The following is a 448,858-nucleotide window of genomic DNA, read 5'->3' on the forward strand; positions in this document are numbered from 1 at the left end:
AAAGAACCATCAACTGAGATAGGCGCGCTCCGTCATGCGCAGGCATGCCAGCCAACTCCGCGCTGCCATAGATACCAAGCGCGAACAACAAAAAAAAGCTCCCGACCAGCGGGAGCTTTTTAGTGTCTTCAAACCGGTAGATTTTTAGGTACCCGCGCCAATACGGTTACGACCGCAAGCCGCCGTGGTTCCACGGACGTTCCAGGTGATACTCGCACCACCACCACCCACGCCAGCAGTCAGGTCAACAGCACAACTCGCTGCTTGTGCATTACCGGTAATACGAATTCGGGTGCCGTTCCAATCAACAGCGGTCGCCGAAGCACCAACCCCGGTAAATCCTGCCGGCAGGAAGCTTCCTCCAGCCAGATTGGCAATGCTGTCGCAAGGCGCAGTCGCAGGAAAGGTCGCTTGAGCGTTGGTCTGCATGCACTCAGCGATCGCCGTCTTCAATGGTTGAACCGATGCATAGTTGTCGGCCCAACGCGCCCGCGTCACGTAATCCTGATACTGCGGAATCGCGATCGCCGCCAGAATGCCGATGATCGCGACCACGATCATCAGTTCGATCAGGGTGAAACCTTGCTGAACCTTTTTCATCACTCTCTCCTGTATTGAACGGAACGGGCGCGACTGCGCTCAGGGTGATATCGAGCAAGGCGGGTGCCAGCTTTAGCACTTTTTTACAGTTCGCTGAAACACAAGGATTTTTTGTTCCGGGCGCCGAGACACAGTTCGACACAGATGCTTTTGTCCCGCCGTTCACCGGCAGCATGTGACAAAAAACGTCAGTTCACGGAGTAGCCGGGGATGGCATGGAGATCGACGTCGTCGATCTGTTCGGGGTCGAGATAGGTCTCCGCATAGCGCAGATAGACCTGCTGGCGGACGAACACGTCGAACAGGTCGGGGTCGATGTGGCCGTTGAGGCGGAACTTGCCGAGGATTTGCAGCGCTTCGGACAGCTTCATCGGCCGCTTGTACGGCCTGTCCTTTGCGGTCAGCGCTTCGAAGATGTCGGCGATGCCCATCACGCGGGCCTGCACGCTCATCTGCTCGCGGGTCAGACCGCGCGGGTAGCCCTTGCCGTCCATCCGTTCATGATGGCCACCGGCGTACTCCGGCACATTGGTCAGGTGGCGCGGCCAAGGCAGCGATTCGAGCATGCGTATCGTCGACACGATGTGGTAATTGATGATTTCGCGCTCGGCGCCCGTCAGCGTGCCGGCGCGTATTGTCAGGTTCTCGACCTCGTCAGCGCTGAGGCAGGGATGGACGACGCCGTGGGCGTCGGTCCACGACCAGCGCCGTCCGATCGCGTGCACCCGCTCGACGTCAGCGTCGCTCATGCGCTCCGAGCCGATATTCGCCTGGCGCAGGAAGGCGCGGTCAGCCTCGATCTCATTGAGCAGATCGGCACCGTCGCGCTCGATCCGTTCGCGTGCGGCAGGCGCCGCCTCAGGTCCGAGCGCCCCTTGCCGGCGCAGCGTGGCGAGTTCGATGTCGCGGCGTATCAGTTCGAAGCGCGCGTCGACCAGCTGGATGCGGTCGAATATGGTCTGCAGCTTGGTCGCCTTGTCGACCACGTGCACCGGCGTGGTCACCTTGCCGCAGTCGTGCAGCAGGCCGGCGATCTTCAGCTCGTAGCGGTCGGCGTCGGTCATCGTGAAGTCGGCCAGCGGGCCTTCGGTCGTGTCGTTGACCGCCTCGGCCAGCATCATGGTCAACGTCGGTACGCGCTGGCAATGGCCGCCGGTGTAGGGCGACTTTTCGTCGATCGCGTTGTTGATCAGCGTGATGAAGGATTCGAACAGCGCTTCGAGCTGACTCACCAGTTGCCGGTTGGTCAGTGCGATGGCCGCCTGCGACGCGAGCGACTCGGCCAGCCGCCGGTCGGAATCGGAAAACACGCCGACCTCGCCGGTCCGCGGACTGACGGCATTGATCAGTTGCAGCACGCCAATGACCCGACCTTCGTGGTTCATCATCGGCACCGTCAGGAAGCTGGTCGAACGGTAGCCGGTGCGGGCATCGAAAGCGCGAGTGCCCGAGAAGTCGAAGCCCTCGGCCGCGTAGGCGTCGGCGATATTGACGGTACAGCGGTTCAGCGCGCAGTAGGCGGCGACCATGGACAGATTCGGCAGGCCGCCCGGCAGATGCAGCGGCAGCGGCGGAAACACGATGCGCTTGCCGCTGGTACCGCCCATCGCGATGCCGATCGAGTCGGTGCGCATGATTTCGAAGCGCAGGTGCTCGCCACTTTCGTCGGTGCGGTAGAGCGTGCCGCCGTCGGCGTGGGTAATGGCTTTGGCGGCGAGCAGAATCTTTTCGAGCAGCGCTTCGATATTGCGTTCGTTCGACAGTGCGGCGCCGATCTCATTGAGATCCTCGAAGCGCCGCAACAGGTCGTCGAACTTGTCCATGTGCGGCGGCGCGCTACTTGATGCAGACCGCGCGGACCTGCTTCATGTCGGTCAGCCCGGACAGCACCTTTTCCATGCCGTCCATCTTCAGCGTACGCATGCCCTCTTCCAGTGCCGTGGCGAGCATCGTGGCGACGCGTTCGCGCTCCTGGATGTTCTTCTTGATGCGGTCGGTGCCGAGCATCAGTTCATGCAGGCCGAGGCGGCCGCGGTAGCCGGTACTGCTGCAGTCCGGACAGCCCTTCGGCCGGTACAGCGTGAAGCGCCCCTTGTCGTCGGCGTAGGCCTTGATCCAGCCCTTGAACACGCGATCCATCGCCCCTTCCGCATCGACCTTGAAGTCGGCGGTATTGCGCAGCTCCTCGCAGTACTCCTCAAGGAAGTGCTTCATTTCGGCGGCGTCCGGGTGATAGGCCTCCTTGCACTTCGGACACAGGCGCTTGGCCAGCCGCTGGGCCAGGACGCCGAGCAGCGCGTCGGCGAAGTTGAACGGGTCCATGCCCATATCGAGCAGGCGGACGATGGACTCCGGTGCACTGTTGGTGTGCAACGTCGAGAACACCAGGTGACCGGTCAGCGACGCTTCGATGCCGATGGCCACGGTTTCCTTATCGCGCATTTCACCGACCATGATCACGTCCGGATCGGCGCGCAGGAAGGCGCGCATGATGGCGGCGAAATCGAGCCCGGCCTTCTTGTTGATCTGTACCTGACGCAGACCCTTCTGCGTGATTTCGACCGGATCCTCGGCGGTCCAGATCTTGGTTTCCGGCGTGTTGATGTGGCTGAGGATGGAATGCAGCGTGGTCGTCTTGCCGGAGCCGGTCGGACCGCATACGAAGAACAGGCCGTAGGGCTTGCTCACCGCTTCCTTCAGTCGCGACAGGTTGTGCGGCAGTACGCCCAGCTTGTCGATCGGTATCGGTTCGCCGGCGGCGAGGATACGCATCACCACGTCCTCGACGCCGCCGGCCGACGGAATGGTGGCCACCCGCAGTTCGATGTCCAGCGGGCCGAACTTGCGGAACTTGATCTTGCCGTCCTGCGGCTTGCGACGCTCGGAAATGTCGAGGTCGCACATGATCTTCAGGCGGGTGACCAGCGCGCTGCGATAGCTTGCCGGCACCTCGATATAGGGGTGCAGCGTGCCGTCCTTGCGGAAGCGGACCTGGGTCTTGTCCTTGCCCGGCCGCGGTTCGATGTGGATGTCGGATGCGCCCTGCTGGTAGGCGTCGATGATGATCTTGTTAACAAGCCGGACCAGTTCGTTGTCGGCAGCGGCCGTGACGTCGTCGCCACCAACGTCGTGCACCTCGTCCTCTTCCAGCATGTCGGACAGCAGGTCGCCGACGCTGGTGTCGTCCATCGTCGAGCCGTAGAACTGATCCAGCGTCTGCACGAATTCCTTCGTGGTGGTGACGCGGAAGACCAGCTTGGCCTTCGGGAAGATGTTGTTGACGACGCGCGCACCCTTCACCTTCTCCGGGTCGAGCGCAACGACCACGATGCCTTCGCTGGAGTCCTCCACCGGCACCCATTGCTGCTCTTCGAGGTACTCGCGCTTGAGGTTCCTGATCAGGTCGAAGGGCTTCACCCGCTCGGGCTTGAAGGGCTCGTAGGCAACACCGAAGAACTTCGACAGCGACGCGCCGATCGCCTGCTGCTTGACCTGGAAATCGCGTATCAGCACGTCCTCGACATCGACGCCCTTGCGCCGTGCCGCACGCGAGGCAAGATCGAATTCCTGCGGCGACATGACGCCATCGACGACCAGGTAGTCGTATTTCGACTTGACCACGTGCGTCGGCTTGCTGCGTTGCTGGAAAGCCACCGCCAGCGTGTGGGCCATGCTCAGCAGGCCTTCTTCGGCCAGCGCCGAGAAGGGCTGGCCGGACTTGTTGTTGATCAGCTGGACCACGCCCAGCAGATCCTTCTTTTCCGGGTCGAGAATCGGCGCGACCAGCATCTGCTTGGTGCGGTAGCCGGTCTTCTTGTCCACGCCATCGAGGAACTTCAGGCTGGCCGAATGCGACCTCAGCTCGGCCTCATCGTAGACATCGCGGATATTGAGCAGCTTGCGGCTCATGCCGACGAAACCGGCAATCGACTGCTCGGTCAGCGGCAGGCGCAGATCCTTGAACGAATTCAGGCCGGTCTTGACCTTGGATACGATGGTCGACCGGTCGTCGCCCAGCACGTAGATGGTCAGGCGGTCCGCGTTGAACAGCGCAGAAATTTCCTGCGACAGTTCAAGCATGATTTCGTCGATATTGGTGGTGGCGTGAATCTTGGTCGTCACGCCCTGCAGATTCTTGAAGAACGCCAGCCGGCTCGACACATCGCTCATCGCGCCCAGATCGCTGGCCGGCGGTAGTACTGCACTCATTTGTTCACCCCGTTACCGCCGACCCGAGCGGCCGTCCTGGCGCGCCGAGTGGTCAGAAGTCGAAAACATGATTGTTGCGCAACATGTGCGGCTTGCGCGAGCCGAGTGTGTCGGCAATCTCGCGCATGGTCATGTCCATCTGGCTTGGTTTCAGATGGGTGATATAGATATCGGCCGGGTGACGCAGCTTCTCCAGCTCGCCGGCAAGCATGTCCGGGCACAGGTGGCGCGACATCACGGCAAGCTGGCGGTCGCGGTCGGGAAAGGCGGTTTCGATGATCAGATGGCGAAGGTCAGGCAACGCATTGACGGCGTCCCAGAATTCATCGCACACGGTGGTGTCGCCGGAAAAGGCCAGCGTGCCGCCGGACGAACGCACCGCGTAGCCAACTGCCGGCACCGTGTGCTGCGCCGGCAGCACGCGAATCGCCCGGCTGCCCATGTCGATCTCGTCGCCGACACGCAGCTCGCGGAAGGTCATGAACGGTCGCTCGACCGACGGGATTTCGGTGAAATCGGGCCAGATCGACCAGTTGAAGATGTGGCGCCGCAGCACTTCGAGCGTCGGCGCGGTGGTCCATACGGTAAGCGGACGCGAACGCAGTTCGCCCACCGTATCGACCATCAGCGGCAGGCAGGCGATGTGATCGAGATGGCTGTGGGTGACGAACACGTGGTCGATGCGTGCCAACTCGGCGATCGACAGATCACCGACACCGGTTCCGGCGTCAATCAGGATGTCGTCGTCGACGAGCAGCGACGTGGTGCGCAGATGCGCCCCCCCTATGCCACCACTGCAACCGAGCACCCTTATCCTCATCTGTTTCCCGCGTGTAAGTCGAGTTCGTAAGCCAATCTCGTACGTCAATCTCGTCCGTCTACTTCGTATCGAAGGTGCGCACCCCGTCCCAGCCCCTGCCGGGCGGCGAACGGCGATAGTGTCCGATCTGCTCCGCGTAGGAGCCATACAGCACGCACCCCGGGTCCATGCGCTGCAGGTTGAACAGTGTCAGTTCAGCCTGATCCCACTCCTGATTCCTGAACTGGCGCAGCGCCTGATTCCACAACTTAAGCTCTTCCAGCCGCGCGCGATCGAAATCGGCTTCCATCGCCAGCGGCTCGTAGACCGATACCGGCTCGTCCTTGCCCTTCACCCGCACGCGATCCACCTCGCGGAACACGACGCCCTTGACGGCGCGCCGAGTTTCATCGCCGACGAGAATGCCCACGCCATACTGTTTGGTCAGTCCTTCGAGGCGTGACGCCAGATTGACCGCGTCGCCCATCACAGTATAGGCCTTGCGTACCGGCGACCCCATGTCGCCGACGGTGACCGTGCCGGTGTTCACACCGATGCCTATCTTCAGCTCCGGCCAGCCGCGAGCGGTCAGGTGACTGTTCAGTTCGGCCAGTCTCGACTGCATCTGCAACGCGGCCGTCACCCCGTGGATCGCGTGCGCCGGATCGTCCACCGGCGCCCCCCAGAAGGCCATGATCGCGTCGCCGATATACTTGTCGAGCGTACCGCGCTGATCCTGAATGACGAAAGTCATAGCACCCAGGTATTCGTTCATGAGCTGCGTCAATTGCTTCGGTTCCAGCCCTTCCGAAATGCTGGTGAAGCCGCGGATGTCGGAAAACAGTATGGTCAGTTCGGCGTTGCGACCTTCCATGCTGTAGTGCTCGGGGTTGCGGCTCATTTCCTCGACCAGTTCGGGCGGCACGTACTGGCCGAACATGCGTGCGAACTGCCGCTTCGAGCGCGATTCGAAGAAGTAGCCGTAAGACATGTTGAGCGCGTACAGCCCGACCACCAGCAGCAGGCTGGCCGCGATCGGCAGCACGAAGTCGGCGAACTGCCAGAACGCGAAGTTCATGCCCAGCAGCAGCAGCAGCATGCCCGCCGACAGCAGCGTGGCATTCATCGGGGACATGCGCGGCAGCGCCCACAGCAGCAGGCCGCCGACCAGCAGCAGCACGACCACGTCGAATCCGGTCACGTACTGCGGTCGATGCTTGATATGGCCGTCCAGCATGCCCGCGATCAGGTTGGCGTGGATTTCCACACCCGGATAGGTGCTGCCGACCGGTGTCGCCCGCAGGTCGAGCAGGCCGGGCGCGGTCGTGCCCAGCAGGGCGACACGCCCCTTCAGCGCGTCGACCGGCGTGCGTCCGGCCAGCACATCCGCAAGCGAGTAGTAAGCGAAACTGCCCTGCGGACCGCGATAGGGAATCAGCGCGGCGACGTTCTCGTCCACCGGCAGACGCAAGGTTCCGCGCGCCGACTGCAGTTCCAGCCATTCCAGCCCGGCGTAGTCACGGGCACTCACCCCGAACAGCCCGCCCTCGGCGTAGCCTGGCACCAGCTTCGGACTGCCCAGCAGGGTGCGCACGACCGCCAGCGACAACGATTCGTAGTAGGCGCCCTTGTACTCGACCAGCATCGGCACGCGGCGGTTGAGACCGTCGAAATCGGGCAGCGGATTGAAATGACCGGCGCCGAGTGCCGACGCCTGGAACAGCGGCAGATTGGCACCGAAGCTGTTGAAACTGGCAAACGCGATGTTGCGGCCACGGAAAGTCCCGGCCGGCAGCACCGGGTCGGGCAGCGCACCGGTGCTCAGTCCGTCGCCCCGATCGCTGAAGTAGTAGCCCAGCAGCACCGGGCGGTTCTGCAGCGACGCGGCGAAGCGCTTGTCGTAATCGAGTTGTGGTCGCAGCCCGTCCAGCGCGGCGCGGAAGCCCTCGTTGTCGGCGAGCGGTCCGGCGGCCAGGCCTTCGAGCATGGGCAGACCGGAACTGGTATCGGGCTCGGCGAACACCACGTCGATACCCAGCAGCATCACGCCGTAGTGGTCGAACAGCTTGTCCATCAATGTCGCCAGGCGCTCCCGCCCCCAGGGCCAGCGGCCGACTTCGGCCAGCGAGCGCTCGTCGATGTCGAGGATGACCACCCTGTCGTCGCGCGTGCGCGGCATGGTCAGCGACAGCTTGGTGTCGTAGGCGATGTGGTCCAGATTGCCGAGAACCGGTATCTGGTAGAAGCGGGCGGCATGCCCGAGCAGCACGAGCATCAGCAGCAGGCCGATGCCGTACTTCAGCACGTGCTGATTCACCGTGCCGCCCCGGCGGGGGGCGAGCGATCAGGGGCCGGCCGGCAGGTCGCCGACCGGTCAGCGCGATGCGCAGGACGGAGCAACATGAGCGAGGCGTGCCGGCTCAGCGCTTGATGAAGAACTCCATCTTGACGCCCGCAATCTCGATTACGTCGTGATCGCTCAGCGGGTGCGCCTGGGCGTCGAGCTGGCTGCCATTGACCACCGGGAAGTTGGCGCCCTCGACATGGGTGATGAAGTAGCCCTGCGGCCGCCGCGTGATCACCGCGACCTGCAGACCCGGCTTGCCGAGCGTCGTCAGCGTCTTCGTCAGTTCCAGTTCGCGTCCGGCGTTGGCGCCGTTGAGGATCTGGATGGCGCCGATCTGGTTCGGCGGTGCGGCGGGCGCCGCCGGCTGCGGCGGCGCGATCGGCGCTGGCGGCGGCATGCCACCGCCCATCGAAGTACCCGCCGGCACCGACGCGCCAGCGCGGAATCCGGCCTGCGTCTCGGTCGCCGAGCGCATCGGCACCACCGGCGGCGCGGTCGGCGCCTCTGCCGGCGGCTTGCGCATCATGTCCGGGCGCAGGACCATGGTCTTCTCGAAGTCAGGCGCCGGCGCCTGCGCAGGCGTGTCGTTGATGTACTTCAGGCGGTACTTGCCCAGTTCCACCACGTCGTTGTTCTGCAGGAAGTGCTTCTTGATCGGCTGACCGTTTACATAGGTGCCGTTGGTGCTGTTCAGATCCTCGAGAAAGGAATCGTTGAGGATGGTGACGATGACCGCGTGCTCACCGCTGATCGCGAGATTGTCGATCTGGATGTCGTTGTGCGGCTTGCGCCCGATGGTCGTCCGCTCCTTGGCGAGCGGCAGCTCCTTGAGGACCAGACCATCCATGCTGAGTATGAGTTTTGCCATTTTCCAGTCCTTTACTTCAACCATGCGAGCAGTCGCGCAAGCCAGCCGCGCCGGGCAACCGGGAAAGGCTGCAGTACCTTGACCAGTATCACCGAAACGTTGTCGCGCCCGCCATTGTCGTTCGCCATCTGCACCAGCTGTTCGGCGGCCAGATCGAGATTGGCCGACAGCGCCTTCAGCGTCAGTTCGATGTCCTCGTTCTCGACCATGTCGTTCAGACCGTCTGAACAGAACAGGTAGACATCGCCGGTCTCGACCTCGTAGGTATGGATTTCCGGTTCGACCACCGGATCGACACCCAGCGCCCGTGTCACGAGGTTCTTGTTCTGCGAGCGTCTGGCGTCTTCTTCCGTAATCATGCCGCTGTCGATTTGCTCCTGCAACAGCGAATGATCGCGGGTAACGCACTCGAAAACGTCGCCGCGAAGCCGGTACATGCGCGAATCGCCGATATGCGCAACGGATATGTGGTTATCGCGGAACACCGCCATCACCAGCGTGGTGCCCATGCCGGAATACTGCGGCTGACTTTCGGCCGCGCGGTAGATCGACTCGTTGGCGTGGCCGATCACCGTTTCCAGCAGTTCGGATATCGATTTGCGCCCCTCGATGAGGCCCTGTTCGAGTTCGGTGCTGATCACCGCGGTGGCCATGCCGCTCGCCACTTCGCCGGCGTTGTAACCACCCATGCCGTCGGCGAGCACCGCTACGCCGATCGCGGGGTGGATGGCGACGGCATCTTCGTTGTGCGTCCGCACCATGCCGGAATCGGAGCGGCTGACCATCTGCAGTGAAGGGCTGAGATCCTGATTCATGTCAGATGCTGAAGTCGACCTGTGAGAGGGATTGGGTGAGATTGCCGGCGCAGGTGCGCAGGTCGGCCGCCATGTCGTTGCCGGACTGGTAACGGGCGTCCGCATCCTTGGCCAGCGCGCGGTCGATGATGGCGGACAGGCAGTCCGGCACGTCCGGCCGCAGGTCGCGGATGTCCGGGTGCTGTTCGTTGGCGATGCGGAACATCAGCTGCGCCATCGAATCCCCTTCGAAGGGCAGCTTGCCGCAGACCATCTGGAACAGCATCACACCGAGCGAGAAAAGATCGGAACGGCCGTCTATCTTCTTGCCGGCCAGCTGTTCGGGCGACATGTAGGACGGCGTGCCGAGCACCATGCCGGTCTTGGTGCGCGACGAGTCGGTGATGCGTGCGATGCCGAAATCGGTCACCTTGACCTGATCCGATTCGGCTTCGTACATGATGTTGGCCGGCTTGACGTCGCGGTGCACCACGTTGTTGCCGTGCGCGTAGGCGAGCGCGTCAGCCACCCGGGCGGCGATGTCCATCACCTTGGGCAGCGGCATCAGGTGGCCCGGCTTGGTCTGCGGCACCAGGTCGCGTCCCTTCAGGAACTCCATCGCGATGTAGGCGAGGTCATGCTCCTCGCCGGCATCGAAGATGGTGACGATGTTCGGGTGGTTCAGACGGCCGGCCGTCTCCGCCTCGCGGAAGAAGCGCTCCTTCACGTCGGCCAGTTCTTCCTCGTCGAATTCCTGCGACAGCGCCATGGTCTTGATCGCGACCACGCGATTGATCTTGGGGTCGCGGCCGAGATAGACCACGCCCATCGCGCCCTTGCCCAGTTCCTTCTCGACCTGGTAGCGGCCCAGCATCGGTTTCTCGACGGTGCCGTCCTCGAGGATGCTGGTATTGGTGCGCCCGCCGCCGCTGCCACCCAGCATGACGGTTTCCGACATCGCCTTGGCACGCTTGACCCGGGTTTCCAGGTCCTTGAACTTCGGATTGAAGTCGGCCATGTGGCGGAACACCGATTCCGCCTTGTTGAACTGACGCTTGCGCTCGAAATCGAGGGCCAGGTTGTACAGGTTTTCCATCACCGCGTCGGACAGCGGCACCTGGCGGAACTTGTCCCAGGCCATGTCGAGCTGGCCCTGCCCCTGGAAAGCCAGCGCCAGCATGCGGTTGGATTCGGCCGACTGCTCGTCCGACTTCACCTTGCCGCGCTCGGTCACCAGGAAGCGCTTGGTCGTCAGCAGCAGGTGACCGACCAGCAGCAGCGTCGCCGGCAGCATCAGTTGCAGCCACATCAGCTGGCCGGTCATCAGCACGAAGTGGGTGGCCAGCAGCGCGACGAACAGCGCCGCCGTGACGCCGGCGCCCAGCCCGGCCTTCAATCGCGGCAGCAGCACGATCAGATAGAGAGCGATCAGCAGGAACACGCCGAACTCGGCCGCCCAGGCCCACGACGGCGACACGAAGAAGTGCTCCTGCAGGATGCTGGACAGGCCGTGTGCCATCACCTCGACCGAGGACATGGCCGGCGACACCGGTGTCGCGTAGAAATTGCCGATGCCGGGCGCGGTCTGGCCGATCAGCACGATTCTGTCGCGGTACTTGTCGAGCGGAATCTTGCCGCTCATCACGTCGAAGAAGGAATCGACCGGGAAAGGCGGCTTGCCGCCCTCACCCTGGTAATAGAAGCTGTACATGCCGAGGCCGGGGTCGGTGGCGACCTTCAGTCGTCCGAGCGTGACCGATTCGCCGAGCTTCACGCGGATGTCGTCCACGCCGAGGTTCAGGCTTTTCGCCGCAATCAGCAGCGGCAGCGACGGATAGAGCTGATCGAAGTGCGTCATTACCAGCGGCTGGAGCCGCAGCCCGCCATCGCGATCGATGGACGGATTCAGATGGCCCACCGCAGCCGCCACCTTGCCCAGCGGCTCGATCACGCCGGCCGACACGTCCAGAGTGAGCGGCGGCAGCGGCTCGCTGCCTTCGACATTCTTCAACGCCATCAGGCGCACGAATTCGGGCAGCGGTTTGTCCGGCCGGCCCTGCGGCTCGCCGTCGAGGAAGAGCATGGGCAGCGCCACGTTGCCGGCCCTGGCCACGCTTTCGGCAAGTTGCCGGTCGGTGTTCAGCGCCGCCTCGGCTTCGCGCAGCACGGCAGAGAAGGCATCCAGCGATTCAGCGGCGGGCGGCAGCTGCTCACCCTCGGCCGGCGGTATCGCGGCAGCAGAGCGCACCTGCGATTCGATGGCCAGCAGCTTGTTGATATAGGCCAGACCGGGGTCGATCTGCGGTTCGGCAAAGAAGATGGTGGTGCCGACCACCTTGGACTGCGCCTGCGCCAGCTTGTCGATCATGCGCGCATGCACGTCGCGCGGCCACGGCCAGCGGCCGATGTTGTCGATGCTCTGCTGGTCGATCGCGATGATGGCGATGCGTGGGCTGGGCGTGCGGTCTGTCGCGCTGACACCCACGTCGTAGGCCTTGCGCTCGAGACTCTGGATCAGGTCGGACTGGGCGGAGAACAGGAAAAGCAGGCTGATGACGACGCCAAGGAACCAGTCGGTCTTCCAGATAGCGGCCTTGGTCACGCTCACCCCCGCAAAGTTGTCGCGCCCCCGGAGACGGGTGACGGTGCCTGTCGGCTTGTTGTGTATGCCATCCGCTCTCGCGTCGGCGAACTCACGCGGAAAAACAGACGCCTGTCACATATTCTTGCAGTTCAGCCTCAACACAGTCAAACGACGGTTCGCGCGACGCGGTGGAATTTCACGCTTGCCGTGCCGAATCCGCTGCGCCGCGGAAATCAGGCGGGAAAATCAGTAGGGAAGATCGCGCCCGAGACCGGCCGTACGGGCTTTGTCGACCACGCGCGCGGCAAGCACCAGATCCTGTATCGCCATGCCCTGGGATTCGAACAGCGTGATGTCGGCTGCGCTGCGTCGCCCCGGCCGCATGCCGACCAGCAGTTCGCCCAGTTCGGTCATGCCGTACTCACTCAGGCGACCTTTCTCCAGCGCCGGCAGCAGGTCGCCGGATTCCCGCAAGGCGGTCGCGCGCGCATCGACCGCGATCACGGCGGCACGGCGTATCGTGGCTTCATCGATTTCGCGGCGGATCAGCGCATTCGATCCGGCCGCCGTGACGTGCGTGCCTTCGCCGAGCCAGCGGCCGTCGAACAGCGGATCGGTCGCGGTGGTGATGGTGACCACCACGTCGGCACTGCGCACGGCCGATTCGATGTCGTCGGCCGGCACGATGTCCCGCCCGAGCCGCTGCGACTGTTCGGCGCAGAAGGCTTCGAGCTTGTCGCGCTTGCGCGCCACCACCTGCACGCGTTCGATGTTGCGCACCGCGCACAGCGCCTCGATCTGGCTGCGTGCCTGCCAGCCGGCACCGAACACCACCGCGCTGCGCGCCTCTTCGCGCGACAGCACGCGCGCAGCCAGCCCGCCGGTTGCACCGGTGCGCATCATGCCGAGGTAGTCGGCTTCCAGCACGGCCAGCGGCCGGCCGTTGGCGACATCGAACAGATGCACCCAGAAGCGCGCACCCTCGCGGCTGGTCGTATAGCTCTTGTAGCCCATCACGCCGAGCGGCAGCACCGCACCGTGCAGGATGTGCAGCGCCGACGTCGGCGTGCGGCTGCGCGCGCGCGGCGTATCGATGGCCTCGCCGGCGGCGTGCCAGCGATGCGCGTCCTCGACCGCGACGAGGGCGTCCTGCAGGGTCAGCAGCTGCCGAACGTCGTCCTCGGTGAGGTAGAGGCTCACGGCTCGCGCGCGATCACTGGATGGGGAAATCGACCGGCTTCTGGCGCGAGGCGATGATCTTGCCGACCGCCAGCACCAGCAGCGCACCGACGATGCCGGCACCGTAGCGCACCATGGCCGACGCCTCCGGCTTGTCGACCGTGCTGGCCGCGTCGAGCGGCACGTAGGGCAGGATCGCCGGATCGGTCACCGCCATCGTGCCGGCAATCCAGCCGAGCAGCATGGCACCCAGCGTGACGATGAAGGGATAGCGCGTCATCAGGCCGAGCACCAGCTGGCTGCCCCAGACGATGATGGGGATGGACACCAGCAGACCGAAGATGACCAGCGGCAGCTGATGATCACCGCCCGCGCCCTCGGCAGCGCCGGCGATCGCGATCACGTTGTCCACGCTCATCACCAGATCGGCGACGATGACCGTCTTCACCGCGCCCCACAGCTTGTCGCTGGGCTTGATGTTGGCGTGCTCGTCCTCGTCCTCGGGCATCAGCAGCTTGATGCCGATCCACAGCAGCAGCAACGCGCCGACCAGTTTCAGGTAAGGCACCTTGAGCAGGGTCAGCGCGAACATGATGAGGATCACGCGCAGGAACACCGCACCGGCCGTACCCCACATGATGCCCAGCCTGCGCTGCGCCGGCGGAAGCTTGCGGCAGGCGAGCGCGATCACGACCGCGTTGTCGCCGCCTAGCAGGATGTCGATCATGATGATCTGGCCAACAGCAAGCCAGAATTCGGGAGAAGAGAAATCCATCGTGTTGCGCCCGGAATGCGAAAGCGCGGATTCTACCGACAGAGCTTCATGACGGGCACAAATGAAAAGGGCCACCGCTTGCGCGATGGCCCTGTGCACTGCAACAACAACTCAGTGCTTCAGGATCAGAGCAGACCCTTGAGCAGCTTGCCCATTTCCGACGGATTGCGCGTCACCGTGAAGCCACACTCTTCCATGATGGCGAGCTTGGCGTCGGCGGTGTCGGCCCCACCCGAGATCAGCGCACCGGCGTGACCCATGCGCTTGCCCGGAGGCGCGGTGACGCCGGCGATGAAGCCGACGATGGGCTTCTTCATGTTGGCCTTGCACCACTGCGCCGCTTCGGCTTCGTCCGGACCGCCGATCTCGCCGATCATGATCACCGCGTCGGTGTCCGGATCGTCGTTGAACATGCGCATTACGTCGATGTGCTTCAGACCGTTGATCGGGTCGCCACCGATGCCCACCGCGCTCGACTGGCCGAGGCCGATCTCGCTCAGTTGGCCGACCGCTTCGTAGGTCAGCGTGCCAGAGCGGCTGACCACGCCGATGCGGCCCTTCTTGTGGATATGGCCCGGCATGATGCCGATCTTGATTTCGTCCGGCGTGATCAGGCCCGGGCAGTTCGGTCCCAGCAGCAGCGTCTTCTTGCCGCCGGCCGCTTCCTTGGCCTTCATCTTGTTGCGCACCATCAGCATGTCGCGCACCGGAATACCTTCGGTGATGCAGATGACCAGGTCAAGGTCGGCTTCGACCGCTTCCCAGATCGCTGCAGCTGCGCCCGGGGGCGGCACGTAGATGACCGACACGGTGGCGCCGGTGGCGGCCTTCGCCTCAGCCACGGTGGCGTGGATGGGGATGCCTTCGAAGTCCTCACCGGCCTTCTTCGGATTCACGCCGGCGACGAAACAGTTCGCGCCATTGGCGTAGTCGCGGCACATGCGGGTGTGGAACTGGCCGGTCTTCCCGGTGATGCCCTGGGTGATGACCTTGGTGTCCTTATTGATCAGAATCGACATATCTGGTTCTCCCCCTCAGTGTCCGGCCACGGCGGCAACGATCTTCTGTGCCGCATCCGCCATGCTGTCGGCCGAAATGATGGGCAGACCCGAGTCCGCCAGAATCTGCTTGCCCAGTTCCTCGTTGGTGCCCTTCATGCGCACCACCAGCGGCACCGTCAGGTGCACTTCGCGCGCCGCGGCGACGACGCCGGTCGCGATGGTGTCGCAGCGCATGATGCCGCCGAAGATGTTCACCAGAATGCCGCGCACGTTCGGGTTGCGCAGCATGATCTTGAACGCCTCGGTCACCTTTTCTGTGGTGGCACCGCCACCCACGTCGAGGAAGTTCGCCGGCTCGGCGCCGTACAGCTTGATCACGTCCATGGTAGCCATGGCCAGACCGGCACCGTTCACCAGGCAGCCGATGTTGCCGTCCAGCGACACATAGCTGAGGTCGAACTTCGAGGCCTCAATCTCGGCCGCGTCCTCTTCGTCGAGGTCGCGGAAGGCCACGATGTCTTCATGACGGTAGAGCGCGTTCGAATCGAAGTTGAACTTGGCGTCCAGCGCCTTGATGTTGCCGTTGCCCTCGAGAATCAGCGGATTGATCTCCGCCAGCGAGGCGTCGGTTTCCATGTAGCAGGTGTACAGCTTCTTGAAGGTGTCGATCGCCTGCGCCTGCGACGCGGCGGGAACGCCGATGCCGTCGGCCAGTTCCTTGCCCTGCGCGTCGGTCATGCCGACCAGCGGGTCGATGAACACCTTGATGATCTTTTCCGGGGTGTTGTGGGCGACTTCCTCGATGTCCATGCCGCCTTCCGACGAGGCCATCATCGCCACCTTCTGCGTCGCGCGATCGGTCAGCGCGGCGACGTAGTATTCCTTCTTGATGTCGGCGCCTTCCTCGATCAGCAGGCGGCGGACTTTCTGGCCTTCCGGGCCGGTCTGGTGCGTGACCAGCTGCATGCCCATGATCTGCTTCGCGAATTCGCGCACTTCATCGAGCGACTTCGCCACCTTGACGCCGCCGCCCTTGCCACGGCCACCGGCGTGGATCTGCGCCTTGACCACCCAGACCTTGCCGCCCAGCGATTCCGCTGCGGCCACAGCCTGGTCAACCTCGAAAACCGGTACTCCGCGCGGCGTGACCACACCGAAACGGCGCAATACCTCCTTCGCCTGATACTCATGGATCTTCATGCGTATTCCTCGCCTTGTTGTCTGCACAGGATGGTGAAACGCCCGCTTCGGGTTGTAGCCCTCACGAGTCTTGTTGCGCATCGCGACGCCGGTTGGCGGTCGATACCCGCATTCCGGCGTGCGGGCCGGACCACGTAATCCATAATTATACAGAGCATCGCTGCACTGCAGCGAAACAATTCAGTCGAGCGCGGGAGCGATATCGACGAGCAGCCGCCCGACGCCGGCAACCTCGGCGCTGACATGATCGCCGGGCAGAAGCGCTGACACGCCGGCCGGCGTACCGGTGAACAGCAGATCGCCGGCACGCAGTTCGATCAGGCGGGAAAGGCGTTCGATCAGCGTCTCGGCGTCGAGGATCATGTCGGACAGGTCGCCCCGCTGACGCACCTGCCCATTCACCGACAGTTCGATCGCTCCGCTGCGCGGATGCCCGCAGACGCTGGCCGGCACCAGTTCGGATACCGGCGCACTGGAATCGAAACCCTTGCCCATGTCCCAGGGCTGCCCCTTGTCACGCGCCGCGCGCTGCAGATCGCGGCGCGTCAGGTCGAGGCCAACGCCATAACCGTAAATGCAGGCGCGCGCCTGCGCGGCGTCGAGATTGCGGCCGCCCGCATGCAGCGCGACCACCAGTTCGACCTCGTGCTGCAGGTCGGACGTCGCCGGCGGATAGGGCACCGATGCCGGCGCGCAAACCAGTGCGTCAGCCGGCTTGGAGAAGAAGAAGGGCTGCTCCAGGGACGGGTCATGGCCCATCTCGCGCGCGTGGTCGGCGTAATTGCGCCCCACGCAGTAGATACGCCGCACCGGGAAACGCGTCGCGGAACCACGGATCGGCAAGGCGGGCTGGGAAAGTTCGAACAACATCGGCGGCATGCGGACTCCTGCAGAACTGTCGTGACACACAATTTTGCCTCTTCCCGCATCGCCTTGTCTGGCGCGGCTCACGAAAGCACGCGCCACTAAAGTAAAGTTTCCCCTCGGCTTGCCGAAAAACACACATGAACACGGATCGCCACCTGGATTCCGGCACGGAGTTTCTTCAATTGCATACGCCCATCACTGCGCTCGCACGCACACGGTCGCGGCTGCGCCCGACCTTGCTCGCGGCCGCGCTGCTGGCGGTCGGTCTCCACGCACCGCACGCACTGGCGCTCGGGCTCGGGGCGATCAAGGCGCGTTCGGCGATCGGCGAGCCCTTCCGTGCAGAGATCGCGTTGCTGGGCAGCGGCGACGACGTGCCGGCAAGCAGTTGTTTCTCGGTCGACATCCCGCCCTCGGCGGGCGCGGACGACCTGCCCTGGCTCACCGCCGGACGCATTCGTACGCAAGGTCGTACCGTTTTCATCAGCAGCGGCACGCCGGTCAACGAGCCCATCCTGATGGTCGGCGTCCGCATCGGCTGCGGCCACGAAGTGGTCCGCGAGTACACCGTGTTGATGCAGCCGATCACTGCAACCACACCGGACAGCCCCCCGACCGAAGCCCCTGTGCCGCGTGAGCGCGCCCGGCCGGTCGCTGCGCCCGCCACCGACACAGCGCCGGCGACGGCGGGTGAGGTCGAGCCGGCGCCGGCCAAGCCGCGCGCCGCGCGCAAACCGCGCCGTACCGACGCTGCGCCGCCGACCGGCGATCGCCTCTTCGTTGCCCCGGGTCTGGATTCAGGCAACGGTCTGAAGATGTCGGGTGGAATGGCGGCGCGGCCGGAAGCCACTGAAGCCCAGCGCGAAGCACTGCGTACCGAACAGAAACTGCTCGCCGCACTGGACGAGCAGATCGCCACTCATCTGGCGATCGCCGACAAGGTGAAGCAGCTCGAGGCGCGGCTGGAAGCGCTGCAGAAGCAGCTCGACCGCAGCAGCGGCACGCTCGACGCAGCCCGCGCGCCGGTGGCACAGCCCGCCGAAACGCCGCCCGTGCCGGCGGTGACGGCCGAAGCGCCCGTCGACAGCGCCCCGCCGGTCATCGAACAGCCCGTCGAGGTCGAGGAGGAGGCGGCAAGCGAGACGCCACCGCCGCCGGCCGGCCTGACCAACGAGCCGGTCAAGGTGATCACCAAGCTGCCGCCGGACGCTCCGGCCGACGCGGAACCTGTTGCGCCCGGCATGAACTGGATGGTCGCCGGTCTGGGCCTGTTCGCTGCCGGCGCCGTACTTGGCGGAGGCTGGCTGTGGCGCCGCCGCGCCCAGGCCGTCGCCGAAGCCAGCGCCCGCCGCCAGCGCGAGATCGAAGCCAGTCTCGCCAACACCGCGCCACTGCGCCGGCGCGATCAGCGGGCCGCCGACACCGAGTACTCGCAGGGCGGTGCGGACGCGCCACCGGTTTTCGCCGACATTCCCGCACCGAACTGGGCGCGCCCGTCACTCGCCGATGACACACCGGCCGACCAGCGCACCACGCCGGCGATGGCACAGGCGATGGTGTCGTCCATCGGTTACTTCCCGGGCGAAGCGCCGGCCGAACACATGGACGACATGCGGATCGACGACGGGACGAGCGACGCCGACGCGACGGCGCAAGTCGCCGAGCAGGATCCGCTGTCGGTGGTCGATCGATCCAGCGTCGACTTCGAACTGGCCCCCGACGCAGTGACCGAAGATCGCAAACCCGCGCGCCTGGACCTCGAGTTCGACACCTTCGTTGGCTCGGCCAGCAGCACAGGCAGCAGCGAAAGCGCCGTCCCGGCCGCGAGCGGTCCTCGCCTGGTCAGCAGCAACACCGGCATCCCGCCGAGCAGTACGCTGAACATTGACCAGAGTGCCCCGCCGGCCAACGAGGAGGCGCCGCCGTCGCACGAGCACGTTCTCGAGCTGGCCGAGATCATGATGTCGTTCGGCCGCTCCGAAGGTGCGGCGCAGACCCTGTCCGAATTCCTGCGCGACTACCCGAAAGAGTCGCTGATTCCGTGGCTCAAGCTGCTCGACCTCTATCACAAGGGCGGGCGGCGCGGCGAGTACGACGATCTGGCGCCCAAGCTGAACCGCGCATTCAACGTGAAAGTGCCGGACTGGGAGCATTTCAGCGGCCCGATCACCTCGGAATCAGTCGAACAGTTCACCCACATCATGGCGCGCGTGAGCGCCACATGGCCGAACCAGGACTGTCTGGACTACCTGACCGAACTGCTGCGCGACAACCGCGCCGGCACCCGCGTCGGCTTCCCTCTCGGCGTGATCGACGACATCCTGCTGCTGAAGAGCATGCTGGAGTGGCTGATCGCAAATCCGCCGGTCACCAACACCAGCGCATCCCGCCTCGCACTGCTCTAGGCTCTGTTCCCGCCCGGTTCTTACGTCAAGCGGGATTGTCGATGTCGACGAAAGCCACCTCGAGTCCGCAGGCCTGCGCAAGATGCTCGCCCAGCGCCTGCACGCCGTAGCGCTCGGTCGCGTGATGGCCTGCAGCAATGTAGGGCACACCGGATTCGCGCGCCGTATGCGTCGTCTGTTCCGAAATCTCGCCTGACAGGTAGAGGTCGGCCCCCGCGTCGATCGCCTGTTCGAACATGCCCTGCGCGCCGCCGGTGCACCAGGCGATCCGCCGCACCGTGCGCTGGGCGTCGCCGACCAGCAGCGGCGCACGGCCAAGCGCCACGCCGAAACGTTCAGCCAGCTCACCTGCGCTGGCTGGCACGGCGGGCTCGCCTATCCACAGCAGCCCCTGGTCGCCCACGACGGCGGTCGCCGTCAGGCCCAGCACGCGCCCGAGCTGAGCGTTGTTGCCCAGTTCGGGGTGCGCGTCCAGCGGCAGGTGGTATGCGAAAAGATTGATGTCGTGCGCCAGCAGCCGGGCAATGCGCGCGCGCCGCATGCCGGTGATGCGACCATCCTCGCCGCGCCAGAACCAGCCGTGATGCACGAGGATGGCCTGCGCGCCACGCTCGATGGCAGCGTCGATCAGCGCCAGGCTGGCAGTGACGCCACAGACCACCCGGGTGACCTCCCCCGAACCTTCCACTTGCAGGCCGTTTGGGCAATAATCCTTGAAGCGCGCGGCTTCCAGCAGGTCATCCAGATGTCGTTGCAGCTGCGTCCTGTCCATTCTTCCCCCGTTTCTGGTTGCCGAATTATGCAGCGTCTGTGGCTGGTCTTTGCTCAATCGGTCACTGCCGCCCTGGCCGTGCTCTTCGTCGTCGCGACATTGAAACCGGAATGGTTGCCGAGCCGTTCGACACCCGCGCCGAACAGCGGGCCGGCAGCGCCTGCGATCAGCACGCTGCTGCCCGAACCGCCCCCGGTGACGACCCGCATCGAAGCCGCGAAAGTCGTGAGCTACGCCGACGCCGCGCAGAAAGCGCTGCCCTCGGTGGTGCACATCTTCACCACCAAGGCGGTGCGCACACCGCAGCATCCGCTGATGAACGATCCGGTGTTCCGTCACTTCTTCGGCGACCGCCTGGGTAGCCAGCCGCAGCGTCAGATGGGACTGGGTTCCGGCGTCATCGTCAGCGAGGACGGTGTCGTGCTGACCAATAACCATGTGGTCGAAGCGGCCGACGAAATCGAGGTGTCGTTGAACGACGGCGGCAAGTACCCCGCGACGCTGATCGGCAGCGACCCCGAATCCGACCTCGCCGTTCTGCGCGTCAAGGCACCGACCAAGCTGCCGGCTGCCAGCTTCGGCGACAACGACGCGCTGCGCATCGGCGACGTCGTACTGGCCATCGGCAATCCTTTCGACGTCGGCCAGACCGTCACCATGGGCATCGTGTCTGCGCTCGGCCGCTCACAGCTCGGCATCAACACCTTCGAGAACTTCATCCAGACCGACGCCGCCATCAACCCTGGCAACTCGGGTGGTGCGCTGATCGACGCCAACGGCAATCTGGTCGGCATCAACACCGCCATCTACTCGCGCAGCGGCGGCTCGCTCGGCATCGGCTTCGCAATACCGGTCAGCACCGCGCGCAGCGTGATGGAACAGATCGTCGCCAGCGGGTCGGTCACCCGCGGCTGGGTCGGTGTAGAGGTGCAGGAACTGACGCCCGAACTGGCCGAAAGCTTCAAGTATCCGATGAGCGGCGGCGCGCTGATCGCCGGCGTCATGCGCGGCAGCCCGGCTGACCGCGGCGGCGTGCGTCCCGGTGACGTGCTGCTCGAAGTCGATGGCAAGAAGGTGAAGGACGCCAGCGGCATGCTGCAGCTGATCGCCGCACTGGTGCCGGGCCAGCAGGCGACGCTTAAAGTCTATCGCAGCGGCGGCGAACGCGACGTCGTCGTCAATGTCGGCAAGCGCCCGATCAACGGCGTCGCCGCGAAGAACCGCGAGTAAGGGTCAGGCGAAAGGTCAGGCCGCCGCGTCCCGCTCGTCGTCGCGGGCCGGCGAGCGGCCGGTGAAGCGCGCCACCACGATCCCGAGTTCGTACAGTACGCACAGCGGAATGGCCAGCATCAGCTGCGACACCACGTCCGGTGGCGTGACGACCGCGGCCACCACGAAGGCGCCGACGATCACGTAAGGACGCGCCTCCTTCAGCTTTTCGATACTGACGATGCCGAAGCGCACCAGTACGATCACGACTACCGGCACCTCGAAGGTGACGCCGAAGGCGGTGAACATGGTGAGCACGAAGCTGAGGTACTGCTCGATGTCCGGCGCCGGCGTGATGCTCTTTGGCGCGAACTCCGAAATGAAGTGGAACACCGTCTTGAACACGAAGAAGTAGCAGAAGGCCATGCCCGCGAGGAAGAGCAGCGTGCTGGCGACGATCAGCGGCAACCCGAGCCGCTTCTCGTGCGCATACAGGCCAGGCGCCACGAAGGCCCACGCCTGGTAGAGCACCACCGGCAGGGCGATCAGGAAAGCCACCATCATGGTCACCTTGACCGGCACGAAGAAGGGCGTGACGACGCCGGTGGCAATCATCTTCGTACCCTCCGGCAACGCGATCATCAGCGGGCGCGCGAGCAGGTCATAGATGTCGCCGGCCCAGGGCATCAGGCAGATGAACACGATGACAATGGCCGCAACCGCACGCAGCAGCCGGTCACGCAGTTCAACCAGATGGGAGATGAAACTTTCGGTCTGCTCGCTCATGTCTTGTCGGACGACACCGGTTTGGCTTCCGGCGGCGGAATATCAAGGGAGAGCTGGCCGGAAACAGGCTCAGGCGCGGGAACGGCTGCCGGTGCCGGCTCGGCGTTCTGCGCCGCCGTCTCGGCCTGCTCGATCGCCGCGTACTTTTCCTGTTCGGCCATCGCGGCGCGCATCTGGTCACTCAGGCCGTCGACCTCCTTGGCGACCGAACCGGTCGCCTCGTTGGCCTGACGCTCGACCTCTCGCACCTGCTGTTCGACCTGGGATTGCAGCTTGCGCAGTTCTTCGAGCTGCATTTCCTTCGAAATGTCCGCCTTCACGTCACTGACGTAGCGCTGCAGCCGGCCCAGCAGATGGCCGGCCGTACGGGCGACGCGCGGCAGGCGCTCGGGACCGAGCACGATCAGCGCCACGATGCCGATGATGAAAAATTCGGAGAAACCGATGTCGAACATGGGGACGTGGAAATGAGCCGGGCGGGCCGACAGCCCGCCCGGTGAATGAAGGAGCGGCCAACGGCCGCCGCGATCAGGACTTGACCTTCTCTTCCGCCTTCACGTCTATCGTGTGACCGACGCTCTGGGTCGGCTGGTCGGCCGGGGCGCTGCCTTCGGCGCCCTTCATGCCTTCCTTGAAGCCCTTGACCGCGCCGCCGAGATCGGAGCCGATGTTGCGCAGCTTCTTGGTGCCGAACACCAGAAGCACGATGACGAGCACGACGAGCCAGTGCCAGATGCTGAATGAACCCATGGGATTACCTCTCGGAAACGATCATGGGCGGCAGGGGATGGTCGCCGCCCAGAACATGCATGTGAAGATGATACACCTCCTGCCGACCCACCTTTCCGCAGTTGATGATGGTGCGGAAGCCCTCGTCAGCACCTGCCATACGGGCCAGTTCACCCGCCTTCGAGAGCATGCGGCCGAGGACGGCCTCGTGCGCTCCGTTGGCGTCGTACAGCGTGGCTACGTGCACCTTCGGGATGATCAGGAAATGCACCGGCGCCTGCGGGTTGATGTCGTGGAAGGCGTAGATCAGGTCGTCCTCGTACAGCTTGCGCGACGGGATCTTGCCTTCGATGATCTTGCAGAAGATGCAGTTGGGGTCGTGCATGGTGTCAGTCTGTCCGTGAGGTCGGGAGTTTCAAATACGTGTATTACCGTATTGCGAGCCTGATCAGCCGTTCGTGCGCGAGCGCTTCTCGTCGATGCCCGAAATGCCCTCGCGGCGGCGGAACTCATGCAGCACGTCGTCCACGGTCAGGCCGTGATGGGCCAGCAGCACCATCGAGTGAAACCACAGATCGGTCACCTCGCGCACGACGTGGCCGACATCGCCATCCTTGGACGCCATGATGGTCTCGGCCGCTTCTTCGGCCACCTTCTTGCAGATCGCGTCGGTGCCCTTGTGGAACAGAGAGGACACGTAGGACGAACCGGGTTCGGCGCTCTTGCGCTCGGCGATGGTCTGCGCGACGCGGCGCAGCACTTCGATATCGATCATTTGTATATCTCGTCCGGGTTCTTGATGACCGGGTCGACCTCGTCCCAGCGGCCATCGGTCAGCGAATGGAAGAAGCAGCTGTGGCGGCCGGTGTGACAGGCGATACCGCCGGTCTGCTCCACCTTCAGCAGCAGCACGTCGCGATCGCAGTCGAGGCGGATGTCGAGCACCTTCTGCGTGTGACCGGATTCCTCGCCCTTGTGCCACAGCTTTCCGCGTGAGCGTGACCAGAACACCGCCTCGCGCAGTTCCGCCGTGCGGACCAGCGCGTCGCGGTTCATCCAGGCGAACATCAGCACGTCGCCGGTCGATGCCTCCTGCACGATGACCGGCAGCAGGCCTTTGTCGTCCCAGTCTATGGCGTCGATCCAGGCCGGCGCGTTCATCACAGGCGTACCTCGATACCGCGTTCGCGCATCCGTTCCTTGGCCTCGCGCACCGTGTGCTGACCGAAGTGGAAGATGCTGGCCGCCAGCACTGCGTCGGCTCCACCTTCGACCACGCCGTCGACCAGATGGTCGAGGTTGCCGACACCGCCCGACGCGATGACCGGAATGCGCACCGCGTCCGACACGGCGCGGGTCAGCGCGAGGTCGAAGCCGTTCTTGGTGCCGTCGCGGTCCATGCTGGTGAGCAGGATTTCACCGGCGCCGAGCGACTCGACCTTCTGCGCCCACTCGACCGCGTCGAGTCCGGTCGGATTGCGGCCGCCATGCGTAAACACCTCCCAGCGCGGCTGGCCGTCGCGATCGTCGACGCGCTTTGCGTCGATGGCGACGACGATGCACTGCGAACCCACCTTGCCTGAGGCACGCGCCACCAGTTCCGGATCCTTGATTGCTGCAGTGTTCATGCTCACCTTGTCGGCGCCGGCATTGAGCAGGCGACGCACGTCCTCGACCGCGCGCACGCCGCCACCGACGGTCAGCGGGATGAACACCTGTTCGGCCACCTGCTCGACCACGTGCAGGATGATGTCGCGCGCGTCGGAACTGGCGGTGATGTCGAGGAAGGTCAGCTCGTCGGCGCCCTGCTCGTCGTAGCGGCGGGCGATCTCGACCGGGTCACCGGCGTCCTTCAGTGACACGAAATTGACGCCCTTGACCACGCGGCCGGCATTGACGTCCAGACAGGGAATGATGCGCTTGGCTAGCATGAGTGTTCGCGCCGTGCGCGATGAAAAGGTTCAGCCTTCGCCGTTCAGGCGGTCTGCTTCGGCCTGCGCGACGGCGAAATCCAGTGTGCCTTCGTAGATGGCGCGGCCGGTGATGGCGCCGATCACGCCTTCGTCCTCGACCGCACAGAGACCGCGGATGTCGTCGAGATTGGTGACGCCGCCCGACGCGATGACCGGAATGCGCAGCGCCTGCGCCAGCTTCACCGTGGCGTCGATGTTCACGCCGCTGAGCATGCCGTCGCGACCGATGTCGGTATAGACAATCGCCTCGACGCCCTGATCCTCGAATTTCTTCGCCAGATCGATCACGTCATGGCCGGTCATCTTGGACCAGCCGTCCACTGCCACCTTGCCATCCTTGGCGTCCAGGCCGACGATGATGTGGCCGGGGAAGGCCCCACAGGCGTCGTGTACGAAGCCCGGACTCTTGACCGCCGCGGTGCCGATGATGACGTAGCTGATGCCGTCGTCGAGGTAGCGCTCGATCGTATCGAGATCGCGGATGCCGCCGCCGAGCTGGATTGGGATTTCGTCGCCCAGTTCCTTGACGATGGCCTTGATCGCCGATTCATTCTTCGGCTTGCCGGCGACGGCGCCGTTGAGGTCCACCAGATGCAGGCGGCGCGCGCCGGCATCGAGCCAATGGCGGGCCATGGCAGCCGGGTCTTCCGAAAATACGGTCACCACGTCCATATCACCTTGCTTCAGGCGTACGCAGTGGCCGTCCTTGAGGTCGATGGCGGGAATGAGCAGCATGGCGCGAGTCGTGTCGTGTCAGGGAGAGTGGAAGGGAGAAGTCCCCGACGGCATCGTCGGGCACCAGGTATCAGGGCATCCAGCCGATGAAGTTGGCCAGCAGGCGCAGACCGGCGTGCGCGCTCTTTTCCGGGTGAAACTGCACCGCAAAAATATTATCGCGCGCTATCGCACTGGTAAAGGCTGCGCCGTAGGAGGTTTCACCCGCGGTCAGCGCCGCATCAACCGGCTGCACGAAGTAGCTGTGCACGAAATAGAAGCGTTCGTCGTCGGCGATGCCGCCCCACATTGGGTGTACGCGCGTCTGTTTCACGCCATTCCAGCCCATGTGCGGCACCTTCAGCCGGGCCTCGGACACCGGATCGCGCGGATCGACAAAGCGCTTCACATCACCGGCGAGCACGCCCAAGCCAGGCACGTCGCCTTCCTGGCTGTGCTGGAACAGCATCTGCAGACCGATGCAGATGCCGAGGAAGGGCTTGTTCGCAGCGGCGTCGAGCACGGCGCCGCGCAGGTCGCGCGCGTCGAGTTCGCGCATGCAGTCCGGCATGGCTCCCTGCCCCGGAAACACGACGCGGTCGGCGCCAGCGACGACGCGTGCGTCGCTGCTGACGATGACCTCGGCTTCGGGTGCGACGTGCTCGATCGCCTTGGCGACCGAACGCAGATTACCCATGCCGTAATCGATGATGGCAACGCGAGTCATGAGTGCGGCTGAATCGGAAGAGGGTGAAACGCTGGCGTCAGGACGGGCTCAGAGCGAACCCTTGGTCGACGGCATCTGGCCGGCCGCACGTTCATCGCGCTCGCTGGCAGCGCGCAGCGCGCGGGCAAAGGCCTTGAATACGGTTTCGCACTGGTGGTGCGCGTTGATGCCGCGCAGATTGTCGATGTGCAGCGTCACCAGCGCGTGATTGACGAAGCCCTGGAAGAACTCGCGTGTCAGGTCAACGTCGAAATCGCCGATGCGGGCGCGGGTGAAGTCGATGTTGTACTCCAGCCCCGGGCGGCCGGACAGGTCAACCACGACACGCGACAGCGCCTCGTCCAGCGGCACGTAGGCGTGGCCGTAGCGACGCAGGCCCTTCTTGTCGCCAACCGCCTTCGCGAAGGCCTGACCGAGCGTGATGCCGACATCTTCCACCGTGTGGTGGGCGTCGATGTGCAGGTCGCCCTTGGCGATGATTTCGAGGTCGATCAGGCCGTGCCGAACGATCTGGTCCAGCATGTGATCGAAGAAGGGCACACCGGTGTCCAGCTTGCCCTGACCGGTTCCGTCGAGATTGATGCGCACCGTGATCTGGGTTTCCAGGGTGTTGCGCGTGATTTCGGCTTGCCGCATGAAGATGGTCGCTTCGGTGATTCGTCCCGGCTGCACGCCGGAACAGGGATGGCCGGATGATAACATCGACTTGCAACGGGCCATGCCAGCCTGCGCGCACCGCAACACGTCCCGCCCAACAACAGTCACATCGTCGCCTGCACCATCATGAGCCAGTTCTGGAGCCCCGTCGTCCACGCCCTGTCGCCCTACACGCCGGGCGAGCAACCCAAGATAGACGGGCTGATCAAGCTCAATACCAACGAGAACCCCTATCCGCCCAGCCCGCGCGCCGTCGCGGCGATGCAGGCCGAACTGGACGTGGACGGCGACCGGCTCAAGCTCTACCCGGAACCGACCGGACTGGCGCTGCGCGAAGCGATCGCCGCACATTTCGGCGTGGGCACCGATCAGGTGTTCGTCGGCAACAGCTCGGACGAAGTGCTGGCGCACACCTTCATCGGCCTGCTCAAGCACGACCGGCCGCTGCTGTTCCCGGACATCACCTACAGCTTCTATCCGGTCTATTGCAGGCTGTACGGGATCGATTACCAGTGCGTGCCGCTGGACGCCCAGTTCGCGATCCGCATCGACGACTACATCGAAGCCCGCCCGGGCGCGGTCATCTTTCCGAACCCGAACGCGCCGACCGGTCGCCTGCTGCCCCTGTCGGACATCGAGCGCCTCGCCACGGCGCTGCCGGACAGCCCGATCGTGATCGATGAGGCCTATATCGATTTCGGCGGTGAATCGGCGGTCGCGCTGGTCGCCGACCACCCCAATCTGCTGGTGACGCAGACGCTGTCGAAATCCCGTTCGCTGGCCGGTCTGCGCGTCGGCTTCGCAATCGGTCAGCCGGCGCTGATCGAAGGCCTGACGCGGGTGAAGGACAGCTTCAATTCCTACCCGCTCGACCGCCTGGCGCTGGCGGGTGCGACCGCCGCTGTGCAGGACCGCGAGTGGTTCGACCAGACCCGCCGCCGCGTCATCGCCAGCCGCGAACGGCTGGCTGAGGAACTGAGCGCGCTCGGCTTCGAGGTGCTGCCGTCGGCGGCGAATTTCGTGTTCGCGCGCCATCCGCGCCACGACGCGGCCACCCTGTCGGCGCAACTGCGCGAGCGGCGCATCCTGGTCCGCCACTTCAAGGCGCCGCGCATCGACCAGTTCCTGCGCATCACGGTAGGGACCAATGCGCAGTGCGACGCGCTGGTCGAAGCCCTGCAGGACATCGTTTGACGCGCTGGAGCACTTCTTGCTGAACGGGAGAGGTCTTCGTCCTCTTTCCGTTCAGCCATGCGCCTTACCCGCCCGCTTTTCCTTTCCGCACTGACGCTCGGCCTGCTCGCCGGCTGCACCAGCGTGTCCTTCAAGCAGGGGGCTGGTGGCGCCGACTATCGCCGCGACGAGCGCGCCTGCATGGGCACCACCACGGAGCGGACCGCCTTCATCCAGTGCATGGAGGCGAAGGGCTGGTGGACGCGCTCGACCGAGGAGCTGTCGCAGATCACGCTGGTGTCGGTCGAGGAAAGCGAAGCAGCCGCTGAAGTGCAACCGGCGCCCGCGGCCGAAGCGGCCACGCCGGGCGCCGAACCGGCCTCGCCGGACGCCGAACCGGCCCGGCCCGCTCCGGCGGCCCGCACCACCGCCGCACCGGCCCCCGCCGTTCCGAAGGACCCGCTCGCCCGCCTGCGCATCGCGATGTGGTCGAAGATGGGCGCCGGCGCGAACGAACTGATTGCCGACCAGACGCAATGCCTGTCCACGCTGGGCGAAGCCCACGCGCCCGACACCACGGCCGGCACCGTCACCCGCGGACTTTACGAGTGCCTGCGCAAGCAGGGGTGGACCGGCCTGACGCTGCGCTGAATATTCTTTTTGCATATTCAAGCCCGATGTCATAGATTGACGCCGGGTGGGCGCACACACATCAACCATTACATCGCCTGAGCGGTCTCGCAGCCGCTGGAGACACACCACCCCCGGCAGGCCGTTCCATCCGGAACGGCTGCATTCATTCAGGAGGAGGTGTTCATGTTTTCAGCAAGAATGCTGTGCATCGCGTCGCTGTGCCTGTCTGCACAGGGCGCCCACGCGCTCGGGGCGGGCGATATCGCGTTTACCGCCTTCAATGCCGACGAGGACGGCTGGGCCATCGTCGCGCTGACCGATCTGGCGGCCAACAGCACGATCTACTTCACCGACAGCAACTGGGATGGCGCCGCCTTCACCAGTTCCGAAGGCTTCCACACCTGGCAGACCGGCGCCGGCATCATCGCGGCCGGCACGGTCATCCGTTTCAGCGACATCGATCAGGCAGGTCGCGCAGCATCTACCGGCAGCCTGAGCGGCACCGGCAATGCCGCGCTCAGCAGCACGGCCGACACGCTCTACGCCTATGTCGGCAGCGGCACCTCGGCTCCGACAACCTTTCTTGCTGCGGTGTCGTCGGAAGGTGCAGCAGCAGCCGCAACGGCACTGAGCGCAGCCGGCCTCACCGCTGGCGTGAATGCGATCGCCCTGCCCGCCAGCACCGATTACGCCAGCTACACGGGCTCACGCAGCGGCGCCGCCGATTTCGCGGCCTACCGCAGCACGGTGAATGACGTCGCCAACTGGACTGCCTTCACCGACGGCGTTCATGCCGACGCCGTGCCCGACACGACGCCGTTCGCGGTCTCCGCCGTACCCGAAGCATCGACCGCGCTGATGATGATGGCGGGGCTCGGCGTGCTGGGTCTGTTCCGCAGGCGCTAAGCGACGGCTGCCGGGTGCTGGAGCGGTTCGATCAGCGCCCGGTAGGCGTGCCAGGTGGCATGCCCGACCAGCGGCATCAGTACGATCAGTCCAAGGAAGAAGGTCAGGAAACCGATCACCGCGAAAATCACGATGAGCGCGGCCCACACCAGCATCGGCCCCGGATTGTGGCCGAGCGCGAACAGGCTGGCGAGAATGGACGTCACCGCGTCCTGTCGGCGGTCCAGCATCAGCGGGATGGCGACCACACTGGCACCAAACACCAGCGATGCAAAGATGAAGCCGACGACCGCGTAAGCCATCAGGAATTCGACGTTCTGCAGCGTCAGCACCTGTTCGAGGAAGTGGTCCACCGACGGCATCTGCGTCGTGTAGAACAGCGCAAACACCACCAGCGAGGCACGAGCCCACACCAGGAAGATGATGATGAGGATGACGGCGAATACGCCGATCGCGCCGGCATTGTGGCCGCCGGCGGTCAGTGAATGCGCCAGCACCGGCGACTGCCCGGACTCGCGCTGGCGGGACAGGTCGTACAGGCCGAGCGACAGGAAGGGGCCGAGCAGCAGGAAGCCGCACACCAGCGCCGAAGTCAGGTGATAGGCATGGCGAAACACCGTGGTCAGCACCAGCCCCATGAAGGCGAAACAGGCGCCATAGAACAGGCTGCCACCAGGACTCGCGCGCATGTCCTGAAACGCCCGGCCAAGCCAGTCGAAACAGGCGAACAACCCGACCTCACGCACCACCGGGAAAGGTAGATCCTGCGCATCCCCGACGGCTTGTGGCGCTTCGGGGTGTTCGGACTGCTGCATGGCTGCTCCCTGATCGGTTCACTGCTGCAACGACGTGCGCATGACCGGTCAGGTCGGGCGCACGACCCGGGCGCCACTGTACGCCGGGTCGTGGCCGCGTGGAAGTCAGTCCTTCAGCCGCATTTCCGCCGAGCGGGCGTGGGCCTGCAGGCCCTCACCGTGCGCCAGCACCGACGCGATACGGCCCAGCTTCTGCGCACCTTCGGCCGAAATGTCGAGAATGGAGGTGCGCTTCTGGAAGTCGTACACGCCCAGCGGGCTGGAGAAGCGCGCGCTGCGCATCGTCGGCAGCACGTGATTCGGCCCGGCGCAGTAGTCGCCCAGCGCCTCGACCGAGTAGTGGCCGAGGAACATCGCACCCGCGTGACGGATGCTGTCGACCAGCGCACGCGGATCTTCGGTGCAGATTTCGAGGTGCTCAGGTGCGATACGGTTGGCGAGGTCGCAGGCCTCGGCCAGATCGCGCACCTTGATCAGCGCGCCGCGGTTGGCGAGCGATGTCGCGATGGTGTCACGGCGCGGCATTTCAGCCAGTAGCCGGTCGATCGATGCATGCACGCGGTCGAGGAAGGCGGCGTCGGTGCACAGCAGGATGGACTGCGCCAGTTCGTCGTGCTCGGCCTGGGCGAACAGATCCATCGCCACCCAATCCGGATTGCCGTGGCCGTCGGAAATGATGAGCACCTCGGACGGACCGGCCACCATGTCGATGCCGACCGTGCCGAACACGCGCCGCTTGGCGCTGGCGACATAGGCGTTGCCCGGGCCGACGATCTTGTCCACCTGCGGAATGGTCTGCGTGCCGTAGGCGAGCGCGGCAACCGCCTGCGCGCCGCCTATCGTGAACACGCGATCGACGCCGGTGATCGCCGCGGCGGCCAGGACCAGCGGATTGCGTTCGCCGCCGGGCGTCGGCACCACCATGATCAGTTCCTTGACGCCCGCGACCTTGGCCGGAATTGCGTTCATCAGCACTGAACTGGGATAGGACGCACGACCGCCCGGCACGTAGAGGCCGACGCGGTCCAGCGGCGTCACTTTCTGGCCGAGGCGGGTGCCGTCGGCTTCGGCGTATTCCCAGGAATCCTGCTTCTGGCGCTCGTGATAGAGCCGCACGCGGTCGGCGGCTTCGGCCAGCGCGGCGCGCTGCGTATCGCCCAGTCCCGCGTAGGCGGCGTCAAGCTCACTGCGCGGCAGTTCGAGTTCGACCATGGCGGCGCAGTCCATGCGGTCGAAACGGCGCGTGTACTCGATGACCGCCTCGTCGCCGCGTGCACGGACGTCGCGCAGGATGCCGGCGACGGCCGTCTCGATCGCGTCGTCGGTCGAACTTTCGAAGGCCAGCAGCGTATCCAGCCGACCGAGAAAGTCCGGCTCGCTCGAATCAAAGCGGCTGATTTTCGTTGCACTCATGCCTGCACCGCCCCCTGAATCGCCTCCAGGATGGGCGTCAGCAGATCGTGCTTCACCTTGAGCGCCGCCTGATTGATGACCAGACGCGAGCTGATGTCCATGATGTGTTCAACCTCGACCAGATTGTTCGCACGCAAGGTGCCTCCACTGCTGACCAGATCGACGATGGCATCTGCGAGCCCCACCAGCGGCGCCAGTTCCATCGATCCGTACAGCTTGATCAGGTCGACGTGGACGCCCTTGGCGGCGAAATGTTCGCGCGCGGTGTGCACATACTTGGTCGCCACCTTGAGCCGCGCGCCCCGGCGCACCGCCTGTTCGTAATCGAAACCGGCCGGTACCGCCACGCTGAGGCGGCAACGCGCGATGTTCAGGTCGATCGGCTGGTAGAGGCCGGCGCCGCCATGCTCCAGCAGCACGTCCTTGCCGGCGATGCCGAGGTCGGCCGCACCGTATTGCACATAGGTCGGCGTATCGGAGGCGCGCACGATGACCAGGCGCACGTCAGGTCGGTTGGTACCGATGATGAGCTTGCGCGACGACTCCGGATCGTCGGTCGGCACGATGCCGGCCGCCGCCAGCAGCGGCAGCGTTTCTTCGAAGATGCGCCCTTTGGACAGCGCCAGGGTGATGCCTTGCACGGTGTGCCTCGTATGGATGGCGTGTCGTCAGGACACGCGGCGGACGGTGGCGCCGAGCGCGCTGAGCTTCTGCTCGATGCGCTCGTAGCCGCGGTCCAGATGATAGATGCGTTCGATCAGCGTTTCACCGCGCGCCACCAGGCCGGCGATGATGAGACCGGCCGAGGCGCGCAGGTCGGTCGCCATCACGGTCGCGCCGTCGAGCTGTGCCACGCCCTGCACCACGGCGGTATTGCCGTCGATGCGGATGTCGGCCCCCAGACGGGCCAGTTCGACCGCGTGCATGAAACGGTTCTCGAAAATCGTTTCGCGGATGATGGCGGTGCCTTCGGCCACGGTGTTGATCGCCATGAACTGCGCCTGCATGTCGGTCGGAAAAGCCGGATAGGGCGCGGTGCGGATGGACACCGCCTTCAGCTTGTCCGGCGCCTTCAGCACGATGGCTTCGAAGGACGGCGACTTCTCGGTGCGGATGTCGCAGCCAGCGTCCATCAGCTTGTCGATCACCGCATCCAGGTAGCCGGCCGACGTGCCGGTCAGGCGGATTTCGCCGCCGGCCGCGGCGGCCGCACACAGATAGGTACCGGTTTCGATGCGGTCCGGCATGATGCGATGGGTCGCGCCATGCAGGCGCTCGACACCCTGGATGCGGATCACGTCGGTGCCGGCGCCGGAAATACGGGCGCCCATGGCAACCAGGCAGTTGGCCAGATCGACCACTTCGGGCTCGCGCGCGGCGTTCTCGATCACCGTCTCACCGTCGGCGAGCGCGCCTGCCATCATCAGGTTTTCGGTGCCGGTGACCGTCACCATGTCGGTGAACAGGCGCGCACCCTTGAGCCGCGCCGTGCGCGCGACGACATAGCCGTGCTCGACCGCGACCTCGGCGCCCATCGCCTGCAGACCCTTGATGTGCTGATCCACCGGGCGCGCGCCGATGGCGCAGCCGCCGGGCAGCGACACGCGCGCCTCGCCGCAGCGCGCGACCAGCGGGCCGAGCACCAGGATGGAGGCGCGCATGGTTTTCACCATTTCATAGGGCGCCACCGGATTGTTCAGACCGGACGCATCCAGCGTGACGGTCGAACCGTCGCGCTGCACCGCCACGCCCATCTGCGCCAGCAGCTTGAGCATGGTGCCGATATCGTTCAGCTGCGGCACATTGGTCAGCGTGAGCGGTTCACGCGTCAGCAGCGCGGCACACAGAATGGGCAGCGCCGCGTTCTTCGCGCCCGACATTTCGGCCTCGCCCTGCAGACGATGGCCGCCTTCGATCAACAGCTTGTCCATCGGGCGATCAGGCCTTCCACTCGTCCGGCGTCAGCGTCTTCATCGACAGCGCGTGGATTTCCTCGCGCATGCGGTCGCCCAGCGCGGCATAGACCAGCTGGTGACGGCGCACGCTGCGCAGTCCTTCGAAGGCCGTCGACACGATGATGGCCTCGAAATGCTGGCCGTCACCAGCGACCTGACAGTGCTGGCAGTCGATGCCGGCGGTGATGGAAGCCTGGATGCTTTCGGGAGTGACCATGTTCAACTTCTCAGTTTGTAGCCGCGCGCCAGCATGTTCAGCGTAATGCCCGCAAGCACCGCGAAACTGCCGCCCGCGACCAGGGCGCTGATCCACGGGGAGACGTCCGACTGTCCGAAGAAGCCGTAACGGAAACCGTCGATCATGTAGAAAAAAGGGTTCAGGTGCGACACCGCCTGCCAGAAGTCGGGCAGCGTGTGTATGGAGTAGAACACACCCGACAGGAAGGTGAGCGGCATCACGACGAAATTCTGGAAAGCGGCCAGCTGGTCGAACTTGTCGGCCCAGATGCCCGCAATCACGCCGAGACTTGCAAGAATTGCTCCACCCACGGTGGCAAAGAACAGTATCCACAGCGGATGGGCATAAGGCAGCTCGACGAACCACAACGTCACCAGCCAGACGCCCGCGCCAACCACCAGGCCACGTATCACCGCGGCCAGCACATAGGCGGCGAAGAACTCGCGGTAGGAAATCGGCGGCAGCAGCACGAATACGATGTTGCCGGTCACCTTGGACTGGATCAGCGACGACGAGCTGTTCGAGAACGCATTCTGCAGCAGGCTCATCATGACGAGGCCCGGCACCAGGAAGGCGGTATAGCTGACACCGCCATAGACTTCGACCTGGCGGTCGAGCACGTGCGAAAACACCAACAGGTAGAGCAGCGCGGTCAGCACCGGCGCCGCCACGGTCTGGAAGCTCACCTTCCAGAAGCGCAACAACTCCTTGTACAGCAGGGTACGCAGGGCCATGCTCATCAGGCAGCGTCCTGCATCATGGCGATGAACACGTCCTCGAGATCGGGCTTCACCAGTTCTATGTCGTCGAAGGTGACGCCCGCAGCGCGCAATCGCGCCAGACAGGCCGCGACGTCGTCCGCGCTGTCGAGCACGATGGCGACCCGGCCGTCGGGCGTGGCCCGCGCCAGGGCGCGGAACTCGGCCGGCAGCGCCGCACCACCGCCCAGCCGCAGACGCAGCGTCTGCTGCACACGGCGCGACAGCAGGTCGGCCGTCCGTTCCAGCGCGACCACCCGCCCCTGCTTCAGCATGGCGATACGCCCGCACAGGCTTTCCGCCTCTTCGAGGTAGTGCGTCGTGAGCACGATGGTGTGGCCCTGCCTGTTCAGGTCGCGCACGAAGGCCCACAGGCCCTGGCGCAGTTCGACGTCGACGCCGGCCGTGGGCTCGTCGAGCACGATGAGCGGCGGCCGATGCACCAGCGCCTGCGCCACCAGCACGCGTCGCTTCATGCCACCGGACAGGCGGCGCATGTTCACGTCCGCCTTCGCTTCGAGATCCAGCCGCTGCAGGATTTCGTCGATCCAGTCGTCGTTGCGGCGCAGGCTGAAATAACCGGACTGGATGCGCAGCGTTTCGCGCACGGTGAAAAAGGGATCGAACACCAGTTCCTGCGGCACGACGCCCAGCCGGGCGCGCGCGGCGCGGTAGTCGGTCACCGTATCGTGCCCGAGCACGCGGATCGAGCCGGAATCGGCACGGCACAGGCCGGCCATCGCGGAAATCAGCGTGGTCTTGCCGGCGCCGTTCGGCCCGAGCAGGCCGAAGAATTCGCCCTGCTTCACTTCGAGCGTAACGTTGTCGAGCGCCTGCAGCGAACCGAATCGCTTGCAGACGCCCTCGATCAGCAAGGCAGCGGTGGAATCAGACATGAAAGAACTGCAGTACCGGCCCCCACAGGAGGCCGGAAGAAGCACACATCAGCGAGCAGTCGCGTCGTCGGCGTCCAGTCCGCAGTAGGACGACACCTCGTACAGTCGGGCCAGGCTGGTCAGTCCGGCCGGTGCACCCGTGACCGGCAGCGGGCCATCGCTGCCGCCGCTCGCACGTTCCCACGCGAGCAGCACGGCGATGGCCGACGAATCGACGTCCTCGACTGCCGACAGGTCGATCGACTTTGCCGAAGGCAGCAGCGCCAGACCGGCGTCGCGCAGCGCCATCGCCTCGGGCAGTCGCATCGTGCCGCTGACGCGCAGCACGCCGTTGTCGAGCGCGATCATTTGGCCGCCGCAGCCGGCGCAGGCAACGGAGCCGGTGCGGTCGATGCGTTCTTGGCGCGCAGCGTCTTGACCAGACCATCGACACCGCCGGCACGTATCTCTGCGGCAAAGGTTTCGCGGTAGTTGGTCACCAGGCTGACGCCAGACACCATCACGTCGTACACCTTCCAGCCCTCTTCCTTCTTCTCCAGCGCGTAGTCGAGCGGAATCGGGCGACCGCCCGGCTGGTTGATCTGCGTGCGCACCGTCACGTCGGTGTCGGCGGCGCCCATCTTGAACGGGCGGTAATCGACGGTCTGGTTGCGATAGCTGGTCAGCGCGTTCGAATAGGTACGCACCAGCAGGGTGCGGAACTCTTCGGTCAGCACCTTCTTCTGCTCGGGCGTCGTCGCGCGCCACTCCTTGCCGAGCGCCAGCGCCGTCATGCGCGTGAAATTGAAATGCGGCAGCACGCGGGTTTCGACCAGTTCCGCCGTCTTGGCCGTATCGCCGGCCTTGATCGACGGATCGGTGCGCAGCGTGGTCAGGACATCCTCGGTCACTTCCTTGACCAGCACGTCCGGCGCCTTCAGCACGTTTGCCTGCGCGACCGCACTTGCGGCGAAGGCAACCATCAGTAATTGAACAAAGCGCTTGAACATATGTGCTCCCGGAAAAGAAAGAGGCCTGTCGGAACGCGACAGGCCGTGATGACCGCGCTGCCCGGCGTAGCGCCGGGCCTGCCGATCAGAACGAGACGGCTGCGGTGTCCACCGGTTCGGTGGCCGGCTCGGACGCATTCGCTGCATCAACGTCCGACTTCTCCGGCGCGCCGACAAGCATCATCGTCCATGTCGATTCGAGCGGTTCCATCGTCAGAAGGTTCTCGCTGGGCAGCGACGCCGAGTCATCGGCTTCGCGCGGCGGGTTGCCGTCATGGATGGCACTGCGGCGATGCTGCAGATAGGCGTCGCGCACATAGGCGTACTTGTCGATGGCCGCCGCTTCGAGCGCATCCTCCGCCTTCAGCAGGTTGGCACGGGTGTCGATGGCGCGCAGCGCGATGGCGGTGTTGCGGTAGCCGCGATGAGCATCGGCGTCACGCACCGGGTCGACATAGATGTCTGCAGCAAGACCGAAGGTATCACGCACGGTGCGCGGGCCGAGAATCGGCAGCACCACGTAGGCGCCGTCGCCGACACCCCAGCGGCCGAGGGTCTGACCGAAATCTTCCTCGTGCTTTTCGAGGCCCATCGGCGTCGCGACGTCGAACAGGCCGAGAATGCCCAGGGTCGAGTTGACCAGCACGCGGCCGGCGTCCGAGAGCGCATCGACCGGCTTGCCCTGCAGCAGGTTGTTCACGCCCGTCCACAGGTCGGCGATGTTGGCGAAGAAATTGGAGACGCCGGTCTGCACCGGATCCGGCATCACGAAGTCGTAGCCCTGGGCGACCGGCTTGATTACGGCCTTGTCGACCGTCTCGTTGAACGAGAACATCGCGCGGTTGTAGCCTTCGATCGGATCCTTGGGATTGCCCGAGGTCGCACAGCCGGTGAACAGCGTGGCTGCAGCGGTGGCGGCAAGCACCGAGCGGATGTTGAGATTCGACTGCTTGTTGGTTTTGGTCATCTGTCGGGCTTCCCGGCTATGCATTCGGTACGTCACTGCTCGGGAGCGGTCGGGCTCTCGGCAGCCTTGTTGAACATGAACTGGCTGATCAGCTTTTCAAGCACCACTGCAGACTGCGTCTTGGTGATGGTGGCACCGGCCTGAAGCATTTCGGTGTCGCCACCGACTTCGAAACCGATGTACTGCTCACCCAACAAACCCGAGGTCAGAATGGTTGCGAAAGTGTCGCGCGGGAAACTGTAGCGCTTGTCCACATCCATTTTCACCACGGCGACATACAGATTCGGGTCAAAAGTGATTTCCGTCACCCGGCCCACCACGACACCCGAACTTTTTACGGGAGCACGCGGTTTCAGGCCGCCGATGTTATCAAAGTTGGCTTGCAGCCTGTATGTCTCCCCGATGTTAGCGGACGCAAGGTTGCCGACCTTTAGTGCCAGAAACAACACTGCAGCCACGCCGACGGCGACAAAAACACCGACCCACAGGTCGAGAACGGTACGGTTCATCCATTGCCCCTGAACATGAAGGAGGTCAGCACAAAGTCCAGCGCCAGAATGGCCAGCGCCGAATTGACGACGGTACGGGTGATCGCCCGCGACACGCCCTCGGCGGTGGGCGCCGAGTCATAACCTTCGAAAACCGCGATCAGCGCGACCGCGAAGCCGAAAACGACGCTCTTGATGACGCCGTTCACGATGTCGTATCGGAAATCGACCGACGCCTGCATCTGTGACCAGAAAGCGCCGTCGTCGACGCCGATGAACACGACGCCGATGAACCAGGCGCCGAACACGCCCATGGTCGAGAACAGGGCGGCCAGCAGCGGCATCGAAATGACGCCACCCCAGAAGCGCGGCGCGACGACGCGGGCGATCGGGTCGACCGCCATCATGTCCATCGCCTTCAGCTGCTCGGTCGTCTTCATCAGGCCGATTTCGGCAGTCAGCGCCGAGCCGGCGCGACTGGCGAACAGCAGGCCGGCGACTACCGGACCCAGTTCGCGTACCAGCGACAGTGCGACCAGAATGCCCAGCGCCTCGCTGGAACCGTAGCGCTGCAGCGTTTCGTAGCCCTGCAGGCCGAGTACCAGGCCGACGAAGAAGCCGGACACCAGAATGATGATCAGCGACAGCACGCCGGTCGAGAAAACCTCGCGTATCGTCAGCTGGAAGCGCGCGAACGAAGTGCCCGAGCGCAGCAGGATGGCAAATAAGAAGCGGGTGGCGAAACCCAGCCGCCAGATGCCATCGACGGTGCGGGCGCCCATGGCGCGGAACACGCGCGCGATCATGAACGGACCTCCATCAGGGCCTGGCGGTAGTCGTCGGTCGGATAGTGGAAAGGGAGCGGCCCGTCGGTTTCGGCATTGACAAACTGCTTCACGAACGGGTCAGTCGAGGCGCGGATCTCGTCCGGCGTGCCCTGCGCGACCACCTTGCCGCCCGACAGGAAGTAGATGTAATCGACGATTTCCAGCGATTCGTGCACGTCGTGCGTCACCATGATGGAACTGGCGCCGAGCGCGTCGTTGAGCTTGCGGATGAGCTGACCGACCACCGCCAGCGAGATCGGATCGAGGCCGGCGAAAGGCTCGTCGTACATGATGAGCATCGGATCGAGCGCCACCGCGCGCGCCAGCGCCACCCGGCGCGACATGCCGCCGGACAGCTCGTTCGGCATCAGCTTGTGCGCGCCGCGCAGACCGACCGCGTGCAACTTCATCAGCACCAGATCGCGGATCATGTCTTCCGGCAGATCGGTGTGCTCGCGCAGCGGGAAAGCGACGTTGTCGAAAACGGTCAGATCGGTGAACAGCGCGCCGAACTGGAACAGCATGCCCATGCGCCGGCGCAGCGCGTACATGTCGCGACGCGACAGCTTGGCCAGATCGTGCTCGGCCACCTGGATGCGGCCGGCGGTCGGCTTCAGCTGACCGCCGATCAGGCGCAGCAGCGTCGTCTTGCCGCAGCCGCTGCCACCCATGATGGCGACGAGCTTGCCGCGCGGAATGCGCAGATTGATGCCGGTCAGGATGGGCCGCTTGTCGTACGCGAAGTCGACACTCGACAGGTCGACCAGAATGTCTTCGGCCGGAGGGGAAGCGGACACGAGCGCGGAACGGTCTTGTGGTAAAGGTCGCGGATTGTAGCAGACGCGCCGGGCGCCTCCGCCGGGCGGAATCCACCGCTGCGCGCTGCGCTATGATGACCGGCACACATGCCGAATTCAGCCCGATCCCCTGCGAGCCGCCCCGGACTGCTCATCGTCGACGACGATCCGCTGATTGCCGACTCGCTGTCTTTCCTGCTCGAAGCGGATTTCGACGTGGTCAGCCACGCATCGCGCAGCGCCGCCATCAATTGGCTGCGCGAGCAGGCGAGTCCGCCTGCGCTGGCGCTGATCGATCTCGGCCTGCCGCCCAACCCGCATCGTCCCGATGAAGGCTACGCGCTGATCGCCGACCTGCTGGCGCATTCGCAGGACACGCGCATCGTCGTGCTGTCGGGCCAGGGCGAGGAGAATGTCGCGCGCCACGCTCGCGCACTCGGCGCCACCGAATTCGTCGCCAAACCGGCGCAGCCGCAGGCGCTCAATGCGCTGCTGCGCCAGTTGGCGCGGACCTGTCACGAGGAGGACGCGCCGGCGCTGCCGGCCCTGATCGGCGTCAGCGCACAGGTGGAACGCCTGCGCGCGCAGATCGAGCAGTACGCACGCCTGCCCTACCCGGTGCTGATCGAGGGCGAATCCGGCACCGGCAAGGACATCGTGGCCAACCGCCTGCACGCCGTCGGCGGCAGCGACCGCCCCTTCCTGGCGCTGAACTGCGCCGCCATCTCGCCCAGTCTGGTCGAACCCACGCTGTTCGGTCATGCCCGCGGTGCGTTCACCGGCGCGCAGTCGGCGCGCGCGGGCTATTTCGAGGAAGCCGCCGCCGGCACGCTTTTCCTCGACGAGATCGGCGAACTGCCGCTGGACCTGCAGGCCAAGCTGCTGCGCGTGCTCGAGAACGGCGAGTTCCAGCGCGTCGGCGAAACCCAGTTGCGGCGGTCGAACGCGCGCATCGTCGCCGCCACCAACCGTGACCTCGGCGCCGAAGTGCGCGCCGGCCGCTTCCGCTCGGATCTTTACCACCGGCTCAGCGTATTCACCATTTCGCTGCCGCCGCTGCGCGACATGGGCGACGACCGCCTGCGCCTGCTCGATCATTTCCGCAGCCAGTTCTGCGCCCAGCTCGCCCGCCCGCCCTTCACGCTCGACGCCGCGGCGCGCACCGCCTGGCTGGACTACGGTTTTCCCGGCAATGTGCGCGAACTGCGCAACATCGTCATCCGTCTCGCCACGAAGTATCCGGGTCAGGAAGTCGGTCGCGAGGCCCTGCTCGCCGAGTTCGACCCGACCATACGCAGCGGCGCGGCTGCGGACGAGGACGGCGACCTGATAGACATCGCCACTGCCGAACTGCGCGCCGGCGGCTTCCGCCTCGACGCCAAGCTGCGCGAGTGGGAATCCGCCTATATAGATGCAGCCATGCGCCTGGCGCGCGGCAACGTCAGCGCTGCGGCGCGCCTGCTCGGCATCGCGCGCACCACGCTGTATCACCGGATGGAAGCGCCGGACGGCGACGCCGGCGCGCAGGACTGACATGTATCTCGATCACTTCGGCCTGCGCGAAGCGCCCTTCCTGATCACCCCGCACGCCGACTTTTTCTTCGGCGGCGCCAACCGCAGCGCGCTGCTTGACGCGCTGGTCTACGCGCTCGGCCGCGAAGAGGGTCTGGTCAAGGTGAGCGGCGAAGTCGGCACCGGCAAGACCATGCTCGCGCGCGTGCTGATTGGCAGACTGCCGCCGCACCTGCGCGCGATCTACCTGGCCGATCCGCTGATGAACCGCGGCGAGCTGCTGGCCGTGCTGGCCGACGAGCTGGGCTGCGCCGACACCGCTGGCGACAGCGCTCACCGCATGCTGCGCGCAGTGCAGCAGGCGCTGGTCGCCGAGTTCTCGGCGGGTCGGCAGATCGTGCTGCTGATCGACGAAGCGCATGCGATGCCGGCCGATACGCTGGAACAGATCCGCCTGCTGTCCAATCTCGAATCCGAGCGCCACAAGCTGATCAAGATCGCGCTGTTCGGCCAGCCGGAACTCGACGCCCTGCTCGACCGGCCGGACATGCGCCAGCTGAAGGACCGCATCACGCAACACTTCCGGCTCGACCCGCTGGCGCCGGATGACGTCGCGACCTACATCGACTTCCGCATGCGCGCCGCCGGCTATCGAGGCCCGGCTGTGTTCGAGCGGGCGGCGACGGCACGCATCGCGCGCGATTCCGGCGGTCTCACCCGGCGCATCAACGTGCTGGCCGACAAGTCCCTGCTGGCCGCTTTCGCCCGCAACGCACACGCGGTGACGCTGGCCGACGCGCAACGCGCCGCCGCCGACACGCAGACGCGCGCTGACCTGCCGCCGCAGCGCAAGGCAGCGCGCAACTTGCTGCTCACGCTGGGCGGAGTTGCGCTGGTCGGCGCCGGCTATCTGCTCGGCCGCGGCGATCGGGTGGCCGCACCGTCGGTTGCCGACACGGTGACCGCCCGCGCGGAGGCGGCCGCAGCGACAGCGCCGACGCCGCCCACCCCGGCCGCGTTGCCCGCGAATACAGGTGAGCTGGCCGCGCCTCCTGCGCCGGCTCCGGCCGATCCTCTGGAATCGCTGCTGACGGCGAGCCGGGCCTGGTCGACGACGGCCCCGGGCGAACGCTGGTTCGTGCAACTGATGTCGGTGCCCGCCGGTCGTGCCGACCACGTGCTCGACTACGTGCGTCGCGCGGGCCGCGCACTTGATCCGCAGCAGCTGCGTGCCTACCGCACGGACACCGCGGGCGACACGCAGCTGGCGGTGATCTATGGCGATTTCGCCGATCTGCGCAGCGCGCAGCAGGCGGTCGACGCGATGCCCGACTGGATACGCGGCACGCGGCCCGTCGTGCGGCAGCTGCGCAGCCTGCGCACCGACAAACCATGACAATGGAATTTATCGTGTACGATGGCCCGCGCATCATCTTGATCCGCCAATGATTGCGCGTACCATCCTTTTCCGAACCCCGTCCGCCACCGCGACCATGACCGCATCGATGCGTGCTGCACCTGCCGACACCCGGACCGGACGGCCCTCCCGTTACCGCCGCATCGGTCTGCTCGGCACCCTGATGGCGCTGCTGACCGGCTGCGCCGTACATGCGCCGCAGCCGGCCTCAACCGCCCATGTACTGGCCGACAAGCCCGCGGCACGACCGGCCGACGACATCCCGCCGCCGGTCACCCGGCCGCTCGCGCCACCGCAGCCGCAACCGCGGCACAAGACCGAAACCTACAGCGTGGTGGTGAATCAGGTACCGGTGCGCGAACTGCTGTTCGCGCTGGCGCGCGACGCTCGGGTCAACGTCGACATCCACCCGGGCATCGAGGGCGCAGTCACGCTGAACGCGATCGACCAGACGCTGCCGCAGTTGCTGGCGCGCATCGCCCACCAGGTCGACATGCGTTTCGAACTGGACGGCCAGAATCTGGTGGTGATGCCGGACGCCCCCTTCCTGCGCAGCTACCGCGTCGACTACGTGAACATGTCGCGCGACGTGACCGGCGCGGTGTCGATCAACACGCAGATCGCCTCGACCACGTCGGCCGCGGTCAGCAGCGCCGGCGGCGGTGGCGGCAGCGTCGTCGGCACTGGTGCGACGGCCGCCGGCAACAGTTCGAGCACGCGCATCGAGAACGTCGCGCGGAACCGCTTCTGGGAATCGCTGGAACGCAATATCCGCGACCTGCTGCGCGAGACCGACAAGCTGCTGCCGGCCGAGAGCAGCGAAGCGCCGGTGGCACCGATGGCCGGTGCCGAGGGCTCGGCAACGCCGCCTGAGCGGCGGACCACCTTCCGCGAAGCGGCGGCCGTCATCCTGAATCCCGAGACCGGCGTCATCAATGTGCGCGCCACCTCACGCCAGCACGAGAAGGTGCAGGAATTCATCACCCAGGTGACGCGCATCGCGCGCCGCCAGGTGCTGATCGAGGCAACCATCGCCGAGGTGCAGCTGACCGACAACTACCAGCAGGGCATAGACTGGACCGCCTTCGCCGGCGGCGGCAAGCGCGGTGGCGCCACGCTGTCGCTGAACACCACCTCGACCGACTTCACGACCAACCAGCCCTTCGCGATCGGACTCGGACGCAACCGCGAACTGTCGGACAGCATCAAGCTGCTCGAAACCTATGGCGACGTGAAGGTGCTGTCCAGCCCGAAACTGTCGGTGCTGAACAACCAGACCGCGCTGCTCAAGGTGGTCAACAACATCGTCTACTTCGAGATCAAGTCCGACGTCGTCGCCAACACCAACACGCAGGCGGTACGCAGCTTCACCGCGACGCCGCGTTCCGTGTCGGTCGGCCTGGTGATGGCGGTGACGCCACAGATCAGCGCAGACGGCTTCGTGCTGCTCAATGTGCGGCCGACGATTTCGCGCAAGGTGGGCGACGCGCAGGACCCGACGCCCGACCTCAGCGCGCCGAATCTGGTGCCGGTCATCCAGACGCGCGAACTCGAATCGGTGATGCGTGTAGCCAGCGGCGAAACCGCCGTGCTCGGCGGGCTGATGCAGGACGAGATCAATTTCCGTCGCGACAGCATTCCGGGTGTATCGGTGCTGCCGATACTTGGACCGCTGCTGTCGGCGCGCAACGAAACCTCGCGCAAGACCGAACTGGTGGTGCTGATCCGCCCGGTGGTCATCGCTGACGCCAGCCTGGACGGCGACTACGCGCCGTTGAGCAGCGCGCTGCCGGGTCGAGACTTCCTGACGCCGACCTTTCCGCCGCCGACGCTGCAGCCGCCGAAAGGACCGTCCACGGAGCCGGCGCCGTGAGCCTGCTGCTGGAGGCGCTGAAGAAGGCCGAGGCGGCCAAGCGTCGCGACGACGAGGGCGGTGGCGACGCACCGGCTACCGAGCCGCAGCCGGCGCCCGCCGCCCCGCGCATCACCCCGGCTCACGAACTCGAACTGATCGACGACGAAATCGCTCAGGCCGCCCGCTTCGCCGGGCTCGACGTGCCGGAACCCACCCCGTCCATACCGCCGCCCGCCAGCCCGGGCAGCGAGGCGGCGCGCCTGCTGTTCGACGCGAAGAAGCCGACGTCGCGTCCGTCCTCGCTGGCCTGGCTGCTCGGTGGCGGCGCGCTGCTGCTGCTCGGCGTCGGCGGCTGGGTCGCCTGGCAGTTGTCGTCGCTGGACAGCGGCCGCTCGGCGCCTGCAATACCCGTGGCAGCACCCGTCGCAGCCCCGACGAACACGCCAATGGCCGAACCGGTCAAGGCGCCGGTCGAACAGTCTCCGTTGGCCATGGCCCCCCCGACCGCTACCGCTACCGCGCCTGCCGCCGAGCCGATCGCCCCGAGCCGGGCCGCGCTTCCCGTAACCGCGCCGGCGATGCCGGATTCGTCCCGTTTCCTGTCCGGTCAGCTGTCGGCCAACCCGCCGGTGGTCGAGGCGCCGCCGCCCGCACCAGCCGCCGCGCCGATCCGCATTACCCGTAATGCCCCCGCCGTGCCGCAGGACGTGGCGGACGGCTACACCGCCTTCCAGGCTGGCGAGTTCGACCGCGCCCGTATCGCCTACGAACGCGCGTTGCGCGCCGATCCGCGCAATCCCGACGCGCTGCACGGTCTGGCCGCGCTGGCCCAGCACCGGCGCGACGAAGCCGGCGTGCGCCAGCTGATGCGGCGCATCGCCGAAGTCGATCCGTCGGATACCGCCGCCCGCGTCGCACTCAGCGACAACGTCGATCCGGCAGTCCAGGAAGCGCGCCTGCTCGACATCGCGGCTGCCCAGCCGAAATCGGCCGCCGCCGCGTTCGCGCTCGGTTCGCTGTATGCGTCGCAGGCGCGCTGGCGCGAGGCGCAGCAGGCCTATTTCAACGCCTACACGCTGGCACCCGAGCAGCCCGACCACGCCTACAACCTCGCCGTCAGCCTGGACCAGCTGCGCCAGCCGCGCCTCGCACTACAGTACTACCGCGAGGCGATGTCGCTGCGCGCGCAGCACGCCGCGGCCTTCGATGCCGACATGGTGGCGGCGCGCATCCGGTCGCTGGAGGCACGCTGACGCGATGAATGCTCCGGTCAAACCACAACGCCAGCCGCTTGGCCAGATGCTGCTCGCGCAGGGGCTGGTGTCGGAGGACCAGCTGCGCATCGCGCTGCAGGAACAGCAACGGCAGAACATCCCGATGGGCCGGTTGCTGGTTCAGCTCGGCTTCGTCAGCGAAGCGACGCTGCGCGACGCGCTCGGCGTCACGCTGGGCAAGCGCACGGTAGACCTGACGCACGCGCTGGTCGATGCCGACGCATTGCGCCTGGTGCCGCAGGCGCTCGCCAAGCGCCATCTGCTGCTGCCGCTTAACTACGCGCCGAGCGCCCGTCGGCTGACGGTGGCCGTTTCAGACGTAAACGACATCGTCGCCCTCGACCAGCTGCGCGCGCTGCTGCCCGAGGGCATGGACCTCGACACCGTGCTGGCCGGCGAAACCGAGCTGGCGCACGCGATCGACCAGGCCTACGGCCACGAACTGTCGATCGAAGGCATCCTGACCGAACTGGAAACCGGCGAGGTCGACTACCGCGCGCTGGCCGCGTCGGCCGACGAGTACAGCCAGCCGGTGGTGCGCCTGATCGATGCGCTGCTGACCGATGCGGTCAAGCGCGAAGCGTCCGACATCCACTTCGAGCCGGAAGCCGGCTTCCTGCGCATCCGTTACCGCATCGACGGCCTGCTGCGGCAGATCCGTGCGCTGCACCGCTCCTACTGGCCGGCGATGGCGGTGCGCATCAAGGTGATGGCGGGCATGAACATCGCCGAAATGCGCGCGCCGCAGGACGGCCGCATTTCGCTCACCATCAGCGGTCGGCCGGTGGACTTCCGCGTGTCGTCGCAACCGACGCTGCACGGCGAGAACATCGTGCTGCGCATCCTCGATCGCGCACGCGGCATCGTGCCGCTCGACGGCCTCGGTCTGGCCGAGTCGCAGCTCGACCAGCTGAAACTGATGATCGCGCGACCGGAGGGCATCATCCTCGCCACCGGCCCGACCGGCAGCGGCAAGACCACCACGCTCTATTCGGTGCTGAACCACATCAATTCCGAAGGCGTGAACATCATGACGCTGGAGGACCCGGTCGAGTACCCGATGGCGCAGATCCGCCAGACCTCGGTCGCCGAATCGGTCAAGCTCGATTTCGCCAACGGCGTGCGTTCGATGATGCGGCAGGACCCGGACATCATCCTGGTCGGCGAGATCCGCGATGCCGAAACCGCCGACATGGCCTTCCGCGCCGCGATGACCGGTCACCAGGTGTATTCGACGCTGCACACCAATTCGGCGCTGGGCGCCATTCCGCGCCTGCTCGACATCGGCATCCTGCCGGACATCATGGCCGGCAACATCATCGGCGTGATCGCGCAACGTCTGCTGCGCCGGCTGTGCGTCTATTGCCGCCGGGCGCGCGCGGCCGAGCCGCACGAAGTACATCTGCTCGGCGTGCGCGACGGCAATCCGCCGGACATCCACGACGCGGTCGGCTGCCCGGCCTGCGAATTCACTGGCTACCGTGGCCGGCTGGCGGTGATGGAACTGCTGCGCATGGATTCCGACCTCGACGAGCTGGTCGCCCGCCGCGCCACCGCGCGCGAACTGCGCAACGCCGCCCGCGCCAAGGGCTTCCGTACGCTGGCCGAGGACGGCCTGCGGCGCGTGCTCGACGGCTCGACCTCGCTGGAAGAGCTGGCGCGCGTGGTCGACCTGACCGAGCGCATGAGCCAGGGCGGGCCGGACTGGTACGCGAGGTAGCGCGGTGGCCATCTTCTCGTACAAGGCGATGAACGCGCAGGGCCGTATGGTGTTCGGCCGCATGGACGCCGCCAACCTGGTCGATCTGGAAATGCGCCTGAAGCGCATGCAGCTCGACTTCGTGAACGGCCAGCCGATGAAGCACGCGCAGCCGCTGTTCGGCCACAGCCTGCCGCGTATCGAACTGATCAACTTCAGCTTTCACCTCGAACAGCTGGTGCGTTCCGGCGTGCCGCTGATCGAGGCACTGACCGACCTGCGCGATTCGACCGAACACCCGCGCATGCGCGAAATCGTCGCCTCGCTGGTCGAGAGCATCGAGGGCGGGCGTTCGCTGTCGCAGGCGATGGCCGAACATCCGGGCGCCTTCAGCAAGGTGTTCTGCGCACTGGTGCGCGCCGGCGAACTGACCGGCAACCTGCCGGAAGTGCTGCGCGAACAGGTCGAGGCCTTCAAGTGGGAGGATGAGCTGGTGTCGCAGACCCGCCGTCTGCTCACCTACCCGGCCATCGTCGGCACCTTCCTGCTGTTCGTGATCGGCGTGCTGATGCTGGTGGTGGTGCCCGATCTGGCGCGCTTCTTCCGCAACACCGGGCTCGAACTGCCACTGCAGACGCGCATCCTGATGGGTACGTCGGAATTCCTGCAGGCCTGGTGGCCGGCGCTCATCCTGCTCGTCGTGCTGGCGGTCGTCGGCGGCGCGGCGCTGCTGCGCCTCAACCCGGCACTGCGCCAGCGGGTGGACTGGATCAAGCTCAATCTGCCGGTGGTCGGCCCCATCCTGCACAAGGTGGTGCTGTCGCGCTTCGCCAGCATGTTCGCGATGATGTACGGCGCCGGCATCCCCATTATCGACGCCGTGCGCACTTCGGAGGACGTGGTCGGCAACGAGGCGGTGCGCGATTCGCTGCGGCGCGCCGGCATGCTGATCGGCCAGGGCCAGAACGTCACCGCCGCCTTCCAGAGCGTGGGCCTGTTTCCGCCACTCGTGGTGCGCATGCTGCGCGTCGGCGAAAGCACCGGCGCACTCGACCGCGCGCTGCGCGAGGTGTCCTACTTCTACACGCGCGATGTGCGCGAGTCGATCGCCCGCGCGCAGGCGGCGATGGAACCCACACTGACGCTGGTGCTCGGCCTGCTGCTGATGGGCGTCGCCTTCTCGGTGCTGGGACCGGTGTACGACATGCTGACCCGGCTGAAGATCTGATGCCGCGCCGCCACGTGCTCTATCTCGACGCCACGCAACTGGTCGCCTGGGGATGGCGGGCCGGCGAGGTGACGCTGCGCGGGCGCTTCGCCAACGACGCCGAAGGCCATGTGCAGTTCGCCGAGTTCCTGCGCCAGCGCCGCGACAGTCTTTTCCTGCTGCTGTGCGATCTGGTGGACGAGGCCTTCGTCGCCGAAAACGTGCCCTTCGTCCGCGGCGGCGACCGCGTGTCGCTGCTGCGTCGCAAGCTGGCCCAGCATTTCTTCGGCACCCCCTTCACCTGCGCGCATTCTCTCGGCCGGCTGCGCAGCGGTCGCCGCGACGAGCAGATGCTGTTCTGCGCGCTCACCCGCCCCGCTCATCTTGAGCCCTGGCTGGCGGCGCTGCGCGCTGCCGAAGCGGCGCTGAGTGGCATCCACAGCGTGCCGCTGGTCAGCGAACCGATACTCGAACGGCTGCGCGTGACCGAAGGCCAGTCCTTGCTGCTGGGCATCAGCCCTGCCGGCGTACGGCAGAGCTTCTTTGAGGGCGGCCGGCTGCGCTTCTCGCGCCTCACACCGCTGAGCGCACTGTCCAGCAACGACCTGCCGCGCGCCTGCGCCGAAGAGGCGCGACGGCTGCATCCCTATCTGCTCGGCCAGCGCCTGATCGCCCGCAACACGCCGCTGACCGTGCGCGTGCTGGTCCCGCCGGCAAACATGGACGACTTCGCGCTCGCCTGCCGGTCGAACGACACGCTGCAGTTCGAACTGATAGACAGCGAGCAGGCGGCCGCCCGTCTGGGCCTGCGGCCGCCGCCGCAGGACATGAACAGCGAGACACTGTTCGTGCAGGCGCTGATGCGCAGCACCCCGGCAGAGCAGTTCGCGCCGTCGGCCGAACGTCGCTTCCACCGCATCTGGCTCACCCGTTTCGCGCTGCGCGCCGCCGGCAGCGTAGCGCTGGCGGCCTGTCTGCTGTTCTCGGCGCACAGCGCACTCGACAGCTTCGAAATGCGGCAGGACACGCTGCGCCTGAACGACGACGCACAGCGCGCGCAGCGTGCGCGCGCCGACATCATCCGCCGGCTGCCGCCGACGCCGGTGCCGCTGGACACGCTGCGTGTCGTGCATGAGCGAAGTCTGCAGATCGAACAGCGCAGCGCGATGCCGGACGGCCTGATGCGCGAGCTGGGGGCGGTACTCGAACAGCTGCCGCAAGTGACGCTGGACAAGCTCGAGTGGCGACTCGCCGCCGACCTGGCGAACGGGAACACTGGCGCGCTGCCGCCGATGCGTGCCGAACTGATCGTGCACGCCCACCTGCCGGAGGAATTCGGAGCGCAGCAGCGGCGCGCACTGGAGGTGGTCGACGCGTTGGCCGGCCAGTTGCGCGCGCGCCCCGGACTGGACGTCCAGGTACTGCGCCAGCCTTTCGATCTCGAATCCGGCCAGGTATTGCGCGGCGGCACCCGCACCGAGCGGACCGATGCCGGCAATGCGCCACCGTTCTCTCTGCGCATCAGCAGGGTGCTGGCACCATGATGCGGCCGGGCGATCTGCGCAAGGCGGGGGGCAGCGCGCTGCTGGCACTGGCGATGGCATTGGCCGGCGCGGCGGCGGTGTGGGCCAGCACCCGGCTCGCCAGCGACGTGCGGCAGGCACACGAACGCGCCTTGGTCGCACGCACCGACGCGCAGCGCGCGCTCGCCGGGGCGCGCGCCGAGGAGGCGGAAATCGCCGCCAAGATCGACCGCTTCCGCCATCTGGTCGAGCGCGGTGCGGTCGGTACGGAACAGCGTCTGGCCTGGGTGGAGTTGATCCGCGACGCGCGCGCGCGACACCACCTCGGTGCCGTCGATTACGAGTTCTCGCCGCAGCGCCCGCTCGATCCGCTGATCGCGCCGGCGGATGCCGATCAGCTCGAAGCCGCCGGCAGCACGCTGCGCATTCGCACGCCGCTGCTGCACGAAGGTCAGCTGATCGCCCTGCTCGACGACCTCGCATTCAATGCATCGGCCGTCGTTCGCGTGCGCGAATGCAGCGTCACGCGCGCCGCCGTCGCCAGTGAGGCGGAACAGCTGGTGGCGGACTGCCTGCTCGACTGGATCACCTTCCGCCCACGCCAGGGAGCCGGCTCGTGAAACGGCACGCGCTCGCTCTGCTGCTCGTCGCGTTCTGCGGCGCCGCTGTGGCGCAGCCGCTGGGCCGGCTGTTCTACAGTGACGAGGAACGGGCCCGGCTGGACGCCCGTCGCGGTCAGCCGGTCGACAACACCGCACCGCGTCAGGTCGGCACCGTGCGCCATGACGGCGTCGTCACCCGCTCGTCCGGCCCGCCGACCTGGTTCGTCAATGGCGCGCCAGCCGATGGCGAAACACTGTCGGCGCTGCCGGCCCGTACCGTCGGCGCCACGCTGCAACTGAAGGGCGCCGATGGCCGCCCGCTGCGTCTGCGTCCAGGCGAGCAGGCGGCGGTGGACGAAGCCGGCGAAGCCACGCCATCGGGTGCCGCCATCGACATCCGCCCGGGGCGCACGCGATGAAGCGTCGTCAGCAGGGCAGCGCATTGCTGATCGCGGTCGGTCTGCTCGGTCTGCTGGCGATGGCCACGCTGGCACGCGCCCTGTCATCGCCGCCGGGCGCCGAAGCGGCGCTGGCCACCGAGCGCGCGCTGGCGCGGGCACGCGAGGCCCTGGTCGCCTACGGTGCGCTCGGCAATGCAGCCGGCAGCCACGACAATTCGCCGGGCGCGCTGCCCTGCCCCGACCTCGACAACGACGGCGTATCGGACCTGAACTGCAGCGCGCACATCGGCCGCCTGCCCTGGCGCACGCTGGGCCTCGGCCCGCTGCTCGACGGCGCCGGGGAATGTCTCTGGTACGCCCGCAGTCCCCGCTACAGCAATAACATCCAGACCAGCGAGCGCGGCACGTCGGCCGACACGCCGGCACTGAATCCGGCCACACCGGGCGAAATCGTCGAGGTGAACGCCGAAGGCGCCACCGGTCGCCGGCTGGCGGCGGTCGTCATCGCGCCTGGACTGCCACTACCCGGTCAGCAGCGTGGTGCGGTCAGCGGTCTGTCCGGCTGCCGCAGCGGCGACCTCGCGCAGTTCCTGGAGGATGTCGAGGTCGGCGGCACGCCCTACCCGCACAGCAGCGGGCTGAATGCGGTGACGCTGCTCGCCGGCGACGGCTTCAACGACAGCGTGCTCGGCATGGACACGCCGCGCCTGTTCGCCACCGCCGGCGCACGCGTGCTTGGCGACATCCAGCTCGCGGGCGGCACGCCAACCCATGTCTGGTGGACGCAGAACCTGTGGTGTCCCCAGGTCTGTGTCACCGCCAGCAGCGGACGCATTACGCTGGCCGACGGCGGCAGCGTGTCGCGCGCGCTCGGCGTCTTCCCGGCGTGCGCCAGCCCGTGCAGCGGAACATGAAGACAGCGCGCGGATTCACGCTGGTCGAGATCGCGGTGGCGCTGACCATCATCGCGCTGCTCAGCGTCGGCGCGATCGGTACGCTGCAGATGGCCATGCTGCGCGCGCGCATCGCCGAAACGCAGGACGCGCTGCGCGAGGCGCGCGAGGCGGTCACCGCCTACGCGGTCGCCAATCGCTCGCTGCCCTGCCCCGCCGTGTCGGCTACCGACGGCACCGAACAGAGCCGCGCCGGCGGCAGTTGCGCCAGCCGACGCGGCCTGCTGCCGTGGACGACACTGGGCGTACGCGGACTCGACGGCTGGGGCAACCGGCTCGGCTACGTCGTGTCGTCCGGAATGGTGAAAAGCTCGGCCGGGCGCATCGCGCTCAGTGACACCGGCAGCATTCGCATCTACGCGCGCGACGCGGCCGGCACGCAATCGGAAATCGTCACCCAGACGGCGGTCGCCTACGCGCTGTGGTCGCATGGCGAGAACGGCCGCGGTGCGACGACCGCGGTCGGCACGCTGATCGTCGACGATTCGACGAGCAATATTGACGAAGACGTGAACAGCTCCCAACCCGCAAATAGTGCCGAACAGACGCTGTATGCGCGGGAGGGCAGCAGCAGCGCGGACGCGGTCGGTGGCGAGTTCGACGATCTGGTGCTGTGGGAATCGCGCTTTGTGCTGTTCGGCCGCATGATCAATTCCGGGCAGCTGCCGTGACCCGCCTCTCAACAACAACAGATCTTCACGGGTCCGTGCGATGAGTACGGGCTTCTTCACGCGCCTGCGTCGTGGCGGCATTCTGCCGACGGACAGTGCCGACGAGCGCCTGAACAAGTCGCTGCTGGTGCTGGCGACCGGCCTGGTCTGCGTCGCCTCTACGCTCTGGCTGGCGGTCTACTGGAGTCTCGGGCCACGGCTGTCGGCCACGTTGCCCTTCGCCTATCAGCTGCTGCTGGCGGGCAACCTCGCCCTCTTCCTGTATGGCGGCAATTTCCGCCTGTTCCGCAACACGCAGCTCGGGCTCTTCCTGTTCGCGCCTTTCGTCGCGCAGTGGGCGATCGGCAACTTCATCACCGCCAGCGGCATCCTGCTGTGGGGGCTGCTCGCTCCGATCGGCGCCATCCTGTGCATCGGCGCGCGCGAGGCGCTGGCCTGGTTCTTCGCCTACGCTTTCCTGGTCGCGCTGACCGGTTTCTTCGACTACTACCTCGCCGACGCCGCGACTTACCGCAACGCGCTGGTGCCGGTGGAAACCAGCGTCGTGTTCTTCGCGCTGAACTTCCTCGCCGTCTCCAGCATCGTGTTCATGCTGCTGCGCTTCGCCATCGAACAGAAACAGATCATCGCGCGCCGGCTGGCCGAAGCACACACATTGCTGGAACAGGAACAGGAACGTTCGGAGCGACTGCTGCTGAACATCCTGCCAGGGCCGGTCGCCGAGCGTCTCAAGCAGAACGAGAAGAACATCGCCGACGGCTTCGCTGACGTCAGCGTCATGTTCGCCGACATCGTGAACTTCACCCAGGTCGCCGCCGGCATGACGCCGTCACAGGTTTTCTCGATGCTGAACCGCGTGTTCTCCCGCTTCGACGAACAGGCCGAGGCGCGTGGCCTGGAGAAGATCAAGACCATAGGCGACGCCTACATGGTGGCCGGCGGACTGAATTCTGGAAACGCCGACTACACGGCGGCCGTCGCCGACCTCGCATTGGAAATGCGCGACTGGCTGCGTAATCAGACCACCGGCACCGGCGTATTGCTAGATCTGCGCATAGGCATAGGCACCGGCCCGGTCGTCGCCGGCGTCGTCGGCAAGAAGAAGTTCATCTACGACCTGTGGGGCGACACGGTGAATCTGGCCAGCCGCATCACTACCGAGGGCGTGCCCGGCATGGTGCAGGTCGATACCGCGACCTACCTGCGGCTGCGCAGCCGCTACGACTTCCACGAGCCGCAAACGCTTTACCTCAAGGGCAAGGGCGACACCGTGGTGTATCGGCTGATCGGGCGCAAGGAGGACAGCACCGAATTGCGGACGGACAGCGTGGACATCCTGCTCGACGCAGGGTGAGTACAGGTTTGGCGAGCGGGGGCTTGATCACAATGCGACCACCTCCGTTAGGCGGACACGTTGCATAACCCGTCGCGCCTGAAGATCTGGCGACGGTCGAGCTAGCTGATCAGCCGCGCAGCAATGGGACGCAGGCGCCAGCAAGGGCATCGAACATGCGAGATACCCGTCACGAGCAGGCATTCATTTCTCTGCCGCCTGCCACGCAGCCCCTCTTCCAACAGTCCCGCCTGTGCGTCCATTAGATTGACCTGGCGCGCGCCTGCCTTCTCGACAAACGATCACAATAAGCTGATGTGGCAGGTGAACGAAAAACGGGCGCCCGAAGGCGCCCGTTTGAGCACGACTTTCTGATCGGAAACCGATTAGAAGGTGTGAGCGAGACCGATGTTGAAGCCGGAATCGCCGTAGCCGGTGCCGTTGGCGCCGCCCGAACCCGTGCCGTTGCCGCCGGCAGCGTTCTTCGAGATGCCGCAACGGGCCAGATCGTCGTTGTTGATCTTGGCGTAGGTTGCGTACGCGGTGGTGCGCTTCGAGAAGGCGTACTCGCCACCGATGCCCCACTTCGAGCAATCGCTGTCAGCAGCGCGATCGTCGTTGGCCTTGACGTACGAAGCCTTCAGGGTGATGTTCGAAGTCACCGGAGCCGACAGACCGATCAGCCAGCCGTCGCCGTTCGAGACAGCCTTCGAGGCGGTGTCGTCACCTTCGGTGCTTTCGTAGTAAGCCGACAGCTTGGCAACGCCGAAGTCGTAGCTGGCACCAGCAACCCACAGGTCGAATTCGAGATCGCCGCCGCCCGGGGCAACGCGCTTGATCTGGAGGTTTTCGTAGTCGAGCAGCAGGCTGATCGGGCCGTTGTCGTACATGGCGGCGATCGCGTACAGCGGGGTGTCGCCAGTTTCGACGTCCTGACCAGCGATGGCGCCGGAGCCGGCTTCCGACAGCAGCGACGTGGTGTAAGCAGCCAGGAACTTCAGGCCGGGGGCCAGTTCCGGGGTGATGTACACAACGGCGTTGTCAGCACGGTCAGCCTGACCCAGACCCGAGGTCACGCCGAACAGCGAACCGGCGTTGGCAACGGTCTGGTTCTTGAACGGGTCGTACTTGCCGACGAAGGAGTAACGGGCGCCATCAACGCGGCCACCGAGGGCGGTACCGAAGGCACCGGTCAGGCCAACCCAGCTGTGACGGTTGGTGGTGGAACCGAACGAGGTGCCGCTGTCGCCCGAGAAGCCGAATTCGAATTCGTAGATGGCCTTCAGGCCGTTGCCCAGATCTTCCGAACCCTTGAAGCCGAAGCGGTTGGTGCCGAGGATACCGTCTTCGAAGTCGTTCAGACGGCCAGTGCGACCGGCTTGCGACAGGCCACCGCTGTCACCACCGCGGGACATGAAACCGTAGTCGATGCGACCGTAGATGGTCACGTTGGAAGCTTCGGCCATGACGGCGGCCGGGGCGAGCGCTGCGGCGATGGCAGCGGCAAGCAGTTTCTTGGACATTACGCAAATCTCCTCTTGCGATGATAGTGGGTGCCCGGATCGTATTCGGCCTCGCGGCCGCTGCACTGCCGGGCTACACACCTTCGGAGCTTCAGAAGGTGTGGCGGACTGTACCGAAGCAGCAAAGTCGGCCGCAAGCCATGCGTTGAATTACGTATGCCCCTGGATCAAGTCTTGTGGTTTTTGCGCAACAAGGCCAGTTCGCGCGAGAGTGGCGGGGCATTTGCAGGCGTGGCGCCTCGTGCGCCCGGTCTGCGTGACCCGCGACATCGACGTCCGGCTGTCGTTCGACGGAGCACGGATACAAAAAAGCCCGGGCCGATCAGCACCCGGGCTCCATGTGTCCGCCAGACGGACAACTGTGCGAATTCAGACGCCGCAGCTGCCGCTGCCGCCGGAGCGGCCGATCAGATCGAAGAACTCGCGGCGGGTGCGCGCGTCATCGCGGAAGGCGCCCAGCATGCGGCTGGTGACCATCGCGACACCCGGCTTGTGCACGCCCCGCGTGGTCATGCACTCGTGCGCGGCCTCGATCACGACGGCTACGCCGCGAGGCTGCAGCACTTCATACAGTGCGTCAGCCACCTGCACGGTCATCTTTTCCTGGATCTGCAGGCGCTTGGCGAACACCTCGACCAGTCGCGCCAGCTTGGAAATGCCGACCACGCGGCGATCCGGTAGATAGGCGACGTGTGCCGTACCGATGATGGGCACCATATGGTGTTCGCAATGGCTCTCGAAGCGGATGCCGGTCAGTGCGATCACCTCGTCGTAGCCCTCGACTTCCTCGAAAGTGCGCGACAGCACTTCGCGCGGATCCTCTGCGTAGCCCGCAAAGAACTCCTCGTAGGCCTTGACCACGCGCTTCGGCGTGTCGATCAGGCCTTCGCGCGTCGGATCGTCGCCGGTCCAGCGGATCAGGGTGCGAACGGCCGCTTCGGCTTCCTCGCGGGTCGGACGACCGGTGTCAGTGCTCTTCATGTTCTTCCTGTACTTATATATATGGTGGGTCGGCGGCCGGCTTGCGCCCGCCTTCGGCGACCCGGGCCGTCCATGTTGGCGGCGCAGGCCGGGGTTTTCAAGAGGTTTGAGCAGTCTGTGACCCTTGATATGGCGTTTTTGCTCCCCAGATTGAACAGCGTTAGGGCCTGTTGACCTTGAGTCGCGAACCGCGTTTGCAGCGCGCGAGTCACTGTCAATAGACCCTCGGCCCGCGGCTTGACGATTGTTTCCGGATGCAAGTCACCGGAACAGCCCTCAGCCGGGCCCGCTCCATCGTTCGCCCAGAAGTCGCGCCGACTCATTTCAGCCAGGTTGTCAGGCGCGCAAACACACGTCAGGAGAGGACATCGATGAAGATCAAGCTGTCTCGTACCGCACTCGCCGCACTGACCGCGACGGCCTTCGGGCTGGGCGCCACGGCGACGACGGTCGACTGGATGCGCCACGCAGAAGCCGCACCGCAGTCGAAGCCGGTTCAGATTGCTCAGGCGGCGACGATCACCGCGCCGACGACGGCGCCCCTGGTTGCCGGCCTTCCGGATTTCAGCACGCTGGTCGAGCAGACCTCGCCGTCGGTGGTGAACATCAGCGTGATTGGCAAGCCTTCGCGCGTGGCGGTGAATCCGAACGACCCGATGTTCGAGTTCTTCCGCCGCTTCGGCATCCCGGTGCCGCAGAACCCGCAGCGTGGCGGCGAGGGACCGGCGCCGCGCGGCATCGGCTCCGGCTTCGTCATCAGTCCCGACGGCTATATCCTGACCAATGCACACGTGGTGGCCGATGCCGCCGAGGTAACGGTCAAATTCACCGACAAGCGCGAGTACAAGGCAAAGGTGATCGGCAGCGACAAGCGCACCGACGTCGCGCTGATCAAGATCGACGCGAAGAACCTGCCGGCCGTGAAGCTGGGCAATGCCGACACCACCCGCGTCGGCGAGTGGGTAGCCGCCATCGGCGCACCCTTCGGTTTCGAGAACACGGTGACTGCGGGCATCGTCAGCGCCAAGTCGCGCGCGCTGCCTGACGAGTCGCTGGTGCCCTTCATCCAGACCGACGTGGCGATCAACCCGGGCAATTCCGGCGGTCCGCTGTTCAACCTGAACGGCGAGGTGATCGGCATCAATTCGCAGATCTACTCCCGCACCGGCGGCTTCATGGGTCTGTCCTTCGCCATTCCGATCGACGTGGCGATGCGTGTGGCCGACCAGATCAAGCAGTATGGGCGTGCCAAGCACGCCCGTCTCGGCGTCAGCATCCAGCCGATCACGCGCGAACTGGCCGACAGCTTCGGCCTCGACCGCGCGCGCGGTGCGCTGGTGGCCAACGTCGAACAGGGCGGTCCGGCCGACAAGGCCGGTCTGCAAGCCGGCGACGTGATCCTGTCGGTCGATGGCCGAGCGGTGTCCGATTCCTTCGACCTGCCGAAAGTGATCGGCAATCTGGCGCCGGGCAAGACGGTCAAGATGAAGGTATGGCGTCAGGGTGCGGAACGTGACCTGAGCGCGACGCTGGGCGAACAGAGCGACAGCGAGGTGACGGCGCTCGACGAAGGTGGCCGCGACAGCGGACCGGTACGCGACCGGCTCGGCCTCGCCGTGCGTCCGCTGACCGGTGCGGAATCGCAGCAGCTGGGCGTCACCCGCGGTCTGGTCGTAGCCGACGCCGGCGGCGCGGCCGCACAGGCGGGAATCCAGCCGGGCGACGCCATCCTTGCGGTAAATGGTCAGCCGGTCGGCAGCGCGGAAGAACTGGCGAGACTGGTGGAAAAGGCCAAGGGCCGCATCGCGCTGCTGATCCAGCGAGGCGACAACCGGCTGTTCGTACCGATCAGGGTAGGCTGACCCCCCCGCTGACAGTCAAGGCCGCTCCCACAGTAACTGCGCCCCATCGGCGACCCGAGGGGTGTTCTGTGGGAGGGGTCTTCTGACCCCGACAGCAGCCTGTGCCGAAACCAGTGCCGCCGGATGGCCCGCGCTTACGACGCAGGTCTAAGCCGCGCCAGCAGCCGCCAGTCCTTGCCCACCGCCCGCATGTCGCGGACGTCTACATCGATGCGCTGGGCCAGCGTGTCGAAGGGGCCCAGATTGAACAGGCCCATGCCGCGCCCGAGCACCGTTGGCGCCAGATACATCAACAGTTCGTCCACACAGCCCTCGCGCAGCAGCGACCCGTTCAGCTTGTGACCGGATTCGGCGTGCACCTCGTTGATGCCCCGCGCGCCAAGCGCCTGGAACATGGCGGGCAGGTCAACTTTCCCGCCCTCGTTCGGCAGCACCAGCAGTTCGGCGCCGGCATCGCGCAGCGCCTGCGCCTTCGGCGTGTCGTCGGACGCACACACCACCAGCAGCGGCGAACGTTCGATGTCGGCAAACAGCTTCGCCTGCGGCGTCAGCTGCAACCGGGCGTCGACAATGATGCGCAGCGGCTGGCGCGGGGTATCGACCTCGCGCACGGTCAGGCTGGGGTCGTCCTCGATCACCGTGCCGATGCCCGACAGCACCGCACATGCGCGTGCCCGCCAGCGGTGGCCGTCACGTCGGGCCGCGGCGCCGGTAATCCACTGGCTGACACCGTTCTCCAGCGCGGTGACACCATCCAGCGTCGATGCGGTTTTCAGCCTGACCCAGGGCTTGCCGCGCGTCATGCGCGACACGAAACCTATGTTCAGTTCGCGCGCATCGGCCTCCAGCACGCCGCAGTCGGTAGCGATGCCGGCGGCGCGCAGTCGCGCCAGCCCGTTGCCGGCGACCAGTGGATTCGGGTCCTGCATGGCGGCGACCACGCGCGCCACGCCGGCCTTGACCAGCGCATCGGCACACGGCGGCGTGCGGCCGTGGTGGCTGCAGGGTTCCAGCGTCACGTAGGCAGTCGCCCCGCGCGCAGCGTCGCCAGCGGCACGCAAGGCATGCACTTCGGCGTGCGGCTCGCCGGCCTTTTCGTGCCAGCCTTCGCCGACGATCTGACCATCGCGCACCAGCACGCAGCCGACGCGCGGATTCGGTGACGTGGTCCACATCCCGCGCGCGGCCAGCTTCAGCGCGCGCGCCATGAAAAGGGTGTCCAGCGAGGCGTCGTGCGCCATTCAGCCTCCCGTCTTGCGCGGCGCGCGCGGCGGCTTGGTCACCTCGCGCACGACCTCCGAAAATTCATCGACATCCTCGAAATTGCGATAGACGCTGGCAAAGCGGATGTAGCCGATCTTGTCGAGCTTCTTCAGTTCGCGCATCACCAGTTCGCCGAGGCGGTCGGTGGCCAGTTCGCGCACCCCCATCGTGAGCAGGCGTTCCTCGATGCGGTCCATCGCCAGATCCACCGACTCGGTGGTGACCGGGCGCTTGCGCAGCGCCAGCATCATGCTGGCGCGCAGCTTTTCGCGATCGTAGTCGGCGCGCCGACCGTCCTTCTTGACGATCTGCGGCATCTTCAACTCGACCCGCTCGTAGGTGGTGAAGCGCTTGTCGCAGTGCGCGCAGCGGCGCCGGCGACGGATGATGTCGCCATCCTCGCTTTCGCGGGTTTCGACCACCTGGGTATCGGGGGAGCTGCAGAACGGGCATTTCATGGCGTCGCTCCGTGCATGGACGGCGCGAATGTTACGCCCGGATGCGGCATTGCGCCGCATTTCGTCCGCGCAAGCGCAGATTCAGGCCACGTCGCTCGCTTCGATCAGCTTCTGATAGGTGTAGGCGGACAGCGCCAGCCGGTCGCTGCCCTGCACTTCGACGAACTCGAGCCCGTGGTGCAGCGCGAAGGCCTCGCCCTCCGCGTCCGGATTGCTGCGCACCGAGCGGATGCCCGCCTTGACATGCACGAACTGGTCGATGTCGTCGAACTGCAGCCTGAACTTCAACTGCAACAGGTCGCCGATTTCACCCAGCGCGGCCTTTGCGGCAAGCAACGCCCCGCCCTTGCTGATATCGACCAGGGTGCCGGCGTACAGCGCTCCATACATGTCGGTGACCGACGAGATCAGCCGCACGCTGGCACGCTGGGCGCGGCGCACGCGCATGCCACGCACCTTCTTCGGATAGCTCAGGTGCAGGTAGGGAAAGGGCGTGTTCGACATCTTCAGCACGTGCGCCGGGAAGGCGTACACGCTCTTGCCGGAGAAGAAGCGGACGACGAAGGCGGCGTCCTGTTTCACCATCGCGTAGGCGCCATCGACCATCGGCGGCGTCACCATGACGCTGCGTCCCTTCGCGTAGCCGAGCAGCTTCACCGCATGGCGCGGTGCGTCGGCGGCGACGCCCTGCAGTTGCAGCAGGTCGCCGACTTGCAGCCGGATGTCCTCCAGGTCGAGCAGGATGCCGTCCTTGTCCGGCGCCGGCTCGCCGTCCGGCACGATGCTGGACGGCGCCTGCACCTGATTGGCCGCCATGCGGTCGCGGTACAGACCGCGCTCGCTCAGCACGTCGAGCTGGTTCTGCGTCTGCACCACGACGCCGGCTTTCAGCAGCAGCTTGTTGTTCTGGTCGTACAGCGAATACGGCAGGGGCTTGCCCAGCACCACATCGGTCTTGCGCACGGGAATCATGACGGCCTCGGAGGCAGCGGTATCCCCGGGGTATCGACAGACCGCGCCAAAACTTGAAGCCGCCGGTCAACGCGGCTGTCCGCGCGCCTTCATCAGATCGTGCAGGCTGCGCGCGGCCGGCCGCAGCGGTGTGCGGTGTTGCGTCCAGCCCATCTGCCGGCGCGGTGCCAGCCAACGGAAGCGGGTGGCCGCCCAGCGCAGCAGCCGGTAACGTCCGGGGCTGGCGTAGATGCCGCTCCAGAAGCGCCACACCAGCTTCTGCCCGACGCTGAACGAAGCCCCCTGCCCGGCCAGCGGCTGCGCCACCGCGGCGCCAGGCGCGCGATTGGCTTCGGTACGCAGGCGCATCAGCAACGACGGGATCGGGATGCGCACCGGGCACACCTCGGCGCAAGCGCCGCACAGGCTGGAGGCGGTCGGCAGGTCGCGGCTGTCGTCCAGCCCCAGCAGGTGCGGCGACAGGATCTGGCCTATCGGCCCAGGATAGGTGGTGCCATAGGCATGGCCGCCAACGCGCGCATAGACCGGGCAGTGGTTCATGCACGCGCCGCAGCGTATGCACTGCAGCGTCGCGCGCAGCTGGGCGTCTGCATAGGCCTGGGTGCGACCGTTGTCGAGCAGCACCAGGTGCATGCGCCGCGGCCCGTCCTGGTCGCCGGGCCGACGCGGACCGGTGATCAGGTTGAAATAGGTGGTGGCGGCCTGACCGGTGGCCGAGCGCGGCAGCAGGCTGGCCAGCGGCATCGCGTGTTCCAGCGTATCGACCACCTTCTCGATACCCATCATCGCGATGTGGATGTCCGGCACCGTCGTCGACAGCCGACCGTTGCCCTCGTTCTCGACCAGCCACAGCGTACCGGTTTCGGCGATCGCGAAATTGACGCCGGAAATGCCGATGTCCGCCTGCATGAAGCGCTCGCGCAGCACTTCGCGGCCGGTGCGGATCAGCGCATCGACGTCTTCGGTGTAGCCGGCGTCCGGAATCTTCTGTTCGAACAGCCGCGCGATGTCCTGCTTCGTCTTGTGGATGGCCGGCATGACGATGTGCGACGGCCGTTCGCCGGCCAGCTGCACGATGTACTCGCCCATGTCCGATTCGAGACACTCGACGCCGCGCGCTTCGAGGTAGTGGTTCAGTTCCACCTCCTCGCTCACCATGGATTTGCCCTTGATCACGCGCGTCGCGCCAGCTTCGGTGGCGATGCGGTGGATGATGGCGCAGGCCTCGTCCGGCGTTTCCGCCCAGTGCACCTCGACGCCACGCGCCTGCAGATTCGCCTCCAGCTTCTCCAGCAGTGCAGGCAGATGCGCCAGCGCGTGCTTGCGTACCGCCTCGCCAAGATCGCGCAGCGCCTCGGTTTCGACCGGGTCCGGAAATTGGCTGGCGCGCTTGTCACGCAGGAACTGCATGGCGCTGCGGAAGTTGTCGCGCAGCCCGTCATCCGCCAGCGCCTCGCTGACGCGGTCGCGGAACTGTGCCGGCGACACGAAGTGCATGGTCTGCGCACTCATGCGGTATCTCCGTCGGCGATCACCACCACGACCAGCTCGCGCGGGCCGTGCGCACCGTAGGCCAGCGTCTGCTGGATGTCGGCGGTGCGCGACGGACTGGACACCAGCACGCGGTTGGTCGGCATGTCGTCGGCCCAGCGCTGGATGCTCGACGCATGGTGCAGGTCGTCATACAGATCGCGCGCATCGACGCAGACCAGGCTGATCGGCGGCACCAGCGACAGCGTGCGCGGCAGCGCGCCGCCGTGGTTCAGCAGCAGCGCACCGGTGGCGGCAATGCCGGCAGCGGCCGGTGTGAACCCGGCGTCGACGGTCGCGAACATGTCCTGCTTCCAGGCCTCGATCGCGCCGTCGAAGCGCACCGCCTCGATGGCGGGCGGCAAGGCCGCCGCCAGCTCGTCGGCGCGCACGTCGCTGTTCAGTGCCAGGCGACGCACGCCGCGCAGGTGCAACGCATCGGCCGCAACGCGCGCCCACTCGGCCGGCTGCGCCACCATCACATCGGCGCGCGAAGCGCGCAGTCGCGCACACAACTGCTGCAGCCGCTCGCCCGGCGTCAGCCGTGGTCGCTGCGCGTAGTAGGCCGTCACGTCAGGCGGCATCACCGGCGCGCCAGGCTCGGCCGCGCGCAGACGGGCGAGGATGCGTTCGCGGGCGCTCATGCTTCGCCCTCCAGCCGGCGCAGCAGGAAGGTCGCCAGGTGTTCCCCGCGCAGCGCCCGGCCCTGGTGTTCGGCGGCGTGCGAAATGTTCAGCATGCAGCCGCAGTCGGCGGTGACGAAGCGTTCGCAGACCGCCGACAGGCTGGCCACCTTGTCGCGCACGATGGCGCCCGATATGTCCGCGTGCTTGAGCGAGAACACGCCACCAAAGCCGCAGCATTCCGATTCGTTGGCGTGCGTGTCGAGCGTGACGCCGGGTAGCGCCGACAGCAGCTGCACGCCGTGCGCGCGGGTACCCATTTCGCGTCGCGCACTGCACGAGGTGTGCAGGCCGACGGTGACGGGCTCGGCGCTGGCAGCCGAGTAGTCGACGTGCAGCACCTCGACCAGGAAGCCGGCCAGTTCGTACACCCGGCCGGCCACATCGCGGGCGCGCGCCTGCAGCACCGGATCGTCGTCGAACAGCGTCGGCCAGTGGTGACGCATCATGCCGGCACAGGAGCCGGACGGCACGATGATGGGCCAGGGCTGGTCGAACAGCGCAATCTGCGCGGCGGCCACGCGGCGCGCCTCGTCCGGATTGCCGCTGGTGAAGGCCGGCTGGCCGCAGCAGCTCTGGGCGCGCGGAAAATGCACGGTCAGTCCTTCGCGTTCCAGCAGACGTACCGCATCGACGCCGGCCTGTGGCACGAAAAGGTCGATCAGGCAGGTACCGAACAGATAGACCTGATCGGGGCGCGGCGGACGATCTGCGTGCATCGGAAACTCCGGTGGGCACCCTCGAGTGCGATGGAGCGAGATGATCGCGGCGCCCGCGCTTCAGGCAAAATTGGTCGGACCAATTCTCCTGCACCCGCCACCATGCCGCCCACCGCCGCCGACCGCGCCACCCGCGAACTCGAGAGCCGCCTGCTCGACGGCCGCTATGCCGCCGGCGCCCGCCTGCCGGCCGAACGCGCACTGGCGGAAGAGCTGGGCGTATCGCGCGGCACGCTGCGCGAAGCGGTGCAGCGCCTGGCCGCGCGCGGTCTGCTGGCCAGCCGCGTAGGCAGCGGGGTCTACGTAACCGACCGCCTGCACGGCGGCCTCACCTCGCCGTGGCGTCAGCTGCTGACCGAACACCCGCACCTCGGCAAGGACATGCTGGAATTCCGCCGCGTACTCGAAGGCGAGGCGGCTGCCTTCGCGGCTGAGCGCGCGACGCGTGCCGACCTGACAATGCTGCGTGGCGTGATCGACCGCCTGCGCCGCGCCCGGCGCGACGACGACGAGGCGCAGGAGGTGCTGCTCGATTCGGTGTGGCACGGCGCCATCGCGAGTGCTGCGCACAACGCGATGTTCGGCTACCTGCAGGCCAATCTGCTCGCACTGCACCGCGAACACATGGCGCAGAACCACGCTGGCCTGCGCTTCGGTGACCGCGCGGTGGCGGAGGCGCTGTGGCAGCAGCACTTCGCGCTGTGGGAAGCGATCCGCACGCGGGCACCGGAGCAGGCGCGCGACACCATGTACGCGCACATCGACTTCGTGCGGGCGCGGCTGGCGCCCGATGCTGCGGGCGCGATGCCCTGATCGCGGCGGCGGCATGGATCGAAGTGCGCGGCACGCATATGCCGCGTCGCGGCCAAGGCCGCTCCCACAGGGATCGCGCCCGACACGTAGTCGGAGCCGGATTCTGTGGGAGGGGTCTTGACCCCGACAGCGGCCGCGATGTCCTGCGTCAGCGGCTCGGGAAGCGCCCGCGACCCAGGCCGTAGCGGCTGAGCCGGCGGTAGAAGGTGGCGCGCGGCATGCCCATCAGCGCGGCCGCCTCGGTGGCACGCCAGCCGGTGGCTTCCATCGCTTCGACGATGCGTCGCCGCTCGTCGGCCTCGGCGTCGCTGCGCGGCAGCGCTGCGGCGGGTTGCGGTTCGTCGAGCGCGCGCAGGATGTTGTCCGGCAGGTGCTCGCGCGACATCGTGTCCGATTCGCACACCGCCACCGCATAGCGCAGCGTGTTGCGCAGCTGGCGGATGTTGCCGGGCCAGGCGTAGGTCATCAGCTCGTCGGCCAGCACGACCGGCAGTTCGATGTCGCGGCCGGCGGCGGCGCACTCCTCGTCGAACACCTGCTGCAGAACATCGCGCCGGTCGCTGCGCGCACGCAGCGGCGGCAGCGTGAAGGTGGCGGCATTCAGCCGGTAGAAGAGGTCTTCGCGGAAACGACCGGCGGCGACCAGCGATTCGAGGTCGCGGTGGGTGGCGCAGATGACGTTCAGATCGACCTTCTCCGGCTCGGTACCCCCCAGGCGCAGCACCTCGCCTTCGGCCAGCACGCGCAGCAATCGCGTCTGCAGCGGCAGCGGCATGTCGCCGATCTCGTCGAGAAAGAGCGTGCCGCCGCTGGACAGCTGGATCTTGCCCGCCTCGCCCTTCGCCTTGGCGCCGGTGAATGCGCCCTCGCGGTAGCCGAACAGTTCGCTCTCGATCAGGTTCTCCGGAATCGCCGCGCAGTTCAGCGCGACGAAGGGCTTGTCGCGCCGCTCGCTCTGCGCGTGGATGGCGTGCGCGAACGCCTCCTTGCCGGAGCCGGTTTCACCGAGCAGCAGGATGGGCAGACGGCTGTTCACGATGCGCTTCAGGCGCTGGATGTCACTGACCAGGCGGGTGTCGCGCACGGTGAGCGTGGAGAAGTCGTGCCGGCCCTGCGCCACGCGCCGCGCGACCCGCCGCTGCTCCGGCACGCGAACGATGGCTGACAGCGCCTGGCCGGTCGTGAGCCGGCGCAGCGCGACCGGCATGCCCGGGCGGTCGTGCGCGGCGCGCAGCAATTCGTCGGCGCTCAGGTCGAATACTTCGTGGAAGGCGCGCGGCAGCGGGCCGGCGTGTTCCAGCAGTTCGACGTGTGCGAGGAAGTTCGCTTGCACGACGTAGCCGCGCTCATCCAGCGCCAGCAGGTAGCTGCGCTCCGGTTCAAGCCCGCGGCCGGCACCGCCGATCTGCAGCGTCCATCGGTGGCGGTTGGCTTCGATGAACCAGGCGTTCTCGATGAAACGGGCGTTCTGCGCGACCAGCTGGAACACCACCGTCTGACTGCGCCGGTCATCGGGCGAAGCGAGCGCCGAGGCGTTCAGCACACCCATGATGTCGTTGTCGGGACCGAAGATCGGTGCCGCGCTGCAGGTGATGCCGATGTTGTAGGCGCGGAAGTGCTCACCCTTGTGCACCAGGATGGGCGCGCGATCGACCAGCGTCGTGCCGACGCCGCAGGTGCCTTCGTCCTGCTCGGACCAGCAGGCACCGACACGGAAACCGCGCGACTTGAATTCGTGATCTATGTTCGGCAGGCCGCGGAAATCGACCGTGCTGCCGTCAGCGTCGGTCATCAGCACGCAGTAGCCGGCGTCCTTGATCTGGCTGTGCAGCTTGCCGACGCCCAGGCGTGCGAGCTGCAGGAAGGATTCGATGCGTCCGCAGCGCTCGCGCACCTCCGCCGCACTGAGGATGCGCGGCGCCGCCGGCACTTCGGGATCCACCCGGTAGAGCTCCATCGAGCGCCGCCAGGAATCGGCGATGCGCTCCTCGCCCGCCAGCGCGAGCGCGCCAGCGCGCGCATCCGACGCCGCCGCGACCCGCCTCATGTGTTGCGAAAACTCGTCCCTGAATCGCATGGCCCGTCCTCCTCCGACACGTTTTTCGTCATCGCCGTGCGGTCACGCCGCCAGCTGTTTTCGCGACAGTGTAGGAGACGCCTTCCGCGCGCTTCAAGCGGAATCTCCGTTGCACTGCAGCATCGAAACAGCCCCGCAAGCCACTGAATTACAAGGATTTGTCTCACTTCGAGTGAGATTCCGTCTCACCTGAGCGGGAAATCCCGCCGCCCTCGACCTTGCTCGCCTGCGGGATGAATTCCCCGTTCTGGCGGGTAAATCCGGCGCCACTGCGTCGTTTGAAACACCTCTGCAACACAGCCCATCCGCATATCGAAGCCGCGTCCGGCACATGGCACGCCGCTCGCTCCAGGGCTGTTCGCCACACCGAACCTGCGAGGAGACCATGGACAAGGACAACACGAAAAAAATCGCCGACAAGGCATGCGCCCCCTGCTGCATGCAGCGTCGCGATGCAATGAAAGCCGCCATCGCGGTCACCGTCATGCTCGGAAGCGGCCTGCGTGGCGCGCAGGCCAGCGAGCCGGCCGACCTGCCGCCGCAGCCGGGCGACCGCCTGGTGCGCATGGACGACGAAGACACGCCGCAGCCGCTGAAGGTCGCCGACATTCCGCTCGCCAGCAAGCCGGTGCGCGCCCTGCCCTTCGCCGCGACCGATGCGCTGGTACGCGACGGCAGCCGTCTGGGTCGAGTCATCCTGATGCGCTTCGACCCGGCGTCGCTCGACGACGAAACCCGCGCCCGCAGCGCCGACGGCGTGCTCGCCTACTCGGCGGTATGCACCCACCAGGGTTGCGAGGTCAGCGAGTGGGACGCCAATGGCGGCGCGATGTTCTGTTTCTGCCACTTCTCCAAATTTGATCCGCTGAAGGCCGGTGCCGTCACCGCAGGTCCGGCCGCACGCGCGCTGCCCTGGCTGCCGCTGAAGAGCGAGAACGGCGAGCTGGTGGTGGCCGGCGCGTTCAGTTCCGTGCCCGGCGTGCGCAAGGGCTGACCGCGCGATACCGCTTTACACCGTCCGGACGTCACAAGGCGAAGCGTCCGGGCTGCAGCAGCGGTCGCGCCCACGAAGCGCGACCACACCTTCGCCCTAAAACACAGGAGGAAGCATGAAAACCATGATGAAGCGGACCGCCCTCGCGGCGGCACTGCTCGCACCGCTGGTGGCCAGTGCGCTGCCGGCCTACGCGCCGGTGACCGACGCGCGGCTGAACAAGCCGGAGGCGCAGAACTGGCTGATGTACCGCGCCAACTACGCCGGCTGGGGCTACAGCCCGCTCAAGCAGGTGAGCGACAAGAACGTCGACAAGCTGCAGCTGGCATGGGCCTTCTCGACCGGCATGACCGAAGGGCATCAGGCGCCGCCCATCGTGAACAACGGCTACATGTTCGTCGCCACGCCGAACAACCAAGTCATCTGTCTGGAAGCGAAGACCGGCCGGGAGATCTGGCGCTACAAGAAAACCATTCCGGACGAGCTGCAGCAGCTGCACCCGACCAACCGCGGCGTCGCGCTGTACGGCGACCGCGTGTACATCGCCACCACTGACGCCTTCCTGGTCGCGCTCGACGCGAAGACCGGCAAGGAGGTGTGGAAGACCGCGGTGGCCGACTGGAAGTCCGGCTACTACATGACGCTGGCGCCGCTGGCCGCCAAGGGCAAGATCATGATCGGCAGTTCCGGTGGCGAATACGGCATCCGTGGTTTCGTCGCCGCCTTCGATGCCGACTCCGGCAAGGAAGCGTGGCGCACCTACACCATCGCCGGCCCCGGCGAACCGGGCGGCGACACCTGGCCGGGCGATACCTATAAGCGCGGCGGCGGCTCGGTGTGGATCACCGGCACCTACGACCCGGACACCAACCTCGCCTTCTGGGGTGTCGGCAACGCCGGCCCGTGGATGGCCGACACGCGCAGCGGCGACAACCTGTACGCCAACTCGGTGCTGGCACTGGATGTCGACACCGGCAAGCTCAAGGGCTACCACCAGTACCACCACAACGACTCGTGGGACTGGGACGAAGTATCGGCCCCGCTGCTGATCGACCTCGAGCACAAGGGCAGGAAGGTGAAGTCGCTGGTGCACGCCGGCCGCAACGGCTATCTGTGGATGCTGGAGCGCACCGACAGCAAGGTGAATTACGTCGATGCCTGGCCCTACGTCACGCAGAACGTGTTCACCCAGCTCGATCCGAAGACGGGCCGCCCGACCTACGATCCGGCACGCATCCCCGCCACCGGCAAGACGGTGAATTTCTGCCCCTCGCTGTGGGGCGGCAAGGACTGGCCGCCCGAGGCCTACAACCCGCATACCGGCCTGCTCTACATCCCGGCGCAGAACAATCTGTGCTCGGAACTGACCGGCGAGCCGGTCAAGTACAACAAGGGCGATCTCTACCTCGGTGTGTCGATCGAGAACGTGCTCACCAATGTGCGCATGACGCCGGAGTCGAAGGTGCATATCGGCGAAGTGCAGGCCTGGGACCTCAAGACCGGCAAGAAGGTGTGGACCCACACCTATCCGGAAATGAACTGGGGCCCGCTGATGACCACGGCCGGCAACCTGGTGTTCGGCGGCGGCACCAACGACCGCAAGTTCCGCGCTTTCAACGCCAGCACCGGCAAGCTGCTGTGGGAATTCCCGACCAACTCGGGCGTGACCGGCGTGCCCTCGAGCTTCGAGGTCGACGGCGAACAGTATGTCGCGGTGCAGTCCGGCTGGGGTGTCGATGCCGAACGCATGCAGGGCGCTTTCAACGCGGTGCTCGACAAGAAGACCACCGTGCCGCAGGGCGGCGTGATCTGGGTATTCAAGCTGCCCAGGAAATGATCCGCCGGGGCGCCCGCTCCGCCGCGCGCCTGCCTGACAAACCATAACAAGGACATACCCTCATGAGCACTGCTGCAAACACTCCCATCCGCGCCGCAAAGGCTGTCGCCTCCGCTGCCGGTATCGCACTGGCGCTGCTGTCCGGCAGCGCCACCGCCCAGACCACCTTCGACGTGATCGGTCCGCACGAGTACGACCTGCCGGTCAATTTCGACCAGCCGTTCAACGTGTTCGTGCAGTACGCCACCGTGCAGCGCGACAGCCGGCTGTTCGACAGCGACGGCGACCGTCAGCGCGGCAACAGCGCGCAGAAGATCATCGGCCTGTCGAAGTACGTGCGCTTCTGGACGCCCGAGTCGAACCGCAACATCGGTCTGGCCTTCGAGGTCATCCAGCCGACGGTGGGCATCCGCAACCGCGACGCCGTCGACCCGGACGCGCGGCACATCAGCGGTTTCGGCGACACCATCACCGGCGCGGCCATCTGGTACAAGCCGACGCCCGGTTCGACCTTGGGTTTTCAGACCTTCCTGCAGATCCCGATCGGCGACAAGGACGTCAGCGACACCAACTGGAAGAACCTGTCCAGCCTGCTGTGGTACGTGCCGCTGACCGAGCGCATCGGCTGGACCGGCGACCTGGGCTTCGTCGCGCAGAGCCGGCGCGACGATGGCAATCGCCCGGGCATGCTGTGGCACACCAACAACCGCTTCGGCTACCGCGTGAACGACTGGCTGGAGCCGTTCGCCGGTGTCGACTACGAGCGCATCAGCGGCCGCAACGGCGCCGATGACTCGTGGGGCTTCGATGGTTCGCTCGGCGTGATGTTCCATTACTACGGCAACCAGTCGATCGCGCTGCGCTACTCGCACGGCATCGAGGGCGAGAACCGGCCGGTCAACAACAGCATCAACATCAAGTACGCCTACGTCTGGTAAGTCCCGGCCGGAGGCGTGCCGCGGCGCGCCTCCGGCCTCACTCAAGGAGGCATCAAATGAAACTGCTGCACGCACTCGCACTGAGCATCGCCCTGCTGGTCGCACTGTGGGTCTGCCTGAGCATCGGCATGCCGAACCTGCAGCTGAACCCGTGGATAGGCTTCGTCGCGTGGGCCACCTTCTTCGCTGCCGGCGGCGGCAGTCAGGCACTCGGCAAGTCGGCCTTCGCCGCGCTCGCCGGGGTGGTCCTGACCGCCGGCACGATGTGGCTGGTCGCACTGGCCGGCGGCAGCCTGCCGGCGCTGGCACTGCTGGTCGCGGTGCTGGCCTTCGTGCTGGTGGCGATGGCCGACGTCGCGGCGCTGTCCTACACGCCGGCCGCCTTCCTTGGCGCGGCCACCTATTTCGGCGCCACTGGCGACACCTTCGAGAAGGCGCTGTTCGTCGGCCTGACCTGGGTCGCCGGCCTCACCTTCGGTTACCTGTCTGAGTCCTTCGGCAAACGCATGACGCGTGCCGCCTGATTTCCGTCCCAAGGAGAAGCTGCAATGAGTACCCATCACAATTACATCGACGGACGCTTCGACGAGGCCGACATCGCCACCCGCATCGATGTGTTCAATCCGGCCACGCACGCCCTGCTCGACACGGTGCCGGAGGCGGGCGTCGCCGCGGTCGAGCGCGCGATCGCCGCCGCCCGTGCGGCGCAACCGCAGTGGGCGAAGCTGCCGGCCATCCAGCGCGCAGCGCATCTGCGCAAGGTGGCCGAAGGCCTGCGCGGCGTACGCGAAGAGATGGCACGCCTGCTGACGCTGGAACAGGGCAAGACGCTGGGCCTGGCGCGGGTCGAGGTCGACTTCACCGCCGACTACCTCGACTACATGGCCGAATGGGCACGCCGCATCGAAGGCGAGGTGCTCACCAGCGACCGCCCGGGCGAAAGCATCTTCCTGCTGCGCAAGCCGGTCGGCGTGGTCGCCGGCGTGCTGCCGTGGAACTTCCCGCTCTTCCTGATCGCCCGCAAGATGGCGCCAGCGCTGGTCACCGGCAACACCATCGTGATCAAGCCGAGCGAGGAAACACCGCTCAACGCCTTCCTGTTCGCCAAGCTGGTACATGCCGCCGAACTGCCGTGCGGCGTGTTCAATCTGGTCGGCGGCCGCGGTGAAACCACCGGCGCCGCGCTGACCGGCAGCCGTGCCATCGACATGGTGAGCTTCACCGGCAGCGTCGAGACCGGCAGCCGCATCATGCAGGCCGCCGGTCGCAACCTGACCCGCGTCAATCTCGAACTGGGCGGCAAGGCGCCGGCCATCGTGCTGGCCGACGCCGACCTCGATCTCGCGTCGACCGCGATCACCGCCTCGCGCGTCATCAACACCGGACAGGTGTGCAACTGCGCGGAGCGCATCTACGTGCAGCGCGCAGTGGCCGACGAGTTCATCACCAAGCTCGCCGCGAAGATGGCTGCGACCCGATACGGTGATCCGATCGCCGACCAGAGCATCGACATGGGCCCGCTGGTGAACAAGGAAGGCCTGGACAAGGTCGCCGCCATGGTCGAACAGGCGAAGCGCGACGGCGCCCAGTGCGTGCTCGGCGGCCAGGTCGCCGACCGCGCGTCGGGCTATCACTACGAACCCACCGTGCTGATCAACTGCCACGCCGACATGGACATCATGCGCAAGGAAATCTTCGGCCCGGTGCTGCCGGTACAACTGGTCGACGATCTCGACGAGGCCGTCGCCCACGCCAACGCGTCCGACTATGGCCTGACGTCGTCGGTCTATACGCGCGATCTCAATGCTGCAATGCGCGCGATCCGCGACCTGCAGTTCGGTGAAACCTATGTCAATCGCGAAAACTTCGAAGCGATGCAGGGTTTCCACGCCGGCCGCCGCAAGTCGGGCATCGGCGGCGCCGACGGCAAGCACGGGCTGTACGAGTACACGGAAACCCACGTGGCCTACATACAGCACGGCTGACGCGCGATCGGGGTGAGGCGATCCCTCACCCGTCGTACGCCATCCGGGTCTTGTACAAGACCATACGATCTCCTCGGTTGCGGGCACTCCGGCCCCGGAGTTGCCCGCTTTTTTGCGGCCTGACGACCGGATTTCGGTTTTCCACCACTGGCGGCAAGTCCGGGGGGTGTCCATAATTGCGACACGTCGACGCGGGCGATCCCTGCGTTCGACGCTGCCATGGCAGCTACCCGCTGCCGCTTCAGAGCTGTCGACACTTGCATCACCCATGCGCAGACGGACAGGCGCCTCGGACGAGCTTCTCTTCGCCCGGCACGCTGACGACCCCGGGCGGGCTCCATGCCCCGGCCGGGTTGTGCAACGGCGGTGCATCTGATCGAACGGCTCGATCAAAAAAGAGGAGAAAGCCTGGATGTCTGCACTACCCAATCCCCTGCTCGCTTCCGACCCGGACGCCGTCGAAACCCAGGAATGGCTCGACGCGCTGGAAGGCGTGATCGAACACGCCGGCGAGCAGCGTGCGCATTACCTGATCGAGCGGCTGACCGAGCTGTCGCGGCGCGCCGGCATCAACATTCCGTACTCGGCCACCACCGCCTATGTAAACACCATACCGGCCGGCAAGCAGGTGCAGGCCCCCGGTGATTACGAGATCGAACACCGCATCCGCAGCTACATCCGCTGGAACGCGATGGCCATGGTGCTGCGCGCGAACAAGGACACCAATGTCGGCGGCCACATCGCCAGCTTCGGCTCCAGCGCCACGCTGTACGACGTCGGCTTCAACTGGTTCTGGCACGCGCCCAGCCCGACCCACGGCGGCGACCTGATCTACTTCCAGGGCCACTCGGCCCCCGGCATCTACGCCCGCGCCTTCATGCTGGACCGCCTGACCGAGGCCCAACTCGACAGCTTCCGCCAGGAAGTCGGCGGCAAGGGTCTGTCGAGCTATCCGCATCCGTGGCTGATGCCGGACTTCTGGCAGTTCCCGACGGTGTCGATGGGCCTCGGCCCGCTGCAGGCCATCTACCAGGCCCGCTTCATGAAGTACCTGCAGGACCGCGGCATCGCCAACACCGAAGGCCGCAAGGTGTGGTGCTTCATCGGCGACGGCGAGACCGACGAGCCGGAGACGCTGGGCGAAATCGCGATGGCCGCCCGCGAGAAGCTCGACAACCTGATCTTCGTCGTGAACTGCAATCTGCAGCGCCTCGACGGCCCGGTGCGCGGCAACGGCAAGATCATCCAGGAACTGGAAGGCGATTTCCGCGGCGCGGGCTGGAACGTGATCAAGCTGCTGTGGGGCAGCTACTGGGATCCGCTGCTGGCACAGGACAAGACCGGCCTGCTGGCGCAGCGCATGATGGAAGTGGTCGACGGCGAGTACCAGACCATGAAGGCGCGCGACGGCGCCTATGTGCGCGAGCACTTCTTCGGCAAGTATCCGGAACTGGCGGCCATGGTCGCCAACTGGAGCAATGACGACATCTTCCGCCTGAACCGCGGCGGTCATGATCCGCACAAGGTGTATGCCGCCTACCACTCGGCGGTGAACCACACCGGCCAGCCCACCGTCATCCTGGCCAAGACCATCAAGGGTTACGGCATGGGCGGCTCGGGCGAGGCGCAGAACATTTCGCACCAGCAGAAGAAGGTCGATCTGGAATCGCTGCGCGAATTCCGCGACCGCTTCGACCTGCCGATCAAGGACAGCGAACTCGAATCGCTGCCCTATCTGAAGTTCGACGAGAACTCGAAGGAAGTGGCCTATATGCGCGAGCGCCGGATGGCGCTCGGCGGCTACCTGCCGCAGCGTCGTTCCAAGGCCGAGCCGCTGGAGGTGCCCCCGCTGTCGGCCTTCGACGCGCTGCTTAAGGCGTCCGGCGAAGGTCGCGAACTGTCGACCACGATGGCCTTCGTGCGCATCATGAACATCCTGCTGCGCGACCCGCACATCGGCAAGCGCGTGGTGCCCATCGTGCCTGACGAATCGCGCACCTTCGGCATGGAAGGCATGTTCCGGCAGATCGGCATCTGGAACCAGGAAGGCCAGAAGTACGTGCCGCAGGACGCTGACCAGCTGATGTTCTACAAGGAATCGAAGACCGGCCAGATCCTGCAGGAAGGCATCAACGAGGCCGGTGGCATGAGCGACTGGATCGCCGCCGCCACCGCCTACTCGGTGCACGGCGTGGCAACGATCCCGATCTACATCTTCTATTCGATGTTCGGCTTCCAGCGCATCGGCGACCTGATCTGGGCCGCCGGCGACCAGCGCTCGCGCGGTTTCCTGGTCGGCGGCACGGCCGGTCGCACCACGCTGAATGGCGAAGGTCTGCAGCATGAGGACGGCCATTCCCACCTGTGGTCCGGCGCGGTGCCGAACTGCATCAGCTACGACCCGACCTTCTCGTACGAAGTCGCCGTCATCGTGCAGGACGGCCTGCGCCGCATGATGGCGGAGCAGGAGGACGTGTTCTATTACCTGACGGTGATGAACGAGAACTACGAGCACCCGGCGATGCCGGATGGTGCCGAAGCGGACATCCTGAAGGGCATGTACCTGTTCCGCCGCGGCGCCGCGTCCAACGGCCCGCGCGTGCAGCTGACCGGCAGCGGCACCATCTTCCGCGAAGTGATCGCCGCCGCCGACCTGCTGAAGAACGACTGGGGCGTGGAAGCCGATCTGTGGTCCTGCCCGAGCTTCACGCAGCTGGCCCGCGACGGCGCCGACTGCGCACGCTGGAACCTGCTCAACCCGCTGGAGACGCCGCGCGCCTCGCATGTCGAGAACTGCCTGCGCGACACGCGCGGTCCGGTGATCGCGGCGACCGACTACGTGCGCCTGTTCGCCGAGCAGATCCGGGCCTATGTGCCGCGCCGTTACGTCGTGCTGGGTACCGACGGCTTCGGTCGCTCCGACACGCGCGAGGCACTGCGCTCGCATTTCGAGGTGGACAGACACTGGGTGACGGTAGCAGCGCTGAAGGCGCTGGCCGACGACGGTGCGCTGGACCGGGCGAAGGTTGCGGAAGCCATCGCGCGCTACGGTCTGGACGTGACCAAGCCGAACCCGCTGTACGTCTGAGTCGGAAGAAGCGGACCGCGAATCGATGCCGACACGCTGGTCGCCGCGGATGAAGATCATGAAAGGTCTTCATCCGCGGCGACCGGAGCTGTCGGCGCCGTTCGGCGGTCGGCCTTCAACACCCACGCCCCGGTCGCGCTGTGCGCGACCGCATCGAATGCGAGGCTTGAATGAGCACGATCAATATTGAAGTACCCGACATCGGCGACTTCTCCGATGTCCCCGTTATCGAAGTGATGGTTAAACCTGGCGACCGCGTCGAGGCCGACGCGCCGCTGGTGTCACTCGAATCGGACAAGGCCACGATGGACATTCCGGCGCCGCACGCCGGCGTGATCGGCCAGATCACGGTCAAGGTCGGCGACCGCGTGTCGCAGGGCAGCGTGATCGGCACGATGGAGGTGGGCGAAGCGCCCGCCGCTGCTCCCGCTGCCGCGCCAGCGCCCTCACCTGCACCCACTCCGGCGCCTGTTGCGGCAGCCGTGACGCCGGCTCCGACGGCGGCAGTCGCCGCCGCACCGGTCGCCGCTCCAGTCGCGGTCGCCGGTGCCGCGCCCGCCACGACCACGCAGTCGGCCCGCGGCGACTACACGCCGGCCGCTGGCGCGGTCGCGCTGCCCAGCGCCGCCGACATCGCCGCCGAACTGGTGGGCGGCAAGAAGGCACACGCCAGCCCGTCGATGCGCGCCTACGCGCGCGAACTGGGCGTCGACCTCGCCCGCGTGAAGGCCAGCGGACCGAAAGGCCGCATCACGCGCGAGGACATCAACGCCTTCGTCAAGGGCGCGCTGCAGGCGCCGGCCACCGCGCAGGCCGCGACCGGCGGCGGAGGCGGACTGGATCTGCTGCCCTGGCCCAAGGTCGATTTCACCAAGTTCGGCGACATCGAACGCAAGCCGCTGTCGCGCATCCGCAAGCTGTCGGCGGCCAACCTCGCGCGCAACTGGGCCATGATTCCGGCGGTCACCTACCACGAGGACGCCGACGTCACCGACCTCGAAGCCTTCCGCCAGCAGATCAATGCGGAACAGGCCAAGGCCGGCGTCAAGCTGACCATGCTGGCCTTCATCATCAAGGCGGTGTGCTCGGCGCTGAAGAAATTCCCCGAGTTCAACAGCTCGATCGACCTGCAGGCGGAAGAGCCGGCGCTGATCATGAAGCAGTACTGCCACATCGGTTTCGCCGCCGACACGCCGGGCGGACTGGTGGTGCCGGTCATCCGCGACGCCGACAAGAAGGGCGTGGCGCAGCTGGCGGCCGAATGCGGCGAGCTGGCGACGAAGGCGCGCGACGGCAAGCTCTCTGCCGCGGAAATGCAGGGCGCCTGCTTCACGATTTCCAGCGTCGGTGGCCTCGGCGGCACCGGCTTCGCGCCCATCATCAATGCGCCGGAGGTCGCCATCCTCGGCGTCAGCCGCAGCACGATGAAACCGGTGTGGGACGGCTCGGCCTTCCAGCCGCGCCTGATACTGCCGCTGTCGCTGACCGCCGATCACCGCGTGATCGACGGCGCTGCGGCCACCCGCTTCAATGCCCATGTCGCCGCGCTGCTGGCCGACATGCGTCGCGTGCTGATGTGAGGGAGCAGAACATGAGCACACTGACTGTAAAAATCCCCGACATCGGCGACTTCAAGGACGTGCCCATCATCGAAATCATGGTGAAGCCGGGCGACACGGTTGAGGCCGACGCGCCGCTGATGTCGCTCGAGTCCGACAAGGCCACGATGGACATCCCGGCGCCTCAGGCCGGCCGCATCGTCGAACTGCAGGTGAAGGTGGGCGACCGCGTATCGGAAGGCAGCGTGGTGCTGACGATGGAAGCCGCTAGCGCAGCCGAAGCGGCAGCTGTGCCAGCACCGGCCGCTGCGTCCGCGGCACCGCCCCCTGCACAGGCCGCAGCCGTCGCTGCGGTGACCGCCACCTGCAGCGCACCGGCCAAGGTCGATGAAAGCTGCGCCGTACTGGTGATCGGTGGCGGCCCCGGCGGCTATTCGGCCGCCTTCCGCGCCGCCGACCTCGGTCTGGACGTGGTGATCGTCGAGCGCTATGCCACGCTGGGTGGCGTCTGCCTGAACGTCGGCTGCATTCCGTCCAAGGCGCTGCTGCACGTGGCGGCGGTGGCCGACGAGGCCGAAGCGCTGGCCGCGCACGGCATCAAGTTCGGTGCGCGCGAAGTGGACCTCGACGCACTGCGCGGCTGGAAGGACAAGGTGGTCGGCAAGCTGACTGGCGGTCTGTCCGGCATGGCCAAGGCACGCAAGGTGAAAGTGCTGCGCGGCACCGCCCGCTTCGTCGCTCCGAATCATGTCGAGATCGCACTGATCACCGGCGACGGCAAGGCGGAAACCGGCGAGAAGAAAGTGCTGAAGTTCGGCCACTGCATCGTCGCCGCCGGCAGCCAGGCGGTGAAGCTGCCCTTCATGCCGGACGACCCGCGCGTCGTCGATTCGACCGGCGCACTGCTGCTGGCCGACATCCCGAAGCGCATGCTGGTGATAGGCGGCGGCATCATCGGGCTGGAAATGGCCACCGTCTATTCGACGCTGGGTGCCCGCATCGACGTGGTCGAAATGACCGGCGGCCTGATGCAGGGCGCTGACCGCGACCTCGCCAAGGTGTGGGAGAAGAAGAATGCCCACCGCTTCGACGCGGTCATGCTGAACACCCGGGTGACCGGCGCCGAGGCAACAGCGGAAGGCATCAGGGTGAGTTTCGAGGGCGCCAAGGCGCCGGCCGAACCGCAGACCTACGACCGCGTGCTGGTCGCGGTCGGCCGCTCGCCGAACGGTCGCAAGCTGAATGCCGAAGCGGCCGGTCTGCAGGTGGACGAGCGCGGCTTCATCCCGGTCGACAGCCAGATGCGGACCAACGTCGCGCACATCCACGCCATCGGCGACATCGTCGGCCAGCCCATGCTGGCGCACAAGGCGGTGCACGAAGGTCACGTCGCGGCGGAAGTGATCGCCGGCCACAAGCGCCACTTCGACGCCACCGTGATTCCGTCGGTCGCGTATACCGACCCGGAAGTCGCCTGGGTCGGCCTGACCGAGGACGAAGCGAAGGCCCAGGGCCGCAAGGTGACCGTCGGCAAATTCCCGTGGGCGGCGAGCGGGCGGGCCATTGCCAACGGCCGTGACGAAGGCTTCACCAAGCTCATCTTCGACGCGGAAACCCACCGTATCGTCGGTGGCGGCATCGTCGGCACGTCGGCCGGCGACATGATAGGCGAGGTGGCACTGGCTATCGAGATGGGCGCGGACGCGGTCGACATCGGCCACACCATCCACCCGCACCCGACGCTGGGCGAGTCGATCGGCCTCGCAGCGGAAGTGGCCGAAGGCAGCTGTACCGACCTGCCGCCGGTACGCCGCTGACGCAGCGCTGCTGCGCGTCCGACCCGCTGCCGGGCAGGCCTTGCAGGCCGCCCGGCAGCGGCCGTCGGCGAAATTTACAGTCCCCCCGACAAGCCCCGGCGGAATGATTGAAAAAATCTGAAAACACACGCCCAATCATTCACTTGCATGGAAAAATCACAAGCGGTCCGCTTCTTGCTAGTCATCGGCTATCCAACGATCGCCTGACGCAAGCTGCGCATCCTCAGGCCGCCGTGATCAAGTCGGCGCGCCAGCATGGACAAGCGCGCTAACATCCGCGGCAACGTGCCTTATCGGTGAAATCAAATGAATGAGCTCGACAAGAACAGTCAGACCGACGCAACCCCCACCCCGCAGACCGAGCAAGTGGATGCCGCACGGCGGCGTCTGACCCGCGGCGGTGCAGCGGGCGCCGGTGTGCTGCTGTCGGTGGCGAGCCGTTCCGCTTTCGGCACCAGCACCTGGGGCACCTGCACCGGCTCGGAAATCGCCTCCGGCAATCTGTCGCGTGAAGGCACACCCCGCCCCTGCGGCTGCAGCCCGGGCTTCTGGGGCAACAAGAACGGCAAGAAGATCTGGGAAAACCCGGACCTCATCCCTTTCATCTATGCGCAAGGTCAGTACTTCAACAGCGTGTTCGGCGTAGCCTTCTTCAAGCCGTCGAAGAACGAAACGCTGCGCGACGGCATCGACAAGACCGGCGTGATCTACGACAAGACCATGAGCGGCGGCTGGTGCCCGACCAACAAGATCAGCAACATGCAGACCTGCGCCTTCCACGCCGTGGCGGCGCTGCTCAATGCGCAGTACTACGGAAACCGCTACCCGGTCATTGGCATGCAGTCACCCGAGGCGGTGATCGCCGCCTTCCAGACCGCTTTCAGTGGTGGCGTGAGCGCCCTCGAAGCCTTCATCACGAAGGTCGATGTTTACAAGTCCGGCGTGTGGTGCGAAGGCCAGAACGGCTGATCGTCGCGTGACGGCAGGGTTGTGGTCTCTGGTGACGCCGGAGACCATGTCGGTACTGAGCTGGCCTGACGGCGTGGTTCTGTACGACGCTCGAACCGCTACCACCCGCTTGCTCGCGCCCCGTGCCGGCGCCATCGTCGCCCGCCTGAAGGCCGGCCCTGCCGACGCCTCAGTGCTGGCGACCCTGCAGCCGGCAGACGACGTGGCGCTCCCCGAACTGCTGGACGCACTCGCTCGATACGGCATCGTGCGTGCGGCAGACTGAGCCCTCCGTGTCGCAACGCCCCCACCTTTCCACGCTGACGCGATCCGAACTGCGTCGGCGACTGCACAGCCCTGACGGTCTGCGGCTGCAGCTCGGACGATTCGTTGCCAGCATACGCTCCAATTTCGATTCGGTCGCCGACGGCTTGCAGGCGCTGTACTCCGACTACCCGGTCGCGACGGCGGACGATTTCTGCGACTACCCGGTCGAGTTGCGCAGCAGCGGGCTACGCCGCTACCTGCGTCCGCAGGCCATCTTCCGCTTCGAGGGCATGCAGCCCTTCAAGCCGCTGCCCGGCAGTCAGGCGGTCGCCATGCTCGAATGGGGCCTGAACTGGGTGTTCACCAACCACGCCCAGCACTACCTCATCATCCACGCCGCCGTGCTCGAACGCGACGGACTCGGCCTCATCATGGCCGCTCCACCCGGCTCGGGCAAAAGCACGCTGTGCGCGGCACTGGCGCTGCGCGGCTGGCGTCTGCTGTCGGACGAACTGGCAATGATCGGCCTCGACGACGGTCTGCTGATGCCGCTGCCGCGACCGGTCAGCCTGAAGAACCAGTCGATAGACATCGTCCGCCAGCTCCCGGGCCAGCCGGTGATCGGCCCGATCGCGCACGACACCGCCAAGGGCACCGTGGCGCACATGCGCGCGCCGCGTGCCAGCGTCGAGGCAGCGCTGACACCGGTGCAACCGCGCTGGATTCTGTTTCCGCAGTTCGCTGCCGGTCATGCACTGGACATCGAAGCCCACGGCAAGGCGCACACCTTCATGCAGCTGGTGAGCAATTCCTTTAACTATCCGCGTCTCGGCGTCACCGGCTTCGAAGCGATGGGCCGTCTGGTCGATGGCTGCGACGGTTACACTGCGCGCTACGGCTCGCTCGACCAGATCGTGCCGGCACTCGAATCGATCTGCACGCGTAGCGCCTGAGGCGGGCCGGCACCGCCGGCCGCTGCGCCCTGACCGGAACATGAGCCGACAGACGGACACCCACCTGGCGAGAGCGCTCGCCACACCCGAATTCACCGAACGCTTCGACGCGCGCGACTGGGAAGCCCTGATCGGGCAGGCGCGCACCAGCGATCTGCTCGGACAACTGGCCGAGCGGCTACGCGACGCCGGGCGCCTCGAAAGTACGCCATCGCAGGTGCGCTTTCATCTCGATGCCGCGCTGCGCATCGCCGCACTGCACCGCGATTCGCTGCTGCAGGAACTGGCGGTGATCGGCGACGCGCTGCAGTCGCTCGACCAGCCTGTGCTGCTGCTCAAGGGGGCCGCATATGCAGTCGCCGGTCTGCGCGCAGGGCGTTCGCGCCTGTTCAACGACATCGACCTGATGGTGGCCAAGGAGGTCATCGATCGGGCCGAAGGCGCGCTGTTCCGCAGCGGCTGGCGCCCCACCCACCTGAATTCCTACGACCAGCGCTATTACCGGGAGTGGATGCACGAACTGCCGCCGATCGAGCACATGACGCGCGGCACCGTGATCGATCTGCACCACACCATCGTGCCGCCGACCTCCGGCCACATCCCCGACGCGGCACAACTGATCGCCGACGCGCGTCCGGTCGTCGTGCCGCACTGCGCGGACGTGTTCCACGTGCTGTCGCCGGTCGACATGGTGATGCACTCGGCCTGCCACCTGTTCTTCGGCGAGTTGCAGAAGGGCTTGCGCGACCTCTACGACCTGCACTGCCTGCTGGTCGAGTTTTCGCCGGAAGCCGGATTCTGGGCCGCGCTGCTGCCGCGCGCGCGCGCGCAGCAGCTCGAGTATCCGGTGCTGCTGGCGCTGCGTTTCGCGCAGCGGATCTTCGGCACCGACATTCCCGATGCGGTCGCGACCGAATGCCGCACGCGCCTGGCAGCCCGACCGGCCGGTGCGCTGACCGACCACCTGATAGACGCGTCGATGTATCCGCTGCACCCGAGCAGCGATTCGCCGTGGCGTCGCGCGCGCCGGCAGATCCTCTATGCACGCAGCCACTGGCTTAGAATGCCTTTGCACCTGCTGATCCCGCATCTTGCTTACAAGGCCTTCATCCACGACGATGGCAAGGCCGCCTGAATACCGAGGACTCCGTTCGATGACCGCCGATGAACTGAAGATTGCCGTCGCCCGCGCTGCCCTGCCCCACGTCATACCGGGCGACCTGCTCGGTGTGGGTACCGGCTCCACCGCCAACCACTTCATCGACCTGCTGGCTGCCGAGAAGATCGAGATCGCCGGCGCGATCGCCAGTTCGGAGGCGTCCGCCGCCCGCCTGCGCGGCCATGGCATCAAGGTACTGACGCTGGACGAGGCGATCGCCTCCGGCCGCCGCATACCGGTCTATGTCGACGGCGCCGACGAGATCGACCCCGGCCTCAACCTGATCAAGGGCGGTGGCGGCGCGCTGACGCGGGAGAAGATCGTCGCCGCCGCATCCGACTGTTTCGTCTGCATCGCCGACAGCTCGAAGTGCGTCGACATGCTGGGGCGCTTCCCGCTGCCGATCGAGGTCATTCCGATGGCACTCGGCCTGGTCGCACGAGAACTGGCCAAGCTCGGCGGCGTGCCGAAGCTGCGTGAGGGCTTCGTCACCGACAACGGAAACCTCATCCTGGACGTTGCAGGACTGAAGATCGCCGAACCGGCGCTGTTCGAGAGCGAACTCGACCACCTCACCGGTACCGTGACCAACGGGCTGTTCGCCCGCCGGCGCGCCGATGTTGCGCTGGTGTCGTCGGCCGACGGCGTGCGCACGCTGCACGCCTGAACATCGCCGCCCGCACGGGGTCGAACCCCATTAAATCCTTCAGGACCTGACGTCATGAGCGAACACATTTCCAAACGCTACGATGCCGAACTCGAAAGCGTGCGCACCGGCCTGCTGCAGATGGGCGGCCTGATCGAACAGCAGATCGAGCATGCGATGCGCGGCGTGATCGAGCGCAATCTGCCGCTGCTCGAAGAAGTGATCGCCAACGACAAGAAGGTCAATGCGATGGAGATCGAGCTGGACGACGCCTGCAATCACCTGATTGCCAAGCGCCAGCCGGCCGCCAGCGACCTGCGCGTCATCATGTCGGTGGTGAAGACCATCACCGATCTGGAGCGCATCGGCGACGAGGCGAAGAAGATCGCCAAGATGGGGCGTCACATCCTCGAATCGGAGGCCATCTTCGTGCCGCGCGTCGAACTGCGGCACGCGGCTTCGATGGCGGTCGACATGCTGCGCCGCACGCTGGACGCACTGGCGCGCATGGATCTCGCCAGCGCCACCGAGGTGGTGCGTCAGGACAAGGAGGTGGATGCCGAATTCAAGTCCATCATGCGTCAGCTCATCACCTTCATGATGGAAGACCCGCGCACCATCTCCTGCGGCCTCGATCTGCTGTTCATCGCCAAGGCGATCGAGCGCATCGGCGACCATTCGAAGAACATGGCGCAGTACGTGGTGTTCATGGTGAAGGGCACCGACGTCCGCCACGCCGGACTGGCCGCGATGGAAGCCGCCGCAGCTGCCGATTGACCTGGAGTCTGCTGACATTGAATCGCGAACCGCGTTTGCAGCGCGCGACTCAATGGCAACAGACCCTAGCGCGGTGTGCCGGCCGGCAACGCGGCTGCCGGTGCATCGCCGTCTCCGGATGCAGTTGAATTTGCGAGTTCGGGCAGCGGGTCATCGCTGTCGGGAATTTCGGATGCGCGCGACAGCTGCTGCGCCAACGCCAGTTGCTCCGGCTTCAGCGACGCCGCGATTTCGTCCCGCGCCCCACGCGCTGCGCCGTGGCCCTGCGCGGCGGCACGATTGAACCACGCGTAGGCACGCACCAGATCGAGCGACACACCCTCGCCGATGCGGTGCAGCCGGCCCATGTGGTATTGCGCGCCGACATGACCACTGCGCGCCGCGGTGCGGAACCACTTGCCGGCGGCCGAATAGTCCTGCAACGTGCCGCGGCCGAGTTTCAGCGCCAGCGCCAGTTCGTACTGCGCCCGCGCGTGCCCCTGTTCGGCCGCCTTCTCCAGCCACTTCACCGATTCCGCAATATCCGTCGCTTCGCCGGTCCCGCCCTGGGCCAGCATCATCCCGTAGGCGTACTGAGCTTCAGGGTTACCGGTTTCGGCGCGCAGACGCTCCGCCTCCAGCGGCTCCAGTTCGGCAATGAGCTGTTCGTGCTCGGTGGGCGTGCGCGTCTCGACACCCTGGACGGTGACGACGATGGCCACCACCAGACCGAGCGCAAGTGCGCCGCCGACCGCCGCGAGCGGAATGCGCCGGAAGCGGACGAAGCGCTTGTGGCAGTTGCGGCAACGTACCGGCTTGAGCCAGAAGCGTCCGGCCTTCTCGTCCGAGTTCTTCCAGCTGGAGTCCTTCGTGTTGCTGCTGAGGCAATACGGACAGCAACGCGGCCCCTGCAGGACGCTGGACAGGCGGGTGGATACAGTCATGATGAAAAGCTATCACGCACCCCGGACGGCCCCCGTGAAGAACTGTGTCGATCAGGCGGCCGGCGGCACGAAGCCCGTGACCTGGTCCGCACCTTCGCCAAAAAAGTGCTTTTCCATCTGTTCCGCCAGATACTTGCGTGCGCGCGGGTCCATCAGGCTGAGGCGGTTTTCGTTGATCAGCATGGTCTGGTATTTCACCCACTGCTGCCACGCCTCCTTCGACACCGATTCGAAGATACGTGCGCCCAGTGCGCCGGGCACCGGCGGAAAGTCGAGGCCTTCCGCCTCGCGACCCAGCTTGATGCATTGAACCATGCGTGCCATCTGTAACTCCTGTAAACGTTGGATATATCGAATTCTAGGCCCTGTGCCGGGCGCTGAATCGACATGTTGAATCATGAAGGCGGCCGCGTCAGGTGCCGTGCCGCCGCTGGGACATCCGGAATGCGTTCTTGCCGTCGTTCTTTGCCGCGTACATCGCCGAATCCGCGGCGCTGAGCAGGGTTTCGCCGCTGTGCGCGTGCAAGGGATAGATGCCGATGCCGGTACTGGTGGTGACGCAGGCCTGGGCGCCGTCGAACTCGAACACCATGCCGGCGACGCGCTCGCCGATGCGGCGCGCGAGGCCGGTCAGCGCGGTTTCGTCGGTATCCGGCGCGAGCACCGCAAATTCGTCACCGCCGAGACGGAAGAACATTTCATTGCGCCGGATGATGGCGCCGACGTCGCGCGCCAGCCGCGTCAGCACCTCATCGCCCGCCTGGTGACCGAAGCGGTCGTTCACCGGCTTGAAGCCGTCGAGATCGAACAGCAGCAGGCCGAGCTGGGTGCGACGGCGGGCGGCGTCGGCAATCATCCGCGCGAGTTCTTCGTGGAAGCGGCGACGGTTGTACAGATTGGTCAGCGGATCGCGTTCCGCCATATTGACCAGCGCCTCGGCGGCACGCCGCTCGGCGGTGACGTCCTCGTAAAGCCAGACGCGGCCGAGAAAGCGGCCGGGCGTGGCCGACGGCACCAGGGCCGACTGCTCGCGGATGATGCGGCCATCGCGCAGCGGAATGTCCTGCGGATCGGTCGGCGCACGGGCGGCCAGTATCGACTTCACGCGCTCGCGGTAGATGTCCTCGTCGGCACGCAATACGGCCGTGCGCTCGATCAGCACCGCATCGCGCATGCCGGACAGGTTCTCGTTCTCGGCGAAGCCCCAGATCGTCTTCAGCATCCGGTTGGCGTGCTGCGCACGGCCATCGCGGTCGACGAAGAGCACACCCAGCTTGATCAGGTCGAGCAGCGCTTCCAGCCGCGAACGCTCTTCCTCGCTGCGCGTCAGGTAGTAGTCGCGCAGGCCCTGTTCGCGGCGCAGCGCGGTCACCGTGTCGAGCAGCTTCAATTCGGCTTCCTTGCGGCTCTGGATGTCGTCCGCCGACACGCGCACGCCGAGACAGGTACCCGACTCGTCGTAGATGGGCTGCCAGTTCAGCGAAACCCAAACGATGGACCCGTCACGGCGCAGCAGCCTCACCTCGAAATTCTCGCCACTGGCGCCGGCCAGCGCGTCGGCCGCACGGGCGGCGAAAATCTTGCGGTCCTTCTCGTGGATCAGCATGCTCGCCAGATCTTCGGCCAGCAGGCAGTCGAGCGGACTGTGCCCGGTTACCCGTTCGATCGAGCGGTTAACCCAGATGAGCCGCCCCTGCGGGCTGAACCAGGCCTCGACGCCGAAGGTGAAGTCGGCGATCGCGTGAAAGCGCGACTCGCTCTTGCGCAGCGCGGTCACGCGCTCTTCCAGCGCCTGCACCATCTGGTTGAAGGCGCGGGTCAGCCGGGCCAGCGCGTCATCGCCGCGCACCGGCAAGGGATCGACCTCTTCGGCTCGACGCAGCGCCACCGCCCGGGTTTCGATCGCGCTGACGCCTTCGAGCACCCCGCCCAGCACCCAGCGCGCCAGCCAGACATGCAACAGCAGCACCAACGCACCGAGCGCCAGCGCACCGTTGCGCAACATGGCCAGCGAGGAGAGCAGCCCGGACAGGTCTACGCTGGCACGCAGCACGCCGACCGGTGCACGCCGCCCCGGCTGCAGCAGATCGATGCGCATGTCGTAGCGGCCACGCCCCGATTCCAGCGCCTGACCGATGCTGCCGTGGGCCGCACCGAGCACGGCCGGACCGCCATCGGCGATCAGGACGCGACCCGCCTCGTCCCGCACCTCGACATAGTCGAGCTGACCCACGCGCCGCAGCATGCTCACCTCCGCCGCGAGCCGCGCAGGGTCGGCGATCAGGGCGGCAGCGAGCCGGGCCTGCATGTCGGCGACCAGGTAATCGATGCGCGCCGACTCCCGCTCGACCAGGTGCGCGGAAATGAGGCCGTAAGCCCACAGCAGCGCCACGCACAGCACGCCGCCCAGAAGGATGCCGGAGGCGAGCAGCCGCCCCTGCAGCACGCCGATGCGACGTGTCAGAACACTGAGCATGAGCGGGCTCCGGCTGCGATCACAGGTTTTTCACCAGGACCTTGCTGCGCCGCTGCGGATTGTAGTTCTCTCGACGCACGCGCGGCAGCGCATCGACACCGGCCTCGACGAAACCCCGCTCGACGAACCAGTGCGCGGTCACCGTGGTGAGCACGAACAGCTGCTTGATCCGTTCGGCGCGGGCACGCGTCTCGACATAGCTCAGGATCTGCTCGCCGTAGCCGTGGCGACGGTATTCCGCCATCACCGCCAGACAGGCCAGCTCGGCCATCTGCTCTTCCGGATACGGATAGAAGGCGGCGCAGCCCATGATCACTTCGTCGTGTTCGAGCACGCTGAAGCGCTCGATCTCGCGTTCCAGCCGCTCGCGGCCACGGCTGACCAGCGTGCCGTCGGCCTCCAGCGGTGCGATCAGGCCGGCGATGGCGGGGACGTCATCGACCCGCGCGTTGCGCATCAGCGCGAGCCGCTCGCGCGAAATGACGCTGCCCACGCCCTGGGTGGTGAAGAATTCGAGCAGCAGCGCGCCGTCGAGATCGCGGTCGATCATGTGCGCACGCGCCACGCCCAGCTTCACGGCGCGGATGGCGCGTGGCAGGTAGAGCCCGAGATCTTCGGTGATGCCGCGCCCGGCCTTGAGCCACTGCGCGGCCTCGTCGGCGGTCAGTTCGGGCACCAGCGCGCCCTGTTCGTCGACGATGCCCGGGGCGTCGCACAGGTAGATGAGCTTGGTCGCCTGCAGCGCGACGGCAACCGATTCGGCCACCTCTTCCATGCTCAGGTTGAACACCTCGCCGGTCAGCGAGTAGCCGTAGGGCTGCATCAGCACGATGTCGCTGTCGGCCAGCGCGTCGTTCAGTGCCTCGACATCGACCTTGCGGACGGTGCCGGTGTAGCCGTGGTCGATGCCATCGACCACGCCGACCGGGCGAGCGGTCAGGAAATTGCCGGAGGCGACCTCGATCGTGCTGCCGGCCATCGGCGTGTTCGGCAGGCCCTGCGAGAACAGCGCCTCGACGTCGATGCGGATGGCGCCGTTGGCGCGCTTGACGCAGTCCATCGCCTGCGCGTCGGTCACCCGCAGGCCCTTGTGATAGCGCGGCGGCAGCCCGCGTGCGGCCAGTTCCTCCTCGATCTGCGGGCGGGCGCCGACCACCAGCACCAGCTTGATGCCGAGTGCGGCGAGCAGGTTGCAGTCCTGCACCAGCGAATTGGCCAGAGGCCCCTGCAGCACCTCGCCGCCGACGGCGATGACGAAGGTTCGACCGCCGAAGGCGTGGATGTAGGGCGCGGCACTGCGCACCCAGGCAACGAAACGCGGCGAGTCGGGATCGGCGTGCATGCGGGTTCCGATGGGAAAATTCAGCGAATTCTAGCCGAGCGCACGCCGGCGGACGCGCCGCAGAACTTGCGCTGTCTCAATTCCAGCACGTTCACCCCAGTTCCGATTCGAGGCGATCGCACAGGGCGTCGAGTATGGCCAGCCGCGCACGGTACTTGTCGTCGGCCGAAACCACATTCCAAGGCGCCTGTTCGGTGTGCGTGCGGACCAGCATGTCCTGCACCGCCGGCACGTATTGCGACCATTTTTCACGGTTGCGCCAGTCCTCGGGAGTGATCTTGAAACGCTTGAAGCGCTGGCGTCCGCGCTCGTTGAAACGGCGCAACTGCTCGTCCGAGCTGACTTCGAGCCAGAACTTGCAGACGATGATGCCGTGTTCGGTCCATTCCTGTTCGAACGCGTTGATCTCCTCGAAGGCGCGCGACCAGTCGGCTTCGATGGCAAAGCCCTCGACCCGCTCGACCAGCACGCGGCCATACCAGGAGCGGTCGAACAACGAAACCCGGCCATCGCGCGGCACGTCGCGCCAGAAGCGCCACAACCACGGGTAGAGGCGCTCGTGCTCGGTCGGCGCGGCCACCGGGTGCACCCGGTAATTGCGCGCATCGAGCGCGTGCGTGATGCGGCGTATCGCGCCGCCCTTGCCGGCGGCGTCCATGCCTTCGAACACCACTGCCAGCGCGCGCCGGGCAAAGGCCGGATGGCGCAGCAACAGGTTGAGCCGGCCCTGCAGGCGTTCGAGTTCGGGCTGGTAGGCGTCCTTGCGCATCGGCTTGGACGGCGCATGCGCGGGCTGAGCCGGCTGTTCGCTGGGCACCACCAGCGGTTGCAGCGCCGGCGCAAGCGGCTTGCGCGGCCCAGCCAGCGCTTCTCGCAGGGCCTTCAGGATGATGCGTCCGACCATCAGCTCGGTCTGCGCGGCGTCGCTCGCGTCGATCAGATGCCAGGGCGCATGCGAGGTGTCCGACAGCCGGATCGCTTCTTCCGCCACCTTGCAGATGCGCTTGTGCCGGCGATTCGCACGCCAGTCCTCGGCGGTCACCCGCCAGCGCGTCGCCGCGTCGCGCTCCAGCGCGCGGAAGTGCGCGCGCTGACGGTCGGCGTCCAGGTGCAGCCAGAACTTCAGCAGCACCGCGCCTTCCATCGCCAGCATGCGTTCGAAGCGCTGGATCTCGTGCAGGGTGTGCCAGAAGGCGCGCCGCTTTATCCGGCGCTCGACGCGGGCGTTGATCGCTTCGCTGTACCAGCCCTCGAAAATCATCGCGGTACGACCACGCGACGGCAGCGCCTGCCAGTAGCGCCACATGTGCGGTCGCTGCCGCTCTGCCTCGTCGCGCGGCCCGAAAGCGCTGGTGCGGATGTGACGGGGGTCCATCCATTCGTTCAGCGTATTGACCAGGCGTCCGCGTCCGGCACCGGCGACACCGGCGATCAGCAGCACGACCGGCGTCCGCCCCTGTTCCAGTATCGAGTACTGGGCGTCGAGCAGATCGGCGCGCAATCTGGACACCGCGCGTTCGAGCCGGGCTTCGTCCAGCGGGGCGACAGCAGGCAGCGCATCGAACATCAGAAATCTCCGATCAGGGTATTCAGTGCCGACAGTACGGCAAGGCCCGCCGTCTCCGTGCGCAGCACGCGCGGCCCCAGGGTCAGCGCGGCAAAGCCGGCAGCGCGCGCAGCGGCCAGCTCGTCGGCATCGAAGCCGCCCTCCGGTCCGATCAGCACGGTAATGGGTTCATCGGCGCGCAGACCCGCCGACTTCAGCGGCACGCCGCCTTCCGGATGCAGCAGCAGGCGCTGTCCGCTGGCCGCCGCGAGCGCCTGCGGCAGGGTCAGCAGGGGCTGCACCTCGGGCACCCGATTGCGGCCGCACTGTTCGCAAGCCGACACCGCCACCTGCTGCCAGTGCTCGACCCGCCGCTGCGCACGCTCGCCGGCCAGCTTGACCACGGCGCGCCGGCTGGCCACCGGTTGCACCCGTGCCACACCGAGCTCGACCGCCTTCTGTACGATCCAGTCCATCTTGTCGGCGGCGGCGAGGCATTGCAGCAGTGTGACGTCGAGCGCGGACTCGCGCTGTGGCGTCAATTCGACGCCGACCGTGGCGTCGACGCTGCGGCCCCTGCGCACCAGGCGGGCGGCGAATTCGCTGCCGCGACCGTCGAACAACGTGATCGCGTCGCCGTCGGCCAGGCGCAGAACGCGGTCGATGTGATGCGCCACCGGCGCCGGCAAGGTGATCGTTCCAGCCGGTTCCGCAGGCAAGGGACAAAAGAAGCGTGGAATCATCGTGTTATATTTGTGCACTGCAAGAACACCCGCCGGCGAGGCTTTTCGCACCGTCGGCGACGATCGGCCCCTCATGGTCGGAATGTCCGCAACCGTTATGGCATCAGGGCATCCGACAACGGGCAGCCGCCGCGAACGATACTGCCACGCCAGCCGGCCGGAGTGCTTCCGGCGTCGCGACGCGGCTCACTGACGAACGACCATGAGCTCAACCACACTGCTACAGATCGTCGACACCGCGCGCAGCGTCGCCCGCGAGGTGATCATGCCGCACTTCCTGACGGCGCAGCGCAATCAGAAGGACGACGGCAGCCTGTTCACCGTGGTCGACCTGGCGGCGCAGGAGGCACTGATCGAACGCCTGCCGCGCATCATCGACCGTCCGGTGCTCGGTGAGGAAATGCCGGAGTCGGTGCAGTTGCGCTTGTGGCACGAAGGGCAGGACGGCATCTGGTGCATAGACCCGATCGACGGCACCACCAACTTCGTCAACGGCATCCCTTTCTTCGGCGTCGCGATCGCGTACATCGAGGAGGGGCGCACGCGCCACGGCGTCGTCTACAACCCGATGACCGACGAAGCCTTCTACGCGGAAGAAGGCGGCGGCGCCTTCCTGAACGGCAACGCGCTACCGCTGCGCACACCGGCGCGCCACCTGCTGGACGCCGTGGCAGGCGTCGATTTCAAGCGGATTCCGAAGGCGCTCGGTGACGCGCTGGCCACCCAGTCACCCTTCTACTCGCAGCGCAACTTCGGCTCCAGCGCGCTGGAATGGTGTTTCATCGCCGCCGCCCGGCTGGACGTCTACCTGCACGGCGGTCAAATGATGTGGGACTTCGCCGCCGGCAGCCTGATCGCCGCCGAAGCGGGTGCCCGCTGCTCGATGCTGGATGGCGAGCCGCTGGACATGGCGCCCGGCCGCAAGACGCCGGTCGTGGTCGGCGCCAGCGCCGACCTCTACCGCGAATGGATGGACTGGCTGGCCGCCCACGGCGGCCGCTGATCTGTCCTCAGGGGTGGTGAACCGGCAGATGGACCGGCGCCACCTGCGAATTCACCAGCCGGCCGCCCTCGTGCATCAGGAAGTCGCGCAGCGCCAGGGCGGCGGGCAACAGATTCTTCCGATCCCTGTATACAACGTGCCAGTTGCGCACGATGGGCGTGCCCGGCGCCGCGATGCGGCAGAGCACGCCGGTGCGCAGCTCGAGCTGGCAGGTGTGCTCGGACAGGAAGGCCAGGCCCATGCCGGCGATCGCCGCCTGCTTGATGATTTCGTTGCTGGGCAGTTCGATGATTTCGGCCGGGCGTATGCCCTGCTCGACCAGATAGCTTTCCTGCGTCACCCGCGTACCGGACCCACGTTCGCGGATCAGGAAAGCCTCCTTGCCCAGATCCTCGGCCGTGACCGTACGACCACCGGCCAGCGGATGGCCCTCGCAGGCCAGCACCGACAGCGGGTGTTCGGCAAAGACGTGCGCCTCGCAGCCCAGCGCAGCCGGCGGACGACCCATGATGGCGATGTCGATCAGGTTGTCCTCCAGGTGGCGGAAGATGTCGTCGCGGTTGTGCAGCGAAATGCGTACCTGTACGTCCGGATAGCGCTCACGGAAGGCCATCAGCAGGCGCGGCGCGACGTACTTCGCCGTACTGACCACGCCGACCGACACCAGGCCCGAATGTCCGCTCGCCATCTGCGCCAGCGCTGCCTCGGCCTCGGCCAGCTGGTGGTCGATGGCGCGCGCGTGGCGGGCGATCTCCATGCCGACCTCGGTCACACGCAACTTCTTGCCCAGGGTTTCTATCAGAGGAAGGCCGATCAGCCCGTCCAGCGCCTTCACCTGCATCGAAACCGCCGGTTGCGTCAGATGCAGCTCCTCCGCGGCGCGGGAAATCGAGCCCAATCGCGCGACGGCCTCGAATATTCTCAACTGGCGGAGAGACACCCCGCGCGTCCATTGCGTCGCCATATCAGTCTAAATAAGAATGTTTGATCGATCTTATCAAAACAACTTATTTTCAACCAAGGCCAGTTCCAGATATATTGCACTGCAACAGCAACGGAAACGCAGCGAACACCGCCTCGCAGGCCCTGCAGACCGAAGCGACAAGTTTAGCGTCAAAGCCTGTCAGCTCAACAAAAACGGACAGGTGACCCAGGCTCCTCCTCCACAACCTTGTTTGTGGATTCATACCCCGGCTCGCAAGAGTCCGGGGTATTTTTTTGCATTGCACATTCTGTTGCAACCAACGGAACACATCGCTCCGGCAGCGCAGCAACGCCCCTCCTGCACGACTTCCCGAGTGCCTCGGCCGAACCGCATGTGACAGCGATCGCGCGCTGCGGCTACGATGGAATCGACACCGGGACCCGAGGAGGCTGCCATGAGTGAAGGGCGCAAGACCCTGACGCGTTACACCATCGAGGCGCAGCAGCGCCACCCGCACGCCAGCGGGATCTTTTCCAGCCTGCTGAACGCCGTGGCCACCGCGGTGAAAATCATCGCCAATCACGTGAACAAGGGCGCGCTGGTCGGTTCGCTCGGCAGCTTCGAAGCCGTTGGCAGCGGCGCGGCCATCAATCTGTCCGGTCGCGTCACGCAGAAGCTCGACACCATCGCCAACGAGGCGATGCAGCGCGAGTGTGAATGGGGTGGCCATCTGGCAGCGCTGGCGCCGGAGGGTCTGGAAGGCTTCATCCCGACGCCGGACGAGCCGCCGCGCGGCAAATACCTGCTGCTGTTCGATGCGCTCGACTGCAGCAACAACATCGACGTGAACCTGACCGTAGGCAGCCTGTTTTCGGTTCTGCACGCGCCGAACCCGGGCGCCGAACCGCAGCCGTCCGATTTCCTGCAGCCGGGCACCGAACAGGTGTGTGCCGGTTTCGCGCTGTACGGCCCGTCGACGATGCTGGTGCTGACCACCGGCGAGGGCGTCGACGGCTTTACGCTCGATCGCGACATCGGCGCCTTCATCCTCACGCACCCGCAGATGCAGATTCCCGAGCACACGACCGAATTCGCGATCAACGCGTCGAAGTCGCGTTTCTGGGAGCCGCCGGTCAAGCGCTACGTCGAGGAGTGTCTGGCCGGCCAGACCGGCCCGCGCGGCGAGGATTTCAACATGCGCTGGATCGCCTCTCTGGTGGCGGAAACCTTCCGCGTGCTGACGCGCGGCGGCGTCATCATGTACCCGGAGGACACGATGCAGAGCGCGTCGCCCGGCCGCATCTCACTGATGTACGAGGCGAATCCGATCGCCTTCCTGATCGAGCAGGCGGGTGGCGAAGCCACCAACGGTCGGCAGCGCATCATGGAACTGACGCCACGCAGCCTGCAGAGCCGCACGCCGCTGATCTTTGGCTCGCGTGAGGAAGTGCAGCGCATCGTCCGTTATCACAATGAGAGCGATCAAGGCCTCGATCGCGAATACACTTCGCCGCTGTTCAATTCGCGCGGCCTGTTCTCGGCCTTCTGAGCCGCCGCGCACTGGCCAGAGGAAATCGCCCCGGATGTCAGCCCGCCACCCCGTCATCGCCATCACCGGCTCGTCCGGCGCCGGCACGAGCACGGTCACCCGCACTTTCCAGCACATCTTCCGGCGGGAAGGGGTGAATCCGGTCATCGTCGAAGGCGACGCCTTCCATCGTTACGGCCGCGAGGAAATGAAGGACGCGATGGCGCGCGAAGCCGCCGCCGGCAACGAGCATTTCAGCCACTTCGGTCCGGACGCCAATCTGTTCGAGGAACTGGAAACGCTGTTCCGCCAGTACGGCAATGACGGCAGCGGGCGCATCCGCAAATACCTGCACAACGAGTGCGAAGCCGCACCCTATCAGCAGGCGCCCGGCACGTTCACGCCGTGGGAGGACATTCCCGCCGGCACCGACATCCTGTTCTACGAGGGCCTGCACGGCGCAGTGAAGACGGACAAGGTCGATGTCGCCCAGCACGTCGATCTGCGGATCGGCGTGGTGCCCATCATCAATCTCGAGTGGATACAGAAGCTGCACCGCGACCGCGAACAGCGCGGTTACACGACCGAGGCGGTGACCGACACGATCCTGCGCCGGATGCCGGAATACGTGCACTTCATCTGTTCGCAGTTCGAGAACACGCACATCAACTTCCAGCGCGTACCGATGGTGGATACGTCGAACCCGTTCATCGCACGCTCGATTCCGACGCCAGAGGAATCGATGGTGGTAATCCGCTTCGCCAACCCGCGCGGCATCGATTTCCAGTACCTGCTGGCGATGATGGGGGGCGCCTTCATGTCGCGCGCCAACACCATCGTGATTCCGGGCGGCAAGATCGATCTGGCGATGCAGCTCATCTTCACGCCGCTCATCCTGCGGCTGGTGGAGAACGGCCGCAAGGCGCGCGCTCGCTACTGAAAAGCACGGCAACGCCCCTGTTGCCGCCACCACTCAGACCCGATCCCCGGCAGATCCGCGCCCTTCCTGCGCCGCAGCACGGCTGGCGTGACCCCTTGTTTTCGCGGATAATTGCGGGTTTTTCCGGCCGGAACCCCCTCTGATGAGCGCGCCCTCCATCACCCCGAAAGCAGGCTTCAACCCGATCACCGGCGCAATCCGCGCCCTGGCGATGGACGCCGTGCAGAAAGCCAATTCCGGTCACCCCGGCGCCCCGATGGGCATGGCAGAGATCGCCGAAGTGCTCTGGCGTCACCACCTGAAGCACAACCCGGCCAACCCGAACTGGGCTGATCGTGACCGCTTCGTGCTGTCGAATGGTCACGGCTCGATGCTGCTGTACGCGCTGCTGCACCTCTCCGGCTACGACCTGTCGATCGACGACATCAAGTCCTTCCGCCAGCTGCATTCGAAGACGCCGGGCCACCCGGAGCACGGCTACGCGCCGGGCGTCGAAACCACCACCGGCCCGCTGGGCCAGGGTCTGGCCAACGCGGTCGGCATGGCCATCGCCGAACGGGCGATGGCGGCGCAGTTCAACCGCCCCGGCCACAGCGTGGTCGACCACTACACCTATGCCTTTGCCGGTGACGGCTGCCTGATGGAAGGCATTTCGCACGAGGCGTGCTCGCTGGCCGGCACCCAGGGTCTGGGCAAGCTGATCGTGTTCTACGACGACAACGGCATTTCGATCGACGGCCACGTCAAGGGCTGGTTCGCCGACGACACGCCGAAGCGCTTCGAAGCCTACGGCTGGCAGGTCATCCCGGCGGTCGACGGCCATGACGCGGCCGCCATCGACGCCGCCATCCGCGCCGCCAAGGCCGACACCGCCCGCCCGACGCTGATCTGCTGCCGCACGGTGATCGGCCTCGGTTCGCCGAACAAGGCCGGCGGTCACGACGTGCACGGCGCGCCGCTCGGCGCTGCCGAAATCGAGGCTGCGCGCGCCCACATCGGCTGGACGCACGCACCGTTCGAAATTCCGGCCGACGTGTACGCCGCCTGGGACGGCCGACCGGCCGGCAAGAAGGCGGAAGAGGAATGGTCTGCCCGCTTCACCGCCTACAGCGCAGAACACCCGGAACTGGCCGCCGAATTCACCCGTCGCATGCGCGGCGCGCTGCCCGAGAACTTCGAACAGGTGGTTGCCGACACGATCGCCAAGTTCGACGGCAAGGCCGAGAACATCGCCAGCCGCAAGGCCAGCCAGAACTGCATCGAAGCCCTCGCGCCGGCGCTGCCGGAACTGCTGGGCGGCTCGGCCGACCTCGCCGGCTCCAACCTGACGCTGTGGTCCGGCTCCAAGGGCATCTCGCCGAAGAACCCGGGCGGCAACTACATCTACTACGGCGTGCGCGAATTCGGCATGGCGGCCATCGCCAACGGCATTGCGCTGCATGGCGGCTTCATCCCCTATACCGCCACCTTCCTGATGTTCTCCGAGTACGCGCGCAACGCGCTGCGCATGGCGGCGCTGATGAAGGTGCGTCAGGTGTTCGTGTTCACGCATGACTCGATCGGCCTCGGCGAAGACGGCCCGACCCACCAGCCGGTGGAACAGACCGCCACGCTGCGCCTGATGCCGAACATGGACGTATGGCGCCCGTGCGACACGGTCGAGTCCGCCGTGGCCTGGGCCAGCGCGATCAAGCGTGCCGACGGCCCGACCTCGATGATGTTCTCGCGCCAGAACCTGCCGCACGTTCCGCGCGACGCCGCGACCACCGCCGCCATCGCGCGCGGTGGTTACGTGCTGTCCGATGCGGCCGGCAAGGTGGAAGCCGTGCTGATCGCCACCGGCTCGGAAGTATCTCTGGCGCTGGCCGCACAGAAGACGCTGGAAGCGGAAGGCATCACGGTGCGCGTGGTGTCGATGCCGTCGACCTCGGTATTCGACCGTCAGGACGCCGCCTGGCGTGAAACCGTGCTGCCGCGCGGCGTTCCGCGCGTTGCGGTGGAAGCGGGCGTGACCGATCTGTGGCGCAAGTACGTCGGCCTCGAAGGCGCGGTGGTGGGTCTGGACCACTTCGGCGAGTCCGCTCCGGCGGGCGAGCTGTACAAGGCTTTCGGCATCACCGCAGACGCGGTGGCGCAGGCGGCACGACAACTGCTTGGCAGGTAAGCGCCGACGCGGCGGGATTGAGTCTCCATCCGCCGCGTTTGCGTTTCCAAATGCCAATTTAGGCGCAGCGCAGCCACAAGTTGCGCCGCACAATCGAAGACTTTTCTTGAATCCACACCCAACGGAGAGGGAGTTGCTGAAATGACGATCAAGGTTGCGATCAATGGTTACGGGCGTATCGGCCGCAATGTGCTGCGTGCGCACTACGAAGGCGGCAAGCGCCACGACATCGAAATCGTCGCGATCAACGACCTCGGCGACCCGAAGACCAACGCGCACCTGACGCAGTACGACACCGCGCACGGCAAGTTCCCGGGCACGGTCAGCGTCGACGGCGACTACATGGTGGTGAACGGCGACAAGATCCGCGTGCTGGCCAACCGCAACCCGGCCGAGCTGCCGTGGGGCGAGCTGGGCGTCGACGTGGTGATGGAATGCACCGGCTTCTTCACCACCAAGGAAAAGGCCTCTGCCCACCTGAAGGGTGGCGCCAAGAAGGTGATCATTTCCGCCCCGGGCGGCAAGGACGTGGACGCCACCGTCGTCTATGGCGTGAACCATGGCGTGCTGAAGGCCAGCGACACCGTCATCTCGAACGCCAGCTGCACGACCAACTGCCTGGCGCCGCTGGCCAAGCCGCTGAACGACAAGATCGGCATCGAAACCGGCCTGATGACCACCATCCACGCCTTCACCAACGACCAGGTGCTGACCGACGTCTATCACGAGGATCTGCGCCGTGCCCGCAGCGCCACGCAGTCGATGATCCCGACCAAGACCGGCGCCGCCGCCGCGGTCGGCCTGGTGCTGCCGGAGCTGAACGGCAAGCTGGACGGCTTCGCGATGCGCGTGCCGACCATCAACGTGTCGGTGGTCGACCTGACCTTCACGGCCAAGCGCGCCACCACGGTGGATGAAGTGAACGCCATCCTGAAGGCCGCCTCGGAAGGCGAACTGGCCGGCATCCTCGGCTACAACACGCTGCCGCTGGTGAGCATCGACTTCAACCACGACCCGCGTTCGAGCGTGTTCGACTCGACCCAGACCCGCGTGTCGGCCGACGGCAAGCTGGTCAAGGTGCTGTCCTGGTACGACAACGAGTGGGGCTTCTCGAACCGCATGCTGGACACCACCGTCGCGCTGATGAGCGCCAAGTAAGGACACGGCATCGACGAGCGGGGTTCGGGCGCGTGCGCCCCTGCCCCGCTTCGTTTTTCCCCTTCCCGAAAATCCACTCGATCACGCTCATCACGCACCGCGCGGAGGATTCATCATGCAGTTCAAGCGACTTTCCGATCTCGATCTCAAGGGCAAGCGGGTATTCATCCGCTCCGACCTCAACGTGCCGCAGGACGACGCCGGCAACATCACCGAAGACACGCGCATCCGCGCCTCGCTGCCGGCGATACGCGCCGCCCGCGACGCCGGTGCCGCCGTCATGGTCACCTCCCACCTCGGTCGCCCGACCGAAGGCGAACTGAAGCCTGAAGACTCGCTGGCGCCGATCGCGCGCCGCATGTCCGAACTGCTGGGCTTCGAAGTGAAGCTGGTCGCCAACTGGACCGACGGCGTACAGGTCGCGCCGGGCGAAGTCGTGCTGCTGGAGAACTGTCGTGCCAACAAGGGCGAGAAGAAGTGCGACGACGCGCTGTCGAAGAAACTCGCCGCGCTGTGCGACGTGTGGGTGAACGACGCCTTCGGCACCGCTCACCGCGCCGAGGCGACCACCTTCGGCATGGGACAGTACGCGCCGATCGCCTGCGCCGGCCCGCTGATGGCGAGCGAGCTCGACGCACTGGGCAAGGCGCTGGGCCAGCCGGCCCGCCCGCTGGCGGCCATCGTCGCCGGTTCCAAGGTATCGACCAAGCTCACGCTGCTGGAGAATCTGGCCGACAAGGTCGACCAGCTCATCGTCGGCGGCGGCATCGCCAACACCTTCCTGCTGGCCGCCGGCAAGAAGATCGGCAAGTCGCTGGCCGAAGCCGATCTGGTCGACGCCGCAAAGCGCGTGATGGCCAAGACGAACGTGCCGCTGCCGGAAGATGTCGTATGTGCGAAGGCCTTTGCCGCCGACGCCGAGGCGACCGTCAAGGCGGTCGATGACGTGGCCGACGACGACATGATTCTGGACATCGGACCGAAGGCCGCGGCCAAGCTGGCCGAAACGCTGCGGGCTGCCGGCACCATAGTGTGGAACGGCCCGGTCGGCGTGTTCGAGTTCGACGCATTCGGTCACGGCACCGAAACGGTGGCGCGCGCGATTGCCGAATCGAAGGCCTATTCGATCGCCGGTGGTGGCGACACGCTCGCCGCCATCGCAAAATACGGAATTGCCGACCAGGTGAGCTACATCTCGACCGGCGGCGGCGCCTTCCTCGAATTCCTCGAGGGCAAGACGCTGCCGGCAGTCGATATCCTGCTCAAGCGCGCCAACGGCTGAACATCACAGAACGCGCATACAAAACAACGAGGAGTCCGCCCAGCCATGCATCGCTTCACCAAAATCGTCGCCACACTCGGCCCCGCTTCCAGCGACCTGGCCACGCTCACCCGTCTGGTCGAGGCCGGGGTCGATGTCGTGCGGCTCAACTTTTCGCATGGCAAGGCGGACGACCACCGTGCGCGCGTTGAAACGCTGCACGCGGTCTGCGCCAAGGTCGGCCGCACGGTCGGCATCATGGCGGACCTGCAGGGCCCGAAGATCCGCGTCGGCAAGTTCGCCGGCAGCAAGGTGCTGCTGAAGGCCGGACAGAAGTTCGTGTTCGACATCGAGTGCCAGCTGGGTGACGCCGACCATGTCGGCCTCGATTACCCGGAACTGGTGAACGACGTCGAACCGGGCGCCGTACTGCTGCTCGACGATGGCCGCATCGTGATGGACGTGAAGGCGGTCACCGACACGCAGATCCACTGCACGGTGCGCCACGGCGGCGAGCTGTCGAACAACAAGGGCATCAACCGCCAGGGTGGCGGCCTGTCGGCGCCGGCGCTGACCGCGAAGGACATGGAAGACATCAAGATCGCGGCGTCGCTGAATGTTGACTTCGTCGCGGTGAGCTTCCCGAAGAGCGGCGCCGACATGAGGCAGGCTCGCGACCTGCTGCGCGCAGCGGGTTCCAACGCCCAGCTGATCGCCAAGATCGAGCGTGTCGAGGCGATCCCGGCGCTGGAGGAAATCCTCGAAGCGTCGGACGGCGCCATGGTGGCGCGCGGTGACCTCGCGGTCGAAGTGGGCGACGCGGCCGTACCGGCGATGCAGAAGCGCATCATTCGCGTGTCCCGCGAAATGAACAAGCTGGTCATCACCGCCACGCAGATGATGGAATCGATGATCAGCAGCCCGGTGCCCACGCGTGCCGAGGTGTCGGACGTCGCCAATGCGGTGCTCGACGGCACCGACGCCGTCATGCTGTCGGCCGAAACCGCCTCCGGCCAGTACCCGGTCGAGACGGTCGAGGCGATGAGCCGCATCTGCATCGAGGCCGAGAAGTCGGCCGAGGTGAAGCTGGACCAGGAATTCCTGCAGCGCGTGTTCACCCGCATCGACCAGTCGATCGCAATGGCCGCGCTGTTCTCGGCCTTCCACCTGAAGGTCAAGGCGATCGCCACGCTGACGCAGTCCGGTTCGACTTCGCTGTGGATGTCGCGCCTGAACAGCGGCGTGCCCATTTACGCGCTGACACCGGAAGTGCGCACCCGTTACAAGTTGTCGATGTACCGTGGCGTGACGCCGCTGATGATCAAGCTCGATCCCGACGCCGATCGCGACCGCATGCTGCTCGACGCCGAGGCAGAACTGCTGCGCAGCGGTGCCGTGAAGGTCGGTGACCTCATCGTGCTGTCCTTCGGCGAGCCTATTGGCGTTCCGGGCGGTACCAATACACTGAAAATCGTCAAGGTCGGGGAGTATCGTCAACTCTCCACCGTAATCTGAACTCGCAGGAGAAACTCATGCCTCTGGTATCCATGCGCCAACTGCTCGACCACGCCGCCGAAAACGGCTACGGCCTGCCGGCATTCAACGTGAACAACCTCGAGCAGGTGCAGGCCGTGATGAGCGCCGCCGACGAAGTCGGCGCTCCGGTCATCCTGCAGGCCAGCGCCGGTGCCCGCAAGTACGCCGGCGAGAGCTTCATCAAGCACCTGATCCAGGCCGCGGTCGAAGCCTATCCGCACATCCCGCTGGTGATGCACCAGGATCACGGCCAGTCGCCGGCGATCTGCCAGGGCGCGATCGATCTGGGCTTCGGTTCGGTCATGATGGACGGCTCGCTGAAGGAAGACGGCAAGACGCCGGCCTCCTTCGACTACAACGTCGACGTCACCCGCCGCGTGGTCGAGATGGCGCACAAGGTCGGTGTTACGGTCGAAGGCGAGCTGGGCTGCCTCGGCTCGCTGGAGACCGGCATGGCCGGCGAGGAAGACGGCCACGGCGCCGAAGGCAAGCTCGACCACTCGTCGCTGCTGACCGACCCGGAAGAAGCCGCCCAGTTCGTCAAGGCCACCCAGCTGGACGCGCTGGCCATCGCCATCGGCACCAGCCACGGCGCCTACAAGTTCACCCGCAAGCCGACCGGCGACATCCTGGCGATCTCGCGCGTCAAGGAGATCAACAAGCGCATTCCGAACACCCACCTCGTGATGCACGGCTCGTCGTCGGTGCCGCAGGAACTGCTGGCCATCATCAACCAGTACGGCGGCAAGATGAAGGAAACCTACGGCGTGCCGGTCGAGGAAATCCAGGAAGCGATCAAGTACGGCGTGCGCAAGATCAACATCGACACCGATATCCGTCTGGCGATGACCGGCGCGGTGCGCAAGTTCCTGGCCGAGAACCCGGACAAGTTCGACGCCCGCGAATGGCTGAAGCCGGCGCGCGAAGCCGCCAAGGCCGTGTGCAAGGAACGCTATCTGCAGTTCGGCTGCGAGGGCCAGGGCAGCAAGATCAAGGCCATCCCGCTCGACGAGATCGCCCGCATGTACGCCAGCGGCAAGCTGGCCCAGACCGTCAACTGATCCTTACCGACGACCGCACCGAAGACCGAAATGGCCGACGCACTGTTCGAATCCAGCATCAAGAGCCTGCCGCTGATTGCCCGCGGCAAGGTCCGTGACATCTACGCGATCGACGACGAGAAAATGCTCATCGTCACGACCGATCGCCTGTCGGCGTTCGACGTCATCCTGCCCGACCCGATTCCGGGCAAGGGCAAGGTGCTGACGGCCGTTTCGAACTTCTGGTTCGGCAGGCTGGCCTCCGTCTCGCCCAACCACCTGACCGGCATTGCGCCGGAGTCGGTGGTGACCGCGGACGAGCGCGACCAGGTCGAAGGCCGTTCCATCGTGGTCCGGCGCCTGAAGCCGCTGCCGATCGAAGCCGTGGTGCGCGGTTATCTGATCGGCTCCGGCTGGGGCGACTACTCGCGTACCGGCGCGGTGTGCGGCGTGCAGCTGCCGCACGGACTGCGCATGGCCTCGAAACTGCCGTCGCCGATTTTCACGCCGGCCACCAAGGCGGCGGTGGGCGACCACGACGAGAACATCAGCTACGTGCAGACCGAAGCGCTGATCGGTGCCGGCATGGCGGCCAGGGTGCGTGACACCGCGATCGCGCTGTACAGCGCGGCAGCGGATTACGCACGCAGCCGCGGCATCATCATCGCCGACACGAAGTTCGAATTCGGTCTGGACGCGGACGGCGAGCTCATCCTGATCGACGAGGCGCTGACCCCGGATTCGTCGCGCTTCTGGCCGGCCGACCAGTACCAGGAAGGCAGCAACCCGCCGTCCTTCGACAAGCAGTTCGTGCGCGACTACCTGGAAACGCTGGACTGGAACAAGACTGCGCCGGGCCCGCGCCTGCCGGCCGACATCATCCAGCGCACCGGCGACAAGTACCGTGAGGCACTGACCCGGCTGATCGGCTGACACAACTTACGCCCCGACCCAACGGAGCGCTCCGCCCTGGCGGACCGCTCCGTTTTCGCATCTGCAGTCTTCAGGTTCCGGTGCGCGACACCGCACCGGGCTTCGCTTTCTCACCGGCCGGCACCGCGTCCGCCTGGTCGAACGGACGGAAGCCTGCCAGCGTAAATCGGAAGGTGGCGCCGCGCCCCGGCGCCGCCTCGACGCCGATGACGCCGCCGTGCCGCTCGACGATGCGCTTGACGATGGCCAGCCCCACCCCGGTGCCCGGAAATTCCTCCGCGCCATGCATGCGCTGGAACACGCCGAACAGGCGATCGGCGTAGGCCGGATCGAAGCCGACCCCGTTGTCGCGCACGCAGATCGCCGCGATGCCGCGCCGGTTCTCGACGAACACCTCGACCCGCGGTTGCGGGCTGCGCGACGAGAACTTCAGCGCATTGCCTATCAGGTTCACGAACACCTGCCGCAGCATGGACTGGTCGCCGCTGGCATGCCCCAGCGGCGACAGTTCGACGCTGGCCGCCGGGTACTGTTCGGCCAGATCGGCGACGACATTGGCCGCCAGCGTATCCAGATTGATTTCGCTGTGCGCCATGTCGACGCGCGACACCCGCGAGAAATGCAGGATGTCGTCGATCAGCAGACCCATGCGCGAGGCGCCGCGCTGTATGCGCTCCAGCATGTCGCGCCCCTCGTCGTCCAGCACCGCGCCGGCGTGCTCGGCCAGCAGGTGCGCGAAGCCGTTGATCGCCCGCAGCGGGCTGCGCAGATCGTGCGACACCGAGTACGAGAAGGCTTCCAGTTCGCTGTTTGCCTGCTCCAGCAGCGTGGTGCGCTCGGCCACGCGGCGCTCCAGCGATTCGTTCAGTTCGCGCACCTGGCGCTCGGCGCGCGCCCGCTCGAGCGCCAGCTGGGCAATGTCGACCAGCCGTTCGATCACGTTCTCGTCCGCCCGCCCGGGCCGCCAGGCCTGCGGGTGCAGAATGATCAGTCCGCCCAGCACCGCGCCGTCCTGCGCCGCCAGCGGCAGCGCCCACAGCGCACGCACGCCCTCGGCGGCGAACAGCGCACGACAGCCCTCGAGATCGGGCGACGCCTGAACATCCTCGCACAGCAGCGGACGGCGCCCCGCCAGCGTTTCGAGAAGGCGCCCATCATGGTCGGCACCGGCCGGACCGCGCCGCAGCCAGTCGGCCAGCGCAGGCGGCAGATTGGCGCCGACGACATCGACCACGGCAGCGGTGCCAGGCGTCAGCGTGAGCACCGCGCAGATCGAATCCTCGTTCAGCAGACCGGACACCAGCCGTGCAAAGCGCGACATCACTTCGCTCAGCGGCATCGCCGCAGCGATCAGTGACAGCAGTTCGCGCTCGGCCACATCGACCTCTTCCAGCCGTTTGCGCAAGGTGATGTCGGCCACCGTGCCAACGACGCGGCTACTGCGCCCGCTGGCGTCGCGCTGCGCGACGCCGCGTAGCAGGAACCAGCGATAGCCGCCGTCGGCATGGCGCATGCGCAGTTCCTGCTGGAAGTGGTCGCTGCGCCCCTTCAGGTGGCTGGCGACCATGGCCGACCAGGCCTTGCGGTCGTGCGGATGGATGCCGGCGACGAACTCGCGCACGCGCATGCGGCGGCCGCCGGCGTCGTAACCCATGATCTGCGACAGTCGCGGCGACACATACATGCGGTCACTGCCGGTAATCCATTCGGCCAGGCCCTCGTTCATGCCGCGCAGTGCCAGTGCGTAGCGCTGTTCGCTGGCGCGCAGCGCGCGCTCGGCGCGAATGCGCGCGGTGAGATCGGAATAGGACGCCACCACGGCGTACGGCCGCTTGCTGCCGGCGTGGAACAGCGGCTGCGTGTTCACGGTCAGCCAGCGCATCTGACCGGACGCGCTCTCGGCACCGATCACCACGTCGCGCGCCGGCAGACCATCGGCCAGCGAGCGGATGACCGGATGCATGTCGCGCGCCAGCGACCGCCCCTGTTCGTCGCACAGCGTGAATTCGTCGCCGCCGCCGGGCAGGCCGGCGTGAGCCGCGTCAAGCCAGGCACAGGATTCGGCCGAACGGTTGCTGGTCAGCACCCGGGCCTGCGCGTCGTAGAGCACGACCGCCTCCGACAGCGCGCCGAGCAGCACGCGGAAGCGTTCCTCGCTGGCGGCGAGCGAACGTTCGGCCTGCTTGTGTCCGGTGATGTCGTGGCAGATGACCAGCAGTGCCGGCTGCCCCTGATGGGAAACCGGACGGGTTGCCGCCGACACCCAGCGCACCGAACCGTCACGACGGCGCAGTGGCAGTTCGACATCGTCGGTGCCGCGTCCCTGCGCCAGCACCTCGACCACGCGCGATCTGTCCTCGGCAGTCTGGCAGAACTCGACGATGCTGCGCCCCTGCAGTGCATCGGCCGACTCGTTGGCCATCGAGGCGAGCGCCGCATTGAGCACGCGCATGCCGCCGCCGGGCAGCGAGCAGATGCAGGCGGGCATCGGCAACTCGTGCAGCAGTTCGGCCGTATCGTCGGCCGGAGCGGGCAAGGGCTCGGCCGGCGGCAGCATCGGAACGGTACGCACCAGCCAGACGCCGCAGGCCACGCACCAGACCAGCCAGCCGCCCTGCGCCGCCCACGGGTGGTCGATCAGGAATAAGGCGCCGGGCGCCCAGAGCGCAAACACGCCAAGCGCCAGGCGCGCGCGGGAGCGAGCGGGTGTGCGGAGCGGGCCGAAAAAACCGGTCAGGAGGCCTCTCAACAAGGTCATCCATTTCTCCAGGAGCGAAACGACGAGCGGGGTTCTGGCTCGGGGCCGGCGTGCTGCGGCGCTGCTGCACGCACCGGAAGCGGCCATCTTCGCACCTTCGAGTGGCAGGAAGAGGAGGCGTTCCGGTCTCGCGGATAGTACAAGGAAATAAGTGCGCGGCAAGATCGCTTGACGTCGATCACGTCGTAGACCTCGAAATTCGCACGCACAGCCCCTACACTCGGACACATGTCGAAACGAGAACACTGGGGGCTGGGCGCCAAGCTGGCGGTCGCCGCGGCGCCGTTCGCCCTGCTCGCGCTGCTGTCGATCACGCTCACGCTGTGGATGTCCTGGCAGCTCGACGGCGGCGCTGCCGCCGTCAACGAGGCCGGGCGCATGCGCATGCAGGCCTACCGCATGTCGCTGCTGGTCGCCACCGGCGAGCGCGACGCGCTGCCGCACGCACGACGCGAATTCGACCGCAGTCTTGAACTGCTGCGTGCCGGCGACCCGGAACGCCCGCTGTTCATGCCGCTGGACAACGACATCCGGCGCAGCTTCGATCAGGTACGTGGCGACTGGCGCATCTACAGCGAGCGCTGGCTCGACGCCGCGCCACGCGGCACCGACGGTCTGCGCGACGACACCGCGCGCTTCACCGGACGCATCGACGCACTGGTGGCCGGCATCGAGAACCACATGTCGCACTGGACAGCGCTGCTCAACCTGCTGCAACTCGCAACGATGGCGCTGGCGGTGATCGGTGCGGCGGTACTGCTCTACATCGGCTACCTGTTCGTTCTGGAACCGGTGGGGCAGCTCAAGCAGGCGCTGGAACGGATACAGCAGGGCGATCTGGGCGCCCGCGTCGAACGCGGCAGCAGCGACGAATTCGGCACGCTGGCTGACGGCTTCAATGACATGGCGGAACAGATACAGGCCATGTACCGCAATCTCGAAGCGAAGGTGACGAGCAAGACGGCCGAGCTGCAGGAAAAGCGCGAGCGGCTGGAGGCGCTGTATGAAGTGACCTCGCTGATCGCGACCGCCCGCTCGCTGGAAGAACTGGCGCGCGGCTTCGTCGGGTACGTCGCGCGCGCGGTGCACGCCGACGGCGTCGCGCTGCGCTGGTCCGACGAATCGAACCAGCGCTATCTGCTGCTCGCCTCGCAGGGGCTGCCGGCCTACATGACCGACGGCGAACGCTGCCTCAAGGCACACGAATGCCACTGCGGCGCGCCGGACGCCCCGCCCTTCGCGCGTGTCATTCCGATCCGTACCATGGGCGGCGAGGCGCTGCAGTACTGCGGGGAGGCGGGCTTCGAAACCCTGGTTTCGGTTCCGATCCGCCTGAAGGACAGGTTGATGGGCGAGGTCGACCTGTTCTTCCATGCCAGCGTCGAACTGTCGGCGCCCGCGCGCTCGCTGCTCGAAGCGCTGGCCACCCACCTGGCCAGCGGCATGGAGAACCTGCGCCTGAACGCGCTGCAGAACGAGGCGGCGGTATCGCAGGAGCGCAACTTCCTGGCCAGCGAACTGCACGACTCGATCGCGCAGTCGCTGGCCTTCATGAAGATGCAGGTCGAAATGATGCGTGAGGCGCTGGCCACGCACGACGAAGCCGGCGCGCGCGCGATGCTGGACGAACTCGATGCCGGCCTGCGCGAAAGCTCGGGCGACGTGCGCGAACTGCTGCTGCACTTCCGCACCCGCGCCAATGCCGAGGACATCGAGGCCGCCCTGCTGTCGACGCTGCGCAAGTTCGAGCACCAGAGCGGCGTCCGCGCCTCGCTGGCGATGCGCGACCACGGTCTGCCGCTGTTGCCGGACGTGCAGATACAGGTGCTGCACATCGTGCAGGAAGCCCTGTCGAACGTACGCAAGCACGCGCGCGCCAGCCATGTCTGGCTCGACGTGCAGCAGCAGCCGCAGTGGCGCTTCGAAGTGCGCGACGACGGTCGCGGCTTTTCCACCGAGGGCGGCCCGCCGGACGAAACCCACGTCGGCCTGCGCATCATGACCGAACGCGCCGCGCGCATAGGCGCCCGCATCGAGGTGTTCTCGACCCCCGGCCGCGGCACCTCGGTGGTGCTGACGCTGCCGGCCAGCGACCCTACACTGCTCGACCTCCAGCCCATGCAGGCCGCGTCATGAAAAGCACGTCCGAGAGCCCGATCCGCATCCTGCTGGTCGACGACCACACCCTGTTCCGTCGTGGCCTCACCGCGCTGCTGTCGCGCGATCCGCTGCTGCAGATCGTCGGCGACGCGGCCGACGCCGGCGAGGCGCAGCGGCGCGCCGAGGCGCTGCAGCCCGACGTCATCCTGCTCGACAACCACCTGCCCGGCGTCAATGGCGTCGACGCGCTGCCGGCGCTGCGCGAGGCGGCCCCGCAGGCACGCCTGATCATGCTCACCATCAGCGAGGACGGCGAGGATCTTGCCGCCGCGCTGCGCGCCGGCGCCAGTGGCTACCTGCTGAAGACGATGGAGGGCGAGGCACTGTCGCGGGCCATCCACCGCGCGATGCGCGGCGAGCCGGTGGTGGCCGACGAAATGACCGGCAAGCTGGTGGAAGTTTTCCGGCAGTCAGCCGCACCGGCGCCGTCCGCCGCGGAACCGGCCGCGCAGGGCGGCGCGCTGTCGCCGCGCGAGACCGACATCCTGCGCGGCATCGCCCGCGGCGACAGCAACAAGGTGATCGCCCGCGACCTCGGCATTGCCGAAACCACGGTGAAGATCCACGTGCAGCACATCCTGCGCAAGCTGGGCGTCAGTTCGCGCGTGCAGGTCGCCGTCATCGCGGTCGAGCGCGGATTGATCTAGCCGGCCCCTGATCTCCTGCCGCGCCTCAGCGCGAATGACAGACGCCGAAATGGGCGCGCACGCGGTCGGTCAGGTACCGCGTGTCATCCTCGTTCGGCGTCCGCAGCCCGCCCTTTCCGGCGACCGGTCGACAGTGCTGGAGCACCGGCGGCTGAGCGCCCAGGCAGCGCAGTTCGATACACAGCTTGTCGATATCCTCGATCGACAGCAGATCCGGGTGCCAGGTGCAACGGATTTCATGTGCCACACCGGCGTCCATCAGCAGCTTCAGCGACTGGAAAGGCGCTGCACCACTGTGCATACGACCGGTGATCCGCGCATAGGCGTGCGATGGGCCCTTGATGTCCAGACCGACCCAGTCGAGCCAGGGCAGCGCGCTCGCGAGGCGGCGCGGATGCATGCCGGCGGTGTGCAGGCCCACCGCGAAACCCAGTTCGCGCACCGCACGAAGCGCATCGGGCAGGGCTGCCTGCGTCGTCGGCTCACCGCCCGAGAACACCACACCGTCGAGCAGACCGCGACGACCGGACAGGAAGCGGAGCACGTCCTCCCATCGCAGGCCGGCGGCGGATCTGGCCGGCAACAGGTGCGGATTGTGGCAGTAGGTGCACCGCCAGGGGCAGCCCTGGCAGAACACCACCGCCGCCAGGCGCCCCGGAAAATCGATGGTGGTGAAGCGTGTCAGCCCGCCCACTCGCAGACCGTCGTGCCGCTCAGCCTGCATCCGCCTGCTCGACGAAGAAGCGGCGCTGCGTGTGTTCGCCTTGCTTGCCGATATTGAAACTGGCCACCGGGCGGTGATACCCCATCACGCGGGTCCACACCTCGCAGCGCTGGCGCTCGTCATCGCGCAGCGTTGCGGTCGTCTGTCCGGCAAGTTCATGCAGGGGCTGTGTCGCGTGCATCGTGTTCTCCTTCGGGTTGAGGTTGGCGCGGGGGCTGCACCCGCTTGCGACGCAGGATGTCTTCGTCGCAATGCGGGCAGAACTCGTGTTCGCCGTCCAGATAGCCGTGGCGGGGGCAGATCGAGAAGGTCGGCGTGACGGTGATGTACGGCAGGCGGAAGTTCGTCAGCGCTCGCCGCACCAGTTCGCGGCAGGCGTCGCTGCTGGAAATGCGTTCGCTCATGTACAGGTGCAGAACGGTGCCGCCGGTGTACTTCGACTGCAGCAACTCCTGCCTCGCCAGCGCCTCGAACGGATCGTCGGTGTAGCCCACGGGCAGCTGCGACGAGTTGGTGTAATACGGTTTGTCGGCGCTGCCGGCCTGCAGGATGTCGGGCCAGCGCTTGCGGTCTTCGCGGGCAAAGCGGTAGGTCGTGCCTTCCGCCGGCGTTGCTTCGAGGTTGTACAGATGCCCGGTCTGCTCCTGGAAGACGACGATGCACGCGCGCACGTAGTCGAGCAGCCGCAGCGCGAGCGCATGGCCTGCGGGCGTCGTGATGTCGTCGTGGTCGCGCGTGAAGTTGCGCACCATTTCATTGATGCCATTCACCCCGACGGTGGAGAAGTGATTGCGCAAAGTGCCGAGGTAGCGTCGCGTGTAGGGAAACAGTCCGTCGTCGATCAGCCTCTGTATCACCTTGCGCTTGATCTCGAGGCTGTCGCGCGCCAGTTCGAGCAGGCGATCGAGCGCTGACAGGAGCCCCGCCTCGTCGCCTGCGTGCAGGTAGCCGAGCCGGGCGCAGTTGATCGTCACCACACCCAGGCTGCCGGTCTGCTCTGCGCTGCCGAACAGTCCGTTGCCGCGCTTGAGCAGTTCGCGCAGGTCGAGCTGCAGGCGACAACACATGGATCGCACCATGTTCGGGCTCAGTTCGGAATTGATGAAGTTCTGGAAGTAAGGCAGGCCGTAGCGTGCCGTCATCGCGAACAAGCGCTCCGCGTTTTCGCTGTGCCAGTCGAAATCGGGCGTGATGTTGTAGGTGGGAATCGGAAAGGTGAACACGCGTCCGCGAGCGTCGCCCTCGCTCATCACCTCGATGTAGGCGCGGTTGATCATGTCCATCTCGACCTGCAGGTCGCCGTAGGTAAACGGCATCTCTTCGCCCGCGATCACCGGAATCTGTTCGCGCAGATCTTCCGGGCACACCCAGTCGAAGGTCAGGTTGGTGAAGGGCGTCTGCGTGCCCCAGCGTGACGGCACGTTGAGGCTGAACACCATCTCCTGTATCGCCTGCCGGACGTCGTCATAGCTCAGCCCGTCCTTGCGCACGAACGGCGCCATATAGGTGTCGAAGGACGAGAATGCCTGCGCGCCGGCCCACTCGTTCTGCAAGGTGCCGAGAAAGTTCACGATCTGCCCGACGGCAGACCACAGATGGCGCGGCGGCCCGGCCTCGACCTTGCCGGGCACGCCGTTCAAGCCCTCGTGCAGCAAGGTGCGCAGCGACCAGCCAGCGCAGTACCCGCTCAGCATGTCGAGGTCGTGGATGTGCAGATCGCCGTCCCGGTGCGCGCTTCCCACTTCCGGCGGATAGACATGCGAGAGCCAGTAGTTGGCGGTCACCTTGCCGGACACGTTGAGGATGAGGCCGCCAAGACTGAAGCCCTGGTTCGCGTTCGCGTTGATACGCCAGTCGCGACGATCGAGGTACTCGTTCATGCTGCTCTCGACGTCGACCTGCGTACGGCGATCCGCCCGCAGCCGCTGGTGCTGGTCGCGATACGCGATGTAGGCACGCGCGGTGTCGATATGGCCGGCGGATATCAGCACGTGTTCGACCGTGTGCTGGATCTGCTCCACCTCGGGTGCGCCGGCCGGATATCGGTACCCAAGCACCCGCACCACCTGCTCGCACAGACGGGACGCCTCGTCCGCATCGTAGCTTCCGCTGGCGCGGCCTGCCTTGAGGATGGCCAGCCTGATTCGTTCGGCATCGAAGGGAACGCGTGTTCCGCAGCGCTTTACGATGGCTTCCGGGAAGGACACTGGACACGACTGACCGACCATTCCTGAACTCCGAACACTATATGTAGTGGCCGATATTCAGGTACAACGCTATATCTGGGTTGACAAAGATCAACCGGAAAGCGATCCAGACTGAGTCAAGGCGTCCGTCGCAGCACTGCGCTCACGAGGCATTCACTGCACCGGGCACGCCCGATTCAAGGAGGACTCCAGTCGAACGCGTGCCTCGACTCGCTTAGAGGCGTGCGCGCAGAGCTCAGCCTGACGCGCAGCAATCCGGCGACCGAGCGCGGCCGCATCGGACGGAGGCGCGGCGTGACAGGGCGCTCACTTCAAGCCCAGACGGCGGGCAAGCTTGTGCAGGTTGCTCGGATCCAGCTCCAGCAGGCGTGCCGCCTGCGCCCAGTTACCGGAACTGGCCTGCAGCGCCCGCCGCAGATGCGCCCGCTGCGCCGCATCGGTCACGAGACGCAGCGGACGTATTCCGGGCTCACCGGCCTCATCGCCTGCGAGCACGTCGGCCGGACCGCCGCCCGGCTGATGATGGCCGATGTCCAGTGCAGAAGCGGGGATGGAGACGATTTCGCTTCGTTGAGCCCCGCGACTGACCATTTTCAGCGCCGCACGACTGATCGCGTGTTCCAGCTCACGTACGTTTCCGGGCCAACGGTAGGCGCACAGCGCCTCTTCGGCATCCCGCGTCAGGCGCAGGCTGCGCAATCCAAGGCGCGCACGGTTGAGCTCAAGGAAGTGGCCTGCCAGCACCAGCACGTCCGCGCCGCGCTCCCGCAATGGCGGAATGGGGGCCGGATAGACCGACAGCCGGTGATACAGATCGGCCCTGAACAGGCCTTCGCGCACGCTGTCTCCGAGGTTCCGGTTGGTCGCCGCAATGATGCGGGTATCGACGCGCCGCGGCTGATCGGTACCGAGCCGCTGGATCTCCCCGTTCTGCAGCACGCGCAACAGCTTGGCCTGAATCGACAACGGCAGTTCGCCCACTTCGTCGAGGAAGAGCGTTCCACCATCAGCCGCCTCGAAGCGCCCGGGGCGATCGGTCGTCGCCCCGGAGAACGCCCCCTTCACATGACCGAACAGCTCACTTTCGGCCACAGACTCCGGCAGTGCCGCGCAGTTGACATGGACCAGGGGGCGATCAGCGCGTTGTGAGCGCTGGTGAAGATAGCGGGCGAAAAGTTCCTTGCCTACCCCGGTCTCTCCCAGCAGGAGAACGGGCAGATCGGATTCCGCCACGACTTCCAGTTCGCGCAGCAGATCCGTCACCACCGCGCTCTGCCCGATGATTTCCTCGACACCACGGGCAAGTCCGGCCCCCGACATGCGATCGGAAGAACTGCGCGAGATGCGCAGCGCGTGCACGTCCTGTTCGAGCCTGGTAACGCGCAGAGCGGTCTCGACGAACACGGTGTAGCGCCGCAGCCGATCGTACGCAGCATCGCCGAACGTCCCGGTGCGCAGCGCATCCAGAGTGAGTACCCCCCAGGGCTGTCCGTCCACGTGCAGGCTCACGCCCATGCAGTCATGCACGGGCAAGGGCGCACCGACGTGGCTGTCGAGCAATCCATCGTAAGGATCCGGCAAGGCGCTGTCGTGATCGAACGTGGTGACGTCACGCCGGGCGAGGATGGCTGCAAGGCGCGGATGATGGGCCGGCATGAAGCGGCGTCCGAGCGCCTCGCGCACCAGTCCATCAACCGCAACGGGCCGCAGCCCCTCGTCCTCCAGTTTGAGCAGGGCGACGGCGCCACAGGAGAAACTCGCGCGCAGGCTGGCGACCAGACGCTGCAAGCGCACGGCATGCGGCAACTCGGTTACGAGGTCCGCCAGCAGCATGGCCTCGATAAGGTCGATTTCACTACTCATGGTTGATTGAACCCTGTTGGTTGCGGTCAATACTACCAACTTGCAACGCAAGCGTCTGATTCATCGAGAAGGAATTTCTGGCCCCGTTCTTGCAAACAGAAGGTGGCATCAGTGCTGTGCTCCGGGCTGAAACACCCGGAACCTACCGACGAAACGGATTTCGCGATGAACATTACCGACACGCCGCTTGGCGAACTGGCGCGCACCATTCCCGGCGCAACGCGCATCTTCCACACCCACCGCCTGGACTTCTGCTGCGGCGGAAAGAAGACACTCGACGAGGCCGCTCGGCGACGCGGCCTGGACGCACAGCAGATCGCTGCCGAACTGCTGGTGTTGAGAGAACTGGGACGACGCACGGACACGGACTGGTCCGCTGCGGACAACGCGACTCTGATCAGCCACATCCTCCAGCGCTATCATGACAGACACCGCGAACAGATGCCCGAGCTCATCCGTCTCGCACGTCGGGTCGAACAGGTTCATGGGGATCGCGCCGACTGCCCGAACGGGCTTGCCGACCATCTGGAGACCATGCTGCACGAACTCGAAACCCACATGATGAAGGAGGAGCAGATCCTCTTTCCGATGCTGGCGCGCACGACGCCTCGCATGGTGGACGGCCCGATCTCGGTCATGCGGCACGAGCACGACCAGCACGGCGAAGCACTGGCCGCGCTCGAGGCCATCACGCAGGACATCACGCCGCCCGCCGATGCCTGCAACACATGGCGCGCGCTCTACACAGGGCTCGCGCAGTTGCGCGAGGATCTGATGGAACACATCCACCTCGAGAACAACATCCTTTTCGAGGAGCGCCGAACCGAAACAGCCTGATCCTTTTCTCTCCCTCCGACTGCACCCACTTTACGCCCGCTCTGCGGGCGTTTTTTTGCCGGTCGCGCATGCCTTCGGGGTATCGAGGCCACCGATTCGCCTTGATCTCGATCAACAGGAATGCCGGCCACGATGCGTTTAAAGAAAAACCTCAGGTCATGAAGAGATTGCATCCACACCCGGATCCATATGCTTGCCACACAGCGCGCCTCCGGCGATGTAACGATGTCCTTGGCAGAACGTCCTGCCGATGACTTCAAAAGGAGACTGAACATGGAATGGATCGATCCGGCATACAGCGACATCCGCCTCGGCTTCGAGGTAACCGCCTACGTCTACGTGCGCTGAGCGGTTGAGCGATGGCGGGCCGCCTGACCCACCCGCCGTCGCTGGAGAACCTCATGAACGCATCCACACCCGCCGACGCACACGCCCGCTATGCGCTCAATCCCATGTATCTGTTCCGCTGGGAAGAGACGCAGGACGCACATGTGCTGCTCTACCCGGAAGGCATCGTGAAGCTGAATCGAACGGCCGGTGAAATCATCGGCCTGTGCGACGGCCAGGAGACGGTGGCTTCCATCATCACAACGCTGCAGCAGCGCTACCCTGGCAACGACCAGCGCGTTGCCGAGAGCATCCGTACATCACTGGAGGTGTTCCGTGCCAAAGGATGGATCCGTCGTCAGGCTTGACGGTCAGGGCAAGCCGCTGTGGCTGGTGCTGGAGCTGACCTACCGCTGCCCGCTGAAGTGCCCGTGGTGCAGCAACCCGGTTGACTTTGCGGGCGAACAGACCGAGCTGAGCACCGACGAGTGGAAACGCGTGCTGCATGAAGGTCGCGAACTCGGTTCGCTGCAGCTCGGCTTCACCGGCGGTGAACCGATGTTGCGCGACGACCTCGAAGAACTGGTCGGCGAAGCGCACAGGCTTGGCTACTACACGAATCTGATCACCTCGGGTGTCGGCCTGAGCGAGCAACGACTGCGCGCACTCAAGGCGGCTGGACTGAACCAGATTCAGCTTTCGCTGCAATCGAGCGAACGCGACCTGACCGATGCCCTGGTCGGCGCCCGCGCTTTCGACTTGAAGATACGCACCGCGCGCATGATCAAGGCATACGGATTTCCGATGGTTCTGAACGTACCGGTGTTCCGGCAGAACATCGATCAGGTGACCGACATTCTTGATCTGGCCGAAGACATCGGCGTCGACTATCTCGAGTTCGCGAACATCCAGTACTACAACTGGGCGATGATCAATCGCGACGAGCTCATGCCTACCCGCGACCAGCTGGTCGCTGCGGAACGGGCGGTGCAGGCGGCACGCGAGCGCATCGGCGACCGCATGACCATCTACTTCGTCATTCCAGACTACTTCGAGGACAGGCCCAAGGCCTGCATGAACGGCTGGGGCTCTATTCACCTGACCATCGCGCCGGATGGCACCGCCATGCCGTGTCAGGAAGCGCGCTCCATCAAGGGGCTGGAGTTTCCGACGATCCGCGATCACTCGCTGTCCTGGCTGTGGAACGAGTCGCCCACCTTCCGCGCATTCCGCGGCGACGAGTGGATGCAGGAGCCCTGCCGCTCGTGCAGCGAGAAGGCGGACGATTTCGGCGGCTGCCGCTGTCAGGCATTCCTGCTCACCGGCGACGCCCGCAACACCGACCCGGTGTGCGCGCGCAGCCCGCACCACCATCTGCTGGCCGAAGCCATCGAGCGCGCGCACGCGCCGGATCGGCCTCACCAAGCGCTGATCATGCGCACCGAACGCAACTCGCTCGGCTGCAGCGGCGGACAGACCACGGTACTGCACGATGCGCGACGCTGAACGCCTCACTTCGGCACCACCGTTGCGCGGAATCGCCCGGCTGCTCGACCGCTCGGCGTCGGCCGTCGCCTTCGGCGTCGCGCTGACGCTGTTCATCGCACTTCTGCTTCGCGTGGGGTGATCCGATGGAACACGCCTTCATCGAGGTTCTGGCGCGCTGGCTGCACTTTGCCGGTGCGCTGATCTGGATCGGTCACAATTACGCCACCGCGGTCACCCGCGCACGCTACGTGCCGTTGCGGACAGACGATCTGTCTGACCCGGACAGCCCGGTACAGCGCACCCTGATGCAGCGCGAACACGGCACCTTCCGCTACGCCTCGCTGCTGACGCTGCTCAGTGGTCTGGTCATCCTTTACGACCGGGGCTGGCTGGCCGACGCACTGACCCTGCAGGGGCATCTTGCACCGCTGGGCGTGGGCATCTGGATCGCCGTTCTGATGGTGTGCAATCTGTGGTTCGTGCTGTGGCCGCACCAGAAGAAGGTACTGGGCTTCGTCACCGCACCGCTGGACGACCGACTGCGCGCATCCCGCATCACCTTCCTGTCGGCACGGGTGAACACCATGCTGTCGGTGCCGGTGCTGTTCTTCATGGGCGCGGGCGCACATGCCGGTGCACTGTTCGGCTGATCCGCGAATGCAGGTCGCCAGCCATTCGTTCTCGGCCGCACAGGGGCCGATACCGCATATCGTGCGCACCCGCATCGCCAGTGCATGCGTTCCGTCGACCAACGGTGCGCTGTCGATGTCCTTCACGTCGCCGGCCTTCCGCGCCATTCAGGATGCACTGGATGCGGCACTGAGGCGCGAGCTGCAGATGCCGGACGACGTCGACATCCTGTTCCTGCCTTGCAGCGCCAGCACGCATTTCGCGCTGGTTCCGATGAACCTGCTGCCGGCGTCCGGGCACGCCGTCTATATCGACAGCGGACACTGGTCGGCGCGCGCCACCGGCGAAGCGCGGCGTTACGGCCGCATCGAAACGATGCCGGCTGCGGCCGCCTGTGACGGAAGGCCCTTCGGCAACGGCGCCGCCTACTGTCATTACACCGCCAACGAAACGGCCGATGGCCTGCAGTTCCACACGCTGCCGTGCGCCGACGCGCCGCTGGTGGCCGACATGACCTCGGCGCTGATCGCGGCGCCGATAGACTGGTCGCGCCACGGCCTGGTTTATGCGGGCGCCCAGAAGTCGCTCGGCATCGCCGGTCTGAGCATGGTGTTCGCGCGGCGCAGCCTGCTGCACGAATCGGCTCAGGCCGCACCGCGCGTACTCGACTACGCGGCGCTGTCGGCGGGGGCTTCGCGCCTGAGCACCCCGCCGGTATTTGCCATGCACTGCGCTCTGTACATGCTGGAGTGGATTGCGGAACAGGGCGGCAGCGCAGCCTTGCGCGCAAGGCAGGACGCACGCGCTGCACGCATCTATTCCGTGCTCGATCGGCCGGACATGCCGTACCGCACGCGCCCCAAAAAAGGTTGGCGCTCGCAGATCAATCCCTGCTTCGACTTCGACCCCCCGGGCCTCGACGCCGAGTTTCTGCGCGACGCGGCCGCGGCGAACTTGTACGGCCTGGCCGGGCATCCGGAGTGCGGCGGCGTGCGCATCAGCCTCTACATCGGTCAGAACGACGCGGCGATCGAGGCTCTGTGCGATTTCCTGCAGGCATGGTCGCCGCCGCGAAGGTAGAACGCGCAGCGGGTGTGCTGTCCTCGCTCGCGCTGCGCACACGGCTACGCGCTGCCTGGCTGCGACACCGCAGTGTCCTGCTTCCGCGACTGCTGCCCGCTCGACCGGTGCGCGCCCTGGATCTGACCTTCACCTCGCCGGTACTGCTTGCAGCGGGCTTCGACATGCGCGGCGCGCTGCTTGAGGCGGCTGCCGCGCTCGGCCTGGGCGCGATCGAGAACGGCAGCTTCACCTGCTTCGACGGTCCGGTGCCGCCGGTACTTCATCGCTGGCCGCGCGTGCGTGCGCCGAAACGCGGCGTAAGCCTGCGCCCGCCGCCCGGTCCGCTCGACGTCGCGCGCAGAGGTCTGCTGCGGTGGCTGGCCACCGTCCATGGCCATGCCGACTACATCGTGCTCAATCCGGGCAGCCATCGCAGCGCCGCGGATGTGATAGCCGATCTGTCCGGAAGCATGGCCGAGCGGCTCGCATCGCTGTCTTGCAAGCCGCCTGCCCTGGTTGTCAAGCTGTCGGCCGACAACCTCACGTCGAAAGAGCTTAGTCGTCATGCGCGCCGGCTGTTCGACGGCGGCGCGAGAGGGCTGCTGCTGTCCACGGAATCGTCGCCCGCGGTTGTCGACACCCTCGCAACCGTCGCGGCAGCGTGTCCGCAGGCCACGCTGATCAGCGTCGGCGGTGTGCGCACCGCGACACAGATCGACGAACGGCTGGCTGCCGGCGCGCACCTGGTGCAGATACACCGTGCGCTGAGCGGCGACCCCTTGCGCGCCTGCAGACGTCTGCGCGGCTGACAGCACCCGCGCTGCAGAACGTCGCAGCCGGCCGTCGTCGCCGGCAAAGCGATCCGTCCGCCGGGAAGTCGCCCCTGGCCTCCACGATGATTGCGATAGATCAAGGGTGCGACCGAATGTCGCACCGACAATCGGTGCCGTTCCATCGTTGTCGCGCCCGCCTCGCTTGCACGCGCGTCTGTCATCACCAATAAGACATGGGGGTTGTTTGCAGTGAAAGATCTAGATTCCGTACATCTTATTGAAGGCGCCGGCCTTGGACGGCGGCGCTTCATGGGTCAGGCAGCGCTCGGCGGACTGGCCAGCGCGGGCCTTTCACTCGGTCTGACCGCTTGCGCCAAGGAGGAAACCTCTGCGCAGAACTCGGCAACGCCGGTGGCTGGCGCCGGGTCGCACGCCGAGGGCAGCAATCCGCATCTGAAGCCGGGCGAACTCGACACCTACTACGGTCTGTGGTCCGGCGGTCACACCGGCGACTTCCGCGTACTGGGTCTGCCCTCGGGCCGGGAACTTCATCGCGTTCCGTGCTTCGTGCCGGATGCGCTGGTCGGCTGGGGCATCACCAACGAATCGAAGGCCGTGATGGGTACCAAGGCCGACGGCAGCCTGCGCTATACGGTCGCCGATACGCATCACACCCATGCCTCCTACAAGGACGGCAACTACGACGGCCGCTACGCCTGGATCAACGACAAGATCAACAGCCGCATCGCGCGCATCCGGCTCGACTACTTCATCTGCGACAAGATCACTGCGCTGCCGAACGTGCAGGGCTTCCACGGCATATTCCCGGACAAGCGCGACCCGGTGGACCCGGCGATCAACTACACCACGCGCGTGTTCTGCGGCGCCGAATTCCACGTGCCGATGCCCAACGACGGCCGCGACCTCGATGCGCCGGAGAAATACCGCACGCTCTTTTCCTGCGTCGACGCCGAGTCGATGGAGGTGCGCTGGCAGGTGCTGATCGACGGCAACTGCGACCTCGTGGCCACTTCCTTCGACGGAAAGCTGGCCGCGACCAATCAGTACAACACCGAGGGCGGTCATCATTACGAAGGCATGATGTCGGCCGAACGCGATGCCTGCCTCTTCTTCAACATTGCACGCATCGAACAGGCGGTGAAGGACGGCAAGTTCACGAAGATCGGCAAGTCGGACGTACCGGTCGTCGATGGCACGCGTGACGCGAACAAGGATCCGGCCAGCGCACTGGTGGCCTATGTGTCGGTGCCGAAGAACCCGCACGGCGTGAACGCGAGCCCGGACGGCAAGTACTTCATCTGCGCCGGCAAGCTGTCGCCGACCGCAACGGTGATCGATCTGGCCAAGGTGCTCGAATGGTTCGATGGCAAGCTCGACGACGCGGACAAGACCATCGCCGCCGAAGTGGAAATCGGACTGGGTCCGCTGCACACGGCATTCGACGGCCGCGGCAACGCCTACACCACGCTGTTCCTCGACAGCCAGATCGTGAAGTGGAACGTCGATGCAGCCATTCGCTTCCACGCCGGCGACAAGACCGCGCAGTACGTGGTCGACCGCCTGGACGTCAATTACCAGCCGGGACACATCAACGCCTCGCAGTCGGAAACCGCCTTCGCCGACGGCAAGTGGCTGGCCGTCGGTTGCAAGTTCTCGAAGGACCGCTTCCTGCCGGTCGGCCCGCTGCATGCGGAAACCGAACAGCTGGTCGACATTTCCGGCGACAAGATGGTGCTGGTGGCAGACCATCCGGTGCGCCCGGAGCCGCACGACTTCATCATCTTCAAGCGCGAACTGCTGCAGCCCAAGCAGGTGTACAACCTCGACGACTTCCCGAATGCGGTGAAGTCGCCGAAGGATGCCGGAGTGACCCGCGAAGGCAACAAGGTGACGGTGCGCATCACCTCGATGGCACCGGCGTTCGAACCGCGCGAGTTCCGCTTGAAGAAGGGCGACGAGGTGACGGTCATCCTGACCAACCTGGACAAGATCGAGGATCTGACCCACGGCTTCGCCATCCCGAGCCACAACGTGAACTTCATCGTGAACCCGCAGGAAACGAAGTCGGTCACGTTCAAGGCGGATCAGCCCGGCGTGTTCTGGTGCTACTGCACTCACTTCTGCCATGCGCTGCATCTTGAAATGCGCAGCCGCATGATCGTCGAGGGCTGAGCCCGTCGAAGCGGGCGGCGCATGTGCGCCGCCCATTCTCTCCGCCTTCCGGAGAGCCGTATCTGGAGTGAATTCGCAGTGTCCATGCTGACAGCCCTGCCCCGCCGCTGGGCGCGACGGCTGTTCGGAGCCTTCGCCCTTCAGGCCCTTGCCCTGGCCGCCTGTGCTCAATCGGCATACGAAGCCGCGCTGCCGGCCGATCTGTCCACCGCCCCGGCGCTGTGCGAACGCGTACCGTGCCGGGACGTGATGCCCGACGCCACCCGCTTTTCCGAACGCAAGGGTCAGCCGCCCTATGTCGAAGCCTGGGGCACGAAGGACGGAAAGGAGGCCTTGATCGGCTACGTCGTGCTGTCGACCGACGTGACCGACACGCCCGCCTATTCCGGCAAACCGGTGGTGACGCTGATCGGCCTCGATACGGCCGGCCGCTACACCGGCATCCGCATCCTCAAGCATTCGGAGCCCATCCTGCTGCTGGGGATTCCGGAATCGGCGCTGAAGACCTTCAACGACCAGTATCTCGGCCGCTTCATCGGCGACAACATGGAAATCGGGCGTTCGCGTCCGGACGAGCAGGTGATCGGGCTGGACGCCATATCCGGCGCCACGGTCACCGTGATCGCGCAGAACCAGGTGATCAAGATGGCCGGCGCCGCCGTCGGCCGCCAGGTCGGCCTGCTCGAACGCACGGTGCGCCCGCCCGCCCGCTTTGCCGACGACGGCAGCACGCCGGACTGGGCCGCTCTGGTCGACGCCGGTCTGGTCCGGCGACTGGTGGTACGCCCGGAACAGGTCGGGCTGGAGCGCTCCGCCGAACCTTTCATCGATCTGTGGTTCGGCAGTCTCGATCATCCGCGCATCGGTCGTGCCATTCTCGGTGACGACGGATGGAAGGCCTTGCGCGCGCGACTGGGCGAGCACGACCATCCGCTCTTCCTGCTGCGCACCGGCGGACACGAATCGTTCAAGGGCTCAGGCTTCGTGCGCGGCGGCATCTTCGACCGCATCCAGGTTCGTCAGGGGCAGGACACCTTCACCTTCCGCGACCTCGACTATCTGAACCTCTACGCGATCAAGGCTGCGGGCGCGCCGGCCTACAGCGAATCGGGCATCTTCATCGTCCGCTCCGATGCCTTCTCGGCAGCCTGGCCGTGGAGGCTGGTGTTTCTGGGCAACCGCGTCGACCGCGCCACCGGTGCCCGCAGCTTCACCAGTTTCGACGCCGAGTACTGGTTACCGGACAGCCACCTCGAGGGCGGACGTCCGGTCATTCCGAAAGCCGAACCGACCTGGCTGCGGGTGTGGCGCGGCCGCCTGCCGGAGATCGCCGCATTCGCCAGTCTGCTGATCGCCGTTGCGGCCTTCCACGTCATCCGCGACCGCCAGACGCGACGTGCGAGTCACACCAGGGGCTGGCCGGTGCACGGCTTCAAGTACGCCGCCTGGGTGGCCAGCGTCGGCTTCGTCGGTTTCGGCCTGCTGGCACAGCCTTCCATCACCCAGGTACTCACCTGGTTTCACGCCATCCTGTTCCACCTGAACTGGACGCTGTTCCTGAGCGATCCATTCATCTTCCTGTTCTGGATCTTCATCATCGCCACCGTGTTCGTGTGGGGGCGCGGTGTCTTCTGCGGCTGGCTGTGCCCCTTCGGATCGCTCAGCGAACTGCTCTACAAGATAGGTGGCGCCATCGGGCTGAAGCGCTGGCAGTTCACCCCGCCGCGCTGGCTGCACGACCGCCTCAAATGGCTCAAGTACGCGATCTTCTTCGGCCTGCTCGTGGTGTCCCTGTTCTCGATGACACTGGCCGAGCAACTGGCCGAGATCGAGCCGTTCAAGACCACCTTCCTGGTCGGCCTGTTCAACCGCAGCTGGCCCTACACGCTGTTCGCCGCCTCGCTGCTCGGTCTGTCCATCTTCACCGAGCGGCCGTTCTGCAAGTACCTGTGCCCGCTCGGCGCAGCGCTGGCGATGCCCTCGACCTTCCGCTGGTACGGCCTGCGCCGCAAGATCGAATGCAATCGCTGCAAGGCCTGCGCCCACGGTTGCGGTTCGCTGGCCATCGACGACAACGGGCGCATCGATCCGCGCGAATGCCTGCTCTGTCTCGACTGCATGATCTACTACACCGACGACCATGCGTGCCCGCCGCTCGCCAAGGAGCGCAAGCGGCGTGTGCGTGCCGGCATCGAAATGACACCGATCGGTCGCGACGGCTACTTCATTCCGCTGCACCCGGTCGCCTCCGACAGCACCAGCCCGGAGCAACCCCATGCTTGATCCACGCATGCCCAGCGACCCGGCAACGCCGGCGTGGCAGGACGGGCGCACCGGCGCGCCGCGCTGGCTGGCCGAGGCGATCGATCATCTGTGGCCGTGGTCCTATCGTTCCAGCCATCCGGCCGGCGCCTCGCGCTGGCTGCAGCACGCCGGCCTGCTGCTCGGTCTGGGCGTGACCGCCGCCTGGGTGCTCGCCGTACTCGGGCAGCTCGGTACCTACGCCATCGTCGCCATCTGGTTCGGCTGGAGCCTGTACGAGGTCGTCCTGCGTCTGCAGGGCAAGCGCTACATCAAGGAAGGCCCGTGGTGGGGCACGCGCTTCCGCCACGCGACCGTGATGGACATGCTGTGCTACGTCGGCTTCAAGAACCTGCTGCTCGGTGCTGGCCTGTTCTTCCTGCTGCACGCCCTCGGCATCGGCCCCCTGACCATGGAGGCCCTGCCTTGAACCTGAAAACCTCAGTGGATCGGCGTCGTGGTTGCGGTTGGCGGGGTGTCCGGCAAGGCGCGAGGACGCGGCAGGATGGCTCCCTGCAAGGACGAGCAACGCGGCCGGGCGCACCGCCAACCGTGCACGCGAGGTCGAAGCGGCCTCACCCGGAAGGAGAGCGATGCAAACCGACCAATGCCCTTGATGGGCAGTGCTTTCAGCCTCATGGCGAGCGGCGAACTGAGGTTTTCAGGTCGAAGCCCGCCGATGCGCGGCCGTGGCGTGCGCTGGCCTGCGCCCTCCTGCTCGGCCTGTCGATCGGCGTGCAGGCGGCGACGCACCGCGTGTCGGCCGGCGCCTCCATACAGGCGGCGATCGATGCGGCGGCGCCCGGCGACACGGTCGAAATCGAGCGCGCCCGCTACCACGCCAATCTGGTGATCGACCGCCCGCTCACCCTGCGCGGACTGGACCGGCCCACCGTGCATGGCGGAGAGCGCGGCAACACGATCACCGTCACCGCCACCGACGTGACCATCGAGGGGCTCATCGTGAGTCACTCCGGACGCAGCCTGCGCGACCAGAACGCCGGCATCTACATCAGGCCCGGCGCGCACCGCGCCGCCGTGCGCCGCTGCGACCTGGCCTACAACCTGTTCGGCCTGTGGATCGAACAGGCCAACGACGTCCGCATCGAGCACAACCACATCTCGGGCAAGCGCGACCTGCAGTCCTCTCTGCGCGGCAACGGCATACAGCTCTACAACACCCGACGGGCGCATATCGTCGGCAACGACATCAGTTTCGTGCGCGACGCCCTCTACATCGATGTGTCGCACGACGCGGTGTTCCGCGGCAACCGCCTGCATCACAGCCGCTACGGCAGCCACTACATGAATGCCTTCGACAATCTGTGGGAGGACAACGACAGCTGGATGAACCGCGGCGGACTGGCGCTGATGGAAGTCAGGCGCATCACGGTGCGCAACAACCGCGCGTGGTCGAACTCCGATCACGGCATCATGCTGCGCACGATCGAGGACTCGCTGATCGAGAACAACGTGGTGGCCGGCAACCAGCGGGGTTTCTTCATCTACGACGCCGAGTACAACACCCTGCGCGGCAACCGGGTGATCGACAACACGGTTGGCGTCCACGTGTGGGCCGGTTCGAAGAACAACCGGGTCGAGCGCAACGACTTCATCGGTAATCGCGAGCAGGTCCGTTATGTCGGCGCCCGCGACCTGCTGTGGGGCGAACAGGACGGCAATCACTGGAGCAACTATCTGGGCTGGGACCGCGATGGAGACGGCATCGGCGATCTGCCCTACGAATCCGCCGACCTGATGGACCGCCTGGTCTGGCGCTATCCGGTCGTCAAACTGATGCTGGCCAGCCCGGCGGTGCAGGCGCTGCGCGTGGTGTCGCGCCAGTTCCCGGTACTGCGCAAGCCGAGCGTGCTCGATCCGAAACCTCGCATGAACCCTCGACATGAAGACTGGAGTGTCTGGCATGGGCGCCACTTCCCGTTCGCCCGCTGAAGGTGGCGTGCGCGTCAGCGCCGTCAGCAAGCATTTCGGTGCCGTGCACGCCGTGCGCGGCGTCGATCTGGACATTGCCGCCGGCGAGCTGTTCGGCCTGATCGGCCACAACGGTGCCGGCAAGACCACGCTGATGCGCATGCTGCTCGGGCTGATCAGTCCGGACGCCGGCGAGCTGGTCGTTGCCGGCTGCAGCACCCGCAGCACGCGCTTTCGCGACGCTCGCCGACGCATCGGCTATCTGCCGGAGAACGTGGCGCTGTACGACAACCTGGACGCTCGCGAGACGCTGCGCTTCTTCGGACAACTCAAACGCGCGGACGACAATCCTGACGAGATACTGGCCAGGGTCGGGCTGCTGCATGCGGCCCATCGGCCGGTGCGCGAGTACTCGAAGGGCATGCGGCAGCGGCTGGGCTTTGCCCAGGCTCTGCTCGGCAGACCGGCCATCCTGTTCCTCGACGAGCCGACCAGCGGCCTCGATCCGGAAGGCATCGCCGAGTTCTACGACACGCTGGCCGGACTGCGCGCCGATGGCGTCACCATGGTGCTGTGCTCGCACATACTGGCGGAGATCGAACAGCGGGTGGATCGACTCGCCATCATGGCCGCCGGCCGTGTCCAGGCCTGCGGCAGCGTGCAGGCACTGCGCGAAGCGGTCGACATGCCAATGCGCTGCCGGCTCGCGGTGGCGGCAGCGCAGCGATCGCAGCTGAGCCGTGCGCTGCAGGCCCTGCCCGGGCTGCGCATGCACGAGCGCGACGACGGCTTCGATGTCGAACTTCCGCGCTCACTCAAGATGTCCCTGGTGGCGCTGGTCGCGGCACAGGGCGACACGGTCATTGACATGAATTTCCACGAAACGCCTCTCGAACAGCTGTTCTTCCACTATGCCGAGCGCGCCCATGCCTGAACTGCGCGTCATCCTCACCATCGCCGGCAAGGAGTTCCGCGATCGGCTGCGCAACCGCTGGGTACTCGTGGTGGCGCTGGTATTCACCGCGCTCGCGCTGACGATCGCCTACTTCGGCAATGCCCAGCAGGGTGCGCTGGGCTTCCGCTCGATGGCCATCACCATCGCCAGCCTGGTCAGCCTGGTCATCTACCTGATACCACTGATCGCACTGATGCTCGGCTTCGATGCCATCGTCGGCGAGCGCGAACGCGGAACGCTCGATCTGGTGCTGTCGCTGCCGCTGAGCCGCGGAGAACTGCTGATCGGCAAGTACTGCGGTCTGGCCGCCGCCTTGTCGGCGGCCACGGTGGCCGGCTTCGGTGCCGTCGGCGCAGTGCTGCTGCCGGTGTCGACGCCCGCCGATGCGCTGCGCTTCGCCGGTTTCGTGCTGTCGTCGGTCGCGCTCGGCTGCGCCTTTCTGAGCATCGCGCTGATGCTGTCCACCTTTGCACGCGACCGTGCCCGCGCATCCGGTCTGGCGATCGGCGCCTGGTTCTTCTTCGTTCTGGTGTTCGACCTCCTGCTGCTCGGCGGACTGGTCGCCACCAGCGGACAGGCGAGCGGCGATCTGATCGCCTGGGCGCTGCTGGCCAACCCGGCGGACGTGTTTCGCATACTGAACGTTCTTGCGGTCGACGAAATCCGCTCGCTGCACGGGCTGGCGTCGATCTTCCCCGCCGCCTACACGCGCCCCGCGGTACTGATCGCCGCCATGCTGGCCTGGATAGTCCTGCCGCTCGCCGTCGCGCATCGCCGCTTCCGCACATCCACCTGAGGAGACATCCGAATGTTCCCCTTCGCCCACCTGCCCCGATCGCTGGTTGCTGTGGCGCTCACGGTCCTGCTCACCGCCTGCGCGCCCGAAGGCGACAGCAGGGCCGACCTGGCGCCGCTCGAAATTGACCGCAGCACCGTCTGCGTACTCGACGGCATGCTGCTCGCCGACTATCCGGGCCCGAAAGCGCAGATCCACTATGGCGACAAGGACACGCCGGACTTCTTCTGCGACACGGTCGAACTGATGTCCATGGTGCTCAACCCGGAACAGGTGCGCCCCATCGTCGCGCTGTTCGTGCAGGACATGGGCAAGACCGACTGGGACGCCCCCAAGGGTCACTGGATCGACGCCCGCAACGCCTACTTCGTGCACGGTTCGTCGCGCCACGGCTCGATGGGCCCTACGCTGGCGACCTTCTCGACCGACACCGACGCCCAGGCCTTCGCTCGCGAGCATGGGGGCAAGGTGCTGCGTTTCGCCGACATCACGGCCGACATGGTGAAGCTGGACGGCGGCGCACTGCACGACCAGAGGATGTGACATGGGTGGCCCGCTCGATTCCCTGCCGCCGGCCCTGTCCGGTGACCTGCAGACGCTGTCCGCCGTCATGCGCAGCGCGCGCAGCGCCTACGTTCAGGTTCTCGACGCTCTCGGCGTGAATGGCGAACAGGCGCTGCTCGACGCCGTGTACGCCGGCCGCATCGCGCTGCATGCGGGCAGCGAGCCTTACCTGAGCGCACGCACGCTGGCCACGCTGCAGCACAATGCCCGCGCAGCGATGCAGCGCCTGCTCGCCGCCCCCGACGCCGATGAAACGTCGCCACACGAACTTGCACCGCATATCGCGCTGCACGCCGCACTGTGCGATCCGCTGCCGCCCGAACTGTGCGGACACCCGAGGCTTACGCTGGACGCGGTCGAACTCGACGTCGGTACGCGTGGCACCCTGGTCGTGCGCTACGCGGCACCCGACGCCTGGTCGATGCGCTGGCGAACCTTCCGCGCCACGGACGACGGTACGCTGTGCGACCTCATGCTGCCTGGACTGGCGAGCGCCGGCACCTCCGCACCGACGCCACACGCGCCGGCAAGCTTCGAGCGCCGCGTGCGCCTCGTACTGCAGGGGCTGTCGGATGGAGAGGCGGACGATGCGGCGGACTGATCGACGCGTCTGCGCCCTTGCCATGCTGCGCCTCGGCGCACTGTGGGCACTCGCGTCATGGCCGCTGCTGTCGCCGGACATGCCTTCTGCCGCCACGCATGCTTCGCTGGAGGACCTGGCGCACGCGTCGATCTGCCGCACACACGCGGCGCGAACCGGCAGCGACGGAACACGCTGACCACGCCGTCGGCTGTTCAGCCCAGCGGAGAGTCTGCAGGCCGCTGCGGATACGGAATGAACACGTCCCGCTTGTCTCCGCAGATCATTCCGGCGTCTTCGAGCTGGTGTCGCATGCGCGAGACGTGCTCAGGCGTCAGCGACAGCCATGACCCGATCGCCGTCTTGCTCACGGGCAGCGAAACCCTGATCGCCTCAGCCTCGCGGGCGTGCGCGCAGGGCCGACCTCTCCCGTGATGGCGTCGGTCTGCCTGCTCGCGTCGACCAGACCTTCCGGCCACAGCGGTTCCGGCGTGTCGTGCGGCCACCTGTCCGCGGCGCCTGGCACGCCGCACGGACGGCCGGCAGATCCGGCGAAAGGCGCGGAGACGGCGACGTCTCCGCGCCCATGCTCACTGCGACAGCGCCACCATGTGATCGACCGCCGCCTTCACATCGTCATCGCTGAGCGACGCGCTGCCACCGCGCGGCGGCATCATGCCGAGGTTGCCGGTGAAGCCTTCGATGGCGTGCTTGTAGAGCACGTCGTTGCCCTGGGCGATGCGCTCCGCCCACTGTTCCTTCTTGCCCGGCACGGGCGCCCCGGCCACGCCGGATGCATGACACATCGCGCACACCTTCTTGTAGGTCCCTTCGCCCGCGGAGGGCGCTGCCGGCGCGGGCGCCGGTGCGGCCGCCGGCGCTGCAGCAATCTGGGCCGGTGCGGAACCGGCCGCTGCGGCCGGTGCTTCGTCCTGCTTGCCGCAGCCATAAGCCAGTCCCATGGTTACGCACAGCAGGCTCAACAGTTTCTTGTTCATGCACTTTCTCCGGACGGTAAGCGAGAGAGGCGGCGTCACAGTGTCGCCAGCCTGTCCGGAATGTAGTCCGCTCCGCGCCTGCAGGATTGACCTCGCTCAAGTCCCGCCCAACGCATGAACAAGAAAACTGGTTGCAGCGACCATCACTGGTAAAAGAAACCCGATTGGTCAAATTAACCCACAAAGACCAGGGTTGCTTGAACCCTAACTCAAATTTCCTTTTCATTTTCAATGCCTGATCGGTTGGCATGGCTTCTGCTATCGGCAGAACGGGATCAACACCCGTATGAGAAGAAAAGGAGAAATGTTCATGCCGACCGCGCACGCACACGTCGAGGCTATACCCGACGCGTTGCCCTTCTACGCCGCAACGGGTGATGAGATATCACTGTTCGAGCGCGCTGCCGAGCACCAGCTTCCGGTGCTGATCAAAGGGCCGACCGGCTGCGGCAAGACCCGCTTCGTGCAGCACATGGCCCGTCGACTCGGGCGCGCGCTCCATACCGTCGCCTGTCACGACGATCTCAGCGCCTCCGATCTGGTCGGGCGGCATCTGATCGGTTCGAACGGCACCTACTGGCAGGATGGGCCGCTCACACGCGCCGTGCGCGAGGGTGCCATCTGCTATCTGGACGAGGTGATCGAGGCTCGCAAGGACACCACCGTCGTTCTGCACCCACTGACCGATGACCGCCGCATCCTGCCCCTGGACGCAACCGGTGAATGCCTGCATGCCGCACCCGGTTTCATGCTGGTGGTGTCGTACAACCCCGGTTACCGCAACCTGCTCAAGGGACTGAAGCCGAGCACGCGTCAGCGTTTCGTCGCGATGTCCTTCGACTACCCGTCCGCGGAGCTCGAACAGCGCATCGTCATGCACGAGAGCGGCACCGATCGCGACACCGCGCATACGCTGGTCAGGCTGGCGGCGGCACTGCGCCACCTCGGCGGTCACGACATCGAGGAAGCCCCATCGACCCGCCTGCTCGTTCATGCCGCCCGGCTGATCGGCAGCGGCATCGCGCCATTGCAGGCTTGCGCCGCCGCGCTGGCCGAACCCCTGACCGACGACCCGACCACGCGGGCCGCCATTCTCGACGTGGTACGCCTGCATTTCGCCGATGCGCGCGCCACATCGCTCCATCTTTCCCACTGAAGCCACACCGACACGGAGGTCACGATGTCAGAACGATTCACCAAGAGCATGGCCCGCAACATCTACTACGGTGGCGGCGCATTCTTCTTCCTGCTTTTCCTGGCGCTCACCTTCGACACGGTGAACGCACTGCCCAAGCGCGAGAACCGCGAGCATCTGACCGAGTCGGTCGCGGCCGGAAAGGCGCTGTGGGAAAAGAACAACTGCATCGGCTGCCACTCACTGCTCGGCGAGGGCGCCTACTTCGCCCCCGAACTCGGCAATGTGTTCGTGCGTCGCGGCAACAACGACGAACAGGCGTTCAAGGCCTACTTCAATGTGTGGATGAAGGCCATGCCCACCAAAGTCGAAGGGCGCCGCCAGATGCCTCAGTTCAACCTGAGCGAACAGGAAATCGAGCACCTCGCGGACTTCCTGATCTGGACCTCACGCATCAACACCAACAACTGGCCGCCCAACGTCGAAGGCTGATCGCGCCACTCAAACAAGAAAGGACAGACACATGAAATACCGCTCCCAGAGCGTCGCGAAGCTGTACTTCACCTTCGCGCTGCTGCTCTTCATCGGACAGATCGTGTTCGGCCTCGTGCTCGGTACGCAGTACGTGATCGGCGACTTCCTGTTCCCGGCCATCCCGTTCAACGTCGCTCGCATGGTGCATACCAATCTGCTCATCGTGTGGCTGCTGTTCGGCTTCATGGGCGCCACCTACTACCTGCTGCCGGAAGAGGCGCAGTGCGAGCTCTACAGCCCGGCACTGGCAAAAGTCCTCGGCTGGGTGTTCGCCATCGCCGGTGCGCTCACCATCGTCGGCTACCTGTCTGTGCCGTATGCGAAGCTCGCCGAGATGACGCACAACGAATTGTTGCCGACCATGGGTCGAGAGTTCCTGGAACAGCCCACGATCACCAAGATCGGCATCGTCATCGTCGCGCTCGGCTTCATATTCAATGTCGGCATGACGGTGCTGCGCGGACGCAAGACGGTGGTGAACATGGTGTTGCTCACCGGTCTGGTCGGCCTCGCGGTGTTCTTCCTGTTCTCCTTCTACAACCCGAAGTCGCTCACGCTGGACAAGTACTTCTGGTGGTGGGTGGTTCACCTCTGGGTGGAAGGCGTATGGGAACTGATCCTCGGCGCCATCCTCGCCTTCATCATGATCCGCGTGACCGGCGTCGACCGCGAAGTGGTCGAGAAGTGGCTCTACCTCATCATCGCCATGGCGCTGATCAGCGGCATTCTCGGCACCGGCCACCACTTCTTCTTCATCGGCGCACCCGAGTACTGGCTGTGGATCGGCTCCATCTTCTCCGCCGTCGAGCCGCTCCCCTTCTTCATGATGATGGTGTTCGCCTTCAGCATGCTGAAGCGCCGCCGCATGGACCATCCGAACAAGGCCGCCATCACCTGGGCCACGGGCACCACCATCATGGCCTTCCTCGGCGCGGGGGTCTGGGGCTTCCTGCATACGCTGGCCCCGGTGAACTACTACACCCACGGCACGCAGATCACCGCGGCGCACGGCCACCTCGCGTTCTTCGGCGCCTACGTGATGATCGTGCTCGCCATCATTTCCTATGCCACCCCCATCATGGCCGGGCGCCAGTGCAACAGCCCGGCCGCCCAGAAGCTTGAGATCGCCGCCTGCTGGACCATGTGCATCGCCATGCTGGCCATTACGCTGCTGCTCACCCTCGCCGGCTACATGCAGGTGTCGATGCAGCGACTGCCGCAGAGCGAGCTCGCGATGTCCTTCATGGCGACACAGGACGAGATCGCCAAGGTGTACTGGGCTCGCCTCGTTGCAGGCGTCGTCTTCGGCGTCGGCGTGCTGATGTACCTCGCCAGCTTCCTGGTTGCCCGTCTGACGCACGGCAGCGCACCCAAGCTGGCCGTCGCCAGCTGACCACGCGGCCGGTCCCCTCCTGGGGGCCGGCCATGACTGCACCGCGGGAGCACTTTCATGGAAGAGCAGGTCGGCATAGGCTGGCACCGACTGATCACACGGCTGGCCGAAGCAGGCTCGCGTAGCGCGCCCGTCACGCTCGAGGGCGTGTCACCGAGACTCAGTACGGTATTGCGAGCGCTCGGCGGCGACGCGGGCCTGGCCATCCGGCCTGCCACCGAACGCGCGCTCGCGCCGCCGCGCAAGCTGCTGCAGAAGATCGCCGGTACGGGCCGACGGCATGCGCTGCCCTGCCGCGACGGCGAAGGCCTGAAGCTGCCGGCGCGGCTGGACGCCTTCGACGACCCGGAACTGAACAGCGAACTGGCGCTGTGGCTGGTTGCCCTGGCCAGTCAGCCCGACAGCCGCAGCAGCGACGGCGACTGGCTGGACTGGAACCGGCGGCTGTGCGCGCGCGCACTGAGCCAGTATCCGGGACTGGCTGGCAGCTACCGGCGGATGGTGACCGCACACCTGGCGCGACGGCCTTCAACCGCGCACCTTTCCGCCGCCCAGGCCGAGCGGGAACAGGCGGTGCGCAAGGCGCTCCTCGATCCGGACGTGCCGGTTGCCACCGCACACGCCACCGGCGACCCGCATCCGGTGCCGCTCTGGCTCTATCCGGAGATGCGGTCCGACGGGCGCATTGCCGCGCGCCGGGACGATCCGGCTACCGAACAGGCGCAGGCGCGCAAGCCGGGCGAACGCATCGGACAGCGCAAGCGCGCCGAGTACGTGGAGGACGTCGATGGTCGCAACGGCCTGCTGGTCTTCCGTCTCGAAAGTCTGTTCTCGTGGTCGGAGTTCATTCCGCTCGACCGCACGGCCGACGACGACGACGAGGACGCCGCGCGCACCGCAGACGATCTCGATCATCTGTCCATCGCCCGCAATCCGTCGACCACGGCGTCGCGTGTACGCATCGATCTCGACCTGCCTTCTGCCGCAGAGGACGACATTCCGCTCGGAGGCGGCATCCTGCTGCCGGAATGGGACTGGCGCGAAGGCGTACTGCGGCCGGCGCACTGCCGTGTGATTCCGATGTTGCCGCGCGACGCCCAGCCGGCAGCGCTGCCGCCCAGACTGATGCGGGCAGCGACCGAACTGCGGCGGCGCTTTGAATCGCTGCGCCCTCAGGCCAGCTGGATGCATCGGCAGACCGACGGCGAACAGCTCGATCTGGCCGCCTGCAACGACTTCGCGGCGGCGCGCCTGCGTGGCGAGGCCTGCGGCGAACCGCGCCTGTGGCGTCGCCGCGTGTCACAGCACCGCAATCTCGCCTGCCTGGTGCTGGCCGATCTTTCACTATCGACCGAAGCGGCTGTGGACAACGAACATCAGGTGATCGACGTCGTGCGCGACAGCCTTCAACTGCTGGGCGAGGCACTGGACGCCGGCGGTGACGCCTTCGCCATGTACGGTTTCTCGTCGCGCCGGCGCGACCACGTGCGCATGACGCTGATCAAGAACTTCGCCGACCGCTGGGGCGATGCGGTACGCGGGCGCGTGCAGTCGCTGCGCCCCGGCTACTACACACGCATGGGTGCGGCGATACGGCAGGCGACCGAAATTCTTCGCCAGCAGCCGGCGGAACAGCGCCTGCTGCTGCTGCTCACCGACGGCAAGCCGAACGACCTCGACATCTACGAAGGCCGCTACGGCATGGAGGACACGCGCCACGCGCTGGCCGAGGCGCGCCGCGCAGGGTTGCAGCCCTTCTGCGTCACGATAGACCAGGAGGCCGCCGATTACCTGCCACATCTGTTCGGCACGCATCGCTATCGCCTGCTGCGGCACGCGCAGGAACTGCCGCGCATGCTGCCCCAGCTCTATCTGCTGCTGACCGGACGCAGCGCATGAGCGAGTTGGCCGAGCCGCGGCAACCGGTCGAACTGCCGGGCGATTTCGCGATGTGGTGCTTCATCCTGGCCGAACTGCTGGTGTTCGCGATGATCCTGTGTTCGCTGGCCTGGGCCCGCGGTCACTGGCCCGACATGTTCGCCGCCGGATCGGCCGGACTGGATCGCACGGCAGGCCTCATCAACACGCTGGCGCTGCTTACCGGCAGCTACGCCGCGGCGCGCGGCATGGCGGGCGGAAGCGGACGCAGCGTCTTCGCCGGGTTCGCGATCGCGGCAGGCAGTGGCCTGCTCTACGCGGTGGTGAAATGCACCGAGTATGTGCATCTGTATTCCGCCGGACTCACATTGCGCACCGACACCTTTCATTTCTTCTATTTCTTCGGCACTGCCTTCCACCTGATGCATGTGCTGCTCGGCATGGTCATGCTGCTGGTGGTCGGGCTGCGTTCGCGTCGCGAAGGAAAGCTGAACGGACAGCGCCAGCGCAGTGCGGACGCGGTAGCTGCCTACTGGCACATGGTCGACCTGGTGTGGCTCATCCTGTTTCCACAGCTCTATCTGTTCTGATGACAAAGTCCGCCATCAACCACGGTCCCGCGCGGACCGGACGCCTCACCGCCGCATGGCTCGCGCTGATCGGACTTACCCTGGCCGGTGGCGGGCTGGCCGGCCTTCAGGAATCCTCCCTCGCCCATGGCGCCGTGCTTGCGCTGGCCGCCATCAAGGGCCGCTGCGTCGCACTGCGCTTCATGGGACTGGAGCACGCACCGGCCTGGCTCCGGCGTACGGTGCTCGGCTGGCTGTTCGGCGTCGTCGGCTTCATCGCGTTCACACTGATCTGAACTGCGCCCGAACCGGCGGTTCACACACACGCGCCCAGCGTTTCCGTTGACCTGGATCAGTTCGTCGTGACGCCCCGTCGCCACATAGTTCTTCCGGACGATGGCCTCTTGCGGAGCATCGTTCTTCCGAACGCCCGGAAGCCGTCCCTCCGAAGGATTTCGGTCCCCCTGCCCACTCCGTAGCATCCCTCGGTAATCAAGGGGAAGGAGTGTGGCCATGACAAAGAAGGGGCAGGCACTGTCGGTGCTGATCGTCAGCACCCTGGCATTCACCGTGTGCTTCATGGTGTGGATGATGTTCGGCGTGATCGGCATACCGATCAAGAAGGCGCTCGACCTGAACGCCACGCAGTTCGGTCTGCTGACCGCCACACCGGTGCTCACCGGCTCGCTGGTGCGGGTGCCGCTGGGCATCTGGACCGACAAGTACGGCGGTCGCATCGTCATGACGCTGCTGATGGCGGCCACCGTGCCGGCCATCTGGATGATGAGCTACGCCACCGAGTACTGGCACTTCCTCGTCATCGGCCTGTTCGTCGGTCTGGCCGGCGGTTCGTTCTCGGTCGGCACCCCCTATGTCGCACGCTGGTTCCCGAAGGCGCAGCAGGGCTTCGCGATGGGCGTCTATGGCGCCGGCAACTCGGGCGCTGCGGTGAACAAGTTCGTCGCACCGGCCCTGCTGGTCGCTTTCGGCTGGACCATGGTGCCGCAGGTGTACGCCGCCATCATGCTCGGCACCGTCATCATCTTCTGGCTGTTCAGCCACAGCGACCCGGCCCACCTGGTGCCGAGCAACGTGCGCTTCGTCGACCAGCTGAAGGCACTGAAGGACCCGCGCGTGCTGAAGTACTGCCAGTACTACAGCATCGTGTTCGGCGGCTATGTCGCGCTGAGCCTGTGGATGGTGCAGTACTACGTCGGCGAGTACGGCCTCGACATCCGCGCCGCCGCGCTGCTGGCCGCCTGTTTCTCGCTGCCCGGCGGCGTGCTGCGCGCCATCGGCGGCTGGCTGTCCGACAAGTACGGTGCGCACAGCGTCACCTGGTGGGTGCTGTGGGTGAGCTGGATCTGCCTCTTCCTGCTCAGCTATCCGCAGACCCACTTCACCATCGTCACGGTTGAGGGCCCGAAGACCTTCGACATCGGCCTCAACGTGTATGCCTTCACCGGCCTGATGTTCGTCCTCGGCATCGCCTGGGCCTTCGGCAAGGCCAGCGTGTTCAAGTACATCAGCAACGACTACCCGGCCAACATCGGCACCATCAGCGGCATCGTCGGTCTGGCCGGCGGCCTTGGCGGCTTCGTGCTGCCCATCATGTTCGGCGCCCTGCTCGACCTGACCGGCATACGCTCCAGCGCCTTCATGCTGATGTACGGCGTGGTGTGGGTGTCGCTGATCTGGATGTACTTCACCGAAGTTCGCCGCACCCCGCTGATGGACGGCACGTCCGCAGCCCAGTCCTGAACCGGACACCACGGAGATCATCATGAACGCAAGCACACACGCCGGCACACATCCGGTACAGGGCGCCCCCCGCGGCCCCGATGTCGAGGACTGGCGGCCGGAGGACGATGCCTTCTGGGAATCGACCGGCAAGAAGATCGCCTACCGCAACCTGTGGATCTCGATTCCGGCGCTGCTGTGCGGATTCGCGGTCTGGGGCATGTGGGGCATCATCACCGTGCAGATGCTCAACCTGGGCTTCCCCTTCACCCAGGACCAGCTGTTCACGCTGACCGCCATCGCCGGCATCTCCGGCGCGACGATGCGCATCCCGGCCTCCTTCCTGATCCGGCTGGCCGGTGGCCGCAACACCATCTTCCTGACCACGGCCATGCTGCTCGCGCCGGCCATCGGCACCGGCATCGCGCTGCAGCACACAGACTGGCCGCTGTGGGTGTTCCAGCTGATGGCGCTGTGGTGCGGCGTCGGTGGCGGCAACTTCGCCAGCTCGATGTCCAACATCAGCACCTTCTTCCCGAAGCGACTGCAGGGCACGGCGCTGGGCCTCAACGCCGGCCTCGGCAACTTCGGCGTGACGACGATGCAGATCGTCATCCCGCTGGTGATGACCGTGCCGCTGCTCGGCGCCTTCGGCGGTGAGCCGATGACGCTGATGAAGGACAGCGGCTGGATCTTCGGCAAGATCGCCGCCGGCACGCCGACCTGGATCCAGAACGCCGGCTTCGCCTGGGTGCTGTCGCTGGTGCCGCTGTCCATCCTGTGCTGGTTCGGCATGAACAACCTGAAGGCGGTATCGCCCGACACCGGCAACCCCATCGTCGCCTTCTCGAAGATCACCTATCTGTACACGCTGGCCTTCGTACCGGCGATCTTCATGCTCTATCTGTACCTGCCGGCACCGACCGGTCTGGGCCTGCTGAACATGTGGGTCGCAATTCCGCTGGACATCATCATGGCGCTGACGGTGATGAAGCTCGCCGCCTTCGGCCCGATGCGCGAAGGTGTGACCCGGCAGTTCAAGATCTTCAGCGACAAGCACACCTGGTCGATGACCATCCTCTACATCGTCACCTTCGGTTCCTTCATCGGCTTCTCGATGGCGCTGCCGCTGGCGATGAAGGTGATCTTCGGCGTCAGCCACGTGCCCGATGCCAATGGCGTCATGCAGCACACGCTGCCGAACCCGAACGCGCCCACCGTGCTGGCCTTCGCCTGGATCGGCCCCTTCGTCGGTGCCGCAGTGCGCCCGATCGGCGGCTGGATCTCCGACAAGTGGGGCGGCTCCATCGTCACGCAGATCATCTCGCTGGTGATGGTCGTCGCGTCGGTGGCGGTCGGCTACGTGATGAAGCTGGCCTACAGCTCGGCCACGCCCGAGCAGTACTTCCCGATGTTCCTCGGCCTGTTCATCGTGCTGTTCTTTGCCAGCGGCATCGGCAACGGTTCGACCTTCCGCACCATCGGCGTCATCTTCGATCGTCAGCAGGCCGGCCCGGTGCTGGGCTGGACGTCGGCGGTCGCCGCCTACGGCGCCTTCATCGCACCGGTGGTCATCGGTGCGCAGATCAAGGCCGGTACACCCGAGCTCGCGATGTACGGCTTCGCCGCGTTCTACGCGATCTGCCTGTTCATCAACTGGTGGTTCTACCTGCGCCGCAATGCGTACGTGAAGAACCCCTGACCCCATGCCCCCGCCGAGCCCCGCTACAGGAGAGCACACATGAGCCACTTTCTCGACCGACTGACCCACTTCTCCGCCCCGAAGGAAAGCTTCTCGGGCGACCACGGCATCGCCACCGGCGAAGACCGCAGCTGGGAGGACGCCTACCGCGACCGCTGGGCGCACGACAAGATCGTGCGTTCCACCCACGGCGTGAACTGCACGGGTTCCTGCTCGTGGAAGATCTACGTCAAGGGCGGCATTGTCACCTGGGAAACCCAGCAGACCGATTACCCGCGCACCCGCTGGGACATGCCCAACCACGAACCGCGCGGCTGTGCGCGCGGTGCCAGCTACAGCTGGTACCTGTACAGCGCCAACCGCGTGAAGTACCCGATGGTGCGCGGCCGCCTGCTCAAGACCTGGCGCGAGGCGCGTCTGAAGCACGGCCCGGTCGAGGCCTGGGCCTCCATCGTCGAGAACGACGCCAAGCGCCGTGACTACCAGCAGGTGCGCGGCCTCGGCGGCTTCGTCCGCTCCAGCTGGGACGAGGTGAACGAGCTGGTCGCCGCCGCCAACGTCTACACCATCAAGAAGCACGGCCCGGACCGCATCATCGGCTTCTCGCCGATTCCGGCGATGTCGATGGTGAGCTATGCCGCAGGCAGCCGTTACCTCAGCCTGATCGGTGGCGTCTGCATGAGCTTCTACGACTGGTACTGCGACCTGCCGCCGTCCAGCCCGCAGATCTGGGGCGAACAGACCGACGTGCCGGAATCGGCCGACTGGTACAACTCGACCTACATCATCGCCTGGGGCTCCAACGTGCCGCAGACGCGCACGCCGGACGCCCACTTCTTCACCGAGGTCCGCTACAAGGGCGCGAAGACCGTCGCCGTCACGCCGGACTACGCCGAAATCAGCAAGCTGGCCGACCTCTGGCTGCACCCGAAACAGGGCACCGACGCCGCGGTGGCGATGGCCATGGGCCACGTCATCCTGAAGGAGTTCTACTTTGAAAAACGCAGCGCGTATTTCGACGACTACGCGCGTCGCTATACCGACCTGCCGATGCTGGTGCTGCTGAAGGAGCACACCCTGCCCAACGGCAAGACGGTGATGGTGCCCGACCGCTACGTGCGCGCCAGCGATTTCAACGGCAAGCTCGGTCAGGCCAACAATCCTGAATGGAAGACGGTGGCCTTCGACGAGAACGGCCGCGTCGTGCTGCCCAATGGCGCCATCGGCTTCCGCTGGGGTCCGGACGGCCGCGCGGACGCCGGCCAGTGGAACCTCGAAGCGAAGGAGGCGCGCCACGGCGGTGACGTGAAGCTGAAACTGTCGGTGCTCGAGGGCGACACCGGTCCGGTCGAGCACACGCAGGTCGCCTTCCCCTACTTCGGCGGCATCGAGCACGAACACTTCCCGCACAGCCCGCAGGGCGGCGGCGACGTACTGCTGCGCACGGTGCCGGTGCAGCGCATCGCGCTCGGCAAGGCCGGCGACAAGCGCGACGCACTGGTGGCCACCGTGTTCGACCTGCAGGTCGCCAACTACGGTGTCGGCCGCAATCTTCCGAACGACAGCGGTGCGAACAGCTACGACGACGACACGCCCTACACGCCCGCCTGGCAGGAGAAGATCACCGGCGTGCCGCGCGACCAGATCATCACCGTCGCCCGCCAGTTCGCCGACAACGCCGACAAGACCAAGGGCAAGTCCATGGTCATCATCGGTGCCGCGATGAACCACTGGTATCACTGCGACATGAACTACCGCGGCATCATCAACATGCTGATGATGTGCGGCTGCATCGGCCAGAGCGGCGGCGGCTGGGCGCACTACGTGGGTCAGGAGAAGCTGCGCCCGCAGACCGGCTGGACGGCACTCGCCTTCGCGCTCGACTGGATCCGTCCGCCGCGCCAGCAGAACTCGACCAGCTTCTTCTACGCCCACACCGACCAGTGGCGCTACGAAAAGCTGGGCGTCGAGGAAGTGCTGTCGCCGCTGGCCGACGCCTCGCAGTTCGGCGGCAGCATGATCGACTACAACGTGCGCGCAGAGCGCATGGGCTGGCTGCCCAGCGCACCGCAGCTGAAGACCAATCCCATCCAGGTGGTGCGCGAGGCCAATGCCGCGGGCATCGACCCGAAGGACTACGCGGTCGGCGCGCTGAAGACCGGTCAGCTCGAACTGAGCTGCGAAGACCCGGACGCGCCGCAGAACTGGCCGCGCAACATGTTCGTGTGGCGTTCCAACATCCTCGGTTCCAGCGGCAAGGGCCACGAGTACTTCCTGAAGCACCTGCTGGGCACCAGCAATGGCGTGCAGGGCAAGGACCTCGGCTCCGACGACGCCAAGCCGCAGGAAGTGAAATGGCACGCGGAAGCACCCGAAGGCAAGCTCGACCTGCTGGTGACGCTGGACTTCCGCATGAGCACCACCTGCCTGTATTCGGACATCGTGCTGCCGACCGCCACCTGGTACGAGAAGAACGACCTCAATACCAGCGACATGCATCCCTTCATCCACCCGCTGTCGACCGCGGTCGACCCGGCCTGGCAGTCGAAGAGCGACTGGGACATCTACAAGGGCTTCGCGAAGAAGTTCAGCGAGGTGTGCGTCGGTCACCTCGGTGTCGAGCGCGAACTGGTGCTGACGCCGCTGATGCACGACAGCCCGGCCGAACTGGCACAGCCCTTCGGCGTGGCCGACTGGAAGCGCGGCGAGTGCGATCTGATCCCGGGCAAGACGGCGCCGCAGATGACGGTGGTCGAGCGCGACTACCCGAACGTCTACAAGCGCTTCACCGCGGTCGGTCCGCTGCTGACCAAGGTGGGCAACGGCGGCAAGGGCATCGCGTGGAACACGCAGGACGAGGTGCGCCAGCTCGGCGAACTGAACGGTCTGGTCACCGAAGAGGGTGCGACCAAGGGCATGCCGCGCATCGACACCGACATCGACGCCTGCGAAGTGGTGATGATGCTGGCGCCGGAAACCAACGGCCAGGTCGCGGTGAAGGCGTGGAAGGCGCTGGGCAAGCAGACCGGGCGCGACCACGAGCACCTGGCGATATACCGCGAGGACGAAAAGATCCGCTTCCGCGACATCCAGGCGCAGCCGCGCAAGATCATCTCCAGCCCGACGTGGTCAGGACTGGAAAGCGAGAAGGTGTCGTACAACGCCGGCTACACCAATGTGCATGAACTGATCCCATGGCGCACGCTGACCGGCCGCCAGCAGTTCTACCAGGACCACCCGTGGATGCGCGCCTTCGGCGAAGGCTTCGTCAGCTACCGCCCGCCGGTGGACCTGAAGACGACGGCTGCGATCGCCGGCATCAAGAGCAACGGCAATCCGGAGATCCAGCTCAACTTCATCACTCCGCACCAGAAGTGGGGCATCCACTCCACCTACAGCGACAACCTGCACATGCTGACGCTGAACCGCGGCGGCCCGGTGATCTGGCTGTCCGAGGACGACGCGAAGAAGGCCGGCATCGTCGATAACGACTGGGTCGAACTGTTCAACGTAAATGGCGCGATCACCGCGCGTGCCGTGGTGAGCCAGCGGGTCAATCCGGGCATGGTGCTGATGTACCACGCACAGGAAAAGATCATCAACACGCCGGGGTCGGAAATCACCGGTGCGCGCGGCGGCATCCACAACTCGGTCACCCGCATCGTGCTTAAGCCGACGCACATGATCGGCGGCTACGCCCAGCTGAGCTACGGCTTCAACTACTACGGAACCATCGGCACCAACCGCGACGAGTTCGTCGTCGTGCGCAAGATGAAGCGCATCGACTGGCTCGACGGCGAAGCCGCTGCCACCGATACCGCCCACGCGTAAGGAGACATGACATGAAAATACGCGCTCAAATCGGCATGGTGCTCAACCTCGACAAGTGCATCGGTTGCCACACCTGCTCGGTCACCTGCAAGAACGTGTGGACCAGCCGCCCCGGCATGGAATACGCGTGGTTCAACAACGTCGAAACCAAGCCCGGCATCGGTTACCCGAAGGAATGGGAGAACCAGGACAAGTGGCAGGGTGGCTGGATGCGCAAGAGCGACGGCTCGATCGCGCCGCGCCAGGGCGGCAAGTGGCAGCTGCTGATGAAGATCTTCGCCAACCCGCACCTGCCGGAAATCGACGACTACTACGAGCCCTTCACCTTCGACTACGACCACCTGCAGTCGGCGCCCGAAATGAAGGCGGCGCCGACGGCGCGCCCGCGCAGCCTGATCACCGGTCAGCGCATGGAAAAGATCGAATGGGGTCCGAACTGGGAAGAGATTCTCGGCGGCGAATTCTCGAAGCGCTCGAAGGACAAGAACTTCGACGAGGTGCAGAAGGACATCTACGGCCAGTTCGAGAACACCTTCATGATGTACCTGCCGCGTCTGTGCGAGCACTGCCTGAACCCGGCCTGCGTCGCCAGCTGCCCGTCCGGCTCGATCTACAAGCGCGAAGAGGATGGCATCGTGCTGATCGACCAGGACAAGTGCCGCGGCTGGCGCATGTGCGTATCCGGCTGTCCGTACAAGAAGATCTACTACAACTGGCAGTCGGGCAAGGCCGAGAAGTGCATCTTCTGCTATCCGCGCATCGAAGCCGGCCAGCCCACCGTGTGTTCCGAAACCTGCGTCGGCCGCATCCGCTACCTCGGCGTGCTGCTGTATGACGCCGACCGCATCCAGGAAGCGGCGTCGGTCGAACAGGACCGCGACCTCTACCAGGCCCAGCTCGACATCTTCCTCGATCCGAACGATCCGAAGGTGATCGAACAGGCACGTGCCGACGGCATCCCGGATTCGTGGATGGAAGCCGCCCGCCGCAGCCCGGTCTACAAGATGGCGGTGGAGTGGAAGGTGGCGCTGCCGCTGCACCCGGAATACCGCACGCTGCCCATGGTGTGGTACGTGCCGCCGCTGTCGCCGATCACCGCCGCCGCCAACGCCGGTCAGGTGGGCGTCAATGGCGAGATCCCGGACGTGAACCAGCTGCGCATCCCGGTAAAGTATCTCGCCAACCTGCTCACCGCTGGCGACACGCAACCGGTCGTGCGCGCACTCGAACGCATGCTGGCGATGCGCGCCTACCAGCGCGAGAAGCACGTCGATGGTCGCATCAACACGGCCGCGCTGAGCCAGGTCGGCATGAGCCAGGCCGCGGTCGAGGACATGTACCACGTGATGGCGATCGCCAACTACGAAGACCGCTTCGTCATCCCGAGCACGCACCGCGAATACGCCGAGAACGCCTTCGACGTGCGCGGCGGCTGCGGCTTCTCCTTCGGCAACGGCTGCTCGGAAGGCAGTTCCGATACCAGCCTGTTCGGTGGATCGAAGCGCCGGACGATTCCCATCAAGGCGGTGGTCTGAATGTGTGCCCCCACGCTCACTGCGTTCGCTGCCCCCCGAGGGGGCTGCGCTCGCCCTTGGGGCGGCCCGGCGGGCGGCGCGTTCGCATCTGCAGGCGCCAATTGTCCTCCGCGTGGCGGACTGTGCACATGCCCGCCACAACTCGTTCATGAGGATCCTCTCAATGTTTAGTCCACCGAAGATGACCCACACGCTGCGCGCCTGCGCGCTGCTGATCGGCTACCCCGACGCCAGCCTGCGTGGACTGCTGCCGTCGATCGCCACCGCACTGCACGACGAGGCTGCGCTGTCGGCGGGCCGTCTGGCGGAACTGGAGGCGCTGATCGAAGCGCTGCAGCAACAGGCCCCGCTGGACACCGAAGCCGCCTACGTCGAACTGTTCGACCGTGGTCGCTCGACTTCGCTGCACCTGTTCGAACATGTGCATGGCGATTCGCGCGACCGCGGCCCGGCGATGATCGATCTGGCGCAGACCTACGAGAAGGCCGGCCTCTTCCTGTCGCCGGGCGAACTGCCGGACTACCTGCCGGTGGTGCTCGAATTCGCCTCGACCCAGCCACCGAAGGAGGCGCGCGCCTTCCTCGGCGAAATGACGCACATCCTGAATGCGTTGTTCACGGCACTGGTCAAGCGCGAAAGCCGTTACGCCAGCGTGGTCGGCGCGCTGATCGAACTGGCCGGCGAACGTGCCCATGCGGTGAAGATCCAGCCGGACGAAGCACTCGACGACAGCTGGGCCGAACCGCTCGCCTTCGACGGCTGCTCCTCGCACGGCCAGGCCAAGCCGGGCGCCGCGCAACCCATACACCTTGTCCGCAAGTCCTCCGCCACTCAAGGAGTACAACCATGACTTCCTGGCTCGACAACCTGCTGTTCGGTTACTACCCCTACATCTGCCTCGCCGTGTTCTTCATCGGCAGCCTGCTGCGCTTCGACCGCGACCAGTACACGTGGAAGAGCGACTCGTCGCAGCTGCTGCGCCGCGGCCAGCTCAGGCTGGGCAGCAACCTGTTCCACATTGGCGTGCTCTTCCTGTTCTTCGGTCACTTCTTCGGCATGCTGACGCCGCACTTCGTCTATGAGCACTTCATCGGCGCCGGCGCCAAGCAGCTGGTCGCCATGGTGACCGGCGGCATCGCAGGCACCCTCGGCTTCATCGGCCTGACGCTGCTGCTGCACCGCCGGCTGACCGAGCCGCGCATCCGCGCCACCTCGAAAACCAGCGACATCGTCATCGCCGTGCTGCTGTGGGTGCAACTGCTGCTCGGTCTGGCCACCATTCCGCTGTCGGCACAGCACCTGGACGGCAGCATGATGCTGCTGCTCGCCGAGTGGGCGCAGCGCATCGTCACCTTCCGCGCCGGCGCGCCGGAACTGCTGGCCGACGCCGGCTGGGTGTTCAAGGCCCACATGTTCCTCGGCATGACCATCTTCCTGGTGTTCCCATTCACCCGACTGGTGCACGTATGGAGTGGCTTCGCCTCGGTGCTCTATGTGTTCCGCCCCTACCAGGTGGTGCGCGCGCGCCGGCTCAACCTGCCGGCCGGACACAATCAGCCGCGCCAGCCGGGCGCCGGTGTCTGAGATGATGTGAAGGATGCGTCGCGGCTGCGCGGCGCATCCATTCATAAAAGGATCGAGGAGACACCATGCAGTCCACGCAAGACAGCCGCGGCATCGCCCGCGTCAACGGCATCGCGATCAACGGTGCGGACGAGGAGGTTACGCCGGACGAACTGCGCAACCGCGCGTGCACCGAGCTGCTGCGCCAGGCCGCGCAGCAGGCCGGCCTGCTGCCGGCCAGCGACGAACAGTCGGCCGATGGCCTGATTTCGGAAGAGGCCGCCACCGCCATCGACACACTGATCGGCCAGGCGGTCCAGGTGCCGGAGCCGTCCGAGGACGCCTGCCGCCGTCACTACAGCGCCCATCTCGGCCGCTACACCGTGGGCCAGCGTGCGCGCATGCGCCACATCCTGTTCGCGGTGACGCCGGGCGTCGACGTCAATGCGCTGCGTGGTCGCGCCGAGGCAGTGCTGATCGACGTGCGTGCGCACGCCGACGGCGAAGACCCCTTCCCCGACGCCGCCCGGCAGAACTCGAACTGCCCGAGCAGCGAACGTGGCGGTGACCTCGGCTGGCTGGCGCCGGAGGAAGTGGTGCCGGAATTCGCCCGCGCCATCTTCGGCCAGCACGACATCGGCGTGCTGCCGCGTCTGGTGCATAGCCGCTTCGGCTTTCACGTGATCGACGTGCAGGAGCGCGAAGCCGGCACCGTGCAGCCCTTCGAGGAAGTACGCGGCACCGTCGCCGCCTCGCTGCGCCAGCAGAGTTTCGCCACCGCGCTGCGCCAGTACGTCGCGCTGCTGGCCGGCCAGGCCGTGCTCGAAGGCGTGGACATGGACATCGCCGACACGCCGCTGGTGCAATGACGTCAATCGCGCACGGCGCCGTGTGACACCGGTCTGACCCGGATCAACACGGCGCCGCGCACGATGCCCACACTGGGCGGCGCCCGCAGTTCCGGACCTATCCGACATGCAAACATCCCGCACCGCCCACGCAACGCCCCCCCGAAAACCCGCCCTGGTCTGCCCGGCCGGCTCGCTGCGCGCGCTGACGCTGGCCATCGATGCCGGCGCCGACGCCGTCTACATGGGCCTGAAGGACGCCACCAACGCGCGCAACTTCGCCGGTCTGAACTTCGACCTCGCGCAGGCGCGCGACGGCATCGCCTACGCCCGCAGCCGCGGTCGCGAAGTGCTGATGGCGCTCAATACCTTCGCCGACGCCCGTGCGCCCGAGCGCTGGTTCGCCGCGGTCGATGCCGCCGCCGGACTGGGCATAGACGCGCTGATCTGCGCCGACACCGCGGTGCTGGCCTATGCGCGCGATCACCATCCCGATCTGCGTCTGCACCTGTCGGTGCAGGCTTCGGCCACCACCTGGGAAGCGATCGAGTTCTACCGCGAGCGCTACGGCATCCGCCGCGCCGTGCTGCCGCGCGTGCTCACGCTGCCGCAGGTCGAACAGGTGTGCCGCAACAGCGCGGCCGAGATCGAGGTGTTCGGCTTCGGCAGTCTGTGCGTCATGGTCGAGGGCCGCTGCGCGCTGTCCTCCTATGCGACGGGCCAGTCGCCGAACACCGCCGGCGTCTGCTCGCCGCCATCGGCGGTACGCTGGGAGGACGGCGCCAGCGGCGTGTCCGCCCGTCTCAATGGCGTGCTGATCGACCGCTACGCGCCGGACGAGCCGCGCGGCTATCCGACGCTGTGCAAGGGTCGCTTCGAGGTCGACGGCGCACGCGATTACGCGCTGGAGGAGCCGACCAGCCTGAACACGCTGGCGCTGCTGCCGCAGCTGATGGACATGGGCATCGCCGCGATCAAGATCGAGGGGCGCCAGCGCAGCCCGGCCTATGTCGAACAGGTCACCCGCGTCTGGCGCGCCGCCATCGACGACTGCGCCGCGCAGCCGGCGCGCTTCGGCGTGCAGCCGCAATGGACCGCCGCGCTCGGCCGCTGGGCCGAAGGCCAGCAGCACACGCTGGGCGCCTACGACCGGCCGTGGCGGTGACCCCATGAACACACCCATGAACACCCGCATCGCCCTGACCGTCGGCCCGGTGCTGTACTACTGGCCGCGCCGAACGCTGCTCGACTTCTACGCCGAAGTCGCCGAGTCACCCGCCGACACCGTGGTGCTCGGCGAAGTCGTGTGCAGCCGCCGCCACGAAATGAAGGCTGAGGACTGGCTCGCCCTCGCGCGCGATCTCGCCGCCTGCGGCAAGGAAGTCGTGCTGGCCAGCCAGGCACTGCTCGAATCGGCCGCCGACCTGCGCGCGCTGCACCGCTGGGCCGACCAGACCGAATTCCTGGTCGAAGCCGGCGACGCCTCGGCGCTGCGCGCACTGGCTGGCCGGCCCTTCGTGCTCGGCCCGCACATCAACGTCTACAGCCAGCCGGCACTGCGCGAGCACGCGGCGCTCGGCGCGACACGCTGGGTCGCACCGGTCGAACTCGCGCTGGACGCGCTGGCGCTGATCAACCCGCCGGCCGCACCCGTGATCGGCGGACCGACGAACGACACGCCGGTCACCACCGAGGTGTTCGCCTTCGGCCGCCTGCCGCTGGCTTTCTCGGCACGCTGTTTCACCGCGCGCCATTTCCATCTCAGCAAGGATCAGTGCGCGTTCCGCTGCATCGAACACCCGGACGGCCTGCTGCTCGACACCACCGAAGGTCAGCCCTTCCTCGCCTTGAACGGTATACAGACGCAGTCGGCGGCGCAGCACTGCCTGATCGCCGACGCCCCGGCACTGCGCGCGGCCGGTGTCACCCGCGCGCGGCTGTCGCCCACGTCGCGCGACTTCGCCACCGTGGTCGACCTGTTCGACCGCACCTGGAACGGCCCGGCCGACGCCGCGGAAGCCGCCTCGGCGCTCGCGGCGCTGAGCCTGCCCGGCGGTCTGGTCAATGGTTACGCCCACCGCCGCCCCGGACTGGAAAGGATGCCCGCATGAGTCCCTCGCTCCCGATCAGGCTGCCCGCGCTGCCGCCGCCACCCGCCGCACTGCGCACGCTGATCGCCCGCCTGCCGATACAGCCGCCGTCGCTGCTGCTTGCCGCCGCGCTGAACCGCGTGCTGCGTCCGCGCCTGCCGGCTGACGCGGCGCTCGAACTCGCCGACCACACGGTCGAGATCGAGGTGCGCGATTTCGGCCTGCGTTGCCGCCTCGCGCTGCGCGACGGCCGCTTCCGCAGCGCGCCCGACCACGGCCCGGTCGCGCTGCGCATCGCCGCTGACAGCGCCAGCTATCTGCGCCTGCTGCGCGGCGACGACGACGCCGACCGCCTGTTCTTCGAACGCGCGCTGGTGATGGAGGGCGACACCGAGTACGGCCTGCTGCTGAAGAACACGCTGGACGCCATCGGTCCGCTGCTGCGCCCCATCTGATCCGGAGGTCATCGCCATGCCCGACGAACTGCTCGCCCGCCTGCGCCGCTTCCACGACCACACCTTTCCCGGCGTGCAGGACCAGTTCCAGCACCTGGTGCGCGACGGCCAGCACCCGACCATCCTGTTCATCGGCTGTTCCGACTCGCGCCTGGTGCCCTATCTGCTGACCGGCACCGGCCCGGGCGAGCTGTTCATCGTGCGCAACGTCGGCGCCTTCGTGCCGCCCTATGACGGCGCCACCCGGCGCGGCGAACTGGCCGGATTCCACGGCACGGCTGCAGCGATCGAGTACGCGGTGCTCAACCTGAAGGTCGCCCACATCGTCGTCTGCGGCCACAGTCACTGCGGTGGCGTGCGTGCGCTTTACGAAGGCGTCGGGCCGGACGCGCCCAACCTGAACGCCTGGCTCGACCTCGGGCGCGAGGCGGTGCTGCCGGTGCAGCTCACCGACGAGGCGCTGCGCCGCACCGAACAGCGCGCCGTCGTGCTGCAGCTCGAACGGCTGATGGACTATCCGATGGTGCGCCGGCAGGTCGACGCCGGTCAGCTCGCGCTGCACGGCTGGCACTACGTAATCGAGGACGGCGAGGTGCACGTGTTCGATGTGCATGTCGGCGCCTTCGTGCCGGCATCGAGTGCCGAGCACAGCGGCACCGGTCCCTTCCTGCCCTTCGCGGGCGACGACATCAGCCCGGTGGATGCGTGGTGAGTCATACTCGCGCCATGCCCACGCATGACCTGCCCCACGACTTCGCGCCAAGCAACCGCCGCGATTTTCCCGGCCGCCGCTGGCTGCTGGTCGCGCTGCGCTCGCTGCACCTGGTGGGCGTCGTACTGGTGGGCAGCGCACTGCTGACCGGCCACGACGAGTACCGCCGGGGTGCTGCCGCGCTGATGCTGGCAACCGGCCTCGGCCTCTACGGCATAGAGGTATGGAGCAAGCCGCGCCACGCGGTCGAACTGGCCGGGCTGTTCATTCCGCTCAAACTGCTCGGCGTTGCCGCGATGATCGTGCTGCCCCAGTTCGCCGCCGGCCTGTTCTGGCTGCTGCTGATCGCGTCATCGGTCGTGTCGCACGCACCTGCGCACTTCCGCCACCTGCGGGCCGGGCGCGATCACTGAACGACGCCCGCATGCTGCGCCTCAGGCCAGCATGCGCACCTGCGCCTCGCGCGCCCACTGCCGCGTACCGGCCGCCGCGACGAAGGCCGACGGATCGTCGGCCGCGACCACGCCCGCGTCGGGCTGAAGGCCGCCCGCGCGGAACAGCACCTCCCCGCCCGCGTCGAGCGCCAGCGCCTTCAGATGACCGAAGGCGTCGCGCACGAAATCGATGGCAGCCGACTCTTTCAGCAGCGTCGCAGCCCCCTCTTCCGACAGCAGCACGGCCACCGCGTCGAACAGCACCGACGGTGCGCCGGCAAGCTGCATGTCCGCCGCCTGCATCGCGCCATCCGACATGCGGGCGCCACCGACCTTCGGCGCAACGATCTTCACCCGCGCACCGGCCTGGGTCAGGGCGACCTCGAGCACGTCGACGGTGACGCGGTCCGAACCGTCGGCGACCAGTATTCCGACCACCCGGCCGGCGAGCGTCGGCGGTGTCTTGCCTATGGTGCGCAGCGGCGGCGACGGCGGCAGGTCCTGCACCGGCCGCGCCGGCAACGGGGCGTCCGGCAGCGTATCGAGGGCAAGGCCTTGCGCCACGCGCTGCGCCAGCGCCTCGTCGATATTGCGCAGATGACCGGTCATCGCCTGCCGCACGTGCACGTGTTCCACCTTGGACAGTTCGAACACCAGCGCCGACGCGATGTGTGCCTGTTCGTATTCCGTCTGGCTGCGCCAGAACTGCCGGGCCTGGCTGTAGTGGTCGGCAAAGCTCGCGGGACGGACGCGCCCCTTGGCGCCTTCCTCGGCGACCGCCGCGCTGCGAAAGCCGTCCGGCGTCTCGCGCGCCGGCGGCGGTGTCAGTGAGCTGGGCTCGTAGGCGACGCGCCCCTTCGGCTGCAGCATCTGCATGTGGCCGTCGCGCTGCTGATTGGCGAACGGGCACTTCGGCGCATTGACCGGAATCTGCTGGAAGTTGGGCGAGCCGAGCCGCAGCAGCTGGGTGTCGAGATAGGAAAACAGCCGCCCCTGCAGCAGCGGATCGTTCGAGAAGTCGATGCCGGGCACGATGTTCGCCGGACAGAAGGCGACCTGTTCGGTTTCGGCGAAGAAATTGTCGGGCCAGCGGTCGAGCACCAGGCGGCCGATCACCTGCAGCGGCACCCACTCTTCCGGTATCAGCTTGGTGGCATCGAGGTGGTCGAACGGAAAATCGGCAGCCTGTTCCTCGGTGAACAGCTGCACCGCCAGCTCCCATTCCGGGAAGTCGCCGATGCTGATGGCCTCGAACAGGTCGCGCCGGTGATAGTCCGGGTCGGCGCCGGCGATCTTCACGGTTTCGTCCCACACCGTCGATTGCAGGCCCAGCTTGGGTCGCCAGTGAAACTTCACGAAGGTCGACTCGCCGTCGGCGTTGAGCAGCCGGAAGCTGTGGATGCCGAAGCCCTCGATCATGCGCAGCGAGCGCGGCAGCGTGCGGTCGGACATGATCCACATCACCATGTGCATGGATTCCGGCGTCAGCGAGATGTAGTCCCAGAAGGTGTCGTGCGCAGTCGCTGCCTGCGGGAAGCCACGGTCGGGCTCCATCTTCACGGCATGCACCAGATCGGGAAATTTCATCGCGTCCTGGATGAAGAACACCGGGATGTTGTTCGACACCAGATCCCAGTTGCCCTGAGGCGTGTAGAACTTGACGGCGAACCCACGCACGTCGCGCGGTGTGTCGATCGACCCGGCGCCACCCGCCACCGTCGAGAAGCGGCAGAAAGCGGGCGTTCGCACGCCGACCTCGGTCAGCACCTGCGCCGTCGTGTACTCGCCGAGCGAGCGTGTCAGCTCGAAGTAGCCGTGGGCGGCCGAGCCGCGAGCATGCACGATGCGTTCGGGAATACGCTCGTGATCGAAATGCGTGATCTTCTCGCGGAGGACGAAATCCTCCAGCAGCGTCGGCCCGTGTGCGTGCGCGCGCAGCGAATTCTGGTTGTCGGAGACGGGCGCACCCTGGTTGGTGGTCAGTGCCGGCTGATCGCCCTGCGCCGTCTGGTGAAGTTCTCCGCCGGCTGCGTGCCCGTCCGCGTTCGCGTCTGCGCCATCCATCTTCCTTGCCTGCCTGCTCATGTGCGATGCCCTCCGTGTTGATCGTTCGATGTGGTCCGCCGGCCGCGGCCGTCGCGTGGCCATCACGTCCCGTCACGTCTGCTCCCTGACGAAGGGGTCGTGAGGCGCGAAGAGGAGGACGTGTTGCAAGCGAGGTGCCCGCCGCCACCGCACCAGGCGCGGGCCGGCAGCCCGCATTCCGGGTAAATCCGGGCAATCCGCTTGAAGAATGTGCGCGGCCGACAGGCTGCGACGGGCCTCGGCCGCCGTCGGGACGGGAACAGCGATTGCTGCGACAGCGCGCCTGCACAGGAACGAGCGGGCACCGGATCCGGCCGGTCTCCGGACCTCTCATCCCGCAAACACGAAAGCGAGGAAACCAACATGAGCCTTGGAACCATACTTCTGATCATCCTGATCCTGGCCCTGATCGGCGTTCTTCCGACCTGGCCGCACAGCCGCGCCTGGGGCTACGGACCGGTGGGCGGCGTCGGCCTGGTCGTCGTCATCCTCGTCGTTCTTCTGCTGATGGGGCGGATATGACGGACCTGCCCACCTTTCGTCCTGCACTGCGCGGGCGGGTCAGCAGCGCGTCGGCCGGCGCCGTCCTGCTGCTGATGCTGGGCGGCTGCGGCGACGTGGCCGAGCTGCCGGTTTCGGCCGGCAGCGGTCCGCAACCTCAGCTGCCCCCACCCCGTTCGACGCTGCTGCCGACCATGCACATCGCCCCCGCCAAGGGCTGGCCGGAAGGCGGCGCGCCGGCGCCGGCGACCGGCACCCGGGTGACCGCCTTCGCGCGCGACCTCGACCACCCGCGCTGGCTGCTCGTGCTGCCGAACGGCGACGTGCTGGTGGCGGAAACGAATGCACCGGAGCGACCGGACGACCGCAAGGGCATCAAGGGCTGGGTGACCAAGATGGTGATGAAGCGGGCCGGCGCCGGCGTGCCCAGCGCCAACCGCATCACGCTGCTGCGCGACACCGACGGCGACGGCACGGCCGACGTGCGTTCGGTCCTGCTGCAAGGCCTGAACTCGCCCTTCGGCATGGCGCTGATCAAGGATCAGCTTTACGTGGCGAACACGGACGCGCTGATCCGCTTCCCTTACCAGACCGGCACACAGGAGATCACCGAGCCCGGCAAGATGGTCACCGACCTTCCGGGCGGGACGCTGAACCATCACTGGACGAAGAACGTGATCGCCAGCCCGGACGGCAGCAAGCTCTACGTTACCGTCGGCTCGAACAGCAACGTGGCCGAGAACGGCATCGAGGCCGAGGAAGGTCGCGCCGCCATCTGGGAAGTCGATGTCGCCAGCGGCGACAAGCGTCTGTTCGCGACCGGCCTCAGAAACCCCAACGGCATGGCCTGGGACGGCGCGGGACGCACCTTGTGGACGGTGGTCAACGAGCGCGACGAGATCGGCAGCGACCTCGTTCCCGACTACCTCACCTCGGTGGAGGATGGCGCCTTCTACGGCTGGCCCTACAGCTACTACGGTCAGCACGTGGACCGGCGCGTCGAGCCGCAGAAGCCGGAACTGGTTGCCACGTCGCGCGTGCCCGACTACGCCCTGGGCCCACACACCGCCTCGCTCGGCCTTGCCTGGTCGGCCGGCAATTCACTGGACAGCGCGTTCGCGCAGGGCATGTTCATCGGTCAGCACGGTTCGTGGAACCGCAAGCCGCACAGCGGCTACAAGGTGATCTTCGTGCCGTTCGAAGGCGACCGTCCGGCAGGCGAGCCGATCGACGTACTCACCGGCTTCCTGAGCGGCGACGGCAACGCCTACGGGCGACCGGTCGGCGTGGCCATCGACCGCAAGGGCGGCCTGCTGGTGGCCGACGACGTCGGCAATACGATATGGCGCGTCAGCGCTGCGGACGACGCGAGCGGCTCACCGGCGCCCGCCTCTCCGGCCGGCAACTGAACACCTTGTCGAACCGCCAGGCGCCGCACTGACCCGGCGCTGACCACCCGCTGGATCGGGCCGGCGGCGGCGATTCGATCCGCCACTCCGTCGCCGCGCCCACCCCACTCCTCCACCCTCCTCCCGCCCCGATCGCACGCCGTCGAGCGCTGAGACGTCGCACGCGCAGGCGAGACACCCGTCTCTGTTCATGCAGCCAAAACCGGTACACCCGTATCCCGCCGGCGATTGTCCCGGATGATGCCGGGAGCATTTCCCGGGTTTCCATCGGCACCGATCTTGCGTCGTCCTGGCACGCAGCGGCAGACCGCCGTTGCGTTCCACAGACGAACACAACGAACTCGATTGGAGAGAGGAAACATGGCGATGCTGAATTCCGCGGGCGCTTTTCCCCGCGCAGCCAGGAAGACATTGTGGCTGTCCATCATGCTCGGCGCCGCCCCGCTGGCGACGGCCGCCGCGGGCGACGGCAACTGGACCGAGTACAACGGCGACAAGGCCGGCTCGCGCTATCTGGCCGGCGGCAAGGTGAACGCGCAGAGCGTGAAGTCGATGAAGGTGGCCTGGCGCTGGGCCATGCCGGACAACAAGGTGTGGCAGGACAACGCCGAACTGCGCACCTGGGTGAACCAGTCGACGCCGCTGGCCATCGACGGCGTGCTGTACTCCAGCTCGCCGATGTCCATGGTATCGGCCATCGACGGCAAGACCGGCAAGACCTTGTGGACCTACGACCCCAAGGCCTATGTCGAAGGCACACCGCCCAACCTGGGCTTCATCAGCCGCGGCCTGTCCTACTGGGCGGACGGTGAGGACAAACGCATCCTGGTCGGCACCGGCGACGGCTACCTGATCGCGCTGAATGCGAAGACCGGCAAGCCGATCGAATCCTGGGGCGACAAGGGTCGCATCGACATGACCAAGGGTTTGCGCCGCTTCGTCGACCGCTCGCTCGTTGCCCTCACTTCGCCGCCCATCGTCTGCGGCAACACCATCGTGCCCAGCCTGGCCGTGCTCGACTCCTTCGCGGTCGGTCGCGCGCCGATGAAGAACCACCCGCCGGGCGACATCCAGGCTTTCGACATCCGCAGCGGCAAGCGCGTGTGGCATTTCGAGCAGCCGCCGCAGGAAGGCCAGCCGGGCAACGAAACCTGGGAAGACGGTTCGTGGAAGACCACCGGCTCGGCCAACATGTGGGCGCGCCCGAGCTGCGACGAGGAACTGGGCCTGGTCTACCTGCCCTTCTCGACGCCGACCAACGACTTCTACGGCGGCCACCGCAAGGGCAACGGCCTGTTCGGCGAATCGGTGGTCGCGCTCAACGCGAAGACCGGCAAGATCGCCTGGTATCAGCAGATCGTGCACCACGGCCTTTGGGACTACGACCTGCCGACCGCACCCAACCTGATGGACCTGACGGTCAACGGCAAGAAGGTGAAGGCGCTGGCGCAGGTGACCAAGCAGGGCTTCGTATTCACCTTCGACCGCAGCACCGGCGCGCCGGTGTGGCCGATCACCGAAAAGCCGGTGCCGCAGTCCACCGTGCCGGGCGAACGGTCGTCGCTGACCCAGCCCTTCCCCAGTCTGCCCGCCCCCTTCGTGCAGCAGGGCGTGAGCGAGGACGACCTGATCGATCTGACGCCGCAGCTGAAGGAAGAGGCGAAGAAGATCCTGTCGCGCTACAACTACGGCCCGCTGTACTACCCGCCGACCACCGACAAGGCCGGCACGCTGCAGGTACCGGGCGTGCTCGGCGGCGCCAGCTGGGCGGGCGCCGCGCACAACCCGAAGACCAATGTGCTGTACGTGCCGTCCTTCACCATCCCCTTCGGCATCAAGCTGAAGAAGGAGAACGAGGGCGTGTACGACTACACCGGCACCTGGGCCGGCGTCGGCGGTCCGCAAGGTCTGCCGCTGTTCAAGCCCCCTTTCTCCACCGTCACCGCGATCGACATGAACACCGGCAAGCACCTGTGGCGCGTGCCGGCCGGCAAGGGCCCGGTCGATCACCCGGCGATCAAGGACCTGAAGCTGGACCGCGTCGGTGTGCCGCGCGAAAGCTTCATCGCGCTGACCGACGACGTGCTCTTCCTCGCACCGGAAGGGACGAACTCGGTGCTCGGCCTGTCGTCACGCGGCAACGCGCTGATCACGCAGGCGACCGCGGAAGAGAAGGAGCCCTTCCTGTACGCGCACGACGCGCGCACCGGTGACGTGCTCGGCGAGGTGAAGCTGCCGGGTGCCGCCTTTGGCGCACTGATGACCTACCGCGCCGGCGGCAAGCAGTACGTCGTGGTGCCGATCGGCGGCGCCGGCCTGCCGGCCGAACTGGTCGCCGTCCAGGTCGACTGAAGCAGGACGCGGCACGGCCTGCGTCCGGACCGTGTCGCGCCGACGCGCGCGGCACGGTCATCGAAAACACGCACTCCCCGGAACGGATTCATGGATATACGGAAACTCACCTTCGCAGCACTGATGAGCTGCATGGCATCAGCGATGGCCTTCAACGCCGTGCTGCCGGACAAGGCAGCCGACGGCGCGGCGCCCGCCGGCCCCGCCCCTTTCGACCTCGCCGACCCGGCCCGCATCAAGGCCGGTCAGAGCCGCTTCCAGTCGACCTGCGCCGACTACTGCCACGGCCACAAGCCGGCGCTGTTCATCGAGCGCGAGGGGCTGGAGGCGGAATACGTGTTCAACACCATACGCGACGGCGGCAAGGGCGCGACGCCGATGCCGCCCTGGGGCGAGGTGTTCACGCAGGAAGAGATCTGGGAACTGGTGGCCTACATCAAGTCCATCGGTCGGTGGTAAGCGCCCGCGGCGGCACCGGACGCGCGCCGAGCACTCGCTCGATGTCCGCGCAGGTCGCCAGCAGCGCTTCATCCTGCCAGCGCCGGCCGACGAACTGGAGGCCGACCGGTAGGCCGTCCTCGACGCCGGCCGGCAACACGACCACCGGGCTGCCGGTCAGCGAGAACGGCGTCACCATGCCGATGGCACCTTCGACGAAAGGCAGGCGGGCGCCATCGACCACGATGTCCGGCGGACGGCGCCACCACACCAGTTCCGTCTGCGGATACGCGACCGTGCTCGCCACCGGGCACAGCCAGCAGCCCCAGCTCTCGAGCAGGCCTTCGAGCGCACGCAGCTGGCGGTCGCGCATGTTCAGCGCGCGGCTGTAGCGCTGCGCGTCCAGCGCCAGCCCCTGCACGAAGGCGTGCGCGACCGCTTGGTCGCGCGTGACGAAGCGGCCCATCACCGCGAGCAGCCGACGCGCCAGCGCCGGCATGCCGAGCCCGATCTCGGTGCCGGCGATCCAGCCGTAGGCCTGCCAGGCCTTGCGTACGTCGAAGCCCTCCGGGCAGCGCCGCTCGACCACGCAGCCAGCCGCCTGCAGCGTCGCCACCGTGCGCGCCAGGGCGGCGCGCGTACGCTGGCACAGCGGCAGGTCGCCGAACTCGTCCCACCAGGCGATACGCAGCGGCCGCGCGGGCGGCGTCACCGCTTGGATCGGCACGCTCGGCACTTCGACGTCCAGCCCGTCCGGCCCGGCGAGCACCGCCAGCGCGGTCTGCAGGTCGGCCACCGCCGGTGCCAGCGCGCCGAAGGACAGCAGGTGACGCACGCTGCGCCGGCCGCCTGGCAGATGCGGGATGTGGCCGGTGCGCGGGATGCGGTTCTCGGTCGCCTTCAGTCCGGCCACGCCGCAGTAGGCAGCGGGTATGCGGATCGAGCCGCCGATATCGCTGCCCGGGTCGATGTACGAAAAGCCCATCGCCACCGCCGCCGCACTGCCGCCGGAACTGCCACCCGGCGTGAGCCGCGTGTCCCAGGGATTGCGTGTCGGCCCGAACAGCGGGCTCCAGCACTGGGGCGTGGCGGCCAGTTCGGGCAGATTGGTCTTGCCGACCAGCACCGCGCCGGCCGCCCTCAGGCGCGCGACGACGGTCGCGTCGGTCGCCGGCACGTAGTGCGCCAGCGGCGGGTGGCTGGCCGTCGTACGCAGGCCGGCCGTCGCGAACGCATCCTTGACCGTCATCGGCACGCCCAGCAATGGCGGCAGCGCCCCACCCGCGGCGCGGCGCGCGTCGGCGGCACGGGCCGCGGCGCGGGCGCGGGTCTCGTCCAGAGTGACCACCGCATTGATGTCGCCATTGTGCTGGCGGATGCGCGCCAGGCAGACCTCCAGCTCGTCGATGGCCGTGCTGTCGCCGCGTGCGATGCGGGCAGCGACGTCGAGTGCGGAGTCGGTCATGGCAGGAGACGGAATGGCGCGGACGACGTGACGATAGCGCATCCGGATCGATGATTCCGGAATGGCCGTCGGTCGCCGTGCAGGGCGATGCGACCGGCGCCATTGACACCGATCAACGCCACTCGCGCACGCCGGTGACAGCATGGGTACAAGGAGGACGACACCGTGAACACCCCGCTTACCCAGGCCGACCGCGAGCAGCTGGAGCGCCGTCTGCGCGCGCGTCGCGACGCGCTCACCGCCCACATCCAGGCGCAACTGCAGGGCCGCACACGCGTCGAACATGCGCGCGACGTGCTGCTGCAGGACGGCGACGATGCGCCACAGCGCAGTGCCGACCGCGAGATCGACCTGGCGATGACCGATCTCGAAACGGTCGAACTGGCCGCGCTCGACGCTGCGCTGCGGCGTCTGGCCGACGGTCGCTACGGTCTGTGCGCCGAATGCGGCACCGACATTCCGCTCGCCCGGCTGCAGGCGGAGCCGCAGGCTGCGCTGTGCGTCGGCTGTCAGAGCGCGCGCGAGCGTGGGCGCCCGCACGCGGCCAGCCTCTGAGGCGCGACCGCTGACCGACGACGGCCCTCCCTTGGAGGAGCAGCTCTGGCCGCGACACGGCCGCTGCCGCTCGCTCGCTTCAATGCAGGCTGCAGTCGGGGTCAAGACCCTCCCACAGAACCCAGGCCCGGGCTCATGCCGTGAGTCCGGCGCCCCCTGCAGGAGCGGCCTTGGCCGCGACGCAGCCGCTGCGGTCCGCGGGCTTCGATACAGGCCCGCTGTCGGGGTCAAGACCCCTCCCACAAAACCTCGCCCGCGCTTCGAAGGCAGATCGGGCGCGTCTCCCGTCGCAACGGCTCGGGCTTGGATTCACCGACGTCACCCCCATCTGCTGCCCGACATCCTTCCGAGGGCAAGACCATGCATGTCGTGTGTCCGCAGTGCAGCGCCACCAACCGCATTCCCGACGAGCGTCTGGGCGATGGCCCGGTCTGCGCGCGCTGCAAGGCGCCGCTGCTTGAAGCTGCGCCCTTCGCGCTCGACGACGCGAACTTCGACACCTACATCGGCCGCACCGGACTGCCGGTCGTCGTCGACTTCTGGGCCGACTGGTGCGGCCCGTGCCGCATGATGGCGCCGCAGTTCGAAGCCGCCGCCCGACAGCTGCCGCAGACGCGCTTCGCCAAGGTCGATACCGAAGCCGCGCGGCAGACCGCCGCGCGTTTCGGCATTCGCAGCATTCCGACGCTGATGCTGTTCCGTGACGGCGTCGAGGTCGCCCGACAGGCGGGCGCGATGAGCGCCGCCGACATCGTGCGCTGGGTGCAGTCGCACGCGCGCGGCTAGACGACCACCTGCCTCAAGGGACGGCGTCCGGCGCCTCGATACAGGCCGCTATCGCGAGCAAGCTCGCTCCCACAGGAAGCTCCCCCAGACGACGAGGCGGGCGTGCTTTTCGTGGGAGCGACCTCTGGTCGCGATGCGGCATCGGCCAACCCCCGACTCAGATCCAGGCCGGGATCGCGAGCAAGGTCGCGCCCACAACAACACGGCCCTCAGCCTTCCACCCGGCGCATCGGCAGCATGTCCGACGCGGTGAAACCATGGCGCGCGTAGAAGCGCTGTGCGTCCGCATTGACGCGGTCGGTCAGCAGGGTGATGCGCGGGCAGCGCTGGGCGCGTGCGAAGTCGATGGCGGCGGTCAGCAATGCGCTGCCCACACCTGCGCCGCGGACGGATGGCGCGACCACCATGTCTTCGAGCAGCACGACGCGTTCGCCGAGCGCGGTCGATACGGTGAACAGCAGATTCACCATGCCGACGACCTCTCCATCGCGTCGCGCGACCAGCACGCTGCCGACGCGCGGGTCACCGATGATCATCGCCAGCCCGCGCGCCTGAGCGGCGGTGTCGGGCGTGAACTCGGCTTCCTGTGCGAACAGCGCGGACAGCAGTGCGCACAGCGCGGGAATGTCCTCGGGTGTGGCGGCTTCGATCTGCATCATGCGGGCTCCTGGAATCCAGCCCGCATGATGACCGGATTCGATCTAGTCCGGCAGCCGCTCGAAGCGCAGCTGCGGCACGCCGTCGATCTCGACCAGTCCGACGAACATGTCGTAGGGCCGCACCCACAGCCCCGAATCGTTGTACAGCGGGCGATACAGAACCATGGGCTCCAGCGTCTCGCTGTGACGGACGACGCCAACGACCTCGTACTCGCCGCCCTTGTAGTGGCGGTAGCGACCGGGGTCGATGGAGGGGAGCGGTAACAGATCACTCATCAGACGGGCTCGGCATGACAGGGATTGAAGTTGCGGGATCGCTCACCGTAGCGGCACGCTTAGGCAACGGCGGCGCGGTCTTCGGATTCTAAGGTTTCGCGTCGACGTCGGACGTCTGCTCCGCCGGCTTCGGCGTGGCCCCGGTCCGATCGGCCACCAGTTGTCGCAGCTTGCGCAAGGCGAGCACATCGACCAGGACCTTCAAAGCCGAACCTGCGCTCGCCGCGGCCCCCGATTCTGGCGTCGTCCTGCGCCAGTAGGCGGTATGCGCCGCCACCGTCCAGCCCCGCCACCCGCCGATGCGTACGGCAATGTCGCGGATGCCGCAGCCGAACACACCGGCGAGCGGACCGCCGACGATGTCGCCGAACAGACCCCAGCGCACCGGCGCGTACAGATTGGTCCAGCGCGTCACGGCGAACGGTGCCGCGTGGTGCGGCAGCAGCGGCGTGAACTTCTTGCCGGCACCGATATCGACCGGTGGCTTCACGCCATATGCATAGCCTTTGTCATCCCGCTGCGGCGGGCAGGTCGGCAGTTCGCGTTGCCGCTTGCGTGCCGCGAACTCCTCGCTGCTCCGTGCCAGCAGCAGCGCCCCATGCGTGAGCGGGCTGCCCAACGTGATGAAGTCCGTCACCCGCCACGGATGGCCGAGCTTTCTCAGTTCCATCTGGGCGGCCAGTTGCGCCTCGCGGAAGGCGTCCAGCGCGGTGGCATCGCTGTCCGGCCGCAGCGCCTCGCCGAGCGCGGACAGATCCGAGCGCAGCACCGGCTGCGGTCCGTCGCCCTTCAGCGCGTCACGCACGAAGGCACGGACCGTCTCGTCCGTCAGACCGGGCAGTTCTTCGTGGCAGCGCTGCCACCACGCATTCAGGATGTCGTAGCCGATCACGCTGCCCAGGCTGTGGCCGACGACGATGATGCGCTCGTATTCGCCCCGCTCGTGCAGCGCCTGCAGCAGGCGGGTGCCGTCGGCGCGGATGGCGCGACGCAGTCGGATGTTGCCGGGACGAGGGCTGAGATAGCGCGCCGCATCGCCCAGGTAGTGGATCAGCCCGCCCTGCAGCACCAACCACAGGCCCGCCGCGGTCAGCCAGCGCCAGTCGCCGGGCGACATCGCCTGCAGCGCGGACACCCATTGCGGCGCTACGCCTGTCGCCAGCAATGCGAACAGGCCGCCGACCGACAGCCGTGCCATCCAGATCAGCGTGCGCGCCGAATGCGGAAGCCCCCGCGTACTGCGCCAGATCAGGCTCCACAGCCAAGCCAGCACCGCCTGCAACGAGGTGCCTTCGACCTTGTAGGCCCAGTAGTACTCGTAGAAATGCGTGCTACCGCTGCGCCCGCGCGACTGCAGGCGGCGCAGCTCGAACAGGTCGGACAGCGGGTCCGGCTTGCTCCAGAACGCCTCTTCACCCGGCTCGGGCGGATCGAGCACGCTGTCGACGAAGCCGCGCAGCGTGTCCATCGGCTTCTGCTCACCGATGCCGTGTATCAATACCACCGCCTGCTTCATCGTTCGCGCCCTCGCAGCACGTGATGCACGATTGTGGCGGAAAGCGGCGACATCGACATTAGGGCATCCGCGTCAGCCGCAACGGCGACGGCGCGCGGCCAGCCCCGTCAGACCCAGCCCGGCGAGCAGCATCGCGTACGTGGATGGCTCCGGCACCGCCAGCACGGCCACGCCGCGCACCTGCGACGGGCTGAACGGCTGGTCGCGGTCGTAGATTTCCTGCGCGCGCAGGATTTCCGCCGCGCCGCTGCCATCCAGCCCCATGCTGAAGATGCGGCCCGCGCCCAAGGTCTGAGTACCGCTGGGCAGCGTGGTCACCCCGTTGAGCGCCGACACGTAGATGGTGTCGTCGGTCACGTCGATGCCATTCAGGAAACCGAGCCCGCTGGCCAGCGTGGTCAGACCGCTGCCGTCGAGGTTGGCGCGCTTGACGAAGCCGTCGGTCGTGGTCAGGTAGATGTAGCCGCCGGTCACTTCGAAATCGTAGGAATTCACGCCGGTGAGCAGCGTCTGCGCTCCCGAGCCATCGAGATTCGAGCGCATCAGCCGATTCGACGTGCCGACCTGGCTCCAGAACATGCCGTCGGCCGTCACGTCGATCGCGAACGGCGAGCTCAGGCCGCTGACTACGGTCGTCGCCGGCGGAAAGTTCAGCGACAGATCCAGCCTCAGGATGTCGCCCGAGTTCTGTCGCGTCACATAGAGCATGCCGCCCTGCACGTCGACGTCGTAGGCGCCGGCGATGTTGTAGGTCTTGAAGCCGGTGCCGTCCGGCAGCATGGATACGACGCGATTCAGCTGCTGGTCCGGCCACCACAGGCGCCCACCGACGAACTCGACGCCATTCGGCCCCTTCACGCGGGTTTGGTCGGTCACCAGAGCGCTCGACGCGCCACCCGGCACGGTCGCGGCATTGATCGATCCGACGAAGGTAAAGCTCGGCGTGAAGCGTTGAAAGGTTTCCGACCACACCAGCGAGTCGGCCGCAACAGCGGCGAAGCTGCTACAGGACAGCGCAAGCGCGAGGAGGTGACGACCCCGTTTTTTCATTTTTGTGATCTCCGGATCAGTGCGGCGAAGGATGTTTCGCCCGGCGAGGCCGGAGCAAGAGACATTCCTTCGTGCATGAAGCGCCGAGGGGTGGCGGCGGCAGGCAGAAAAGCCGGAAATCGCGTGAGATGGCACAGAGACGGGCCGGAGCCCAAGACGCCTTTGCACTCAGCCACTTGGCGCCGCCGGACACAGGCCTATGGCCGCCTGTCCATGCATTGCGCGTAGATCGACATCGGACCGGCTTCGAGAAATCTGCCCGGTCGTGCGCCGGGCGCCAGACCTTCATGCACATCGACGGTGCCGGGTGCAAAGAAATCCGACAGGGGATGGACAAGAGCCCCGGTCGAGACTAATTTGATTGAAAGTGATTGGGAGTGATTCATGGCTTCAGCAGACACCCGAGTAATGACCGCTCACCTGCCCGTTGCGCTGGCGGAGCAGGTGGACGAATTGGCGGCAAGGCTTGAGCGCTCGCGCGGCTGGGTGGTGAAACAGGCCCTTGCCGCCTACGTCGAGCGCGAAACCGAGCGCCACCGCCTGACGCTGGAAGCGATGGCAGACGTGGATACCGGGAATGCCGTGAGCCACGACGACGTGAAGGCCTGGGCGGCGACCCTCGGCACGGATCTGCCCGGAAAACTGCCTGAATGACCCTCAGATGGGCGCGCGCGGCGCTCGGCGACCTGCAACGGCTGCACGCTTTCCTGCGGCCGGTGAATCCGGGCGCCGCTGCCCGCGTGATCCAGCGTCTGAGCGCAGGTCCGGACATCCTGCTGACGCAGCCGCGCATCGGCACGAAGCTGCCCGAGTTCGAGCCGCGCGAAGTGCGCTACATCCTCATCGGCGACTACGAACTGCGCTACGAAATCACGACCGATCAGACGGTCTGGATCTTGCGCGTATGGCATACACGCGAGTTTCGTTGACGTACAGCCTGTCGTTGGCTTGATCGCAACCCGCCGACAAGCAGATTGGACGAAGCGCAAGCCTGGCAATCGTCGGGACGGCTCGCACCATCCCTCAACGCAGCAGCGCCTGATTGATCAGCACGAACGACAGGCGCCAACGGAAGGTCCAGCCTCCGCTCGGACAAAGACGGACGTCACCTGCCCGCCCGCTCCAGCAACACATCAAACCCCGGCCACCCCTCCTTGGTCAGCGCAAACTTGCTGGTCGACTTGCGGCCCTTGCGGTTGTCCTTGTCGCCCGACGTGAGCCCGTCGATGAAGGCCTCGCGGTCCTCGACCCAGCTGCCGCCGAGCAGCGTCACACCGCGGGCGAACAGGGCGTCGGGCAGGCAGCCGGCGCTGGGGCCGACCATGGCGAACCAGCGGGCGGCGCGGCAGTGGGCCAGCATGCGGTCCAGCGTGTCGTTGAGCAGCAGCGTGCTGGTGGACAGCACCTTGCCGCAGGCTTCGAGCGCTGCGGCGTCGGTGGTGACGCGCCAGCCTTCGCGCTCGCCGACGGCGCTCTCGTCGAGCTCGATCACGGTGAGCCGCGCGCCAGCGGCTACGATGCGCTCCACCAGCGGGCCGAACAGTCCGATCATGCCGATGGCCTCGCCGGGCTGCGGATCCATCTGGCCGATCGAGTCACTGCTGCCATCCGGACGATAGCCAGCGCGGTCGAACAGGCAGCGGGTGATCGCGTTGGCGCAGACGAAGCCCAGCGTGCGATCGACGCCCTGCCCGCTCACGTAGCGGCGCGCCAGTGCCAGCGCCTCGATGCCCTTCAGATCATCGAGGCCGGGGCCACTGCGCAGGCGCTCCAGCGTGTCATCGAGCAGCACGTAGGACAGGCCTATGCTGCCGTCCTCCAGTTCCAGCGCGCAGAACTCGCCGCGCGCGTGGCCGCTACCGCCGTCGCGGCAGGGCTCGTCCGGACGTGACGGCGGCAGGTGCAGCGCGCGCACGCGCGGCAGCGGCATGCGTTCGGCGATGCGTTCGATCTGGGCGAGGTAGTCGGTGGCGAAGCTCATGAGGTCGGGTCGTCGGACGAAGGTTCGGGTGGCAACAGATCGGCAGGCAGCGGCTGGCCGCGTCGCAGGCCGGCACGCACGGCAGCCGACGCGATTTCGCCGCTGACTGTGGCGTCACGGTTCTCGGCGGTGCGCAGCGCGCCCGGAAAGTAGAGCGCGGTCAGACGGTGGGTATGCACCGGTGAATCGCTGCCGCGCGCGCCGTCGCCGTAGCGGCGCCAGTCGCGCACCGGGTGGATGTGGTCGGCCACTTCGAGGAAGCCGATGGTTTCACGGTCGCCGATCAGCACGCCCTGCACGCGCAGGCCGAGCGCGCGCTTGGCGTCGTCGAGCCGGGCGACCAGATCGGGCGTGGCGCCGAACTCGCCGTCGGAAGCGATCAGCAGGTCGGCCATCTGCCAGGCCGCCTGTTCGAGACAGGCGATGGACTTTTCCAGCGGGCCGCAGATGTCGGTGCCGCCCTTGAAGCCCTGACCGAGGAAGTGGATGAGCCGGCCCAAGCCTTCGGCGTCGACGCCGATCTGCATATCCACCACCTCGCCGGCGCCGCCGAAGGCGAACACGTGGCAGGCGCGGCCCTGCGTGTGAGCGGTGCGCACGGCTTCCAGAACCACCGCCTTGGCCACCTGGCCGGCGCCGCCCTGCATCGAACCGGAGGTATCGACGCAGACCAGCAGCGGCCCCATCTCCAGGCGCCGGTCTGGTTGCGGATCGGACCGCGGACGCAGCACCGGTGCGTCGATGTGGCGCACCTCGGTCATGCGGTCGTCGTCCTCGTAGCAGAGCAGCGTGCGTTCGGCGCGGCGGGCATGCCACACCAGGCGCAGCGCCGGATGGCCGAGCAGCACCGATTCGGCCGGCAGCATGCGGGCGATGCGGTCGGCCCGGTGCACGCCACGCGTCTCGCCCGGCATGTCGGGCACGCGCACGGTGCGCTGTTCGGTGTGGCGCGCGACCGCGCTGTCCATCACCTCGACCTGGCTGCGGCTGGCGTCGTCGCGCTCGTCGGACGGCCGCGCACGACCAAGCCGGCGTATGCAGTCGGCCAGTTCGGGCAGCCGTTCCAGCAGGCGGCGGATGCGCAGCACCTCGCGCCAGCCTTCGGACTTCAGCAGGCCCGGCAGCAGGTCCCAGCGCGCGTTCTTGCCGTCGTCCGGCAGCTTGCCGAATACCTCCATCAATTCGTCCATCTGACCGCGACGGTTCTGCCAGTCGGAACCGAAGGCCTCGATCGCCATACGCGTGGCCCGCGCGTCGGAGGCGCCGCGGTCGCGGTAGTCCGGGATGAAGTCGATATGGAACAGCAGGCTCTGCACGACCACATCGCTCAGTTCCTGACGGCCGGTGCAGTAGGCCGGCAGATCGAGTTCGGCGAAGGTTTCGCACAGCGCACCGACCAGTTCGGGCGCCGGCCAGCACCAGTCGGCGGCCGGCGGTACGCAGCCGCCGATCAGCGCGGCGCGCAGCGCGACCAGCGCCGACAGCCGCGGTTCGAGCCGGCCCTGCGCCTGTGTCAGCGCCCCCAGCCACAGCGTGCGCGGCAGCGCGTCGAGCGCAGCCAGCCGCGCCTCGCGCGACTGGAACAGCAGCGGCGCCTGCGTGCTCACGCCAGCGGCTCGTGAGCGACCGGCTCCGGCACGTCGGCGTAGCGCGCGGCCTCGTCGGCCGACAGCCGCGGCAGGTTCTCGAAACCGCGGCGGGCGTCGCGCGCGCGCTCGGCCAGTTCGGCGATCAGCGCGGCGGTCGCCGCCAGGTGGGCATCGACACGGGCAAGCAGCACTTCGTCCAGCCACAGCGTGCGGGCGCGGGTGGCGGCGAGGCTGGCACGTTCGGCCGCCAGTTCTTCGGCATAGGCGGCGATGCGCGCGAGCAGGTCGTCGATCTGCGCGGTGCGTGCGGCGATGTGCGCCGGGCCGTAGCGACGGCGGCGGCTGTAACTCATGCGCAGCGCACCGGCGCCGCCCTTGGCGTCGCCGATCTCGCCGGCCAGTTCCTCGGCCTTCTCGGTACCGACTTCCGACGGCGAGAAGCGCAGCCGGCCGGATTCGTCGTAGTCGAGGTCGTTGGCGTTCTGCTCGGTTTCGAGCTGGGCCTGGAAGGCCTGCACGACGCGGGTGAGCCGCGGCGGCGCGTAAGCCTCGCGCACACCGAGGCGCGCGTGCAGCCAGTCCGCGACCTCGGCCTGGCGTTCGGCGTCGGGGGCGACGCAGGCGGGCAGCAGCAGCAGGTCCCACAGCCCGACCTCAGCGCGGCCCTCCGCGGCCGCGGCCACGCGCAGCAACCACACGGTCTTCACCCAGCGACGGTCCGACACATAAGTGCCCTGTTCCGCCAGTTGCGCGCGCAGATCAGCCAGCACGCCGACCACGCGCGCCGACAGCGCGACTGCGTGCGCCGCCAGCGACACCGCGCCGAGGTCCTCGTCGCCCAGCGCGAGCGCCTCGTCCGGCGGCGACCATTCATCGGCGCAGCCTGCTTCGAGCAGCGCGGCAAAACCGTCGGCGCTGACGCGGCCGACCGGCACACGCAGCAGGAAGCGGTCGAAGAAGGCCTCGCCCACTTCGTCGTCCGGCACCACGTTGGTGGCGCCGATAACGCTGACCAGCGGACACAGCTGACGGCCGGCGCCGTTGTCGAACTCGCGCTCGTTCAGCAGTGTCAGCAGCGCGTTCAGGATGGCGCTGTTCGCCTTGAACACCTCGTCGATGAAGGCGATGGTGGCGTCCGGCAGGAAGCCGTCGGTGTGGCGCTCGTAGCGGTCCTCCTCCAGCGCGCGGATGGACAGCGGGCCGAACAGTTCTTCCGGCACCGAAAAGCGGGTAAGCAGGCGCTCGAAGTAGCGGGCGTCACGGAAGGCGCGGTGCAGACGGCGCGCCAGTTCGCTCTTGGCGGTGCCGGGCGGGCCGATCAGCAGCGTGTGCTCGCCGGCCAGCGCGGCCAGCAGCGCCAGGCGCACGACGTGCCGGCGCTCGACCAGACCACGCTCCAGCATAGCGAGCAGCGCGGCTAGGCGCGACGCGAAAGGGGATTCGACGGCGACAGCAGGTGCGGACATCTGGGTGGGTCTCCGTTGTTCAGCGCAGGATGCGGCTGGCGACCAGCGCGTGCGCGCGCTGTGCACAGGTTTCGACGTCGATTTCGTGCAGACCGTCGACGCCGACTTCGAAAATGCCCGCTTCGGTCACGATGAAATCCATCGGAATATCGTGCGGCTGCGGGTGGATGGTGGGGATGCGTGACAGTTCGAAGGCCACGCCTATCTTCAGCGGCTGCACCGCGCAGGCCGCCAGCGTGCGGTCGAAGAAACCGCCACCGTAGCCGAGACGGTAGCCGCGCGCGTCGAAACCGACCGGCGGAATCAGCAGCGCGTGCGGCTGCACGACATTGGTGTCGTCGGGCACCGGCAGGTCGTACACGCCGGGCGTGGTCGCCACACCGGGCCACCATTCGCGGAACACCAGCGGCGCCTTGCGCTCGACCACCTCGGGCAGCGCGCCGCGCGCACCTTGCACACGCAGCGAACGCAACAGGTGACGCGCGTCGAACTCGCCGCGGAAGGGCCAGCAGAAACCGACCGTCATGTGCTGCAGCAGCGGAAAGCCGGCTTCGAGATAGCCGGTGATTTCGACGTTACGCGCCATGCGCTGCGCCGGCTCGACCGCCTCGCGCTCGGCCAGCAGGCGCTGCCGTTCGGCGCGCCGCCAGGCGGCCAGATTGTCCGGGGTGCTCATGCGGGCATCTCCTTCCTATGTAGACCTGCACTCACCGCACGCAACATGACGCCGGCAAACAGCAGGATGGCCAGCGCGTGACCGGCGCCAGCGACCATCAGTGCATCATGCCGCCCGACGCCCACCGCGACAATGCGCAGCGCCAGACTGGCTGCAAGCAGCCACAGTGGCAGGCGTGCCAGGCCGGTATAGGCAGGCCGCAGTCGCAGCAGCGCCGGCAGGATGATGGGGGCGTGGCCGAACACCATGGCGAACACGAAACCGAGCAGCACCGCGTGCAGCCCGGTCGCGGCAACCGGAGCGGCGTCCACCGACAGTTCGCCATACAGACCGAGCAGCGCGCCCACCAACAGCCACAGATAGCCCACGGTCAGGCACTGGGCCGTATGACCCGCCCAGCCAGCCGCACGCCAGGCGCGCGGCGCGATGTCCCAGCGCAGCAGCCAGACGGCCAGCAGCGCGCAGCCCGACCACAGCGCAAAGGGCAGCACGCCGCTGACGCCGAACGCGATCAGCGCGACCGCGGCGACGAACAGCCGGCGCGCCAGCGGCGGCAGGCGCACCATCTGCGTCAGCTCACGGCGCTCGCCGGCGATGGTGAGTACGAGGAAGCCGACGCCACCGCGGGTCAGCGCACCAAGATCGCCGTGCAGCATCCACAGCAGCACGCCGACCAGCCAACACGCAGCGCCGCCCGCTTCGACCAGCAGATGCAGCGACCAGGCGCGGGTGGCGCCCGCATAGATATAGAGGGCGACAAGGCCGGCCGCAGCGGCCGCCCAGCAGACCTGGGCCAGCGGCAGCAGCACCGGCACCTGCGCCAGCACGCCGCCAACGCCGGCCAGCAGCGGCGCCAGCAGCCCGCCCAGTCGCTGCAGCGCGACCGCGCGCTCGAGCGCAATCAGCGTACCGAAGAAGGCGCACAGCATCAGCGCGCCGTGCACCGGCGCCGGCATCAGAGGCAGCGGCACCCCGAGGCGCGCCAGACCGCCGGTCATGCCGGACAGCAACGCGAACGCCGCCAGCAGCGCGCAGGCGGCGACCGCCCTGCCCCACAGCGGCGACCGCGCCGGTTTCATCCCAGCCGCACCGCGTGACCGTGGCGGTCCACCGGCATCAGGCCGTCGAGCCGGCCGGCTTTGACCGACTCGACCATGCGGTCGAGCGCGCGGTCCACGTCGGCCGCCGTCGGTGGCTGGCCGTCGCGGCCGGACAGCGCAGCAACGAAGGCGATGGCCCAGTCCGGCGCAAACAGCTGCGACTCTTCGATCAGCGCCGCGAAGTCCTGCAGTTCGTGCGGCGACTTGTCCACGCAGACCTGAGGCACCAGCGCCCCGCCCTGCCCCGCCTCGAAGCGTGCGCGCTCGGCCGCGGTGGCACCGTCCGGCAGTTCGGCGCGGGCGAACACCAGCAGCAGGCGCTGCGGTTCCGGTTGCTGGCGTGCGGCGGCGAGCAGGTCGTCAAAGGTGGAAATCTGCATGAGGAAGGCTCCGTGGATGATCGGGGTTCTTACCAGCCGAAGCGTAGCTGCAATGCCGGACTCATGCGGCCCGGATGCCACTCGGTGTCCCAGTCGAACTCGACATGCACCACCCAGCCGGGCGGGCAGGCGGCGCGCAGTGCAGCGGTCGCGTCCTCGATCAGCACCTCGCCCATCGGGCAGGTCGCGCTGGTAGGAATGAGCACGACGTCGACGCGGCCGTCCCCGATGTCGATGTGCTTGAGCAGGCCGAGGTCGACGATGCTTTCCGCCAGCTCCGGGTCGGGCACCGTGTGCAGTGCGGCGCGCAAGGCGTCAATGGTCGGGATGTTCGCGGTCATGAAACCCTCCTGAGCGGCGCGACGCTGCCCGGCGACTGCGCCAGCAGATCGGCCAGCGTATGACCGTCGAGGTGAGCGAGAAAGGCCTGCAACGCACCATCGACGATGGCGGTGAGCCGGCAGCGTCCTTCAAGCGTGCAGCCGGTACGCGGCGTGTCGGTCAGACACTCGACCAGCCGGAAATCCGGTTCGACGCTGCGGACGACTGCACCGAGGCGGATGTCGGCGGGCGGCTGTGCCAGCCGCATGCCGCCGCCCTTGCCGCGTACCGTGTCGAGCCAGCCGGCAAGCGCGAGCTGGTGCGTCACCTTCATCAGATGCGCTTCGGAAATGCCGTAGGCCTGCGCCACCTCGGCGATGGTGCACAGCCGCTCCGGGTGCTGCCCCACGTGCATCAGCAGGCGCAGCGCGTAATCGGTCATCGTCGTGAGGCGCATGTTCAGCTCCTGCGAGGCGTGATGGACACCGGCTGCGCGGCCGGCCCGCCACGGTCCGGCCGCGGCCGGATCATCATCGGGAAGAAGCGCCACAGATAGAGCGCGAAGGCAAGCGCCCACACGGTCGCGGCCAGGTGCAGCAGATGCACCGACGCGGCCGACGGATGCAGTGCGGCCAGCCTCAGCACGACCGCGGCGATCACCAGCGCGTAGGCGGCGACCATGCTGCGGTCTGTTTCGAGCGGCCGGCCGAGGTGACCGAGCGCAGTACGCGTGATCATGCCGATGATGAGCACCGAAAAGCCGCCCATCGCGATCACATGCACGTGCAGCGCGGCCGGCAGGCCGGCGCCGGCGGCGTGCGCCGCGGCCAGCAGCAGGCCGGTGCCGAGCGCCACGTAGCCGACGTAAAGAATCCATAGCAGCGGCTTGTGCAGCACGCGCCACGGCTTCCAGCTCGCCCACTGCACGAGCGCAATGCCGCCGGCCGCCACGAGCGCCGCCGCCTGCACCAGCGGCCAGCCGGCAATCAGACCGAACACCGCCAGCGCACTGGCAATCAGCTGGGCCATGCCGCTTCTCAGATGGGTGGGCACCGTGAGGCCGGGCACCGCGCGCATGGCGAAAAAGGGAATGACGCGCCGCGCGACCAGCAGCGTAAGCAGCGCCATCACCAGCAGGCCGGCGTTGAAGTGCTGCATCAGCGTCGCGTAGTCGCCGGCCCGCGTGGCGATCAGGAAGGCGGCGTCGGTCGCGCCGAGCGCGAGCAGCATGAAGGGCACGGCGTAGTTTCGGGTATTGCGCGACAGCAGCACGGAGCGCCCGAGCGCCGCCGCGGCCAGCGCGAAGAAGGCGACGTCAGCCAGCGCACCGATCAGGAACGCGCTGTCGCCCGGCAGCAGGAAGGCGGCGCGCGCCACCATCCACGGCAGGCAGAGCGCGGCCAGCGCGCGGCCTTCGATCGGGTTGATGCCGGTCCAGGCGCCACCGGCCGTCATCAGGAAGCCGACCGCGATGGTGGCGACGAAACCCCACAGCATTTCATGCGCGTGCCAGGCGAGGCCGCCCAGCGTGCCGCCCGCCAGCTGCGGCGCGAATATCCACAGCGCGACGGCGACCAGCGCCCACGATGCGCCGGCCAGATAGAGCGGGCGAAAGCCCATTTCGAGGAAGGCATCCACCGACGGCGTATGCGCCGGGCCGGTCGCCGGTTCGTCGATGGTAAGCAGGATGGCCATGTTCGCGGTCCGTCAGGTTGACGGCTACAAACATATATCCACGATGAACCTTAAGACTTGACGCAGGACAAGCCGGGCGTCTGAGTCCGACCGAAAGACCGGAATCAGCGGCCGGCCGGATCCTGCTCGCTGCGGATGACCTCGCCTTCGATGACGCGGCCGCCGCTGGCCGGAACATCGCCGAAGGGCGTCTGCATCGGGTTGTCCATCTGCTCGCGCATGCGCCGGCGCAGTTCGCGCGTCTTCCACCACATGACGCCCCAGAACAGCAGTCCGCCGACCACCGCCACCGCGACGATCACCACCGAGAACATGAGCCCGAGCACCAGCAGGCCGCCCGCGGCAATGATCGCGAACAGCTTGCCGAAGAAGCCCTTGGGCTGGATGTGGATCTGACGGCCGTGCAGGCGCCGGGAGGATGGGTCGGTGTACATGCGTGGGCGCCCCTGAATGTGCGAACTGTCGATATGGGGCTGACCGCGGGCGCTTGCAAGGGTTCGCCGGGGCCGCGGGTCAAGGGCCCTGTCGCGGCCAGGGCCGCTCCCACGGGAGATGCGTGTCCGACCCGCGACCTGAGCCCAGGCCGGAGTTCTGTGGGACGGGTCTTGACCCCGACAGCAGCCTGCATCGAAGCCGGCGGTCTGCGGCGGCTGCGGCCAAGGTCGCCCCCACGGGAAGGGGCGCCCGATCCGCGACTAAAGCCGCCGGTGCGGCTGTTCGACCAGATTCTGGTAGACGTAGCTCTTCAGGAACACCGACGTCTGCGCATTGATGTCGTCGAACTCGACGCCATAGGCAGGTTCACCGGTGTCGGGCACTTCGTGGCGGTTGCGGATGTGGCCGCTGACGACGACACGGGTGCGCACCTTGTGGATGTCGAGGATCAGTTCCAGCGACACCTTGTCGCCGACCGCGCGGCCCGGCTGCCAGACGCGCACTTCGGCGCCGGTGGCACTGAGGTTCGTGACCACGGTGGGCACCGGCTCGTCGGCGTCCATCACGCGAGCGCTGATCGACGTGGCGATGCGCTCGGCGTTGCGGATCTGCCGCATCGAAATGCGACGCGGGAATTCGAGATGCAGGTACTCGAAGGGGCGCACCGAGCGCTTGCCCACGACGGTGCTGAAACCGTAGGCGTGACGGCCGGAAAAGGCGCGCACGCCTATCGTATCGCCTTCTATCGGAGGGCCGGCCCAGGGGCGCGTGTCGGGCATCGTCACCAGCACGCTCAGGTCGTTCACCCAGCCGATCAGCTTGACGACGCCCGGCTGGTCGCCGAGCTTGGCCGGCGGCTCGATCACCATGCGGTCGCCGACCTTGAGGCCGATGTCCTTGAACAGTACGTCCTGGAGTGTGGTCGCAGCATCGCCGGTCTTCACGGCATCTTCGATGGGGCTGGCGGCTCTGGTATTCATTGTTGTTCCGACACGGCGTGAGGCGTTGATCGGCTACCCGAAACGGGTTTAACGATTCATCCGCGTGGAACTGAAGGGTTGCGCAGCCCGCCGGCGCAAAAAAATTTTACATTTCGCGCCGAGCGGACAGGATGTTCACAGCAGGTTCTTCGCCGCCTCCAGACCCTTCTTCGCGCACTCCTCGTCCTCTTCCTCGCTGCCACCGCTGACGCCGACGCCACCGATGTGTACGCCCTTCGAGGTCATGATGGGCAGGCCGCCGATGATGGAGGTGGTGCGCGGCAGCACTTCCGCGCCCGGAATGCCCTTGGCCAGTTCGCGGAACTGGCGGGTGGACACCGGCAGGCTGGCCGAGGTGTCTGCCTTCAGCTGAGCAACCTGCACGCTGATCAGGATGCTGCCGTCCATCCGGCTGAAGTACTTCGGGTTGCCGGCGGTGTCATGCACCGCGGTGATCATGCGCCAGCCCTTGCCGGCGGCGTACTTTTCGCAGCCCTCGGCGATCGCCTTGGCGGTGGCCAGGTCGAGCACCGGCTGTGCGGTCTGCGCGTGAGCGCCGCCGGCCACGAGGGCGAAGGCAAGCGCTGCGGTGATGCGTGTTTTCATGTCGTGTTCTCCTTGTTGTGGTGTGACAGGCTCAGAACCAGTTTTCGTCGTCGGCCGCGGCGGCCTTCTTGTCGGCGACCTGCACGCGCTTCGCCTCTTCGCGCAGGAAGGCGATGATCTGGCGGATCTCTTCCGGCTTCAGAGCGGGGCCGAAACCGCCCATCTGGGTGTTCGGCCGCCCTTCGGAAATGATCTTGAACATGTAGTCGTCGGAATTCGCGCCGCCCGGACCCCAGGCGCCCTTGACCAGTTGCGGGCCCTTGCCGCCCTTGCCGCGCGAGTTGTGGCATTGCTGGCAGTTGCGGCCGAACAGCTCCTCGCCGGCGCTGGCGTCGCTGGCCGCCGGCGCACTGCCGCCGCCGGGGCCACCGGGACCGAAGGCCGACACCTGGGTGACGCCGAGCGTCAGCGTGAGCGCGATGGCGTATCGCGCGGCCGCGCGTGTCAGGGGGTAAGTCATCAAATGTGCTCCATCGGAAATGCGACAGGTCCGGCCGCGAGAGGCGCAGCCGGACGGTGGATCAGAACCAGAGGTCGTCCTCGGCGCCGGCCTTGGCCTTTTCGGCCGCCTTGACGCGCTTGGCCTCCTCACGCAGGAAGGCGACGATCTGCCAGATCTCCTGCTGCGTCAGCGCCGGGCCGAAGCCGCCCATCTGCGTGTTCGGGCGGCCGTTGGCGATGATTCCGTACATGTAGCCGTCGGTATTGGCACCGCCCGGTCCCCAGGCGCCCTTGACCAGCTGCGGGCCCTTGCCGCCCTTGCCGCGCGAGTTGTGACACTGCTGGCAGTTGCGGCCGAACAGCTCTTCGCCCGCTTTCGCAGCGTCCGGATCGTTGGCCAGCGGATTGGTGGCCGGGATGGCGTCGTCGGCCTGCGCACCGGCGATCAGGCCGGCGAGCAGCAGGCTCGCTGCGGTGACACGAAACATCTGCAACTCCATTCGAATGCGGTGGCGCCGGCGGCGGGCCGCCGGCGCCGGTGGATCAGGGGAAACCGGCCCGGCGCGCGATGGCGTCCAGCGTGCCGTCGGCCTTGAGCGCCGCCAGCGCGTCGTTCACCGCGTCACCAAGCGCCGCATCGGCGCGCCGGCTGGCGATGACGAAACGGGTGGTCAGCGACGGCTCGGTCAGCACCTGGCGTATCGCGATGCCGTCCGGCGGCGGGGTCTCGGCCAGGCGGCCGGCCCACACCAGCGCCGCCGCGATGTCGCCGCGCGCCAGCGCCTCCATCAGTTGCCGGTGATTGCCGTAAGGCGTGCGGTTGTAGCCACCGGCCAGCAGGTGCAGGTCGGCCGGCGTCGCGGTGACGGCGCCGACCCTGGCCTTGCCCAGATCGGACAGCGACTTCACCTTGCCTGCCGCCGGCGCGACCAGCACGTAGCCGACCGACACATAGGGCGTGGAGGCGACCAGACCACGTTCGGTCAGGTCCTCGCCGCCGCCCTCGGTTTCCGGCAGTCCGACGAACAGGTCGCAGGCGCCCGCCTGAATCGACTGCTTCAGCGCGCGTCCCATGCCGCCGCGCGACGGCACGACGATCCAGTTCAGCTTCAGTTCTCGACCGAGCTTCGCCGACAGCGCCTGCACGACCTCGACGTCGAGACCGCGAGCCCCGCCCGAGTTGGACGAGAACGGTTCGTTGCCATCGACCACGCAGGCGGTAAGCGGGGCGGCCGACACGATGGAAGACAGCGCCAGAGCCAACGCGCAGGCGACGGTGCGGAATGCGGAGGACTTCGTCATGGCGTGACGGGGCGCCCTTGCGGGCGCCCCTGCTCCATCACTCGGCGAGGCCGAAGATCATCATGCCGCCGCCGCGGTTCTGGTGCTTGAACAGCTCGTCATACACCAGCGGCCACAGGCTGCCACCGCCCGGGCCATACACGATGGCCACGTACTGCTTGCCATCCACGGTGAAGGTGGTCGGGTTGCCGTGGATGCCAGTGCCGACGTTGAAGCGCCACAGTGCCTCGCCGGTGTCGTCGCGCATCGCGTGGAACCAGCCCTCGGCGTCGCCTGCAAACACCACACCACCGGCGGTCGCCAGCATGCCGCTGGTGGCCGGCGTGCTCTGCGGACGCTGCCACACCAGTTCGCCGGTGGTGGCGTTGAACGCCTTGATGCCACCGGTGTAGGGGTTGGCCTTCAGCACCTTGGACGACAGGAACCACTCACCCTTCTTCCATTCCATCTTCTTGGCCTGGATGTCCATCGAGCTGTCAATGTAGGGCACGTAGAGCAGCTTGGTCTGCGGGCTGTAGGCCGCCGGGTGCCATTCCTTGCCGCCGTCGAGAATCGGCGCGATGTCCTTCACTACCTTGTCGTAACCCGGCACCTTGTCCGGATTCACGATGGGCCGGCAGTTGTCGCCCCAGCTCTTGACCCAGTTCACACGCGCGATCGGCACCACCCAGTTGCACTTGCCCGTCGTGCGGTCGATCGAGTACAGGTGACCGTTGCGGTCGCCGTGCAGCCACACCTTGCGGCCCTTCTCGTCGTCCACCAGGATGGTTTCGTTGTTGCCGTCGTAGTCCCAGGCGTCGTTCGGCGTGTACTGGAAGTGCGTCTTGATCTTGCCGGTACGCGCATCCATGATCAGCGTCGAGTTGCTGTAAAGGTTGTCGCCCTTGCGCACGCTCGGATCGAAGTCCGGCGTCGGGTTGCCGACGCCCCAGTAGATGGTGTTGGTCTTCGCTTCGTAGTTGCCGGTCAGCCAGGCCGACGAGCCACCGGTGCGCCACGAGTCGTTGGCCCAGGTCTTGGCGTTCGGGTCGTTGGCGTCGACCGGACGGGTCAGCGTCTGCCAGACGATTTCGCCGGTGTCCGGGTCGAGCGCGGTGATCTTGCCGACGTTGCCGCCGACGTCGCCACCCGAGTTGCCGACCACGATCTTGCCGTCGGCCACCAGCGGCATCGAGGTGTAGATTTCGCCGGTCGTGTAGTCGCCCAGCTTCTTCTCCCACACCACCTTGCCGGTCGTGTTGTTCAGCGCGACGACGTGAGTGTCCAGCGTCGCCATGTAGACCATGTCCTTGTACACGGCCACGCCGCGGTTCACTGCCTCGCAGCACAGGCGCGGGCCGAGATCGCCCGGCAGCGAGCGCTCGTATTTCCAGATCATGCGGCCGGTCAGGCCGTCGATCGAGAACACCTTGTTCTGGCTGGCCGTCACGTAGATGCGGCCATTCACCACCGTGGTCTGGCTGTCCTGCGCATCATTGACGCCGAAGGACAGATTCCACTTCGGCACCAGCCTCTTCACGTTGTCCTGGGTCACCTGACGCAGTTGCGAGAAGCGCGTGCCCTGGTAGTCCTTGCCGTAATGCAGCCAGTTGTTGGCGTCCTTGTCGGCGTGGATGAGCATGTCGTCGCTGACGTAGTTCGGACGCCACTTGAAAGTGGCTTCGAGCACGTTGATGCCGAGCGGGGGTTCCGGATCCTCGGCATGGACGACCATCGGGGCGAGCAGCAGCGCTGCCAGCAGACTCCCTGCGACCGAATTCAATGCGCCGGGCCGCCGTGCGCGGCCGTTGTGCTTGTTCATCAGGCTTCCTCCGTTGTTGTGGATGCGCATGCCCGGTCACCGGCCCGGTTTTTATCGGCCGGTGCCTGCGGAACTTCCTGCGTTCCGATGACACACGCAGGTATACGCTTGCAGCATTCGTGCCACGGAGGAGGTGTCAGATCGCTTGCGGCGGAAATCGGGAACAGGCGGCGCTATCCGGCGAGAGGGATGCTGACCCGCCGTTTGCAGGAAGCCGTCCCTGAGACAGTCGGAGGCGGGCGAATGAGACAGCTGTCTCGGAAAAACTGCGCTACAAATGTCGCAGCAGAGAGATCTTCGAGAGGCGGCGACCCACGCCCGCGGGGTCGCTGACGACGACGCGCGGCGCCCGGGGCACCTGCCTTCAGCGCTCTTCGAACTTCGGCTTGCGCCGTGCAACGAAGGCGGTCACCGCCTCGGCGAAATCCTGGGTCGCGGCGCAGCGACCGAAGGCGACGGCTTCGTCGGCCAGTTGCTGCGCCAGCGGCTGGCCCGACGTATTCAGAAGTCGCTTGATTTCCGCCCAGCCGTGGCGCGGCCCGCTCGCCAGCCGTTCGACCTCGGCTTCGACCGCGTCGTCGAACTCCGCCACCGTCACCACGCGCTCGACCAGCCCCAGCGCCTTCGCCTCGTGCGCGTCGAAGCGACGCGCGCTCCACATCAGCTCGCGCGCCCGGCGCTCACCCAGTGCGCGCACCAGGAAGTGCGACTGACCGCCGGCCCCCGGTTGCGCCAGCCCGATGCCGGCGGTGCTGAACACCGCGTCGTCGGCCGCGATCGCGATGTCGGACGCCAGCATCAGCGACAGTCCGTAGCCGACACAGTCGCCGCGCACCGCGGCCACCACCGGCTGATGCGCATGACGCAACGCCAGGATGACCGGATTGACCCAGTTCTCGACCAGCGCGCGAAAGGTGGCCAGACGCGCCGGCGCATCCAGCGGCAGACTCTGCGAAAACTCGTGCACGTCACCGCCGGCGCTGAAGCTTCCGCCCTCGCCGCGCAGCAACAGTACACGGCACTCGGGGTCAGGCAGCACCCGCTCGACCGCCTCGCGCAATGACTGCATCATCGCCGTCGTGTAGGCGTTGCGCCGCGACGGGCGCGACATGGTGAGCGTGGCCACACCGCGCTCCAGCGTGGTCAGGATGCGGCCGGAATCGTTGGATGTCATCGGCAGGGAAACCTCAAGGACGAAGGCGCGAGCTTATACCGCCTGCAGGGCGACGCGTCCTGTGGGGCAAGCTTGCTCGCGACGGCGATCTGAGAACCGAAGTCCGCAGCCCGCCAGCGCTGCGTCGCGGGCAAGGCCACTCCCACAGGAGGCCTCGGCAACGACCCGCGCCGATGATTCTGTGGGAGCGGCCTTGGCCGCGACTGGGCCTTCGCACCGGCGCCGTCGCTGTTCCGCTCACACCTTCTCGAATATGCCGGCCGCACCCATGCCGGTGCCGATACACATGGTCACCATGCCGGTGCGCGCTTCACCGCGCTGCATCGCCGCGATGACGGTGGCGGTGCGGATGGCACCTGTCGCACCCAGCGGGTGGCCGAGCGCGATGGCGCCGCCGAGCGGATTCACCTTCGACGGGTCGAGATCGAGCGTACGCATGACGGCCAGCGCCTGGGCGGCGAAGGCCTCGTTCAGTTCGATCCAGTCAATATCGGCCTGCGCCATGCCGGCCTGCTTCAGCGCGCGCGGAATCGCCTCGACCGGGCCGATGCCCATGATTTCCGGCGGCACGCCGGCCACCGCGAAGCTGCGGAAGCGCGCGATCGGGGTTGCTCCGGTGCGCTGCACCGCCGCCTCCGACATCAGCAGCACCGCCGCCGCGCCATCCGACATCTGCGAGCTGTTGCCGGCAGTGACCGAGCCGCGCGCGGCGAACGCCGGGCGCAGCTTCGCCAGCCCCTCGGCGCTCGAATCGGCGCGCGGACCTTCGTCGGTATCGAACACGCGTTCGACGATGCGCACCGTGTTGCTCGCCAGGTCCGGCAGATGGCTGCGCACGGTGTAGGGCAGGATTTCACCGGCGAAGCGGCCGGCGGCGATCGCCGCCAGCGCCTTCTGGTGGGACGCGAGCGCGAAGGCGTCCTGGTCCTCGCGCGACACCGCGTACTTGTGCGCCACCTTCTCGGCCGTCAGGCCCATGCCGTAGGCGATGGCGACGTTCTCCGGTGACTCGAAGGCACGCGGATTCACCGTCACCTTGTTGCCCATCATGGTCGGCATCACCGTCATCGATTCGGTGCCGGCACCGATGGCGATATCGCACTGGCCGGTCATGATCTTCAGCGCCGCGTCGGCCACCGCATTGAGGCCGCTGGCACAGAAGCGGTTCACGGTGACGCCCGGCACCGACACCGGGAAGCCGGCGAGCAGCAGGCCGATGCGCGCGACGTTCATGCCCTGCTCGGCTTCCGGCATCGCGCAGCCGACCACCACGTCGCCGATGTCGTTCAGGTCGAATGCGGGCACCGCGTCGACCACGCCGCGCAGCGCGTACGCCAGCATGTCGTCCGGTCGCACGTGGCGGAAGGCACCACCCTTCTTCGCGACCGCCGTGCGCTTCGCGGCGACGATGTAGGCATCCTGTATCTGTTTCATCGCGAATCTCCCGTCATTTCCGCAGCGGCTTGCCGGTGTCCATCATGTGCGCGATGCGCGCCTGCGTTTCCTTCGTCTTCAGCAGATCGACAAAAAGCGCCCGCTCGACTTCGAGCAGCCACTGTTCGTTCACCCGCGCGCCGGTTTCGATGTCACCGCCGCACAGCGCGGTCGCCGACGCGTGCGCGACGCGGTAGTCGTGCGCGGAAATCATGCCGCCCTCGCGCATGTTCACCAGCATCATGTCCAGCGTGGCGATGCCGCTGCGACCGGCCACCGGAATGTCGACCGCCGGCAGCGGCGGACGCCAGGCGCTGTCGGCCATCGCCACCGCATTGCGGCGCGCGACGTGCAGCAGTTCGTTCGCGTGCATCACGACCACGTCCTCCTGCTTCAGCAGGCCCAGTTCCTGCGCGTGGCGTGCGCTTTTCGACACGTTCGCCATCGCGATGGTCTGGAATACCGACTGCAGGAAGTTCATCGGGTCTTTCGTTGCCGACGCTTCGGCCGCGCGCGCAGCGCGGATCGCGAATTCCTTGCAGCCACCGCCAGCCGGGATCAGGCCGACGCCCGCTTCGACCAGGCCGATATAGCTTTCGAGTGCCACCACCGCGCGCGGCGAATGCATGACGAACTCGCAGCCGCCGCCGAGCGCCATGTTCTGCACCGCAGTGATGACCGGCACCTGGGCGTACTTGATCGCCATCGACGCCTGCTGGAAGTCGTTGATCACGCGTTCCAGCGTCACGAAGTCGCCCGCTTCGAGCACCGGACGGATCTGCTTCAGGTTGGCACCGACCGAGAAGGGCCCCTGCGGCTGCCAGATCACGAGGCCGTCGAAGTCGCGCTCAGCGCGCGCGATGGCTTCGCGGATGCCGTCGAGCACCTTCGGCCCGACGCAGGACATGCGGCTCTTGAAGGACAGCACCGGCACCCGCTCGCCGTCGGCGTCGTCCAGCGTCCACAGCCTCACCTCCTCGCCTTCCCATACGGTGTGCGTCGCGCGCGGCACTTCGGCCAGCACGCGTTCCGGGAACAGCTGGCGCGGCGACACGCTGCGCGGCTCGAGCTTCGCGGCGGCAGCCGACCACGAACCCGCGGCCTCGTGCACGCCGTGGCGCTCGAACACCCAGGCCGGCAGCGGCGCGTCCGACATCGCGCGGCCGGCGGCGATGTCCTCGCGCAGCCATTCGGCGACCTGCTGCCAGCCGGCGCCCTGCCAGGTTTCGAAGGGGCCGGCGCTCCAGCCGAAGCCCCAGCGCATCGCGAAGTCGACGTCACGCGCGTTGTGCGCGATGTCGCCCAGATGGACGGCGACGTAATGGAACACGTCGCGGAAGATGGACCACAGGAACTGCGCCTGCGGGTGGTGACTTGCGCGCAGCGCGGCCAGCTTCATCGCCGGGTCGCGCTCGGCAAGTATCGTCTGCACCTCTTCGGCGACCGTGCCGGCGGCATCGCGGTAATCCTGCAGCGCGAGGTCCAGCACCTTGATCGCCTTGCCGTCCTTGCGATAGACGCCGGCCTTGGTCTTCTGGCCGAGTGCGCCGCGTTCGACCAGTGCGGCCAGCCAGGCGGGGGCGACATAGTGGCGGTGCCACGGATCGTCCTGCAGGTTGTCGGTCATGGTCTTGACGACGTGCAGCAACGTATCCAGACCGACCACGTCGGCCGTACGGTAGGTGGCCGATTTGGGTCGGCCGATGGCCGGGCCGGTCAGTGCGTCGACCTCGTCGAAACCGAGGCCCAGCCGTACCGTGTGGTGCATCGCCGCCAGCATCGAGAACACGCCGATGCGGTTGGCGACGAAATTGGGCGTGTCGAGCGCGCGCACGACGTTCTTGCCCAGCGTCGTGGTCAGGAAATCCTCCAGACGGTCGAGCAGCGCGGCGTCGGTCGTGCGCGCCGGAATCAGTTCGACCAGCGCCATGTAGCGCGGCGGGTTGAAGAAATGCACGCCGCAGAAACGGCTGCGCATCGCTTCCGGGCAGCCGTCGGCCAGCGCGTTGATCGACAGACCGGAGGTGTTGGTGGCAAAGATCGCGTCACTGCGCAGATGCGGCGCCACCTTCGCGTACAGGCCGTGCTTCCAGTCCATGCGCTCGGCGATGGCCTCGATCACCAGATCGCAGTCGGCCAGTCGCGCCGCGTCGCGGTCGTAGTTCGCCACTTCGATATGAGCCGCGCGGTCGACGGTGGCCAGCGGCGCCGGTTCGAGCTTCTTCAGACCAGCGATGGAGCGCTTGACGATGGCGTCGGGGTCACCCTCTTTTGCGGCCAGATCGAACAGGATGACGGGAACGTTCGCGTTGGCGCAGTGGGCGGCAATCTGCGCGCCCATCACGCCGGCGCCCAGCACGGCGACGCGACGGATGCGGAATCTGGAGGATGTCACGATGCGGACTCCCGGGAGAGGCGGCCCGGCCGCGCGCGGCGACCGGACCGGGTACGACAGGAAGGACGGATCAGAAGCGGGTCGAGTACTGCACGCCGAGTATGTCGACCGAGTTCTCGTACTCGCCGACCAGCGTGCCCTTGGCCAGCGCGTTGCCGCCGTTGCTATTGATCTTCGCGTCCTTGACGAACAGATGGGCGTAACCGACATCGACCGCCGAGGTCGCGTCCGGGCGCCACTGCAGACCGAAGGACAGCCACACGCGATCCTCGTCCGGAACACGCGGCAGGCGCGTGGTGTCGCGCACCGGCGTCTGGTCCCAGGCGAGGCCGAACTTCAGACTCAGCGCGTCGGTGTAGGCATAGGTGCCGCCGAAGGCGACGCGCCAGGTGTCGCGCCACTTCAGTTCCTCGGTCGTCACGTTGACGCCATCAACCCGGTTCACCGCCAGTTCCTGGAGCGTCGACCATCCGGTCCAGCTGATGTCACCGAGCATCGTCCAGCGGTCGGAAATCTTCTGCAGCACGCTGAAGGTGGCCGTATCGGGCAACTCAACATCGGCGGTCACATCGCCGCCGCGCAGTGCGTTGAGCGTCGGTGCGGCGGCTGCGCCTGCTGCGTTCAAGCCGCTGAAGCGCGCGGTGCCTTCGAGCTTGTAATCGACCTTGGAGCGATAGGTCGCACCGAGACGCGTGTCCGGCGACAGCTGGAACATGGCGCCGATATTCCAGCCCCAGGCCGTGTCGTCGCCGCGGATGCGCCCCAGTGCCGTGGCTCCGGCGCCGGCGATGGCCGCCGCGTTGACCGCATTGGTCAGATCGGCATCGATACGCTGGAAGTTCACGCCCAAGCCGATCGAGAACACGTCGTTGACCTTGAAGGCGATGGACGGGTTGATGTTGACCGTCTTCAGTTCGGACTTGATCGCATGAAACCGTCCGGCCCAGTCGTTGTTGTAGTGCGTCTTGAGCCCGAAAGGTGCCCCCACACCGAGACCTGCGAACAGACGGTCGGTCAGTTGCCAGGTCATGTAGCCGGCCGGAATCGCGGCCCAGTCGCCGGCATCGCCGCCATTGCCACCCGGCCCCTGGGCGAAGGCGTTGGTGGACCCGCCGTTCGAGAACTCGGCTTGCGGCCGTACGAGGTCGACCGAGAAGGCCACATTGCGCCCGGGCAGCAGCGTCATGCCGGCCGGGTTGAAGAACACCGTGCTGGCGTCCTCGGCGACCGCCGCGCTGCCGGCATAGGCGTTACCGAGGCCGCTCGCGTTGCCTTCGAGCAGCTGGAAGGCGGCGGCGTGGCTGGCGGTCGAGCCGAAGGCGCCGATCGCCAGGGCCAGAACCTTCATCGTGGCACCGTGGCTGCGGCGCTGTTTCGTCTGCGTCATGACTCCTCCTCTGTGCGTCGTAAATGGTGCTGCGCTCACGGCGTGTCCCTGCACAGGGCACACCGAATACTGTCAGGACTGTTCGGGCGCGATCAGTCTCTTGCTGCCGTCCTCGTTCACCGCGACATAGGTGAGCTGCGCCGAGGCGACCTTCAGGATCTTCACATTGTCATAGCCGGTTTCTGCATAGACGTCGACATCGACCGTGATCGACGTGGTACCGACGCGCGCGACGCGCGAGTAGAAGGACACGAGGTACTGCGTCGTGATCGGCTGCAGGAAAACGAATGAATTGACCGCCACCGTCACCACGCGGCAGCGCGTGCGGCGCATCGCGGCGATCGATCCGGCGACGTCGACCTGGGACATGACCCAGCCGCCGAAGATGTCGCCAGCGGCATTGATGTCGCGCGGCATGGGCAGCATGCGCAGCGCGGGTTGTTCTTCAGGAAGGTGTTCGATGTTCTGGCTCATGTACGACTCTGATGTTGCATTGCGGAAACCGCATGATAGTGCAGTGGTCCGCCGGTATAGGGGGCGAAGCCGGCGCCGAAGATGAGGCCGGCGTCGGCCAGGTCGGCATCGGCCACCACGCCCTGCTCGACGCAGCGGCGCGTCACCCGGATCAGCGGCTCGACCAGCCGTGCCGCCAGTCCCGCCGGCACGGTGGCAGCGCCGGTGCGCACCGGTCGGCCATCCTTCCAGACATAGAAGCCTTGCCCGCTCTTGCAACCGAGGTGCCCGGAATCCACCCGCTGCTGCAGGCAGGCCGGCGCGGTCGCGCCGCCGGTCAGGCGGGCGCCGGCGGCCATTGCGATGTCGAGGCCCACGGTATCGGCCAGTTCGATCGGCCCCATCGCCAAGCCGAAATCGAGCGCTGCGCGATCCACTACCTCTGGCGCCATCCCTTCGTCGACGCATTTCATCGCTTCGAGCATGTAGGGACCGAGCACGGCATTGACCAGGAAGCCGGGCGCGCTGGCCACCGGCAGCGGCAGCTTGTCGAGCGCGCCGACGAAGGCGGCGGCGCGCTGCACCGCGAGCTCGAAACTGTCGGCGCCGCGCACCACCTCGACCAGCGGCATCTTCGCCACCGGGTTGAAGAAATGGATGCCGACCAGCCGACCGGGCACGTGCAGCGCCTGCGCGATGTCCTCGACGCGCAGGCTGGAGGTATTGGTGGCGAGCAGGGCATCGGGCCGGGCGCGTCGTTCGATGTCGTGCATCAGCGCCCGCTTGGCGTCGAGGTCCTCGTAGATCGCTTCGATGATCAGGTCGGCACCGGCGACGCCGGCGCCGGTCGGATCCGGAATCAGCCGGTCGAGCGCGTCGCGCTGCGCCTTGCGGTCGCGGCGGAACTTGCGCGCAAATGCCTTCGCCGCCCGCTGCATCGCCGGCGCGATGCGCGCCAGCCCGTTGTCCTGCAAGGTCACATGGAAACCACGGAGCGCGCACCAGGCAGCGATGTCGCCACCCATGACACCGGCGCCGACGACATGCACGCGACGGATGGGCGGCAAGCCGACCTCGCTCTTCGCGTAGCCGCGCAGCCGTTCGCGCAGGTGATAGACGCGCTGCAGGTTGGGCGTGGTCGGGTGGGCCACCAGTGCCGCCATCGACGCCGGATGCGCAGCAGGCACCGCCAGCGCGTTGCCGCCGAAGTCGCGCCACATGTCGACGATGGCGTAAGGCGCCGGGTAATGTTCTCGACGCGCCTTCTTGGCCACGCCTTCGAGCGCCTTCTTCGCCACGATGCCGCGCAGCGGGCCGAGCAGCAGGCGCTGCAGCAGCGGCAGCGGACGACGCGCCGGGTCGGCCAGCACGCGGGCGCGGGCGTGCTCGCGCATCAATCGTGCCGGCGCGATCTCGTCGACCAGACCCGCCGCCTTCGCCCGCTTCACGTCGAGTGCACGGCCGGTCAGCATCATGTCCAGCGCGGCCGGCGCGCCGATGCGCTGCGGCAGCCGCAGCATGCCGCCCCAGCCGGGCACGATGCCCAGCAGCACTTCGGGCAGCGCGAAGCGGGTGCCGGGCTCATCGACCGCAACGATGTGGCGACAGGCGAGCGCCAATTCGGTGCCGCCGCCGACGCAGAAGCCGCGCACCAGCGCGCAGGTCGGGTAGCGCACCGCGGCCAGCCGGTTGAACAGGTTCCAGCCGCGGCCAACGATGTCACGGGCGCCGGCTTCGTCCTTCACCGCGCCGAATTCGCCGATGTCGGCACCGGCGATGAAGCCGCTCGTCTTGCCAGACAGGATGACCAGCGCACGCGGCGGTGCGGCGTCGAAGGCGTCGAGCACCAGACCAAGCTCGCGCATCGCCTCGCCGGACAGCGTGTTCACGTTCTCGCCGGCGCGGTCGAACACGAGCCAGACGAGGTTGTCCTCGTCGCGTTCGATGCGCCAGTGCTTCAGATCGCTTGCATGCGCGCTCATGCGGTTTCCACCAGCATCGCACCACCCTGTCCGCCACCGATGCAGATCGAGGCCATGCCGCGGCCACCGCCACGACGCTTCAGCACGTGCAGCAGATGCAGCACGATGCGCGCGCCACTGGCGCCGACCGGGTGACCGATCGCGATCGCGCCACCGTCGACGTTGAGGCGTCGCTCGTCCAGCGTACCGAGCGCGTGTGACAGTCCGAGCTGTTCGCGGCAGTAGCTGTCGCTCTTCCACGCCTCGATGCAGCCGATCACCTGGGCGGCGAAGGCTTCGTTGATTTCCCAGGCGTCGAGGTCGTTCAGTCCGAGGCCGTGACGCTGCAGGATGGGCGTCGCGGCATGCACCGGGCCCAGACCCATCTGCGCCGGATCGAGCGCCGCCCACTGCACGTCGAGGATGCGGCCGAGCGGCTTCAGGCCGTACTGGTCGACGGCCTTCTGCGAAGCGAGCAGCAGCCAGCTCGCGCCGTCGGTCACCTGCGAACTGTTGCCGGCGGTGATGTGGCCGTGCTTGCGGTCGAACACCGGGCGCAGCTTCGCCAGCCGCTCGACCGAAGAGTCGCGGCGCATGCCGTCGTCTTCGGCGTACAGCTTGCCGTCGCGGTCGGTCAGCGGAACGATTTCGCCGAAGCAGCCTTCGTCGAGCGCACGTGCCGTGCGCTGGTGCGAGCGCATGGCGTAGAAATCCATCTGCGTGCGGCTGATGGCGAACCGGGCCGCAAGGTTCTCGGCAGTCTGGCCCATGTTCAGTCCGATCACCGGATCGGTCAGTCCCTTGATCAGGCCGATCACCGGCGCCAGCATCGCCGGCCTGAACTTCGTGATCAGCGACGCACGCTGACCCAGCGTCTTTGCCGCGTACCACTGCGACAGCCAGCGCACCATCGCGTCGGAGAACAAGAGGTGGGCGCGCGACAGCGCGTCGACACCACCGGCCAGCACCAGGTCGGCGCGGCCGCGCTGGATGTTGGCCAGGCCGGAATCGAGTGCCTGCATGCCGCTGGCGCAGTTGCGCATCACCGTCCAGCCGGGCACGCGATCGCCGCAGCCCATGCGCAGCGCGGCGATGCGGCCGATGTTCGCTTCGTCGGCCGACGGCGCGGCGCAACCGAGGATGACTTCGTCGAGCTGGTCCGGCCGGAAGGGCTGGCGCGCCAGCAGCGCGTTGCCGGCCGCCACCGCGAGGTCTGCGGCAGCGAAAGGCCCGGGCGCGTTGCGCGATTTCAGGAAGGGGGTGCGTGCCCCATCGACGACGAATACTTCAGGAAACGACATGAACACTCCTCAGGCGGCGAGCGCGGTGACGTTGCGCGCTTCGGCCGGCGTCGCAGGCACGGCGTCGACACCGAAGTCCTGCGCGAAATCGTCCACCTTGACCACGCGGTCGCGCAGTTCGTCGCGCCGGGTGACCAGCGCGAATTCCTGCGCGTCGATGACGCCGGCCTCGAAAGCGGCACGCATCACGCCCGGCCCGCGCGCCTTCAGTTCGCCGCGCTTCTGTGCCGCGCGCACCTTGGCCTCGATCGCCTCGGCGGCGACCGTGGCTTTCAGCGCGTGCTCGATGGCACCGACCGCGTCGTGCTCGTCCTGCGGTACGTACATGTCGGCGGTCAGCCGGTCGCGCGTCGCCGACGGCTCGATCAGCAACTTCGCCACCTCGCCGCCGAGGCGGTCCGACGGCACCACGTAGGGCCGGCCGAGCGGGAAGATGAGGCGGCGCAGCAGCATGCCGATCAGGCGGTTCGGGAAGTTGGAAATGACGCCCTCGAACGCGGTCTGCGCGTGGAACATGGCGTCCCAGATCGCCCAGTGCATCAGCGGTGCGTCGGCGGCCTGCCGGCCTTCGGCCTCGTAGCGCTTCAGCGTGGCCGAGCACAGATACATCAGCGACAGGATGTCGCCCAGCCGGGCCGACAGCTTCTCCTTGCGCTTGAGGTCGCCACCCATGGTCAGCATGGCGGCATCGGCGATGAAGGCGAAGGCGGTCGAGAAGCGGGTGAGCTGCTGGTAGTAACGGCGCGTTTCCGGCGCGAGGTCGCCCGGCACGCCGACCCAGTGCGAGCCGGTCAGGCCGGTGATCAGCGTGCGCACTGCATTGCTCGCGGTGTAGCCGATGTGGGCGAACAGCGCGTCGTCGAATTCCCTGAGAGCTTCCGGCGTATCGTCGGCCAGTGCGGCGCGCATCTCGCGCAGCACATAGGGATGGCAGCGGATGGCGCCCTGACCGAAGATGATGAGGCTGCGCGTCAGGATGTTCGCGCCCTCGACCGTGATGCCGATCGGGATCTGCTGGTAGGCGCGGCCGAGGAAGTTCGACGGGCCCAGGCAGATGCCCTTACCGCCGAGGATGTCCATGCCGTCGTTGACGACGATGCGGGCGCGTTCGGTGATGTGGTACTTGACGATGGCCGACACCACCGACGGCTTCTCGCCGAGATCAATCGCCGACGCCGTCATCCGCCGCGCGGCGTCCATCATGTACAGGTGGCCGCCGATGCGGGCCAGCGGTTCCTGTATGCCTTCGAAGCGGCCGATCGCGGTCTTGAACTGGCTGCGCACGCGGGCATAGCCGCCGACGGCGCGCGCGGTGAGCTTGGCCATGCCGGTGTTGGAGGCTGGCAGCGAGATCGAGCGGCCGGCGGCCAGACACTCCATCAGCATGCGCCAGCCCTGCCCGGCCATCGCCGGACCGCCGATGATCCACTCCATCGGCATGAACACGTCACGCCCCCAGTTCGGGCCGTTCTGGAACACCGCGTTCAGCGGGAAGTGGCGACGGCCGATCTGCACACCTGGGTGGTCGGTCGGGATCAGCGCGCAGGTGATGCCGATGTCTTCGGTATCGCCGAGCAGGTGATCGGGGTCGTACAGGCGAAAAGCGAGGCCGAGCAGTGTGGCGACCGGGCCCAGCGTGATGTAGCGCTTGTCCCAGGTCACGCGCATGCCGAGTACTTCGCGGCCTTCGTGCATGCCGCGGCAGACGATGCCGTAGTCCGGAATCGACGCCGCGTCGGAACCGGCCTGCGGGCTAGTCAGCGCGAAGCACGGAATCTCCAGCCCCTTGGCCAGGCGCGGCAGGTAATGATCCTTCTGCGCGTCAGTGCCGTAATGCAGCAGCAGTTCGGCCGGGCCGAGCGAGTTCGGCACCATCACCGTCACCGCCGAGGCGGAGCAGCGCGTCGACAGCTTGGTCACGATCTGCGAATGCGCCCAGGCCGAGAATTCCTTGCCGCCGTACTTTTTCGGAATGATGAGGCCGAGGAAGCCCTTGTCCTTGATGTACTGCCAGGTCTCGGGCGGCAGGTCTTTCAGCTCGTGCGAAATGCGCCAGTCGTCGGACAGACGGCACAGCTCATCGACCTCGTTGTCGAGGAAGGACTGTTCTTCGGCGCTCAGTTGCGGTTCCGGGTAGGCGTGCAGTTTCTGCCAATCGGGATGCCCGCGGAACAGTTCGCCCTCCCACCAGACGGTGCCCGCTTCGAGCGCAATCCGTTCGGTGTCCGACATCGGCGGCAGGATGTTGCGGTACACCGCCAGCAGCGGCCGCGAAATCAGTGCGCGGCGCAGCGGCACCAGATTCAACAGCAGCGCCGGCACGCCGAGCAGCACGGCGGCAGTGACGCAAGCGGCGACCGACCAGTCGAAATGCAACGCCGCGGCGACCAGCCAGGCGGCGAGCGCCGCGGTGATCAGCAGCAGCGGCACACGCAGGTAGGCCAGTGCAATCAGGCCCAGCGGCAACAGCAGAAGAAGCGTCCAGGTCATGTATATCTCCTCGTCCGGTCATGCTGCTGCGATACGCACGCAAGGTGCTTATGTCCGCAGTCTAGTTGCAATCGTCCGGGCTTTCGCCCCGTCAGTTCGATTCCGGCAACGGCGCACGCAGGCCGCCGAGCAGGAAACTCATCAATCGCGGCACCATGCGCGCCATCGCATCCGGCTCGTCGATCTGCACGCCGGTCATCACCTGCAGCGTGTCGATGCCGGATACCGCGTAGGACATGGCGCCGAACATGAAATGCAGGCGCCACACGATGTCCTCGACCGGCACCGCCGGCAGCGCGCGGCTGAGGGCGTCGCGATAGCGGCCGATCACCGGCGCGTACTCGGTCGCCAGGCACTCGCGCACCACCGCCGACGGCTCGGTGAAAGTGCGGCCCAGCAGACGCATGAATTCGCGCCCCTGTTCGCTGCGCGCGGCCAGCGCGAGCGATCCGCTGAAGAAGCACTCGACGATCACCCGCGCCTTGACCGGCGCATCGCCGGCGGCGGCTTCCGCTTCGTCGAGCGCCTGCATGCGCAGCGCGTTCAGCGGTCGCAGCCCGCGCAGGAGCACCTCCTGCACCAGCACGTCCTTCGATCCGAAGTGATAATTGACCGCCGCCAGATTGACGCTGGCCGTGGTCGTGATCATCCTCATCGAGGTCGCCTCGAAACCGTGCGCGGCAAACAGTGTCTGCGCCGCATCGAGGATGCGGAGGCGTGTTTCGGTCACGGAAAGTCGATTGCGGCGGGCGTCCATCGGGTCAGGCACGGCCTTGTGTTCAAACGTTCGTTTGAATCTAGACCCTCGAATCGCCGCTGTCAATCTTGCACTGCCGCATGAAGCGGAAACCGCGGCGGCTACCTCTTTCGGGGCATTGTCCTGCGCCGCCCCCACCCGAATAATCGGCCTCCACTTCCGCGCCCGCCCTCGGCACGACATCGCCCGGGCGGATCGCGGTGACCGCACATTCAGGAGGCCTCTCATGCCGGACGCACCGGTGAAGTACCCGAAACAGCCACTGGTCGGCGACGGCGGACCAGGCGTGCACTGGATCACCCGCCCCGACCCCAAGGGCTGGACCGAGCCGGTCCTGATGGAATGGGAATTGCGCGGCGAAACCTGGACCGACGAGCACGCGCACGACGAATACGCCTACGTGCTCGAAGGCCGGCTGTTCGTCGAGTCGGCCGGTGTCACCGTCGAGGCGACCACCGGCGACACCGTCTGCGTGCGCGGCGGCTCGATCGGCCGCTACTACGCGCCGGAATACGCCCGCATCCTCGGCATCTACGGGCCCAACCCGGCGGGCGGTGGCACCCGGCTGCTCGGCTTCCGAAAGCTGGCCGGCTGAAGCGCAGTCGGGGGCAGCGTTACGCCTGATAGCATCGGCGCATGACGCTCTACCAGGACCTCGCCGACCGCACCGCGCAATTGATCGCCGACGGCGTGCTGCGGCCGGGCGACCGCCTGCCCTCGGTACGCCACGCCTGCCGCGCGCACGACCTCAGCCCGATCACCGTCACGCAGGCCTACGCACTGCTTGAAAGCCGCGGCCTGGTCGAGGCGCGCCCGCGCTCCGGCTACTTCGTGCGCGCCCGCCTCGGTCAGCGCCTGCCGGAACCGGCCATGTCGCGGCCGGGCCAGCGCTCGACCGCGCTGCAGGTGAGCGACTTCATCTTCGAAATTCTCGACAGCGTGCGCGACCCGGCCGTCGTGCCGCTGGGTTCCAGCTTTCCGGCACCCGAGCTGTTCCCGCTCGACCGTCTCGGCCGCGCCCTCGCCGCCGCCGCGCGCCGCATCAAGCCGCAGGACACGCTGACCGACTTGCCGCCGGGCCACCCCGAACTGCGCCGGCAGATCGCGCTGCGCTACCTCGGCCTCGGCGCCGACGTGGCTCCTGACGACATCATCATCACCAATGGCGCGATGGAGGGACTGAACCTCTGCCTGCAGGCGGTGACCCGGCCGGGCGACCTGATCGCGGTCGAATCGCCCACCTTCTACGCCGGCCTGCAGGCCGCCGAGCGGCTCGGGCTCAAGGTGATCGAGGTTCCCAGCCATCCACGCGAAGGCCTTAACCTCGCCGCGCTCGAACAGTTGCTGAACAGGCACCCGGTGCGCGCCTGCCTGTTCATGCTGAACTACGCCAACCCGACCGGCGCATGCGTGCCCGACGACGGTCGCCGCCAGCTGATGGCCCTGCTCGACCGCCACGACGTGCCACTGATCGAGGACGACGTCTATGCCGAACTGCACCACGGCGAACAGGCGCCCTTGTGCAGCAAGGCGCTGGACCGCGACGGCCGCGTCATGCACGTGTCGTCCTTTTCCAAATGCCTGGCCCCCGGCTTCCGCGTCGGCTGGGTCGCCGCCGGCCGTTACGCCGACGCGATCCGCCGGCAGAAGCTGTCATTCAGCCTCGCCACACCGGTCGCGCTGCAGCACGCGCTGGCCGATTACCTGAAGCAGGGCGGCTACGACCGCCACCTGCGCACGCTGCGCGCCACCCTGCGCGCGCAGCAGGCCACGCTGGTCGCCGACGTCGAAGCGCACTTCCCCACCGGCACCCGCATGGCGGAGCCCGAGGGCGGTTACTTCCTGTGGCTGGAACTGCCGGAGGTCTGCGACACGCTGGCGCTGCACCGCGAAGCACTGGCAAGAGGCATCAGCATCGCGCCCGGGCCGATCTTCTCCGCGCAGCGCGAATTCAGGAACTTCGTGCGGCTGAACTTCGGGCATCCGGATACCGAGGCGCGAAGGGCGGCGGTGCGTGAGTTGGGGCAACTGATTGCACAGCAGGGGTGACTGCGCCTGACGTTCGAATGCATCGCTCGGCGGCGGGACCGGATGACCGGACGCGACCGCACGGCCGGGTCGTGATACGTTCGACGCCCGACTCCGTTCATCTGTCATGATCGCTGCCCTCCGGACCCCTCGCGGCAGCCCTCCTGTTCAGCCTTAGACGCCATGTTCACCTCCACCTTCACCTTCGCCAAAGGCCAGTACGGCGACGACTTCCACGCGCTGGACGCGGTCATCGCAGAGGTCGCCCGCGCCATTCCCGGCTACCTCGGCGAGGAAGCCTGGGAGAACGCCGAAACCGGGCTGATCTCGAATGTCTATTACTGGGATTCGATGGACGCGCTGCAGGCGCTGATGACTCACCCGGAGCACATCCGGGCCAAGCAGCTGCAGGCGCGCTGGCTCAAGGGTTACCAGGTCGTGATCGCGCAGGTGGTGCGCACCTATGGCGACAAGGGCATCCCGCATCCGCTGGCGTCGGTCACTTGACCCGCATCAAGAGGCACGACGGATTCCATCTGTGCCCATATTGATTCCACTTCCCTGAATCTGTTCCTGTCCGCCTGCGGCGGGTGTACTGCCGGCATCCTTTTCCGGAGCCTGCAGATGAACACCGATACGACGCTGGCGGGAGGCGCGGTCCGCGCCGTGCCGCTCGCCTTCCATCCCCGCCCCGGCACCGTTCATGCGCGCGCGGTGTCCGGCCGTTTCAACACCTGGCGCTGGGCCATGGTGTGGCTCACCCAGCTCGTGTTCTACGGTGGCGTGTGGCTCACCTGGCGCGACGGCGACACGGTGCGGCCGGCGCTGTGGATGGACATTCCGCACGAGCGGCTCTACCTGTTCGACCAGGTGCTGTGGCCGCAGGACGCGCTGCTGTTCGCCTTCGTTCTCATCGTCGCGGCGCTGGCGCTGTTCTTCGTGACCGCGCTGGCCGGGCGGCTGTTCTGCGGCTTCGCCTGTCCGCAGACGGTTTACACGATGATGTTCACGTGGATCGAGGCGCGCATCGAAGGAAAACCCGCCGCGCGCCGTGCGCTGGATGCCGCACCGTGGGGCGCGCGCAAGGCGGCGATCAAGGGCGCCAAGCACGCGTTGTGGCTCGCGCTGGCGGCGTGGACCGCGATCACCTTTGTCGGCTACTTCACGCCGATCCGCGATCTGCTGCCGCGCCTCGCCGCTTGGGATGTGGGCATGTGGGAAGGCTTCTGGCTGCTGTTCTACGCCGCCTTCACGTATCTGCAGGCCGGCTTCGCGCGCGAATCGGTGTGCCAGCACATGTGCCCGTACTCGCGCTTCCAGGGCGTGATGACCGACGCGCATACCCGCCAGGTCGGCTACGACAGGCTGCGTGGCGAGCCGCGTGCATCCGCCCGCAGCCGCGGCGCCGGCGACTGCGTGGACTGCACGATCTGCGTGCAGGTGTGCCCGACCGGCATCGACATCCGCAATGGTGTGCAGTACGCCTGCATCAACTGCGGCCTGTGCGTCGATGCCTGCGATACGGTGATGGACAAGGTCGGCCGCGCCCGCGGCTTGATCCGCTACGCGTCCGAACACGTGCTGTCCGGACGCGCCCCCACGGCGGTCCAGCCACGCGTGAAGCTCTACGCCGCGCTGCTCTCCGTGTTCGCCGCGCTTGGCGTGTGGCAGATGGTGACCCGGCCCGAAGTGCGACTCGACGTGCTGCGCGATCGCGGCGTGCTGATGCGCGAAACGGCCGACGGCCGCATCGAGAACGCCTACCTGCTGAAGGTCGCCAACCTGACGCGCGACGAGGTCGAGTACGTCGCACAGATCGACGGCGTGCCGGGTGCGACCGTCGTCGGCAACGACCGTCTGCGCGTCGCCCCGAACAGCGTGGCCAGCCTGAGACTGACCGTATCCGCGCCCGACGACGGCACGCTGCGCGGCGCGCAGCCGCTGGACATCGTGGTCAGGCCGCGCGACAGGGCGGATGAGCAGGCGAGCGAACGCAGTCGCTTCCTGTTCCGGTAGCGCCGGTTCCGCTCCAGTCGCCGAAGTCGAGAAAACGCCCCGGTTCAGCGCTTCACGGCGCGCCGGCGCGTCGCCAGGAGTGCCAGTCCCGCACCGAACATCGCCCAGGTTTCCGGCTCCGGCACGGCCACGATGTGGGCGACGAAATACGCCGGACCGTTGTAGCCGGCGCTCCAGTCCGCGTAATAGGCCCAGATCGCTTCGGCATCGGCCGAAATGCCCGGGCGCTGACCCCAGATCTGCAGGCCGGCATTCGTTCCAAGACTCACGGGTGTCGCGCCCGGCGCGCCGAAACCGCTTTCGTTCACGGTCCAGTATGCGGTGCCGGTGCTGAGGGTCTGCTGGCCGTTGGCGAAACGGAAGCCTTCGCCGCTGATCGAGAAATCCGCGAGGAACATGGCCGGACCGCTGAACACGTTACGCGCGTGAATCAGCAGGTAGTAGTCCTGCCCCGCCACCAACGCGACATCCGAGAAGCTCTCGCTGGCGCCCCAGAGCGTGGTCTTGTCGCTGATGATTTCACCGGCATCGGCAAGCAGATCGGTGGACAGATAGACCGTTGCGTAATCGTCCGCCGTGTAGGAACCGGACAGGCTTGCTGCCTGCGCCGGAACCGCGGCGACGATGGAAGCCAACAGTCCTGCGGCAACGAATGCCCTGTTCGTTACGCTCATTGATAGTGCTCCTCTGCTGGAAAGCCACGATACAACTGACCGCGAGCAAGAGCTGCACCAGTGCAGGCCCGACCGGCGCCACTCTCCCGCAAAAGCAAGGGCTTACGTTCGCCAGGCCCCATCACGGCCATTCCTCGGACAGGTCGGTGTAAAAGCAGCCGACAGGCAGATGCCGCGACATGCGCATCCGGGCTGCCGGCCACAGCCCCTGCCCCCTAGTCCCTAGCCCCTGCCCTCACATCACATTCGCGTGCGGGTGCACCGGATGTTCCAGCGTGTCGGCGATCAGGCGCAGCGCGATGTCGCAGTCCTCGCGCGACATCGGGCCGCCGAGGCAGACGCGCACCGCGTCCGGCGGCGTGCCGTCGGTGCTGAAGGCGGCGCTGGCGACGACCGCCACGCCCTGCGCACGCAGGTTGGAGGCGAACTCGACCATGGCCCAGTCCGGGCTCAGCGGCAGCCAGAAGTGGAAGCCTTCGGGCTGCGCACGCAGCGCGTGCCCGGCCAGCAGTCGCGCCGCTGACGCCTGGCGCGCGACGGATTCGGCGCGGATGGCCTGCAGCATCGCGTCCGCGGTGCCGTCGGTGATCCAGCGGGTGGCCAGCGCGCTGGTGACCGGCGAGCACATGACGGTGGTCGCGCGCAGCGCGCCGGCCAGCCGCTCGGCCTGACGCGGCCCCGGTGCATGTACGTAGGCGGTGCGCAAGCCGGCGCCGAAGCACTTGGACAGGCCGCCGATGTAATAGGTGAGCGCCGGCGCGAGTGCGGCCAGCGGCGGTGGCACCTCGGGCGGCAGCATCGCGTAGGCGTCGTCCTCGATGATGGGGATGGCGTAGCGCAGCGCGACGTCCGCCAGCGCCTCGCGCCGCGCGCGGGTGACGGTGGCGGTGGTCGGGTTCAGCAGCGTCGGGTTGCAGTAAAGCGCACGCGGCTTCAGCGTCTTGCACGCGTGCTCGAAGGCGTCGGCGCTGGGGCCGTCGTCGTCGAGCGGCAGCGCGTGCAACTGCACGCCGAGCTGGGCGGCGATGGCCTTGATGCCCGGATAGGTCAGCGACTCGACGCAGATCGTTTCGCCCGGTCGCGCCAGCAGCGACACCAGCGCGGTCAGCGCGCTATGGATGCCCGGGCACACCAGCACGCGCTCGGCGGCGCACAGCGGCAGCCGCTGGCGCAGCCAGTGCACGCCGGCAGCGCGGTCCTCGCGCGTGCCGCCGAAATCCTGGTAGCGCAGCAGGTCGTTCCAGTCGGACTGCGCCATCAGCTGCGCCGCGCTGTCGCGCAGATGGGCGAGCAGCGCCGGTTCCTGCGGTTCGGGCGGCAGGTTCATCGTCATTTCGGCGGCACTGCCGCCGCGCAGCGCCATGCCCGGCGTCGACCCGCGGACGAAGGTACCCATGCCAGCGCGCGAATCGATCAACCCGCGCTTGCGTGCCTCGGCATAGCCGCGCGCCACCGTCGTGTAATTCAGTTCAAGCGAATCAGCCAGGTCGCGCAGCGCCGGCAGCCGGTCGCGCGGCGTCAGCCGTCCGCTGCGCACGTCCTCGGCGATGAGGTCGGCGATCAGCAGATAGGCCGGCTTGTTGCTCGACCGGATGCGCTTGAGCCAGAGCTGCGAGGTCTTGTCCATCGGGGCGTTCAGGCCAGTCGTCGTTTGCGGGTGATCAGGTCGGCGATGCGCGCGCCGTCGGCACAGCGGCGCACGCGCCACCAGTGCGCGAACTCGGCGCTGTCGTCGCGTGCGGCGAGCAGTTCGACACGCACTGTCTCGCCGGGGTCGATGTTGCCGTAGAAATACAGTTCCCGCTCGGCGGTCAGGGCCGGGCGCAGCCCGAAGCAGGCCAGTTCGGCGCGGTCGGCCAGCGCCTGGAAGCTGGCGAAATAGAGCAGGCCGGCGCCGTTGAAGTCGTTGTGCGGACAGGGCGTGATGTCGACCGCGCGCAGCACGCCGCCATTCGCGGCCAGCTGCAAGCCCATGCGCGCCACGCCGTCGCCGCTGCGGAACAGCCGGGCGCGCGCCTGCAGCGACAGCGCGGCGTCGGTCAGCGTGCGGTCGCCGCACTCCGGACCTTCGACCGGTGCGCGCACGATGCTGCGGTTGCTGCCGGCGTCGCGGCGCACGAAGGCGGACAGCAGTTCGATGCGCGCCGCACGCGTATTGCCGCTGCGCAAGGTCTGCGCGCTGAAGTGCTGGGCGCGGCCGGGCGACACGGCGCGCACCGACAGCGAGAACGGCACGTTCTCCGTCACCGCGTCGAGATGCGCCTCGTGCAGATGCACCGCAGTCAGCGCGGCATAACTCTTGCGGCCGGCGGCGTCGGCGAACTCCGGCACCGCCCTGCCCTGCGCGCGCGCGATCGCCATCCAGTGCAGATGGCCGCATTCCTTCAGCAGCCAGTTCTCCGACAGGCCGTACAGGCCGAGCTGCGGCATGCCGGCGCAATACTGCTGCTGCAGCGCCGCCGCCGACTGCAGGCGCTCGGCGCTGTCCATCAGCATGTCAGTGCCTCCGCGTCAGCGGGCTGCGTCGCGCGCAGCGCGGCGATGCGCGCGGCCAGGTATTCGGCGTCGCGTGCCACGCCGGAGAAGCGGCCGGAGCCCCAGGTGTGCAGCCAGGGCAGGCCAAGGAAAAAGAGGCCGGCTTGCTGCGTCACGCCGCGCACATGTACCGGATCGCCGCGGCCGTTGAACACCGGCGCGTCCACCCAGCGGAAGTCCGGCGAGAAACCGATGCACCAGATGATGCTGGTGATGCCGGCGGCAACCGGATCGAGCGCCGCGCGTTCCTCGCCCGGCTGCCACACCGGCTCATAGACCGACGGCGGCGGTGCGTCGATGCCGCGGTCGGCGATGTGCTTGTCGATGGCGGCATTGATGCCGTTGTAGGTGCGATCGGCGCTGTCGAGCGCGGCGCGCAGGCCGGGCGCGAACTGCAGCATGCCGTCGCGGTAGTCCTGCATCAGCCCGTACAGCTGCATGCCTTCGAGCGCGAAGCGGCGCAGGTCGATGTCGCGCCCGCCGTCGCGGCCGGTCACGTAGTGGTTGGTGTTGTCGCGCACGCCTTCGCGCAGCGGGTGGGCGGTCACCGGCATGTCGTAGTAGCCCATGTCGGCCAGCCAGTCGACGACGTCGCGGCCGCGGTAGAAGCGGGCGCAGCGCGGCGCATCACCGACCGCCAGATGCACGGTGCGGCCGGCCAGATGCAGGTCTTCCGCGATCTGCGCGCCGGACTGGCCCGAGCCCACGACCAGCACGGCGCCCGGCGGCAGCGCGTCGGCATTGCGGTACTGCTCGGAATGCAGCTGCACGATGCCGGCCGGCAAGCGCTCGGCCATGCGCGGCACGATGGGCACGTGATAGCCGCCGCTGGCCACGACGACCTGGTCGGCGGTCCAGTCGCCGATCGAAGTCGTCACGTGAAAGCCGCCGTCCGGCCGCGGTGTCACGCGCTGCACCGACACGCCTTCGCGCAGCGGCGGATTCACCTTGCGACGGAAGGCGTCGAGCCAGGCGTTGATCTCGTCCTTCTTCATGAAGCCGTGCGGCTCGGGGCCCTCGTAGGCGTGGCCGGGCAGCGCGCACTGCCAGTTCGGCGTGACCAGGCAGAAGTTGTCCCAGCGCTGGGTGCGCCAGACGTGCATCGCGCTGTGCTTTTCCAGCACCAGGTGTTCGATGCCGGACTGCTGCAGGCAGGCGCTCATCGACAGGCCGGCCTGGCCGCCGCCAACGATGATGACCGGCAGATGGGGGATGGATTCGGGCGTGCTCATGACGTTCTCCTTGCGACGGTCATTCATCGAAACTGACCAGTTCGATGTGGGTGTGCGGGTCGTCGCCCCAGCGGGCGGCAAGCTGTTCGAGATCGGCCAGCTGGTCCATCGCGGCCGAACAGGCGAAGCCGTACTTCGCGCGCACCCGCTCGGAGGCGATATGCAGCGCTTCGCGCGCCGAAGCCATGAAGTCGGGCAGCGGATAGCGGGCGCCCGGCGCGAAATAGTCCTTGATCACGAGCGACGGCGAGTAGCAGCGGGTTTCGGTTGCGTCCGGCCAGCGGACGGTGAAGTGCATGGCGGGCATGTAAGGTCCTCAGACGGTTTCGGGTTGGCGCGCCGGTGCGATGCACAGCGCGCGGTACAGGTCGGCGTGGCGGGCGGCGCTGGCCGCCCAGCTGTAGCGGTGGCACACCGCCGGCGGTGTGCGCAGCAGCGCGGCGCGGGCCGGATCGAGCGCCTGCTGCATCGCCCGAGCGATAGAGGCGGTATCGAGCGGGTCGGCCCAGCTCGCGGTGTCGTCGTCGAGGTATTCGGTGAAGGGAGCGAGGCGCGAGGCGACCACCGGCGTGCCGCTGGCCAGCGCCTCCAGCACCACCAGGCCGAAGCCTTCGCGCGTCGACGCCATCACCAGCACGTCGGCGAGACGGAACAGCGACGGCATGTCGGCGTCGTCGAGCACGCCGGTGATGACGACGTCGCCGCCTACCCCCTCGCGCAGGCCGCTGTCGCGCAGGTCGTCGCGGAAGGCGTGCACGTAGTCGGCGTGGTCGAGCAGGCTGGCGCCACCGGTGATCAGCAGCTGCGCCTGCGGCAACGCCGGCCTGAGCAGCGCGAAAGCCTGCAGCACGCGACGCGTGTTCTTGCGCGCCTCGACGCCACCAACGGCAACGAACACCGGACCGCCGCGCAAGCCGAGGCGCTGCGCCAGCGCTCTGTCATGCGCATCCGGTCTGCGCGAATAGCGCGTCAGATCGACGCCGTTGTTCACGCAGTGCGCCTGCACGCCCAGTTCGTCCTGCAGACGCTGCTGCCACAGCCGGCTCACGCACAGCACGCCGCGCGCAGCCAGCACGCCGCGCGTCTGCCAGGCTGCGAGCTGCGGATCGGCGAAGGGGTCGAGGTGATGCACGGTGCGCACGAAGCCGGCGATCAGACCGCGCTGCTGCAGCGTCGCGAGCGCGTTGGCGCCGAGGCCGTCCTGCGCGTGCAGCACGTCGAACCGGCTCCGTTCGAGGCGCAGCGCGAGGTGAGCGACGAAGGCGGCAATGCGCGAGCGCGCCATGTCGACGACGTCCCCCGAGGCCGACCCGACCGGCACCCGCTCGAAGCGGCAGTCGATGCTGCGGAACAGACGCTGCCCGTCGACGGCCGGCGCGAACACGGTCACGTCGTGCCCCTGCGCATGGAGTGCCTGCGCCAGTTCCACCGTATGCACGACGCCGCCGCGCGGATTGACCGAGTGCGTCAGCAGACCGATGCGCAGCGACTCAGACATCGATGGTCTCCCGCGGTGCGCGGATGAAGGGCTGATCCTTCACGTTCCACAGCAGCGCCCGCTCGCCGCGCTGGGTCAGCCATACCTCGGGCGAGGCGGTGACGCGGCCGATGCGCGCTGCCGCGATGCCGCGCGCGGCGAAGCGTTCGAGCACGCGCAGCCGCTGCTGCGGGCGCACCGACAGCACATAGCCGAAGCTGGGGAAGGACAACAGCCAGCGCAGCAGCGGCACGCCCTCCGGGCGCGGCACGGTGTCGAGGTCGATCTGCGCGCCCACACCCGAGCATTCGAGCAGCATCAGCGCGCTGCCGATGGCGCCGGCCATGCTCACGTCCTTGCCGGCGTCACACAGGCCGTCTTCGGCCAGGCGCGGCAGGATTTCGATGTCGCCGCGCAGCCGCTCGGCCGGCGCGCGGGTGGACGCATTCCAGTACGGATACGGCTCCTCGAAGGCGCCGCGCAGGTCGACCGCGAGAATGAGATCGTCGTCCGGCTGCGCGTCGAAGCTGGTGATGAGCTTGCGCGCGCGGCCCAGCACCGCGACCGCCAGCTGGCCGCGCGCCGCGCGGTGGTTGCTGTGGCCGCCGACGATGGGCACGCCGTAGCGCGCCGACGCCGCGGCAAGGCCGTCGAGCACCGGCTCGGAACTGTCGGCACCGTCGCTCCACAGCGCATCGACCACCGCGATCGGCCGGCCGCCCATCGCGCAGATGTCGCTCACATTGACCATGAGGCCGCAATAGCCGGCGAACCACGGCATGCGGGCGACGAACTCCTCGACCAGACCTTCGATCGCGAACAGCAGCCAGCCTTCGCCTGACGGATCGGGAATGGCGGCGCAGTCGTCACCGACCGCTACCGCTTGCGCCATATCGGCGACGCCGCCGGGTAACGCGCGACCGAGCACCGTCATCACGTCCGAAATGTCGCGCTTGTGCGCGAAGCCCGGGCTGCCGCGCAGCGCGTCGGTCAGTTCGGCGAGCGACATGGCCGGCTGCGTCATGCCGGCGCTCCGGCGCTGCGCGCGACGAAGCCGGTGTAGACGTCGTAGCACGGCGGGTAGTGATCGAGCTGCGCCTGCATCAGCCAGTGCGGCCGGCCGTGCAACGTTTCCGCCTGCAGCGGCGTCCAGTGCAGGCGGCGGAACAGCGGCAGGTTCTGCGCCTGCACGTGCGCGAGGAAGGTGTGGCAGCCGCGTGCATGCGCACTGGTCACCGCGAGGCGGATCAGCGTGGCGCCGAGCCGGCCCTGGCTGCGGAAGGCCGGATGCACGGCAAGGCGCGAACCCCACCACAGGCCGGGGTCGCTCGCGCGGTCCTCGTGGATGCGCACGGTGCCGACCACCTGGTCCGGCATGCCGCCAACGCAGGCGAGCGCGACGATGATCTGCGCGTGATCGTCGATGGCATCGCGGTCGTCGCCCGGGAACACGCCCTGTTCGACGCAGAACACGGCGCGGCGCAGCCGCATCGCCTGGTCGTGTTCCCAGTCGCCGTGCGCCCACTTGATGCGGAACTCGCAGGGCGCGAAGCGCGGTGCGAGTTCGCACAGATCCTTCGCGTCAGCCGACAGCATGGGCAGCCTCCGCGCGTTCGAACGAGGACAGCGATGAGCAGGCGCCGCACTTGCCGCAACCGGCCTTGATGTCGGCCGAACGCAGGCCGGCTGCCGACACCATTTCGCCGAGCGGCGCCAGTATCGAGCGCATGAATTCGGGCGACGGCGCTGGATGGTCTTCCAGCGGCGTGCCGCTGATCGGCACGAAGGGCACGACGAAGGGATAGACGCCGAGCGCGACCAGTTGCGCGCTCATGTCGAGAATGGCTTCCTTCGTATCGCCGAGGCCGGCCAGGATGTAGCTGCTCACCTGGCCGCGGCCGAACACCTCGACCGCCGCGGCGAACGCCTCCATGTAGCGGGCGAGCGGTACGGTGGCCTTGCCCGGCATGATCTGTTCGCGCAGCGCCGGCGTCACCACTTCGAGGTGCATGCCCAGCGTGTCGATGCCGGCCGCCTTCATCCGCGCAAACCAGCGGTCGTCGTCCGGCGGTTCGCACTGGCCCTGTATCGGCAGGTCCACCGCGGCGCGCACCGCGAACGCCGAATCGCACAGCACCTGCGCGCCGCGGTCGGGCGTGGCCGGCGTGCCGGTGGTCATGACCATGTGCTTGATGCCGTCGAGCAGTACCGCGGCGCGTGCCACTTCGGCCAGCTGTTGCGGTGTCTTGTGCGCGATGGTGCGGCCGGCCGCCAGCGACTGGCCGATCGAACAGAATTTGCAGGCCTTGCGCCGGCTTTCGTAACGGATGCAGGTCTGCAGCACCGTGGTCGCCAGCACGTCGGCGCCATGCAGCGTCGCGATGTGCGAATACGGAATGCCGTCCAAGGTCTGCAGCGCGTAGAAGCGCGGCTGCTTCGGAAAGCTGGCCAGCGCGATCGGAATGTGGCCGCGGCGTATCTGCACGCGGCCGTCGGCGTCCGGTGCGTCGGCGGTGAAGGGCGACTCGAAGGCGCTGCCGGTATGCACCGGCACCATGATGGTGACGCCATCCACCGTGACCGCCTTGTGGTCGGACGGCCCGGCGCCGCCGCGGCGACTCGGCGCGCCGGCCTTCGGATCAGCCAGCCGCAAGCCGTACGACTGCAGCTCCGTCATCAGTTGCCGGCTGGAGGCGTCGGGTGTCGTGATCGTGCTCATCGGCAGTGCTCCGGAGTGAGGTGTCGTGCAGGGCGACCGTCGTCGTGGCCGGCCGGTCGTTGATGGCGAGGCTCAGCAGTTCCGGCCGCGCGTAGTGGCCGACCGAATCCATCATGCGTTTGCGCTTGGTCACCAGCGCCATGTCGAGATCGGCCACCACCATGCCTTCGCCCTCGGTCAGCGGCGGCGCTAGATGCACGCCTTCGGGCGACACGATGGCGGTGTGGCAGCCACCGCGCAGCGCGCGCTGCAGGCCTGGGTCGGGCGTGATGGACTGGATCTGTTCGTCGCTGAGCCAGCCAGTGGAATTGATGACGAAGCAGCCGGATTCGAGCGCGTGGTGGCGGATGGTCACTTCCATCTGGTCGGCGAAGATCTGGCCGACCATCGATCCCGGAAACTGGGCGCAGTGGATTTCTTCGTGCTGGGTCATCAGCGCGTAGCGCGCCAGCGGGTTGTAGTGCTCCCAGCAGGCGAGCGCGCCGAGCCGGCCGATGGCCGTATCGACCACCTTCAGCCCGGCGGCGTCGCCCTGCCCCCACACCATGCGCTCGTGATAGGTCGGCGTGATCTTGCGACGCTTCAGCGCGAGGCGGCCGTCGGCGTCGAACACCAGCTGCGTGTTGTACAGGCTGCCGTGGTCGCGCTCGTTCACGCCCAGCACCACGACGATGCGACGCGCCTTCGCGCGCTCGGCCACCGCCTGCGTGACCGGGCCCGGCACCGTCACCGCCCGTTCGTAAAGCTTCAGGTGGTCGGCGCCCATGCGCACCGCCGGCTGCACGAAAGAGAAGTAGGGGTAGTAGGGCACGAAGGTTTCGGGAAACACGGCCAGCTGAGCGCCGCGATCCGCTGCCTCGTCGATCGCCGCCAGCACGCGCGCCAGCGTGCCGTCGGCGGATTCGAGATCGGGCGCGATCTGGATCGCCGCGGCGCGGACGACGCGGGAGGCGCTCATGACCGGCCCCCGGCGCCAGCGGTCACGCAGGCGCGGGTCGAGGACGTTGCGCCACCCCACGGCCAGCGGCCCGGCGCCGGGGACGCTGCACCCGGGGTCGACATCGCTGCCGCCGGTCCACCTGCCGCGCATCCCCAGGGCCAAGCCGCGCCCGCCGGAGCGAGCGCCGGCGACCCGGCGCGACCCGGCGCGAGCGGCAGCACGCCGCAGGCATGCCGCGCGCCGAAGAAGGAGCGGGCACCCATGATCAGAGCGTCCAGGTATCGAGGATGAAGGCGTTGTCCTTGCGATGCAGCAGGATCAGATCCAGCACGTCGAGCGGATTGATCGGACGGATGCCTTCGATCAGCGAGCCCTCGCCGTGGCCATACAGCGCCTGCAGCGCGAAACGGCACGCATAGACCTTGCCGCCTTCCTCGATGAACTTCTCGATCTGCTTGTTGAAGTTCTGGTGGCCGGGGAAGGCTTCGTCGCCCAGCGTCGGAAAGCCGCGCTTCACGCCCAGCGTGACGCCCGGGCCGTACAGCAGCACCGAGGTATCGAAACCCTTGCGCTTCAGACGCGTGGCCTGCAGCAGATTGACGAAGCCGATCGAGCCTTCGAAAGCGACTGTGTGAAAGGTGACCAGGGCCTTTTCGCCGGGCTCGGCCTTCACGTCCTCGAACACCTTCTCTTCGTAATCGACGAGGAATTCGCCCTTCTCGTTGGCGGGGCGGGTGACTTTGGGCATGGCAATCTCCGGTGGTGGTATGCGATCAGGAAAGCGGCGCCCGGAACATGCTTGTCCTTCAGGCGCTCGCCCTTCCCTTCGCATGCGCCGTGCCACCGGCGCCCGGATGAGTGCGATCAATATGCGATCAATGGATGCACACGCCGCCTTGCGGCCGCATGCACCCCGCACGAGGGTGTAAAAACCCTTTTCAAAGCATGGATTTAGAGGCCCGTCCGCGCACCGGAATGAAGCATGCGGATGCGATCAATGCACCCGATCATTGGCGATCTTCGGGCAGCGCACGAGGCGCGGCAATTACGCGGAAGGCATGAAACGACGGCGAAAAGGCCGTCCAGCGCGCTACTTCAGCGCATAGCCCTCGTCCTCCAGCACCTGCCGGATGTCGGCCTCGCTGACCAGCGGGCTGTGTTCGACGCTGACGGTGCCGGTCGCCAGCGCGACCTCGACCATGTTGATGCCCGGCAGCTCGTGGATCACGTTGGTGATTTCATGGACGCAGTCCTCGCTTTCGAGGCCATCTACGGTGATCAAGGTGGTGTGCATGGGCAGGGTCTCCGCTTCATTGGGCGGCCGGAGTCCGGCGCGCCGTCGGGTAAGGTAATGGTATGAGCACATTCCATCCTCCGCCATGCCTGCCGACATCGATCCGCGCCTGACCGGGCTTGCCGCCGCACTGGGCATCGGCCTGCTGATCGGCATCGAACGCGAACGTCGCAAGGGCGAGGGCCCTGCGCGTGCGGCCGCCGGGCTGCGTACCTTCACACTGGCCTCGCTGCTTGGCGCGCTTGCCATGCTGCTCGGCGGCGGCGCAACACTGGCCGTGCTGGCCGCCGTGGTCGGTGCGCTGGCCATCGTGTCCTATCGCCGCTCGCGTGACGACGACCCGGGCCTCACCACCGAAATCGCGCTGGTGCTCACCTTCATGCTCGGTGCGCTGGCCATGCACGACGCGCGACTGGCGACCGGCATCGGGGTGCTGGTCGCCATCGCGCTGGCCGCGCGCAGCCAGCTGCACCGCTTCGTCGTGCGCGTGCTGTCGGAACAGGAGGTGCATGACGGCCTGCTGCTGGCCGCTGCCGCGCTGGTCATCCTGCCGCTGGTGCCGGACCGCGCGGTCGATCCGCTGGGAGCCATCAACCCGCGCACGCTGTGGAAACTGGCGGTGCTGATGATGGCGATCAACGCCTGCGGCCACATCGCACTGCGCGCCGCCGGACCGGCACTCGGCCTCAGCTTCGCCGGCTTCGCTTCGGGCTTCGTGTCGAGTACCGCCACCATTGCCGCCATGGGTGCGGAGGCGCGGCGCAACCCGGCGCTGCGCGCCGGCGCGGTGTCGGGCGCCGTGCTGTCGTCGCTGGCGACCGTGGTCTATCTCGCGCTGCTGCTGGCGGCGACCAGTCCGGCCGTGCTGCGTGCGATGGCTGCGCCGCTGCTGGCGGCCGGCGTCGCCGCCGCGGCCTACGGCCTGCTGATCGCACTGCGCAGCGTGCGCACGCACGACGGCGATACGCCGCCACCCGGCCGTCCCTTCAACCCGCGACTGGCGCTGCTGTTCGCCGCCACGATGGGCGCACTGTTACTGCTGACCGCCTTCCTGACCGACCGCTATGGCACCGGCGGCGCAGGCATCGCAGCCGCGCTGGCCGGCTTCGCCGACGCGCACTCGGCCTCGGCGGCGGTGGCCGCATTGCAGGCGTCGGGACGCATCGCGGCCGAGCAGGCCGTGCTGCCCATCCTGGCCGCGTTCACCACCAATGCGTGCAGCAAGCTCATCGTCGCGGTCACCACCGGCGATCGCGGCTTCGCCCTGCAGGTCGTGCCCGGCGTACTGCTATCGGTCGGCGCCGCATGGCTGACTGTGCTGATCTGACGGCTGGCGGCACACGCTGTTCGACGCTTCCGAGTGATGTCTGCGCATCCCCGCGATCCGCACGGCAGCGAGCCCCTTATGGGAACGGTCTCCCACGCGCAAGGCGGCCCGTGGCCCGGTAAGGCCTGTCGTTCACGCGCCGTGGCCGCAGTCAGAGGTCCCGCCCCTGCACGGAAGGCACGCCCCGGGCCCGCGCCGGCAGCGATAGCGCTGGCACCCGGCCCGGCAGCCCGTAGAATCCGCGCATGAGACGATCCGCCACCGCCCCCCTGCCCGCCGCGACCGTGCCGGGCGCCCGCCGCCGCGATTCCGAAACCATCCGCAACCTGCTGCCTTACCTCTGGGCCTACAAATGGCGCGTGCTGATCGCGCTTGCCTGTCTGGTGCTGGCCAAGGGCTCGAACGTCGCGGTGCCACTGGTGTTCAAGCAGATCATCGACGCGCTGGCGCCGGCCGCCGCGAGCAGCCGTGCGGCGCTCGAGGCGGCACCGCTGCTGGTGCCGCTGGGCCTGCTGGCCGCCTACGGCGCGCTGCGCTTCTCCACCTCGATGCTGACCGAGCTGCGCGAAATCGTGTTCTCGCGCGTCACCCAGCAGGCGGTGCGGCGCATTTCGCTGCAGGTGTTCCGCCATCTGCACGCGCTGTCGCTGCGCTTTCACCTCGAGCGCCAGACCGGCGGCCTGACGCGCGACATCGAGCGCGGCACGCGCGCGATCGGCTCGCTGATCAGCTACACGCTGTACTCCATCCTGCCGACGCTGGTCGAGATCGGGCTGGTGCTGAGCATCCTCGCGGTGAAGTACGAAGCGAGCTTCGCGCTGATCACCTTCGTCACGCTGGCGCTCTACATCACCTTCACCGTCACCGTGACCAACTGGCGCACGACGATACGGCGCGAGGCGAACGAACTGGATTCGGCCGCCAATACGCGGGCGATCGACAGCCTGCTCAATTACGAGACGGTGAAGTATTTCAACAACGAGGAATTCGAGGCGCGCCGCTACGACGAACAGCTCATTCGCTGGCAGCGGGCGCAGGAGCGCAGCCAGGTGTCGCTGTCCTGGCTCAACATGGGCCAGGCCTTCATCATCGCCATCGGCGTCACGCTGATGATGTGGCGCGCCACGGTCGGCGTCGCCGAGGGCCGCATGACGCTCGGCGACATCGTGCTGGTCAATGCCTTCATGATCCAGCTCTACATTCCGCTGAACTTCCTCGGCGTGCTGTACCGGGAGATCCGCCAGTCGCTGACCGACATCGAGCGCATGTTCGCGCTGATGGAAACGCACCGCGAAGTCGCTGACGCACCGGACGCACTGACGCTGGCCGACGGTCCATGCGAGGTACGCTTCCAGCAGGTGAATTTCAGCTACGAGCCGGCGCGGCAGATCCTGCACGACGTCGATTTCACGATACCGGCCGGCCATCGCGTTGCCGTCGTGGGCCACTCGGGCTCCGGCAAATCGACGCTGGCCCGACTGCTCTACCGCTTCTACGACGTGGCCGAAGGCAGCGGTCGCATCACGATCAACGGCACCGACATCCGCCAGCTCACCCAGGACAGCCTGCGCGGAGCGATCGGCATCGTTCCGCAGGATACGGTGCTGTTCAACGACAGCATCCACTACAACATCCAGTACGGCCGGGTCACGGCGTCCGCCGCCGAGGTCGAGGCCGCCAGCCGTGCCGCGCAACTGCACGACTTCGTGCAGAAGCTGCCGGACGGCTACGCGACCAAGGTGGGTGAGCGCGGGCTGAAGCTGTCGGGCGGCGAAAAGCAGCGTGTCGCCATCGCCCGCGCGCTGCTGAAGAATCCGCCGATACTCATTTTCGACGAAGCCACGTCGGCGCTCGATTCGAAAACCGAGCAGGCGATCCAGGGCCAGCTCGAACAGGTGGCACGCGGCCACACGACACTCATCATTGCGCACCGGCTATCGACCATCATGGACGCCGACCAGATTCTGGTGATGGACGCCGGCCGCATCATCGAGCGCGGCAGTCACAGCGAACTGCTGGCGCTGGATGGCGCCTACGCTCAGATGTGGGCCCTGCAGGCGCAGGAAGAGGACGGCACCACGCTCTGAGCGAGGGCAAAAAAAACCGCGCCGAAGCGCGGTTTTCAGATGCGGGGAGATCCGCTCAGGCTGCCTTGCGGCGGCGCACGGCGATCATGCCTGCCAGTGCGGTGCCGATCAGCGCCAGTGAAGCCGGTTCCGGAACGGCCGGCGGCGGCGTGGTCGGCTTGGTCGTTGCGGTCACGCCGGCCAGCTTTATGTAGTCCTTGTAGTCCGACGACGAACCCGGCGTCACCAGCCAGTAACGCGAATAGGTGCCGTTGGTCGTGCTGCGCGGGTCGCTGTTGCCGGTGAAATCGCCGATCTTGGTCCAGCCGGTCAGCGTCGAGAAGGTCTTGCCCATCACCGTGGTGTTGATATCGGCCACGGAGGCACCGGTATATGCATACACCGTGATGTCCGAATCGCCGCTGAACCAGCCGATGTCGACCAGGTTGAGGTTCATTTCCGAACCGAAGGAGAACAGCATGCCTTCCATCGCGCCTTCGTTGTCCATGGCGTGGTCCGGGTTGGTCGCGTAACCGGAGCTGTTCACCTCGTCGTTCCATGTCGAATCACGGCTCGTCATGCCCAGACCGCTGCTTCCCTGGTAGGTCAGGTAGGCGCGCTCGATGGTCGAACCCGACGCGGTGTTGGCGAAGCCCTGGATGTTCACCGACTGGCTTGCGCCGTTGGTGTAGGTCATCGACGAGTACTCGGAGATGTTGGAGCCGAAACCACTGGCGCCGACGTGCGAGGTAGCGGTCGAGGTGAACGACCAGCTGTACTGCGCCGCCGAGGCCGCACCGGCAAAACCCGCGATCATCACGGCGCCGATTGCATTGATCAGTTTCTTGTTCATTGTCTTTCCTTGGTCAGAAGGGGACATCTCTGTCTTGACACCTTCTTAGCAATTTTGGGGCCAGAAGCAATTAGTCTTTTAAAAACAACAACATGAAGACTGTGAAAATGTGTGCTGTAAATAATTTCGACAAGATGTTTCATCGTCCACCGAGTTCGCTGCGAAGCGCCTTGGCCTGGTCGGCATCCGGGAAGGTTCGTCCCGGCTGCAGCGCGGCGTCCAGCTCCTGCAGGGCCTCTGCCTTCCGGCCCGTCTTCGCCAGCACCCAGGCGAGGTGATAGCGGATTTCCGGGTTCTGCGGACTGCGCAACCGCGCCTCGCGCAAATGCTTGAGGGCGGCGTCGGTCTGCCCCTTCTGCGCCAGTATCCAGCCCAGCGTATCGAGCACCAGCGGGTCTGCCGGCGCCAGTTTGAACGCGCGTTCGGCCGTAGCTTGCGCTGCCGCGTCCTTGGTCTGCCACTGCAGATTGGCGAGGTTGTTGAGCACCGGCGCCGATTCCCCGCCCGTTTTCAGCACGGCTTCGAGCGTGGCCTTTGCCTCGCGCAGCATCCCGGCGTCGGTCTGCGCCTGCGACAGCAGCAGCTTGAATGCGAGATCGCGCGGACGCTCCTTCACCAGCGCCTCCACCGCCGCCCTCCCCTGGGCGGTGTTGCCGGCGCGACGATGCGCTTCGTACAGTCCGCCAGCCAGTTCGACACTGCCGCCCTTGCCGAGGCCGTTCCGGTAGTGGGTGATCGCGTTCTGCCACTGGCCGCGCGCCATCGCGACATCGCCTGCCAGCCGGTACACCTCGGCGGGCGCGGTCGGTGACTTGAGCAGTTCCTGCGCACGCGCCTCCGCCTTGTCGAGCTGCCCCTCGGCCAGCATCTGCTCTCCCTGCATGATGCGCGCCGGCAGATACCCAGGATCGCCCTGCAGGGCCTTCTCCAGGCTGTACGTGGCCCCGCCCGGATTGCCGGCCATGCGCTGCAGCTGGGCGATGCGGTACTGGGCCGACGGGTCGAAATCGGCAACCCGGGTCATCGAGGTCAGCGTGGCACGCGCGCCGGCCGCGTCGCCGCGCGCCAGCTGCACACGGGCCAGCGCCGCCTGGATGGCCAGATAGCCCGGCTGTCCCTGGCTGACCCCCTTGGCTGCCTCCAGCGCCTTGTCCGACGCACCGGTCTGCAGATAGAGCTCGATCAGTGCGACATGACCTTCGACATGGTTGCGGTGCTTGTCGTGCAGGGTTTCGAGGCCGCGCAGTGCGTCCGCAGTGCGCCCGGTCGCGGCGTCGAGCATGGCCTTCTCGTAAAGCGCCGAGGCGCTGTTAGGCTTTTCCTTGATCAACGCATCAAGGCGCGCGCGTGCCTGATCTGGCTTGCCTTCGGCGACTTCGAGCTTGGCCAGGTTCAGCTTGACGCTGTCGAAATTGCGGTCGGCGGCAAGCGCCTTGTCGTAGGCCTTGCGTGCGCCGGCGAAGTCGCCGGCCGCCGCACGCGACACCCCGAGCAGGTTCAGCGCCGCCAGATTGTCAGGCTCGCGCTTGACCACCGCTTCCATCAGTTCGACCGCCTTGCGCGGCTGGCTGTCGCGCAGCGCAACGAGCGCCAGCGCCGTGCTGGCGCGCGCCTGACCAGGATCCTGTTTCAGTACGTTGCGCAGTTGCTCGATGCCGAGCGCTGTCTGCTTCGCGTCGATCAGGCTCAATCCGAGCGAGGTCTGGGTCTGCGACGATGCGCCGAGCTTTGCCGCCTGCTCCAGCAGTTCGGTCGCCTGCTGGTGGCGCTTGAGGCGGCTGTAGGCGCTGGCCATCAGCGTCAATGCCTCGGGATCACGCGCACCGCTTGCCGTACGCATCAGCGGTTCGAGCGTCGACACGGCCGCGGCTGCTTCACCCATCGCGATCTGCAGCGACGCCAGGGGCTTGCGTGCCGCCATCTGCGACGGGAAGAAGCGGATGTGCAGCTCGAAATACTCCTTGGCCTTGACCGCCCCACCGAGGCTGAGATGCGACAGGCCGGCGATCAGCGCCAGATGGGAGCGGCTGGTCAGCACGGAACGCGGCAAAGGATCAATCAGACCAACCACCTCGCCGAGCAGCTTGCGCGCCGCCGCACGGTCGCCTTCCGATTCGGCGATCACCGCGCGCAGATAGGCCGAGCGCGGTTCGTTCACGTCGACTTTGGACAAGGTCAGCAAGGACTGCTTGGCCTCCGGCATGCGCCCGAGATCCATCAGCACCGAGCTGCGACCGAGCAAGGCCTCGCTGTTGTCGGGGGCCAGCTGCAGCGCGCGGTCGTAGTGCGACAGCGCCACCGGCAGTTGTGCGGTCGCGTAGGCAACGGCGGCACGCATGCCCCAGGCGTCGGAGTCATTTGGGGCCAGCGTGGTCGCCTGTTCGGCGAGCGTGGCCGCCTCGGCCGGGCGACCGGCCTGAAGCGCGATGCGCGACTCCATCACGACCGCCGATGCGGATGCCGGATTCAGCGCACGCGCCTCGCGCACTGTCGACAAGGCCTGCGGATACTGACCCAGTTCCAGATGCGCCTTGGCGCGCAGCACGATCACTTCGTAACGGATGCCGGGCGGCAGATCGTCCGGCGACAGCGTGTCGATCACTTCCTTCTGGCGGCCGGTCGACACCAGCAGGTTTGCCAGCGGAACGATGTACTCGGCACGCGACACGCCACGCTGACGCGCCTCGTTCAGCGCGACCTCGGCCGCCGCGTAGTCGCCCTTGCGCAGCGCGGCACGTCCCATGAGCATGTGCGCGGCGAGGAAGCCGGGGTCGGCCTTCAGTGCGTTCTTGAGCTGGATGATGGCGCCGGCGTCGTCCTTGCGTTCGAAGCGGACCAGGGCGTCCTCGTAGTAGCGGCTGGCTCCGTCGGCCGCCTGCAGCGGTCCGGCGCCAAGGATGCCGACTGCACACAGCGCTGCAACGAGGGAAGAGCGGAAGCGAGTCATGGGCGGCTGTCAATGTGAACAGACGCCGGAGTATAGGCCGCAGCCCGCAGCCACCGCCCGCGACCGCGTCACGGGGAGCCGTGCGCAGGCCTGTCAGCCGGCGACAGGCTGCGTATCGTGGCGAGTGCGGTCCGGCGAAAGCAGCACGGCGGTCGTGTCGCCGCACAGCGCGGCCCCCTGCCAGGCAAAGCTGAGACTGGCCGCATCGCCCAGCGCCTCGCGCCAGACCAGCGCCGCCCCGGCGCGATCGCACAGAAGGAGCTGACCACCGTCTGCGCGCGCCTGCACGCAGAACAGCGCGTCGATGCGGCTGGCGCCCGCCCGACGGGCAGCATCGGCGGGGCGCGCCAGCACGTCGGCCACGTTCAGCTGTGCGTCCCACAGCAGAAAGCCCTGGCGCGCCGGCACCAGTGGCAACCAGCGCCCGTGGCCGGCTTCGCCCAGTCGTGCGACGTAGAGCGCGCCGTGCTGCAGTGCACCGCCATCCGGCAGCGGGCCGATGAACTTGTAGACGTGCTCGGGCTGAGCCGCTTCGGTCAGATAGAGCACCTGACGGCTGTCCTTTGCACGCAGCGGCACGCTGGCGAGATAGGCGACACCGGCCAGTTCGGCCAGCCGGCGGGTCGGGTCAAGTTTCAGGGGATGCAGGGGCGCCACGCTCATGGTCGGATTCTGAGTGGAAACAATTCCGACACTGTCGCCCGGCGAGGTTACCGGCCGATGAAAGGCGCTCACCCGCGCCCAAGCGCCTTGTCGACCACATCACGGGTGAGCGAGGCGGCGAAGGCCTCGATGAAGGCATAGGTGTAGCCGCGCAGCCAGGCGTTGCGGTGCAGACCGATGCGTGTGGTGCTCGATTCGAAGAGGTGGGCGCAGTCGACCGCGCGCAAGCCACGGTCCTGCTCCGGATCGAACGCCATCTGCGCAACGATGCCGACGCCGAGGCCCAGCGCCACATAGGTCTTGATGATGTCGGCGTCGATGGCGCTCAGCGCCACGCGCGGTGTCAGCCCGCGCTCGGCGAAGGTCTGGTTCACACGCGATCCGCCGGTGAAGGAAAAGTCGTAGGTGATGAGCGGCCAGGCGGCGATCGCTTCCAGCGTCAGCGGTTTCACGTCGAGCAGCGGATGACCGGGTGGCGCGATCAGGCAACGGTTCCACTGGTAACAGGGCAGGCCGACCAGCTGTTCGTAGTCGTCGATCGCTTCGGTCGCGATCGCCAGATCTGCGGCGCCGGACAGCACGAATTCACAGCACTGCGTCGGATTGCCCTGGTGAAGTTCTATCTGTACCCCCGGGTGAGCCCGCAGGAACTCCGACAGCACGCGCGGCAACACGTAGCGCGCCTGCGTGTGGGTGGTGGCGATCGACAGCCGGCCGAGGTCGCCGCTCGCATACTCGTCACCGACCTGACGCAGCGCGCCAACGTCGCGCAGCATGCGGCGAGCGATCGTGACCACCTCCTCGCCGGGTCGGGTGATCGCCACCAGTCGCTTGCCCTGGCGCACGAACACATCGACGCCAAGTTCCTCCTCCAGCAGGCTGATCTGCCGTGACACGCCGGACTGCGAGGTGTGCAACGCGCGCGCTGCCTCGGACACGTTCAGATTGCGCTGGGCGACTTCGGCGACGTAACGCAGCTGTTGCAAATTCATGCCCCACCCCGATTAGCACTGGAAGTCATTTCAATCTTACTTCAAAGCATTTCCAATTATCTTCGAAGGCCGCTACCCTCGGTCGCCTTAAAGTGCAGAAAGTGCATTCATGGATTTCGGTTATTCGGTCGCGGGCTTTTTCGTCGGCGCCATCGTCGGTCTGACCGGCGTCGGCGGCGGCTCGCTGATGACGCCGCTGCTGGTGCTGCTGTTCGGCATCCACCCCGCGGTGGCGGTCGGCACCGATCTGCTGTACGCAGCCATGACCAAGGCCGGCGGCGCGGTCGTGCATGGTCGCAACGGAACGGTGGATTGGCGCATCGTCGCCGCGCTGGGTACCGGCAGTGTGCCGGCGGCGGCGCTGACGCTGTGGTGGTTATCGACGCATTCCGGCTCGGCCTATGGCAGCCAGTCGCTGATCAGCGGTACGCTCGGCGTGGCGCTTGTTCTGACTGCGTGCGCGCTACTTTTCCGAGCCCGTCTGCAGGCTCTGGCCGAGCGGCCGGGCATAGGCGAATTCCGCGAACGCCATCTGCGTTCGCTGACCATCACCACCGGCGCAGTGCTGGGCCTGCTGGTGACGATCTCTTCGGTCGGCGCCGGCGCACTTGGCACGGCGGCACTGGTGTTTCTCTATCCGCGGCTTTCTGCGGTGCGCATCGTCGGCAGCGACATTGCGCACGCCGTGCCGCTGACTCTGGTGGCCGGCATGGGCCACTGGTGGCTGGGCAATGTCGACTGGATGCTGCTCGGCGCGCTGCTGGTCGGTTCGCTGCCCGGCATCGCGCTCGGCAGCCAGATCGCGGCGCGCATGCCCGAACGATTTCTGCGTCCGCTGCTGGCCAGCATGCTGTTCGGCATCGGCGGAAAACTGAGCCTGAACCTTCTAGGCTGAAAGAGGGCAACGGGTAGTCCGGCATGGGTCGGACACCCATGACTGGACCACCCTTATGTATCGCTACGACGATTACGACCGCGCGCTGGTGATCGAGCGCGTCGCCCAGTATCGCGACCAGTTGCAACGCAATCTGGCCGGCGAACTGTCGGAAGACGAATTCCGCCCGCTGCGTCTGCAGAACGGTCTCTACATCCAGCGCCACGCGCCGATGCTGCGCATCGCCGTGCCCTACGGCATGCTGTCCAGCGTGCAACTGCGCAAGCTGGCCGACATCGCCCGCCGCTACGACCGCGGCTACGGTCACTTCACGACGCGCCAGAACATGCAGCTGAACTGGCCGAAGCTGGAAGACACCGCCGACATCCTGGCCGAACTGGCGACGGTCGAAATGCACGCCATCCAGACCTCGGGCAACTGCATCCGCAACATCACGACCGACCCCTTCGCTGGCGTGGCGCCGGACGAGATCGTCGATCCGCGTCCGTACTGCGAAGTGCTGCGCCAGTGGTCGACCTTCCATCCGGAATTCGCCTTCCTGCCGCGCAAGTTCAAGATCGCCGTCAGCGGCACGCTGGAAGACCGCGCCGTGACCTATGCGCACGACGTCGGCCTGCAGCTCTACCGCGACGACAAGGGCGACGTGCTGGTGCGCGTCATCGTCGGCGGCGGCATGGGTCGCACGCCTATCCTCGGCAGCGTCATTCACGACGCCCTGCCCTGGCCGCACCTGCCGACCTATCTCGACGCCGTGCTGCGCGTCTACAACCGCTACGGACGCCGCGACAACGCCTACAAGGCGCGCATCAAGATCCTGGTCAAGGCGATCGGCGCCGAGGAGTTCGCGCGTCAGGTCAATGAGGAATGGCAGCTCGAGCGCGACGGCATCGCGACCGTCACCGAAGCCGAACTCGATCTGGCCCGCGCCGCTTTCTCGGACCCCGACGCTCCCGCCCGCCCGGCGCGCGATGCCGCCTTCGACGCGCACCTCGCCGAAGACCGCGCCTTCGCCCGCTGGGTGTCGCGCTGCGTGCGTGCGCACAAGCGTCCGGGCTACCGCTCGGTCACGCTGTCGCTGAAGCCGCACGGCGTCGCACCGGGCGACATCACGTCGGAGCAGATGGAAGCCGTCGCCGATCTCGCCGACCGCTACAGCTTCGGCGAGCTGCGGGTGACGCACGAACAGAACCTGGTGCTGGCCGACGTCGCACTGGCCGACCTGTACGACCTGTGGCAAGGCGCGCGCGCGCACGGACTGGCGACGCCCAACATCGGTCTGCTGACCGACATGATCTGCTGCCCGGGCGGCGACTTCTGCTCGCTGGCGAACGCGAAGTCCATCCCGATCGCGCAGGCCATCCAGGCCGAGTTCGACGATCTGGACTACCTGTACGACATCGGCGACCTGGAGCTGAACATTTCCGGCTGCATGAATTCCTGTGGTCACCACCACGTCGGCCACATCGGCATTCTCGGCGTCGACAAGGCCGGTTCCGAGTGGTACCAAGTGTCGATCGGCGGCGCCCAGGGCAACACCACGTCGCTCGGCGACGTGATCGGCCCGTCGTTCGCGGCCGACGAAGTGCCGGGCGTGGTCAAGAAGCTCATCGAAACCTATGTCGAGGCGCGCACGCCGGAAGAGCGCTTCCTCGACACCGTACGCCGCCTCGGCATCGCCCCGTTCAAGGCGCGTGTCTACGGCGAAACTGCAAAGAAGGCCGAGGTGGCTCATGGCTGACCTGATCCGCGGCAACGCGCTCGCACAGAACGAATGGACCTGGGTGAAACTGCCGGAGTCGACCGAACCGGTGCGCAAGGCCGCCGGCAAGGTGGTCATGTTCAAGCTGACCGGTGAGCCGGCCGCGCCCGAAGACGTGGTCGCCGCCTGTGAAGTGCCGGCAGGCAAGGTGATGATTCCGCTGACCGTGTGGCTGCGCCGTCGTGAAGAGCTTGCGGCACGCGTTGCCGCCGGTGAGATCGCGGTCTGGCTGGACAGCCACGAGGAACCGGCCGAACTGGCAGAAAGCCTCGACGGCGATCTGAACCGGCTGCCGCTGATCGGCGTGAACTTCCCCAAGTTCATCGACGGCCGCGGCTTCTCGATCGCTTTCATCCTGCGCACCCGTTACGGCTACCGCAACGAATTGCGCGCGCTGGGCGATGTGCTGCGCGACCAGATGTTCTTCTTCCGTCGTACCGGCTTCGACGCCTACCTGCTGCGCGCCGACCAGAAGCCGGAGCGCTGCATCGCTGCGCTGAACGACTTCACCACGCCCTACCAGACCTCCACCGACGGCATCACGCCGGTGTTCCGTCGGCGCATCGGGCAGAAGGCGATCGCATGAAGAACCCGCTGATCCATCCGAACATCACCGACGCGATGCGCGCGACGGTGGCGCAGAAGACCGCGGCGGCGACCGAACTGCTGAAACAGGCCGCTGCCGAGTTCCAGCCCATCGGCTTCGCCAGCAGCATGGGCGCGGAAGACATGGTGCTGACCGACCTGATCCAGCGCAACGCGCTCGAGATCGAGATCTTCACGCTGGATACCGGCCGTCTGCCCGCGGAAACCTACGACCTGATGGCGAAGGCGGAACAGCACTACGGTGCGCGCCCGGTCACCTTCTTTCCGCGTCACGAAGCGGTTGAAGAGTACGTGCGCAAGCACGGCATCAACGCCTTCTACGACTCGGTGGACCTGCGCAAGGCCTGCTGTGCGATGCGCAAGGTCGAGCCGCTGAAGCGCGCGCTGGCCGGCAAGAAGGCCTGGATCACCGGCATGCGGGCCCAGCAGTCCGCGACGCGGAGCGCACTGCCGACGCGCGAGTTCGACGAAGGTCACGGCATCGAGAAGTTCAATCCGCTGTCCGACTGGACCGAGCGCGAGGTATGGGTCTACATCCATACGCACGAAGTCCCATACAACGAACTGCACGAGCGCTTCTTCCCGAGCATCGGCTGCCAGCCCTGTACCCGCGCAATTTCGCCGGGCGAGGACATTCGCGCCGGACGCTGGTGGTGGGAGAACCCGGAAAGCAAGGAGTGCGGTCTCCATGTCAAGGCCGGCTGAACACCGCTCCCCCGGCAAGGTCTGGCTGGTCGGCGCCGGTCCGGGCGCCGTAGACCTGCTGACCGTGCGCGCGGTCCGGCTGCTCGCCGAGGCCGAGGTCGTGCTGCACGACGCGCTGATCGGCGACGACGTGCTGTCGCTCGCACCTCAGGCCAAGCACATCGCTGTCGGCAAGCGTTGCGGCAAGCATTCCACCGCTCAGCGCTTCATCAACCAGAAGCTCATCCACGCCGCGCGCACGCATGCCCGGGTAGTGCGTCTCAAGGGCGGCGATCCGATGCTGTTCGGTCGCGCTCAGGAAGAGATGGATGCGCTGGCCGCGGCGGGTATCGAGTACGAGGTTGTTCCGGGCATCACAGCGGCCAGCGCCGCCAGCGCGCAGCTCCGCGTATCGCTGACGCGTCGGGGCATCGCACGCAGTGTTGCGCTGCTGACGCCGCGTGCCGGCGAGGGCGAACACCCCTCTCAGGCGCTGCGCGCCAATGCCGACACACCGACGCTGGCGCTTTACATGGCCTCGCACGAATCGATGGCGATTGCACGGGAGCTGATGAGCTACGGGCGCGACCCGGGCACTCCGGTAGCACTGATCGAGAATGCGAGTCACCCGGCATCGCGCGAGGCCTTCACGACGCTGCAGGGGCTTTCGGAACAACCAATCGGCGCCTTGCTGGGCACAGCGGGAACACCCGAGGGGCCGGTGCTCGTGATGCTCGGCGAAGTATTCCGTGAAGTACTGCAGCAGCACACGCCCCTCTGGCAGGACAACAGCGCCAGCGCGGCCTGACGTCGCAACCCCAACGCACACTCTCCACTGCGCGAGAGTGTGCGAGGGACGCCCAAACAAAAAGCCCCGCATCGCGGGGCTTTTTGTTTGATACCGATGGAACTCGCTTACTCGGCGACTTCAACCGGCTCCGCACTCTCATCCGGGCGATCCATCAGCTGGACGAATGCCATCGGCGCATTGTCGCCGACGCGGAAGCCCATCTTAAGGATGCTCAGGTAACCGCCATTGCGGTTAGCGTAGCGGGGGCCGAGCACGTCGAAGATCTTGCACACGACTTCGCGATCACGCAGACGCGAGAAGGCGAGGCGGCGGTTCGACAGGTTCGGCGTCTTGCCGAGGTTGATTAGCGGCTCGACGACGCGGCGCAGTTCCTTGGCCTTCGGAACCGTGGTCTTGATGGCCTCGTGGCGCAGCAGCGACACGGCCATGTTGCGGAACATCGCTTCGCGATGCGAGCTGGTGCGGTTAAGCTTTCTGAGACCGTTACGATGACGCATGATGACTCCGTATAAATTATGCGGCCACCGCGGGTCAGGCAAGTGGCCGGTTCATCTTGTATCCGGCGCGGTGCGCCGGTACGGTGTTATGCCCGATCGAGGCCGGCGGGCGGCCAGTTCTCGAGCTTCATGCCCAGCGTGAGACCACGCGAGGCAAGCACTTCCTTGATTTCGTTCAGCGACTTGCGACCCAGGTTCGGGGTCTTCAGCAGCTCGTTCTCGGTACGCTGGATCAGATCGCCGATGTAATAGATGTTCTCGGCCTTCAAACAGTTGGCCGAACGCACCGTCAGCTCCAGGTCATCGACCGGGCGCAGCAGGATCGGATCGATCACCGCCGGCTTGCGCTGCTCGACGGCCGGCGCCGTACCTTCCAGCTCGGCGAACACCGACAGCTGATCAACCAGGACGCGGGCAGCGTAGCGCACCGCCTCTTCCGGCTCGACAGCACCGTTGGTTTCGACATCCATCACCAGACGATCGAGGTCGGTACGCTGTTCGACGCGCGCCGACTCAACCGAATAGCTCACGCGGCGAACCGGGCTGAAGCTCGCATCGAGAACGATGTGACCGATCGCCTTGTTCTCCGAAGAGCTCTGACGAACGGTACCCGGCACGTAACCACGGCCCTGTTCGATCTTGAACTGGAGATCAAGCTTGCCACCCGGCGCAACGTGAGCGATCACGTGTTCCGGGTTGACGATCTCGACATCGTGCGTGACTTCGATATCGCCAGCCGTCACCACGCCTTCGCCGTTACGCGACAGGCGCAGATAAGCCTCGGACCGGTTGTGCAGCTTCAGCACGACACCCTTCAAATTCAGCAGGATGTCGACCACGTCTTCACGCACGCCGTCCAGCGTCGAGTACTCGTGCAGAACGCCTTCGATCTGCACTTCGGTCGGCGCGTAGCCGGGCATCGACGACAGGAGAATGCGACGGAGCGCGTTGCCCAGCGTGTGCCCGAACCCGCGTTCGAACGGCTCCATCACAACGCGTGCGTGAGCCGGGGAAAGATTTTGTACGTCAATGATTCGCGGTTTCAAGAGAGCATTGCTTTGCATCTGCAGTCCTCAGTGACGTCAGCAGGCTGATCGCACCAGCGATCAGCGGGAGTACAGTTCGACGACCAGACTTTCGTTGATCGTCGAGGGCAGGTCGGTACGGGCCGGCAGCGACTTGAACACGCCGCGAGCAGCCTTGGAATCGACATCCAGCCACTCGGGGAAACCGCGCGAAGCCTGAGCTTCGAGCGCGCCCTTCGAGCGCAGATGGCCCTTGGCACGTTCGGTCAGCTCGACCACATCACCCGGACGCACTTCGTACGACGGAATGTTGACGCGCTTGCCATTGACCAGCACGCCGTTGTGACGCACGACCTGACGCGACTCGGCACGCGAAGCGCCAAAGCCCATGCGGTAAGCAACCGTATCGAGGCGGCTTTCCAGCAGTTGCAGCATGTTCTCGCCGGTCTGACCCTTGCGGCGCTCAGCCTCGGCATACACGCGGCGGAACTGACGCTCGAGCACGCCATAGATACGACGGATCTTCTGCTTTTCACGCAGCTGCTGACCGAAACCGGACAGGCGCTGGCCGGACTTCTGTCCGTGCTGACCCGGGGCGTACGAACGGCGCTCGATGGCGCACTTGTCGGTGAAGCACTTTTCGCCCTTCAGGAAGAGCTTTTCGCCTTCACGACGGCATTGACGGCACTTCGCGTCGAGATTACGAGCCATTCTCTAATTCCTCTTAGATGCGCCGACGCTTGGGCGGACGGCAACCGTTGTGCGGGATCGGCGTGATGTCGGTGATCGACGAAATCTTGATGCCGAGCGCATTCAGCGCACGAACGGCCGACTCGCGACCCGGGCCGGGACCCTTGATGCGGACTTCCAGGTTCTTCACACCGCATTCGACAGCGACCTTGCCAGCGGCCTCTGCGGCCACCTGTGCTGCAAACGGCGTGCTCTTGCGCGAACCCTTGAAGCCGGCGCCGCCCGACGTTGCCCACGACAGAGCGTTGCCCTGACGGTCGGTGATCGTGATGATGGTGTTGTTGAAGGAAGCGTGAATGTGCGCGATGCCTTCCGCGACGTTCTTCTTGACCTTCTTCCGGACTTTTGCAGCACTCTTGACCATGATCGTGTCCTATTGCTTATTTCTTGGCGCCAGCGATCGACTTGCGCGGACCCTTGCGGGTGCGGGCATTCGTGCGGGTGCGCTGACCACGCAGCGGCAGGCCACGACGATGACGAACACCGCGATAGCAGCCCAGATCCATCAGGCGCTTGATGTTCATCGTCACTTCACGGCGCAGGTCACCCTCGATGGTGAACTTGCCGACCTCTTCCCGCAGCCGATCCATTTCGGCCTCCGAGAGGTCCTTGATCTTCGTCGTGCGGGCAATGCCGGCAGCGTCGCAAATCTTTTGTGAGCGGGAACGACCAACCCCGAAAATCGCCGTCAGAGCGATCTCGGTGTGCTGGTGGTTAGGAATGTTAACGCCGGCGATACGGGCCATGCAGTCACCCCGAAAAGCGAAACCTTAAATGTTATCAAAGACCACTAGCTAACGTCAACCTTGACGCTGCTTGTGACGCGGATCAGCACAAATGATGCGGACGACACCGTGGCGACGGATCACCTTGCACTTGCGGCAGACGCGCTTTACAGATGCTTGGACTTTCATCCCATTTCTCCAACTGGAACCAAACGCCGGACCTACTTGGCGCGAAACACGATGCGACCTTTGCTCAGGTCATAAGGCGTGAGCTGCACCGTTACCTTGTCACCGGGAAGAATGCGGATGTAGTGCATCCGCATCTTTCCGGATATGTGCCCGAGAACCACGTGTCCGTTTTCGAGCTTCACGCGAAACGTCGCATTCGGCAGGGTTTCAACAACTTCACCCTGCATTTCAATGACATCTTCCTTGGACATAGCTACCTAACGCGTCGGGAACCCAGCCCCGCGGAAATTCGCCTTCTTCAGAAGGCTCTCGTACTGATGAGACATCACGTACGCCTGCACCTGGGCCATGAAATCCATCGTCACTACAACGATGATCAGCAACGATGTGCCGCCGAAGTAGAACGGAACATTCCACTTCAGGATCAGGAACTCAGGCAACAGACAGACCAGCGTGATGTACACCGCACCGACCAGGGTGAGACGCGTCAGGATCTTGTCGATATAGCGCGCCGTCTGTTCGCCCGGACGGATGCCCGGAACGAAGGCACCGCTCTTCTTCAGGTTGTCCGCAGTCTCCTTGGCGTTGAAAACCAGCGCCGTATAGAAGAAGCAGAAGAAAACGATTGCCGTCGCATACAGCAACACGTAGATCGGCTGACCGGGCGACAACGTGGCGGCCAGATCCTTCAGCCAGCGCGTGCTGTCAGTCGTTGCGAACCAGCCCGCCAACGTCGCCGGGAAAAGGATGATCGACGACGCGAAAATCGGCGGAATGACACCGGCCATGTTCAGCTTCAAAGGCAGGTGCGAACTCTGTCCGCCATACACCTTGTTGCCGACCTGACGCTTCGCGTAGTTGACCAGGATCTTGCGCTGACCACGTTCTACGAAAACCACCACTGCAGTCACAGCAAACACCAGCGCAACGATGAACAGCGCCGTCAGCTCGTGCATCGCACCGGTATTCACAAGCTCGAGAAGTCCGCCGATGGAACCCGGAAGCCCTGCAGCGATACCCGCAAAGATGATGATCGAGATGCCGTTGCCAATGCCGCGTTCGGTGATCTGTTCGCCCAACCACATCAGGAACATTGTCCCGGTGATCAGAGTCGAGATCGTCACGAAGCGGAACATCATTCCCGGATCGAGCACCAGTCCCTGCTGCGACTCAAGCGCAACGGAAATACCGAAGGCCTGGAACAGTGCGAGCGCCAGCGTGCCGTAACGCGTGTACTGCGTGATCTTGCGTCGGCCCGCCTCACCTTCCTTCTTCAGCGCCTCAAGAGACGGCACTGCGACGGTGAGCAGCTGCATGATGATCGACGCCGAGATGTACGGCATGATCCCCAGCGCGAAGATCGTGAAACGCGACAACGCACCGCCGGAGAAGAGGTTGAATACGCCGAGGATGCCGCCCTGCTGCCCCTGGAACAGTTCCGCGAGACGAGCAGGATCGATACCCGGGACCGGAATGTGCGCACCGAGGCGATAGACCAGCAGCGCGCCTGCGAGGAACCACAGGCGACGCCACAGATCACCGAACTTGGCGCTACGGCCGGGCTGCTGGGCGGCAGTAACCAACGCTTACTCTCCGACCTGGCCGCCAGCGGCTTCGATCGCCGCGCGCGCACCCTTGGTCGCACCGATGCCCTTGAGCACGACGCGGCGGGTAATCTCGCCCGACAGAACCACCTTGGCAGACAGCGCGTCGCGAGACACGAGGCCAAACTGCTTGAGCACCAGCAGATCGACGTCCTCGACCGGCAGACGCGACAGCGACGAAAGATTGACTTCCTCGTTGCGCGCGCGCGTCAGCGACGTGAAACCACGCTTCGGCAGACGACGCTGCAGCGGCATCTGACCGCCTTCGAAACCGACGCTCTTCCAACCACCCGAGCGCGACTTCTGACCCTTGTGGCCGCGACCGCAGGTCTTGCCCAGGCCACTGCCCATGCCGCGACCGACGCGACGGCGCGCGTGCTTCGAGCCCTCGCCGGGCTTGATGTCATTCAGTTCCATTTAAGCCTCGACCTTCAGCAGGTAAGACACCTTGGTGACCATGCCACGTACTGCCGGCGTGTCCTCAAGGACGACGGTGTGATGCAGACGGCGCAGACCGAGACCCCGCACCGTGGCGCGGTGATCCTGCTTACGACCGATCAGGCTCTTCACCAGAGTGACCTTCAGAGTTTTATCAGCCATCACAGACCTCAGCCGAGAATGTCCGCCACGGTCTTGCCGCGCTTGGCGGCAATGTCCGACGGCGTGCTCATGCGCAACAGGCCGTTCAGCGTGGCACGCACGAGGTTGTAGGGATTCGACGAGCCGAGCGACTTGGCGACGACATCCGTCACACCCATCACTTCGAACACGGCACGCATCGGGCCACCGGCAATGATGCCGGTACCGGCGGCGGCCGGCTGGATCAACACGGTCGACGCGCCATGGTGGCCGACGATCGGGTGATGGAAGCTGCCATCGCGAAGGCTCACACGAACCATCTTGCGACGCGCTTCTTCCATCGCCTTCTGCACGGCGACCGGCACTTCACGCGCCTTGCCCTTGCCCATGCCGATTCCGCCGTCGCCGTCACCGACCACGGTCAGAGCCGCGAAACCGAGAATACGACCACCCTTCACCACCTTGGTGACACGGTTGATCGACACCATTTTTTCACGCAGGCCGTCGTCGCGTTCTTCCTGGGCCTGGTTTTGCTTGCGTTGCGGTTTAGCCATCGCTTGAGTCGCCTGATCAGTTAGAACTTGAGACCGCCTTCGCGGGCGGCCTCAGCGAGCGCCTTGATACGGCCGTGGTACTTGAAACCACCACGATCGAATGCCACCTGCTCGATACCTTGCGCGCGAGCGCGCTCGGCAATCAGCTTGCCGACCAGCGTGGCAGCCTTGACGTTGCCGCCATTGCTCACTTCCTTGCGCACCGACTCTTCGATGGTCGACGCCGCTGCGAGCACACGGGTGCCGCAACCGGAATAGACCTGCGCGTAGATGTGGCTGTTGCTGCGGTGAACCGACAGGCGAACGGCCTTCAGTTGGGCGATGCGCGCACGGGTCTGGCGGGAACGGCGCAGACGGGAAATATTCTTGTCCATGTTCGTCACCCTTACTTCTTCTTGGTCTCTTTGATCACCACCACTTCATCCGCGTAGCGAACGCCCTTGCCCTTGTACGGCTCGGGCTGGCGATACGCGCGGACTTCAGCAGCGACTTGACCAACGAGTTGCTTGTCGACACCCTTGATGCGGATTTCCGTCTGCGCCGGCGTTTCAACCTTGATGCCTTCCGGCATCTGATGAACGACCGGGTGCGAGAAACCGAGCGACAGGTTCAGCTTGTCGCCTTGCGCCTGAGCCTTGTAGCCCACGCCGACCAGCAGCAGCTTGCGCTCGAAACCCTGGGTGACACCCTGAACCATGTTGGCGACCAGCGCACGCATGGTTCCGGAAAGTGCCTTGGTGTTCTCGGCGCCTTCGATCTGACCGAAACGGATCTCGCCGCCATCGACCGTAACCGACACAGCCGGGTTGATCACGCGGCGGATCTGGCCGAGCGGCCCCTTGACCGACAGCTCGCCGTTGCTCAGAGCAACGTCGACGCCCTTCGGCACGATTACTGGATTCTTTGCGATACGTGACATGTCTTCGTCCTCAGGCCACGATGCACAGCACTTCGCCGCCGACCTTCTCGGCGCGGGCCTTGCGATCAGTCATGACGCCGCGCGGCGTCGAAACGATGGCCACACCCAGTCCGTTCATCACACGAGGCAGGTCGTCCATGCCGCGATAAACGCGAAGACCAGGACGGCTGACGCGCTCAATGCGCTCGATGACGGGGCGGCCCGAGTAATACTTCAGGACCAGTTCGAGTTCAGCCTTGCCACCATCGGTGCGCACGCTGAAACCGTCGATATAACCTTCGGACTGCAGCACCCCGGCGATCGCCACCTTGATCTTCGAGGACGGCATGACAACAGAGCCCTTCTGTGCCATTTGTGCATTGCGGATGCGGGTCAGCATGTCCGCAATCGGATCACTCATGCTCATCTTGTACCCCTGTTACCAACTAGCCTTGACCATGCCGGGCACTTCGCCGCGGAAGGCCGCTTCACGCAACTTGTTGCGGCAAAGACCGAATTTGCGGAACACACCGCGCGGACGCCCGGTCTGCTCGCAACGATTGCGAAGACGCGTCGGGCTGGAGTTACGCGGCAGCGCCTGAAGCTTCAGGCGCGCGGAAGCGCGATCTTCGTCGGACGCAGACATGTCAGCGATGACAGCCTCGAGCGCAGCGCGCTTGGCGGCGAACTTCGCAACCAGCTTCTCACGCTTCTCTTCACGGTTTTTCAATGCCAACTTGGCCATGGCAACCTCAATTCTTGAACGGGAACTTGAACGCGGCGAGCAGAGCCTTGGCTTCCTCGTCGGTCTTGGCGGTCGTCGTGATGCTGATGTTCATTCCGCGGACCTTGTCGACCTTGTCGTACTCGATTTCCGGGAAAATGATCTGTTCCTTGATACCGATGTTGTAGTTGCCACGGCCGTCAAAACCCTTGCCGGACACACCACGGAAGTCACGCACGCGCGGCATCGCCACGGTGATCAGACGATCCAGGAACTCGAACATGCGAGGACCACGCAGCGTCACCATGCAGCCGATCGGGTAACCCTCACGGATCTTGAAACCCGCGATAGCCTTACGGGCCTTGGTGACGACCGGCTTCTGACCGGCGATCTTGACCATGTCGCCCACGGCGTGTTCAAGAACCTTCTTGTCACCCACCGCTTCGCCGACACCCATGTTCAGCGTGATCTTGGTGATGCGCGGAACTTCCATCACCGACTTGTAACCGAAGCGAGCCGTCAAATCGCCCACAACGGTTGCCTTGTAAAAATCTTGCAAGCGCGCCATTGTCGTTCCTTAAGCCTTGACCAACTCGCCATTCGACTTGAAGAAACGGACCTTGGTACCGTCTTCAAGCGTCTTGATGCCCACACGATCACCCTTGCTGGTGGCCGGGTTGAACAGCGCAACATTCGAAATATCGATCGGCATTTCCTTCTCGACGATGCCGCCCTGCTGACCCTTCATCGGGTTCGGCCGCTGATGCTTCTTCACGCGGTTTACGCCCTCGACCAGCACCGAGCGCTCATCAACGCGACGCAGCACGGTACCGCGGCGACCACGATCCTTACCCGTCAGCACCACTACTTCATCGCCCTTGCGAATCTTTTCCATCTGACTCTCCAGCCTGGCCTCAGAGAACTTCCGGCGCCAGCGAAACGATCTTCATGAAACGCTCGCCGCGCAGCTCACGCGTGACCGGCCCGAAAATGCGGGTACCGATCGGCTCGAGCTTGTTGTTCAGAAGCACTGCGGCATTGCCGTCGAACTTCACGAGCGAACCGTCCGGACGACGCACACCCTTCGCAGTGCGAACAACCACTGCGTTATAGACCTCGCCCTTCTTGACGCGACCGCGGGGCGCAGCATCCTTGATGCTGACCTTGATCACATCGCCAATACCGGCGTAACGGCGCTTGGAACCACCCAGCACCTTGATACACATGACCGAGCGCGCGCCGGTGTTGTCGGCCACGTTCAGCATGGATTGCATCTGGATCATTTGTTATCTCCAACTTATCCCGCTCTGAGAGCGGTCAGTCTTGGACCCGTCAGGGTGTAGGACGAGCCCAACAAAATCTTGAGGCTCGGCGAAGCAAAGCGCGCCACAATAGCACGCAGGGAGAAGCTATACAAGCCCCTCCCTGAAATACATCTTCAGATCACGCGAGCCTGTTCTACAACCTGCGTAACCTTCCACGCCTTCGTGCGGCTGATCGGGCGGCACTCTTCGATCTGAACCAGATCGCCTTCGTGCGCTTCGAGGCCTTCAACGTGCGCGTGATACTTCTTCGACCGCATGATCACCTTGCCGTAGAGCGGGTGCTTCACACGACGCTCCACCAGAACGGTCACGGTCTTGTCCATCTTGTCGCTGACCACACGGCCGACCAGCGTGCGATGAACCTTTTGATTGGTCTCGCTCATTTCGTACTCGCTTTCTGTTGCAGCAGGGTACGAACGCGCGCGATATCGCGGCGCACGTTCTTCAGTTCGCTGGTGTTGGTCAGCTGTTGAGTCGCCTTCTGCATGCGCATCGAAAACTGCGCTTTCAGAAGATCCATCAACTCCTTGTTCAATTCAGCGGCATCTTTCGTCCGCAGATCCTTGGCTTTCATCGCTTACCCCAGCTGTCGCACGACAAAGGTGGTTTCGAGCGGGAGCTTGGCAGCCGCCAGGCGGAATGCCTCGCGCGCCAGCGCTTCGTCGACGCCGTCCATTTCGTACAGCACCTTGCCCGGCTGAATTTCCGCAACCCAGTATTCCGGATTGCCCTTGCCGTTACCCATACGCACTTCCGCCGGCTTCTTCGAGATCGGCTTGTCGGGGAAAATGCGAATCCAGATACGACCACCGCGCTTGATGTGACGCGTCATCGCACGACGTGCGGACTCAATCTGACGAGCCGTCAGACGACCGCGCGACGTGGCCTTGAGACCGTACTCGCCAAAGGAAACCTTGGTGCCGCGGGTGGCGAGGCCCGTGTTGCGGCCCTTCTGCTCCTTACGGTACTTTCTTCTCGCCGGCTGCAGCATTGCTAGCTCCTGACTTTCTGACTCGTTGCTGAGTGGACTTCACGTCGGCATCCCCTGCCGGTGCGCCGCCTTCGGGCTTCGCATCACGAGCGGGGCGGCGGCCTGCCGGGCGGTTGTCGCCTTCGGGGCGACGACCGTCACGACGCGGACGACGTGCGTTATCGTTTTCTTCGGTAACCGCAGGCGCTTCGCCGCGGGCGAGCATTTCGCCCTTGAACACCCACACCTTGATACCGATCACACCGTAGGTCGTCTTCGCTTCCGACGTTCCGTAATCGATGTCTGCACGCAGCGTGTGCAGCGGCACGCGACCTTCGCGATACCACTCACGGCGAGCGATCTCGATACCGTTCAAGCGACCCGACGACATGATCTTGATGCCCTGGGCGCCGAGGCGCATGGCGTTCTGCATCGCACGCTTCATCGCGCGGCGGAACATGATGCGCTTCTCGAGCTGCTGGGCGATCGAATCGGCGATCAGCTGCGCGTCGATCTCCGGCTTGCGGATTTCCTCGATGTTGACGTGCACCGGCACGCCCATCATCTTGGCCAGTTGCGCCTTGATCAGTTCGATCTCTTCGCCCTTCTTGCCGATCACCACGCCCGGACGGGCCGAGTAGACGGTGATACGGGCGTTCTTGGCCGGACGCTCGATGACCACGCGGCCGACGGACGCATGCGCCAGCTTCTTCTTCAGGAACGCGCGAACCTGCAGATCCTGATTGAGCATGCGCGGGAAGTCCTTGCTGGACGCGAACCAGCGCGAAGCCCAGTTATGCGTGACCGCCAGACGGAAGCCGGTCGGATGAATCTTCTGTCCCATAACCTTCAGTCTCCAACCGTGACGAACACGTGGCAGGTCGGCTTCACGATGCGATTACCGCGTCCCTTGGCCCGGGCGGTGAAGCGCTTGAGCACAACACCCTTTTCCACGTAAATGGTCTTCACCTTGAGGCTGTCGATATCGGCGCCATCGTTATGCTCGGCATTGGCGATTGCGGACTCGACGACCTTCTTGATGATCTTTGCGCCCTTCTTGGGGCTGAAAGCCAGAATGTTCAGAGCCTGACTGACCGACTTGCCGCGGATCAGATCGGCGACCAGCCGACCCTTTTGCGCCGACAGACGCACACCGCGAAGATTTGCACGGGTTTCCATTGTCATCGCTCCTTACTTCTTCGCTTTCTTGCCTGCGGTGTGACCCTTGAACGTACGGGTCAGCGCAAACTCGCCCAGCTTGTGACCGACCATGTTTTCCGAAACATAGACCGGAATGTGCTGGCGACCGTTATGCACGGCGATGGTGAGACCGATGAAGTCCGGCAGAACGGTCGAACGACGCGACCAGGTCTTGATCGGACGCTTGTCATTCGACGCGCGAGCCGTATCCACCTTGGCCAGCAGGTGGGCGTCGACGAACGGGCCTTTCTTGATTGAACGTGCCATTGCCTACCTCTTATCGCTTGTAGCGGCGCTGCACGATCATGTTGCTCGTGCGCTTGTTGCTGCGGGTGCGGTAGCCCTTGGTCGGCTGACCCCACGGGCTGACGGGAACGCGGCCTTCACCGGTACGGCCCTCACCACCACCGTGCGGGTGATCGATCGGGTTCATCACGGTACCGCGAACCGTCGGGCGCACACCGCGCCAACGGGTTGCGCCGGCCTTGCCAAGCTTGCGCAGGTTGTTTTCTTCGTTGCCGACTTCGCCGATGGTCGCGCGGCACTCCACGTGCACACGACGGATTTCACCGGAACGCAGACGCAGTTGAGCGTAGCTGCCTTCGCGGGCCAGCAACTGAACCGAGGTACCCGCAGCACGCGCCAGCTGGGCGCCCTTGCCCGGCGTCATCTCGATGCAATGCACCGTCGAACCGACCGGGATGTTACGCAGCGGCAGCGTATTACCAGACTTGATCGGCGCTTCCGAACCACTGACCACCTGCTGGCCGACCACCATGCCCTTCGGGGCGATGATGTAGCGGCGCTCGCCATCGGCGTAGCACAGCAGCGCGATATGAGCCGAACGGTTCGGGTCGTACTCGATGCGCTCGACAGTAGCGACGATGCCATCCTTGTTGCGACGGAAATCGATCACGCGATACTGCTGACGGTGACCACCGCCCTTGTGACGGGTCGTGATCCGGCCGTGGTTGTTGCGACCCGAGGTCTTGTTCTGGCTCTCGGTGAGCGAATCAACCGGACGGCCCTTGTACAGGGTCGGATTGACGACCTTGACGACGGCACGACGGCCGGCCGAGGTCGGCTTGACTTTGACGAGTGCCATTAGACAGCCCCTCCTTCAGCGAACTCGATGTCCTGGCCCGGCTTGATGCGCACAAAGGCCTTCTTCCAGTCGCTGCGACGGCCGAACGTGCGGCCAAAACGCTTGATCTTGCCCTTCACGTTCAGAACCTGAACCGACAGGACTTCGATCTTGTTGTCGCCCTTGCTGAACAGCAGCTCAACCGCAGCCTTGATTTCCGGCTTGGTAGCATCCGGCGCAACCTTGAACACGACCTGGTTGTTACGGTCGGCAATAAAGGTCGCCTTCTCGGAAATCTGCGGCGCGAGCAGAACCTGCATCAGCCTTTCCTGCGAAAAGTTGCTCATGCCCACATCTCCTCGAATTTGCTCATCGCGCTGCGCGTGACCAGCACCTTGCCGAAGCGGATGAGCGAAACCGGATCCGTCTCATGCGCTTCCAGGACCAGCACGTTGTGCAGGTTGCGCGACGACAGGAACAGGTTCTCATCGAGTTCGTCGGTGATCACGAGCACCGAATCCAGACCCATGCCCTTGAGCTTGCTCGACAGCAGCTTGGTCTTCGGAGCCTCGACATTGAAATTCTCGACCACAGCGATGCGGTCTTCGCGAGCCAGCTGCGAGAGGATCGCGGCGATGCCGGCGCGATACATCTTGCGATTGACCTTCTGCGAGAAGTTCTCGTCGGGCGAGTTCGGGAAGATGCGACCGCCGCCACGCCACAGCGGGCTGGAGGACATACCGGCGCGTGCGCGACCGGTACCCTTCTGACGCCACGGCTTGCGCGTGGTGTGCTTGACCAGCGTACGGTCCTTCTGAGCGCGGGTACCCTGGCGAGCGTTGGCCTGATAGGCCACGACCACCTGGTGCACCAGCGCTTCGTTGTATTCGCGGGCGAACAGCGCGTCCGGTGCCTGCACCGTCGCCGCCTGTTGACCAGCGTCGTTCAAAACCTTCAATTCAGCCATCGCGCTCTCCTCAGCCCTTGACCGCCGGCAGCACGACAACGTCGCCGCCCTTGGAACCCGGAATTGCGCCCTTGATGAGCAGCAGCTGACGGGCCTCGTCGATACGCACGACCTCCAGCCCCTGCTGGGTGCACTTGACGTCACCCAGGTGACCGGCCATGCGCTTGCCCGGGAAAACGCGACCCGGATCCTGCGCCATACCGATCGAACCCGGCGAGTTGTGCGAGATCGAGTTGCCGTGCGACGCACGGTTGGACGAGAAGTTGTGGCGCTTGATGGCACCGGCAAAGCCCTTACCGATGGACGTACCCGTCACATCGACCTTCTGGCCTACCGAGAACACTGAGGCAGGGCTGATCACATCACCCGCCTTGAACTCGGCGAGCTTGCCAGCATCCACACGGAATTCACGCAGCACCTCACCGGCCTCGACACCTGCCTTGGCGAAATGACCTGCGGCGGCTTTGTTCACGCGAGTAGCGCGACGCTTGCCGAAAGCGACCTGCACCGACGTATAACCGTCGGTTTCTGCTGTCTTGATCTGGGTAACGCGATTGTTCGACACATCAACGACCGTCACCGGGACGGTTTGCCCGTCGTCGGTGAAAATACGCGTCATGCCGACCTTGCGACCCACAAGGCCTAGAGTCATGTTTTTCTCCTCATCCCGGTTGCGATTGACCGGGATCCGTTTCAACTGCCACCGGAACATCCGGTGACGCTTACCGGCAAAAAGTACGCCGGAAAAGACTGCACTTACTGAAGCTTGATCTCGACATCCACACCCGCCGGCAGATCGAGCTTCATCAACGCGTCGACGGTCTTGTCGGTCGGGTCGATGATGTCCATCAGGCGAACATGAGTACGGATTTCAAACTGATCGCGCGAGCTCTTGTTCACGTGCGGCGAACGCAGCACGTTGAAACGCTCGATGCGGGTCGGCAGCGGCACGGGACCACGAACAACGGCGCCGGTGCGCTTGGCGGTATCCACAATCTCAAGAGCCGACTGATCGATCAGGCGATAGTCGAATGCCTTGAGGCGAATACGAATCTTCTGGCTTTGCATTGGTTTTTCCCAAAGAGCGAAAGAGCAAAGCCGGGTAGCACAAGCCACCCGGCGCAAAAGCTGACGATTGTACTAATTATTCGATGATCTTTGCAACCACGCCGGCGCCGACGGTACGGCCACCTTCGCGGATCGCGAAGCGCAGACCTTCTTCCATCGCGATCGGGGCGATCAGCTTCACCGTGATCGACACGTTGTCACCCGGCATCACCATTTCGGTGCCGGCCGGCAGTTCGATCGAGCCGGTCACGTCCGTCGTACGGAAGTAGAACTGCGGGCGGTAGCCGTTGAAGAACGGCGTGTGACGACCACCTTCTTCCTTCGACAGCACGTAGATCTCGGCCGTGAAGTGCGTGTGCGGCTTGATCGAGCCCGGCTTGGCCAGAACCTGACCACGCTCCACGTCTTCACGCTTGGTGCCGCGCAGCAGCACGCCGACGTTGTCGCCCGCCTGACCCTGGTCCAGCAGCTTGCGGAACATTTCAACGCCGGTGCAGGTGGTCTTCACCGTCGGCTTGATACCGACGATTTCGATTTCCTCACCGACCTTCACGATGCCGCGCTCGATACGACCGGTCACCACGGTGCCGCGGCCCGAGATCGAGAACACGTCTTCGATCGGCATCAGGAACGCGCCATCCACCGCACGCTCCGGCGTCGGGATGTAGCTGTCCAGTGCAGCGGCCAGCGCCATGATGGCACCTTCGCCCAGATCGGTCTTATCGCCTTCCAGCGCCTTCAGGGCCGAGCCCTTGACGATGGGCACGTCGTCGCCCGGGAAGTCGTACTTCGACAGCAGCTCGCGCACTTCCATTTCAACCAGCTCGAGCAGCTCGGCGTCGTCGACCATGTCGCACTTGTTCAGGAACACGACGATGTACGGCACACCGACCTGACGGGCCAGCAGGATGTGCTCGCGCGTCTGCGGCATCGGGCCGTCAGCGGCCGAACACACCAGGATGGCGCCGTCCATCTGCGCGGCACCGGTAATCATGTTCTTCACGTAGTCGGCGTGACCCGGGCAATCAACGTGCGCGTAGTGACGGGTTGCCGTCTCGTACTCAACGTGCGCCGTGTTGATCGTGATGCCGCGCGCCTTCTCTTCCGGCGCTGCGTCGATCTGGTCGTACGCCTTCGCCTCACCACCGAACTTCGACGACAGAATCGTCGTGATCGCCGCCGTCAGCGTCGTCTTGCCATGGTCAACGTGACCAATCGTGCCCACGTTCACGTGCGGCTTGGTGCGCTCAAACTTTCCCTTTGCCATTTCTAACCCCTAAATCCCAAAACTCACTTCTTGTTGATGATGGCGTCAGCGACGTTCTTGGGCGCTTCCGCGTAATGCTTGAATTCCATCGAGTAGGTTGCGCGACCCTGGCTCAGCGAGCGCAGCGTGGTCGAGTAACCGAACATCGATGCGAGCGGCACTTCAGCCTTGATCGCCTTGATGCCACCCGGCAGGTCTTCCATGCCCTGGACGATGCCGCGACGACCGGACAGGTCACCCATGACGTTGCCCATGTAGTCTTCCGGCGTTTCCACCTCGACGGCCATCATCGGCTCGAGCAGAACCGGACTGGCCTTGCGCATCGCATCCTTGAAGGCCATCGAAGCAGCCATCTTGAACGCGTTCTCGTTCGAGTCCACGTCGTGGTAGGAGCCATCAAACAGCGTGACCTTCACATCCACCACCGGGAAGCCAGCCAGAACACCGTTCGGCAGGGTCTCCTGCAGGCCGCGATCGACAGCCGGGATGAATTCGCGCGGCACGGTACCGCCCTTGATTGCATCCACGAACTGATAGCCCTTGCCCGGCTCGTTCGGCTCAAGCTTGATCCAGACGTGACCGTATTGGCCGCGACCGCCCGACTGCTTGACAAACTTGCCTTCCTGCTCGACCGACTTGCGCACCGCCTCGCGGTAGGCCACCTGCGGCGCACCGACGTTTGCCTCGACACCGAATTCACGCTTCATTCGATCAACGATGATTTCGAGGTGCAGCTCGCCCATGCCCGAAATGACGGTCTGGCCAGACTCTTCGTCAGTACGCACGCGGAAGGACGGATCTTCCTGTGCCAGACGGCCAAGCGCCAGGCCCATCTTTTCCTGGTCACCCTTGGTCTTCGGCTCGACAGCGACGTGAATCACCGGCTCCGGGAATTCCATACGCTCGAGCGTGACTTCGGCATCCGGATCGCACAGCGTTTCACCGGTGGTCACCGACTGAAGGCCGATCGCAGCGGCGATGTCGCCTGCACGAACCTCTTCGATTTCCTGGCGATCGTTGGCGTGCATCTGCACCAGACGGCCGATACGCTCCTTCTTGCCCTTGACCGGGTTGTACACGGTATCGCCGGACTTCAGAACGCCCGAATAGACACGAATGAAGGTGAGCTGACCGACGTACTTGTCCGACATCAGCTTGAACGCCAAAGCCGAGAACTTTTCGTCGTCGGCCGCTGCGCGCTCAACCTGCTCGTCGTTTTCACCGATGCCCTTGACCGGCGGAATATCAACCGGGGAAGGCAGGAAATCGACGACAGCATCCAGCATGCGCTGCACGCCCTTGTTCTTGAACGCGGTGCCGCACAGCATTGGCTGGATCTCGCCTGCAATGGTGCGGGTGCGCAGACCCAGGATGATGTCAGCCTCGGAAAGCTCACCGCTCTCGAGGTACTTGTTCATCATCTCTTCGCTGGACTCGGCAGCCGCCTCGACCATCTTTTCACGCCACTCTTCGCAGGTGGATTGCAGCTCGGCAGGAATGTCCTCGTACGAGAACTTGATGCCCTGCGAAGCCTCATCCCACAGAATGGCCTTCATCTTGATGAGGTCGACAACGCCCTTGAAGTTCTCTTCCGCGCCGATGGGCACAACCACCGGAACCGGATTCGCGCTCAGACGAGTCTTCAGCTGCTCGTACACCTTGAAGAAGTTGGCGCCGGTACGGTCCATCTTGTTCACGAAGGCGAGACGCGGCACACCGTACTTGTTGGCCTGACGCCACACGGTTTCCGACTGCGGCTGAACACCACCCACCGCGCAATAGACCATGCACGCACCGTCGAGCACACGCATCGAGCGCTCGACTTCGATCGTGAAGTCAACGTGACCCGGGGTGTCGATGATGTTGATGCGGTGTTCGGGATAGTTGCCGCCCATGCCCTTCCAGAAGGTGGTCACGGCAGCGGAGGTGATCGTGATGCCACGCTCCTGCTCCTGTTCCATCCAGTCCGTCGTGGCGGCGCCATCATGCACCTCACCCAGCTTGTGGTTGACGCCGGTGTAGTAAAGAATCCGCTCGGTCGTCGTCGTCTTGCCGGCGTCGATGTGAGCGGAAATGCCGATGTTCCGGTAGCGCTCGATCGGTGTCTTGCGTGCCACGATACAGTCCTTTGAAACAAGAGGCCGCCACAAGTGGCGGCCAGTCAGTTAAGCGAAATTTGGAATCAGAAGCGGAAGTGCGAGAACGCCTTGTTGGCATCCGCCATCCGGTGAACTTCGTCTCGCTTCTTCATTGCAGCGCCGCGACCTTCAGCCGCTTCCAGCAGCTCGGCAGCCAGACGCAGGCCCATCGACTTCTCGGAACGCTTGCGGGCAGCCTCACGCAGCCAGCGCATCGACAGCGCCATGCGACGCGACGGACGCACTTCAACCGGCACCTGATAGTTGGCACCACCAACACGGCGGCTCTTCACCTCGACCACCGGCTTGACGTTGTTGATCGCCTGGGAGAACACCTCGAGCGGATCCTTGCCACTCTTGGTCTTGATCTGGTCAAACGCGCCATAGACGATGCGCTCGGCAACAGACTTCTTGCCGGCAGACATCAGCACATTGACAAACTTGGAAAGCTCGACACTGCCGAATTTCGGATCCGGCAGAATGTCCCGCTTGGGTACTTCGCGACGACGCGGCATTTTTTAACCCCTCAATCTCTTGCGATTACGCTTTCTTCGGACGCTTGGCGCCGTACTTCGAACGGGACTGCTTACGATCCTTCACACCCTGAAGGTCGAGCGAGCCGCGGACGATGTGGTAGCGCACACCCGGCAGATCCTTCACACGGCCACCGCGAATCAGCACAACCGAGTGTTCCTGCAGGTTGTGACCTTCACCGCCGATGTAGGAAATGACCTCGAAGCCGTTGGTCAGACGCACCTTGGCGACCTTACGCAGTGCCGAGTTCGGCTTCTTCGGGGTCGTGGTGTACACGCGGGTGCAGACGCCGCGCTTTTGCGGGCAGGCTTCGAGAGCCGGCACCTTGGATTTGCTTACCGGCGACGTGCGCGGCTTGCGTACAAGCTGATTGATGGTTGGCATTTTTTCGAGATTCCAAAAGACCGGAGGCGACGCCTATCCAGTGGCCCGCCTCCGCGACTCGTTCGCCTTGAGCCCGCTACGGTTGGCGGACCCACAAAGAGGCCGGATTATAGGCACATAAAAACAACAGGGTCAACCCCGCGGCATTCGCCGAACACCGCGGGGTTGTGCTCTCTACTGCGTAAGACGATTACTGCGCTTCACCCGCATCGGCGTCCGCCGTCACGGGGTCATCGCCGAACAGCACGCGATCGGCTGCCGCGGCGTCGTCGCCGACAGCCTGGGCACGACGGGTGCGGTGGTAGGCCAGACCCGTACCGGCCGGGATCAAGCGACCGACGATGACGTTTTCCTTCAGGCCGCGCAGTTCGTCGCGCTTGCCCATGATGGCCGCCTCGGTCAGCACACGCGTCGTTTCCTGGAAGGACGCCGCGGAGATGAACGAGTCGGTCGACAGCGAGGCCTTGGTAATACCCAGCAGCATGTACTGGTATTCGGCCGGACGCTTGCCTTCGGCGACCAGACGATCGTTCTCGTCGAGCACCTCGGAACGTTCGACCTGTTCCTCGCGGATGAACTTCGAATCGCCGGAATCGACGATGACCACGCGACGCAGCATCTGGCGGACGATCACCTCGATGTGCTTGTCGTTGATCTTCACGCCCTGCAGACGGTACACGTCCTGCACTTCGTCGATGATGTAGCGCGCCAGTTCCTCGACACCCTTCAGACGCAGGATGTCGTGCGGCTCGACTGCGCCGTCGACGATCACCTCGCCCTTGTTCACCACCTGGCCGTCGTGCACCGTGACGTGCTTGTCCTTCGGGATCAGGAACTCGTTCACCGTGCCATCCGGCTCGGTGATCACCAGACGCTGCTTGCCCTTGGTGTCCTTGCCGAACGACACCGTACCGGTGACTTCGGCCAGCAGGCCTGCGTCCTTCGGCGAACGGGCCTCGAACAGCTCGGCCACGCGCGGCAGACCCCCGGTAATGTCGCGCGTCTTCGCGGACTCCTGAGGGATGCGCGCCAGCACGTCACCAACGCTGACCGCCTGACCGTCCTTCACGGTGATGATGCAACCCACCTGGAAGGTGATCGACACGGCCGTATCGGTACCGGCGATCTTCACTTCGTCGCCCGACTCGGTCAGCAGCTTCACCTGCGGGCGCAGGCCCTTGGTGCTGGTGCTGCGACGCTTCGGATCGATAACCACCAGCGTCGTCAGGCCGGTCACGTCATCGACCTGCTTCGCCACGGTCACGCCTTCCTCGACGTGTTCGAAGCGCACGATGCCCGAGTACTCGGTAATGATGGGGCGGGTATGCGGATCCCAGGTCGCCAGGCCGGTGCCGGCCTTGATGGTCTGACCTTCATCGACCTGCAGCGTCGCACCGTACGGCACCTTGTGGCGCTCGCGCTCACGACCGTGGTCATCGGTGATGATGATTTCGGCACTGCGGGCGATGACGATCTTCTCGTTCTTCGCGCTGGTGACGTAGCGCATGTTCTGCGTGAAGCGGATGACGCCCGCGCTCTTGGCTTCGACACCGCTGGCGGCGGCAGCTCGCGACGCCGCACCACCGACGTGGAAGGTACGCATCGTCAGCTGCGTGCCCGGCTCGCCGATCGACTGCGCAGCGATCACACCCACTGCCTCACCGGCGTTGACGATCTGGCCGCGACCGAGGTCGCGACCGTAGCACTGGGCGCACAGGCCGTAGCGCGTTTCGCAGGTCAGCGGCGTACGCACCTTCACCTCATCGACGCCGAGCGAATCCATCAGATCGCAGCGGTCTTCGTCGATCAGTTCGCCGGCGTAGATCACCGTTTCCTGGGTCTCCGGATTGACGACGTCAGCAGCCGTCACGCGGCCGAGCACACGCTCGCGCAGCGGCTCGATCACTTCACCGCCCTCGACCAGCGCCTTCATGACGAAGCCCTCGGCGGTACCGCAATCGTCTTCGGTGACCACCAGATCCTGCGTCACATCGACCAGACGACGGGTCAGGTAACCGGAGTTCGCGGTCTTCAGCGCCGTATCGGCCAGACCCTTACGGGCGCCGTGCGTCGAGATGAAGTACTGCAGAACGTTCAGACCTTCACGGAAGTTCGTCGTGATCGGCGTTTCGATGATGGAGCCGTCCGGCTTCGCCATCAGGCCCCGCATACCGGCCAGCTGACGGATCTGGGCGGCTGAACCGCGGGCGCCGGAGTCGGCCATCATGTAGATGGAGTTGAACGACTCCTGCTTCACCGTGTTGCCGTTGCGATCGACCGTATCTTCCTGACCGAGCTGGTCCATCATGGCCTTCGCGACCTGGTCACCGGCGCGACCCCAGATGTCCACCACCTTGTTGTAGCGCTCGCCGTCGGTCACCAGACCCGAGGTGTACTGCTGGGCGATTTCCTTCACCTCCGCTTCGGCAGCGCTGATGATGGTGTGCTTGGCGTCCGGCACCAGCATGTCCTTCACCGCGATCGAAATGCCGGCGCGGGTCGCGAGACCGAAACCGGCCTGCATCAGCTTGTCGGCAAAGATGACGGTTTCGCGCAGGCCGCAGCGACGGAAGCTGTGGTTTACCAGCTTCGAGATTTCCTTCTTCTTCAGCGGCTTGTCGAGCACCGAGAACGGCAGGCCCGGCGGCAGGATTTCTGCCAGCATGGCGCGACCGACCGTGGTGTCGTAGCGCGTGATCTTCTCGCGCTTCTCACCGTCGACGACTTCGACTTCGCGGATGCGCACCGCCACCTTCGAGTGCAGTTCGACGAAGCCGTTCTCGTAGGCGCGGCGCATTTCGTTCACGTTCGCGAACATCATGCCTTCGCCCTTGCCGTTGATCTTGGCGCGGGTGGCGTAGTACAGACCGAGCACGATGTCCTGCGACGGCACGATGATCGGCTCGCCGTTGGCGGGCGACAGCACGTTGTTCGACGCCAGCATCAGCGTACGCGCTTCCATCTGCGCTTCCAGCGACAGCGGCACGTGGACGGCCATCTGGTCACCGTCGAAGTCGGCGTTGAACGCCACGCAGACCAGCGGGTGCAGCTGGATGGCCTTGCCTTCGATCAGCGTCGGCTCGAAGGCCTGGATGCCGAGGCGGTGCAGCGTCGGCGCGCGGTTCAGCATGACCGGATGTTCGCGGATCACCTCTTCGAGGATGTCCCACACCTCAGGCACTTCCTGCTCGACCAGCTTCTTGGCGGCCTTGATGGTGGTCGCCATGCCGTTCAGTTCGAGCTTGTTGAAGATGAAGGGCTTGAACAGCTCAAGCGCCATCTTCTTCGGCAGGCCGCACTGGTGCAGCTTGAGCTGCGGACCGACCACGATGACCGAGCGGCCCGAGTAGTCGACGCGCTTGCCCAGCAGGTTCTGACGGAAACGACCGCCCTTGCCCTTGATCATGTCGGCCAGCGACTTCAGCGGACGCTTGTTGGCACCGGTCATCGCCTTGCCGCGACGGCCGTTGTCGAGCAGCGAATCCACCGCTTCCTGCAGCATGCGCTTTTCGTTGCGCACGATGATTTCAGGCGCCTTCAGCTCGAGCAGACGCTTCAGGCGGTTGTTGCGGTTGATGACGCGGCGGTACAGGTCGTTCAGATCCGAGGTCGCGAAGCGGCCGCCATCCAGCGGCACCAGCGGACGCAGGTCCGGCGGCAGCACCGGCAGCACTTCCAGAATCATCCACTCGGGCTTGATGCCCGAATGCTGGAAGCCTTCCAGGATCTTCAGACGCTTCGAAATCTTCTTCATCTTCGCTTCGGAGCTGGTGGCTTCCAGCTCGCCGCGAAGCTTCTCGACTTCACGGTTCAGGTCGAGCGAACGCAGCATGCCGCGCACGCCTTCCGCACCCATGAACGCGGTGAAGTCGTCGCCGTACTCCTCGACCTTGGCCAGATAGTCGTCTTCCGACAGCAGCTGGCCGCGGTTCAGCGGCGTCATGCCCGGATCGACGACGACATAGCCTTCGAAGTACAGCACGCGCTCGATGTCGCGCAGCGTCATGTCGAGCACCATGCCCAGACGCGACGGCAGCGACTTCAGGAACCAGATGTGCGCGGTCGGGCTGGCCAGCTCGATGTGGCCCATGCGCTCGCGACGCACCTTGGACAGCGTGACTTCAACGCCGCACTTCTCGCAGATGACGCCGCGATGCTTCAGACGCTTGTACTTGCCGCACAGGCACTCGTAATCCTTGACCGGGCCGAAGATCTTGGCGCAGAACAGACCGTCCCGCTCCGGCTTGAAGGTACGGTAGTTGATGGTCTCCGGCTTCTTGACCTCGCCGTAGGACCAGGAACGGATCTTGTCCGGCGACGCGAGACCGATGGTGATCGCGTCGAACTCTTCTTCCTGCGTGACCTGCTTGAAAAGATCCAGCAATGCTTTCATGGCAACTCCTTTGGGGCTAGTGGCTAGGGGCTAGGCGGAACGCTTTCGCGCCCAGTCCTAGAACCGCTCCAAATCAATGTCGATGGCCAGGGATCGGATTTCCTTCACCAGCACGTTGAACGACTCCGGCATGCCGGCATCGATCTTGTGCTCGCCCTTGACGATGTTTTCGTAGACCTTGGTACGGCCGGTCACGTCATCGGACTTCACGGTGAGCATTTCCTGCAGCGTGTAGGAAGCGCCGTACGCTTCCAGCGCCCACACTTCCATCTCACCGAAACGCTGACCACCGAACTGCGCCTTGCCGCCCAGCGGCTGCTGGGTCACCAGCGAGTACGGGCCGGTCGAGCGGGCGTGCATCTTGTCGTCGACCAGGTGATGCAGCTTCAGCACGTGCATGTAGCCCACGGTGACCTGGCGCTCGAAGGCCTCGCCGGTGCGTCCGTCGTACAGCGTCATCTGGCCGCCAGCCGGCATGTCGGCCAATTCCAGCATGCGGCGGATTTCGCCTTCGTGCGCACCGTCGAACACCGGCGTCGCGAACGGCACGCCGTGCTTCAGGTTGCTTGCCAGCTCCAGCACTTCGCCGTCGTTCAGCGAGGCGATGTCTTCGCTGGTGCCGCTGCGGTTGTAGATCTCGTCGAGGAAGGCGCGCAGTTCAGCCATATTGGCCTGACGGCGCAGCATCGCGTCGATCTTCTTGCCCAGGCCGCGTGCAGCCATGCCGAGGTGGGTTTCCAGGATCTGACCGATGTTCATCCGCGACGGCACGCCGAGCGGGTTCAGCACGATGTCGACCGAGGTGCCGTCTTCCATGTAGGGCATGTCTTCGATCGGCGTGATCTTGGACACGACACCCTTGTTGCCGTGGCGGCCGGCCATCTTGTCGCCCGGCTGCAGACGACGCTTCACCGCCAGATAGACCTTGACCATCTTCTGCACGCCCGGCGGCAGCTCGTCGCCCTGGGTGAGCTTCTTCTTCTTCAGCTCGAAAGCGAGGTCGAAGTCGGTGCGGGTCTTCTCCAGCGATTCGCGCAGGCTTTCCAGTTGGCCGGCAATGTCTTCCTCCGCCATGCGGATGTCGAACCAGCTGTGCGGCTCGACACCATCCAGGTACTCACGCGTGATGGTGGCACCCTTGGCCAGGCGCTTCGGGCCGCCGTTGGCGACACGACCGATCAGCAGGCGCTCGATACGGGCGAAGGTGTCGCGTTCGACGATGCGCATCTGGTCGCCCAGATCCTGGCGGTAGCCGCGCAGCATGTCGTCGATGATGGACTGAGCGCGCTTGTCGCGCTCGATGCCTTCGCGGGTGAACACCTGCACGTCGATCACCGTGCCGTTCATGCCGGACGGCACGCGCAGCGAGGTGTCCTTCACGTCGGAGGCCTTCTCGCCGAAGATCGCGCGCAGCAGCTTTTCTTCCGGCGTCAGCTGGGTTTCGCCCTTCGGCGTCACCTTGCCAACCAGCACGTCACCGGCTTCGACTTCAGCGCCGATGTACACGATGCCGGACTCGTCCAGACGGCCGAGCTGTGCTTCGCCGAGCGACGCGATGTCGCGCGTGATTTCCTCGGGGCCCAGCTTGGTGTCGCGGGCGACCACGGTCAGCTCTTCGATGTGGACCGACGTGAAGCGGTCTTCAGCGACGACGCGCTCCGACAGCAGGATCGAATCCTCGAAGTTGTAACCGTTCCACGGCATGAAGGCGACCAGCATGTTCTGGCCGAGAGCCAGTTCGCCGAGGTCGGTCGAGGCGCCGTCGGCCACCACGTCGCCCTTGGCGATGATGTCGCCGATCTTCACGACCGGACGCTGGTTGATGTTGGTGTTCTGGTTCGAGCGGGTGTACTTGACCAGGTTGTAGATGTCGACGCCGACTTCACCCGGCACTGTTTCCTCGTCATTGACACGGACCACGACGCGGCTGGCATCGACGTAGTCGACCACGCCGCCGCGCAGCGCCTGCACCGCCGTACCCGAGTCGACCGCCACGGTGCGCTCGATGCCGGTACCGACGAAAGCCTTCTCCGGACGCAGGCAGGGCACGGCCTGACGCTGCATGTTGGCGCCCATCAGTGCGCGGTTCGCATCATCGTGTTCGAGGAACGGAATCAGGGACGCAGCAACGGACACGATCTGGCCCGGCGCGATATCCATGTACTGAACCTGGTCCGGCGTCGACAGCATGAATTCGCCCTTGTGACGGCAGGACACCAGCTCGTCGCTCAGCGCACCTTCACCGTCCAGCGAGGCGTTCGCCTGCGCGATCACGTACTTGCCTTCCTCGATCGCCGACAGGAAGTCGATCTGATCAGTCACGCGGCCGGCATCAACGCGGCGGTACGGCGTTTCCAGGAAGCCGTACTTGTTGGTACGGGCGTACAGCGCGAGCGAGTTGATCAGGCCGATGTTCGGGCCTTCAGGCGTTTCGATCGGGCACACGCGGCCATAGTGGGTCGGATGCACGTCGCGCACTTCGAAGCCTGCGCGCTCGCGCGTCAGACCGCCCGGGCCCAGAGCGGACACGCGACGCTTGTGCGTGATCTCCGACAGCGGGTTGGTCTGGTCCATGAACTGCGACAGCTGGCTGGAACCGAAGAATTCCTTGATCGCAGCCGAAATCGGCTTGGCGTTGATCAGGTCATGCGGCATCAGGTTGTCGGATTCGGCCTGCGACAGGCGTTCCTTCACTGCACGCTCGACACGCACCAGACCGGCGCGGAACTGGTTCTCGGCCAGTTCGCCGACCGAACGCACACGGCGGTTGCCGAGGTGGTCGATATCGTCGATCTCGCCCTTGCCGTTGCGCAGATCCACCAGGATCCTGATCACGTCGACGATGTCTTCGTTCGACAGCGTCGGCGCGCCTTCGATGGCGTCACGACCGACACGGCGGTTGAACTTCATGCGGCCGACGGCCGACAGGTCGTAGCGCTCTTCCGAGTAGAACAGGCCGTGGAACAGCGTTTCCACCGCGTCTTCCGTGGGCGGCTCGCCCGGACGCATCATGCGGTAGATGGCCACGCGGGCCGACCACTGGTCCGCCGTCTCATCGGTACGCAGCGTCTGCGAGATGTAGGGGCCGCGGTCCAGATCGTTGGTGTACAGCGTGCTGATTTCGCCGACGCCGGCGGCCGACATCTTGGCCAGCAGGTCTTCGGTGATCTCGTCGTTCGCGTTGGCAAGGATTTCGCCACTGTCCTGATCGACGACTGCGGTCGCGATCACACGGCCGACCAGGAAATCTTCCGGCACGGCGATGGATTCTGTGCCCGACTCGGCCAGTTCACGGATGTGCTTGGCGGTGATGCGCTTGTCCTTGGCGACCACGACCTTGCCCGACGCATCGACGATGTCGAACTTGGCGATCTCGCCACGCAGACGTTCCGGTACCAGCTTCATCTGGATGCCGCTCTTCGACGCCAGGTTGAAGCTGTCGAAGTCGAAGAAGGTTTCGAGGATCTGTTCCGGCATCATGCCGATGGCCTTCAGCAGGATGGTCACCGGCATCTTGCGGCGACGGTCCACGCGGAAGTACAGATAGTCCTTCGGGTCGAATTCGAAGTCGAGCCAGGAACCGCGATACGGGATGATGCGGGCGGAGAACAGCAGCTTGCCCGAGCTGTGCGTCTTGCCGCGGTCGTGCTCGAAGAACACGCCCGGCGAACGGTGCAGCTGGCTGACGATGACACGCTCGGTGCCATTGATGACGAAGGAGCCGGTGGTCGTCATGAGCGGAATCTCGCCCATGTACACTTCCTGCTCCTTCACTTCCTTGATCGTTTCCTTCGGCGCTTCGCGGTCCATGATGACCAGGCGAACGCGCGCGCGCAGCGGGCTGGCGAAAGTGAGGCCGCGCTGATGACATTCCTTCACGTCGAAGGCCGGCTCGCCCAGCATGTAGTGGACGAACTCGAGACGGGCATTGCCGGAGTGCGAGCTGATCGGGAAGATCGACGTGAATGCGGCCTGCAGACCCTGATTGCGACGGTGCTCGAGCGGCACGTCGGTCTGCAGGAACTGCGTGTAGGACTCCAGCTGGGTCGCCAGCAGGAAGGGCACGTCGAGCACCGCATCGCGCTTAGCAAAGCTTTTGCGGATGCGTTTCTTCTCGGTGTAGGTATAGGCCATGAAATCTCCGGACAAAGAGTGCGATGGCCGGGGAAAAACGGAGCGTGCGCCACCCGGCGCGCGGCCCGTGTTTCACCACGGAATGCAATCAGGACAGCGTCACCGGCGGTTGGCCTCTACCAACCCCTGGGCTGACAGCGAAAGCGCGGGCTGAACACCCGAGGCGGGACTTTCGCTCGACCGACGACGGTCTTCCGTGATCGCTTCGGAAGACAAGGAAAAGGCGGTTTGGTGCCGCGTTTTCCTGGTATCCCGAACATGCTGCATAAACGACAACGGGAGCGCGTGCCGCAAAGCACGCGCTCCCGCCAACCAGAGTCGAATTACTTCAGTTCGACCTTGGCGCCGGCTTCTTCCAGCTGCTTCTTCAGGGCTTCAGCGTCAGCCTTGGAGATGCCTTCCTTGACGGGCTTCGGAGCGCCATCAACCAGGTCCTTGGCTTCCTTCAGGCCCAGGCCGGTCACTGCGCGCACGACCTTGATGACTTCAACCTTCTTCTCGCCGGCAGCGGCCAGAACGACGGTGAATTCGGTCTTCTCTTCAGCAGCCGGGGCAGCGGCGCCACCGGCAGCCGGGGCGGCAACGGCAACAGCGGCAGCAGCCGACACGCCGAACTTCTCTTCCATGTCCTTGATGAGCTGCGACAGCTCGAGAACGGTCATGGCGGAGATGGCTTCCAGAATCTGGTCTTTGCTAACGGACATTTCAAAACTCCTGTTTCAAGCGCGGTGCATCAACATGCAGTCGCGCGGATGATTGCTTGATCTGAATTGAGGCCTGAACTTAAGCGGACTGCTTTTCGCGTTCGTCGCGCAGCGCTGCAACGGTACGGACAAACTTGCCCGGAACTTCGTTGAGCGTCTGAACGAACTTGGCGATCGGCGCCTGCATCGTGCCCAGAAGGGTGGCCAGCAGTTCTTCGCGGCTCGGCATGGAGGCCAGCGCCTTGACGCCAGCGGCGTCCATGACGTAATTGGCCAGCGCGCCACCGCGAATCACCAGCTTGTCGTTGCCCTTGGCGAAATCCTGAATGACCTTCGCGGCCGAAACCGGATCGGCCGACATGCCGTAAAGCAGCGGACCGGTCATTTCATTCGCCAACCCCTCGAACGGGGTACCCGCAACAGCGCGACGCGCCAGCGTGTTCTTCAGAACACGCAGGTAGACGCCCTGCGCACGGGCCTGGGCACGCAAACGCGTGACATCGCCCACTTCCAGACCTTTGTTCTCGGCGATCACGATTACTTGCGCGTCCGCAACTGCAGCGGATACGCCGGCAACCACTTCCTTCTTCTGATCGAGATTGAGTGCCAAGGTCTACTCCCATGATTACAGTCGTCCGGATCGCATCACTGCTTACCGGATCAACCACGTGCGGCGACCGTATTCAGGAGAAGAAACTGTCCGTGAGGACACCATCCATCCTGTGTCGGGTAACGCCATCTGCGCAGGCGGCACTTGCGCACCATTAGACCCTTGCGGGCACCTGCGGTCTTTGACAACCCGCCGCGCCATGCTGGCCGCGACGGCCCAAAGTCCTGTTGTCATGCGCCCGGCGGACCGGGCGCGAATTCAATTCCTTACTGCACCGTCGCCTGATCGACGCGGATGCCGACGCCCATGGTGGTCGTCACCGACACCTTGCGCAGGTAGACACCCTTGGCCGCTGCCGGACGCGCCTTGTTCAGCGCTTCGATCAGGGCCTTGATGTTGGTCGTCAGCTGTTCCGGCGTGAAGGAGGCGCGACCGACCGTGCACTGGACGATGCCGCCCTTGTCGGTGCGGTACTGCACCTGACCGGCCTTGGCGTTCTTCACCGCGGTGGTGACGTCCATCGTCACGGTGCCGACCTTCGGGTTCGGCATCAGGCCGCGCGGACCGAGGATCTGGCCCAGCGCGCCGACGACACGCATCGCGTCCGGCGTGGCGATGGCCACGTCGAAGTTCAGATTGCCTTCCTTAACCTGGGCTGCCAGATCGTCGAAACCGACGACATCGGCACCAGCGGCCTTGGCTTCTTCAGCCTTTGCGCCCTGGGCGAACACGGCGACGCGGACGCTCTTGCCGGTACCGGCAGGCAGCACGACGGAGCCACGGACCAGCTGGTCCGACTTCTTCGCATCGATACCCAGATTCACGGCCAGATCGACCGACTCGTCGAACTTGGCGTTGGCGGTTTCCTTCACCAGCGCCAGCGCGTCGGCCAGCGGGTATGCGCGGTTGCGATCAACCTTGGCGCGCAGCGCCTGAATGCGCTTCGAGAGCTTTGCCATGATTACAGGCCCTCCACCGTGATGCCCATGCTGCGGGCAGAACCGGCGATCGTGCGCACAGCGGCATCCAGATCGGCAGCGGTCAGATCCTTGTTCTTCACCTTCGCGATTTCTTCGAGCTGGGCGCGGGTGACCTTGCCGACCTTGTCGGTGTGCGGCTTCGGCGAGCCCTTGGTGATGCCGGCAGCCTTCTTGATCAGGATGGTCGCCGGGGGCGACTTCATCACGAAAGTGAAGGACTTGTCCGCGTAGGCGGTGATCACCACCGGGATCGGCAGACCCGGTTCCATACCCTGGGTCTGCGCGTTGAACGCCTTGCAGAACTCCATGATGTTCAGACCGCGCTGACCCAGCGCGGGACCGATCGGGGGCGACGGGTTCGCCTTGCCGGCCGGCACTTGCAGCTTCACGTAGCCGACGATTTTCTTCGCCATGATGACTCCATTTGCGAGTGATAGCGTGGCGGACACTCAGGCCCGGCCACTCCTCATCCGGCGCATGCGCACCGGAAACAATCGCGCGGCACAACCCCGAAGGGCTGCTGCCGCGCACCGTGGCAGCACCTTGCGGCGCCACCGAAACCTTCAGGTCAGACCTTCTCGACCTGCGAGAACTCGAGCTCGACCGGCGTCGCACGACCAAAGATGGTCACCGACACGTGCAGACGGCTCTTTTCGTAATTGACGCTTTCCACCGAACCATTGAAGTCGGTGAAGGGGCCTTCCTTGACGCGCACCAACTCGCCCACTTCGAACAGCACCTTGGGACGGGGCTTCTCCACCCCTTCCTGCATCTGCTGCATGATCTTGTCGACTTCCTTGTCCGAAATCGGCGTCGGCTTGTTGGCCGAGCCGCCGACAAAGCCGGTCACTTTCGGCGTGCTCTTGACCAGGTGCCAGCTGTCCTCGTCCATCTCCATCTCGACGAGCACATAGCCAGGAAAGAACTTGCGCTCGGACACAGCCTTCTGGCCGCCGCGCATTTCGATCACTTCCTCGACCGGCACGAGAATCTGGCCGAACTTGTCCTGCATGCCCGAACGCGCAACACGCTCGGTCAGCGCGCGCTGAACCGACTTCTCGAAGCCGGAATAGGCGTGCACAACGTACCAACGTTTGCTCATGATTTCTTCCAGCCCAGGATCAGGTCGTACAACACCCACTCGAGACTCTTGTCGGTCAGCCACAGGAACAGTGCCATCACGACCACGAAGCCGAACACGATGGCGGTGGTCTGCAGCGTTTCCTTGCGGCTGGGCCAGGCAACCTTCTTGGCCTCGGCAACCGACTCGTTGGCAAAAACGATGAAGCGCCGCCCCGGCTCGGTGAACCATGCCACCGCGATACCGGCACCCAGACCGGCGAGCACGGACAACACCCGCACAGCCATGATCTGGTCGGCAAAAACATAAAAGCCGGCCACACCCGCAATCAACAGGGCAATGGCCAGCGCAAGCTTCAACTGGTCAGTCATGAGCATCCGGAAGTGCGCACGCACTCCGCAAAATTTTGTCCGGCTTGGCCACCGGAGTGGCAGGGGCAGAGGGAATCGAACCCCCAACCTTCGGTTTTGGAGACCGACGCTCTGCCAATTGAGCTATGCCCCTGCAAAACGCGAACCGGGCCGCACGCGCGGCCCGGAGTACAACTCTTTACTCGATGATCTTTGCAACCACGCCGGCGCCGACGGTACGGCCACCTTCGCGGATCGCGAAGCGCAGACCTTCTTCCATCGCGATCGGGGCGATCAGCTTCACCGTGATCGACACGTTGTCACCCGGCATCACCATTTCGGTGCCGGCCGGCAGTTCGATCGAGCCGGTCACGTCCGTCGTACGGAAGTAGAACTGCGGGCGGTAGCCGTTGAAGAACGGCGTGTGACGACCACCTTCTTCCTTCGACAGCACGTAGATCTCGGCCGTGAAGTGCGTGTGCGGCTTGATCGAGCCCGGCTTGGCCAGAACCTGACCACGCTCCACGTCTTCACGCTTGGTGCCGCGCAGCAGCACGCCGACGTTGTCGCCCGCCTGACCCTGGTCCAGCAGCTTGCGGAACATTTCAACGCCGGTGCAGGTGGTCTTCACCGTCGGCTTGATACCGACGATTTCGATTTCCTCACCGACCTTCACGATGCCGCGCTCGATACGACCGGTCACCACGGTGCCGCGGCCCGAGATCGAGAACACGTCTTCGATCGGCATCAGGAACGCGCCATCCACCGCACGCTCCGGCGTCGGGATGTAGCTGTCCAGTGCAGCGGCCAGCGCCATGATGGCACCTTCGCCCAGATCGGTCTTATCGCCTTCCAGCGCCTTCAGGGCCGAGCCCTTGACGATGGGCACGTCGTCGCCCGGGAAGTCGTACTTCGACAGCAGCTCGCGCACTTCCATTTCAACCAGCTCGAGCAGCTCGGCGTCGTCGACCATGTCGCACTTGTTCAGGAACACGACGATGTACGGCACACCGACCTGACGGGCCAGCAGGATGTGCTCGCGCGTCTGCGGCATCGGGCCGTCAGCGGCCGAACACACCAGGATGGCGCCGTCCATCTGCGCGGCACCGGTAATCATGTTCTTCACGTAGTCGGCGTGACCCGGGCAATCAACGTGCGCGTAGTGACGGGTTGCCGTCTCGTACTCAACGTGCGCCGTGTTGATCGTGATGCCGCGCGCCTTCTCTTCCGGCGCTGCGTCGATCTGGTCGTACGCCTTCGCCTCACCACCGAACTTCGACGACAGAATCGTCGTGATCGCCGCCGTCAGCGTCGTCTTGCCATGGTCAACGTGACCAATCGTGCCCACGTTCACGTGCGGCTTGGTGCGCTCAAACTTTCCCTTTGCCATTTTCGATCACCCTGGTTGCTTGATAGAGATCTGCGTCAAACATCGACTGACATCCTCAGTTGTCACCAGGATGCCGCACGCAAAAAATTTTGGTGCCCATGGGCAGGATTGAACTGCCGACCTCTCCCTTACCAAGGGAGTGCTCTGCCACTGAGCTACATGGGCACTGAAACATCTTTGCCCGGACACACGCCCGAGCCGTGGAGCGGGAGACGGGAATCGAACCCGCGTCATTAGCTTGGAAGGCTAAGGTTCTACCATTGAACTACTCCCGCCAAACCGCTCCCTACCACCCATCGCGGCGACATGCACTCGCGATGTTTGCTGCAACTTTCTCGCCGTCTTGCCAGAACCCTGTTTGCTCAAGAGTTGTGGTGGAGGGGGAAGGATTCGAACCTTCGAAGGCAGAGCCGTCAGATTTACAGTCTGATCCCTTTGACCGCTCGGGAACCCCTCCGGCGACCAGCGAAACCCGCGATTATGGTGAGGGTTTCTTGCGCTGTCAAACCCCGGAACAAAAAATTCATCCAGGGAAGGCCAGCAGCGGCTGGATGTCCAGCAGACGCGACGCAGTTTTTGCATCGGCGCCGGACAGCCGCGGGATTATGCCAAGAATTGGCGCGTTGAGGCGACTTTTCAGCGCGGAAATCGTCGCCTCCTGCTCCAGCATGCCCTCGGGCTGGCAGTTCGCGACCCAGCCGGCCAGCGTCAACCCGCGCGCCCGCGCCGCCTCGGCCGTCAGCAATGCGTGGTTGATGCAGCCCAGCCTCAACCCGACCACAAGAATCAGCGGCGCCCCGATGTCGACCGCCAGATCGGCGGTCGTCCAGTCGGCACCCAAGGGCACGATGAACCCACCTACGCCTTCGACGATGACGTGATCAGCCTCTGCGCGCAGCGCAGACAGGGCGTCCAGCACCACAGCGCGATCGATCGATCGCCCCTCGCGTTGCGCGGCCACATGCGGGGCCAGCGGCGCTTCGAACAGATAGGGATTGGTCAGCGCCGTCGGTTGGTCGAGCCCGCTGGCCTGCGCCAGCGCGTCGGCATCCTCGTTCGCGAGGCGGCCGGTGGCGTCCGGCGACGCGCCCGACGCCACCGGCTTCATGCCGACCGCGTTCACGCTGTTGGCCCGCAGCGCCTCGATCAGCGCGCAGGACACCAATGTTTTGCCGACACCCGTGTCGGTGCCCATGACGAAATGCAGTTTTCCCGCGCTCATATCAGCTCCGGTCGCCCGAGGACGCACGAGCGACCACCCAGGCCAGTTGATAGGTCAGCGGCAGGCCAAGCGCTTCGCGCCGTGCCTCCAAGCGATCGCATACCTGCCGCAGTGCCGCGCGGCCGAGCAGAGCACGACGCGCGCCATCCGGCACGCGTGACGCACCGATATCGCGGTTCGACTGCAGCAGTGCACGCGCATCCGCAAAGTACTCGACGTGCATTTCGCTGCGCATCAGGTCCGCCGTGAAGCCACTGCCGGCCAGAGCAGCAGCCAGCGCCCCGGGCGCAGGGAATGACACTGTGTGACGATGCGCATCCAGACCGGCGAACGCGTCATCGATCTCTGCGAGCGTTCCGAGGAGGACGGTGCTGAAACACATATGGCCGCCATCCCGCAGAACGCGCCGACATTCGGCCAGCGCAACCGGCAGGTCGCACCACTGCAGCATCAGGCTGGAGAACACGATGTCCGCGCTCGCCGAGGCAAGCGGCAGGCGGTGCGCATCGGCGCAGACGCGCGTCACTCCGCTGCCCCGTTCGTGGGCACGCAACATGCCCAACGAGAAATCGACCGCACAATGTGTCGCCTGAGGAAAGCGCGCATGCAAGCCGGTCGATGCGAAGCCGGTCCCGCAGCCGAGATCGAGCACAAGCCCGGCGGATCTGTCCGGTAGCAGTTCGAGCAGGCGATCGCACACCACGCGCTGCAGCCCGGCCGCCGCGGCATAGCGCGTCGCAGCCCGCGAAAATGAGGACCGTATCGCGGCGCGCTCAGTCATCGGCGCACACCCACGCACACAGATCGGAAAGCTCGCGATGCCGCCAGGGCAGATGCGCCGCGCGCGGCACTGGCATCCAGCGCGCAGCGGCCTCCTTGGCCGCTGCGCCGATGTCGACCACATGGTCCTGCTCGCCGTGCAGGCAGCACAGAGGTATTGGAAGCGAACGCAAGGTGTCCCGCAGATCCCGCTCGCGCAACCAGTCCAGTCCCTGACTCAACGCCTGAGCGGCCGGCGGCAGGTCGTCCATCAACGCTGCCATCGCGCCCCGCACGCCGCGTGCATCGCTGTCGCCGAGCGCCGCCAGTGCGGCAAAGCGAGCGCGCGTGCGCCGCGGGTCCTGCTCCAGGCCATCTGCAAAGGCGTCGAAGCGCTCTTCAGTCATGCCATATGGCCAGTCGACGGCCTGCATGAAGCGCGGCGAAGCGCCCACGAGGAGCAGTCGGCGCACCCGCATCCGAGCCGCCCAGGCGATCGCCAGCAGGCCGCCCAGCGACCAGCCGACCAGCACCTCCGCGTCGGGCACCGCCTGTACGAGCTGATCGACACAGTCGTCGAAACCGTCGCAGCGCTGGCCGACGTTCAATCCGTAGCCGGGCAGGTCGGGTTGGACGACGCGGCAATGCGCGCCCAGCGCCTCGGCCAGCGGCGACAGCAGGCGGCCGTCCCAGCCCCAGCCGTGCACCAGTGCGACGCGCGGCCCCTGTGTGCCGTAACAACGGGCGGCCAGCACGTCATTCATGGCCGACCTCGTTCAGCGCAGCGCACAGCGCGTCAATGTGTGCGGCCTCGTGCGCCGCGCTGAGCGACACACGCAAGCGGGCACTGCCAGCAGGCACCGTGGGCGGCCGGATGGCCGGCACCCACAGGCCACGTTCGCGCAGCCGCGCCGACAGCGCCAGCACCTCGGAATTGCCACCCACCTGCACCGGCTGGATTGCCGTGTCGGACGGCATCAAGGGCCAGCGGCACGTCGCGAGCAGCTGCCGCATGCGCAGACGATGTTCCGTCAGACGCGCGCGCCGCTCGTCACCGTCCTCGATCAAGCGCAGGCTCGCCAGCACCGCACAGGCGGTCGCCGCGGGCGCTGCGGTGGTGTAGCGATAGCTGCGGCCGGTCTGCATCAGCCATTCGATCGCATCCGCGTCGCCGGCGACGAAGGCGCCGGCGACACCTGCCGCCTTGCCCAGCGTGCCGATGTAGATCAGACGCGGTGACGCGAGGCCAAAGTGCGACAGCACGCCACGCCCCTGCTCACCGAGCACGCCGAAACCGTGCGCGTCGTCGACCACCAGCAGTGCGTCGTGGCGCTCGCACAGGGCAAGCAGTTCGGGCAGCGGCGCGATGTCGCCATCCATGCTGAACACGCCGTCGGTCACGACGACCTTCCGTCCGCCTGCAGCCTCGAGCGCGCGCGCGACCGCAGCGACGTCGCCATGCGGATAGCGACGCACCGTGGCGCGCGACAGCAAGGCGGCGTCGACCAGCGAGGCGTGGTTCAGCCGGTCGGCGATCACCGTGTCGCCGCGCCCGGCGAGCGCCGGCAGCACCGCGAGGTTGGCCATGTAGCCGGTCGAGAAATAGAGCGCGCGCGGCAATCCGGTGAACCGTGCCAGCGCGACCTCCAGTTCCTCGTGCGGCCGCTGGTGACCGCTGACCAGGTGCGACGCGCCGGCGCCGGCGCCCCAGCGAGCGGCGCCTTCGCGGAAGGCGTCGACGATTTCAGGATGGCTGGCGAGTCCGAGGTAGTCGTTGCCGGCGAAGGAAACGAGGCGCCGACCATCGACCACCGCCTCGGGGCCGCAGGGCGTATCCAGCACCAGGCGGGTACGCAGCAGATCGTCCGCCGCCAGCGCTTCGAGGCGGGCGTGAAAGTCGGTGGCGCTCATGCGAGGGCAGCGTCCAGCGCAGCCAGCGCCCCTTGCGCAAGCAACACGCTCTGCGCTTCATCGAGCACGTAAGGCGGCATGAAGTAGAGCGTGTTGCCGATCGGCCGCAGCAGCAGTTCGCGCGCCAGCGCCTCGCGATGGAAACGGCGGCTGAAGTCCGCGTGCGGCGTATCGACGTCGAGCGCCCAGATCATGCCCGCTTGACGGAAATTGCGGGCGGCCGGATGCGCCGCAAGCGGCGCCAGCGCCTCGCTGAAAGTCTGCGCCCAGGCCCTGTTGCGTTCGAGCACGTCGAGCTGTTCGAACAGTTCCAGCGTCGCCAGCGCTGCGCGGCAGGCGAGCGGATTGCCGGTGTAGGAATGCGAATGCAGGAAGCCGCGCGCCATCGTGTCGTCGAGGAAGGCCTCGAACACGAAGGGCTTGCTCAGCACCAGCGACAGCGGCAGCGTGCCGCCGGTGATGCCTTTGGACAGGCAGATGAAATCCGGCCAGCCCTCGCCGTCGGCATCCAGCGACTGCTCGCTCGCGAAGAAGGTGCCGGTGCGGCCGCAGCCGACGGCGATCTCGTCGGCGATCAGGTGCACCTGATAGACGTCGCACAGCGCACGCGCCGCACTGAGCCAGCCTGCGTCGTGCATCGCGAAGCCGCCGGCGCACTGCACCCGCGGTTCGATGATCAGCGCGGCGATCCGCGCGTGATGCGCTTCGAGAAATACTGTCAGCGCGTCGAGCGCGTGCAGTGGTGCGCTCGACGCCGGACTGGGCAAGACGTGCGCGCCGCGCACCATGGGCGCATAGGCATCACGGAACAGCGGCACGTCGGTCACCGCCAGCGCACCGACCGTTTCGCCGTGGTAGCCGCCGGCGAAGCAGATGAATTCGTTCTTGTCCGGCCGCCCGCTGTTGCGCCAGTAGTGCAGCGACATCTTCAGCGCGATCTCGGTTGCCGACGCGCCGTCCGACGCGTAGAAGGCGTGGCCGAGGCGACCGCCGGTCAGGGCTGACAGCTTTTCCGACAGCGTCACCACCGGTTCGTGCGTGAAGCCGGCGAGCATCACGTGGTCCAGCGTGTCCAGCTGGTCGCGCAGCGACTGCACGATGTGCGGGTGACTGTGGCCGAACAGATTGGTCCACCACGAGCTGATGCCGTCGAGGTAGCGACGGCCGTCCGGCGCATACAGCCACGGCCCTTGCGCGCGGCTGACGGCGAGCAGCGGCAGCGACTGGTCGGCGTGCCACTGCATCTGCGTGCAGGGGTGCCAGACGGCGGCGAGGCTGCGGGAAACGAGGGAATCTGAAGCGGACACGTGAGGACACCGGCAGCGCCTCCGCACGGTGGCAGAGGCAACGAGGCCGGTATTCTAACCGCCCGCCCGGTACCTCGTCCGGGCGGGCGGCGCAATCACGCTGCGGAGAGCTTCGCCGCCGCGTCGCGCAGTGCAGTGCGCAGCCCCTCTTCCACCACCGGGTGATAGAAGGGCATTTCAAGCGCGCGCTGCACGGTCATGCCCGACTGCATCGCCCAGGCCAGCAGGTGAGCCAGGTGCTCGACGTCCGGCCCCATCATTTCGCAGCCGAGCAGGCGACCGCTGGCCTTGTCCGCATACACGTGCAGCAGACCCTTGTTGCGCAGCATGACGCGCGAGCGCCCCTGGTCCTCGAACGACACCTCGCCGGTGACGAAACTGTCCGGCGCGAGATCGACGTAGCGCTTGCCCACGGTCGCCAGCTGGGGGTCCGAGAACACCACGGCGATCGGCTCGCGACGCAGACCCGGCTGCACCGCGGGGAAGCGGGCCGCGTTTTCGCCGGCGATGCGGCCCTCGTCGGCCGCTTCGTGCAACAGCGGCAGGTCGTTGTTGGCGTCACCGGCGATGAAGATATGCGTGCTGCCACACTGCATCGTCGTGCGGTCGAACTCCGGCACACCGTTTGCGCCGAGCGTCACCGACGTGTTCTCGAGGCCGAGATTCTTCACATTGGGCGTACGGCCGGTGGCGGCGATCACCCACTCGAAGTCCTTGGTCACCACGCGGTCGTCCTGCAGTTCCTGCACGATGCGCACGCCGTCCGGCCGCTCCTCGACCGACACCACCTTGGCGTCGGCGTGCAGCGGAAATTCCTCGGCAAACGCGTTGGTCGCGTAAGCCTTCAGCGCCGGGTCGGAGAACGGGCCGACGAAATGGCCGCGGCCGAACACCTCGACGCGCACGCCGAGGCGGTGCAGCGCCTGACCTATCTCCAGGCCGATCACGCCGGGACCGAACACGGCCACCGATTCCGGCAGTTCGGTCCAGTCGAACACGTCATCGTTGACGATGAGGCGCTTGCCGGCCGGCTTCAGCATCGGCGGCACCGCAGGCGACGATCCGGTGGCAATGACGGCACGGCCGAAGGTGACCACCGTGTGCTCATCGACCTGCAGGCTGCGGTCGTCGATGAATTTCGCGTAGCCGCGCAGCTTGTGCTCGGCCGGAATGCCATCGACACCGCGCACGACGAAGCCGACGAAGCGGTCGCGTTCGCGGCGCACGCGCTCCATCACGGCGCGGCCGTCGATGCGCACCGACCCTTCGAGACGGATGCCGAAGGCGTCCCACTTTTCGGTCACGTGCGCCGCTTCCGCCGCGGCGATCAGCAGCTTGCTCGGCATGCAGCCGACGCGGGCGCAGGTGGTGCCATAGGGGCCGCCCTCGATGATGACGGCCGACTTGCCGCCGGCGATGGCGGCGCGGTAGGCGGCGAGGCCGGCCGTGCCGGCACCGATCACCGCAACATCCACGATCATTTCCTTCATGTCAGTCTCCCTGGTCGGACGATCAGGGCTGCGCACCCTGCGGTGCGCAAGCCTGATCGTACGGCGGGTCGCCCCGCCGTACGCCCATCTCGTGCGGCTTACTTCGCCGCCGCCCACTTCTCCAGATCTTCCCAGCCGCCGATGTGCTGACCGTTGATGAACACCTGCGGCACGGTCTTCGCACCGACGATGGCACCCAGAGCACGCGAACGCTCGGTGTGCGGCAGGTTGATCTCGGCGTAGTGGTAGCCCTTCTCCGCCAGCAAGGCCTTGGCCTTCGCGCAGAAGCCGCAGCCCTCGCGGGTCAGAATGGCCACCTGATCCGGCTTCTTCGCGTTCGGGTTGATGTAGTTCAGCATCGTGTCCGCATCGGACACCTTGAACGGGTCACCCGGTTCCTGCGGCTCGATGAACATCTTGCTCACCACGCCGTCCTTCACCAGCATCGAATAGCGCCAGCTGCGCTTGCCGAAACCGAGGTCGGCCTTGTCGACCAGCATGCCCATACCTTCGGTGAATTCACCGTTGCCGTCGGGAACCAGGGTCACATTGTCGGATTCCTGGTCCTTGGCCCACTCGTTCATGACGAAGGTGTCATTGACCGACACGCACAGGATGTCGTCGACGCCGTTTGCCTTGAACGCCGGCGCCAGTTCGTTGTAGCGCGGCAGATGGGTCGACGAGCAGGTGGGCGTGAATGCGCCGGGCAGAGAAAACACCACCACGGTCTTGCCCTTGAACAGATCGTCGGTGGTGACGTTCTTCCACTCGTTGTTTTCGCGAACGCGGAACGTGACGTTGGGGACGCGCTTGCCTTCGTGGTTCTGCAGACTCATGTTCATCTCCTTGAGTGATGGACGGGATTCAAAAGGGTGATGCCACACACCGCTTGCGGCGCTGCACATCGACAGGACGCATTCTGGACACGCGCCAGCATTCGGTCCAATTGATTGATTTGATCGTATTGATCGTATAATCCGATCAATAATCCGGAGCACGACGATGTCCGCCCTGCCTTCGCTGCGCCAGTTGCGCTACCTGATCGCCGTATCCGACAAGCTGAACTTCACGCAGGCGGCGGAATCCTGTTTCGTCACCCAGTCCACGCTGTCGGCCGGCATCAAGGAACTCGAGGCGACGCTCGGCTCGCTGCTGGTCGAGCGCGAGCGGCATTCGGTCATGATGACGCCGGTCGGCACCGAGGTCGTCGAGCGTGCGCGCCGGCTGCTGGCCGAAGCGGAGGATCTCACCGAGTGGGCACGCAACGCCGAGCGGCCGATGAGCGGCCTGCTCAAGCTCGGCGTCATCCCGACCATTGCGCCCTTCCTGCTGCCCGCCGTGCTGCCCGCGGTGCGCACGCGCTACCCTGAACTCAAGGTGGCACTGCGCGAGGACCTGACCCGCAACCTGCTGTCGCGGCTCGCCGCCGGCCAAATTGACTTCGCGCTGATCGCGCTGCCCTACGACACCGGCAACCTGCAGGTACAGCCGCTGTTCGACGAGGAACTGCTGCTGATCGCGCCAGCCGGCCGTGAGGCCGACATGCCGCGCGACATCGGCAAGCTGGACCCGGAGGCGCTGCTGCTGCTGGAAGAAGGCCATTGCCTGCGCGGCCATACGCTGGGTGGATGCCGGCTTGACGAACCGCGGGTGACCGGCATGGAGGCGACCAGCCTGTTCACACTGGCGCAGATGGTCGAGGGCGGGCTCGGCATGGCGCTGCTGCCTGACATGACGCTGCGCTCCGGCCTGCTCGGTCACATGAATCTTGTCGCGCACCGCTTCTCCGAACCGCGTCCGCGCCGTACCATCGCACTGGTCGCACGCAGTTCGAATGCCCGCCAGGAGTGTTTTTCACGGCTGGCGGAACTGATCGCCGGGCAGGCGCCGCAATCCGCTCCGGGGCCACTGGACGGAACTGCCGCCTGAAGGCTGCACTCACATCCGCGTCAGCATCAACGAAGGGAGCATCAAAATGAGCACGATCAACATCGGCATTCCTGAAGACCAGCGCCGCGCCATCGCCGATGGCCTGTCGCGCCTGCTGGCCGACACCTACACCCTCTACCTGACCACGCACAACTTCCACTGGAACGTGACCGGCCCGATGTTCAACACGCTGCACCTGATGTTCGAAGGTCAGTACACCGAACTGGCGCTGGCCGTCGATCTGGTGGCAGAGCGCATCCGCGCGCTGGGCTACCCGGCACCGGGCACCTACTCCGCTTACGCCAAGCTCACGTCGATCAAGGAGCCGGAAGGCGTGCCGTCGGCCAACGACATGATCCGCCAGCTGGTGGCCGGCCAGGAAGCCGTCGTCCGCACCGCGCGCAGCATTTTCGCCGTGGTGGACGAGGCACACGATGAACCAACGGCCGACCTGCTGACGCAGCGCATGCAGATCCACGAAAAGAATGCGTGGATGCTGCGCAGCCTGCTCGAAGGCTGATCTACCGCACAGCAGCACACACCGGCCCGAAAGGGCCGGTTTTCATTTGCGCGCCAGCATTGCGCAGACCCACACCACCAGCGCGCACAGCGCCGCACTGAGCAGGATGTGCGACGGAAAATGCGCGCCGCGGGCCACCTGCACCGCGCCGGCCAGCCCTCCCAGCAGCAGTACCCCGGTCAGCGCCAGCCGGTGCCACCCGCCAGCCAGCACCGGTAGCAGCGCCAGCCACATGAAGGCCGTGGCGGCGTGGCCGCTGGGCAGGCACTTGCCCGGTCCAGCTTCTTCAGGTCGCGGATCCAGCAGGCGAAAGAACTGCCCCGAGCCACCGAAGTCGGCGACATACCAGGGGCAGCTGTGGGACGACTGCGCCCGTGCCAGATTCACTGCGATCACCGCCAGCAGCGAGGCGACGAGCAAGAAGGCCAAGCGGGCGCGCAGCACTGCCGCAGTGCCGCGCACGCGCAACACGCACCAGCCCGCCAACAGGCCCAACCAGACCAGCACCGCCAGCCATTTGAGGCCGTCGTGCAGCACACCCGACAGCAGCCAGTGCCTGCGCAGCGGAAAGCCGCCGGCCACGGCGTCGAAGAACCACGTGGCGGTGATCAGATCGCCGTCGCTCCAGCGGTTGCACCAGAGCGCCAGCAGCGCCGACAGCACCGCCACGGCGAGCAGGTCGGCGTGCCGCCGCATCACTGCGCGGCAGGCATCTGCAGGCGCCCCTGCTTGAAGGCCGCGGCGGCGGTCTGGTAATAGGCGATCGCCTCCTTCACGCGCTGCGGGTCCGGCTCGGTCGTCGTCGATTCCAGTGTTGCGGGGTCGACGCGGTACGCCCTCACCATGCGCTGCGGCGACAGCACGGTGAGCAGGTCGCCGCGCAGATAGCCCAGGTCCTGGTAGTTGGAGATGAACACGCGATCCAGCTGCACGTGTTCCTCGAAGAAGGCGCGACCGAAGAAGTGGTCGTCGCCGTTCTTGCCCATCACTTCGAGCAGTGTCGGCGCCAGGTCGATCTGGCTCAGACGGTCGGTGAATTCGCCCGGCGGCAGCATGTCCGGCGCGTAGAAGATCAGCGGAATGCGGTACTTCGCCACCGGCAGGCGCGTCCTGCCGGCCACCGACGCGCAGTGGTCGGCGACGAACACGAACAGCGTGTCGGCGAACCACGGCTGCTTCTTCGCCTCGCGGATGAACTGGCCGATCGCCCAGTCGGTGTATTTCACCGCACCGTGCCGGCCGCCCGGCGACGGAATGTCGATGCGCCCGTCCGGGTAGGTGTAGGGCCGGTGGTTCGACGTGGTCATGATCTGCGCGAAGAAGGGCTTGCCCTCGGCCGCCTTGCGGTTCATCGCGATCAGCGCGTTGGCGTACAGCGACTCGTCCGCCACGCCCCACACGTTCTCGAACACGATGCTGTCCTTCGGGAAGTCCGTGCGGTCGACGATGAGGTAGTCATTGCCGCGGAAATAGCTGTTCATATTGTCGAAGTAGCCGTAGCCACCGTAGATGAACATCGGCACCACACCCTGCGGCGCGAGGATTTCCCCGACTGTCGACAGGTTGTTGTTGTTCGTCCGTCGGACGATGGCCTGACCGGGCACCGGCGGCGTGCCGAGCGACAGCGCCTCCAGACCGCGCACGGTGCGCGTACCGGTGGCATACACGTTGGCAAAGCGCAGTCCTTCGGCGGCGATGCGGTCCAGTTCAGGCGTCAGGCCGTCCTTCGATCCATAGGCACCGACGTACTCCGCCGACAGGCTCTCGATGGTCACCAGCACCACATTGCGCGGCCGGCGGGTGAAGGGCGACTTGTCGTGCGGCGGATCATCCATCGCGCTCGGGCTGTCCTCGGCGCTCAGCGGCAGGCGCTCGACATGCAGCGTACGCAGCACCTCGTCCGCCTCTTCCTGCGGCAGCGTCGCGTACCAGCGCGCGTAATCCAGTTCGTTGCGACGCATCGCCGCCGCCAGCGAGAAGAGGCCGTTGCCGGCCAGTTCGTCAGCGTAGGCGTCGCCGCTGCCTTCCATCTGCTCGATCGTCGCCAGCTGCGCCGCCGTCGGCAGCAGCACGGCCGCCGCCAGCATGGCGACGCGCACGCGCCAGGGGCGCGCGGAGACCGCGAACGACAGTCGCCGTCGCAGCACGATCACGAGCAGGGCCGACAGCGACACGATGCCGCCGACCAGCGCACCGACCGGATAGGACTCGACGATGTTGCCGATCACTTCCTGGGTGTACAGCAGATAGTCAACCGCGATGAAGTTGAAGCGGGTCGAGAACTCGTCCCAGAACACCACCTCGGCGACCGCACCGAACAGCAGCAGCGCCACCGCCAGCCAGAGTGCGCCCCAGCGCACTCCGCCCATGAGCCGGCTGGCGCGCAGCCGCGCCGGCAGCAGGGCCGAGATCGCGAGCAGCGGCGCCAGCATCCAGGCCAGCGTCGCCGCGTCGAACCACAGGCCGCGCCCGAACACGTGCACTGCGGCGCTGCCGGCGTCGGCGTACAGCCAGAGGCCCAGCCGCAGCAGCGTCCAGACTGACAGCGCCGTCAGCGCAAGTACCAGCAGGAAGGGCAGCGCGCGCCGCTGTGGCGCAAGGAATTCAGTCATGGAATGAAATCATCAGGCGGCGGATCGCTCGCCGAACCGCTTGTACAGGATGGGCAGCAGCAGCAGTGTTAACGCAGTACAAGAAACCAGGCCGCCAATGACAACGATTGCAAGCGGCCGCTGGATTTCCGAACCGGGCCCGGTCGCGAACAGCAGCGGCACCAGACCGAGGGCCGCCATCGACGCCGTCAGCAGCACCGGCCGCAGCCGGCGCTGCGCACCGTGCACCACGGTGTCCAGCATCGACAGGCCGGTCGCGCGCAACTGGTTGAAATAGCTCACCAGCACCACACCATTGAGCACCGCGATGCCGAGCAGCGCGATGAAACCGACCGACGCCGGCACCGACAGGTATTCGCCGGACAGCGCCAGCGCGAACACGCCGCCTATCATCGCGAACGGCACGTTGGCCATCACCAGCGCAGCCTGGCGCAGCGAATCGAAGGTGCTGTAGAGGATGAGGAAGATGAGCACCAGCGCCGCCGGCACCACCAGTGCCAGCCGCTGCGCCGCGCGCTGCTGGTTCTCGAACTCGCCACCCCAGGTCAGCCGGTAGCCCGGCGGCAGCTCGACCTTCTGCAGCACCTGCGCGCGAGCGTCCTCGACGAAGCCGACCAGATCGCGCCCGCCGACGTTGGCGATCACCACCATGTTGCGGCTGCCCAGCTGGCGGTTGATCTGCACCGGCCCGCCGACGCGCTCGAAGCGCGCGAGCTGTCCGAGCGCGATACGCCCACCGCCCGGCAGCGCCACCGGCATCTGCGCCAGCTCGTCGGCCGCCGCCGTACTGCCGCGGGCGCGCACCAGCAGCGGAATGCGCCGCTCCTGCTGCTGGATCAGGCCGACCCGCTCGCCCTCGATCTGCGCACGCAGGCTGGCCGCCAGCGTGTCGATGTCCAGTCCGGCACGCGCCAGCGCGTCGTTGTCAGGCACGACGCGCAGGTACTGCACGCCTTCGTTGCGCACGAAGAAGACGTCCTCGGCACCCGGTGTCGCGCGCAGCACTTCGGCAATCTCCTCCGCCTTGCGGTTCAGCACGTCGAGATCCGGGCCGAAGATGCGGATCGCCAGATCACCGCGCACACCGAGAATCATCTCCGACACCCGCATTTCGATCGGCTGCGTGAAGGCGTAGGCCACGCCCGGAAACTCGTTCAGCAGTTCGCGGATGCGATGGATGATCGCCGGCTTGTCGACGCCCGGCGGCAGGCTGATGAAGGTATCCGTCTGGTTCAAGCCCATCGGATCGAGACCGATCTCGTCCGAGCCGGCACGCGCCACCACCTGCAGCGCCTCCGGCACCCGCTCCTTCAGCGCGCGCTGGAACTGGGTATCGATCGCCAGCGACGCATCGAGACTGATGGACGGCAGTTTCTCCAGTTGCACGATGAGGCTGCCCTCGTCCATCGTCGGCATGAAGGTCTTGCCCAGCCCCATGTACAGCACTACGGCGACGACGCCGAGCAGCCCGGCAATGCCGCCCACCACCGCCGGTGCGGCGAGCGCCTTCTTCAGCAACGGTGCGTAAAGCCGGGCGAGCGTGCGCGGCAGCCAGGGATCGGCGTGCGACTTCGCACTCAAGGTGAGCCGCGCCAGCAGCGGTATGACGGTCAGCGACAGCAGCAGCGAACCGGCCAGCGCAAACACGATGGTCAGCGCCACCGGCGCGAACAGCTTGCCCTCCAGCCCCTGCAGGCTCAGCAGCGGCACGAACACCAGCGCGATGATGACGATGCCGGCAGTGGTCGGCACCGCCACCTCGCGCACCGCGTCCAGCACCACCTGCTGCCGCGGACGCTGGTCGGCGCCCGGCTCGTGCAGATGGGCGACCACGTTCTCGACCACCACCACGGCAGCGTCGACCAGCAGGCCGATGGCAATCGACAGTCCCCCCAGGCTCATCAGGTTGGCCGACAGGCCGAACTGGCGCATCAGCAGGAAGGTCCACAGCGCCGACAGCGGCAGCACCACGGCCACGGCCAGCGCGGCGCGCAGATTGCCGAGGAAGAGGTAGAGCATCACGCCGACCAGCACCACCGCTTCCAGCAGCGCCTTCGACACCGTGCCGACGGCGCTCGACACCAGTTCGCCGCGGTCGTAGAAGGGCACCACCTTCACACCGGCAGGCAGCGCCGCCTGCACTTCCTCCAGCCGGGCACGCACGCCGGCCACCACCTGCTGCGCGTCGGCGCCGCGCAGGCCGAGCACCAGGCCCTGCACCGTCTCGCCCTCGCCGTTGTGGGTGACGCCGCCCATGCGGGTGAGCGCGCCCAGCTTCACCTCGGCAACGTCGGCCACCCGCACCTGAGCGGTTGGCGTCGCGTGCACGACCAGACGGCCGATATCGTCGAGCGAGGTGAGGCGGCCCTGCACGCGCACCAGCAGCGTTTCCTCGCCTTCGTTGATGCGGCCTGCACCGTCGTTGCGGTTGAAACGCTCCAGCGTGGACCGCAGCTCGTCCAACGTGATGCCGGTGGCGGCCATGCGGGCGGCGTCCGGCACCACTTCGTAGGCGCTGGCCAGGCCGCCCAGCACGTTCACGTCGGCCACGCCGCGCACCGTACGCAGCGCCGGACGGATCACCCAGTCGAGCAGCGCGCGCCGCTCGGCGATCGGCAGATCGCCTTCGACCGTGAACATGAACATTTCGCCCAGCGGCGTGGTGATCGGCGCCAGCCCGCCGGTCAGGCCCGGCGGCAGGTCGGCCATGATGCCGTTCAGCCGCTCGCTCACCTGGTTGCGTGCCCAATAGATATCCGTGCCGTCCTCGAAATCGATGGTGACGTCGGTGAGGCCGTACTTGCTGGTCGAGCGCAGCATGGTCTGCTTCGGCAGGCCCAGCATTTCGATCTCGATCGGCGTGGTGACGCGCGTTTCCATCTCTTCCGGCGTCATGCCGGGCAGCTTGACGATGATCTTCACCTGCGGTGCCGACACGTCGGGGAAGGCGTCGATCGGCAGGTTCATCGCCGCATTGAGGCCGGCGGCGATCAGCAGCAGCGCCGCCAGCACGGTCAGCAGCGGGCGCGCGAGCGCGCTGCGGGTCAGGGCGTCGAGCATCATTCGGCTCCGCCGTGGCCCAGCCACACCGCCTTGATCGCCGCCACCCCGCTGACCGCGACCGGGGCCTTCGCGTCGAGCGCGCCGCTGACGGTGGCCTGCGCGCTGTCCTGCGACAGCACCTGCACCTCGACCGCACGGAAACCCTGCGCGGTGCGCATGAACACCCAGCTCCTGCCGTCGTGATGAAGCAGCGCGCCCGCCGGCACCGACCAGGCGGCGGCTGCCGTCGCGCTGCGACGTACCTTGACCCACTGGCCGGGCCGCAGTCCGTTCTTCGTCGGTGGCAGTTCGGCGCGGATGAGCACGGTCTGCGTGGCGTCCGACGCGCCCCAGCCTATCTGCGTCACCCGCGCCCTGCCGGCGCGTCCGTCGACCTCGATCAGGTCGCCCTCGCGCACCGACGCCGCCTGAGCGACCGGCAGGTTCAGTTCCAGCATGAGCCTGTTCGCATCGGCCAGGCGCAGCAGCGGGTCCGCCTCGTTCACGCGCTGACCGGGCAGCGCCATCCGTTCGAGCACGGTCGCAGCGGCCGTGGCGCGCACCTGGATGCGGCCGGCCGAAGCGTCGGCCGCCGACACCCCCATCAGGCGCAAGCGCGACTGTGCGGCGGCCAGCGCGGCGTCGGCCTGCGCCGCTGCCGCCTCCGACTCGCGCACGCGGCGCTCGGCGATCAGCCCTTCGGCATGCAGCGCGCGGTCGCGCTCGCGGTTGCCGCGCGCCAGTTCGGCCGCGGTGCGCGCCTGCGACAGCGACGCGCCCATGTCCGGCAGGTCGGCGCTGCGCAGCTCCGCCAGCACAGCGCCGGCCGTCACCTGCTGGCCTTCGGCCACCGGTACCCGCACGACCACGCCGCCGGACGGTGCGGTCGCCACCCACTCGGCATCGGGCGAAGCGACCACGCGCGCAGACCACGGCGCGGCCAGCGCACTCTTTGCCTCGACCGGCAGCGCTTCGCGCACGCCGAGACGCTGCATCTGGGTCGGTGCGAGCACGATGTCGGCGGCCTGCGCCGAAGCGGTGAAAAGGCCGAGCAGAAGTAAGGCAGCAAAGGGTTTCAAGGCAGTATTCCCAGACTGTGGTTGTAGCGCGCGACGGCGCGCGACCAGGCGATTTCGGCCAGCGCCGCGGCGCGGCGTGCGCTGGCTGCGCGCGCCTCGACCAGCAGGCGCTCGGCCAGCGATGTTTCGCCGAGGCGGTAGGCGCGGCGCCCCAGTTCGACCTCACGCTCGGCGACCTCCTTCTGGCCGAGCGCCAGCGTGCGCGCCTGTTCGCGCGCGTGCAGTTCGTGTTCGGCCTCGTGCAGCGCAAGTTCGGCATTGCGGCGGGCGAACGCCAGCTCGTCCTCGGCGCGTGCCAGTTCGATCTGCGCCGGCGACAGCGCAGCGCTGCGGTGGGCCTCGCCACCGAAGGGGATGGAAATCGTCGCGCCGACGCTGTCGGTGGTGGGCATGTCGGCCGCCGTTTCCGAGCGCACGCCGACCAGCAGGCGCGGCGCGCCGCTGCCCTGCGACTGCAGCGTGCCGAGCGCACTGCGCGCGCGCTCGACGTGGGCCTGCGCCATCAGCACCGGCGGATAGCCCGTTCCCTGTGTCGCCACCGCTTCGCGCACCTGCTGCGGCAGCGCCTTCTGCCCGGTCAGCGCGGTCCAGCCGAACAGGCTGTGCGCCAGCTCGACCTGCGCCTCGTACAGCACAGCTTCGCGTTCGCGGCGCGCCGTCTCGGCCGACAGCTTTTCCACCGGCGCCGCGTCGCCAGCGCGGATGCGCCGCGCCACGTCGTCTTCCAGCGCGCGGTAAAGATCGACGTCGGCATCGGCCAGGCCCACTTCCGCTTCGGCCTGCAGCACGCGCCACAGCTGTTCGCGCAGATCACCGGCCACGCGCCAGCGGTAGGCGCGCAGTTCCTCCTCCGACTGCAGCCGCCCGGCGTCGGCCTCGCGCCGCAACGCGTCGCGCTGGCCGGACCGCCACAAGGGCAGCTCAAGCCCGGCTTCGAGTTCGCGCAGTCCGGTGTGACCGGGCAGTCGGTCGGTCTGGTAGCGCATCTGCACCGCCGGCGGGCCGGACAGCACGCTGTCGGCGCGGGCGGCGAGCGCGCGTGACTCATTCATGCGCGCCTGCGGCAGCGCGCTGCCAGGTGCGCGACCGGTCGCCAGATCGAGCGCACGCGACAGCGTCAGCGCACTGTCGCGCAGCACCGGCTGCTCGTGCTCATCGGCGTGCGCGGTCAGCGACTGCGCCCATGCCGGCGGGCACAGCAGCACACAGGAGAACAGAAGGACGGAGCGCATGGACGCAATCGACGGATACGGACAGTCGGCAAGCTTGCGCTCGGGCGGCTTGCCGCAGGGTGAACGCAACATGAACGTCTGTTCATGTTGCGGCCACACGGCGTGCAGGCAGAATGGCGTCCGGATTCGCGCCCGGCGGGCGCGTGCAGACCCTTACTCCAGTTTCCACCGACATGCGCATCCTGGTCGTCGAGGACGACAGCGAAATCGCCGGATTCATCTGCCGCGGCCTGCGCGAAGCCGGCCACGCGGTCGACCACGCGCCGAACGGCCGCGAGGGGCTGTTCCTCGCCACCGGCGAGCAGTACGACGCCATCGTGCTCGACCGCCTGATGCCGCAGATGGATGGTCTTTCGATGCTGGCCGCGCTGCGTGCCACCGGCTCGCGCGTGCCGGTGCTCATCCTCAGCGCGCTGAGCCAGGTCGACGAACGCATACGCGGCCTGCGTGCTGGCGGTGACGACTATCTGGTGAAACCGTTCGCGATGTCCGAACTGCAGGCGCGGCTGGAGGTGATCACCCGGCGTGGCCTGATGCCTGTCGCCGAATCGGTGCTGCGCGTGGCCGACCTCGAACTCGACCGCATGACGCACACGGTGCGGCGCGGCGGCGAGGAGATCGCGCTCAAGCCGCAGGAATACCGCGTGCTCGAATTCCTGATGCGCCACGCCAGCCAGGTGGTCACCCGCACCATGCTGCTCGAAGGCGTATGGGACTACCACTTCGACCCGCAGACCAACGTCATCGATGTACACATTTCGCGCCTGCGTGCCAAGGTGGATCGCCCGCCCTGGCCACCGCTGATCCACACGCTGCGCGGCAGCGGCTACTGCCTGCGCGCCCCCTCATGAGCGGACGCGACGAGGTCGACGCCGGCCAGCCCTATCTGGTCGAACAGGACGGCCAGCTCACGCTGGCCTTCAGCGAACTGGCGGTACAGAGCACGATGGACGCCGCCGCACCGGAGCGGCTGGTGCTCGAATACTCGCGCCTGATGATGGCGTCGCTGCTGTTCGTACCTGACCCCGGCCACATCGGCATGGTCGGTCTCGGCGGCGGTTCGCTGGTCAAGACCTGCCACCGCCACTTGCCGCAGGCGCGCATGACGGTGGCCGAGATCTCGCCGGCGGTGATCGCGCTGCGCGATCGCTTCCACATCCCGCCGGACGACGACAGGTTGACCGTCACCTGCGCCGACGGCGCCGAGTGGGTTGCGGCGCACGACCGCGCCTTCGACCTGCTGTGGGTGGATGGCTTCGACATCGGTGGCATGCCGGCGGCGCTGACCACGCAGCGCTTCTACGACGACTGCCACGCCGCGCTGCGCGACGGCGGCGTGCTGGTCATCAACATGTACGCTGGCGATGCGCTGAACAGCGCCTGGGTCGAGCGCGTGGCGTCCAGCTTCGCCCGCTCGGTCAGCGTCGTCGACACCACCGATGGCGACAACCGCATCGTGTTCGCCGCCCGCGGCAACGCCTTCCGGCTGTCGGAAATGAAGCTGGCGCAGCGTGCCCGCGCACTCGAAGCGCGACTGGGCATCGCCCTGCCCGGCATCGCACGCGCACTGATCGACGGCCGGCGGCGCGCACTGGCCGACAGCGAGCAATGAGCCTGCGCCTGAGCACCAGCGCCCGGCTGACGCTGGCCAACAGCGCCCTGCTCGCCGCCGGCTTCGGCCTGCTGCTGATGCTGGTGACCTGGCTGGCCGGGCAGTACATGCTGGGCCACGTCGAGGAAAGTGTCGAAGCCGAGCTGGACATCCTCACCGCCGAGTTCCGGGTCGATGGCGTGCGCGGCATCAGCGGCCTGATCCGCCAGCGGCTGGACGTGCGCTCGGCCAATCACGACCGCGTCTACCGGCTGGAGGACGCGGCCGGCAACCTGCTGATCGGCAACCTGGACCGCTGGCCGGACAACGCCGGCCGCGAGAGCCTGCCCTTGCGCCTGCCCAGCCTGCTCCACCGCGGGCAGACCGAGATCGTCGCCCGCTGGGTGCGCCTGCCGGACGGCAGCCGGCTGCTCGTCGGCTTCGACGAATACGAGGTCGAACAGGTGCGCAGCGACATCCGTCGCGCCGCACTGGTGAGCTTCGGCCTGATGTTGCTGGCCTCGCTGGGTGGCGGCTACCTGATCACCCGTGCCGCACTGCGGCCGGTCGAAACGATACGACGCGCCGCGCAGCAGATCATGGACGGCGATCTGCAGCACCGGGTGCCGCTGCGCAGCGGCGACGGCGCGGATGAATTCGACCGCCTGGCGCAGACGCTGAACGGCATGCTCGACCGCATCGCGCGGCTGATCGCCACCGTGCGCGGCGCCACCGACAACATCGCGCACGATCTGCGCTCGCCGCTCACCCGTCACCGTGCGCGCATCGAGGCGGCATTGAGCCATCCGCCCACGGCGGACGAACTGCCGGACTGGCTGGAGCGCAATCTGGCCGACGTCGACCAGGTGCTGTCCACTTTCCAGTCGCTGCTGCGCATCGCGCGCGTCGATTCCGGCCTGCTGCGCGGCGAATTCAGCGAACTGGATGTCGGCCGCCTGGTGCGCGACGCCATCGAACTGATGGAGCCGCTGGCCGAGGAGCGCGGCCTGCGCCTCGTCGTCAGCGCGCCGGAAGGCGCTGCCTGCACGGGCCACCGCGACCTGCTGTTCCAGACCGTGCTCAACCTGATCGACAACGCCATCAAGTACAGCCCGCACGGCGGCACGGTCGAACTGTCGCTGACGCGTGACGGCGACGACTGGCGGCTGTGCGTGCGCGACGAAGGGCCGGGCATTCCGGCCGCCGAGCGCGAGCGCGTGTTCGAGCGCCTGTACCGGCTGGAAAGTGCCCGCGACACGCCCGGCCTCGGCCTTGGCCTGAGCCTGGTGCAGTCGGTGGTCGCCCTGCACCGCGGCACCATTGCACTTGACGACGCCGCGCCCGGCCTGGCCGTCACGCTGCGCTTGCCGGCCAGACCCGCCAGCCCGCACTGAGCGGCCACAGCAGACGTCGCGCGGCCGGAACTCAGGACGTCCCGTGCTCGTCCGCCGGATCGCTGGCGCGCATTGGCCGGTAGCGGTCCAGCCACGCCGGGAAGTCTTCTGCCGGCATCGGCCGGGCAATGAGATAGCCCTGCGCGACATCGCAGCCGAGCGCGCACAGCGCGTCCCAGTGCTGCTGCGTCTCGACGCCCTCGGCCACCACCTTGCGTCCGAGGTCATGCACGAGGTCTATCGTCGAACGGACGATGGCTGCGGAGTCGCTGCTGACCGCCATCGCGCGCACGAATGACTGGTCGATCTTGATGCAGCCGACCGGCAGCTTCTGCAGATAGCTGAGCGAGGAGTAACCGGTTCCGAAATCGTCGATGTAGAGCCGTATGCCCTCTGCGCGCAAACCGTGCAGCACGCGCAGCGCGAAGTCCGCGTCCTCCATCACGGCGCTCTCGGTGATCTCGATCTCCAGCAGTCCGCTCGCGGTGCCCCAGTGCGCGAGCATCTGGCGGATCTTGTCCACCAGATCCTCGTCGCGCAGATTGCGCGCCGACAGATTCACCGCGACGGGCAGCGCGCGCCCCGCGTCGTCCCACTGCCGGTTCAGGCGCAGCACGCGCGCGATCATCCACTCGGCGAGCGGCCGGATCAGGCCGGTGTGCTCGGCCAGTTCGATGAACTCGGACGGCGGAATCAGGCCACGCGTCGCGTGCTGCCAGCGCACCAGCGCTTCGGCACCGCAGACGATGCCGCTGCGCATGTCGACCTTGGGCTGCAGATAGAGCCGCAGGTCGTCCGCCTCGATCGCGCGTCGCAGATCACCGGCCATGTTCAGACGGTGCGAAGGCGCGGGATACAGTGCCGGATCGAACACGACGCAGTCGACGCCCTGCCTCTTCGCCTGACGCACGGCGATGTCCATGTGCCGGTAAAGGTCGTGCGGCGTCGAGCCGTGATCCGGATACAGCGCGATGCCGGTCCGCGTCGATACATCGATCGGCAACTCGACCAGCTGGAAGGGCTGCGACAGCACCTCGCGCAAGCGACGCGCCATCGACAGCGCCGCGGCACGGTCGCTGTCCGGCAACAGCAGCGCGAATTCGTCGCCGCGCAGTCGTGCGACGAAGACACCGTCCGGCGTCGCACGACTGAGCCGGCCGCCGAATTCGCACAGGATCTGGTCGCCCTGGGTGAATCCGAGCGCGTCGTTGATTTCGCTGAGCCGCTCGATATTCATCTGCAGCAGCGCGAACGGGCGTTCGTGCTGACGGCAGCTGCGCAGCTCGGCCGCCAGCGTGTCGCTGAACAGGGTCTGGTTGGGCAGACCGGTGAGCAGGTCGTACTGGGTCAGCCGGTACATGGCTTCCCGCGTGCGCGCCTGTTCGGCGTGCGTTCGCAGCGTGGATACACCGTAGGCCAGATCGTCGGCCGACTCGCCGATGAGCGCCATTTCCTCGTCGCCGAAACCTTCGCTGGCCGCCCGATGAAGGGTCAGCAGACCGATGCCGCTGCCCCCCACCCGCAGCGGGCAGGCGACCACTCCGCCGGGCACGGGAGCCGGCAGCGGTGGCAGCGCGTCGTCACCAGCCGGCTCGGTGTCGCTGACGAAACGCATCTGCCCGTCGGCGACGATGGCGTCCATCGCCGCGCGCCGCGCTGGCGCGTTGGCGGCCGCCCATGCGCGCAGTCCGTCGATGCCGTCCGGATGGCCGCACTGGGCGGTCGGAACATAGTTACCGGCAGCGTCGCGCAACCAGACCACCGCCATCGGGTAGGCGCCGATTTCAACCAGCGCGCGACACATGCTGTCCAGCAGTTCGCGCTCGCCGGTGGCGCGCAGCATCGCGCGATTGCCCGCGCTGAGCGTGCGCAGGGCACGGCTCACCTGTTCCAGCTCGCGCACGCGCTGCTCGAGTTCGCCGTTGAGCAGACGTATCCTTTCCTCGGCGCGCTTGCGCTCGGTGATGTCAGCGCCCAGCACGTAGTAGCCGGTCACCTCGCCGCGTTCGTCCTGCCGCGGCATGTAGTTGATCACCTGCCAGACGCCCGGAAAGGGTTCCCAGTCGTAGTTCTGCGGCTCGCCCTTCAGGACTTTCTCGATCAGCGGCGCGGCGATCGCGTAGCGCGTCTCGCCGAGCACCTCGCGCACCGAGCGACCGGCGATGTCGGGGTGATGAGGCGCAAAGCGCTCTCTGTAGTGGCGGTTCACATACACGTAGCGCTGCTGCGCATCGACATAGGCGATCAGCGCCGGCACACGGCTGATGACCGTGCGCAGATGCCCTTCGCTCGCGCTCAGCTGTCGTCGTATCAGCCCGTAGGTGGCGCCGAGCAGCGCAAGCATCAGTATCAGCACGGCCCCGCCGGCACCGACCAGCAGGTCGCTCGAGTGCTTCTGCGCGACGTTCCGGTCGACCAGGAGCCGACGCTCCTCGTTGTCCATCTCGCCCAGGATGCGATCGACGCGCTCGCGCGTCTCGCGCAGCGGCGCCGCGGCCACGAAGGCGTTGGCGGCGTCCTGGCCTTCGTTCCTGCGCAGCGCTTCGATCCGGCGCGAGAGGCCCAGCCGCTGGTCGATCACCGCGCGCAGCTGTGTCCAGCGCGCGCTCTGCGCCGGATGGTCGGAGGTGAGCGTGCGCACGCGGTCCAGCTCGATCTCGCGGCGGGCAATCGCCCGGTCGCGCTCGTTCAGCCGCGCCGGATCGCCGGTCAGCCGGAAGTTCTGTGTGCTGAGTTCTATCTGCAGCGTCTCGACGCGCACGCGCGCCAGGCCGTTCAGCACGTCGTGCGTGTGCGCCACGCGCAGCGCGGCCGCATTGGCGTCGTCGGCAACCTTCCAGGTCATTGCCGCCATGCCGGACACGATCAGCACGGCCAGTACGAATGCGCCAAGAATCCGCCTTTCGAACCGTGACGATACGGACCGGGCGGAATGCTTGTCGCTCACCTCAGTGACCGCTTTCCCCGTCGGCCGGCTTCACGTCGAACGCGATGCAGATGCGTTCCTCGTTCGATTCGAACGGAATCGTCCGGTGGAACAGCGAGGACGGGAACAGCACGATGTCGCCGACCGCCGGCAGCAAGGTCTTGCGCGGAAAATCGTCGTGCTCGCGCGGATAGTCGTCACCGTCGGTGCTGAACTCGATGCCGCCGGCAGTGCTGCCTGCCGGCCGGTCCGACGGCATCGCCAGGTAGAGCACGCCGGACAGCCAGCCCTCTTCGTGGATGTGCGAGGTCAGGTGGCCGCCCTTGCTCATCTTCACGTACCAGGAACTGGCGAATTCGGTGCGCACCGGGAAGTCCTGCGCATAGACGCAGTCGTGCGCCACCAGCGTGGCGCGGTAGCGCGCCACCTCGTCGCGGATCAGCCCGACCAGCCGCGCGATCGACGCTTCGGCGCGGCGGAACAGGTGGCCGGAGGACTGGATGCCGTAATACAGCCGCCCCTGCTTGCGGCTCTGGATGTCGGCGTTCGCGATATCGCGCAGCAGATCGGCGCGCAGGCTGTCACCGGCGTCGGTCAGCGCGTCGAGGTGACCGTGATGGACCAGCGCCAGCGGGTCCGGGCAGAAGCGGTAAGGGTCGGCCGTGCGCCGGTTGCGCGCGTGGTGGGCGGACAGCGTGGCAATCATCGGCGAGCGGTGGCGGGTGTCGAGCAGTCCGTGCAGCCGCGCCTCGAATTCGTCGCTGCGGCGCAGCTTGTACAGGCAGTACAGCACGCGGTCCTGCCAGTCGAGCACGCGGGCGCGCTCGAAATACGGCAGCGCCTTGTCGTACTCGTGCAGGTCGTGGTGCAGCAGGCCGAGGTTGTAATTGGCCATGCCGTGCTCCGCATCGAGCGCGAGTGCGGCGCGGAAGGCGGCCAGCGTGCCCTCGCCGTCGCCCTGGTCGCGCAGGATTTCGCCGAGATTGCTGTGCGCGTCGGCATAGGCCGGCGCCAGCGCAATGGCGCGGCGGTAGCTTTCAGCCGCATCCATCATCAGGCCATAGGCGCGCTGCGCGGTACCGAGGTTGAACCAGGCGGTCGCCGTCGGCTGGATGTCCAGCGCCCTCTGGTAACAGGCCACCGCCTGCTCGGCGTCGCCTGCCTTCTGCAGCGCCGCGCCCAGATTCGACCACGCCTCGACGAAACCGGGCTCGGCCTCGACCGCGCGCCGGTAGGTCGCGATCGCGTCGCTCCGCGCGCCCTGCCGGTCGAGCACCGTGCCCAGGTTGAACAGCGCCAGCGCGAAGCGCGGCTGCAGCGCGATGGCGCGGCGGTAGCTGGCGGCCGCGTCATCGCGACGGCCGAGCGCGTCCTGCACGACGCCCATGTTGTAGAGCAGTTCGGGGAAGTCGCGCTTGATCGCCACGGCGCGTGTATAGGTGGCGAGCGCCTCGTCCAGCCGGCCGCGCTGCTGCTGCACCAGACCGAGGTTGCTGAGCAGTTCGGCCGAGCCGGGATTCGCCTTCACCGCGGCAGCGAAAGCGGCCTCCGCCTCGTCCAGCCGGCCGAGGCTGGCCAGTGCCGAGCCGAGCACACTGTGCAGCACCACGGCGCCGGGATAGCGGGCCAGCAACTGGCGCGCCGCGTTCGCCGCTTCGGCCAGACGGCCGGCGTTGTACAGATTGAATACCGGCTGCAATTCGCCGGGGCCGGGCTGACGGACGGGGGCTTGCGTGGGCTTCATGATGTCGGAACGGGTTGCAGGTTGGAGCGGACGCCGGGCGCATATATATAGCGAGCACAGCGGCAGCGCCAGTTGACCGCGCTCAGTCCTCCCCACGAAGTGCAATGCAGCAATCGGCCGCCACGGTGTGTGAGGACCGCGTGACGGGCTGTCCATCCAGCAGCACGACACCGGCATCGATCAGGCGCTGCGCCGCAGCACGCGACGGCGCCAGCCCGCGCTCGACCAGCAGCGCGTCGATGCGCACGCGGCCGTGGCGCTCCGGCGCCGGTCTTTCCTTTGCAGCGGGCTCCGGCGCCGGTCGGGCACTGCGACGATGGAATGACTTCATTGCTGCCCCGGCATCACCAGCACCGACGGATAGGGTGCGTCCGGCAGCACCTTGGCCGGCACGCCCCACGGGGTCGCATCGGGCGGCGGATCGCCGGTTTCCAGTTTCACGATGCGCCGCTGCGTCGCTTCGTCCGGCGCGTCCTCGACCCAGGTGACGCGCAGCCACAGGCCGTCGCGCAGCGCCAGCGGCGGTGTCTGCGCGTTGGTGAAGGCGGCCTGGTGCGCCCCGGGCGACCAGATGAAGGTGACGCCACCGACCACGATACGCTCCCAGTTCTGGAAACGGCGCGTGCTGCCCTGCCCAGGATGGGTGATGTCCTCGCGCCACTGCGCGTGCGCGAACACCGGGCCTTCTACCGTCAGCACGCGACCGGCCATCATGTGTTCGACCAGCCGGTTGCGGTCCCAGGTATTGACGCCGTAACCGAGCGCGGCGATCAGCAGCGCAAAAAGGGCAAGCACGCGCGCGGTACCCGACCTCTCGCCGCGCCGGCGCGCGCGCAGCCAGAAGCCTCCGGCCACCGCGAGCAACGCCAGACCGAACAGGACGTAGCCGTGGAACTCTGGGGCGCCCTGCCCGGATACGTCGTAGACCGGCTGCCAGTTCATGGCATGTCCTCGCCGTCGGCGGCGAATTCGTCGAGTCGCCAGCGGCCGCTGGCGTCGGCGCGCAGATGGAAGGTGTAGGGCGCGCAGTACAGCAGACGGTCGGCGCCCTCCGCCTGCGGCCGTGCCTTCGCCAGGCAAGCGCTCAGGCGCGCATCGAACAGTGTGGGCACGACCTGCACGAAAGCGGCGCGGTCGAGGCGGCGGCCTTCGTACAGGAAGGGCAGGCGGGTCAGGTCGGCAATGGCCGCCGCGTCGCGTGCGCGCAGGGCGGCGCGGAACCGTTCGATGAAGGCGTCGACATCACGGCCGGCGTCCGCCGCGCCGGCTGCCGAGGGCGTGCCGGCAACCAGTGCGGCCAGGGCCAGCGCGGCCGTCCTCATTCCGGGTCCTTCGCGCATGCAGGCAGATCCGGCTGTTCGGTGCAGATGCGCGGCCAGGTCGGCAGATCGAGCGCGACCAGCGGGTTGTCCTGCAGCCCGGCGCAGGCGCGGTCGGTCGAGGGCAGCACGCACCTGCGCACCTCACGCCCGCCGCGGCCGTCCTGCGCCTCGGCGACCGCCAGCCGGCCGCCGCGGAAATAGAGCCGCATCAGCAACGGGGTGTCGTCCGGTCCCTGCACCACCCACAGCGTGCGGCAGCCGGTGTAGTCGCGGCCGACGCCGCTGTTGCGCGGAAAAGCGAGCAGGAAGCCACCCGGGGTCACGTAGGCGCCGGCGTCCGGCGGCGGCGCCCGCAGCGCGCAGTGGCGAGCGTCGGCCGGTATACCGCTGGCAGGAGGCCCCGCCATCGCACCGGACAGCGCAGTCAGTCCAGCGACGGACAATATCGGCAGACGGGATTTCATGTCGGTTCCGTGAATGACACTGTGGTGAGCGCAGTGTAGGACGGGGGCCACCTCGCGGCCAGCACTCCGTGCGTACACCGTAGCTGTCCGGAATCCGGACGGATGCGCCCGTCGCCACGTTCGATTCCTGTCCGCGATGGACGCCGTACCGGCCTGTACACGGGCGCGAGGCGAGGCTGCATCACATGTCGGCCACCAGCCTCCGGCAAGGCTTTCGGGCAGGATGCGATCTCACGCAGGGACGGATTCCCGACTCTGGTATGCGCCTTGCGTCTGCCGCTCCATCCGCGGACACCGATCCGCACAGACGGAGACGACACATGAAGCGATCCACCCTTGCCCTGTTCATCCTCGCCGCGTTCGCCCACAGCGGCCCGGTGCATGCCGGCGTCACCACTGCCGACATCGAGAACGACGCCCGCACGACGGGCGATGTGCTGTCCTGGGGCATGGGGACGGAAGGCCAGCGCTACAGCCCGCTGACGAAGATCAACACCAAGAACGTCAAGCGCCTGGTGCCGGCCTGGTCCTACTCCTACGGCGGCGAGAAGCAGCGCGGCCAGGAGGCGCAGCCGCTGGTGGTCGGCGGCAAGATGTTCATCACCGCCTCCTACTCGCGCATCTTCGCGCTCGACACCAAGACCGGCCGCAAGCTGTGGTCCTACGAGCACCGGCTGCCCGAAGGCATCATGCCCTGCTGCGACGTGATCAACCGCGGCGCCGCCGTCTACGACAACCTGGTCATCTACGCCACGCTGGACGCGCAGCTGGTGGCGCTCGACCAGAACACCGGCAAGGTGGTCTGGAAGGAGAAGATCGACGACTACCAGGCCGGCTACTCGTCGTCGGCCGCACCGATCATCGCCAAGGGCCTGGTGCTGACCGGCGTGTCCGGCGGCGAATTCGGCATCATCGGCCGGGTCGAGGCGCGCGACGCGAAGACCGGCAAGATGGTGTGGGTGCGCCCGACCATCGAAGGCCACATGGGCTACAAGTTCGACGAGTCCGGCAACAAGGTCGACAACGGCATCAGCGGCACCACCAACGCCAGCTGGCAGGGTGACCTGTGGAAGACCGGCGGCGCGGCCACCTGGCTGGGCGGCACCTTCGACGCGAAGACCGGGCTGGCCTACTTCGGCACCGGCAACCCGGCACCGTGGAACAGCCACCTGCGCCCGGGCGACAACCTGTACTCCTGCTCGACCGTGGCCATCGACGTCGCCACCGGCCAGATCAAGTGGCACTTCCAGGGCACGCCGAACGACGGCTGGGACTACGACGGCACCAACGAATTCGTCACCTTCGACGCCGGCGGCAAGCGCCTCGGCGCCAAGGCCGACCGCAACGGCTTCTTCTACGTGCTGGACGCGAACACCGGCAAGTTCGAGCGCGGCTTCCCCTTCGTGAAGAAGCTGGACTGGGCCAAGGGCCTGGACGAGAACGGTCGCCCGATCTATGACCCGGCCAAGCGCCCGGGTGACCCGACGGCCAGCGAGGACGGCAAGAAGGGCTCGGTGGTGCACGTATCGCCGTCCTTCCTCGGCGGCAAGAACCAGATGCCCATGGCCTACAGCCCGGACACCGGTCTGTTCTACGTGCCGGCCAACGAGTGGAGCATGGAAATCTGGAACGAGCCCATCACCTACAAGAAGGGTGCGGCTTACCTCGGTGCCGGCTTCACCATCAAGACGGCCGACGCCAAGGACATCGGCGGCGACTACATCGGCGCGCTGCGTGCGGTCGATCCGAAGAGCGGCAAGGTGGTGTGGGAAATCACCAACAACGCGCCGCTGTGGGGCGGCGCGATGACGACCAAGGGCGGCCTGGTGTTCTGGGGCACGCCGGAGGGCTTCTTCAAGGCAGCCGACGCGAAGACCGGCAAGGAACTGTGGTCCTTCCAGGTCGGCACCGGCATCGTCGCGCCCCCGATCACCTGGGAACAGGACGGCGAACAGTACGTCGCCGTGACGGCCGGCTGGGGCGGCGCAGTACCGCTGTGGGGCGGCGACGTCGCCAAGAAGGTGAGCTATCTGAACCAGGGCGGTTCGATGTGGGTGTTCAAGCTGATGAAGGACTGAGCACCCCACCCGCCGACCCGGCGCTGCGCGACAGCAGCCCGGGGCAACGTCTCCTCATGGTGTTCGCCTGTACCGGGTGAGCGCAACCGGCGCCTCGTGCGCCGGTCTTTTTTTGTACTTCTGCACATGGACATGAGCACCCGTACCGCCGCCGCCCTGCTCGGCCTCGCCCTGCTGATCGCCAGCCTGCCCGAAACCACGACCGACACACCCGTCCGGACGGTCACCGCGTCGGCGCGCTGAGCGCCCGGTGGGAGCGTGCTTGCTCGCGATGGGGCCTGACGCGAAGCCGCCTCTCACCGGTCGCGACGCGCCACCCTCCCCTGCATCGGCGGGAGGGGCGGAGGCGGAGGACTGAAGCCCACGGCCGGACGATTCCCGCGCGAACGCGCGCGATGTCACAGCGGACATCGGCCTGTCGTGTCACGATGCGGCCCGCCTCACATTCCATCCGCATCCACACGGGACTCCTCATGAAGAAAGCCGCAGTGCTCGCCGTCGTCGCCCTTCCTCTCGTCGCCTACACCGGCGGCGCCTGGTATCTGGGCCAGCGCATCGAGAACTCGCACAACGCCCAGGCGAAGCAGGCCGAAGGCATTCCGAACGTGAAGCTGGTCAAGCGCGACTACCAGCGCGGCCTGTTCTCCTCGACCGAAACCGTCACCATCGAACTGATGGGCGACACCGCACGCGCGCTGCAGGCGACCGGCGAAGAGACGATCGAACCGATACGACTGACCGTGCGCACCGACATCCGCCACGGTCCGTGGATAGGCGGCACCGAGTTCGATGCCGGCGTCGCGCAGTCGGAACTGGTGCTCGAAGGCGAGGCGCTCGAAGCGGTACGCAAGGTGTTCGGCGACCGGAAGCCGCTGGACATCCGCACCGTCTATCACTTCGCTGGCGGCGGCCGCAGCGACGTGTCGAGCCCGGCCTTCGTGTTCGACGTGCCGGCGGAGGACGACGACGACGCGATGCGCGTGAGCTGGGACGGCATCACCGCCCGCATCGACTTCGCCGAAGGCATGACGCAGTACACGATGAGCGGCGCGGCACCGAAGCTCGAAGTGACCGACGCCGCCGGTTCGCGCATGGCGATCACCGGCCTCGCCTTCAGCGGCGACCAGACGCGTCTGTTCGAAGACGACCCGCTGCTCTACGCCGGCTCACAACGCTTCACCGTGGACGCGATCAGCTTCGACGACCGCTCCGGCAGTGCGGCGCTGCCCAAGGTGGAACTGACCAAGCTGGTGTACGAGGTCGATATCCCGAAGGACGGCGACTTCGTCGATCTGGTTGCCCGCATCGGCGCCGAGAAGTTCGAGGTGGCCGGCACGGGCTATGGCCCGGCCCACTACGACTTCTCGCTGCGCCACCTGCACGCGCGCACGACCTCACGGCTGTATCGCAGCTTCATGACGATGTCCGCCGATCCGGCGCTGATGATGAATCCGCAGGCGATGCAGGCGCAGATGGGGCAGCTGATGGGGCCGGCGATCGAACTGCTGGGCCATGCTCCGGTCGTGGCCATCGACCGTCTCGCCTTCAATACGCCGCACGGACCGACCTCTCTCAGTGCGAAGGTATCGCTGCCGGGCATCACGCCGGATGAGCTGGCCAATCCACTGGGTCTGATCGGCAAGGTCGATGCCAGCGGCGCCGTATCGCTGCCGGAGGCACTGGTACGCAGCATGATGGTCGAACGCAACAAGGCCGGCCTGCTGGCCGTGGTCGGCGACGAGGCCGATCCGGACGAGCTTGCGGCCATGGCCGACGCCCAGTTCGAACAGACGCTGCAGCCGCTGACCAGCCAGGGCTACGTTACGCGCGCCGACGGCCAGCTGTCGGCCAAGATCGCCTTCAGCAAGGGCCAGCTCACCGTGAACGGCCTGCCCTTCAATCCGGCCGCGATGGCGCAGCCGGCACCGTCGGCACTGCCCGAGTAAGTCAGCCTGGCCGCGTCGGCGACGACGCGGCCGGCCTCCGGCGGCGCTCGTGCAGGCGGGCGCCCAGCCACAGCAGCGGCAGCCCGGCCAGCATCAGCAGCGCCATGCGGGGTTCGGGTACTGGGACCACCGAGACCGAATTCAGCACGAAGTTGTTGCCCTGGCTCGCGCCGGGCGGCAGCACCGTGATGAAGCCGCGCCGCAGCGAGAACGCCAAGGGGTCGAAATCCGCCGGAAGGCTGTCATCGACCAGCACATCGGGTCGCGTCGCGCCAGCCACCGAAAAGCTCAGCTGCAGAAAGCGCACCACGTCAGGCGTCGCCGCTTCCGCCACTGCCACGCGGAAATAGAGGTCGTCGCGGTACAACCCGGCGACGAAGTCGTCGTTGATCACGTCGATTTCGCTGTTCGGCGACTGTGCTGTGTACTGGGTAAAGCTCAACGCGCCCATCGTCGCGCTGAAACCGGTGATCGCCCCCGGGTAGTAGCCGATCCAGTTCAGCGGCTGGCCGTCGGCGACCGTCGGGTCATACAGCAGCGAGCCTGTGATCGCGTCACCGACATCGATGCCGGGTATCGCATAGCCCGCGCTGACGCTGTCCACGACGCCGGAGAAACTGAGCCGCGTCACCGCCTCGGCCGGCACCGTTGCCAGCATCGCCGCCACCGTCGCGACAGCCGCACACGCGCGCTGCATTGCCCGCAATCCACCGCGTTTCATCTGCCCTCTCCTCTTTGTTGTCCGAACTTTCAGTCAAGCAGGCGCCGACGACGCTGCGTTGATCCGGATCAGTCTTGCGCGCGTTCAGCCGGCCAGATCGTCCGGCGTCAGTTCGGCGGCGATGCCGGCGGCCAATTCGAACAGCCGCTCCGCCTCGTCGGTGTCGAATTCGCCGTGCTGGCGCTTGCGCACGCCGTGCTCGTGCAGCAGCAGGTGGCGGGTCGGCACGACGTCGCGCTGCGCCAGGCTGCTGCGCACGCATTCCAGCGGGCAACCGTCGAGTGCCAGGATAGGACGACCGGAGCGGGCAATGCGCACCAGGTGATCGACGTTGCCGCCAACGCCGGCGATGCAGGACATTTCAGCCCGCTCACTGCGGTCCAGCTTCACGGCGATGTGATTGGCCATCTGCGCAGCGCTGGAACAGCCGGAGCAGGCGTAGACGAGGGGCAACTGGCGGTGACGGGCGCTCAAGACGATTCTCCTTGCCGGTGCGTCGGCGCCGCTGGCAACCGGCGCTGAAGGCTGTTCGCATCCGGCGACCGTGCCCCGGGCAGCGCCGCGCCGGCGAAACGCGACGGGCGGCGCGAAACAGGTGTCGACTGCGGACAGGCTCTCGACAGTCTGGAGGGCCGGCCGCCGCCGCGCCTTGCGCTGCGACAAGGATTGCGCGAACCACCGCCCGCCCATGCTGTCACGACGGATGTCTGCCCTGTACGGCAACGAAGGAGAGGGACATGGCCGAAACCGACGCAGCAGCCCTTGCACTGGCCAAACCCGCGCCACGCATGCCGCGCTCGAGCGCCCAGCGCATCAGCGCGATCCGGCGCTGGACGCCCGTGCTGTGGTCCATCCGCATCGAGCGGCCGGCCAACTATCTTTTCCAGCCGGGCCACTATGCCCGCCTCGGGCTGCCGGTCGACACGCCGGAGGCCGCGGTCTGGCGTCCTTACTCCATCGTATCGGCGACCACCGACAGCGAGCTGGAATTCCTGCTGGTGCTGATTCCGGGCGGTGCCTTCACCGCACAGCTGGCCGCACTGCGCGAAGGCGACACCGTGCTGCTGGAGCAGGCGGTATTCGGCTTCTTCCTCGACAACCAGCTCGCGCCCGGCGACACGCTGTGGATGCTGGCCACCGGCACCGGACTCGGCCCCTACGTTTCGCTGCTGCGCACGCCCGGCGCGCTCGACCGCTACGCGCGCATGGTGCTGGTGCACAGCGCGCGCCACGCGGACGAACTGGCCTACCGCGACGAAATCGAGGCACCGGCCGCGGTGTCGCATGGCAGGCTGACCTATGTTCCCATCGTCACGCGCGAACCCGGCGTCAGCGCCTTGACCGAACGCATCCCGCAGCTGATCGCGGACGGCACATTGCAGGCTCACGTCGGGCACACGCTGGAGCCGGCCGACAGCCGCGTCATGGTGTGCGGCAACCCGGAATTCACCACGGAAATGCGTGCACTGCTGGCCGAGCGCGGCTTCACGCCGTGCCGGCGCAACAGTCCGGGCAGCATGCTGTTCGAGAAGTACTGGTAGGGCGCGGTCAGCGCGGCACCCGCCACAGATACCAGCTGGCGGCGGTGCGGTGCGGCGACCACGGCAATGCCAGCGCGGTCATCTGCCGCGGCGTCGGCGGGCGGTCGAGACGCCGCAGCCGACGGTAGCCTTCGCGCACGCCGAGGTCGTCGGCCGGCAGCAGATCGGTCCGGCCCAGCGTATAGATGAGCATCATCTCCACCGTCCACCGGCCGATGCCGTGCAGCGCGGTCAGCCGGGTGATCAGCGCCTCGTCGTCCATGTCGCGCGCCTGCGCCAGCGTCGGCACGACGCCGTTGCGGGCAGCTTCGGCGATGCCGCGTATCGTGTCCGCCTTGCGACCGGAAAAACCGCAGCCGCGCAGCGCTTCCGGCGAGGTGGCGCAGACCTGCTCCGGCGTCGGAAAATCCGGGGCGCCGTACAGCGCGAGAAAGCGCGCGATCATCGTGTCGCCAGCGCGCACGCTGAGCTGCTGGTAGGCCACCGCACGCAGCAGCGCCTGCCACGGCTCGCGCGCCGGCTTCGGCGCGTGCAGGCAGGGGCCGACGGTGGCGACCAGCGTCGCCCAGTCGTCGTCCAGCGCGGCCAGAAAGCGCGCCGCCTCGTGGTGGTGGGCGGTTGTGTCGGGGAGGTCCATGGCGATGCAGTATCGCGATTGCAGGCGGGCAATGTCGACCGTGACTTGCCGGCGGAAGGACCCGTTCGGGTGGCCTCGGCCACAGCCAGCGGCCTGCCGAAGCCGCGTCGCGGTCAGAAGACCGCTCCCACAGGGGTGGTGCCCCCGATCGACGACCTGAGCCTCGGCCGGGGTTCTGTGGGAGGGGTCTTCTGACCCCGACAGCGGCGCGGATCGAAGCTGGCGGACGGCGGCGGCCCAGTCGCGGCCAAGGCCGCTCCCACAAGAAGCGCGCCCTATTCGCGGCGGGAGCCGGATTCTGTGGGAGGGGTCTTCTGACCCCGACAGCGACCTGGATCGAAGCTGGCGGACGGCGGCGGCCGTGTCGCGGCCAAGGCCGCTCACAAGAAATCGACCAACGCCGTCCTGCGCGGATTCGAAAGCAATCGGCGGAGTGCGGCGTCGATGCACAGCGATTAATGTCCCGGTATCGACCACCCGAAAGAAGCGGAAGCACGATGACGAACACCGCCAGCCGCCGTGAAGCACGCGCCGCAGTCACGCTCGCCGACCCTCGCTGGGCGGCGGTGCGGGCGCGCGATGCGGGCGCCGACGGCCGATTCTTCTACTCGGTCGCCAGCACCGGCGTGTACTGCCGCCCGTCCTGCGGCGCGCGCACGCCGCGGCCGGAGAACGTGAGCTTCCACGCCAGCCGCACCGACGCCGAGGCGGCCGGCTTCCGACCCTGCAAACGCTGCCGGCCCGACCTGCCGCCATTGGCCGAGCGGCAGGCTGCCATGGTGGCTGCGCTGTGCCGGCAGATCGACGACGCCGACACGCTTCCTTCGCTCGACGCACTGGCCGCGTCGGCCGGTTGCAGCCGCTTCCACCTGCTGCGCGTGTTCAGGGCGCACACCGGGCTGACACCGCGCGCCTGGGCGGCAGCCCGACGCGCCGCACGACTGCGCGAGCGGCTGGCCGACGGCGCAAGCGTGACCGAGGCCATCGTCGACGCGGGCTACGGCTCGACCAGCCGCGTCTACGAGAAATCGGCACGACCACTGGGCATGACGCCGCGTCGCTATCGGGCCGGCGGCGCCAACACCGACATCCGTTTCGCCATCGCGCAATGCGCGCTCGGAGCACTGCTGGTGGCGGCCAGCCCGCAGGGCGTCTGCGCAATCGCGCTGGGCGACGACGCCGACGCGCTGGCGCGTGAGCTGCAGGACCGCTTCCCGCAGGCACGCCTCAGCGGCGACGACGCCGACTTCGCGCGTGTGGTGGCGCAGGTGGTCGGCTTCGTCGAGGCACCGCGCATCGGTCTGGCGCTGCCGCTGGACCTCCGCGGCACCGCCTTCCAGCAGCGCGTGTGGGCGGCGCTGCGCGCGATACCGCCGGGACAGACGCTGAGCTACGCCGAACTGGCGCAGCGCATCGGCGCGCCGGCCGCGGTGCGTGCAGTCGCCAGCGCCTGCGCCACCAATACGCTGGCGGTGGCGGTGCCCTGCCACCGCGTCGTGCGCACCGACGGCAGTCTGTCGGGCTATCGCTGGGGTGTGGCGCGCAAGCGCGCACTGCTCGACCGCGAGCGCAGCGACTGATGGACCTGTTCGACGAGCAGGAACGCGAAGCCGGCATCCACGCGCTGGCGCCCGGTGCCGCGCTGCTGCGTGGCTTTGCGCGCGACGTCGCGCCGACGCTGCTGGCCGCGGTCGACGACATCGCCGCCAGCGCGCCCTTCCGTCACCTGATCACGCCCGGCGGTCACACGATGTCGGTGGCCACCACCAGCTGCGGCACGCTGGGCTGGCACTCGGACGAACAGGGCTACCGCTACACCTCGCGTGACCCCGACAGCGAGCGACGATGGCCGGCGATGCCGGCCTGCTTCAGCGCGCTCGCACACGACGCAGCGGCGCGCGCCGGCTTCGCCGGATTCGCGCCCGACGCCTGCCTGATCAACCGCTATGCGCCGGGCGCCAGGCTCACGCTGCACCAGGACCGCAACGAACGCGATTACGGCGCGCCCATCGTGTCGGTATCGCTCGGCATTCCGGCCGTCTTCCTGTTCGGCGGCCTGCGGCGGAACGACCCGACGCAGAAGCTGCGTCTGGTGCATGGCGACGTGGTCGTGTGGGGCGGCCCGTCGCGGCTGCGCTTTCACGGTGTGCTGCCGCTGGCGCACGCCGAGCATCCGCTGACCGGCGCCTGCCGCATCAACCTCACCTTCCGCGCGGCGGCCTGAAACCGCCGGCCTTCAGGCCAGCAGCGCCTGCATGATGCGGCGGTGCATGGCGCGCGGCGTGATGCGGGTGGACCACGCCGACAGCTTGTTCAGGATTCCGGGCACCACGCAGGCGCGTCCGTCGTCGAGCGCGCGCAGACCCGCTTCGGCCACCGGTCGCGGCTGCATCAGCATCAGCTTCAGCGTGGCCGACGCCTCGTGCCCGGCGGTGCGGGTGAAGGCGGTGTCGGTGAGGCCGGGCGCCAGCACGGTGACGGTGACGCCGTGCGGCGCCAGTTCGTCGTGCAGCGCTTCGCCCAGACTGAGTACGTATGCCTTGGTCCCCGCGTAGGCGGCATAGACCGGCGACGCCATGAAGCCGAGCAGGCTGGCCACCAGCAGCATGCGACCGTCACCGCGGCGGCGCATGTCCTCGCCGTAGAGGCGGGCGAGCTGGGTGAGCGCCGACACGTTCACGTCCAGCATCTGCTGCAGGCGCCGCGAATCCGCCTCGACGAATTCGCCGTGCACGCCGAATCCGGCATTGTTGATCAGGGTGTCGACGCGCAGCCCCAGTCCGTCGGTCCGTCGCTTCAGTTCGATCGCCGCACCCGGCTGCGACAGATCCAGCGCGGCCACCCGGACGGCAACCCGATGGGCGGCAGTCAGTTCGGCTGCCAGCGTCTCCAGCGCCTCGACGCTGCGCGCCACCAGCACAAGATTGCGTCCGCGCGCGGCGAGCAGGCGCGCGAACTCGACACCCAGTCCGCTTGACGCGCCGGTCACCAGCGCCCAACCGCTTCCACTTTCTGCACTCATGTCTGTCCCCCTCTTTGTCGTGCGCCGGTCGTGCGCCGGTCGCGTGCCGGGCCTCGCGCATCTTTCGTGCGGTGGTAAAGCGTCTGCCTGCCTCTTTGGATATAGACCTCGCGATCGAGCGTTGCCGGTTGGCGCGCGGTCTGCTGTTAATCTCGCGGAAAGCGGGCGACCCAACGGTCGCCGGAACGTCGCCATGCGAGCTCACGCCGTGCACCTTCCCATCCTCGTAGACCCGACCCTGGACAGCACGCTGCAGGCGCAGATCGTCGCGCAGATGCGCGCGCTGATCGAGCACCACCTGCTGCCGCCCGGCGCACCGGTGCCGGCGACGCGCGACCTCGGGCGACAGATCGGCGTATCGCGCAATACGGTCACCGCCGCCTACGAGGAACTGATCGCGCAGGGCTATCTGTACACCGAGCGTGCGGTCGGCACCTTCGTCGCGAAGACGCTGCCGGACACCCTGATCCGCTCGCCGGACAGCATCGACGATCTGCGCAGCGGCGCCGAACACCGCGCGCTGAACCTGCCGCTGCCCTATGGCGGCCGCGGCCTGACCGGCCTGCATCGTCCGGCCCAGCCCGGCCTCGCAACGGACTTCGTGTTCGGCCGCGCCGACCCGCGCAGCTTTCCGGAACGCATCTGGCGCAAGCTCATCGTCGAATGCCTGGGCGGCGCCGCCGAGCGGATGAGCGAGTACAGCCACCCGGCCGGTCTGCCCGAACTGCGCCAGCTCATCGTTAACCACCTCGCCACCACGCGCGGCATGGTGGCCTCGACCGAACAGCTGCTGCTGGTGGCCGGTTTCCAGCAGGGCATAGATCTGGTGGCTCACCTGTTCGTCGGCACCCGCACGCCGGTCGTGATGGAAGCGCCGACATACCGCGGTGCGGCCTTCCTGTTCGAAAGCTACGGCGCCCAGGTGATTCCGGTGGCGGTCGACGCGCACGGCGTGGATGTGCGCCAGCTGCCGCAGCGGCGGGTGAAGCTGGTCTATGTCACGCCGTCGCACCAGTTCCCGACCGGCGGCACCATGCCGCTGCACCGGCGCCTCGCGCTGCTCGAATGGGCCGCGCGCAACGGCGCCTACATCCTGGAAATCGACTACGACGCCGACTACCGCTACGAAGGCGCGCCGCTGCCGACGCTGCAGTCGCTCGACCGCAACGGCTGCGTCATCTACGTCAATTCATTCACCCGCACGCTCGGCCCCGGCCTGCGCATCGGCTACATGCTGCTGCCGCGTGACCTGGTGCGCACCGCGGTGACCATCAAGTCGCTGATGGACAACGGCCTGCCCTGGCTGGAACAGGCCACGCTGGCACAGTTCATCCGCGACGGCAGTTACGACACCCACCTGCGCCGGCTGCGCACCGCCCACGAAGCGCGGCGCAACGCGCTGGTCGGCGCACTGCGCACGCGTCTGCCCGAAGTGCGCGTCCAGGGCGCCGACGCCGGCCAGCACGTTCTGCTGCGCCTGCCCGAATCCTGTCCGCCGGCGGTCGAGGTTCAGGCCGCCGCACGCGGCTTCGGCACCGGCGTCTATCCGCTGTCCGACAGCCCGGTCTGGTTCCACGAAGGGCTGCCGGGGCACGAACGCTGCCTGATGCTGGGCTACGGGCACCTGGCAGAGGCGCAGATCGAGCGCGGCATCGACGGGCTGGCGCAGGCGCTCTCCTGAGCGCATGTTTCCGTCGCGAGCCGGGCAGTTGAAGCCGGATGCCGACCGACGGTTTGACAGCGCGCGCGGGCGCTGAAAAACTAGTCAGAAATCTAGTCTGTTGGAGGTGATCATGGACGCATGGCCTGTTCAGGATGCAAAAGCACGCTTCAGCGAATTTCTCGATGCCTGCCTGTCCGAGGGACCGCAGATGGTGACCCGCCGCGGCATCGAAGCAGCGGTACTGGTACCGGTACAGGAATGGCGCAGGCTGCAGTCGGCAGCACGCCCGTCGCTGAAGGCACTGCTGCTGTCCGACGATGCCCGCGCCGAGTCGCTGGCACCGCCGCGCGGGCGCGCCCGGCGGCGGCCGGTGGAAGCGCTCAAGTGACGATGTACCTGCTCGATACCAACGTCGTGTCCGAACTGCGCCGGCCGCGGCCACACGGTGGCGTCGTGGCCTGGCTGCAGTCCATCGACGACGCAAGTCTTTTCCTGTCGGCGGTGACGGTCGGAGAAATCCAGGCAGGAATAGAATTGACGCGCGAGCAGGACGCGGTCAAGGCGGCCGAGATCGAAGCGTGGCTGGATCAGGTCGCCAGCGCCTACAACGTACTGCCGATGGATGCGACGGCATTCAGACGCTGGGCAGCACTGATGCACCGCAAGTCCGACACGCTGTACGAGGACGCGATGATCGCAGCCACTGCGCTGACCCACGGCCTGACTGTCGCGTCGCGCAATGTGGCCGATTTCAAGGCGCTCGGCGTCGAGGCCTTCAATCCGTTCTCGCGATCGGCCACAGCCACCGACTGAAGGAAGGGGACGCCACCCGCTGGCACCATCGTTTTTTCTCCGACTGGCCCTGTCTCCCCTCCCCGCCACTGACTAACTTTCATCCGGCAGACATCGGGACCGGGCTCCGCAGAGGGCCCGCCCATCCGCCCCTTGTCACCTTTTCTACCGGGAGAAAGCCATGTCCACCCATTCGAGCGAAACCCTTGTCGTGCGCGGCGCCTGTCCGCAGGATTGCCCCGATACCTGTGCTTTCCTGTACCACGTCGAGGACGGCAAGCTGGTCGAGGTGACCGGCGACCCGGACCACCCGATGACGCGCGGCGGGCTGTGCGTGAAGCTGAAGAACTTCGCCGAGCACCACTACAACCCGGACCGTCTGCTGTACCCGATGAAGCGGGTCGGCCCCAAGGGTTCGGGCATGTTCGAGCGCATCAGCTGGGACGAGGCGCTGGCGACCATCAAGTCGAAGTGGACCGACATCATTGCGCAGTACGGCACGCAGGCCATCATGCCGCACGCCTACCTCGGCCATCAGGGCACGCTGAACGGGCTGACCGCCGGCGACGCCTTCTTCAACCGGCTGGGTTCGACCGTGGCCGAGAAGACCTACTGCGAATCCGGTTCATCGACCGCCTGGATCATGACGGTGGGGCCGACCGGCGGCATGGACGTCGAAAGTCTGGCGGTGTCGAAGTACATCATCGTGTGGGGCATGAACATGCTCAACACCAATCTGCACGGCTGGCCCTTCGTGCTGAAGGCCAAGGCGGCCGGCGCCAAGATCGTGGTGATCGACCCGGTGCGCACCCGCACCGCCAAGCAGGCCGACTGGCACATCCGCATCAAGCCGGGCACCGACGCCGCGCTGGCACTGGGCATGATGAACGTGATCATCAGCGAGGACCTGTACGACCACGACTACGTCGAGAAATACACGCTGGGTTTCGACCAGCTGAAGGCGCGCGCGGCGGAATTTCCGCCCGAGCGGGTATCCGACATCACCGGCATTCCGGTGGTGGACATCCTGACGCTGGCGCGCGAATACGCCGGCACGCAGCGCTCGGCGATACGCCAGGGCGTAGCGGTCGAGCGTAGCCCGGGCGGCGGCGACGCGGTGCGCGCGATCACCTGCCTGCCGGCGCTGACTGGCGCCTGGCGCTATCCGGGCGGCGGCACCATAGAAATGCCGATCTGGGAATTTCCGTTCAAGTTCGACTTCATGTGCCGGCCGGACTGGATTCCGCCGGGCACCCGCGTGATCAACGAACTGGACCTCGGCGCCGCGCTGACCGGTGCGATGCCGCTCGATCCGCCGATCAAGTCGCTGTTCGTCTACAACTCCAACCCGGTGTCGCAGGCGCCGGGCGCCGGCACCATCGTCGAGGGCCTGCAGCGCGAAGACCTGTTCATGGTGTGCAGCGAACTGTTCATCACCGATACCGCCAAGTACGCCGACATCCTGCTGCCGGCGACCATGCAGGCCGAGCAGCTGGACATCATGGTGACCTGGGGCCACCTCTACATGCACCTGAACCAGCCGGCGATCGCGCCGCCGGGCGAGTGCGTGCCCAATGTCGAACTGTTCCGCCGGCTGGCGAAGACCATGGGCTTCACCGACGAGCACTGGGATCTCGACGACTGGGAAATGCTGCGCCGCTGCTACGACTGGGACGCGCCGGTCATGAAGGGCATCACGCTGGAGACGCTGAAGGAAAAGGGCTGGATGCGGCTCGACGTCGGGCTGCCGGACGAGCGCACACCGCATGCCACCGGCGACTTCAAGACGCCCTCGGGCAAGTGCGAATTCGCGTCCAGCCTGGCGGCCGGCGGCAACTTCGTCGTACCGGTCTGGCGCTCCGGCTACGAGGCGATGCAGCCGGGCACGCCGGTCGACCCGGTGCCCAACTACATCCCGTCGGTCGAAACCATGATGCCGGACGGCGCCAGCGCCTTCCCGATCAATCTGGTGTCGCCCAAGCCGCACGCCTTCCTGAACACGCAGTACGCGAACGAGCCGACGCAGCAGCGCCGCCAGGGCGAACAGATCATCGTCATCCACCCGATCGACGCCGGCCCGCGCAGCATCGAACAGGGCAGCTATGTGCGCGTGTTCAACGACCGCGGCGCCTTCGAGGCGCGCGCCGAAGTGAGCGAGGACGTGTCACCCGGACTGATGATGACCAATGTCGGTCACTGGCCGGGACTGAACCGCAGCGGCACCGCGGTCAACTCGACCACCTCGACCCGGCACTGCAATCTCGGCCAGGCAGGCACCTATTCCGACAACCGCGTCGACGTACAGAGGGTTTGAAACATGACCCATGTCGTGACTGACAACTGCCGCGGCTGCCGCTACACCGACTGCGTGGCGAGCTGCCCGGTGGCCTGCTTCCATGTGAACGAGGTGCGCGTCTATATCGACCCGGCGGTGTGCATCGACTGCAGCGCCTGCATCCCGGCCTGCCCGGTGCACGCCATCGTCGAGGAATTCGACCTGGCGGACGACCAGCAGCACTGGATACGCATCAATGCCGAGGCGGCGCAGCGCTATCCGGTCATCCGCGCCCGCCTGCCGCCGCTCGACGGCGCCGACGCGCGGCGGCAGCAGCTGGGACTGTGATGCGCGATGGCCATACCCGGAACTGAAGGCCACCCGCTGCGCGTGGCCGTGGTTGGCAGCGGGCCCGGCGGCTTCTACGCCGCCGAGGCCCTGCTGGAAAGCGGCCTGCAGGTGGAGATCGACCTGATCGAACGCCTGCCCGTACCTTTCGGCCTGGTGCGCTTCGGCGTCGCGCCGGACCACGCGAAACTGAAGTCGGTCACCGCGGTGTTTGCGCAGATCGCCGAAGATCCGCGGCTGCGCTTCTTCGGCAATGTCGAGCTCGGGCGCGATGTGTCGGCGCAGCAGCTGGGCGCGCTCTACCACGCGGTGATCGTCGCCACCGGTGCGGCCGGCGACCGCCGGCTCGGCATCGCCGGCGAGCACCTGGCCGGCGTGCATGCGGCCGGCGATTTCGTCGGCTGGTACAACGGCCGGCCGGAATGCGCCGACCTCGAATTCGATCTGCAACAGGAGGTCGCGGTCGTGATCGGCCAGGGCAATGTGGCGATCGACGTCTGCCGCATCCTCGCCAGCCCGGTCGATGCCTTGCGTCGCACCGACATCGCCGCCCATGCGCTCGACGCCCTGGCGCAGTCACGCATACGCGAAATCCATCTGGTCGGCCGGCGCGGACCGGTGCAGGCGAAGTTCACGCCGAAGGAGCTGCGCGAACTGGGCACCCTGCCCGGCTGGCAGCCACGCGTCGATCCAGCGGCACTCGTGCTCAACGACGCCAGCCAGGCCGAACTGGCGCTGCCGGGCTTCGTTCACGCCCCGCGCAACCTGGACATCCTGCGCGGCTTCGCGCAGACGCCCGCCGACGACGGGCGGCGCTCCTTGCATCTGCACTTCCACCGCGCGCCGGTGGCGCTGAGCGGCCAGTCGCGCGTCGAACAGATCGAACTGGAGGCGCAGGCGCTGTCGGGCGAGCCCGGCACGCAGTCCGCGACGCCGACCGGCGAGCGGCTGAGCCTGCCGGCCGGGCTGGTGCTGCGCAGCGTCGGCTACCGCGGCACGCCACTGCCCGGCCTGCCCTTCGATCTGGTGCGCGGCGCGCTGCCGCATCGCGACGGTCGCGTCATCGACACCGGCGGCAAGGTGCTGCGCGGCTGGTATGCAACGGGCTGGATCAAGCGCGGCCCGACCGGCGTCATCGGCACCAACCGCGCCGACAGCGTGGACACGGTGGCGAGCCTGCTGGCCGACCTGGCCGCGCTTGACGCACCGAAAGCCGGACGCGCCGGCCTGGTGGCGCAACTGGCATCCGACCGCAGACGGGTGGTCGATTTCGCCGGGTGGCGCGCGATAGCGCAGGCGGAAGCCGAGCGCGGACGCGCAGGCGGAAAACCGGCAGAGAAGTTCGTCCGCGTCGAAGACATGCTGGATGCCGCCGCGCTTGCCGGAGCCCCGCAGTCGATCGAGCCCGCTTGCTCTCACTAGCGGCCTGAATACAAGCCCGCGGCCTGCCTGAGCTGCATCGCGACCAAGGTCGCTCCCACAAGTAATGCGCCCGATCCATGGCTGGCGCCAGGGCCGGGTTTCTGTGGGAGGGGTCTTCTGACCCCTGCAGCCGCCTGGATCGAAGCCGGCGGCTGGCCGGAGCCGCATCGCGGCCAAGGCCGCTCCCACAATAGCACTCGCGAATCGCGGTTCGGCCGGGGTTGGCGGGAGCGAGCTTGCTCGCGATTCCGACCTGAAGGTCAGGCGCTGCCGTAACGCTGGCGTGCCACCACGGCGAGACCGCAGCCGACGCTGCCGTACAGATCGCCCTCGACCGGCTGCGCGTCCGGAAAGCGCGCGGCCAGCGCCTGGCGCAGTGCCGGCACGCCGCTGGAGCCGCCGGTGAAGAACAGCGTATCGACCGCCGGCGGCGCGAGGCCGGCCTGGGCGACGCAGGCGAGCGCGGCGTCGCCGACACGGGCGATCTCGGCGGCGATGGCATCCTCGAACGCGGCACGACTGACCGGTACGTGCAGGCCCACCTCGGCCACATCCAGGTCGAGGTCGACCCGGGGCGTGTCCGACAGTGCAATCTTCGCCGCTTCCGAGCGGATCGCCAGATGGTGGCCACTGCGCTCACGCAGCACGCGCAACAGACGGTCGAAGCGGCGGCCGTCGACCACGTCGCGCGCCATGTCCTGCAGACCCGGCAGCACGTCGCGGCGGTAGGCCAGGTGGATGGTGTGCCAGGTGGCGAGGTTGAAGTAGGTGCTGTTGGGCAGCACGGCGCCGCTGGCCAGCAGGCCGCCCATGCCCAGCTCGGGCATCACGCAGGCAAGCGACAGACGCTTGTCGAAATCGGTGCCGCCGATGTGCACGCCGGTATTGCCCAGCAGGTCGGCGCTGCGATCGACATGGCGTCGGCGCTCCGGTGACAGCCGCACCAGCGAGAAGTCCGAGGTGCCGCCGCCGATGTCGACCACCAGCACCAGCGATTCGCGTTCGACCGTCTGTTCGAAGGCGTGCGCGGCGGCGATCGGCTCGAACTGGAAGCTCACGTCGCGAAAGCCGGCGCGGCGAACGATGTCGGCCAGCGTGTCTTCGGCCAGCTTGTCCGCCTCGGCGTCGTCGTCGACGAAGCGCACCGGGCGGCCGACCACCACCTGTTCGAAGCGCGTTTGCGCCGCCGCCTCGGCGCGCTTCTTCACTTCGCCGATGAAGCCACCGATCAGATCGCGGAAAGCCAGGTGACGGCCGCCGACGTCGGTACCGGCGTCCATCAGGCCGCTGCCGAGCAGGCTTTTCATCGAACGCATCAGCCGGCCTTCGAAACCTTCGAGGTATTCGGTCAGCGCGGCGCGGCCGACCGCCATCGAATCCTCGTCGAGATTGAAGAACACCGCCGACGGCAGCGTGGGCTTGCCGTCTTCGAGCGGCAGCAGGCGGGCCAGCGGACCGTCGTGGATGGCGGCGGTGGAATTCGAGGTGCCGAAGTCGATGCTGCAGGCGGAGGTGTTCATCGGGCAGTGCGGTGGTGCGGAAGGCCGCGCAGCGTACGGGGGCGGCGCACCGCGCGCAAGTTCAGCATGCCGCCGCACGCACGATTTCGGCGAGCGCGCGTTCGCTGCCCGGTGCGGTGTCGAAGAAGAGCGAGGGCTCGATCAGTTCCAGCTCGATCAGCACCGGCCGGCCATCGAGCCGCAGCATGTCGACGCGGGCGTAGGCGCAGACGCCGGGTGCGGCTGCCAGTGCGGCCTCGGCCAGCGCGAATTCGTCGGCGGCCGGCGCGTGTGCGCTGGCCACCCCGCCCCAGATGTCCTGGCAGCGGTAGTCGCCGGCCTGCGGCACCTTGCGCACCGCGTGCGAATAGCGGCCGCCGAAGAAGATGAGCGACACCTCGCCGTCGGCGATGCCCGGCACGAAGGGCTGCAGCAGCACGTCGCCCTCGGCAGCCAGCGCGCGCAGGTGATCGGCGCAGGCGGCGCTGTCGGCCGCACCGCGGAAGGCACCGAAGGCGCCTATCGACACCGCCGGCTTCACCACCACCTCGCCGCCGCCGAATTCCGCCAGCGCCAGCGCGACCGACTCGCAGTGTTGCTCGATGAAACGCGTCGGCACGATGTCCACACCGCGCGCCGCGAGCTCGAACAGGTAGCGCTTGTGGCTGTTCCACTCGATCACCGGCAGCGGATTGAGCAGCCGCGTCTGCGCATCGATCCGCCGTGCCCAGGCAAGGAATTCGGGCAGACGCGTGTGGTAGTCCCAGGGTGATCGCAGCAGCACGCAGCGGTAAGGCGACCAGTCGACGTCGGCGTCCCACGACACGATGTCTATGGGCACCCCGCAGGCAGCCATCAGCAGTTCGGCGTCGCTGTCCGGCTTGGGCATATCGGCGCACGTGACAAAGGCGATGGTCGGGCGGGCGCTCATGGCGGGGGCATCCTTGCGGGCAGCGTTCAGGGAGGCGCCATGATACCGGCGCACGAGGCCGGAACAGGGCTGCAGCGCGGAAGTTGTCGGCGAACGGCTCGCCCGCGCCATCCCGCTGAAAGAAAACAAAGATCCGGTCGGAAAAGTACAGTTCCGGCCGGCTCGCGCCGATATCTCTAGCGCGCGAGGCAGATCCGCGCGCACGATATGAGCGGCAGCACAGTGAGAGCAGCAAAACAGTGAATTCGATCGAGAAAATCCAGAGCGCAGCGTGCCCCGAGGTCTGTCCGCTCGCGCCTGGCGGGAGCGACAAACGCTTCCACCTGCTGTTCGACCGGATACCCGACCCGATGCTGCTGCTCGACGCCGAATCAGGCGTATTCACCGACTGGAACCCGGCGGCGATGCGCATGCTGAACTTCCCGGCCCGCGAGGAGGTGATCGCGCTGCGTCCGGCCGACATCTCGCCGGCGCACCAGCCGGATGGCCGTGCGTCCGACGACAAGGCGCGCGAAATGATGGACATCGCGCGGCGCGAAGGCAGCCACCGCTTCGAGTGGACCCTCTGCAGCCCGTATCGCAGCGAGGTCGTGATCGAGGTGCTGCTGACCACCATCGCCATCGACGGCCGCGAGGTGTTCATCACCACCTGGCGCGACCTCAGTCAGCAGAAGCGCACCGAACGTGACCTGCTGGCCAACAAGCTGCGCTGGAAGTTCGCGCTGGAAGGTGCCGGCGACGGCGTGTGGGACTGGAACATCCAGGACGGCACCGTGTTCTTCAGCCCGCGCTGGAAAACCATGCTGGGCTACGAGGAACAGGACATCGGCAACGCGCTGTCCGAATGGTCGGAACGGGTACACCCGGACGACCTGCCGCGGGTGATGGCCGACGTGCAGGCCCACCTCGACGGCCGCACGCCGGGCTACCGCAACGAACATCGCATGCTCTGCCGCAACGGCGAATACAAGTGGATACTGGACCGCGGCAAGGTGGTCAGCAGCGATGCCGACGGTCGGCCCCTGCGCATGGTGGGCACCCATACCGACATCACCGAACGTCGCCGCGTGCAGACCGAACTCGAGCGCGCCGAAGCCACCCAGCGCGCGCTGCTCGACGCGATGGCCGACGGCGTTTTCGTTGCGCAGGAGCACCGCTTCGTCTTCGTCAACCCGGCCCTGCCACGCATGCTGGGCTATACCGTCGAGGAATTCACCGGCCTGCATTTCGCCGACGTATTGCACCCCGACTTCCTCGAACTGTGGAGCGAGCGCTACGAGCGCCGCATCGGTTCCGGGCCGGAACCGCAACGTCGCTACGAGGTGCAGTTGCTGAACCGCGACGGCGACCGGCCGCTGTGGATCGAGCTGATCGCCTCGCGTTTCACCTATCGCGACGAGCCCGCCGTGCTCGGCATCGTGCGCGACATCAGCGACAAGAAGATCAACGAACAGACCATCTGGAAGCAGGCCAACTACGACGCGCTGACCAATCTGCCCAACCGTCACCTGCTGCTGCATCACCTGCGCCAGGAAATGCGACTGAGCCAGCGCAGCGGTCGCCAGCTGGCGGTGCTGTTCATCGACCTCGACCGCTTCAAGGAGGTGAACGACACGCTGGGCCACCCGGCCGGCGACAGCCTGCTGCAGCAGGCGGCCCAGCGCATCACCGGCTGCATGCGCGACACCGACGCGGTAGCCCGTTTCGGCGGCGACGAATTCGCGGTGGTGCTGGGCGGGCTGGAGCACCCGGACGTCGTCGAGCAGATCGCCGGAAAGATACTGAGCGCACTGCACCAGCCTTTCCAGCTGTTCAACGAACTGGTCTATGTGTCGGCTTCGATCGGCATCACGCTGTATCCGGACAGCGCGCAGAGCCAGGAGGATCTGCTGAAGCAGGCCGATCAGGCGATGTACGACGCCAAGCGCGCCGGACGCAACCGGATGAGCTATTTCACGCCGTCGATGCAGGCCAGTTCCGTACGCCGTCTGCGCCTGGTGTCGGACATGCACACCGCGCTGACCACCGGCCAGTTCCACCTGGTCTATCAGCCCATCGTCGAGATCGCGACCGGCCGCGTGCGCAAGGCCGAAGCACTGATGCGCTGGCAGCACCCCGAACGCGGCCACGTGTCGCCGACCGAATTCATACCGATCGCCGAGGAAACCGGTCTCGTCCTGCCGATGGGAGACTGGATCACGCGCACCGCGGTCGGTTTCGCGCGCCATCTGCAGCAGCGCCTCGGCGACACGGTGCAGATCAGCATCAATCATTCGCCGCTGCAGCTGCGCAATCGCAACGGCGACTACCCCGGTGTGGTCGAGCTGCTGCGCAAGCTCGACGCGCCGGGCAGTCTGGTGGCGGTCGAAATCACCGAGGGCATGCTGGTCGAGGCCGACGAACCGGCGCTCGACTGCCTTTACGCGATGCGCGACGCCGGCGTCCAGGTGTCGCTGGACGACTTCGGCACCGGCTATTCCTCGCTGTCCTACCTGAAGAAGTTCGACATCGATTACCTGAAGATCGATCAGTCCTTCGTGCGCGGTCTGTCGCGCGACTCCAGCGAGCTTGCACTGTGCGAGGCGATGATCGTGATGGCCCACAAGCTGGGCATGCAGGTGATCGCCGAGGGCGTCGAAACCATCCACCAGCTCGAGCTGCTGCGTGCGGCACACTGTGACTACGCACAGGGTTACCTGTTCTCGCGACCGCTGCCGGCCGAACACTTTGAAGCCTGGTTGCGCGAGAATGGCTGAAATGCACCATGCGTCCGGCGCGCTGCCGGATGGCCCCGCAGCCCGCACGTCAAATAGAGAGAATGGCACTAGACCTCATCAAGGCCACCGCACTGATCCTGGCGCTCAGCCTGCTGCAGGGTTTCAATTCCCGCTTCTGGGGTGAGCGCCACGCCGCCCGGGCCATCGGCTCCGGCCTGATCTTCGGCGTCATGTGCGTGGTCGGCATGATGATGCCGATCACCCTCACCCCCGGCGTCATCTTCGACGGTCGTTCCGCCGTGCTCAGCATGGCTGCGCTGTTCGGTGGCCCGGCGGTGGGCGCCATCGCCGGCGCCGTGGCCGCCGCCTACCGCCTGCACCTGGGCGGCGGCGGCGCGCTGGTCGGCGTCGGCGTCATTACCGTTTCGGTGCTGCTCGGCCTGCTGATGCGCGTGTTGGTCCGCAGCGGAAAGGTCACGCCGGGCTTCCTGTCCTTCCTCGGCCTCGGTGTGGTGGTGCATGTCGTGGCGCTGCTGTTCTTCCTCGGGCTGCCGGGCGAAACCGCCAAACGCGTGTTCGAGATGCTGGCCTTGCCCTATCTGCTCACGCTGGCGCCGGCCACCGCGCTGCTCGGCATGCTGCTGCTGGACCTCGACGAACGTCAGCGCACGGGCAAGGCACTGCGCGACAGCGAAGCGCGCATGCGGGCGATCACCGAAGCGGTGCCCGACGTGCTGATGGTGCTCGACGAGGACGGGCGCTATCTGAAGATACGCGCACCGGACGAAAAGCTGCTCGTCGCCGACGCAGAGTCGCTGAGCGGCAAGCTGATGACCGATGTGCTGCCGCCGGAAAAGGCGGCCATGTTTCAGGACTACGTGCGCCGGACACTGCAGTCCGACAGCGCGCAGATGCTCGAGTACACGCTGGACACGCAGGGCGGTCCACGCGTTTTCGAGGCGCGCGCCAGAGCGCTCGACGCCCCCTTCGAAGGCCGCCGCGCGGTGGTGCTGCTGACGCGCGACATCACCGACCGCGTGCGGCTGGAGGAAGAACAGCGCATCGCCGCCATCGCCTTCGAATCGCAGCAGGGCATGATGATCACCGACGCCTACAGCGTCATCCTGCGCGTGAACAAGGCCTTCACCGCGATCACCGGATTCAGCGCCGAAGAGGCGATCGGGCAGCGCACCAGTCTGCTCGCATCCGGCCGGCACGACACCGCCTTCTACCGCGCCATGTGGTCCAAGCTGCACGCCGACGGCGTGTGGGAGGGCGAGATCTGGAACCGGCGACGCAACGGCGAGGTATACCCGGAGCGCTTGTCGATCAGCGCCGTGCGCAACGCCGACGGCATGGTGACGCACTACGTCGCCGCCTTCATGGACATCACCTTCAGCAAGGCCGCCGAGGACGAGATACGCCGGCTCGCCTTCTACGACGCACTGACCGGTCTGCCGAACCGCCGCCTGCTGTCCGACCGGCTCGGTCAGGCGATGGCGTCGACGTCGCGCACCTCGCGCCACGGCGCGCTGATGTTCATCGACCTCGACGACTTCAAGAACGTGAACGACCTGCTCGGTCACCACAACGGCGACCTGCTGCTGCAGAAGGCCGGTGCCCGGCTGCGCGACATCGTGCGCGAGACCGACACCGTCGCGCGCTTCGGCGGCGACGAATTCGTCGTGCTGCTGGCCGACCTGCCGGAGCACTCGATCGACGCCGCGCAACAGGCCGAGCGCGTGGCAGAGGCCATGCTGGCCGCACTCAATCGTCCCTACGTACTTGACGGTCAGACGCGCCAGACCAGCGCCAGCATCGGCATCGCGATGTTCAGCGGCAGCACGCATTCGATCGACGAAATGCTGCGGCGCGCCGACCTGTCGATGTACGAATCGAAGCAGCGCGGCAAGAACCGCCTGCACTTCTTCGACCCGGTCATGCAGGAAACCGTCACCGCGCGGCTTCGGCTCGAAGACGAAATACGCACCGGGCTGGCGACGCGGCAGTTCTGCGTGCACTACCAGGCGCAGGTCGAGAACGGTCGCGGCATCGTGTCTGCCGAAGCGCTCGCACGCTGGCGCCACCCCGAAAAGGGCTTCATCCCGCCGGTGCAGTTCATACCGGTTGCCGAACGCGCCGGCCTGATGCCCGCACTCGGCCTGCAGGTGATGGAGGACGCGCTGGAACAGCTCGCGCGCTGGGCGCGCAAACCGGAAACCGCCCATCTGTCGGTGGCGATCAACATCAGCGCCGCCCAGCTCTACCAGTCGGAATTCGCCGATTCGGTACTCGAAGCCATCACCCGCACCGGCGCGCCGCCGGGCAAGGTGGTGCTCGAACTGACCGAGTCCATCCTGCTCGGCGACGTCGATGGCGCGATCGACGTGATGCAGCGGCTGCGCGCACGCGGCATCCGCTTCTCGATCGACGACTTCGGCACCGGCTACTCGTCGCTGGCCTATCTGCAGAGCCTGCCGATCAACGAACTGAAGATAGACCGATCCTTCGTGCGCAACCTGCCAGCCAGCGAGGGCAATCTGGCCATCGTCCGCGCGGTGGTCGCGCTGGCCTCGGCGCTGGGTGTCAAGGTGATCGCCGAAGGCGTGGAAACGGAAGACGAGCGCAATGCGCTGGCCGGCAACGGCTGTCAGTTCTTCCAGGGCTACCTGTTCGCGCGGCCGCTGCCGGCCGACGAGTTCGAAGGTCTGTTGCGCGAGGATCTGCAGCGCACGCGCTGAAGCAGGCGGACATTCATCGGGCGTGCTGTCGATTTCGCGCCGGCTGCTTCGTCGACCGGGCAGGACCGGTGCGTGCCGGTCCACTTCACCCTCGAAGGAGATCCGGCCATGACCTCACCCCAGCCCGTGCCCGCGGGCATGCACACCGTCACCCCACACCTCGTCTGCGACAACGCGGCAGCCGCCATCGATTTCTACGTGCGCGCCTTCGGCGCGACGGAACTGATGCGCCTGCCCGGCAGCGAGGGCAGAATCCTGCATGCGCAGGTGCGCATCGGCGACTCGGCCGTCATGATCGTCGACGCCCACCCCGAATGGTTCATGCGCGACCCGAACAGCTACGGCGGCACACCGGTGGTGCTGCACCTGCAGGTGCCGGATGTCGACGCGCTGTTCGCCCGGGCGGTGGCCGCCGGAGCGACCGCGCAGATGGCGCCGGAAGAGATGTTCTGGGGCGATCGCTACTGCCGGGTGATCGACCCGAACGGTCATGTCTGGGCCATCGCCACCCATGTGCGCGACGTGAGCCCGGAAGAACTGCTCGCCGCCAGCGCCACGCCCTGCCCCGAAAGCGTCACCAAGGAGACCTGAATGCCGCACATGCTGCTCATCATCGAACCGGTCGGCCAGCGCGCCACCCGTACCGAAGCCGAAGGCCGCGACCTCTATGCACAGATGGTGGCTTTCGGCGAAGGCCTCGCCGCGCGCGGCCTGCTGATGGGGTCGGAATCGCTGCGCGTCGAGTCGACGCGCGTACAGGTTCGCGACGGCCGCGCCCAGGTGGTCGACGGCCCGTTTGCCGAAGCGAAGGAAATGATCGGTGGCTTCTTCATGCTCGCCACCGACGACCGGCAGCAGGCGCTGGACATCGCACTCGCCTGCCCCGCAGCCGCCTGGGCCACGGTCGAAGTCCGTGGCTTCGGCCCCTGCTTCGACGACAGCAAGGCGCCGGGCTGACAGCCGCTACGCGCAGGCAGCAGCGCTGTCGCGAGCAAGCTCGCTCCCACAAAAGCCTGGCCGCGGCGGCTGGTCAGGCATGTCCCGGCGGGAGCGACCTTGGCCGCGACACGGCCGTTGCAGTCCTCAGACTTCGATTCAGGCTGTTGTCGGGGTCAAGACCCCTCCCACAGAATCCGGCTCCAGCCACTGATCGCACAGGATTCTTGTGGGAGCGGCCTTGGCCGCGACGCGGCCGTCACAGTCCGCCGGCTCCGATACAGGCCGCAGTCGGGGTCAGAAGACCCCTCCCACAGAGTCCCGACCCAGGCCCAGGCGGCAGGTCGACGGCACCTCCTGCAGGAGCAACCGCCTACTTCACACCCCACAGTTCGCGCAGGCGCGCGTCCCGGCCGCAGCTCCAGCGGTAGTAGTTATAGCGGGCCGGGTTCTTGCGGTAGTAGTCCTGGTGATAGTCCTCGGCCGGATAGAAGGTGTCCGCCATGTGGATCTCGGTCACGATGGGGGCCTTGAACGGCTTGCTCTTTTCCAGCGCGGCGAGCGAGCGCCGGGCGGCGTCGAGCTGGGCGGCATCGTGGGCGAAGATGGCGGTGCGGTAGGGCGTGCCGATGTCACAGAACTGCCGGTTCTTCACTGTCGGGTCGATGCTGTGCCAGAACACGTCGAGCAGCCTGTCGTAACTCACCTTCGCCGGGTCGTACTCGATCTGCACCGCCTCGGCGTGGCCGGTGGTGTGCGACGACACCTCTTCGTAACTCGGGTTGGCAGTCTTGCCGCCGGTGTAGCCGGAGGTGGTCTTGAGCACGCCGTCGACCTTGTCGAAATCCGCCTCGACGCACCAGAAGCAGCCGCCGGCGAAGGTGGCGCGGGCGGTCGCCGCCTGCGCGCCGGCCAAACCTGACAGCGTGAGCGCTACGACGATGCCGGCCAGCAAGCGGGGGGTGTTCATGCCGCCGCCGGCGCGAAGCGCAGCGCCACGCCGTTGTTGCAGTAGCGCTTGCCGGTCGGCGCCGGTCCGTCGTTGAACAGGTGGCCCTGATGGCCGCCGCAGCGCGCGCAGTGGTATTCGGTACGCGGCAGGATGAGCTTGTAGTCGGTCTTCGTGCCGACTGCGCCCGGCAGCGCGGTGTGGAAGCTGGGCCAGCCGGTGCCGCTTTCGTACTTGGCGTCCGACGAGAACAGCGCGAGATCGCAGCCGGCGCAGTGGTAGGTGCCGCGGCGCTTCTCGGCATTGAGCGGGCTGCTGCCCGGGCGTTCGGTGTCTTCTTCGCGCAGTACGGCGTACTGCGCCGGTGTCAGGCGCTTCTTCCACTCGGCGTCGCTCAGTTTCAGCGGCGCCGGCGTGTCGGCGCGCAGCGGCAAGGTGGTAAGGCCCAGGCCCTGCAGCGCAAGCAGGCCGAGCAGTTGGCGGCGGTTCATCGTGTGTCCTCCACGGTGTCGTCCCTGTGCGGGACTGACTTTCGGACGCCGGAGCGCCGGGCGGGGTTCCGCTGGCGCCGCGTTCCGGGTCGATACCGCAGAAGACCGGGTACGGTGTCCGATGCTTACATCGACACGACGTAAGGGCAGGCGACGGCCCACCCATGACGCCGGCGTTCATTCCGGGCAGAATGCCAGCGCCGTATCCCACCACCCGTGCGGAGCCCAAGAACATGAACGATGCGGACGACCTGCCTCAAGTGAACGACGCGGACGAATACCGCCGTCCGAAAGACGATACGGACGAGAATCGCCGTCCGAAAGACGAAACGGACGAGAATCGCCGTCCGATTGCCGCCCGCTCGGCCGGCTGGGCGCAGCGCAGCGCGGCCTGGCTGGCGCGCACCGAGGTGACGCCGAACCAGATTTCGGTCGTCAGCATCCTGTTCGCTGCGGCCGGTGCGGCGCTGCTGCTGTGGTGGCCGACGCCCGCCGGGCTGGTCGGCTGCGCGCTGGCGATACAGGGGCGGCTGATCTGCAATCTGCTGGATGGCATGGTGGCGGTCGAGGGCGGAAAGAAGTCGGCGCTGGGTGCGCTGTACAACGAATTCCCGGACCGCGTCGCCGACTCGCTGCTCATCGTCGCGCTCGGCTACGCGGTCGGCTGGCCGGCGCTGGGCTGGTTCGGCGCGCTGGCGGCGGCGCTGACCGCCTATGTGCGGGTGTTCGGCGGCGCGCTCGGACTGGCGCAGAGCTTCCGCGGGCCGATGGCCAAGCAGCACCGGATGGCCGTGATGACCGCCGGCTGCCTGATCGGCGCCGGAGAACTGGCCTGGGCCGGCAGCCAGTGGGCGCTGCAGGCGGCCTGCGTGGTCATCGCCGCCGGTTCGGTGCTGACCTGCGTCACGCGCACGCAGGGCATCGCCTGCCAGCTCACCGCTGCGGGGCCGACATGCTGATTTCCGCGCTGCTGATCGGCATCACCCGCGCCCTGGTCGGTGCGGCGCCGCGCTGGCAGGGCAGCGCGCCGTCGCCCGCCCAGCGCATCTACTTCGCCAACCACTCCAGTCACATCGACACGCTGGCGCTGTGGTCGGCGCTGCCGCGCGATCTGCGCCGGCACACGCGGCCGGTGGCGGCCGCCGACTACTGGAACACCGACGCGGTGCGCCGCTGCATCGCAGTACGCGGGCTGAATGCGGTGTTCATCGAGCGCCAGCGCAGCGAGGCAACGAAAGACCCGCTGGCACCGCTGACCGAAGCGCTCGCCGCCGGCGATTCGCTGATCCTCTTTCCGGAAGGCACGCGCAATCTGCAGCCGCTGCCGGGGCCGTTCAAGGCGGGGCTGTTCCATCTGGCCGAGCGCTTCCCCGAGGTCGAACTGGTGCCCGTGTACCTGGAGAACCTGCATCGCTGCATGCCCAAGGGCACCTTCTTCCCGGTACCGTTGATCTGCACGGTGCGCTTCGGTGCGCCGCTGAGGCGCATCGCGGGCGACGACAAGGCGGACTTTCTCGAACGCGCCCGGCAGGCCGTGATCGATCTGGCCTGAACGGCCGCGCGACAACAAAAAGGAAACGGAATGAGCGCACAGGACAAGTTCTACTGGCTGATGGGCGGCATCGGTGCCGTGCTGCTGCTGTCCTCCTTCATCGGCTGGATGCTGTCGCGCCGGGTGCAGGGCGACAGCGGACGTGACGTCGTCGACAACCTGAATGCGCGCATCAAGGCCTGGTGGATCATGGTGGCCGTGTTCGCGGTCGCCTTCATGCTCGGCAAGATGGCCACCATCGTCATGTTCGCGCTCATATCGTGGTTCGCGCTGCGCGAATTCATGACGCTGACGCCAACCCGGCCGGGCGACCACCGCGCGCTGTCGGTGTCCTTCTTCATCGCGATTCCGCTGCAGTACGCGCTGATCGCCGACGAGTGGTACGCGCTGTTCTCCATCCTGATCCCGGTCTACGGCTTCCTGCTGCTGCCTTCGCTGTCGGTGCTGGCGCAGGACACCGAGCACTTCCTCGAACGCGCGGCCAAGATCCAGTGGGGCGTCATGCTGACGATCTACTGCATCAGCCACGTGCCGGCGCTGCTGCTGCTCGACATTCCGGACTACGCCGGCCAGAACGCGCTGCTGCTGTTCTACCTGCTGCTCGTGGTGCAGCTGAGCGACGTGCTGCAGTACGTGTTCGGCAAGCTGTTCGGCAAGACGAAGATCGCACCGGTGGTGAGCCCGTCGAAAACGGTGGAAGGTTTCGTCGGCGGCGCGCTGTCGGCCACCGCGATCGGCGCCGCGATGTGGTGGATCACGCCCTTCACGCCGCTGCAGGCGGCCGGCATGTCGGCCGCCATCGTCGTGATGGGTTTCCTCGGTGGGCTCGTGCTGTCGGCGGTCAAGCGCAGCCTGGGCGCCAAGGACTGGGGCAGCATGATCCAGGGCCACGGCGGCATGATGGACCGCATGGATTCGGTCAGCTTCGCCGCACCGGTGTTCTTCCACCTCACGCGCTATTTCTTCACGCCCTGATCGGACGCCGCTGGAGCGCGTTGCACGCCGGCAGGGGTCGTACCGTGGGGGATAATGGCCCCTCCTTCACACCGGAGCCACGCGTCGGACAGCGGGTGGCCTGCAGCATGGACGTAGCACTACTGTTTGCACTCATCCTGCTCAACGGCGTCTTCGCGATGTCGGAAATCGCCGTCGTGTCGTCGCGCAAGGCGCGCCTGATCGGTCTTGCCGAGGACGGCCACAAGGGGGCGCAGGCCGCCATACGGCTGCACGACGACCCGTCGAACTTCCTGTCGACGATACAGGTCGGCATCACGTCGATCGGCATCCTGAGCGGCGCCATGGGCGAAACGGTACTGGCCGATCCGCTGGCCGCCTGGCTGTCGGGATTCCCGCTGATCGAGCCCTATGCACGCACGGTGGCGCTGTCCGTCGTGGTGATCGGCATCACCTATTTCTCCGTCGTGGTCGGCGAACTGGTGCCGAAACGGCTGGCGCTGCTGGCGCCCGAAGGCATCGCCTCGCTCATTTCGCGGCCCATGGTGCTGCTGGCGCGCGTCGCGCGGCCGCTGGTGTGGGTGCTGTCGGTCACCAGCAACGCCATCCTGCGCATCGCAGGCGCGCGCCGCACCGACGAGCCGCCGATCACCGACGAGGAAATCAAGGTGCTGATGGGCCAGGGCGCCGAAGCGGGCGTGTTCCACCAGAGCGAACAGCAGATCGTGTCCAACGTGCTGCGCCTGGACGAACTGCGCGTCGGCGCCATCATGACGCCGCGCAAGGACATCCACGCGATCGACCTCGACGACCCGGAGGACGACATCCGCCGGCGCATCGCCGACAGCCCCTACAGCCGCGTGCTGGTGTGCCGCGACGGTCTCGAACACGTGCTCGGCGTGCTGCAGAGCGGCGCGCTGCTGAAGCAGTCGCTGGCCGGCGAAACGATAGACCGGCGCAGCATCGAGGCGCTGCTCGAAGCGCCGCTCTACGTGCCGGACACGGTCAGCACCGCACAACTGCTGGAGAACTTCCGTCGCACGCGCAAGCACCTTGCGCTGCTGGTCGATGAGTACGGCGACCTGCAGGGGCTGGTCACCGTCAACGACGTGCTCGCCGCCATCGTCGGCGACATGTCGGTGCCGGCGGCGCACGAGGAAGCGGACGTGGTGCAGCGCGCGGATGGCTCGTGGCTGGTCAACGGCGGCACGTCGATCGAGCGCGTCAAATCGGTGCTCGGCATCGACGACGCACTGCCGGGCGAGGACAGCGGAAACTTCCACACGGTGGGTGGACTGGTGCTGCACATGCTCGGCCGCATCCCGGTGGCCACCGATTTCTTCGAGGTCGCCGGCCTGCGCATCGAGGTAATGGACATGGACCGCAACCGCGTCGACAAGGTGCTGGTGCAGCGACTCGAACCGCTGCCTGCCTCGGTCGAGGCGGAGTAAGCCGACGTTCGCAAGCCGCGGACGCATGCACCACGCAGCAGCATGCGCCGGGCGGCTGCACCGCCCTTCGACCACCTGTCGCACCCGGTTGCACACCCTGAGCCGTCTGCGGAACAGGCGCAGTTGAAGTATTTGTGACAGCCCTTGCAGACAGGCGGACAAGGGCGATACTCGGCTCTCCTCCTCCACAGCAATGGCTGTGAGTTCTCAAAGGCGGCCTGCGGGCCGCCTTTTTTTTCGTCGGTGCGCTGGTTGTTTGCACGCCCTGTGGGAGCGGCCCTGGCCGCGACGCGGCCGCTGCTGTCCGCAGGCTTCGATACAGGCTGCTGTCGGGGTCAGAAGACCCCTCCCACAGAATCCCGCTCGGGCTCCGGCCGCAGGTCTGGACCATGCCCCTGTGGGAGCGGCCTTGGCCGCGACACGGCCGCTGTTGTCCGCAGGCTTCGATCCAGGCCGCTGTCGGGGTCAAGACCCCTCCCACAGAACCTCGCTCGGGCTCCGGCCGCAGGTCTGGCGCATGCCCCTGTGGGAGCAGCCTTGGCTGCGACACGGCCCCGCGCTCCGCGGGCCTCGATGCAGGCCGCCGTCGGGGTCAAGACCCCTCCCACAAAACCCCGCACGGGCTCCGGCCGCGCGTCTGGCGCATGCCCCTGTGGGAGCAGCCTCGGCTGCGACACGGCCCCGCGCTCCGCGGGCCTCGATGCAGGCCGCTGTCGGGGTCAAGACCCCTCCCACAGAGCCCCGCTCGGGCTCCGGCCGCAGGTCTGGCGCATGCCCCTGTGGGAGCAGCCTTGGCTGCGACACGGCCGTCGCGCTCCGGACCAGGCTGCTGTCCGGGCCGGAAGACCTCTCCCACAAACCCCGGCGCCGCGCTGATCGGTTTGGCCGCGCGCCGTCGCCGGGCACGGTCCGGCTGAGGGTCAGCGCGCTGCGTCCGCACTGACGCGGGCGCGTTCGGTCAGCAGTTCGCGCTCGCGTTCGTTCTGCGTCAGCGCGGCGGCGCGGCGGAACTCTTCGCAGGCTTCGCCGTGGCGGCCGAGCTTGGCCAGCAGGTCGCCACGTACGCCGGGCAGCAGGTGGTAGTGGCGTAGCGCCGCTTCGTCGCGCAGCGCGTCGGCGATCTCCAGCCCGGCGGCCGGGCCGAAGGCCATGCCGACGGCGACCGCGCGATTGAGTTCGACCACCGGTGACGGCGCGATCTGCGCCAGCGCGTCGTACAGCGCGGCGATGCGCGGCCAGTCGGTGTGGTCGGCGTGGGCGGCGCGCGCATGACAGGCGGCGATGGCGGCCTGCAGCGCATACGGGCCGTAGCCGCCGCCGAGCGCGTCGACGCGTTCCAGCGCGGCCAGCCCGCGGCGTATCAGCAGACGGTCCCAGCGCGTGCGGTCCTGTTCCAGCAGCAGCACCGGTGCGCCTCGAGCGTCGGTGCGCGCGTGCAGGCGTGAGGCCTGGATTTCCATCAGCGCCACCAGGCCGTGCACTTCGGCGACCTGCGGCGCCAGCTCTGCCAGTATGCGACCGAGGCGCAGGGCCTCTTCGCACAGCGCCGGTCGCATCCACTGCTCGCCGGCGGTGGCGGCATAGCCTTCGTTGAAGATGAGGTAGATCACCTTCAGCACGGCGTCGAGCCGCTCCCCCAGCTCCGCCGGCCCGGGCAGTTCGAAGGGCACGCGCGCCTCGCTCAGCGTGCGCTTGGCGCGCACGATGCGCTGCGCCAGCGTCGCCTCCGGCACCAGGAAGGCGCGCGCGATGTCCGGCGTGGCCAGGCCGCCGACCATCTTCAGCGTCAGCGCGACGCGCGCTTCCACCGACAGTACCGGGTGGCAGGCGACGAACATCAGGCGCAGCACGTCGTCGCCGATAGGCTCGTCGAGCGCACTGTCCGGGGCCGGTGGCGCGCCGTCCTGCAGCTGCGATTCGATTTCCCAGGTCAGCGCATCGGCCTTGGTCGCCTGCATGCTGCGGTGGCGCAGCAGGTCGAGCGCACGGTTCTTCGCGGTGGCGGTGAGCCAGGCGCCGGGGTTGTCCGGCACGCCCTTGTCGGGCCACTGTTCGAGCGCCGTCACCAGCGCGTCCTGCGCCAGTTCCTCGGCGAGGCCGACGTCGCGCACCATGCGCGCCAGCGCGCCGATGATGCGCGCCGACTCGATGCGCCAGACGGCGTCCAGCGTGCGGTGCAGGTCGGCCGTCATCGTCCGGTGTGCACCGTCGTCGTGGTCCCGTGCGTCATGCATCGTCTCCTTCAGGCCGTGTCCATCCGGCGGAAGCGTTCCACCGCCTCACCGGGTGCGAAGTCGTCCAGTTCGAACACCTGACGCACCTCGATCTCGGCGTCACGCCCCTCGCCGGCCGGGTTCGGAAAGCGGCGTGTCCAGTGCAACGCCTCTTCGCGCGAGGCGACCTGGATCAGCGTATAGCCGGCGATCAGCTCCTTCGTCTCGGCGAACGGGCCGTCGATGACGCTGCGCCCGGCATCGCGGTAACGCACGCGCCAGCCCTTCGAACTGGCCTGCAGCCCGGAGGCATCGAGCAGCACGCCGGCGCGCATCAGCTCTTCATGATAGGTGGCCATCGAAGCCATCAGTGCTTCCTCCGGCATGACACCCGCCTCGCTGTCCGCGGTGGCCTTGACGATGATCATGTAACGCATGGGAGCTCTCCTGGAGTCGGCGCGACAGGCGCCGTCGCAGGGTCGACGAGCGACCGGTGCGCGGATCGACAGCAGGGGCTGCAGTATGCCTATGTCGCGGCCAAGGCCGCTCCCACCGGGGCTGCCCCGACAGGGGGCGCGCCCGATCCGTTGCCGGAGGCGGGGTCTTGTGGGAGCGAGCTCGCTCGCGATAGCGGCCTCGATCGAAGCTCTGCCTCCCCCGCCAATGCAGGAGACGGAAAGACCTCCGCCCGCACACGCCCCTCTCCCGCTTCAGCGTGAGCGGGACCGCGGATGCGGGCCGAACTCGCAACCGGGCCGCGTTCACCCCTGCACCATCACCGCGCTCGCCACAGCGAAGTAGGTGAGCAGCGTCAGCAGATCCTGCACGATGGTGGCGAGCGGGCCGCTGCCGTAGGCGGGGTCGCTGCCCAGGCGGCCGAGCAGCCAGGGCAGGAAGAGACCTATCGTCGTCGCGATGCCGCCGGCCATCACCAGCGAGAGCGCCACCGCGAACGCCAGCGTCGGGTCGCCGAAGGCCAGCCAGACGCAGGGAAAGGTAAGCCCGCCCAGCACCAGTCCGATCAGCAGACCGGTGCGCACCTCGCCACCGATCAGCGCGCCGATCGACGCGTGGCTCAGCGACAGGCCACGCACCGCGACCGCTTCGGTCTGCGTGCCGATGGCGTCCGCCAGATAGACCAGCCCCGGCACGAAGAAGGCGAGCGCCGGACTCAGCGACAGCGTGCGCTCGAAGCCGGCCATGATGAAGGTGGCGAACATGCTGCCGGCCAGACCGATCAGCAGCCAGGGCAGACGGTGGCGCAGACGGCGCATCGGCGCCGATTCGATCGCCTCGCGCGCACGCCGCGTCTCGCGCGTGATGCCGGCGAGGCGGTGGATGTCCTCGACGTGCTCGCGACGCAGGATATGCAGCAGCGCGGTCGATGGCACGACGCCGAGCAGCCGGCCGTGCGTATCGACCACCGGCATCGCGTCGAGCACGTGATGCAGCGCCAGCGAGGCGACGCGCTCCTGGTCGGTGTGCGCATGCACGGTCGGGCAGTCACGCCGCATCACCGCGTCAATGCGTGCGCCCTGCCCCGCGCGGAACAGATCGGCCAGCGGCACGATGCCGATCAGGCTTTCGTCATCATCGACCACGCACACGACGTCGAGGCAGTCGTAGTGCCGGGCGCGCAGGTCGGCCAGCACCGCATCGACGGTCTGCGCCGGATGCACGCGCGGCACGGCGGCAAGCAGGTAACGGCCGGCGCTTTCGTCGGCAGGCAGAACGCTCGGCACCGACGGATCATTTGCAGGAGGGGCGTGGGCGCTCATGACGTGTTCCATCCAGACAGTGTTCCGCCATGGTGCCGCATCGCGCGGCACCTCGTCATGCGCAGGATCAGCCGGCCGCCGGCGCCGGCCAGACCGGGAACACGATGAGGCCAAAGATGGCGAGCAGCCAGAACACCGCCGACAAGGCGTAGGGTGCAAGCATGGTCACCAGCACCACGCCCTTCCAGTCGTCATGGTCGGGCGACGGAGCCAGTGCACCGGCCGTGAACGCCTCTTCCTGATAGAAGGTGACCAGCGTCGAGATGCGGTACTCGGCCAGCAGGAACAGCACCGACAGCACCAGCCCGACCACGCCGAGGCCGACCCGGTAGGGCGCGTGGGCCAGGAAGAGCGACCCGCCCTGCGAGAACGCGAACGCGAGCAGCGCCCCCAGCACGGCGGAAAACACCGTGAACATCGCGAAGCGCATCGTGCCGTAGTGGCGCGCGGTTTCGCCGGCGATGCGGGCGCGGGCGAGTTCGAGGGAGTCGTGATCGCTGCACATGACATTCGGCTCCAGGACTGAAGAGCGGACGATACGCCAGAGCAGCTGAAGTCGGCCAGCCCGGAACGGCGGGGCGGCGGGTGTTCAGTGCGCGGTCGTGGACAGTGCCGCCATCGACGCAAGGCCCGCCTGACGTCCGGCCTTCGCATCGGCCAGCGCCTTCCACTGCGCGCGGACCTGAGCGACGACCTGGGCGAAATGTTCGGGCAAGGCCGGGTGATGCTGCAGGAAGAACAGGTTGGACACGATCTTGCGCGCCAGCAGCGGATGAACCTCATGCACGCCCTGCCCGGTCTGCCCCGATGCCGGGTCCGCGTAGCGCGTCATCAGCGCCATCGTCGCAGCCAGCATGCCGAAGGGGCACGGCATCCGGGGCTCATCGGTTTCGAATTCCATCGTCCGCTTCCTGTGGCTGAGCGTCGCAGGAAGTGCGCCCGCTCGGGAAGCCAGATTAACGCAAATGCGAATCGTTCGCAAATAAACGGTGCCGCGCATTCGAGGTCGCCCGCTCAGGGCCGGAACACGAGTGCCGGCAGCTCACCCGGCGCCGCGCACAGCCGCACGCCGGCCAGCCCGGCGAAGCGGTCCGGCACGGTATAACCCCAGGCCACCGCGACGAAATCCAGCCCGAGCGACTGCGCCACTTCGAGGTCGCGCAGCTCGTCGCCGACGCTCACCGTCCGTTCCGCCACAGCCCCGGCCGCCTTCATCACCCGCCGCGTCTTCGCCGCCTTGCCGAACAGCGACGCACCGCAGCCCCAGTGGTCGATCAGCGGACGGCAGTCGTCGCCGAGCACCCGCTCCACCGTGTCGCGTGCGTTCGACGTGACGATGCCGATCCGCGCACCACCTGCCTTCAGCGCGTGCAGCACTTCGGGCACGCCGTCGAACAGCTTCACCTGATCTGCCCGCTCGCGCATCCAGGCGCGCATCGTCGCCACGACTGCCGGCAGCTTCCACAGCGGCAACCCCACCTCGGCCACGATGTCACGCGCGCCGAGGCGACGCAGGCGGTCGAGGTCGGTCGTATCGACGGGGCGGAAGCCATACCGCTGCGCCGCGTGCGTCCACGCGTCGAGAAACAGATGGAAGGAGTCGGCGAGCGTGCCGTCGAAGTCGAACAGGATGAGGGGGTGGGTTCGCATAGTGTCATTCAGCCGATCCGCTTCATCCGGCCGCAGAGCCGTCCCGCGCGGCTTCATCATGAGACGCATGCAGGCAGGTACGCAGATGCGTCGCACACCGATAGCCGATCAATGTGAACGGCATGAACGCCAGCATGGCATAAGGCATCAGAGACGATTCAATAAAGGCGAACAGCGAGATCATGATGTGTATGAACAGCCCAAACGGAAAGTAGATCCAGGCATTCAGCGTACGAACATCCTCGCTGCTGATAACCGCAACCGACGCAGCAAGAACCGGCGTCGTCAGGAACAGGACAAGGCGCAGAGCCAGTTCCGCCACCTCGCGTGCGTCCGGCTGCCAACTCTGAAATACGATCGGGCACAGATAGGCGAGCAGTGCGGTGCCCACCACCTCGAACAGGAAAAGCAGGCCGAAAGCTCGGCCGAGCGCGGCGGGCCCGGAAGGCGGTGTGCGACCGAATGCGGTCACAGTGAAGGCATAGAGCAGGTAGAACGCGCCGGCAGCCAGTCCATGGAATACCAGCCCAGCCAGCGATACTGTGACCCAGAACCAGATGCTCACGTGATCCATCGGCCCGTCCATGCGAAGTCTGATCCGGAACTGCCCTCTGCCAGGCGATTGCTTGTGGGGCGCACCATCACATCACTTCGCTAGGCGTCCATCCCAGAGCCAGATACAGTGCAGCCAGCGCAAGGGAGGGCTTCACCAGACGGCCGCGTTTGAACCGTACGCCATAGGTGACAAGAAGGTCCCGGCTCTGTTCCTGTCCGGCAAAGAAGTACCAGACCAGCGACAGAAAGCCCATGGAGGGGCTTGCCCGGAAACCCACGAGCAGACCGGGTTCGACCTGTTGCATCCGATGCACGCCAAGAATGCTGGCCCCGGCAAGCGCGCGAATACAAACCGGCCGGGCCCTACGCCGCCGGATACCAGACGTCGATCAGCGGCCCGACCTCCGTCTCGCTCACCTCCGACCGCCCCGCGAGCCAGGCACGCACCGCTTCGCGATGCTGTTCGCCGGCCGACCCGCGTTTGCGCAGACAGGCCATCCCGCGCGTCGATCCGCCGTAGAGCAACCCGTTGCCTTCGATCGCGTCGCCGATGAAGGCGTCCCAGAAAGCGCCCATCTCGTCCGCCGACAGACCATCGCGCAGCCGGAAGGCCACCTCGAAACCCAGTTCCTGAAACTCGTCGATGTGCAGCTTCTTGCGCAGGCGGCGCGAACGGTGATGTGACATCCAGTACTCCCGAATCCGAAAACAGAAGAAGGGCCACGGGGCCGGCGACATTGCTCTACCGGCTCCGCAGCAGGTCCGGCGCATGATCGCCGGGCCGACAGTATCGCCCGCTCGCCCGCGAGGGTCACAGCACAATCGATGACTGATGAGAGGCAGGCAGCGACTCAGGTGAGGCTGATGACGAGGCCGGCGCCCCGCTCCGCCGCCCGCATCACGAAGGTCCTGAGCTCGCCGAAGTACTCCATGCAGTAGCCGAAGCTGTCGTCCTCGGCCGGGTCGCGATCCCAGATGCCGGGGTAGATGTCGAGCTGCGTCATCGGCGCCGGATCGAAGCGTGCACGCATGAAAGCCTCGTCGATGCCGGCGAGCGCGCCGGCCACCGCCTTCACCTCCGCCGCCGTCATGCCGCGCGCGGGCCCGTAGCCGACCTCGACCTCGCCGATCACCGCACCGCCGTGCATCAGGAAGTTCAGCGGCGGCACCCCCTCCCACGCGGTGCCGGTCAGCATGTAGTGGATGCCGTGCCAGGCCTTGTCGACATCGGTGGCTTCGACCTCGCCCGGGGTCAGCGGCAAATCCACCGCCGGCGCCTTTGCGTGCGCCGGCCGGCCGAACAGGCGCTGGAGGAAACCGGCCTTTGCAGCGCCCGCCTCCGCGCGCGCTGCCTCGTACATGCCGTCATCGTCCGGCGAAACGACCTTCCACACCAGCGGCGGATCCGCCAGCACCCGGGCCAGGTTGGCGTCGCTGACGGTATGCAGTTCGAGAATCATGCTCATGGGTGGGGATCACTCGGGGCAGGCAGCAGCGGAAAAGGCGCCATAGACGGCGACACGCATGTCCGACAAGTCAGGATCGTTGTTCGCCGTGCCCGGGATCGCGGCTCTGGTGCCGTACGACCAGCACCTGCAGTCCGTAATCCCTCCTGCAATAGATGACCGCATAAGGAAAGCCGACAAGCGGATATGCCCGGCGATCAGCGCCGGTAGGCGTGCCGAGGTCCGGGTACTCAGCAAGAAGCTTCGTTACGCGCTCGAACTCGGCAAGAAACCGGCCAGCCACACGGCTACCGGCTTCCGATCTGTAGAAGCGGAAAGCATCGGTGAGATCACGATCCGCACCCGGGTGGATCGAAACCTTCACTCCAGTTCCGCACGAAGACGGGCGAGCGCCTGCTCGACCGGAATGGCCACTGCCTCACCGGATTCAAGCTCGGCGTCCCGCTCCGCGGCCAGCGCATCCCAGGCGGCGTCACGAGCACGATCCGCATCCAGACTGGCCACCACACGGTCGAGCAGCCTAGCACGTGCTTCCGGCGCAAGTTGGAGCACTTCTTCAGCAAGGGCTTCCAGCGGACGGGGCATAGCAACCTCCATATTTATCTGCGTAGATTGCCACAACGCGGCATAACAGCCATGGAGCAGGACAGTTGCGGAGCCTGAAAGCGAGCGATGAAAAGAACCTTCGTACGCACGTGTTCCCTACCGCGTGACCAGCACGAAAGCCGCGATGACCGCCACGGCGACGCACACGCCTCGCAGCGGATACAGCGACCACGCATTCAGCAGCACGAACAGCCCGAGCAGGCAGCGGCCGCGCAGGCGTCTGTCCTGCCGAAGCCGCCGGAAGTTCGCCTGCAGCGCGTCGCGCTCACCCTGACAGGCGAAGAATGCGTGGTAAAGCGGCAGGCCGATCAGCCAGAGCGCGGCGAAGAAGGCGCACAGGAAGAGCAGGGTCATGTGGGCGGTCTCCGTCGCGGCACGAAGGAATTGACGGGAATCACGATGCATCACCACATCAAGCCTTGCGCTCGCCTGAGGCCTGCGGCGCATACCGGGGCCAGTCGGCCGGAACCAACAGAGCCCGCCCGATGAACGGCCCGAACGCGACCAGGACAATCGATAGCAGTGCCAACGACGGCGGCGCCGTGACGCCGAACAGCAGAGCTCCGCCATTCAGCATCGCAACCCCGATGAGTACCCACCGCAGGGCGGCGCGTTCGAGCGGGTGCGGATTCAATTGCAGCGCACCGATGCACGACGGACATTTCAGAAACCATCTGAACGCCAGCCAGGATGATTCGCCCTGCAGTGGCACCTTCTTCAATCGCCTGCGCGAAAGGTTCTCTCCGCAAAGAGGGCAATCACACTTCATGCGAAGTCTCCATCAAACGGCGCAGCGCGAGGACCACAGCGCATTGCGTGTAATCAGGTGCGAAGGTAGGCGACATAGAACGGAAACCCTGAGAGCGCACACACCATACCGGCGGCAAGCCACGAGGCGTCAAAGGCCGGATACCCGAGCCGTAGGAAAGCAAGAAAGCCCAGAAAGGGCGAGAACAGATAAAGCCAGTCCGGTGAAGAGAAGGCCGACATTTCCGCCAGATCGGGAAAAGCCCAGCGCAGCCGAATCACTATCCAGCACACGGGCACGCTCAGTATCAGCGCAATGCCTTGCGGGGTGTCCAGACAACGACCGTAAGAAAGCCAGATTCGCAGACGCGACAAGTGCATCGACGAAGTGTCCTCTAATAGTAGTGGTAGTCAACCTGGATTCGCCCGGACGACGACTCCTTCCGGATGACGCGGGCTCGCGCGTCGGAGTGCAACTCGATCTTCGTATCCGAGACCCATTGAACTGTCACCTTTGGTCCACCGTACTGCGTTCGTGGCGCGGGGTCGTTGTTGGATTCCACCACGAAGAAACTCGTTACGCCCCAAAGCTTCCGGTCTTCGATCTCAAGCGTGCTGCCTCCGGGGAGGATCGCCATATGTGTATTGAAACCGGTGGTCGCACCGCAGTCGATCTGGTACGAAACAGCTTTCGACTTCCGATTTGGCGAGAGCACCTCGTCCACCACGTACGTTCCGCATAAGCGGTCATCAGCGTTCGACAGCAGCGCCAACAGAGCGGCGAATGCGAGTGCACACATCAGCATCAGACCGATCACGCACTTTTTCCAGAAAGCCATGCCTTTCCCCGGGGCAAACTGCATGAGGATCAAGTCCTCCATTCAAGCTGCGGTCAATCGACTGCAACCGAGACATGGCTTACGTTGCCGCCAGGACTGAAACTGACAACCAGCAGGCTTTGCCGCCAGTCCCAGTGGCACTGGCCGAGGCCGTAGCGCAGTGCTTCCGCGGCACCTTCGTCAGGCGCGCCGAGCAGTCCGACCACCTCGACGCGCGTCAGCTTGAGCAGCGCGCCTGTACGTATGAGCGACAGCGCCATTCCGCCCCGCACACAACCCGGATCGTTGAGTTGTACCTGCGCGCGCCGGCTCACCCATTGCTCCGCAACGAAGCTCTCCTCCGGCTCGTGCACGGAAGTGACGTACCGGAAGCCGACGACAGTCAAGGCTGCGACGGACACTACGCTAGCGAGAAGGAGGGCACTCCGCATGACATGACGGGTTCGAGAAGAGGCATCCACAATGTACTTCGGTATGCCCACGTGCTGAATGAAATCAGCCTTTCAGCCGGATCAGCGATCGACATGAAAGTCTGGGGCCGTCTGAGCGGCTGGGCGCCGAGGTCGGGCTGAAGGACAGATACGCAATCTGCAGCAGGCCTCGAACATGCATGTTCAACAAGCTTTTCACGTCGTCGCTCGCCTGCCGATCACGATTCGGCCTTCATTCATTGGGCAAGGTCACGCTCTTCTACGGCTCACGCGAACCCGGCTCTTGAGCACCACACGAGGGACAGGACGAGACCGCGCGATCCGCTGGACCAGCGACGTACCAGAGCCCCCAGATAAGAAAGCCCGCAGTGCCTACGATTACGGCCAAGGTGTAGCGTCCGCCACGCAGGCCGGAGGTGGACGCGAACAACAGCGCGAGGCCAAGGACCACCAGACCGAGCAGAGTCGCACCGACGACGTCGATCATGCTGCGTCGCCGTACTTCGTGTTCAAGCACTGTTCCGCATCTCTGGCACGTACTTTTCGTTCCCTGAGTTGTGATGTGCATATGGGCGGCGCTACCGTGTCCGGCTCAGAAGTGAAGGGCTCGCGCTGGTTATCGACGAAAGTAACCCTACGCCCCGCGAGGCGGATTGACGCAGCCTAAAGGCGGGTGTTCGGCGGTCCGGTAGACGGAATGGTTAGGCGCACCTGCGCCACCGCACGCCCTCGGCAGACGCAAGCTACGACGCGAAAAGCTTGAATAACTCATAGGTGCGGCCAGCTTTGAGACAGGAGATAAATGCCCAGAGCTATAAGTGCCAGGCCAAGCACTTCTACGACGAAGGCAACGAACAAACCTGCGTTTTCTAGTTGGTTCCGCTGCTCGGACGGAAAACGGCCAAATGTGACCGCACGGCAAGCGAACCAGCCCACCGACCAACCGACCGTTTGCACACAGAACTCCCAACCAAGCCACCAAAGCGCACGTAACACGCCCAGCAATAGGGTCCTTGGCAGTGAGATCATGTCCAGGAAGTCAAACATGGGACGGATTGGGGGCGCCTAAGGTCTGAGTAGTGACCTCATGCCTTGCGATCCAGTGGATGGTTTGCGCCATCGCTGAGGCGAACGGGCTCAAGATCAAGTGGATTCACGCGGGCACATTCGAACCAAGCTGCGCGCTTGCGCCGAAGGCTGCTCTGACGATGGCTGACATGTTGCCCGCAACGGTGCCGGACCACCGATCCAGCGACGACGGAATGCCACCTAAAGAATCCGGATCAGCTAGATCGTAGATTTCAGCGAACATAAAGTCGGCAGCGCCCAAGGCGAGGTCATAGTGCGGATACTGCGCGACCGTTGCATTGAGATCATGGTGAGCAACCATTTGGTCTCGAAAACGGACAATGCTCCCTCTGTAGGCTTCCCATTCGTCAGCGCTGAGACCAATCCTCTTCAGTAACTCCGCACGCACTTCTTCATGCCGCTCTTTGGGGATGGTTCGTGTCCAGTGAGTGTCTTCATCCCAGGACCCGAAGACTTTGCACCAGTCGATGGCCGCCGCATCAAGCAGCAGGTTCAGGGTCATGATCCAGAACGTCTGCTTGGGCTCGAGCGCGATTCCTTCGATCATCCGGCGAACTCTGACCGACTGGGCAAAGGCCATGAGCCGGTGAAGCGAAGCCAGAGCGGTATTGCTCGAGTGCATTTGTGACGCCTAACGTTTGAATTCACCGGACTGCGCGGCTTTTCGCGCAGGTCCGGTGGAATGAGAAGTTAGACCTCGACGGCCCAAGGCAACTAGCACCAATTTCCGCAGACTCCGCAGCGAAACCTGCCTTTGATGGCAGTGGCAATGATTGCCTTTGACCTTTGATCGAGCAGGAGTCCCTCGATTCCTGCTACGGGTTGTTTAGGCAGTTGGTCGGCCAAAAGACTGCCGCACTTTCCGCAATGTTCTTTGAAGCCAAACAGGAGCGCTGCGGCAGCACAGATCAACGATGAAACCATTAGCAGTGCACCAACGGGGGTTGCGTTCACGGTGATACCGCCGAATTGATGGGCGATCAAAAATAAAAGAAAACCCAACAGCAGCAGCCAGTGCAGAACAACGAGACGACAACCGGACACCAAGCTCATGTTCATAGCCGTACTGCCTTGCATGGAATGTCATGGAGTTGGAACGGAAAGGACAGCATGGTGAGGTCTAACGTTTGAACTCAGCGGCCCGCTTTGGCGGGTCCGCTGCGGTGAGTAGTTAGGTGGTACGCATCACTTTCGCGAGGAAAAACAGGCTCAAACGTAATCCCAGCCCTATGTAAAGCAGTCATTGCTCTAAAGGCGATATCGCTCCAGCATTGTTTTACCGCCTGCGGCGCATCGCCGGGAATTTTTCGCCATTCATTAGCGATAAATGCGATTTGCTCCGGAGAAAGCCAAAGGGCAATTCTGCCTTTTGCGATTTCGTCATCGGGATCTGTTGGGACCATGCCTGCACCTAACTTTGTTTTCTGGCGCATTTTTGCGCCATAACTATGGACGCTGCCGGATAAACGGGCAGGGGTGATCGTTCCGAAACGGTTTCAGGCTCACGGTTTTGGCGCGCCATGCTGTGTATTCATCCAGTATTAAACAGAGATGAAAAACCTCACCCCTTCTATTTCTCATCTTGGGTCATCCGGAATGTACCCGAACAGGCTGTGTCCAACTATGCCATCAGCCTTTCGGCCAACCAGTCCATCAGCACCCGGACCCGGTGCGGCACATGCCGGTTGCCGGGCAGAACGGCGTACACACCAAGCTCGGGTGTGGCGTAGTCGGTGAGCACGGGCTGCAGGCGGCCGTCGGCCAACCAGGGGTCGAGGATGAAATCGGGCTGGCAGGTGAGGCCCATGCCGCGGGCGGCGGCCTCGGTCAGGACATCGCCGTTGCTGGCGGTGAGCGGGCTGCGCAGCGGCACGGTGACGGTGCGGCCGTCGGGCGTGGTGAAGGTCCAGCTCGGCTGGGCGGCGACGGCGGTGTAGCCGAGGCAGGCGTGGTTCGCGAGGTCTTCCGGCGTGGCCGGGGTGCCGTGGCGGGCGAGGTAGTCGGGTGAGGCGACCGCGATCAGCCGGCTCGTGCCGATGCGGCGCGCGACGGTGGCGGGGTCGAGCTTCGCGGTGACGCGGATGGCGAGGTCCATGCCCTCTTCGATCAGGTTCACGCGGCGGTCGTTGTAGTCGATATCGAGCGTGACTTCCGGGTAGTGCTCGGCGAAATCGAGCAGCAGCGGCGACAGGCGCTTCAGGCCGTAGCTCAGCGGCGCGCCGACGCGGATCGGGCCGCGCGGCGTCTGCCGCTCTTCGGCGATGCCGGTTTCGGCGGCTTCGACCAGGTTCAGGATGACGCGGCATTTCTCCAGATAGGCGGTGCCGGCCGAGGTGAGCGACAGCCGGCGCGTGCTGCGCGCCAGCAGCTTGGCGCCGAGGTGGGCTTCGAGGGCGGCGATCTGCCGGGTGACCACCGAGCGGGCAACACCCATCTGCTGGGCGACGGCGGAGAAGCTGCCCAGTTCGACCACGCGAACGAAGAGCTGCATGGCATCGAGACGATCCATTGTTGCGATTCCTGCAACGAGTATTTGCGGATTGTCGTCTATTTCGGACAAGCCGGAATGACTAAGCTGCAGTCATCGAATCACGGATGTCCGCCATGAGCACCGCCGCACTGCACACCTACCCCGCCAGCCTCTTCGTACCGCACGGCGCGCCGACCTTCGCGCTGCGCCCGGGCGCGGCCGGCGCGGCGCTGAAGGCGAAGGCCGACCTGCTGCCGCGGCCGCGCGCCATCGTCGCGGTCAGCGCGCACTGGGACAGCGCCGTACCCACGGTCGGCACCGCCGACCGGCTGGACACCATTCACGATTTCTACGGCTTCCCGCCCGAGCTGTACGCGATCCGCTACCCGGCGACCGGCTGCCGCGAACTGGCGGGCATCGTCGCCTCAGCCATCGAGGACGCCGGCCTGCCGGTGCAGCTCGACGCCGAACGCGGCCTCGATCACGGCGCGTGGGTGCCGCTGCGCTTGATGTACCCCGACGCCGACGTGCCGGTGATTCCGCTGTCGCTGCAGAGCCGCGGCGGCGCCGAAGGTGCGTACCGGCTGGGCCGCGCGCTGGCGCCGCTGGCCGCGCAGGGCCTGCGCGTGCTGGGCTCCGGCAATCTGACGCACAACCTGCGCGACTGGCAGATCGTCGCCCACGGCGACGGCCGCACGCCGGCCTATGTGCGCGCCTTCGCCGACTGGTTCGCCGAACGGCTGGCGGCAGGCGACACCGACGCGCTGCTCGATTACCGGCGCCGCGCGCCGGACGCCGTACGCGCCCACCCGAGCGAAGAACACCTGCTGCCCTTCTTCGTCGCGCTCGGTGCCGCAGGCGAAGGTGCGACCGCCGAGCGCTTCCACGCCGGCATCGACGACTATGTGCTGGCGATGGACGCCTGGGCCTTCACCCCTGATAGAGGAGCGCTGCAATGAGCCTGAAGAACACCGCCGCCAACTACGGCCGCATCGCCAAGTGGTTCCACTGGACGACGGCGGCACTCTTTCTCGCCGCCTACGTGTCGGTCTATTACCGCCAGTGGTTCACCGAAAAGCAGACGCCGGAGAACATGACCGCGCTGCAGATCCATCTGTCGGTCGGCGTCAGCATTGCCGTCATCGTGGCGCTGCGCGTGATCTGGCGCCTGATGAACCGCGCGCCCGCTGACGAGCCGGGCACGCCGCTGGCGCACCTCGCCGCCCATATGGGCCATCTGGCGCTGTACGCGGTGATGATCGTCGCGCCGATCACCGGCTACCTCGGCACCGGCGTGAGCACGGATTTCTTCTTCCTGTTCGAGATTCCGAAGTTCGAAAGCACCGCACTGTTCCAGAGCGTGGTGGCCGAAGGCATGGGTCTCGACTTCAAGACCTTCGAAAAGCCGATCGACTTCATCCACAAGGATGTGCTCGGCGCCTGGCTGATCTGGCTGCTCGTACTGGGCCACGCCGGCGCCGCGCTGTACCACCACTTCGTCCTGCGTGATCGCACGCTGGTGAAGATGACTTCCGGCGGCTGAGCCGCCCTCACCCTCGCTGCATATATATATAGATGTACCCAAACCGGAGAACCGCCATGACCTCGCTGAAAACCCTCATCGCCTCGCTCGCCCTCGCCGCTGTCGCCGCCCCCGCGCTGGCCGCGCCGGAAACCTTCAAGCTCGACCCGAACCACAGCTTCCCGCGCTTCTCGTACAGCCACTTCGGCTACTCGACCCAGCTGAGCCGTTTCGACAAGACTTCCGGCACGATCACGCTGGACCGCGCGGCGAAGACCGGCGCCGTCGACATCACCATCGACACGAAGTCGGTGAGCACCGGTTCGTCGCTGTTCAACGAGCACATCCAGGCCGAAGACTTCCTGGACACCGCCCGCTTCCCGACCGCCACCTTCAAGTCGACCAAGGTGGTGTTCGACGGCGACAAGCCGGTCGCGGTCGACGGCACGCTGACGCTGAAGGGCGTGAGCAAGCCAGTGACGCTGAAGGTGACCAGCTTCCATTCGATGCCGCACCCGATGACGAAGAAGGACGCCATCGGCGCCAACGCGACGGTCACCGTCAAGCGCACCGACTTCAACATGGGCAAGTACGCCCCGAACGTCGGCGACGAAGTGACCATCGACATCGCAGTCGAAGCGATCAAGGAGTAAGCAGCAGGAGATGCGCCCGACCTGTGGCCGGGCCGGGATTCTGTGGGAGGGGTCTCTGAATCCGACAGCTGCGAGTCGTCACAGGCACTGTCGCGGCCAAGGCCGCTCCCACAAGGGTTGCGCCAGATCCGCGACCCGAGCCTGGAGCATGGTTCTGTGGGAGGGGTCTTGACCCCGACAGCGGCAGGTCGTCATACGCACTGTCGCGGCCAGGGCCGCTCCCACAAGGATTGCGCCAGATCCGCGACCCGAGCTTGGAGCATGGTTCTGTGGGAGGGGTCTTGATCCCGACAGCGGCGGGTCGTCATACGCACTGTCGCGGCCAAGGCCGCTCCCACAAGGGTTGCGCCAGATCTGCGACCCGAGCCTGGAGCATGGTTCTGTGGGAGGGGTCTCGACCCCGACAGCGGCGGGTCGTCATACGCACTGTCGGGGTCAAGATCTCTCCCACCGGGGCATCGAAGTACGCAACCCAGCTTCTCTAACAAACGCAATACGGATAACGGAGATCATCATGAGCGCCGCCCCACCGCAAGCCCATGTCACCCGCATCGCCCGCCGCCGGGCACGGGTCGGGTTCGAGGTCGAATACGAAGCGCTGATCCGCGAAATGTTCGAAGCCATGCGTCATGCGCCCGGCTTTCTCGGCGCCCAGATGATCACGCCCGAGCAGCCGGGCGGCGATTACCAGGTGATCGCGCATTTCCGTTCCGAAGCCGATCTGAAGGCGTGGGACGAAAGCCCGGCACGCGCGGCGCTGCAGCCACGGCTGTGCGCCGCCGGCGAGAACGAGCCGGAGTATCGGGTGGTGACCGGGCTGGAGGCGTGGTTCGGCCCGCAGGTGGTGGCGCCGTCCACCCACCCGCCGCGCGCCCGCATGGCGCTGGTGACCTGGATGGGCATCTTTCCGACCGTGTCGCTCTTCCTGTGGCTGGTGGCGCCCTGGCTGACGCCGCTGCCCTTCCTGCTGCGCGTCGCGCTGCTGACCGCGCTGATCGTGATCACGATGACCTGGGTGGTGATGCCGCGGCTGACGCGGCTGATGCGCGGTTTCCTGAATCCGGCGGCGGGCAGATAGCGCCCGTCTTCGAAGGGCGCACCGGCCTTGTGGGAGCGAGCTTGCTCGCGATTGCGGCCTGGATAGAAGCCGGCGGCGCCTGACGGCCGCGTCGCGGCCAAGGCCGCTCCCACAGGGGACGCGCCGATCCGCGCCCCGAACCTTTGCCGAGGTCTTGTGGGAGGGGTCTTCTGACCCCGACAGCGGCCTGCCGAAGCCCCATCGCGACCAGAGGTCGCTCCCACAAAAGCAGTCCCGGATCACGGTCGGAGCGGGGTTCTGGTGGGCGCGAGCGTGCTCGCGATTGCGGCGTGGATCGAAGCCGATGGCTTGCGACGCCGCGCTGCTTACGCCGGCAACTCGTCCAGCGCACCGTCGAGGTGGGTCTGGTCGCCCCAGCGCTCGATGCGCCAGCCGTTCGCGTCATGCGCGATCCAGTTCAGCGCGCAGTTGGCGATGTCGAAGTCACGTTTGCCGGTCAGCGGCATCCCGCGCACACGGCGTGCGACGATGTCGAGCACGCCGCCGTGCGTCACCAGCAGCAGCGTGTGACCGGCGTGGCGCGCGCGCAGCGTTTCAATCAGCCCCCAGATGCGGGCATCGAACTGCAGCAGGCTTTCGCCGCTGCCGCCCGGAAACTGCGCGGCGGGCTCCCGCGCCTCGAAACGGTGGAAGTCCTCCGGGTGGCGCTCGCGCGCTTCGGCGTAGGTCAGCCCCTGGAAGGCGCCGTAATGCCGTTCGCGCAGCGCCGGCTCCGGCATGACCGGCTGGCCGCGCGGCACCGCGATGCGCCCGGCCGTCACCCAGGCGCGACCAAGGTCGGACCCGTAGAGCGTGTCGATGCGCTCGGCCAGCAGCGCCTGTGCGGTGGCCTGCGCCTGCAGCAGGCCGCGCTCGTTCAGCGGAATGTCGATCTGGCCCTGCACGCGACGGTCGACGTTCCAGGTGGTTTCGCCGTGGCGGACCAGGCAGATGCGGGTGGTGGCGGTCATGGAGCGATCCTTGTGCGATGCAATATTGTAGGGCGTCGGCAGCTGCTACGTTCAGCGGCCGCGTCGCGGCCAAGGCCGCTCGCACAGAGACGGTGAGCCCGATCAAGGAGCGGAGCCTGAATCCGGGTTCTGTGGGAGGGGTCTTCTGACCCCGACTGCGGCCAGAATCGAAGCCAGCGGACTGCATCGGCCGCGTCGCGGTCAGAAGACCGCTCCCACAGTGCGTCGCAGCCGCCTCAGCGGTTACCATCGCGCCTTCACCTCCACCCCCACGCCATGCGCGCCCTGCTGACGCTCGCCGATCTGACCGACCGACTGAACGAGGCCTGCGGCCGCGTGCTGCCGTGGACCGTGCTGGCGGCGGTGCTGCTGGCGGTAGGCAATGCGCTGGCGCGCAAGTTCGACGCCGGCTCGAATGCGCTGCTGGAGGCGCAGTGGTATCTGGTGTCGGCCGCCTTCCTGCTCGGCGCCGGTCGCGTGCTGAAGCTGGACGAGCACGTGCGCATCGATCTGCTGACCGCGCGTCTGTCGCCGCGTGGCCGGATCAAGGCCGACATCGCTGCGCTCGCGCTGACCGTGCTGCCGGTATGCCTGCTGATGCTGTGGCTGTCCTGGCCCTGGTTCCTGTCGTCGTGGCTCAGCAATGAAGTGTCGGCCAGCGCCGGCGGCCTGCCGTTGTGGCCGGCCCGCATCCTGGTGCCGGCCGGCTTCGCGCTGCTCACCTTGCAGGCGCTGGCGCTGATCGTGCGCCGGGTCGCTGCGCTCGCCGACGACGCGGAGGCGGAGGCATGAGCGCGTCCGCACGGCCGCCCCGAAGGATGCGCGTCCCTCCCTCGGGGAGGTGGTCACGCAGTGACCGGAGGGCCAACCTCTCCGCGTCCGCACGGTCGCTCCGAAGGATGCGTGTCCCTCCCCCGGGGAGGTGGTCACGCAGTGACCGGAGGGTCGTCCCATGACCGCCTGGCTGGCCGCCAACCTGGCCCCGGTCATGTTCTTCGCGATGATCCTGTTCCTGCTGTCGGGGGCGCCGGTCGCGTTCGCGCTGGCGACCTGCGGCATCGTGTTCGGGCTGATCGGCATCGAACTGGGCCTGCTCTCCGCCTCGCTGGTGCAGGCGATGCCGGACCGCGTGTTCGGCGTCATGAGCAACGACACGCTGCTGGCCATTCCCTTCTTCACCTTCATGGGCCTGCTGCTCGAACGGTCCGGCATGGCCGAGGACCTGCTCGACACGGTGGGCCGGCTGTTCGGCACGCTGCGCGGCGGGCTCGCGGTGGCGGTGGTGCTGGTCGGCGCGATGCTGGCGGCCACCACAGGCGTGGTCGCGGCATCGGTCATTTCCATGGGTCTCATTTCCTTGCCCATCATGCTGCGCGCCGGCTACGACGCGCGGCTGGCCAGCGGCGTGATCGCCGCGTCGGGCACGCTGGCGCAGATCATTCCGCCCTCGCTGGTGCTCATCGTGCTGGCCGACCAGCTGAACCGGCCGGTCGGCGACATGTACCGCGGTGCACTGCTGCCCGGTCTGGTGCTGACCGGGCTCTATCTGCTCTACGTGCTGGGCATGGCCTGGCTGAAACCGAAGAGCGCACCCGCGCTGCCCGAGGCCGACGACCACGACGCAGCCGAGCGGCGCGGCGTGTGGGCGCTGTTCGCGGTCGCGCTGGCGGCTGGTGTCGGCGCCAGTCAGCTGCCGACGCTGCAGGCGCACGCCGCCGACGCGCGCGCACTGCTGTCGGTCACCGCCGGTGGCGCGGTGGCCTGGCTGCTGGCGCTGGCGGACCGCCTGCTGCGCCTGAACCTGCTGCCCGATCTGGCGCGCCGCGTGGCCTTCGTGCTGATGCCGCCGCTGGCGCTGATCTTCCTCGTGCTCGGCACCATCTACCTCGGCCTGGCGACGCCGACCGAAGGCGGCGCGATGGGCGCGGCCGGCGCGCTGCTGATGGCGCTGGCGCGCCGCCGCCTCAGCGGCGAACTGCTGAACCAGGCGCTCGACCGCACGGTGCGGCTGACGTGCTTCGTGCTGTTCATCCTGATCGGCGCGCGGCTGTTCTCGCTCACCTTCTACGGCATCGACGGTCACCTGTGGGTCGAACACCTTCTGCTGTCGCTGCCCGGCGGCCAGACCGGCTTCCTGATCGCGGTCATGCTGCTGGTGTTCGTGCTCGCCTTCTTCCTCGACTTCTTCGAACTGGCCTTCATCATCGTGCCGCTGCTGGCGCCGGTAGCCGAGAAGCTGGGCATAGACCTGGTGTGGTTCGGCGTGCTGCTGGCGGTGAACATGCAGACATCCTTCATGCACCCGCCCTTCGGCTTCGCGCTGTTCTACCTGCGCTCGGTAGCGCCGAAGACGCTGCCCACGCGCGACATCTACTGGGGCGCCGTACCCTTCGTCGGCATCCAGATCGTCATGGTGGCGCTGGTGCTGGCGGTGCCTCAGCTGGTGACCGCCAACCTCGGCGGGCCGGCGCGGGCGGTGGGCAGCGGCAGCCTCGTCGACGACGGCTACGAGCGTACCGGCAGCACGCCGCGTCTGCCGGCGGGCCACCCCGAGGCGGCGCTCGAAGCGGCGATCGAGCGGGCGGAACGCCTGTCCGGCCAGAGCGAGGGCGACTGAGCGCAGCGCAGTACCGTCCGTCGGGAATCCGTCCCGCGCGGTCGCCGCGTCGTCAAGTAATGCGGTGCCCGGCCGTGAACCCTTCGTCCATAGCGAACCGAAGGGATGACCCCGTGAAGATTTCCACTCGCCTGGCACTGATCGTGTCGTGCTCCGCCGTCGGTCTGGTGCTGATAGGCGGCATCGCGCTGAGCGAAATCCGCTCGACCATGATGGCCGAACGCGAGGCGCGCATCGTCACGCTGCTCAAGCTGTCTACCGGCATTCTTCAGCGCTATCACGAGCAGGAGAAAGCCGGCACGCTGACGCGCGAACAGGCGCAGGCACATGCACGCGAGGCGCTGCTGGGCCTGCAGAGCGACGATCACTACATGTTCGCGCGCAGCGCCGACGATGTGCTGCTGGCCCACGTGCGCAAGGAAAAGCTCGGCCAGAAGGACAATGGTGGCGTTGCCCCGGACGGCCGCACCAACACCGACGTCTACCGCGAAGCGCTGGCCAAGGCCGACCCCGCCTTCGTCACCGTACCAGCGAAGAAGCCGGGGGCCAGCGAGGCGCTGCCGAAGATGAACGGCGTCACCCATTTCGCGCCCTGGGGCTGGACCCTGGGGACCGGCTTCTTCGTCGATGACATCGAACAGGCCTTCAAGTCCTACGCGCTGACGCTGCTGGTCATCGCGCTGGCGGTCATTGCGGCCACCGTGGCGCTGACCATCACCGCCTCGCGCCGCATCTTTGCGCAGATCGGCGGCGAGCCGGAGGTCGCGATGCGGGCCGCCACCGAAATCGCCGCCGGGCGACTCGACGTGGCGATGCCATCGGCACGCAACGGCAGCCTGATGCATTCGCTGTCCATCATGCGCGACAGCCTGAAGACCATGATAGGCGGCATCCAGCAGGGGTCGAAGTCGCTGACCGCGGCGGCCTCCGACATTGCCGAACGCATGCAGCAGATCCGCGAGGCCTCCGGCCAGTCGTCGTCCGCGACCTCCTCGACCGCCGCGGCAATCGAGGAAATGACGGTCAGCGTGAGCCAGATCGCCGACAGTGCGCGCGACTCGGAGAACCACTCCAGCCGTTCGGCCGAACTGGCCATCGTCGGCGAACAGCGTGTGCAGTCCGCCGCCGGCGCCATCGAGGACGTGTCACGGCAAGTCACCGACGCGTCGGAGCGCATCGGCGAACTGGCCGAGCGTTCGCGCCAGATCAGCGGCATCGCCAAGACCATCAAGGAAATCGCAGAACAGACCAATCTGCTGGCGCTGAACGCGGCGATCGAAGCGGCGCGCGCCGGCGAACAGGGCCGCGGCTTCGCGGTCGTCGCCGACGAGGTGCGCAAGCTGGCCGAGCGCACGACGCAGGCGACCGGCGAAATCGCGCAGACCATCGCGGCGATCCAGACCGACACCGACGCCGTCGTACACAGCATGGAAGCAGTGCGCCCGCAGATACAGAAGGGCGTGGCGCTGGCCGGCGAGGCCGCGGCGGCGCTGCGCAGCATCAACGACGGCGCGACCGAGGCGCTGCACCAGATCCGCAGCGTCGCCCACGCGACCGCGGAACAGACGCAGGCCAGCAACAGCATCGCCAGCAACGTCGAACGCATCGCCCACATGGTCGAGGAATCCGACCACTCGGTGCTGGCCGCCGAACAGACCGTGCATCAGCTCGGGGCGCTGGCCACCGAACTCGATTCGACCATCGCCCGCTTCCGCGTCTGATCGCGCTCAGCGTCTCTTGCAGGAAGGGCCGGTGATCGCATTGCGCTCACCGGCCTCCGCCCCGCTCGATCATTTCCAGCACTGCCCGCGCACACGCCTCCGGCGCCTCCATCGGCACCAGATGGCCGGTCGGCAGTTCCACCCAGTTCGCACCCCAGAAGCGGCGGTTCTGTTCGCGACCGGCGAGGCGGGTTTCTTCCGAATGACTGCCGGTGATGAAACCGACCGGCGTACCGCGGGCGCGCAGCCGGCGCACGGCGAGCAGCGCATCACGGTGGGCGATGGTCGCGTACACGTCGCGCTCGGTTTCGCGCGGGATGGCCAGCGTGACCCCACCACCGGGGTGCTCGTGCAGGCCGGCGTGGACGAAATCTTCGAGCACACCGGGCGCCCAGCGCCGCACGAAATCCTTGCTGCCCAGATGGGCGCGCGCTTCCTCGCGCGACGCCCAGTGGTTGCGCCTGCGCGCCGCGACCGGCGCCGGGCCGAGCTTCCAGGTCAGTCCGGTGGCCTTGGCGGCCGACACCAGCGTCGCCCGCCAGCCGAGCACCATCGGCGAATCGATCAGCACGACCTGTGACACCCGCTGCGGCAGCCGCGCAGCCGCCATTGCCGCGAGATAACCGCCCATCGAATGGCCGACCAGCACCAGCGGTCCGTCGGGCAGCGCGTCGATGCAGTCCATCACCTGCGCCCGCATGCGCCGCCAGCCATGACCGGGCCGGTGCTGCGCTTCGGTGCCTATGGTGTCGATCGCGTGGACCGTCCAGCGCGTTGCCAGCAGATCGAGGAAGGCGCGATAAACGCCCGCCGGATAGCCGTTTGCGTGCAGGAAAAGCAGCCGGGAAGACGGTATGTTCATTGGATCGGAAGCATAACCCCGGCCGGCAGAATGCTCCCTGCTGCCGTTTGAGTCATGTCAATGTTGCGGCGCGGAATCCAGCGCAGACTGGTTATAAACAACCCACCAATCGGAAGGAAGACATCATGAAAAAGGAATGGGCAGTCATCGCGCTTTCCCTCTGTATGAGCGGCCCGGTATGGGCCGACGCGTCGGGCAAGCACGCCGGCGCCGACCACCCGGCCGAGGCCGTCAAGGGCAAGAAGCCGGCCAATGTCGCGGCCAAGCCTGCGCTGCCTCCCGGCGTCAGCACGAAGTCGAAGAAGGTGCACGCCGGCTACGAACACCCGGCGGTCGAGGGCCATGATCAGCACGTGCCGACCGCGGTCGAGAACACGCCTGCACTGCCGCCTGGCGTGAGCACGAAGACGAAGAAGGTACATGCCGGACAGGAGCACCCGGCAGTCGAAGGCCACGACCAGCACGTGCCGACCGCGGTGGAGAACAGGCCGGCCCTGCCGCCGGGCGCCAGCACGGCCACCCACAAGGTGCACGCCGGCTACGAACACCCGGCCATCGAAGGTCACGACCACCCGCTGCCGTCGGCCACCGAAAGCAAGCCGGCGCTGCCGCCGGGCGTCAAGCCCTGAACCGGTGACCGGCGGCGCTCAGGCGCTGCCGGCCGCCCGCTCCGACTCGATCAGGCGTGCGCCCGTGTCGGCATCGACGCCGACACGGTCGAGCACATGCACCCCCATCTGCAGCGCCGCTTCGAGCGCTTCGGGAATCACTTCGCTGGCCCCCGCCGCCAACAGCTCGCGCGCATGTGCGGCATCGCGCGCACGCGCGATCAGCGGCAGCGCCGGAAACTCGGCGCGCAGGCTGTGTACCACGTGGCGGGCCGCGGCCATGTCGTCCATCGTGACGACGATGGCGCGCGCGCGGCCGGCGCCGAGGTGATGCAGCAGAGCCGGCCTGCCAGCATCGCCGACGATGACCGGTCGCCCCTGCGCGTGATGTTCGGCCGCCGCCGCGACGTGGCGCTCGATCGCCACCCAGCGCACGTCGGCCCGGTCGAGCAGGCGCGCCACCAGCTGGCCGACGCGGCCGAAGCCGGCGATGATGACCACGTCCTCGTCGGCTTCGTCGCCCGGCAATGACGCGGGTGCGTCGGCCTCGCGCGTGTCGAGCTTCTGCCGCAGCACGCGGCCTGCCCGCGCCGCCAGCGGCGTCAGGAACATGCTCAAGGTCACCACCAGCAGCATGAAATTGCCGACCGCGCCGGCCAGCACGCCACCGGCGATGGCCACGCCGATGACGATGAAGCCGAATTCGCCGGCCTGGCCGAGCAGCAGCGCCGCCTCGGCCGCCTCGCCGCGGCTCAGGCCGCTGCGCCGGAACAGGCCGTACATGGTCGCGCTCTTGATGGCGTACAGGCCGAGCACCGAAGCGACCAGCCAGCCGGCGTCGCCGGCCACCTGCAGCAGATCGAGGCTCATGCCGACCGACACGAAGAACAGGCCCATCAACAGACCCTTGAACGGCTCGATGGCGAGCAGCGCGGCGTGACGGTATTCGGTTTCGGCCAGCATCAGGCCGGCGAGGAAGGCGCCGAGCGCCATCGACAGGCCGGCGGCGCCGGTCAGCGCCGCCACGCCAAGCGTGGCGAACAGCGTCAGCGCCATGAAGCTGTCGGCCTGGGTGGTGACCGACACGCGGCGGAACAGCGGGGTCAGCACGAGGCGTCCGGTCAGCAGGATGAGCGCCACGGCCGCCGCCGCCTTCAGCAGCGCGGTCAGCATCAGCATCAGGAAATGCCCGCCGCCGCCCTCTCCACTCTGGCCGGCCATCAGACCGAGCAGGATGAGCAGCGGCACGACGGCGATGTCCTGCAGCAGCAGCACGGCGAAACTCATGCGGCCGACGGTGGAGCGGGTCTGGCCGGATTCGGCCAGCAACTGCATCACCACTGCAGTCGACGACATGGCCAGACCGAGGCCGAGCACCACCGCCGTTTCTTCGCTGTGGCCGAAGGCCAGCGCAACGGCGCCGATCAGCGCAGCGCAGCCCAGCCATTGCGCGCTGCCGACACCGAGTACCCAGCGGCGCAGCGACCACAGCTGGCGCGCCGGCAGCTCAAGGCCGATCACGAACAGCATGAACACCACGCCCAGTTCGGCCAGCACGCGCACACCTTCGCCGTCGGCGATGGTGAGCCAGCGCAGCCAGGCGTGGTCGGCCGCGATGCGACCCAGTCCATTCGGCCCGGCCAGCGCACCGATCACCAGGAAGGCAACCACCTGGCTCACCCGCGCGCGGGCGAGCAGCGGCATCACCAGACCGGCGATGGCGAGGAAGAGCAGGATGGGCTGCAGATGGGGCAGGCCGGCGTGGGCGTCCATATTTTCAGGATGCCTGTGCGCGCGGCCGGCCGTATTGACGCAGGTCGATCGGAGCGCGGCTGTTCATGCCGCGGCGGCCCTACTCGGTCGGTGCGTAGATGTTGGTCAGCGTGCCGACGCCACTGACGGTGACCTCGACCGTGGTGCCCGGCTTCATCGGCAGCACGCCGACCGAGGTGCCGCAGCAGATCACGTCGCCCGGCATCAGCGTCATGTCGCGCGAAATGCGCGACACCAGCTGCGCCGGCGAGAAGATCATGTCGGTCACCGGGTAGCGCTGGCGTTCGCGGCCGCCGACCGTGGTGACGATTTCGGCGTCGGCCGGCAGCGGGTCGGTCGAAATGACCGGGCCGAAGCAGCCGAAGCCGTCGAAGCTCTTGGCGCGCGTCCATTGGCCGAAGGACGGGTTCTTGTCCACCAGTTCGAGCGCGCTGACGTCGTTGATGCAGGTGTAGCCGAAGATGGCGTCGGCGGCCTGCGCCTCGTCCAGATTGCGCGCGACCTTGCCGACGACGACGCCCAGTTCGCCTTCGTAGAACACGCGACCGTCGAAGCCGGCCGGCTTCGGGATGGGCTGCTGGTGCCAGTTCAGCGCCTGCGGCGAGCGCACGAGGTAGAGCGGATCTTCCGGAATCGGATGACCGGCCTTTTCCACTGCGGCGCGGATGTTGTGCACGATGATGACCATCTTCGGCGGCAGGCAGGGCATCAGCCACTCGATGCCGTCCAGCGGCACGGTCTCACCGGTCGGTACCGGGTTGGCGAACAGATCGCCGTCCAGCAGTTCGACCGCATCGCCATTGATGCGGCCCAGGCGTTCGGCGCCGTTATGGCGCAGGCGCAGGTATTTCATGTCTCTTCCAGGCTCGTGTTTGTTGTAATGAAAAACTTCAGTCGCGCAGGCGCGTTCCGTCAATCGCGCAGGCGCGAGGCGACATCGACCAGGCGCGCGACCGTGCGGCGCAGCATCTGCTGCATCCGCTCGTCGGCCAGCCCGCCTTCCGGCGTGAAGGCGGAAGCGGCGTTGCCGACCGCGATCTGCTCCGACAGCACCAGCGCGCCGACCGACTGCAGCACCGCGCGCAGATGCACCAGACCACGCAGGCCACCGAGCGCGCCGGGCGAGGCAGCGCCCAGTGCGACCGTCTTGTTGGCATAGGGCACGGTGCCCGCCTCGTCGCCGGCCGGGCGCGACACCCAGTCCAGCGTGTTCTTGAGCACGGCGCTCATCGACCCGTTGTATTCGGGCGACGCGATGAACAGGCCGTCGTGCGACTTGAACAGTTCCTTCAGCGGGCGCACACCCAGCGGCAGCCCGGCCGACGCCTCGAGATCGCCGTCATACAGCGGCAGCGGATGGTCGCGCAGATCCATCAGCGTCGCCTCGCCGCCGGCCTCCTCGATCGCGCGCGCGGCAGCGATCGCCAGCTTGCGGTTGAACGAGGCCTCGCGCGTGCTGCCGGCGAACACCAGAATGCGCGCCTTGGCGCCATCCAGCTCGGAACTGTCGCGGACGACTGCGAGGCTCTTGCTGTTACGTGTCGAGTTGTTCATGGGGAATCCAGCCAATCGATGATGGGTTGCCACTGTTCGCGGTCGGTCTGCGCGCGCGAGCGCGACAGGTCGAAAATGCTCATGCCGTGCGCCGCCGTCTGCACGTACAGCTGCGAATTGCGCAGGTAGGCCAGCACCGGCAGTTCGAGGCCGGCGCAGAAACGCTCCAGTTCGTGCGCGGCGCGGGTGCGGGTGTCGACCCGCATGCCGACGATGCCGATCTTCACCTTGTTCGCGGCGACCCGCTTGTGCTCGGCCAGTTCGGTCAGGAAATCGCCGGTGGCGAGGATGTCGAAGATCGACGGCTGGACCGGAATCAGCACGCGGTCGACCATTTTCAGCATCGCCTCCAGCCGCTTGCCGCGCAGGCCAGCCGGCGTGTCGAGCACGACGTGGGTGGTGCCGCGCGGCGGACGGGCCGGCTGTTCGGGCTCGAGTTCCCAGGTGGAGATTGGCGCCAGCAATGGCGAGCGCATGCCCAGCCAGTGGCGGGCCGACTGCTGGCGATCGATGTCGCCCAGCATGACGCGCGCGCCCTGGGTGGCCCAGTGACCGGCGACATTGGTGGCCAGCGTGCTCTTGCCGGCGCCACCCTTGGGATTGGCGATCAGCACGCTGCGCATTGCCCGCTCGCTCACGACAGAACGATTTCGCGTGCAAACTGGCCGGGCGGCTGCGCGTGCAGCGTCCAGAACGCGTCGGCCACACGGGAGGCGTCAAGCAGGCTGCCTTCGCGCAGCACGCCGGCAATGGTGACGATGGCGGCATGCACGCCGGCCGGTGACAGCTCCTGGTGCAGGCTGAATACGAGGTTGCGCAGCGCCGCCTTCTGCACCGACAGCGAGGCGGCCGCGGCGACCGGCTCCATCGCCAGGCCACCGCCGGTGTACAGGATGCTGCCCTGGCCGGTCGCCCGCATCGCCGGCAGCACGGCGCGTGCCGCGGTCAGCGCGCCGAGCACGCCGATGCGCAGGTCGGACGCCAGCGCTTCCGGGTCGAGCACCGACGGTGCGCATTCGCGCGGCACCGAGGCGTTGAAGATGAGCACTTCCGGCGGCGGCATCGCCTGCCGCATGTTCTCGATGGCCGACACGATGGATTCGTCGCTGCCGGCATCGACCACGAAACCCTGCGCGGTCACGCCGCGCGCGGCCAGTTCGTGCTCATAGCGTTCGAGCTTTCCGGCGTCGCGCGAAATCATCGCCACGCAATAGCCCTCGGCGGCGAAGCGCCGCGCCACTGCGGCGCCGACGCCTGAGCCCATGCCGACGATGGCACACACTTTCGAACCCATAGTTCTCTCCCGACCTGCTGCGCTTCTGCGTGTTTACTTGTTCTTTGCTGCCGCACGTGCCGCGGCCAGTGCGCTGCGACGTTCCTCGTCCGCGTGCGCAATGGCCTGCTTCTGTTCGTCGCTCAGTGGCTCGCCCAGCTGCTTTTCGATGCCGGCAGCCACCCGCGCCGACGGTTCGGTGATGCGCCCTTCCGCCGGCATGGCGGCGCGCACCTGCGCTGCCGGCAGCTTCGTGATGTCGACCACGCGACGCACGAACTGCTCGTCGATGCGGCGGGTTTCGGCCTTCAGAAAGGCCGTCTGCGCCGGCGTCTGCGCCGCGGCGGGAGACAGGATGCAGCAGCAGGCGAGCAGCGACAACAGAAACTTCATCGAAAAGCGCTCCGAAAGAGGATGTCGCCGGTGCAGCGGATGCTTCACTGCGGCAACAGGATGGTCGAGCCGGTAGTGCGACGCGCGGCCAGTGCTTCATGCGCGCGGGCACAGTCGGCTAACGCATGACGCTGCTGAATGTTGATCTGCAGCGTGCCGTCGAGTACGCGGGCGAACAGTTCGTCGGCCGCGGCGACCAGGTCGGCACGGGCGGCAATGTAGTGGAACAGTGTCGGCCGGGTCAGGAAGAGCGAGCCCTTCTGCGCCAGCATGCCGGGCTCGAATGGCGCGACCGGCCCGGACGCATTGCCATAGCTCACCATCATGCCCATGGGCTGCAGGCAGTCGAGTGAAGCCATGAAGGTGTCGCGGCCGATGCCGTCATAGACCACGCGCACGCCGCGGCCGCCGGTCAGTGCACGCACCTGCGCCGCGAGGTCGGCCGGCGCCACGCCGGTCAGCGCGTGTTCGCAGCCGTTGGCCTGCGCCAGCGCCGCCTTGTCCGGCGTGCTGACGGTGCCGATGACGGTGGCGCCGAGCGCGCGGGCCCACTGGCAGGCGATCAGGCCGACGCCGCCGGCCGCCGCGTGGATGAGCACCGCGTCGCCGGGCTCGACACGGCAGGTGCGGCGCAGCAGGTAGTGCGCGGTCAGCCCCTTGAGCATCAGCGCGGCAGCGGTATCGAAGGAAACGCCGTCCGGCAGACGTACCAGCCGGTCGGCCGCGATATTGCGCGCCGTGGCGTAGGCGCCGAGCGGACCGCCTGCATAGGCGACACGGTCACCGACCGCGACATCGCTGACACCGGGACCGATGGCCTCGACCACGCCAGCCGCCTCCTGCCCCAGTCCGCTCGGCAGCGGCACCGGATAGAGGCCGCTGCGGTGGTAGATGTCGATGAAATTGACGCCGACCGCATGCTGGCGCACGCGCGCCTCGCCCGGCGCAGGCGCGCCCGGCTCGACCGTCTCGTACTGCAGCACTTCGGGACCGCCGGTGCGGTGCATGCGTACAGCGAAATCCGTCATGGTCATCCTGCCCTCATGGTGATTGGCGCGGAATTCTACCGGTCATGATCGGGGTCTGTTGCCCTTCACGTCGCGGCGCGTGCGCGCGACGGCCGCAATCGGCACGCTTATTGTGCACTGCACCCAATGATTTGGCAGAATGCCTCTTTCGGTCAGGGAGTCCGTCATGCGTCGCGTCGTGTTCAACCAAAAAGGTGGCGTCGGCAAGTCCACCATCACCTGCAACCTCGCCGCCATCAGCGCGGCAAGCGGCAAACGTACGCTGGTGATCGACCTCGATACGCAGGGCAATTCCAGCAACTATCTGCTGGGCAAGGCGGCGGACAGCGTCGAGCTTGGCGCCGCCGACTTCTTCGACCAGATCCTGAACTTCAAGCTGACGCCGAAAGACACCACCGAATTCATCACCGACACCGCCCACCCGGGTCTGGCCGTGATGACCGCCAGCGCCAAGCTGGCCGAACTCGAGAACAAGCTGGAATCGCGCTACAAGATCTACAAGCTGCGCGAGGCGCTGGAAGCGCTGGACCAGTTCGACCACATCTACATCGATACGCCGCCGGCGCTGAATTTCTATTCGCGTTGCGCGTTGATTGCGGCGGAATCGGTGCTCATCCCGTTCGATTGCGACGAGTTCTCGCGCAAGGCGCTGTACCAGCTGATCGACAACATCGAAGAGATCCGCGCGGACCACAACGAGGCGCTGAAGCTCGAAGGCATCGTCGTGAACCAGTACCAGGCGCGCTCCAGCCTGCCGGCCCGCGTGGTGCAGGAACTGCGCGACGAAGGCCTGCCGGTGCTCGACGCGACGCTGTCGCCGTCGGTCAAGGTGAAGGAGTCGCATGAGGCGGCACTGCCACTGATCCACTTCGCGCCGTCGCACAAGCTGGCGCAGGAATTCGTCGCTCTGCATACGCTGCTGAACGGCGCGTGAGCGGCTTCGTCGTCGCGCTGATCGCTGTCGCGGCGCTGGTGTGGCTGCTGACCGGCGGTCTGCGCCGCCTGCGCGAGCGCCAGCACGGCTCGCAAGCGGACGGCAGCGGCATCGCCGGCAGCAGCAACGATTCGGGCTGCACCCATATTGGCGACGGCGGCAGCGATTGCGGTGGAGGTGGTGGCGATGGCGGCGGTGGTGGTGACTGAGGCCGAGCGGGCCGCGGGCGAGCACTGCGAACTCCGGACGCCCGGCGGCGTCTGAGCCGGCATGAAACACGGCGCCCTGCTCCTCTCCTTGCTGGCATGTCTGGCCGCCGCGCCGCTGGCGGCCGCCGACAGCGTCGCTGGCAGCTACCGCGCAGTGGTCGAGCTGGACAACGGCTGGCCGCGCGGCTGCGGCACCGCGGTGACGGTCTCCGGCTGGGACATCCGCATCGTGCGCCAGCGCGACGGCGACGAGGTGAATGCCCGCGTCGAGGTACAGCCGCCGCCGGGCAATCCGGGACTGCCGGTGCTGGCGCGGCTGGAAGTCGAGCAGTTCCGCCCCGCCATACTGCTGGTCGCTCAGGACGGCCAGCTCACGCTGCCCGGCTTCGAAGCCGACAAGCAGCTCGACTGGGCGACGCTGATGCGCAACTTCCTGTTCTTCGGCGGTCGCCTGGTGCTGGGCCAGATCGGCGGCGACGTCGAGCTGCCGTTCAACGGCCCGGCGCCGCGCGACGTGACGGGTCAGTACCTGAACTGCGCCGGCGACCTCGCCGCGCCGTTCCGCAACGGCAGCTGAGCGGCAACGCCCGGGTCTGCTTCCGCGTGGGGCCTCCTGGCCTGACGATCAGTCAGCCTGCGTCGGCCCGCCTTGATCCGGACGCATCGGGATTCGCGCGCGGCCCGCGATTCAATGCGAACAGACCCTAGCGCCGGATCGCCGTCAGCACCCAGCCTTCGCCGAACGACGTTTCCTCGACCCGCAGGATGCGCCCGTCCATCATGTCGACATCGAACGAGCGCCACGGCCGGCTGCGCCGCTTGCTGTCCGCAGCGGAAAGCCAGGCTTCGATGTCGTCGGTTTCGATGCGCGGTCCGATGCGGTGCGTGTAGCAATGACGCATCAGGTCGGCAAAGCGGAGATCGCCGGCCGGCACGCAGTACATTTCGATGAAGGCGGCGTTGGCCAGCACCAGCCGGTCGACCGGATCGAACAGCGCGAAGGCGGTTTCGCTCATGTCGATGCCGGTCAGCAACTGGCGCAGCACGTCCGGCCGCGCTGCAGCCACCGCCAGATGCGGCGGCATGCCCTCTTCGCCGGTGATCGGCCCGCCGTCGACCTCGCCGCCGCCCGGGCCCGGCAGCACGATGCGATCACGGCCGGCGTGCTTGGCGCGGTACAGCATCTGGTCGGCGACCCGCATCCACGCCTCGCAGGTATCGAGCATCGGCGTCAGTTCGGCCACGCCGAAGCTGGCGGTGACCACGTGCCCGTCGATCAGCGGTTCGGCATGCAGGCACTGACGCAGGCGCGCCATCATTTCGCGTGCGCCCTCGCCGGTGGTGTCCGGCAGCAGGATGCCGAATTCCTCGCCACCGTAGCGGCCGGCCGTGTCGTTCATCCGCAGTTCGCGGGCGAGCAGCGCGGCGAAGCGACGGATCGCCTCGTCGCCCGCGGCGTGGCCGTAGCGGTCGTTGATGTACTTGAAGTGATCGAGATCGGCCATCACCAGCGTGGCCGTATGCCCGTAGCGACGGTAGCGCGCGAATTCCTTGCGCACCTGCACCTCCCAGTGACCGCGGTTGGCGAGGCCGGACAGCGCATCGATCCGGCTCAACGTCTCCAGCGCCTCGCGCTGACGCTGCAGCTTGCGCAGCGCCTGATTGGTGACGAAGCCGATGGCGATCGGATGCAGCAGCATCGGCACACTGGCGGCGACGACAACCAGAGTGGACAGTGGCTGCCAGTCGAAACCGTAGAGCAGCACGCCGGCGAACACCCCCACCGCGTGCACCAGCAGGCCGCGCAGCATCAGGCGCGGACCACAGCCGGCGACACTGTCCATGCTCATCAGCGCGAGGATGAGCAGCGAGGGCACGGCGTTGAAGGCCATCAGTGCGGTCCACGCACCACCGAAGAAATGATCGGCCAGCAGGTTGTCGCCTTCGGCACGGAAGGGATCGCGCGACTGCCGGGCGCGCCACCAGGCGAGATGCGGCCACAGCAGTGCGTGCAGCAAGGGGCCCAGCCAGAGCAGCCAGGACGACCACGACAGGTCGCCGCGCTCGTACAGCACAGCGAGCACCATGGGCAAGCCGAACAGCAGCCCGGCCTGCCGCGCGCGATAGCTGCGCTGCGCGAAACCGAGCTGCGGCGTGTGCTCGCCACCGCCTGCGGCAGGGGCGGTCATGCCGTCACCCTGTTCGGGCGCGGGCATCTCGAAGCATCGGGGGACATTGCGGACTGCACGGGCAACTCGCTGAAATCGGACCGGGCCCGGAAGGCGGACCCGCGACCAATCATTCTAGCGACGGCGCCCGATACCGCTTGAAAGGATTGGTGTCGTGTGTTCATTGCGCGCGGGGCGCCGGGCGCAGGAAGCGACGTTCGAACTCGGCAGCCGTCAGCGGTTCGGCGTACAGATAGCCCTGGCAGGCGTCGCAGCCGTGCGCGCGCAGCAGATCGCGCTGGCCCTCGGTTTCGACGCCCTCGGCCAGCACCGACATGCCCAGCTTGTGACCGAGCGTGATGATGGTGTCGACCAGTTCGACCGCGCTGGCGTCGCCCGGCAGATCGCAGATGAAACTGCGATCTATCTTGAGCTTGTTGACCGGCAGTCGCTTCAGGTAGGCGAGCGACGAATAGCCGGTGCCGAAGTCGTCGATCGCCATGCGCAAGCCGAGCCGCTTGATCGCATCGAGGAAATGACGCGCTTCGTCGCCCTGTTCCATCAGGCTGGATTCGGTCACTTCGAGTTCGAGCAGCGCAGCCGGAAAGCCGGTATCGCCGAGCAGCCGCTCGATGCGCCGTTCCAGCCCGCCGCGGCGGATCTCGGCGACCGACATGTTGACCGCCAAGGTGCCGAGCTGGTAACCGGCGTCGAGCCAGGCGCGCCCCTGCCGGCAGGCCAGCTCGCGCACGCGCTCACCGAGCTGCACGATCAGTCCGTTGGCTTCCATGATCGGGATGAACTGCGACGGGCCGGCGTGCACGCTGGCCGCGGCGGACAGCCGCACCAGCACCTCGGCGCCGATCAGGGCACCGTCGGACAGGTCGACAAGCGGCTGGAAGCGCAGCTCGAATTCGTCGTTCTCCAGCGCGCGCCGCAGACCGGTCTCCAGCGACAGCCGCCGCGTCGCCTCGTCGGTGTAGGCGTCGGTGTAGAAGCGCAGCGTGTTGCGGCCGCTGCGCTTGGCCTGGTACATCGCCGCGTCGGCGTCGCGGATCAGGTCCTCGGCGCTGTTGCCGTTGTCCGGGTAGAGGCTGATGCCTATGCTCGCCTGCAGGTAGATGTCCTGACCGGAGGCCAGACGCACCGGTGCGCTCAGGTTGTCGAACACGCCCTGGGCGACCAGCGCCGCCTCGCCCGGCTGGTCGAGGTTTTCGAGCAGCAGCACGAATTCGTCGCTGCCCTGCCGGCCCAGCGTGTCCTGTCGGCGCAAGCGCGCGCGCAGGCGCTGCGCGACGGCAGCGAGCACCTCGTCGCCAGCGGCGTGGCCGAGGCCGTCGTTGATGGTCTTGAAGTTGTCCAGATCGAGGAACAGCACGGCCACGCGCGTGCCGCGCCGCGCGGCCAGATCGATCGCGTGCATCAGGCGCGACTGGATGAGTACGCGGTTGGGCAGGTCGGTCAGCGGGTCGTACTGCGACAGGTGATGCAGCATTTCCTCGGTGCGCCGCGCCTGCGTGATGTCGGTGAGCACGCTGACGCGGTGGGTCGCCCGGCCGTCGTCGTCGTGCACGGTGGCGCAGGACAGCCAGCCCGACCACGCTTCGCCGTTGCGCCGCCGCGCCGCCACCTCGCCCTGCCAGAAGCCGCCGCCGCGCAGCGCGCGGTCGATATCGGCATACAGCCCCTCGGCGCCCTCGACATCGAGCAGCGACACCAGCGTGCATCCTTCGGTGGCGGCCGGATCGAGGCCGTTCAGTTCGCAGAAGGCTTCGTTCACGGTGACCACGACGCCGTCGAGGTCGGTCACCACGACGCCATCGCGGGTGCTGCGCAGCGCCGCCGCCAGCAGGCGCGCCGACTGTTCGGCGCGCGCGCGGTCGCGGTCGTCGCGCAGGCGACGCACCGCGAACGACAGATCCATCATCACCTCGTCGAGCAGACGCGCTTCGTCCTCGTCCTCCGGGTCGACCTCGCGCGCAATCAGGCCAAGCACCGCGACCACCTTGTCGTCGAGCCGGATCGGCAGGCCGACGTAGCCCGTGCAACCGGCAGCCCGCGCTGCCGGCATCCACGCGTCGTCGCCGTCGAGCACCGACAGGCGACACAGCTTGCCGCTGCGCATGACCGCGGCGGTGACGCTGCCGGCGTCGGTGGACGATGCACTGACCAGCTGCGCGCGATCGGCGACCGCGCTGCCGGCACTGGCGCGCAGCGCGAGCGTGCCGCTGTCGTCGGCGCGCATGATCCAGGCGAAGCGATAGGCGCCGAACTCGATGGCGACGCGACAGATGCGTTCGAACAGCTCGTCCTCATCGGCCGACCAGACGATGGTCTGGTTCACCTGACTGAGGAAGTTGTACAGCCGGCCCAGCGCCTGCACGTGCGCCTCGGCGCGGCGGCGCGCGGTCACGTCCCACGACACCCAGACGACGCGGTCGCTGCCGGGTACCGGCGACACGCGGGCATCGAACACCACCTGCCGGCCCGCCAGTTCCAGCGTGTATTCGTAGGACTGCGTGCGCTGCCGCGCCAGCGCCTGGCGGATCACCGCGAGGAAGCGGCTGCTCACGTCGGCCGGGAACACCTCCTCGACGGTGCGACCGACCAGGGTTTCCGCCGGCGATGCGAGCAAGGCGCCGCCATTGCCGAAGGACTCGATATAGCGACCGTGACGGTCGAGCATGAAGGCGATCTCGGGCAGGCTGTCGACGAAGGCGCGCAGGCGCGACTCGCTGCCGAGCAGCGCATCGACTGCGGCATCGCGACGCCGGTGCGCAACGTACAGATAGAACAGCACGAGCAGACCGAGTACCGCCACCAGCGCCAGCGTCGCCGTGTCGTGCTGGCGCAGCAGCCGGCGCTGTGCCGCGAGATGGCGCAGCAATGCGTCCTCCAGCGCGACCGCACGGCTATCGACCGCGCGCTGCGCCAGCAGCAGTGCGCTGCCACCCGCTTCGAATCCGTCGAGCTGGCGTTCCATGATGGCGCGCGCATCGGCCAGTGCCGCCACGTAGGCATCGGCGGCCGCGGCCACGTCGCCCGCCACCGGCACCCGCACCGAGAAGCCGGCGATGGCACCACCGCCGCTGCGCAGGTCGCGCGCGGTCGTGAGGGCACGGTCCAGATGGGCGATCACACGGGTGCGCGGTATCGTCGTCACGCCGGTCAGCAGGCGCTCGGTATCGAGCTGGGCAAGCAGCGCGTAACGGCGCGACTGCGCCAGGTTGTCGCGCGCGGTCAGTGCGGCGGCAAGGCTGTCGTCCCAGCGCATGTGCGCATAGGTCATCAGGCCCATGCAGGCGCAAAGCAGCAGCGCGAGACCGAATACCGGCGGGCCGCCCGCCATTGCGCTGCGCCCGTTCATCGCTGTGCCGGCGCCGGCAGGTTGTCCGGACCGAAGCCGAAGGCGGCAACCAGTGCGCGATGCTCGGGCGAACCGAGATAGCCGGCCATCGCCTCGTCGATGCGGCGCGCCATCGCCTCGTCCTGCGGACGCAGCGCGAAGGCGGGCCAGCCCGCTTCGCCACGCCCTTCGCGCTGCGGCGGCCGGTAGGGCTGCGCCAGTTCGACGCCGGTCAGACCGGATACCGCAAGCATGTGGCGCAAGGACACGTCGGACAGCGCAAGCGCGTCGGCCCGGCCCTCGATTACCGCCACCGCCGCACTGGTCGCGTCGCCGTGACGCTGTATGCGGGCGGGCGGTACGCCGGCACGCTTGGCCACGGTCAGTTCGACCGCACCGTCGATGACGGCCAGCACCGCATCCGGGTGCGCCGCGATGTCGTCGAGGCCATGCAGGTCGAGCGGATTGCCGGCACCCACCAGCAGCGCCGACGATACCTGCGCGGTCGGCCGGGTGAAGCGTGCGCGCTGCGCGCGCTCGGGCGTCACGAACAGACCGCTGGCGACGATGTCGGCGCGACCGATCTGCAGATCGTGCAGCAACTGGCCGAACTCGGTGTGGATGAACTCGACCTCGCCGAGGCCGGCCCGTTTGGCCAGCACGCGCAGCATTTCCGGCGCCTCGCCGGTGACGCGGCCGCGCGCGTCGATGTAGGCGAACGGTGGCTCGATCGAATACAGCGCACGCAGCGTCGGCACGTCGCCAGCGCGCGCTGAGTCGTCATGGATGAGCCGGCCGAGAACCAGCGCGACGAGGGCAACGATGAATCCGGCAAGCAGGTAGGGAGTGCGCATGACGGGTTGCTGACGAGGTCAGCCTCGCATTCTAGCGTCGCGTCATGACCCGTCCATGCAGGGCAGCACGAACGGCATCGATCACTGCCCTTTCGTAGCGACCGCCGCGCAAGCGGTCGCTCAGTTCGATCTGCACGCCGCGGCCCTGCCGCCCCCGGTTGCACAGATTGCGCGGATCGAGGCCGGGGTAGCGATGGCCGCTGGTCTGCGCGAGCACGCCGCGTGCGTACAGACGATCGGCCATGGCGCAGGCGAGCGCACGATCGCGGCCGCCGAGCAGCGCGCGCTCGCCGGTATCGGCCACGCCATGCACCGCCAGCACCGCGTCGCAGTCGGCGATCAGCGACAGGGCGCGCGGCTCGTCAAAGCGGGTGCTCGTAATGTGCAGGGTTTCGAAGTTCATCGTCGGCAACGCGCCTTCGAACAGGTAGAGATCGAAGTCGTCGCCGGCGATTGCACGCGCCACCTCCGAAGTGCCCCGCTCGATGCGCCCGCCATGCGGCGCGACGATGGCGACCCCGCTGCCGCGTCGCTCTACGGTGACGTGGTAGTCGATGCCCTCGCGATGCGCGGACGACAGTTCGGCATAGCTGCGATGGCGGTCGCGGTGCACGTCGCTCAGGGTTTGCCGGACAGGAACAGCTTCTCGATGCGCGCCATGCCCGGATGATCGCGTCCGGAACGGCGCAGTTCGGCGAAGTCCTCGCGCAGGATGCGGCGGAATTCGTCGGCGCCGCGCAGGGTCATGTTGGCGGCGTATACCTCGCGCGCGTTGCCTATCTGTCCGTTCAGTAACAGTGCGTGCGCGTGGTTGATCTGCGCCGCCTTGAATTCCGGCGCGTCGTTCGGCACCTTGGTCGCCGCCTGCAGCACTTCGTCGTAGCGGCCGAGATTGAGGCAGGCCCAGGACCAGGCGACCCAGACCGAATTGTCCCTGTAGCCCGCCTGCATCGCCTTCTCCAGCCAGCGCGCAGATTCCGCGTAGTCGGTCTGGGCACCGCCGCCGCTGTAGATCGCCGCCAGATGGACATAGGCCGGCGCGTAGTTCCTGTCGGCCGCGCGCCGCACCCAGGCCAGCGCCAGTTCCGGCGCCAGCGGGTCGGCAGTGTCGGCTTCGATCAGCTTGGCCAGCAACAGCATGCCTTCCGGGTCACCGCCTTCGGCCGCCAGTGTGTACCAGCGGCGTGCCTCGGCCGCATTGCGCTCGACGCCGATGCCGCTGGCACGGATCTGCCCGGCCACGACCTGCGCCCGCGCCAGCCCGGCCTCCGCCGACAGCAGCGCCCAGCGCGCCGATTCGGTGTCGTTCTTGTCCAGGCAGGTGCCGAAGAAATGCCAGTCGGACATCTGCAGCATCGCCTCCGGCTCGCCCTTCTCGGCGGCGCCACGCGCCTCGGCCAGCGCCGTATCGCACTCGCCACGCAGATGGGCGGTACGCCACTGTTCCGACGCCGCGGCCGCGCCGGCTGCCGACAGCAGCGCTGCGAAACAGAAGAGGCGGAGGCGCGCGCTCATGAGCGATCAGGCCGGCGACAGCTTGGCCACGGCGAGCGCCAGCCACTTAACGCCCGACGCACCGAAATTGACCTGGACGCGCGCGTCCGAGCCCGACCCTTCGGCATTGACGATGACGCCGGCGCCGAACTTGGCGTGGCTCACCTGCTGGCCGACGCGGAAGCCGCTGTCATTGACCGCGGTAGTCCGGCGGCCGCTGCCGAAGCTGCGCGGATTGCTGCTCGCCGGTGCCGACAGCGCGGCACTGCTGCTGCCGAAGCCGCCGTAACCGCGCGCGCTGGCCGGTGGCGTGAGCCACTTCAGCAGTTCGGCCGGAATTTCGTCGAAGAAGCGGCTGCGCAGGTTGTAGCGGGTTTGTCCGTGCAGCATGCGCGACTGCGCGAACGACAGATAGAGCCGCTTGCGCGCGCGGGTGATGGCGACGTACATCAGCCGGCGCTCCTCTTCGAGACCGTCGCGCTCCAGCACCGAGTTCTCGTGCGGAAACAGGCCTTCTTCGAGACCACCGATGAACACCACGTCGAATTCCAGCCCCTTGGCCGAATGCACGGTCATCAGCTGCACCGCGGCCTGACCGGCGTCAGCCTGATGCTCGCCCGCTTCGAGCGAAGCGTGCGACAGGAAGGCGGACAGCGGGTCGGGCGGCGCCGCCTCGTCCTCGGCGGCGACCTGCGCGTAGCCTTCCTCGGAAATGAAGTTGGCGGCCGCATTGATGATTTCGTCGAGGTTGGCCACCCGCTCCTGACCCTCCTTCTCGGTCAGGTAGTGCGCGCGCAGGCCGGACAGTTCGAGCACCTGCTCGACCATTTCCGGCAGCTTCAGTCCTTCGCAGGCAAAACGCAGCTGATCGACCAGCTTGATGAAGGCGCCGACCGACTGCGCCGCCTTGCCGGTCAGGAAATTCAGCGCGCCATACAGGCTGGTGGAATGCGCCTGCGCCGCGTCCTGCAGCTGTTCCAGCGAACGCGCGCCGATGCCGCGGGTCGGGAAATTGACCACGCGGGTGAACGCGGTGTCGTCGTGCGGATTGGCGATCAGGCGCATGTAGGCGAGCGCATGCTTCACCTCCTGCCGCTCGAAGAAGCGCAAACCGCCATAGACGCGATACGGAATGCCGGCCGAGAACAGCGCGTGTTCGAGCACGCGCGACTGCGCATTGCTGCGGTAAAGCAGCGCAATGTCGTCGCGCGCGGTGCCGTCGTGTATCAGCGCCCTGATTTCCTCGACCACCCAGCGCGCTTCCTCGATGTCGTTGAACGCTTCATAGACGCGCAGCGGCTCGCCGTGACCGGCTTCGGTCCACAGGTTCTTGCCCAGCCGCCCGCTGTTGTGCTTGATCACCGCATTGGCGGCGTCGAGGATGTTGCCGTGCGAGCGGTAGTTCTGTTCCAGCCGGATGACGTTGTCGACATGGAACTCGCGTTCGAAGTCGCGCATATTGCCGACCTCGGCGCCGCGGAAGCGGTAGATGCTCTGGTCGTCGTCGCCGACCGCCATCACCGCCGCCTGCCCTTCGGTACCGAGGCCAGCCAGCAGCTTGAGCCAGCGGTACTGCAGCACGTTGGTGTCCTGGAACTCGTCGACCAGGATGTGGCGGAAACGGCGCTGGTAGTGAGCGCGTATCGGCTCGTTGCGTTGCAGGAGCTCGTGACAGCGCAGCAGCAGCTCGGCGAAATCCACCACGCCCTCGCGCTGGCACTGCGCCTCGTAGGCCTGGTACAGCTCGACCCGCTTGCGCGCGAAGTCGTCGAAGGCCTCGACCTCGTGCGGACGCAGCCCCTGCTCCTTCGCCGAATTGATGAAGTACATCAGGTCGCGCGCCGGGAATTTCTCGTCGTCGATGTTCAGCGCCTTCAGCATGCGCTTGATGGCCGACAGCTGGTCGGCCGAATCGAGGATCTGGAACAGCTGCGGCAGCCCGGCTTCCTTCCAGTGCGCGCGCAGCATGCGGTTGCACAGACCGTGGAAAGTGCCTATCCACAGGCCGCGTGCATTCATCGGCAGCATCGCGGTCAGCCGCGCCAGCATTTCCTTGGCCGCCTTGTTGGTGAAGGTGACCGCGAGGATGCCGTGCGGCGACACCTGGCCGGTCGAAATGAGCCAGGCCAGGCGCGTGGTCAGCACGCGCGTTTTGCCCGACCCGGCACCCGCGAGAATGAGTGCGGACTGCGACGGCAGCGTGACGGCCTGGAACTGCTGTTCGTTCAGACCGGAAAGAAGCGGGTTGGATGTCATGCGGCGGATTCTACCGGGCTGCCTGCCGACGGTCGCGCCCCGTGGGCGTGTAGTCCTCCTCCTACAGCGAGGAACCGCCCCCGGACAGAGCGGTCGCGTCTATCCCGGACAACGCAAACAGGGAGAGACCACAACAATGAACGACTGGACACAGACCGCCGCCTGGCTCTACGCATGGGCGGGCGACCGCCTGCCTCAGGTGCTTGACCTCGCGGTGAAGCTGTTCCTGATCCTGCTGCTCGCCTGGATACTGCAGCACCTCGCCCGGCGCTCGATACGGCTGATCCACGAAACGCTGCGCCGGCGCACCGACTGCGCGGAAGACATCAAGCGTATCGACACGCTGGTGCGGGTCGCGCGCTACGCGGCATCGGTGGTCATCCTCGTGCTGGCCGGCGGCATCGCGCTGAGCGCGCTGGGCATTTCGGTCGCCCCGCTGCTGGCCACCGCCGGTGTCGCCGGCATCGCCATCGGCTTCGGTGCCCAGTCGCTGGTGAAGGATCTGTTCTCCGGACTTTTCGTGCTGCTGGAGAACCAGATCCGCGTCGGCGACATCGTCGATATCGCCGGCCACAGCGGCGTGGTCGAAGAGGTGACGCTGCGCTATGTGCGGCTGCGCGACTACGAAGGCAACGTCCATTTCGTCCCGAACGGCGAGATCACGACGGTCACCAGCCGCTCGCGCGAATTCGCCAATGCGGTGATCGACGTGCGGATGGCGCCGACCGACCGAGTGGCTGACATCTACGCCATCATGTTCGATGTCGCCAAGGCGATGCGCGAGGACGAGTACTTCGGCGGCCGCATGCTCGGCGACCTGGAAATGGCGGGCGTGGACCAGTGGCAGGAATCGGCACTGATCGTGCGGGCACGCATCCGTGTCGCGGCGATGGCGCAATGGGAAGTGCGGCGTGAGTTCCTGCGGCGGGTGAAGGAAGCTTACGACGAGCGCGGTCAGACCATGCCACTGCCGCATCTGACGCTGCGCTTCTCCGACGCCGAAGCGACGCTGCGCGAAGTGTCGCGCAAGGGCTCGGCGCCCCGCCGGACGGCCCCGGCCTGAGTCGGCGCGGCACCTACACCGCGTTTTCCGGCGGGCCGCGTCCCGCCGGGCCTATAATTGCGGGTTAGCGTTCATTTCCGCCGCATCCCGCCTCATGTCAGAAAAACAGATCCCCGCCTACACCCCGTCCGAGGTCGAAGCCGCCGCGCGCCAGTACTGGGACGACAGCCAGACCTTCAAGGCCGTCGAGGACACTTCGAAGCCCAAGTACTACTGCCTGTCGATGTTCCCCTACCCGTCGGGCAAGCTGCACATGGGCCATGTGCGGAACTACACCATCGGCGACGTGCTGACCCGCTTCCACCGGATGCGCGGCTACAACGTGCTGCAACCCATGGGCTGGGACGCCTTCGGTCTGCCGGCCGAGAACGCGGCGATCAAGAATGCGGTGCCGCCGGCGAAATGGACCTACGACAACATCGACTACATGCGCCAGCAGCTCAAGGCGCTGGGCTTCGCCATCGACTGGAGCCGCGAACTGGCGACCTGTCAGCCGTCGTACTACAGGTGGAACCAGTGGCTGTTCCTACGCATGCTGGAAAAGGGCATCGCCTACAAGAAAACCCAGGTGGTGAACTGGGACCCGGTCGACCAGACCGTGCTCGCCAACGAACAGGTGATCGACGGCCGCGGCTGGCGCACCGGTGCGCTGGTCGAGAAGCGCGAAATCCCCGGCTACTACCTCGGCATCACGCAGTACGCCGACGAACTGCTGGACGACCTGGACACGCTGGACGGCTGGCCCGAGCGCGTGAAGACCATGCAGGCGAACTGGATAGGCAAGAGCACCGGCGTGCGCTTCGCCTTCAGCCACGACATCCGCGATGACACCGGCGCGCTGATCGACGAAGGCAAGCTGTGGGTGTTCACGACCCGCGCCGACACCATCATGGGCGTCACCTTCTGCGCGGTCGCCGCCGAACATCCGCTGGCCACCCACGCCGCGCGCAGCAACCCGGAACTGGCCGCCTTCATCGAGAAATGCAAGCACGGCTCGGTGATGGAAGCAGACATGGCGACGATGGAAAAAGAAGGTCTGCCGACCGGCCTCACCGTCGTGCATCCGCTGACCGGCGAATCGGTGCCGCTGTGGGTGGGCAATTACGTGCTGATGAGCTATGGCGACGGCGCGGTAATGGCCGTGCCGGCGCACGACGAGCGCGACTTCGGTTTCGCGAAGAAGTACGACCTGCCGATCAGGCAGGTGATCGCGGTCGGCGACAATGCATTCTCGACTGACGCATGGGCCGAGTGGTACGGATCGAAGGACGGCGTCTGCGTGAACAGCGGCCGCTACGACGGTCTGGGCTACGCTGCCGCAGTCGATGCGGTGGCCACCGATCTCGCGGCCAAAGGTGGCGAGAAGAAGGTGCAGTGGCGCCTGCGCGACTGGGGCGTGTCGCGCCAGCGCTACTGGGGCTGCCCGATACCCATCATCCACTGCGATCACTGCGGCGACGTGCCGGTGCCGGACGAGCAACTGCCGGTGGTGCTGCCGGAAGACTGCATTCCGGATGGCTCGGGCAACCCGCTGCTCAAGCGCGAAGACTTCATCAACGTCGCGTGCCCGAAATGCGGCGCGGCGGCGAAGCGCGAAACCGACACGATGGACACCTTCGTCGACTCCAGCTGGTATTACGCCCGCTACTGTTCGGTCGGCAACGATGCGGCCATGGTCGATGAGCGCGCCAACTACTGGATGCAGGTGGATCAGTACATCGGCGGCATCGAGCATGCCATCCTGCATCTGCTGTACTCGCGCTTCTGGTCCAAGGTGATGCGCGACATGGGCCTGATGACGGTGAAGGAACCGTTCGCCCGCCTGCTCACCCAGGGCATGGTTCTGAACCACGCCTGGCTGCACAAGCCTGAAGGCGGCGGCAAGAACTACTACTGGGAGAGCGAGGTCGAGGTCCAGCGCGACGCCAAGGGGCAGATCACCGGCGGCAGGCTGAAGACCGACGGCACCGTGCTCGAGCACGAACTGACCACGATGTCGAAGTCGAAGAACAACGGCGTCGACCCGCAGGCGCTGATCGATCAGTACGGCGCCGACACCGCACGCTTCTTCATGATGTTCGCCAGCCCGCCGGAACAGACGCTGGAATGGAACGACGCCGGCGTCGAAGGCGCGCACCGCTTCCTGAAGCGCGTATGGAATTTCGCCCAGGACTACACCGCCGAACTGCGCGCGCGTGTGCCGGCCGCGTCGACGCTGGGCAAGGCCAAGCTGCCAGCCGCGCTGGCCGATCTGCGCCGCGAACTGCACCTGGTGCTGAAGCAGGCGAGCTATGACCTCGGCAAGCAGCAGTTCAACACGGTGGCCTCCGGCTGCATGAAGATGCTCAATGCGCTGGAGAAGGCGCCGCGCGACGGCGCCGACGCGGCCGAGGTGATCGGCGAAGGCCTGTCCATGCTGCTGCGCGTGCTGTCGCCGATCTGCCCGCACGTCACGCACGTTCTGTGGCGCGACTGCGGCTTCGGCGACGACATCCTGAGCGCCGAATGGCCTGAGCCGGCCGAATCGGCGCTGGTGCAGGACGAGGTCGAACTGATGCTGCAGGTGAATGGCAAGCTGCGCGGCAGCCTGCGCGTCGCCGCCGATGCGGCCAAGGACGCCATCGAGGCCGCTGCGCTGGCCAACGATGCGGCGCAGAAATTCATGGAAGGCAAGCCGGCGAAGAAAGTGGTCGTCGTGCCCGGCCGTCTGGTCAATATCGTGTGCTGAAGCAGGAGATGCCCGTGAGCGCCCCCGCCAACCCATCCCGCCGCAGCCTGCTGCTGGTCGCCGCCGCCGCGCTTCCGCTGGCGGCCTGCGGCTTCCACCTGCGCGGCGTGCGTGATCTGCCTTTCCAGACGCTGTACATCAACTCCAACCGTTACTCGGAGCTGACAGCCCAACTCAGGCGCGCCATCGAAGCGCAGACCACGTCCAAGGTCGCGGATGACATCAAGGCGGCCGATGCTGTGCTCGACATCACCGAGAACAGGACCGAAAAGGTCATTCTCAGCTTGAACTCGGCAGGCCGCGTCCGTGAGTATCAGCTGCGCCAGCGTTTCTCGTTTCGCGTACGCACGCCGACCAATGATGAGATCGCGCCGGTGGCAACCATCGAGATGCGTCGCGACCTGACGTTCAATGACAGCGACACGCTGGCCAAGCAGGAAGAGGAACAGCTCCTGCTGGCCGAAATGCAGTCGGACGTGATCCAGCAGTTACTGCGCCGCCTGCAGGCGATCAAGCGCAAACCTGCCTGAGCGCGATGCAGCTGCGCGCCGAACAGCTCGACACCCACCTGAAGGGCACGCTCGCGCCGCTCTACGTGCTGCACGGCGACGAGCCGCTGCTGGTGATCGAGGCGGCGGACGCCATCCGCGCCGCCGCGCGTACGCGCGGTTTCAGCGAGCGCGAGGTGCTGGTGGTGACGCAGTACTTCAAATGGTCGGCGCTGGCCGAGGCGGCGGGCAATATGTCGCTGTTCGGTGGCGACAAGCTGATCGACCTGCGCATTCCGACCGGCAAACCGGGCCGCGAAGGCAGCGACGCGCTGGCCCGCTACGCCGCGAACCCGCCGGCCGGCACGATCACGCTGGTGACGCTGCCGCTGATGGACTGGAAAGCGAAGAAGAGCAGCTGGTTCGCCGCACTGATCGAATCCGGCATGGAGCTGGAACTGAACGCGCCCGGTCTTGCGCGCCTGCCGGCCTGGCTGGCCGGTCGGCTCGCCCGCCAGCAGCAGAACGCGACACCGGAAGCGCTGGAATTCATGGCCGGCCACGTCGAAGGCAATCTGCTGGCGGCCAATCAGGAAGTGATGAAGCTCGCGCTGCTTCATCCGCCCGGCGAACTGACGCTCGAACAGGTGCGCAACGCGGTGATGGATGTCGCCCGCTACGACGTCGACGACCTGCGCCAGGCGCTGCTCGCCGGCGACGCCGCGCGCGCCAGCCGCCTGCTCGACGGCCTGCGCGCCGAGGGCGTGGCCGCTCCGCTGGTGCTGTGGATCATCGTCGCCGAGCTGCGTGTGCTGGCCACGGCACGCGCCGAAATGGACGCCGGCCGCAGCGCCGACGACGCACTGTCCGCGGCGCGCATCTTCGGCGCCCGCCAGTCACCGTACAAGCGGGCACTGCAGCGCCTGTCCTCGGCCGCCACCCGCACCGCGCTGATGCAGGCGGCGCGACTGGACCGCATGATCAAGGGCGTGGCGCGTGGCGACGTGTGGGACGAGTTCCTGCAGATCACGCTGCGACTGTGCGCACGCTGAGCGTGGCCGACTGGCAAGTCGCCGCGCTTTCTGCTTTCATCCGTGTTTGACTGCAGTTTCCATAGGGTGCGCGGTCTGAGCATTTCGGGAATCAAGATGGACATCCAGGACTACATGAACACGCTGGGCCGCCAGGCCCGCGCCGCCTCGCGCATCGTGTCGCAGGCATCCACCGCCGCCAAGAACGACGCGCTGATCCGCATCGCCGCTCTGCTGCGCGAGCGTGCGCCGCAGCTGCTCGAAGCCAACGCGGCCGACGTCGACGCGGCGCGCGCCAATGGCCTGGACGCGGCGATGATCGACCGGCTCACGCTGACCGCGAAGGGCGTCGAGACGATGGCCCAGGGTCTGGAACAGGTCGCCGCGCTGCCCGACCCGGTCGGCGAAATGACCGACTTCAAGCGCCGCCCGACCGGCATCACGGTGGGCAAGATGCGTGTGCCGCTGGGCGTGATCGGCATCATCTACGAAGCGCGGCCGAACGTGACCGCCGACGCAGCGGCCCTGTGCCTGAAAAGCGGCAACGCCGCCATCCTGCGCGGCGGTTCGGAAGCAGCGCGCTGCAATCAGGCGGTCGCCGCCTGCGTACGCGAAGGTCTGGTTGCCGCCGGTCTGCCGGAAACGGCGGTGCAGGTGGTCGACACCACCGATCGCGCGGCAGTCGGTGCGCTGATCACGATGCCGCAGTTCGTCGACGTGATCGTGCCGCGCGGCGGCAAAGGTCTGATCGAGCGCATCTCCCGCGAAGCGAAGGTGCCGGTGATCAAGCATCTGGACGGCAACTGCCACGTCTATATCGACGAATTCGCCGATGACGACAAGGCGGTGCGCATCGCCGACAACGCCAAGACCCATCGCTACGGCACCTGCAACACGATGGAAACGCTGCTGGTGCATGTCGCTGCGGCACCGCGCGTGCTCGGCCGACTGGCCGACATCTACCTCGGCAAGGGCGTCGAACTGCGCGGCTGCGAGCGAGCGCGCGTGCTGATACCGGCGATGAAGGCGGCCACCGACGAGGACTGGGCGACCGAATACCTTGCCCCCATCCTCGCGGTGCGCATCATCGATTCGCTGGACGACGCGATCGAGCACATCAACCGCTGGAGTTCGCAGCACACGGACGCCATCGTGACCGAGAACCACACGCGGGCGATGCGCTTCATCCGCGAGGTCGATTCGGCGTCGGTCATGATCAACGCCTCGACCCGCTTCGCCGACGGCTTCGAGTACGGTTTGGGTGCGGAGATCGGCATCTCGACCGACAAGATCCACGCCCGCGGCCCGGTCGGCCTGGATGGATTGACCAGTCAGAAGTGGGTGGTGCTCGGCGACGGCCACGTGCGCAGCTGAACTGCGTGACGGGACGGCACGCCGTCCCGTCACCCCCAGCCCCCAGCCCCCAGCCCCTAGCCCCTAGCCCCAGCGAATTGTCCGACAGCTTCCTCTCCGCCAGCATCCTGCTCCTGCTGCTGTTCGATCCATTCGGTAACGCACCGGTCATGACCGTGCTGCTGAAGGACGTGCCGAAGGCGCGGCGTCAGCGCGTCGTGCTGCGGGAGTGTTTCTTCGCCTGGCTGGCGCTGCTCGTCTTCATGTGGGCCGGCGAGTCGGTCATGAAGCTACTTCAGCTTTCGCAGACCTCGCTCGGCATCGCTGGCGGCGTGCTGCTGTTCCTGATTGCGCTGCGCATGATCTTTCCGCAGCCGGCCGGCGTGTTCGGCGAGTGGGCCGGCGGCGAACCCTTCGTCGTGCCACTGGCGATTCCGCTGATCGCCGGGCCGTCGGCGATGGCCATGGTGATGCTGCTGGTGTCGCGCGAGCCGGACCGCTTCTGGACCTGGACCGGCGCGATGAGCGCCGCCATGGCGGTCACCGCCTGCGTGCTGCTGGCGGCCGGGCCGCTGATCCGTCGGCTGGGTGAGCGCGGAACCTCCGCACTTGAGCGACTTATGGGCCTGCTGCTGTGCGCGGTCGCGGTCGAAATGCTGCTGACCGGCATCCGCAGCTTTGCCGGATCGCTCTGAGCGGCTGATCGACGCGCCCGTCAGTTGCCCAGACCGAGCGAAGTCCGCGTGAACACCGCCGCGCCGCTGACCTTGTTGATGCCGCCAATTCCGCTGTCGAAGGTGTAGACCATGCCCGCGCGCTCGGCGCCTGCACCGGCAAAGAAGCCGTGGAAACTGCCGCTGGGCGGGCTGAACGAACACCCGCTGCAGTTCGAGAATGAACCGGAGAACGCTGCGGTACCGCTGTTGATGCTGCCCGAACCGGTCAGCCCGAAGGTGGTGGCGCTGACCGTTACGTTCATGCCGACGCTGAGCGTGTAGGCCGAGAAATCGGCGGTCATCGACCCGCTCACCGAACCGCCACTGGCACCGCCGGTCGTGGTCGGCGTCGTGTAGCCGCTCAGCGCATAGGTGCCGCTGGCGCCGCCCAGCGCGGCCAGATCCGGCGTCGGCCTGCCGGCGATGTAATGCACGTCGAGCAGCGTGTCGCCGGCGCAGTCGAATTCGCCGGAGCACGAACCGCTGGTCCAGCGCCCCCAGCCGATGATGCCGTCCTGATGCGCTTCGGCAACCGAAGACGCCTGGATGTCGCCATTCGAATTCGACGCCGACACCACCGCATTGCCCTCGAAGGTGGCGCTCGCCGAATCCAGCATCACCTCACCGCCATAGCCGCCGTACTGGTCGACGTACTGGCCATAGACGTAATAGCCGTCGCCGGACTGAAGGGTTCCGTCACCGTCTCCATCGTCCAGCCCATCCAGCACCTCCAGTCCGCCGCCCTCACTACGGTTCTCCGACACCAGGAAGGTGTCGTTACCCTGTTGCGGCGTCAGGTTGCCGCTGTTCGACGGCGGCGGCGGCGGCAGGTCGGTCTTCACTTCGGTGATGACCGGCGGCGTGCTCTGGTCGGCGACATAGGCACTCTGCCCATCGGACACCGTGAGGCAGCCGGCGCCATTGCAGACGTCGACCGCGCCATCGCCGGTCGTCACGTTGATGCTGTTGCCGTAGACGACGGAGAACTCGGTACCGCGGATGCCAATGGTGGCAACCGAGGTGGTGAGCTTGTAATTGCTGCGATTGCCCTTGCCGACCAGACCGGTGATGGTGCGCAGACCGCCCTTGATCAGACTGAAGAAGCCACGGTCCTCGGCCGGCTTGCCGGCAAAGGCGTACTGATCGATGCGGAACTGGGTCTGCGGCTGAAGCGACACCAGCGAGCCGTCGGTGAAGCGCATCTGGGCGCGGCCGCTGCCGGTGTCGACGGTGTCGCCGCTGCCGACCTGAGCACCGCGCGCCAGCACGCGGCTGCTGCCGTCGGCCGCCAGCGCGCGCACGTCGCCCGACGTGAATTCGACACGCGCCGCGTTATCGGCCAGCGCGTGCAGCGGAAACGCCAGCGCGATGGCGAACGTCAGGCGTGCGGGAGTGAAGGGTTTCGCCATGGCGCTCTCCTAGAACGTGCGGCGCACGGCGAACTGGGCGACGCCGCGACGGTATTCGTTGAGGTTGATGCTGGAGTCGTTGCGCACCACGGACACCGACGGCGTAAGCAGCCACTGCTTGGCGAAGGCATAGCTCGCGCCCAGCGACAGCGAGGTCAGGTTGTCGTCGCGCACGCGGGCGAAGATCGGGTCGACATTCGAGTACTCGCGCGCCTCGTGTGCCAGCGCACCGAACAGCATCCAGCGCTCGTCCAGCGTATGCTGCGCGCCAACGCGAAAGCCGATCACGTCGTTGGCCGCGATGTTCACGCCCGAAGGCAGATCGTTGCGACCGGTTTCGGCGCCCAGGTAGACACTGCCGAACAGCATTGTGCGATCGTTCGGCAGAACCAGCGCGTGACCGACGCCATAGATGTTGCGATTGACGTCGCGCACGTCGTTCGTGCCTTCGTAACGCAGGCGGCTCTGCTGGACGAATACGGTGGTCTGGTTGCGCGCATCGTGCGTGTGCTGCCATTGCAGCGAGCCACCGGTGTAGTCGCGCAGCTTGTCGTCATCGACCTCGAACATGCCGAGCTGCAGCGCAGCGGTGATCCGGTTCGCGCCGCGCGTCCACGACACGCCGGCGTTGCCGTCCAGCGCCGTGGTGTCGAAGCGCGACTCACCGCCGTTGAAGCGCGCCGCGCCGGTAGCGCCGGCGAGGAAAGCCCATTCGCGGTTCAGCGGCACGCGTGCATTGACACCGCCAGACAGCGCACTGAACCAGGCGTCGCGACTCTGGCTGGCAGGGTCGAGCAGGAAGGCGCCAAGGCCGGGTACCGCGACCGCATTCTGCGAAGTGGCGCTATTCACATTGGTGTCGCGTCCGACCGCCGCTTCGATGAAACCGGCGAAGGACGGCTTGCCTGCGTCCGGCGCCCGATCGATGGCCGACAGCAGGCGATCGATCGCGCGGGCCACCTCGGGCGGTACGTTCTGATTGCGCACCGCTTCCAGCTCACGCCGGGCGCCGACCGATTCGCCGAGCGCCAGATAGGCACGGCCGATTTCCGCACGGGCGCGCGCATTGTCCGGCTGCACGGCGAGCACGCGTTCGAGCGCGAACACGGCCAGCGTATGCCGCCCGGTCTCCAGCGCCGAAATGCCGAGCAGCAGATCGAACTGCGGATCACCGGCCCGCTCCGACTCCTGCGGAGACAGCAGCTGGTAGGCCGCGGCATGGCGACCGGCTTCGATATGCGCTGCCGCCTGTTCGGTCAAGGATTGAGCGTGCGTGGCGACCGATGTGCCCAGCAGCAGTGCAAACAGCAGCGGATGTGTTCTTTTTTGTGCGCGCATGCGCCCTCCTCGTTGTCGCATTACCGACAACCGACTGACCTTAATGGCCGGATGATTGCATTTCATTGATTGAAAAACAATAGCTTGCACAACCTTATTAAGGTTGATTCCTGAAGCAGGCCGTCATTTCTCACATCTCGCGAGCACGATCGGTGCCCGTCCGCCGGATAATTCGGGGCCCGAACCCGACGGAGTCCCCATGAATCTGCGCGCATTGTGTTTCGTGTCGATGTTGATGCTCTCTTCGGTCGTCACGGCCGTCGAAGTCGAAGGCACGCGTTTCGATCCGACGACACGCCTGTCCGATTCGACGCTTCAGCTGAACGGCGCTGGCGTGCGCACGCGCTTCATCATCAAGGCCTACACCGTCGCCCTCTACCTCGGCGCGCCGGCCGACAGCCTGGACGCAGCAATGGCCGCGGCAGGCCCGAAGCGCATCGAGATCGTGCCGCTGATGAGCTTTTCCGCAACGCAGTTCACCGAACCGCTGGTCAAAGGCATGAAGAAGAACCTGCCGCCAGCGGAATTCGAGGCGATGCAGCCGCGCATCCGCGCTTTCGTCGATGATCTGATGGCGGTGCAGGAGGTGAAGAAGGGCAGCCGCATCGGCCTCGAATGGCTGCCCGGCCGCGGCACCCGTGCCGTGATCGACGGCAGGGAAGTGAGCAAGACGGTCGAAGGCGACGATTTCTACCGCGCGCTGCTCGCCATCTGGATCGGCCAGAAACCGACCCAGGACGACCTGAAGCAGCAGTTGCTCGGCGCCAGACAGGCGCAATGATGAAGGACTCCGACGCGACCGACTGGGACGCGGTCATCGCGGCGCCCGGCTTCGCGCTGGGCATCCGCACGGCGGACGATGCGCTCACGCTGATCGAGTTCCTGTCGCCGCAGTCGCCGCAACCGGCGCGCACGCTACTGGCGGCCGAAGCCGCACGCCAGATCGACGCCTACCTGCGCGATGCCCGGCACCGCTTCGATCTGCCGCTGGCTCCCGGCGGCAGCGCACATCAGAACGCGGTGTGGGCGGTGATGCGGCAGATCGCGGTCGGCGACACGCTGACCTATGGAGAGGTGGCGCGCCGCATCGGCTCCGCGCCGCGCGCCGTCGGGGCGGCCTGCGGCGCCAATCCGCTGCCGGTCGTGATTCCCTGTCATCGCGTCGTCGGGGCGGGTGGCGCACTGGGCGGCTTCGCGCACGCGACGCAGGGCTTTCTGCCCGGCATCAAGCGCTGGCTGCTCGCGCACGAGGCCGCGACGCGCGATTTCAGGCTGTCGGCGATCGCCCCCGCTCTATCGTCACGCCGACCTGACGCACGTCCTTCATGATGCCGGTCTTGGCGATCGAAATCCGGACCCATGACGCGCGGAAGTCGTTCAACATCATGTTGATGACGAACTCGCCCAGCGTTTCGAGCAGATTGAAGTGGCGCTGTCCCAGTTCGGCGCGGATGCGATTGACCACCTCAGCGTAGTCGATCGTGTCGTTGATGTCGTCGTTCTGGGCCGCGGCGTCGGGCACGCCGAAGGTCATGCTGATCTCCAGCTGCTGCGTGTGCGCACGCTCGCGCGCGTAGATGCCGACCGATGCGGTCACCTTCATGCCTTCGATGAAAATACAGTCCATGTCTGCCCAGATGCCCGTGTCGAACTAGAATTGCCGGATTCTACGTCCGACCCGTCGCCCATCGTGAATTCAGCTTCCAGCATCGCCATCGCGATCGCCCTCGGTTACGCACTCGGCTGCATTCCCTTCGCCGTCGTCAGCAGCAGGTTGTTCGGCCTGGCCGATCCACGCACCTATGGCTCCGGCAATCCGGGCGCCACCAACGTGCTGCGCTCCGGCAACAAGAAGGCCGCGCTGCTTACGCTGATCGGCGACGCGCTGAAGGGCTGCGTCGCGGTATGGCTGGTGCGCGCGCTGGGCATGGGCGACAACGCCGCACTGCTGGCGGGGGTGGCGGCCTTCGTCGGCCATGTCTTCCCGGTCACGCTGGGCTTCCGCGGCGGCAAGGGCGTGGCGACCGCGGCCGGCGTAATGCTGGCCGCCGAACCGATGGTGGGGCTGATCGCGCTGGGCATCTGGCTGGCGGTCGCGCTGCTCACCCGTTACTCGTCGCTGGCGGCACTGGTTGCCGCATGCAGCGCGCCGATCAGCGGCCTGCTGTACACGCAGTCTGCCGTTGTGTGCGGCGCGCTTGCCGCGATGTCCGGGCTGCTGATCTGGCGCCACGCGGACAACATCCGCCGGCTGATGAATGGCACCGAAAGCCGCATCGGCGGCAAGAAAGCCCAGAACGCGGGCTGAGCCCGCTCAGAGCGTGTCGAGCGGCCAGCGCGGCCGTACCGCGATGGCGTGTTGCGACGACGACGCTGCCACGCCCGCTGCCAGCCGCTGCGCGCCAGCAAAGGCGATCATCGCGCCGTTGTCGGTGCACAGCGCCAGCTCCGGATAGAACACGCGCCCTTTCCGCTGCGCCAGTTCGACGTCGAGCCGCGCGCGCAGACGCCGGTTGGCACCGACCCCGCCGGCCACCACCAGCTGGTTCAGCCGGGTCTGCCGCAGCGCAGCCAGCGACTTGGCGACCAGCACGTCGACCACCGCTTCCTGGAACTCGGCCGCCAGATCGGCACGCCCGGCCTCGTCCAAACCCTTGTTCACCGCGTTCAGTACGGCCGTCTTCAGTCCGGAGAAGCTGAAGTCGAGATCGCCGCTGCCGAGCATGGGCCGCGGCAGCTTCAGACGCCCCGGCGAGCCCTGCTGCGCCAGCGCCGCCAGGTGCGGCCCACCCGGATACGGAAGGCCGAGCAGCTTGGCCGTCTTGTCGAAGGCTTCGCCGGCCGCGTCGTCCAGCGTCTCGCCGAGCATTTCGTAGTCACCGACCGCCGACACGCGCATCAGCTGCGTATGGCCGCCGGACACCAGCAAGGCGACGAAGGGATAGGTCGGCGGGTCCGCCGACAGCAGCGGCGACAGCAGGTGCCCTTCCAGGTGATGAATCGGGATGGCCGGCCTGTCGAGCGAGAAGGCGAGCGATTCGGCGAACGCCGCACCGACCAGCAGCGCGCCCGCCAACCCCGGCCCCGCCGTGTAGGCGATGGCGTCGATGTCGCCGGCGGCTATGCCCGCTTCGGCCAGCACCTGACGATACAGCGGCACGATGCGCCGTACGTGATCGCGCGACGCCAGCTCCGGCACCACGCCGCCGTACGCCTGATGCAGATCGATCTGCGAGTGCACGGCGTGCGCGACCAGACCTCGCTGGTCGTGGTACAACGCCAGCCCTGTTTCGTCACACGACGATTCGATGCCAAGTATCCACATGCGGCGCATTGTACTTGCGCGCCCCGCAAATCGGACTTGGCACATCGCCGGCACCGAGATATACTCGCCGGCTTTCCGTTATGCGTCCGCTCATATCGAGCAGCGGGCGCGCCATTGAGGGCTGTTTGTATGCCGGGTATTCGCGTCAAGGAAAACGAGCCGTTTGAAGTTGCGATCCGCCGCTTCAAGCGCACCATCGAAAAGGCTGGCACGCTGACCGAACTGCGTTCGCGCGAGTTCTACGAAAAGCCGACGGCCGAGCGCAAGCGCAAGCTGGCTGCCGCCGTGAAGCGTCACCACAAGCGGCTGCGCAGCCAGACCCTGCCGCCGAAGCTGTACTGATTCGCCGGACCCTGCAAGGCTGCAGGGCTTGAACCCAAAAAGCCGGATGCGCAGTGACGCATTCGGCTTTTTGTGTTTGTTGCTTCCCTTCAACCGCCGCCGCGAGTGACACCATGAGCCTGAAGGAACAGATCAGCGAAGACATGAAGACCGCGATGCGCGCCAAAGACAGCGCGCGTCTGGGCACCATCCGCCTGCTGCTGGCCGCGATCAAGCAGAAGGAGGTGGACGAGCGCATCGTGCTCGACGACGCCCAGGTCACCGCCGTGATCGACAAGATGTTGAAGCAGCGCCGCGATTCGATCAGTCAGTACGAAAGCGCCGGCCGCCAGGATCTGGCGGACGCCGAGAAGTTCGAACTCGAGGTACTGACCGCCTACATGCCGCAGCAGATGAGCGCGGACGAAGTACGCGCCGTCATCGCCGACGTGATCGCAGCGGTCGGCGCCGCCGGCCCGGCCGACATGGGCAAGGTGATGGGACCGCTGAAGGCGAAGCTGGCCGGTCGCACCGATATGGCGCAGGCGTCCGCGCTGGTGAAGGCCGCGCTGAGCGGCAACGCCGGCTGAGCGACGGCGGGATGATCCCGCAGTCCTTCATCCAGGAACTGCTCAACCGCGTCGACATCGTCGACGTGGTTGAGCGCTACGTCCCGCTGAAGAAGGCCGGCGCCAACTATCAGGCCTGCTGCCCCTTCCACAGCGAGAAGACACCCTCATTCACGGTCAGCCCGGCCAAGCAGTTCTATCACTGCTTCGGCTGCGGCGCGCACGGCAGCGCCATTGGCTTCCTGATGGAATATTCCGGGCTGAGCTATCCGGACGCCATCGAGGAACTGGCGCGCAACGCCGGCATGACCGTTCCGCGCGAAGACTTCACGCCGGAAATGGCACAGCGCCGTCAGCAGGCGGCATCACTGACCGAGGTGATGGCGCGCGCCGCCCAGCATTACAAGCAACAGTTGAAAAGAAGCCCGCGCGCGATCGACTACCTGAAGGGCCGCGGCCTGTCGGGCGAGATCGCCGCCCGCTTCGGCATCGGCTACGCACCGGACGACTGGCAGGGCCTGCGCGAAGCGTTCGACGATTACGAAGCTGCTGCGCTGGCCGAATGCGGCCTGGTTATCGACGCCGAACCGTCGGAAGGCCAGAGCAAGGGCCGACGCTACGACCGCTTCCGCGACCGCGTGATGTTTCCCATCCTTGATGCGCGGAACAATGTGATCGGCTTCGGCGGCCGCGTGCTCGACCGCGGCGAGCCGAAGTATCTGAATTCCCCGGAAACGCCGTTGTTCTCGAAGGGCCGCGAACTGTACGGCCTGACGCAGGCGCGCGCGGCGATCCGCGACCACGGCTTCGTGCTGGTGGTCGAGGGTTATATGGACGTGGTGGCGCTGGCCCAGTTCGGCGTCGGCAATGCCGTCGCCACACTGGGAACGGCGACCACCCCCGACCACATCCACAAACTGTTCCGTCAGACCGACCGCATCGTGTTCTGCTTCGACGGCGACCGCGCCGGCCGCAAAGCCGCGTGGCGCGGGCTCGAATCAGCGCTGTCGGAACTGAGCGACGGCCGCAGCGCATCCTTCCTTTTCCTGCCGACCGAGCACGACCCGGACAGCTTCGTCCGCGAACAGGGCGCGGACCGCTTCCGCCAGCTCGCGCTGTCGGCGCAGCCACTCAGCGAATACCTGCTGCACGAACTGCAGTCGCGCTGCGACACGCGCAGCGCCGAAGGTCGCGCCCAGTTCATCAATGAAGCCAAGCCGCTGGTGACACAGATCCCCGCCGGCGCCCTGCGTACCCAGCTGCTGCACCTGCTGGCACCGGCGGTCGGGCTGTCGGCGCAGGAGTTGGCCGAAGCCTGCGGCTTGCGCATGCCGCGCCGCACTGGCCGCTACAACGCGCCGCCGGCGCCGGCAGCACCGCGCGTCGCACCGACGACGCCTGCGCGCAAGCTGCTGTGCATGCTGATGCAGCGCCCCGCGCTCGGCAGTAAGGTCGGACACCTGGAAGACATCGATGACGACCCCTGGCTGCGTGCCGTGCAGGCGATCGCCGATTGCATCGAACACGGCGATATCGATGCCGGCAACACGGCTGCGCTGGTCGAGTACTTCAGGGACGGTCCGCACGGACCGTTGATCGAGGACGCGGTCGCTGCGGCGATCGACGATCCGGCGGACGAGGGTGCGCTGCCGCACATGTTCGACGACACGCTGCAGCATCTGAGGAAAACGGGAATTTCCCGCGCAATCAACCATCTGACGATGCTCGGCCGTCAGGCGCCGCTGACCGCAGAGCAACAGGCCGAACTCGGCCGTCTGCTCCGGGAGAAGGCGCGGACTTGAAAGACGAGAAGCCAACCCCTAAAACGGGTATAATGACGGGTTTTCCCTGTCGACCGCTTACATAGGTCGGGCTCATTGCCGGCCCGGTACGACGGGGTCCTGTGCGCAGGCGGACGGCAATCCGGTGAGGGTTTTGCCTTGCCAGGTTCGCCGCTGGTTACACGCAGATCTGAGGATATACATGGTCGCCAAGGACAAGTCGAAGGATACACGCAAGCAGGCTGAAGTCGCAGAAAAGCCTGTTGCAGCCGCAAAGCCCGTCACCGCCCGCGGTGCAAAGGCCGCCAAAGACGCCAAAGCCAAGGATCTGAAAGCGAAGGCGGGTTCCGCCGAAGCGAACGCCCTGCCGATGGACGCCGATCAGCGTCGCCTGCGTCTGAAGACGCTGATTGCGCTGGGCAAGGAACGCGGTTACCTCACCTACGCCGAAATCAACGATCACCTGCCGGACGACATCGTCGACGCCGAGCAGATCGAATCCATCATTTCGACCTTCAACGACATGGGCATCCGTGTCTTCGACGAAGCCCCCGCTTCGGAAGACCTGCTCATGGGCGAGAACGCGCCGGCCGTGGTCGACGCGTCGGAAGTCGAAGAGGAAGCCGAACAGGCGCTGTCGACGGTCGAATCGGAATTCGGTCGCACGACCGATCCGGTGCGCATGTACATGCGTGAAATGGGTACGGTCGAACTGCTGACGCGTGAGGGCGAGATCGAGATCGCCAAGCGCATCGAGGACGGCCTGCGCCACATGATCCAGGCGATTTCCGCCTGCCCGACGACCATTGCCGAAATCCTCGACATGGCCGATCGCGTCGCGCGCGAAGAGATGCGCATCGACGAACTGATCGACGGCCTGATCGACCCGAACGCGGTCGAGGAAGAGGAAGAAGCGGCCGCCAGTGCCGAAGCGTCCGACGAAGAGGACGAGGACAGCGACGAAGAGGACGAGGACGGCGAAGGTGGCGCGATGAGCGCTTCGCTGATCCAGCTCAAGGCCGATGCGCTGGAGCGCTTCGAAAGCATCCGTGCGCTGTACACGAAGATGCAGTCGACGCTGGACAAGAAGGGCTCGCAGGACAAGACCTATCTGAAGCTGCAGAAGCAGCTGTCGGACGAGCTGATGAACATCCGCTTCACCGCGCGCATGATCGAGAAGCTGTGCGACTCGGTGCGCAACATGGTCGAATCGGCGCGCAAGCACGAGCGCAAGATCCTCGAACTGTGCGTGGACAAGGGCAATATGCCGCGTGCCCACTTCATCAAGGTGTTCCCGGGCAACGAGGTGAACATCGACTGGCTGAAGGGCGAAATCACCGCCGCCAAGTCGAATGGCGCGCAGCTGCTGCGTGCCGCCCCGGCCATCATCGAGGAACAGGGCAAGCTGATCGACATCCAGGACCGCATCGGCCTGCCGCTGAAGGAACTGAAGGACATCAACAAGCAGATGTCCACCGGCGAAGCCAAGATGCGTCGCGCCAAGCGCGAGATGACCGAAGCCAACCTGCGTCTGGTGATCTCGATCGCGAAGAAGTACACCAACCGCGGCCTGCAGTTCCTCGACCTGATCCAGGAAGGCAATATCGGCCTGATGAAGGCGGTGGACAAGTTCGAATACCGTCGCGGCTACAAATTCTCGACCTATGCGACCTGGTGGATCCGTCAGGCCATCACGCGTTCGATTGCCGATCAGGCGCGCACCATCCGCATCCCGGTGCACATGATCGAAACGATCAACAAGATGAACCGCATTTCGCGCCAGATCCTGCAGGAAACCGGTGCCGAGCCGGATCCGGCGACGCTGGCCATCCGCATGGAAATGCCGGAAGAGAAGATCCGCAAGATCCTGAAGATCAGCAAGGAGCCGATCTCGATGGAAACGCCGATCGGCGACGACGACGATTCCCATCTGGGCGACTTCATCGAGGACACCGCGACGCTGGCACCGACCGACGCTGCGCTGTTCGCCAGCCTGCGCGACATCACGAAGGAAGTGCTGGACAGCCTGACGCCGAGGGAAGCCAAGGTACTGCGCATGCGCTTCGGCATCGAAATGAACACCGACCACACGCTGGAAGAAGTGGGCAAGCAGTTCGATGTGACGCGCGAGCGCATCCGTCAAATCGAAGCAAAGGCGCTGCGCAAGCTGCGTCACCCGTCGCGCAGCGAAAAACTGCGTAGCTTCCTCGACACGGAAACCTGATTTTCGTGTGAAACTTGAGCGACCCCATCGTCACGGAAAACAACAGGGAGGCCTACCGTGAAGACCATCGCTCAGGTGATTGAAGGCAAGCAGGGTCCGATCGCGACCGTCGAAGCGGACAACACGGTCATCAGCGCGCTGCGCGTGATGGCCAATCGCGGCATCGGTGCCGTGCTGGTGACCGACAACGGTGCGCTGGCCGGCATCTTTTCCGAGCGCGACTATGCGCGCAAGGTAGTGCTGCAGGGCAAGGATTCGGCCACCACGCCGGTGCGCGACATCATGACCAGCAAGCTCATCCACGTGACGCCGGACATGACGGTCGATCAGGCGATGCAGCTGATGAGCGACAAGCGCATCCGTCACCTGCCGGTGCTGGATGCCGCCGGATCACTGGTCGGTGTCGTGTCCATCGGCGACATGGTCAAGGAAACGATCGAGTACCAGCAGTTCCTGATCAAGCAGCTCGAAAGCTACATCGCGAGCTGACCTTCACGACGGGAGCGCGAGCGCGCTCCCGTATGTCTTTCAGAGCACCTTCCCCACCAGCGGCACCCTCATTTCCGCTTCGCTCGTGCCGCCATGCACGCCGATCAGCCGGTGCGCACGTTCGCCCGGCACGGTGTCGCGCAAGGTCCAGTCCGCCTTCATTTCCAGCGTGTAGTCACCAATCCGCTCAAGCAGGCGCGGATGCGGCTCGCCCGGACCGAAGCGCCCTGCTGCGACGAGATCGCTCGATCGCCACGGGATGCAGGCGCTGTCCAGTGCCTGCAGCGCGCGTTCGAAATCGCGCGCACGGCCAGGTTTCAGCTGACAGAACACGGCGCGCCGCTCACCCGACAGCGGGCCGGCGAGACAGTCGGCCAGCGACGGCAGCTGCTCGAGTTCGATCAGGCGCTCCGCGGGTGCATCGATGAAGCCGTGGTCGGCCGTCACCAGCAACTGCACGTCGCAGCCCGCCATCGTCCCGGCCCAGGCAGCCAGCGCAGCGTCTGCCGCGCACAGCAGTTCGCGCGCGCTGTCCGACGCACAGCCGCGCACATGAGCGCAATGATCGAAGTCCGGCCAGTAGGCATAGACGTAAGCGGGCGGTGACGGTGTGCGCAGCGCCTCGGTCAGCGCGGCGAGCATGCCCTCAAGCCCGGCATAGCCGACGACCTCCGCGCCTGCACTGTGCAGCGTGTTGAACGGCGAGTGCGCGATGTCGGCGGGCGAGATCACCCGTGACGGGCCGGGCAGCGACGCGAACACGGACGGCGCCCGGCACACCCTCGCCAGCACCTCCTCCTGCGAACAGGGCAGATCGCCATCGCCGCGCAGCGTGACCGGCAGGATGGCGAGCACGCGGCCATCCAGGCCCGGTTCGGTACAACGCAGGTGCCAGCCGGTCAGCCCATGCACTGCCGGCGGCCGGGCTGTCATGAAGGTGGTGATGGCCGCTGCGGTGGTCGATGGGAACACCGAGGTCAGCGTCGCCATGCAGTGACGGCGCAGGAAACCATCCTCGGGCAGCAGTTCGAGCTGCTTCATGCCGACGCCGTCGAGCACCAGCAACACGACGCTGCGCGCGCCACGCCAGGCTGACGCGTCGACATCGCGCAAGCCCGTGCCGGCGCTCTTGCCGCCACATGCGCGCACCACATCCTGCATCAGGTCGGCGATCGACCCACCCTCGAAATCCGGCCACATCGCCCGCCACCCTCCTCCGAAACCCGCTCCGCAGGCCCCGATACGGCGCCCCTTTGCTATAGTACCGCTCCCTTCCGGGCCTCTAGCTCATGCTTGGTTAGAGCAGCGGACTCATAATCCGTTGGTGCTGGGTTCGACTCCCAGGGGGCCCACCAGATCGCCCGCCCCAGCCCGCACACGGCTGGGGCCCCCCGCTCCGGGCGCCCGCCCATTGATCGTCATCAAGCCCCCCGCTGCCAGCGCCTAAAAGCCCGCCGATTTGCGGCACACTGTCGCCTTCGTAATCAGTCGGCATTTCGTCAAGGGGTATGGGCAATGGCAGTCGAACTGTTCAACAACGGCAAGCACGTCTGCCTGGCCTTCTACGATCTGGTCGACGAAGGCGCCGACCACGCAGTGCAGTGCAACCAGTTCCTGGTGGTTGATGGCGAACACGGCGCATTGATCGACCCCGGCGGCAACATGACCTACACCGGGTTGATGATGGCGATGCAGCGCTATTTCCCGTCCAAGGACCTCGATCTCATCCTCGCCTCGCACGCCGACCCGGACATCATCGCGTCGATGAACAAATGGATGGTCAGCACCTCGTGCAAGGTGATGATTTCGAAGCTGTGGGCGCGCTTCCTGCCGCATTTCACGACCGGTCGCGACTACACGGCGCGCATCATTCCGATCCCCGACGAAGGCATGCGCATTCCGCTCGGCGGCATGGAAATGCTGGCGCTGCCGGCACACTTCATGCACTCGGAAGGCAATTTCCAGTTCTACGACCCGGTGTCGAAAATCCTGTTCTCCGGCGACATGGGCGCCTCGATGATCGGTCACAGCGAAGCGCTGCCGCCGGTCAGCGATTTTGACGCGCACATTCCGCACATGTTCGGCTTCCACCGCCGCTACATGGTGTCGAACAAGATCTGCCGCTACTGGGCCAGCATGGTGCGCGGGCTCGACATCGACATGATCGTGCCGCAGCACGGCGCCCGCTTCGAGGGCAAGGCGATGGTGAAGCGCTTCGTCGACTGGATAGAGAATCTGCCCTGCGGCGTCGACCTGATGACGCAGGCGCACTACAAGGCGCCCTGAACCGGCGCGCCGGAGCGTACTCAGCGCCCGGCCACTTCCAGCGCGTTGTCGACAGCGCGCACGCCGGGTACCGCCATAGCGGTCTGCAGCGCGCGCGCCAGTTGCGACGCGTCGCGCACGACCCCGCTCAAGGTCACGCGTCCATCGCGGGCGCTCACCGCGACATAGCAGCCGTTCAAGGCCTCGTCGGCGCCGAGCGCGCCCTTGATCGCCTCCTGCAGGCCACGGTCGCGATCATCGGCGACCGGATCGCGCGACGTCGCCTGCGTGGCGGCGACCAGACTGGCCGCCTGAGCGGGAGAGCAGATCGAGTAGGCGATCGCTGTCGTGGTGAGCAGGGTCGCAATGGACTGGCGGGTGATCATGGTCTGCCTCCGTATCTGTTGTAGCGGCGTACTCCGGCCGGCGGGAGTGCCCGCCTCAGCACACGCCATGCCACACCTCGCCTGCTTTTGAATTCAGATACTTGGGACGTGCAGCACACACTGCGCGTCGGGCTGCGGCGACGCCCGCACGGCACCCGGTCGCGGCCCCTTGCGCAGCGCCGGTCAGGCCTGTCGCATCTCGGCGACATCGCCCCGGAACAGGCCCGGGTTCAGGTCGTAGCGCTGCAGCAGGCGGTAGAACTCGGTGCGGTTGCGGCCGGCGATGCGCGCCGCGTCGGTCACGTTGCCGGCGGTGAGCTTGAGCAGCTGTACCAGGTAATTGCGCTCGAAGCGCTGCTTCGCCTCGGCGTAGCCCAGCGCTTCCATCGGCCTCACACGCAGCGCGCGATCGACCAGCGCCCGCGGCACCAGCGGCGTAGTGGCCAGCGCGCATGCCTGTTCGACCACGTTCTGCAATTGCCGCACATTGCCGGCCCAGTGCGCGGTCGCCAGCGCCTCCAGCGCGTCGGGCGCGAAGCCGCGCAAGCGCTTGCCGTACTTCTTTGCCAGCGTGCGCAGGAAATGCTCGGCCAGCAGCGGAATGTCCTCGCGCCGCTCGGACAGTGGAGGCAGCGTCAGCGTGACCACGTTGATGCGGTAATACAGGTCTTCACGGAACTGCCCTTGCGCGAGCAGCGCATCGAGATCGCAGTGGGTGGCCGACACGATGCGCACATCGACCGGCTCGGCCTGCGTCGCGCCGACCGGCCGAACCGCCCGCTCCTGCAGCACGCGCAGCAGCTTCACCTGCAACGCCGGCGGCATGTCGCCGATCTCGTCGAGAAACAACGTACCGCCGTGTGCTGCACGGAACAGGCCGGTGTGACGGGCGACCGCGCCGCTGAAGGCGCCACGTTCGTGACCGAACAGTTCGGATTCGAGCAGCGCGTCCGGTATCGCGCTGCAGTTGATGGCGACGAAAGGCGCCTGCGCGCGCGGGCTGGCGCGGTGCAGGGCACGCGCCAGCAGTTCCTTGCCGGTGCCACTGTCACCGCGTATCAGCACGCTGGCATCGGAGGCGGCGACCAGCCGCGCCTCGTCGAGCAGTGATTCCATCCGCGCACTGCGGCTGATGAAGCCGTCTCGCCAGCCGGCGTCGATCGCCGTCGCCGCACCGGCCGGAGCGGCATGCGACAGCGCCTGCGCGATGCGGTCGAGCAGTGAGGCGCTGTCGAAAGGTTTGGTCAGATAACCGGCGACGCCGCGCGAGGTCGCTTCCACCGCATCGGGAATGCTGCCGTGCGCAGTCAGCAGGATGACCGGCAGTGCCGGGTGCTGCGCACGGATGTCGTCGAACAGCGCGAGCCCGTCGCGGTCCGGCAGGCGCACGTCGCTCAGGACCAGACTGAAGCGCTCCACCGCCAGCCGAGTCAGCGCCGCTTCGGCCGTTTCGGCGGTGCTGACTCGATAGCCGCTGGCCTTCAGCCGCAGCGACAGCAGACGCAGCAGATCGGTGTCGTCGTCGACCAGCAGCAGCTTGTGCTGCCCGTCCGCCCTCACCGCGGCACGCCGCGCGACGGAATGCGCGCGGGCGGCAGGCTGCGCTCGATGTCGGCGAGCGCGTCAAGCTTGCGCTGCAGTTCGTCCGCCCGCGCCTGACTGTCCTTCAGTTGCTGGCTGCTGCGCTCGAGTTGCTGCGTAAGCTTCACGTTGGCAGCGTCCAGCCGCTGGCGCTCTGTCACCTGTTCGAGCAGCGATTTCGCATAAGGCTGCACTGCCCGCGCCTCGTCGCTGGTAGAGGCGACCAGCGCCTCCAGCAGGGTGCGCGCGCGCGTCAGATTGCCGCCGCGCAGCTGCGCCGCCTGCATCGCCTGCTGCAACTGACGTTCCGCCGCGTTGGTCTGTGTTTCAGGCGCCGCTGGCTGCGGCGCCTCGGTCGTCACCGGCGCGGATGGTGCGGGCTTCACGCCGGCACAGGCGGCGAGCGACAGCGCAAGCACGATCGGTGTCAGACGGGTCAGACGGACGTCAGCTGGCATGGGGCAATTCGATCCTGAAGTGGGCGCCGCGCTCGGCCGGCAGTACCAGAGCCCGGCCACCGTGCGCGGCGATGAATTCACGCACGATGGCCAGTCCGAGGCCATTGCCCTTGTCCGGGCGCGGTGCGCGGCGGCTGCCGCGGAAGAAGGGTTCGAAGATGCGTTCGGTCTCGTCCGGCGCGACGCCCGGACCTTCGTCGATGCAGTCGATGCGCGTGGTGCCGCCATCGCTGCTCAGTTCGAGCCGCACCGTGCCACCGTGCGGGCTGAAGGCGATGCCGTTGGCCAGAAGGTTGGTCAGCGCGATGCGCAGCTTGGCGGCGTCGCCGCGCACCGGCGGCGCATAGCCGCTGACGTCGAGACGGATGTCCTTGGCCTGCGCCTGCAGCTTGAGGTCGGCCGCCACTTCGCGCGCCAGCGCACGCAGCGCGGTCGGCTTCAGTTCGAGGTGGCGGGCATCGAACTGCGTCGCGTTGTAGCCGATCAGCTGTTCGATGCGTTCCTGCAGTGCGCGTGCATTGGCATCGAGTATGCCGCTGACTTCGATCTGCTCGTCGCTGAGCCTGCCGGTCACGCCATCCTGCAGCAGCGCGATGCCCTCGCGCAGCGACGCGAGCGGCGTCTTCAGTTCGTGCGACACGTGGCGCAGCACGCGATTGCGATGGGTCTCGAGATCGGCCAGCCGCAATCGCAGCCATTCGAGCTTCTCGCCGAGCCGGCGCAGATCGGCCGGGCCGCCGACTTGCACCGGCGTCGAGAACTGTCCTTCGCCGAGGCGCGCGATTGCCTGCTCCACGCGCTTCAGTGGCCGCAATATCCACCAGCCGGTGGCCACCGCCAGCAGGAGCGCGAGAGCGATGGCCGCCAGCACCTGCGTCGCCAGCGTGTCGCGGCTCGACTCCAGCGTATCGAGCAGCGCCGCGTTGCGGCCATCGATGGCCTCGCGCACGCCAGCGGCGAGGCGATCATTGATAGTTGCAAGATCGGGCAACGCGTCGTCGACGGCGGCCTCGGCCGGCAGGTCGAACACGGCGCGCAACTGCGCTTCGGTACGGCGCCACGTATCCGCGTGCGGCGCGATCTGCGGCAAGGTCGCGGTCATCGTCGCCAGCGAGGCCAGCGCCTGGGTCTGAGCCTCGTCGTAGCGGAGACGCAGACCGTCGTCCCGCAGCACGGCGTATTGACGCGCGCTGCGCGCCATATCGAGCGAGCGTTCGTCGATCTGCTGCATCGCCGACGTCAGATTCAATGCGCCGCTGCCGGCCTCACGGCTGGCGCGGGCGAAGTCCTGCAGCATGATCCAGCCACTTGCTGCTGCGGCACCGAGCGCGCCGGCGATCAGCAGCACGGTCAGCAGCAGGGTGGTACGGAAGGATGCATGAGGCATGAGTCGAAGGATTTCCGGTGAACGTCCGAGTCTAGGCAGCCCGGACGCGGGCCACGGTAAGGTCCGGTAATGGAATGCAACAGAACGTTAAATCCGCAGCGACGAGGCGCCGTGTCGCCGAGCGGCGACACGGCGCAGCGCACGCCTTGATGCGCACTGCGCCCCCTTCGGCGCGGCCGACTGTCGCGCTGCGGCGACAGAATCGCGGGCCTTTGCGCCAGAGGCGCCGTGAAAGCTCGAATCGAAGCAAGTAAGCCATTGATTCAAAATCCGATTTATCACCAGGCACACGGCTTGCGAACGGTCGGTGCGCGCCGTGCCGCACGGTGCGAGCCACTTTCAAGGAGACGACATGTTCAACAAGCCCGGCCTGTTCCCGAAATCCACTGAATCCACGTTGCCGCGCACGATACGACCGGGCGGCGGCGGCACGTCCGGCAGCGGCATGACGGTGAGCACGACACCGTCGCCGGCCGCGCTGTCGCCGCAGCGCGACACCCCGGCGCCGCAGCCGTCGAAGCCGGAAGCGATGGAGCCCTCGCCCACCCACGGCAGCCGTCTCATCGTCGGCCCCGACGTGAAACTGCGCGGAGCGGAAATTCTCGATTGCGACACGCTGGTGGTCGAAGGCCGGGTCGAAGCAACGATGGACAGCCGCGTCATCCGCATCGCCGAAAACGGGGCCTACTCCGGCACCGTCAGCATCGACGTGGCGGAAATCCATGGCAATTTCGACGGCGAACTGACCGCGCGCGAACAACTCATCGTGCATGCCACCGGCCGCGTCAGCGGCAAGATCCGCTACGGCAAGATCCATATCGAGGAAGGCGGCGAAATCTCCGGCGACATTAAATCGCTGGCCAGCGCCGGCAAGGAAAAGCCGGTCGAGCGCAAGGCCGACGAGCCGCGGTCACTGACCGCGCTCGCCGGTTGAAGCGGATCAGCGGAAGGACGACGCTGCGGCGTCGTCCGGCGCGGCCCCAGCCTCCTCACCCCATCCGCCGCCCAGTGCGGCGTACAGGTTCACCACTTCGGCCAGCTGGCCCTGACGCGCGCGCACCAGCGCCAGCGACGCCTCGTTGGCGGTGCGCTGCGCATCGAGCACTTCGAGATAGCGCGAATAGCCCGCGTCGTAGCGCTTCTGCGCCAGGTGCAGGCTGCGCGCTGCGGCGTCGGACTGCGCCTGCAGTGCGCTCACGCTCTGCGCGTACTGTTCGGCAGCGACCAGTGCGTCTCGCACGTCGGTGAAGGCGTTGCGGATGGCCGAAACGTAGCCGGCCAGCGCCTGCTTCTGTTGTGCCGTGGCCTGATCGACACGGGCGCTGCGGCGACCGGCGTCGAACAGCGGCAGGTCGAGCGCAACGCCGAGCGACCAGATATTGGCCGGGCCGCTGAACAGGTCCGACAACTCGCGGCTCTGCGAACCGTAGTTGCCGGTCAGTGAAATCGACGGATAGAGCGCCGCCTTGGCGACCCCGATCTGCGCGTTGGCCGACGCCAGTTCCGCCTCCGCCTGTCGCACGTCGGGACGGGCGTCGAGCAGCGACGACGGCAGGCCGGCCGGCGGCAGCGGCGGCAGTGGCAGGCTGCGCAGGTCGCCGGCCTCGATGTGCATGCCCAGATTGCCGGTCAGCAGCGCGATCTGGTTTTCGGCGATGCCACGGCTGCGCGCCAGGTCAGCGATCTGCGCCTCGATCGCCGCGACCGCGCCGAGCGCCTGCTGCAGTTCGAGTTCGTTGGTAAGGCCACGCTCGACGCGGCTGCGCAGGATGTCCACGTTCTCGCGCCGCGTGGCCAGCGTGTCGCGCGACAGCACGAGCTGGGCGTCGAGCGCGCGCAGGTTCAGGTAGCCACCGACCACCTGGCTCACCAGCGTCAGTTCCACCGTGTCCTTCGCGTGCCGCGTACCGAGCGCCTGCGCACGCGCCGCCTCGCTGGCGCGGCGCAGCCGGCCCCAGAAATCGAGTTCGAACGAGGTCGAGATCGCCGTCTGGAAGCTGTTGCGGTAGAGCGGCGCGCCAGCCGGTATCGGTGCACCGACGCCGCTAATGCGCGAGCGGCTGGCAGAGGCGCCAAGGCCGACATCGGGGAACAGGGCCGCACCGGCTTCGCGCAGCAGCGCGTCGGCCTGTTCGATCCGTGCTGCGGCACGCTGCACGTCGGCGTTGTCGGCAAGCGCCCGTTCGACCAGCGTGTTCAGCGTGTCGTCGTTGAACTGCTTCCACCAGCCACGCGCAACGGCGACGGGCACCGCGTCCTGCGCCGGCGCGTACTGTGCCGGCAGATCGACCGTCGGGCGCACGTAGTCAGGGCCGACCATGCAGCCGGACAGCAGCGCGGCGCAGGCCAGCGCGAGCGGCGTTTTCAGGGCGGCGGGCATCATGCGGTCACCTCGTCGGCCGGGCTGTCGTCACGGCGCGCTGCCTTGCGGCCGGCCATCCAGCTGTAGAACATCGGAATGAATATCGTGGCGATGAAGGTGGCGGCCAGCATGCCACCGAACACGCCGGTACCCATCGAGCGGCGCGCCGCGGCGCCGGCGCCGGTGGCGGTGACCAGCGGCACCACGCCAAGGATGAAAGCCAGCGCCGTCATGCAGATCGGACGGAAGCGCAGTCGTGCAGCTTCCAGCGAGGCGGCGATGGCGTCCATGCCCTCCTGCTGCTTCTGCAGCGCGAACTCGACGATCAGGATGGCGTTCTTCGCCGCCAGACCGACCAGCACCACCAGACCGATCTGGAAGTAGATGTCGTTCGGCATGCCGCGCATCCATACCGCCAGCAGCGCGCCGAGGATGGCGAACGGAATGGCCATGATGACGGCCAGCGGCAGCGACCAGCGCTCGTACTGCGCAGCCAGGATCAGGAACACCATGATGATGCCGAAACCGAGCGCCAGCACCGAGGTGATGCCGGTGCGCTTCTCCTGGTAGGCCTGGCCCACCCACTCCAGCGTGTAGCCGGCCGGCAGCACCTGACGCGCCACCTCCTCGACCGCAGCGATGCCGTCGCCGGAACTGCGACCGGGGGCTGCATTGCCCAGAATCTTGGCGGCGACGAAGCCGTTGAAGCGTTCGACCATTTCCGGCCCGACCACGGTGCGTACGCTGATCACCGCCGACAGCGGAATCATCGCGCCCGAGCTCGACCGGACGTAGGGCTTGCCGAGGTCCTCCGGCTTCATCCGGTAGGGCGCGTCGGCGCCGAGCTGCACCTTGTAGGTCTTGCCCGAGCGGTTGAAGTCATTCACGTACAGCGTGCCCATCGTCGCCTGCAGCGTCGAATACAGCGCGTCGAGCGGAATGCCCAGCGACAGCGCCTTCGGCTCATCGACATCGACCGCGAGCTGCGGCGACGACACGCGGAAGAAGGTCTTCACGTCCACCAGCTCGGGCCGCTTGTTCAGCTCGGCGATCAGCTGGCCGGTGATGGCTGCCAGCTTGCGCGCATCGGAATCCTCGCGCGCCTGCACATAGGCCTCGAAACCACCGGCCGCACCCAGGCCCTGGATAGGCGGCGGATTGAAGATGAAGCCCATGCCGTCGCTCAGCTTCATGCCTTCGGCGGCGATCACCTTCTGCAGGTCGTCGGCCGTGGTCGTGCGGTCCTTCCACGGTTTCAGCACGACGAAGGTCATCGCCACGCTGGGCCGGTTGTTGCCGGTGATGAAGTCCATGCCGCGCACCATGAACACGTTCTCCACCGCCGGGTGGTCGTTGATCACGCGGCGGATCTTCTCGAACGACACTTCGGTCCGCTCGGCGGAGGCGCCGTCGGGCAGCGTGACAAAGCCGAACAGATAGCCCTGGTCCTCGGACGGCACGAAGGCGCCGGGCACGACGCGGAACATGAAGCCGGCGCCCGCGAACAGCAGCAACACCAGCAGCGTCGCCACGACGCGGTGGCGCAGCGTGGCGCCCACGGTGCCGGTGTACAGCCGGGTGAGCCACTCGAAGCCACGGTTGAACGGACGGAAGAACTTCACTTCGCCCTCGTGCTCCTTCAGCATCAGCGCGCACAGCGCGGGCGTCAGCGTCAATGCGACGACACCGGAGATCGACACCGAAATCGCCACCGTGGCGGCGAACTGCTGATAGAGCTGACCGGCGATGCCACCGAGGAAAGCCACCGGCACGAACACCGCGCACAGCACCAGCACCATCGCCACCAGCGCGCCCGACACCTCGCGCATCGCCGCCATCGACGCCTGCTTGGGTGGCAGCGCGTGTTCGCGCATCTGCCGCTCGACGTTCTCCAGCACGACGATGGCGTCATCGACCACGATGCCGATAGACAGCACCATCGCGAACAGCGTCAGCGTGTTGATCGAGAAGCCGAGCGCCCACAGGCCGGCGAAGGTGCCGACCAGCGACACCGGCACCGCGATCAGCGGAATCAGCGTGGCGCGCCAGTTCTGCAGGAACACCCACACCACCAGCACGACCAGCACGGTGGCCTCGGCCAGCGTGTGCACCACCTCCTTGATCGACTCGCTGATGAAACGCGTCGTGTCGTTCGGAATGATGAATTCGGTGCCTTCTGGCAGCCGCTGCGACAGTTCGTCGAGCTTGGCGCGCACCGCCTTGGCGGTGTCGAGCGCGTTGGCACCCGACTGCAGATAGACACCCATGCCGGACACCGGCGTGCCATTCACCTTGGTCGTGCGGTCGTAGTTCTCGGCACCCAGTTCGATGCGTGCGACATCCTTCAGCCGCACCACGCCACCCGGGCCGTCGGCGCGCAGGATGATGTTCTCGAACTGCGGAATGTCGAGCAGGCGGCCCTTTGCGGTCACCGTGTAGGTGAGCTGCTGGCCGTTGGTGACCGGCTCCTGACCGATGCGGCCGACCGCGTTCTGCGCGTTCTGCACGCGGATGGCGGCCGCCACTTCGGTGGTCGTGATGCCCAAGCGTGCCATCACGTCCGGCTTCAGCCAGACGCGCATCGCGTACGGCGCGTCGAAGGCGATCGCGTCACCGACGCCCGGCAGGCGGCGCAGCTCTTCCAGCACGTTCACCTGCACGTAATTGGTCAGGAACAGCGTGTCGCGCTGGCCGTCGGTCGACTTCAGCGCGGCGATCATCAGCAGGTTGTTCGAACGCTTGCGCACCACCAGGCCGGAGCGGCGCACGTCCTCCGGCAGCCGCGACTCGGCCACCGAAATGCGGTTGTTCACCGCGATCAGCGCGGTATCCGGATTGGTGCCCACCTCGAAGGTGAGCGTGATGGTGACCGTACCGTTCGAGGTCGATGTCGAGTTGAAGTACAGCAGGCCCTCGATGCCCGACAGCTGTTCCTCGATCGGTGCCGCCACCGTGCGCGCCAGCGTTTCCGAGTTGGCGCCCGGATAGGTTGCCGTGACGATGACGGTGGGCGGCGAAATTTCCGGGTACTGCGCGATCGGCAACGACAGCGAGGCCACCAGGCCCGCGATCATGATGACGATGGATATGACGCCCGAAAAGATAGGGCGATTGATGAAGAAGCGGGCCATGTGCGGGCGCTCCTTCAGGACTTCGCCGGCGGCGCAGCTTCACCCGCCGCGCGCGGCGCCACCGGCGCACCCGGTCGCAGCTTGATCAGGTTATCGACGATGACGCGGTCGCCAGCCTGCAGGCCGCCGGTCACCACCCAGTCCTTGCCCTGCCACTGACCGAGCTTGATCGGGCGCGGCTCCACCTTGCCTTCGGCATTCGCGAGCATCACCACCGGACCGCTTTCGGTCTGCGTGACCGCAGCCTGCGGCACCAGGAACACATTGTCGCGCTCACCGGCGATCACCCGTGCGCGGACGAACTGGCCGGGCAGCACGACGGCGTCGGCGTTGGCGAACTCGGCGCGCATTTCCAGCGTGCCCAGCGCCGGATCGATGCGGCTGGCGGAAAAATTGATGCGGCCGCGCTGCGGCAGGATGCTGCCGTCGGGCAGCTGCAGCTCGACCTCGCGGAAGCTCCGTACCGCGGCGCGCCCGCCCGGCACGCCGGCCAGGTCGTTGTCCGACAGGCTGAAGCGCACCCAGATCGGATTGATCTGCGCAATCGTGGTGAGCAGGCTGTCGCTGCCGGTATTCACCAGCGAACCTTCGGAGCGATGGGCACGACCGGTCACCCCGGCCACCGGCGCGGTTACCTGTGTGTAGCTCAGATTCAGTTCCGCCTCGCGCACCGCCGCTTCGGCCGACTTCACCGCGGCACGGGCCACGGCGCTGGCCGAGCGCGCGTCGTCGAATTCCTTCTGGCTGATCGCCTTCTCGTCCACCAGCCCGGTCAGGCGCTGCGCTTCACGCGCCGTCTGTTCCTCGACCGCCTGCGCTTCGGCCAGACGCGCCTTGGCCTGCGCCAGCGCGATCTCGAACGGAGCACGCTCGATGCGGAACAGCATCTGCCCGGCCTTGACCGGCTCGCCCTCGCGGAACAGCCACTTTTCGAGGATGCCGCTGACCCGCGCCCGCACTTCGACTTCGCGCGCACCTTCAGCCTGCGCCACCGCCTCGACCACCAGCGGCGCCTGCGTCGGCGCCACTTCGATCACCGTGACGGGCAAGGCCTGCGGCGCCGCGGCGGCCGGCTGCGCCGCCTTGTCGCCGCTGCAGGCGGACAGCAGCAGCGCAGCAGCAATCAGCACGACGAAACCGAAAGAGGTGTGGAGCGGAGAAAGTCGGCGTCCCGGGCGCACGGCCAGGCGGGAAATCGGACGCGAGGCGGGCACGGCGGCCGCGGAGCGGACAGGCATCGGGGAACTCTCCTGAATTCGGCCTGCAATTATATACAAGCACGAATGTTTGTAAATTTACCCCAGCCGGACTGCGCGACGCGCGGCCGGCGAACTGTCACTGAGTCAGGACGGCGCCGTTTCGGTTCCTGCGCCCTGCGGATTTTCGTGCGCCGCGCCGTCCGGTATGCCCTGCAGACGCCGCCGCACCATGTGGATGTGGGCACGCAACTGGTAGTGGTAATCGGAATGCGCCAGCGGCACGTGGATGCGCGCGACCGCCGCCTCGATGCGGTCGATGTCGTCCAGCCACTCGGCCCGGCTGCGTGTCTGATCCGGCAGCATGGCCTGACGTTCGACGTCCTTCAGTTCGCCGTACCAGCGGTACAGCTTGCTGCGCACGCGCCAGACGTAGAGCTGCGGCAGGATCTTGAACAGCGGGACCGCCAGGGCCAGCAGCGGCACCAGCAGCACCAGCATGCGATCGAACAGATTGGCGATCGAGAACGGCAGGTAGCGCTGCAGGAAAGGCGGGCCGACCTCGTAGAAGCGCTTGGCGCGCGGGTGCAGTTCGAAGTCGCCGCCGTCCGCCTTCGGGAACTCGCCCGGCCGCTGGAACACGCTGGCCTCGGCATGCGCCGGCTTCATCGCGCCCAGCATCAGGTCGATCAGCGCCGGGTGCGTGTCTTCGCGCGCCACCATATAGGCCTGTGTCGCCACCAGTGACACATCCTTCGGCGGAATGTCGCGCACGAAATCGATGGCGCCGCGCGGCAGCGTCAGCATGGTCAGATGCGGGAAGCGGCGCGAGTATGCGGACGCCTGCGTCATGCTCATCAGCGACACGCCATCCGAATACAGCAGCGCCCAGACGCTGGCCGAATGCACCGCACCAACCACCACCAGCGCGTCGATGCGGCGGTCGCGCAGCGCGGTGACGCCGGCGATTCCGCTCAGCGGCAGCAGGCGCCGCTTGTCGTCCGCCATGCCGTGCGCCGCCAGCATCTGCAGCGCAAGATGGCGGGTGCCACTGCCCTCCGGCCCGACGCCGATGCGCAGGCCCTTCAGCTGGTCCAGCCGCTCCAGCCCGGGCCGGCCACGGTAGAACACCCACACCGGCTCGTAATAGGCGGCCCCGAGAGAAAGCAGGCCGGGCGGGTGATCTTCCGCGCTGCCGCCCTGGACGAAAGCGAAATCGACGGTCTGTTCCGGGTCGTTCAGGCGCTTCAGATTCTCGATCGAACCGGCGCTTTCGAGCAGCTTCACGCCGACGCCGAAGGGCTCGATCAGCGGCTTGTAGCGCGCGCAGAAGGATTCGTAGGCAGACCCCTGGGCACCGCAGGAAATCGTCGTCTGGTCAGGCGGCGCCGGCTTGATGTAGCGGGCGGCGAACCAGAAACCGGCGGCGATGATGAGCAGGGCTGGCAGGCCGAGCGCGAACATGTCGCGGAAGGACAGCTGGCGCAGCCAGTTGCGCAGCGCGGAAGCGCGAAGCGTGTAGGGCGTCGGAGCATTCATCGGGCAGTAGGTTAGCGCGCCGACCGGGCTTGCGCACGGCCGGATGCCCTCGCGCGCATCTGTTTCATTCTGTCAGCCACGATCCCGGCCATCTAAAGTCGCCCGCGCGCGGCGCCGTTATTCATTCGTGCGGAAAGGATGGATCGGGCGGGCCGATCGGGCACCGCCGCACATCGAAAAAGATACGCACACGGGGTGCCCTGGATGAATGTAGTGGTCGTGGATGACGCGCAGGTGAATCTGGTTCTGATGTCTGCGCTGCTGGGCAAGCTGCCGGACGTGGAATCGACCTGTTTCCTGTCACCGTCCGAGGCGCTCGAACACTGCATGCGCGAGGACCCGGATCTGGTCATCGTCGATTACATGATGCCGGACATGGATGGCATCGAATTCATCCGGCGCTTCCGCTCAAATCTGGCGCGCACCCAGACACCGCTGCTGATGGTCACCGCCGACCACGAGCGCGAAGTGCGCTACCGCGCGCTGGAATCCGGCGCCAACGATTTCCTGACCAAGCCGGTGGATCGTGTCGAGTTCACCTCGCGCGTCCGCAACATGCTGTCGCTGAGGCGCAGCCAGGTCGTGCTGGCCAACCACGCCCGCGTACTGGCCGAAGAGGTCCGCCGTGCTACCGCAGAAATTTTCGAACGCGAGCGCGAAACGCTGAACAAGCTGGCGCGCGCCGCCGAATTCCGCGACCCAGAGACCGGCGCGCACATCCTGCGCATGGCTCACTTCTCGGCGCTGATCGCACGCGAAATGGGTCTCGACGCCGACATGGAGGAGGCCCTGCTGATCGCTGCACCGATGCACGACGTCGGCAAGCTGGGCACGCCGGATCACATCCTGCTCAAGCCGGGCCGCCTCGACCCGGACGAGTTCGAAATCATGAAGCAGCACGCCACCATCGGCCACGAAATCCTGAAGGACTCCGCCTCGCCCTACATGCAGTTGGCGGCGACGATTGCGCTCAGTCACCACGAGAAATTCGACGGCAGCGGCTACCCGAAGGGCCTTGCCGGTGATGCCATACCGCTGGTCGGGCGCATCGTCGCGGTGGCCGATGTGTTCGACGCGCTGACCTCGTCGCGCCCCTACAAGCAGGCGTGGGCGGTCGAACGCGCGGGCGACTTCCTTGCCGATGGCAGGGGGCGACATTTCGATCCGGCCTGCGTCGATGCCATGCTCGGGCGCTGGGACGAAGTGCAGAACATTCGTGCGCGCTTCCGGGACGAAGACTGATCCATGAATCCGTCAGCCTTCGGGCCGCACCGCCTGCTGCTGCGCATCACCGCATTGTTTGCGCTCGCCTTCGGCGTCGGCGCGGCGGGTAATGCGCTGTACACGGCGAGCGAACAGACGCACGAAACACTGCGCCTGCTTGAACGCGGCGCGCTGGCCGAGACGCACACCATCGCCGCCAGCCTGGCGGCCGACATCGAATACGACCGCGACGCCCTGGTCGCGCTGCGGCCGCGGCTGCCCGACACGGCCGTGCTGCTGGCGGCGGCGCTGGTCACGCCGAACGGCGAAGTCCTGTCGGCACTCCGACGCGCCGGCGATGGCGCCTGGCGCACGGCCGACACCCGCCCGACCGACGCGCCGCCACCGGGCCTGATCGCGCGTGCGCGCGCTGCGGCAGAGGACGATGCGGGGCGGCGGATCGTCGTCAGCTGGGTGCCGCTGGTGGCCGGCGGACAGACCGTATGGCTGCGCACCGAGACCGATACACCGGAAGCGCGCGAAGTGCATGCGCACATTCTGCGTGACAGCCTGCTGCACGGGCTGTTCGCTCTGCTGCTCGGCGCTGGCGCGCTCTACCTGCTGCTGCGCCGGCCGCTGGCCGCGCTGAACCAGTGCACCGACTTCGCCGAAAAGCTGGACCAGGCGATGGGCGAAACCCTGCCAACCGCGACCGGCTCGCATGAAACCGATCGGCTGACACGGGCGCTGAACTGGGCCTCGCTGAGCCTGTACGACCAGCGCAGCGCACTGGCCGAAAGCGAAGCACGCACCGGTGCGATTCTCGGTGCGGCGCTGGACGCAGTGATCACCTTCGACGGCTTCGGCAACGTGATCGAATACAACCCGGCTGCGGAACGCATGCTGGGCTGGACGGCTGCCGAGGCGATGCAGCACCCGGTGATCGAGCTGCTGGTGGCCCCCTCCGAACGCGAGCCGGGTCAGCACGACCTGCTGCAGTGGCTGAGCCGCCACTTCGATTCCGTCATCGGACATCACATGGAGCTGGACATCCGCCACCGCAGCGGTCGCCGCTTCCCCGCCCAACTGGCCATCACCTCGACGCACATGAAGGGGCGTGCGCTGTTCACCGCCTTCATTTCCGACATCAGCGAGCGACGCGCGGTGCACGAGCAGATGATGCAGGCGCGTGACGCCGCCGAGGCAGCAAGCCGCGCCAAGAGCGACTTCCTGGCCAATATGAGCCACGAAATCCGCACGCCTATGAACGCCATCATGGGCATGACCGAACTGGCGCTCGACACCGACCTGACCGGCGAACAGCGTGAGTACCTGACACTGGTGAAGCAGTCGTCGGACACACTGCTGACGCTGATCGACGACATCCTCGACTTCTCGAAGATCGAAGCCGGGCACCTGGACTTCGAACACATTCCGTTCAGCCTGCGCGAGGTGATCGGCAGCATCGTGCGCACGCTGGCGCCCAAGCCGGGACGTCCGGTACAGCTCGGCTGCCGCATCGATCCGTCGGTGACCGACGGCGTCGTCGGCGATCCGGTCAGGCTGCGTCAGGTGCTGACCAATCTGATCGGCAACGCATTGAAGTTCACCGAGCGCGGCAGCGTCGACCTGTCGGTCACGCTCGACCGCCAGGACGAAGGCGTGCAGGGCCTGCGCTTCGCGGTGCGCGACACCGGCATCGGCATTCCGGCAGACAAGCAGGCGCTCATCTTCGACGCCTTCTCGCAGGCGGACAGTTCGACCACCCGCCGCTTCGGCGGTACCGGTCTCGGCCTTGCCATCTGCACGCGGCTGGTCAAGCGCATGGGCGGCAGGCTGGAAGTGATCAGCGCACCAGGCGAGGGATCGACCTTTCATTTCACCGTCCCGTTCGCCAGCGCACGCGCCGGCGAACTGGCATCGCAGGAAACCGGCTCGCTGGAGCGCATGCCTCTGCTGGTGATCGAGCCCGACCCGGCATCGCGTACGCAACTCGCCGCCCAGCTCGCGCAGTGGCAGATGGCGGCGCGGCTGTGCGCCGATCTCGACGAAGGCATCGGTGCCATCGTCGCCGCCGAGAGCGAGGCACAGTGCTTCCGCGCACTGCTGGTAGCGGAGGACCTCGCCGCACGCGACGGCTGGGCGCTGGTGCATGCGCTGAAGGGACAGTGCGCCGCCGAACTGCCCATCATCCTGTTGCACGACGGTGCCGCACCGGGCGCCAGCGCCCTGCCGGCCGGCATCAGCGGCAGCGTCGCCCGGCCCGCGCAGACTGCAGCCCTGCTCGACGCGCTGATGGCCGCGACGGGCACCGGCACGACCGGCCAGCGGCGCAGCATTCCGGTGACCGAGGGCGGAGAAGGACGCCGTCTCAACATCCTGCTGGCCGAAGACAACCCGGTGAACCAGACGCTTGCAGTGCGCCTGCTGGAGCGCCTGGGCCACCAAGTCGACGTGGCGGCGAACGGCCTCGAAGCCGTCGCGAAGGCAGCCTGCATCCGCTACGACGTCATCCTGATGGACCTGCAGATGCCGCAGATGGGCGGCTTCGACGCCACGCGTCACATCCGCGCACAGGACGGCGAGCGCCACACGCCCATCGTGGCGATGACGGCGCACGCAATGGCTGGCGACCGTGAGAAGTGCTTTGCCGCCGGCATGGACGCCTACGTGTCGAAACCGATACAGGTTCCGGCACTGATACGCGCACTGGAAGAGGCATTGCAGAAGCCGGCGTCGGCGCCGGCCGAACGCCCCGAGGAGTGCATGGGCAAGGCGGACGGCACGCACGCCGCGCAGTTCGACCGCGCGTTCACGCTCGGCAATCTGGGCGGCGACGAAGTGCTGATGCGCGACATCATCGTGCTCTTCCTGCGCGACTACCGGACCATGCTGGGTGCGTTGCGCGAGGCACGGTCGGTATCGCGCGATGCGCTTGCGGCCGAGGCGCACACGCTCAAGGGTACGGTGCGCAATTTCGGCGGCACCCGAGCCGCCGGCATCGCCGGGCGGCTTGAACGCGGTGGCGCCGCTGCGCCGGACGACGCCGGCACCGACCTGCTGATCGACCAGCTGGAAACCGAGGTGGAGGCCCTGGCCGCCGAACTGCGGGCGGAACTGCAGGCCGCCCGCGTCGCAGCCTGATCAGCCGAAACGTCGCCGCGCCACAGCGGCGACCAGCGCCACGCCGGACAGCATCAGCGCCCACGATGCAGGCTCGGGCACGGCGGTGATGGCGACGTTGTCGAGCGCCGTCGTCTCCACCACCCCGGAGATGTACTCGCCACGGATGCGCAACCGCTGCAGGTCGCCGAGTACGGATTGCACCTGCGCAGCCGTCGCGAAACTTCCGCCCAGTCCGCCTACGCGCCAGCTACCCTCCGCCAGCGTCACCGTAAAGTCGGTCCAGTCGATGCCCGGCTGGTAGTCGTGCTGGAACACCAGCACCAGACCCGCGCCATTCACCAGCACCACGTCCGGGTCATCGCGCCATTGCGGCGTCTGCACCGACAAGGTCTGACTGTAGCGCAGCGTACCGCCGTAATAGCCCGACAGGTCGCCGAGGAAGGATTCCGGCGCCTCGAAGAAGAAGCTCATCGCCGACGGATCGGTGTAGCGGATGAACTGGCCTTCCTCGTCGTAGTCGGGTGTAAAGGAGCCGCCCAAGGAATCGAAGGGCGGATTGGTGTCGGATACCGTCCAGCCGTCATTGCCGGAGTCGAAGGTACTCGACGGCGCGGCGAATGCCGCGTGGGACGCGCCGAGCGACAGCAGCAGCGCGATGATGTGGGAACGCATGTCCGACCTCCGATTCCGATGTTGGAAGCCGGCAACCTAAACCTGCAGGGCACACACGCCACGTGAATATCTCACGGACGTGCGTTGCCAGTCGCCGCTCAGCCTGCTGACTGCGAACCGCGCTGGATGAACTCGATCTTGTAGCCGTCCGGGTCCTCGACGAAGGCAATCACGGTCGAACCGTGCTTCATCGGGCCGGCCTCACGCACCACCTTGCCGCCGCGCGCCTTCACCTGATCACAGGCGGCGTAGGCGTCGTCGACCTCGAGCGCGATGTGCCCGTAGGCGTTGCCGAGGTCGTACTTGTCGGTATCCCAGTTGTGGGTCAGTTCGAGCACCGCGCCGTCGGCTTCGTCCTGGTAGCCGACGAAGGCCAGCGTGAACTTGCCGTCCGGATAGTCCTTGCGGCGCAGCACGCGCATGCCGAGGACACTGGTGTAGAAATCGATTGAGCGGTCGAGATTGCCGACGCGCAGCATGGTGTGAAGGATGCGCATGTGTGAGTCCTCATTTCAGTTCAGCACGGCCGTTCCGAAGGAACTGACCTTCCCCTTGCGGGGGGTGAGGCAGGGGTTTCGCGGCGAATTGCGCCGCGCCTGCCGAACGGGTCGGCTGTGCAAAGCCCACCCTGTACGTGCCTGGCGAGTAAGGGGGCTGTTTCATTTTAGGGGGCGACGATGCGCCCCGGGTGGTGCGCGCGCAGCTCGCGCCGCGCCGCCTCGAAACCGGGCAGGATGGCGGCCACGGTATCCCAGAACGCCCGCGAGTGATTCAGTTCCTTAAGGTGCGCAAGTTCGTGCGCAATCACGTAATCGATCAGCGCCGGCGAGAAATGTATCAGTCGCCAGTTCAGCCGGATCACGCCCTGTGCGGTGCACGAGCCCCACAGCGTGTTGGCCGAACTGAGCACCACCCGTTCGGGCGCCACGCCGATGCGCGCGCCCAGTTCGATCGCGCGGCGGGTGAACAGCGCCAGCGCCTCCTGCTGCAGGAAGCCGCACACCGCGTCGCGCACGCGGTCGTGGTCGGCGTCGGCCGGCAGCGGCAGGCGCAGCACCTCGTTGTCGATCAACGGTCGCGCGCAGGTGTCACCGAGGCGCAGCATGACGTGCGTACCCAGCCAGGGCAGTCGGGCGCCGTCGCGCCAGTCGGTGCGCACCGGGGCACGACGGGCACGCACTTCGCCCAGCTTGGTGAATATCCAGCGTTGCTTCTCGCGCAGCGCTTCTTCGATCTGCGGCAGGGTCACCCAGTGCGGCGCGGTCACGCGCAGGCCGGATTCACCGATGGAAAAGCCGATCGAGTTGCGGCGGCTGCGACGCAGTGCGTACTCGATGATCTGCTGACCGAGCACGATGTGGCGACCGCGCGGCTGCGGCGGCGCGTTGTCCGGCGTATCGAGCGCCAATTCAAGCTGCTGCGGGCTGTGGGTTTGAGCCATAGTGATGCGGGAACAGTCTGCGCATTTCACTTTCGATCCAGGCTTGAGCCTGCCCGTTGATCTGTTCCGCCGTCAAGCCCTGCGTGTCGATCGCCGGTCCGATGCTCACCGTGATTTCGCCCGGCAGCTTGAGGAAGGCATTGCGCTTCCAGAAGTCGCCGGCGTTGTGCGCGATCGGCACCACCGGCGCACCGGTCACCTCGGCCAGCCGCGCGCCGCCTATCTTGTAGCGCTTCGTGTGCCCGGGTGGCATGCGCGTGCCCTCGGGAAAAACGGTCACCCAGAAACCGAGGTCGAGCAGGCGAGCGCCCTGCTCCTCGACCTGTTTGAGTGCGTCCTTGCCGGCGCCGCGGTCGATCGCGATCATCGGCATGCAACCGAGGCCCCAGCCGAAGAACGGTATGCGCAGCAGCTCGCGCTTGAACACGAAGGCGACCGGCGGCAGGAATACCTGCAGCGCCATCGTTTCCCACGCCGACTGGTGCTTGCACAGCACCACTGCCTTGCCCTTGGGCAGGTTCTCGCTGCCGATGACGCGGTGGCGCAGACCAACGATGACGCGCAGTGCAAACATCGTCAGATGCGTCCACAACCCGATCAGGCGATAGCGCACATGGGGCGGCAGCGGCCGCGCCAGGATGGCGATCAGCGAAAACGGCGGCGTGATGACGAAGAGGAAGACGAAGAACAGCAGCGAGCGGACGAAGGGCATCAGTCGGTATTCACCGTGAGTGCACGCACATAGGCGGCGAGGTTGTCATGAACCGGCGTGCCAGGCGGCAGCTCGGGATCGGCTTCGGTCTTCCCGCCCTTGCCGGTGCGTACCAGCACCGGCTGCGCACCGGCGGCGACGGCCGACTGCAGGTCGCGCAGGCTGTCGCCGACCACCGGCACGTCGTTCAGGTCAACATTGAAGCGCTCGGCGATCTCCAGCAGCATGCCCGGCTTCGGCTTGCGACAGGCGCACTTGGAATCGGCCGCGTGCGGACAGAAGAAGATGGCGTCGATGCGGCCGCCGGCCTGCGCCACCGTGCGGTGCATCTTGTCATGGATGGCGGCCAGCGTATCCATGTCGAACAGACCGCGGCCCACACCCGACTGGTTGGTCGCCACCACCACGCGCCAGCCCCACTGGTTCAGCAGCGCGATCGCCTCCATCGACCCTTCGATCGGTCGCCATTCCTGCGGCGACTTGATGAATTGATCGGAGTCGTAGTTGATGACACCGTCACGGTCGAGAATGATGAGCTTCACCCGCTCAGTCCTTCAGCTCAAGGCGGGAAATGTCGGCCACTGCATTCATCGCTGCCGCCAGTTCGCCCAGCAGCGCGAGGCGGTTGGCGCGCACCTTGAGGTCGTCGGCATTGACCATCACGTCGTCGAAGAAGCGGTCGACCGGCGCGCGCAGCTGCGCCAGTGCGGTCAGTGCTTCGGCGTAGCGGCCCGCGTCGAGATCGGCACGCAGCGCCGGCTGCACCGCCGTCAGCGCGGCGTGCAGGTCACGCTCGGCGGCTTCGGCAAACAGGGCCGCGTCGACACCGACCGCCACGCCGTCCGCCTTCTTCAGGATGTTCACGATGCGCTTGTTGGCAGCGGCCAGCGACTGCGCCTCCGGCAGCGCCGAGAAGGCAACCACGGCTGCCAGCTTGGCCGGCACCAGGTCGATGCGCGTCGGTCGCAGCGCCAGCACGGCGTCGATCGCACGCGCATCGTGACCGGCTTCGCGCAGCAGGTTGCGCAGGCGCTCGAACATGAAGTCCAGCAGTTGCGCCTCGAAGTTCGCCGCGTCGCCCTCGCCCACCTGGCCAGCGCGGAAACCGCCGCGCGCGGCGGCAATCAGTTCGGCGAGATCCAGCGGCAGCGGCGTTTCCATCAGGATGCGCAGCACGCCGAGCGCGGCGCGGCGCAGCGCGAACGGGTCCTTGTCGCCGGTCGGGATCTGCCCGATGCCGAAGAAGCCGGCCAGCGCGTCGATCTTGTCGGCCAGCGACACCGCACACGCGACGGCGCCATCCGGCAGCGCGTCGCCGGCGAAGCGCGGGCGGTAGTGCTGCTCGACCGCCTGCGCGACGACCTCGGCTTCGCCGTCGTGCTGTGCGTAGTAACGCCCCATCACGCCCTGCAGCTCGGGGAACTCGCCCACCATGTCGGTCATCAGGTCGGCCTTGGCCAGCAGGCCGGCGCGCGCCGCCTGCATCACGGCGGCGCCGAGGCGGCCGCCGATGTCGGTGGCCAGACGCTGGATGCGCATGACGCGGTCGAACTGGCTGCCCAGGCGGTTGTGATAGACCACCGCCTCCATCTTCGGAATGCGCGCGGCCAGCGGCGTCTTCTTGTCCTGCTCGAAGAAGAAGCGCGCGTCCGACAGGCGGGCGCGGACCACGCGCTCGTTGCCGGACACGATGTTGTGCGGGTCGGCCACCTGCATGTTGGACACCACCAGGAAGCGGTTCAGCAACTTGCCGTTGGCATCGAGCAGCGGGAAATACTTCTGGTTGGCCTTCATCGTCAGGATGAGGCATTCCTGCGGCACGGCGAGGAAGTCCGGTTCGAACTGCGCGACATAGACATTCGGGTTTTCGACCAGCGCCGTCACTTCGTCGATCAGCGCCGCGTCATCGACGTGGTGCACGCCGTTGCCGATGTCGGCGCAGACGTGCGCCAGCCGCTGCACGATGAGCGCGCGGCGTGCCTCGAAGGACGCCATCACCGCGCCGCGCTCGTACAGCGCACGCGCGTATTCGTCGGCGTTCGCCAGTGTCACTTCGCCCTCACCCATGAAGCGGTGGCCGCGCGTGCTGCGACCGGAGACGTGGCCGAAGGCCTGGCCCGGCACGACGCGGTCGCCGTGCAGCAGCACCAGACCGTGCACCGGCCGCACGAACTGGTAGTCGCAGTCGGCCCAGCGCATCAGCTTCGGAATCGGCAGCTTCTTCAGCGCTTCGAGCACGATGCCGGCCAGCACCTCGTCAAGCGCGGCGCCCGGCACCGTCATCGCGTAGAACAGCGTTTCGCTCTTGCCGTCCATGCGACGGGTGAACTGCGGCAGCGCCTCGGCCGGAATGTTCTTGGACTGCAGCTTCTTCAGCAGCGCCGGTGTCGGCTTGCCATCGGCATCAAGCGCGACGGCGACCGGCATCAGCTTTTCATCGACCACCGCATCGGGCGCGCGGTCGGTCACGCCCTGCACGGTCAGCGCGAGACGGCGCGGGCTGGCGTAGCGGTCCATGCGCGCGTCGGCAGCGACCAGCTTGCGCTCGACCAGCGCCTTGAACACCGCGTCGGCAAACACCTCGCCCAGGCGCGACAGCGCCTTGGGCGGCAATTCTTCGGTCAGCAGTTCGACCAGCAATGTGGCTTGCATAGCTCTTCCAGAGGGCCGCCGCAGCGGCCTCAAAACAGTTCTGTCGGATCAGGACGGGGCAAGAATGACGCAACTCAGGCGGCGCGCAGCGCTTCGATGCGCTGACACTCTTCCTCGCCGAGCAATGCGCGCAGGCGCGGGCTGCTCAGGTCGGCCATCGGGAAACCGCGCTGTTCGCGCGAGGCGTAGTAGGCCTGCGCCACCAGCCGTGCCAGCGCGCGCACGCGGCCGATGTAGGCAGCGCGCTCGGTCACTGAAATGGCGCCGCGCGCATCGAGCAGGTTGAAGCTGTGCGAGGCCTTCATCACCATTTCGTAACCGGGCAGCGGCAGACCGGCTTCGATCAGGCGCTTCGCCTCCGACTCGTAATCGCCGAACTGGCGGAACAGCCATTCGACGTTCGAATGTTCGAAGTTGTAGGTCGACTGTTCGACCTCGTTCTGGTGATACACGTCGCCATAGCGGATGCCCGGTGCCCACACCAGGTCGTACACGTTCTCGACGCCCTGCAGGTACATGGCCAGGCGCTCGGCGCCGTAGGTGATTTCGCCGAGCACCGGCTTGCACGGAATCGAACCCACTTCCTGGAAGTAGGTGAACTGCGTCACTTCCATGCCGTCCAGCCACACTTCCCAGCCCAGGCCCCAGGCGCCCAGCGTCGGCGACTCCCAGTCGTCCTCGACGAAGCGGATGTCATGCTGCGAAGGATCGAGACCGAGTGCGCGCAGGCTGTCGATGTACAGCTCCTGGATGTTCGGCGGCGACGGCTTCAACGCGACCTGGAACTGGTAGTAGTGCTGCAGACGGTTCGGGTTCTCGCCATAGCGGCCATCCTTCGGCCGGCGCGAGGGCTGCACGTATGCGGCGCGCCAGGGCTCGGGGCCGATGGCGCGCAGGAAGGTGGCGGTGTGGAAGGTTCCGGCACCGACCTCGATGTCATAAGGTTGAAGCAGCGCGCAGTTCTGCTCGCCCCAGAAACGGGACAGACGCAGCAGCACTTCCTGGAATGTGGGTGCAGCAGACATGGAGCCAGACCGTGAGGGAAAGGCGGGATTTTACCGGCTCAGCCTCTTTTGCGCTGCACCGCGGCAACGATGATGACGGCAAGCGCCAGCAGCAGCACCGGCCCATTGCCCCAGCGCATGAAAGGGGTGAGGCCCTGGTAGCCCTGCAGCTCGACGCGCAGGGCCGCGCGGGTGAAAGGCGGCAGCGCCGCGACGACGCGGCCGTCCGGCTGTATGGCCGCGGTCATGCCGGTGTTGGTCGCGCGCAGCATCGGCCGACCGAGTTCGAGCGCGCGGATCTGCGCAATCTGCAGGTGCTGCGGCTGCGCCCACGAATCCCCGAACCAGGCGGTGTTCGACACATTGACCAGCAGCGTGGCGTCGCGCGCGGCATCGATCAGCTCCTCGCCGAACACGTCCTCATAGCAGATGTTCACCGCCACCTTCTCACCGGCCAGCGCCAGCGGCGGCTGCACCTTCGCGCCGCGACCGAAGTCGGACATCGGAATGGACAGCAGCTGCAGCGTCCACGCGAACAGCGGTGGCGTGAACTCGCCGAAGGGCACCAGATGCGACTTGCTGTAGCGTGCATCGTCGCGGCCGAGCGCCACCGCGCTGTTGAAGTAGCGCGCGCGCCCATCGACCTCGCCCAGCGTGACCGCACCCATCAGCACATCGCGCCCGGTAGCGCGCACGGCGGCCAGCCAGGCCGGATCGATTTCAGCGTAGGGCAAGGGGATGGCCGTCTCCGGCAGCACCACCAGATCGGCCGGCCAGGCGCGCGCGAGGTCGAGATAGGTCTGCATCGAATCGGGCAGCCGCTCGGGCACCCACTTCATGCTCTGTTCTATATTCCCCTGCAGCAGGCTCACCGTGAGCGCGCGGCCGGTCGCTTCGGTCCAGCGCACGCTGCCGAGCAGGCCGCCGACCAACAGCAGCGCTGCCAGCGACAGCAGCACCGGGCGCAGCGCGATGCGCCGCAGCACGAACAGCGCGAGCACACCGGCCATCAGCGCGGCGACAAAACCGGCGCCGTGCACGCCGAACAGCGGCACGTAGCCGGCGAGCGGGCTCGGCGTCGCGTGCGCATAGCCGCTGGCCAGCCAGGGGAAGCCGGTGAACAGCGTGCCGCGCAGCCACTCCGACGACACCCACAGCGCGGCGAACAGCCAGGGCGTCAGCGCCACCGACGGACGCAGCGCGCGCATGAGGGCACATACGGCAGCGGGGAACAGCGAAAGGTAGGCGCAGAACAGCACGGTGGCCAGCAGCGACAGCGGCAAGGGCATGCCGCCGAACTGGCTCAGGCTGACATTGACCCAGGACACGCCGGCGAGGAACCAGCCCATGCCGAAGGCAAAGCCGGTCAGCGCGGCAGCGCGGACAGAGAGCGTGTCGACCAGCCACAGCAGCGTAGCCAGCGCGACGACCGGCAGTGCGAACACGCCGAAGGGCGCGAAACCGCCAACCGCCAGCGTACCGGCCGCAGCAGCAGCGGCCAGTCGGACGGCCGGCCTCATTCGACGGCGGACGGTGCGGCCGGAGGCGCGATGCGATCGACCATCAGCGTGTGCACGCGACGACTGTCGGCGCGCAGCACGGTGAAGCGCAGCGCGTCGATCTGCACCACCTCGCCGCGCTTGGGCAGACGACCGATCTGGTGGATGACCAGCCCGCCCACGGTGTCGTAGGCGTCATCGTCGAAGGTGGTGCCGAACACTTCGTTGAAGTCCTCGATTTCGGTGCCGGCCTTGACCCGGTAACGACCGGTCTGGTCGACTCGGATGTTGTCGGCCGACTCGTCGAAGTCGTACTCGTCCTCGATGTCGCCGACGATCTGCTCCAGCACGTCCTCGATGGTGACGAGGCCGGCGACGCCGCCGTATTCGTCGACCACGATGGCCATGTGGTTGCGGCTGGCGCGGAATTCGCGCAGCAGCACGTTCAGACGCTTCGATTCGGGAATAAATACCGCCGGCCGCAGCATGTCGCGCAGGCTGTCGTCGTCGCCCGACATGAGGCGCAACAGATCCTTGGCGAGCAGGATGCCAATCACGTCGTCGCGGTTCTCGCCGATCACCGGGAAACGCGAGTGCGCGGTGCGCAGTGCGGTCTGCACGATCTTGTCGAGCGGATCGTCGATGTCGATCACGTCCATCTGTGCGCGCGGAATCATCACTTCGCGCACCGGCATGTCCGACACCTGGAGCGCACCCTCGATGATGGAGAGGGCGTCGGCGTCCAGCAGATTGCGTTCGAAGGCGGAGTGCAGCAGCACCAGCAGTTGTTCTCTGTCTTCCGGCTCGCGCATCAGCAGATGCGACAGCCGCTCGAGAAAACCGGGGCGCTGCGAAGGTGAGGAACTACTGTCCATGCGGGACGCGGGAAACGAACACGCCGGCAGTGTAACCCGGCCAGCGTGTCGGTTTCGAGTCAGGCATCCGGAATGTCCCGGATGTCACGGCCTTACTGGACGCGCAGCTCGACCCGTCGCGCCTCTTCCGGCGGGCCGTCGGCAGCGGTGATTTCCGGCTTACGCAGCTTGATGCCGGCTTCGGAGACGCCCGCCGCGACCAGCGCGTCGCGCACCGCGAGCGCCCGCGCCTTGGCCAGTTCGGCGTTCTGGGCGGCATCCCCCGACGGGTCGTGGAAGCCGGACAGCAGCACGATGGCGTCCGGCGTCGCGCTCAGCGCAGCCTGCGCCCGCGCCACGGCATCGGCCAGATCGGCGCCGGGTTCGGCACTGCCGACAGCGAAATAGATGCGCGCCAGCGCCTCGCCCACCGGCTCGGGCACCTCGATCACCTCCACCACCTCGACCACTGCAGCATCCGTACCCGGCTTGCCGGCCAGCGATACCGCGAACCCCACCACCGCCGCGACGACCGCGATCACGATGATGGCCACCACCCGCAAACCGACATTGCTGTCGTCGTCCTGATCCGACATTTCAAACCTCCGTTGATTGAATCGAGTAGTCGTCCGAGTAGGGATCGGCCACGCCCAGTCCTTGCAGGATGACGCGCTCCTCCGCTTCCATCGCGTCGGCATCGTCGTCCGACGTTTCGTGGTCCCAGCCCTGCAGATGCAGCGTGCCGTGCACGATCAGGTGGGCGGCGTGGTCGGCAAAGGCCTTGCCCTGCTCCCCCGCCTCGCGCGCCAGCACCGGCTGGCACACCACCAGGTCGCCCGCGAGCTGCGTACCCTGTTCGTACGGAAACGACAGCACATTGGTCGCGTAGTCGCGGCCACGGTATTCGAGATTGAGCGCCCGCCCTTCTTCCGCGTCGACAAAGCGGACCGTGATGTCGGCGCGCACGACCACATCCGGGTCAAGCGCAGCGCGCACCCAGCGCTTCACGTCGTCACGCGGCGGGCACGCATCGCGCGCGCACGCATACTGCACCGACAGATTCAGCCGCATCAGCCGCGCGGCCCCTTGCGCATCGCGTCCTCGGCTTCGCGCTGCGCCTCGAAACGTTCGTAGGCCGACACGATGCGCGCCACCAGCGGGTGGCGCACCACGTCTTCGGCGAGGAAGTCGGTCATCGCGATGCCGCGCACGTCGGCAAGTATCTTCCGCGCCTCGGCCAGACCGCTCTTGTGACCGCGCGGCAGATCGACCTGGGTCAGGTCGCCGGTGATGACGGCCTTCGAGCCTATGCCCATGCGGGTCAGGAACATCTTCATCTGTTCCGGCGTCGTGTTCTGCGCCTCGTCGAGGATGATGAAGGCGTTGTTCAGCGTGCGTCCGCGCATGTAGGCGAGCGGCGCGATCTCGATCACCTGCCGCTCGAAGGCGCGGGCGACGCGCTCGAAACCCATCAGGTCGTACAGCGCGTCGTACAGCGGCCGCAGGTAAGGATCGACCTTCTGCGCCAGGTCGCCCGGCAGGAAGCCGAGCCGCTCGCCCGCTTCGACCGCCGGTCGGGTCAGCACGATGCGCGCTACCGTCTCGCGCTCCAGCGCGTCGACGGCGCTGGCCACCGCCAGATAGGTCTTGCCGGTGCCGGCCGGGCCGATGCCGAAGGTGATGTCGTGTTCCTGGATCTGCCGCAGATACTGAGTCTGGCGCGGCGTGCGGCCGTGCAGATTGCTCTTGCGCGTCATCAGCACCGGCGCCGCAGGTTCGGCGGCGATGCGGTTCGACAGCTCGATCAGGCCAAGCTGTATCGCGTCTATGCTCAGGTGCTCTGTAGCCGCTGCATAGAAATGGCGCAGCGCCGCGGCAGCCCGCTGCGACTGGCCCGGCTCTCCGCTGACCCGGAAGCGCTCGCCGCGGCGGGCGATCTCGACGTCGTAAGCCGTTTCGAGCTGGCGCAGGTTTTCGTCGAGTACACCGCACAGGTTGGCGAGCCGCGCGTTGTCGAGCGGCTCCAGCACCAGTTCGAGCGGCCGCGGCTTCAAGCGCTGACCGCCTCGCGGATGACCACTTCGCCGCGCAGGCTGTGCGGCAGCGCGCTGGTGATGCGCACGTCGATGAACTGATTGATCAGCCGCGCCGGGCCGGGGAAATTGACGACGCGGTTGTTGTCGGTGCGTCCGGCCAGCTCGGCGGCGTCCTTGCGCGCGTGGCCTTCGACCAGGATGCGCTGCACGCTGCCGACCATGCTCTGACTGACCGCCTGCGCCTGCTCGTCGATGCGCTTCTGCAGCCGCGCCAGCCGTGCCAGCTTGACGTCCTGCGGCGTGTCGTCGACCAGATCGGCCGCCGGTGTGCCCGGGCGGGCGCTATAGACGAAGCTGAAGCTGCCGTCGAAGCCGACGTCGTCGATCAGCTTCATCGTCTTTTCGAAATCCTCCTCGGTCTCGCCGGGGAAGCCGACGATGAAATCCGAGGTCAGCGACAGGTCGGGCCGCGCCGCGCGCAGCTTGCGCACCACCGCCTTGTACTCGAGCGCGGTGTAGCCGCGCTTCATCGCCGCCAGCACGCGGTCGGAACCCGACTGCACCGGCAGGTGCAGCTGCGACACCAGCTTGGGCAGTTTCGCGTAGGCGTCGAACAGGCGCTGCGTCATTTCGCGCGGGTGTGACGTGGTGTAGCGGATGCGCTCGATGCCCGGCACTTCATGCACGCATTCGAGCAGGAAGGCGAAATCGCCGATGTCGTCGGAGCCGCGGCTGATCGGCGCACGCCAGGCGTTCACGTTCTGGCCGAGCAGCGTCACTTCCTTCACGCCCTGGCCGACCAGCGTGGCGATCTCGGTCAGGATGTCGTCCAGCGGCCGCGAAACTTCCTCGCCGCGCGTGTAGGGCACGACGCAGAAGGTGCAGTACTTGGAGCAGCCTTCCATGATGGACACGAACGCAGTCGCGCCCTCGACCCGGGCCGGTGGCATGTGGTCGAACTTCTCGATCTCCGGGAAGCTGATGTCGACCTGCGGCCGGCCGCTGGCGCGGCGCCTCGAAATGAGGTCGGGCAGGCGGTGCAACGTCTGCGGGCCGAACACCAGATCGACGTAGGGCGCGCGCTCGACAATGGCCGCGCCTTCCTGGCTGGCGACGCAACCGCCGACGCCGATGATCAGGTTGGGGTTGTCGCGCTTCAGGTGCTTCACCCGGCCGAGGTCATGGAACACCTTCTCCTGCGCCTTCTCGCGCACCGAGCAGGTGTTGAACAGGATCACGTCGGCGTCTTCCGGGCGGTCGGTCTTTTCCAGACCTTCGGCGTCGCCGAGCACGTCGGCCATCTTGTCCGAGTCGTACTCGTTCATCTGGCAGCCGAAGGTCTTGATGTAAATCTTGCGGGTCATCGAAGGGGACGGGGAAATTACTGTTTGGGTGCCGGCAGGTCGATCTCTTCGGGCGACAACACCCAGACGCGATACAAATCGCCGTTGTTGTCCAGCTTGTAACGGACCACCTGCTCGCTGCCTATCATCACCGGCAGCAGGATGCGGTTGTCGGTCGAACGGATCTGGGCGCCGGGCGCCAGCCTGAAGGTGTACTTGCCGACTTCGACCATGCCATCGACCGGCGGCTTCATCTTCGCCTTGATCGCATCCGGCGGGATCGCGCGCAGCTGCGCCGCAGCGAGCAGCGGCAGGCAGAGCAGGACGGCACACAGGGCGGAGGGCAGGCGCATCGGAGCCGGGGCGAGGAAACGGTCGGGAATTCACGGATTGTAGCGTGCGCTCCCGGCGAACCCAAACCAGCGCGAACGCAGTGCGGGAGAGGCGCTCCGCTCGGCTTACATGTTGCAACGCAATGAACGGTCGCAGTTGTTAGCACTCAAACGCAGGGAGTGCTAATCTTGCTTCCCAAGGGAGGAATGAATCATGACCCATGCTCTGATGGTTCCGAATCTGTCGATGCCCGGTGCGCTGGGCAATATCGACAGCTATATCCAGGCCGCCAACCGCGTGCCCCTGCTCAGCGAAGAGCAGGAACAGTCACTTGCCCGCCGTTTCCGCGACGACGAAGACCTCGAAGCCGCCCGCGCGCTGGTCATGTCGCACCTGCGTCTGGTGGTGGCGATCGCCCGCGGCTATCTCGGCTACGGCCTGCCGCACGCCGATCTGATCCAGGAAGGCAATATCGGCCTGATGAAGGCAGTGAAGCGCTTCGACCCGGACCGTGGCGTGCGTCTGGTGTCCTTCGCCATCCACTGGATCAAGGCGGAAATCCACGAATACATCCTGCGCAACTGGCGTCTGGTCAAGGTCGCCACGACCAAGGCGCAGCGCAAGCTCTTCTTCAACCTGCGCAGCCTCAAGAGCAGCAGCAACACGCTGAACCCTGCCGAAGTGCGGGAGGTGGCGAAGACGCTGGGCGTGAAGCCGGAAGAGGTGGTCGAGATGGAAACCCGTCTGACAGGGCAGGACGTCGCGCTCGAAGGCAGCAGCGAGGACGACGATCGCGACAGCGCCCGTCTGGCGCCCATCCACTGGCTGGCCGACTCTGCCGCCGAGCCGCTGGAAGTGCTGGAGGCGGCGCAGAACGTGCGCCTGCAGGAAGATGGCCTGCACTCGGCACTGGCCTCGCTCGACGACCGCAGCCGCACCATCGTGCAGCGCCGCTGGCTGGCGCAGGACGGCGAAGCCGCCACCCTGCATGAACTGGCGGCCGAGTACGGCGTGTCGGCCGAGCGCATCCGCCAGATCGAAGCCAAGGCGATGCAGAAGATGAAGGCGTCGATGCAGAAGATGCTGGGCATGGCCGCCTGACCGTCGTTTGTCCCAACAAAAAAGCGACCCGCGGGTCGCTTTTTTGTTGGCCTCAGCAACTGAGATCAACCCTGGGCCAGCAGCGCCTTCAGGTCGTCGGCGATCTTCTGCGGCGTTTCGCCGTGACGGATGAACAGTCGCAGACGCCCTTGAGTGTCATGCACATAGGTGCCCGCCGAGTGATCCAGCGTATAGCTGTCCGGCGTGCTGCCCGGCACCTTCTGGTAGAAGATCTTGTATTCCTTCGCGACCGCAGCGGTGGCCGCCGTGTCGCCGCGCAGGCCGACGAAGGACGCATCGAACTTCGGTACGTAGGCGGCCAGCAGTTCGGTCGAATCGCGCTCCGGGTCCAGCGTGACGAACAGCACCTGCACCCTGGCGGCGTCCGGCCCGAGCAGCGCCAGTGCCTGCTTCATCGTCGCCAGACTGGTCGGGCAGACGTCCGGACAGTGCGTGAAGCCGAAGAACAGCGTGACCGCCTTGCCCTTGTAGTCGGCCAGCGTGCGTGCAGCACCGGTGTGGTCGGTCAGCGCAAAGCCCTTGCCATAGTCGGCGCCGGTGATATCCACGCTGTGGAAGGTCGGCCCGGACGGCGCACAGCCCACCAGCCCTGCCGACAGCAGAGCGGCGAGGAAAAGACGGCGCTTCATAGCGGAATGTAGTGGTCGATCAGCAGGGCCGCGAACAGCAGCGACAGGTGCCACAGCGAGAAACGGAAAGTCTTCTTCGCCAGTTCGTCCGAGTAATTGCGCATCAGGCGCCAGGCGTAGACGATGAACATGCCGGACAACACCACCGCAGACACGAGGTAGATCCAGCCGCTCATGCGCGAGGCGAACGGCAGCATGGTCACCGCGAACAGGATGAGGGTGTACAGGAACACCTGCAGCCGCGTGTATTCGGCACCGTGCGTCACCGGCAACATCGGCAGACCCGCCTTGGCGTACTCCTGCGTGCGGTACAGCGCCAGCGCCCAGAAATGCGGCGGCGTCCAGGCGAAGATGATCAGGAACAGCAGCAGTGCGTCGGCCGACACCTCGCCGGTCACCGCGGCCCAGCCAAGCACCGGCGGCATCGCACCGGAGGCGCCGCCGATCACGATGTTCTGCGGCGTGGCCGGCTTCAGGAACACCGTGTAGATGATGGCGTAACCAATGAAGGTGCCCAGCGTCAGCCACATGGTGAGCGGATTCACCCAGTGGTACAGCATGGACAGTCCGGCGCCGCCGACCACGCCAGAGAATGCCAGCGTTTCCAGCGAATTCACCTCGCCACGCGGCAGCGGGCGGGCGCGGGTACGCGCCATCACGGCATCGATCTTCTGCTCGACCAGGCAGTTCACCGCAGCGGCTGCACCGGCGACCAGGGCGATACCGACGGTCGCCGCCGCAACGATGCCGAAATCCGGCAGACCGACCGGCACCGCCAGGAACATGCCGATGACCGCACAGAACACGATCAGCGACACGACGCGCGGCTTGGTCAGCTGCAGGTAATTCGCGAGCCTCAGCGAGAAGGGCTGGATATCAAGCCGCAGGGCTTTCATTTAGGACTCCGGAAACGCGTTGCTGCGCCGTGGCGCGGACGCGGTAGTTTATCAGCACCATGAGGATCACCAATGCTGCAGCGCCACCGTTGTGCGCAGCGGCCAGCGGCAGCGGCAGGCTGAACCACACGTTGGCGAGGCCGAGCATGATCTGCAGCGCGAGCACACCCAGCAGCGCCGTGCCGAGCGGACGGTGACCGGCAGCGCGCAGCGCGAAGCCCAGCGCACCGATCACCAGTGCGGCAACGATGGCACCGACGCGATGCATCCAGTGAATGGCGGTCAGCGCATCCATCGTCAGCGTTTCGCCGTCGGCGCTCTGCCCCAGCTCGCGCACGATGTGGAAACCGTTGCGGATATCCATCTGGGGCACCCACTCGCCGTGGCAGGTCGGCAGGTCGGTACAGGCGAGCGCCGCGTAATTGGTGCTGACCCAGCCGCCCAGCGATATCTGCATCGCCAGCACGACAAAGGCAACGACCGCCAGCGCGCGCGTCGCCGGCGACACGGTCGGTACCGCCGGCCCACGCGTGCGGGCGTACAGCCATACCAGCAGGGTGAGCACGGTCAGCCCGCCGATCAGGTGACCGGTCACGATGGCCGGCTTGAGCAGCATGGTCACCGTCCACTTGCCGAACATCGCCTGCAGAAACAGCACGCCGACCAGCACCGTTGCCAGCACCGGCGAGGCGCCGGCTTCACGCCGATGACGCCAGGCAAGTGCAGCGATCGCCAGAATAAACAGACCGACGATGCCCGCAAAGTAGCGGTGAATCATCTCCTTCCACGCCTTGGCGAAGGTGACCGGACCTTCAGGGTTCGCTTCCTGCGCCGCAGTGATGTGCTCGGACGCATGAATCACCGTGACGTGGCCGTAACAGCCCGGCCAGTCCGGACAGCCGAGGCCGGCGTCGGACAGTCGTACGTAGGCGCCGAGGACGATCAGCGCGAAAGTCATTGCAATCGTTGCAAGCAACAGCGTGCGGTAGGTTTTCATCAGCCCAGCCTCGAGTACTTCATCAAACGTTGGAAATCCTTGATCATCTTCTTCGGATCGGGGTCATCCGGGTAACGCATCATCACCTGTCCCAACGGGTCGACCAGATGAATGGCGCGCGGATGCGTCGCATCGCCGGCAAACGCGCCCAACGTCGCACTGCCGGCCGCCTTGACCACGTGCATGCCTTCGATCGCGGTCAGCAGTTCCGCCTTGGGCTGCGTACCGTCGGTCACCAGCCAGACGCGCTCGATGCGTTCCTGGTGCTCGCCCTGCGCCTTGCGCACCTGGCGGATGTAATAGAGCAGCTCCTCGCACTTCGCATCGCAGGCGCCGCCGTCGGCCAGCACCAGGGTCCAGCGCCCCTTGATGGACGCAAAGTCGAAAGGTTTGCCATCGACCGTGGTCAGCGCCTCGGCCGGCAGCGCCCGCGGCGACAGCAACTGACCGTAGTTCACCGTGCTGTCGGGGCGCCACAGGAAATACATCGCGTAGGACGCGAGCAGCGGCAACACGCATATCGCCGCGAGCACGATCAGGACCTTCTTGCCTTTCAAGACTTCTCTCCCTCTTTCTGCATGGCTGCATAGAGCCCGAATACCAGCGTGACCAGCGCAAACGCGTACCACTGCGCGGCGTACATCCAGTGCTTCTCGACGCCGAACTCCGGCTTCACGTCGTCGCGCCTCAGACCGTCCGCGGCGTCGCCGGTCTGCACGAGAATGAAGGGCGCGAGCTGCAGACCGGTCGTCTTTGCCACGCGGCCGACCGTGACGTTCTGCCAGACGGCGCCCTGCACCGAATCGCCCGACAGCTCGACGAAACGCGGCTGCGCACGCGTGACGACACCCTCGATGGTTTGCAGCCCGGTCGGCGATGAAACCGGCGGCAACACGTCTCGACGCCCGCCGTGCCGGACCCAGCCGCGCGCAACTAGCACACAGCGCTGCGCGGTCTGACACAGCGGCATGTGCACCAGGAAGCCGGCCTGTCCGTCGCGGACCTGATTGTCAGCGTAGATCAGCACTTCGCTGCGCCAGCGACCGGATACGCTCGCGCGCGCGAACTCGGGCGGCGCCTCGTCACCCCACTGATCCAGGTCCAGCGCCGGCTGCCGCTGCTGCGTCGCGTAAGCGTCTGCCAGCGACTGCTTGTAATGCGCGCGGGCGGTCTGCCAGCGCGCCGCTGACAGCGTGACGCCGATCACCAGCAGACAGGCCAGCGCAGGCCACAGACGGATGCGAAAACGACGGCGGGCGAAATGGAACTGGAACATTGCTGTCGGACGCCCGGCAGGTACACTGACCACCCGGACTAAGGATTCTTCCTGATGCGTTATCTCGTGATATTCATGCTGCTGACCGTGATTGCCAGCCTCGGTTCAGCGCTGTTCTTCCTGTTTCGCGACAGCGGCAACTCGAGCCGCATGCTGCGCTCGCTGGCCATCCGCGTCGGCCTGTCGATGGCGCTGTTCATCTTCCTGATGCTCGGCTACCGCTTCGGATTCATCACCGGCAAGCTCTGACCATCGGCGGCACCCCGCCGCCGAGAAACCCCTACCTCAACGCTCCCTACCCACGAAAAAAAGCGCCGCACGATGTGCGGCGCCGAGCGTTTATTTTATAAGGGCTCTTTTTGCTTACCGGCCCACTCTCCTCCTCGCAGATCCCGTCTTTACATCAAATCCAGTACACGACGACGAACAGCAGCAGCCAGACGACGTCGACAAAATGCCAGTACCACGCGACCGCTTCGAAGCCGAAGTGGTTTTCCGGGCTGAAATGCCCAGCGAAGACGCGGCACAGTATCACGATAAGCATCGTTGCACCAACCGTCACGTGGAAGCCGTGGAAGCCGGTCAGCATGTAGAACACGGAACCGAACACGCCGGTGGTCATCTTGACGTTCAGGTCCGAGTAGGCGTGCATGTATTCGTAGGCTTGGAAGCCGAGGAACACGACGCCGAGCGCGATGGTCAGGAACAGACCCAGCTTCAGCTGGCCGCGGTTGTTGTGCAGCAGGCCATGGTGCGCCCAGGTCAGCGTGACGCCGGAGGTCAGCAGCAGCAGCGTGTTGATCGCCGGGATGCCCCAGGCGCCCATCGGCGTGAACGGACCGCCGTCATAGCCCGGACCCGCGTTCGGCCACATGGCTGTCGCTTCCGGCCACAGCAGCGCCTGATGTTCGAGGCTGGCCAGATCGGGCACGGCGAGCACGCGAGCGTAGAACAGTGCGCCGAAGAAGGCGGCGAAGAACATCACTTCAGAGAAGATGAACCAGCCCATCGCCCAGCGGAAGGAAACCCCCACGCGCTTGCTGTACAGACCGCCTTCGGATTCGTGCGCAACTTTGCCGAACCAGGAATACATCATGTAGAACAGGACCAGCACACCCGCACCCAGCACGAAGCCGCCGCCGGTGATCTTGTTCATCGTCAGCACCGAACCCAGTGCAAACAGGAACAGCGCGATCGAACCCGTGATCGGGTAGGTCGATGGCGCAGGTACGTAGTAGTAGGGGGCCTGTTGTGGCGTATGCGAGCTCATTTATGTTTTTCCTTCCCGGTTTCTCTCAAGCGATGCTTATCAGAATTCTTACACCCAAGATCACTGCAATCACGAACAGCGCTGCAGCCACAACGCCCGTGATGATAACTTGCAACGGCGTCAGCGATGACACCGCTGCGTCGTGATCGCCCTTGCGGCGTATGCCGACGAAGGCCGAAAGCACTGTCACCACACCCTTCACGAACCCGGCCATTTCAGCCTCCCGTGCGACCGTCCTGCGTCGTCGCTGCAGTCGCCCCCGGCACCTCGAAGAAGGTGTAGGAGAGCGTGATCGTGTTGATGTCCTTCGGCAGATCCGGCGACACGAGGAAGGCGATCGGCATGCGTCGCGTTTCTCCGGCTGCCAGTGTCTGCTGCTTGAAACAGAAACAGTCGAGCTTCTGGAAGTACTGCATTGCCGCCGACGGCGTGTAACTGGGAATCGCCTGTCCCGTCACGGCGTTCCCGCGCGTGTTCGAAACTTCGTACTCCACCGTCACCACCTCACCCGGATGAACCACGAGTGAGCCGGTCACCGGTTTGAAATTCCACGGCAGCTTGTGCAGGTTCGCATCGAACTCGACCGTCACGTTACGCGAACGATCGACCTGGGTATTCAGCGGCAGCGTGTTGTCCTGCTTGTTCAGGTTGTTGACGTCGAGCACCTGGCACAGCTTTTCGTAGAACGGCACCAGCGCGTAGCCGAAGCCGAACATCAGGAAAGCCGACACCACCAGGCGCATCAGCGTCGAACGGTTGCGGCGCTCTGAACCGGCCGCAACCCGGGTTTGCTCGGTCATTGACCCGACATCCCGTAACGCACGACAAACAGCACGAACACCGCCACCGCGGTGGCCGCCAGCCACAACGCCGTGCGGACGTTGCGGCGGCGGAGTGCCTCATCCATCTCGGTCACGCCAATACTCACTTGAAGACCGGCGGGGTTTCGAAGGTGTGGTGCGGCGCCGGCGACGGCACCGTCCATTCGAGGCCTTCAGCACCGTCCCAGGGCTTGGCCGAAGCCTTCTCGCCACCCTTCATGCACTTCAGCACGACAACCAGGAACACCAGCTGCGACAGGCCGAAACCGAAGGCACCGATCGACGAAATCATGTTGAACTCGGCGAACTGCAGCGAGTAGTCCGGAATACGGCGCGGCATGCCGGCCAGACCCAGGAAGTGCTGCACGAAGAAGGTCATGTTGAAGAAGATCAGCGACAGCCAGAAGTGCAGCTTGCCGAGCTTTTCGTCGTACATGTGACCGGTCCACTTCGGCAGCCAGTAGTAGGCGCCGGCGTAGGCCGAGAACAGCGCACCCGCCACCATCACGTAGTGGAAGTGGGCGACGACGTAGTAGCTGTCGTGCAGTTGCACGTCCACCGCGGTCATCGACAGCACCAGGCCGGAGAAACCGCCCAGCGTGAAGAGGAAGAGGAAGCCGATCGAGAACAGCATCGGGGTTTCGAAGCTCAGCGAGCCGCGCCACATCGTGGCCACCCAGTTGAACACCTTCACGCCGGTCGGGATGGCGATCAGCATGGTGGCGAACATGAAGTAGAGCTGACCGGCCACCGGCATGCCCACCGTATACATGTGGTGCGCCCACACGATGAAGGACAGGATGGCGATCGACGAGGTCGCGTACACCATCGACGCGTAGCCGAACAGCGGCTTGCGCGAGAAGGCCGGAATCACCTGCGACACGACGCCGAAGGCCGGGATCGCGATGATGTACACCTCGGGGTGACCGAAGAACCAGAAGATGTGCTGGTACAGCACCGGGTCACCACCACCGGCAGCGTTGAAGAAGCTGGTGCCGAAGTGACGGTCGGTCAGGATCATGGTGACCGCACCGGCCAGAACCGGCATCACGGCGATGACCAGATAGGCGGTGATCAGCCAGGTCCAGCAGAACAGCGGCATCTTCATCAGCGTCATGCCCGGCGCGCGCATGTTCAGGATCGTGGTGACGATGTTGATCGAACCCATGATCGACGAAATGCCGAGGATGTGGACCGCGAAGATCGCCATGTCCATGCCGATGCCCATCTGGATGGTCAGCGGCGGATACAGCGTCCAGCCCGATGCGGCGGCACCGCCCGGAACCAGCAGCGAGGTCGTCAGCAGGATGGCGGCCGGCGGCAGCAGCCAGAACGACCAGTTGTTCATGCGCGCGAACGCCATGTCGGATGCGCCGATCATCAGCGGGATCATCCAGTTCGCGAAGCCGACGAAGGCCGGCATGATGGCGCCGAACACCATGATGAGACCGTGCAGCGTCGTCATCTGGTTGAAGCGGTCGGGATCGACCACCTGCAGGCCCGGCTGGAACAGCTCGGCGCGGATCACCAGCGCCATGATGCCGCCGACGATGAACATTGCGAACGAGAACCACAGGTACATCGAGCCGATGTCCTTGTGATTGGTGGTGGTCACCCAGCGCATCAGTCCGCTGGGGTGGTGATCATGCGAATGATCGTGCGAGTGGTCGGCACCGCCCGGAATCGCAGCCATGTGTATCTCCTGGAAATCTAGAAAGTGACTGAACGTTCAGAGAGCCGCTTACTCTTCGCGGGCCATCTTGATGTCCGACGGTTGGATGACCTCGCCCGTCGCATTGCTCCAGCTGTTGCGCGTGTAGGTCAGCACGGCAGCCAGATCGGTGTCGCTCAGGTGCTTGAACGCGGCCATCGCAGTACCCGACTTGCCGTTCATCACCAGATTGATCTGCGCGTCCTGCGCGCCAAGCACGACCTTCGAGCCGTCGAGCGCGGGGAAGGCCGGCGGCAGGCCCTGGCCATTGGCCTGATGACAGGCGGCGCAGTTGGCGGCAAACACCTTGGCACCACGCGGGCTCAGTTCCTCGACGGTGTACATCTTGTTCGGGTCGTCAGCCGCAGCGGCGAGCTCGGCCTTCTTCTTGTCGACCCACGCCGCGTATTCGTCCTCGGTCACCACCTTGACGACGATGGGCATGTAGCCGTGATCCTTGCCGCACAGTTCGGCGCACTGACCGCGGAACGTACCGGTCTTCTCGGCACGGAACCAGGTATCGCGGATGAAGCCGGGAATCGCGTCCTGCTTGACTGCCAGCGCCGGCACCCACCATGCGTGGATGACGTCGTTCGCCGTCGTCAGGATGCGCACCTTCTTGCCGACCGGCACGACCAGCTCGTTGTCGACTTCGAGCAGGTAATCGGTGCCCTTGGCCGCCTCGTTGCGGATCTGCGGCTGCGGCGTCGACAGGTTGCTGGTGAAGCTGATGCCTTCACCGTCGCCCTTCAGGTAATCGTAGCCCCACTTCCACTGATAGCCGGTGGCCTTGATCGTGATGTCGGGGTTGCTGGTGTCACGCATCGCGAGGATGGTCTTCGTGGCAGGCCAGGCCATGCCAAGCAGGATGAAGACCGGAACGATGGTCCACAGGATTTCAACGGTGGTGCTTTCATGGAAGGTCGCCGCCTTGTGGCCGGCCGACTTGCGGTGCACGAACACCGACCAGAACATCACGCCGAAAACGGCCACGAAAATGACGCCACAGACAATGGTCATCAGCAGGTGGAGGTCATACACCTTCTGACCCAGTTCGGTGATCGGCTCCTGCAGATTGAGCTTCATTTCCGCCTGGGCGAGCCCAGCAAGCAGAAACAACCCCATCCCGGCCCACGCCCTGCGGGCGATGGACGAGCCACCTCTTGTTAGCGCCATATTGCAACCCCAGATATATGTTGTGATTGATTCTGAAACCGCGGTCTTAAAACCGTCTTTCCCGCAATCTAGCCGACAGCTCCCGCACCAGCAACTCGCGGCCGCCCTCGTCCAGATACCGCCCCACCACGACCTGCTGGTCGCGGCACCGCACGACTACCTCGGAACCCAGGCCGACCCTGCGCGTTTCGACCTTTGCCCATGCGGGCACAAACTCATGTCTGCAGACACGATCCCGTTCGCAGACCTCCACGACCAACCGGCTGTCGTCGAGATGGATGCGTTCGAAATCACCTACACGCCTGCCGAAAGCGATGAAGGCAGTGCCCAGCGCCCCGATTTCGACGCCCGCGAACGGGAGTACCCACCAGACACCAGCCATGGCCCACGCCATCGCGATCAGTAGAGACAACACAGCCGTGACCAGGAAGAAGGCCAGAAGTGCGCGCGGCGACATCGAACAGTTGCGGCGCGCAACGATGCTGAACTCGTTGGATTGGCTGAGCACTGCGGACACTGAACTGCCCCGGAAGTGTTATCTCCCCCTGACACGGCTTCTGCAGGCCGCTTAACAGGCATAAGCTAGCACGGGTATTGATCCTTATCAATATTGCCCCGCACCAAGCGGGTGCCTTCAGACCCTGCCGGCAAGGCGATCAAGCAGGCGACGATGCACGCCGCCAAAGCCGCCGTTGCTCATCACCAGCACGTGGTCGCCAGCTTTCACGCCGCCGGCGAGCGCATCGAGCAGCTCCTCCACCGACGACGCGACATTGACCCGTTCACCCAGCGGTGCCAGCGCCTCGGCCGCATCCCAGCCCAGGGCGGGGCCGCCGAGGCAGTAGCACACGTCGGCCTCTGCGAGCGCATCGGGCAGGCGTGCCTTCATGACGCCGAGCTTCATCGTGTTGGAGCGCGGTTCGATCACCGCAACGATGCGCGCCCCACCCACCACCGAACGCAGCGCGCGTATCGTTTCGTCGATGGCCGTCGGATGATGGGCGAAGTCGTCGTAGACGGTGACGCCACCGGCCTCGCCGACGCGTTCGAGCCGGCGCCGGATGCCGACGAATTCACCGAGCGAGGCCAGCGCCTGCTCCGGCCGCACACCGGCGTGCCGCGCTGCCAGCATGGCGGCCAGTGCGTTGTTCGCGTTGTGCATGCCGGGCATCGCAAGACGCCCGGTCGCGCGCTCGCCCGCCGGCCCGACCACCGCCAGCGCCTCGCCGGTCGACTCGACGCGCCAGCCGGCTGCGTCGTTGAACCACTCGACCTCGCTCCATGCGCCGCGCGCCAGCACGCGTTTCAGCGATGCCTCGCCGCCGTTGGCCACGATGCGGCCAAGACGCGGCATGGTGCGCACAAGATGATGGAACTGCGTCTCGATCGCCGCCAGATCCGGGAAGATGTCGGCGTGATCGAACTCAAGGTTGTTCAGGATCGCGGTCCGCGGGCGGTAGTGCACGAACTTCGAGCGCTTGTCGCAGAAGGCGGTGTCGTACTCATCGGCCTCGATGACGAAGAACGGCGCATCACCCAGACGCGCCGAAACACCGAAGTTCTGCGGCACGCCGCCGATCAGGAAGCCGGGTTTCAGGCCGGCCGCTTCCAGCATCCAGGCCAGCATCGAAGTGGTCGTCGTCTTGCCGTGCGTACCGGCCACCGCCAGCACCCAGCGGCCGGCCAGCACGTTCTCCGCCAGCCACTGCGGTCCTGATACGTATGGCAGGCCGCGGTCGAGGATTTCCTCGAGCAGTGGATTACCGCGCGACACCGCGTTGCCCACCACGAACACATCGGGCGCCAGCGCTGTCTGAGCAGGATCGTAGCCCTCGATCAACTCGATGCCGAGCTGTTCGAGCTGCGTGCTCATCGGCGGATAGACGTTCGCGTCGCAGCCGGTGACACGGTGACCCGCTTCGCGCGCCAGCGCGGCGATGCCGCCCATGAAGGTGCCGCAGATGCCGAGGATGTGAATGTGCATGGTGGGTCGATGTGACAGAATGGTCGCGGATTCTATCAACCCGCCCCTCCTTTCCCTGCAGCACCCGACATGCGCCCCAGCAACATCAGACGCCAGATCGCCAGTGCCGCGGCGCGACTGATCGCGGAAGAAGGCATCCGCGACTACGGCCTGGCCAAACGCAAGGCCGCCCGCCAGCTCGGCGTCGGTCCGAACGAGGAATTGCCCACCAATGCCGAGATCGAGGAGGCGGTGCGCGACTACCAGGCCATCTACTTCGCCGACGAGCAGCCCGAACAGCTGCGCACGCTGCGTAACGCCACGCTGGAGCTGATGGTCGAACTGGACCGCTTCAAGCCGTACGCGACCGGCGGCGTGGTCGACGGCACGGCCGGGCGCTTCACCGCGATCGAGCTGCAGGTGTTCGCCGACAGTGCCAAGGAAGTCGAGCTCTTCCTGCTCAACAACGGCGTCGATTTCGACTCGCGCGACCCACGCCGCCCGGACCGCAACAGCCCGGAAACCACGCTGCTGTTCGACTGGGACGACCTGCCGGTTGAACTCGCGGTCTATCCGGCCGGTCTGGAACGCTCTCGCGGACGCGAACGCCTGCGCGCCGAATCGCTGCGCGCATTGCTGGACAAGGAAGAGGAAACGGAATGAATGCTTGGATGCGCCGCGGCCTGATCGCCGCGGTGGTCGCCACGGCCGGCGTAGCCGGGGTGTGGTTCGGCCAGAGCCGGCAACCGCAGCTGACCGAAACCGCGATGACCGATGCGGCGCGCCTCGAAGCGCTCAATCTGGCCGACGCGAACGGGCAGCCGATGCCTTTCTCCGCCTGGCGTGGAAAACTGCAGGTGGTGAATTTCTGGGCCACCTGGTGCCCGCCCTGCCGCGAAGAGATGCCGGCCTTTTCCCGCCTGGCCGAGAAGTACCGTGATCGCGGCGTGCATTTTGTCGGCATCAGCATCGATAACGCCGACAACGTGCGCCGTTACCTGCAGGAAGAGAACATCGCCTATCCGTTGCTGATCGGCGGCTCGGACGCCATCCAGCTGTCGGCCGATCTCGGCAATGCGGCGCAGGCCATGCCCTTTACCGTCATCTTCTCGCCAGACGGAAAGATCGTCGAACGCAAGCTGGGCACCTACAAGGAAGAGGAGCTGGAGGCCATCCTGCTTGCCCGCTTGCGCTGAGCGCCCGAACCCGGCGCGGCTGGACAATCTGACGCGAATTCCGGCAAACTTGCCGCCATGCAGCCAACAACGCGCCGCAAGGCGACCAAACCTGCCACGCAGCCGGCGGCGCAGGATGCGACCCCCAACACCCGTCGCATCCTCGTGCTGCACGGGCCCAATCTGAATCTTCTGGGCACGCGGGAACCCGAAATCTACGGTCACCTGACGCTCGCCGACATCGACGCGAAGCTGAAGGTGAATGCGCTTGCTGCCGGCGTATCGCTCGAATGTTTCCAGAGCAATCACGAAGGCGATCTGGTCGGCCGCATCCAGGCTGCCCGGAGCGAGAGCGTCGATTTCATCCTGATCAACCCGGCCGCCTACACGCACACCAGTGTGGCCATACGTGACGCGCTGGCTGCGGTCGCCATTCCGTTCGTCGAGGTGCACCTGTCCAACGTGCATGCACGCGAAGCATTCCGGCATCACTCCTATCTGTCGGATATCGCGGTTGGCGTAGTGTGCGGTCTGGGCGCCTACGGTTACGAAGCCGCGCTCGAATTCGCGCTGCGGCGGCTCGACACCAGAAAATAAACACTCGCCGGCACAACGAAGGCCGGCTTACGCGGGGATACACCATGGATTTGCGCAAACTCAAGAAGCTGATCGACCTCGTCCAGGAATCGGGCATTTCCGAGCTGGAAGTGACCGAGGGCGAGGAAAAGGTGCGGATCGCCAAGCATCTGCCGGCGCCGGCCGCCCAGGCCACCTACGTTGCGGCGCCCGCGCCGGTCGCCGCAGCACCCGCTCCGGCCGCCGCCGCGCCTGCCGCACCGGCCGAAGCTGCGCTGCCGGAAGGCCATGTCGTGAAGTCGCCGATGGTCGGCAGCTTCTACCGATCGTCGTCGCCAGGCGGCAAGGCCTTCGTCGATGTCGGCCAGTCGGTGGCGATCGGTGAAACGCTGTGCATCATCGAGGCGATGAAGCTGATGAACGAAATCGAGTCCGACGCCGCCGGTGTCGTGAAGGCCATCCTGGTCGAGAACGGCCAGCCGGTCGAATACGGCCAGCCGCTGTTCATCATCGGCTGAGCGACCACCCCATGTTCGGAAAAATTCTGATCGCGAACCGTGGCGAGATTGCGCTGCGCATCCTGCGCGCCTGCCGCGAGCTGGGCATCCGCACCGTGGCGGTGCACTCCGAAGCCGACACCGAGGCGAAGTACGTCAGACTGGCCGACGAGTCGGTCTGTATCGGCCCGGCGCCGTCCGGCCAGTCCTACCTGAATATCCCCGCCATCATTTCGGCCGCCGAAGTGACCGATGCCGAAGCCATCCACCCCGGTTACGGCTTCCTGTCCGAGAACGCGGATTTCGCCGAACGCGTCGAGCGCAGCGGCTTCGTGTTCATCGGTCCGCGCCCGGAAACCATCACGCTGATGGGTGACAAGGTGTCGGCCAAGGACGCGATGAAGGCGGCCGGCGTACCCTGCGTACCCGGCTCCGAAGGCGCGCTCGGCGACGACCCGAAGGAAATCGTCCGCATCGCGCGTGGCATAGGCTACCCGGTCATCATCAAGGCGGCCGGCGGCGGCGGCGGACGCGGCATGCGTACCGTGCACACCGAGGCAGCGCTGATCAACGCGGTGCAGATGACCCGTGCAGAAGCCGGTGCGGCGTTCAACAACCCCGCCGTGTACATGGAGAAGTTCCTCGAGAACCCGCGCCATATCGAAATCCAGGTGCTGGCCGACGCACACGGCAACGCCGTCTATCTGGGCGAGCGCGACTGCTCCATGCAGCGCCGCCACCAGAAGATCATCGAGGAAGCACCGGCACCGGGTGTTCCGGCACGGCTGATCGCCCGCGTCGGCGAGCGCTGTGCCGAGGCCTGCCGCCGCATCAACTACCGCGGCGCCGGCACCTTCGAGTTCCTGTACGAGAACGGCGAGTTCTATTTCATCGAAATGAACACCCGCATCCAGGTCGAGCACCCGGTGACCGAACTGATCACCGGCATCGACCTGGTGCAGGAGCAGATCCGCGTCGCCGCCGGCGAAAAACTGCGCTTCAAGCAGCGCGACATCAAGCTGACCGGCCACGCGCTGGAATGCCGCATCAACGCCGAAGACCCGTACAAGTTCACGCCCAGCCCGGGCAAGATCACCGGCTATCACCCGCCGGGTGGCCCCGGCGTGCGCGTCGATTCGCACGTGTATCAGGGCTACACCGTGCCGCCGCACTACGACTCGATGATAGGCAAGGTGATCACCTACGGTGACACGCGCGACCAGGCGATCCGCCGCATGCGCATCGCGCTGTCGGAAATGATCGTCAGCGGCATCAAGACCAATATCCCGCTGCACCAGGAACTGATGCACGACACCCGCTTCATGGACGGCGGCACCAGCATCCACTACCTCGAGCAGAAGCTCGCAGCGCAGGAAGCGGCCAAGGTCAAATGAGCGAATCGCGCGAACAGCCGGGCGAGCAGCAGGCGGGCGGCTGGATCACCGTCACGCTGCTGGCCGACTCGGCCAACGCCGAGGCACTGTCGGACGCGCTGCTCGAAGCGGGCGCATTGTCGGTCGACATCGAGGACGCCGACGCCGGCACGCCGGACGAGAAGCCGCAGTTCGGCGAACCCGGCATGCCGGTCGCCGTCGAGCTGTGGCCGCATTCGCGCATCCACGCGCTGTTCGACCGCGACGCCGACTACGCGACCGCGATGGCGGAAGCGGCCGAACAGGCCGGCCTGACAGCGCCGCCCCCTTACACGACCTCGCGGCTGGACGAGCAGAACTGGGTGCGCATCACGCAGGCCCAGTTCGAGCCCATCCCGGTATCGAAGCGTCTGTGGATCGTGCCGTCCTGGCATGACCAGCCCGATCCTGCGGCGATCAACATCACGCTCGACCCGGGCATGGCCTTCGGCACCGGCTCGCACCCGACCACCCGGCTCTGCCTCGAATGGCTGGATTCAGTCATCCGCGGCGGCGAAACGGTGATCGACTACGGCTGCGGCTCCGGCATCCTCGCGCTCGCCGCCGCCAAGCTCGGTGCCGCGCGCGTGACCGGCACCGACATCGACCCGCACGCGATGGACGCCGCCCGCTACAACGCCGAGCGCAACGGTGCCACGCTGGAACTGCTGCATTCGCGCGAAAACATCGACCACACGGCCGACGTCGTGGTGGCCAACATCCTGGCCAACCCGCTCACCGTGCTGGCGCCGCTGCTGTGCGGTCTCACGCGCAGCGGTGGTCGCATCGCGCTGTCCGGCATCCTCGCCGCGCAGACCGACATGGTGCGCGCCGCCTACCGCCCGGCCTTCGAACTGGAGGTTGCCGGCGAGCGGGAAGGCTGGGTGCTGATGACCGGGACGCGCGTCTGATGCTGTCCCGCTGCCCGGCCTGCGCCACCGTCTTCCGCGTCGACACGGTGCAGCTCCGGGCACGCGAAGGCCGCGTGCGCTGCGGCCGCTGCCACACGGTGTTCGACGCTGTCGACGCAATGGTGGACGTGCCGCTCCCGAAAAGCGGTGACACGCCGGCACCCGCCGCCGCAGACCTCGCACCGCCGCCCGCCGCCACCGACATCGAGAACGCAGCGCCGGTCGCGGACGAACCCGAACACAGCCATGCCACGCTGACCTTCGCTGCAGAACCGGACATCGAACTGCTGGCGGACGACCCGGCCGCCGTCACCACCGAACGGCTGGACCTCGACGTCGGCAGCGCCGACGCGCCGCCCTCGCCGCAGCCCGGCGACAGCATGGAAGCGCTGGTCGAACGCACCACCGACTACTGGCAGACGCGCGCCGACGACACGGCGCCGGCAGAAGCCGCCGAGGCCGCCGCCGAAAACGAAGCCCCCGTCGACGACCATCCCGGCGTGACCGCTGCAGGCGAGGCGGCGCCCGAGCCCGATCCGGACGTCACGCAGCCGCTGGACATCGTCGAACTCGAAGCCGCGCCGGCACCCGACGACGACATCGTCGCCGCGCCCGCGACGTCCGCGCGCGATCCCCTGCTCGACCCGCCGCCGGCGCTCGAACCGGTGCGCGACCCGGCGGTACAGCGCATCCGCCGCGAACTGTATGGCGAAGACCAGACGCCTCGCCGCGGCGCGCTGAAGACGACGCTGTGGAGCGCAGGCATCCTGCTGCTCTTGCTGCTGGCCGCCGCCCAGCTTGCCTATCTGTTCCGCACCGAACTGCTGATCGCCCAACCGGCGCTCAAGCCGCTGTTCGAGCAGGCCTGCGCCCGCCTCGGCTGCACGCTGCCAGCGCCGCGTCGCGCCGACCTGATCAGCATCGAATCATCGGAACTGAATCCGGACACCGAACGCGCACCGCTGCTGCGCCTGAATGCGCTGCTGCGCAACGGCGCCACGCACGCGCAGGACTGGCCGCACCTCGAACTGAGTCTGACCGACACCAGCGACCGGCCCATCGTGCGCCGCGTGCTCGCGCCTGCCGACTACCTGCCGGCCGACCGCCAGGGCAGCGAATTCGCAGCCGCATCGGAACAGGCGGTCAGCGTGCTGGTCGACCCGACCGACACCAACGCCGGCGGCTACCGCCTCTACGTCTTCTATCCCTGATCAACCGATCGGGCCCCTCGCAGCGCCACGCACAAGGAGGAATACCCATGACCCAGACCGTCACGCTCGCCGGCAACCCCATCCACCTCGCCGGTCACTTCCCGGCCAAGGGCACCAAGGCGCCCGCCTTCACGCTGGTCGGCACCGACCTGGCCGACGTGTCGCTGGCCAGCCTCGCCGGCAAGCGCAAGGTGCTCAACATCGTGCCCAGCCTGGACACCCCGGTGTGCCAAACCTCGACCCGCAAGTTCAACGAACAGGCCGGCAACATCGCCAACACCGTCGTGCTGGTCATTTCCGCCGACCTGCCCTTCGCGATGAAGCGCTTCTGCGAAACGGAAGGCCTGCAGAACGTGCAATCGCTGTCGACGCTGCGCGGCCGCGAGTTCATGGCCAATTACGGCGTCGAGATCATTGACGGCCCGCTGGCCGGCCTGACCGCGCGCGCCGTGCTGGTGCTCGACGCCGACGACACCGTGCTGCACGCCGAACTGGTGCCGGAGATCAAGCAGGAACCCGACTACGCCGCCGCACTGGCCGCGCTGAAGTAAGTACCTCCGCAGGGCGCCGGTCGGCGCCCTGCAACATTCCCGCACTACGCTGAGCCGATGCAAGAAAGTCCGTTCAAGGGCAAGACCGGCCTGCGCCGCCTGCTCAATGCCACCCGCTACTCGGCCGAAGGTCTGGGTGCTGCCTTCCGTCACGAAGACGCCTTCCGCCAGGAGGTGATCGCCGCCGTGCTGCTGCTGCCGCTCGCGCTGTGGCTCGGCAACAGCGGCGTCGAACGCGCGCTGATGGTGTTCTCGGTGCTGCTGGTGCTGATCGTCGAACTGCTCAATTCCGCGGTCGAAGCCACCGTCGACCGCATTTCGCTGGAGAACCACGCTCTGGCCAAGCGCGCCAAGGACATCGGCTCGGCCGCCGTCATGGTTTCTCTGCTCAACCTGCTCCTGGTGTGGGCGCTGGTGCTGAGCGCCCGATTCTGGAGCGGCTGACCCGGCGTTGCTCCGGCATTTCGCGCGGGGCAACCCCGGCCGCCGCCACGCTGTTTTCCGCCCCCTCTGGGCATGCACACCGCCTTTGGCGCCGACGCGTGATCGCCTCCCTTCGCGGTCGCAGCCCTCGCCAGCAGGCGCGCTTATCGTTTTCCCGTCCGCTCCGGAACCCGATCGTTACAAATGGCCGCAGCAAAGCATTTCGTGGCCCGAATCCGCCGCCGTGCTTGCGCTAAACTTGAATTGAGAACAGCCACGCATCTGGTGGCAACGGATTTGCGTACGCCCAGCGCCCGGCCCCAGCGCGAAGCTTTCGAGTACGGCAACACAGGCGCAGCCAGGGGGGCGCACCACGATGGTTCGCGAATTTGCATTCCCAGCAGCACCCGCACCGGGCCTTCCGGGCGGCGAGGTCGCGGGCACGCGACCGGGGAAGAGTGAGCGCGACGCTGATGCCATAGGCATCCCCGCCTCCCCGGATCTGTTCGAGGGCATCGCCGACGCGCTGCTACTGATGACGCCGCGCGGCATGATCATGCACATGAACGGCGCGGCGAGCGAACTGCTGGGCTACCGCCCCGCCGAAGTCGCCGGCAAGCATGTATCCATGCTCTACCCGCCGTCCGAGGAGATGCGCGTACAGGCCTGTTTCGACGAACTGGCGATCAAGCGCAGCACGCGTTACCTCGATGGCGTGGCGCTCACCCGTGACGGTGAAACGGTCGCGGTCGAAGTCGTCGGCTCGCGCATCGAGTTCGCCGGCGGGCCCGCGGTCATCGCGGTCGTGCGCGACATCCGCGAACGCAAGCAGGCCGAGGCCGCACTGCGTGCAGCGCAGGAGCGCTTCTATCTGCTGGCCGAACACATCCGCGAAATCTTCTGGGTCAGCGATCCGCACACGCGTGCGCTGTACTACGCCAGCCCGGCCTTTTCGGACATCAGCGCACTGCCGAACGGCGAGCACCCGGGCGATCTGAACGGCTGGGCACAAGCGGTGGCACCACCCGACCGATCGCGTTTCGAAGCCTTTCTCGCCGCTCAGGCGCAGGGCGAGGTAGCGCAAGTCGAGGTGCGCGTCGCCGACCGCAACGGCGGCCTGCGCTGGCTGCACTGCCGCGCCTTTCCGTGGCAGGCGCAGGACGGCCATGCACGCGTGGCCGGTGTCGCCGAGGACATCACGGCGCGCAAGGAAGCCGAGGCTCACCGGCTGGCGCAGGCCGAGCGGCAGCGCGAAACGCTGGTGCGTGAGGCGCACCACCGCATCAAGAACAGCCTGCAGGGCGTGGTCGGACTGCTGCGTCGCTGCGCCGGACAACACCCGGCGCTCGCCCATGCGCTGACCGGCGCCATCAGCCAGGTTCGATCGATCGCCGTCATCCACGAGCTGCAGGGCAGTCAGGCCGGCGCCCCGGTCCAGCTCGGCGAATTCCTGCGCATGATTGCCGGCAGCATCGAAGGCCTGTTCGACGCCCGGGTGAAGCTCGACGTGCGCGACCTCAGCGCCTTCGAACTGCGTCTGGCCGACAGCGAAGCGGTGCCGCTGGCCATCGTGCTCAACGAACTGCTGATGAATGCGGTCAAGCACCGGCAGGTCGACCGCGACGCCGGCGTGGACGTCGAACTGTCCACGGACGACGACGGCGCACTCATCGTCATCGGCAACGGTGGCGAGCTGCCGCCCGGCTTCGATTTCGCCGCACGCCGCGGCCTCGGCCAGGGCCTCGAACTGCTGGCCGCACTGCTGCCGACCGAGCACGCCACACTGGATTTTCGCCAGCAGCCGGGACGCGTATTGACGCGCCTCGCGCTGCGGCCACCCATCATTACGTTTGACGAGACCCGCGACCATGCACACATACGACGACACCAGCCCGCAACTGCTGCTGGTTGAGGACGACCGGCTGAACGCAGCCACGCTGGGCGACGGGCTGCGCGCTCACGGCTACGGCGTCCATGTCGCGCGCTCGGCCGAAGAGGCGCTGGCGCTGCTCGGGACGACGCGCATCGATCTGGTCATCCTCGACGAGAAGCTGCCGGGCATGACCGGGCTCGAGTTCGCGGCGGTGCTGCGCGAGCACCACAGCCTGCCGCTGATCTTCCTGACCGCCTTTGGCGACCCGGGTCGGGTGCGCAGCGCCATCGAGCGCGGTGCGCTGGCCTATCTGGTCAAGCCGCTCGACGTCGAACAGCTGCTGCCCACGCTGCGCACCGCACTGGCGCGCTCGGAAGAGCTGCGCCAGCTGCGCAGTACCGGCCAGCACCTGCAGCGCGCCCTCGACGAGCGGCGCGAGATCAGCATCGCCGTCGGCATCCTGATGGAGCGTCTGCGGATAGACCGCCAGCCGGCCTTCGAAATGTTGCGCAAGACAGCACGCGCGCAGCGCCGACGCATCGAGGACGTCGCCAAGGACATGATGCAGCCGCTTGCAGGCGGTACGCCGCGAGCCGGCGCCGGTCAGTAGCCCTCGGTCTCCCGGGAGAGGATCGTGACGACAGGCCTCAAGCAGCCCTGTGCGCGAACCGTAAGCAGCAGAAGAAGGCGCGTCGCAGAGCGCGCAGAAGGGCCCGAACCCCGCCCGACATTCAATGCATCCTGACCCGGACACACCGGTTCAGGACGCTGCCATGTAGACCGGGGGATGCACGATGGCCGTCGTTTCCGCACTGTTCAGCTGCAGCGCCATGGACATGCCATGCACGCAGCACGCTTCCTTCCCTGATGCCTTCAGCGTCGCCGTCGGCGACGCGCCGCAGGCTGCGACGACGGCATTGCTCAGGCTTTCCCACGAGGGCCGGATCATCGACCACACCGGCTGGCCCGACACCCTGACCGACGTCCGTGGGCAGCCGGTGCACCGTGTGTTCCGCGAACTCGACAACGACGGCCAGTCGGGCTGGCCCGCCTTCCGGGCCGGTTGCGGCAACGCGGTGAGCCGGCAGATCTGGCATCTGCATGACGGAGGTCGTCCGGTCTGTGTCGAGTGCGCCCCGCTGCCCGGCGACGCGAGCGGTCACTGGCTGCTGCGCGTGAGCCACGGCACGCCTGAGGACGCCGCGCAGCGCGAGCTTCGCCTGCTGGCGCGCGCGGCGCACCAGGCCGGCGATGCGGTGCTGATCACCTGTGCCGGCGGCCTGATCGAGTACGTCAATCCAGCTTTCGAGCGCAGTACCGGCTACTCCGCCGAAGAAGTGCTGGGGCGCTCGCCCGGCCTGCTGAAATCGGGCCTGCATGGCCCCGACGTCTATGCCCGGCTTTGGCGTGCTCTGCGCAGCGGCGAGGTGTTCCGCATGGTGTTCACCAACCGGCGCAAGAACGGCGAGCTCTATCACGAAGAGAAGACGATCAGCCCGATCCGCGACGCGCAGCAACGGATCAGTCACTACGTTGCCACCTCGCGCGACGTCAGCGAACGCATCCGCGCGCAGGACCAGCTGGAGTATCTGGCTGGCATGGACGCACTGACCGACCTGCCCAACCGCCGGCTGTTCACCGACCGGCTGCGCCAGGCCATGCGCCGCGCCATGCGCACCGAGTGCCCGCTGGCCGTGCTGTTCATCGACCTTGATCGCTTCAAGGTGATCAATGACACCTTGGGCCACAGCGTCGGCGACGCGCTGCTGACCGAGGTCGCCGCACGGCTACGCGGCTGCGTGCGCGCCTCGGACACGGTGGCGCGTCTGGGCGGCGACGAGTTCACCGTACTGCTCGAAGAGACCGGCGATCGCACCGCAGTAACCGAAATCGCCGAGAAGATACTGGCGGCGCTTGCCGAAGGCGTGCGCGTGCAGGGGCGCGAGTTCTTCGTCAGCGCCAGCGTCGGCATCGCGCTGTTTCCGGAGAACGGACACTCGGTCGACGAACTGCTCAGCCGGGCCGACCTGTCGATGTACCGCGCCAAAGCTGCGGGCCGCAACACGCTGCGCTTCTACGACCAGAGCATGGATGCCCACGCGCACACCGAGCTGTCGGCGGAGATCGCGCTGCACGGCGCGCTCGAACGGCGCGAGTTCTTCCTCGTCTATCAGCCCATCATCGACACCCGCACCGGCCGCGTGGCGACGGTCGAGGCGCTGCTGCGCTGGAACAGCCCGACCGAGGGTGTGGTGCCGCCTGACCGCTTCATTCCGCTGCTGGAGGAAACCGGACTCATCGTGCCGGTCAGCCGCTGGTCGCTGCGCGAAGCGCTGCGCGACCTGCGCATGCTGCAGGCGACACAGCCGCAGCTGCACCTCGCCTTCAACCTGTCGGGCCGGCAGTTGCGGGACGACGACCTGGTGAGCGACATCGCCGGCGCGCTGCGGGAAGCCGGTGTCGATCCGCGCATGCTGGAGCTGGAGATCACCGAAAGCACGTTGATGGAGGACATCCCGCGCACCACCGACATTCTCGGCGCGCTCGACGCCATGGGCATCAGCCTCGCCATCGACGATTTCGGCACCGGCTACTCGTCGCTCGCCTATCTGATGCGCTTTGCCGTACGCACGCTGAAGATCGATCGCAGCTTCGTGAGCCAGCTGCGCAGCAGTTCCGACGCCGTCACCATCGTGCGCGCCATCACCTCGCTGGCCGACAGCATGGGGCTGGAAATCGTCGCCGAGGGTGTGGAAACGCCGGGGCAACTGGCGCAGCTGACCGAGCTCGGCTGCCACCGCCTGCAGGGCTATCTGTTCAGCCGACCGGTGCGGCCGGACGAACTGCTGCGTCTGAACTGCTTCCACCCGGCCTCGCCGCAGGCCTGAAAAAAAAGAAACCGGCAGGTGCGCGCCAGGAGGAGCTGGCTGCACGTGCCGGTGAAGGTGAGGAGAGTTGGTTGTCGCGGCGCTCGCACCGCGACTTGCGCATCCGGCGGGAATGCACCCCGCATTCCCGCTTGCTCCGCCTGAGTACGTCATTCGCCGATTCAGGCAGGGCAGAGCAATTATCTGCAAACGCCACCGGCCGGACAATTCTCAAGAGGGAGTAAGCCATTCTGGGTAGGCGTGCGCAGAAAGCGGGCGCCGCGACGCCAAAAGAAAACCGGCATCGACAACTCCCGTAGGAGTGGCCGATGCCGGCAAGTGCGGACATCGTTCCGCGGCCGTCACGCGAGCGCGCGACGGCTCCGCTGCATCAATACACCGCCATGTTGTGCGCGATGATCACCACCGCGACACCAGCAGCCAGCGTGATGTAGGGCAGGATGCCGGCACGCTTGCCGCCTTCCGCCAGCTGGTCGTTCAGGTGCATGTCCTCCAGCATCGCGTCCGGGAACTTGCCCTTGTCCTGCACGTAGTGGCGATACAGGAAGACCGGGATGATCAGCGATGCGAACACCAGACCCGCGGTCAGCGTGCCCGCGCCGTAGATGTCTGCACCGAGACCCATCAGCGCGAGGTTGACGAAACCGAGCACGACACCGATGCCGAGAATGATCTTCGGCGCCTTGAACGGGCGGTCCCAGTCCGGACGGTCGATGCGGTGGATCCAGCCGGAGTTCAGGTTCAGGAAGTTGAACATGATGTAGCCGACGTTGGAGCAGGCCAGCACGAACACGTAGTCCGACATCAGCAGCAGGATCAGGTTGAAGCCCAGATCCGTCCACATCGCGCGGGTCGGTGCGCCGTGCTCATTGACGTGCGACAGGTAGCGCGGCAGCCAGCCATCGACCGAAGCCTGGTAAAGCGTGCGCGACGAACCCGCCATCGAGGTCATGATGGACAGCAGCACCGCCAGCACCAGCATGACGACCAGCACATTGGCCACCACTTCGCCGCCGCCGACCATGTGCGACATCACGTTGGCCACACCCATGCCGCTGTAGACATCGGGTGCCAGCATGCCGCTGTAGACCGCCGGCGTGCTCACCGTGCCGTCCGCTTCGACCACCGGCGGCGTCACCACCTCACCCAGGCCGAGATGGCCCTGGAAGGCGAGCGGCACCAGCGTGAACACGACGATGCACAGCAGACCCGAGTAGAAGATGGCCTTGAAGGTGTCCTTCTTCGGATCCTTGAACTCGCGGGTGTAGCAGACCGCGGTTTCGAAGCCGTAGGTCGACCACGCGGCAATGAACAGGCCGCCTGCCATCAGCGTGACGCCCGCCATGTTCCACGAGCCATCGACCACCAGACCGTTCTCGTAGGCGATGGGCACCATCGGCGAGAAGTGCGTCGACGGCATGTCGCCGGACAGCAGCGGCACCAGCGCGATCAGCATAAGCGGAATCAGCGCCGTGACGCCGAGCACCATGGTCGTGCGCGCCGAACGCAGGATGCCGCCGTGCTGGATGCCGAACACCGCCAGCAGCAGCACGACACCGACCAGGAAGGTCGCGTTGATGCGCAGTTCGAGCCCGGACTTGATGAAGCTCAGGTCGACCAGCGTCAGCTGCCAGGTGTTGATCGCCGCATCGGCCGGGAACAGCGCGCCGAGGATGTAGCCGGCCGCCAGACCGGAACCGATGGCAAGCACCGGCGACCAGGCGAACCAGTTACACCACACCGACACCGGCGCGATGATCTTGCTGTAACGCACCCAGGCGACCGCGCCATACACCGAAGCGCCACCCGACTTGTGCGGGAACAGGCCGGCGATTTCGGCATAGGTGAAGGCCTGTATGAAGCCGAAGCCGATCGACAGTGCCCACACCATCCACGACGGCTTGCCGACGGTGGCGGCGATGGCGCCGATGGAAAACAGCACCAGCGCCGGCACGCCGCTGGCCACCCAGAACGCACCGGTCCAGTCGATCTTCCGGTGCAGTGAAGCACTTTCGGCGCGGCTGGCCGACCGTACCGGCGCCGCTCCGATCACATCCGCATTGCTGCTCATGTCATATCCCCCTTGTGCGCAAGGGGCCGCATCGCTGCGGCCCCCTGGTCATCAGAACGTGCGCTTCACGTAGATCAGCCACTTGCTGTCGCCGGTGTCCTTGCAGCGCGTGGACACCCCGCCGGCCGTATCGCAGATCGTGTAGAAGTTCTTGTCCGCATTGGTGTCGACATACGCCACCGCCGCCTGCCAGCCCCCTTCGAAGTTCTTCGTCACGCCCACCTTCCAGTCCGTGAAGTCGTAATCGTCGTAGTTCTTCACCTTCTGGTGACCGACGTGAACGTTGGCGATCCACGACGGCATGAACTCGTAGTTCGCGTTCAGCTCGATGTAGTCCGATCCGTCCGAGTCTGCGCCGAAGGCCTTCTTGCTGAAGCCGAAGTAATCGGTCACCGCGTACGAGTACTTCAGCTGGATGAACTTCCACGTCACCGCCGCATTCAGTTCCAGCGTGTTCAGGCTCTCGCCGGACGGATCGTACTTGCCGCCCGGGAAAATGAACTGCAGGAAGCCGACGTCGAAGGTCCAGTCGTCGATGGTCTTGGCGAAGCCACCGTACACGTCGATCTCGCCGGTCGCGTTCGACAGCGCCAGATCGCTCACATTGGTACCCCAGATGCCCAGGTAGGCGCCGCTCGAATGCGCGAGGTCGAAACCGCCCTGCACCGCCGGATTCTCCTGCGTGTAGCTGATGCCGCGGAAGATGTACTGCGAGAACAGGCCCACATTGGCACTGATCGTATAGGCCGGCGCGGCGGCCGCGGCTTCCTGAGCCTGGGCACAGAACGGTACGGCGAGCAGGCCCAGCAATACGGCGCTCAGGGTGTTGCGGTGACGTCGGTGGTTAAGCACGGTGTTCTCCCTCTGTTGATCCACGGTTTCGGGCGATCTGAAAAAGCGGACGGCCTGCCCATAGCTGTCCGGTTGTGAGTCGGCGCGCGACCTGGCGTCGTTGCCGGATGCGACCCTGATACTCGGAAACGGGTGTGGCGAAGAATCTGCACCGGCCGCGACGCTGCGACTGGCGGGAGTGCTGAAGGAAGAAGTGCGGAAGGGGTCCGGAGAGGCGTGTCCGTGATCGGCGTCAAAACGGCAGCAGCACTGCGTCACCCTGATCTCCCCGCACTTCGCGACCGGCTGACGTTGCGCGGTCGTCTCGATGTGGGTCCGATTATTGGAAGCGGGCCGCCGTCGGAACAATTCTCACAAGGGATTACCTCTTTGGGGGTAAGCAGGGGCTAGGGGTCAGGGGCTGGGGGCTAGAGGGGCCGCGCCCTGACCTCGTGTGGCGCAGCCACACCTGTTCCCTGGTCCCTGATCCCTAGCCCCTAGTCCCTCGACTCACCCGCCCCTTACCCCCAAAGAGGTAATCCCTCTTGAGAATTGTGGGCATTGATCCGCCTTCGCATCATTCGCCGCACCTGAGACGCGGCGAATGCACGACGTCCAGCGACCGACCGGGCGGCCGAGAGCATGCCGCGGTCGTATCCAGAACGGACCACACAAGAGGGATACAGATCATGAAGAAGCGCGTTGCCATCATCGGCGCCGGCCCCAGCGGCCTGGCCCAGCTCCGGGCCTTCCAGTCCGCCCAGGCCAAGGGCGCCGACATTCCGGAAATCGTGTGCTACGAAAAGCAGTCGGACTGGGGCGGCATGTGGAACTACACCTGGCGCACCGGCCTGGACGAGCACGGCGAGCCGGTGCACGGCAGCATGTACCGCTACCTCTGGTCCAACGGTCCGAAGGAATGTCTGGAATTCGCCGACTACACCTTCGACGAACACTTCGGTCGCCCGATGGGCTCCTACCCCCCGCGTGAAGTGCTGTGGGACTACATCAAGGGTCGCGTCGAAAAGGCCGGCGTGCGCAAGTACATCCGCTTCAACACCGCCGCCCGCAACGTCACCTTCGACGACAAGACCAAGAAGTTCACGGTCACCGTGCACAACTACGACCAGGACGTGACCTACTCGGAAGAGTTCGACTACGTCATCGTCGCCAGCGGCCACTTCTCGACCCCGAACGTGCCCTACTTCCCGGGCTTCGAAACCTTCGGCGGCCGCGTGCTGCACGCGCACGACTTCCGTGACGCGCTCGAATTCAAGGGCAAGGACGTGCTCATCGTCGGCGCCAGCTACTCGGCGGAAGACATCGGCTCGCAGTGCTACAAGTACGGCGCCCGTTCGATCACCAGCTGCTACCGCACCAACCCGATGGGCTACAAGTGGCCCGACAACTGGGAAGAGAAGCCGCAGCTGCTGCGCGTCGAGGGCAAGACCGCCCACTTCGCCGACGGCACCAGCAAGCACATCGACGCCGTCATCCTGTGCACCGGCTACAAGCACCACTTCCCCTTCCTGTCGGAAGAACTGCGCCTGAAGACCGACAACCGCCTGTGGCCGCTCAATCTGTACAAGGGCATCATGTGGGAGGACAACCCGCAGCTGATGTACCTCGGCATGCAGGACCAGTGGTACAGCTTCAACATGTTCGACGCCCAGGCCTGGTACGCGCGCGACGTCATCCTCGGCCGCCTGCCGGTGCCGTCGTACGAAGAGATGCACGCCGAGGACATGAAGTGGCGCGAAGAGGAACTGACGCTGGAAGACGCCCAGCAGATGTTCGAATTCCAGGGCAAGTACATCCAGCACCTGATCGACGCCACCGATTACCCGAGCTTCCCGATTCCCGAGGTCAACCAGACCTTCCTCGAATGGAAGAAGGACAAGTACGAGGACATCATGGGCTACCGCAACAAGTGCTACCGCTCGCTGATGACCGGCACCATGGCCACGCCGCACCACACCTCGTGGCTGGAGGCACTGGACGACTCGCTCGAGGCCTACCTGAACGAGCCGGCCTCGACCGAGCAGGCCTGACGGCCCGGGGCCCACGGGTGACACACCCGTGACCGACCAACCCTGATGCGACCCGACCTGCCCGGCCACCACCGGGCACGTCGGGTCGCGGGTGCTTCCATGACATGAACACGATCGTCGAACCTTCGCTGAATCCGGCGACTGCCGCGCGAACGCGTGCACGCCACGTCCGTCACGTCGCCCCCGGCGGCGCGGCGGTGTCCTTCGACCTCGCCGCCGGCGACCGCCTCACGCTGACCGACCCCGAAGGCCTGCAGCCGGGGCTGCTCTACGTCGCCGGCCCGAACGGCATCGCCGCGGCCATGCTGCCCGGCCTGCCCGTCACCACCCCGGCCGATGTGCCGGCCTTCGCCCGCGCGCTGCTCAGCGGCGCACCGGCCGGCTGGGGCCTGGTCTGTGCCGAAGTGTTCGGCAGCGACGGGCTGCCGGGCAGCCAGCGCGTCGTCACCGCACCGGGCGCCGTGCGCTGCGCACTGCATGCGCCGGGCGAGGACATGCAGCCGGACGCGCAGAACGCGCCGACCGAACTGATCGCCGATGTCGAGTGCGCCGAACCGGTGGCCGGCATCGCGCCGCCGCCGCTGGCCCCGCCGGTGCTCGACCTGCGCATCGCCGCCGGCACCGCACAGGCCTACCGCGTGAAGGCCGGCGACTACATACAGGTGATCGACGTCGACGGCCGCCAGTGCTCCGACTTCCTCGCCTTCGACGCCGCAGCACTCGCGCAGGGCCAGGAATACGACCTCGACCCGACCACCACGCGCACGCTGATGGGTTCGGCCAGCCCCGGCCCCGGCCTGCTGAACAAGTACTACGACGAGCGCCAGGTGCCGCTGGTCGAGGTGATCCGCGACACGGTCGGCCGCCACGACACCTTCATGCTGGCGTGCAGCGCGAAGTACTACGACGACATGGGTTACCCCGGTCACGCCAACTGCAGCGACAACTTCAACAACGCGCTCGAACCGCACGGCGTCGCCCGCCGCGCCGGTTGGCCGGCGATCAACTTCTTCTACAACACCATCGTCAATCACGACGACAGCATCAGCCTGGACGAACCGTGGTCGCGCGCCGGCGACTACGTGCTGCTGCGCGCGATGACCGACCTGGTCTGCGCCTCCTCGTCCTGCACCGACGACATCGACCCGGCCAACGGCTGGAACCCGACGGATATCCACGTGCGGGTCTATGACGCCTCGAACAACTTCTCCAAAGGGATCGCACACCGCATGACGCCCGACGCCGCCCCCAAACTGACCCGCGAAACCGGCTTCCACGCCCGCACCTCCGCGCTCACCCGCCGCATGGTCGAGTACCGCGGCTTCTGGCTGCAGGACTCGTTCTCGTCCAACGGCCCGATCGACGAATACTGGGCCTGCCGCGAACGCGCGGTGATGATCGATCTGTCCGCACTGCGCAAGTTCGAAATCACCGGCCCGGACGCCGAACAGCTGCTGCAGCTGGCCACCACGCGCAACATCCGCAAGCTGGCGGTCGGCCAGATCGTCTACACCGCGCTCTGCTACGAGCACGGCGGCATGATCGACGACGGCACCGTGTTCCGCCTGTGCCAGAACAACTTCCGTCTGGTGTGCGGCGACGACTACTGCGGCGTGTGGCTGCGCGAACTGGCGGCCAAGCACAATCTGCGCGTGTGGGTGAAGTCCTCCACCGACCAGCTGCACAACCTGTCGGTGCAGGGCCCGAAGTCGCGCGACATCCTGCGCGAAATCGTCGTCACGCCGCCGGGCAATGCGTCGATGGACGAACTGAAGTGGTTCCGCCTGACCGTGGGCAAGATCGACGGCCTGCCGGTCGTCGTGTCGCGCACGGGTTACACCGGCGAACTGGGCTACGAAGTGTGGTGCCACCCGAAGCACGCAGTGCAGGTGTGGGACGCCATCGCGAAGGCCGGCGAGCCGTACGGCATTGCGCCGATGGGCCTGGCCGCGCTCGACATGCTGCGCATCGAAGCCGCGCTCATCTTCGCCGAGTACGACTTCTGCGATCAGACCGATCCGTTCGAGGCAGGCATCGGTTTCGCGGTGGCGGCCGACAAGGAGGATGACTACGTCGGCAAGGCCGCGCTGGAGCGGCGCAAGGCTCACCCGGCGCGCGTCATGGTCGGCCTGGACATCGAAGGCACCGAACTGGTGGCGCACGGCGACCCGATCTTCAACGGTCGCGCGCAGATCGGCCAGATCACCAGCACCACCCGTTCGCCCATCCTCGGCAAAACCATCGCTCTGGCACGGCTGGACGTGTCGGCGGTCGAGCTGGGTGCCACGGTGGAGATCGGCAAGCTGGACGGCCACCAGAAGCGCATCAAGGCCACCCAGGTGAAAACCTCGCACTACGACCCGACCAAGGCCCGCGTGCGCGCCTGATCGCGGTACGCAGGCAGCAGGGCGCGGAATGGCGAAAGCCGTTCCGCGCCTTTTTCATTCCCGCGATGGACATCCGCGCCGCCTGCGCAGGCGCGGTGACCGCGCGCGCCTACCAGGCGTCGCTGCGCGGCAGGTCGTCGTCGATGTCGTAGTAGTCGGCGCGCGAGCCGGCGAAGATGTGGGCCGACAGCTTCAGGCCGGTCGGGCGGTCCAGCGTACCGGCGGTCACGTAGGTGACGTCGGATGCGGCGTCCTTCCAGAAAAGGTTGCCGCCGCAGCGGGCGCAGAAGCCGCGCTTCACCGAGGCCGACGAGTCGTACCAGCGGAGGGTGCCGCCGTCGGCAATCTCCAGATCGGCGTCGGCGCAGCTCGCCATCACCGCATGGTGGCCGCTGGTGCGGGCGCACTGGCTGCAATGGCACGCCACCGGCGCGCTCAGCGCCCCCCGCACACGGTAGCGCACGGCACCGCACAGACACGCACCTTCACCTCCACCCGCCTTCGCCATCGCCCGCCTCCCCTGTTCGTGATGCGCGCAGCGTACGCAGCAGGCGCTCGCGCGCACATACCACCTAGGGGGTAACCCCTCTTGAGAATTGTCCCGACCTCCCCCGGACAACAGAATCAGTCCCAGATCGACCGCGCAGCGCGGCGACGCCCACGACAAGGAGATCCGGGAATGCAGAGGAATTCGGTACTGAACGAGCGGCACCGCCAGCTCGGTTCTAAGCTCGACGGCGATACGTGGAACAACATGCCGATCCCGTGGAGCTACAACAGCTGCCCGCACGATGAAGTCGTCGCCACGCGCACCCGCGCCGGCCTGTACGACGTGTCGGCGCTGAACATCGTCAACGTGACCGGCCCGGACGCCGAAGCCGTGATCGACCGCCTGGTCACCATCGACATCACCAAGCTGAAGCCGGGCACCGCCCGCCTCGGCGGCGAAGTGAACGAAGCCGGTGCGCTGGTCGACGACATCATGATCATCCGTGACTCGGCCGACAAATTCCGCATTTCGCACGGCAGCGGCGCCACGCCGAAGACGCTGGCCGCACTGGCAGCCGGCAAGAACGTGAAGGTCGAAGCCGACCTCGACGTGCACATCCTGTCGCTGCAGGGCCCGGTTTCGCTCGACGTGCTGGCCCCGCACACGCCGGCCGATCTGGCGGCGCTGCCCTACTTCAACCACGTCGAAACCACGCTGTTCGGCAAGAAGGTGACGCTGGGCCGTGGCGGCTACTCCGGCGAGCGCGGCTACGAGGTGTACTGCAGCGCCGCCGACGCCGTGTTCCTGTGGGACACCATCCTCGAAGCTGGCAAGCCGAAGGGCGTCATCCCCTGCTCGTGGACCGCGCTCGACCTGACCCGCGTCGAAGGCGCGCTGCTGTTCTTCCCGTTCGAAATGCCGGAAGGCGACACCACGCCGTGGGAAGTGAACATGGACTGGGCGGTCGACCTCGACAAGAAGGGCGACTACATCGGCAAGGCTGCCGTGCTCTCGCTGAAGGGCCGCGAACGCGCCAAGCAGGCCGGCATGACCGTGCTGCACCACGAAGCGGTCGAAGCCGGTGCCAAGGTCTATGACGGCGAGAAGGAAGTCGGCGTGGTCACCTCGGCCTCGTACAGCCGCCTGCTGATGCAGTCGCTGGCCATGGTGCACCTGAAGCCGTCGCATTCGAATATCGGCACCCGCCTGACCATTGCCAGCAAGGCCGGCAAGCTCGCCGCGCTGGTGGTGCCGACGCCGTTCTACGACCCGCTGCGCCAGCGTACCCATCCGGACAAGAAGCGCTGATCGCGCATCGAATCCGACCCGCCGCGCGCTCCGGCGCGCGGCATGTCTGCAACTCGCATCGAGACGCCGCATGAGCACCCCAGCCATCAAAAGCCAGCCGGTTTACGCAGAGCTCGAATGGGATCGCGCCGGTACGCATCACATCCTGTTCGTCGCCGCCGAGGACGCCGCTCTGGCGCAGCGCCTGCTGTCCAACCCGCCCGCCGGCACCATCACGCTGATCCATCTGGGCAGCGCGTCCGCGGAAGCGCGCAGCTGCTGGTCGCAGGGCCTGCCTGACAGTGCGCTCTACCTCGAGACGCACTCGCTGGCCGAGGCGCTGGAAGTGCTGCGCGACGCGCTCTACGTCGCGCAGATGGGCACGCGCATCTATCTCGCCGGCCCCGAAGACGCGGTGTGGCAGGCGTCGCGCGTGGCCGACGGCTTCGGCGTCGGACGCGACGAAGTTCGCTACGCACAACTGGGCAGCAAGGCACGCCCGGTGTTCTGCGTGCATTGCCGCACCATCACGCGCGGCGTGCACACCAACATCGTTTCATGCAGCGGCTGCGGACGATCGCTGTTCGTGCGCGACCACTTCTCGCGCCGGCTGGGTGCCTACATGGGCTTCCAGATCGACGCCGAAGTGCCGGGCGAGGTCCCCGCTGCGGAGGTGGTCTACCCATGAGCAGTGCATCCCTCAACGTAGAAATCCGCCGCATCCGCGAACTGGCGCCGGGCATCCGCGAGTTCAGCCTGTCGCGCACCGACGGCGAAGATTTTCCGGTCTATTCCGGCGGCAGCCACATCGTGCTGTCGCTGCCGCTGGGCGAGCGCCCGCATCGCAACCCCTACTCGCTGCTGGGCGACCCGACCGTGCGCGACACCTGGCGCGTGGCGGTGCGCAAGCAGGAAGAGTCGCGCGGCGGTTCGCGCTGGCTGCACGAGCAGGCGCGCGAAGGCATGCGCATCGACATTTCGGCGCCGGTGAACCTGTTCCCGCTGATCCGCACCGGCCGCCGCCACATCCTGGTCGCCGGCGGCATCGGCATCACGCCCATCCTGTCGCAGGCGCGCGAACTGGCCCGCCTCGGTGCCGACTTCGAAGTGCATTACGCCTACCGCGGCCCCGAATACGGCGTGTTCTCCGACGAGCTGGAGGCGCTGGCTCCGGGGCGCGTGCATCACTACGTGCAGTCGCGCCGCGAACAGATCGAATTCGGCTCGCTGCTGGCCGGCCGTCCGCTGGGCACCCACTTCTACATCTGCGGTCCGGCCGGCATGGTGGCCGCCAGCATGAACGCCGGCAAGTCGCTGGGCTGGCCGGAAAGCCATCTGCACAGCGAACAGTTCCTCGCGCCGACCGGCGGCGAGCCGTTCGACGTGAAGCTGGCACTGAGCGGCAAGGCCTTCACCGTGCCGAGCGATCTGTCGCTGCTGGAAGCGATCGAGCAGCAGGGCGTCGATGCGCCCTACCTCTGTCGCGGCGGCGCCTGCGGCCAGTGCGAACTGGAAGTGCTCGGCGCCGAAGGCGAGCTGATCCATCACGACCTGTATCTGAGCGCCGACGAGCGCGCGTCGGGCAAGAAGATCATGCCCTGCGTGTCGCGCCTGAAGGGCGGTTGCCTGACCCTGAACCTGTGAGGAAGACGACATGAGCATCGCATTCAAGCCGGACGAAACCTTCCGCGGCGACTACACCTACCGCAACTCGCCGGCGGCCATCCGCCGCTTCCCTTTCCCCTTCCATCAGGACCAGTACATGTACTCGGTCAACATGGAGCCGCACACCAAGGGGCCGGCAGGTTCGGTGTTCGAGAACGCCTTCGACATCGATGAGCACTACATCGCCGAAATGCGCGACCGCGCCATCACGCTGGAGCGCGACCCGGGCCGCTGCGTGTCGCTGCCGCACATGATGGACGCCGAGTGGGACACGCTGGAACTGATCATGGAATCGCTGTCGCGCGACTATCCGGACATGTTCACGCTGGCCAGGGACGGCGCGCGCTGGAGCTGGATCAACAAGCCGCTGGGCATCGAGCAGACCTTCACCTTCGGCGACGCCGCCACGCTGCCCTGCCCGCCCTTCGAGTACATCACGCGGCAGTGCCAGGGTGACTTCGTCATCATGGACCAGCGCGACAACGACCTGTTCGCCGACGCAGGCATGATCACCTCGCAGGCCGACTGGTCGCTGATGTTCGACGCCGGCATGAGCTTCATGGAATGGCACGGTCCGGTGCCGCTGGCGCATGAGCTGGGCGTGTTCGAGCGCGCGCTGAAGTACCTGCTGATGCTGCAGCAGGGCCGACCGGTGCGCCGCCTGAACTGGACCATGACCATCAACCCGCGTCTCGACACCTCGCCGGAAACCTACCCGGAATGGGGCCCGGACCGCGCCAGCGTCACGCCGGACAACGTCGGCGACAAGGTGCACCTGCGCGTCGAACTGCAGGCCCTGTTCCGCCTGCCGCGCAGCAACGGCATGCTGTTCTCGATCCGCGGCTATCTGGCCAGCATGAACGAACTGGCCACCTACCCGCGCTGGGCCAAGCGTCTGCACCGCGTACTGAGCACGCTGCCGAACGAGCTGGCCGAGTACAAGGGTCTGGTGCGCTACAAGCCGACCACGCTGGAATGGCTGTCGAAGTTCGACGACGGCGAAGTGCTGCCGGCCGGCACGCAACCCGAGTAAGCAGCGCCGCAACGCGCTCGCGGCGGACATGGGGGGTGCCCGTGTCCGCCGTTTTCGTTCACGGGCCGCAGCGTCGCCGGAATCAGTGCAGCAGCGCGTCGACCCGCAGAATCGCGAGCAAGCTCGCTCCCACAGGGCCCGCGGTCGCGTATCGGACGTGCTTCTGTGGGAGCGGCCTTGGCCGCGATGCGGCGTCAGCAAGCCACAGGCTCCGATCTGGGCCGATATCGCGCCTCGAAGATTGACGACAGCGGCTGATCTGCGGCCCCGTCGCGGTCAGAAGACCGCTCCCACACTGTCATCGTGCGCCCCCCCTATTTGAGGGTGTCGACACGCCATACAGCACTCCGGCCGTACACTTCCGTTCGCACGCAAATGATTGATTTTAATGCGAACAGTTCTCGTCTGGTGCGCATCTTGCTGCGGGGCGAGACTCATCCTTCAACCGCCCCAGGAGGTCACCATGCCGCGCGCTCTTGCCCGTATTCCCGTGCTCACCGTATTCGCCGCGCTGTCGTTCCAGGCCCACGCACTGACCCAGGTGCAATGGGTGACGCCATCGGAAAGCCAGATCGTCAGCGGTGGCGGTCTGCAGTCGGTGAACCTCGATGAAACGCCTTACGTGTCGACGGGTGGCGTCACCTTCGTCGGCAAGGCGCAGGGCGACGACGCGACCGGCACGGTGCGCGTATTCAGCGAAATTGACAGCCGCGGCGTCAGCGGCGTACCCGACCTGCTGATCGGCTCCGCCTTCGCCCAGAACACGAGCAGCGGCGTGCTCGTCGGCACGCCGGGCAGCGGCCCGGTGGACGTCACCTTCGTATTCACCTTCGACGGCAGCTTCCACACCTACAGCGGCAACGTGTTCCACCAGCTTGTCGGTACGCTGACACTGGGCATACCGTCGAGCACGGTCGCCTTCACCAATGTGAACTACCAGTCGCAACTGGTGTTCCGCACCGATCTGCTGGACGACACCGCCGTGCGCACTGAAAGCAAGGGCAACGTCACCTATTTCGAACCGGGTTTCGTCTACGTCGATGAGCCCTACGCCGGCGCCACGAGCACCGTCATCAATGACGACATGGACGACCTGATCGGCGAAATCCGGCTCACCGTCACGATGGCCCCAGGTCAGAGCTTCGTGCTGGTGAACAACCTCAGCACTCAGGTCACGCCCGAACCCATACTGCCCAGCGCCGGCCCCTTCGACTACAGCCAGTCCTGGGGCGCGGTCGACGGTTTCAACACCGGCCGGTTGAGCATCCTGCTGCCGCAGGGCTACACGCTAGAAGGCAATACCGGCCTGCTGACCGCCGCCGTCGCACCGCCTGTGCCCGAACCCGCAACCTGGGGCCTGATGGCCGCCGGTCTGGCGGTGCTCGGCGCGATCGCGCGCCGCCGAACGAACGCGTAAGACGCCGCTCAGGCGGCGGCGTCCCGCTTCGGCAGCACCCAGTTCGGTCGCGGGAAGTGGCAGGTGTAGCCGTTCGGGAAATGCTCCAGGTAGTCCTGATGTTCCGGTTCGGCCTCCCAGAAATCACCGACCGGCTCGACCTCGGTCACCACCTTGCCCGGCCAGATGCCCGACGCATCGACGTCGGCGATGGTGCGCAGCGCCTCGTCGCGCTGCGCTTCGCTGGTCCAGTAGATCGCCGAGCGGTAGGACGGCCCGCGGTCGTTGCCCTGGCGGTTCGGCGTGCTCGGGTCGTGGATCTGGAAGAAGAATTCCAGCAGCCGGCGATAGCTCAGCTGCGCCGGATCGAACAGGATCTCGATCGCCTCGGCGTGCGTGCCGTGATTGCGGTAGGTCGCGTTCGGCACGTCGCCGCCGCTGTAACCGACGCGCGTCGAGACCACACCAGGGAGGCGGCGGATCAGCTGCTGCATGCCCCAGAAACAGCCGCCGGCAAGCACTGCGCGTTCGGTGCTCATCGCACGTCCTCCACCTGATCCAGATAGTCGCCGTAACCTTCGGCCACCATGTTGTCGCGATGCACGAAGCGCAGCGACGCCGAATTGATGCAGTAGCGCAGCCCGCCGCGGTCGCGCGGGCCGTCCGGGAAGACGTGGCCGAGGTGGCTGTCGCCATGCGCCGAGCGCACTTCGGTACGGATCATGCCGAGCGAAGCATCGCGCAGCTCGGTCACATGCGCCGGCTCGATCGGCTTGGTGAAGCTGGGCCAGCCGCAGCCGGACTCGAACTTGTCGCTCGACGCGAACAGCGGCTCGCCGGACACGATGTCGACGTAGATGCCCGGTTCGTGGTTGTGCAGGTATTCGCCGGTGCCCGGGTACTCGGTGCCGTTCTGCTGCGTAACCCGGTACTGCTCAGGCGTGAGGCGGGCGATCGCCTCGGGTGATTTGCGATAGGTCATCATGCGTCCTCCTGTGGCGTCGTAGACCGCGCCCCCGCGGGCGCGTTCTGCGTTTCTTGTCATCGCCGAGGATAGCGCGAACGGCTTCGCTCATCGTGCGCCGGCATTCAGGGTCCGACGCCGCTCTGCCGCCCCCGGTTCAGACCGCTTCAAGGCGCCGTCGGAACATGCGGAGATGGCAGTGCGCCCTCCATGCGGAAGCGGCGCAATGCCTCGCCCTGACGCAGCACGACCTCCTCGGCCAGGACCGCCAGCCCCTGGCGCTCGAAGAATGGGCGCGCCGCCAGACTGGCCTCGGCAAAGACGCGCTCGGCGCCAGCGCGGCGGAGGTCCGCGCACGCCGCGCGGAAGAGTGCGGACGCCACACCCCGGCGCGCATGCTGCGGCGCCGTGAACAGCAGATCGACGTGACCCTGATGCGTGTAGCCGATGAAACCGGCCACCTCATCGCCGTCGCACGCGAGCCGGGCATGCAGACGCGACAGGCGGGCGCGCCAGGCATCCGGATCGGGCGGCAGCGGTGCCCACGCGCGACACTGTTCGCGGGTATAGGCACGGCCCGCAAGATCGTGAACCGCCGCGGCAAACACCGCCATCAGCGCATCGAGGTCGGATTCAAGCGCTTCACGTATCCGCATTTCAAATGGATCGACTCGGTTGGACCGCGCGGTCGGGCGGATCGTGCATGACAGCCCCCTTCACGAAACGGCGGCGCGCAGGCGACCCGCACAGCATCGCAGACTATTCGCTGCGCACCCGCGCCGGCCACTCCGCAAAGGCGAACACCCACAACGCGATCACGTTGACGAAGGGGACGAGCAGCAGCAGTGAGAACGCGCCGTTGTACCCGGCCTTGCTGACGATGCGCCAGGCCGGAATGACGAAGATCACCAGCAAGGGCAGGAAGAACAGCCCGTGATTCATGCCAGGAAATCCCATGGAATGCTCCTCTCAAACGGCTGCTGCGTACCCGCAGCGTGGCCGGTCAAGCATACGCCAGGCTCAGTGCTCACACTCGAGCGCCGCATGCACCCAGCGGCCACCCCTGTCGACACAGGCATCGATCAGGATTTCGCGTGCGACGAAGGGGGCAAGCGCCAGAACGGCCGCCACCGCGAGCAGAAGCCAGGCCAGCGTGCCGATGCGCGGAAGGCGACCCAGCGCCCGAAACAGGCCGACCGCCGCCACAAAGGCGGCGAGCGACCAGAGGAACGAAGCGAGGGAACGTCGCTCCCAGCCCAGCTTGTGAGGCCCCGGCAGTCCGCCTGCGACCCAGGCGCTGACGAAGGCGTCGTTCAGATACAGCAGGCCAACCACACCGAGGCCAAGCAGCGCTGCGCACCGCGCAATGCCGAGCATCACGCCCGTTGCAGACACGATCGAACGGTCTGCACCGTGCTCAGGACTCGGTGCGCTCATATGCCGTGTTCGCCATCGAAACGGTGCTGAAAGTGCCCACGACAACACAAGCGATGGCATAGCCGATGCCGAGGCTCGCACTCGCCCTCACGGCAACACTGAGAGACGCCGCAGCGCCCTCGGCCACCGGCATCGCCATCCGGAGCGGGATATCCGCGAGCGACCAGAGCCCGATGGTCGCAAGCCAGGGCCAGAACGTCCTTGCGACGAGATCGGAGCCACACGAGGGGCAACGGAAAGCGCGCTTCAGGCTCAGCCAGGACAGTCGTGCATTGCAGTGTGGGCAGCGCGCAGACATGAATGATCTCAATGTGGGACGGGCGGAAACCGTGCTGCCTCATCGCGCGACGGTCAGGCGCAACAGGAGCAACCGAGTGGTCACGCTTTCATGCTTCCTCGTTCAATCCGTGTTCGGTCCCCATTGACTGCATGGGCTCTGTCCGGCCCCCTCTTTACGGATTCGGAGGACGTCCCGACGCCACGCAAGCGCGGAGTGCAGTCAACTTCAATCTCGCTGACCGTCGCACTCGCTGCCTCGGGCGCGGCCTGCTGAACTCCGCCGCCCAAAGGCGTTTGCGGGCACACCGGGACAGAGCATCCGCTATTCGAGTCCAAGAATCGCCCCCACCGACTTTTCAATCAGCTCGACCAACTCGGCATCCATGTACCGGTACTCGTCCGGAATATCCAGGACGTGAATCGGCTTGTTTTCGAGAACTCGCCTGCACTCAGTCATTAGCCGGGACTTGTGCTTCTTTTCCATGACGAAGACCACATGAGCCCATGAAAGGTCGGCAGCGGTGACGGGGTGCCTCGCATTCGGGCTTGTTCCTCCAGACCTGACCGAGAGCGATGGATGCTTACGCCACACCTGCTCCGCCGTCGGACTTCGCCACTGGTTTCGGCTGCAAACAAACAGGACATTTGTTCGGACCGAAGGTTTCACGCTTGCGTCATGCGCTTGTTTCAAACCTGACCCTCGATGACCCGCGGGGAGTCGATCCCAAGCTGCTTTGATCGGGCAAGCTTGGTTGACTGTTTCCGGTTCCTTGCACGCTTGAAGTCTTCGGGCATGGCTGGAGACGCCTGACGTTCGAATTCAGCGGTCGGCAAAAGCGCAGCTTTGACGGTCCGCTGGAATGAACAGTTAGACATGGAGTTAGCGCATGTCTCTGATGCCCGCGTTAATCGCAATCCCGTAGCTCTTGTCATTGAATCCAGGATTTTCTTCACGGAATTGTTTTACAGCATCTTCGTACGAAATGGTGACGGATGGGTATTTGAAAAACGCCATTCCAACAAAACCATTTTTAGCCAAGAGTTGTTGCGATCTTCGTAGCGCATCTTCATACGCACTTGCATCAAACTCACTGAAGACTTCTTGAGGGGTAATGTCATCTGGCTTGGGCCCCGGGCCCCATCGCTTTGTGTCACGGTTGTAGTAATTAATGAGAAAGACCGCGTCTAAGAACGCCGCCTCCTTAGCCTCTTCAACGTATCGAGCCCTCTCTGCTAGGTCATCCTTGGAGAGTTCCATGGCGCCAATGTCTAACGTTCGAATTCAGGGGCCGGCGGAGGGCGAAGCCCGGAGCGAACCGGCAAGCGCAGCTTGCCGGCGGTCCCCTGGAACGAAAAGTTAGAGCTCATTTCATATGCTCCGCCATGAATTTCTCGATTGCTCCGGGGGTGCGTTTTGAACCTGCCAGCCACTGGACCTGCCACTCGGTCAGCCGTTCTCCGGAGACGACCTCGAATACTCCGGGCTGTGGTTCGTTTACGTGCTTCAATTGGCGGACGAGAACCAATGGTTCCTCAGCGCCCTTGGACTGTTGCGAGAATGCCAGGGCACGCTCGTACTGCGCGAATGCCACGAAGTAGTCACCCCCACTACTTCTCGCCGGGGCACCACGTTCCGGGTGCAGCCACACTCGGTACTCAAGCACTTCGTCATAGAAGTAGCCAGCGCCAGATTTTACAGAGCCAGGGTACGTACCGACTTTGGCTGGAGAAGCGGCAGTTGGAAATGCACTCGCCCCAGAAACGGCTCTGTCCGCACGCACGGCATCGAAGTCCGCATGGGCGCAAACGCCGACGGCAAGCAGCAAGATGGTGGCGATCAGGCGAGGGACCATATGAGCTCTAACGCCGAAGCCAAGAGGCGCCGCAGGCGTCCGCCTTGGGCGACCAGTTATACCCAGTTGTTGAGCGCATGCCTCAACTCCCATTGCTCAAAACCTTGCACAGCGATCTCGCCACGGGGACCCAGCAAAGAAAGATTGAATCCCTCCTCGACATCGTCATAGTAGATAACCGACTCCTCTTTCTGCGCCACTATGTACACCGTCTCGACGGCGCCATTTCGATTAATCGACGCCTTTCGCATGGGCACACGAAACCCCTCGAAGAGCGCCCGCTGTTCAGGCGAGCATCGAAGCAGCTCGCGCGATAGAAGAGCTTCCAATTGGTCGGCTGAAATCGGCGCCCAGCTAGTCATGGGTATAACGTTCAAAATCACCGGACCTGCGCGGTTTTTCGCGCAGGTCCGGTGCATTGCGGGGTTGGGCATCTGCGGCTAGGCAAAAGCCTATCTACCCAATTCAAGAGGGGCCACCTTCAATCCGTACTTGTTTCCGACCAAGCCGAGCCTTGCGGAATAAAGGTCCAGCGTCGACATGGCGAGGACCGCCCAGAACTGCGGACTTGCTATCAGTTTCGCCATTCGTTCGCCGGAGGCAGAGTACTTCTTTCCGGCATCCGAATTCAGGAACGCGATAACTTGGCGAAGCTCGTCATTTGTCATGTCCGTCGAAATGTCACGCGCGACCAACGACGTATAGCCGCCCGGCTGCGAGAACACGCGCTCGACCTCTAGCTCATATTCTTTGGATATCTGGTTCCACTTTTCAGACGGGACATCGGGGTTCAGTTTCTTATCGGGCTCCAGCAGCTTGCTAAGGCTGCCGCCCATCGCAAGCTTCAGGCCTTTAAGTGAGGACGGGCGCAGCACTTCTTCTAGACCCTTAACGAGTAGATCACGCTCATTCGGTTGAGTCTGTGCATAACTGCTAAGTGATGAAAAGAGCAGCGCTAGTACGGCCAAGCATTTCTTCAAGATGGGTCCCTTTCTTTGAAACGTCGAATCCGTGGATCGAGCCGAACTCAAGATGCCCAACGTTTGACATGAGAGGCCCGACCCGGCTTGCCGGGGCGGGTCCTCTCGATGGAAGGGTTAGGCCTCACTGTTGGCCTTGTACGACTGGTATTCATCTTGAATTACGCCGTGGTTCAATAGCAAGGCCGTGCTCCTCGGAAAGTGTTGCTCCATGGCTGCCCACAACTCGCTGAACTCGTCGAATCCGAGCATTTCGTCTGCGTCTTCCTGTTCGAGACTTGGGTCGAGTGGTCCAAATTCGTAGAGGTCTACATACTCCGGTGTTCCGAGGTCCGCGCTGTCGTAGCGACGAAGTAGCACCTGATTTCTGTCTTGCGATAGCGATATGGCGAGCCAACGAACTCCTTGCTTGCCGTTTAGCTCACACTTGCCCAAGAAGCATTCGACTGTCTTCCCTGAGACCACTGCGGATTCGGCTTCTCGAACAGACAAGTAGCGTCGGGACATTTCGTGTGAGGCCTAACGTGGAAGTGAGCGGCCTGCGCGGTTTTTTTCGCGCAGATCCGCTCGACTGAAAGGTTATGCGTCAATCGACCACCCGTAGCTTGACATGCGCACCATCGGGAAGCTCATTGATCTGACGAGCGATATCGCCAGACATGCGTACAAGCTCGACTAGCGGTGCAGTGGCAAGATTGTCTCCACCGTACTCACCGCCCAGGGCACCAGGAATCTTGAGGCAGTACTTTCTTCCTTCGGCCAACGGGCCGCACTTGTCGTTCGCCAGTGAGACAAGAGCCGTCATGTACCAATCGTGAAGGAACTCTTGGTCGGTTGAGAGTTGGTCAAGTGCGGCTCGATTAGCGGCGATCACGCCGCAATAGCAGTCTTCTGGGCAAAGACGCCAGTACTTTCCCTCTTCATCTTTGATGATGAGATTGCCAAAGTCGTTTTCGCCAACAACCTCAACTGGCTCTATGCCCGCCCATCCCCACGATTGGCTGATTTCGTCAACGAGGCTCATGTGATAACGCATAACGTGATGTAGACATCAAAATTGATGGATATTCCAGAAGCCTGCGTGATATTCCAGCGGACACCGCACCTGATTCCTTACTGTTTTCATCGCGTTACTGCCGCAGTCCGTTTATCGGAGCCTCTCATCTGCGGTGTTACACGGCAATCGACCTTTCGACCGACGCAGATCGCTGTACGCCACCGCCCCAGCGACCCGCGATAATGTGCGGCTCACCTTCGCCGCCCCGCCATGTCCGCCCCACCCACCTTCCGTCTGACCGACGTCCCGCGCGCGATCGCCTTCTTTCTTGAAGCCGACCGCCGCCGCTACCTGTTCTTCATCTGCGTGCTGGGCGTGGTGCAGTTCTACCCGATGCTGCCGCCCTACCTGATCGGGCGGGTCGCGGATTTCCTGCTCGGCTGGCAGCGCGGTGACAGTCTGGCGCCGCTGTACACGCTGGTGGTCACGCTGGGCGTGGCGCACGCCTGCGTGGCGCTGGTGCGGCTGTCGACCAAGCGGGTGATCGGGCGCATGGCGATCGATGCGCGCATGCGCGCCAAGGTGTGGGGCTTCGAGCGGCTGCTCGATTTCTCGCTGGCCTGGCACCAGAAGGAGAGCACCGGCAACAAGGCACAGCGGGTGATCACCGGGGCGGACGCGGTGCGCGACTGGACCAGCGAACTGGTCAATGCGCTGCTCACCGCCAGCGGCGCCTTCTTCGGCGCGCTGATCGCCTGCATGCTGCTGCACCCGGCGACGGTATTCTTCTTCCTCTACTACTGCGGCGTGCTCGGCTTCATCGAGTGGTATTTCTACCGCCGCATCGCGCGGCTGTCGGACCAGATCAACGCGTCGATGGAGAACGCCAGCGGCAGCTTCGTCGAGAGCGCGGCCAACATCCTGTCGGTGAAGGCGATGAATGCAGGCGCCGACATGACGGCGCGCGTGGCCGATCGCGAACGCGCGGCGCGCGACTTCGCCTACCGCCGGCTGCGCCTCACCAATACGAAGTGGATGCTGTTCCAGCTGCACACCGCGCTGGCCTGGGCGATCTACATCTTCGGCGTGGCCTGGGGCGTGATGGAAGGAGGATTGTCGGTTGGCCTGGTGCTCACCTACAGCGCCTACTTCAATACGCTGCGCGAAGCGTCGATGGACATGACCGACCGCGTGCAGACGATGATCGAACGCACCTCGAACCTCGGCCGCATGATGCCGCTGTTCGCGCCGCAGCCCAGCCAGCACGGCACGCAGGACTGGCCGGCCGACTGGCGCGCGCTGCAGGCGGAAGCGCTCACTTTCGCGCACGACGGCCGTCGCGTGCTCGGGCCGCTGGACTTCCGCATCGCACGCGGCGAGCACGTCGGCATCGCCGGGCGCTCGGGTTCGGGCAAGAGCACGCTGGTGAAGCTGCTGCTGGCGCTCTATCCGCCGGAATCGGGCCGCCTCACCGTCGACGGCGTGCCGCTGGCCGACATCCGGCACGAGGCGCTGCTGCACCAGATCGCGGTGGTACCTCAGGAAACCGAACTGTTCAGCCTGTCGCTGCTGGAGAACCTGACCCTGGGCCGCGAGGTGAGCATGGTCGATGTGCTGCGCGCCTGCCGCATCGCCCAGCTCGACGACGTGATCGCGCTGCTGCCCGAGGGCCTGGACAGCCCGGTCGGCGAGAAGGGGCACAGCCTGTCCGGCGGCCAGCGCCAGCGCGTGGGCATCGCGCGCGCAGTGCTGCGCGACGCCCCGGTATTGCTGCTGGACGAGGCGACGTCTGCACTCGACGCCGACACCGAGGCGCGCGTGATCGACGCGCTGATGAGCGAGCACGCGCCCGGCCGCACCGTCATCCTGATCGCGCACCGCCCGCGCGCCTTCGAGCGCATGGGCCGCGTGCTCACGATGGACGCCGGCCGCCTGACCGGTGACGGTGCATTCCATGCGCATGCTCCAGCGCCGGCATAGTTCCTGTGGACAGCGCCGGCTACCCCCTATGCGGTATTGCGCCGGCACCGTCGCGGCGCAATCCTTCGGTCCGTGGGCGCGGTGTTCCGACTGTGCCGTCAGAGGGAAAACTGCACTGACCTCCATGCGGCAACGCGGTGCTTCGCGACGCTGCGCCCACGACCCGCAACAACATCCGTACATGGGAAGAAGATGAACGCCCCGTCGATGAAGCCGCCCAGCATGTTCCAGCAAATCGGCGGCGAAGAGCCGCTGCGCCGGCTGGTCAATGCCTTCTACGACATCGTCGAAACCCACCCGGACGGTGAGCCGGTACACAAGCTGCACCAGGAAGGTTTCGGCGTCGCCCACCTGCGCGAGGCGCAGTTCGAGTTCCTGTGCGGCTTCCTCGGCGGCCCGCGCTACTACGCCGAACGCATGGGCCACTCGAATCTGCGGCAGATGCATGCGCACGTCGCCATCGGCCAGGCGGAAGTCGTGTCCTGGCTGCGCTGCATGGTGCATGCGATCGAAGCGACCGGCCTCCCGACCGACGTCGGTGTGCGACTGATGCAGCACTTCACCCGCGCCGCCGAGGCGCTGAAGAACCGCGACTGACCGCGCAGCGGACCCTGCTCCGGGGGCCCGAAGCCCGCGGTAGGAGCGGTCTTCCGACCGCGACACGGCCGCCGCAGTCCGCCGGCTCCGATACAAGCCGCTGTCGGGGTCAGAAGACCCCTCCCACAAAGCTCCGGCTCTAGCTCGGGCCGCGGGTCAGACGCAACCTCTGTGGGAGCGGCCTTGGCCGCGACACGGCCGCTGCAGATCACTGGCTTCGATACAAGGCCGCGGTCGGGGACAGAAGACCCCTCCCACAGAACCCGCGTTCCGGCCCCGCCAGCGGAGATCTGGCGCCCGTCTCCCTGCGAGAGCGACACCAGCGCCGAGATCGCGCCGCCTCGAATCGCCCGCCAAAGCCGGAATCAGGACACCGCCCTCGCTGCGCCTCGGCCCGTGCGTGAACGAAAAAGGGGCTGCCGCGGCAGCCCCCTGAAGCGAGCGCCGGAGCGCTCAGGTGTTGCGACGGCGCGCGAACGCCAGACCGGCCAGGCCAAGACCCAGCAGGCCAAGCACGCCCGGCTCCGGGATGGCCGTCGCTTCTTGGAAGGTGGTCGACAGCCGCAGGTTGTCGATCAGGATGCGGTCGCCGCTGTCCAGGTTGGCGAGACGGATGCCCACGCGATCGATCGCCGAAATGCCGGCGTTGCCGGTGAAGCTCGCGTCCGGCGACAGGAAGTCGTCGACGGTCGGGTTCAGCCACAGGTCGAAGTTCGTGTAGTTGCCAGCTGCATTGCGGTACAGGTGGCCGACCACGAGATAGGTGTCGAGCACGTCGAGATTGCTGTCCGGCGCATAGCTGCCACCGGTGCCAGTGGTGCGGGCGAAGATGTCGTTGGTGGCGCTGCTGCTGTCCTGGTTGCCCTTGACGCCGATGTTCGGGCGATTGGCGCCGCCGTTGTTGGTGCCCAGATCCAGCCACAGGCCCATGAAGTCGTTGCGGTCGATCGAGCTGCCGCGGTCGGCCTGGATCAGGAAACTCACGAACAGGCTGTCGCCGCTGAAGGACGACGCCAGCGTGCGCACGGCGGCGTTGCTTGCGTTGCCGGTCAGGGCCAGCGCGCGATTGCCGGACAGGTTGGCGGCCGGATCGACGACGTTGGCGTTGCCGGTCGCGCTCCACGCGCCACCCCAGCCCGAGCCGCCGTTGGCGCCGTTCAGCGCGCCGGTCGAGTAGGACTGGAAGCCATCCTGCGCAATCACGGCTGCGCCGGCATGCGACGCAACAAACGCCAGTGACAGAGCCGCGGCGGAGCGTGCAATCAGATTCAGGAAATGAGTCGGGAAGGTCATCGCTTGTCTCGTTTAGTGTTGTCGTGTCGGCAGGCGGATGTGCTCGGGCGTTTCCGGCCTGCATGGGCGCCGTTCGGCGCGTGACGGCGCTTTCAGCAACCGCTGTGCCAGAAACCCGGAAACGCTTTCGCGTCAATGTCTTGTGATTGTCACAATGTGTGCGCGAACGATTCGTACCCATGCTGTAAAGCGCACCGACAGATACTTCAACCGATACACTGCACGCCGTTTCCGGCGCTGCGCCGCTCTGCACACCGGCAGTCGGCGACTGCCGGAGCGCCCACAACACGATGAACCAGACCACCCCACCGCCGCACTCTTCCGCACGCACCACCGCGCCCGTACTCAGCGTCGTGGTGCCGGCATACAACGAGGCCGGTGCGCTCGCCAGCACGCTGGACATGATTGCGCGCCATCTGGCCGCGCTGGTGCCGCACTATGAAATCGTCGTCGTCGACGACGGCAGCCGCGACGCCACCGCGCAGATCGCCGCCGACTGCGCTGAGCGTCTGCCGGTGACGCTGGTGCGCTTCTCGCGCAATTTCGGCAAGGAGGCGGCGATCTCGGCCGGCCTGCAGCACGCGCGCGGCGACGTCGTGGTGTGCATGGACGCCGACGGCCAGCACTCGGCCGACCTGCTCGGCACCATGCTGGCGCACTGGCGCGAAGGCTGGGACATGGTCTATGCGGTGCGCGCCGATCGCGCCGAGCAGGGCCTGTTCAACCGCCTCGGCTCCAAACTGTTCTACCGCATGATGAATGCGAGCGGCCGGCTGGACATCCCGCCGAATGCCGGCGATTTCCGGCTGATGGACCGGCGCGTCGTCGACGCCCTGCTCGCGCTGCCCGAGCGCCAGCGCTTCATGAAGGGCATGTACGCCTGGGTCGGCTTCCGCTCGATCGGCATCCCCTACACACCGCTGCCGCGCACCGCCGGCATGACCACCTTCAACCGGCTCAACCTGATGCGCCTGGCGTGGACCGGCCTCACCAGTTTTTCCGTGCTGCCGCTGCGCATGGCCAGCCTGATCGGCCTGCTGCTGTCGACAGTGGCCTTCGCCTACGGCCTGTACGAGGTGGTCGAGAAGCTGCTGTTCGGCGTCGACGTACCCGGCTGGCCCACCGTGGTGGTCAGCATCATGTTCTTCTCCGGTGTGCAGCTGCTGTTCATCGGCATCCTTGGCGAATACCTGGCGCGGGTGTACGACGAAGTAAAGGGCCGCCCGCCCTACATCGTCGCCGAAGTGGTGCGCGGCAGCGGGCAGCAGGACTGATGCGCGCCTCGGTACTGCTGTTCCTGATCGTCGGCGGCTGCGCGGCGGCGACGCACTATCTGGTCACGCTGGGCGTGGACTGGGCGACCGGCATCGACCCGGCGTGGTCCAATCTGGTCGGCTTCGTGTGCGCCTTCCCGGTGAGCTACCTCGGCCACCGCAACCTGTCCTTCGCCGGCACGCAGGCGCCGCACCGGCAGGCGCTGCCGCGATTGCTGGCGGTGTCCTGTACCGCCTTCGTCGGCAATCAGCTGATGCTCGCCGCGCTGCTGCGCTTCACGCCGCTGCCGCTGTG

Annotated in this window: 445 protein-coding genes and 5 tRNA genes (2 of these 450 cut by a window edge); 177 read left to right on the forward strand and 273 right to left on the reverse strand. The window is 66.5% G+C overall.

Going from position 1 to position 448,858, the window contains the following annotated elements; all coding sequences use genetic code 11:
• From WJU27_RS11305 to WJU27_RS11370, 14 genes are all read right to left on the reverse strand, one after another.
• On the reverse strand, window positions 1-46 hold the 5' portion of the coding sequence (locus tag WJU27_RS11305; protein ID WP_341422174.1) for an O-antigen ligase family protein. The gene continues 1,262 nt to the left of window position 1, outside the view; the window shows 46 of its 1,308 coding nt (coding positions 1-46); its start codon is at window positions 44-46; its stop codon lies beyond the left edge, outside the window.
• A gap of 98 nt (window positions 47-144) precedes the next feature.
• Window positions 145-600, reverse strand: a complete 456-nt coding sequence (locus WJU27_RS11310; protein ID WP_341422175.1) for a pilin — start codon at window positions 598-600, stop codon at window positions 145-147.
• A gap of 188 nt (window positions 601-788) precedes the next feature.
• Window positions 789-2,423: an HD domain-containing phosphohydrolase gene (locus tag WJU27_RS11315; protein ID WP_341422176.1), complete on the reverse strand. Its 1,635-nt coding sequence runs from the start codon at window positions 2,421-2,423 to the stop codon at window positions 789-791.
• A 13-nt stretch (window positions 2,424-2,436) separates the two neighbouring features.
• Complete coding sequence (locus WJU27_RS11320; protein ID WP_341422177.1) at window positions 2,437-4,809, reverse strand: GspE/PulE family protein; 2,373 nt, start codon at window positions 4,807-4,809, stop codon at window positions 2,437-2,439.
• Between the two features lie 52 nt (window positions 4,810-4,861).
• Entirely contained in the window at window positions 4,862-5,629 is a 768-nt protein-coding gene (locus tag WJU27_RS11325) for an MBL fold metallo-hydrolase (RefSeq protein ID WP_029143544.1), read from the reverse strand.
• Window positions 5,630-5,687: 58 nt separating this feature from the next.
• Window positions 5,688-7,925 (reverse strand): CHASE2 domain-containing protein, encoded by a 2,238-nt coding sequence (locus WJU27_RS11330; RefSeq protein WP_341422178.1) that lies wholly within the window; start codon window positions 7,923-7,925, stop codon window positions 5,688-5,690.
• A gap of 103 nt (window positions 7,926-8,028) precedes the next feature.
• The gene (locus WJU27_RS11335; RefSeq protein ID WP_020163589.1) at window positions 8,029-8,823 is read right to left on the reverse strand and encodes an FHA domain-containing protein; all 795 of its coding nucleotides are present in this window, start codon (window positions 8,821-8,823) and stop codon (window positions 8,029-8,031) included.
• Between the two features lie 11 nt (window positions 8,824-8,834).
• Entirely contained in the window at window positions 8,835-9,608 is a 774-nt protein-coding gene (locus tag WJU27_RS11340; protein ID WP_020163588.1) for a Stp1/IreP family PP2C-type Ser/Thr phosphatase, read from the reverse strand.
• Window positions 9,609-9,639: 31 nt separating this feature from the next.
• Window positions 9,640-12,225, reverse strand: coding sequence for a CHASE2 domain-containing serine/threonine-protein kinase (locus WJU27_RS11345; protein WP_341422179.1), 2,586 nt, complete (start codon window positions 12,223-12,225; stop codon window positions 9,640-9,642).
• A 222-nt stretch (window positions 12,226-12,447) separates the two neighbouring features.
• Window positions 12,448-13,401 (reverse strand): ornithine cyclodeaminase family protein, encoded by a 954-nt coding sequence (locus tag WJU27_RS11350; protein ID WP_341422180.1) that lies wholly within the window; start codon window positions 13,399-13,401, stop codon window positions 12,448-12,450.
• A 13-nt stretch (window positions 13,402-13,414) separates the two neighbouring features.
• Window positions 13,415-14,155, reverse strand: coding sequence for a TerC family protein (locus WJU27_RS11355; RefSeq protein ID WP_029143543.1), 741 nt, complete (start codon window positions 14,153-14,155; stop codon window positions 13,415-13,417).
• Between the two features lie 125 nt (window positions 14,156-14,280).
• Window positions 14,281-15,174 (reverse strand): succinate--CoA ligase subunit alpha, encoded by an 894-nt coding sequence (gene sucD / locus WJU27_RS11360; protein WP_019919444.1) that lies wholly within the window; start codon window positions 15,172-15,174, stop codon window positions 14,281-14,283.
• Window positions 15,175-15,189: 15 nt separating this feature from the next.
• Window positions 15,190-16,356, reverse strand: a complete 1,167-nt coding sequence (sucC, locus tag WJU27_RS11365; protein ID WP_019919445.1) for an ADP-forming succinate--CoA ligase subunit beta — start codon at window positions 16,354-16,356, stop codon at window positions 15,190-15,192.
• 180 nt (window positions 16,357-16,536) lie between these two features.
• The gene (locus WJU27_RS11370; RefSeq protein ID WP_341422181.1) at window positions 16,537-17,235 is read right to left on the reverse strand and encodes a fumarylacetoacetate hydrolase family protein; all 699 of its coding nucleotides are present in this window, start codon (window positions 17,233-17,235) and stop codon (window positions 16,537-16,539) included.
• Between the two features lie 125 nt (window positions 17,236-17,360).
• Between WJU27_RS11370 and WJU27_RS11375 the strand changes: the two genes are divergently transcribed.
• Window positions 17,361-19,628 (forward strand): type IV pilus assembly protein FimV, encoded by a 2,268-nt coding sequence (locus WJU27_RS11375; RefSeq protein ID WP_341422182.1) that lies wholly within the window; start codon window positions 17,361-17,363, stop codon window positions 19,626-19,628.
• 25 nt (window positions 19,629-19,653) lie between these two features.
• Here the strand turns inward: WJU27_RS11375 and WJU27_RS11380 are convergent, their stop codons facing one another.
• Window positions 19,654-20,400, reverse strand: a complete 747-nt coding sequence (locus tag WJU27_RS11380) for a Nif3-like dinuclear metal center hexameric protein (protein WP_341422183.1) — start codon at window positions 20,398-20,400, stop codon at window positions 19,654-19,656.
• Window positions 20,401-20,453: 53 nt separating this feature from the next.
• On the reverse strand, window positions 20,454-20,609 hold the full coding sequence (locus tag WJU27_RS11385; RefSeq protein ID WP_341422184.1) for a hypothetical protein: 156 nt from the start codon (window positions 20,607-20,609) through the stop codon (window positions 20,454-20,456).
• Here WJU27_RS11385 and WJU27_RS11390 point away from each other — a divergent pair.
• Window positions 20,596-21,630 (forward strand): Do family serine endopeptidase, encoded by a 1,035-nt coding sequence (locus WJU27_RS11390; RefSeq protein WP_341422185.1) that lies wholly within the window; start codon window positions 20,596-20,598, stop codon window positions 21,628-21,630. The two genes, WJU27_RS11385 and WJU27_RS11390, sit on opposite strands and share 14 nt — an antisense overlap.
• Before the next feature lie 15 nt (window positions 21,631-21,645).
• Here the strand turns inward: WJU27_RS11390 and tatC are convergent, their stop codons facing one another.
• The 10 genes from tatC to hisB all read right to left on the reverse strand — a co-directional run bounded on the left by tatC (window position 21,646) and on the right by hisB (window position 27,174).
• Window positions 21,646-22,395: a twin-arginine translocase subunit TatC gene (gene tatC, locus WJU27_RS11395; RefSeq protein WP_020163581.1), complete on the reverse strand. Its 750-nt coding sequence runs from the start codon at window positions 22,393-22,395 to the stop codon at window positions 21,646-21,648.
• The gene (gene tatB, locus WJU27_RS11400; protein WP_341422186.1) at window positions 22,392-22,850 is read right to left on the reverse strand and encodes a Sec-independent protein translocase protein TatB; all 459 of its coding nucleotides are present in this window, start codon (window positions 22,848-22,850) and stop codon (window positions 22,392-22,394) included. The genes tatC and tatB overlap by 4 nt, the downstream gene beginning before the upstream one ends.
• A 73-nt stretch (window positions 22,851-22,923) precedes the next feature.
• A complete protein-coding gene (tatA, locus tag WJU27_RS11405; RefSeq protein WP_019919451.1) occupies window positions 22,924-23,145 on the reverse strand; it encodes a Sec-independent protein translocase subunit TatA in 222 nt (73 codons plus the stop codon).
• Between the two features lie 4 nt (window positions 23,146-23,149).
• Window positions 23,150-23,509, reverse strand: a complete 360-nt coding sequence (locus tag WJU27_RS11410) for a histidine triad nucleotide-binding protein (RefSeq protein ID WP_020163580.1) — start codon at window positions 23,507-23,509, stop codon at window positions 23,150-23,152.
• 63 nt (window positions 23,510-23,572) lie between these two features.
• A complete protein-coding gene (locus WJU27_RS11415) occupies window positions 23,573-23,899 on the reverse strand; it encodes a phosphoribosyl-ATP diphosphatase (protein ID WP_019919453.1) in 327 nt (108 codons plus the stop codon).
• Window positions 23,896-24,285, reverse strand: a complete 390-nt coding sequence (gene hisI / locus WJU27_RS11420) for a phosphoribosyl-AMP cyclohydrolase (RefSeq protein ID WP_020163579.1) — start codon at window positions 24,283-24,285, stop codon at window positions 23,896-23,898. The genes WJU27_RS11415 and hisI overlap by 4 nt, the downstream gene beginning before the upstream one ends.
• Window positions 24,285-25,055 (reverse strand): imidazole glycerol phosphate synthase subunit HisF, encoded by a 771-nt coding sequence (gene hisF / locus WJU27_RS11425; RefSeq protein WP_020163578.1) that lies wholly within the window; start codon window positions 25,053-25,055, stop codon window positions 24,285-24,287. Before hisF ends, hisI begins: the two co-directional genes overlap by 1 nt.
• A gap of 30 nt (window positions 25,056-25,085) precedes the next feature.
• A complete protein-coding gene (gene hisA / locus WJU27_RS11430) occupies window positions 25,086-25,832 on the reverse strand; it encodes a 1-(5-phosphoribosyl)-5-[(5-phosphoribosylamino)methylideneamino]imidazole-4-carboxamide isomerase (RefSeq protein WP_020163577.1) in 747 nt (248 codons plus the stop codon).
• 70 nt (window positions 25,833-25,902) lie between these two features.
• Complete coding sequence (hisH, locus tag WJU27_RS11435) at window positions 25,903-26,538, reverse strand: imidazole glycerol phosphate synthase subunit HisH (RefSeq protein ID WP_341422187.1); 636 nt, start codon at window positions 26,536-26,538, stop codon at window positions 25,903-25,905.
• 48 nt (window positions 26,539-26,586) lie between these two features.
• Window positions 26,587-27,174, reverse strand: coding sequence for an imidazoleglycerol-phosphate dehydratase HisB (hisB, locus tag WJU27_RS11440; RefSeq protein ID WP_020163575.1), 588 nt, complete (start codon window positions 27,172-27,174; stop codon window positions 26,587-26,589).
• Between the two features lie 147 nt (window positions 27,175-27,321).
• Between hisB and hisC the strand changes: the two genes are divergently transcribed.
• From hisC to WJU27_RS11455, 3 genes are all read left to right on the forward strand, one after another.
• Entirely contained in the window at window positions 27,322-28,389 is a 1,068-nt protein-coding gene (gene hisC, locus WJU27_RS11445) for a histidinol-phosphate transaminase (protein WP_020163574.1), read from the forward strand.
• 57 nt (window positions 28,390-28,446) lie between these two features.
• Window positions 28,447-29,019: a hypothetical protein gene (locus WJU27_RS11450; protein WP_341422188.1), complete on the forward strand. Its 573-nt coding sequence runs from the start codon at window positions 28,447-28,449 to the stop codon at window positions 29,017-29,019.
• Between the two features lie 180 nt (window positions 29,020-29,199).
• The gene (locus tag WJU27_RS11455) at window positions 29,200-29,907 is read left to right on the forward strand and encodes a PEP-CTERM sorting domain-containing protein (RefSeq protein ID WP_445928435.1); all 708 of its coding nucleotides are present in this window, start codon (window positions 29,200-29,202) and stop codon (window positions 29,905-29,907) included.
• Here WJU27_RS11455 and WJU27_RS11460 read toward each other — a convergent pair.
• From WJU27_RS11460 to WJU27_RS11520, 13 genes are all read right to left on the reverse strand, one after another.
• Window positions 29,904-30,722 (reverse strand): DUF2189 domain-containing protein, encoded by an 819-nt coding sequence (locus WJU27_RS11460; protein ID WP_341422190.1) that lies wholly within the window; start codon window positions 30,720-30,722, stop codon window positions 29,904-29,906. The two genes, WJU27_RS11455 and WJU27_RS11460, sit on opposite strands and share 4 nt — an antisense overlap.
• 105 nt (window positions 30,723-30,827) lie before the next feature.
• Window positions 30,828-32,135 (reverse strand): histidinol dehydrogenase, encoded by a 1,308-nt coding sequence (gene hisD, locus WJU27_RS11465; RefSeq protein ID WP_341422191.1) that lies wholly within the window; start codon window positions 32,133-32,135, stop codon window positions 30,828-30,830.
• Window positions 32,132-32,776 (reverse strand): ATP phosphoribosyltransferase, encoded by a 645-nt coding sequence (gene hisG, locus WJU27_RS11470; protein WP_019919464.1) that lies wholly within the window; start codon window positions 32,774-32,776, stop codon window positions 32,132-32,134. Before hisG ends, hisD begins: the two co-directional genes overlap by 4 nt.
• 27 nt (window positions 32,777-32,803) lie before the next feature.
• Window positions 32,804-34,066 carry a UDP-N-acetylglucosamine 1-carboxyvinyltransferase gene (gene murA / locus WJU27_RS11475; protein ID WP_020163569.1) on the reverse strand — a complete coding sequence of 421 codons (1,263 nt, stop codon included), beginning with the start codon at window positions 34,064-34,066 and terminating at the stop codon, window positions 32,804-32,806.
• A 7-nt stretch (window positions 34,067-34,073) separates the two neighbouring features.
• Window positions 34,074-34,307, reverse strand: a complete 234-nt coding sequence (locus WJU27_RS11480) for a BolA family protein (RefSeq protein WP_020163568.1) — start codon at window positions 34,305-34,307, stop codon at window positions 34,074-34,076.
• 2 nt (window positions 34,308-34,309) lie between these two features.
• Window positions 34,310-35,068, reverse strand: coding sequence for an ABC transporter permease (locus WJU27_RS11485; protein WP_020163567.1), 759 nt, complete (start codon window positions 35,066-35,068; stop codon window positions 34,310-34,312).
• A complete protein-coding gene (locus WJU27_RS11490; RefSeq protein ID WP_341422192.1) occupies window positions 35,068-35,982 on the reverse strand; it encodes an ABC transporter ATP-binding protein in 915 nt (304 codons plus the stop codon). The genes WJU27_RS11485 and WJU27_RS11490 overlap by 1 nt, the downstream gene beginning before the upstream one ends.
• A 48-nt stretch (window positions 35,983-36,030) precedes the next feature.
• Window positions 36,031-36,330 carry an STAS domain-containing protein gene (locus WJU27_RS11495; RefSeq protein ID WP_020163565.1) on the reverse strand — a complete coding sequence of 100 codons (300 nt, stop codon included), beginning with the start codon at window positions 36,328-36,330 and terminating at the stop codon, window positions 36,031-36,033.
• A complete protein-coding gene (locus WJU27_RS11500; RefSeq protein WP_029143539.1) occupies window positions 36,327-36,971 on the reverse strand; it encodes an ABC transporter substrate-binding protein in 645 nt (214 codons plus the stop codon). The genes WJU27_RS11495 and WJU27_RS11500 overlap by 4 nt, the downstream gene beginning before the upstream one ends.
• Window positions 36,972-37,056: 85 nt before the next feature.
• Complete coding sequence (locus WJU27_RS11505) at window positions 37,057-37,938, reverse strand: MlaA family lipoprotein (protein WP_341422193.1); 882 nt, start codon at window positions 37,936-37,938, stop codon at window positions 37,057-37,059.
• Window positions 37,939-37,970: 32 nt separating this feature from the next.
• Complete coding sequence (gene mlaD, locus WJU27_RS11510) at window positions 37,971-38,447, reverse strand: outer membrane lipid asymmetry maintenance protein MlaD (protein ID WP_020163562.1); 477 nt, start codon at window positions 38,445-38,447, stop codon at window positions 37,971-37,973.
• Entirely contained in the window at window positions 38,444-39,232 is a 789-nt protein-coding gene (gene mlaE, locus WJU27_RS11515; RefSeq protein WP_341422194.1) for a lipid asymmetry maintenance ABC transporter permease subunit MlaE, read from the reverse strand. Before mlaE ends, mlaD begins: the two co-directional genes overlap by 4 nt.
• Complete coding sequence (locus tag WJU27_RS11520) at window positions 39,229-40,050, reverse strand: ABC transporter ATP-binding protein (protein ID WP_341422195.1); 822 nt, start codon at window positions 40,048-40,050, stop codon at window positions 39,229-39,231. Before WJU27_RS11520 ends, mlaE begins: the two co-directional genes overlap by 4 nt.
• 108 nt (window positions 40,051-40,158) lie before the next feature.
• On the opposite strand from WJU27_RS11520, the gene WJU27_RS11525 reads away from it, so the two are divergent.
• The 12 genes from WJU27_RS11525 to WJU27_RS11580 all read left to right on the forward strand — a co-directional run bounded on the left by WJU27_RS11525 (window position 40,159) and on the right by WJU27_RS11580 (window position 54,518).
• On the forward strand, window positions 40,159-41,583 hold the full coding sequence (locus tag WJU27_RS11525) for a sigma-54-dependent transcriptional regulator (protein WP_341422196.1): 1,425 nt from the start codon (window positions 40,159-40,161) through the stop codon (window positions 41,581-41,583).
• A 1-nt stretch (window position 41,584) separates the two neighbouring features.
• On the forward strand, window positions 41,585-42,958 hold the full coding sequence (locus WJU27_RS11530; protein WP_020163560.1) for an ExeA family protein: 1,374 nt from the start codon (window positions 41,585-41,587) through the stop codon (window positions 42,956-42,958).
• A 109-nt stretch (window positions 42,959-43,067) separates the two neighbouring features.
• Complete coding sequence (locus WJU27_RS11535; protein ID WP_341422197.1) at window positions 43,068-44,852, forward strand: type II secretion system protein GspD; 1,785 nt, start codon at window positions 43,068-43,070, stop codon at window positions 44,850-44,852.
• Window positions 44,849-46,087 carry a tetratricopeptide repeat protein gene (locus WJU27_RS11540; protein ID WP_341422198.1) on the forward strand — a complete coding sequence of 413 codons (1,239 nt, stop codon included), beginning with the start codon at window positions 44,849-44,851 and terminating at the stop codon, window positions 46,085-46,087. The genes WJU27_RS11535 and WJU27_RS11540 overlap by 4 nt, the downstream gene beginning before the upstream one ends.
• Before the next feature lie 4 nt (window positions 46,088-46,091).
• Complete coding sequence (locus WJU27_RS11545; RefSeq protein WP_341422199.1) at window positions 46,092-47,828, forward strand: GspE/PulE family protein; 1,737 nt, start codon at window positions 46,092-46,094, stop codon at window positions 47,826-47,828.
• Between the two features lie 4 nt (window positions 47,829-47,832).
• Window positions 47,833-49,035, forward strand: coding sequence for a type II secretion system F family protein (locus WJU27_RS11550; RefSeq protein WP_020163556.1), 1,203 nt, complete (start codon window positions 47,833-47,835; stop codon window positions 49,033-49,035).
• The gene (locus WJU27_RS11555; RefSeq protein ID WP_341422200.1) at window positions 49,035-50,558 is read left to right on the forward strand and encodes a hypothetical protein; all 1,524 of its coding nucleotides are present in this window, start codon (window positions 49,035-49,037) and stop codon (window positions 50,556-50,558) included. Before WJU27_RS11550 ends, WJU27_RS11555 begins: the two co-directional genes overlap by 1 nt.
• Window positions 50,555-51,157: a hypothetical protein gene (locus tag WJU27_RS11560; RefSeq protein ID WP_341422201.1), complete on the forward strand. Its 603-nt coding sequence runs from the start codon at window positions 50,555-50,557 to the stop codon at window positions 51,155-51,157. Before WJU27_RS11555 ends, WJU27_RS11560 begins: the two co-directional genes overlap by 4 nt.
• The gene (locus WJU27_RS11565; RefSeq protein WP_296809348.1) at window positions 51,154-51,558 is read left to right on the forward strand and encodes a hypothetical protein; all 405 of its coding nucleotides are present in this window, start codon (window positions 51,154-51,156) and stop codon (window positions 51,556-51,558) included. The genes WJU27_RS11560 and WJU27_RS11565 overlap by 4 nt, the downstream gene beginning before the upstream one ends.
• On the forward strand, window positions 51,555-52,454 hold the full coding sequence (locus WJU27_RS11570; RefSeq protein WP_341422202.1) for a hypothetical protein: 900 nt from the start codon (window positions 51,555-51,557) through the stop codon (window positions 52,452-52,454). Before WJU27_RS11565 ends, WJU27_RS11570 begins: the two co-directional genes overlap by 4 nt.
• Window positions 52,451-53,164: a type II secretion system protein gene (locus tag WJU27_RS11575; RefSeq protein WP_341422203.1), complete on the forward strand. Its 714-nt coding sequence runs from the start codon at window positions 52,451-52,453 to the stop codon at window positions 53,162-53,164. The genes WJU27_RS11570 and WJU27_RS11575 overlap by 4 nt, the downstream gene beginning before the upstream one ends.
• 40 nt (window positions 53,165-53,204) lie before the next feature.
• Window positions 53,205-54,518 (forward strand): adenylate/guanylate cyclase domain-containing protein, encoded by a 1,314-nt coding sequence (locus WJU27_RS11580; protein WP_341422204.1) that lies wholly within the window; start codon window positions 53,205-53,207, stop codon window positions 54,516-54,518.
• A gap of 365 nt (window positions 54,519-54,883) precedes the next feature.
• On the opposite strand, the gene WJU27_RS11585 is transcribed toward WJU27_RS11580, so the two are convergent.
• A complete protein-coding gene (locus WJU27_RS11585; protein WP_020163549.1) occupies window positions 54,884-56,020 on the reverse strand; it encodes a porin in 1,137 nt (378 codons plus the stop codon).
• 369 nt (window positions 56,021-56,389) lie between these two features.
• Window positions 56,390-57,001: a GTP cyclohydrolase I FolE gene (folE, locus tag WJU27_RS11590; RefSeq protein ID WP_020163548.1), complete on the reverse strand. Its 612-nt coding sequence runs from the start codon at window positions 56,999-57,001 to the stop codon at window positions 56,390-56,392.
• Window positions 57,002-57,372: 371 nt separating this feature from the next.
• On the opposite strand from folE, the gene WJU27_RS11595 reads away from it, so the two are divergent.
• Window positions 57,373-58,863: a DegQ family serine endoprotease gene (locus tag WJU27_RS11595; protein WP_020163547.1), complete on the forward strand. Its 1,491-nt coding sequence runs from the start codon at window positions 57,373-57,375 to the stop codon at window positions 58,861-58,863.
• A 134-nt stretch (window positions 58,864-58,997) separates the two neighbouring features.
• Here the strand turns inward: WJU27_RS11595 and ribD are convergent, their stop codons facing one another.
• The 6 genes from ribD to WJU27_RS11625 form a co-directional block, all read right to left on the reverse strand.
• The gene (ribD, locus tag WJU27_RS11600) at window positions 58,998-60,104 is read right to left on the reverse strand and encodes a bifunctional diaminohydroxyphosphoribosylaminopyrimidine deaminase/5-amino-6-(5-phosphoribosylamino)uracil reductase RibD (RefSeq protein WP_020163546.1); all 1,107 of its coding nucleotides are present in this window, start codon (window positions 60,102-60,104) and stop codon (window positions 58,998-59,000) included.
• Window positions 60,105-60,584, reverse strand: coding sequence for a transcriptional regulator NrdR (gene nrdR / locus WJU27_RS11605; protein WP_019919492.1), 480 nt, complete (start codon window positions 60,582-60,584; stop codon window positions 60,105-60,107).
• Window positions 60,585-60,665: 81 nt separating this feature from the next.
• Entirely contained in the window at window positions 60,666-61,556 is an 891-nt protein-coding gene (locus WJU27_RS11610) for a flagellar brake protein (protein ID WP_296809335.1), read from the reverse strand.
• Between the two features lie 66 nt (window positions 61,557-61,622).
• Window positions 61,623-63,068, reverse strand: coding sequence for a LutB/LldF family L-lactate oxidation iron-sulfur protein (locus tag WJU27_RS11615; RefSeq protein ID WP_296809333.1), 1,446 nt, complete (start codon window positions 63,066-63,068; stop codon window positions 61,623-61,625).
• Entirely contained in the window at window positions 63,065-63,730 is a 666-nt protein-coding gene (locus tag WJU27_RS11620; RefSeq protein WP_341422205.1) for a LutC/YkgG family protein, read from the reverse strand. The genes WJU27_RS11615 and WJU27_RS11620 overlap by 4 nt, the downstream gene beginning before the upstream one ends.
• The gene (locus WJU27_RS11625; RefSeq protein ID WP_341422206.1) at window positions 63,727-64,488 is read right to left on the reverse strand and encodes a (Fe-S)-binding protein; all 762 of its coding nucleotides are present in this window, start codon (window positions 64,486-64,488) and stop codon (window positions 63,727-63,729) included. Before WJU27_RS11625 ends, WJU27_RS11620 begins: the two co-directional genes overlap by 4 nt.
• A gap of 102 nt (window positions 64,489-64,590) precedes the next feature.
• Between WJU27_RS11625 and WJU27_RS11630 the strand changes: the two genes are divergently transcribed.
• The gene (locus WJU27_RS11630) at window positions 64,591-65,301 is read left to right on the forward strand and encodes a FadR/GntR family transcriptional regulator (protein ID WP_296809328.1); all 711 of its coding nucleotides are present in this window, start codon (window positions 64,591-64,593) and stop codon (window positions 65,299-65,301) included.
• A gap of 148 nt (window positions 65,302-65,449) precedes the next feature.
• On the opposite strand, the gene WJU27_RS11635 is transcribed toward WJU27_RS11630, so the two are convergent.
• The gene (locus WJU27_RS11635; protein WP_020163540.1) at window positions 65,450-67,378 is read right to left on the reverse strand and encodes a sigma-54-dependent Fis family transcriptional regulator; all 1,929 of its coding nucleotides are present in this window, start codon (window positions 67,376-67,378) and stop codon (window positions 65,450-65,452) included.
• Window positions 67,379-67,835: 457 nt separating this feature from the next.
• Between WJU27_RS11635 and WJU27_RS11640 the strand changes: the two genes are divergently transcribed.
• The 14 genes from WJU27_RS11640 to phoU all read left to right on the forward strand — a co-directional run bounded on the left by WJU27_RS11640 (window position 67,836) and on the right by phoU (window position 84,346).
• Entirely contained in the window at window positions 67,836-68,372 is a 537-nt protein-coding gene (locus WJU27_RS11640) for a QcrA and Rieske domain-containing protein (protein WP_341422207.1), read from the forward strand.
• Window positions 68,373-68,487: 115 nt separating this feature from the next.
• On the forward strand, window positions 68,488-70,209 hold the full coding sequence (locus WJU27_RS11645; RefSeq protein ID WP_341422208.1) for a methanol/ethanol family PQQ-dependent dehydrogenase: 1,722 nt from the start codon (window positions 68,488-68,490) through the stop codon (window positions 70,207-70,209).
• Window positions 70,210-70,271: 62 nt separating this feature from the next.
• Window positions 70,272-71,147 carry a transporter gene (locus WJU27_RS11650; protein WP_341422209.1) on the forward strand — a complete coding sequence of 292 codons (876 nt, stop codon included), beginning with the start codon at window positions 70,272-70,274 and terminating at the stop codon, window positions 71,145-71,147.
• 56 nt (window positions 71,148-71,203) lie between these two features.
• Window positions 71,204-71,671, forward strand: a complete 468-nt coding sequence (locus WJU27_RS11655; RefSeq protein WP_018230257.1) for a DUF1097 domain-containing protein — start codon at window positions 71,204-71,206, stop codon at window positions 71,669-71,671.
• 24 nt (window positions 71,672-71,695) lie between these two features.
• On the forward strand, window positions 71,696-73,132 hold the full coding sequence (gene aldA / locus WJU27_RS11660; protein WP_341422210.1) for an aldehyde dehydrogenase: 1,437 nt from the start codon (window positions 71,696-71,698) through the stop codon (window positions 73,130-73,132).
• 412 nt (window positions 73,133-73,544) lie between these two features.
• Complete coding sequence (gene aceE / locus WJU27_RS11665) at window positions 73,545-76,220, forward strand: pyruvate dehydrogenase (acetyl-transferring), homodimeric type (protein WP_020163535.1); 2,676 nt, start codon at window positions 73,545-73,547, stop codon at window positions 76,218-76,220.
• A 170-nt stretch (window positions 76,221-76,390) separates the two neighbouring features.
• Complete coding sequence (gene aceF / locus WJU27_RS11670; RefSeq protein WP_020163534.1) at window positions 76,391-77,800, forward strand: dihydrolipoyllysine-residue acetyltransferase; 1,410 nt, start codon at window positions 76,391-76,393, stop codon at window positions 77,798-77,800.
• Between the two features lie 11 nt (window positions 77,801-77,811).
• On the forward strand, window positions 77,812-79,596 hold the full coding sequence (gene lpdA, locus WJU27_RS11675; RefSeq protein ID WP_341422211.1) for a dihydrolipoyl dehydrogenase: 1,785 nt from the start codon (window positions 77,812-77,814) through the stop codon (window positions 79,594-79,596).
• Between the two features lie 306 nt (window positions 79,597-79,902).
• Complete coding sequence (locus tag WJU27_RS11680; RefSeq protein WP_341422212.1) at window positions 79,903-80,565, forward strand: hypothetical protein; 663 nt, start codon at window positions 79,903-79,905, stop codon at window positions 80,563-80,565.
• 46 nt (window positions 80,566-80,611) lie between these two features.
• Window positions 80,612-80,830: an HPr-rel-A system PqqD family peptide chaperone gene (locus WJU27_RS11685; RefSeq protein WP_341422213.1), complete on the forward strand. Its 219-nt coding sequence runs from the start codon at window positions 80,612-80,614 to the stop codon at window positions 80,828-80,830.
• Window positions 80,831-80,837: 7 nt separating this feature from the next.
• Window positions 80,838-81,764 carry an HprK-related kinase A gene (locus WJU27_RS11690; protein ID WP_341422214.1) on the forward strand — a complete coding sequence of 309 codons (927 nt, stop codon included), beginning with the start codon at window positions 80,838-80,840 and terminating at the stop codon, window positions 81,762-81,764.
• A 40-nt stretch (window positions 81,765-81,804) separates the two neighbouring features.
• Window positions 81,805-82,899, forward strand: a complete 1,095-nt coding sequence (locus WJU27_RS11695) for a nucleotidyltransferase domain-containing protein (protein ID WP_341422215.1) — start codon at window positions 81,805-81,807, stop codon at window positions 82,897-82,899.
• Between the two features lie 19 nt (window positions 82,900-82,918).
• Window positions 82,919-83,590 carry a ribose-5-phosphate isomerase RpiA gene (gene rpiA, locus WJU27_RS11700; RefSeq protein ID WP_341422216.1) on the forward strand — a complete coding sequence of 224 codons (672 nt, stop codon included), beginning with the start codon at window positions 82,919-82,921 and terminating at the stop codon, window positions 83,588-83,590.
• A gap of 54 nt (window positions 83,591-83,644) precedes the next feature.
• A complete protein-coding gene (gene phoU / locus WJU27_RS11705; protein WP_020163527.1) occupies window positions 83,645-84,346 on the forward strand; it encodes a phosphate signaling complex protein PhoU in 702 nt (233 codons plus the stop codon).
• Between the two features lie 65 nt (window positions 84,347-84,411).
• Here phoU and WJU27_RS11710 read toward each other — a convergent pair whose 3' ends face one another.
• The 6 genes from WJU27_RS11710 to WJU27_RS11735 all read right to left on the reverse strand — a co-directional run bounded on the left by WJU27_RS11710 (window position 84,412) and on the right by WJU27_RS11735 (window position 91,376).
• The gene (locus WJU27_RS11710; RefSeq protein WP_341422217.1) at window positions 84,412-85,269 is read right to left on the reverse strand and encodes a tetratricopeptide repeat protein; all 858 of its coding nucleotides are present in this window, start codon (window positions 85,267-85,269) and stop codon (window positions 84,412-84,414) included.
• Window positions 85,270-85,320: 51 nt separating this feature from the next.
• The gene (locus tag WJU27_RS11715; protein WP_019919514.1) at window positions 85,321-85,593 is read right to left on the reverse strand and encodes an oxidative damage protection protein; all 273 of its coding nucleotides are present in this window, start codon (window positions 85,591-85,593) and stop codon (window positions 85,321-85,323) included.
• A gap of 88 nt (window positions 85,594-85,681) precedes the next feature.
• Window positions 85,682-87,745 carry a sensor domain-containing diguanylate cyclase gene (locus tag WJU27_RS11720; protein WP_020163525.1) on the reverse strand — a complete coding sequence of 688 codons (2,064 nt, stop codon included), beginning with the start codon at window positions 87,743-87,745 and terminating at the stop codon, window positions 85,682-85,684.
• A 19-nt stretch (window positions 87,746-87,764) separates the two neighbouring features.
• Window positions 87,765-89,087: an amino-acid N-acetyltransferase gene (argA, locus tag WJU27_RS11725; RefSeq protein WP_020163524.1), complete on the reverse strand. Its 1,323-nt coding sequence runs from the start codon at window positions 89,085-89,087 to the stop codon at window positions 87,765-87,767.
• A gap of 91 nt (window positions 89,088-89,178) precedes the next feature.
• Complete coding sequence (pap, locus tag WJU27_RS11730) at window positions 89,179-90,654, reverse strand: polyphosphate:AMP phosphotransferase (RefSeq protein WP_341422218.1); 1,476 nt, start codon at window positions 90,652-90,654, stop codon at window positions 89,179-89,181.
• Window positions 90,654-91,376 (reverse strand): 16S rRNA (uracil(1498)-N(3))-methyltransferase, encoded by a 723-nt coding sequence (locus WJU27_RS11735; protein ID WP_296809295.1) that lies wholly within the window; start codon window positions 91,374-91,376, stop codon window positions 90,654-90,656. Before WJU27_RS11735 ends, pap begins: the two co-directional genes overlap by 1 nt.
• 202 nt (window positions 91,377-91,578) lie before the next feature.
• Between WJU27_RS11735 and WJU27_RS11740 the strand changes: the two genes are divergently transcribed.
• Entirely contained in the window at window positions 91,579-92,379 is an 801-nt protein-coding gene (locus WJU27_RS11740) for an inositol monophosphatase family protein (RefSeq protein WP_020163521.1), read from the forward strand.
• Window positions 92,380-92,386: 7 nt separating this feature from the next.
• On the opposite strand, the gene WJU27_RS11745 is transcribed toward WJU27_RS11740, so the two are convergent.
• Window positions 92,387-93,343 carry a LysR family transcriptional regulator gene (locus tag WJU27_RS11745; RefSeq protein ID WP_029143534.1) on the reverse strand — a complete coding sequence of 319 codons (957 nt, stop codon included), beginning with the start codon at window positions 93,341-93,343 and terminating at the stop codon, window positions 92,387-92,389.
• Between the two features lie 415 nt (window positions 93,344-93,758).
• Here WJU27_RS11745 and WJU27_RS11750 point away from each other — a divergent pair, with 415 nt between their 5' ends.
• From WJU27_RS11750 to WJU27_RS11785, 8 genes are all read left to right on the forward strand, one after another.
• Window positions 93,759-94,853 carry a class 1 fructose-bisphosphatase gene (locus WJU27_RS11750; protein WP_341422219.1) on the forward strand — a complete coding sequence of 365 codons (1,095 nt, stop codon included), beginning with the start codon at window positions 93,759-93,761 and terminating at the stop codon, window positions 94,851-94,853.
• Between the two features lie 34 nt (window positions 94,854-94,887).
• The gene (locus WJU27_RS11755) at window positions 94,888-95,772 is read left to right on the forward strand and encodes a phosphoribulokinase (RefSeq protein ID WP_341422220.1); all 885 of its coding nucleotides are present in this window, start codon (window positions 94,888-94,890) and stop codon (window positions 95,770-95,772) included.
• Window positions 95,773-95,914: 142 nt separating this feature from the next.
• A complete protein-coding gene (gene tkt / locus WJU27_RS11760) occupies window positions 95,915-97,936 on the forward strand; it encodes a transketolase (protein ID WP_296809289.1) in 2,022 nt (673 codons plus the stop codon).
• 141 nt (window positions 97,937-98,077) lie between these two features.
• On the forward strand, window positions 98,078-99,094 hold the full coding sequence (gene gap, locus WJU27_RS11765) for a type I glyceraldehyde-3-phosphate dehydrogenase (protein ID WP_020163516.1): 1,017 nt from the start codon (window positions 98,078-98,080) through the stop codon (window positions 99,092-99,094).
• A 115-nt stretch (window positions 99,095-99,209) separates the two neighbouring features.
• Window positions 99,210-100,376 (forward strand): phosphoglycerate kinase, encoded by a 1,167-nt coding sequence (locus WJU27_RS11770; protein WP_341422221.1) that lies wholly within the window; start codon window positions 99,210-99,212, stop codon window positions 100,374-100,376.
• A 45-nt stretch (window positions 100,377-100,421) separates the two neighbouring features.
• Window positions 100,422-101,870: a pyruvate kinase gene (gene pyk / locus WJU27_RS11775; RefSeq protein ID WP_020163514.1), complete on the forward strand. Its 1,449-nt coding sequence runs from the start codon at window positions 100,422-100,424 to the stop codon at window positions 101,868-101,870.
• A gap of 17 nt (window positions 101,871-101,887) precedes the next feature.
• The gene (gene fba, locus WJU27_RS11780; protein WP_020163513.1) at window positions 101,888-102,952 is read left to right on the forward strand and encodes a class II fructose-bisphosphate aldolase; all 1,065 of its coding nucleotides are present in this window, start codon (window positions 101,888-101,890) and stop codon (window positions 102,950-102,952) included.
• A gap of 30 nt (window positions 102,953-102,982) precedes the next feature.
• Window positions 102,983-103,864, forward strand: a complete 882-nt coding sequence (locus tag WJU27_RS11785) for a phosphoribosylaminoimidazolesuccinocarboxamide synthase (RefSeq protein WP_341422222.1) — start codon at window positions 102,983-102,985, stop codon at window positions 103,862-103,864.
• A gap of 70 nt (window positions 103,865-103,934) precedes the next feature.
• Here the strand turns inward: WJU27_RS11785 and WJU27_RS11790 are convergent, their stop codons facing one another.
• On the reverse strand, window positions 103,935-106,538 hold the full coding sequence (locus WJU27_RS11790; protein ID WP_341422223.1) for a PAS domain S-box protein: 2,604 nt from the start codon (window positions 106,536-106,538) through the stop codon (window positions 103,935-103,937).
• A gap of 312 nt (window positions 106,539-106,850) precedes the next feature.
• Here WJU27_RS11790 and WJU27_RS11795 point away from each other — a divergent pair, with 312 nt between their 5' ends.
• Together WJU27_RS11795 and WJU27_RS11800 are read left to right on the forward strand one after the other, a co-directional pair.
• Complete coding sequence (locus WJU27_RS11795; RefSeq protein WP_341422224.1) at window positions 106,851-108,758, forward strand: type IV pili methyl-accepting chemotaxis transducer N-terminal domain-containing protein; 1,908 nt, start codon at window positions 106,851-106,853, stop codon at window positions 108,756-108,758.
• On the forward strand, window positions 108,755-109,429 hold the full coding sequence (locus WJU27_RS11800; protein WP_341422225.1) for a response regulator: 675 nt from the start codon (window positions 108,755-108,757) through the stop codon (window positions 109,427-109,429). The genes WJU27_RS11795 and WJU27_RS11800 overlap by 4 nt, the downstream gene beginning before the upstream one ends.
• Before the next feature lie 25 nt (window positions 109,430-109,454).
• Here the strand turns inward: WJU27_RS11800 and WJU27_RS11805 are convergent, their stop codons facing one another.
• From WJU27_RS11805 to norR, 4 genes are all read right to left on the reverse strand, one after another.
• Window positions 109,455-110,153: an anaerobic ribonucleoside-triphosphate reductase activating protein gene (locus WJU27_RS11805; protein WP_296809272.1), complete on the reverse strand. Its 699-nt coding sequence runs from the start codon at window positions 110,151-110,153 to the stop codon at window positions 109,455-109,457.
• Window positions 110,143-110,334 carry an anaerobic ribonucleoside-triphosphate reductase gene (gene nrdD / locus WJU27_RS11810; RefSeq protein ID WP_253892843.1) on the reverse strand — a complete coding sequence of 64 codons (192 nt, stop codon included), beginning with the start codon at window positions 110,332-110,334 and terminating at the stop codon, window positions 110,143-110,145. Before nrdD ends, WJU27_RS11805 begins: the two co-directional genes overlap by 11 nt.
• Window positions 110,309-112,381, reverse strand: coding sequence for a ribonucleoside triphosphate reductase (locus tag WJU27_RS11815; protein ID WP_341422226.1), 2,073 nt, complete (start codon window positions 112,379-112,381; stop codon window positions 110,309-110,311). The genes nrdD and WJU27_RS11815 overlap by 26 nt, the downstream gene beginning before the upstream one ends.
• Window positions 112,382-112,666: 285 nt before the next feature.
• A complete protein-coding gene (norR, locus tag WJU27_RS11820) occupies window positions 112,667-114,223 on the reverse strand; it encodes a nitric oxide reductase transcriptional regulator NorR (protein ID WP_341422227.1) in 1,557 nt (518 codons plus the stop codon).
• Window positions 114,224-114,229: 6 nt separating this feature from the next.
• Here norR and ytfE point away from each other — a divergent pair, with 6 nt between their 5' ends.
• The 17 genes from ytfE (at window position 114,230) to WJU27_RS11905 (ending at window position 128,860) form a co-directional block, all read left to right on the forward strand.
• On the forward strand, window positions 114,230-115,060 hold the full coding sequence (gene ytfE, locus WJU27_RS11825) for an iron-sulfur cluster repair protein YtfE (RefSeq protein WP_341422228.1): 831 nt from the start codon (window positions 114,230-114,232) through the stop codon (window positions 115,058-115,060).
• 225 nt (window positions 115,061-115,285) lie between these two features.
• Window positions 115,286-115,408: a pyrroloquinoline quinone precursor peptide PqqA gene (gene pqqA / locus WJU27_RS11830; protein ID WP_341422229.1), complete on the forward strand. Its 123-nt coding sequence runs from the start codon at window positions 115,286-115,288 to the stop codon at window positions 115,406-115,408.
• 53 nt (window positions 115,409-115,461) lie between these two features.
• Window positions 115,462-115,755 (forward strand): pyrroloquinoline quinone biosynthesis peptide chaperone PqqD, encoded by a 294-nt coding sequence (pqqD, locus tag WJU27_RS11835; protein WP_341422230.1) that lies wholly within the window; start codon window positions 115,462-115,464, stop codon window positions 115,753-115,755.
• The gene (gene pqqE / locus WJU27_RS11840; RefSeq protein ID WP_341422231.1) at window positions 115,724-116,893 is read left to right on the forward strand and encodes a pyrroloquinoline quinone biosynthesis protein PqqE; all 1,170 of its coding nucleotides are present in this window, start codon (window positions 115,724-115,726) and stop codon (window positions 116,891-116,893) included. The genes pqqD and pqqE overlap by 32 nt, the downstream gene beginning before the upstream one ends.
• Complete coding sequence (locus WJU27_RS11845) at window positions 116,880-117,014, forward strand: hypothetical protein (RefSeq protein ID WP_341422232.1); 135 nt, start codon at window positions 116,880-116,882, stop codon at window positions 117,012-117,014. Before pqqE ends, WJU27_RS11845 begins: the two co-directional genes overlap by 14 nt.
• 4 nt (window positions 117,015-117,018) lie before the next feature.
• Window positions 117,019-117,525: a urate hydroxylase PuuD gene (locus WJU27_RS11850; RefSeq protein WP_341422233.1), complete on the forward strand. Its 507-nt coding sequence runs from the start codon at window positions 117,019-117,021 to the stop codon at window positions 117,523-117,525.
• Between the two features lie 7 nt (window positions 117,526-117,532).
• Entirely contained in the window at window positions 117,533-118,585 is a 1,053-nt protein-coding gene (serC, locus tag WJU27_RS11855; RefSeq protein WP_341422234.1) for a 3-phosphoserine/phosphohydroxythreonine transaminase, read from the forward strand.
• Window positions 118,564-119,376 (forward strand): hypothetical protein, encoded by an 813-nt coding sequence (locus tag WJU27_RS11860; protein WP_341422235.1) that lies wholly within the window; start codon window positions 118,564-118,566, stop codon window positions 119,374-119,376. The genes serC and WJU27_RS11860 overlap by 22 nt, the downstream gene beginning before the upstream one ends.
• Window positions 119,377-119,589: 213 nt before the next feature.
• Window positions 119,590-121,533 carry a TAT-dependent nitrous-oxide reductase gene (gene nosZ, locus WJU27_RS11865; RefSeq protein WP_341422236.1) on the forward strand — a complete coding sequence of 648 codons (1,944 nt, stop codon included), beginning with the start codon at window positions 119,590-119,592 and terminating at the stop codon, window positions 121,531-121,533.
• Between the two features lie 84 nt (window positions 121,534-121,617).
• Window positions 121,618-123,816, forward strand: a complete 2,199-nt coding sequence (locus tag WJU27_RS11870) for a 4Fe-4S binding protein (protein WP_341422237.1) — start codon at window positions 121,618-121,620, stop codon at window positions 123,814-123,816.
• Window positions 123,809-124,264, forward strand: a complete 456-nt coding sequence (locus tag WJU27_RS11875) for a transcription regulator (protein ID WP_341422238.1) — start codon at window positions 123,809-123,811, stop codon at window positions 124,262-124,264. Before WJU27_RS11870 ends, WJU27_RS11875 begins: the two co-directional genes overlap by 8 nt.
• A gap of 326 nt (window positions 124,265-124,590) precedes the next feature.
• Window positions 124,591-125,787 (forward strand): nitrous oxide reductase family maturation protein NosD, encoded by a 1,197-nt coding sequence (locus WJU27_RS11880; RefSeq protein ID WP_341422241.1) that lies wholly within the window; start codon window positions 124,591-124,593, stop codon window positions 125,785-125,787.
• Window positions 125,759-126,700 (forward strand): ABC transporter ATP-binding protein, encoded by a 942-nt coding sequence (locus WJU27_RS11885; protein WP_341422242.1) that lies wholly within the window; start codon window positions 125,759-125,761, stop codon window positions 126,698-126,700. Before WJU27_RS11880 ends, WJU27_RS11885 begins: the two co-directional genes overlap by 29 nt.
• Window positions 126,693-127,517 carry an ABC transporter permease gene (locus WJU27_RS11890; protein ID WP_341422244.1) on the forward strand — a complete coding sequence of 275 codons (825 nt, stop codon included), beginning with the start codon at window positions 126,693-126,695 and terminating at the stop codon, window positions 127,515-127,517. The genes WJU27_RS11885 and WJU27_RS11890 overlap by 8 nt, the downstream gene beginning before the upstream one ends.
• Before the next feature lie 12 nt (window positions 127,518-127,529).
• Window positions 127,530-128,060: a nitrous oxide reductase accessory protein NosL gene (locus tag WJU27_RS11895; protein ID WP_341422245.1), complete on the forward strand. Its 531-nt coding sequence runs from the start codon at window positions 127,530-127,532 to the stop codon at window positions 128,058-128,060.
• 1 nt (window position 128,061) lies between these two features.
• Entirely contained in the window at window positions 128,062-128,682 is a 621-nt protein-coding gene (locus WJU27_RS11900; RefSeq protein ID WP_341422246.1) for a hypothetical protein, read from the forward strand.
• Window positions 128,669-128,860 carry a hypothetical protein gene (locus tag WJU27_RS11905; RefSeq protein WP_341422247.1) on the forward strand — a complete coding sequence of 64 codons (192 nt, stop codon included), beginning with the start codon at window positions 128,669-128,671 and terminating at the stop codon, window positions 128,858-128,860. The genes WJU27_RS11900 and WJU27_RS11905 overlap by 14 nt, the downstream gene beginning before the upstream one ends.
• 16 nt (window positions 128,861-128,876) lie before the next feature.
• On the opposite strand, the gene WJU27_RS21025 is transcribed toward WJU27_RS11905, so the two are convergent.
• Window positions 128,877-129,194 carry a helix-turn-helix domain-containing protein gene (locus tag WJU27_RS21025; RefSeq protein WP_445928432.1) on the reverse strand — a complete coding sequence of 106 codons (318 nt, stop codon included), beginning with the start codon at window positions 129,192-129,194 and terminating at the stop codon, window positions 128,877-128,879.
• Between the two features lie 57 nt (window positions 129,195-129,251).
• Window positions 129,252-129,659, reverse strand: a complete 408-nt coding sequence (locus WJU27_RS11910) for a c-type cytochrome (RefSeq protein WP_341422248.1) — start codon at window positions 129,657-129,659, stop codon at window positions 129,252-129,254.
• A gap of 310 nt (window positions 129,660-129,969) precedes the next feature.
• Here WJU27_RS11910 and WJU27_RS11915 point away from each other — a divergent pair, with 310 nt between their 5' ends.
• The 18 genes from WJU27_RS11915 to WJU27_RS12000 all read left to right on the forward strand — a co-directional run bounded on the left by WJU27_RS11915 (window position 129,970) and on the right by WJU27_RS12000 (window position 150,057).
• On the forward strand, window positions 129,970-130,815 hold the full coding sequence (locus WJU27_RS11915; protein ID WP_341422249.1) for a CbbQ/NirQ/NorQ/GpvN family protein: 846 nt from the start codon (window positions 129,970-129,972) through the stop codon (window positions 130,813-130,815).
• A gap of 24 nt (window positions 130,816-130,839) precedes the next feature.
• Window positions 130,840-131,286 (forward strand): c-type cytochrome, encoded by a 447-nt coding sequence (locus tag WJU27_RS11920; RefSeq protein WP_341422251.1) that lies wholly within the window; start codon window positions 130,840-130,842, stop codon window positions 131,284-131,286.
• A 31-nt stretch (window positions 131,287-131,317) separates the two neighbouring features.
• A complete protein-coding gene (locus WJU27_RS11925) occupies window positions 131,318-132,721 on the forward strand; it encodes a cbb3-type cytochrome c oxidase subunit I (protein WP_341422252.1) in 1,404 nt (467 codons plus the stop codon).
• 57 nt (window positions 132,722-132,778) lie between these two features.
• Entirely contained in the window at window positions 132,779-134,620 is a 1,842-nt protein-coding gene (locus WJU27_RS11930) for a nitric oxide reductase activation protein NorD (RefSeq protein WP_341422253.1), read from the forward strand.
• The gene (locus WJU27_RS11935) at window positions 134,617-135,189 is read left to right on the forward strand and encodes a cytochrome c oxidase subunit 3 (protein WP_296809153.1); all 573 of its coding nucleotides are present in this window, start codon (window positions 134,617-134,619) and stop codon (window positions 135,187-135,189) included. The genes WJU27_RS11930 and WJU27_RS11935 overlap by 4 nt, the downstream gene beginning before the upstream one ends.
• On the forward strand, window positions 135,189-135,464 hold the full coding sequence (locus WJU27_RS11940; protein WP_296809150.1) for a cytochrome C oxidase subunit IV family protein: 276 nt from the start codon (window positions 135,189-135,191) through the stop codon (window positions 135,462-135,464). Before WJU27_RS11935 ends, WJU27_RS11940 begins: the two co-directional genes overlap by 1 nt.
• Window positions 135,465-135,681: 217 nt before the next feature.
• Window positions 135,682-136,929, forward strand: coding sequence for an MFS transporter (locus tag WJU27_RS11945; RefSeq protein WP_341422254.1), 1,248 nt, complete (start codon window positions 135,682-135,684; stop codon window positions 136,927-136,929).
• Window positions 136,930-136,951: 22 nt separating this feature from the next.
• Window positions 136,952-138,610: an MFS transporter gene (locus tag WJU27_RS11950; protein ID WP_341422255.1), complete on the forward strand. Its 1,659-nt coding sequence runs from the start codon at window positions 136,952-136,954 to the stop codon at window positions 138,608-138,610.
• 39 nt (window positions 138,611-138,649) lie between these two features.
• On the forward strand, window positions 138,650-142,441 hold the full coding sequence (locus WJU27_RS11955; RefSeq protein WP_341422256.1) for a nitrate reductase subunit alpha: 3,792 nt from the start codon (window positions 138,650-138,652) through the stop codon (window positions 142,439-142,441).
• An 11-nt stretch (window positions 142,442-142,452) separates the two neighbouring features.
• Entirely contained in the window at window positions 142,453-143,976 is a 1,524-nt protein-coding gene (gene narH / locus WJU27_RS11960; RefSeq protein ID WP_020163505.1) for a nitrate reductase subunit beta, read from the forward strand.
• Between the two features lie 163 nt (window positions 143,977-144,139).
• A complete protein-coding gene (gene narJ, locus WJU27_RS11965) occupies window positions 144,140-144,826 on the forward strand; it encodes a nitrate reductase molybdenum cofactor assembly chaperone (protein WP_341422258.1) in 687 nt (228 codons plus the stop codon).
• A complete protein-coding gene (narI, locus tag WJU27_RS11970; RefSeq protein ID WP_341422259.1) occupies window positions 144,823-145,560 on the forward strand; it encodes a respiratory nitrate reductase subunit gamma in 738 nt (245 codons plus the stop codon). The genes narJ and narI overlap by 4 nt, the downstream gene beginning before the upstream one ends.
• A gap of 65 nt (window positions 145,561-145,625) precedes the next feature.
• Entirely contained in the window at window positions 145,626-146,408 is a 783-nt protein-coding gene (locus WJU27_RS11975; protein ID WP_341422260.1) for a peptidylprolyl isomerase, read from the forward strand.
• A 106-nt stretch (window positions 146,409-146,514) separates the two neighbouring features.
• A complete protein-coding gene (ubiU, locus tag WJU27_RS11980) occupies window positions 146,515-147,552 on the forward strand; it encodes a ubiquinone anaerobic biosynthesis protein UbiU (RefSeq protein WP_341422261.1) in 1,038 nt (345 codons plus the stop codon).
• 4 nt (window positions 147,553-147,556) lie between these two features.
• Window positions 147,557-148,498 carry a U32 family peptidase gene (locus WJU27_RS11985; RefSeq protein ID WP_341422262.1) on the forward strand — a complete coding sequence of 314 codons (942 nt, stop codon included), beginning with the start codon at window positions 147,557-147,559 and terminating at the stop codon, window positions 148,496-148,498.
• The gene (gene ubiT, locus WJU27_RS11990) at window positions 148,495-148,932 is read left to right on the forward strand and encodes a ubiquinone anaerobic biosynthesis accessory factor UbiT (RefSeq protein WP_341422263.1); all 438 of its coding nucleotides are present in this window, start codon (window positions 148,495-148,497) and stop codon (window positions 148,930-148,932) included. The genes WJU27_RS11985 and ubiT overlap by 4 nt, the downstream gene beginning before the upstream one ends.
• A 16-nt stretch (window positions 148,933-148,948) precedes the next feature.
• Complete coding sequence (locus tag WJU27_RS11995) at window positions 148,949-149,644, forward strand: carbonic anhydrase (RefSeq protein ID WP_341422264.1); 696 nt, start codon at window positions 148,949-148,951, stop codon at window positions 149,642-149,644.
• A 14-nt stretch (window positions 149,645-149,658) separates the two neighbouring features.
• A complete protein-coding gene (locus tag WJU27_RS12000; protein ID WP_296809101.1) occupies window positions 149,659-150,057 on the forward strand; it encodes a hypothetical protein in 399 nt (132 codons plus the stop codon).
• Between the two features lie 21 nt (window positions 150,058-150,078).
• Here WJU27_RS12000 and WJU27_RS12005 read toward each other — a convergent pair whose 3' ends face one another.
• A complete protein-coding gene (locus WJU27_RS12005; RefSeq protein ID WP_341422265.1) occupies window positions 150,079-152,163 on the reverse strand; it encodes a catalase in 2,085 nt (694 codons plus the stop codon).
• A gap of 363 nt (window positions 152,164-152,526) precedes the next feature.
• Between WJU27_RS12005 and WJU27_RS12010 the strand changes: the two genes are divergently transcribed.
• The 4 genes from WJU27_RS12010 to WJU27_RS12025 all read left to right on the forward strand — a co-directional run bounded on the left by WJU27_RS12010 (window position 152,527) and on the right by WJU27_RS12025 (window position 156,884).
• Window positions 152,527-152,685: a DUF3309 family protein gene (locus tag WJU27_RS12010; RefSeq protein ID WP_296809097.1), complete on the forward strand. Its 159-nt coding sequence runs from the start codon at window positions 152,527-152,529 to the stop codon at window positions 152,683-152,685.
• 74 nt (window positions 152,686-152,759) lie between these two features.
• Complete coding sequence (locus tag WJU27_RS12015; protein ID WP_341422440.1) at window positions 152,760-154,073, forward strand: PQQ-dependent sugar dehydrogenase; 1,314 nt, start codon at window positions 152,760-152,762, stop codon at window positions 154,071-154,073.
• 366 nt (window positions 154,074-154,439) lie between these two features.
• Window positions 154,440-156,425, forward strand: a complete 1,986-nt coding sequence (locus WJU27_RS12020) for a pyrroloquinoline quinone-dependent dehydrogenase (protein WP_341422266.1) — start codon at window positions 154,440-154,442, stop codon at window positions 156,423-156,425.
• Between the two features lie 90 nt (window positions 156,426-156,515).
• Window positions 156,516-156,884 carry a c-type cytochrome gene (locus WJU27_RS12025; protein WP_341422267.1) on the forward strand — a complete coding sequence of 123 codons (369 nt, stop codon included), beginning with the start codon at window positions 156,516-156,518 and terminating at the stop codon, window positions 156,882-156,884.
• Here the strand turns inward: WJU27_RS12025 and WJU27_RS12030 are convergent.
• Window positions 156,862-158,328, reverse strand: coding sequence for an amidase (locus WJU27_RS12030; protein ID WP_341422268.1), 1,467 nt, complete (start codon window positions 158,326-158,328; stop codon window positions 156,862-156,864). The genes WJU27_RS12025 and WJU27_RS12030 overlap by 23 nt on opposite strands.
• A gap of 165 nt (window positions 158,329-158,493) precedes the next feature.
• Between WJU27_RS12030 and WJU27_RS12035 the strand changes: the two genes are divergently transcribed.
• Both WJU27_RS12035 and trxC read left to right on the forward strand, forming a co-directional pair.
• A complete protein-coding gene (locus tag WJU27_RS12035) occupies window positions 158,494-158,883 on the forward strand; it encodes a TraR/DksA family transcriptional regulator (RefSeq protein WP_341422269.1) in 390 nt (129 codons plus the stop codon).
• Between the two features lie 360 nt (window positions 158,884-159,243).
• Window positions 159,244-159,669, forward strand: a complete 426-nt coding sequence (trxC, locus tag WJU27_RS12040) for a thioredoxin TrxC (RefSeq protein ID WP_296809083.1) — start codon at window positions 159,244-159,246, stop codon at window positions 159,667-159,669.
• Window positions 159,670-159,878: 209 nt separating this feature from the next.
• Here trxC and WJU27_RS12045 read toward each other — a convergent pair whose 3' ends face one another.
• From WJU27_RS12045 to WJU27_RS12060, 4 genes are all read right to left on the reverse strand, one after another.
• Entirely contained in the window at window positions 159,879-160,328 is a 450-nt protein-coding gene (locus WJU27_RS12045; RefSeq protein WP_296809081.1) for a GNAT family N-acetyltransferase, read from the reverse strand.
• Window positions 160,329-160,370: 42 nt separating this feature from the next.
• The gene (locus tag WJU27_RS12050; RefSeq protein ID WP_341422270.1) at window positions 160,371-160,604 is read right to left on the reverse strand and encodes a DUF1653 domain-containing protein; all 234 of its coding nucleotides are present in this window, start codon (window positions 160,602-160,604) and stop codon (window positions 160,371-160,373) included.
• An 88-nt stretch (window positions 160,605-160,692) separates the two neighbouring features.
• On the reverse strand, window positions 160,693-162,120 hold the full coding sequence (locus tag WJU27_RS12055) for a hypothetical protein (protein ID WP_341422271.1): 1,428 nt from the start codon (window positions 162,118-162,120) through the stop codon (window positions 160,693-160,695).
• A 72-nt stretch (window positions 162,121-162,192) separates the two neighbouring features.
• A complete protein-coding gene (locus WJU27_RS12060; RefSeq protein ID WP_341422272.1) occupies window positions 162,193-163,170 on the reverse strand; it encodes a PEP-CTERM sorting domain-containing protein in 978 nt (325 codons plus the stop codon).
• A gap of 384 nt (window positions 163,171-163,554) precedes the next feature.
• On the opposite strand from WJU27_RS12060, the gene WJU27_RS12065 reads away from it, so the two are divergent.
• Together WJU27_RS12065 and WJU27_RS12070 are read left to right on the forward strand one after the other, a co-directional pair.
• The gene (locus tag WJU27_RS12065) at window positions 163,555-163,824 is read left to right on the forward strand and encodes a CopG family ribbon-helix-helix protein (RefSeq protein WP_341422273.1); all 270 of its coding nucleotides are present in this window, start codon (window positions 163,555-163,557) and stop codon (window positions 163,822-163,824) included.
• Entirely contained in the window at window positions 163,821-164,099 is a 279-nt protein-coding gene (locus WJU27_RS12070; RefSeq protein WP_341422274.1) for a type II toxin-antitoxin system RelE/ParE family toxin, read from the forward strand. The genes WJU27_RS12065 and WJU27_RS12070 overlap by 4 nt, the downstream gene beginning before the upstream one ends.
• 176 nt (window positions 164,100-164,275) lie before the next feature.
• On the opposite strand, the gene WJU27_RS12075 is transcribed toward WJU27_RS12070, so the two are convergent.
• From WJU27_RS12075 to WJU27_RS12195, 25 genes are all read right to left on the reverse strand, one after another.
• A complete protein-coding gene (locus WJU27_RS12075; RefSeq protein WP_341422275.1) occupies window positions 164,276-165,151 on the reverse strand; it encodes a Rossmann-like domain-containing protein in 876 nt (291 codons plus the stop codon).
• The gene (locus WJU27_RS12080; RefSeq protein WP_341422276.1) at window positions 165,148-166,758 is read right to left on the reverse strand and encodes a VWA domain-containing protein; all 1,611 of its coding nucleotides are present in this window, start codon (window positions 166,756-166,758) and stop codon (window positions 165,148-165,150) included. Before WJU27_RS12080 ends, WJU27_RS12075 begins: the two co-directional genes overlap by 4 nt.
• Window positions 166,755-168,206 carry an AAA family ATPase gene (locus WJU27_RS12085; protein ID WP_341422277.1) on the reverse strand — a complete coding sequence of 484 codons (1,452 nt, stop codon included), beginning with the start codon at window positions 168,204-168,206 and terminating at the stop codon, window positions 166,755-166,757. The genes WJU27_RS12080 and WJU27_RS12085 overlap by 4 nt, the downstream gene beginning before the upstream one ends.
• Window positions 168,207-168,225: 19 nt before the next feature.
• Window positions 168,226-168,882 carry a 5-formyltetrahydrofolate cyclo-ligase gene (locus WJU27_RS12090; protein WP_341422278.1) on the reverse strand — a complete coding sequence of 219 codons (657 nt, stop codon included), beginning with the start codon at window positions 168,880-168,882 and terminating at the stop codon, window positions 168,226-168,228.
• Window positions 168,879-169,961: a hypothetical protein gene (locus WJU27_RS12095; RefSeq protein WP_341422279.1), complete on the reverse strand. Its 1,083-nt coding sequence runs from the start codon at window positions 169,959-169,961 to the stop codon at window positions 168,879-168,881. The genes WJU27_RS12090 and WJU27_RS12095 overlap by 4 nt, the downstream gene beginning before the upstream one ends.
• Window positions 169,958-170,362: a ribonucleotide reductase subunit alpha gene (locus WJU27_RS12100; RefSeq protein ID WP_341422280.1), complete on the reverse strand. Its 405-nt coding sequence runs from the start codon at window positions 170,360-170,362 to the stop codon at window positions 169,958-169,960. The genes WJU27_RS12095 and WJU27_RS12100 overlap by 4 nt, the downstream gene beginning before the upstream one ends.
• Before the next feature lie 29 nt (window positions 170,363-170,391).
• Window positions 170,392-170,703 (reverse strand): metal-sulfur cluster assembly factor, encoded by a 312-nt coding sequence (locus tag WJU27_RS12105; protein WP_304001078.1) that lies wholly within the window; start codon window positions 170,701-170,703, stop codon window positions 170,392-170,394.
• Entirely contained in the window at window positions 170,700-171,140 is a 441-nt protein-coding gene (locus WJU27_RS12110) for an RrF2 family transcriptional regulator (RefSeq protein WP_020163478.1), read from the reverse strand. The genes WJU27_RS12105 and WJU27_RS12110 overlap by 4 nt, the downstream gene beginning before the upstream one ends.
• A gap of 2 nt (window positions 171,141-171,142) precedes the next feature.
• Window positions 171,143-172,378 carry an NnrS family protein gene (locus tag WJU27_RS12115; RefSeq protein WP_341422281.1) on the reverse strand — a complete coding sequence of 412 codons (1,236 nt, stop codon included), beginning with the start codon at window positions 172,376-172,378 and terminating at the stop codon, window positions 171,143-171,145.
• Between the two features lie 104 nt (window positions 172,379-172,482).
• Window positions 172,483-172,812, reverse strand: a complete 330-nt coding sequence (locus WJU27_RS12120) for a hypothetical protein (protein WP_341422282.1) — start codon at window positions 172,810-172,812, stop codon at window positions 172,483-172,485.
• A 261-nt stretch (window positions 172,813-173,073) separates the two neighbouring features.
• Entirely contained in the window at window positions 173,074-173,793 is a 720-nt protein-coding gene (locus tag WJU27_RS12125; protein ID WP_020163475.1) for a flagellar brake protein, read from the reverse strand.
• Between the two features lie 135 nt (window positions 173,794-173,928).
• Window positions 173,929-174,399, reverse strand: a complete 471-nt coding sequence (locus WJU27_RS12130) for a GlcG/HbpS family heme-binding protein (RefSeq protein ID WP_020163474.1) — start codon at window positions 174,397-174,399, stop codon at window positions 173,929-173,931.
• A gap of 31 nt (window positions 174,400-174,430) precedes the next feature.
• Window positions 174,431-174,859 carry a c-type cytochrome gene (locus tag WJU27_RS12135; RefSeq protein ID WP_020163473.1) on the reverse strand — a complete coding sequence of 143 codons (429 nt, stop codon included), beginning with the start codon at window positions 174,857-174,859 and terminating at the stop codon, window positions 174,431-174,433.
• A 61-nt stretch (window positions 174,860-174,920) separates the two neighbouring features.
• Window positions 174,921-175,328: a c-type cytochrome gene (locus WJU27_RS12140; RefSeq protein WP_020163472.1), complete on the reverse strand. Its 408-nt coding sequence runs from the start codon at window positions 175,326-175,328 to the stop codon at window positions 174,921-174,923.
• Window positions 175,329-175,383: 55 nt separating this feature from the next.
• Complete coding sequence (locus WJU27_RS12145) at window positions 175,384-176,142, reverse strand: substrate-binding periplasmic protein (RefSeq protein WP_341422283.1); 759 nt, start codon at window positions 176,140-176,142, stop codon at window positions 175,384-175,386.
• Between the two features lie 37 nt (window positions 176,143-176,179).
• Window positions 176,180-177,943 carry a PQQ-dependent dehydrogenase, methanol/ethanol family gene (locus WJU27_RS12150; protein WP_341422284.1) on the reverse strand — a complete coding sequence of 588 codons (1,764 nt, stop codon included), beginning with the start codon at window positions 177,941-177,943 and terminating at the stop codon, window positions 176,180-176,182.
• Between the two features lie 364 nt (window positions 177,944-178,307).
• Window positions 178,308-179,117, reverse strand: a complete 810-nt coding sequence (locus WJU27_RS12155; RefSeq protein WP_341422285.1) for an enoyl-CoA hydratase/isomerase family protein — start codon at window positions 179,115-179,117, stop codon at window positions 178,308-178,310.
• A 237-nt stretch (window positions 179,118-179,354) separates the two neighbouring features.
• The gene (locus WJU27_RS12160) at window positions 179,355-180,551 is read right to left on the reverse strand and encodes an acetyl-CoA C-acyltransferase (protein WP_341422286.1); all 1,197 of its coding nucleotides are present in this window, start codon (window positions 180,549-180,551) and stop codon (window positions 179,355-179,357) included.
• Window positions 180,552-180,564: 13 nt separating this feature from the next.
• Entirely contained in the window at window positions 180,565-182,946 is a 2,382-nt protein-coding gene (locus tag WJU27_RS12165) for a 3-hydroxyacyl-CoA dehydrogenase/enoyl-CoA hydratase family protein (RefSeq protein WP_341422287.1), read from the reverse strand.
• A 70-nt stretch (window positions 182,947-183,016) separates the two neighbouring features.
• Entirely contained in the window at window positions 183,017-184,333 is a 1,317-nt protein-coding gene (locus tag WJU27_RS12170) for an OmpP1/FadL family transporter (protein ID WP_341422288.1), read from the reverse strand.
• 72 nt (window positions 184,334-184,405) lie between these two features.
• Window positions 184,406-184,807: an acyl-CoA thioesterase gene (locus WJU27_RS12175; RefSeq protein WP_019919576.1), complete on the reverse strand. Its 402-nt coding sequence runs from the start codon at window positions 184,805-184,807 to the stop codon at window positions 184,406-184,408.
• Window positions 184,804-186,768, reverse strand: coding sequence for a 3-hydroxyacyl-CoA dehydrogenase NAD-binding domain-containing protein (locus tag WJU27_RS12180; RefSeq protein ID WP_341422289.1), 1,965 nt, complete (start codon window positions 186,766-186,768; stop codon window positions 184,804-184,806). Before WJU27_RS12180 ends, WJU27_RS12175 begins: the two co-directional genes overlap by 4 nt.
• A complete protein-coding gene (locus WJU27_RS12185) occupies window positions 186,765-188,048 on the reverse strand; it encodes an acetyl-CoA C-acetyltransferase (protein WP_341422290.1) in 1,284 nt (427 codons plus the stop codon). The genes WJU27_RS12180 and WJU27_RS12185 overlap by 4 nt, the downstream gene beginning before the upstream one ends.
• Before the next feature lie 9 nt (window positions 188,049-188,057).
• The gene (locus WJU27_RS12190; protein ID WP_341422291.1) at window positions 188,058-190,538 is read right to left on the reverse strand and encodes an acyl-CoA dehydrogenase; all 2,481 of its coding nucleotides are present in this window, start codon (window positions 190,536-190,538) and stop codon (window positions 188,058-188,060) included.
• Between the two features lie 91 nt (window positions 190,539-190,629).
• The gene (locus WJU27_RS12195) at window positions 190,630-191,268 is read right to left on the reverse strand and encodes a TetR/AcrR family transcriptional regulator (protein WP_341422292.1); all 639 of its coding nucleotides are present in this window, start codon (window positions 191,266-191,268) and stop codon (window positions 190,630-190,632) included.
• Between the two features lie 253 nt (window positions 191,269-191,521).
• On the opposite strand from WJU27_RS12195, the gene WJU27_RS12200 reads away from it, so the two are divergent.
• The 4 genes from WJU27_RS12200 to ccoG all read left to right on the forward strand — a co-directional run bounded on the left by WJU27_RS12200 (window position 191,522) and on the right by ccoG (window position 195,339).
• Window positions 191,522-191,890, forward strand: a complete 369-nt coding sequence (locus WJU27_RS12200) for a cupin domain-containing protein (RefSeq protein WP_341422293.1) — start codon at window positions 191,522-191,524, stop codon at window positions 191,888-191,890.
• A 41-nt stretch (window positions 191,891-191,931) separates the two neighbouring features.
• The gene (locus WJU27_RS12205; protein ID WP_341422294.1) at window positions 191,932-193,344 is read left to right on the forward strand and encodes an aminotransferase-like domain-containing protein; all 1,413 of its coding nucleotides are present in this window, start codon (window positions 191,932-191,934) and stop codon (window positions 193,342-193,344) included.
• Between the two features lie 162 nt (window positions 193,345-193,506).
• Window positions 193,507-193,830 (forward strand): antibiotic biosynthesis monooxygenase family protein, encoded by a 324-nt coding sequence (locus WJU27_RS12210; RefSeq protein WP_341422295.1) that lies wholly within the window; start codon window positions 193,507-193,509, stop codon window positions 193,828-193,830.
• A gap of 117 nt (window positions 193,831-193,947) precedes the next feature.
• Window positions 193,948-195,339 (forward strand): cytochrome c oxidase accessory protein CcoG, encoded by a 1,392-nt coding sequence (ccoG, locus tag WJU27_RS12215; protein ID WP_341422296.1) that lies wholly within the window; start codon window positions 193,948-193,950, stop codon window positions 195,337-195,339.
• Window positions 195,340-195,383: 44 nt separating this feature from the next.
• On the opposite strand, the gene WJU27_RS12220 is transcribed toward ccoG, so the two are convergent.
• The 12 genes from WJU27_RS12220 to WJU27_RS12275 all read right to left on the reverse strand — a co-directional run bounded on the left by WJU27_RS12220 (window position 195,384) and on the right by WJU27_RS12275 (window position 206,210).
• On the reverse strand, window positions 195,384-196,013 hold the full coding sequence (locus WJU27_RS12220) for a PEP-CTERM sorting domain-containing protein (protein WP_341422297.1): 630 nt from the start codon (window positions 196,011-196,013) through the stop codon (window positions 195,384-195,386).
• A gap of 235 nt (window positions 196,014-196,248) precedes the next feature.
• Entirely contained in the window at window positions 196,249-197,640 is a 1,392-nt protein-coding gene (locus WJU27_RS12225) for an aminotransferase-like domain-containing protein (protein WP_020163456.1), read from the reverse strand.
• 8 nt (window positions 197,641-197,648) lie between these two features.
• Complete coding sequence (locus WJU27_RS12230) at window positions 197,649-198,509, reverse strand: Pnap_2097 family protein (protein ID WP_341422298.1); 861 nt, start codon at window positions 198,507-198,509, stop codon at window positions 197,649-197,651.
• Window positions 198,503-199,780, reverse strand: coding sequence for an MSMEG_0569 family flavin-dependent oxidoreductase (locus WJU27_RS12235; protein ID WP_341422299.1), 1,278 nt, complete (start codon window positions 199,778-199,780; stop codon window positions 198,503-198,505). Before WJU27_RS12235 ends, WJU27_RS12230 begins: the two co-directional genes overlap by 7 nt.
• Window positions 199,781-199,799: 19 nt before the next feature.
• Complete coding sequence (locus tag WJU27_RS12240; protein WP_020163453.1) at window positions 199,800-200,087, reverse strand: MSMEG_0570 family nitrogen starvation response protein; 288 nt, start codon at window positions 200,085-200,087, stop codon at window positions 199,800-199,802.
• Window positions 200,088-200,096: 9 nt separating this feature from the next.
• The gene (locus WJU27_RS12245; protein WP_341422300.1) at window positions 200,097-201,278 is read right to left on the reverse strand and encodes an MSMEG_0565 family glycosyltransferase; all 1,182 of its coding nucleotides are present in this window, start codon (window positions 201,276-201,278) and stop codon (window positions 200,097-200,099) included.
• On the reverse strand, window positions 201,271-202,281 hold the full coding sequence (locus tag WJU27_RS12250; protein ID WP_341422301.1) for a sll0787 family AIR synthase-like protein: 1,011 nt from the start codon (window positions 202,279-202,281) through the stop codon (window positions 201,271-201,273). The genes WJU27_RS12245 and WJU27_RS12250 overlap by 8 nt, the downstream gene beginning before the upstream one ends.
• A complete protein-coding gene (locus WJU27_RS12255) occupies window positions 202,278-202,853 on the reverse strand; it encodes an MSMEG_0567/Sll0786 family nitrogen starvation N-acetyltransferase (RefSeq protein ID WP_020163450.1) in 576 nt (191 codons plus the stop codon). Before WJU27_RS12255 ends, WJU27_RS12250 begins: the two co-directional genes overlap by 4 nt.
• Complete coding sequence (locus tag WJU27_RS12260) at window positions 202,840-203,976, reverse strand: MSMEG_0568 family radical SAM protein (protein WP_341422302.1); 1,137 nt, start codon at window positions 203,974-203,976, stop codon at window positions 202,840-202,842. Before WJU27_RS12260 ends, WJU27_RS12255 begins: the two co-directional genes overlap by 14 nt.
• Entirely contained in the window at window positions 203,897-204,934 is a 1,038-nt protein-coding gene (locus WJU27_RS12265) for a Nit6803 family nitrilase (RefSeq protein ID WP_341422303.1), read from the reverse strand. The genes WJU27_RS12260 and WJU27_RS12265 overlap by 80 nt, the downstream gene beginning before the upstream one ends.
• Window positions 204,935-205,181: 247 nt before the next feature.
• Window positions 205,182-205,664 (reverse strand): MSMEG_0572/Sll0783 family nitrogen starvation response protein, encoded by a 483-nt coding sequence (locus tag WJU27_RS12270; RefSeq protein WP_019919598.1) that lies wholly within the window; start codon window positions 205,662-205,664, stop codon window positions 205,182-205,184.
• 342 nt (window positions 205,665-206,006) lie between these two features.
• Window positions 206,007-206,210: a heavy-metal-associated domain-containing protein gene (locus tag WJU27_RS12275; protein WP_019919599.1), complete on the reverse strand. Its 204-nt coding sequence runs from the start codon at window positions 206,208-206,210 to the stop codon at window positions 206,007-206,009.
• A gap of 85 nt (window positions 206,211-206,295) precedes the next feature.
• Between WJU27_RS12275 and WJU27_RS12280 the strand changes: the two genes are divergently transcribed.
• Window positions 206,296-207,537, forward strand: a complete 1,242-nt coding sequence (locus WJU27_RS12280; protein ID WP_341422304.1) for an MgtC/SapB family protein — start codon at window positions 206,296-206,298, stop codon at window positions 207,535-207,537.
• A 245-nt stretch (window positions 207,538-207,782) separates the two neighbouring features.
• Window positions 207,783-209,624 (forward strand): ABCB family ABC transporter ATP-binding protein/permease, encoded by a 1,842-nt coding sequence (locus WJU27_RS12285; protein ID WP_341422305.1) that lies wholly within the window; start codon window positions 207,783-207,785, stop codon window positions 209,622-209,624.
• A 55-nt stretch (window positions 209,625-209,679) separates the two neighbouring features.
• Here WJU27_RS12285 and xdp1 read toward each other — a convergent pair whose 3' ends face one another.
• The 4 genes from xdp1 to WJU27_RS12305 all read right to left on the reverse strand — a co-directional run bounded on the left by xdp1 (window position 209,680) and on the right by WJU27_RS12305 (window position 215,058).
• Window positions 209,680-210,456 carry an exosortase-dependent surface protein XDP1 gene (xdp1, locus tag WJU27_RS12290; RefSeq protein WP_020163445.1) on the reverse strand — a complete coding sequence of 259 codons (777 nt, stop codon included), beginning with the start codon at window positions 210,454-210,456 and terminating at the stop codon, window positions 209,680-209,682.
• 139 nt (window positions 210,457-210,595) lie between these two features.
• Window positions 210,596-213,403: an XrtA/PEP-CTERM system TPR-repeat protein PrsT gene (gene prsT / locus WJU27_RS12295; protein ID WP_020163444.1), complete on the reverse strand. Its 2,808-nt coding sequence runs from the start codon at window positions 213,401-213,403 to the stop codon at window positions 210,596-210,598.
• A gap of 93 nt (window positions 213,404-213,496) precedes the next feature.
• The gene (locus tag WJU27_RS12300) at window positions 213,497-214,066 is read right to left on the reverse strand and encodes an alkaline phosphatase PhoX (RefSeq protein ID WP_341422306.1); all 570 of its coding nucleotides are present in this window, start codon (window positions 214,064-214,066) and stop codon (window positions 213,497-213,499) included.
• Between the two features lie 68 nt (window positions 214,067-214,134).
• Window positions 214,135-215,058 carry a CysB family HTH-type transcriptional regulator gene (locus WJU27_RS12305; protein ID WP_020163442.1) on the reverse strand — a complete coding sequence of 308 codons (924 nt, stop codon included), beginning with the start codon at window positions 215,056-215,058 and terminating at the stop codon, window positions 214,135-214,137.
• Between the two features lie 109 nt (window positions 215,059-215,167).
• On the opposite strand from WJU27_RS12305, the gene WJU27_RS12310 reads away from it, so the two are divergent.
• From WJU27_RS12310 to cobA, 5 genes are read left to right on the forward strand one after another with little or no spacing between them, the layout of a single operon-like run.
• Window positions 215,168-215,953: a sulfite exporter TauE/SafE family protein gene (locus WJU27_RS12310; protein WP_341422307.1), complete on the forward strand. Its 786-nt coding sequence runs from the start codon at window positions 215,168-215,170 to the stop codon at window positions 215,951-215,953.
• A 55-nt stretch (window positions 215,954-216,008) separates the two neighbouring features.
• Window positions 216,009-217,691 (forward strand): nitrite/sulfite reductase, encoded by a 1,683-nt coding sequence (locus tag WJU27_RS12315; protein ID WP_020163440.1) that lies wholly within the window; start codon window positions 216,009-216,011, stop codon window positions 217,689-217,691.
• Window positions 217,684-218,298 (forward strand): DUF934 domain-containing protein, encoded by a 615-nt coding sequence (locus WJU27_RS12320; protein ID WP_020163439.1) that lies wholly within the window; start codon window positions 217,684-217,686, stop codon window positions 218,296-218,298. Before WJU27_RS12315 ends, WJU27_RS12320 begins: the two co-directional genes overlap by 8 nt.
• Window positions 218,295-219,023, forward strand: a complete 729-nt coding sequence (locus WJU27_RS12325) for a phosphoadenylyl-sulfate reductase (RefSeq protein WP_341422308.1) — start codon at window positions 218,295-218,297, stop codon at window positions 219,021-219,023. The genes WJU27_RS12320 and WJU27_RS12325 overlap by 4 nt, the downstream gene beginning before the upstream one ends.
• Entirely contained in the window at window positions 219,007-219,810 is an 804-nt protein-coding gene (cobA, locus tag WJU27_RS12330) for a uroporphyrinogen-III C-methyltransferase (protein WP_341422309.1), read from the forward strand. The genes WJU27_RS12325 and cobA overlap by 17 nt, the downstream gene beginning before the upstream one ends.
• Window positions 219,811-219,917: 107 nt before the next feature.
• Here cobA and rplQ read toward each other — a convergent pair whose 3' ends face one another.
• The 53 genes from rplQ to WJU27_RS12595 all read right to left on the reverse strand — a co-directional run bounded on the left by rplQ (window position 219,918) and on the right by WJU27_RS12595 (window position 259,462).
• On the reverse strand, window positions 219,918-220,310 hold the full coding sequence (gene rplQ / locus WJU27_RS12335) for a 50S ribosomal protein L17 (RefSeq protein WP_020647632.1): 393 nt from the start codon (window positions 220,308-220,310) through the stop codon (window positions 219,918-219,920).
• Between the two features lie 86 nt (window positions 220,311-220,396).
• Window positions 220,397-221,374 carry a DNA-directed RNA polymerase subunit alpha gene (locus tag WJU27_RS12340; protein WP_024300631.1) on the reverse strand — a complete coding sequence of 326 codons (978 nt, stop codon included), beginning with the start codon at window positions 221,372-221,374 and terminating at the stop codon, window positions 220,397-220,399.
• Window positions 221,375-221,416: 42 nt separating this feature from the next.
• Window positions 221,417-222,046 (reverse strand): 30S ribosomal protein S4, encoded by a 630-nt coding sequence (gene rpsD, locus WJU27_RS12345; protein ID WP_019919613.1) that lies wholly within the window; start codon window positions 222,044-222,046, stop codon window positions 221,417-221,419.
• Window positions 222,047-222,059: 13 nt separating this feature from the next.
• Window positions 222,060-222,449, reverse strand: coding sequence for a 30S ribosomal protein S11 (gene rpsK, locus WJU27_RS12350; RefSeq protein ID WP_008061749.1), 390 nt, complete (start codon window positions 222,447-222,449; stop codon window positions 222,060-222,062).
• Between the two features lie 16 nt (window positions 222,450-222,465).
• Entirely contained in the window at window positions 222,466-222,831 is a 366-nt protein-coding gene (gene rpsM / locus WJU27_RS12355) for a 30S ribosomal protein S13 (RefSeq protein WP_019919614.1), read from the reverse strand.
• A 54-nt stretch (window positions 222,832-222,885) separates the two neighbouring features.
• The gene (gene rpmJ / locus WJU27_RS12360; protein ID WP_081627205.1) at window positions 222,886-222,999 is read right to left on the reverse strand and encodes a 50S ribosomal protein L36; all 114 of its coding nucleotides are present in this window, start codon (window positions 222,997-222,999) and stop codon (window positions 222,886-222,888) included.
• A gap of 32 nt (window positions 223,000-223,031) precedes the next feature.
• Window positions 223,032-223,250 carry a translation initiation factor IF-1 gene (gene infA / locus WJU27_RS12365; RefSeq protein WP_008061745.1) on the reverse strand — a complete coding sequence of 73 codons (219 nt, stop codon included), beginning with the start codon at window positions 223,248-223,250 and terminating at the stop codon, window positions 223,032-223,034.
• A 6-nt stretch (window positions 223,251-223,256) separates the two neighbouring features.
• On the reverse strand, window positions 223,257-224,582 hold the full coding sequence (gene secY, locus WJU27_RS12370; RefSeq protein WP_019919615.1) for a preprotein translocase subunit SecY: 1,326 nt from the start codon (window positions 224,580-224,582) through the stop codon (window positions 223,257-223,259).
• 3 nt (window positions 224,583-224,585) lie between these two features.
• On the reverse strand, window positions 224,586-225,020 hold the full coding sequence (rplO, locus tag WJU27_RS12375) for a 50S ribosomal protein L15 (protein ID WP_019919616.1): 435 nt from the start codon (window positions 225,018-225,020) through the stop codon (window positions 224,586-224,588).
• Window positions 225,021-225,203 (reverse strand): 50S ribosomal protein L30, encoded by a 183-nt coding sequence (gene rpmD / locus WJU27_RS12380; RefSeq protein ID WP_425762881.1) that lies wholly within the window; start codon window positions 225,201-225,203, stop codon window positions 225,021-225,023.
• A gap of 8 nt (window positions 225,204-225,211) precedes the next feature.
• Window positions 225,212-225,736: a 30S ribosomal protein S5 gene (gene rpsE / locus WJU27_RS12385; RefSeq protein WP_341422311.1), complete on the reverse strand. Its 525-nt coding sequence runs from the start codon at window positions 225,734-225,736 to the stop codon at window positions 225,212-225,214.
• Between the two features lie 20 nt (window positions 225,737-225,756).
• Entirely contained in the window at window positions 225,757-226,110 is a 354-nt protein-coding gene (gene rplR / locus WJU27_RS12390) for a 50S ribosomal protein L18 (RefSeq protein WP_019919618.1), read from the reverse strand.
• Window positions 226,111-226,121: 11 nt separating this feature from the next.
• Window positions 226,122-226,655: a 50S ribosomal protein L6 gene (rplF, locus tag WJU27_RS12395; protein WP_020163432.1), complete on the reverse strand. Its 534-nt coding sequence runs from the start codon at window positions 226,653-226,655 to the stop codon at window positions 226,122-226,124.
• A 10-nt stretch (window positions 226,656-226,665) separates the two neighbouring features.
• Window positions 226,666-227,061, reverse strand: coding sequence for a 30S ribosomal protein S8 (gene rpsH / locus WJU27_RS12400; protein WP_029143520.1), 396 nt, complete (start codon window positions 227,059-227,061; stop codon window positions 226,666-226,668).
• Between the two features lie 12 nt (window positions 227,062-227,073).
• Window positions 227,074-227,379, reverse strand: coding sequence for a 30S ribosomal protein S14 (rpsN, locus tag WJU27_RS12405; RefSeq protein ID WP_019919621.1), 306 nt, complete (start codon window positions 227,377-227,379; stop codon window positions 227,074-227,076).
• A gap of 7 nt (window positions 227,380-227,386) precedes the next feature.
• The gene (rplE, locus tag WJU27_RS12410) at window positions 227,387-227,926 is read right to left on the reverse strand and encodes a 50S ribosomal protein L5 (protein ID WP_019919622.1); all 540 of its coding nucleotides are present in this window, start codon (window positions 227,924-227,926) and stop codon (window positions 227,387-227,389) included.
• Window positions 227,927-227,935: 9 nt separating this feature from the next.
• Complete coding sequence (gene rplX / locus WJU27_RS12415; RefSeq protein ID WP_019919623.1) at window positions 227,936-228,253, reverse strand: 50S ribosomal protein L24; 318 nt, start codon at window positions 228,251-228,253, stop codon at window positions 227,936-227,938.
• 19 nt (window positions 228,254-228,272) lie between these two features.
• Window positions 228,273-228,641 (reverse strand): 50S ribosomal protein L14, encoded by a 369-nt coding sequence (gene rplN, locus WJU27_RS12420; RefSeq protein WP_008061731.1) that lies wholly within the window; start codon window positions 228,639-228,641, stop codon window positions 228,273-228,275.
• 155 nt (window positions 228,642-228,796) lie between these two features.
• Window positions 228,797-229,066, reverse strand: coding sequence for a 30S ribosomal protein S17 (gene rpsQ, locus WJU27_RS12425; protein ID WP_018228087.1), 270 nt, complete (start codon window positions 229,064-229,066; stop codon window positions 228,797-228,799).
• Complete coding sequence (gene rpmC, locus WJU27_RS12430) at window positions 229,063-229,257, reverse strand: 50S ribosomal protein L29 (RefSeq protein WP_019919624.1); 195 nt, start codon at window positions 229,255-229,257, stop codon at window positions 229,063-229,065. Before rpmC ends, rpsQ begins: the two co-directional genes overlap by 4 nt.
• A 3-nt stretch (window positions 229,258-229,260) precedes the next feature.
• The gene (gene rplP / locus WJU27_RS12435) at window positions 229,261-229,674 is read right to left on the reverse strand and encodes a 50S ribosomal protein L16 (protein ID WP_008061728.1); all 414 of its coding nucleotides are present in this window, start codon (window positions 229,672-229,674) and stop codon (window positions 229,261-229,263) included.
• On the reverse strand, window positions 229,643-230,497 hold the full coding sequence (rpsC, locus tag WJU27_RS12440) for a 30S ribosomal protein S3 (RefSeq protein ID WP_019919625.1): 855 nt from the start codon (window positions 230,495-230,497) through the stop codon (window positions 229,643-229,645). Before rpsC ends, rplP begins: the two co-directional genes overlap by 32 nt.
• 5 nt (window positions 230,498-230,502) lie before the next feature.
• On the reverse strand, window positions 230,503-230,832 hold the full coding sequence (gene rplV / locus WJU27_RS12445; RefSeq protein ID WP_020163430.1) for a 50S ribosomal protein L22: 330 nt from the start codon (window positions 230,830-230,832) through the stop codon (window positions 230,503-230,505).
• Between the two features lie 12 nt (window positions 230,833-230,844).
• Window positions 230,845-231,120, reverse strand: coding sequence for a 30S ribosomal protein S19 (gene rpsS, locus WJU27_RS12450; protein ID WP_008061716.1), 276 nt, complete (start codon window positions 231,118-231,120; stop codon window positions 230,845-230,847).
• A 10-nt stretch (window positions 231,121-231,130) separates the two neighbouring features.
• A complete protein-coding gene (rplB, locus tag WJU27_RS12455) occupies window positions 231,131-231,958 on the reverse strand; it encodes a 50S ribosomal protein L2 (RefSeq protein WP_020163429.1) in 828 nt (275 codons plus the stop codon).
• On the reverse strand, window positions 231,958-232,284 hold the full coding sequence (gene rplW, locus WJU27_RS12460) for a 50S ribosomal protein L23 (RefSeq protein ID WP_020163428.1): 327 nt from the start codon (window positions 232,282-232,284) through the stop codon (window positions 231,958-231,960). Before rplW ends, rplB begins: the two co-directional genes overlap by 1 nt.
• On the reverse strand, window positions 232,281-232,904 hold the full coding sequence (rplD, locus tag WJU27_RS12465; RefSeq protein WP_019919629.1) for a 50S ribosomal protein L4: 624 nt from the start codon (window positions 232,902-232,904) through the stop codon (window positions 232,281-232,283). Before rplD ends, rplW begins: the two co-directional genes overlap by 4 nt.
• A gap of 10 nt (window positions 232,905-232,914) precedes the next feature.
• Complete coding sequence (rplC, locus tag WJU27_RS12470; protein ID WP_024300633.1) at window positions 232,915-233,556, reverse strand: 50S ribosomal protein L3; 642 nt, start codon at window positions 233,554-233,556, stop codon at window positions 232,915-232,917.
• Window positions 233,557-233,660: 104 nt separating this feature from the next.
• On the reverse strand, window positions 233,661-233,972 hold the full coding sequence (rpsJ, locus tag WJU27_RS12475; RefSeq protein ID WP_018413334.1) for a 30S ribosomal protein S10: 312 nt from the start codon (window positions 233,970-233,972) through the stop codon (window positions 233,661-233,663).
• Window positions 233,973-234,048: 76 nt separating this feature from the next.
• Complete coding sequence (gene tuf / locus WJU27_RS12480) at window positions 234,049-235,239, reverse strand: elongation factor Tu (RefSeq protein WP_020163423.1); 1,191 nt, start codon at window positions 235,237-235,239, stop codon at window positions 234,049-234,051.
• A gap of 23 nt (window positions 235,240-235,262) precedes the next feature.
• The gene (gene fusA, locus WJU27_RS12485) at window positions 235,263-237,356 is read right to left on the reverse strand and encodes an elongation factor G (RefSeq protein ID WP_019915265.1); all 2,094 of its coding nucleotides are present in this window, start codon (window positions 237,354-237,356) and stop codon (window positions 235,263-235,265) included.
• 65 nt (window positions 237,357-237,421) lie between these two features.
• The gene (gene rpsG / locus WJU27_RS12490) at window positions 237,422-237,892 is read right to left on the reverse strand and encodes a 30S ribosomal protein S7 (RefSeq protein ID WP_019915266.1); all 471 of its coding nucleotides are present in this window, start codon (window positions 237,890-237,892) and stop codon (window positions 237,422-237,424) included.
• A gap of 25 nt (window positions 237,893-237,917) precedes the next feature.
• Window positions 237,918-238,295: a 30S ribosomal protein S12 gene (gene rpsL / locus WJU27_RS12495; protein ID WP_008061703.1), complete on the reverse strand. Its 378-nt coding sequence runs from the start codon at window positions 238,293-238,295 to the stop codon at window positions 237,918-237,920.
• A 190-nt stretch (window positions 238,296-238,485) separates the two neighbouring features.
• On the reverse strand, window positions 238,486-242,688 hold the full coding sequence (gene rpoC, locus WJU27_RS12500) for a DNA-directed RNA polymerase subunit beta' (protein ID WP_304001131.1): 4,203 nt from the start codon (window positions 242,686-242,688) through the stop codon (window positions 238,486-238,488).
• Between the two features lie 57 nt (window positions 242,689-242,745).
• Window positions 242,746-246,822, reverse strand: a complete 4,077-nt coding sequence (rpoB, locus tag WJU27_RS12505; protein WP_019915268.1) for a DNA-directed RNA polymerase subunit beta — start codon at window positions 246,820-246,822, stop codon at window positions 242,746-242,748.
• Between the two features lie 323 nt (window positions 246,823-247,145).
• Complete coding sequence (gene rplL, locus WJU27_RS12510) at window positions 247,146-247,526, reverse strand: 50S ribosomal protein L7/L12 (RefSeq protein ID WP_296808907.1); 381 nt, start codon at window positions 247,524-247,526, stop codon at window positions 247,146-247,148.
• 79 nt (window positions 247,527-247,605) lie between these two features.
• The gene (gene rplJ, locus WJU27_RS12515; RefSeq protein ID WP_020163424.1) at window positions 247,606-248,136 is read right to left on the reverse strand and encodes a 50S ribosomal protein L10; all 531 of its coding nucleotides are present in this window, start codon (window positions 248,134-248,136) and stop codon (window positions 247,606-247,608) included.
• A gap of 266 nt (window positions 248,137-248,402) precedes the next feature.
• Window positions 248,403-249,095 carry a 50S ribosomal protein L1 gene (gene rplA / locus WJU27_RS12520; protein ID WP_019915272.1) on the reverse strand — a complete coding sequence of 231 codons (693 nt, stop codon included), beginning with the start codon at window positions 249,093-249,095 and terminating at the stop codon, window positions 248,403-248,405.
• A 2-nt stretch (window positions 249,096-249,097) separates the two neighbouring features.
• Window positions 249,098-249,529 carry a 50S ribosomal protein L11 gene (gene rplK / locus WJU27_RS12525; RefSeq protein ID WP_018228072.1) on the reverse strand — a complete coding sequence of 144 codons (432 nt, stop codon included), beginning with the start codon at window positions 249,527-249,529 and terminating at the stop codon, window positions 249,098-249,100.
• A 155-nt stretch (window positions 249,530-249,684) separates the two neighbouring features.
• Window positions 249,685-250,218, reverse strand: a complete 534-nt coding sequence (gene nusG / locus WJU27_RS12530) for a transcription termination/antitermination protein NusG (RefSeq protein ID WP_019915273.1) — start codon at window positions 250,216-250,218, stop codon at window positions 249,685-249,687.
• Complete coding sequence (gene secE / locus WJU27_RS12535; protein WP_024300634.1) at window positions 250,215-250,568, reverse strand: preprotein translocase subunit SecE; 354 nt, start codon at window positions 250,566-250,568, stop codon at window positions 250,215-250,217. The genes nusG and secE overlap by 4 nt, the downstream gene beginning before the upstream one ends.
• A gap of 57 nt (window positions 250,569-250,625) precedes the next feature.
• Window positions 250,626-250,701 (reverse strand) — tRNA-Trp (locus WJU27_RS12540).
• 45 nt (window positions 250,702-250,746) lie between these two features.
• Window positions 250,747-251,937 carry an elongation factor Tu gene (tuf, locus tag WJU27_RS12545; RefSeq protein WP_020163423.1) on the reverse strand — a complete coding sequence of 397 codons (1,191 nt, stop codon included), beginning with the start codon at window positions 251,935-251,937 and terminating at the stop codon, window positions 250,747-250,749.
• Window positions 251,938-252,027: 90 nt separating this feature from the next.
• Window positions 252,028-252,102: transfer RNA gene (locus tag WJU27_RS12550), tRNA-Thr, on the reverse strand.
• A 36-nt stretch (window positions 252,103-252,138) separates the two neighbouring features.
• Window positions 252,139-252,212 (reverse strand) — tRNA-Gly (locus tag WJU27_RS12555).
• Window positions 252,213-252,309: 97 nt separating this feature from the next.
• Window positions 252,310-252,394: transfer RNA gene (locus WJU27_RS12560), tRNA-Tyr, on the reverse strand.
• 66 nt (window positions 252,395-252,460) lie between these two features.
• Window positions 252,461-253,159 (reverse strand): dethiobiotin synthase, encoded by a 699-nt coding sequence (gene bioD / locus WJU27_RS12565; RefSeq protein ID WP_341422441.1) that lies wholly within the window; start codon window positions 253,157-253,159, stop codon window positions 252,461-252,463.
• A gap of 1 nt (window position 253,160) precedes the next feature.
• On the reverse strand, window positions 253,161-253,940 hold the full coding sequence (locus tag WJU27_RS12570) for a methyltransferase domain-containing protein (RefSeq protein ID WP_341422312.1): 780 nt from the start codon (window positions 253,938-253,940) through the stop codon (window positions 253,161-253,163).
• A complete protein-coding gene (locus tag WJU27_RS12575) occupies window positions 253,933-254,682 on the reverse strand; it encodes an alpha/beta fold hydrolase (protein ID WP_341422313.1) in 750 nt (249 codons plus the stop codon). The genes WJU27_RS12570 and WJU27_RS12575 overlap by 8 nt, the downstream gene beginning before the upstream one ends.
• Window positions 254,675-255,829, reverse strand: a complete 1,155-nt coding sequence (gene bioF, locus WJU27_RS12580; RefSeq protein ID WP_341422314.1) for an 8-amino-7-oxononanoate synthase — start codon at window positions 255,827-255,829, stop codon at window positions 254,675-254,677. The genes WJU27_RS12575 and bioF overlap by 8 nt, the downstream gene beginning before the upstream one ends.
• On the reverse strand, window positions 255,826-257,136 hold the full coding sequence (gene bioA, locus WJU27_RS12585; RefSeq protein WP_341422315.1) for an adenosylmethionine--8-amino-7-oxononanoate transaminase: 1,311 nt from the start codon (window positions 257,134-257,136) through the stop codon (window positions 255,826-255,828). The genes bioF and bioA overlap by 4 nt, the downstream gene beginning before the upstream one ends.
• Before the next feature lie 95 nt (window positions 257,137-257,231).
• Window positions 257,232-258,626 carry a dihydrolipoyl dehydrogenase gene (locus tag WJU27_RS12590; protein ID WP_341422316.1) on the reverse strand — a complete coding sequence of 465 codons (1,395 nt, stop codon included), beginning with the start codon at window positions 258,624-258,626 and terminating at the stop codon, window positions 257,232-257,234.
• A gap of 98 nt (window positions 258,627-258,724) precedes the next feature.
• Window positions 258,725-259,462, reverse strand: a complete 738-nt coding sequence (locus WJU27_RS12595) for a glutathione peroxidase (protein ID WP_029143518.1) — start codon at window positions 259,460-259,462, stop codon at window positions 258,725-258,727.
• 166 nt (window positions 259,463-259,628) lie between these two features.
• On the opposite strand from WJU27_RS12595, the gene WJU27_RS12600 reads away from it, so the two are divergent.
• Together WJU27_RS12600 and WJU27_RS12605 are read left to right on the forward strand one after the other, a co-directional pair.
• Window positions 259,629-260,555 carry a hydrogen peroxide-inducible genes activator gene (locus WJU27_RS12600; protein ID WP_304006777.1) on the forward strand — a complete coding sequence of 309 codons (927 nt, stop codon included), beginning with the start codon at window positions 259,629-259,631 and terminating at the stop codon, window positions 260,553-260,555.
• Window positions 260,556-260,601: 46 nt separating this feature from the next.
• A complete protein-coding gene (locus tag WJU27_RS12605) occupies window positions 260,602-261,075 on the forward strand; it encodes a Dps family protein (protein ID WP_019915286.1) in 474 nt (157 codons plus the stop codon).
• A gap of 42 nt (window positions 261,076-261,117) precedes the next feature.
• Here WJU27_RS12605 and WJU27_RS12610 read toward each other — a convergent pair whose 3' ends face one another.
• From WJU27_RS12610 to WJU27_RS12630, 5 genes are read right to left on the reverse strand one after another with little or no spacing between them, the layout of a single operon-like run.
• Window positions 261,118-261,771: a phosphatase PAP2 family protein gene (locus WJU27_RS12610; RefSeq protein ID WP_341422317.1), complete on the reverse strand. Its 654-nt coding sequence runs from the start codon at window positions 261,769-261,771 to the stop codon at window positions 261,118-261,120.
• Window positions 261,771-263,687: an LTA synthase family protein gene (locus tag WJU27_RS12615; RefSeq protein ID WP_304006771.1), complete on the reverse strand. Its 1,917-nt coding sequence runs from the start codon at window positions 263,685-263,687 to the stop codon at window positions 261,771-261,773. The genes WJU27_RS12610 and WJU27_RS12615 overlap by 1 nt, the downstream gene beginning before the upstream one ends.
• 12 nt (window positions 263,688-263,699) lie before the next feature.
• Window positions 263,700-266,747: an efflux RND transporter permease subunit gene (locus WJU27_RS12620; protein ID WP_341422442.1), complete on the reverse strand. Its 3,048-nt coding sequence runs from the start codon at window positions 266,745-266,747 to the stop codon at window positions 263,700-263,702.
• Window positions 266,747-267,808: an efflux RND transporter periplasmic adaptor subunit gene (locus WJU27_RS12625; protein ID WP_341422318.1), complete on the reverse strand. Its 1,062-nt coding sequence runs from the start codon at window positions 267,806-267,808 to the stop codon at window positions 266,747-266,749. Before WJU27_RS12625 ends, WJU27_RS12620 begins: the two co-directional genes overlap by 1 nt.
• The gene (locus WJU27_RS12630) at window positions 267,805-269,112 is read right to left on the reverse strand and encodes a TolC family protein (protein ID WP_341422319.1); all 1,308 of its coding nucleotides are present in this window, start codon (window positions 269,110-269,112) and stop codon (window positions 267,805-267,807) included. The genes WJU27_RS12625 and WJU27_RS12630 overlap by 4 nt, the downstream gene beginning before the upstream one ends.
• A 101-nt stretch (window positions 269,113-269,213) precedes the next feature.
• Between WJU27_RS12630 and WJU27_RS12635 the strand changes: the two genes are divergently transcribed.
• Genes WJU27_RS12635 through WJU27_RS12645 form a run of 3 tightly spaced genes read left to right on the forward strand, consistent with a single transcriptional unit; the run spans window position 269,214 to window position 272,025 of the window.
• The gene (locus WJU27_RS12635; RefSeq protein WP_341422443.1) at window positions 269,214-269,891 is read left to right on the forward strand and encodes a response regulator transcription factor; all 678 of its coding nucleotides are present in this window, start codon (window positions 269,214-269,216) and stop codon (window positions 269,889-269,891) included.
• The gene (locus WJU27_RS12640; protein WP_341422320.1) at window positions 269,888-270,652 is read left to right on the forward strand and encodes a fused MFS/spermidine synthase; all 765 of its coding nucleotides are present in this window, start codon (window positions 269,888-269,890) and stop codon (window positions 270,650-270,652) included. The genes WJU27_RS12635 and WJU27_RS12640 overlap by 4 nt, the downstream gene beginning before the upstream one ends.
• Window positions 270,649-272,025, forward strand: a complete 1,377-nt coding sequence (locus WJU27_RS12645; RefSeq protein ID WP_341422321.1) for a sensor histidine kinase — start codon at window positions 270,649-270,651, stop codon at window positions 272,023-272,025. The genes WJU27_RS12640 and WJU27_RS12645 overlap by 4 nt, the downstream gene beginning before the upstream one ends.
• Window positions 272,026-272,056: 31 nt before the next feature.
• Here WJU27_RS12645 and WJU27_RS12650 read toward each other — a convergent pair whose 3' ends face one another.
• The 6 genes from WJU27_RS12650 to WJU27_RS12675 form a co-directional block, all read right to left on the reverse strand.
• A complete protein-coding gene (locus WJU27_RS12650) occupies window positions 272,057-274,870 on the reverse strand; it encodes an EAL domain-containing protein (protein WP_341422322.1) in 2,814 nt (937 codons plus the stop codon).
• 103 nt (window positions 274,871-274,973) lie between these two features.
• Window positions 274,974-276,695, reverse strand: coding sequence for a tetratricopeptide repeat protein (locus WJU27_RS12655; RefSeq protein ID WP_341422323.1), 1,722 nt, complete (start codon window positions 276,693-276,695; stop codon window positions 274,974-274,976).
• A gap of 82 nt (window positions 276,696-276,777) precedes the next feature.
• A complete protein-coding gene (locus WJU27_RS12660; RefSeq protein ID WP_341422324.1) occupies window positions 276,778-277,026 on the reverse strand; it encodes a S4 domain-containing protein in 249 nt (82 codons plus the stop codon).
• On the reverse strand, window positions 277,023-277,637 hold the full coding sequence (locus tag WJU27_RS12665) for a hypothetical protein (RefSeq protein WP_341422325.1): 615 nt from the start codon (window positions 277,635-277,637) through the stop codon (window positions 277,023-277,025). The genes WJU27_RS12660 and WJU27_RS12665 overlap by 4 nt, the downstream gene beginning before the upstream one ends.
• Entirely contained in the window at window positions 277,634-278,017 is a 384-nt protein-coding gene (locus WJU27_RS12670; RefSeq protein ID WP_341422326.1) for a hypothetical protein, read from the reverse strand. The genes WJU27_RS12665 and WJU27_RS12670 overlap by 4 nt, the downstream gene beginning before the upstream one ends.
• Window positions 278,014-278,481 carry a hypothetical protein gene (locus WJU27_RS12675; RefSeq protein ID WP_341422327.1) on the reverse strand — a complete coding sequence of 156 codons (468 nt, stop codon included), beginning with the start codon at window positions 278,479-278,481 and terminating at the stop codon, window positions 278,014-278,016. The genes WJU27_RS12670 and WJU27_RS12675 overlap by 4 nt, the downstream gene beginning before the upstream one ends.
• A gap of 320 nt (window positions 278,482-278,801) precedes the next feature.
• On the opposite strand from WJU27_RS12675, the gene WJU27_RS12680 reads away from it, so the two are divergent.
• Together WJU27_RS12680 and WJU27_RS12685 are read left to right on the forward strand one after the other, a co-directional pair.
• Window positions 278,802-280,559: a PQQ-dependent methanol/ethanol family dehydrogenase gene (locus tag WJU27_RS12680; RefSeq protein ID WP_304006754.1), complete on the forward strand. Its 1,758-nt coding sequence runs from the start codon at window positions 278,802-278,804 to the stop codon at window positions 280,557-280,559.
• 473 nt (window positions 280,560-281,032) lie between these two features.
• Complete coding sequence (locus WJU27_RS12685; RefSeq protein WP_341422328.1) at window positions 281,033-282,505, forward strand: YdgA family protein; 1,473 nt, start codon at window positions 281,033-281,035, stop codon at window positions 282,503-282,505.
• Between the two features lies 1 nt (window position 282,506).
• Here the strand turns inward: WJU27_RS12685 and WJU27_RS12690 are convergent, their stop codons facing one another.
• Window positions 282,507-283,226, reverse strand: a complete 720-nt coding sequence (locus WJU27_RS12690) for a hypothetical protein (RefSeq protein ID WP_341422330.1) — start codon at window positions 283,224-283,226, stop codon at window positions 282,507-282,509.
• Window positions 283,227-283,310: 84 nt separating this feature from the next.
• Entirely contained in the window at window positions 283,311-283,700 is a 390-nt protein-coding gene (locus tag WJU27_RS12695; RefSeq protein ID WP_341422331.1) for a putative zinc-binding protein, read from the reverse strand.
• Between the two features lie 263 nt (window positions 283,701-283,963).
• Here WJU27_RS12695 and WJU27_RS12700 point away from each other — a divergent pair, with 263 nt between their 5' ends.
• On the forward strand, window positions 283,964-284,767 hold the full coding sequence (locus WJU27_RS12700; protein ID WP_341422332.1) for a ferredoxin--NADP reductase: 804 nt from the start codon (window positions 283,964-283,966) through the stop codon (window positions 284,765-284,767).
• A gap of 7 nt (window positions 284,768-284,774) precedes the next feature.
• On the opposite strand, the gene WJU27_RS12705 is transcribed toward WJU27_RS12700, so the two are convergent.
• Window positions 284,775-285,404 (reverse strand): DNA-3-methyladenine glycosylase family protein, encoded by a 630-nt coding sequence (locus WJU27_RS12705; RefSeq protein ID WP_341422333.1) that lies wholly within the window; start codon window positions 285,402-285,404, stop codon window positions 284,775-284,777.
• Window positions 285,405-285,901: 497 nt separating this feature from the next.
• Between WJU27_RS12705 and ada the strand changes: the two genes are divergently transcribed.
• Both ada and alkB read left to right on the forward strand, forming a co-directional pair.
• A complete protein-coding gene (ada, locus tag WJU27_RS12710; protein ID WP_341422334.1) occupies window positions 285,902-286,984 on the forward strand; it encodes a bifunctional DNA-binding transcriptional regulator/O6-methylguanine-DNA methyltransferase Ada in 1,083 nt (360 codons plus the stop codon).
• Window positions 286,984-287,628 carry a DNA oxidative demethylase AlkB gene (gene alkB / locus WJU27_RS12715; RefSeq protein ID WP_341422335.1) on the forward strand — a complete coding sequence of 215 codons (645 nt, stop codon included), beginning with the start codon at window positions 286,984-286,986 and terminating at the stop codon, window positions 287,626-287,628. Before ada ends, alkB begins: the two co-directional genes overlap by 1 nt.
• Before the next feature lie 12 nt (window positions 287,629-287,640).
• Here the strand turns inward: alkB and WJU27_RS12720 are convergent, their stop codons facing one another.
• Window positions 287,641-288,426, reverse strand: coding sequence for an SDR family NAD(P)-dependent oxidoreductase (locus WJU27_RS12720; protein ID WP_341422336.1), 786 nt, complete (start codon window positions 288,424-288,426; stop codon window positions 287,641-287,643).
• A gap of 193 nt (window positions 288,427-288,619) precedes the next feature.
• Between WJU27_RS12720 and pdxR the strand changes: the two genes are divergently transcribed.
• The 6 genes from pdxR to WJU27_RS12750 all read left to right on the forward strand — a co-directional run bounded on the left by pdxR (window position 288,620) and on the right by WJU27_RS12750 (window position 294,926).
• Window positions 288,620-290,107 (forward strand): MocR-like pyridoxine biosynthesis transcription factor PdxR, encoded by a 1,488-nt coding sequence (gene pdxR, locus WJU27_RS12725; RefSeq protein ID WP_341422337.1) that lies wholly within the window; start codon window positions 288,620-288,622, stop codon window positions 290,105-290,107.
• Window positions 290,108-290,219: 112 nt separating this feature from the next.
• Window positions 290,220-290,477: a type II toxin-antitoxin system Phd/YefM family antitoxin gene (locus WJU27_RS12730; protein ID WP_024300641.1), complete on the forward strand. Its 258-nt coding sequence runs from the start codon at window positions 290,220-290,222 to the stop codon at window positions 290,475-290,477.
• A 2-nt stretch (window positions 290,478-290,479) separates the two neighbouring features.
• The gene (locus tag WJU27_RS12735; protein WP_019915318.1) at window positions 290,480-290,902 is read left to right on the forward strand and encodes a type II toxin-antitoxin system VapC family toxin; all 423 of its coding nucleotides are present in this window, start codon (window positions 290,480-290,482) and stop codon (window positions 290,900-290,902) included.
• 160 nt (window positions 290,903-291,062) lie between these two features.
• Window positions 291,063-293,195: a molybdopterin-containing oxidoreductase family protein gene (locus WJU27_RS12740; RefSeq protein WP_020163387.1), complete on the forward strand. Its 2,133-nt coding sequence runs from the start codon at window positions 291,063-291,065 to the stop codon at window positions 293,193-293,195.
• A gap of 3 nt (window positions 293,196-293,198) precedes the next feature.
• Window positions 293,199-293,504 (forward strand): ferredoxin family protein, encoded by a 306-nt coding sequence (locus WJU27_RS12745; RefSeq protein ID WP_304006741.1) that lies wholly within the window; start codon window positions 293,199-293,201, stop codon window positions 293,502-293,504.
• A gap of 6 nt (window positions 293,505-293,510) precedes the next feature.
• A complete protein-coding gene (locus WJU27_RS12750; RefSeq protein WP_341422338.1) occupies window positions 293,511-294,926 on the forward strand; it encodes an FAD-dependent oxidoreductase in 1,416 nt (471 codons plus the stop codon).
• Between the two features lie 260 nt (window positions 294,927-295,186).
• Here WJU27_RS12750 and WJU27_RS12755 read toward each other — a convergent pair whose 3' ends face one another.
• Both WJU27_RS12755 and WJU27_RS12760 read right to left on the reverse strand, forming a co-directional pair.
• A complete protein-coding gene (locus tag WJU27_RS12755; RefSeq protein WP_341422339.1) occupies window positions 295,187-296,446 on the reverse strand; it encodes an Hsp70 family protein in 1,260 nt (419 codons plus the stop codon).
• 61 nt (window positions 296,447-296,507) lie between these two features.
• A complete protein-coding gene (locus tag WJU27_RS12760; protein WP_341422340.1) occupies window positions 296,508-297,356 on the reverse strand; it encodes an ATP-grasp domain-containing protein in 849 nt (282 codons plus the stop codon).
• 239 nt (window positions 297,357-297,595) lie between these two features.
• On the opposite strand from WJU27_RS12760, the gene WJU27_RS12765 reads away from it, so the two are divergent.
• From WJU27_RS12765 to WJU27_RS12780, 4 genes are all read left to right on the forward strand, one after another.
• The gene (locus WJU27_RS12765) at window positions 297,596-300,112 is read left to right on the forward strand and encodes a sensor domain-containing protein (RefSeq protein WP_341422341.1); all 2,517 of its coding nucleotides are present in this window, start codon (window positions 297,596-297,598) and stop codon (window positions 300,110-300,112) included.
• Between the two features lie 62 nt (window positions 300,113-300,174).
• The gene (locus WJU27_RS12770) at window positions 300,175-302,814 is read left to right on the forward strand and encodes an EAL domain-containing protein (protein ID WP_341422342.1); all 2,640 of its coding nucleotides are present in this window, start codon (window positions 300,175-300,177) and stop codon (window positions 302,812-302,814) included.
• Between the two features lie 108 nt (window positions 302,815-302,922).
• A complete protein-coding gene (locus WJU27_RS12775) occupies window positions 302,923-303,405 on the forward strand; it encodes a VOC family protein (RefSeq protein ID WP_341422343.1) in 483 nt (160 codons plus the stop codon).
• The gene (locus WJU27_RS12780) at window positions 303,406-303,771 is read left to right on the forward strand and encodes a YciI family protein (protein ID WP_341422344.1); all 366 of its coding nucleotides are present in this window, start codon (window positions 303,406-303,408) and stop codon (window positions 303,769-303,771) included. It abuts the gene before it with no gap.
• A gap of 352 nt (window positions 303,772-304,123) precedes the next feature.
• On the opposite strand, the gene msrA (WJU27_RS12785) is transcribed toward WJU27_RS12780, so the two are convergent.
• Both msrA (WJU27_RS12785) and msrB (WJU27_RS12790) read right to left on the reverse strand, forming a co-directional pair.
• Window positions 304,124-304,720 (reverse strand): peptide-methionine (S)-S-oxide reductase MsrA, encoded by a 597-nt coding sequence (gene msrA, locus WJU27_RS12785; RefSeq protein ID WP_341422345.1) that lies wholly within the window; start codon window positions 304,718-304,720, stop codon window positions 304,124-304,126.
• Window positions 304,717-305,190, reverse strand: coding sequence for a peptide-methionine (R)-S-oxide reductase MsrB (msrB, locus tag WJU27_RS12790; RefSeq protein ID WP_341422346.1), 474 nt, complete (start codon window positions 305,188-305,190; stop codon window positions 304,717-304,719). Before msrB (WJU27_RS12790) ends, msrA (WJU27_RS12785) begins: the two co-directional genes overlap by 4 nt.
• Before the next feature lie 233 nt (window positions 305,191-305,423).
• Here msrB (WJU27_RS12790) and WJU27_RS12795 point away from each other — a divergent pair, with 233 nt between their 5' ends.
• The 4 genes from WJU27_RS12795 to WJU27_RS12810 all read left to right on the forward strand — a co-directional run bounded on the left by WJU27_RS12795 (window position 305,424) and on the right by WJU27_RS12810 (window position 309,147).
• A complete protein-coding gene (locus tag WJU27_RS12795) occupies window positions 305,424-306,149 on the forward strand; it encodes a CDP-alcohol phosphatidyltransferase family protein (protein WP_341422347.1) in 726 nt (241 codons plus the stop codon).
• On the forward strand, window positions 306,143-306,742 hold the full coding sequence (locus tag WJU27_RS12800; RefSeq protein WP_341422348.1) for a lysophospholipid acyltransferase family protein: 600 nt from the start codon (window positions 306,143-306,145) through the stop codon (window positions 306,740-306,742). The genes WJU27_RS12795 and WJU27_RS12800 overlap by 7 nt, the downstream gene beginning before the upstream one ends.
• A 30-nt stretch (window positions 306,743-306,772) precedes the next feature.
• The gene (locus WJU27_RS12805) at window positions 306,773-307,717 is read left to right on the forward strand and encodes a phosphatidate cytidylyltransferase (protein ID WP_341422349.1); all 945 of its coding nucleotides are present in this window, start codon (window positions 306,773-306,775) and stop codon (window positions 307,715-307,717) included.
• Window positions 307,718-307,824: 107 nt separating this feature from the next.
• Window positions 307,825-309,147, forward strand: coding sequence for a hemolysin family protein (locus WJU27_RS12810; RefSeq protein WP_341422350.1), 1,323 nt, complete (start codon window positions 307,825-307,827; stop codon window positions 309,145-309,147).
• A gap of 920 nt (window positions 309,148-310,067) precedes the next feature.
• On the opposite strand, the gene WJU27_RS12815 is transcribed toward WJU27_RS12810, so the two are convergent.
• From WJU27_RS12815 to WJU27_RS12920, 22 genes are all read right to left on the reverse strand, one after another.
• Entirely contained in the window at window positions 310,068-311,339 is a 1,272-nt protein-coding gene (locus tag WJU27_RS12815; protein ID WP_341422444.1) for an RNA polymerase sigma factor, read from the reverse strand.
• 50 nt (window positions 311,340-311,389) lie between these two features.
• A complete protein-coding gene (locus tag WJU27_RS12820; protein ID WP_020163364.1) occupies window positions 311,390-311,797 on the reverse strand; it encodes a YciI family protein in 408 nt (135 codons plus the stop codon).
• Between the two features lie 324 nt (window positions 311,798-312,121).
• Complete coding sequence (locus tag WJU27_RS12825) at window positions 312,122-313,138, reverse strand: magnesium transporter (protein WP_341422351.1); 1,017 nt, start codon at window positions 313,136-313,138, stop codon at window positions 312,122-312,124.
• A 67-nt stretch (window positions 313,139-313,205) separates the two neighbouring features.
• Window positions 313,206-313,643, reverse strand: a complete 438-nt coding sequence (locus tag WJU27_RS12830; protein WP_304013033.1) for a hypothetical protein — start codon at window positions 313,641-313,643, stop codon at window positions 313,206-313,208.
• An 84-nt stretch (window positions 313,644-313,727) separates the two neighbouring features.
• Entirely contained in the window at window positions 313,728-314,039 is a 312-nt protein-coding gene (locus tag WJU27_RS12835) for a hypothetical protein (protein WP_296808767.1), read from the reverse strand.
• Between the two features lie 113 nt (window positions 314,040-314,152).
• Window positions 314,153-314,788: an HAD hydrolase-like protein gene (locus tag WJU27_RS12840; protein ID WP_341422352.1), complete on the reverse strand. Its 636-nt coding sequence runs from the start codon at window positions 314,786-314,788 to the stop codon at window positions 314,153-314,155.
• Between the two features lie 22 nt (window positions 314,789-314,810).
• Window positions 314,811-315,362 (reverse strand): hypothetical protein, encoded by a 552-nt coding sequence (locus WJU27_RS12845; protein WP_341422353.1) that lies wholly within the window; start codon window positions 315,360-315,362, stop codon window positions 314,811-314,813.
• 67 nt (window positions 315,363-315,429) lie between these two features.
• Window positions 315,430-315,648, reverse strand: a complete 219-nt coding sequence (locus WJU27_RS12850) for a hypothetical protein (protein ID WP_341422354.1) — start codon at window positions 315,646-315,648, stop codon at window positions 315,430-315,432.
• 58 nt (window positions 315,649-315,706) lie between these two features.
• Complete coding sequence (locus tag WJU27_RS12855) at window positions 315,707-316,030, reverse strand: YggL 50S ribosome-binding family protein (RefSeq protein WP_341422355.1); 324 nt, start codon at window positions 316,028-316,030, stop codon at window positions 315,707-315,709.
• A 164-nt stretch (window positions 316,031-316,194) separates the two neighbouring features.
• Window positions 316,195-316,809, reverse strand: coding sequence for a YfbM family protein (locus WJU27_RS12860; protein WP_341422356.1), 615 nt, complete (start codon window positions 316,807-316,809; stop codon window positions 316,195-316,197).
• 70 nt (window positions 316,810-316,879) lie between these two features.
• Window positions 316,880-317,173: a type II toxin-antitoxin system RelE/ParE family toxin gene (locus WJU27_RS12865; RefSeq protein WP_341422357.1), complete on the reverse strand. Its 294-nt coding sequence runs from the start codon at window positions 317,171-317,173 to the stop codon at window positions 316,880-316,882.
• On the reverse strand, window positions 317,170-317,394 hold the full coding sequence (locus tag WJU27_RS12870) for an addiction module protein (protein WP_020163356.1): 225 nt from the start codon (window positions 317,392-317,394) through the stop codon (window positions 317,170-317,172). Before WJU27_RS12870 ends, WJU27_RS12865 begins: the two co-directional genes overlap by 4 nt.
• Window positions 317,395-317,511: 117 nt before the next feature.
• On the reverse strand, window positions 317,512-317,769 hold the full coding sequence (locus WJU27_RS12875; protein WP_341422358.1) for a hypothetical protein: 258 nt from the start codon (window positions 317,767-317,769) through the stop codon (window positions 317,512-317,514).
• Between the two features lie 58 nt (window positions 317,770-317,827).
• Window positions 317,828-318,184, reverse strand: coding sequence for a hypothetical protein (locus tag WJU27_RS12880; protein ID WP_081629054.1), 357 nt, complete (start codon window positions 318,182-318,184; stop codon window positions 317,828-317,830).
• Between the two features lie 53 nt (window positions 318,185-318,237).
• Window positions 318,238-318,543, reverse strand: a complete 306-nt coding sequence (locus WJU27_RS12885) for a hypothetical protein (protein ID WP_157257182.1) — start codon at window positions 318,541-318,543, stop codon at window positions 318,238-318,240.
• A gap of 14 nt (window positions 318,544-318,557) precedes the next feature.
• Window positions 318,558-319,043: a hypothetical protein gene (locus WJU27_RS12890; protein WP_020163352.1), complete on the reverse strand. Its 486-nt coding sequence runs from the start codon at window positions 319,041-319,043 to the stop codon at window positions 318,558-318,560.
• 11 nt (window positions 319,044-319,054) lie between these two features.
• Window positions 319,055-319,402, reverse strand: a complete 348-nt coding sequence (locus tag WJU27_RS12895; protein WP_341422359.1) for a hypothetical protein — start codon at window positions 319,400-319,402, stop codon at window positions 319,055-319,057.
• A 798-nt stretch (window positions 319,403-320,200) separates the two neighbouring features.
• The gene (locus WJU27_RS12900) at window positions 320,201-320,479 is read right to left on the reverse strand and encodes a hypothetical protein (protein ID WP_157257181.1); all 279 of its coding nucleotides are present in this window, start codon (window positions 320,477-320,479) and stop codon (window positions 320,201-320,203) included.
• Window positions 320,480-320,585: 106 nt separating this feature from the next.
• Window positions 320,586-321,143, reverse strand: coding sequence for a hypothetical protein (locus WJU27_RS12905; protein WP_020163349.1), 558 nt, complete (start codon window positions 321,141-321,143; stop codon window positions 320,586-320,588).
• A 92-nt stretch (window positions 321,144-321,235) separates the two neighbouring features.
• The gene (locus WJU27_RS12910; protein WP_341422360.1) at window positions 321,236-321,580 is read right to left on the reverse strand and encodes a hypothetical protein; all 345 of its coding nucleotides are present in this window, start codon (window positions 321,578-321,580) and stop codon (window positions 321,236-321,238) included.
• A gap of 74 nt (window positions 321,581-321,654) precedes the next feature.
• Window positions 321,655-321,954 (reverse strand): hypothetical protein, encoded by a 300-nt coding sequence (locus WJU27_RS12915; RefSeq protein WP_341422361.1) that lies wholly within the window; start codon window positions 321,952-321,954, stop codon window positions 321,655-321,657.
• A 188-nt stretch (window positions 321,955-322,142) separates the two neighbouring features.
• Window positions 322,143-323,030 carry a LysR family transcriptional regulator gene (locus WJU27_RS12920; protein WP_341422362.1) on the reverse strand — a complete coding sequence of 296 codons (888 nt, stop codon included), beginning with the start codon at window positions 323,028-323,030 and terminating at the stop codon, window positions 322,143-322,145.
• A gap of 95 nt (window positions 323,031-323,125) precedes the next feature.
• On the opposite strand from WJU27_RS12920, the gene WJU27_RS12925 reads away from it, so the two are divergent.
• The 4 genes from WJU27_RS12925 (at window position 323,126) to WJU27_RS12940 (ending at window position 326,244) form a co-directional block, all read left to right on the forward strand.
• Complete coding sequence (locus WJU27_RS12925; RefSeq protein ID WP_296808733.1) at window positions 323,126-323,950, forward strand: DODA-type extradiol aromatic ring-opening family dioxygenase; 825 nt, start codon at window positions 323,126-323,128, stop codon at window positions 323,948-323,950.
• The gene (locus WJU27_RS12930; protein ID WP_296808731.1) at window positions 323,947-324,534 is read left to right on the forward strand and encodes a cytochrome b; all 588 of its coding nucleotides are present in this window, start codon (window positions 323,947-323,949) and stop codon (window positions 324,532-324,534) included. The genes WJU27_RS12925 and WJU27_RS12930 overlap by 4 nt, the downstream gene beginning before the upstream one ends.
• A 56-nt stretch (window positions 324,535-324,590) precedes the next feature.
• Entirely contained in the window at window positions 324,591-325,166 is a 576-nt protein-coding gene (locus WJU27_RS12935) for a YceI family protein (RefSeq protein WP_296808728.1), read from the forward strand.
• 514 nt (window positions 325,167-325,680) lie between these two features.
• Entirely contained in the window at window positions 325,681-326,244 is a 564-nt protein-coding gene (locus WJU27_RS12940; protein ID WP_296808725.1) for an antibiotic biosynthesis monooxygenase, read from the forward strand.
• Window positions 326,245-326,570: 326 nt separating this feature from the next.
• Here the strand turns inward: WJU27_RS12940 and WJU27_RS12945 are convergent, their stop codons facing one another.
• Window positions 326,571-327,215, reverse strand: a complete 645-nt coding sequence (locus WJU27_RS12945) for a histidine phosphatase family protein (RefSeq protein WP_296808723.1) — start codon at window positions 327,213-327,215, stop codon at window positions 326,571-326,573.
• 276 nt (window positions 327,216-327,491) lie between these two features.
• Between WJU27_RS12945 and WJU27_RS12950 the strand changes: the two genes are divergently transcribed.
• The 3 genes from WJU27_RS12950 (at window position 327,492) to WJU27_RS12960 (ending at window position 331,553) form a co-directional block, all read left to right on the forward strand.
• Window positions 327,492-328,007, forward strand: a complete 516-nt coding sequence (locus tag WJU27_RS12950) for a TRAP transporter small permease subunit (protein ID WP_020163338.1) — start codon at window positions 327,492-327,494, stop codon at window positions 328,005-328,007.
• A gap of 160 nt (window positions 328,008-328,167) precedes the next feature.
• Window positions 328,168-329,832: a TRAP transporter large permease gene (locus WJU27_RS12955; RefSeq protein WP_341422363.1), complete on the forward strand. Its 1,665-nt coding sequence runs from the start codon at window positions 328,168-328,170 to the stop codon at window positions 329,830-329,832.
• A 113-nt stretch (window positions 329,833-329,945) separates the two neighbouring features.
• The gene (locus WJU27_RS12960; protein WP_020163336.1) at window positions 329,946-331,553 is read left to right on the forward strand and encodes a methyl-accepting chemotaxis protein; all 1,608 of its coding nucleotides are present in this window, start codon (window positions 329,946-329,948) and stop codon (window positions 331,551-331,553) included.
• 46 nt (window positions 331,554-331,599) lie between these two features.
• On the opposite strand, the gene WJU27_RS12965 is transcribed toward WJU27_RS12960, so the two are convergent.
• Window positions 331,600-332,415 carry an alpha/beta fold hydrolase gene (locus WJU27_RS12965; protein ID WP_341422364.1) on the reverse strand — a complete coding sequence of 272 codons (816 nt, stop codon included), beginning with the start codon at window positions 332,413-332,415 and terminating at the stop codon, window positions 331,600-331,602.
• Window positions 332,416-332,540: 125 nt separating this feature from the next.
• Here WJU27_RS12965 and WJU27_RS12970 point away from each other — a divergent pair, with 125 nt between their 5' ends.
• Window positions 332,541-333,044, forward strand: a complete 504-nt coding sequence (locus WJU27_RS12970) for a hypothetical protein (RefSeq protein WP_341422365.1) — start codon at window positions 332,541-332,543, stop codon at window positions 333,042-333,044.
• An 18-nt stretch (window positions 333,045-333,062) separates the two neighbouring features.
• Here the strand turns inward: WJU27_RS12970 and WJU27_RS12975 are convergent, their stop codons facing one another.
• The 7 genes from WJU27_RS12975 to WJU27_RS13005 all read right to left on the reverse strand — a co-directional run bounded on the left by WJU27_RS12975 (window position 333,063) and on the right by WJU27_RS13005 (window position 339,044).
• Entirely contained in the window at window positions 333,063-334,796 is a 1,734-nt protein-coding gene (locus WJU27_RS12975; RefSeq protein WP_341422366.1) for a cation:proton antiporter domain-containing protein, read from the reverse strand.
• A 79-nt stretch (window positions 334,797-334,875) separates the two neighbouring features.
• A complete protein-coding gene (locus tag WJU27_RS12980; protein WP_296808704.1) occupies window positions 334,876-335,649 on the reverse strand; it encodes a fumarylacetoacetate hydrolase family protein in 774 nt (257 codons plus the stop codon).
• 59 nt (window positions 335,650-335,708) lie between these two features.
• Entirely contained in the window at window positions 335,709-336,350 is a 642-nt protein-coding gene (locus WJU27_RS12985) for an NADPH-dependent FMN reductase (protein ID WP_020163331.1), read from the reverse strand.
• Window positions 336,347-336,988 carry a ParA family protein gene (locus WJU27_RS12990; protein ID WP_341422367.1) on the reverse strand — a complete coding sequence of 214 codons (642 nt, stop codon included), beginning with the start codon at window positions 336,986-336,988 and terminating at the stop codon, window positions 336,347-336,349. The genes WJU27_RS12985 and WJU27_RS12990 overlap by 4 nt, the downstream gene beginning before the upstream one ends.
• Window positions 336,985-337,644: an SDR family NAD(P)-dependent oxidoreductase gene (locus tag WJU27_RS12995; RefSeq protein WP_020163329.1), complete on the reverse strand. Its 660-nt coding sequence runs from the start codon at window positions 337,642-337,644 to the stop codon at window positions 336,985-336,987. The genes WJU27_RS12990 and WJU27_RS12995 overlap by 4 nt, the downstream gene beginning before the upstream one ends.
• 33 nt (window positions 337,645-337,677) lie before the next feature.
• Complete coding sequence (locus tag WJU27_RS13000; protein WP_020163328.1) at window positions 337,678-338,016, reverse strand: hypothetical protein; 339 nt, start codon at window positions 338,014-338,016, stop codon at window positions 337,678-337,680.
• A 44-nt stretch (window positions 338,017-338,060) separates the two neighbouring features.
• Window positions 338,061-339,044, reverse strand: coding sequence for a quinone oxidoreductase family protein (locus WJU27_RS13005; RefSeq protein WP_341422368.1), 984 nt, complete (start codon window positions 339,042-339,044; stop codon window positions 338,061-338,063).
• A gap of 166 nt (window positions 339,045-339,210) precedes the next feature.
• Between WJU27_RS13005 and WJU27_RS13010 the strand changes: the two genes are divergently transcribed.
• From WJU27_RS13010 to WJU27_RS13020, 3 genes are all read left to right on the forward strand, one after another.
• Window positions 339,211-339,978 carry a ParA family protein gene (locus WJU27_RS13010; protein WP_019915387.1) on the forward strand — a complete coding sequence of 256 codons (768 nt, stop codon included), beginning with the start codon at window positions 339,211-339,213 and terminating at the stop codon, window positions 339,976-339,978.
• On the forward strand, window positions 339,975-340,187 hold the full coding sequence (locus WJU27_RS13015; RefSeq protein ID WP_304005518.1) for a hypothetical protein: 213 nt from the start codon (window positions 339,975-339,977) through the stop codon (window positions 340,185-340,187). The genes WJU27_RS13010 and WJU27_RS13015 overlap by 4 nt, the downstream gene beginning before the upstream one ends.
• Window positions 340,188-340,248: 61 nt before the next feature.
• On the forward strand, window positions 340,249-340,764 hold the full coding sequence (locus WJU27_RS13020) for a hypothetical protein (protein WP_341422369.1): 516 nt from the start codon (window positions 340,249-340,251) through the stop codon (window positions 340,762-340,764).
• 127 nt (window positions 340,765-340,891) lie between these two features.
• Here the strand turns inward: WJU27_RS13020 and WJU27_RS13025 are convergent, their stop codons facing one another.
• From WJU27_RS13025 to uvrD, 6 genes are all read right to left on the reverse strand, one after another.
• Entirely contained in the window at window positions 340,892-342,376 is a 1,485-nt protein-coding gene (locus WJU27_RS13025; protein ID WP_341422370.1) for a diguanylate cyclase, read from the reverse strand.
• A gap of 160 nt (window positions 342,377-342,536) precedes the next feature.
• Window positions 342,537-345,722, reverse strand: coding sequence for a sensor domain-containing protein (locus tag WJU27_RS13030; protein ID WP_341422371.1), 3,186 nt, complete (start codon window positions 345,720-345,722; stop codon window positions 342,537-342,539).
• A complete protein-coding gene (locus WJU27_RS13035) occupies window positions 345,719-346,555 on the reverse strand; it encodes a transporter substrate-binding domain-containing protein (protein ID WP_020163322.1) in 837 nt (278 codons plus the stop codon). The genes WJU27_RS13030 and WJU27_RS13035 overlap by 4 nt, the downstream gene beginning before the upstream one ends.
• Window positions 346,556-346,586: 31 nt before the next feature.
• Window positions 346,587-347,168 carry a poly-gamma-glutamate hydrolase family protein gene (locus WJU27_RS13040; protein WP_020163321.1) on the reverse strand — a complete coding sequence of 194 codons (582 nt, stop codon included), beginning with the start codon at window positions 347,166-347,168 and terminating at the stop codon, window positions 346,587-346,589.
• 5 nt (window positions 347,169-347,173) lie between these two features.
• Window positions 347,174-348,070 (reverse strand): tetratricopeptide repeat protein, encoded by an 897-nt coding sequence (locus WJU27_RS13045; RefSeq protein WP_296808678.1) that lies wholly within the window; start codon window positions 348,068-348,070, stop codon window positions 347,174-347,176.
• A 6-nt stretch (window positions 348,071-348,076) separates the two neighbouring features.
• Window positions 348,077-350,305, reverse strand: a complete 2,229-nt coding sequence (uvrD, locus tag WJU27_RS13050; RefSeq protein WP_341422372.1) for a DNA helicase II — start codon at window positions 350,303-350,305, stop codon at window positions 348,077-348,079.
• 136 nt (window positions 350,306-350,441) lie between these two features.
• Between uvrD and WJU27_RS13055 the strand changes: the two genes are divergently transcribed.
• The 6 genes from WJU27_RS13055 (at window position 350,442) to WJU27_RS13080 (ending at window position 357,663) form a co-directional block, all read left to right on the forward strand.
• Entirely contained in the window at window positions 350,442-351,368 is a 927-nt protein-coding gene (locus WJU27_RS13055) for a mechanosensitive ion channel family protein (protein WP_341422373.1), read from the forward strand.
• Window positions 351,369-351,462: 94 nt separating this feature from the next.
• Entirely contained in the window at window positions 351,463-354,096 is a 2,634-nt protein-coding gene (leuS, locus tag WJU27_RS13060) for a leucine--tRNA ligase (protein ID WP_341422374.1), read from the forward strand.
• Window positions 354,097-354,104: 8 nt separating this feature from the next.
• Window positions 354,105-354,626 carry an LPS-assembly lipoprotein LptE gene (locus WJU27_RS13065; protein WP_341422445.1) on the forward strand — a complete coding sequence of 174 codons (522 nt, stop codon included), beginning with the start codon at window positions 354,105-354,107 and terminating at the stop codon, window positions 354,624-354,626.
• A 5-nt stretch (window positions 354,627-354,631) separates the two neighbouring features.
• Entirely contained in the window at window positions 354,632-355,636 is a 1,005-nt protein-coding gene (holA, locus tag WJU27_RS13070; protein WP_341422375.1) for a DNA polymerase III subunit delta, read from the forward strand.
• Window positions 355,637-355,732: 96 nt separating this feature from the next.
• Complete coding sequence (locus WJU27_RS13075; RefSeq protein WP_341422376.1) at window positions 355,733-356,989, forward strand: glutamate-5-semialdehyde dehydrogenase; 1,257 nt, start codon at window positions 355,733-355,735, stop codon at window positions 356,987-356,989.
• 77 nt (window positions 356,990-357,066) lie between these two features.
• Window positions 357,067-357,663 (forward strand): MarC family protein, encoded by a 597-nt coding sequence (locus tag WJU27_RS13080; protein ID WP_020163314.1) that lies wholly within the window; start codon window positions 357,067-357,069, stop codon window positions 357,661-357,663.
• 20 nt (window positions 357,664-357,683) lie between these two features.
• Here WJU27_RS13080 and WJU27_RS13085 read toward each other — a convergent pair whose 3' ends face one another.
• Entirely contained in the window at window positions 357,684-359,093 is a 1,410-nt protein-coding gene (locus WJU27_RS13085) for a FecR family protein (RefSeq protein WP_341422377.1), read from the reverse strand.
• Between the two features lie 9 nt (window positions 359,094-359,102).
• Window positions 359,103-360,431 carry a tetratricopeptide repeat protein gene (locus tag WJU27_RS13090; protein WP_341422378.1) on the reverse strand — a complete coding sequence of 443 codons (1,329 nt, stop codon included), beginning with the start codon at window positions 360,429-360,431 and terminating at the stop codon, window positions 359,103-359,105.
• A gap of 199 nt (window positions 360,432-360,630) precedes the next feature.
• On the opposite strand from WJU27_RS13090, the gene WJU27_RS13095 reads away from it, so the two are divergent.
• Together WJU27_RS13095 and WJU27_RS13100 are read left to right on the forward strand one after the other, a co-directional pair.
• The gene (locus WJU27_RS13095) at window positions 360,631-361,212 is read left to right on the forward strand and encodes a chalcone isomerase family protein (RefSeq protein WP_341422379.1); all 582 of its coding nucleotides are present in this window, start codon (window positions 360,631-360,633) and stop codon (window positions 361,210-361,212) included.
• Window positions 361,209-361,760 carry a methylated-DNA--[protein]-cysteine S-methyltransferase gene (locus WJU27_RS13100; RefSeq protein WP_341422380.1) on the forward strand — a complete coding sequence of 184 codons (552 nt, stop codon included), beginning with the start codon at window positions 361,209-361,211 and terminating at the stop codon, window positions 361,758-361,760. The genes WJU27_RS13095 and WJU27_RS13100 overlap by 4 nt, the downstream gene beginning before the upstream one ends.
• Here the strand turns inward: WJU27_RS13100 and folB are convergent.
• Window positions 361,699-362,058 carry a dihydroneopterin aldolase gene (folB, locus tag WJU27_RS13105; RefSeq protein WP_020163309.1) on the reverse strand — a complete coding sequence of 120 codons (360 nt, stop codon included), beginning with the start codon at window positions 362,056-362,058 and terminating at the stop codon, window positions 361,699-361,701. The two genes, WJU27_RS13100 and folB, sit on opposite strands and share 62 nt — an antisense overlap.
• A gap of 63 nt (window positions 362,059-362,121) precedes the next feature.
• On the opposite strand from folB, the gene plsY reads away from it, so the two are divergent.
• Window positions 362,122-362,739 (forward strand): glycerol-3-phosphate 1-O-acyltransferase PlsY, encoded by a 618-nt coding sequence (gene plsY / locus WJU27_RS13110; RefSeq protein ID WP_296808645.1) that lies wholly within the window; start codon window positions 362,122-362,124, stop codon window positions 362,737-362,739.
• Window positions 362,740-362,745: 6 nt separating this feature from the next.
• On the opposite strand, the gene tsaD is transcribed toward plsY, so the two are convergent.
• Window positions 362,746-363,756 (reverse strand): tRNA (adenosine(37)-N6)-threonylcarbamoyltransferase complex transferase subunit TsaD, encoded by a 1,011-nt coding sequence (tsaD, locus tag WJU27_RS13115; RefSeq protein ID WP_341422446.1) that lies wholly within the window; start codon window positions 363,754-363,756, stop codon window positions 362,746-362,748.
• Between the two features lie 129 nt (window positions 363,757-363,885).
• Between tsaD and rpsU the strand changes: the two genes are divergently transcribed.
• The 5 genes from rpsU (at window position 363,886) to WJU27_RS13140 (ending at window position 369,140) form a co-directional block, all read left to right on the forward strand.
• Window positions 363,886-364,098, forward strand: coding sequence for a 30S ribosomal protein S21 (gene rpsU / locus WJU27_RS13120; protein ID WP_008061479.1), 213 nt, complete (start codon window positions 363,886-363,888; stop codon window positions 364,096-364,098).
• A 113-nt stretch (window positions 364,099-364,211) separates the two neighbouring features.
• Window positions 364,212-364,667, forward strand: a complete 456-nt coding sequence (locus WJU27_RS13125) for a GatB/YqeY domain-containing protein (RefSeq protein WP_341422381.1) — start codon at window positions 364,212-364,214, stop codon at window positions 364,665-364,667.
• An 11-nt stretch (window positions 364,668-364,678) separates the two neighbouring features.
• Window positions 364,679-366,448 (forward strand): DNA primase, encoded by a 1,770-nt coding sequence (gene dnaG, locus WJU27_RS13130; RefSeq protein ID WP_341422382.1) that lies wholly within the window; start codon window positions 364,679-364,681, stop codon window positions 366,446-366,448.
• Window positions 366,449-366,629: 181 nt separating this feature from the next.
• On the forward strand, window positions 366,630-368,651 hold the full coding sequence (gene rpoD / locus WJU27_RS13135; RefSeq protein WP_019915415.1) for an RNA polymerase sigma factor RpoD: 2,022 nt from the start codon (window positions 366,630-366,632) through the stop codon (window positions 368,649-368,651).
• Between the two features lie 57 nt (window positions 368,652-368,708).
• Window positions 368,709-369,140 (forward strand): CBS domain-containing protein, encoded by a 432-nt coding sequence (locus tag WJU27_RS13140; RefSeq protein ID WP_341422383.1) that lies wholly within the window; start codon window positions 368,709-368,711, stop codon window positions 369,138-369,140.
• A 39-nt stretch (window positions 369,141-369,179) separates the two neighbouring features.
• Here the strand turns inward: WJU27_RS13140 and WJU27_RS13145 are convergent, their stop codons facing one another.
• The gene (locus WJU27_RS13145; protein ID WP_341422384.1) at window positions 369,180-370,340 is read right to left on the reverse strand and encodes an alkaline phosphatase family protein; all 1,161 of its coding nucleotides are present in this window, start codon (window positions 370,338-370,340) and stop codon (window positions 369,180-369,182) included.
• A 76-nt stretch (window positions 370,341-370,416) separates the two neighbouring features.
• On the opposite strand from WJU27_RS13145, the gene WJU27_RS13150 reads away from it, so the two are divergent.
• Together WJU27_RS13150 and WJU27_RS13155 are read left to right on the forward strand one after the other, a co-directional pair.
• A tRNA-Ile gene (locus WJU27_RS13150) sits at window positions 370,417-370,495 on the forward strand.
• A 160-nt stretch (window positions 370,496-370,655) separates the two neighbouring features.
• Entirely contained in the window at window positions 370,656-371,426 is a 771-nt protein-coding gene (locus tag WJU27_RS13155) for an MBL fold metallo-hydrolase (protein WP_020163302.1), read from the forward strand.
• Window positions 371,427-371,446: 20 nt separating this feature from the next.
• Here WJU27_RS13155 and WJU27_RS13160 read toward each other — a convergent pair whose 3' ends face one another.
• From WJU27_RS13160 to WJU27_RS13175, 4 genes are all read right to left on the reverse strand, one after another.
• Window positions 371,447-371,791, reverse strand: a complete 345-nt coding sequence (locus tag WJU27_RS13160; RefSeq protein ID WP_341422385.1) for a BON domain-containing protein — start codon at window positions 371,789-371,791, stop codon at window positions 371,447-371,449.
• Between the two features lie 183 nt (window positions 371,792-371,974).
• Entirely contained in the window at window positions 371,975-373,351 is a 1,377-nt protein-coding gene (locus WJU27_RS13165) for a sigma 54-interacting transcriptional regulator (RefSeq protein ID WP_020163300.1), read from the reverse strand.
• Entirely contained in the window at window positions 373,348-373,830 is a 483-nt protein-coding gene (locus tag WJU27_RS13170; RefSeq protein WP_020163299.1) for a hypothetical protein, read from the reverse strand. Before WJU27_RS13170 ends, WJU27_RS13165 begins: the two co-directional genes overlap by 4 nt.
• Complete coding sequence (locus tag WJU27_RS13175; protein WP_296808622.1) at window positions 373,820-375,217, reverse strand: HAMP domain-containing sensor histidine kinase; 1,398 nt, start codon at window positions 375,215-375,217, stop codon at window positions 373,820-373,822. Before WJU27_RS13175 ends, WJU27_RS13170 begins: the two co-directional genes overlap by 11 nt.
• 352 nt (window positions 375,218-375,569) lie before the next feature.
• Here WJU27_RS13175 and WJU27_RS13180 point away from each other — a divergent pair, with 352 nt between their 5' ends.
• Entirely contained in the window at window positions 375,570-376,151 is a 582-nt protein-coding gene (locus tag WJU27_RS13180) for a bactofilin family protein (RefSeq protein ID WP_020163297.1), read from the forward strand.
• A gap of 6 nt (window positions 376,152-376,157) precedes the next feature.
• Here the strand turns inward: WJU27_RS13180 and WJU27_RS13185 are convergent, their stop codons facing one another.
• The 4 genes from WJU27_RS13185 to WJU27_RS13200 form a co-directional block, all read right to left on the reverse strand.
• Window positions 376,158-377,600 carry an efflux transporter outer membrane subunit gene (locus WJU27_RS13185; RefSeq protein WP_296808615.1) on the reverse strand — a complete coding sequence of 481 codons (1,443 nt, stop codon included), beginning with the start codon at window positions 377,598-377,600 and terminating at the stop codon, window positions 376,158-376,160.
• Window positions 377,597-380,710 (reverse strand): efflux RND transporter permease subunit, encoded by a 3,114-nt coding sequence (locus WJU27_RS13190; protein ID WP_020163295.1) that lies wholly within the window; start codon window positions 380,708-380,710, stop codon window positions 377,597-377,599. The genes WJU27_RS13185 and WJU27_RS13190 overlap by 4 nt, the downstream gene beginning before the upstream one ends.
• Before the next feature lie 14 nt (window positions 380,711-380,724).
• Window positions 380,725-381,948: an efflux RND transporter periplasmic adaptor subunit gene (locus tag WJU27_RS13195; RefSeq protein WP_341422386.1), complete on the reverse strand. Its 1,224-nt coding sequence runs from the start codon at window positions 381,946-381,948 to the stop codon at window positions 380,725-380,727.
• A gap of 105 nt (window positions 381,949-382,053) precedes the next feature.
• Entirely contained in the window at window positions 382,054-383,445 is a 1,392-nt protein-coding gene (locus WJU27_RS13200) for a TAXI family TRAP transporter solute-binding subunit (protein ID WP_341422387.1), read from the reverse strand.
• Window positions 383,446-383,649: 204 nt separating this feature from the next.
• Here WJU27_RS13200 and WJU27_RS13205 point away from each other — a divergent pair, with 204 nt between their 5' ends.
• Together WJU27_RS13205 and WJU27_RS13210 are read left to right on the forward strand one after the other, a co-directional pair.
• Window positions 383,650-384,687 carry an HD domain-containing phosphohydrolase gene (locus WJU27_RS13205; protein WP_029143503.1) on the forward strand — a complete coding sequence of 346 codons (1,038 nt, stop codon included), beginning with the start codon at window positions 383,650-383,652 and terminating at the stop codon, window positions 384,685-384,687.
• 3 nt (window positions 384,688-384,690) lie between these two features.
• Window positions 384,691-387,792 (forward strand): ATP-binding protein, encoded by a 3,102-nt coding sequence (locus WJU27_RS13210; RefSeq protein ID WP_341422388.1) that lies wholly within the window; start codon window positions 384,691-384,693, stop codon window positions 387,790-387,792.
• Here the strand turns inward: WJU27_RS13210 and WJU27_RS13215 are convergent, their stop codons facing one another.
• The 14 genes from WJU27_RS13215 to WJU27_RS13280 all read right to left on the reverse strand — a co-directional run bounded on the left by WJU27_RS13215 (window position 387,793) and on the right by WJU27_RS13280 (window position 400,340).
• Window positions 387,793-388,446: a laminin B domain-containing protein gene (locus WJU27_RS13215; RefSeq protein WP_341422389.1), complete on the reverse strand. Its 654-nt coding sequence runs from the start codon at window positions 388,444-388,446 to the stop codon at window positions 387,793-387,795.
• Between the two features lie 98 nt (window positions 388,447-388,544).
• Window positions 388,545-388,943 carry a lactoylglutathione lyase gene (gene gloA / locus WJU27_RS13220; protein ID WP_304005425.1) on the reverse strand — a complete coding sequence of 133 codons (399 nt, stop codon included), beginning with the start codon at window positions 388,941-388,943 and terminating at the stop codon, window positions 388,545-388,547.
• A 167-nt stretch (window positions 388,944-389,110) separates the two neighbouring features.
• On the reverse strand, window positions 389,111-389,887 hold the full coding sequence (locus WJU27_RS13225; protein WP_341422390.1) for a M48 family metallopeptidase: 777 nt from the start codon (window positions 389,885-389,887) through the stop codon (window positions 389,111-389,113).
• Entirely contained in the window at window positions 389,856-390,599 is a 744-nt protein-coding gene (locus WJU27_RS13230) for a lysophospholipid acyltransferase family protein (protein WP_020163288.1), read from the reverse strand. Before WJU27_RS13230 ends, WJU27_RS13225 begins: the two co-directional genes overlap by 32 nt.
• Window positions 390,599-391,141, reverse strand: coding sequence for a D-glycero-beta-D-manno-heptose 1,7-bisphosphate 7-phosphatase (gmhB, locus tag WJU27_RS13235; protein WP_020163287.1), 543 nt, complete (start codon window positions 391,139-391,141; stop codon window positions 390,599-390,601). The genes WJU27_RS13230 and gmhB overlap by 1 nt, the downstream gene beginning before the upstream one ends.
• Before the next feature lie 4 nt (window positions 391,142-391,145).
• The gene (gene glyS / locus WJU27_RS13240) at window positions 391,146-393,251 is read right to left on the reverse strand and encodes a glycine--tRNA ligase subunit beta (RefSeq protein WP_341422391.1); all 2,106 of its coding nucleotides are present in this window, start codon (window positions 393,249-393,251) and stop codon (window positions 391,146-391,148) included.
• A 74-nt stretch (window positions 393,252-393,325) separates the two neighbouring features.
• Window positions 393,326-394,276: a glycine--tRNA ligase subunit alpha gene (glyQ, locus tag WJU27_RS13245; RefSeq protein ID WP_019915440.1), complete on the reverse strand. Its 951-nt coding sequence runs from the start codon at window positions 394,274-394,276 to the stop codon at window positions 393,326-393,328.
• 38 nt (window positions 394,277-394,314) lie between these two features.
• Complete coding sequence (lnt, locus tag WJU27_RS13250; RefSeq protein WP_341422392.1) at window positions 394,315-395,775, reverse strand: apolipoprotein N-acyltransferase; 1,461 nt, start codon at window positions 395,773-395,775, stop codon at window positions 394,315-394,317.
• Entirely contained in the window at window positions 395,772-396,629 is an 858-nt protein-coding gene (locus WJU27_RS13255) for an HlyC/CorC family transporter (protein ID WP_341422393.1), read from the reverse strand. Before WJU27_RS13255 ends, lnt begins: the two co-directional genes overlap by 4 nt.
• A 92-nt stretch (window positions 396,630-396,721) precedes the next feature.
• Window positions 396,722-397,204 carry an OmpA family protein gene (locus WJU27_RS13260; protein WP_341422394.1) on the reverse strand — a complete coding sequence of 161 codons (483 nt, stop codon included), beginning with the start codon at window positions 397,202-397,204 and terminating at the stop codon, window positions 396,722-396,724.
• A 1-nt stretch (window position 397,205) separates the two neighbouring features.
• On the reverse strand, window positions 397,206-397,679 hold the full coding sequence (gene ybeY / locus WJU27_RS13265; RefSeq protein WP_341422395.1) for an rRNA maturation RNase YbeY: 474 nt from the start codon (window positions 397,677-397,679) through the stop codon (window positions 397,206-397,208).
• Window positions 397,679-398,662 (reverse strand): PhoH family protein, encoded by a 984-nt coding sequence (locus WJU27_RS13270; RefSeq protein ID WP_296808578.1) that lies wholly within the window; start codon window positions 398,660-398,662, stop codon window positions 397,679-397,681. Before WJU27_RS13270 ends, ybeY begins: the two co-directional genes overlap by 1 nt.
• On the reverse strand, window positions 398,659-400,008 hold the full coding sequence (miaB, locus tag WJU27_RS13275) for a tRNA (N6-isopentenyl adenosine(37)-C2)-methylthiotransferase MiaB (protein WP_341422396.1): 1,350 nt from the start codon (window positions 400,006-400,008) through the stop codon (window positions 398,659-398,661). Before miaB ends, WJU27_RS13270 begins: the two co-directional genes overlap by 4 nt.
• 17 nt (window positions 400,009-400,025) lie before the next feature.
• On the reverse strand, window positions 400,026-400,340 hold the full coding sequence (locus tag WJU27_RS13280; protein WP_020163278.1) for a hypothetical protein: 315 nt from the start codon (window positions 400,338-400,340) through the stop codon (window positions 400,026-400,028).
• A gap of 193 nt (window positions 400,341-400,533) precedes the next feature.
• Between WJU27_RS13280 and rpoH the strand changes: the two genes are divergently transcribed.
• A complete protein-coding gene (gene rpoH / locus WJU27_RS13285) occupies window positions 400,534-401,421 on the forward strand; it encodes an RNA polymerase sigma factor RpoH (RefSeq protein WP_020163277.1) in 888 nt (295 codons plus the stop codon).
• 65 nt (window positions 401,422-401,486) lie between these two features.
• On the opposite strand, the gene WJU27_RS13290 is transcribed toward rpoH, so the two are convergent.
• The 5 genes from WJU27_RS13290 to WJU27_RS13310 are packed head-to-tail and all read right to left on the reverse strand — an operon-like array spanning window position 401,487 to window position 405,240.
• The gene (locus tag WJU27_RS13290) at window positions 401,487-402,071 is read right to left on the reverse strand and encodes an SCO family protein (RefSeq protein ID WP_341422397.1); all 585 of its coding nucleotides are present in this window, start codon (window positions 402,069-402,071) and stop codon (window positions 401,487-401,489) included.
• On the reverse strand, window positions 402,068-402,967 hold the full coding sequence (cyoE, locus tag WJU27_RS13295) for a heme o synthase (protein WP_341422398.1): 900 nt from the start codon (window positions 402,965-402,967) through the stop codon (window positions 402,068-402,070). The genes WJU27_RS13290 and cyoE overlap by 4 nt, the downstream gene beginning before the upstream one ends.
• Window positions 402,948-403,964: a COX15/CtaA family protein gene (locus WJU27_RS13300; protein ID WP_341422399.1), complete on the reverse strand. Its 1,017-nt coding sequence runs from the start codon at window positions 403,962-403,964 to the stop codon at window positions 402,948-402,950. The genes cyoE and WJU27_RS13300 overlap by 20 nt, the downstream gene beginning before the upstream one ends.
• Complete coding sequence (locus tag WJU27_RS13305) at window positions 403,964-404,521, reverse strand: hypothetical protein (protein ID WP_304005393.1); 558 nt, start codon at window positions 404,519-404,521, stop codon at window positions 403,964-403,966. The genes WJU27_RS13300 and WJU27_RS13305 overlap by 1 nt, the downstream gene beginning before the upstream one ends.
• Window positions 404,518-405,240: an SURF1 family protein gene (locus WJU27_RS13310; RefSeq protein WP_341422400.1), complete on the reverse strand. Its 723-nt coding sequence runs from the start codon at window positions 405,238-405,240 to the stop codon at window positions 404,518-404,520. The genes WJU27_RS13305 and WJU27_RS13310 overlap by 4 nt, the downstream gene beginning before the upstream one ends.
• A 54-nt stretch (window positions 405,241-405,294) precedes the next feature.
• On the opposite strand from WJU27_RS13310, the gene WJU27_RS13315 reads away from it, so the two are divergent.
• A complete protein-coding gene (locus tag WJU27_RS13315) occupies window positions 405,295-405,489 on the forward strand; it encodes a twin transmembrane helix small protein (RefSeq protein WP_019915456.1) in 195 nt (64 codons plus the stop codon).
• A 154-nt stretch (window positions 405,490-405,643) separates the two neighbouring features.
• On the opposite strand, the gene WJU27_RS13320 is transcribed toward WJU27_RS13315, so the two are convergent.
• The 8 genes from WJU27_RS13320 to mpl all read right to left on the reverse strand — a co-directional run bounded on the left by WJU27_RS13320 (window position 405,644) and on the right by mpl (window position 412,202).
• Entirely contained in the window at window positions 405,644-406,510 is an 867-nt protein-coding gene (locus WJU27_RS13320) for a cytochrome c oxidase subunit 3 (protein ID WP_019915457.1), read from the reverse strand.
• Window positions 406,511-406,535: 25 nt separating this feature from the next.
• The gene (locus WJU27_RS13325; protein WP_019915458.1) at window positions 406,536-406,724 is read right to left on the reverse strand and encodes a DUF2970 domain-containing protein; all 189 of its coding nucleotides are present in this window, start codon (window positions 406,722-406,724) and stop codon (window positions 406,536-406,538) included.
• A gap of 1 nt (window position 406,725) precedes the next feature.
• A complete protein-coding gene (locus tag WJU27_RS13330; protein ID WP_341422401.1) occupies window positions 406,726-407,310 on the reverse strand; it encodes a cytochrome c oxidase assembly protein in 585 nt (194 codons plus the stop codon).
• Entirely contained in the window at window positions 407,307-407,417 is a 111-nt protein-coding gene (locus WJU27_RS13335; RefSeq protein ID WP_304005564.1) for a cytochrome oxidase small assembly protein, read from the reverse strand. Before WJU27_RS13335 ends, WJU27_RS13330 begins: the two co-directional genes overlap by 4 nt.
• A gap of 17 nt (window positions 407,418-407,434) precedes the next feature.
• On the reverse strand, window positions 407,435-409,024 hold the full coding sequence (ctaD, locus tag WJU27_RS13340) for a cytochrome c oxidase subunit I (RefSeq protein ID WP_341422402.1): 1,590 nt from the start codon (window positions 409,022-409,024) through the stop codon (window positions 407,435-407,437).
• 48 nt (window positions 409,025-409,072) lie between these two features.
• Complete coding sequence (coxB, locus tag WJU27_RS13345; protein ID WP_341422404.1) at window positions 409,073-410,128, reverse strand: cytochrome c oxidase subunit II; 1,056 nt, start codon at window positions 410,126-410,128, stop codon at window positions 409,073-409,075.
• A 136-nt stretch (window positions 410,129-410,264) separates the two neighbouring features.
• Entirely contained in the window at window positions 410,265-410,735 is a 471-nt protein-coding gene (locus tag WJU27_RS13350) for a DUF2244 domain-containing protein (protein WP_341422405.1), read from the reverse strand.
• A gap of 117 nt (window positions 410,736-410,852) precedes the next feature.
• The gene (gene mpl / locus WJU27_RS13355; protein ID WP_341422406.1) at window positions 410,853-412,202 is read right to left on the reverse strand and encodes a UDP-N-acetylmuramate:L-alanyl-gamma-D-glutamyl-meso-diaminopimelate ligase; all 1,350 of its coding nucleotides are present in this window, start codon (window positions 412,200-412,202) and stop codon (window positions 410,853-410,855) included.
• A 69-nt stretch (window positions 412,203-412,271) separates the two neighbouring features.
• Between mpl and WJU27_RS13360 the strand changes: the two genes are divergently transcribed.
• The 12 genes from WJU27_RS13360 (at window position 412,272) to WJU27_RS13415 (ending at window position 423,698) form a co-directional block, all read left to right on the forward strand.
• Complete coding sequence (locus WJU27_RS13360; RefSeq protein ID WP_020163264.1) at window positions 412,272-412,844, forward strand: hypothetical protein; 573 nt, start codon at window positions 412,272-412,274, stop codon at window positions 412,842-412,844.
• Window positions 412,841-413,377, forward strand: coding sequence for a TlpA family protein disulfide reductase (locus WJU27_RS13365; protein ID WP_341422407.1), 537 nt, complete (start codon window positions 412,841-412,843; stop codon window positions 413,375-413,377). Before WJU27_RS13360 ends, WJU27_RS13365 begins: the two co-directional genes overlap by 4 nt.
• Window positions 413,378-413,434: 57 nt before the next feature.
• A complete protein-coding gene (gene aroQ / locus WJU27_RS13370; protein ID WP_020163262.1) occupies window positions 413,435-413,953 on the forward strand; it encodes a type II 3-dehydroquinate dehydratase in 519 nt (172 codons plus the stop codon).
• 44 nt (window positions 413,954-413,997) lie between these two features.
• Entirely contained in the window at window positions 413,998-414,450 is a 453-nt protein-coding gene (accB, locus tag WJU27_RS13375) for an acetyl-CoA carboxylase biotin carboxyl carrier protein (protein ID WP_020163261.1), read from the forward strand.
• An 11-nt stretch (window positions 414,451-414,461) separates the two neighbouring features.
• Window positions 414,462-415,823, forward strand: coding sequence for an acetyl-CoA carboxylase biotin carboxylase subunit (gene accC / locus WJU27_RS13380; protein WP_019915469.1), 1,362 nt, complete (start codon window positions 414,462-414,464; stop codon window positions 415,821-415,823).
• The gene (gene prmA, locus WJU27_RS13385) at window positions 415,820-416,752 is read left to right on the forward strand and encodes a 50S ribosomal protein L11 methyltransferase (RefSeq protein ID WP_341422408.1); all 933 of its coding nucleotides are present in this window, start codon (window positions 415,820-415,822) and stop codon (window positions 416,750-416,752) included. Before accC ends, prmA begins: the two co-directional genes overlap by 4 nt.
• A complete protein-coding gene (locus WJU27_RS13390; protein ID WP_341422410.1) occupies window positions 416,752-417,963 on the forward strand; it encodes a DUF3426 domain-containing protein in 1,212 nt (403 codons plus the stop codon). Before prmA ends, WJU27_RS13390 begins: the two co-directional genes overlap by 1 nt.
• 47 nt (window positions 417,964-418,010) lie before the next feature.
• The gene (tpx, locus tag WJU27_RS13395; protein ID WP_341422411.1) at window positions 418,011-418,514 is read left to right on the forward strand and encodes a thiol peroxidase; all 504 of its coding nucleotides are present in this window, start codon (window positions 418,011-418,013) and stop codon (window positions 418,512-418,514) included.
• Between the two features lie 57 nt (window positions 418,515-418,571).
• Window positions 418,572-418,958, forward strand: a complete 387-nt coding sequence (locus WJU27_RS13400; RefSeq protein WP_020163257.1) for a diacylglycerol kinase — start codon at window positions 418,572-418,574, stop codon at window positions 418,956-418,958.
• 355 nt (window positions 418,959-419,313) lie between these two features.
• Entirely contained in the window at window positions 419,314-420,849 is a 1,536-nt protein-coding gene (locus tag WJU27_RS13405; protein WP_341422412.1) for a sensor histidine kinase, read from the forward strand.
• A complete protein-coding gene (locus WJU27_RS13410; RefSeq protein ID WP_341422413.1) occupies window positions 420,806-421,420 on the forward strand; it encodes an ANTAR domain-containing response regulator in 615 nt (204 codons plus the stop codon). Before WJU27_RS13405 ends, WJU27_RS13410 begins: the two co-directional genes overlap by 44 nt.
• A gap of 184 nt (window positions 421,421-421,604) precedes the next feature.
• Window positions 421,605-423,698 (forward strand): putative bifunctional diguanylate cyclase/phosphodiesterase, encoded by a 2,094-nt coding sequence (locus tag WJU27_RS13415; RefSeq protein ID WP_341422414.1) that lies wholly within the window; start codon window positions 421,605-421,607, stop codon window positions 423,696-423,698.
• 370 nt (window positions 423,699-424,068) lie between these two features.
• On the opposite strand, the gene WJU27_RS13420 is transcribed toward WJU27_RS13415, so the two are convergent.
• Both WJU27_RS13420 and WJU27_RS13425 read right to left on the reverse strand, forming a co-directional pair.
• Window positions 424,069-425,769: an APC family permease gene (locus WJU27_RS13420; protein WP_341422415.1), complete on the reverse strand. Its 1,701-nt coding sequence runs from the start codon at window positions 425,767-425,769 to the stop codon at window positions 424,069-424,071.
• A gap of 51 nt (window positions 425,770-425,820) precedes the next feature.
• Entirely contained in the window at window positions 425,821-426,621 is an 801-nt protein-coding gene (locus tag WJU27_RS13425) for a TorF family putative porin (protein ID WP_445928433.1), read from the reverse strand.
• A 668-nt stretch (window positions 426,622-427,289) separates the two neighbouring features.
• Between WJU27_RS13425 and WJU27_RS13430 the strand changes: the two genes are divergently transcribed.
• Together WJU27_RS13430 and WJU27_RS13435 are read left to right on the forward strand one after the other, a co-directional pair.
• A complete protein-coding gene (locus tag WJU27_RS13430; protein ID WP_020163251.1) occupies window positions 427,290-428,651 on the forward strand; it encodes a flavin-containing monooxygenase in 1,362 nt (453 codons plus the stop codon).
• Window positions 428,652-428,755: 104 nt separating this feature from the next.
• The gene (locus WJU27_RS13435; RefSeq protein WP_341422417.1) at window positions 428,756-431,038 is read left to right on the forward strand and encodes a DUF1989 domain-containing protein; all 2,283 of its coding nucleotides are present in this window, start codon (window positions 428,756-428,758) and stop codon (window positions 431,036-431,038) included.
• Between the two features lie 109 nt (window positions 431,039-431,147).
• Here WJU27_RS13435 and WJU27_RS13440 read toward each other — a convergent pair whose 3' ends face one another.
• Window positions 431,148-431,546 carry a GFA family protein gene (locus WJU27_RS13440; RefSeq protein ID WP_341422418.1) on the reverse strand — a complete coding sequence of 133 codons (399 nt, stop codon included), beginning with the start codon at window positions 431,544-431,546 and terminating at the stop codon, window positions 431,148-431,150.
• A gap of 171 nt (window positions 431,547-431,717) precedes the next feature.
• Between WJU27_RS13440 and WJU27_RS13445 the strand changes: the two genes are divergently transcribed.
• The 5 genes from WJU27_RS13445 (at window position 431,718) to WJU27_RS13465 (ending at window position 436,930) form a co-directional block, all read left to right on the forward strand.
• Complete coding sequence (locus WJU27_RS13445; protein ID WP_341422419.1) at window positions 431,718-432,836, forward strand: aminomethyltransferase family protein; 1,119 nt, start codon at window positions 431,718-431,720, stop codon at window positions 432,834-432,836.
• 70 nt (window positions 432,837-432,906) lie between these two features.
• Window positions 432,907-433,503, forward strand: a complete 597-nt coding sequence (locus tag WJU27_RS13450) for a dimethylamine monooxygenase subunit DmmA family protein (RefSeq protein ID WP_296808511.1) — start codon at window positions 432,907-432,909, stop codon at window positions 433,501-433,503.
• Window positions 433,500-434,459 (forward strand): PDR/VanB family oxidoreductase, encoded by a 960-nt coding sequence (locus tag WJU27_RS13455; RefSeq protein WP_020163246.1) that lies wholly within the window; start codon window positions 433,500-433,502, stop codon window positions 434,457-434,459. The genes WJU27_RS13450 and WJU27_RS13455 overlap by 4 nt, the downstream gene beginning before the upstream one ends.
• A 10-nt stretch (window positions 434,460-434,469) precedes the next feature.
• Entirely contained in the window at window positions 434,470-435,513 is a 1,044-nt protein-coding gene (locus WJU27_RS13460; protein WP_341422420.1) for a heme-dependent oxidative N-demethylase family protein, read from the forward strand.
• Between the two features lie 463 nt (window positions 435,514-435,976).
• Window positions 435,977-436,930, forward strand: coding sequence for a PEP-CTERM sorting domain-containing protein (locus WJU27_RS13465; protein WP_341422421.1), 954 nt, complete (start codon window positions 435,977-435,979; stop codon window positions 436,928-436,930).
• An 8-nt stretch (window positions 436,931-436,938) separates the two neighbouring features.
• On the opposite strand, the gene msrA (WJU27_RS13470) is transcribed toward WJU27_RS13465, so the two are convergent.
• From msrA (WJU27_RS13470) to WJU27_RS13520, 11 genes are all read right to left on the reverse strand, one after another.
• Window positions 436,939-437,448 (reverse strand): peptide-methionine (S)-S-oxide reductase MsrA, encoded by a 510-nt coding sequence (gene msrA, locus WJU27_RS13470; RefSeq protein ID WP_341422422.1) that lies wholly within the window; start codon window positions 437,446-437,448, stop codon window positions 436,939-436,941.
• Window positions 437,445-437,894 carry a peptide-methionine (R)-S-oxide reductase MsrB gene (gene msrB / locus WJU27_RS13475; protein WP_445928434.1) on the reverse strand — a complete coding sequence of 150 codons (450 nt, stop codon included), beginning with the start codon at window positions 437,892-437,894 and terminating at the stop codon, window positions 437,445-437,447. Before msrB (WJU27_RS13475) ends, msrA (WJU27_RS13470) begins: the two co-directional genes overlap by 4 nt.
• Window positions 437,895-438,040: 146 nt before the next feature.
• On the reverse strand, window positions 438,041-438,487 hold the full coding sequence (locus WJU27_RS13480) for a GNAT family N-acetyltransferase (protein ID WP_341422423.1): 447 nt from the start codon (window positions 438,485-438,487) through the stop codon (window positions 438,041-438,043).
• Window positions 438,488-438,632: 145 nt separating this feature from the next.
• The gene (locus WJU27_RS13485) at window positions 438,633-438,830 is read right to left on the reverse strand and encodes a hypothetical protein (protein ID WP_341422424.1); all 198 of its coding nucleotides are present in this window, start codon (window positions 438,828-438,830) and stop codon (window positions 438,633-438,635) included.
• A 63-nt stretch (window positions 438,831-438,893) separates the two neighbouring features.
• On the reverse strand, window positions 438,894-439,250 hold the full coding sequence (locus tag WJU27_RS13490) for a hypothetical protein (protein WP_341422449.1): 357 nt from the start codon (window positions 439,248-439,250) through the stop codon (window positions 438,894-438,896).
• A 661-nt stretch (window positions 439,251-439,911) separates the two neighbouring features.
• Complete coding sequence (locus WJU27_RS13495; RefSeq protein WP_341422425.1) at window positions 439,912-440,073, reverse strand: cellular communication/signal transduction; 162 nt, start codon at window positions 440,071-440,073, stop codon at window positions 439,912-439,914.
• 396 nt (window positions 440,074-440,469) lie between these two features.
• Window positions 440,470-440,847 carry a hypothetical protein gene (locus WJU27_RS13500; RefSeq protein WP_341422426.1) on the reverse strand — a complete coding sequence of 126 codons (378 nt, stop codon included), beginning with the start codon at window positions 440,845-440,847 and terminating at the stop codon, window positions 440,470-440,472.
• A 106-nt stretch (window positions 440,848-440,953) separates the two neighbouring features.
• On the reverse strand, window positions 440,954-441,442 hold the full coding sequence (locus tag WJU27_RS13505; RefSeq protein WP_341422427.1) for a hypothetical protein: 489 nt from the start codon (window positions 441,440-441,442) through the stop codon (window positions 440,954-440,956).
• A 56-nt stretch (window positions 441,443-441,498) separates the two neighbouring features.
• Window positions 441,499-441,804 carry a hypothetical protein gene (locus tag WJU27_RS13510; protein WP_296808448.1) on the reverse strand — a complete coding sequence of 102 codons (306 nt, stop codon included), beginning with the start codon at window positions 441,802-441,804 and terminating at the stop codon, window positions 441,499-441,501.
• A gap of 90 nt (window positions 441,805-441,894) precedes the next feature.
• On the reverse strand, window positions 441,895-442,410 hold the full coding sequence (locus WJU27_RS13515) for a hypothetical protein (protein WP_341422428.1): 516 nt from the start codon (window positions 442,408-442,410) through the stop codon (window positions 441,895-441,897).
• Window positions 442,411-443,008: 598 nt separating this feature from the next.
• Window positions 443,009-443,446 carry a T6SS immunity protein Tdi1 domain-containing protein gene (locus WJU27_RS13520; RefSeq protein ID WP_341422429.1) on the reverse strand — a complete coding sequence of 146 codons (438 nt, stop codon included), beginning with the start codon at window positions 443,444-443,446 and terminating at the stop codon, window positions 443,009-443,011.
• A gap of 243 nt (window positions 443,447-443,689) precedes the next feature.
• On the opposite strand from WJU27_RS13520, the gene WJU27_RS13525 reads away from it, so the two are divergent.
• Both WJU27_RS13525 and WJU27_RS13530 read left to right on the forward strand, forming a co-directional pair.
• A complete protein-coding gene (locus WJU27_RS13525) occupies window positions 443,690-445,399 on the forward strand; it encodes an ABC transporter ATP-binding protein (RefSeq protein WP_341422430.1) in 1,710 nt (569 codons plus the stop codon).
• A gap of 222 nt (window positions 445,400-445,621) precedes the next feature.
• Window positions 445,622-445,996, forward strand: a complete 375-nt coding sequence (locus WJU27_RS13530) for a group II truncated hemoglobin (RefSeq protein WP_341422432.1) — start codon at window positions 445,622-445,624, stop codon at window positions 445,994-445,996.
• Window positions 445,997-446,449: 453 nt separating this feature from the next.
• Here the strand turns inward: WJU27_RS13530 and WJU27_RS13535 are convergent, their stop codons facing one another.
• Window positions 446,450-447,289, reverse strand: coding sequence for a PEP-CTERM sorting domain-containing protein (locus tag WJU27_RS13535; RefSeq protein WP_341422433.1), 840 nt, complete (start codon window positions 447,287-447,289; stop codon window positions 446,450-446,452).
• A gap of 290 nt (window positions 447,290-447,579) precedes the next feature.
• On the opposite strand from WJU27_RS13535, the gene WJU27_RS13540 reads away from it, so the two are divergent.
• Complete coding sequence (locus WJU27_RS13540) at window positions 447,580-448,563, forward strand: glycosyltransferase family 2 protein (RefSeq protein ID WP_341422434.1); 984 nt, start codon at window positions 447,580-447,582, stop codon at window positions 448,561-448,563.
• A protein-coding gene (locus WJU27_RS13545; RefSeq protein ID WP_296808428.1) for a GtrA family protein crosses the window boundary here: on the forward strand, window positions 448,563-448,858 show its 5' portion. It continues 88 nt past the right edge of the window; the window shows 296 of its 384 coding nt (coding positions 1-296); it begins with the start codon at window positions 448,563-448,565; the stop codon falls past the right edge of the window. Before WJU27_RS13540 ends, WJU27_RS13545 begins: the two co-directional genes overlap by 1 nt.

The organism is Methyloversatilis sp. NSM2 (assembly GCF_038066675.1).
GTDB classification, from domain to species: domain Bacteria; phylum Pseudomonadota; class Gammaproteobacteria; order Burkholderiales; family Rhodocyclaceae; genus Methyloversatilis; species Methyloversatilis discipulorum_A.

What these genes read in the sequence shown, in the direction of transcription:
- WJU27_RS11310 (WP_341422175.1), bottom strand. Translation starts at nt 600, where the DNA reads ATGAAAAAGGTTCAGCAAGGTTTCACCCTGATCGAACTGATGATCGTG.
- WJU27_RS11315 (WP_341422176.1), bottom strand. Translation starts at nt 2,423, where the DNA reads ATGGACAAGTTCGACGACCTGTTGCGGCGCTTCGAGGATCTCAATGAG.
- WJU27_RS11320 (WP_341422177.1), bottom strand. Translation starts at nt 4,809, where the DNA reads ATGAGTGCAGTACTACCGCCGGCCAGCGATCTGGGCGCGATGAGCGAT.
- WJU27_RS11325 (WP_029143544.1), bottom strand. Translation starts at nt 5,629, where the DNA reads ATGAGGATAAGGGTGCTCGGTTGCAGTGGTGGCATAGGGGGGGCGCAT.
- WJU27_RS11335 (WP_020163589.1), bottom strand. Translation starts at nt 8,823, where the DNA reads ATGGCAAAACTCATACTCAGCATGGATGGTCTGGTCCTCAAGGAGCTG.
- WJU27_RS11340 (WP_020163588.1), bottom strand. Translation starts at nt 9,608, where the DNA reads ATGGTCAGCCGCTCCGATTCCGGCATGGTGCGGACGCACAACGAAGAT.
- WJU27_RS11355 (WP_029143543.1), bottom strand. Translation starts at nt 14,155, where the DNA reads ATGGATTTCTCTTCTCCCGAATTCTGGCTTGCTGTTGGCCAGATCATC.
- sucD (WP_019919444.1), bottom strand. Translation starts at nt 15,174, where the DNA reads ATGTCGATTCTGATCAATAAGGACACCAAGGTCATCACCCAGGGCATC.
- sucC (WP_019919445.1), bottom strand. Translation starts at nt 16,356, where the DNA reads ATGAAGATCCATGAGTATCAGGCGAAGGAGGTATTGCGCCGTTTCGGT.
- WJU27_RS11370 (WP_341422181.1), bottom strand. Translation starts at nt 17,235, where the DNA reads ATGCCGCCGATGTTGTTCGAACTTTCCCAGCCCGCCTTGCCGATCCGT.
- WJU27_RS11375 (WP_341422182.1), top strand. Translation starts at nt 17,361, where the DNA reads ATGAACACGGATCGCCACCTGGATTCCGGCACGGAGTTTCTTCAATTG.
- WJU27_RS11380 (WP_341422183.1), bottom strand. Translation starts at nt 20,400, where the DNA reads ATGGACAGGACGCAGCTGCAACGACATCTGGATGACCTGCTGGAAGCC.
- WJU27_RS11385 (WP_341422184.1), bottom strand. Translation starts at nt 20,609, where the DNA reads ATGCGGGTCGTCACCGGGGGCGGTTCGGGCAGCAGCGTGCTGATCGCA.
- tatC (WP_020163581.1), bottom strand. Translation starts at nt 22,395, where the DNA reads ATGAGCGAGCAGACCGAAAGTTTCATCTCCCATCTGGTTGAACTGCGT.
- tatB (WP_341422186.1), bottom strand. Translation starts at nt 22,850, where the DNA reads ATGTTCGACATCGGTTTCTCCGAATTTTTCATCATCGGCATCGTGGCG.
- tatA (WP_019919451.1), bottom strand. Translation starts at nt 23,145, where the DNA reads ATGGGTTCATTCAGCATCTGGCACTGGCTCGTCGTGCTCGTCATCGTG.
- WJU27_RS11410 (WP_020163580.1), bottom strand. Translation starts at nt 23,509, where the DNA reads ATGCACGACCCCAACTGCATCTTCTGCAAGATCATCGAAGGCAAGATC.
- WJU27_RS11415 (WP_019919453.1), bottom strand. Translation starts at nt 23,899, where the DNA reads ATGATCGATATCGAAGTGCTGCGCCGCGTCGCGCAGACCATCGCCGAG.
- hisI (WP_020163579.1), bottom strand. Translation starts at nt 24,285, where the DNA reads ATGAACGCGCCGGCCTGGATCGACGCCATAGACTGGGACGACAAAGGC.
- hisF (WP_020163578.1), bottom strand. Translation starts at nt 25,055, where the DNA reads ATGCTAGCCAAGCGCATCATTCCCTGTCTGGACGTCAATGCCGGCCGC.
- hisA (WP_020163577.1), bottom strand. Translation starts at nt 25,832, where the DNA reads ATGCTGCTCATTCCCGCCATCGACCTCAAGGACGGCCACTGCGTACGC.
- hisH (WP_341422187.1), bottom strand. Translation starts at nt 26,538, where the DNA reads ATGACTCGCGTTGCCATCATCGATTACGGCATGGGTAATCTGCGTTCG.
- hisB (WP_020163575.1), bottom strand. Translation starts at nt 27,174, where the DNA reads ATGCGGCAAGCCGAAATCACGCGCAACACCCTGGAAACCCAGATCACG.
- hisC (WP_020163574.1), top strand. Translation starts at nt 27,322, where the DNA reads ATGAGCCAGTTCTGGAGCCCCGTCGTCCACGCCCTGTCGCCCTACACG.
- WJU27_RS11450 (WP_341422188.1), top strand. Translation starts at nt 28,447, where the DNA reads ATGCGCCTTACCCGCCCGCTTTTCCTTTCCGCACTGACGCTCGGCCTG.
- WJU27_RS11455 (WP_445928435.1), top strand. Translation starts at nt 29,200, where the DNA reads ATGCTGTGCATCGCGTCGCTGTGCCTGTCTGCACAGGGCGCCCACGCG.
- WJU27_RS11460 (WP_341422190.1), bottom strand. Translation starts at nt 30,722, where the DNA reads ATGCAGCAGTCCGAACACCCCGAAGCGCCACAAGCCGTCGGGGATGCG.
- hisD (WP_341422191.1), bottom strand. Translation starts at nt 32,135, where the DNA reads ATGAGTGCAACGAAAATCAGCCGCTTTGATTCGAGCGAGCCGGACTTT.
- murA (WP_020163569.1), bottom strand. Translation starts at nt 34,066, where the DNA reads ATGGACAAGCTGTTGATCGAAGGCGGCCATCGTCTGCAGGGCGAGGCC.
- WJU27_RS11480 (WP_020163568.1), bottom strand. Translation starts at nt 34,307, where the DNA reads ATGGTCACTCCCGAAAGCATCCAGGCTTCCATCACCGCCGGCATCGAC.
- WJU27_RS11485 (WP_020163567.1), bottom strand. Translation starts at nt 35,068, where the DNA reads ATGAGCATGGCCCTGCGTACCCTGCTGTACAAGGAGTTGTTGCGCTTC.
- WJU27_RS11490 (WP_341422192.1), bottom strand. Translation starts at nt 35,982, where the DNA reads ATGTCTGATTCCACCGCTGCCTTGCTGATCGAGGGCGTCTGCAAGCGA.
- WJU27_RS11495 (WP_020163565.1), bottom strand. Translation starts at nt 36,330, where the DNA reads ATGATCGCGCTCGACAACGGCGTGCTGCGCGTCAGCGGCACGATGCGA.
- WJU27_RS11500 (WP_029143539.1), bottom strand. Translation starts at nt 36,971, where the DNA reads ATGTTCAAGCGCTTTGTTCAATTACTGATGGTTGCCTTCGCCGCAAGT.
- WJU27_RS11505 (WP_341422193.1), bottom strand. Translation starts at nt 37,938, where the DNA reads ATGACCAAAACCAACAAGCAGTCGAATCTCAACATCCGCTCGGTGCTT.
- mlaD (WP_020163562.1), bottom strand. Translation starts at nt 38,447, where the DNA reads ATGAACCGTACCGTTCTCGACCTGTGGGTCGGTGTTTTTGTCGCCGTC.
- mlaE (WP_341422194.1), bottom strand. Translation starts at nt 39,232, where the DNA reads ATGATCGCGCGCGTGTTCCGCGCCATGGGCGCCCGCACCGTCGATGGC.
- WJU27_RS11525 (WP_341422196.1), top strand. Translation starts at nt 40,159, where the DNA reads ATGCCGAATTCAGCCCGATCCCCTGCGAGCCGCCCCGGACTGCTCATC.
- WJU27_RS11530 (WP_020163560.1), top strand. Translation starts at nt 41,585, where the DNA reads ATGTATCTCGATCACTTCGGCCTGCGCGAAGCGCCCTTCCTGATCACC.
- WJU27_RS11535 (WP_341422197.1), top strand. Translation starts at nt 43,068, where the DNA reads ATGCGTGCTGCACCTGCCGACACCCGGACCGGACGGCCCTCCCGTTAC.
- WJU27_RS11545 (WP_341422199.1), top strand. Translation starts at nt 46,092, where the DNA reads ATGAATGCTCCGGTCAAACCACAACGCCAGCCGCTTGGCCAGATGCTG.
- WJU27_RS11555 (WP_341422200.1), top strand. Translation starts at nt 49,035, where the DNA reads ATGCCGCGCCGCCACGTGCTCTATCTCGACGCCACGCAACTGGTCGCC.
- WJU27_RS11560 (WP_341422201.1), top strand. Translation starts at nt 50,555, where the DNA reads ATGATGCGGCCGGGCGATCTGCGCAAGGCGGGGGGCAGCGCGCTGCTG.
- WJU27_RS11570 (WP_341422202.1), top strand. Translation starts at nt 51,555, where the DNA reads ATGAAGCGTCGTCAGCAGGGCAGCGCATTGCTGATCGCGGTCGGTCTG.
- WJU27_RS11575 (WP_341422203.1), top strand. Translation starts at nt 52,451, where the DNA reads ATGAAGACAGCGCGCGGATTCACGCTGGTCGAGATCGCGGTGGCGCTG.
- WJU27_RS11580 (WP_341422204.1), top strand. Translation starts at nt 53,205, where the DNA reads ATGAGTACGGGCTTCTTCACGCGCCTGCGTCGTGGCGGCATTCTGCCG.
- WJU27_RS11585 (WP_020163549.1), bottom strand. Translation starts at nt 56,020, where the DNA reads ATGTCCAAGAAACTGCTTGCCGCTGCCATCGCCGCAGCGCTCGCCCCG.
- folE (WP_020163548.1), bottom strand. Translation starts at nt 57,001, where the DNA reads ATGAAGAGCACTGACACCGGTCGTCCGACCCGCGAGGAAGCCGAAGCG.
- WJU27_RS11595 (WP_020163547.1), top strand. Translation starts at nt 57,373, where the DNA reads ATGAAGATCAAGCTGTCTCGTACCGCACTCGCCGCACTGACCGCGACG.
- ribD (WP_020163546.1), bottom strand. Translation starts at nt 60,104, where the DNA reads ATGGCGCACGACGCCTCGCTGGACACCCTTTTCATGGCGCGCGCGCTG.
- nrdR (WP_019919492.1), bottom strand. Translation starts at nt 60,584, where the DNA reads ATGAAATGCCCGTTCTGCAGCTCCCCCGATACCCAGGTGGTCGAAACC.
- WJU27_RS11610 (WP_296809335.1), bottom strand. Translation starts at nt 61,556, where the DNA reads ATGATTCCCGTGCGCAAGACCGATGTGGTGCTGGGCAAGCCCCTGCCG.
- WJU27_RS11615 (WP_296809333.1), bottom strand. Translation starts at nt 63,068, where the DNA reads ATGAGTGCGCAGACCATGCACTTCGTGTCGCCGGCACAGTTCCGCGAC.
- WJU27_RS11620 (WP_341422205.1), bottom strand. Translation starts at nt 63,730, where the DNA reads ATGAGCGCCCGCGAACGCATCCTCGCCCGTCTGCGCGCGGCCGAGCCT.
- WJU27_RS11625 (WP_341422206.1), bottom strand. Translation starts at nt 64,488, where the DNA reads ATGCACGCAGATCGTCCGCCGCGCCCCGATCAGGTCTATCTGTTCGGT.
- WJU27_RS11630 (WP_296809328.1), top strand. Translation starts at nt 64,591, where the DNA reads ATGCCGCCCACCGCCGCCGACCGCGCCACCCGCGAACTCGAGAGCCGC.
- WJU27_RS11635 (WP_020163540.1), bottom strand. Translation starts at nt 67,378, where the DNA reads ATGCGATTCAGGGACGAGTTTTCGCAACACATGAGGCGGGTCGCGGCG.
- WJU27_RS11640 (WP_341422207.1), top strand. Translation starts at nt 67,836, where the DNA reads ATGAAAGCCGCCATCGCGGTCACCGTCATGCTCGGAAGCGGCCTGCGT.
- WJU27_RS11645 (WP_341422208.1), top strand. Translation starts at nt 68,488, where the DNA reads ATGAAAACCATGATGAAGCGGACCGCCCTCGCGGCGGCACTGCTCGCA.
- WJU27_RS11650 (WP_341422209.1), top strand. Translation starts at nt 70,272, where the DNA reads ATGAGCACTGCTGCAAACACTCCCATCCGCGCCGCAAAGGCTGTCGCC.
- WJU27_RS11655 (WP_018230257.1), top strand. Translation starts at nt 71,204, where the DNA reads ATGAAACTGCTGCACGCACTCGCACTGAGCATCGCCCTGCTGGTCGCA.
- aldA (WP_341422210.1), top strand. Translation starts at nt 71,696, where the DNA reads ATGAGTACCCATCACAATTACATCGACGGACGCTTCGACGAGGCCGAC.
- aceE (WP_020163535.1), top strand. Translation starts at nt 73,545, where the DNA reads ATGTCTGCACTACCCAATCCCCTGCTCGCTTCCGACCCGGACGCCGTC.
- aceF (WP_020163534.1), top strand. Translation starts at nt 76,391, where the DNA reads ATGAGCACGATCAATATTGAAGTACCCGACATCGGCGACTTCTCCGAT.
- lpdA (WP_341422211.1), top strand. Translation starts at nt 77,812, where the DNA reads ATGAGCACACTGACTGTAAAAATCCCCGACATCGGCGACTTCAAGGAC.
- WJU27_RS11680 (WP_341422212.1), top strand. Translation starts at nt 79,903, where the DNA reads ATGAATGAGCTCGACAAGAACAGTCAGACCGACGCAACCCCCACCCCG.
- WJU27_RS11685 (WP_341422213.1), top strand. Translation starts at nt 80,612, where the DNA reads ATGTCGGTACTGAGCTGGCCTGACGGCGTGGTTCTGTACGACGCTCGA.
- WJU27_RS11695 (WP_341422215.1), top strand. Translation starts at nt 81,805, where the DNA reads ATGAGCCGACAGACGGACACCCACCTGGCGAGAGCGCTCGCCACACCC.
- rpiA (WP_341422216.1), top strand. Translation starts at nt 82,919, where the DNA reads ATGACCGCCGATGAACTGAAGATTGCCGTCGCCCGCGCTGCCCTGCCC.
- phoU (WP_020163527.1), top strand. Translation starts at nt 83,645, where the DNA reads ATGAGCGAACACATTTCCAAACGCTACGATGCCGAACTCGAAAGCGTG.
- WJU27_RS11710 (WP_341422217.1), bottom strand. Translation starts at nt 85,269, where the DNA reads ATGACTGTATCCACCCGCCTGTCCAGCGTCCTGCAGGGGCCGCGTTGC.
- WJU27_RS11715 (WP_019919514.1), bottom strand. Translation starts at nt 85,593, where the DNA reads ATGGCACGCATGGTTCAATGCATCAAGCTGGGTCGCGAGGCGGAAGGC.
- WJU27_RS11720 (WP_020163525.1), bottom strand. Translation starts at nt 87,745, where the DNA reads ATGCTCAGTGTTCTGACACGTCGCATCGGCGTGCTGCAGGGGCGGCTG.
- argA (WP_020163524.1), bottom strand. Translation starts at nt 89,087, where the DNA reads ATGCACGCCGATCCCGACTCGCCGCGTTTCGTTGCCTGGGTGCGCAGT.
- pap (WP_341422218.1), bottom strand. Translation starts at nt 90,654, where the DNA reads ATGTTCGATGCGCTGCCTGCTGTCGCCCCGCTGGACGAAGCCCGGCTC.
- WJU27_RS11735 (WP_296809295.1), bottom strand. Translation starts at nt 91,376, where the DNA reads ATGATTCCACGCTTCTTTTGTCCCTTGCCTGCGGAACCGGCTGGAACG.
- WJU27_RS11740 (WP_020163521.1), top strand. Translation starts at nt 91,579, where the DNA reads ATGAGCTCAACCACACTGCTACAGATCGTCGACACCGCGCGCAGCGTC.
- WJU27_RS11745 (WP_029143534.1), bottom strand. Translation starts at nt 93,343, where the DNA reads ATGGCGACGCAATGGACGCGCGGGGTGTCTCTCCGCCAGTTGAGAATA.
- WJU27_RS11750 (WP_341422219.1), top strand. Translation starts at nt 93,759, where the DNA reads ATGAGTGAAGGGCGCAAGACCCTGACGCGTTACACCATCGAGGCGCAG.
- WJU27_RS11755 (WP_341422220.1), top strand. Translation starts at nt 94,888, where the DNA reads ATGTCAGCCCGCCACCCCGTCATCGCCATCACCGGCTCGTCCGGCGCC.
- tkt (WP_296809289.1), top strand. Translation starts at nt 95,915, where the DNA reads ATGAGCGCGCCCTCCATCACCCCGAAAGCAGGCTTCAACCCGATCACC.
- gap (WP_020163516.1), top strand. Translation starts at nt 98,078, where the DNA reads ATGACGATCAAGGTTGCGATCAATGGTTACGGGCGTATCGGCCGCAAT.
- WJU27_RS11770 (WP_341422221.1), top strand. Translation starts at nt 99,210, where the DNA reads ATGCAGTTCAAGCGACTTTCCGATCTCGATCTCAAGGGCAAGCGGGTA.
- pyk (WP_020163514.1), top strand. Translation starts at nt 100,422, where the DNA reads ATGCATCGCTTCACCAAAATCGTCGCCACACTCGGCCCCGCTTCCAGC.
- fba (WP_020163513.1), top strand. Translation starts at nt 101,888, where the DNA reads ATGCCTCTGGTATCCATGCGCCAACTGCTCGACCACGCCGCCGAAAAC.
- WJU27_RS11785 (WP_341422222.1), top strand. Translation starts at nt 102,983, where the DNA reads ATGGCCGACGCACTGTTCGAATCCAGCATCAAGAGCCTGCCGCTGATT.
- WJU27_RS11795 (WP_341422224.1), top strand. Translation starts at nt 106,851, where the DNA reads ATGTCGAAACGAGAACACTGGGGGCTGGGCGCCAAGCTGGCGGTCGCC.
- WJU27_RS11800 (WP_341422225.1), top strand. Translation starts at nt 108,755, where the DNA reads ATGAAAAGCACGTCCGAGAGCCCGATCCGCATCCTGCTGGTCGACGAC.
- WJU27_RS11805 (WP_296809272.1), bottom strand. Translation starts at nt 110,153, where the DNA reads ATGCAGGCTGAGCGGCACGACGGTCTGCGAGTGGGCGGGCTGACACGC.
- nrdD (WP_253892843.1), bottom strand. Translation starts at nt 110,334, where the DNA reads ATGCACGCGACACAGCCCCTGCATGAACTTGCCGGACAGACGACCGCA.
- WJU27_RS11815 (WP_341422226.1), bottom strand. Translation starts at nt 112,381, where the DNA reads ATGGTCGGTCAGTCGTGTCCAGTGTCCTTCCCGGAAGCCATCGTAAAG.
- norR (WP_341422227.1), bottom strand. Translation starts at nt 114,223, where the DNA reads ATGAGTAGTGAAATCGACCTTATCGAGGCCATGCTGCTGGCGGACCTC.
- pqqA (WP_341422229.1), top strand. Translation starts at nt 115,286, where the DNA reads ATGTCCTTGGCAGAACGTCCTGCCGATGACTTCAAAAGGAGACTGAAC.
- pqqD (WP_341422230.1), top strand. Translation starts at nt 115,462, where the DNA reads ATGAACGCATCCACACCCGCCGACGCACACGCCCGCTATGCGCTCAAT.
- WJU27_RS11845 (WP_341422232.1), top strand. Translation starts at nt 116,880, where the DNA reads ATGCGCGACGCTGAACGCCTCACTTCGGCACCACCGTTGCGCGGAATC.
- WJU27_RS11850 (WP_341422233.1), top strand. Translation starts at nt 117,019, where the DNA reads ATGGAACACGCCTTCATCGAGGTTCTGGCGCGCTGGCTGCACTTTGCC.
- serC (WP_341422234.1), top strand. Translation starts at nt 117,533, where the DNA reads ATGCAGGTCGCCAGCCATTCGTTCTCGGCCGCACAGGGGCCGATACCG.
- WJU27_RS11860 (WP_341422235.1), top strand. Translation starts at nt 118,564, where the DNA reads ATGGTCGCCGCCGCGAAGGTAGAACGCGCAGCGGGTGTGCTGTCCTCG.
- WJU27_RS11870 (WP_341422237.1), top strand. Translation starts at nt 121,618, where the DNA reads ATGCTGACAGCCCTGCCCCGCCGCTGGGCGCGACGGCTGTTCGGAGCC.
- WJU27_RS11875 (WP_341422238.1), top strand. Translation starts at nt 123,809, where the DNA reads ATGCTTGATCCACGCATGCCCAGCGACCCGGCAACGCCGGCGTGGCAG.
- WJU27_RS11885 (WP_341422242.1), top strand. Translation starts at nt 125,759, where the DNA reads ATGGGCGCCACTTCCCGTTCGCCCGCTGAAGGTGGCGTGCGCGTCAGC.
- WJU27_RS11890 (WP_341422244.1), top strand. Translation starts at nt 126,693, where the DNA reads ATGCCTGAACTGCGCGTCATCCTCACCATCGCCGGCAAGGAGTTCCGC.
- WJU27_RS11895 (WP_341422245.1), top strand. Translation starts at nt 127,530, where the DNA reads ATGTTCCCCTTCGCCCACCTGCCCCGATCGCTGGTTGCTGTGGCGCTC.
- WJU27_RS11900 (WP_341422246.1), top strand. Translation starts at nt 128,062, where the DNA reads ATGGGTGGCCCGCTCGATTCCCTGCCGCCGGCCCTGTCCGGTGACCTG.
- WJU27_RS11905 (WP_341422247.1), top strand. Translation starts at nt 128,669, where the DNA reads ATGCGGCGGACTGATCGACGCGTCTGCGCCCTTGCCATGCTGCGCCTC.
- WJU27_RS11910 (WP_341422248.1), bottom strand. Translation starts at nt 129,659, where the DNA reads ATGAACAAGAAACTGTTGAGCCTGCTGTGCGTAACCATGGGACTGGCT.
- WJU27_RS11915 (WP_341422249.1), top strand. Translation starts at nt 129,970, where the DNA reads ATGCCGACCGCGCACGCACACGTCGAGGCTATACCCGACGCGTTGCCC.
- WJU27_RS11920 (WP_341422251.1), top strand. Translation starts at nt 130,840, where the DNA reads ATGTCAGAACGATTCACCAAGAGCATGGCCCGCAACATCTACTACGGT.
- WJU27_RS11925 (WP_341422252.1), top strand. Translation starts at nt 131,318, where the DNA reads ATGAAATACCGCTCCCAGAGCGTCGCGAAGCTGTACTTCACCTTCGCG.
- WJU27_RS11930 (WP_341422253.1), top strand. Translation starts at nt 132,779, where the DNA reads ATGGAAGAGCAGGTCGGCATAGGCTGGCACCGACTGATCACACGGCTG.
- WJU27_RS11935 (WP_296809153.1), top strand. Translation starts at nt 134,617, where the DNA reads ATGAGCGAGTTGGCCGAGCCGCGGCAACCGGTCGAACTGCCGGGCGAT.
- WJU27_RS11940 (WP_296809150.1), top strand. Translation starts at nt 135,189, where the DNA reads ATGACAAAGTCCGCCATCAACCACGGTCCCGCGCGGACCGGACGCCTC.
- WJU27_RS11945 (WP_341422254.1), top strand. Translation starts at nt 135,682, where the DNA reads ATGACAAAGAAGGGGCAGGCACTGTCGGTGCTGATCGTCAGCACCCTG.
- WJU27_RS11950 (WP_341422255.1), top strand. Translation starts at nt 136,952, where the DNA reads ATGAACGCAAGCACACACGCCGGCACACATCCGGTACAGGGCGCCCCC.
- WJU27_RS11955 (WP_341422256.1), top strand. Translation starts at nt 138,650, where the DNA reads ATGAGCCACTTTCTCGACCGACTGACCCACTTCTCCGCCCCGAAGGAA.
- narH (WP_020163505.1), top strand. Translation starts at nt 142,453, where the DNA reads ATGAAAATACGCGCTCAAATCGGCATGGTGCTCAACCTCGACAAGTGC.
- narJ (WP_341422258.1), top strand. Translation starts at nt 144,140, where the DNA reads ATGTTTAGTCCACCGAAGATGACCCACACGCTGCGCGCCTGCGCGCTG.
- narI (WP_341422259.1), top strand. Translation starts at nt 144,823, where the DNA reads ATGACTTCCTGGCTCGACAACCTGCTGTTCGGTTACTACCCCTACATC.
- WJU27_RS11975 (WP_341422260.1), top strand. Translation starts at nt 145,626, where the DNA reads ATGCAGTCCACGCAAGACAGCCGCGGCATCGCCCGCGTCAACGGCATC.
- ubiU (WP_341422261.1), top strand. Translation starts at nt 146,515, where the DNA reads ATGCAAACATCCCGCACCGCCCACGCAACGCCCCCCCGAAAACCCGCC.
- WJU27_RS11985 (WP_341422262.1), top strand. Translation starts at nt 147,557, where the DNA reads ATGAACACACCCATGAACACCCGCATCGCCCTGACCGTCGGCCCGGTG.
- ubiT (WP_341422263.1), top strand. Translation starts at nt 148,495, where the DNA reads ATGAGTCCCTCGCTCCCGATCAGGCTGCCCGCGCTGCCGCCGCCACCC.
- WJU27_RS11995 (WP_341422264.1), top strand. Translation starts at nt 148,949, where the DNA reads ATGCCCGACGAACTGCTCGCCCGCCTGCGCCGCTTCCACGACCACACC.
- WJU27_RS12000 (WP_296809101.1), top strand. Translation starts at nt 149,659, where the DNA reads ATGCCCACGCATGACCTGCCCCACGACTTCGCGCCAAGCAACCGCCGC.
- WJU27_RS12005 (WP_341422265.1), bottom strand. Translation starts at nt 152,163, where the DNA reads ATGAGCAGGCAGGCAAGGAAGATGGATGGCGCAGACGCGAACGCGGAC.
- WJU27_RS12010 (WP_296809097.1), top strand. Translation starts at nt 152,527, where the DNA reads ATGAGCCTTGGAACCATACTTCTGATCATCCTGATCCTGGCCCTGATC.
- WJU27_RS12015 (WP_341422440.1), top strand. Translation starts at nt 152,760, where the DNA reads ATGCTGGGCGGCTGCGGCGACGTGGCCGAGCTGCCGGTTTCGGCCGGC.
- WJU27_RS12020 (WP_341422266.1), top strand. Translation starts at nt 154,440, where the DNA reads ATGCTGAATTCCGCGGGCGCTTTTCCCCGCGCAGCCAGGAAGACATTG.
- WJU27_RS12025 (WP_341422267.1), top strand. Translation starts at nt 156,516, where the DNA reads ATGGATATACGGAAACTCACCTTCGCAGCACTGATGAGCTGCATGGCA.
- WJU27_RS12030 (WP_341422268.1), bottom strand. Translation starts at nt 158,328, where the DNA reads ATGACCGACTCCGCACTCGACGTCGCTGCCCGCATCGCACGCGGCGAC.
- trxC (WP_296809083.1), top strand. Translation starts at nt 159,244, where the DNA reads ATGCATGTCGTGTGTCCGCAGTGCAGCGCCACCAACCGCATTCCCGAC.
- WJU27_RS12045 (WP_296809081.1), bottom strand. Translation starts at nt 160,328, where the DNA reads ATGATGCAGATCGAAGCCGCCACACCCGAGGACATTCCCGCGCTGTGC.
- WJU27_RS12050 (WP_341422270.1), bottom strand. Translation starts at nt 160,604, where the DNA reads ATGAGTGATCTGTTACCGCTCCCCTCCATCGACCCCGGTCGCTACCGC.
- WJU27_RS12055 (WP_341422271.1), bottom strand. Translation starts at nt 162,120, where the DNA reads ATGAAGCAGGCGGTGGTATTGATACACGGCATCGGTGAGCAGAAGCCG.
- WJU27_RS12060 (WP_341422272.1), bottom strand. Translation starts at nt 163,170, where the DNA reads ATGAAAAAACGGGGTCGTCACCTCCTCGCGCTTGCGCTGTCCTGTAGC.
- WJU27_RS12065 (WP_341422273.1), top strand. Translation starts at nt 163,555, where the DNA reads ATGGCTTCAGCAGACACCCGAGTAATGACCGCTCACCTGCCCGTTGCG.
- WJU27_RS12070 (WP_341422274.1), top strand. Translation starts at nt 163,821, where the DNA reads ATGACCCTCAGATGGGCGCGCGCGGCGCTCGGCGACCTGCAACGGCTG.
- WJU27_RS12075 (WP_341422275.1), bottom strand. Translation starts at nt 165,151, where the DNA reads ATGAGCTTCGCCACCGACTACCTCGCCCAGATCGAACGCATCGCCGAA.
- WJU27_RS12085 (WP_341422277.1), bottom strand. Translation starts at nt 168,206, where the DNA reads ATGTCCGCACCTGCTGTCGCCGTCGAATCCCCTTTCGCGTCGCGCCTA.
- WJU27_RS12090 (WP_341422278.1), bottom strand. Translation starts at nt 168,882, where the DNA reads ATGAGCACCCCGGACAATCTGGCCGCCTGGCGGCGCGCCGAACGGCAG.
- WJU27_RS12095 (WP_341422279.1), bottom strand. Translation starts at nt 169,961, where the DNA reads ATGAAACCGGCGCGGTCGCCGCTGTGGGGCAGGGCGGTCGCCGCCTGC.
- WJU27_RS12100 (WP_341422280.1), bottom strand. Translation starts at nt 170,362, where the DNA reads ATGCAGATTTCCACCTTTGACGACCTGCTCGCCGCCGCACGCCAGCAA.
- WJU27_RS12105 (WP_304001078.1), bottom strand. Translation starts at nt 170,703, where the DNA reads ATGACCGCGAACATCCCGACCATTGACGCCTTGCGCGCCGCACTGCAC.
- WJU27_RS12110 (WP_020163478.1), bottom strand. Translation starts at nt 171,140, where the DNA reads ATGCGCCTCACGACGATGACCGATTACGCGCTGCGCCTGCTGATGCAC.
- WJU27_RS12115 (WP_341422281.1), bottom strand. Translation starts at nt 172,378, where the DNA reads ATGGCCATCCTGCTTACCATCGACGAACCGGCGACCGGCCCGGCGCAT.
- WJU27_RS12120 (WP_341422282.1), bottom strand. Translation starts at nt 172,812, where the DNA reads ATGTACACCGACCCATCCTCCCGGCGCCTGCACGGCCGTCAGATCCAC.
- WJU27_RS12125 (WP_020163475.1), bottom strand. Translation starts at nt 173,793, where the DNA reads ATGAATACCAGAGCCGCCAGCCCCATCGAAGATGCCGTGAAGACCGGC.
- WJU27_RS12130 (WP_020163474.1), bottom strand. Translation starts at nt 174,399, where the DNA reads ATGAAAACACGCATCACCGCAGCGCTTGCCTTCGCCCTCGTGGCCGGC.
- WJU27_RS12135 (WP_020163473.1), bottom strand. Translation starts at nt 174,859, where the DNA reads ATGACTTACCCCCTGACACGCGCGGCCGCGCGATACGCCATCGCGCTC.
- WJU27_RS12140 (WP_020163472.1), bottom strand. Translation starts at nt 175,328, where the DNA reads ATGTTTCGTGTCACCGCAGCGAGCCTGCTGCTCGCCGGCCTGATCGCC.
- WJU27_RS12145 (WP_341422283.1), bottom strand. Translation starts at nt 176,142, where the DNA reads ATGACGAAGTCCTCCGCATTCCGCACCGTCGCCTGCGCGTTGGCTCTG.
- WJU27_RS12150 (WP_341422284.1), bottom strand. Translation starts at nt 177,943, where the DNA reads ATGAACAAGCACAACGGCCGCGCACGGCGGCCCGGCGCATTGAATTCG.
- WJU27_RS12155 (WP_341422285.1), bottom strand. Translation starts at nt 179,117, where the DNA reads ATGACATCCAACGATTCCGGCCGCATCCTGACCACGCTGGAGCGCGGT.
- WJU27_RS12160 (WP_341422286.1), bottom strand. Translation starts at nt 180,551, where the DNA reads ATGAAACAGATACAGGATGCCTACATCGTCGCCGCGAAGCGCACGGCG.
- WJU27_RS12170 (WP_341422288.1), bottom strand. Translation starts at nt 184,333, where the DNA reads ATGACGCAGACGAAACAGCGCCGCAGCCACGGTGCCACGATGAAGGTT.
- WJU27_RS12175 (WP_019919576.1), bottom strand. Translation starts at nt 184,807, where the DNA reads ATGAGCCAGAACATCGAACACCTTCCTGAAGAACAACCCGCGCTGCGC.
- WJU27_RS12180 (WP_341422289.1), bottom strand. Translation starts at nt 186,768, where the DNA reads ATGAGCGCGCATGCAAGCGATCTGAAGCACTGGCGCATCGAACGCGAC.
- WJU27_RS12185 (WP_341422290.1), bottom strand. Translation starts at nt 188,048, where the DNA reads ATGTCGTTTCCTGAAGTATTCGTCGTCGATGGGGCACGCACCCCCTTC.
- WJU27_RS12190 (WP_341422291.1), bottom strand. Translation starts at nt 190,538, where the DNA reads ATGACCTGGACGCTTCTTCTGCTGTTGCCGCTGGGCCTGATTGCACTG.
- WJU27_RS12200 (WP_341422293.1), top strand. Translation starts at nt 191,522, where the DNA reads ATGCCGGACGCACCGGTGAAGTACCCGAAACAGCCACTGGTCGGCGAC.
- WJU27_RS12205 (WP_341422294.1), top strand. Translation starts at nt 191,932, where the DNA reads ATGACGCTCTACCAGGACCTCGCCGACCGCACCGCGCAATTGATCGCC.
- WJU27_RS12210 (WP_341422295.1), top strand. Translation starts at nt 193,507, where the DNA reads ATGTTCACCTCCACCTTCACCTTCGCCAAAGGCCAGTACGGCGACGAC.
- ccoG (WP_341422296.1), top strand. Translation starts at nt 193,948, where the DNA reads ATGAACACCGATACGACGCTGGCGGGAGGCGCGGTCCGCGCCGTGCCG.
- WJU27_RS12220 (WP_341422297.1), bottom strand. Translation starts at nt 196,013, where the DNA reads ATGAGCGTAACGAACAGGGCATTCGTTGCCGCAGGACTGTTGGCTTCC.
- WJU27_RS12225 (WP_020163456.1), bottom strand. Translation starts at nt 197,640, where the DNA reads ATGGACAAGACCTCGCAGCTCTGGCTCAAGCGCATCCGGTCGAGCAAC.
- WJU27_RS12230 (WP_341422298.1), bottom strand. Translation starts at nt 198,509, where the DNA reads ATGCTGATGGACAGCGCCGAGCGCCTGCAGTCGGCGGCGGCGCTGCAG.
- WJU27_RS12235 (WP_341422299.1), bottom strand. Translation starts at nt 199,780, where the DNA reads ATGAGCACGCCCGAATCCATCCCCCATCTGCCGGTCATCATCGTTGGC.
- WJU27_RS12240 (WP_020163453.1), bottom strand. Translation starts at nt 200,087, where the DNA reads ATGCCCGCCATGCACTTCACCGTCCGCTGGCCGGACGCAACCGAAACC.
- WJU27_RS12245 (WP_341422300.1), bottom strand. Translation starts at nt 201,278, where the DNA reads ATGTCTGAGTCGCTGCGCATCGGTCTGCTGACGCACTCGGTCAATCCG.
- WJU27_RS12250 (WP_341422301.1), bottom strand. Translation starts at nt 202,281, where the DNA reads ATGACGCAGCCGGCCATGTCGCTCGCCGAACTGACCGACGCGCTGCGC.
- WJU27_RS12255 (WP_020163450.1), bottom strand. Translation starts at nt 202,853, where the DNA reads ATGCTGTCGGCTGACGCGAAGGATCTGTGCGAACTCGCACCGCGCTTC.
- WJU27_RS12260 (WP_341422302.1), bottom strand. Translation starts at nt 203,976, where the DNA reads ATGAGCACGATCACGACACCCGACGCCTCCAGCCGGCAACTGATGACG.
- WJU27_RS12265 (WP_341422303.1), bottom strand. Translation starts at nt 204,934, where the DNA reads ATGAGCGCCTCCCGCGTCGTCCGCGCCGCGGCGATCCAGATCGCGCCC.
- WJU27_RS12270 (WP_019919598.1), bottom strand. Translation starts at nt 205,664, where the DNA reads ATGCCCAAAGTCACCCGCCCCGCCAACGAGAAGGGCGAATTCCTCGTC.
- WJU27_RS12275 (WP_019919599.1), bottom strand. Translation starts at nt 206,210, where the DNA reads ATGCACACCACCTTGATCACCGTAGATGGCCTCGAAAGCGAGGACTGC.
- WJU27_RS12280 (WP_341422304.1), top strand. Translation starts at nt 206,296, where the DNA reads ATGCCTGCCGACATCGATCCGCGCCTGACCGGGCTTGCCGCCGCACTG.
- WJU27_RS12285 (WP_341422305.1), top strand. Translation starts at nt 207,783, where the DNA reads ATGAGACGATCCGCCACCGCCCCCCTGCCCGCCGCGACCGTGCCGGGC.
- xdp1 (WP_020163445.1), bottom strand. Translation starts at nt 210,456, where the DNA reads ATGAACAAGAAACTGATCAATGCAATCGGCGCCGTGATGATCGCGGGT.
- prsT (WP_020163444.1), bottom strand. Translation starts at nt 213,403, where the DNA reads ATGACTCGCTTCCGCTCTTCCCTCGTTGCAGCGCTGTGTGCAGTCGGC.
- WJU27_RS12300 (WP_341422306.1), bottom strand. Translation starts at nt 214,066, where the DNA reads ATGAGCGTGGCGCCCCTGCATCCCCTGAAACTTGACCCGACCCGCCGG.
- WJU27_RS12305 (WP_020163442.1), bottom strand. Translation starts at nt 215,058, where the DNA reads ATGAATTTGCAACAGCTGCGTTACGTCGCCGAAGTCGCCCAGCGCAAT.
- WJU27_RS12310 (WP_341422307.1), top strand. Translation starts at nt 215,168, where the DNA reads ATGGATTTCGGTTATTCGGTCGCGGGCTTTTTCGTCGGCGCCATCGTC.
- WJU27_RS12315 (WP_020163440.1), top strand. Translation starts at nt 216,009, where the DNA reads ATGTATCGCTACGACGATTACGACCGCGCGCTGGTGATCGAGCGCGTC.
- WJU27_RS12320 (WP_020163439.1), top strand. Translation starts at nt 217,684, where the DNA reads ATGGCTGACCTGATCCGCGGCAACGCGCTCGCACAGAACGAATGGACC.
- WJU27_RS12325 (WP_341422308.1), top strand. Translation starts at nt 218,295, where the DNA reads ATGAAGAACCCGCTGATCCATCCGAACATCACCGACGCGATGCGCGCG.
- cobA (WP_341422309.1), top strand. Translation starts at nt 219,007, where the DNA reads ATGTCAAGGCCGGCTGAACACCGCTCCCCCGGCAAGGTCTGGCTGGTC.
- rplQ (WP_020647632.1), bottom strand. Translation starts at nt 220,310, where the DNA reads ATGCGTCATCGTAACGGTCTCAGAAAGCTTAACCGCACCAGCTCGCAT.
- WJU27_RS12340 (WP_024300631.1), bottom strand. Translation starts at nt 221,374, where the DNA reads ATGCAAAGCAATGCTCTCTTGAAACCGCGAATCATTGACGTACAAAAT.
- rpsD (WP_019919613.1), bottom strand. Translation starts at nt 222,046, where the DNA reads ATGGCTCGTAATCTCGACGCGAAGTGCCGTCAATGCCGTCGTGAAGGC.
- rpsK (WP_008061749.1), bottom strand. Translation starts at nt 222,449, where the DNA reads ATGGTCAAGAGTGCTGCAAAAGTCCGGAAGAAGGTCAAGAAGAACGTC.
- rpsM (WP_019919614.1), bottom strand. Translation starts at nt 222,831, where the DNA reads ATGGCCCGTATCGCCGGCGTTAACATTCCTAACCACCAGCACACCGAG.
- rpmJ (WP_081627205.1), bottom strand. Translation starts at nt 222,999, where the DNA reads ATGAAAGTCCAAGCATCTGTAAAGCGCGTCTGCCGCAAGTGCAAGGTG.
- infA (WP_008061745.1), bottom strand. Translation starts at nt 223,250, where the DNA reads ATGTCCAAGGAAGATGTCATTGAAATGCAGGGTGAAGTTGTTGAAACC.
- rplO (WP_019919616.1), bottom strand. Translation starts at nt 225,020, where the DNA reads ATGGAACTGAATGACATCAAGCCCGGCGAGGGCTCGAAGCACGCGCGC.
- rpmD (WP_425762881.1), bottom strand. Translation starts at nt 225,203, where the DNA reads ATGGCTGATAAAACTCTGAAGGTCACTCTGGTGAAGAGCCTGATCGGT.
- rpsE (WP_341422311.1), bottom strand. Translation starts at nt 225,736, where the DNA reads ATGGCTAAACCGCAACGCAAGCAAAACCAGGCCCAGGAAGAACGCGAC.
- rplR (WP_019919618.1), bottom strand. Translation starts at nt 226,110, where the DNA reads ATGGACAAGAATATTTCCCGTCTGCGCCGTTCCCGCCAGACCCGTGCG.
- rplF (WP_020163432.1), bottom strand. Translation starts at nt 226,655, where the DNA reads ATGTCACGTATCGCAAAGAATCCAGTAATCGTGCCGAAGGGCGTCGAC.
- rpsH (WP_029143520.1), bottom strand. Translation starts at nt 227,061, where the DNA reads ATGAGCATGAGTGATCCGATTGCGGACATGCTGACCCGCATCCGCAAT.
- rpsN (WP_019919621.1), bottom strand. Translation starts at nt 227,379, where the DNA reads ATGGCCAAGTTGGCATTGAAAAACCGTGAAGAGAAGCGTGAGAAGCTG.
- rplE (WP_019919622.1), bottom strand. Translation starts at nt 227,926, where the DNA reads ATGGCGCGCTTGCAAGATTTTTACAAGGCAACCGTTGTGGGCGATTTG.
- rplX (WP_019919623.1), bottom strand. Translation starts at nt 228,253, where the DNA reads ATGGAAAAGATTCGCAAGGGCGATGAAGTAGTGGTGCTGACGGGTAAG.
- rplN (WP_008061731.1), bottom strand. Translation starts at nt 228,641, where the DNA reads ATGATCCAGATGCAATCCATGCTGAACGTGGCCGACAACACCGGCGCG.
- rpsQ (WP_018228087.1), bottom strand. Translation starts at nt 229,066, where the DNA reads ATGAGCGAGACCAATCAAAAGGTTCATCGCACGCTGGTCGGCCGTGTG.
- rpmC (WP_019919624.1), bottom strand. Translation starts at nt 229,257, where the DNA reads ATGAAAGCCAAGGATCTGCGGACGAAAGATGCCGCTGAATTGAACAAG.
- rplP (WP_008061728.1), bottom strand. Translation starts at nt 229,674, where the DNA reads ATGCTGCAGCCGGCGAGAAGAAAGTACCGTAAGGAGCAGAAGGGCCGC.
- rpsC (WP_019919625.1), bottom strand. Translation starts at nt 230,497, where the DNA reads ATGGGACAGAAGATTCATCCGACCGGCTTCCGTCTGGCGGTCACGCAT.
- rplV (WP_020163430.1), bottom strand. Translation starts at nt 230,832, where the DNA reads ATGGAAACCCGTGCAAATCTTCGCGGTGTGCGTCTGTCGGCGCAAAAG.
- rpsS (WP_008061716.1), bottom strand. Translation starts at nt 231,120, where the DNA reads ATGGCACGTTCAATCAAGAAAGGCCCGTTCGTCGACGCCCACCTGCTG.
- rplB (WP_020163429.1), bottom strand. Translation starts at nt 231,958, where the DNA reads ATGGCACTCGTCAAAGTCAAGCCGACCTCGGCCGGCCGTCGTGCCGTC.
- rplW (WP_020163428.1), bottom strand. Translation starts at nt 232,284, where the DNA reads ATGAGCAACTTTTCGCAGGAAAGGCTGATGCAGGTTCTGCTCGCGCCG.
- rplD (WP_019919629.1), bottom strand. Translation starts at nt 232,904, where the DNA reads ATGGCTGAATTGAAGGTTTTGAACGACGCTGGTCAACAGGCGGCGACG.
- rplC (WP_024300633.1), bottom strand. Translation starts at nt 233,556, where the DNA reads ATGACTCTAGGCCTTGTGGGTCGCAAGGTCGGCATGACGCGTATTTTC.
- rpsJ (WP_018413334.1), bottom strand. Translation starts at nt 233,972, where the DNA reads ATGCAAAGCCAGAAGATTCGTATTCGCCTCAAGGCATTCGACTATCGC.
- tuf (WP_020163423.1), bottom strand. Translation starts at nt 235,239, where the DNA reads ATGGCAAAGGGAAAGTTTGAGCGCACCAAGCCGCACGTGAACGTGGGC.
- rpsG (WP_019915266.1), bottom strand. Translation starts at nt 237,892, where the DNA reads ATGCCGCGTCGTCGCGAAGTACCCAAGCGGGACATTCTGCCGGATCCG.
- rpsL (WP_008061703.1), bottom strand. Translation starts at nt 238,295, where the DNA reads ATGCCAACCATCAATCAGCTTGTACGCAAGCCGCGCACGTCGCCGGTA.
- rpoC (WP_304001131.1), bottom strand. Translation starts at nt 242,688, where the DNA reads ATGAAAGCATTGCTGGATCTTTTCAAGCAGGTCACGCAGGAAGAAGAG.
- rpoB (WP_019915268.1), bottom strand. Translation starts at nt 246,822, where the DNA reads ATGGCCTATACCTACACCGAGAAGAAACGCATCCGCAAAAGCTTTGCT.
- rplL (WP_296808907.1), bottom strand. Translation starts at nt 247,526, where the DNA reads ATGTCCGTTAGCAAAGACCAGATTCTGGAAGCCATCTCCGCCATGACC.
- rplA (WP_019915272.1), bottom strand. Translation starts at nt 249,095, where the DNA reads ATGGCAAAGCTCTCGAAGCGCATTCAGGCGCTGCGCGCCAAGGTTGAT.
- rplK (WP_018228072.1), bottom strand. Translation starts at nt 249,529, where the DNA reads ATGGCGAAGAAAATCGTCGGCTACGTGAAGCTGCAAGTGCCGGCCGGC.
- nusG (WP_019915273.1), bottom strand. Translation starts at nt 250,218, where the DNA reads ATGAGCAAACGTTGGTACGTTGTGCACGCCTATTCCGGCTTCGAGAAG.
- secE (WP_024300634.1), bottom strand. Translation starts at nt 250,568, where the DNA reads ATGACTGACCAGTTGAAGCTTGCGCTGGCCATTGCCCTGTTGATTGCG.
- tuf (WP_020163423.1), bottom strand. Translation starts at nt 251,937, where the DNA reads ATGGCAAAGGGAAAGTTTGAGCGCACCAAGCCGCACGTGAACGTGGGC.
- bioD (WP_341422441.1), bottom strand. Translation starts at nt 253,159, where the DNA reads ATGAGCGCGGGAAAACTGCATTTCGTCATGGGCACCGACACGGGTGTC.
- WJU27_RS12570 (WP_341422312.1), bottom strand. Translation starts at nt 253,940, where the DNA reads ATGACTGAGCGCGCCGCGATACGGTCCTCATTTTCGCGGGCTGCGACG.
- WJU27_RS12575 (WP_341422313.1), bottom strand. Translation starts at nt 254,682, where the DNA reads ATGAATGACGTGCTGGCCGCCCGTTGTTACGGCACACAGGGGCCGCGC.
- bioF (WP_341422314.1), bottom strand. Translation starts at nt 255,829, where the DNA reads ATGAGCGCCACCGACTTTCACGCCCGCCTCGAAGCGCTGGCGGCGGAC.
- WJU27_RS12590 (WP_341422316.1), bottom strand. Translation starts at nt 258,626, where the DNA reads ATGAAGGAAATGATCGTGGATGTTGCGGTGATCGGTGCCGGCACGGCC.
- WJU27_RS12595 (WP_029143518.1), bottom strand. Translation starts at nt 259,462, where the DNA reads ATGAGTCTGCAGAACCACGAAGGCAAGCGCGTCCCCAACGTCACGTTC.
- WJU27_RS12600 (WP_304006777.1), top strand. Translation starts at nt 259,629, where the DNA reads ATGTCCGCCCTGCCTTCGCTGCGCCAGTTGCGCTACCTGATCGCCGTA.
- WJU27_RS12605 (WP_019915286.1), top strand. Translation starts at nt 260,602, where the DNA reads ATGAGCACGATCAACATCGGCATTCCTGAAGACCAGCGCCGCGCCATC.
- WJU27_RS12610 (WP_341422317.1), bottom strand. Translation starts at nt 261,771, where the DNA reads ATGCGGCGGCACGCCGACCTGCTCGCCGTGGCGGTGCTGTCGGCGCTG.
- WJU27_RS12615 (WP_304006771.1), bottom strand. Translation starts at nt 263,687, where the DNA reads ATGACTGAATTCCTTGCGCCACAGCGGCGCGCGCTGCCCTTCCTGCTG.
- WJU27_RS12620 (WP_341422442.1), bottom strand. Translation starts at nt 266,747, where the DNA reads ATGCTCGACGCCCTGACCCGCAGCGCGCTCGCGCGCCCGCTGCTGACC.
- WJU27_RS12630 (WP_341422319.1), bottom strand. Translation starts at nt 269,112, where the DNA reads ATGTTGCGTTCACCCTGCGGCAAGCCGCCCGAGCGCAAGCTTGCCGAC.
- WJU27_RS12635 (WP_341422443.1), top strand. Translation starts at nt 269,214, where the DNA reads ATGCGCATCCTGGTCGTCGAGGACGACAGCGAAATCGCCGGATTCATC.
- WJU27_RS12640 (WP_341422320.1), top strand. Translation starts at nt 269,888, where the DNA reads ATGAGCGGACGCGACGAGGTCGACGCCGGCCAGCCCTATCTGGTCGAA.
- WJU27_RS12645 (WP_341422321.1), top strand. Translation starts at nt 270,649, where the DNA reads ATGAGCCTGCGCCTGAGCACCAGCGCCCGGCTGACGCTGGCCAACAGC.
- WJU27_RS12650 (WP_341422322.1), bottom strand. Translation starts at nt 274,870, where the DNA reads ATGACCTGGAAGGTTGCCGACGACGCCAATGCGGCCGCGCTGCGCGTG.
- WJU27_RS12655 (WP_341422323.1), bottom strand. Translation starts at nt 276,695, where the DNA reads ATGAAGCCCACGCAAGCCCCCGTCCGTCAGCCCGGCCCCGGCGAATTG.
- WJU27_RS12660 (WP_341422324.1), bottom strand. Translation starts at nt 277,026, where the DNA reads ATGAAGTCATTCCATCGTCGCAGTGCCCGACCGGCGCCGGAGCCCGCT.
- WJU27_RS12665 (WP_341422325.1), bottom strand. Translation starts at nt 277,637, where the DNA reads ATGAACTGGCAGCCGGTCTACGACGTATCCGGGCAGGGCGCCCCAGAG.
- WJU27_RS12670 (WP_341422326.1), bottom strand. Translation starts at nt 278,017, where the DNA reads ATGAGGACGGCCGCGCTGGCCCTGGCCGCACTGGTTGCCGGCACGCCC.
- WJU27_RS12675 (WP_341422327.1), bottom strand. Translation starts at nt 278,481, where the DNA reads ATGAAATCCCGTCTGCCGATATTGTCCGTCGCTGGACTGACTGCGCTG.
- WJU27_RS12680 (WP_304006754.1), top strand. Translation starts at nt 278,802, where the DNA reads ATGAAGCGATCCACCCTTGCCCTGTTCATCCTCGCCGCGTTCGCCCAC.
- WJU27_RS12685 (WP_341422328.1), top strand. Translation starts at nt 281,033, where the DNA reads ATGAAGAAAGCCGCAGTGCTCGCCGTCGTCGCCCTTCCTCTCGTCGCC.
- WJU27_RS12690 (WP_341422330.1), bottom strand. Translation starts at nt 283,226, where the DNA reads ATGAAACGCGGTGGATTGCGGGCAATGCAGCGCGCGTGTGCGGCTGTC.
- WJU27_RS12700 (WP_341422332.1), top strand. Translation starts at nt 283,964, where the DNA reads ATGGCCGAAACCGACGCAGCAGCCCTTGCACTGGCCAAACCCGCGCCA.
- WJU27_RS12705 (WP_341422333.1), bottom strand. Translation starts at nt 285,404, where the DNA reads ATGGACCTCCCCGACACAACCGCCCACCACCACGAGGCGGCGCGCTTT.
- ada (WP_341422334.1), top strand. Translation starts at nt 285,902, where the DNA reads ATGACGAACACCGCCAGCCGCCGTGAAGCACGCGCCGCAGTCACGCTC.
- alkB (WP_341422335.1), top strand. Translation starts at nt 286,984, where the DNA reads ATGGACCTGTTCGACGAGCAGGAACGCGAAGCCGGCATCCACGCGCTG.
- WJU27_RS12720 (WP_341422336.1), bottom strand. Translation starts at nt 288,426, where the DNA reads ATGAGTGCAGAAAGTGGAAGCGGTTGGGCGCTGGTGACCGGCGCGTCA.
- pdxR (WP_341422337.1), top strand. Translation starts at nt 288,620, where the DNA reads ATGCGAGCTCACGCCGTGCACCTTCCCATCCTCGTAGACCCGACCCTG.
- WJU27_RS12730 (WP_024300641.1), top strand. Translation starts at nt 290,220, where the DNA reads ATGGACGCATGGCCTGTTCAGGATGCAAAAGCACGCTTCAGCGAATTT.
- WJU27_RS12735 (WP_019915318.1), top strand. Translation starts at nt 290,480, where the DNA reads ATGTACCTGCTCGATACCAACGTCGTGTCCGAACTGCGCCGGCCGCGG.
- WJU27_RS12740 (WP_020163387.1), top strand. Translation starts at nt 291,063, where the DNA reads ATGTCCACCCATTCGAGCGAAACCCTTGTCGTGCGCGGCGCCTGTCCG.
- WJU27_RS12745 (WP_304006741.1), top strand. Translation starts at nt 293,199, where the DNA reads ATGACCCATGTCGTGACTGACAACTGCCGCGGCTGCCGCTACACCGAC.
- WJU27_RS12750 (WP_341422338.1), top strand. Translation starts at nt 293,511, where the DNA reads ATGGCCATACCCGGAACTGAAGGCCACCCGCTGCGCGTGGCCGTGGTT.
- WJU27_RS12755 (WP_341422339.1), bottom strand. Translation starts at nt 296,446, where the DNA reads ATGAACACCTCCGCCTGCAGCATCGACTTCGGCACCTCGAATTCCACC.
- WJU27_RS12760 (WP_341422340.1), bottom strand. Translation starts at nt 297,356, where the DNA reads ATGAGCGCCCGCCCGACCATCGCCTTTGTCACGTGCGCCGATATGCCC.
- WJU27_RS12770 (WP_341422342.1), top strand. Translation starts at nt 300,175, where the DNA reads ATGGCACTAGACCTCATCAAGGCCACCGCACTGATCCTGGCGCTCAGC.
- WJU27_RS12775 (WP_341422343.1), top strand. Translation starts at nt 302,923, where the DNA reads ATGACCTCACCCCAGCCCGTGCCCGCGGGCATGCACACCGTCACCCCA.
- WJU27_RS12780 (WP_341422344.1), top strand. Translation starts at nt 303,406, where the DNA reads ATGCCGCACATGCTGCTCATCATCGAACCGGTCGGCCAGCGCGCCACC.
- msrA (WP_341422345.1), bottom strand. Translation starts at nt 304,720, where the DNA reads ATGAACACCCCCCGCTTGCTGGCCGGCATCGTCGTAGCGCTCACGCTG.
- msrB (WP_341422346.1), bottom strand. Translation starts at nt 305,190, where the DNA reads ATGAACCGCCGCCAACTGCTCGGCCTGCTTGCGCTGCAGGGCCTGGGC.
- WJU27_RS12795 (WP_341422347.1), top strand. Translation starts at nt 305,424, where the DNA reads ATGAACGATGCGGACGACCTGCCTCAAGTGAACGACGCGGACGAATAC.
- WJU27_RS12800 (WP_341422348.1), top strand. Translation starts at nt 306,143, where the DNA reads ATGCTGATTTCCGCGCTGCTGATCGGCATCACCCGCGCCCTGGTCGGT.
- WJU27_RS12805 (WP_341422349.1), top strand. Translation starts at nt 306,773, where the DNA reads ATGAGCGCACAGGACAAGTTCTACTGGCTGATGGGCGGCATCGGTGCC.
- WJU27_RS12810 (WP_341422350.1), top strand. Translation starts at nt 307,825, where the DNA reads ATGGACGTAGCACTACTGTTTGCACTCATCCTGCTCAACGGCGTCTTC.
- WJU27_RS12815 (WP_341422444.1), bottom strand. Translation starts at nt 311,339, where the DNA reads ATGACGGCCGACCTGCACCGCACGCTGGACGCCGTCTGGCGCATCGAG.
- WJU27_RS12820 (WP_020163364.1), bottom strand. Translation starts at nt 311,797, where the DNA reads ATGCGTTACATGATCATCGTCAAGGCCACCGCGGACAGCGAGGCGGGT.
- WJU27_RS12825 (WP_341422351.1), bottom strand. Translation starts at nt 313,138, where the DNA reads ATGAGCGCCCACGCCCCTCCTGCAAATGATCCGTCGGTGCCGAGCGTT.
- WJU27_RS12830 (WP_304013033.1), bottom strand. Translation starts at nt 313,643, where the DNA reads ATGTGCAGCGATCACGACTCCCTCGAACTCGCCCGCGCCCGCATCGCC.
- WJU27_RS12835 (WP_296808767.1), bottom strand. Translation starts at nt 314,039, where the DNA reads ATGGAATTCGAAACCGATGAGCCCCGGATGCCGTGCCCCTTCGGCATG.
- WJU27_RS12840 (WP_341422352.1), bottom strand. Translation starts at nt 314,788, where the DNA reads ATGCGAACCCACCCCCTCATCCTGTTCGACTTCGACGGCACGCTCGCC.
- WJU27_RS12845 (WP_341422353.1), bottom strand. Translation starts at nt 315,362, where the DNA reads ATGGATCACGTGAGCATCTGGTTCTGGGTCACAGTATCGCTGGCTGGG.
- WJU27_RS12850 (WP_341422354.1), bottom strand. Translation starts at nt 315,648, where the DNA reads ATGCAACAGGTCGAACCCGGTCTGCTCGTGGGTTTCCGGGCAAGCCCC.
- WJU27_RS12855 (WP_341422355.1), bottom strand. Translation starts at nt 316,030, where the DNA reads ATGTCACATCACCGTTCGCGCCGCCTGCGCAAGAAGCTGCACATCGAC.
- WJU27_RS12860 (WP_341422356.1), bottom strand. Translation starts at nt 316,809, where the DNA reads ATGAGCATGATTCTCGAACTGCATACCGTCAGCGACGCCAACCTGGCC.
- WJU27_RS12870 (WP_020163356.1), bottom strand. Translation starts at nt 317,394, where the DNA reads ATGCCCCGTCCGCTGGAAGCCCTTGCTGAAGAAGTGCTCCAACTTGCG.
- WJU27_RS12875 (WP_341422358.1), bottom strand. Translation starts at nt 317,769, where the DNA reads ATGACCCTGCTCTTCCTGTGCGCCTTCTTCGCCGCGCTCTGGCTGATC.
- WJU27_RS12880 (WP_081629054.1), bottom strand. Translation starts at nt 318,184, where the DNA reads ATGAAGTGTGATTGCCCTCTTTGCGGAGAGAACCTTTCGCGCAGGCGA.
- WJU27_RS12885 (WP_157257182.1), bottom strand. Translation starts at nt 318,543, where the DNA reads ATGCACTTGTCGCGTCTGCGAATCTGGCTTTCTTACGGTCGTTGTCTG.
- WJU27_RS12890 (WP_020163352.1), bottom strand. Translation starts at nt 319,043, where the DNA reads ATGGAGGACTTGATCCTCATGCAGTTTGCCCCGGGGAAAGGCATGGCT.
- WJU27_RS12900 (WP_157257181.1), bottom strand. Translation starts at nt 320,479, where the DNA reads ATGTTTGACTTCCTGGACATGATCTCACTGCCAAGGACCCTATTGCTG.
- WJU27_RS12905 (WP_020163349.1), bottom strand. Translation starts at nt 321,143, where the DNA reads ATGCACTCGAGCAATACCGCTCTGGCTTCGCTTCACCGGCTCATGGCC.
- WJU27_RS12910 (WP_341422360.1), bottom strand. Translation starts at nt 321,580, where the DNA reads ATGAACATGAGCTTGGTGTCCGGTTGTCGTCTCGTTGTTCTGCACTGG.
- WJU27_RS12915 (WP_341422361.1), bottom strand. Translation starts at nt 321,954, where the DNA reads ATGCGCCAGAAAACAAAGTTAGGTGCAGGCATGGTCCCAACAGATCCC.
- WJU27_RS12920 (WP_341422362.1), bottom strand. Translation starts at nt 323,030, where the DNA reads ATGGATCGTCTCGATGCCATGCAGCTCTTCGTTCGCGTGGTCGAACTG.
- WJU27_RS12925 (WP_296808733.1), top strand. Translation starts at nt 323,126, where the DNA reads ATGAGCACCGCCGCACTGCACACCTACCCCGCCAGCCTCTTCGTACCG.
- WJU27_RS12930 (WP_296808731.1), top strand. Translation starts at nt 323,947, where the DNA reads ATGAGCCTGAAGAACACCGCCGCCAACTACGGCCGCATCGCCAAGTGG.
- WJU27_RS12935 (WP_296808728.1), top strand. Translation starts at nt 324,591, where the DNA reads ATGACCTCGCTGAAAACCCTCATCGCCTCGCTCGCCCTCGCCGCTGTC.
- WJU27_RS12940 (WP_296808725.1), top strand. Translation starts at nt 325,681, where the DNA reads ATGAGCGCCGCCCCACCGCAAGCCCATGTCACCCGCATCGCCCGCCGC.
- WJU27_RS12945 (WP_296808723.1), bottom strand. Translation starts at nt 327,215, where the DNA reads ATGACCGCCACCACCCGCATCTGCCTGGTCCGCCACGGCGAAACCACC.
- WJU27_RS12950 (WP_020163338.1), top strand. Translation starts at nt 327,492, where the DNA reads ATGCGCGCCCTGCTGACGCTCGCCGATCTGACCGACCGACTGAACGAG.
- WJU27_RS12955 (WP_341422363.1), top strand. Translation starts at nt 328,168, where the DNA reads ATGACCGCCTGGCTGGCCGCCAACCTGGCCCCGGTCATGTTCTTCGCG.
- WJU27_RS12965 (WP_341422364.1), bottom strand. Translation starts at nt 332,415, where the DNA reads ATGAACATACCGTCTTCCCGGCTGCTTTTCCTGCACGCAAACGGCTAT.
- WJU27_RS12970 (WP_341422365.1), top strand. Translation starts at nt 332,541, where the DNA reads ATGAAAAAGGAATGGGCAGTCATCGCGCTTTCCCTCTGTATGAGCGGC.
- WJU27_RS12975 (WP_341422366.1), bottom strand. Translation starts at nt 334,796, where the DNA reads ATGGACGCCCACGCCGGCCTGCCCCATCTGCAGCCCATCCTGCTCTTC.
- WJU27_RS12980 (WP_296808704.1), bottom strand. Translation starts at nt 335,649, where the DNA reads ATGAAATACCTGCGCCTGCGCCATAACGGCGCCGAACGCCTGGGCCGC.
- WJU27_RS12985 (WP_020163331.1), bottom strand. Translation starts at nt 336,350, where the DNA reads ATGAACAACTCGACACGTAACAGCAAGAGCCTCGCAGTCGTCCGCGAC.
- WJU27_RS12995 (WP_020163329.1), bottom strand. Translation starts at nt 337,644, where the DNA reads ATGGGTTCGAAAGTGTGTGCCATCGTCGGCATGGGCTCAGGCGTCGGC.
- WJU27_RS13000 (WP_020163328.1), bottom strand. Translation starts at nt 338,016, where the DNA reads ATGAAGTTTCTGTTGTCGCTGCTCGCCTGCTGCTGCATCCTGTCTCCC.
- WJU27_RS13005 (WP_341422368.1), bottom strand. Translation starts at nt 339,044, where the DNA reads ATGACGGATTTCGCTGTACGCATGCACCGCACCGGCGGTCCCGAAGTG.
- WJU27_RS13010 (WP_019915387.1), top strand. Translation starts at nt 339,211, where the DNA reads ATGCGTCGCGTCGTGTTCAACCAAAAAGGTGGCGTCGGCAAGTCCACC.
- WJU27_RS13020 (WP_341422369.1), top strand. Translation starts at nt 340,249, where the DNA reads ATGAAACACGGCGCCCTGCTCCTCTCCTTGCTGGCATGTCTGGCCGCC.
- WJU27_RS13025 (WP_341422370.1), bottom strand. Translation starts at nt 342,376, where the DNA reads ATGACCGCCCCTGCCGCAGGCGGTGGCGAGCACACGCCGCAGCTCGGT.
- WJU27_RS13030 (WP_341422371.1), bottom strand. Translation starts at nt 345,722, where the DNA reads ATGAACGGGCGCAGCGCAATGGCGGGCGGCCCGCCGGTATTCGGTCTC.
- WJU27_RS13035 (WP_020163322.1), bottom strand. Translation starts at nt 346,555, where the DNA reads ATGCGCACTCCCTACCTGCTTGCCGGATTCATCGTTGCCCTCGTCGCG.
- WJU27_RS13045 (WP_296808678.1), bottom strand. Translation starts at nt 348,070, where the DNA reads ATGAGCGCGCGCCTCCGCCTCTTCTGTTTCGCAGCGCTGCTGTCGGCA.
- uvrD (WP_341422372.1), bottom strand. Translation starts at nt 350,305, where the DNA reads ATGACATCCAACCCGCTTCTTTCCGGTCTGAACGAACAGCAGTTCCAG.
- WJU27_RS13055 (WP_341422373.1), top strand. Translation starts at nt 350,442, where the DNA reads ATGAACGACTGGACACAGACCGCCGCCTGGCTCTACGCATGGGCGGGC.
- leuS (WP_341422374.1), top strand. Translation starts at nt 351,463, where the DNA reads ATGTCAGAAAAACAGATCCCCGCCTACACCCCGTCCGAGGTCGAAGCC.
- WJU27_RS13065 (WP_341422445.1), top strand. Translation starts at nt 354,105, where the DNA reads ATGCCCGTGAGCGCCCCCGCCAACCCATCCCGCCGCAGCCTGCTGCTG.
- holA (WP_341422375.1), top strand. Translation starts at nt 354,632, where the DNA reads ATGCAGCTGCGCGCCGAACAGCTCGACACCCACCTGAAGGGCACGCTC.
- WJU27_RS13075 (WP_341422376.1), top strand. Translation starts at nt 355,733, where the DNA reads ATGGACATCCAGGACTACATGAACACGCTGGGCCGCCAGGCCCGCGCC.
- WJU27_RS13085 (WP_341422377.1), bottom strand. Translation starts at nt 359,093, where the DNA reads ATGGCGAAACCCTTCACTCCCGCACGCCTGACGTTCGCCATCGCGCTG.
- WJU27_RS13090 (WP_341422378.1), bottom strand. Translation starts at nt 360,431, where the DNA reads ATGCGCGCACAAAAAAGAACACATCCGCTGCTGTTTGCACTGCTGCTG.
- WJU27_RS13095 (WP_341422379.1), top strand. Translation starts at nt 360,631, where the DNA reads ATGAATCTGCGCGCATTGTGTTTCGTGTCGATGTTGATGCTCTCTTCG.
- WJU27_RS13100 (WP_341422380.1), top strand. Translation starts at nt 361,209, where the DNA reads ATGATGAAGGACTCCGACGCGACCGACTGGGACGCGGTCATCGCGGCG.
- folB (WP_020163309.1), bottom strand. Translation starts at nt 362,058, where the DNA reads ATGGACTGTATTTTCATCGAAGGCATGAAGGTGACCGCATCGGTCGGC.
- tsaD (WP_341422446.1), bottom strand. Translation starts at nt 363,756, where the DNA reads ATGTGGATACTTGGCATCGAATCGTCGTGTGACGAAACAGGGCTGGCG.
- rpsU (WP_008061479.1), top strand. Translation starts at nt 363,886, where the DNA reads ATGCCGGGTATTCGCGTCAAGGAAAACGAGCCGTTTGAAGTTGCGATC.
- WJU27_RS13125 (WP_341422381.1), top strand. Translation starts at nt 364,212, where the DNA reads ATGAGCCTGAAGGAACAGATCAGCGAAGACATGAAGACCGCGATGCGC.
- dnaG (WP_341422382.1), top strand. Translation starts at nt 364,679, where the DNA reads ATGATCCCGCAGTCCTTCATCCAGGAACTGCTCAACCGCGTCGACATC.
- rpoD (WP_019915415.1), top strand. Translation starts at nt 366,630, where the DNA reads ATGGTCGCCAAGGACAAGTCGAAGGATACACGCAAGCAGGCTGAAGTC.
- WJU27_RS13145 (WP_341422384.1), bottom strand. Translation starts at nt 370,340, where the DNA reads ATGTGGCCGGATTTCGAGGGTGGGTCGATCGCCGACCTGATGCAGGAT.
- WJU27_RS13155 (WP_020163302.1), top strand. Translation starts at nt 370,656, where the DNA reads ATGGCAGTCGAACTGTTCAACAACGGCAAGCACGTCTGCCTGGCCTTC.
- WJU27_RS13160 (WP_341422385.1), bottom strand. Translation starts at nt 371,791, where the DNA reads ATGATCACCCGCCAGTCCATTGCGACCCTGCTCACCACGACAGCGATC.
- WJU27_RS13170 (WP_020163299.1), bottom strand. Translation starts at nt 373,830, where the DNA reads ATGCCAGCTGACGTCCGTCTGACCCGTCTGACACCGATCGTGCTTGCG.
- WJU27_RS13175 (WP_296808622.1), bottom strand. Translation starts at nt 375,217, where the DNA reads ATGCCTCATGCATCCTTCCGTACCACCCTGCTGCTGACCGTGCTGCTG.
- WJU27_RS13180 (WP_020163297.1), top strand. Translation starts at nt 375,570, where the DNA reads ATGTTCAACAAGCCCGGCCTGTTCCCGAAATCCACTGAATCCACGTTG.
- WJU27_RS13185 (WP_296808615.1), bottom strand. Translation starts at nt 377,600, where the DNA reads ATGATGCCCGCCGCCCTGAAAACGCCGCTCGCGCTGGCCTGCGCCGCG.
- WJU27_RS13190 (WP_020163295.1), bottom strand. Translation starts at nt 380,710, where the DNA reads ATGGCCCGCTTCTTCATCAATCGCCCTATCTTTTCGGGCGTCATATCC.
- WJU27_RS13195 (WP_341422386.1), bottom strand. Translation starts at nt 381,948, where the DNA reads ATGCCTGTCCGCTCCGCGGCCGCCGTGCCCGCCTCGCGTCCGATTTCC.
- WJU27_RS13200 (WP_341422387.1), bottom strand. Translation starts at nt 383,445, where the DNA reads ATGAATGCTCCGACGCCCTACACGCTTCGCGCTTCCGCGCTGCGCAAC.
- WJU27_RS13205 (WP_029143503.1), top strand. Translation starts at nt 383,650, where the DNA reads ATGAATGTAGTGGTCGTGGATGACGCGCAGGTGAATCTGGTTCTGATG.
- WJU27_RS13210 (WP_341422388.1), top strand. Translation starts at nt 384,691, where the DNA reads ATGAATCCGTCAGCCTTCGGGCCGCACCGCCTGCTGCTGCGCATCACC.
- WJU27_RS13215 (WP_341422389.1), bottom strand. Translation starts at nt 388,446, where the DNA reads ATGCGTTCCCACATCATCGCGCTGCTGCTGTCGCTCGGCGCGTCCCAC.
- gloA (WP_304005425.1), bottom strand. Translation starts at nt 388,943, where the DNA reads ATGCGCATCCTTCACACCATGCTGCGCGTCGGCAATCTCGACCGCTCA.
- WJU27_RS13225 (WP_341422390.1), bottom strand. Translation starts at nt 389,887, where the DNA reads ATGGCTCAAACCCACAGCCCGCAGCAGCTTGAATTGGCGCTCGATACG.
- WJU27_RS13230 (WP_020163288.1), bottom strand. Translation starts at nt 390,599, where the DNA reads ATGCCCTTCGTCCGCTCGCTGCTGTTCTTCGTCTTCCTCTTCGTCATC.
- glyS (WP_341422391.1), bottom strand. Translation starts at nt 393,251, where the DNA reads ATGCAAGCCACATTGCTGGTCGAACTGCTGACCGAAGAATTGCCGCCC.
- glyQ (WP_019915440.1), bottom strand. Translation starts at nt 394,276, where the DNA reads ATGTCTGCTGCACCCACATTCCAGGAAGTGCTGCTGCGTCTGTCCCGT.
- lnt (WP_341422392.1), bottom strand. Translation starts at nt 395,775, where the DNA reads ATGAGGCCGGCCGTCCGACTGGCCGCTGCTGCTGCGGCCGGTACGCTG.
- WJU27_RS13255 (WP_341422393.1), bottom strand. Translation starts at nt 396,629, where the DNA reads ATGGACAGTAGTTCCTCACCTTCGCAGCGCCCCGGTTTTCTCGAGCGG.
- WJU27_RS13260 (WP_341422394.1), bottom strand. Translation starts at nt 397,204, where the DNA reads ATGTCGGATCAGGACGACGACAGCAATGTCGGTTTGCGGGTGGTGGCC.
- ybeY (WP_341422395.1), bottom strand. Translation starts at nt 397,679, where the DNA reads ATGCGGCTGAATCTGTCGGTGCAGTATGCGTGCGCGCGCGATGCGTGC.
- miaB (WP_341422396.1), bottom strand. Translation starts at nt 400,008, where the DNA reads ATGACCCGCAAGATTTACATCAAGACCTTCGGCTGCCAGATGAACGAG.
- WJU27_RS13280 (WP_020163278.1), bottom strand. Translation starts at nt 400,340, where the DNA reads ATGCGCCTGCCCTCCGCCCTGTGTGCCGTCCTGCTCTGCCTGCCGCTG.
- rpoH (WP_020163277.1), top strand. Translation starts at nt 400,534, where the DNA reads ATGACCCATGCTCTGATGGTTCCGAATCTGTCGATGCCCGGTGCGCTG.
- WJU27_RS13290 (WP_341422397.1), bottom strand. Translation starts at nt 402,071, where the DNA reads ATGAAGCGCCGTCTTTTCCTCGCCGCTCTGCTGTCGGCAGGGCTGGTG.
- cyoE (WP_341422398.1), bottom strand. Translation starts at nt 402,967, where the DNA reads ATGAAAGCCCTGCGGCTTGATATCCAGCCCTTCTCGCTGAGGCTCGCG.
- WJU27_RS13300 (WP_341422399.1), bottom strand. Translation starts at nt 403,964, where the DNA reads ATGAAAACCTACCGCACGCTGTTGCTTGCAACGATTGCAATGACTTTC.
- WJU27_RS13310 (WP_341422400.1), bottom strand. Translation starts at nt 405,240, where the DNA reads ATGTTCCAGTTCCATTTCGCCCGCCGTCGTTTTCGCATCCGTCTGTGG.
- WJU27_RS13315 (WP_019915456.1), top strand. Translation starts at nt 405,295, where the DNA reads ATGCGTTATCTCGTGATATTCATGCTGCTGACCGTGATTGCCAGCCTC.
- WJU27_RS13320 (WP_019915457.1), bottom strand. Translation starts at nt 406,510, where the DNA reads ATGAGCTCGCATACGCCACAACAGGCCCCCTACTACTACGTACCTGCG.
- WJU27_RS13325 (WP_019915458.1), bottom strand. Translation starts at nt 406,724, where the DNA reads ATGGCCGGGTTCGTGAAGGGTGTGGTGACAGTGCTTTCGGCCTTCGTC.
- WJU27_RS13330 (WP_341422401.1), bottom strand. Translation starts at nt 407,310, where the DNA reads ATGACCGAGCAAACCCGGGTTGCGGCCGGTTCAGAGCGCCGCAACCGT.
- WJU27_RS13335 (WP_304005564.1), bottom strand. Translation starts at nt 407,417, where the DNA reads ATGGATGAGGCACTCCGCCGCCGCAACGTCCGCACGGCGTTGTGGCTG.
- ctaD (WP_341422402.1), bottom strand. Translation starts at nt 409,024, where the DNA reads ATGGCTGCGATTCCGGGCGGTGCCGACCACTCGCACGATCATTCGCAT.
- coxB (WP_341422404.1), bottom strand. Translation starts at nt 410,128, where the DNA reads ATGAAGCTCAATCTGCAGGAGCCGATCACCGAACTGGGTCAGAAGGTG.
- mpl (WP_341422406.1), bottom strand. Translation starts at nt 412,202, where the DNA reads ATGCACATTCACATCCTCGGCATCTGCGGCACCTTCATGGGCGGCATC.
- WJU27_RS13360 (WP_020163264.1), top strand. Translation starts at nt 412,272, where the DNA reads ATGCGCCCCAGCAACATCAGACGCCAGATCGCCAGTGCCGCGGCGCGA.
- WJU27_RS13365 (WP_341422407.1), top strand. Translation starts at nt 412,841, where the DNA reads ATGAATGCTTGGATGCGCCGCGGCCTGATCGCCGCGGTGGTCGCCACG.
- aroQ (WP_020163262.1), top strand. Translation starts at nt 413,435, where the DNA reads ATGCAGCCAACAACGCGCCGCAAGGCGACCAAACCTGCCACGCAGCCG.
- accB (WP_020163261.1), top strand. Translation starts at nt 413,998, where the DNA reads ATGGATTTGCGCAAACTCAAGAAGCTGATCGACCTCGTCCAGGAATCG.
- accC (WP_019915469.1), top strand. Translation starts at nt 414,462, where the DNA reads ATGTTCGGAAAAATTCTGATCGCGAACCGTGGCGAGATTGCGCTGCGC.
- prmA (WP_341422408.1), top strand. Translation starts at nt 415,820, where the DNA reads ATGAGCGAATCGCGCGAACAGCCGGGCGAGCAGCAGGCGGGCGGCTGG.
- WJU27_RS13390 (WP_341422410.1), top strand. Translation starts at nt 416,752, where the DNA reads ATGCTGTCCCGCTGCCCGGCCTGCGCCACCGTCTTCCGCGTCGACACG.
- tpx (WP_341422411.1), top strand. Translation starts at nt 418,011, where the DNA reads ATGACCCAGACCGTCACGCTCGCCGGCAACCCCATCCACCTCGCCGGT.
- WJU27_RS13400 (WP_020163257.1), top strand. Translation starts at nt 418,572, where the DNA reads ATGCAAGAAAGTCCGTTCAAGGGCAAGACCGGCCTGCGCCGCCTGCTC.
- WJU27_RS13405 (WP_341422412.1), top strand. Translation starts at nt 419,314, where the DNA reads ATGGTTCGCGAATTTGCATTCCCAGCAGCACCCGCACCGGGCCTTCCG.
- WJU27_RS13410 (WP_341422413.1), top strand. Translation starts at nt 420,806, where the DNA reads ATGCACACATACGACGACACCAGCCCGCAACTGCTGCTGGTTGAGGAC.
- WJU27_RS13415 (WP_341422414.1), top strand. Translation starts at nt 421,605, where the DNA reads ATGGCCGTCGTTTCCGCACTGTTCAGCTGCAGCGCCATGGACATGCCA.
- WJU27_RS13420 (WP_341422415.1), bottom strand. Translation starts at nt 425,769, where the DNA reads ATGAGCAGCAATGCGGATGTGATCGGAGCGGCGCCGGTACGGTCGGCC.
- WJU27_RS13430 (WP_020163251.1), top strand. Translation starts at nt 427,290, where the DNA reads ATGAAGAAGCGCGTTGCCATCATCGGCGCCGGCCCCAGCGGCCTGGCC.
- WJU27_RS13435 (WP_341422417.1), top strand. Translation starts at nt 428,756, where the DNA reads ATGAACACGATCGTCGAACCTTCGCTGAATCCGGCGACTGCCGCGCGA.
- WJU27_RS13440 (WP_341422418.1), bottom strand. Translation starts at nt 431,546, where the DNA reads ATGGCGAAGGCGGGTGGAGGTGAAGGTGCGTGTCTGTGCGGTGCCGTG.
- WJU27_RS13445 (WP_341422419.1), top strand. Translation starts at nt 431,718, where the DNA reads ATGCAGAGGAATTCGGTACTGAACGAGCGGCACCGCCAGCTCGGTTCT.
- WJU27_RS13450 (WP_296808511.1), top strand. Translation starts at nt 432,907, where the DNA reads ATGAGCACCCCAGCCATCAAAAGCCAGCCGGTTTACGCAGAGCTCGAA.
- WJU27_RS13455 (WP_020163246.1), top strand. Translation starts at nt 433,500, where the DNA reads ATGAGCAGTGCATCCCTCAACGTAGAAATCCGCCGCATCCGCGAACTG.
- WJU27_RS13460 (WP_341422420.1), top strand. Translation starts at nt 434,470, where the DNA reads ATGAGCATCGCATTCAAGCCGGACGAAACCTTCCGCGGCGACTACACC.
- WJU27_RS13465 (WP_341422421.1), top strand. Translation starts at nt 435,977, where the DNA reads ATGCCGCGCGCTCTTGCCCGTATTCCCGTGCTCACCGTATTCGCCGCG.
- msrA (WP_341422422.1), bottom strand. Translation starts at nt 437,448, where the DNA reads ATGAGCACCGAACGCGCAGTGCTTGCCGGCGGCTGTTTCTGGGGCATG.
- msrB (WP_445928434.1), bottom strand. Translation starts at nt 437,894, where the DNA reads ATGATGACCTATCGCAAATCACCCGAGGCGATCGCCCGCCTCACGCCT.
- WJU27_RS13480 (WP_341422423.1), bottom strand. Translation starts at nt 438,487, where the DNA reads ATGGCGGTGTTTGCCGCGGCGGTTCACGATCTTGCGGGCCGTGCCTAT.
- WJU27_RS13485 (WP_341422424.1), bottom strand. Translation starts at nt 438,830, where the DNA reads ATGGGATTTCCTGGCATGAATCACGGGCTGTTCTTCCTGCCCTTGCTG.
- WJU27_RS13490 (WP_341422449.1), bottom strand. Translation starts at nt 439,250, where the DNA reads ATGCTCGGCATTGCGCGGTGCGCAGCGCTGCTTGGCCTCGGTGTGGTT.
- WJU27_RS13495 (WP_341422425.1), bottom strand. Translation starts at nt 440,073, where the DNA reads ATGGAAAAGAAGCACAAGTCCCGGCTAATGACTGAGTGCAGGCGAGTT.
- WJU27_RS13500 (WP_341422426.1), bottom strand. Translation starts at nt 440,847, where the DNA reads ATGGAACTCTCCAAGGATGACCTAGCAGAGAGGGCTCGATACGTTGAA.
- WJU27_RS13505 (WP_341422427.1), bottom strand. Translation starts at nt 441,442, where the DNA reads ATGGTCCCTCGCCTGATCGCCACCATCTTGCTGCTTGCCGTCGGCGTT.
- WJU27_RS13510 (WP_296808448.1), bottom strand. Translation starts at nt 441,804, where the DNA reads ATGACTAGCTGGGCGCCGATTTCAGCCGACCAATTGGAAGCTCTTCTA.
- WJU27_RS13520 (WP_341422429.1), bottom strand. Translation starts at nt 443,446, where the DNA reads ATGAGCCTCGTTGACGAAATCAGCCAATCGTGGGGATGGGCGGGCATA.
- WJU27_RS13525 (WP_341422430.1), top strand. Translation starts at nt 443,690, where the DNA reads ATGTCCGCCCCACCCACCTTCCGTCTGACCGACGTCCCGCGCGCGATC.
- WJU27_RS13530 (WP_341422432.1), top strand. Translation starts at nt 445,622, where the DNA reads ATGTTCCAGCAAATCGGCGGCGAAGAGCCGCTGCGCCGGCTGGTCAAT.
- WJU27_RS13535 (WP_341422433.1), bottom strand. Translation starts at nt 447,289, where the DNA reads ATGACCTTCCCGACTCATTTCCTGAATCTGATTGCACGCTCCGCCGCG.
- WJU27_RS13540 (WP_341422434.1), top strand. Translation starts at nt 447,580, where the DNA reads ATGAACCAGACCACCCCACCGCCGCACTCTTCCGCACGCACCACCGCG.